This window comes from Prevotella aff. ruminicola Tc2-24 (assembly GCF_900110895.1).
Lineage (GTDB): Bacteria > Bacteroidota > Bacteroidia > Bacteroidales > Bacteroidaceae > Prevotella.
Genome location: NZ_FOIQ01000002.1, coordinates 1,810 through 463,182 on the forward strand (window position 1 = coordinate 1,810; position 461,373 = coordinate 463,182).

Annotated in this window: 371 protein-coding genes, 7 tRNA genes, 4 pseudogenes and 2 riboswitches; of the genes and pseudogenes, 215 read left to right on the top strand and 167 right to left on the bottom strand. The window is 48.5% G+C overall.

Annotated elements, in window-relative coordinates; all coding sequences use genetic code 11:
• The 15 genes from BMY63_RS04295 to BMY63_RS04360 form a co-directional block, all read left to right on the top strand.
• The coding region (locus BMY63_RS04295) for an RHS repeat domain-containing protein (protein WP_305729032.1) at nucleotides 1–942 on the top strand (942 nt) is incomplete at its 5' end.
• A complete protein-coding gene (locus tag BMY63_RS04300; RefSeq protein WP_143065717.1) occupies nucleotides 939–1,484 on the top strand; it encodes a hypothetical protein in 546 nt (181 codons plus the stop codon). The genes BMY63_RS04295 and BMY63_RS04300, both read left to right, overlap by 4 nt.
• A 275-nt stretch (nucleotides 1,485–1,759) precedes the next feature.
• On the top strand, nucleotides 1,760–2,752 hold the full coding sequence (locus tag BMY63_RS04305) for an RHS repeat domain-containing protein (protein ID WP_091914980.1): 993 nt from the start codon (nucleotides 1,760–1,762) through the stop codon (nucleotides 2,750–2,752).
• Entirely contained in the window at nucleotides 2,730–3,425 is a 696-nt protein-coding gene (locus tag BMY63_RS04310) for a hypothetical protein (protein WP_091914982.1), read from the top strand. Before BMY63_RS04305 ends, BMY63_RS04310 begins: the two co-directional genes overlap by 23 nt.
• 296 nt (nucleotides 3,426–3,721) lie before the next feature.
• Nucleotides 3,722–4,024, top strand: a complete 303-nt coding sequence (locus BMY63_RS04315; RefSeq protein ID WP_091914984.1) for a hypothetical protein — start codon at nucleotides 3,722–3,724, stop codon at nucleotides 4,022–4,024.
• Nucleotides 4,025–4,070: 46 nt separating this feature from the next.
• Nucleotides 4,071–4,436 (top strand): hypothetical protein, encoded by a 366-nt coding sequence (locus BMY63_RS04320; protein ID WP_256218960.1) that lies wholly within the window; start codon nucleotides 4,071–4,073, stop codon nucleotides 4,434–4,436.
• A 16-nt stretch (nucleotides 4,437–4,452) separates the two neighbouring features.
• A complete protein-coding gene (locus tag BMY63_RS12285; protein ID WP_177178381.1) occupies nucleotides 4,453–4,617 on the top strand; it encodes a hypothetical protein in 165 nt (54 codons plus the stop codon).
• Nucleotides 4,607–5,038 (top strand): hypothetical protein, encoded by a 432-nt coding sequence (locus BMY63_RS04325; RefSeq protein ID WP_143065718.1) that lies wholly within the window; start codon nucleotides 4,607–4,609, stop codon nucleotides 5,036–5,038. Before BMY63_RS12285 ends, BMY63_RS04325 begins: the two co-directional genes overlap by 11 nt.
• Before the next feature lie 320 nt (nucleotides 5,039–5,358).
• Complete coding sequence (locus BMY63_RS04330) at nucleotides 5,359–5,541, top strand: KilA-N domain-containing protein (protein ID WP_091915000.1); 183 nt, start codon at nucleotides 5,359–5,361, stop codon at nucleotides 5,539–5,541.
• A gap of 4 nt (nucleotides 5,542–5,545) precedes the next feature.
• Entirely contained in the window at nucleotides 5,546–6,034 is a 489-nt protein-coding gene (locus BMY63_RS04335) for a hypothetical protein (RefSeq protein WP_143065719.1), read from the top strand.
• Between the two features lie 760 nt (nucleotides 6,035–6,794).
• Entirely contained in the window at nucleotides 6,795–8,642 is a 1,848-nt protein-coding gene (locus tag BMY63_RS04340) for a 2-oxoacid:acceptor oxidoreductase subunit alpha (protein ID WP_091915005.1), read from the top strand.
• Nucleotides 8,643–8,663: 21 nt separating this feature from the next.
• Nucleotides 8,664–9,059 (top strand): four helix bundle protein, encoded by a 396-nt coding sequence (locus BMY63_RS04345; RefSeq protein WP_091901826.1) that lies wholly within the window; start codon nucleotides 8,664–8,666, stop codon nucleotides 9,057–9,059.
• Between the two features lie 19 nt (nucleotides 9,060–9,078).
• Nucleotides 9,079–10,083: a 2-oxoacid:ferredoxin oxidoreductase subunit beta gene (locus tag BMY63_RS04350; RefSeq protein WP_371113573.1), complete on the top strand. Its 1,005-nt coding sequence runs from the start codon at nucleotides 9,079–9,081 to the stop codon at nucleotides 10,081–10,083.
• A gap of 294 nt (nucleotides 10,084–10,377) precedes the next feature.
• Nucleotides 10,378–11,883: an SLC13 family permease gene (locus BMY63_RS04355; protein WP_176771121.1), complete on the top strand. Its 1,506-nt coding sequence runs from the start codon at nucleotides 10,378–10,380 to the stop codon at nucleotides 11,881–11,883.
• Nucleotides 11,884–12,049: 166 nt separating this feature from the next.
• Nucleotides 12,050–15,448, top strand: a complete 3,399-nt coding sequence (locus tag BMY63_RS04360) for a leucine-rich repeat domain-containing protein (RefSeq protein ID WP_091915009.1) — start codon at nucleotides 12,050–12,052, stop codon at nucleotides 15,446–15,448.
• A gap of 74 nt (nucleotides 15,449–15,522) precedes the next feature.
• Here the strand turns inward: BMY63_RS04360 and upp are convergent, their stop codons facing one another.
• Nucleotides 15,523–16,179: a uracil phosphoribosyltransferase gene (gene upp / locus BMY63_RS04365; protein WP_091915011.1), complete on the bottom strand. Its 657-nt coding sequence runs from the start codon at nucleotides 16,177–16,179 to the stop codon at nucleotides 15,523–15,525.
• 304 nt (nucleotides 16,180–16,483) lie between these two features.
• Between upp and pckA the strand changes: the two genes are divergently transcribed.
• From pckA to murI, 9 genes are all read left to right on the top strand, one after another.
• Nucleotides 16,484–18,097 (top strand): phosphoenolpyruvate carboxykinase (ATP), encoded by a 1,614-nt coding sequence (pckA, locus tag BMY63_RS04370; RefSeq protein ID WP_091915012.1) that lies wholly within the window; start codon nucleotides 16,484–16,486, stop codon nucleotides 18,095–18,097.
• A 645-nt stretch (nucleotides 18,098–18,742) separates the two neighbouring features.
• The gene (locus BMY63_RS04375) at nucleotides 18,743–19,867 is read left to right on the top strand and encodes a DUF6242 domain-containing protein (RefSeq protein ID WP_091915014.1); all 1,125 of its coding nucleotides are present in this window, start codon (nucleotides 18,743–18,745) and stop codon (nucleotides 19,865–19,867) included.
• A gap of 3 nt (nucleotides 19,868–19,870) precedes the next feature.
• The gene (locus tag BMY63_RS04380; RefSeq protein ID WP_256218933.1) at nucleotides 19,871–20,542 is read left to right on the top strand and encodes a type IX secretion system protein PorG; all 672 of its coding nucleotides are present in this window, start codon (nucleotides 19,871–19,873) and stop codon (nucleotides 20,540–20,542) included.
• 3 nt (nucleotides 20,543–20,545) lie between these two features.
• Nucleotides 20,546–21,289, top strand: a complete 744-nt coding sequence (locus BMY63_RS04385; RefSeq protein WP_091915029.1) for an isoprenyl transferase — start codon at nucleotides 20,546–20,548, stop codon at nucleotides 21,287–21,289.
• A gap of 65 nt (nucleotides 21,290–21,354) precedes the next feature.
• Nucleotides 21,355–24,024 (top strand): BamA/OMP85 family outer membrane protein, encoded by a 2,670-nt coding sequence (locus BMY63_RS04390; RefSeq protein ID WP_091915031.1) that lies wholly within the window; start codon nucleotides 21,355–21,357, stop codon nucleotides 24,022–24,024.
• 80 nt (nucleotides 24,025–24,104) lie between these two features.
• A complete protein-coding gene (locus BMY63_RS04395; protein WP_091901805.1) occupies nucleotides 24,105–24,620 on the top strand; it encodes an OmpH/Skp family outer membrane protein in 516 nt (171 codons plus the stop codon).
• Nucleotides 24,621–24,655: 35 nt separating this feature from the next.
• Nucleotides 24,656–25,159 carry an OmpH/Skp family outer membrane protein gene (locus tag BMY63_RS04400; RefSeq protein ID WP_091915033.1) on the top strand — a complete coding sequence of 168 codons (504 nt, stop codon included), beginning with the start codon at nucleotides 24,656–24,658 and terminating at the stop codon, nucleotides 25,157–25,159.
• A 1-nt stretch (nucleotide 25,160) separates the two neighbouring features.
• Nucleotides 25,161–25,676: an OmpH family outer membrane protein gene (locus tag BMY63_RS04405; protein WP_091901801.1), complete on the top strand. Its 516-nt coding sequence runs from the start codon at nucleotides 25,161–25,163 to the stop codon at nucleotides 25,674–25,676.
• Nucleotides 25,663–26,496, top strand: a complete 834-nt coding sequence (murI, locus tag BMY63_RS04410; RefSeq protein WP_091901799.1) for a glutamate racemase — start codon at nucleotides 25,663–25,665, stop codon at nucleotides 26,494–26,496. Before BMY63_RS04405 ends, murI begins: the two co-directional genes overlap by 14 nt.
• Here the strand turns inward: murI and BMY63_RS04415 are convergent.
• From BMY63_RS04415 to aroQ, 4 genes are read right to left on the bottom strand one after another with little or no spacing between them, the layout of a single operon-like run.
• The gene (locus BMY63_RS04415; protein WP_091915035.1) at nucleotides 26,488–27,717 is read right to left on the bottom strand and encodes an FtsX-like permease family protein; all 1,230 of its coding nucleotides are present in this window, start codon (nucleotides 27,715–27,717) and stop codon (nucleotides 26,488–26,490) included. The two genes, murI and BMY63_RS04415, sit on opposite strands and share 9 nt — an antisense overlap.
• A gap of 49 nt (nucleotides 27,718–27,766) precedes the next feature.
• On the bottom strand, nucleotides 27,767–28,102 hold the full coding sequence (gene rbfA / locus BMY63_RS04420) for a 30S ribosome-binding factor RbfA (RefSeq protein ID WP_091901795.1): 336 nt from the start codon (nucleotides 28,100–28,102) through the stop codon (nucleotides 27,767–27,769).
• Nucleotides 28,103–28,130: 28 nt separating this feature from the next.
• On the bottom strand, nucleotides 28,131–28,757 hold the full coding sequence (locus BMY63_RS04425) for an O-methyltransferase (protein WP_091915037.1): 627 nt from the start codon (nucleotides 28,755–28,757) through the stop codon (nucleotides 28,131–28,133).
• On the bottom strand, nucleotides 28,754–29,176 hold the full coding sequence (gene aroQ, locus BMY63_RS04430; protein ID WP_091902042.1) for a type II 3-dehydroquinate dehydratase: 423 nt from the start codon (nucleotides 29,174–29,176) through the stop codon (nucleotides 28,754–28,756). The genes BMY63_RS04425 and aroQ overlap by 4 nt, the downstream gene beginning before the upstream one ends.
• Nucleotides 29,177–29,257: 81 nt before the next feature.
• On the opposite strand from aroQ, the gene BMY63_RS04435 reads away from it, so the two are divergent.
• The 9 genes from BMY63_RS04435 (at nucleotide 29,258) to BMY63_RS04475 (ending at nucleotide 36,386) form a co-directional block, all read left to right on the top strand.
• Nucleotides 29,258–30,175, top strand: a complete 918-nt coding sequence (locus BMY63_RS04435; RefSeq protein WP_091915039.1) for a site-specific tyrosine recombinase — start codon at nucleotides 29,258–29,260, stop codon at nucleotides 30,173–30,175.
• An 89-nt stretch (nucleotides 30,176–30,264) separates the two neighbouring features.
• The gene (gene metK / locus BMY63_RS04440; protein ID WP_091901789.1) at nucleotides 30,265–31,527 is read left to right on the top strand and encodes a methionine adenosyltransferase; all 1,263 of its coding nucleotides are present in this window, start codon (nucleotides 30,265–30,267) and stop codon (nucleotides 31,525–31,527) included.
• Nucleotides 31,528–31,530: 3 nt separating this feature from the next.
• Nucleotides 31,531–32,550 (top strand): DUF4271 domain-containing protein, encoded by a 1,020-nt coding sequence (locus tag BMY63_RS04445; protein ID WP_091915041.1) that lies wholly within the window; start codon nucleotides 31,531–31,533, stop codon nucleotides 32,548–32,550.
• Between the two features lie 7 nt (nucleotides 32,551–32,557).
• Complete coding sequence (locus tag BMY63_RS04450; RefSeq protein WP_091915043.1) at nucleotides 32,558–33,307, top strand: uroporphyrinogen-III synthase; 750 nt, start codon at nucleotides 32,558–32,560, stop codon at nucleotides 33,305–33,307.
• A 12-nt stretch (nucleotides 33,308–33,319) separates the two neighbouring features.
• Nucleotides 33,320–33,706 carry a ribonuclease P protein component gene (locus BMY63_RS04455; protein ID WP_091915045.1) on the top strand — a complete coding sequence of 129 codons (387 nt, stop codon included), beginning with the start codon at nucleotides 33,320–33,322 and terminating at the stop codon, nucleotides 33,704–33,706.
• Nucleotides 33,703–33,933, top strand: a complete 231-nt coding sequence (gene yidD / locus BMY63_RS04460; protein ID WP_091901781.1) for a membrane protein insertion efficiency factor YidD — start codon at nucleotides 33,703–33,705, stop codon at nucleotides 33,931–33,933. Before BMY63_RS04455 ends, yidD begins: the two co-directional genes overlap by 4 nt.
• A gap of 87 nt (nucleotides 33,934–34,020) precedes the next feature.
• Nucleotides 34,021–35,316, top strand: a complete 1,296-nt coding sequence (gene tyrS / locus BMY63_RS04465; protein ID WP_091915047.1) for a tyrosine--tRNA ligase — start codon at nucleotides 34,021–34,023, stop codon at nucleotides 35,314–35,316.
• Nucleotides 35,317–35,374: 58 nt separating this feature from the next.
• Nucleotides 35,375–35,445: transfer RNA gene (locus BMY63_RS04470), tRNA-Gln, on the top strand.
• Between the two features lie 137 nt (nucleotides 35,446–35,582).
• Complete coding sequence (locus BMY63_RS04475; protein WP_091901777.1) at nucleotides 35,583–36,386, top strand: gluconate 5-dehydrogenase; 804 nt, start codon at nucleotides 35,583–35,585, stop codon at nucleotides 36,384–36,386.
• 78 nt (nucleotides 36,387–36,464) lie between these two features.
• On the opposite strand, the gene BMY63_RS04480 is transcribed toward BMY63_RS04475, so the two are convergent.
• On the bottom strand, nucleotides 36,465–36,734 hold the full coding sequence (locus tag BMY63_RS04480) for an HU family DNA-binding protein (protein ID WP_091901775.1): 270 nt from the start codon (nucleotides 36,732–36,734) through the stop codon (nucleotides 36,465–36,467).
• A gap of 262 nt (nucleotides 36,735–36,996) precedes the next feature.
• Between BMY63_RS04480 and BMY63_RS04485 the strand changes: the two genes are divergently transcribed.
• From BMY63_RS04485 to secDF, 3 genes are all read left to right on the top strand, one after another.
• Nucleotides 36,997–37,935: a rhomboid family intramembrane serine protease gene (locus tag BMY63_RS04485; protein ID WP_091902040.1), complete on the top strand. Its 939-nt coding sequence runs from the start codon at nucleotides 36,997–36,999 to the stop codon at nucleotides 37,933–37,935.
• Nucleotides 37,932–39,026, top strand: a complete 1,095-nt coding sequence (locus BMY63_RS04490) for an endonuclease/exonuclease/phosphatase family protein (protein WP_091915049.1) — start codon at nucleotides 37,932–37,934, stop codon at nucleotides 39,024–39,026. Before BMY63_RS04485 ends, BMY63_RS04490 begins: the two co-directional genes overlap by 4 nt.
• A 114-nt stretch (nucleotides 39,027–39,140) precedes the next feature.
• Entirely contained in the window at nucleotides 39,141–42,173 is a 3,033-nt protein-coding gene (secDF, locus tag BMY63_RS04495; RefSeq protein ID WP_091915051.1) for a protein translocase subunit SecDF, read from the top strand.
• Nucleotides 42,174–42,259: 86 nt separating this feature from the next.
• On the opposite strand, the gene BMY63_RS04500 is transcribed toward secDF, so the two are convergent.
• Together BMY63_RS04500 and BMY63_RS04505 are read right to left on the bottom strand one after the other, a co-directional pair.
• Nucleotides 42,260–43,000, bottom strand: a complete 741-nt coding sequence (locus BMY63_RS04500; protein ID WP_091915054.1) for a porin family protein — start codon at nucleotides 42,998–43,000, stop codon at nucleotides 42,260–42,262.
• Nucleotides 43,001–43,037: 37 nt separating this feature from the next.
• Nucleotides 43,038–43,916, bottom strand: coding sequence for a Cbp1 family collagen-binding glycoprotein adhesin (locus BMY63_RS04505; protein ID WP_091901767.1), 879 nt, complete (start codon nucleotides 43,914–43,916; stop codon nucleotides 43,038–43,040).
• A gap of 198 nt (nucleotides 43,917–44,114) precedes the next feature.
• Between BMY63_RS04505 and BMY63_RS04510 the strand changes: the two genes are divergently transcribed.
• Nucleotides 44,115–45,296, top strand: coding sequence for a helix-turn-helix transcriptional regulator (locus BMY63_RS04510; RefSeq protein ID WP_091915055.1), 1,182 nt, complete (start codon nucleotides 44,115–44,117; stop codon nucleotides 45,294–45,296).
• 19 nt (nucleotides 45,297–45,315) lie between these two features.
• Here BMY63_RS04510 and BMY63_RS04515 read toward each other — a convergent pair.
• A tRNA-Arg gene (locus BMY63_RS04515) sits at nucleotides 45,316–45,387 on the bottom strand.
• Nucleotides 45,388–45,594: 207 nt separating this feature from the next.
• Here BMY63_RS04515 and BMY63_RS04520 point away from each other — a divergent pair.
• Nucleotides 45,595–46,857: a histidine-type phosphatase gene (locus BMY63_RS04520; protein WP_091901745.1), complete on the top strand. Its 1,263-nt coding sequence runs from the start codon at nucleotides 45,595–45,597 to the stop codon at nucleotides 46,855–46,857.
• Here the strand turns inward: BMY63_RS04520 and BMY63_RS04525 are convergent.
• The 4 genes from BMY63_RS04525 to BMY63_RS04540 all read right to left on the bottom strand — a co-directional run bounded on the left by BMY63_RS04525 (nucleotide 46,850) and on the right by BMY63_RS04540 (nucleotide 52,454).
• Complete coding sequence (locus BMY63_RS04525) at nucleotides 46,850–48,040, bottom strand: MalY/PatB family protein (protein WP_091915057.1); 1,191 nt, start codon at nucleotides 48,038–48,040, stop codon at nucleotides 46,850–46,852. The genes BMY63_RS04520 and BMY63_RS04525 overlap by 8 nt on opposite strands.
• Nucleotides 48,037–48,882: a DUF3737 family protein gene (locus tag BMY63_RS04530; protein ID WP_091901741.1), complete on the bottom strand. Its 846-nt coding sequence runs from the start codon at nucleotides 48,880–48,882 to the stop codon at nucleotides 48,037–48,039. Before BMY63_RS04530 ends, BMY63_RS04525 begins: the two co-directional genes overlap by 4 nt.
• A 100-nt stretch (nucleotides 48,883–48,982) precedes the next feature.
• Nucleotides 48,983–51,799, bottom strand: a complete 2,817-nt coding sequence (locus BMY63_RS04535) for a M16 family metallopeptidase (RefSeq protein ID WP_091915059.1) — start codon at nucleotides 51,797–51,799, stop codon at nucleotides 48,983–48,985.
• Nucleotides 51,800–51,959: 160 nt separating this feature from the next.
• A complete protein-coding gene (locus BMY63_RS04540; RefSeq protein WP_091915061.1) occupies nucleotides 51,960–52,454 on the bottom strand; it encodes a DUF3836 domain-containing protein in 495 nt (164 codons plus the stop codon).
• 225 nt (nucleotides 52,455–52,679) lie between these two features.
• Between BMY63_RS04540 and BMY63_RS04545 the strand changes: the two genes are divergently transcribed.
• From BMY63_RS04545 to BMY63_RS04565, 5 genes are all read left to right on the top strand, one after another.
• Nucleotides 52,680–53,957, top strand: coding sequence for a hypothetical protein (locus BMY63_RS04545; protein WP_091901734.1), 1,278 nt, complete (start codon nucleotides 52,680–52,682; stop codon nucleotides 53,955–53,957).
• Between the two features lie 9 nt (nucleotides 53,958–53,966).
• Nucleotides 53,967–55,640 (top strand): sigma-70 family RNA polymerase sigma factor, encoded by a 1,674-nt coding sequence (locus BMY63_RS04550; protein WP_091915063.1) that lies wholly within the window; start codon nucleotides 53,967–53,969, stop codon nucleotides 55,638–55,640.
• A gap of 83 nt (nucleotides 55,641–55,723) precedes the next feature.
• The gene (locus BMY63_RS04555; RefSeq protein ID WP_091901730.1) at nucleotides 55,724–56,209 is read left to right on the top strand and encodes a hypothetical protein; all 486 of its coding nucleotides are present in this window, start codon (nucleotides 55,724–55,726) and stop codon (nucleotides 56,207–56,209) included.
• A gap of 108 nt (nucleotides 56,210–56,317) precedes the next feature.
• Nucleotides 56,318–57,625, top strand: a complete 1,308-nt coding sequence (locus BMY63_RS04560) for a sensor histidine kinase (protein ID WP_091901727.1) — start codon at nucleotides 56,318–56,320, stop codon at nucleotides 57,623–57,625.
• 4 nt (nucleotides 57,626–57,629) lie between these two features.
• Nucleotides 57,630–58,331 (top strand): response regulator transcription factor, encoded by a 702-nt coding sequence (locus tag BMY63_RS04565; protein ID WP_091915065.1) that lies wholly within the window; start codon nucleotides 57,630–57,632, stop codon nucleotides 58,329–58,331.
• Here BMY63_RS04565 and BMY63_RS04570 read toward each other — a convergent pair.
• From BMY63_RS04570 to BMY63_RS04595, 6 genes are all read right to left on the bottom strand, one after another.
• The gene (locus tag BMY63_RS04570; RefSeq protein WP_091915067.1) at nucleotides 58,328–59,107 is read right to left on the bottom strand and encodes a hypothetical protein; all 780 of its coding nucleotides are present in this window, start codon (nucleotides 59,105–59,107) and stop codon (nucleotides 58,328–58,330) included. The two genes, BMY63_RS04565 and BMY63_RS04570, sit on opposite strands and share 4 nt — an antisense overlap.
• Before the next feature lie 72 nt (nucleotides 59,108–59,179).
• Entirely contained in the window at nucleotides 59,180–60,532 is a 1,353-nt protein-coding gene (locus BMY63_RS04575) for an outer membrane beta-barrel protein (protein ID WP_091901721.1), read from the bottom strand.
• Complete coding sequence (locus BMY63_RS04580; RefSeq protein ID WP_255397547.1) at nucleotides 60,480–61,073, bottom strand: RNA polymerase sigma factor; 594 nt, start codon at nucleotides 61,071–61,073, stop codon at nucleotides 60,480–60,482. Before BMY63_RS04580 ends, BMY63_RS04575 begins: the two co-directional genes overlap by 53 nt.
• 2 nt (nucleotides 61,074–61,075) lie before the next feature.
• Nucleotides 61,076–61,726 (bottom strand): hypothetical protein, encoded by a 651-nt coding sequence (locus BMY63_RS04585; protein WP_143065720.1) that lies wholly within the window; start codon nucleotides 61,724–61,726, stop codon nucleotides 61,076–61,078.
• Nucleotides 61,727–61,951: 225 nt separating this feature from the next.
• Entirely contained in the window at nucleotides 61,952–62,950 is a 999-nt protein-coding gene (locus BMY63_RS04590; RefSeq protein ID WP_091901718.1) for a glycine N(alpha)-acyltransferase GlsB, read from the bottom strand.
• Between the two features lie 34 nt (nucleotides 62,951–62,984).
• Nucleotides 62,985–63,809, bottom strand: coding sequence for a lyso-glycine lipid O-acyltransferase GlsA (locus BMY63_RS04595; protein WP_091902035.1), 825 nt, complete (start codon nucleotides 63,807–63,809; stop codon nucleotides 62,985–62,987).
• A 282-nt stretch (nucleotides 63,810–64,091) separates the two neighbouring features.
• On the opposite strand from BMY63_RS04595, the gene mraZ reads away from it, so the two are divergent.
• Genes mraZ through ftsZ form a run of 13 tightly spaced genes read left to right on the top strand, consistent with a single transcriptional unit; the run spans nucleotide 64,092 to nucleotide 79,844 of the window.
• Nucleotides 64,092–64,547 (top strand): division/cell wall cluster transcriptional repressor MraZ, encoded by a 456-nt coding sequence (gene mraZ / locus BMY63_RS04600; RefSeq protein ID WP_091901715.1) that lies wholly within the window; start codon nucleotides 64,092–64,094, stop codon nucleotides 64,545–64,547.
• Complete coding sequence (gene rsmH, locus BMY63_RS04605; RefSeq protein WP_091901712.1) at nucleotides 64,544–65,491, top strand: 16S rRNA (cytosine(1402)-N(4))-methyltransferase RsmH; 948 nt, start codon at nucleotides 64,544–64,546, stop codon at nucleotides 65,489–65,491. The genes mraZ and rsmH overlap by 4 nt, the downstream gene beginning before the upstream one ends.
• A 42-nt stretch (nucleotides 65,492–65,533) precedes the next feature.
• Complete coding sequence (locus BMY63_RS04610) at nucleotides 65,534–66,019, top strand: FtsL-like putative cell division protein (protein WP_176771116.1); 486 nt, start codon at nucleotides 65,534–65,536, stop codon at nucleotides 66,017–66,019.
• 8 nt (nucleotides 66,020–66,027) lie between these two features.
• Entirely contained in the window at nucleotides 66,028–68,220 is a 2,193-nt protein-coding gene (locus BMY63_RS04615) for a penicillin-binding protein (protein WP_091901710.1), read from the top strand.
• 16 nt (nucleotides 68,221–68,236) lie between these two features.
• Entirely contained in the window at nucleotides 68,237–69,688 is a 1,452-nt protein-coding gene (locus BMY63_RS04620) for a UDP-N-acetylmuramoyl-L-alanyl-D-glutamate--2,6-diaminopimelate ligase (RefSeq protein WP_091901707.1), read from the top strand.
• Between the two features lie 41 nt (nucleotides 69,689–69,729).
• On the top strand, nucleotides 69,730–71,001 hold the full coding sequence (locus BMY63_RS04625) for a phospho-N-acetylmuramoyl-pentapeptide-transferase (RefSeq protein WP_091901705.1): 1,272 nt from the start codon (nucleotides 69,730–69,732) through the stop codon (nucleotides 70,999–71,001).
• 33 nt (nucleotides 71,002–71,034) lie between these two features.
• A complete protein-coding gene (gene murD, locus BMY63_RS04630; RefSeq protein ID WP_091901702.1) occupies nucleotides 71,035–72,369 on the top strand; it encodes a UDP-N-acetylmuramoyl-L-alanine--D-glutamate ligase in 1,335 nt (444 codons plus the stop codon).
• Nucleotides 72,370–72,395: 26 nt separating this feature from the next.
• Complete coding sequence (locus tag BMY63_RS04635; protein WP_091901700.1) at nucleotides 72,396–73,655, top strand: FtsW/RodA/SpoVE family cell cycle protein; 1,260 nt, start codon at nucleotides 72,396–72,398, stop codon at nucleotides 73,653–73,655.
• A gap of 30 nt (nucleotides 73,656–73,685) precedes the next feature.
• Nucleotides 73,686–74,825 carry an undecaprenyldiphospho-muramoylpentapeptide beta-N-acetylglucosaminyltransferase gene (murG, locus tag BMY63_RS04640; RefSeq protein ID WP_091901697.1) on the top strand — a complete coding sequence of 380 codons (1,140 nt, stop codon included), beginning with the start codon at nucleotides 73,686–73,688 and terminating at the stop codon, nucleotides 74,823–74,825.
• Nucleotides 74,826–74,854: 29 nt separating this feature from the next.
• Nucleotides 74,855–76,234, top strand: coding sequence for a UDP-N-acetylmuramate--L-alanine ligase (murC, locus tag BMY63_RS04645; RefSeq protein WP_091915071.1), 1,380 nt, complete (start codon nucleotides 74,855–74,857; stop codon nucleotides 76,232–76,234).
• Nucleotides 76,235–76,248: 14 nt separating this feature from the next.
• Nucleotides 76,249–76,998, top strand: coding sequence for a cell division protein FtsQ/DivIB (locus BMY63_RS04650; protein WP_091901691.1), 750 nt, complete (start codon nucleotides 76,249–76,251; stop codon nucleotides 76,996–76,998).
• Between the two features lie 17 nt (nucleotides 76,999–77,015).
• Nucleotides 77,016–78,464: a cell division protein FtsA gene (gene ftsA / locus BMY63_RS04655; RefSeq protein WP_091901690.1), complete on the top strand. Its 1,449-nt coding sequence runs from the start codon at nucleotides 77,016–77,018 to the stop codon at nucleotides 78,462–78,464.
• Between the two features lie 42 nt (nucleotides 78,465–78,506).
• Nucleotides 78,507–79,844, top strand: coding sequence for a cell division protein FtsZ (ftsZ, locus tag BMY63_RS04660; protein ID WP_091901688.1), 1,338 nt, complete (start codon nucleotides 78,507–78,509; stop codon nucleotides 79,842–79,844).
• A 70-nt stretch (nucleotides 79,845–79,914) separates the two neighbouring features.
• Here the strand turns inward: ftsZ and recO are convergent, their stop codons facing one another.
• Complete coding sequence (recO, locus tag BMY63_RS04665) at nucleotides 79,915–80,640, bottom strand: DNA repair protein RecO (protein WP_091901687.1); 726 nt, start codon at nucleotides 80,638–80,640, stop codon at nucleotides 79,915–79,917.
• A gap of 168 nt (nucleotides 80,641–80,808) precedes the next feature.
• Between recO and BMY63_RS12290 the strand changes: the two genes are divergently transcribed.
• The 3 genes from BMY63_RS12290 (at nucleotide 80,809) to gyrB (ending at nucleotide 83,486) form a co-directional block, all read left to right on the top strand.
• Nucleotides 80,809–80,880: transfer RNA gene (locus tag BMY63_RS12290), tRNA-Glu, on the top strand.
• Between the two features lie 155 nt (nucleotides 80,881–81,035).
• Complete coding sequence (gene rpsT / locus BMY63_RS04670) at nucleotides 81,036–81,290, top strand: 30S ribosomal protein S20 (protein ID WP_091901686.1); 255 nt, start codon at nucleotides 81,036–81,038, stop codon at nucleotides 81,288–81,290.
• Between the two features lie 222 nt (nucleotides 81,291–81,512).
• Nucleotides 81,513–83,486, top strand: coding sequence for a DNA topoisomerase (ATP-hydrolyzing) subunit B (gyrB, locus tag BMY63_RS04675; protein WP_091901684.1), 1,974 nt, complete (start codon nucleotides 81,513–81,515; stop codon nucleotides 83,484–83,486).
• A 69-nt stretch (nucleotides 83,487–83,555) separates the two neighbouring features.
• Here gyrB and buk read toward each other — a convergent pair whose 3' ends face one another.
• Nucleotides 83,556–84,626, bottom strand: a complete 1,071-nt coding sequence (gene buk, locus BMY63_RS04680; RefSeq protein WP_091901682.1) for a butyrate kinase — start codon at nucleotides 84,624–84,626, stop codon at nucleotides 83,556–83,558.
• Nucleotides 84,627–84,676: 50 nt separating this feature from the next.
• Nucleotides 84,677–85,513: a phosphate acyltransferase gene (locus BMY63_RS04685; protein WP_091901680.1), complete on the bottom strand. Its 837-nt coding sequence runs from the start codon at nucleotides 85,511–85,513 to the stop codon at nucleotides 84,677–84,679.
• An 83-nt stretch (nucleotides 85,514–85,596) separates the two neighbouring features.
• On the opposite strand from BMY63_RS04685, the gene BMY63_RS04690 reads away from it, so the two are divergent.
• Nucleotides 85,597–87,957: a glycoside hydrolase family 95 protein gene (locus BMY63_RS04690; RefSeq protein ID WP_091915073.1), complete on the top strand. Its 2,361-nt coding sequence runs from the start codon at nucleotides 85,597–85,599 to the stop codon at nucleotides 87,955–87,957.
• Nucleotides 87,951–88,826: an AraC family transcriptional regulator gene (locus BMY63_RS04695; RefSeq protein WP_091901676.1), complete on the top strand. Its 876-nt coding sequence runs from the start codon at nucleotides 87,951–87,953 to the stop codon at nucleotides 88,824–88,826. The genes BMY63_RS04690 and BMY63_RS04695 overlap by 7 nt, the downstream gene beginning before the upstream one ends.
• Here BMY63_RS04695 and BMY63_RS04700 read toward each other — a convergent pair.
• Genes BMY63_RS04700 through gpmI form a run of 3 tightly spaced genes read right to left on the bottom strand, consistent with a single transcriptional unit; the run spans nucleotide 88,821 to nucleotide 91,674 of the window.
• Entirely contained in the window at nucleotides 88,821–89,462 is a 642-nt protein-coding gene (locus BMY63_RS04700) for a DUF3109 family protein (RefSeq protein ID WP_091901674.1), read from the bottom strand. The two genes, BMY63_RS04695 and BMY63_RS04700, sit on opposite strands and share 6 nt — an antisense overlap.
• A 20-nt stretch (nucleotides 89,463–89,482) precedes the next feature.
• Nucleotides 89,483–90,148 (bottom strand): uracil-DNA glycosylase, encoded by a 666-nt coding sequence (locus BMY63_RS04705; RefSeq protein ID WP_091915075.1) that lies wholly within the window; start codon nucleotides 90,146–90,148, stop codon nucleotides 89,483–89,485.
• Nucleotides 90,148–91,674, bottom strand: coding sequence for a 2,3-bisphosphoglycerate-independent phosphoglycerate mutase (gpmI, locus tag BMY63_RS04710; RefSeq protein ID WP_091915077.1), 1,527 nt, complete (start codon nucleotides 91,672–91,674; stop codon nucleotides 90,148–90,150). The genes BMY63_RS04705 and gpmI overlap by 1 nt, the downstream gene beginning before the upstream one ends.
• A 129-nt stretch (nucleotides 91,675–91,803) precedes the next feature.
• Here gpmI and BMY63_RS04715 point away from each other — a divergent pair, with 129 nt between their 5' ends.
• Together BMY63_RS04715 and BMY63_RS04720 are read left to right on the top strand one after the other, a co-directional pair.
• Nucleotides 91,804–92,958 (top strand): porin, encoded by a 1,155-nt coding sequence (locus BMY63_RS04715; RefSeq protein WP_091901668.1) that lies wholly within the window; start codon nucleotides 91,804–91,806, stop codon nucleotides 92,956–92,958.
• A 22-nt stretch (nucleotides 92,959–92,980) separates the two neighbouring features.
• Complete coding sequence (locus tag BMY63_RS04720) at nucleotides 92,981–93,766, top strand: acid phosphatase (RefSeq protein ID WP_091901666.1); 786 nt, start codon at nucleotides 92,981–92,983, stop codon at nucleotides 93,764–93,766.
• A 68-nt stretch (nucleotides 93,767–93,834) separates the two neighbouring features.
• On the opposite strand, the gene BMY63_RS04725 is transcribed toward BMY63_RS04720, so the two are convergent.
• The 9 genes from BMY63_RS04725 to BMY63_RS04765 all read right to left on the bottom strand — a co-directional run bounded on the left by BMY63_RS04725 (nucleotide 93,835) and on the right by BMY63_RS04765 (nucleotide 105,816).
• Nucleotides 93,835–94,464, bottom strand: a complete 630-nt coding sequence (locus BMY63_RS04725) for a ribonuclease HII (protein ID WP_091901664.1) — start codon at nucleotides 94,462–94,464, stop codon at nucleotides 93,835–93,837.
• Between the two features lie 23 nt (nucleotides 94,465–94,487).
• Nucleotides 94,488–95,708: an aminotransferase class V-fold PLP-dependent enzyme gene (locus BMY63_RS04730; protein ID WP_091901662.1), complete on the bottom strand. Its 1,221-nt coding sequence runs from the start codon at nucleotides 95,706–95,708 to the stop codon at nucleotides 94,488–94,490.
• Between the two features lie 2 nt (nucleotides 95,709–95,710).
• Entirely contained in the window at nucleotides 95,711–97,075 is a 1,365-nt protein-coding gene (gene sufD / locus BMY63_RS04735; protein ID WP_371113574.1) for a Fe-S cluster assembly protein SufD, read from the bottom strand.
• A gap of 26 nt (nucleotides 97,076–97,101) precedes the next feature.
• On the bottom strand, nucleotides 97,102–97,857 hold the full coding sequence (sufC, locus tag BMY63_RS04740; RefSeq protein ID WP_091915079.1) for a Fe-S cluster assembly ATPase SufC: 756 nt from the start codon (nucleotides 97,855–97,857) through the stop codon (nucleotides 97,102–97,104).
• Between the two features lie 25 nt (nucleotides 97,858–97,882).
• Nucleotides 97,883–99,331, bottom strand: coding sequence for a Fe-S cluster assembly protein SufB (gene sufB / locus BMY63_RS04745; RefSeq protein ID WP_091915081.1), 1,449 nt, complete (start codon nucleotides 99,329–99,331; stop codon nucleotides 97,883–97,885).
• A complete protein-coding gene (gene infB, locus BMY63_RS04750) occupies nucleotides 99,331–102,132 on the bottom strand; it encodes a translation initiation factor IF-2 (RefSeq protein WP_091915083.1) in 2,802 nt (933 codons plus the stop codon). Before infB ends, sufB begins: the two co-directional genes overlap by 1 nt.
• A 37-nt stretch (nucleotides 102,133–102,169) precedes the next feature.
• Nucleotides 102,170–103,429: a transcription termination factor NusA gene (gene nusA, locus BMY63_RS04755; protein WP_091901652.1), complete on the bottom strand. Its 1,260-nt coding sequence runs from the start codon at nucleotides 103,427–103,429 to the stop codon at nucleotides 102,170–102,172.
• 46 nt (nucleotides 103,430–103,475) lie between these two features.
• The gene (gene rimP / locus BMY63_RS04760; protein WP_091901649.1) at nucleotides 103,476–103,943 is read right to left on the bottom strand and encodes a ribosome assembly cofactor RimP; all 468 of its coding nucleotides are present in this window, start codon (nucleotides 103,941–103,943) and stop codon (nucleotides 103,476–103,478) included.
• Between the two features lie 109 nt (nucleotides 103,944–104,052).
• The gene (locus BMY63_RS04765; protein WP_091901647.1) at nucleotides 104,053–105,816 is read right to left on the bottom strand and encodes a S41 family peptidase; all 1,764 of its coding nucleotides are present in this window, start codon (nucleotides 105,814–105,816) and stop codon (nucleotides 104,053–104,055) included.
• A gap of 170 nt (nucleotides 105,817–105,986) precedes the next feature.
• Here BMY63_RS04765 and BMY63_RS04770 point away from each other — a divergent pair.
• The 17 genes and pseudogenes from BMY63_RS04770 to BMY63_RS04845 all read left to right on the top strand — a co-directional run.
• Nucleotides 105,987–106,060, top strand: a tRNA-Asn gene (locus tag BMY63_RS04770).
• 289 nt (nucleotides 106,061–106,349) lie between these two features.
• Nucleotides 106,350–106,898, top strand: a complete 549-nt coding sequence (locus tag BMY63_RS04775) for an RNA polymerase sigma factor (protein ID WP_091915085.1) — start codon at nucleotides 106,350–106,352, stop codon at nucleotides 106,896–106,898.
• Between the two features lie 13 nt (nucleotides 106,899–106,911).
• A complete protein-coding gene (locus BMY63_RS04780; RefSeq protein ID WP_091915087.1) occupies nucleotides 106,912–107,559 on the top strand; it encodes a DUF4974 domain-containing protein in 648 nt (215 codons plus the stop codon).
• 3 nt (nucleotides 107,560–107,562) lie between these two features.
• On the top strand, nucleotides 107,563–110,154 hold the full coding sequence (locus BMY63_RS04785; RefSeq protein ID WP_256218939.1) for an outer membrane beta-barrel family protein: 2,592 nt from the start codon (nucleotides 107,563–107,565) through the stop codon (nucleotides 110,152–110,154).
• Nucleotides 110,155–110,414: 260 nt separating this feature from the next.
• The gene (locus BMY63_RS04790) at nucleotides 110,415–110,807 is read left to right on the top strand and encodes a BlaI/MecI/CopY family transcriptional regulator (RefSeq protein ID WP_091902456.1); all 393 of its coding nucleotides are present in this window, start codon (nucleotides 110,415–110,417) and stop codon (nucleotides 110,805–110,807) included.
• Nucleotides 110,804–112,045 (top strand): M56 family metallopeptidase, encoded by a 1,242-nt coding sequence (locus BMY63_RS04795; RefSeq protein WP_091915088.1) that lies wholly within the window; start codon nucleotides 110,804–110,806, stop codon nucleotides 112,043–112,045. Before BMY63_RS04790 ends, BMY63_RS04795 begins: the two co-directional genes overlap by 4 nt.
• A 17-nt stretch (nucleotides 112,046–112,062) precedes the next feature.
• Nucleotides 112,063–112,950 (top strand): GLPGLI family protein, encoded by an 888-nt coding sequence (locus BMY63_RS04800; RefSeq protein WP_143065721.1) that lies wholly within the window; start codon nucleotides 112,063–112,065, stop codon nucleotides 112,948–112,950.
• A 22-nt stretch (nucleotides 112,951–112,972) separates the two neighbouring features.
• Nucleotides 112,973–115,486 carry a peptidase associated/transthyretin-like domain-containing protein gene (locus BMY63_RS04805; protein ID WP_091915090.1) on the top strand — a complete coding sequence of 838 codons (2,514 nt, stop codon included), beginning with the start codon at nucleotides 112,973–112,975 and terminating at the stop codon, nucleotides 115,484–115,486.
• Nucleotides 115,487–115,572: 86 nt separating this feature from the next.
• Nucleotides 115,573–115,788, top strand: coding sequence for a hypothetical protein (locus BMY63_RS04810; protein WP_091915092.1), 216 nt, complete (start codon nucleotides 115,573–115,575; stop codon nucleotides 115,786–115,788).
• Between the two features lie 31 nt (nucleotides 115,789–115,819).
• Nucleotides 115,820–115,942 (top strand): hypothetical protein, encoded by a 123-nt coding sequence (locus tag BMY63_RS12450; RefSeq protein WP_256218942.1) that lies wholly within the window; start codon nucleotides 115,820–115,822, stop codon nucleotides 115,940–115,942.
• A 765-nt stretch (nucleotides 115,943–116,707) separates the two neighbouring features.
• Nucleotides 116,708–117,271, top strand: coding sequence for an exonuclease domain-containing protein (locus BMY63_RS04815; protein WP_091900379.1), 564 nt, complete (start codon nucleotides 116,708–116,710; stop codon nucleotides 117,269–117,271).
• A gap of 30 nt (nucleotides 117,272–117,301) precedes the next feature.
• Nucleotides 117,302–118,429, top strand: a complete 1,128-nt coding sequence (dinB, locus tag BMY63_RS04820) for a DNA polymerase IV (RefSeq protein ID WP_091915094.1) — start codon at nucleotides 117,302–117,304, stop codon at nucleotides 118,427–118,429.
• 211 nt (nucleotides 118,430–118,640) lie between these two features.
• Nucleotides 118,641–119,462, top strand: a complete 822-nt coding sequence (locus BMY63_RS04825) for an ROK family protein (RefSeq protein ID WP_091915096.1) — start codon at nucleotides 118,641–118,643, stop codon at nucleotides 119,460–119,462.
• Nucleotides 119,463–119,479: 17 nt separating this feature from the next.
• Nucleotides 119,480–122,023, top strand: coding sequence for a glycoside hydrolase family 2 protein (locus BMY63_RS04830; protein WP_091915098.1), 2,544 nt, complete (start codon nucleotides 119,480–119,482; stop codon nucleotides 122,021–122,023).
• 14 nt (nucleotides 122,024–122,037) lie between these two features.
• Nucleotides 122,038–123,198, top strand: a complete 1,161-nt coding sequence (locus BMY63_RS04835; protein WP_091915100.1) for an AraC family transcriptional regulator — start codon at nucleotides 122,038–122,040, stop codon at nucleotides 123,196–123,198.
• Between the two features lie 6 nt (nucleotides 123,199–123,204).
• Nucleotides 123,205–124,863, top strand: coding sequence for a beta-N-acetylhexosaminidase (locus tag BMY63_RS04840; RefSeq protein WP_091915102.1), 1,659 nt, complete (start codon nucleotides 123,205–123,207; stop codon nucleotides 124,861–124,863).
• 82 nt (nucleotides 124,864–124,945) lie between these two features.
• Nucleotides 124,946–126,022, top strand: a pseudogene (locus tag BMY63_RS04845) (PIG-L family deacetylase); the annotation flags it as partial.
• Here BMY63_RS04845 and BMY63_RS04850 read toward each other — a convergent pair.
• Nucleotides 125,980–127,284 carry an MATE family efflux transporter gene (locus tag BMY63_RS04850; RefSeq protein ID WP_091915104.1) on the bottom strand — a complete coding sequence of 435 codons (1,305 nt, stop codon included), beginning with the start codon at nucleotides 127,282–127,284 and terminating at the stop codon, nucleotides 125,980–125,982. The pseudogene BMY63_RS04845 and the gene BMY63_RS04850 sit on opposite strands and share 43 nt — an antisense overlap.
• A gap of 119 nt (nucleotides 127,285–127,403) precedes the next feature.
• A riboswitch (cobalamin riboswitch) is annotated at nucleotides 127,404–127,589 on the top strand.
• Nucleotides 127,590–127,906: 317 nt separating this feature from the next.
• Between BMY63_RS04850 and BMY63_RS04855 the strand changes: the two genes are divergently transcribed.
• Complete coding sequence (locus BMY63_RS04855) at nucleotides 127,907–128,710, top strand: alpha/beta hydrolase family protein (RefSeq protein WP_091915106.1); 804 nt, start codon at nucleotides 127,907–127,909, stop codon at nucleotides 128,708–128,710.
• Between the two features lie 91 nt (nucleotides 128,711–128,801).
• Here the strand turns inward: BMY63_RS04855 and BMY63_RS04860 are convergent, their stop codons facing one another.
• From BMY63_RS04860 to BMY63_RS04890, 7 genes are all read right to left on the bottom strand, one after another.
• Entirely contained in the window at nucleotides 128,802–131,564 is a 2,763-nt protein-coding gene (locus tag BMY63_RS04860) for a porin family protein (protein ID WP_256218943.1), read from the bottom strand.
• A gap of 382 nt (nucleotides 131,565–131,946) precedes the next feature.
• Nucleotides 131,947–133,206, bottom strand: a complete 1,260-nt coding sequence (locus BMY63_RS04865) for a DUF2264 domain-containing protein (protein WP_091915110.1) — start codon at nucleotides 133,204–133,206, stop codon at nucleotides 131,947–131,949.
• Nucleotides 133,203–134,966 (bottom strand): heparinase II/III family protein, encoded by a 1,764-nt coding sequence (locus BMY63_RS04870; protein ID WP_256218944.1) that lies wholly within the window; start codon nucleotides 134,964–134,966, stop codon nucleotides 133,203–133,205. Before BMY63_RS04870 ends, BMY63_RS04865 begins: the two co-directional genes overlap by 4 nt.
• Before the next feature lie 116 nt (nucleotides 134,967–135,082).
• Complete coding sequence (locus BMY63_RS04875) at nucleotides 135,083–136,231, bottom strand: glycoside hydrolase family 88/105 protein (protein ID WP_091915112.1); 1,149 nt, start codon at nucleotides 136,229–136,231, stop codon at nucleotides 135,083–135,085.
• Between the two features lie 171 nt (nucleotides 136,232–136,402).
• Complete coding sequence (locus tag BMY63_RS04880; protein ID WP_091915114.1) at nucleotides 136,403–138,079, bottom strand: RagB/SusD family nutrient uptake outer membrane protein; 1,677 nt, start codon at nucleotides 138,077–138,079, stop codon at nucleotides 136,403–136,405.
• Nucleotides 138,080–138,093: 14 nt separating this feature from the next.
• Complete coding sequence (locus tag BMY63_RS04885; RefSeq protein WP_091900366.1) at nucleotides 138,094–141,144, bottom strand: SusC/RagA family TonB-linked outer membrane protein; 3,051 nt, start codon at nucleotides 141,142–141,144, stop codon at nucleotides 138,094–138,096.
• Nucleotides 141,145–141,279: 135 nt separating this feature from the next.
• Nucleotides 141,280–142,398, bottom strand: a complete 1,119-nt coding sequence (locus tag BMY63_RS04890) for a glycoside hydrolase family 43 protein (protein WP_091915432.1) — start codon at nucleotides 142,396–142,398, stop codon at nucleotides 141,280–141,282.
• A gap of 298 nt (nucleotides 142,399–142,696) precedes the next feature.
• Here BMY63_RS04890 and BMY63_RS04895 point away from each other — a divergent pair, with 298 nt between their 5' ends.
• Entirely contained in the window at nucleotides 142,697–146,686 is a 3,990-nt protein-coding gene (locus BMY63_RS04895; protein ID WP_091915116.1) for a hybrid sensor histidine kinase/response regulator transcription factor, read from the top strand.
• Here the strand turns inward: BMY63_RS04895 and BMY63_RS04900 are convergent.
• The 11 genes from BMY63_RS04900 to pyrE all read right to left on the bottom strand — a co-directional run bounded on the left by BMY63_RS04900 (nucleotide 146,679) and on the right by pyrE (nucleotide 155,952).
• Nucleotides 146,679–147,077, bottom strand: a complete 399-nt coding sequence (locus BMY63_RS04900; protein ID WP_091915118.1) for an acyl-CoA thioesterase — start codon at nucleotides 147,075–147,077, stop codon at nucleotides 146,679–146,681. The genes BMY63_RS04895 and BMY63_RS04900 overlap by 8 nt on opposite strands.
• A gap of 26 nt (nucleotides 147,078–147,103) precedes the next feature.
• Nucleotides 147,104–147,805, bottom strand: a complete 702-nt coding sequence (locus BMY63_RS04905; RefSeq protein ID WP_091900363.1) for an HAD family hydrolase — start codon at nucleotides 147,803–147,805, stop codon at nucleotides 147,104–147,106.
• A complete protein-coding gene (locus tag BMY63_RS04910; protein WP_091900416.1) occupies nucleotides 147,802–148,221 on the bottom strand; it encodes a Fur family transcriptional regulator in 420 nt (139 codons plus the stop codon). The genes BMY63_RS04905 and BMY63_RS04910 overlap by 4 nt, the downstream gene beginning before the upstream one ends.
• 57 nt (nucleotides 148,222–148,278) lie before the next feature.
• On the bottom strand, nucleotides 148,279–149,847 hold the full coding sequence (locus BMY63_RS04915; protein ID WP_091915120.1) for a YifB family Mg chelatase-like AAA ATPase: 1,569 nt from the start codon (nucleotides 149,845–149,847) through the stop codon (nucleotides 148,279–148,281).
• Nucleotides 149,848–149,874: 27 nt separating this feature from the next.
• The gene (locus BMY63_RS04920) at nucleotides 149,875–150,885 is read right to left on the bottom strand and encodes a DUF4369 domain-containing protein (RefSeq protein WP_091915121.1); all 1,011 of its coding nucleotides are present in this window, start codon (nucleotides 150,883–150,885) and stop codon (nucleotides 149,875–149,877) included.
• Nucleotides 150,886–152,556, bottom strand: coding sequence for a tetratricopeptide repeat protein (locus BMY63_RS04925; RefSeq protein ID WP_091915123.1), 1,671 nt, complete (start codon nucleotides 152,554–152,556; stop codon nucleotides 150,886–150,888).
• A 23-nt stretch (nucleotides 152,557–152,579) separates the two neighbouring features.
• Nucleotides 152,580–152,665 (bottom strand) — tRNA-Leu (locus BMY63_RS04930).
• A 113-nt stretch (nucleotides 152,666–152,778) separates the two neighbouring features.
• Nucleotides 152,779–153,396 (bottom strand): hypothetical protein, encoded by a 618-nt coding sequence (locus tag BMY63_RS04935; RefSeq protein WP_091900359.1) that lies wholly within the window; start codon nucleotides 153,394–153,396, stop codon nucleotides 152,779–152,781.
• Nucleotides 153,393–154,724 carry an argininosuccinate lyase gene (gene argH, locus BMY63_RS04940; protein ID WP_091915125.1) on the bottom strand — a complete coding sequence of 444 codons (1,332 nt, stop codon included), beginning with the start codon at nucleotides 154,722–154,724 and terminating at the stop codon, nucleotides 153,393–153,395. The genes BMY63_RS04935 and argH overlap by 4 nt, the downstream gene beginning before the upstream one ends.
• 83 nt (nucleotides 154,725–154,807) lie before the next feature.
• Nucleotides 154,808–155,239, bottom strand: a complete 432-nt coding sequence (locus tag BMY63_RS04945) for an SRPBCC family protein (RefSeq protein WP_091900357.1) — start codon at nucleotides 155,237–155,239, stop codon at nucleotides 154,808–154,810.
• A gap of 83 nt (nucleotides 155,240–155,322) precedes the next feature.
• Nucleotides 155,323–155,952 carry an orotate phosphoribosyltransferase gene (pyrE, locus tag BMY63_RS04950; RefSeq protein WP_091900356.1) on the bottom strand — a complete coding sequence of 210 codons (630 nt, stop codon included), beginning with the start codon at nucleotides 155,950–155,952 and terminating at the stop codon, nucleotides 155,323–155,325.
• A gap of 266 nt (nucleotides 155,953–156,218) precedes the next feature.
• Between pyrE and BMY63_RS04960 the strand changes: the two genes are divergently transcribed.
• Nucleotides 156,219–156,593, top strand: a complete 375-nt coding sequence (locus BMY63_RS04960; protein WP_218128539.1) for a hypothetical protein — start codon at nucleotides 156,219–156,221, stop codon at nucleotides 156,591–156,593.
• A gap of 29 nt (nucleotides 156,594–156,622) precedes the next feature.
• Here the strand turns inward: BMY63_RS04960 and BMY63_RS04965 are convergent, their stop codons facing one another.
• The 3 genes from BMY63_RS04965 to prmC are packed head-to-tail and all read right to left on the bottom strand — an operon-like array spanning nucleotide 156,623 to nucleotide 158,638.
• The gene (locus tag BMY63_RS04965; RefSeq protein ID WP_091915129.1) at nucleotides 156,623–157,324 is read right to left on the bottom strand and encodes a ComF family protein; all 702 of its coding nucleotides are present in this window, start codon (nucleotides 157,322–157,324) and stop codon (nucleotides 156,623–156,625) included.
• Nucleotides 157,311–157,805: a regulatory protein RecX gene (locus BMY63_RS04970; protein ID WP_091900352.1), complete on the bottom strand. Its 495-nt coding sequence runs from the start codon at nucleotides 157,803–157,805 to the stop codon at nucleotides 157,311–157,313. The genes BMY63_RS04965 and BMY63_RS04970 overlap by 14 nt, the downstream gene beginning before the upstream one ends.
• The gene (gene prmC / locus BMY63_RS04975; RefSeq protein WP_091900351.1) at nucleotides 157,802–158,638 is read right to left on the bottom strand and encodes a peptide chain release factor N(5)-glutamine methyltransferase; all 837 of its coding nucleotides are present in this window, start codon (nucleotides 158,636–158,638) and stop codon (nucleotides 157,802–157,804) included. The genes BMY63_RS04970 and prmC overlap by 4 nt, the downstream gene beginning before the upstream one ends.
• A gap of 58 nt (nucleotides 158,639–158,696) precedes the next feature.
• Between prmC and ribD the strand changes: the two genes are divergently transcribed.
• Nucleotides 158,697–159,617: a bifunctional diaminohydroxyphosphoribosylaminopyrimidine deaminase/5-amino-6-(5-phosphoribosylamino)uracil reductase RibD gene (gene ribD / locus BMY63_RS04980; RefSeq protein WP_091915434.1), complete on the top strand. Its 921-nt coding sequence runs from the start codon at nucleotides 158,697–158,699 to the stop codon at nucleotides 159,615–159,617.
• Between the two features lie 27 nt (nucleotides 159,618–159,644).
• Here the strand turns inward: ribD and BMY63_RS04985 are convergent, their stop codons facing one another.
• From BMY63_RS04985 to BMY63_RS04995, 3 genes are all read right to left on the bottom strand, one after another.
• Complete coding sequence (locus BMY63_RS04985; RefSeq protein WP_091915131.1) at nucleotides 159,645–160,130, bottom strand: RNase H family protein; 486 nt, start codon at nucleotides 160,128–160,130, stop codon at nucleotides 159,645–159,647.
• Nucleotides 160,131–160,136: 6 nt separating this feature from the next.
• Entirely contained in the window at nucleotides 160,137–161,915 is a 1,779-nt protein-coding gene (gene argS, locus BMY63_RS04990; protein WP_091915133.1) for an arginine--tRNA ligase, read from the bottom strand.
• 173 nt (nucleotides 161,916–162,088) lie between these two features.
• Complete coding sequence (locus BMY63_RS04995) at nucleotides 162,089–162,463, bottom strand: hypothetical protein (RefSeq protein WP_091900349.1); 375 nt, start codon at nucleotides 162,461–162,463, stop codon at nucleotides 162,089–162,091.
• Nucleotides 162,464–162,941: 478 nt separating this feature from the next.
• Here BMY63_RS04995 and BMY63_RS05000 point away from each other — a divergent pair.
• A pseudogene (locus tag BMY63_RS05000) lies at nucleotides 162,942–164,015 on the top strand (TIGR04133 family radical SAM/SPASM protein); the annotation flags it as partial.
• Nucleotides 164,016–164,039: 24 nt separating this feature from the next.
• Nucleotides 164,040–164,513 carry a radical SAM-associated putative lipoprotein gene (locus tag BMY63_RS12455; protein WP_091900346.1) on the top strand — a complete coding sequence of 158 codons (474 nt, stop codon included), beginning with the start codon at nucleotides 164,040–164,042 and terminating at the stop codon, nucleotides 164,511–164,513.
• A gap of 185 nt (nucleotides 164,514–164,698) precedes the next feature.
• Here the strand turns inward: BMY63_RS12455 and BMY63_RS05005 are convergent, their stop codons facing one another.
• The gene (locus tag BMY63_RS05005; RefSeq protein ID WP_091900345.1) at nucleotides 164,699–165,049 is read right to left on the bottom strand and encodes a hypothetical protein; all 351 of its coding nucleotides are present in this window, start codon (nucleotides 165,047–165,049) and stop codon (nucleotides 164,699–164,701) included.
• Nucleotides 165,050–165,394: 345 nt separating this feature from the next.
• On the opposite strand from BMY63_RS05005, the gene BMY63_RS05010 reads away from it, so the two are divergent.
• On the top strand, nucleotides 165,395–166,897 hold the full coding sequence (locus BMY63_RS05010; protein ID WP_091915137.1) for a tetratricopeptide repeat protein: 1,503 nt from the start codon (nucleotides 165,395–165,397) through the stop codon (nucleotides 166,895–166,897).
• Between the two features lie 115 nt (nucleotides 166,898–167,012).
• On the opposite strand, the gene BMY63_RS05015 is transcribed toward BMY63_RS05010, so the two are convergent.
• The 8 genes from BMY63_RS05015 to BMY63_RS05050 all read right to left on the bottom strand — a co-directional run bounded on the left by BMY63_RS05015 (nucleotide 167,013) and on the right by BMY63_RS05050 (nucleotide 181,659).
• Complete coding sequence (locus BMY63_RS05015) at nucleotides 167,013–168,983, bottom strand: RagB/SusD family nutrient uptake outer membrane protein (RefSeq protein WP_091915139.1); 1,971 nt, start codon at nucleotides 168,981–168,983, stop codon at nucleotides 167,013–167,015.
• A gap of 22 nt (nucleotides 168,984–169,005) precedes the next feature.
• Nucleotides 169,006–172,056 (bottom strand): SusC/RagA family TonB-linked outer membrane protein, encoded by a 3,051-nt coding sequence (locus BMY63_RS05020; RefSeq protein WP_256218958.1) that lies wholly within the window; start codon nucleotides 172,054–172,056, stop codon nucleotides 169,006–169,008.
• Nucleotides 172,057–172,215: 159 nt separating this feature from the next.
• On the bottom strand, nucleotides 172,216–176,118 hold the full coding sequence (locus tag BMY63_RS05025; RefSeq protein WP_091915142.1) for a hybrid sensor histidine kinase/response regulator transcription factor: 3,903 nt from the start codon (nucleotides 176,116–176,118) through the stop codon (nucleotides 172,216–172,218).
• A gap of 97 nt (nucleotides 176,119–176,215) precedes the next feature.
• Nucleotides 176,216–176,824: a WbqC family protein gene (locus BMY63_RS05030; RefSeq protein WP_091915144.1), complete on the bottom strand. Its 609-nt coding sequence runs from the start codon at nucleotides 176,822–176,824 to the stop codon at nucleotides 176,216–176,218.
• Nucleotides 176,811–178,241, bottom strand: coding sequence for a signal peptidase I (gene lepB / locus BMY63_RS05035; RefSeq protein WP_091900339.1), 1,431 nt, complete (start codon nucleotides 178,239–178,241; stop codon nucleotides 176,811–176,813). The genes BMY63_RS05030 and lepB overlap by 14 nt, the downstream gene beginning before the upstream one ends.
• Nucleotides 178,242–178,320: 79 nt before the next feature.
• On the bottom strand, nucleotides 178,321–179,034 hold the full coding sequence (dapB, locus tag BMY63_RS05040) for a 4-hydroxy-tetrahydrodipicolinate reductase (RefSeq protein WP_091915146.1): 714 nt from the start codon (nucleotides 179,032–179,034) through the stop codon (nucleotides 178,321–178,323).
• 195 nt (nucleotides 179,035–179,229) lie between these two features.
• Nucleotides 179,230–180,354: a DNA-processing protein DprA gene (gene dprA, locus BMY63_RS05045; RefSeq protein WP_091915148.1), complete on the bottom strand. Its 1,125-nt coding sequence runs from the start codon at nucleotides 180,352–180,354 to the stop codon at nucleotides 179,230–179,232.
• A 9-nt stretch (nucleotides 180,355–180,363) separates the two neighbouring features.
• Nucleotides 180,364–181,659, bottom strand: a complete 1,296-nt coding sequence (locus BMY63_RS05050) for a DUF2851 family protein (protein WP_091900336.1) — start codon at nucleotides 181,657–181,659, stop codon at nucleotides 180,364–180,366.
• Between the two features lie 148 nt (nucleotides 181,660–181,807).
• On the opposite strand from BMY63_RS05050, the gene dusB reads away from it, so the two are divergent.
• Nucleotides 181,808–182,794: a tRNA dihydrouridine synthase DusB gene (gene dusB / locus BMY63_RS05055; RefSeq protein WP_091900335.1), complete on the top strand. Its 987-nt coding sequence runs from the start codon at nucleotides 181,808–181,810 to the stop codon at nucleotides 182,792–182,794.
• 21 nt (nucleotides 182,795–182,815) lie between these two features.
• Complete coding sequence (locus BMY63_RS05060) at nucleotides 182,816–183,370, top strand: DUF3332 domain-containing protein (protein WP_091900334.1); 555 nt, start codon at nucleotides 182,816–182,818, stop codon at nucleotides 183,368–183,370.
• A 3-nt stretch (nucleotides 183,371–183,373) separates the two neighbouring features.
• On the opposite strand, the gene BMY63_RS05065 is transcribed toward BMY63_RS05060, so the two are convergent.
• On the bottom strand, nucleotides 183,374–184,501 hold the full coding sequence (locus BMY63_RS05065; RefSeq protein ID WP_091915150.1) for an SGNH/GDSL hydrolase family protein: 1,128 nt from the start codon (nucleotides 184,499–184,501) through the stop codon (nucleotides 183,374–183,376).
• A 222-nt stretch (nucleotides 184,502–184,723) separates the two neighbouring features.
• Here BMY63_RS05065 and BMY63_RS05070 point away from each other — a divergent pair, with 222 nt between their 5' ends.
• Nucleotides 184,724–185,296, top strand: a complete 573-nt coding sequence (locus tag BMY63_RS05070; RefSeq protein WP_177178384.1) for a LemA family protein — start codon at nucleotides 184,724–184,726, stop codon at nucleotides 185,294–185,296.
• A gap of 140 nt (nucleotides 185,297–185,436) precedes the next feature.
• The gene (locus BMY63_RS05075; protein ID WP_177178385.1) at nucleotides 185,437–186,978 is read left to right on the top strand and encodes a DUF2207 family protein; all 1,542 of its coding nucleotides are present in this window, start codon (nucleotides 185,437–185,439) and stop codon (nucleotides 186,976–186,978) included.
• Between the two features lie 19 nt (nucleotides 186,979–186,997).
• Here BMY63_RS05075 and BMY63_RS05080 read toward each other — a convergent pair whose 3' ends face one another.
• Nucleotides 186,998–187,969 (bottom strand): bile acid:sodium symporter family protein, encoded by a 972-nt coding sequence (locus tag BMY63_RS05080; protein WP_091900330.1) that lies wholly within the window; start codon nucleotides 187,967–187,969, stop codon nucleotides 186,998–187,000.
• A 271-nt stretch (nucleotides 187,970–188,240) separates the two neighbouring features.
• Here BMY63_RS05080 and ruvB point away from each other — a divergent pair, with 271 nt between their 5' ends.
• Genes ruvB through ybeY form a run of 3 tightly spaced genes read left to right on the top strand, consistent with a single transcriptional unit; the run spans nucleotide 188,241 to nucleotide 190,177 of the window.
• Nucleotides 188,241–189,275, top strand: a complete 1,035-nt coding sequence (gene ruvB, locus BMY63_RS05085) for a Holliday junction branch migration DNA helicase RuvB (protein WP_091900413.1) — start codon at nucleotides 188,241–188,243, stop codon at nucleotides 189,273–189,275.
• 16 nt (nucleotides 189,276–189,291) lie between these two features.
• Nucleotides 189,292–189,738 carry a pantetheine-phosphate adenylyltransferase gene (coaD, locus tag BMY63_RS05090; RefSeq protein WP_091900329.1) on the top strand — a complete coding sequence of 149 codons (447 nt, stop codon included), beginning with the start codon at nucleotides 189,292–189,294 and terminating at the stop codon, nucleotides 189,736–189,738.
• Between the two features lie 28 nt (nucleotides 189,739–189,766).
• Nucleotides 189,767–190,177: an rRNA maturation RNase YbeY gene (gene ybeY, locus BMY63_RS05095; protein WP_091900328.1), complete on the top strand. Its 411-nt coding sequence runs from the start codon at nucleotides 189,767–189,769 to the stop codon at nucleotides 190,175–190,177.
• A 44-nt stretch (nucleotides 190,178–190,221) separates the two neighbouring features.
• On the opposite strand, the gene BMY63_RS05100 is transcribed toward ybeY, so the two are convergent.
• The 9 genes from BMY63_RS05100 to BMY63_RS05140 form a co-directional block, all read right to left on the bottom strand.
• The gene (locus BMY63_RS05100; protein WP_091915165.1) at nucleotides 190,222–192,840 is read right to left on the bottom strand and encodes a glycoside hydrolase family 3 C-terminal domain-containing protein; all 2,619 of its coding nucleotides are present in this window, start codon (nucleotides 192,838–192,840) and stop codon (nucleotides 190,222–190,224) included.
• Nucleotides 192,841–192,867: 27 nt separating this feature from the next.
• On the bottom strand, nucleotides 192,868–196,248 hold the full coding sequence (locus BMY63_RS05105) for a DUF5107 domain-containing protein (protein ID WP_091915166.1): 3,381 nt from the start codon (nucleotides 196,246–196,248) through the stop codon (nucleotides 192,868–192,870).
• A gap of 36 nt (nucleotides 196,249–196,284) precedes the next feature.
• Nucleotides 196,285–197,574, bottom strand: coding sequence for a sugar porter family MFS transporter (locus BMY63_RS05110; RefSeq protein ID WP_091900325.1), 1,290 nt, complete (start codon nucleotides 197,572–197,574; stop codon nucleotides 196,285–196,287).
• Between the two features lie 42 nt (nucleotides 197,575–197,616).
• A complete protein-coding gene (locus BMY63_RS05115; RefSeq protein WP_091915168.1) occupies nucleotides 197,617–199,665 on the bottom strand; it encodes a beta-galactosidase in 2,049 nt (682 codons plus the stop codon).
• A 13-nt stretch (nucleotides 199,666–199,678) separates the two neighbouring features.
• Entirely contained in the window at nucleotides 199,679–201,259 is a 1,581-nt protein-coding gene (locus BMY63_RS05120; RefSeq protein WP_091900323.1) for a S41 family peptidase, read from the bottom strand.
• Nucleotides 201,256–203,208 carry a DNA topoisomerase IV subunit B gene (locus BMY63_RS05125; protein WP_091900322.1) on the bottom strand — a complete coding sequence of 651 codons (1,953 nt, stop codon included), beginning with the start codon at nucleotides 203,206–203,208 and terminating at the stop codon, nucleotides 201,256–201,258. The genes BMY63_RS05120 and BMY63_RS05125 overlap by 4 nt, the downstream gene beginning before the upstream one ends.
• The gene (locus tag BMY63_RS05130; RefSeq protein WP_091900321.1) at nucleotides 203,205–204,359 is read right to left on the bottom strand and encodes an N-acetyltransferase; all 1,155 of its coding nucleotides are present in this window, start codon (nucleotides 204,357–204,359) and stop codon (nucleotides 203,205–203,207) included. The genes BMY63_RS05125 and BMY63_RS05130 overlap by 4 nt, the downstream gene beginning before the upstream one ends.
• A gap of 212 nt (nucleotides 204,360–204,571) precedes the next feature.
• Complete coding sequence (locus tag BMY63_RS05135) at nucleotides 204,572–205,747, bottom strand: THUMP-like domain-containing protein (protein WP_091900320.1); 1,176 nt, start codon at nucleotides 205,745–205,747, stop codon at nucleotides 204,572–204,574.
• Nucleotides 205,748–205,764: 17 nt separating this feature from the next.
• Entirely contained in the window at nucleotides 205,765–206,331 is a 567-nt protein-coding gene (locus BMY63_RS05140) for an outer membrane beta-barrel protein (RefSeq protein ID WP_091900319.1), read from the bottom strand.
• Nucleotides 206,332–206,442: 111 nt separating this feature from the next.
• Here BMY63_RS05140 and BMY63_RS05145 point away from each other — a divergent pair, with 111 nt between their 5' ends.
• Nucleotides 206,443–206,958: a DUF3237 domain-containing protein gene (locus BMY63_RS05145; protein WP_091915170.1), complete on the top strand. Its 516-nt coding sequence runs from the start codon at nucleotides 206,443–206,445 to the stop codon at nucleotides 206,956–206,958.
• Here the strand turns inward: BMY63_RS05145 and BMY63_RS05150 are convergent.
• The 6 genes from BMY63_RS05150 to BMY63_RS05175 all read right to left on the bottom strand — a co-directional run bounded on the left by BMY63_RS05150 (nucleotide 206,951) and on the right by BMY63_RS05175 (nucleotide 211,838).
• Entirely contained in the window at nucleotides 206,951–207,760 is an 810-nt protein-coding gene (locus BMY63_RS05150) for a DNA alkylation repair protein (RefSeq protein ID WP_256218945.1), read from the bottom strand. The genes BMY63_RS05145 and BMY63_RS05150 overlap by 8 nt on opposite strands.
• Nucleotides 207,761–207,791: 31 nt before the next feature.
• On the bottom strand, nucleotides 207,792–208,778 hold the full coding sequence (locus tag BMY63_RS05155; RefSeq protein ID WP_091915172.1) for a S66 peptidase family protein: 987 nt from the start codon (nucleotides 208,776–208,778) through the stop codon (nucleotides 207,792–207,794).
• A 151-nt stretch (nucleotides 208,779–208,929) separates the two neighbouring features.
• On the bottom strand, nucleotides 208,930–209,472 hold the full coding sequence (locus tag BMY63_RS05160) for a porin family protein (RefSeq protein WP_091900316.1): 543 nt from the start codon (nucleotides 209,470–209,472) through the stop codon (nucleotides 208,930–208,932).
• A 171-nt stretch (nucleotides 209,473–209,643) separates the two neighbouring features.
• On the bottom strand, nucleotides 209,644–209,952 hold the full coding sequence (locus BMY63_RS05165) for a DUF4298 domain-containing protein (RefSeq protein WP_091915174.1): 309 nt from the start codon (nucleotides 209,950–209,952) through the stop codon (nucleotides 209,644–209,646).
• Between the two features lie 4 nt (nucleotides 209,953–209,956).
• Nucleotides 209,957–211,354 (bottom strand): alanine/glycine:cation symporter family protein, encoded by a 1,398-nt coding sequence (locus BMY63_RS05170; protein WP_091915437.1) that lies wholly within the window; start codon nucleotides 211,352–211,354, stop codon nucleotides 209,957–209,959.
• Between the two features lies 1 nt (nucleotide 211,355).
• Nucleotides 211,356–211,838, bottom strand: coding sequence for an Lrp/AsnC family transcriptional regulator (locus BMY63_RS05175; RefSeq protein WP_091900314.1), 483 nt, complete (start codon nucleotides 211,836–211,838; stop codon nucleotides 211,356–211,358).
• Nucleotides 211,839–212,086: 248 nt separating this feature from the next.
• Here BMY63_RS05175 and BMY63_RS05180 point away from each other — a divergent pair, with 248 nt between their 5' ends.
• Nucleotides 212,087–212,773 (top strand): SIMPL domain-containing protein, encoded by a 687-nt coding sequence (locus tag BMY63_RS05180; protein WP_091915176.1) that lies wholly within the window; start codon nucleotides 212,087–212,089, stop codon nucleotides 212,771–212,773.
• A gap of 17 nt (nucleotides 212,774–212,790) precedes the next feature.
• Here the strand turns inward: BMY63_RS05180 and BMY63_RS05185 are convergent, their stop codons facing one another.
• The 3 genes from BMY63_RS05185 to BMY63_RS05195 all read right to left on the bottom strand — a co-directional run bounded on the left by BMY63_RS05185 (nucleotide 212,791) and on the right by BMY63_RS05195 (nucleotide 215,186).
• The gene (locus BMY63_RS05185) at nucleotides 212,791–213,375 is read right to left on the bottom strand and encodes a superoxide dismutase (protein ID WP_091900312.1); all 585 of its coding nucleotides are present in this window, start codon (nucleotides 213,373–213,375) and stop codon (nucleotides 212,791–212,793) included.
• A 30-nt stretch (nucleotides 213,376–213,405) separates the two neighbouring features.
• Nucleotides 213,406–213,738 (bottom strand): MGMT family protein, encoded by a 333-nt coding sequence (locus BMY63_RS05190; protein ID WP_091900311.1) that lies wholly within the window; start codon nucleotides 213,736–213,738, stop codon nucleotides 213,406–213,408.
• Between the two features lie 152 nt (nucleotides 213,739–213,890).
• Nucleotides 213,891–215,186 (bottom strand): alginate export family protein, encoded by a 1,296-nt coding sequence (locus BMY63_RS05195; protein WP_091915177.1) that lies wholly within the window; start codon nucleotides 215,184–215,186, stop codon nucleotides 213,891–213,893.
• Between the two features lie 166 nt (nucleotides 215,187–215,352).
• Between BMY63_RS05195 and BMY63_RS05200 the strand changes: the two genes are divergently transcribed.
• Nucleotides 215,353–215,793: a hypothetical protein gene (locus BMY63_RS05200; RefSeq protein WP_143065722.1), complete on the top strand. Its 441-nt coding sequence runs from the start codon at nucleotides 215,353–215,355 to the stop codon at nucleotides 215,791–215,793.
• A gap of 298 nt (nucleotides 215,794–216,091) precedes the next feature.
• Here BMY63_RS05200 and murQ read toward each other — a convergent pair whose 3' ends face one another.
• Together murQ and BMY63_RS05210 are read right to left on the bottom strand one after the other, a co-directional pair.
• Nucleotides 216,092–216,910 (bottom strand): N-acetylmuramic acid 6-phosphate etherase, encoded by an 819-nt coding sequence (gene murQ, locus BMY63_RS05205; RefSeq protein WP_091915179.1) that lies wholly within the window; start codon nucleotides 216,908–216,910, stop codon nucleotides 216,092–216,094.
• Between the two features lie 61 nt (nucleotides 216,911–216,971).
• Entirely contained in the window at nucleotides 216,972–217,892 is a 921-nt protein-coding gene (locus tag BMY63_RS05210) for a DMT family transporter (protein WP_091900307.1), read from the bottom strand.
• Between the two features lie 142 nt (nucleotides 217,893–218,034).
• Here BMY63_RS05210 and msrA point away from each other — a divergent pair, with 142 nt between their 5' ends.
• Entirely contained in the window at nucleotides 218,035–218,538 is a 504-nt protein-coding gene (gene msrA, locus BMY63_RS05215) for a peptide-methionine (S)-S-oxide reductase MsrA (protein ID WP_091900306.1), read from the top strand.
• Between the two features lie 139 nt (nucleotides 218,539–218,677).
• On the opposite strand, the gene BMY63_RS05220 is transcribed toward msrA, so the two are convergent.
• The 10 genes from BMY63_RS05220 to BMY63_RS05265 form a co-directional block, all read right to left on the bottom strand.
• Nucleotides 218,678–219,529 carry a glycoside hydrolase family 16 protein gene (locus BMY63_RS05220; RefSeq protein ID WP_091915181.1) on the bottom strand — a complete coding sequence of 284 codons (852 nt, stop codon included), beginning with the start codon at nucleotides 219,527–219,529 and terminating at the stop codon, nucleotides 218,678–218,680.
• Nucleotides 219,530–219,669: 140 nt separating this feature from the next.
• The gene (gene bcp / locus BMY63_RS05225; RefSeq protein ID WP_091900304.1) at nucleotides 219,670–220,122 is read right to left on the bottom strand and encodes a thioredoxin-dependent thiol peroxidase; all 453 of its coding nucleotides are present in this window, start codon (nucleotides 220,120–220,122) and stop codon (nucleotides 219,670–219,672) included.
• 205 nt (nucleotides 220,123–220,327) lie between these two features.
• On the bottom strand, nucleotides 220,328–222,334 hold the full coding sequence (locus BMY63_RS05230; protein WP_091900303.1) for a tetratricopeptide repeat protein: 2,007 nt from the start codon (nucleotides 222,332–222,334) through the stop codon (nucleotides 220,328–220,330).
• 100 nt (nucleotides 222,335–222,434) lie between these two features.
• Nucleotides 222,435–223,163, bottom strand: a complete 729-nt coding sequence (locus BMY63_RS05235; RefSeq protein ID WP_091915183.1) for a hypothetical protein — start codon at nucleotides 223,161–223,163, stop codon at nucleotides 222,435–222,437.
• A 157-nt stretch (nucleotides 223,164–223,320) separates the two neighbouring features.
• Nucleotides 223,321–223,770 carry a zinc ribbon domain-containing protein gene (locus tag BMY63_RS05240; protein ID WP_091900301.1) on the bottom strand — a complete coding sequence of 150 codons (450 nt, stop codon included), beginning with the start codon at nucleotides 223,768–223,770 and terminating at the stop codon, nucleotides 223,321–223,323.
• A 228-nt stretch (nucleotides 223,771–223,998) separates the two neighbouring features.
• Nucleotides 223,999–224,568, bottom strand: coding sequence for a DKNYY domain-containing protein (locus BMY63_RS05245; RefSeq protein ID WP_256218946.1), 570 nt, complete (start codon nucleotides 224,566–224,568; stop codon nucleotides 223,999–224,001).
• Nucleotides 224,569–224,641: 73 nt separating this feature from the next.
• A complete protein-coding gene (locus BMY63_RS05250) occupies nucleotides 224,642–225,031 on the bottom strand; it encodes a hypothetical protein (RefSeq protein WP_091915184.1) in 390 nt (129 codons plus the stop codon).
• Between the two features lie 182 nt (nucleotides 225,032–225,213).
• A complete protein-coding gene (locus BMY63_RS05255; RefSeq protein WP_091841399.1) occupies nucleotides 225,214–225,972 on the bottom strand; it encodes a succinate dehydrogenase/fumarate reductase iron-sulfur subunit in 759 nt (252 codons plus the stop codon).
• Nucleotides 225,973–225,988: 16 nt separating this feature from the next.
• The gene (locus tag BMY63_RS05260) at nucleotides 225,989–227,968 is read right to left on the bottom strand and encodes a fumarate reductase/succinate dehydrogenase flavoprotein subunit (RefSeq protein ID WP_091915186.1); all 1,980 of its coding nucleotides are present in this window, start codon (nucleotides 227,966–227,968) and stop codon (nucleotides 225,989–225,991) included.
• Nucleotides 227,969–228,012: 44 nt separating this feature from the next.
• On the bottom strand, nucleotides 228,013–228,696 hold the full coding sequence (locus BMY63_RS05265; protein WP_091900297.1) for a succinate dehydrogenase cytochrome b subunit: 684 nt from the start codon (nucleotides 228,694–228,696) through the stop codon (nucleotides 228,013–228,015).
• A gap of 233 nt (nucleotides 228,697–228,929) precedes the next feature.
• Here BMY63_RS05265 and mnmG point away from each other — a divergent pair, with 233 nt between their 5' ends.
• The 7 genes from mnmG to deoC all read left to right on the top strand — a co-directional run bounded on the left by mnmG (nucleotide 228,930) and on the right by deoC (nucleotide 235,711).
• Nucleotides 228,930–230,861, top strand: a complete 1,932-nt coding sequence (mnmG, locus tag BMY63_RS05270; protein WP_091915188.1) for a tRNA uridine-5-carboxymethylaminomethyl(34) synthesis enzyme MnmG — start codon at nucleotides 228,930–228,932, stop codon at nucleotides 230,859–230,861.
• Nucleotides 230,862–230,931: 70 nt separating this feature from the next.
• Nucleotides 230,932–231,459 carry an adenine phosphoribosyltransferase gene (locus BMY63_RS05275; RefSeq protein WP_091915190.1) on the top strand — a complete coding sequence of 176 codons (528 nt, stop codon included), beginning with the start codon at nucleotides 230,932–230,934 and terminating at the stop codon, nucleotides 231,457–231,459.
• Nucleotides 231,460–231,514: 55 nt separating this feature from the next.
• Nucleotides 231,515–233,347 carry an excinuclease ABC subunit UvrC gene (uvrC, locus tag BMY63_RS05280; protein ID WP_091915192.1) on the top strand — a complete coding sequence of 611 codons (1,833 nt, stop codon included), beginning with the start codon at nucleotides 231,515–231,517 and terminating at the stop codon, nucleotides 233,345–233,347.
• 397 nt (nucleotides 233,348–233,744) lie between these two features.
• Nucleotides 233,745–234,197: a D-aminoacyl-tRNA deacylase gene (gene dtd / locus BMY63_RS05285; protein WP_091915194.1), complete on the top strand. Its 453-nt coding sequence runs from the start codon at nucleotides 233,745–233,747 to the stop codon at nucleotides 234,195–234,197.
• 3 nt (nucleotides 234,198–234,200) lie between these two features.
• Nucleotides 234,201–234,449 carry a hypothetical protein gene (locus tag BMY63_RS05290; protein WP_091915195.1) on the top strand — a complete coding sequence of 83 codons (249 nt, stop codon included), beginning with the start codon at nucleotides 234,201–234,203 and terminating at the stop codon, nucleotides 234,447–234,449.
• Complete coding sequence (locus tag BMY63_RS05295) at nucleotides 234,446–234,772, top strand: nucleotide pyrophosphohydrolase (RefSeq protein WP_091900291.1); 327 nt, start codon at nucleotides 234,446–234,448, stop codon at nucleotides 234,770–234,772. The genes BMY63_RS05290 and BMY63_RS05295 overlap by 4 nt, the downstream gene beginning before the upstream one ends.
• A gap of 3 nt (nucleotides 234,773–234,775) precedes the next feature.
• Nucleotides 234,776–235,711 carry a deoxyribose-phosphate aldolase gene (gene deoC, locus BMY63_RS05300; RefSeq protein ID WP_091915197.1) on the top strand — a complete coding sequence of 312 codons (936 nt, stop codon included), beginning with the start codon at nucleotides 234,776–234,778 and terminating at the stop codon, nucleotides 235,709–235,711.
• Between the two features lie 75 nt (nucleotides 235,712–235,786).
• On the opposite strand, the gene BMY63_RS05305 is transcribed toward deoC, so the two are convergent.
• Nucleotides 235,787–236,764: a polyprenyl synthetase family protein gene (locus BMY63_RS05305; protein ID WP_091900289.1), complete on the bottom strand. Its 978-nt coding sequence runs from the start codon at nucleotides 236,762–236,764 to the stop codon at nucleotides 235,787–235,789.
• Nucleotides 236,765–236,849: 85 nt separating this feature from the next.
• Between BMY63_RS05305 and polA the strand changes: the two genes are divergently transcribed.
• The gene (polA, locus tag BMY63_RS05310; RefSeq protein WP_091915200.1) at nucleotides 236,850–239,615 is read left to right on the top strand and encodes a DNA polymerase I; all 2,766 of its coding nucleotides are present in this window, start codon (nucleotides 236,850–236,852) and stop codon (nucleotides 239,613–239,615) included.
• 11 nt (nucleotides 239,616–239,626) lie between these two features.
• Here the strand turns inward: polA and BMY63_RS05315 are convergent, their stop codons facing one another.
• Together BMY63_RS05315 and BMY63_RS05320 are read right to left on the bottom strand one after the other, a co-directional pair.
• Nucleotides 239,627–240,634: an acyltransferase family protein gene (locus BMY63_RS05315; RefSeq protein ID WP_091915202.1), complete on the bottom strand. Its 1,008-nt coding sequence runs from the start codon at nucleotides 240,632–240,634 to the stop codon at nucleotides 239,627–239,629.
• A 14-nt stretch (nucleotides 240,635–240,648) separates the two neighbouring features.
• Nucleotides 240,649–241,383 (bottom strand): head GIN domain-containing protein, encoded by a 735-nt coding sequence (locus BMY63_RS05320; protein WP_091900286.1) that lies wholly within the window; start codon nucleotides 241,381–241,383, stop codon nucleotides 240,649–240,651.
• Nucleotides 241,384–241,532: 149 nt separating this feature from the next.
• Between BMY63_RS05320 and ychF the strand changes: the two genes are divergently transcribed.
• The 3 genes from ychF to BMY63_RS05335 are packed head-to-tail and all read left to right on the top strand — an operon-like array spanning nucleotide 241,533 to nucleotide 244,370.
• On the top strand, nucleotides 241,533–242,633 hold the full coding sequence (ychF, locus tag BMY63_RS05325) for a redox-regulated ATPase YchF (RefSeq protein WP_091915204.1): 1,101 nt from the start codon (nucleotides 241,533–241,535) through the stop codon (nucleotides 242,631–242,633).
• Nucleotides 242,634–242,636: 3 nt separating this feature from the next.
• The gene (lgt, locus tag BMY63_RS05330; RefSeq protein WP_091915206.1) at nucleotides 242,637–243,515 is read left to right on the top strand and encodes a prolipoprotein diacylglyceryl transferase; all 879 of its coding nucleotides are present in this window, start codon (nucleotides 242,637–242,639) and stop codon (nucleotides 243,513–243,515) included.
• Nucleotides 243,516–243,524: 9 nt separating this feature from the next.
• Complete coding sequence (locus tag BMY63_RS05335) at nucleotides 243,525–244,370, top strand: hypothetical protein (protein WP_143065723.1); 846 nt, start codon at nucleotides 243,525–243,527, stop codon at nucleotides 244,368–244,370.
• A 52-nt stretch (nucleotides 244,371–244,422) separates the two neighbouring features.
• Here BMY63_RS05335 and mutS read toward each other — a convergent pair whose 3' ends face one another.
• Nucleotides 244,423–247,050, bottom strand: coding sequence for a DNA mismatch repair protein MutS (gene mutS / locus BMY63_RS05340; RefSeq protein WP_091915210.1), 2,628 nt, complete (start codon nucleotides 247,048–247,050; stop codon nucleotides 244,423–244,425).
• Nucleotides 247,051–247,338: 288 nt separating this feature from the next.
• Between mutS and panB the strand changes: the two genes are divergently transcribed.
• The 11 genes from panB to BMY63_RS05390 all read left to right on the top strand — a co-directional run bounded on the left by panB (nucleotide 247,339) and on the right by BMY63_RS05390 (nucleotide 255,893).
• Entirely contained in the window at nucleotides 247,339–248,163 is an 825-nt protein-coding gene (gene panB / locus BMY63_RS05345; protein WP_091915212.1) for a 3-methyl-2-oxobutanoate hydroxymethyltransferase, read from the top strand.
• Between the two features lie 18 nt (nucleotides 248,164–248,181).
• Nucleotides 248,182–249,036 carry a pantoate--beta-alanine ligase gene (gene panC, locus BMY63_RS05350; RefSeq protein WP_091915214.1) on the top strand — a complete coding sequence of 285 codons (855 nt, stop codon included), beginning with the start codon at nucleotides 248,182–248,184 and terminating at the stop codon, nucleotides 249,034–249,036.
• Nucleotides 249,037–249,048: 12 nt separating this feature from the next.
• On the top strand, nucleotides 249,049–249,438 hold the full coding sequence (panD, locus tag BMY63_RS05355) for an aspartate 1-decarboxylase (RefSeq protein ID WP_091900279.1): 390 nt from the start codon (nucleotides 249,049–249,051) through the stop codon (nucleotides 249,436–249,438).
• 11 nt (nucleotides 249,439–249,449) lie between these two features.
• Entirely contained in the window at nucleotides 249,450–250,646 is a 1,197-nt protein-coding gene (gene coaBC / locus BMY63_RS05360) for a bifunctional phosphopantothenoylcysteine decarboxylase/phosphopantothenate--cysteine ligase CoaBC (protein ID WP_091915216.1), read from the top strand.
• A gap of 21 nt (nucleotides 250,647–250,667) precedes the next feature.
• Nucleotides 250,668–251,432 (top strand): type III pantothenate kinase, encoded by a 765-nt coding sequence (locus tag BMY63_RS05365; protein WP_091900277.1) that lies wholly within the window; start codon nucleotides 250,668–250,670, stop codon nucleotides 251,430–251,432.
• Nucleotides 251,429–252,214, top strand: coding sequence for a Rossmann-like and DUF2520 domain-containing protein (locus BMY63_RS05370; RefSeq protein ID WP_091915218.1), 786 nt, complete (start codon nucleotides 251,429–251,431; stop codon nucleotides 252,212–252,214). The genes BMY63_RS05365 and BMY63_RS05370 overlap by 4 nt, the downstream gene beginning before the upstream one ends.
• Nucleotides 252,215–252,466: 252 nt before the next feature.
• A complete protein-coding gene (locus BMY63_RS12295; protein WP_176771063.1) occupies nucleotides 252,467–252,616 on the top strand; it encodes a hypothetical protein in 150 nt (49 codons plus the stop codon).
• Between the two features lie 12 nt (nucleotides 252,617–252,628).
• Nucleotides 252,629–253,369: a hypothetical protein gene (locus BMY63_RS05375; RefSeq protein ID WP_091915220.1), complete on the top strand. Its 741-nt coding sequence runs from the start codon at nucleotides 252,629–252,631 to the stop codon at nucleotides 253,367–253,369.
• A gap of 5 nt (nucleotides 253,370–253,374) precedes the next feature.
• Nucleotides 253,375–253,599: a hypothetical protein gene (locus BMY63_RS05380; protein WP_143065724.1), complete on the top strand. Its 225-nt coding sequence runs from the start codon at nucleotides 253,375–253,377 to the stop codon at nucleotides 253,597–253,599.
• Nucleotides 253,600–253,612: 13 nt separating this feature from the next.
• Nucleotides 253,613–254,083, top strand: coding sequence for a hypothetical protein (locus BMY63_RS05385; RefSeq protein WP_091915224.1), 471 nt, complete (start codon nucleotides 253,613–253,615; stop codon nucleotides 254,081–254,083).
• Between the two features lie 1,036 nt (nucleotides 254,084–255,119).
• Nucleotides 255,120–255,893 carry a hypothetical protein gene (locus BMY63_RS05390; RefSeq protein WP_091915226.1) on the top strand — a complete coding sequence of 258 codons (774 nt, stop codon included), beginning with the start codon at nucleotides 255,120–255,122 and terminating at the stop codon, nucleotides 255,891–255,893.
• A gap of 469 nt (nucleotides 255,894–256,362) precedes the next feature.
• On the opposite strand, the gene BMY63_RS05395 is transcribed toward BMY63_RS05390, so the two are convergent.
• Nucleotides 256,363–257,235, bottom strand: a complete 873-nt coding sequence (locus tag BMY63_RS05395) for a prohibitin family protein (RefSeq protein ID WP_256218947.1) — start codon at nucleotides 257,233–257,235, stop codon at nucleotides 256,363–256,365.
• Between the two features lie 186 nt (nucleotides 257,236–257,421).
• Here BMY63_RS05395 and leuS point away from each other — a divergent pair, with 186 nt between their 5' ends.
• The 4 genes from leuS to porZ are packed head-to-tail and all read left to right on the top strand — an operon-like array spanning nucleotide 257,422 to nucleotide 263,832.
• Nucleotides 257,422–260,244, top strand: coding sequence for a leucine--tRNA ligase (gene leuS, locus BMY63_RS05400; RefSeq protein WP_091915228.1), 2,823 nt, complete (start codon nucleotides 257,422–257,424; stop codon nucleotides 260,242–260,244).
• A 4-nt stretch (nucleotides 260,245–260,248) separates the two neighbouring features.
• Nucleotides 260,249–261,226 carry a YitT family protein gene (locus BMY63_RS05405; protein ID WP_091915230.1) on the top strand — a complete coding sequence of 326 codons (978 nt, stop codon included), beginning with the start codon at nucleotides 260,249–260,251 and terminating at the stop codon, nucleotides 261,224–261,226.
• Complete coding sequence (locus BMY63_RS05410; RefSeq protein WP_091900268.1) at nucleotides 261,223–261,867, top strand: non-canonical purine NTP diphosphatase; 645 nt, start codon at nucleotides 261,223–261,225, stop codon at nucleotides 261,865–261,867. Before BMY63_RS05405 ends, BMY63_RS05410 begins: the two co-directional genes overlap by 4 nt.
• Before the next feature lie 30 nt (nucleotides 261,868–261,897).
• Complete coding sequence (gene porZ / locus BMY63_RS05415) at nucleotides 261,898–263,832, top strand: type IX secretion system anionic LPS delivery protein PorZ (protein ID WP_091915232.1); 1,935 nt, start codon at nucleotides 261,898–261,900, stop codon at nucleotides 263,830–263,832.
• Nucleotides 263,833–263,849: 17 nt separating this feature from the next.
• Here porZ and nadA read toward each other — a convergent pair whose 3' ends face one another.
• On the bottom strand, nucleotides 263,850–264,827 hold the full coding sequence (gene nadA, locus BMY63_RS05420) for a quinolinate synthase NadA (protein WP_091915234.1): 978 nt from the start codon (nucleotides 264,825–264,827) through the stop codon (nucleotides 263,850–263,852).
• Nucleotides 264,828–265,240: 413 nt separating this feature from the next.
• On the opposite strand from nadA, the gene BMY63_RS05425 reads away from it, so the two are divergent.
• From BMY63_RS05425 to BMY63_RS05440, 4 genes are all read left to right on the top strand, one after another.
• Complete coding sequence (locus BMY63_RS05425) at nucleotides 265,241–265,771, top strand: RNA methyltransferase (RefSeq protein ID WP_091915236.1); 531 nt, start codon at nucleotides 265,241–265,243, stop codon at nucleotides 265,769–265,771.
• Nucleotides 265,772–265,840: 69 nt separating this feature from the next.
• On the top strand, nucleotides 265,841–266,518 hold the full coding sequence (locus tag BMY63_RS05430) for an RNA polymerase sigma factor (protein ID WP_091915238.1): 678 nt from the start codon (nucleotides 265,841–265,843) through the stop codon (nucleotides 266,516–266,518).
• A 4-nt stretch (nucleotides 266,519–266,522) separates the two neighbouring features.
• Nucleotides 266,523–266,951, top strand: coding sequence for a DUF6108 family protein (locus tag BMY63_RS05435; protein WP_091900263.1), 429 nt, complete (start codon nucleotides 266,523–266,525; stop codon nucleotides 266,949–266,951).
• A gap of 15 nt (nucleotides 266,952–266,966) precedes the next feature.
• Nucleotides 266,967–267,848, top strand: coding sequence for a hypothetical protein (locus tag BMY63_RS05440; protein ID WP_143065725.1), 882 nt, complete (start codon nucleotides 266,967–266,969; stop codon nucleotides 267,846–267,848).
• 52 nt (nucleotides 267,849–267,900) lie between these two features.
• On the opposite strand, the gene rd is transcribed toward BMY63_RS05440, so the two are convergent.
• Genes rd through BMY63_RS05455 form a run of 3 tightly spaced genes read right to left on the bottom strand, consistent with a single transcriptional unit; the run spans nucleotide 267,901 to nucleotide 269,735 of the window.
• Nucleotides 267,901–268,065, bottom strand: a complete 165-nt coding sequence (gene rd, locus BMY63_RS05445; protein ID WP_255397464.1) for a rubredoxin — start codon at nucleotides 268,063–268,065, stop codon at nucleotides 267,901–267,903.
• A gap of 6 nt (nucleotides 268,066–268,071) precedes the next feature.
• Nucleotides 268,072–269,124 (bottom strand): glycosyltransferase family 9 protein, encoded by a 1,053-nt coding sequence (locus BMY63_RS05450; RefSeq protein WP_091915442.1) that lies wholly within the window; start codon nucleotides 269,122–269,124, stop codon nucleotides 268,072–268,074.
• 5 nt (nucleotides 269,125–269,129) lie between these two features.
• Nucleotides 269,130–269,735, bottom strand: a complete 606-nt coding sequence (locus BMY63_RS05455; protein ID WP_091900259.1) for a DUF4254 domain-containing protein — start codon at nucleotides 269,733–269,735, stop codon at nucleotides 269,130–269,132.
• A 283-nt stretch (nucleotides 269,736–270,018) separates the two neighbouring features.
• On the opposite strand from BMY63_RS05455, the gene BMY63_RS05460 reads away from it, so the two are divergent.
• From BMY63_RS05460 to BMY63_RS05485, 6 genes are all read left to right on the top strand, one after another.
• Nucleotides 270,019–270,255 (top strand): acyl carrier protein, encoded by a 237-nt coding sequence (locus BMY63_RS05460; RefSeq protein ID WP_013065488.1) that lies wholly within the window; start codon nucleotides 270,019–270,021, stop codon nucleotides 270,253–270,255.
• A gap of 92 nt (nucleotides 270,256–270,347) precedes the next feature.
• Nucleotides 270,348–271,610: a beta-ketoacyl-ACP synthase II gene (gene fabF / locus BMY63_RS05465; protein WP_091900258.1), complete on the top strand. Its 1,263-nt coding sequence runs from the start codon at nucleotides 270,348–270,350 to the stop codon at nucleotides 271,608–271,610.
• 61 nt (nucleotides 271,611–271,671) lie between these two features.
• On the top strand, nucleotides 271,672–272,754 hold the full coding sequence (gene rnc / locus BMY63_RS05470) for a ribonuclease III (RefSeq protein WP_091915240.1): 1,083 nt from the start codon (nucleotides 271,672–271,674) through the stop codon (nucleotides 272,752–272,754).
• 261 nt (nucleotides 272,755–273,015) lie between these two features.
• Complete coding sequence (locus BMY63_RS05475; protein ID WP_091915242.1) at nucleotides 273,016–274,515, top strand: GH3 auxin-responsive promoter family protein; 1,500 nt, start codon at nucleotides 273,016–273,018, stop codon at nucleotides 274,513–274,515.
• A 130-nt stretch (nucleotides 274,516–274,645) separates the two neighbouring features.
• Nucleotides 274,646–276,538 (top strand): Ig-like domain-containing protein, encoded by a 1,893-nt coding sequence (locus BMY63_RS05480; protein ID WP_371113575.1) that lies wholly within the window; start codon nucleotides 274,646–274,648, stop codon nucleotides 276,536–276,538.
• Nucleotides 276,539–276,543: 5 nt separating this feature from the next.
• The gene (locus BMY63_RS05485; RefSeq protein WP_371113576.1) at nucleotides 276,544–277,362 is read left to right on the top strand and encodes a DUF3108 domain-containing protein; all 819 of its coding nucleotides are present in this window, start codon (nucleotides 276,544–276,546) and stop codon (nucleotides 277,360–277,362) included.
• On the opposite strand, the gene BMY63_RS05490 is transcribed toward BMY63_RS05485, so the two are convergent.
• The 5 genes from BMY63_RS05490 to BMY63_RS05510 form a co-directional block, all read right to left on the bottom strand.
• Entirely contained in the window at nucleotides 277,348–278,139 is a 792-nt protein-coding gene (locus BMY63_RS05490) for a uroporphyrinogen-III synthase (protein WP_091900253.1), read from the bottom strand. The two genes, BMY63_RS05485 and BMY63_RS05490, sit on opposite strands and share 15 nt — an antisense overlap.
• Entirely contained in the window at nucleotides 278,133–279,362 is a 1,230-nt protein-coding gene (locus BMY63_RS05495; RefSeq protein WP_256218949.1) for an MFS transporter, read from the bottom strand. The genes BMY63_RS05490 and BMY63_RS05495 overlap by 7 nt, the downstream gene beginning before the upstream one ends.
• 12 nt (nucleotides 279,363–279,374) lie before the next feature.
• Nucleotides 279,375–281,465 carry a TonB-dependent receptor gene (locus tag BMY63_RS05500; protein WP_091915248.1) on the bottom strand — a complete coding sequence of 697 codons (2,091 nt, stop codon included), beginning with the start codon at nucleotides 281,463–281,465 and terminating at the stop codon, nucleotides 279,375–279,377.
• 25 nt (nucleotides 281,466–281,490) lie between these two features.
• A complete protein-coding gene (gene hemE / locus BMY63_RS05505; protein WP_091915446.1) occupies nucleotides 281,491–282,510 on the bottom strand; it encodes a uroporphyrinogen decarboxylase in 1,020 nt (339 codons plus the stop codon).
• A gap of 102 nt (nucleotides 282,511–282,612) precedes the next feature.
• The gene (locus tag BMY63_RS05510; protein WP_255397462.1) at nucleotides 282,613–283,938 is read right to left on the bottom strand and encodes a histidine-type phosphatase; all 1,326 of its coding nucleotides are present in this window, start codon (nucleotides 283,936–283,938) and stop codon (nucleotides 282,613–282,615) included.
• A 376-nt stretch (nucleotides 283,939–284,314) separates the two neighbouring features.
• Here BMY63_RS05510 and BMY63_RS05515 point away from each other — a divergent pair, with 376 nt between their 5' ends.
• The 4 genes from BMY63_RS05515 to BMY63_RS05530 all read left to right on the top strand — a co-directional run bounded on the left by BMY63_RS05515 (nucleotide 284,315) and on the right by BMY63_RS05530 (nucleotide 294,899).
• On the top strand, nucleotides 284,315–288,217 hold the full coding sequence (locus tag BMY63_RS05515) for a hybrid sensor histidine kinase/response regulator transcription factor (RefSeq protein WP_091915250.1): 3,903 nt from the start codon (nucleotides 284,315–284,317) through the stop codon (nucleotides 288,215–288,217).
• Between the two features lie 13 nt (nucleotides 288,218–288,230).
• Nucleotides 288,231–289,478 (top strand): hypothetical protein, encoded by a 1,248-nt coding sequence (locus tag BMY63_RS05520; protein ID WP_143065726.1) that lies wholly within the window; start codon nucleotides 288,231–288,233, stop codon nucleotides 289,476–289,478.
• 240 nt (nucleotides 289,479–289,718) lie between these two features.
• Nucleotides 289,719–293,012 carry a SusC/RagA family TonB-linked outer membrane protein gene (locus BMY63_RS05525; RefSeq protein ID WP_091915253.1) on the top strand — a complete coding sequence of 1,098 codons (3,294 nt, stop codon included), beginning with the start codon at nucleotides 289,719–289,721 and terminating at the stop codon, nucleotides 293,010–293,012.
• Nucleotides 293,013–293,039: 27 nt separating this feature from the next.
• Nucleotides 293,040–294,899: a RagB/SusD family nutrient uptake outer membrane protein gene (locus BMY63_RS05530; protein WP_091900248.1), complete on the top strand. Its 1,860-nt coding sequence runs from the start codon at nucleotides 293,040–293,042 to the stop codon at nucleotides 294,897–294,899.
• A 183-nt stretch (nucleotides 294,900–295,082) separates the two neighbouring features.
• Here the strand turns inward: BMY63_RS05530 and BMY63_RS05535 are convergent, their stop codons facing one another.
• From BMY63_RS05535 to BMY63_RS05565, 6 genes are all read right to left on the bottom strand, one after another.
• Nucleotides 295,083–297,179: an alpha-amylase domain-containing protein gene (locus tag BMY63_RS05535; protein WP_218141885.1), complete on the bottom strand. Its 2,097-nt coding sequence runs from the start codon at nucleotides 297,177–297,179 to the stop codon at nucleotides 295,083–295,085.
• Nucleotides 297,180–297,968: 789 nt separating this feature from the next.
• Entirely contained in the window at nucleotides 297,969–299,291 is a 1,323-nt protein-coding gene (locus BMY63_RS05545) for a Spi family protease inhibitor (RefSeq protein ID WP_091915257.1), read from the bottom strand.
• Between the two features lie 334 nt (nucleotides 299,292–299,625).
• Nucleotides 299,626–300,690: a C45 family autoproteolytic acyltransferase/hydrolase gene (locus BMY63_RS05550; RefSeq protein WP_091915259.1), complete on the bottom strand. Its 1,065-nt coding sequence runs from the start codon at nucleotides 300,688–300,690 to the stop codon at nucleotides 299,626–299,628.
• A gap of 52 nt (nucleotides 300,691–300,742) precedes the next feature.
• A complete protein-coding gene (locus BMY63_RS05555) occupies nucleotides 300,743–301,285 on the bottom strand; it encodes a hypothetical protein (RefSeq protein WP_091900244.1) in 543 nt (180 codons plus the stop codon).
• The gene (locus BMY63_RS05560; protein ID WP_091915261.1) at nucleotides 301,266–303,320 is read right to left on the bottom strand and encodes a TonB-dependent receptor; all 2,055 of its coding nucleotides are present in this window, start codon (nucleotides 303,318–303,320) and stop codon (nucleotides 301,266–301,268) included. The genes BMY63_RS05555 and BMY63_RS05560 overlap by 20 nt, the downstream gene beginning before the upstream one ends.
• A gap of 112 nt (nucleotides 303,321–303,432) precedes the next feature.
• Nucleotides 303,433–304,260 (bottom strand): LytTR family DNA-binding domain-containing protein, encoded by an 828-nt coding sequence (locus BMY63_RS05565; protein ID WP_256218950.1) that lies wholly within the window; start codon nucleotides 304,258–304,260, stop codon nucleotides 303,433–303,435.
• Between the two features lie 214 nt (nucleotides 304,261–304,474).
• Here BMY63_RS05565 and BMY63_RS05570 point away from each other — a divergent pair, with 214 nt between their 5' ends.
• Genes BMY63_RS05570 through BMY63_RS05595 form a run of 6 tightly spaced genes read left to right on the top strand, consistent with a single transcriptional unit; the run spans nucleotide 304,475 to nucleotide 310,191 of the window.
• Complete coding sequence (locus BMY63_RS05570) at nucleotides 304,475–305,350, top strand: YicC/YloC family endoribonuclease (RefSeq protein ID WP_091900242.1); 876 nt, start codon at nucleotides 304,475–304,477, stop codon at nucleotides 305,348–305,350.
• Nucleotides 305,351–305,361: 11 nt separating this feature from the next.
• Nucleotides 305,362–305,937: a guanylate kinase gene (gene gmk, locus BMY63_RS05575; protein ID WP_091900241.1), complete on the top strand. Its 576-nt coding sequence runs from the start codon at nucleotides 305,362–305,364 to the stop codon at nucleotides 305,935–305,937.
• Nucleotides 305,938–305,993: 56 nt separating this feature from the next.
• Nucleotides 305,994–306,662 (top strand): nicotinate (nicotinamide) nucleotide adenylyltransferase, encoded by a 669-nt coding sequence (gene nadD / locus BMY63_RS05580; protein ID WP_091915263.1) that lies wholly within the window; start codon nucleotides 305,994–305,996, stop codon nucleotides 306,660–306,662.
• Nucleotides 306,655–308,487 (top strand): phosphoethanolamine transferase, encoded by a 1,833-nt coding sequence (locus BMY63_RS05585; protein WP_091915265.1) that lies wholly within the window; start codon nucleotides 306,655–306,657, stop codon nucleotides 308,485–308,487. Before nadD ends, BMY63_RS05585 begins: the two co-directional genes overlap by 8 nt.
• 2 nt (nucleotides 308,488–308,489) lie before the next feature.
• The gene (locus tag BMY63_RS05590; protein WP_091915267.1) at nucleotides 308,490–309,584 is read left to right on the top strand and encodes an acyltransferase family protein; all 1,095 of its coding nucleotides are present in this window, start codon (nucleotides 308,490–308,492) and stop codon (nucleotides 309,582–309,584) included.
• Between the two features lie 4 nt (nucleotides 309,585–309,588).
• Nucleotides 309,589–310,191 carry an HAD-IB family hydrolase gene (locus BMY63_RS05595; protein ID WP_091915270.1) on the top strand — a complete coding sequence of 201 codons (603 nt, stop codon included), beginning with the start codon at nucleotides 309,589–309,591 and terminating at the stop codon, nucleotides 310,189–310,191.
• A gap of 63 nt (nucleotides 310,192–310,254) precedes the next feature.
• Here BMY63_RS05595 and BMY63_RS05600 read toward each other — a convergent pair whose 3' ends face one another.
• A complete protein-coding gene (locus BMY63_RS05600; protein WP_091915273.1) occupies nucleotides 310,255–312,441 on the bottom strand; it encodes an alpha-galactosidase in 2,187 nt (728 codons plus the stop codon).
• Between the two features lie 151 nt (nucleotides 312,442–312,592).
• On the opposite strand from BMY63_RS05600, the gene BMY63_RS05605 reads away from it, so the two are divergent.
• The 5 genes and pseudogenes from BMY63_RS05605 to BMY63_RS05625 all read left to right on the top strand — a co-directional run bounded on the left by BMY63_RS05605 (nucleotide 312,593) and on the right by BMY63_RS05625 (nucleotide 317,715).
• Entirely contained in the window at nucleotides 312,593–313,210 is a 618-nt protein-coding gene (locus BMY63_RS05605) for a manganese efflux pump MntP (protein WP_091915275.1), read from the top strand.
• 116 nt (nucleotides 313,211–313,326) lie between these two features.
• Complete coding sequence (locus BMY63_RS05610; protein ID WP_143065727.1) at nucleotides 313,327–314,907, top strand: hypothetical protein; 1,581 nt, start codon at nucleotides 313,327–313,329, stop codon at nucleotides 314,905–314,907.
• 11 nt (nucleotides 314,908–314,918) lie between these two features.
• Nucleotides 314,919–315,875: a glycosyltransferase family 2 protein gene (locus BMY63_RS05615; protein ID WP_091915279.1), complete on the top strand. Its 957-nt coding sequence runs from the start codon at nucleotides 314,919–314,921 to the stop codon at nucleotides 315,873–315,875.
• A pseudogene (locus tag BMY63_RS05620) lies at nucleotides 315,872–316,651 on the top strand (ABC transporter ATP-binding protein); the annotation flags it as partial. The gene BMY63_RS05615 and the pseudogene BMY63_RS05620, both read left to right, overlap by 4 nt.
• A 44-nt stretch (nucleotides 316,652–316,695) precedes the next feature.
• Nucleotides 316,696–317,715, top strand: coding sequence for an aminotransferase class I/II-fold pyridoxal phosphate-dependent enzyme (locus BMY63_RS05625; RefSeq protein ID WP_091900231.1), 1,020 nt, complete (start codon nucleotides 316,696–316,698; stop codon nucleotides 317,713–317,715).
• 50 nt (nucleotides 317,716–317,765) lie between these two features.
• Here the strand turns inward: BMY63_RS05625 and BMY63_RS05630 are convergent, their stop codons facing one another.
• From BMY63_RS05630 to BMY63_RS05635, 3 genes are all read right to left on the bottom strand, one after another.
• Nucleotides 317,766–318,767 carry an aldo/keto reductase gene (locus BMY63_RS05630; RefSeq protein WP_091915283.1) on the bottom strand — a complete coding sequence of 334 codons (1,002 nt, stop codon included), beginning with the start codon at nucleotides 318,765–318,767 and terminating at the stop codon, nucleotides 317,766–317,768.
• A gap of 216 nt (nucleotides 318,768–318,983) precedes the next feature.
• Nucleotides 318,984–319,088, bottom strand: a complete 105-nt coding sequence (locus BMY63_RS12300; RefSeq protein WP_177178386.1) for a smalltalk protein — start codon at nucleotides 319,086–319,088, stop codon at nucleotides 318,984–318,986.
• Nucleotides 319,089–319,108: 20 nt separating this feature from the next.
• Nucleotides 319,109–319,645 (bottom strand): HU family DNA-binding protein, encoded by a 537-nt coding sequence (locus BMY63_RS05635; protein ID WP_091915285.1) that lies wholly within the window; start codon nucleotides 319,643–319,645, stop codon nucleotides 319,109–319,111.
• A 233-nt stretch (nucleotides 319,646–319,878) separates the two neighbouring features.
• Here BMY63_RS05635 and BMY63_RS12505 point away from each other — a divergent pair, with 233 nt between their 5' ends.
• The 14 genes and pseudogenes from BMY63_RS12505 to BMY63_RS05705 all read left to right on the top strand — a co-directional run bounded on the left by BMY63_RS12505 (nucleotide 319,879) and on the right by BMY63_RS05705 (nucleotide 335,033).
• Nucleotides 319,879–320,124, top strand: coding sequence for a DUF4248 domain-containing protein (locus BMY63_RS12505; RefSeq protein ID WP_091915287.1), 246 nt, complete (start codon nucleotides 319,879–319,881; stop codon nucleotides 320,122–320,124).
• 705 nt (nucleotides 320,125–320,829) lie between these two features.
• Entirely contained in the window at nucleotides 320,830–321,051 is a 222-nt protein-coding gene (locus tag BMY63_RS05645; protein WP_091915289.1) for a hypothetical protein, read from the top strand.
• A gap of 5 nt (nucleotides 321,052–321,056) precedes the next feature.
• Nucleotides 321,057–321,527 (top strand): hypothetical protein, encoded by a 471-nt coding sequence (locus BMY63_RS05650; RefSeq protein WP_143065729.1) that lies wholly within the window; start codon nucleotides 321,057–321,059, stop codon nucleotides 321,525–321,527.
• A gap of 141 nt (nucleotides 321,528–321,668) precedes the next feature.
• Nucleotides 321,669–321,989: a hypothetical protein gene (locus tag BMY63_RS05655; RefSeq protein ID WP_091915293.1), complete on the top strand. Its 321-nt coding sequence runs from the start codon at nucleotides 321,669–321,671 to the stop codon at nucleotides 321,987–321,989.
• A complete protein-coding gene (locus BMY63_RS05660) occupies nucleotides 321,986–322,435 on the top strand; it encodes a lysozyme (protein ID WP_256218951.1) in 450 nt (149 codons plus the stop codon). Before BMY63_RS05655 ends, BMY63_RS05660 begins: the two co-directional genes overlap by 4 nt.
• Nucleotides 322,436–322,440: 5 nt before the next feature.
• Nucleotides 322,441–324,876 carry a BT4734/BF3469 family protein gene (locus BMY63_RS05665; RefSeq protein ID WP_091915295.1) on the top strand — a complete coding sequence of 812 codons (2,436 nt, stop codon included), beginning with the start codon at nucleotides 322,441–322,443 and terminating at the stop codon, nucleotides 324,874–324,876.
• Nucleotides 324,877–325,276: 400 nt separating this feature from the next.
• The gene (locus tag BMY63_RS05670) at nucleotides 325,277–326,872 is read left to right on the top strand and encodes a hypothetical protein (RefSeq protein WP_256218952.1); all 1,596 of its coding nucleotides are present in this window, start codon (nucleotides 325,277–325,279) and stop codon (nucleotides 326,870–326,872) included.
• A gap of 2 nt (nucleotides 326,873–326,874) precedes the next feature.
• Nucleotides 326,875–327,585, top strand: a complete 711-nt coding sequence (locus tag BMY63_RS05675) for an OmpA/MotB family protein (RefSeq protein ID WP_256218953.1) — start codon at nucleotides 326,875–326,877, stop codon at nucleotides 327,583–327,585.
• 4 nt (nucleotides 327,586–327,589) lie between these two features.
• Nucleotides 327,590–328,384 carry an HNH endonuclease gene (locus BMY63_RS05680; RefSeq protein ID WP_091915297.1) on the top strand — a complete coding sequence of 265 codons (795 nt, stop codon included), beginning with the start codon at nucleotides 327,590–327,592 and terminating at the stop codon, nucleotides 328,382–328,384.
• Between the two features lie 416 nt (nucleotides 328,385–328,800).
• Nucleotides 328,801–329,316 carry a hypothetical protein gene (locus BMY63_RS05685; RefSeq protein WP_143065730.1) on the top strand — a complete coding sequence of 172 codons (516 nt, stop codon included), beginning with the start codon at nucleotides 328,801–328,803 and terminating at the stop codon, nucleotides 329,314–329,316.
• A gap of 129 nt (nucleotides 329,317–329,445) precedes the next feature.
• A pseudogene (locus BMY63_RS05690) lies at nucleotides 329,446–329,622 on the top strand (helix-turn-helix transcriptional regulator); the annotation flags it as partial.
• A gap of 17 nt (nucleotides 329,623–329,639) precedes the next feature.
• Nucleotides 329,640–333,143 (top strand): Eco57I restriction-modification methylase domain-containing protein, encoded by a 3,504-nt coding sequence (locus BMY63_RS05695; protein WP_091915301.1) that lies wholly within the window; start codon nucleotides 329,640–329,642, stop codon nucleotides 333,141–333,143.
• Between the two features lie 266 nt (nucleotides 333,144–333,409).
• Complete coding sequence (gene rhuM / locus BMY63_RS05700; protein ID WP_256218954.1) at nucleotides 333,410–333,712, top strand: RhuM family protein; 303 nt, start codon at nucleotides 333,410–333,412, stop codon at nucleotides 333,710–333,712.
• 517 nt (nucleotides 333,713–334,229) lie between these two features.
• Complete coding sequence (locus BMY63_RS05705) at nucleotides 334,230–335,033, top strand: carboxypeptidase-like regulatory domain-containing protein (RefSeq protein ID WP_091915305.1); 804 nt, start codon at nucleotides 334,230–334,232, stop codon at nucleotides 335,031–335,033.
• Between the two features lie 17 nt (nucleotides 335,034–335,050).
• Here BMY63_RS05705 and BMY63_RS05710 read toward each other — a convergent pair whose 3' ends face one another.
• Nucleotides 335,051–335,383 (bottom strand): DMT family transporter, encoded by a 333-nt coding sequence (locus BMY63_RS05710; RefSeq protein ID WP_091900218.1) that lies wholly within the window; start codon nucleotides 335,381–335,383, stop codon nucleotides 335,051–335,053.
• A gap of 503 nt (nucleotides 335,384–335,886) precedes the next feature.
• Between BMY63_RS05710 and BMY63_RS05715 the strand changes: the two genes are divergently transcribed.
• The 6 genes from BMY63_RS05715 to BMY63_RS05740 all read left to right on the top strand — a co-directional run bounded on the left by BMY63_RS05715 (nucleotide 335,887) and on the right by BMY63_RS05740 (nucleotide 343,780).
• A complete protein-coding gene (locus tag BMY63_RS05715) occupies nucleotides 335,887–337,194 on the top strand; it encodes a hypothetical protein (RefSeq protein ID WP_177178387.1) in 1,308 nt (435 codons plus the stop codon).
• A gap of 44 nt (nucleotides 337,195–337,238) precedes the next feature.
• Nucleotides 337,239–337,420: riboswitch (cobalamin riboswitch) on the top strand.
• Between the two features lie 68 nt (nucleotides 337,421–337,488).
• Nucleotides 337,489–339,519, top strand: a complete 2,031-nt coding sequence (locus BMY63_RS05720) for a TonB-dependent receptor (protein ID WP_091915458.1) — start codon at nucleotides 337,489–337,491, stop codon at nucleotides 339,517–339,519.
• Nucleotides 339,516–340,688 carry a YncE family protein gene (locus BMY63_RS05725; protein ID WP_091915309.1) on the top strand — a complete coding sequence of 391 codons (1,173 nt, stop codon included), beginning with the start codon at nucleotides 339,516–339,518 and terminating at the stop codon, nucleotides 340,686–340,688. Before BMY63_RS05720 ends, BMY63_RS05725 begins: the two co-directional genes overlap by 4 nt.
• Nucleotides 340,685–341,833: a hypothetical protein gene (locus BMY63_RS05730; protein WP_256218955.1), complete on the top strand. Its 1,149-nt coding sequence runs from the start codon at nucleotides 340,685–340,687 to the stop codon at nucleotides 341,831–341,833. The genes BMY63_RS05725 and BMY63_RS05730 overlap by 4 nt, the downstream gene beginning before the upstream one ends.
• Nucleotides 341,834–341,864: 31 nt before the next feature.
• Nucleotides 341,865–342,656, top strand: a complete 792-nt coding sequence (locus BMY63_RS05735) for a DUF4465 domain-containing protein (protein ID WP_091915311.1) — start codon at nucleotides 341,865–341,867, stop codon at nucleotides 342,654–342,656.
• Nucleotides 342,656–343,780 carry an ABC transporter substrate-binding protein gene (locus tag BMY63_RS05740; protein ID WP_091900214.1) on the top strand — a complete coding sequence of 375 codons (1,125 nt, stop codon included), beginning with the start codon at nucleotides 342,656–342,658 and terminating at the stop codon, nucleotides 343,778–343,780. The genes BMY63_RS05735 and BMY63_RS05740 overlap by 1 nt, the downstream gene beginning before the upstream one ends.
• A 66-nt stretch (nucleotides 343,781–343,846) precedes the next feature.
• On the opposite strand, the gene BMY63_RS05745 is transcribed toward BMY63_RS05740, so the two are convergent.
• Nucleotides 343,847–346,321, bottom strand: coding sequence for a glycoside hydrolase family 3 N-terminal domain-containing protein (locus BMY63_RS05745; RefSeq protein ID WP_091915312.1), 2,475 nt, complete (start codon nucleotides 346,319–346,321; stop codon nucleotides 343,847–343,849).
• 207 nt (nucleotides 346,322–346,528) lie between these two features.
• Here BMY63_RS05745 and BMY63_RS05750 point away from each other — a divergent pair, with 207 nt between their 5' ends.
• The 3 genes from BMY63_RS05750 (at nucleotide 346,529) to BMY63_RS05760 (ending at nucleotide 350,183) form a co-directional block, all read left to right on the top strand.
• On the top strand, nucleotides 346,529–347,539 hold the full coding sequence (locus BMY63_RS05750) for an iron ABC transporter permease (protein WP_091915314.1): 1,011 nt from the start codon (nucleotides 346,529–346,531) through the stop codon (nucleotides 347,537–347,539).
• An 11-nt stretch (nucleotides 347,540–347,550) separates the two neighbouring features.
• The gene (locus tag BMY63_RS05755) at nucleotides 347,551–348,960 is read left to right on the top strand and encodes a DUF6080 domain-containing protein (protein ID WP_091915316.1); all 1,410 of its coding nucleotides are present in this window, start codon (nucleotides 347,551–347,553) and stop codon (nucleotides 348,958–348,960) included.
• Between the two features lie 83 nt (nucleotides 348,961–349,043).
• Nucleotides 349,044–350,183, top strand: a complete 1,140-nt coding sequence (locus BMY63_RS05760; protein WP_143065732.1) for an outer membrane beta-barrel protein — start codon at nucleotides 349,044–349,046, stop codon at nucleotides 350,181–350,183.
• Between the two features lie 8 nt (nucleotides 350,184–350,191).
• Here the strand turns inward: BMY63_RS05760 and BMY63_RS05765 are convergent, their stop codons facing one another.
• Nucleotides 350,192–351,220, bottom strand: a complete 1,029-nt coding sequence (locus BMY63_RS05765) for a hemolysin activation protein (RefSeq protein WP_091915320.1) — start codon at nucleotides 351,218–351,220, stop codon at nucleotides 350,192–350,194.
• A gap of 93 nt (nucleotides 351,221–351,313) precedes the next feature.
• On the opposite strand from BMY63_RS05765, the gene BMY63_RS05770 reads away from it, so the two are divergent.
• On the top strand, nucleotides 351,314–352,123 hold the full coding sequence (locus tag BMY63_RS05770) for a LicD family protein (protein ID WP_091915322.1): 810 nt from the start codon (nucleotides 351,314–351,316) through the stop codon (nucleotides 352,121–352,123).
• Here the strand turns inward: BMY63_RS05770 and BMY63_RS05775 are convergent.
• The 3 genes from BMY63_RS05775 to metG are packed head-to-tail and all read right to left on the bottom strand — an operon-like array spanning nucleotide 352,112 to nucleotide 356,740.
• On the bottom strand, nucleotides 352,112–353,161 hold the full coding sequence (locus BMY63_RS05775) for an NAD-dependent epimerase/dehydratase family protein (protein ID WP_091915334.1): 1,050 nt from the start codon (nucleotides 353,159–353,161) through the stop codon (nucleotides 352,112–352,114). The genes BMY63_RS05770 and BMY63_RS05775 overlap by 12 nt on opposite strands.
• Before the next feature lie 14 nt (nucleotides 353,162–353,175).
• Nucleotides 353,176–354,645, bottom strand: coding sequence for a lipopolysaccharide biosynthesis protein (locus tag BMY63_RS05780; RefSeq protein ID WP_091915336.1), 1,470 nt, complete (start codon nucleotides 354,643–354,645; stop codon nucleotides 353,176–353,178).
• Between the two features lie 28 nt (nucleotides 354,646–354,673).
• Nucleotides 354,674–356,740, bottom strand: coding sequence for a methionine--tRNA ligase (gene metG, locus BMY63_RS05785; RefSeq protein ID WP_091900206.1), 2,067 nt, complete (start codon nucleotides 356,738–356,740; stop codon nucleotides 354,674–354,676).
• Nucleotides 356,741–357,163: 423 nt separating this feature from the next.
• Between metG and BMY63_RS12180 the strand changes: the two genes are divergently transcribed.
• The 4 genes from BMY63_RS12180 (at nucleotide 357,164) to BMY63_RS12185 (ending at nucleotide 362,390) form a co-directional block, all read left to right on the top strand.
• Nucleotides 357,164–357,316: a bacteriocin gene (locus BMY63_RS12180; RefSeq protein WP_143065733.1), complete on the top strand. Its 153-nt coding sequence runs from the start codon at nucleotides 357,164–357,166 to the stop codon at nucleotides 357,314–357,316.
• 381 nt (nucleotides 357,317–357,697) lie between these two features.
• On the top strand, nucleotides 357,698–360,121 hold the full coding sequence (locus tag BMY63_RS05790) for a glycoside hydrolase family 127 protein (RefSeq protein WP_091900401.1): 2,424 nt from the start codon (nucleotides 357,698–357,700) through the stop codon (nucleotides 360,119–360,121).
• A 28-nt stretch (nucleotides 360,122–360,149) separates the two neighbouring features.
• Nucleotides 360,150–362,168 (top strand): alpha-L-arabinofuranosidase C-terminal domain-containing protein, encoded by a 2,019-nt coding sequence (locus tag BMY63_RS05795; protein WP_177178388.1) that lies wholly within the window; start codon nucleotides 360,150–360,152, stop codon nucleotides 362,166–362,168.
• A gap of 54 nt (nucleotides 362,169–362,222) precedes the next feature.
• Nucleotides 362,223–362,390, top strand: a complete 168-nt coding sequence (locus BMY63_RS12185; protein WP_143065734.1) for a bacteriocin — start codon at nucleotides 362,223–362,225, stop codon at nucleotides 362,388–362,390.
• Here the strand turns inward: BMY63_RS12185 and BMY63_RS05800 are convergent.
• The 3 genes from BMY63_RS05800 to BMY63_RS05810 all read right to left on the bottom strand — a co-directional run bounded on the left by BMY63_RS05800 (nucleotide 362,387) and on the right by BMY63_RS05810 (nucleotide 368,067).
• Nucleotides 362,387–364,513, bottom strand: coding sequence for a sensor histidine kinase (locus BMY63_RS05800; RefSeq protein WP_091915340.1), 2,127 nt, complete (start codon nucleotides 364,511–364,513; stop codon nucleotides 362,387–362,389). The genes BMY63_RS12185 and BMY63_RS05800 overlap by 4 nt on opposite strands.
• A 167-nt stretch (nucleotides 364,514–364,680) precedes the next feature.
• Nucleotides 364,681–366,090, bottom strand: coding sequence for an MFS transporter (locus BMY63_RS05805; protein WP_091900203.1), 1,410 nt, complete (start codon nucleotides 366,088–366,090; stop codon nucleotides 364,681–364,683).
• Nucleotides 366,091–366,102: 12 nt separating this feature from the next.
• A complete protein-coding gene (locus BMY63_RS05810; protein WP_177178389.1) occupies nucleotides 366,103–368,067 on the bottom strand; it encodes a sialate O-acetylesterase in 1,965 nt (654 codons plus the stop codon).
• Between the two features lie 204 nt (nucleotides 368,068–368,271).
• Here BMY63_RS05810 and BMY63_RS05815 point away from each other — a divergent pair, with 204 nt between their 5' ends.
• From BMY63_RS05815 to BMY63_RS05830, 4 genes are all read left to right on the top strand, one after another.
• Nucleotides 368,272–369,720, top strand: coding sequence for an MFS transporter (locus BMY63_RS05815; protein ID WP_091900201.1), 1,449 nt, complete (start codon nucleotides 368,272–368,274; stop codon nucleotides 369,718–369,720).
• Nucleotides 369,721–369,782: 62 nt separating this feature from the next.
• Nucleotides 369,783–369,968, top strand: a complete 186-nt coding sequence (locus BMY63_RS05820; RefSeq protein ID WP_091900200.1) for a hypothetical protein — start codon at nucleotides 369,783–369,785, stop codon at nucleotides 369,966–369,968.
• A 33-nt stretch (nucleotides 369,969–370,001) separates the two neighbouring features.
• Complete coding sequence (locus BMY63_RS05825) at nucleotides 370,002–371,009, top strand: glycoside hydrolase family 43 protein (protein WP_091900199.1); 1,008 nt, start codon at nucleotides 370,002–370,004, stop codon at nucleotides 371,007–371,009.
• Nucleotides 371,010–371,021: 12 nt separating this feature from the next.
• Nucleotides 371,022–371,519, top strand: a complete 498-nt coding sequence (locus tag BMY63_RS05830; RefSeq protein ID WP_091900198.1) for an RNA polymerase sigma factor — start codon at nucleotides 371,022–371,024, stop codon at nucleotides 371,517–371,519.
• A gap of 4 nt (nucleotides 371,520–371,523) precedes the next feature.
• Here the strand turns inward: BMY63_RS05830 and BMY63_RS05835 are convergent, their stop codons facing one another.
• Nucleotides 371,524–372,420, bottom strand: coding sequence for a PfkB family carbohydrate kinase (locus BMY63_RS05835; protein ID WP_091900197.1), 897 nt, complete (start codon nucleotides 372,418–372,420; stop codon nucleotides 371,524–371,526).
• A 125-nt stretch (nucleotides 372,421–372,545) separates the two neighbouring features.
• Here BMY63_RS05835 and BMY63_RS05840 point away from each other — a divergent pair, with 125 nt between their 5' ends.
• The 8 genes from BMY63_RS05840 (at nucleotide 372,546) to BMY63_RS05875 (ending at nucleotide 387,201) form a co-directional block, all read left to right on the top strand.
• Complete coding sequence (locus tag BMY63_RS05840) at nucleotides 372,546–373,877, top strand: glycoside hydrolase family 28 protein (RefSeq protein WP_091900196.1); 1,332 nt, start codon at nucleotides 372,546–372,548, stop codon at nucleotides 373,875–373,877.
• 31 nt (nucleotides 373,878–373,908) lie between these two features.
• Complete coding sequence (locus BMY63_RS05845) at nucleotides 373,909–376,962, top strand: SusC/RagA family TonB-linked outer membrane protein (RefSeq protein WP_091915344.1); 3,054 nt, start codon at nucleotides 373,909–373,911, stop codon at nucleotides 376,960–376,962.
• A gap of 16 nt (nucleotides 376,963–376,978) precedes the next feature.
• Entirely contained in the window at nucleotides 376,979–378,676 is a 1,698-nt protein-coding gene (locus BMY63_RS05850) for a RagB/SusD family nutrient uptake outer membrane protein (protein WP_091900194.1), read from the top strand.
• A gap of 266 nt (nucleotides 378,677–378,942) precedes the next feature.
• Entirely contained in the window at nucleotides 378,943–379,887 is a 945-nt protein-coding gene (locus tag BMY63_RS05855) for a PDC sensor domain-containing protein (RefSeq protein WP_177178390.1), read from the top strand.
• Nucleotides 379,871–381,421, top strand: coding sequence for a PDC sensor domain-containing protein (locus BMY63_RS05860; RefSeq protein ID WP_091915346.1), 1,551 nt, complete (start codon nucleotides 379,871–379,873; stop codon nucleotides 381,419–381,421). The genes BMY63_RS05855 and BMY63_RS05860 overlap by 17 nt, the downstream gene beginning before the upstream one ends.
• On the top strand, nucleotides 381,414–383,369 hold the full coding sequence (locus BMY63_RS05865; protein ID WP_091915348.1) for a HAMP domain-containing sensor histidine kinase: 1,956 nt from the start codon (nucleotides 381,414–381,416) through the stop codon (nucleotides 383,367–383,369). Before BMY63_RS05860 ends, BMY63_RS05865 begins: the two co-directional genes overlap by 8 nt.
• A 15-nt stretch (nucleotides 383,370–383,384) precedes the next feature.
• Nucleotides 383,385–386,030, top strand: a complete 2,646-nt coding sequence (locus tag BMY63_RS05870; protein ID WP_091915350.1) for a GH92 family glycosyl hydrolase — start codon at nucleotides 383,385–383,387, stop codon at nucleotides 386,028–386,030.
• Between the two features lie 19 nt (nucleotides 386,031–386,049).
• Entirely contained in the window at nucleotides 386,050–387,201 is a 1,152-nt protein-coding gene (locus BMY63_RS05875; RefSeq protein ID WP_143065735.1) for a histidine phosphatase family protein, read from the top strand.
• Here BMY63_RS05875 and BMY63_RS05880 read toward each other — a convergent pair whose 3' ends face one another.
• Complete coding sequence (locus BMY63_RS05880) at nucleotides 387,202–388,452, bottom strand: M16 family metallopeptidase (protein ID WP_091915464.1); 1,251 nt, start codon at nucleotides 388,450–388,452, stop codon at nucleotides 387,202–387,204.
• 126 nt (nucleotides 388,453–388,578) lie between these two features.
• Here BMY63_RS05880 and BMY63_RS05885 point away from each other — a divergent pair, with 126 nt between their 5' ends.
• Together BMY63_RS05885 and BMY63_RS05890 are read left to right on the top strand one after the other, a co-directional pair.
• Nucleotides 388,579–389,559 carry a carbohydrate kinase family protein gene (locus BMY63_RS05885; protein WP_091900187.1) on the top strand — a complete coding sequence of 327 codons (981 nt, stop codon included), beginning with the start codon at nucleotides 388,579–388,581 and terminating at the stop codon, nucleotides 389,557–389,559.
• A gap of 22 nt (nucleotides 389,560–389,581) precedes the next feature.
• Nucleotides 389,582–390,769, top strand: coding sequence for an FprA family A-type flavoprotein (locus tag BMY63_RS05890; RefSeq protein ID WP_091900186.1), 1,188 nt, complete (start codon nucleotides 389,582–389,584; stop codon nucleotides 390,767–390,769).
• Between the two features lie 19 nt (nucleotides 390,770–390,788).
• Here BMY63_RS05890 and BMY63_RS05895 read toward each other — a convergent pair whose 3' ends face one another.
• Nucleotides 390,789–391,316 (bottom strand): LOG family protein, encoded by a 528-nt coding sequence (locus BMY63_RS05895; protein ID WP_091900185.1) that lies wholly within the window; start codon nucleotides 391,314–391,316, stop codon nucleotides 390,789–390,791.
• Between the two features lie 187 nt (nucleotides 391,317–391,503).
• Between BMY63_RS05895 and BMY63_RS05900 the strand changes: the two genes are divergently transcribed.
• Nucleotides 391,504–392,304, top strand: a complete 801-nt coding sequence (locus tag BMY63_RS05900) for a flavodoxin (protein ID WP_255397456.1) — start codon at nucleotides 391,504–391,506, stop codon at nucleotides 392,302–392,304.
• Nucleotides 392,305–392,323: 19 nt separating this feature from the next.
• Nucleotides 392,324–394,168 carry a DEAD/DEAH box helicase gene (locus BMY63_RS05905; RefSeq protein ID WP_091900184.1) on the top strand — a complete coding sequence of 615 codons (1,845 nt, stop codon included), beginning with the start codon at nucleotides 392,324–392,326 and terminating at the stop codon, nucleotides 394,166–394,168.
• A gap of 63 nt (nucleotides 394,169–394,231) precedes the next feature.
• Here the strand turns inward: BMY63_RS05905 and BMY63_RS05910 are convergent, their stop codons facing one another.
• From BMY63_RS05910 to BMY63_RS05940, 7 genes are all read right to left on the bottom strand, one after another.
• Nucleotides 394,232–396,823, bottom strand: a complete 2,592-nt coding sequence (locus tag BMY63_RS05910) for a sugar-binding domain-containing protein (protein ID WP_091900183.1) — start codon at nucleotides 396,821–396,823, stop codon at nucleotides 394,232–394,234.
• A 225-nt stretch (nucleotides 396,824–397,048) separates the two neighbouring features.
• The gene (locus BMY63_RS05915; RefSeq protein WP_091900182.1) at nucleotides 397,049–399,166 is read right to left on the bottom strand and encodes a S46 family peptidase; all 2,118 of its coding nucleotides are present in this window, start codon (nucleotides 399,164–399,166) and stop codon (nucleotides 397,049–397,051) included.
• Between the two features lie 58 nt (nucleotides 399,167–399,224).
• Entirely contained in the window at nucleotides 399,225–400,721 is a 1,497-nt protein-coding gene (locus BMY63_RS05920; protein WP_091900181.1) for an oligosaccharide flippase family protein, read from the bottom strand.
• Between the two features lie 25 nt (nucleotides 400,722–400,746).
• A complete protein-coding gene (locus tag BMY63_RS05925) occupies nucleotides 400,747–402,036 on the bottom strand; it encodes a nucleoside recognition domain-containing protein (protein ID WP_091900180.1) in 1,290 nt (429 codons plus the stop codon).
• A 178-nt stretch (nucleotides 402,037–402,214) separates the two neighbouring features.
• Entirely contained in the window at nucleotides 402,215–403,834 is a 1,620-nt protein-coding gene (locus BMY63_RS05930) for a DUF4842 domain-containing protein (RefSeq protein ID WP_091900179.1), read from the bottom strand.
• Between the two features lie 161 nt (nucleotides 403,835–403,995).
• Nucleotides 403,996–405,642, bottom strand: a complete 1,647-nt coding sequence (locus tag BMY63_RS05935) for a hypothetical protein (protein WP_091900178.1) — start codon at nucleotides 405,640–405,642, stop codon at nucleotides 403,996–403,998.
• Nucleotides 405,643–405,924: 282 nt separating this feature from the next.
• Complete coding sequence (locus BMY63_RS05940) at nucleotides 405,925–408,501, bottom strand: hypothetical protein (protein ID WP_091900177.1); 2,577 nt, start codon at nucleotides 408,499–408,501, stop codon at nucleotides 405,925–405,927.
• A 178-nt stretch (nucleotides 408,502–408,679) separates the two neighbouring features.
• Between BMY63_RS05940 and BMY63_RS05945 the strand changes: the two genes are divergently transcribed.
• Nucleotides 408,680–409,966, top strand: a complete 1,287-nt coding sequence (locus tag BMY63_RS05945; protein WP_091915356.1) for an LruC domain-containing protein — start codon at nucleotides 408,680–408,682, stop codon at nucleotides 409,964–409,966.
• A 6-nt stretch (nucleotides 409,967–409,972) separates the two neighbouring features.
• On the opposite strand, the gene BMY63_RS05950 is transcribed toward BMY63_RS05945, so the two are convergent.
• Together BMY63_RS05950 and BMY63_RS05955 are read right to left on the bottom strand one after the other, a co-directional pair.
• A complete protein-coding gene (locus tag BMY63_RS05950; protein WP_143065736.1) occupies nucleotides 409,973–412,273 on the bottom strand; it encodes a DUF4842 domain-containing protein in 2,301 nt (766 codons plus the stop codon).
• 18 nt (nucleotides 412,274–412,291) lie between these two features.
• Nucleotides 412,292–412,368: transfer RNA gene (locus BMY63_RS05955), tRNA-Ile, on the bottom strand.
• A 99-nt stretch (nucleotides 412,369–412,467) separates the two neighbouring features.
• Between BMY63_RS05955 and ribF the strand changes: the two genes are divergently transcribed.
• Both ribF and BMY63_RS05965 read left to right on the top strand, forming a co-directional pair.
• Complete coding sequence (ribF, locus tag BMY63_RS05960; protein WP_091915360.1) at nucleotides 412,468–413,415, top strand: riboflavin biosynthesis protein RibF; 948 nt, start codon at nucleotides 412,468–412,470, stop codon at nucleotides 413,413–413,415.
• A 9-nt stretch (nucleotides 413,416–413,424) separates the two neighbouring features.
• Nucleotides 413,425–414,186 (top strand): CPBP family intramembrane glutamic endopeptidase, encoded by a 762-nt coding sequence (locus BMY63_RS05965; protein WP_091915362.1) that lies wholly within the window; start codon nucleotides 413,425–413,427, stop codon nucleotides 414,184–414,186.
• Nucleotides 414,187–414,343: 157 nt separating this feature from the next.
• Here BMY63_RS05965 and BMY63_RS05970 read toward each other — a convergent pair whose 3' ends face one another.
• The 8 genes from BMY63_RS05970 to BMY63_RS06005 all read right to left on the bottom strand — a co-directional run bounded on the left by BMY63_RS05970 (nucleotide 414,344) and on the right by BMY63_RS06005 (nucleotide 423,117).
• Nucleotides 414,344–414,823 (bottom strand): hypothetical protein, encoded by a 480-nt coding sequence (locus BMY63_RS05970; protein ID WP_091900172.1) that lies wholly within the window; start codon nucleotides 414,821–414,823, stop codon nucleotides 414,344–414,346.
• Nucleotides 414,813–415,331 carry an RNA polymerase sigma factor gene (locus BMY63_RS05975; RefSeq protein ID WP_091900171.1) on the bottom strand — a complete coding sequence of 173 codons (519 nt, stop codon included), beginning with the start codon at nucleotides 415,329–415,331 and terminating at the stop codon, nucleotides 414,813–414,815. Before BMY63_RS05975 ends, BMY63_RS05970 begins: the two co-directional genes overlap by 11 nt.
• 117 nt (nucleotides 415,332–415,448) lie before the next feature.
• Complete coding sequence (gene argB / locus BMY63_RS05980; protein WP_091900170.1) at nucleotides 415,449–416,240, bottom strand: acetylglutamate kinase; 792 nt, start codon at nucleotides 416,238–416,240, stop codon at nucleotides 415,449–415,451.
• A gap of 15 nt (nucleotides 416,241–416,255) precedes the next feature.
• Entirely contained in the window at nucleotides 416,256–418,148 is a 1,893-nt protein-coding gene (gene speA / locus BMY63_RS05985) for a biosynthetic arginine decarboxylase (RefSeq protein ID WP_091900169.1), read from the bottom strand.
• 35 nt (nucleotides 418,149–418,183) lie between these two features.
• Nucleotides 418,184–418,711 (bottom strand): shikimate kinase, encoded by a 528-nt coding sequence (locus BMY63_RS05990; RefSeq protein WP_091900168.1) that lies wholly within the window; start codon nucleotides 418,709–418,711, stop codon nucleotides 418,184–418,186.
• Between the two features lies 1 nt (nucleotide 418,712).
• Nucleotides 418,713–421,025, bottom strand: coding sequence for a type I DNA topoisomerase (topA, locus tag BMY63_RS05995; protein ID WP_091900167.1), 2,313 nt, complete (start codon nucleotides 421,023–421,025; stop codon nucleotides 418,713–418,715).
• Nucleotides 421,026–421,113: 88 nt separating this feature from the next.
• Nucleotides 421,114–421,644: an NUDIX domain-containing protein gene (locus BMY63_RS06000; RefSeq protein WP_091900166.1), complete on the bottom strand. Its 531-nt coding sequence runs from the start codon at nucleotides 421,642–421,644 to the stop codon at nucleotides 421,114–421,116.
• A gap of 21 nt (nucleotides 421,645–421,665) precedes the next feature.
• Nucleotides 421,666–423,117, bottom strand: a complete 1,452-nt coding sequence (locus BMY63_RS06005; RefSeq protein ID WP_091900165.1) for a sialate O-acetylesterase — start codon at nucleotides 423,115–423,117, stop codon at nucleotides 421,666–421,668.
• 140 nt (nucleotides 423,118–423,257) lie between these two features.
• Between BMY63_RS06005 and cbiB the strand changes: the two genes are divergently transcribed.
• The gene (cbiB, locus tag BMY63_RS06010) at nucleotides 423,258–424,241 is read left to right on the top strand and encodes an adenosylcobinamide-phosphate synthase CbiB (protein ID WP_091915364.1); all 984 of its coding nucleotides are present in this window, start codon (nucleotides 423,258–423,260) and stop codon (nucleotides 424,239–424,241) included.
• Here cbiB and BMY63_RS06015 read toward each other — a convergent pair.
• The 4 genes from BMY63_RS06015 to cobC are packed head-to-tail and all read right to left on the bottom strand — an operon-like array spanning nucleotide 424,224 to nucleotide 427,136.
• Nucleotides 424,224–425,048 carry an adenosylcobinamide-GDP ribazoletransferase gene (locus BMY63_RS06015; RefSeq protein WP_091915366.1) on the bottom strand — a complete coding sequence of 275 codons (825 nt, stop codon included), beginning with the start codon at nucleotides 425,046–425,048 and terminating at the stop codon, nucleotides 424,224–424,226. The two genes, cbiB and BMY63_RS06015, sit on opposite strands and share 18 nt — an antisense overlap.
• A gap of 5 nt (nucleotides 425,049–425,053) precedes the next feature.
• Complete coding sequence (cobT, locus tag BMY63_RS06020; protein ID WP_091900162.1) at nucleotides 425,054–426,106, bottom strand: nicotinate-nucleotide--dimethylbenzimidazole phosphoribosyltransferase; 1,053 nt, start codon at nucleotides 426,104–426,106, stop codon at nucleotides 425,054–425,056.
• On the bottom strand, nucleotides 426,103–426,609 hold the full coding sequence (cobU, locus tag BMY63_RS06025; RefSeq protein ID WP_091900161.1) for a bifunctional adenosylcobinamide kinase/adenosylcobinamide-phosphate guanylyltransferase: 507 nt from the start codon (nucleotides 426,607–426,609) through the stop codon (nucleotides 426,103–426,105). The genes cobT and cobU overlap by 4 nt, the downstream gene beginning before the upstream one ends.
• Nucleotides 426,606–427,136 carry an alpha-ribazole phosphatase gene (cobC, locus tag BMY63_RS06030; protein ID WP_091900399.1) on the bottom strand — a complete coding sequence of 177 codons (531 nt, stop codon included), beginning with the start codon at nucleotides 427,134–427,136 and terminating at the stop codon, nucleotides 426,606–426,608. Before cobC ends, cobU begins: the two co-directional genes overlap by 4 nt.
• Before the next feature lie 148 nt (nucleotides 427,137–427,284).
• Between cobC and BMY63_RS06035 the strand changes: the two genes are divergently transcribed.
• Entirely contained in the window at nucleotides 427,285–428,604 is a 1,320-nt protein-coding gene (locus BMY63_RS06035) for a family 8 glycosyl hydrolase (RefSeq protein WP_371113577.1), read from the top strand.
• A gap of 343 nt (nucleotides 428,605–428,947) precedes the next feature.
• Nucleotides 428,948–431,308 (top strand): TonB-dependent receptor, encoded by a 2,361-nt coding sequence (locus tag BMY63_RS06040; RefSeq protein ID WP_091915369.1) that lies wholly within the window; start codon nucleotides 428,948–428,950, stop codon nucleotides 431,306–431,308.
• 66 nt (nucleotides 431,309–431,374) lie between these two features.
• Here the strand turns inward: BMY63_RS06040 and BMY63_RS06045 are convergent.
• Nucleotides 431,375–431,448: transfer RNA gene (locus tag BMY63_RS06045), tRNA-Val, on the bottom strand.
• Between the two features lie 91 nt (nucleotides 431,449–431,539).
• Complete coding sequence (locus tag BMY63_RS06050; RefSeq protein WP_091900158.1) at nucleotides 431,540–432,700, bottom strand: TlpA disulfide reductase family protein; 1,161 nt, start codon at nucleotides 432,698–432,700, stop codon at nucleotides 431,540–431,542.
• A 294-nt stretch (nucleotides 432,701–432,994) separates the two neighbouring features.
• On the opposite strand from BMY63_RS06050, the gene BMY63_RS06055 reads away from it, so the two are divergent.
• Nucleotides 432,995–435,349 carry a polyribonucleotide nucleotidyltransferase gene (locus BMY63_RS06055; RefSeq protein ID WP_091900157.1) on the top strand — a complete coding sequence of 785 codons (2,355 nt, stop codon included), beginning with the start codon at nucleotides 432,995–432,997 and terminating at the stop codon, nucleotides 435,347–435,349.
• A gap of 73 nt (nucleotides 435,350–435,422) precedes the next feature.
• Here the strand turns inward: BMY63_RS06055 and BMY63_RS06060 are convergent, their stop codons facing one another.
• From BMY63_RS06060 to BMY63_RS06080, 5 genes are read right to left on the bottom strand one after another with little or no spacing between them, the layout of a single operon-like run.
• A complete protein-coding gene (locus BMY63_RS06060) occupies nucleotides 435,423–436,922 on the bottom strand; it encodes a hypothetical protein (protein ID WP_091915371.1) in 1,500 nt (499 codons plus the stop codon).
• Between the two features lie 3 nt (nucleotides 436,923–436,925).
• Nucleotides 436,926–437,714, bottom strand: coding sequence for an AAC(3) family N-acetyltransferase (locus tag BMY63_RS06065; protein ID WP_091915373.1), 789 nt, complete (start codon nucleotides 437,712–437,714; stop codon nucleotides 436,926–436,928).
• Nucleotides 437,711–437,941, bottom strand: a complete 231-nt coding sequence (locus tag BMY63_RS06070; RefSeq protein WP_091900154.1) for an acyl carrier protein — start codon at nucleotides 437,939–437,941, stop codon at nucleotides 437,711–437,713. Before BMY63_RS06070 ends, BMY63_RS06065 begins: the two co-directional genes overlap by 4 nt.
• A gap of 10 nt (nucleotides 437,942–437,951) precedes the next feature.
• Nucleotides 437,952–438,350 (bottom strand): VOC family protein, encoded by a 399-nt coding sequence (locus BMY63_RS06075; RefSeq protein WP_091900153.1) that lies wholly within the window; start codon nucleotides 438,348–438,350, stop codon nucleotides 437,952–437,954.
• Nucleotides 438,351–438,360: 10 nt separating this feature from the next.
• Complete coding sequence (locus BMY63_RS06080) at nucleotides 438,361–439,890, bottom strand: amino acid adenylation domain-containing protein (RefSeq protein WP_091900152.1); 1,530 nt, start codon at nucleotides 439,888–439,890, stop codon at nucleotides 438,361–438,363.
• 451 nt (nucleotides 439,891–440,341) lie between these two features.
• Between BMY63_RS06080 and rplM the strand changes: the two genes are divergently transcribed.
• From rplM to BMY63_RS06105, 5 genes are all read left to right on the top strand, one after another.
• On the top strand, nucleotides 440,342–440,803 hold the full coding sequence (gene rplM, locus BMY63_RS06085; protein WP_036914189.1) for a 50S ribosomal protein L13: 462 nt from the start codon (nucleotides 440,342–440,344) through the stop codon (nucleotides 440,801–440,803).
• A 9-nt stretch (nucleotides 440,804–440,812) separates the two neighbouring features.
• Nucleotides 440,813–441,199 (top strand): 30S ribosomal protein S9, encoded by a 387-nt coding sequence (gene rpsI, locus BMY63_RS06090; RefSeq protein ID WP_091900151.1) that lies wholly within the window; start codon nucleotides 440,813–440,815, stop codon nucleotides 441,197–441,199.
• Between the two features lie 171 nt (nucleotides 441,200–441,370).
• Nucleotides 441,371–442,207, top strand: a complete 837-nt coding sequence (rpsB, locus tag BMY63_RS06095; RefSeq protein WP_091900150.1) for a 30S ribosomal protein S2 — start codon at nucleotides 441,371–441,373, stop codon at nucleotides 442,205–442,207.
• Nucleotides 442,208–442,246: 39 nt separating this feature from the next.
• Nucleotides 442,247–443,245: a translation elongation factor Ts gene (gene tsf / locus BMY63_RS06100; protein ID WP_091900149.1), complete on the top strand. Its 999-nt coding sequence runs from the start codon at nucleotides 442,247–442,249 to the stop codon at nucleotides 443,243–443,245.
• A gap of 73 nt (nucleotides 443,246–443,318) precedes the next feature.
• Nucleotides 443,319–443,936 (top strand): fumarylacetoacetate hydrolase family protein, encoded by a 618-nt coding sequence (locus tag BMY63_RS06105; RefSeq protein WP_091915375.1) that lies wholly within the window; start codon nucleotides 443,319–443,321, stop codon nucleotides 443,934–443,936.
• Between the two features lie 37 nt (nucleotides 443,937–443,973).
• Here BMY63_RS06105 and BMY63_RS06110 read toward each other — a convergent pair whose 3' ends face one another.
• The 3 genes from BMY63_RS06110 to BMY63_RS06120 all read right to left on the bottom strand — a co-directional run bounded on the left by BMY63_RS06110 (nucleotide 443,974) and on the right by BMY63_RS06120 (nucleotide 450,012).
• Complete coding sequence (locus BMY63_RS06110) at nucleotides 443,974–445,713, bottom strand: RagB/SusD family nutrient uptake outer membrane protein (RefSeq protein ID WP_177178391.1); 1,740 nt, start codon at nucleotides 445,711–445,713, stop codon at nucleotides 443,974–443,976.
• Between the two features lie 12 nt (nucleotides 445,714–445,725).
• Entirely contained in the window at nucleotides 445,726–448,947 is a 3,222-nt protein-coding gene (locus BMY63_RS06115) for a SusC/RagA family TonB-linked outer membrane protein (RefSeq protein WP_256218956.1), read from the bottom strand.
• Between the two features lie 255 nt (nucleotides 448,948–449,202).
• Nucleotides 449,203–450,012: a GNAT family N-acetyltransferase gene (locus BMY63_RS06120; protein ID WP_091915379.1), complete on the bottom strand. Its 810-nt coding sequence runs from the start codon at nucleotides 450,010–450,012 to the stop codon at nucleotides 449,203–449,205.
• Nucleotides 450,013–450,301: 289 nt separating this feature from the next.
• On the opposite strand from BMY63_RS06120, the gene BMY63_RS06125 reads away from it, so the two are divergent.
• The 10 genes from BMY63_RS06125 (at nucleotide 450,302) to BMY63_RS06175 (ending at nucleotide 459,955) form a co-directional block, all read left to right on the top strand.
• Nucleotides 450,302–452,044 (top strand): tetratricopeptide repeat protein, encoded by a 1,743-nt coding sequence (locus BMY63_RS06125; RefSeq protein ID WP_143065737.1) that lies wholly within the window; start codon nucleotides 450,302–450,304, stop codon nucleotides 452,042–452,044.
• A 557-nt stretch (nucleotides 452,045–452,601) separates the two neighbouring features.
• Nucleotides 452,602–453,528 carry a hypothetical protein gene (locus BMY63_RS06130; protein ID WP_091915383.1) on the top strand — a complete coding sequence of 309 codons (927 nt, stop codon included), beginning with the start codon at nucleotides 452,602–452,604 and terminating at the stop codon, nucleotides 453,526–453,528.
• A 133-nt stretch (nucleotides 453,529–453,661) separates the two neighbouring features.
• Nucleotides 453,662–454,048, top strand: coding sequence for a hypothetical protein (locus tag BMY63_RS06135; protein WP_143065738.1), 387 nt, complete (start codon nucleotides 453,662–453,664; stop codon nucleotides 454,046–454,048).
• 65 nt (nucleotides 454,049–454,113) lie between these two features.
• Nucleotides 454,114–455,148 (top strand): thiol-activated cytolysin family protein, encoded by a 1,035-nt coding sequence (locus BMY63_RS06140; RefSeq protein ID WP_091900142.1) that lies wholly within the window; start codon nucleotides 454,114–454,116, stop codon nucleotides 455,146–455,148.
• 13 nt (nucleotides 455,149–455,161) lie between these two features.
• Nucleotides 455,162–456,649 carry a thiol-activated cytolysin family protein gene (locus tag BMY63_RS06145; protein WP_091915387.1) on the top strand — a complete coding sequence of 496 codons (1,488 nt, stop codon included), beginning with the start codon at nucleotides 455,162–455,164 and terminating at the stop codon, nucleotides 456,647–456,649.
• Between the two features lie 69 nt (nucleotides 456,650–456,718).
• Entirely contained in the window at nucleotides 456,719–457,174 is a 456-nt protein-coding gene (locus BMY63_RS06150) for a hypothetical protein (protein WP_143065739.1), read from the top strand.
• Nucleotides 457,175–457,212: 38 nt separating this feature from the next.
• Nucleotides 457,213–457,758 carry a hypothetical protein gene (locus BMY63_RS06155; RefSeq protein WP_091915391.1) on the top strand — a complete coding sequence of 182 codons (546 nt, stop codon included), beginning with the start codon at nucleotides 457,213–457,215 and terminating at the stop codon, nucleotides 457,756–457,758.
• Between the two features lie 60 nt (nucleotides 457,759–457,818).
• The gene (locus BMY63_RS06160; RefSeq protein ID WP_143065740.1) at nucleotides 457,819–458,550 is read left to right on the top strand and encodes a hypothetical protein; all 732 of its coding nucleotides are present in this window, start codon (nucleotides 457,819–457,821) and stop codon (nucleotides 458,548–458,550) included.
• 222 nt (nucleotides 458,551–458,772) lie between these two features.
• Nucleotides 458,773–459,654 carry a hypothetical protein gene (locus tag BMY63_RS06170; protein ID WP_091915397.1) on the top strand — a complete coding sequence of 294 codons (882 nt, stop codon included), beginning with the start codon at nucleotides 458,773–458,775 and terminating at the stop codon, nucleotides 459,652–459,654.
• A gap of 28 nt (nucleotides 459,655–459,682) precedes the next feature.
• On the top strand, nucleotides 459,683–459,955 hold the full coding sequence (locus BMY63_RS06175; protein WP_091915399.1) for a hypothetical protein: 273 nt from the start codon (nucleotides 459,683–459,685) through the stop codon (nucleotides 459,953–459,955).
• Nucleotides 459,956–461,373 lie beyond the last annotated feature (1,418 nt).

Consider the following 461,373-nt stretch of genomic DNA (forward strand, 5'->3'; position numbering starts at 1 on the left):
GACCATCTGGGCACGGTGCGTGAGACGGTGACCTCGACGGGCGCGATGAAGCAGCGCGTGAACTACTACCCCTTCGGCGGCCAGCTCGTGGACACCCTGAAGGCGATGGTGTTGAGCCCCAATTTCCAGCAGTACAAGTACAACGGCAAGGAGTTCAACAACATGTATGGCCTGAACACCTACGACTACGGTGCCCGCCAGCACTACCCCGTCCTCGCAAGATGGGACAGGATCGATCCGCTCTGCGAGAAGTACTATAATGTCAGTCCGTATGCATATTGCGCCAATAATCCGGTAAATTGTGTTGATCCGGACGGAAGAGATGGTGTAAAAATAGTTGATGAAGAGAATAAGACAATTACAGTTAAGGCAGACTACTTTGTTCGAACAGGAGATAGGGCATATCGTGATTCTAATGGAAATATTCAAACACTTTCTGGCTACTCATCAGGAGATATAAACGAGATGAATGACTATAATAAATATTTGAATGAATTGAATCTTACTATTCCATCTGGTGATTACGAGGGATATTCATTAAAATTTGATCTCACATTTAAAGACGGAGGGACAACAGAAACTATACAAGCTGCTTCTGATGATTATGAAGGTCATAATATCGGAAATTCTATTTCGAAAGGAAATAGTCAACTATATAGGAATATCGGATTTGAACAAGTTGAACGTTCTGATGGTACCACATCTGTTGTTGGAGGTGTCACACAAGAAAATCAGAACATAGTAATGAATGTTGGCTACTCAGGACTTGATACAAAACAAAATAGAATTCACGAAATATTTCATACATTTGGTTTGTCACATCCAAAAGGGAATAGTGTTTCTGATGGTATTATGAATTATCCGCCCAAGAAACCAAGCAATAACGATGCTTTAAAAGTTATAAATTCTAGTGTCTTACCTATAATAAATAAAAAGAAATGAGATTATTATTTATATTTATCTTTTCCTTTGCGAATATTAGCATATTTGGGCAAATAAACGAAATGGACTTCGTTGTTAAAAACGCATATTATATATCGATAGATATTGACATGAAGCAGAATTACCCAATCATGTTTGATGTCATATTGGATAAGAATGATTCTTTGATAGTTAATACAAACAGCGAGCAGGATTTTATTAATAACATTCTACAGAACACGACATATGTTCCTCGCTGTTGGTCGTCAGATGTTTTCATAAAATTGTATGGTGACGATGGGGTTGATACAAAAACCAGATTTAGAAATTTGTTTTTTGATGAAATGGAAAAGAATGGAAGAAAGGAGACTCTAAAACTTGCAAGTGGTGGAATGGTGAATATTTCATATATAGGGTTGAAGGGTGTTTTTGTCCAGTTAAATAAAGAGATCTCTTTTTCACATGGTTTAGATCAAAAAGACAATCCTAAAGTTATTAATCCATGTATTCCATTGGCTATTACGGAATATATCTTAACCAATAATTTACCAAAAAATAAATGAAACTGCTCTTTGATTGATTTCAAGTCTGTAATGACGACTGTCAATTCGAACGTGGGAATCTCCTGAGGAATCCGCTCGTTGATTATAAGCAACCTATCCGCAATCTTGCCATGAGCAGGGCTGCGGATTTTCGTTATTATTTGCAAAAACATATAACCCATATCTGTCAACTGCATCCAAGGAATTTGCCTTAAAGCACAAAGAATTCACCTTTGGGATTTGTCAGTTTCAGAGATAATTCCTATATTTGCCGTTGGTTATCAACTATAAATCGCATGGGATTACAAAAGAGCGGCACGACGGACAAGTTCACGTTCTACTACCAGAACAAGGACCATCTGGGCACGGTGCGTGAGACGGTGACCTCGACGGGCGCGATGAAGCAGCGCGTGAACTACTACCCCTTCGGCGGCCAGCTCGTGGACACGCTGACGGTAATGATGTGGAACCGCGACTTCCAGCAGTATAAGTACAACGGTAAGGAGTTTGACGGCACGTTCGGCCTGAACACCTACGACTACGGTGCCCGCCAGCACTACCCCGTCCTCGCCCGCTGGGACCGCATCGATCCTCTGTGTGAAAAGTACTATGGCATCAGTCCGTATGCGTATTGTGCGAATAATCCTATGAGGTTTGTGGATCCAGATGGAAAAGATGTAAAAATCAAAGTTGGAAATGAACCTGTTGGTACTACAACCATAAACTTATATAGTTCTTCTGAATTGAAGAAAGGAAACATAAAGGGTCCCAAAACGACAACGGTCTCTGTATATGAGGTAACTGTGTCAAATGATTCTGGAGAAAGTAATACATATTATTATACCCGTGTGGGATATCGTAAAAATTACAACAATCAAGAGAAACCAGCAACAGAAGTTACCTTTGATGTTCTTAAAGATGGAGATACTTTTTCCGCTGTTGTAAAATCCCGTTGGGGGGGTAAGGATAACGTATTAGAATTGAGAGATCCAAACAATATAAATAATCAAACTGTAAAAGCAAAGAAAGGATCGACCCCTCAAAATAGGACCGCAATACAATTTCACATAAAAGGTGCTACAGATGGGTGCCTTTTGGCTGTTGGAAAAGACCAAATAGATTCACCTACAGAAGAAATAAGGTCTAGTCTCCCCGGGTCATCAAAAGCTGCACAGAATAGTTTTATGTCAGACATAAAGAGATATCAGAAAAGTGATTCAGATAATGGATATTCTGCAAATATTAATGTTGTTTTCGATCAATTGTATGGAGAAGAAAAAAAGAAATAAATGTTTTGTAATGGCATTGCTTTTTGTACTCAGTCTAAATGCTCAATGCCACCAGATCGGACTATCGCAAGATAGTGTTTCATTTCAGATTCCAAAAGAGGTTGAATCTGATCTAGGATACAATAAACTGCTTGGGAGATATGTTTTATCTGCAATGAAAAATGAATCTTGTGATGCTTTACATAGAGACTCATTAATGAGTCTCTATGTAAGAAGTTCGTTTGAAAAGACAATTATGTATTTATGTGATTCTGCAAACTATGCGAATTCCAATTTTATATATGAAGATGTTAGTAGATGGGTTGAGACACTCCCAAACTTATTATCTTATTGTAGTAATAAGGAGATTCAATACGCACTATGCGACAGTCTACTAAATAAGGGATGTGAGATTGGATTATTAGCAATGTGGGATTCATGTGACATAAACCGACTAGAAAATTACAGGAACTATAGAGATTTCCAAATAAGTCAGAAAAATGCTTATCTATTAGGTGATTTACTCGTAATATCTCATAATAGTAAAAACAAAAAGGAATATAAATATATAATCAGGCAGTTAAGAAGAATAGATGAAAAATACTATTTGTTTCTACGGAAGCAGTTTAATAGTAGAAATAGGGTTACATATTATGAGTATTTGGCAAATTTCAATGATTATTTGTGTAACTAATTATACGAAAATGTGAAATAAGTTGAAAGGATATCGATTGATGATTTCTTAGGCGCAGAAAGGGTCTTTGCTGTTTCTTTTCGTTTGCGCCATCTGATGTTACACGACATCACACTTTCCTCTGGAATAAAGATTGTTTACCTGTAATAGAGGTAGCCCTGAAGTGTCCTGGTTGTAGGGCGCTTCGGGGCCACTTGTATTACCAGAGATGCTGTCGGACAAAATATTTTGGAAATAACCCATGAATATTCCCAATTATTTGCTATATTTGCCGTTGGTTATCAACTATAAATCGCATGGGATTACAAAAGAGCGGCACGACGGACAAGTTCACGTTCTACTATCAGAACAAGGACCATCTGGGCACGGTGCGTGAGACGGTGACCTCGACGGGCGCGATGAAGCAGCGCGTGAACTACTACCCCTTCGGCGGCCAGCTCGTGGACACGCTGAAAGCAATGGTACTGAACCGCGACTTCCAACAATATAAGTACAACGGCAAGGAGTTCGACGGCACGTTCGGCCTGAACACCTACGACTGGCGCCCGCCAGCACGACCCGATATTGGCAAGGTGGGACCGCATCGATCCCCTGTGTGAGAAATACTACGGTATCAGTCCTTATGCGTATTGTGCCAACAATCCGGTGAAGTTTATTGATCCGGATGGAAAGAAAATATATATACCAAAACGATCGCAGTCAGAAGTTTTGCAAATGATAAACACATACTCCAAGACCCAATATAAAGTTGATGAGAATGGATATATGTGTGTTGATAAAGATGCTGAAATAAATGAAAAAGGGTCTGGCCATTATTCGGAAAGATTGGACAAAACAATTTCAGCAGAAAGGAAGCTAACTCTAATGGCGGGTGACACATATACAGCGACAAAAGGAAATGCTTCCCAGACATTTGATGTTAAGAAATATGGAGGAGGACTTACCGATAGTAAAACTGACAAAACAAACGTAAAAAACGGTTGTCTCAAAGGAAGGTCACATCGTACATGATACAGAAGGTAATGAAGTGAAAAAGCCTGCAGGAGAAGTGCTTATACATGAAATAGTTGGACATGCTGCACCGGCTATTGTAGGAACAGAAACAGGAAATGCTGTAAAGAATGAAAATATTGTTAGAAAAGAATTAGATTTACCAGAAAGAGTAGATGAAAAAGATCATTATGAAGAATAAAATTTTATTATGTTGTCTATCATTATTCACCAGTATAGGTGTTTATGCAAACGATTCCATTCTTGTTGATAAAGTATGGACAGAAAGGCGAATCATTTTTTATAGTGAGGAGGAAATGGATTCCATAGGGGAAGGACCCATGATAGAGGAGGGCGGTATTGCATGTGGTTATGCTGGATGCATAAAAATAGAGTTCTTAGGTAATCATCGGTTTAGAAAGGTATATCCTTATGGAAAAGTTTGCCTTGGAAGTTGGTATCTTAAGGATGATGTGCTTACAATTGTGTATGACAAAAGAGAAAGAAAGGAAAAGAAAAGATATAGGTTTAAGATCAAGTATAGAGAGAAGAAAGAATGCCCCACTCTTTATTTGTTTGAAATAAATAAAATCGCATGTTACATTTTCTGTAACTATAAATAGGAGGTGGCCCTGAAGTGTCCTAGTTGCGGACATTTCGGGGGCTACTTGTTTATACCTGACAGGAAAGTCGAAGTTTCCTGCCAGGTTTCAGTTACTTTACCGGCACGAAACTCCCAACTTGTCCCTGAACTTTCTTTATGCGGATTCTTGATGGAATGTGATTTGTAAATATTGTGTGCCAAATATCGGATGCTTACCAATATCGTTCACCACCATTATAAAACAAAGTATCCAACTCTTGAGCATTTTTTCTCTTTTTTCTTCTTTCTTCTCACGATTTTGCGCTACATTTGCAAGATAATCTATAACAACACAACCCTATGGCAAAGATAACTGTTCAGGACACAGAGATTACGGTTGTTTCCCATAACAACAATGATTACACATCTCTTACGGATATGGCACGTAGTCAGTTACAAGAGCATATCATCTTTCGTTGGCTCAGCCTAAAGAACACGACAGAGTACCTTGGGGGAATAGAAGAATCTAGAACTTTACAATAAAATTATGAAAAGAATTCTCTGCTTATTTTGTTTTTTCTTGATAGGTATCCATATGTATGGTAAGAGGAAAAACATAATGTATTATGTTGAAATTCCAGAATACATGGTTGCCCAATTGGATAGTGTATATTATAGTTGTACCAATGAGTTTCATGTTGGGGCGGGGATAAACGTACACAATCTGGTTAATTATAAGGATACATCCTTTAAAGATGGTATATATGTCTTCAGAGGAATGGGGCCTCATTTTCAGCAGTTGATGTTTATTAGGTATAAGCACAAATTGTATTTCTTTAATGCTCATAATGCGATAAATGTGCAGAAACAATTGATGGATGCAAAGGAGAAATTACTTATTGAGTCAAGTGATTATGTCTTATATCTCAAACACATAGCTGATTACATTTACGAATCATATGAGGCTGAAGATTATTATTATGAGGCTATAGATGAGAGTTATCATGATGGCATTTTACTTCCTCTAGGAAATTGAGGCAATAAGACGTGTAAGTCGTAAGAAATATCATAGGACAGCTCACTTTTGTCCTAAAAATGTGCCGAAAAAAGTGGTCGCCTAATATCGTGAACCAGAAAAACTAAGGGGGACTTTTAGTTCCTTTTCCCCCTGTTTGGCGTAGAGATGGGGGCTACTTTGGGTAGGGGTGGCTTCTAACAGTCAAGGAGATAGTCTCCATGACTGTAAGGAATGGCACTTACGAGTGAAAGAGATAATCTCTTATAGGGTATAGGGATTATCTCTTTCACTTGTGGAGCCTATCTGAATGACTCTTGGAGATTATCTCGTTGAGTGTAAGATGCCACCCTGTCCTCGTATATGTATAATTATCTTATTATCAACTGATTACGAAAACCGCCTAAAACTCGCGTCTATGGCCCTCACTCCAGCGTTCCTGACCTCTGTGCGAGTTATGAACGATCGTTTGTAAAGATATATCGTATTTGGCCCTTCGACAAGCTCAGGAACCACTCAGGGGCCGCTCTGGGACAACCCTTCGACAGGCTCAAGGACCGTGGGGCATTGCTTCGGCAGGCTCAGCAACCGCAAGCTTGGGAGCGGGGGCTCTTTGGGACGAGAAACAGCATCATTTATCAGAAATGCACATCAATATGCACAAAACATACATTATTGGCTACAAAATATGAATTTTTATTCGAAAACGCTTGGTTGTTTCGTAGATTTTGCATAATTTTGCAGCCCAAAAGAGAGAAATATTGTAATTAAACAAATAGTTATGGCAGAACAATTAGAAGTGAAGGAGCTGGACCAGGTTGTTGTCCGCTTCTCGGGTGATTCCGGTGACGGTATGCAGTTGGCCGGAAACATTTTTTCTACGGTCAGTGCCACCGTTGGTAACGGCATCTCTACATTCCCAGACTACCCAGCGGACATCCGCGCCCCGCAAGGCTCGCTGACGGGTGTCTCAGGCTTCCAGGTACACATCGGCGCCGGAAAGGTGTACACCCCGGGCGACAAGTGCGACGTGCTCGTTGCGATGAACGCCGCCGCCCTGAAGACGCAGTACCGCTATGCTAAGCCGGGTGCCACGATCATCATCGACACCGACTCGTTCGGTCCGAAGGATCTGGAGAAGGCACAGTTCAATACCGAGGACTATCTCGGTGAGATGAACATCGATCCCGACCGCGTGATCCAGTGCCCGCTCACCACCATGGTCAAGGACTGTCTGGCCGACTCGGGCATGGACAACAAGGCGATGCTGAAATGCCGTAACATGTTCGCCCTCGGACTCGTGTGCTGGCTCTTCGACCGCGACCTGAACCTCGTTGGTAACTTCCTCAAGGAGAAGTTCGCCAAGAAACCTGCCATCGCAGAGAATAATATTAAGGTGGTGCAGGCCGGCTACGACTACGGTCATAACACCCACTCCTCGGCTGTCAACGTATACCGCATCGAGTCGAAGGAGAAGGTGCCCGGACGTTATATGGACATCACAGGTAACAAGGCCACGGCCTACGGCTTCATCGCCGCTGCCGAGAAGGCCGGTCTCCGTCTGTACCTGGGTTCCTACCCCATCACCCCTGCCACCGACGTGCTCCACGAGCTGTCGAAGCACAAGTCGCTGGGCGTGACCACCGTACAGTGCGAGGATGAGATCTCGGGCTGTGCCTCAGCACTGGGCGCCTCGTTCGCCGGTGCCCTGGGCGTAACCTCGACCTCCGGTCCTGGCATCTGTCTGAAGAGTGAGGCCATGAACCTCGCCGTGATCATGGAGCTGCCGCTCGTGGTGCTCGACGTACAGCGTGGCGGTCCTGCCACGGGTCTGCCCACAAAATCGGAACAGACCGACCTGCTGCAGGCTCTCTTCGGCCGTAACGGTGAAAGCCCGATGCCAGTGATGGCCGCCACCAGTCCTACCGACTGCTTCGACGCCGCCTACCAGGCTTGTAAGATCGCCCTGGAGCACATGACACCTGTGGTGCTTCTCACCGACGCCTTCGTGGCCAACGGCTCGGGTGCCTTCAAGCTCCCAGAGATCGCTAAGCTCGACCCGATCAATCCGCCATACGTACCCGAGGAACTGAAAGGAAAGTGGACACCGTATATGCGTGCCGAGAACGGTACCCGCTACTGGGCCGTGCCGGGTCGTGAGGGCTTCGCTCATATCCTCGGCGGACTGGAGAAAGACTCTAACACAGGCGCCATCTCTACGAACCCGGAGAACCACGACCTGATGACGCGTCTGCGCCAGCAGAAGATCGCGAACATCCAGGTGCCCGACCTTGAGGTCGACGGTGACGTACAGGATGCCGACCTGCTCATCGTGGGCTTCGGTTCTACTTACGGTCATCTGCACTCTGCCATGGACGAGCTCCGTGCGAAAGGCTATAAGGTGGCTCAGACGCACTTCAAGTACCTGAACCCGCTGCCGAAGAACACGGCCGACGTGCTGAAGAAGTATAAGAAGGTGGTTGTGGCCGAGCAGAACATGGGTCAGCTCGCCGGTTACCTGCGCATGAAGGTCGACAACTTCGTTCCGTTCCAGTTCAACCAGGTAAAAGGTCAGCCGTTCATTGTTTCCGAACTCGTAGACTCGTTCGAGAATATAATTAAGAGTTAAGAGTTAAGAATTAAGAAATAAATGACTCTGGAAAATCCGATAGAAAACCGTGCTTATCAGTTCGCCTTGCGAATGGTAAAAGCATACAAGTATCTGACAAGACAACAATCAGAATTTGTGTTATCTAAACAGATGCTTCGAAGCGGTACCTCAATTGGCGCTATGATGCGTGAGGCTAAATTTGCACAAAGCCGTGCAGACTTTATAAGCAAGACCTCGATCGCATTAAAAGAAGCCAATGAGACTCTCTACTGGATTGAACTCTTACATGATAGTGAATATATAGATGATAAAACCTTTGAGTCTATTCACAATGAAGCTAACGAGATAACATCCATTTTAGCATCAATTGTGAAGACGACCAAAGAAAACTCTGATAAATATGACAATAATGACTGTAATATTCTTAACTCTTAATTCTTAACTCTTAATTAAAATGTTTACAGCACAAGATTTTAAGAAAGGCCAGCCTCGTTGGTGCCCTGGTTGCGGTGACCACTTCTTCCTGGCTTCACTCCATAAGGCTATGGCCGAGATCGGCGTAGCTCCCGAGAACGTAGCAGTAATCTCTGGTATCGGCTGCTCCAGTCGTCTTCCCCACTACATGGCTACCTACGGCATGAACACTATCCACGGTCGTGCCGCCGCCATCGCCACGGGTGCGAAGGTTGCCAACCCCGACCTGACCGTATGGCAGGTGTCGGGCGACGGTGACGGACTGGCTATCGGTGGTAACCACTTCATCCATGCCAACCGCCGTAACATCAATCTGAACATGATCCTTCTGAACAACCGTATCTACGGATTGACGAAGGGTCAGTACTCACCCACCTCACCACGTGGCTTCGTGTCGAAGTCGAGCCCTTACGGAACGGTAGAGGATCCGTTCCGTCCTGCCGAGCTCTGCTTCGGTGCCCGCGGCCATTTCTTCGCCCGTGCCGTCGCCACCGACGCCAAGGGAACCGTAGAGATCCTGAAGGCCGCCTACGAGCACAAGGGTGCCGCCGTCTGCGAGATCCTGCAGAACTGCGTGATCTTCAACGACCACTGCCATGACATCGTGTACAACAACGAGGGTCGTAAGAAGAACGCCATCTACGTGCGCCACGGTGAGAAGCTCGTGTTCGGTGAGAACAACGAGTTCGGACTGGTACAGGAGGGCTTCGGCCTGAAGGTGGTGGAGATCGGCAAGGACGGCTACACCATCGACGATGTACTCGTGCACGACGCTCACTGCGAGGACAACACCCTGCAACTGAAGCTCGCCATGATGACTCCGGAAGACGGATTCCCCATCGCCCTCGGCGTGATCCGCGACGTGGATGCTCCGACCTACGACGAGGCCGTCCACGCTCAGTTGGAAGAGGTGAGCGCTCAGAAGAAGTATCACAACTTCACCGAGCTTCTGGAGACCAACGACATCTGGACTGTCAGCGAATAAGCTGAAGAAGATATCCACACACAACCAAGGATAAAAGGACAGACCGTTCTGCCCTTTTATCCTTTTTTGATTTCTATCAATCAGAAGCCGTAAAAAGGCAATCGTTTGCAAAGTCTACTTGACAATTCCGCCAAGGAGGATAAGAGTAAAAGAAGTATTTGTGTATTTATACACTCGTTATACGGGTATTTTATTTCATTCTTATTACTTTATTCTCAAAAACTTACTACCTTTGTGGCGGTTTTCAAAAAACGACCACAAGAATCTAAGAATTATCAACAATTACTATTAGATATGTTTCACATATACAAAGGATTTCCACTCGTTGAGACGTACCATAAGATGCGTTTTCAACGTAAATACCATCCTGCCGATGGTACCAAAAGGGCTATCAAGATTGCTCTGGTAGCCATAGTAACCCTCTTGCTTTGGAACATGCCTTCCGAGTGGTACGGCATCCAGAACCTGACCGTCATCCAGCAGCGCATCATCGCTATCTTCGCGTTTGCCACGCTGATGTGGGTTCTTGAGGTGGTCTCCTCATGGGCCACGTCAATCGCCATCATCGTCATCATGCTGCTGTTCTGTACGGACAGTGGTATCGCACCGATGGTGAATGAGGAGGTTGTTGGAAAAGTGCTGAGTCACAAGGGCGTGATGGCCACATTCGCCGACCCGACCATCATGCTGTTCATCGGTGGATTCGTGCTGGCCATCGCCGCCACAAAGACAGGTCTCGACGCTCAGTTGGCTAAGGTATTGCTGAGACCATTCGGTACTCGCAGTGAGATGGTGCTGTTGGGCTTCTTGCTCATCACCGGTCTGTTCTCGATGTTCGTGTCGAACACAGCCACTGCCGCTATGATGCTCACCTTCCTGACACCGGTGTTCCGTCAGCTGCCGCCCGAAGGCAAAGGCCGCGTCGCACTGGCCATGTCGATTCCCGTGGCTGCCAACCTCGGTGGTATGGGTACCCCTATCGGTACACCGCCGAACACCATCGCCCTGAAATACCTGAACGACCCTGAGGGTCTGAACCTCGGTCTGGGCTTCAGTCAGTGGATGATGTTCATGTTCCCCCTCGTCATCCTGCTGCTGTTCATCAGCTGGAGAATCCTGCTGAAGATGTTCCCCTTCACCCAGAAGAACATCGAACTGACCATTGAGGGCGGCATACAGAAGGGACGTCACTCGTGGATCGTCATCGTGACATTCTTCGTCACCATCGCTCTTTGGCTGTCTGACAAGTTCACTGGCATCAACTCTAATACGGTGGCCATGATACCGTTCATGGTGTTCGCCCTGACGGGTGTCATCAACAAGCGCGACCTGGAGCAGATCAACTGGAGTGTCATCTGGATGGTGGCCGGAGGCTTCGCCCTCGGCTATGGTCTGAACGCCTCTGGTCTGGCAGCCAATGCCGTGGAGAGCATTCCCTTCGGTGAGTTCTCACCGGTGCTCATCCTGCTTCTTGGCGGTGCTATCTGCTACCTGCTGTCGAACTTCATCTCGAACTCGGCTACGGCAGCACTGCTCATGCCGATCCTGGCAATCGTCTGCGGTGCCATGGGCGACAAGCTCGATCCTATCGGTGGTACCCCGACCGTACTGATTGGTGTGGCCATCGCCGCTTCGTCGGCCATGATCCTGCCGATCTCTACCCCACCGAACGCTCTGGCCTTCGCTACTGGTTATGTGAAGCAGAACGACATGGTGAAGATGGGTATCATCATGGGCTTCATCTCGATGCTCTTCGGCTTCGGCCTCGTGTACCTGATGGGTACGCTCCACCTGATCTAAGAGAATTTCATCTATTATATACCAACAAAAAATCCCGCTCTGCCATGAGCGGGATTTTTTAGTATTAAGAGCAAAAGATTTAACGCCAAATCTGCGACTAAATGAAATAAAATGATTATCTTTGCAACCGTAAACTATAAATTAATTCAACCAACAAGTTATAATCATGACTAATAATCTTACAACAAGACTTCTTCTTGTCGTACTTACATGTATGATCGGAACAAATGTCTATTCCTATGACATCGCAGTAAAGAATGCTCAAGGCACCGACATTTATTACAACCGTATTGGCGCTGAAGATGATTACAAATTGGAGGTTACATTTCTTTCTTATGGCGAAGCCTCATATTCAGGAAATGTAGTCATCCCAGAGGAAGAGACTTACATGGGCAAGACGTATAAGGTTATTTCCATAGGCAAAAGCGCTTTTGAAGGATGCAGTAGCCTGACTACAATAACGATTCCTAATTGCGTCACATCAATAGGAGACTACGCTTTCGAAGGGTGTAGCAGTCTGACGAATATAACAATCCCCAACAACGTTACTTCAATAGGAGACTACGCTTTCGAAGGGTGTAGCAGTCTGACGAATATAACAATCCCCAACAACGTTACTTCAATAGGTGCTGGTGCTTTTGCGAGATGTAGGAGCTTTACAACGATAACCATCCCCAACAGCGTCACATCAATAGGTGCTAGAGCTTTCACAGAATGTAGCAACTTGACTACGATAAATATCCCCAATAGCGTCACGTCAATAGACTATTTGACTTTTTCAGAATGCAGCAATCTTGTTTCGATAACGATTCCAAACAGCGTCACGTCAATAGATGATGGTGCTTTTAAAGGATGTAGTAGTCTGACTGCAATAACGATTCCCGACAGCGTCACGTCAATAGACTATTTGACTTTTAAAGGATGTAGTAGTCTGACTGCAATAACGATTCCTGACTGCGTCACGTCAATCGGTGATGACGCTTTTGAAGGATGCAGTAGTCTGGCTGTAATAACGATTCCCAACTGTGTCACATCAATCGGTGATGACACTTTTTCAGGATGCAGTAGTCTGAACGCCATAACGATTCCCGACAGCGTCACGTCAATAGGCAATGGTGCTTTCGAGGGATGCAGTAGTCTGACTACAATAACGATCCCAGACAATGTTACATCAATAGGCTATGCCGCATTCTCTGGTTGCACAGGGTTGGTATCTGTTATTATACATTGTTCCCCCACCTATATTGGTTCTGAAATCTTCCACGATTGTAGCAATCTAAAAGAAGTGACGTTGGACTGTGAGACCATCAATTCAGAACTACTATCTGGAGCGCATTCTGCCGAGAAAATCACATTGAACGAAAAGGTGAAATTTATCGATGATTATGCTTTCGTTCATTTCGATAATCTCACTTCCATAAATATTCCTAATAATGTCACATCAATAGGCGAAGGAACCTTCAAAAACTGCAAAAGCCTAACCACCATCGATCTCCATGAAGGCATCACATCTATAGGTTATGCCGCCTTTTTTGGATGCAGTAGTCTAACTAATATAACAATCCCCAACAGCGTTACTTTTATAGGTGCTGACGCTTTCTATTGTTGTGTCAATCTAACCTCTGTAAACATCCCTAATAGCGTCACATCCATTGCGGAAGATACTTTCGCCGGTTGTAGCAGTCTAAACTCTATAACAATTCCAAACGGCGTCACATCAATAGGTGAGAATGCATTCTCCGGCTGCAGCAACCTGACCACGATAAACATCCCTAATAGCATCACATCTATAAGAGATGGTTCTTTCATAGGTTGTTGCGGTCTAAACTCTATAACAATTCCAAACGGCGTCACATCAATAGGTGAGGGGGCATTCGCTGGCTGCAGCAACCTGACTACGATAATTGTCCCCAATAGCATCACATCCATTGGTAATGGTGCTTTTTATGATTGTAGCGGTTTAACCTCTGTTACAATTCTTTGTTCTCCGACCTCAATCGGTCAAGGATTATTCGAAAAATGCAACAATTTAAAAGAAATAACATTTGACTGTGATATGGTTATTCCATTATTTGCATATTGTGTTGAGAAGGTCGTAATGACAAAAAAAGTGAAATCTATTAGCGACTATGCTTTTGAAAGCTATAGCAATCTAAAGAGTGTTGAACTCCCTAATAGTATCACATCTATAGGTAATGGTGCTTTCAATGCTTGTACTAATCTATCTACAATAAATATTCCTAATGATGTTATTTCAATTGGTGAATATGCATTCGGAGATTGTACAAACCTGACTTCGATCATCATTCCGAATAGCGTCACCTCAATAGGTGAAAGTGCATTTTTTAGATGTTGCAGTTTAGTCTCTGCAGAAATTTCCAACAGCATCACATTCATTGCTAACTCAACTTTTGAGGAATGTAGTAGCCTTACGACCATAACCATCCCTAATAGTGTCAAATCAATAGGCAGTAGAGCTTTTGGAGGATGCAAAAACCTTACTACCATAATAATTCCCAATAGTGTCACAGACATTGCTAATAGAGTTTTCGAAGAATGTGCAAGCCTAACCTCGGTCATCATTCCGAATAGTGTTACCTCATTAGGCGAAAAGGCTTTTTATAGATGTCGCAGTTTGGTCTCTGCAGAAATTTCCAACAGCATCACATCCATAGCCAACTCAACTTTCGAGGAATGCACCAACCTGACGACCATAAACATCCCTAACAGTGTCACGTCAATAAGTGAAGGGGCTTTTTCAGAATGCAGCAATCTTGTTTCGATAACGATTCCAAACAGCGTCACGTCAATAAGTGGATGGGCTTTTTCCGGATGTACTAGCCTTAGTGATGTTAGTATCCCAAATAGTGTTACATCTATAGAAGAACACGTCTTTGAGAGATGTAACAGCCTTACAACAGTTAGTATTCCTAAAAGTGTTACATCCATAGGCATAAGTGCTTTTTCGTATTGCAGCAATCTTAGCTCCATTGACATTCCTGATAGTGTCACAGACATCTGTCAATGTGCTTTCTCTAACTGCACGAGTCTGAGTTCAATAATTATCCCCGAGAGTGTGATCTCCATTGGAGCCAGCGCTTTCTCTGATTGCACCCATTTAATATCTGTATCCCTACCCAACCGCGTCATATCTATAGAGGATTCCGCTTTTGATGGTTGTTTGAACCTGACATCACTTGATATTCCTCAAAGTGTGACGAGCCTCGGTCTTAATTTCATTGACCGATGCTTCAATATGACAGACCTCTATGTCTATCACACTACCCCTCTTGCCATTAGCGAAGAGACTTTGTTTTTGCCATTACAACAGCAAGCGACATTACACGTGCCGACTGGCTGTAAAGAGGCGTATATGACTGCTCCTTACTGGAAGGACTTCTCCAAGATTGTCGACGACATCACATCGACAGGCATTGCCTCTATCACGACGGACGATGAGGATGACCAGATCTTCGACATCAAAGGAAACCGCATCGACAACCTCCAGCATGGCCTAAACATCATCAAGAAGAAAAACGGCCAGATTGTCAAGATCCTCAAATAGCATTTCAGACCTTCATATACAAACAAAAAGAATCCCGCTCTGTCTGGAGCGGGATTTTTTATATCCTTAGTCTATTACAGTTTCTCACCGTAGCAGAGATCGCCACAATCGCCGAAGCCTGGGACGATATACTTATGCTCGTTCATGCCCGGGTCGATGGCGGCACACCAGATGGTGGAATCCTCTGGCAGAACGCTCTTCACCACCTCCAGACCCTCTGGCACAGCAATGACACTGGCAATATGCACCTTCTTAGGCTTACCGGTCTTGATCAGTGCCTCGATGGCCGCCGCCATCGAACCGCCGGTGGCCAGCATCGGGTCGACGATAATAAGCGTCTTACCCTTCGGACTGGGCGCAGCCATATATTCGGTATGAATACCCACCTCGGTATGCTCACGGTTGGTGTACATCCGATAGGCCGACACAAAGGCGTTATCGGCATGGTCGAACACGTTGAGGAATCCCTCATGGAAGGGGAGACCGGCACGGAGCACAGTAGCAATCAGCAAATCCTCCTTCGGCAGAGGGATCTCGAGCGTTCCCAAAGGGGTCGTGACCGTCTTCGGTTTGTATTCCAGAGTCTTAGAGAGCTCGAAGGCCATCATCTCACCGACACGTCTGATGTTGTGACGAAACAGCATACGGTTCCTCTGGTAGTTCTTGTCGCGCAGTTCCGACATATACAGGTTGATCACCGAATTACTCTTGCTGAAATCTATTACTTGCATATTCTTACAGTTTTTAGTTTATGTGTGCAAAAGTAAGCATAATATCTGAAAATGCCAATGATTTCTGAAAATAATTACATAAAGGTATGTATATCTATACACCCACGAATATTTTTTGTTATGTCGGTGTGACAAAAGAGGCACTTTCCTTTCTAATTTTAAGTTCTTTAACCTAAAAAGGCCGTGTGCCTACACAAAATTCAGGAATTGTGACAAGTCTATTGTGAATTAATTCGTAACTTTGCAGGCGATTAAAAAGAACATCTTATTAAGAGATCATTTTCACAATTAAAAAAATAGTAATATGGCAAAGTTAGATTTGACACAGTATGGCATCACCGGTTCTACCGTGATTGCTCACAACCCGTCGTATGAGGTTCTCTTCGAAGAGGAGACGAAGGCTGGTCTGACTGGTTTCGACAAGGGTCAGAACACAGAGCTCAACGCTGTAAACGTAATGACTGGTATCTACACTGGTCGTTCTCCTAAGGACAAGTATATCGTTGATGACGCTCAGAGCCATGACAAGGTATGGTGGACTACTGAGGAGTACAAGAACGACAACCACCCCATGAGCGAGGAGGTTTGGGCAAAGGTGAAGGACATTGCCATCAAGGAGCTCTGCAACAAGAACCTGTATGTTGTTGACGCTTTCTGTGGTGCTAACGAGGGTACCCGTCTGGCCGTCCGCTTCATCGTGGAGGTTGCTTGGCAGGCTCACTTCGTAACGAACATGTTCATCCAGCCTACTGCTGAGGAGCTGGAGAAGTTCGAGCCTAACTTCGTCATCTACAATGCTTCTAAGGCAAAGGTTGAGGACTACAAGGAGCTGGGTCTGAACTCAGAGACTTGTGTTGCTTTCAACACCACTAGCCGCGAGCAGGTTATCATCAACACCTGGTACGGTGGTGAGATGAAGAAGGGTATGTTCTCTATGCAGAACTACTATCTGCCCCTGCAGGGTATCGCTTCTATGCACTGCTCTGCCAACACTGACATGGAGGGTAAGAACACCGCCATCTTCTTCGGTCTGTCTGGTACTGGTAAGACCACTCTGTCTACCGACCCGAAGCGTCTGCTGATCGGTGACGACGAGCACGGATGGGACGACGAGGGTGTGTTCAACCTCGAGGGCGGTTGCTATGCAAAGGTTATCAACCTGAGCAAGGAGAACGAGCCCGACATCTATGGTGCTATCAAGCGCAACGCTCTGCTGGAGAATGTTACTGTTGCCGAGGATGGCAAGATCGACTTCGCTGACAAGAGCGTCACCGAGAACACTCGTGTATCATACCCCATCAACCACATCGAGAAGATCGCCCAGAAGGTGAACGGTAAGAGCGCAGGTCCTGACGCAAAGAACGTGATCTTCCTTTCTGCCGACGCATTCGGTGTACTGCCTCCCGTTTCTATCCTGACTCCTGAGCAGACCAAGTACTACTTCCTGTCTGGTTTCACAGCTAAGTTGGCTGGTACAGAGCGCGGTATCACTGAGCCTACTCCTACATTCTCTGCTTGCTTCGGTCAGGCATTCCTCGAGCTGCACCCAACTAAGTATGCTGAGGAGCTGGTTAAGAAGATGGAGAAGAGCGGTGCCAAGGCATACCTGGTTAATACCGGTTGGAACGGTACTGGCAAGCGTATCTCTATCCCCGATACACGTGGTATCATCGACGCCATCCTGGACGGAAGCATCCTGAAGGCTCCTACCAAGAAGGTTCCCTTCTTCGACTTCGAGGTTCCGACAGAGCTGCCTAACGTAAATCCTGCTATTCTTGATCCTCGTGACACTTATGCAACTGCTGCTGAGTGGGAGGAGAAGGCTAAGGATCTGGCTGCCCGTTTCATCAAGAACTTCAAGAAGTACGAGGGCAACGAGGCCGGTAAGGCTCTGGTCGCTGCAGGTCCGAAGTTGTAAAACGCAGGACCGGAAGCAACTTCGCCTATGGGGGCAAGTTGCAGGTCCGAAACTCTAAGTTTCATTTAGAGCAAAAAACAATACTCTATACAATGGGTTGGCTGTGCCGAAAGGTGCAGCCAATCTTTTTTTGATGTAAGTCAAAAAGGCGACTGCATCAGGTACTTTTTCTTAACTCTTAAATCCCAACTCTTATTTTCTACGTACCTTTGCAGCGCAATCGTGAGATTGTATTGTTATTCATTAGGTTAGTAGTTAATAGATTTTTTAAGGTAAAGATTATGTTATTAGATTTTCAAACAGCGGTCATGTTGGCGTTTGTTGCTGTTGCGACTGTTCTGAGTGTCATTACGCTCATGAACACCAACGTTCGCTAACTTCAAGGCCATGGAGTTTTCTCCTATTGCCGAGTCGTGACGAGCGAGGGTCATGTCAACATCCGTTGAAAGGAGTGTGGAGTGAGTGATTCATACCACACTCTTTTTCATGAAAAAATGAAAAAATGAAAGAAGGAAAAACAAAACTAACTTAAAAACGGTCAAATTATGACATAATTTCATTAATTATAAGGTGAAAATGAACTGATTTTGAGGAATTGTGCGTAAATTTGCAGCCAAAAATGTGATAAAAAGAATTCGTTACTGAATGAAAAGATATATCTACACCCTCTGTCTCGTCATGGCAAGCCTTGTCCTGTACACATCATGTCTTGGCTCCGACGACGATCCTGAAGTAACCTTTTACGACGACACAGCCATTACCAAATTTATGCTGACGACCGTGAACAGATACGTTCACACCACCACGTCGGCAGGGAAAGACTCTGTTTACAAATCTACCCTTTCCAAGATGCCGGTCTTCCATATTGACCACTATCAAGGAAAGATCTATAACACAGACTCGCTGCCTGAAGACTGCGACCTGACTCACGTGCTGGCAAGCATTTCCAGCATGAATAACGGGACGGTTGTCATCAAGAGTCTCACCAGCGACACGCTGAATTACTATTCCAGTACCGACTCCATTGATTTTTCCAAGCCAAGGGAGATCCGTGTCTATGCTTTCAACAGTGATATCTTCCGCACTTACGAGGTGACGGTAAACAAGCATCAGGTAAAGACAGGTGTGCTGACCTGGGAGAAGATGGGAGCCGAGGATTTCCCCGTTGACACCGAGAAGGCGAAATGGGAACAGACCGTCAAGAAGGCTGGTCTGAGACAGTTTATCGGAGCTGGCGCTGCCGAGGCTTATGCCTTTGCAAACGACGGGCGACTGATGGTCAGCAAGGATCAGGGTGCCACCTGGACCGCCGACTCGCTTGACGAGGCCTCATCACTGTTGCCCTCCAAGTTTGCATTCGTCTCTTGGCCACTTGCCACCAACGATTCCACAGACTACCAGTTACTGATCGGTACTAACGACCAGAACAGCACTGCCTGTGTGGTCTGGCGGAAACTGGCAGAATATGCGTTGGAAAGTGAACCGTCGAAATGGGTCTACATACCCATGGAGAGTTATAACGTATATTACCTGCCTAAAATGGAGAACCTGAACCTGCTCCGTTATAAGGGACACATACTTGCCATCGGTGACAACGGAAAGATCTACGAGAGTCGTGATAAGGGCATCACATGGAAGACCAACAAGGCATTCACGCTTCCCAGCGAGTTGACAGCCTATCACCTCAGTGCGGCTACCGACGACAACGGCTATCTCTGGATCAAGAGCTTGGATGACAACTGTGTCTGGCGTGGGTTCCTGATTGAATAAGACGTGAGAAGACTGTTCGCTTGCATGGTTGCCGTGGCACTCTCTGTAGCCACATACGCCCAGGAAGAGCCGGAATACAGGCTTGAGCTGGGGGCAGGTGCAGGAACGGCAGTCTATATAGGAGACTTCAACAGTCATCTCTTAAAAGGGATGCAGCCGTGGGGAGCGGTCATCGTCAAATATCATCTTAACCCTCGGATGGCACTGGGACTGGACATCGCGACCACGAAAATCAAAGGCTCCAGTGATGATGTGAAGACATGGTATCCTATAGAGCGCTATGCATTCAGTCACCAGTTGACAGAAACCTGCGTACGCTTTGAATACAATTTCTGGTCCTATGGCAACGGACAAGAATATCGCGGTAGCAAACGACTGGCTCCGTTCATCACGACAGGAATGGGTATCACCCACCACAGCGGCGAGAACAGTGGTATGACTATGAGCTTACTGCTTGGAGCGGGTGTCAAATATAAGATTGGACAGCGTATGAACCTCACCGCAGAGTGGGGCGTGCGTTTCTCCACCAGCGACCAACTGGACGGCAAAAGTGACGTCTATGGCATTAGGAGTAGTGGTCCGTTCAAGAATACCGACGGCTACAGTGTGCTCCAGCTGGCACTCACATACGACCTGTGGGCAAAATGCAAAACGTGCAATAACGACAGATATTAGTATATGAAAGAACTTTTGGACATGAACCGGATTCCCCAGCATATTGCCATCATCATGGATGGTAATGGACGTTGGGCCACAGAGCGCGGCAAAGAGCGTAGCTATGGTCATCAGGCTGGGGTTGACGCTGTGCGTCGCATCACTTCCGAATGTACCCGCCTGGGGGTTAAGTTCCTGACGCTATATACCTTCTCAACAGAGAACTGGAATCGTCCTGCCGACGAAGTGGCAGCTCTGATGGGACTGGTGCTGACATCCCTGGAGGACGAGATCTTCATGAAGAATAATGTCCGCTTCCGGGTGGTGGGCGACCGTTCACGCATCCCCGAGATGGTCAACAAGAAGTTGGCCGAGACGGAGGCACACACCGCTGATAACTCCGCCATGACCATGGTGGTGGCACTTAGCTATTCGTCGAGACTGGAGCTGACACGCGTTGCCCAGCAGATTGCCCAGGAGGTGAAAGACGGGAAGCTCGATGTGAATGACATCAACGAGGACACCGTTGACAAGCGCCTCTGGACAAACTTCATGCCCGACCCCGAGTTGCTGATCCGCACGGGTGGCGAGCTTCGCATCTCCAACTATCTGTTGTGGCAGATCGCATATTCAGAACTTTATTTCTGTGATACATACTGGCCCGACTTCTCTGAAGAAGACCTGCATAAGGCCATCGCCAGCTACCAGAACCGCCAACGTCGTTTTGGAAAGACAGAGGCTCAGGTAGAAGCCGAGGAGAAGAAATGATAAAAGCGAAACAATACTCAATGATGATATATAATATAATAAGGTATAAGACAAAAGGATTGGGGATGAGAGTCTTCGGACTTTCACTCTTTTGCCTTTTCACCCTTTCACCATTATACGCTCAGGATAAGATTGTAAACCCCGACATCTCGTATGCTGGTACACCACGTACCTGTGAGATTGGTGGCATCGCCGTAGAGGGTGTCGAGGGATATGAGGACTATGTGCTGACAGGTCTCTCCGGCCTAAGTGTCGGTCAGGAGATTGAAGTGCCCGGCTCACAGATTACCGAGGCCGTCAAGCGCTACTGGCGTAATGGTCTTTTCTCGAAGGTGAGCATCACCGCCGACTCTATCGTCGGCTCCAAGATCTACCTCTGCATCCACCTGGGCATGCGTCCCCGTATCAGCACCATCAACTACAACGGTATCAAGAAAGCCGAGCGCGAGGACATGGAAGCGAAACTGGGTATCATGAAAGGTAGTCAGATCACGCCGAACATGATCGACCGCGCCAAGATACTTGCCAAGAAGTATTTCGACGAGAAGGGATACAAGAACGCAGTGATCGATATCGTACAGCACGATGATACGGAGAAGAGTAACATGGTTTCGCTGGATGTCAACATCGACAAGAAGGAGAAGATGAAGGTACACCGGATCATCTTCGACGGCAACGAGAAGCTGTCGGACGGGAAGATCAATGGTTCGATCTTCGGGAAAGGCGCGTTCGGTAAGATTCATGAAGCCGGCAAACTCAAGAACTTCTTCAAGGCTAAGAAGTTTACCGACGAGCGCTACAAGGAAGCCAAGCAAGCTCTTATCGAAAAATATAATGAGTTAGGATTCCGTGATGCCAGCATCGTGGAAGACTCCATCAGCAACTATGACGATAAGCATGTTGATGTCTATGTTAAGATCGACGAGGGCGACAAGTACTTTATCCGTGATATCACATGGGTAGGTAATACCGTGGTCACGACCGATTACCTGAATGCCGTACTTGGCATGAAGAAAGGTGATGTATACAACCAAAAGCAGATCGACAAGCGCTTGAAGGCTGATGACGATGCCGCCGGTAACTATTATTACAACAACGGATACGTGTTCTCGAACATCGATCCTGTTGAGATCAACATCGACGGTGACTCCATCGATCTGGAGATGCGCGTCACAGAGGGTCCGCAGGCCCATCTGAACCATGTGCGTATCTATGGTAACGACCGTCTCTATGAGGAGGTGGTTCGTCGTGAGCTCCGTACCAAGCCGGGCGACCTGTTCAACAAAGAGGCGCTGATGCGTTCCGCACGAGAGATTGCCTCTATGGGATTCTTCGATGCAGAGAAAGTAGTGCCCGATGTGGTGCCCAACTACGATGATGGCACCGTGGATGTCAACTGGCAGCTCGAACAGAAATCGAACGACCAGTTAGAGTTCTCCCTCGGTTGGGGACAGACGGGTATCATCGGAAAAGTGGGCATCAAGTTTAACAACTTCTCCATCCGCAACCTCTTCGGCAAGAACAAGCTCCATCGTGGTATCCTGCCTTACGGCGACGGAGAGCAACTAGGATTCAGTTTCCAGACCAATGGTAGCTACTATAGTTCACTGAGTGCTAACTACTCCACGAACTGGTTTGGCGGCAAGCGTCCAAACGGTCTGAGCCTCGGCGCCTACTACTCCAAGCAGTCGGATATCTCCAGTTACTACCGTAACAACGCGTTCTACAACAACTACTACGCGTACGCCGGTGGCTACGGTGGCTACAACCCATACGCCTATAACTACGAGTCGATGCTCGACGACGACAAGACCATGACCGTCTTCGGTGCCTCACTCGGATGGGGTAAGCGTCTGCGCTGGCCCGACGACTACTTCCAGTTGTCTGCACAGCTCGGCTACTCACGTTATATGCTTCGCGACTGGAGCTATTTCTATATCCACAATGGAAACTGTAACAATATCAATCTGGGTGTGACCTTGTCACGTACCTCTACCGACAACCCGCTGTTCCCACGCCGTGGATCAGAGCTCACAGCCTCTGTGACCCTGACCCCACCCTGGTCGCTCTTCGACAAGAAGGACTACAGCACACTGGCAAAGAACAGCACCTCGGCTACCTACGAGGATGAGCTGCAGGATATGTACCGTTGGATTGAATACCACAAGTGGAAGTTCAAGTTGCGTACTTTCACAGCCCTGACAGGCGGTCAGAAGAACTTTGTGCTGATGACCCGCGTGGAGATGGGACTGCTGGGAAGCTACAACAAGCACAAACGGTCGCCATTCGAGACCTTCTATGTCGGTGGTGACGGTATGACAGGTTACTCCTACGGTTACTCTGAAGAGACCATCGCACTGCGTGGTTATGAGAATGGTACCCTCTCCTACTCATCAGCCTACGAGCAGATGATGAAGGGCAACAATATCTCGTCCTATAACGCCTACGCTTATGACCGCTTCACCTTGGAGCTACGTTATCCGTTCATGTTGGGTAACACCACCATCTACGGTCTGGGCTTCCTCGAAGGTGGTAACGCGTGGTCGAATGCCAAGGACTTCAATCCGTTCAAGATGAAACGCTCTGCTGGTGTCGGTGTCCGTATCTATCTCCCGATGGTGGGTCTGATGGGTATCGACTGGGCTTATGGCTTCGACAAGGTATATACCAGTCAGAACGGCGCCCAGTCTAAAGGTGGTGGTCATATCCACTTCATCCTCGGACAGGAGTTCTGATTTCGTTAAGAGTTGTTTAATGTTTAAAACCGTTTACGAGTTTTCACGTCAAATAGATGTTACACTAAAAGAGAACGCTTATGAAGAAACTAATTATCTGCGCTATCTGCGCTATCTTTGGATTAACCTCTGCCTCTGCACAGAAGTTCGCGCTTGTGGATATGGAATATATCTTCAAGAATATACCAGCCTACGAGCGTGCTAACGAACAACTGAACCAGGTATCCAAGAAATGGCAGGCGGAAGTCGACGCGCTCACGACAGAGGCACAGACGCTCTACAAGAACTATCAGAACGAGGCTGTGTTCCTTTCAAAAGAGCAGAAGAAAACCCGACAGGACGCTATCGTGGAGAAAGAGAAGCAGGCTGCCGACCTAAAGAAGAAATACTTCGGTCCCGACGGAGAGCTCTTCAAGAAGCGCACTGCCCTGATGTCGCCTATTCAAGACGAGGTATATAATGCCATCAAGGATATTGCCGATCTGCGCGGCTACCAACTGGTACTCGACCGTGCCAGTGACACAGGCATCATCTTCGGTTCCCCCAAGATTGATATCAGCTCAGAGGTTCTCAAGAAACTCGGTTATGCAAACTAATATAATGAGTATTGATTAATAACTTAATAAAAAAGATGAAGAAACTAATTGTTTGCGCTATCTGCGCTATCTGCGGATTCACCACCGCCAACGCACAGGGTAAGTTCGGTCATGTGAACACCCAGGAGATTATCCAGGCTATGCCTGAATATGAGAAAGCTATGAAAGAGATTGATACTTTGCAGCAGCAGTATGAGGCTGACCTGAAGAGTATGCAGGATGAGCTGCAGAAGAAGGGTGAGGCTTTCGACAAGGAGCAGGCCACTCTGCCCGAAAACATCAAGCAGCGTCGTCAGCAGGAGCTGCAGGATATGTATGCAAAGATCCAGCAGAGCTTCCAGGACAATCAGAAGGCTCTGCAGAAGGCTTATCAGGAGAAGACACAGGCCGTCCAAGCAAAGGTTCTGGACGCCATCAAGAGCGTTGGTCAGACCGAGGGCTTCATTTACATCATGGAGAATGGTTCACTGCCCTATATCAGCACGAACCTCTCTACAGACGTTACAGCCAAGGTAAAGAGTAAGCTCGGACTGAAGTAATATGAGACGTCTCTTAAGCATCGTTATCACATTGTGTGCTGTCCTTGGCGTGTCGGCTCAGGACAGCACCAATATGTTTCGTTTCGGCTATCTCAGCTATGAGACAGCCCTTCAGTCGATGCCGGAGTACACAACTGTACAACAAGAACTGACTCATCTGAAAGAACAGTATCAGGCTGAGACCAAACGAGTGGAAGACGAGTTCAACCGGAAATACGAGGAGTTTCTGGAAGGACAGCGTGACTTCCCACAGATCATTCTCCAAAAGCGCCAGACAGAACTACAAGAACTGATGGAGAAAAATATCGCCTTTAAGGAGAAGAGTCTGGCAGAACTTGCAAAGGCAGAGAAGGATATGATGGCCCCCCTCAAGATCCGTCTTATTGAGACACTTGGTAAGATCGGACGGGAGCGTGGCTATGCCTTCATCATCGATACCGACGCGAAAGCGCTCCCGTTTATCAACCCCGACATGGGAGAAGACATCAATCAATTGGTGAGGAATGCTCTCCAATAGTCCAGGTCCCATCGGCATCTTTGACAGTGGCTATGGAGGCCTGACCATTCTACACGGCATCCGCCAACTGCTCCCCCAATACGACTATCTCTATCTGGGCGACAACGCCCGTGCTCCCTATGGACCTCGTTCGTTCGACGTGGTCTATGAGTTCACGCGCCAAGCGGTACTGAGACTCTTTGAGATGGGATGTCATCTCGTGATCCTCGGATGCAACACCGCCTCGGCCAAGGCGCTGCGCACCATCCAACAGAACGATCTCCCGAAATGGGATCCTACGCGACGTGTGCTCGGCATCATCCGTCCGACGGCTGAGATCATCGGTGACCTGACAGACAGTCGTCATGTCGGTGTACTGGCCACTGAAGGAACGATCAAGAGTGAGAGCTATAACTTAGAGATCCAGAAACTATACCCCGACATTCAGGTCTCTGGTGTCGCCTGTCCGTTCTGGGTTCCACTTGTAGAGTACAACGAGGCCGACTCCCCTGGTGCCGACTATTTCGTCAAGAAACGTATCGATGAGATCATGCGTAAGGATCCTGATATCGATGCCATCATCCTCGGTTGTACGCACTACCCCCTGCTTATGCCGAAAATCCTGAAATATCTCCCAACAGGAGTCCGTGTTGTCTCACAAGGGGAATATGTGGCAGAGAGCCTGAAGTCTTATCTGGAGCGCCATCCTCAGATTGAAAAGCGATGTGCCCAGGGGGCAGGGGTACACTACCTCACCACGGAGAATCCCGACAAATTCAAGGAATCCGCCCGTCTCTTCCTTCATGAAGACGTGGAAGTGGAGAACATCACATTAGGCTAAAAGCCGTTTGGCAAAGTATCTGACAGGATACCAGACAGACAAGAAGCCAACCACCAATACCGTTATAAAGATCAGAATGATATCCTCTGGGTGCACACTCACAGGATAGGCATTGATGACAAACGAGCCACTTGACGAGCCCAGTCCGACAAGTCCGAAACGTTGTTGTGCCCAACAGAGCAGCAGTCCGATGACAATGCCCAGGACGGCACCGATAGCCGAGATCAGACGCCCTTCAAACAAGAACACCCTGACAATCTGCTTGTCGGAGGCACCCAGGTTACGCAGAGTCACCACATCCTCCTTCTTGTCGATTATAAGCATCGACAAGGAGCCGATGATGTTGAAACAAGCTACCATCAGGATAAAGGTAAGGAAGATATAGGCAATCAGTTTCTCGATCTTCATAATCTTGAACGTATCGTCCTGCTGTTCGAAACGATCCCTGACAACAAACCGGTCGCCACAGTACTTCTTTATCTCCGACTTCACAGCCTCGAAGTTACTACCGGGTTTGAGACGAAGCTCCAATGATGAGAGCATACCCTGCTGATCGAAGATGCGACGGGCAAAGGCAATACTCGTGATAATATAATTCTTATCATACTTGGCCTGCTTCACATTAAAGAGCACCCCTGGCGAATAGAGATTCTCCATCTCGAAAGCATCGGAAGGGTCGGTCAGGTCGAACTGTCCTTCCCGGCGCGGTGCATAGATCTGAAGCGGATAGTCAAAGGAGAAGCCCGTTGACAACAGCTCCGCCAGACGGATGCCAAGAATTCCATAGTCCATATCAGCGGCATGAAGACAGAAATCTCCATCACCGATCAGGATCTTGTTAATATGAGTCAGCTGATTGAAGTTATCATCAACACCCTTGACCGTCACCATTGCCTGACGACCATTATAGACTGCCAACGCCTGATCCTCCACACACTCCGTCGCCACCTCAACCTGGGGCAGCTGTCGGATCTGAGTCAGTATGGGATCATCTGCCGCAACAGACTTTCCTTCAACCGGTGACACTTTCAACTGCGGGTCAAACGACGTGAAGAAGGTGGCCACCAGATCATGGAAACCATTAAAAACACTCAGTGTGACAACCAATGCCATCGTAGCAACAGCCACACCGATAACAGAGATGCCACTGATAATATTGATGGCATGAGTCGACTTCTTTGAGAAGAGATAACGCCTGGCTATGAAAAAAGGGAAGTTCATGATTGACTGTCGCTGTTAGCAGTATAACGAGCCACCAACAGCCGACGGCTTATTTGTTTAACAGTTCATCGATACGGTCAATATAATCGAGAGAGTCGTCAATGAAGAAACGAAGCTCTGGCACGATACGCAACTGGTTCCTGACGCGTGTTCCCAACTCATAACGAACCGACTTCCCATTGGCATTGATATTCGTCAGGATCTCCTCGGCCTTCTCACTGGGGAAGATACTGAGGTAGGCGGTGCAGATGCTCAGATCAGGAGAGATCTTCACGCGGGTCACACTGACCATCACACCATGAGTGGCACGAGTCTGCTGTTGGAATATCAGCGAGAGCTCCTTCTGGAGCAGTCGGGCTATCTTATTCTGTCTTGTCTCTTGCATATTCTAAATATTTAATTGTTTCTTTTTATTATTTCTTACGGATGAGGGTGAGACCATCACGTAACGGAAGAATCACCTTCTCCACCCGTTCGTCACGGGCAATATATTCATTGAAGGAATCTATACCTCGCGTCTGTTGGTCGCGGTCATAGGCATGATCCACGACATGACCATCCCAGAGCGTATTGTCAGCCAAGATAAAACCACCCGGTCGCAGAATACCCATCACCATCTCGTAGGTCTCCCGGTAAGTGCGCTTGTCACCATCGATGAACGCCATATCGAACAGGATGCCGAGTTTGGGCGCCTCCGTCAGCGCATCACCGATGAGGAACGTGATCTTGTCTGCCACAGGCGAGCCCTCTATCCAAGGACGAGTAAAATCCTCCATCTCGTCATTAATCTCAAAGGTGTAGAGATGACCATCACCCTCAAGACCTTCCGCCATGGAAATGGCGCTATACCCACTGAAAGTACCAACCTCCAGGATATTCTTCGGACGGATCATCCGCACAAGCATCTTCAACAACCGTCCTTGCAGATGACCGCTTGCCATCCGACCATGGATGGTGTGGATGTTCGTCGCCCGAAAGAGTCGGTAGAGATAATCGCCCTCCGGGTCGATATGCTGCAGGATATACTCGTCAATCGTCATTTCACTGCTAACAGTCCCTCAACAGCGAGCCGATAGCTGTCGAGTCCGAAGCCACAGATAACACCCAGACAGGCACAAGATATCAGTGACTTGTGACGGAACTCTTCGCGCTTATGCACATTCGAGATATGCACCTCGATGACCGGGCATTTCAACGAACGGATACAGTCTTGCAGCGCTACACTGGTGTGTGTATAGGCTCCTGCATTGAGCACGATACCATCGTAGTCGAAGCCCACCTCCTGCATCTTATTGATCAGTTCTCCTTCGACATTACTCTGGAAATAGTCAATCTGCACCGACGGGTACTGGTGCCGTAACTGCGGCAGATAGTCGTCGAAAGAAGATGAGCCATAGATTCCCGGCTCGCGCTTTCCCAACAAGTTGAGGTTCGGACCGTTGATAATCTGAATCTTCATATTAATCATGTTATATAACGCCTGCAAAGTTACGATTTTTTTTTCTGAATATCGAAAAAAAGTCGTAACTTTGCGATAAATATGGAGAAGGATGTCATCAAGAGCTATATACGTTACCTGAAACTGCAACGTAACATGTCGGGGAACACGTTGGATGCCTACCAGCGTGACCTCCAGAAGCTTCTTGACTATCTGGAACATGAAAGCGATCCGGAAACAGGAAAAGGCAAGGATTTGCGCGAGGTTGAGTTGGAGGATCTGCAGCATTTCGCTGCCGGCCTTCACGACATCGGCATCCACCCCCGATCGCAATGCAGGATCCTGAGCGGCATTCGTTCCTTCTTCCGGTTCCTGATGCTTGACGGTTATCGGGATGACGACCCCACGGAACTACTGGAATCGCCCCAGATTGGGACCCACCTGCCCGAGGTGCTGTCGACAGAGGAGATCGACAAGATAGAGGCATCCATTGACCTCTCCAAATGGGAGGGGCACCGTAACAGAGCCATCATCGAGGTTTTATTCTCCTGTGGCTTACGTGTCAGTGAACTCGTGAACCTGAAACTCTCAAACCTCTATCTCGACGAAGAGTTCGTTCGTGTACTGGGAAAAGGAAGCAAAGAGCGCCTCATTCCCATCTCCCAGAAAGCCATCCAGGAGCTTAGATTCTGGTTTTATGACCGTCAACTGATGAAAATCAAGCCGGGAGAGGAAGACTATGTATTCCTGAATCGCTACGGGAGTCACCTTACCCGCACGATGATCCTAATCATGATCAAACGGCAGGCTGTGACGGCCGGCATCACAAAGACCATCTCCCCTCATACGCTGCGCCATTCCTTTGCCACCTCACTGTTGGAAGGCGGTGCCGACCTGCGAGTCATCCAGGCCCTCCTTGGACATGAGAGTATCGGAACGACGGAGATATACACGCATATTGACACGTCTGCCCTGCGACGCGAGATTCTGGAGCATCACCCCAGGAACATGAAAAGGTAAGTTTCTTGCACTTGGAAATGAAAAGAAAACAAACTTTTCTTTTGCATTTCCCTCGTTTTTTCGTAATTTTGCACCCAAAAATATAAGCTATGTCATACCTCTTTTCTTCAGAATCAGTATCTGAGGGCCATCCCGATAAGGTGGCCGACCAGATTTCAGACGCAATACTCGATCAGTTCCTGGCCTACGATGAGAAAGCACGCGTTGCCTGCGAGTCGTTTGTCACGACAGGACAAGTTGTTATCATGGGCGAAGTACGAAGCGATGTCTATATCGATCTGCAGACCATCGCCCGCAATACCATCAAACGCATCGGCTATACCAAAGCTGAGTACCAGTTCGATGGTGACTCATGTGGCATCCTCAGTGCCATTCACGAGCAGAGTGCCGACATCAACCGTGGTGTTGATAATGGTAATGAGGACGAACAGGGAGCCGGTGACCAAGGCATGATGTTTGGCTACGCCACCAATGAGACGGAGAACTACATGCCCGTAAGCCTAGACTTGGCTCATCTGATTATGCGCACACTGGCCGATATCCGTAAGGAAGGCAAGGAAATGACCTACCTGCGTCCCGACTCCAAGAGTCAGGTCACCGTACAATATAGCGACGAAGGTATTCCCGAGCGCATTGACACGATTGTTGTGTCCACCCAGCATGACGAGTTCGACTCCGACGACGAAAAGATGCTCGCACGAATCAAGGACGACGTCATCAACATCCTCATCCCGAGGGTTAAACAGCAGATTCACAGTCAGAAGGTGCTTGACCTCTTTGGACTGGATATCAAATACTACGTCAATCCGACAGGTAAGTTCGTCATCGGCGGTCCCCACGGCGATACTGGTCTTACAGGTCGTAAGATTATCGTTGACACTTACGGAGGTAAGGGCGCTCATGGCGGTGGTGCATTCTCCGGCAAGGACTCCTCGAAGGTTGACCGGTCTGCAGCATACGCAGCCCGTCATATCGCCAAGAACATGGTGGCAGCAGGCGTGGCCGATGAGATGCTTGTACAGATTAGCTATGCCATCGGCGTGGCACGACCGATGAACATCTACGTGAACACATACGGAAGGGGCAAGGTGCAGATGAGCGACGGTGAGATCGCCAAGCGGATAGAGAAACTGTTCGACCTGCGTCCGAAAGCCATCGAGCGCACCCTGAAGCTACGGCAGCCTATGTACAGTGAGACGGCGGCCTATGGACATATGGGACGGCAATCGGAGGTGGTTAAGAAAACCTTCACGAGTCACTACCATGAGAAAAAGGTCATTGATGTCGAATTGTTCACATGGGAGAAACTTGACCGGGTGGAGGACATCCGCCGGGAATTCGGTCTGTCATAGGATATGCTAAGACAGGACAGCATCTTCAGTCCATTGTCGGAAACGGCCTATACAGATACAGCCGTCAGTCAACCGACAAAGCCGCAGACACCCTATCAGGTGCTGCGGTTGTTGCCTAAAGACGCGACCCCTGCCCAACAAGACTCTGCCATTCAAGCTTGGTTTGAACCAAGCGAGATACACTACAGTCAGCAACCCGATACGCTCCACCTTCCAGGGCATGGCGTCCCACGTGACCCAAAAGTCGTTGATATCCCCCAATACTATCGGGAGAACTATTTCTCAAACGACAGTCTCTATCACCCGGAACTCAACGGAGGCCGCTATGGCGTCGCAGGCGATCCCGTTCCTTATACCATCAGCAATGATAACGTTATCACAGGACTGTTGGTATTCTGCTTCCTGCTCATCGCTTTCGTCTTTTCAAAGCTCTCATGGTTTATCGTACACCAGATTAAGGATTTCTTCTACGTCCAGAAAGGAGAGCATACCATGACAGAGACAGGCAACGAGGTCAAGTTACAGATGCATCTCGTCGTGCTGACATGTATTGTTTTTGCCCTGCTCTACTATTTCTACACGACCAACTATGTCGCCAGCACCTTCAATCTCTCTTCAGAATACCAGTTACTGGGTATATTCGGAGGCGTCTTTGCCGGATACTTCCTGCTGCGTTTTCTGTTATACACCGTGGTGAACAATGTCTTCTTCGACGGTAGAAAAAATAAAAAATTCCTGACATCCTTACTGTTTATCACCTCCTTGGAAGGTATCCTCCTGTTCCCCTCCGTACTACTCTTGGCCTACTTCCACATTCCTCCCCAATCTGTTGTTTATTACTGTGCCACAGTGATCGTTTTGGCCAAAATCCTCACATTTTACAAGGCACACGTTACATTTTTTAGGCAAAATGCAGATTTTCTGCAAATTATTTTGTACTTTTGTGCCCTCGAAATGATACCGTTATTTGCCCTTTGGGGTGGACTTGCGGTGATTGTCAATTTTCTGAAAGTAAATTTTTAGGACACAGATGGTAAAGAAGATTTTGGTTTCACAACCCAAGCCAACCAGTGAGAAATCGCCATATTTCGACATTGCGAATAGATTTGGCATTGAATTGGTGTTTCGTCCCTTCATCAAAGTGGAGGGCATCAGCGCTAAGGAGTTCCGCACTCAGAAAGTAAGCATTCTGGATTACACCGCTATCGTTTTTACTTCACGACACGCTATTGATCATTTCTTCAAGATGGCCAAAGAGCTGAGGGTGACAATTCCTGAGGACATGAAGTATTTCTGTGTCACAGAGACTATTGCATTATACATCCAGAAATACGTGCAGTACCGCAAGCGCAAGGTGTTCTTCGGAGAGACCGGACGTATTGACGACTTGGTACCTACCATGGTCAAACACAAGACGGAGAAATATCTTGTGCCAATGAGCGACGTACACAATGATAGTCTTTCTTTACTGCTTGACTCCAAGAAACTGCAGCATAAGGAGTGTGTGATGTACAAGACTGTGAGCAACGACTTCACGCCCGAAGAGGTTGAGACATTCGATTACGACATGCTGATCTTCTTCAGTCCTGCAGGAATCGAGTCGCTGAGTAAGAACTTCCCTGATTTCAAGCAGGATAAGATTGCCATTGCCACCTTCGGACCAACAACGGCAAAAGCTGCCAAAGAGGCTGGTCTCCGACTTGACATAGAGGCTCCCTCTGAGAAATATCCTTCGATGACGAGCGCTCTGCAGCATTTCCTGATTGAGCAACAAGACTAACAGCATCTTTGCATGGCGGCTCCGACCTTCAAAAAAGAGGAGCGCATTGTCAGCAACCGGCTGATAGAGACGCTCTTTGAGAAAGGCGACAGTCATATGCTGGCAGCCTATCCCCTCAGGATGGTCTATCAGCAGACGACGTGCTGCCAAGGATGTGCTCCCGTTCAGATCCTGATCAGTGTTCCCAAGAAACGGTTCAAACACGCTGTTGACAGGAATCGGGTAAAACGTCAGATTCGCGAGGCATACCGCCAGCACAAACAGATTCTTGACGGTATTATCTCTGAAGACAAGCTTCTGTTGATTGCCTTTATCTGGCTCTCCGACAGACATTGTCCAACACAGGAAGTAGAACGACGTGTTGTCAGTCTGTTACAACGAATAGCGAAGAAGGCATGAAGCTGTTATCGCTGATACTATCCCGAATACTGGTACTGCCCATCCGCTTCTACCAGATATGTATATCGCCCCTTCTGGGACCTTCGTGCCGGTTTACCCCGACATGTAGCGAGTATGCCAAGGAAGCCATTATGAAACATGGCCCTATCAAGGGATTGTGGCTAGCCATCTGGAGGATACTACGATGCAATCCATGGGGCGGCTCTGGTTATGATCCAGTACCATAACGCCTCGTCTTTGACGATCCGACGGATTCCGGATAGTCCGGATCATCCAGACTCCCAAAAAGAAAAAAAAGAATAATAATATCGACGATGAAGAACTTTGTTGAAGAATTGAAATGGCGCGGCATGCTGGCACAGATCATGCCGGGAACGGAGGAACTTCTCCAGAAGGAGATGGTGACGGCCTACCTGGGAACAGACCCGACGGCCGACTCCCTGCATATTGGACATCTGTGCGGCATCATGATGCTCCGCCACTTACAGCGTTGCGGTCACAAGCCCATCATCCTCGTAGGAGGAGCCACGGGTATGATTGGTGACCCATCCGGAAAAAGTCAGGAGCGTAACCTGCTCAATGACGAGACGCTACGCCATAATCAGGAATGTATCAAGAAACAAGTCGCTAAGTTCCTTGACTTCGAGTCGAAGGAGCCGAATGCAGCCGTAATGGTCAACAACTACGACTGGATGAAGGATTTCACCTTCCTTGATTTCGCACGCGAGGTTGGTAAGCATATCACCGTCAACTATATGATGGCAAAGGAGAGTGTACAGCAGCGCCTGAACGGTACGGCCCGCGACGGTCTGTCGTTCACGGAGTTCACCTACCAACTGTTACAGGGCTACGACTTCCTCTATCTGTATCAGCACTATGGTGTAAAACTCCAGTTGGGTGGTAACGACCAGTGGGGTAATATGACCACCGGTACAGAACTCATTCGTCGCACACTCGGTAACGAGGTGGAAACCTTCGCCCTCACGTGTCCGCTTATCACCAAGAGTGACGGAAAGAAATTCGGAAAGACCGAGAGCGGCAACATCTGGCTTGATCCACAACGCACCACACCGTATAAGTTCTATCAGTTCTGGTTGAACGTCAGCGATGAGGATGCAGAGCGTTATATCAAGATCTTCACCTCTCTGGAGAAGGACGTCATCGATGCCCTGATTGAAGAGCACAAAAAGGATCCGGGACGCCGTATTCTGCAGAAACGTCTGGCAGAAGAAGTCACTGTCATGGTACACTCTCAGGAGGCCCTTGACACAGCCATTGAGGCCAGTAGTATCCTCTTTGGCAAATCAACCAAGGAAGGACTTGAGAAGCTTGACGAGCAGACATTCCTCGACGTCTTCGACGGTGTACCACAGTATGAGGTCGCCAAAGACCAGCTCGGTCAACCAGCCGTTGAGTTGCTGACGACCGTTGCTCCCGTCTTCCCGTCAAAGGGTGAGATGCGTAAGATGGTGCAGGGTGGCGGTGTCTCTCTGAACAAGGAGAAGCTGACTGACCAGAACCGACCGATTACCGCAGAGGATCTGATCGACGGGAAGTATCTGTTGGCTCAGAAAGGTAAGAAGAACTACTATCTGCTCATCGTGAAATAAGATATGGTGGTAAAAATTTGGCCGAATGCCAAATTTTTACTACCTTTGCACCCGATTCTGGACGATGGTGTAATGGTAACACTACAGGTTTTGGTTCTGTCATTCCCGGTTCGAATCCGAGTCGTCCAACTTCACAATGGGGGTCTGCATTTCTGCGGATCCCCTTTTTTTCATCATTTTTAAGTGTTCCTTTTTTGCCATCCATATAATAATTTGTAACTTTGCAGGCAACAAACGGAAAATATAATTCTAAAACAAACAAGACTATGGCAAATTTATTCTCCCTTGAAGGTAAGAACGCATGGATTACCGGAGCCTCTTACGGAATTGGTTTTAACATCGCCAAAGCTTTCGTTGCGGCCGGCATCAAGAACATTATCTTCAATGACATCAACGAGGCCGCTCTGGAGCGCGGATTGACCAACTACAGAGAAGCGGGCATCGAGAACGTGAAAGGCTATGTCTGCGACGTGACCGATGAGAACGCCGTGAAGGCTCTCGTCGACAAGATCCATCAGGAGGTAGGACAAATCGACATCCTTGTCAACAACGCAGGTATTATCAAGCGTATCCCCATGCACGAAATGAAACGCGCAGAGTTCCAACAAGTCATTGACATCGACCTCGTTGGTCCGTTCATCTGTTCGTCGGCTGTCATCCCCGAGATGATGGAGCGCCGCGAGGGTAAGATCATCAATATCTGCTCAATGATGTCTGAACTGGGACGTGAGACCGTCAGTGCCTATGCAGCCGCCAAAGGCGGTCTGAAGATGCTCACCCGCAACATCTGTTCTGAATATGGCGAGTATAATATCCAATGTAACGGCATTGGTCCGGGATACATCGCTACCCCACAGACTGCACCACTGCGTGAGCGCCAGCCCGACGGTAGTCGTCATCCTTTCGACAGTTTCATTTGCGCCAAGACACCAGCTGGACGTTGGCTCGACCCAAGTGAACTTGGCGGACCTGCCGTTTTCCTTGCATCACATGCCTCTGATGCTGTTAACGGTCATGTCCTCTACGTCGACGGTGGTATCCTCGCCTACATTGGCAAACAGCCAAAATAATAGAGGGAAAACACGATAAAAAAAAACAAGGAGACCTCCAAATGGAAGTCTCCTTAATTTTTTATTACATTATGATGCTTAGAGAGCAGCAGCGAGCTCGGCGCCAGCCTTGAACTTAGCCACCTTCTTTGCAGCAATCTTGATCTTCTGCTTGGTTGCAGGGTTGATACCCTCACGAGCCGGACGCTCATTCACGCTGAATGTACCGAAACCAACGAGAGCAATCTTGTCACCCTTTGCGAGTGCGTCCTTAATAGCTGCTACTGTAGCGTCAAGAGCCTTCTTTGCGTCAACCTTTGAGAGACCAGCACCTGCTGCGATCTTCTCTACCAATTCTGTTTTGTTCATAATCTTGAAAAATTTAGTGAATTATTAATAGTAATAACTAATGTTTAGCTGAATTCTTTGGCAAATATAATGGAAAGTATTTAAAGAAACAACAAAAAAACGGAAAAAATAACTTTTTTCATGAAAAATAGTTGTAATGACCCCTTTTTAAGCATAAAAAAGAGATATTTTTAGTAATTTTGCCCACGAATAGGAGAGGCAGCCACGCTGTCCCCCTTGAAAATCAGACAACAATAACAAATAATAAAAGCAAAAAGACATGATGTTCCGCATACCTACCATCACCAAGAATCTGCTGATTATTAATCTGCTGGCATTCCTCGCCACCACTGTCTTCGACCTACGTGGTATTGACCTGGCAGACATTGGTGGTCTCCATTTTTTCATGGCGAGTAACTTCCATCTATACCAACTGGTCACGTACCTATTCCTGCATGCCAGTTTCATGCATATCCTGAGTAACATGTTCGGTTTGTGGATGTTCGGTTGCGTCATCGAGAACGTATGGGGACCCAAGAAATTCCTTTTTTATTACATTACATGTGGAATCGGCGCAGGTGTACTACAGGAGCTGGCGCAGTTCGGCTCATTTTACATGACCGTAGCCGAGCAAGTGCCAGGTGCCAGCCTCGGTACCGTCATGGAGTACGGCGCTCATTATGCCAATGCCTTGAATGCTTGGACCACCATCGGTGCCTCTGGTGCCGTTTATGCTGTCATCCTGGCTTTTGGCATGACCTTTCCTAACGAGCGACTTTTCATCATTCCTTTCCCATTCCCCATCAAAGCCAAATGGTTCGTGTTGGGTTATGTGGCCATTGAATTCTTCTCTGCCCTTGGCTCCTCTGGGGACGGTGTAGCCCATACGGCCCATTTGGGCGGTATGCTCTTCGGCTATCTGATGATACGTTATTGGAACCGTCATCCCGGATCCGGCTTCAATCGCATCCGTGGCGAGCAGTTCTTCGAGAACCTGAAACGCAACTTCGAGCAGCGACAGCAGCAGAACAGGAGTCAGCACCATACCGACATGCATGTCGAGCGCGGTGGATCAAAGGAGGAAGACATGGCATATAATGCCCGCAAAAAACACAACCAAGAAGAGATCGACGCCATCCTCGACAAGATTCGGAGAAGTGGCTACGATAGTCTGACGAAGGAGGAGAAGAAAAAGCTCTTTGACGCCAGCAATCAGCGATGATCAGACAACTAAAGACATTCACCATCAACATCGTGGCCGGCGCCAATGCCGCCACAGTCGTACTGATGCTCCTGGCCGGCTACGGCGACCATGTCGCCCCCGTCCGGTTTCCCATGTTTTCCAACCTGGGAATGACCTTTCCGATCTTTCTGATTGCCAACCTGCTGTTCCTGTTCTTTTGGTTAACATTTAAATGGAGGAAAGCATGGATCCCACTTGTTGGTTACGCACTCGTGTATATCCCCATCACTGTATACATGCCCCTAAACTCCAAACAGGACGTGCCCGACGGGACCTTCAAGATCCTATCGTACAACGTGTGTCAGTATAGCGGCAATTACAAATACGAGGATGCATTCGACACGATTTACAACTATTTGAAACGTCAGGATGCAGATATCGTATGCTTGCAGGAAGATGTTGATTCCTGGCGGCGTTTCGTCCTTCACAGGTACAAAAAAATATACCCCTACAACGACACAACACTCTTCCAGGAGCTACCCACAAGCAAGAATGGCATAGGCATCCACTCGAAGTTCCCCATCCTCCGAAAAGAGAGAATTCAATATTCTTCATTGGCCAACGGTTCCGTGGCCTATTTCCTGCAGGTGGAGGGCGATACCATCATCGTCATCAACAACCATCTGGAAACCACCCATCTGTCAACGGAAGACCGTACCCGTTACAAGGAGATGTTGCGAGGCAAGATGGAGAGTGATACCGTCAAAGAGGAGTCGTTGCTGTTACTTGGAAAACTCGGGAAGTCAACTGCCATCAGAGCGCCACAGGCCGAGGCGGTACACCAGTATATCGAGGCACACAGACAATACCCCATCATTGTATGTGGCGACTTTAACGACAATCCTATCTCCTACTCACGTCGTATTATCGCACAAGGACTGACAGACTGTTTTGTGGAGACAGGGCGCGGTGTCGGTTTGTCATATAATCAGAAAGGATTCTTCTTTCGCATCGATCATATCATGTGTTCCGACCACTTTAAGCCCTATAACTGCTCTGTCGACAACAAAATAGACGCAAGCGACCATTATCCTATATCCTGCAGACTAAAATTATCCCATAATCCATAAAAAATAAGTGAAAATCGTCTATAAATTTTTCCTTCTCTAAAAAAATGCCTATATTTGCACGCTAAAATGTACGCGAACAGAATATATAATAACTAAATAACAACAAAAATCAAAATGCAAAACAAAGGAATTGTAAAATTTATCGCAGTGCTTCTGATTCTCGTGTGCTGCTTCTACCTTTCCTTCTCCTTCGTGACGCGCCACTATGAGAATAAGGCCGCTGCCATGGGTGAGCAGGCAGGTGCGGAGTACCTCGACTCAATCAACAACGAGAAGGTGTACATGGGCATCTATTCTCTGAAGCAGTGCCGTGAGATGGAGATTGGCCTAGGTCTTGACCTGAAAGGCGGTATGAACGTGATTCTTGAGGTGTCTGTGCCTGATGTTGTCGACGTGCTCGCCGACCACAAGACCGACGCTGCCTACAAGAAGGCGATGGAACTCGCCAAGAAAGAAGAGGAGACCAGTCAGAATGACTTCATCTCTCTGTTCGTGAAGTATTGGAAACAGGAAGGCAACGGTCGTCCACTCGCTGCCATCTTCGCCACTCAGCAGATGAAGGGCAAGGTGAGCACCCAGAGTTCCGACTCCGAGGTCGAGAGCGCTCTCCGTACAGAGGTGCAGGCCGCCGTTGACAACTCATTCAATGTGGTTCGCAACCGTATCGACAAGTTCGGTGTTGTACAGCCCAATATCCAGAAACTCGAAGGTCAGAGCGGCCGTATCATGGTCGAGATGCCTGGTATCAAGGAGCCCGAGCGTGTACGTAAGCTCCTCCAGGGTTCTGCCAACCTCGAATTCTGGGAGACCTATAACAGTCAGGAGATCACCCCGCTGCTCGCTCAGTTGAATCAGCGTTATGCTGCTCAGGGTGATGCTGCCGTTGACACCACAGACGTGGCTGCCGACACTACTGCTGTTGACGCTGCCAAGGCTGCTACAACCGACCTCGCTGCCAAGTTGGCAAAGAAGGATAGCAAGGACGCGACTGCCTCTAAGGCTGCTGAACTGGCCAAGAAGCAGAATCCTCTGTTCACTATCTTCCAGCCTACACAGGGTAACACCCTCGCCGTCGTTGGTTATGCCAACGCTCGTGATACTGCTGAGGTCAATAAGATCATCTATTCTGACCTTGCCAACCAGATCTTCCCTGCAGAGTTAAAGCTCCGCTGGGGTGCCAAGGCTGAGGACTTCGGTGGTCAGAATACGAAGGGTGACATCTTCGAGCTCTATGCTCTGAAGATCACTGAGCCTTCAGGTCGTGCTCCGCTGGAGGGTGATGTCATCACCAACGGTAAGGACGACTTCGACCAGATGGGTCATCCCTGCGTGTCGATGCAGATGAACTCTGACGGTGCCCGTCGTTGGAGCCAAATCACGAAGCAGAACATCGGTAAGGCTGTAGCCATCGTGCTTGACGATGCCGTTTACTCTGCTCCCCGTATCCTGACTCAGATTGATGGTGGTAACTCTCAGATTACCGGTAGTAACTTCACCATCGAGGACACGAAAGACCTTGCCAACACGCTGAACTCCGGTAAGATGCCGGCTCCTACCCGTATCGTACAGGAGGAGGTCGTCGGTCCGTCACTCGGTGCCCAGTCTATCAAGCAGGGAGTCATCTCCTTCGTTGTGGCCTTCGTGCTGCTGATGATCTACATGATCATGCTTTATGGCTTCATTCCGGGTATTCTCTCCGATATCGCTCTGCTGTTCAACCTGTTCTTCACACTGGGTATCCTGACTTCGTTCCAGGCTGCTCTGACCATGCCGGGTATCGCCGGTATCGTGCTGACGCTGGGTACAGCTGTGGATGCCAACGTGCTCATCTATGAGCGTATCAAGGAAGAGTTGAAGAAGGGCCTCAGCGTGAAAGAAGCTCTCAACAAGGGTTACTCAAACGCCTTCAGCGCTATCTTCGACTCAAACTTCACCTCGCTCATCACTGGTATCATCCTGCTCTACTTCGGTACAGGTCCTGTGAAAGGCTTCGCTACTACTTGGATCATCGGTATCCTTGTGAGCTTCTTCACCGCCGTGTTCATGACTCGTTTGGTCTACGATCACATGCTGAAGAAAGACAAGTGGACGAATCTGACCTTCGTGACCGCATACTCGAAGAACCTGATGCAGAATGCCCGTTACAATTTCATGGGCATGTATAAAAAGACCTTCACCATCTGGGGAGCAATCGCCATCATCTGCTGCATCTCATTTGCCGTACGCGGTCTGAGCCAGAGCATCGATTTCACCGGTGGACGTAACTACGTGGTAACACTCGACAAGCAGACTCATGTTGAGGATGTACGTTCAGCCATGGCTGGTGCCTTCATCAACACGATGGGCGAGAACCAGGGTCAGGAGGCTAACACCAGCGTCATCGCCCTCGGCACAGACGGCAAGACTGTTCGTATCTCTACCAACTGGGATATCGAGTCTAATAATCCTGAGGTTGACGACCAGGCTGAGACCATCCTCTTCAATGCACTGAAGAAGGGCGGCTTCGTCAGTCAGGAGAACGTAGAAGCCTTCAAGAACCCCGATGTTCGCGAAGGAGGTTCCATCATCTCTTCTGCCAAGGTTGGTCCGTCAGTGGCTAAGGATATCACCTACGGTGCTATCATCAGCGTTGTTATCGCTCTGATTGCCATCTTCCTCTATATCTTGCTCCGTTTCCGCAACCTCGCCTTCTCTGTAGGCGCTGTCGTTGCGTTGGCACTCGACGCTTTGATCGTTATCGGCTGCTACTCACTGTTCTGGGGTATCCTACCGATGTCACTGGAGATCGATCAGGTGTTCATTGGTGCCATCCTGACGGTGATCGGTTACTCTATCAACGATAAGGTGGTGGTGTTCGACCGTATCCGTGAGAACATCGGTTTGTATGGCAAACGTGATCGTCAGCAGTTGTTCAACGACTCATTGAACCAGACATTGGCCCGTACCATTAACACCTCTGTTACGACCCTGATCGTACTGTTGGCTATCTTCATCCTCGGTGGTGATAGCATCCGTTCGTTCTCGTTCGCAATGATTCTCGGTGTGATCTTCGGTACACTGTCGTCTCTCTTTATCGCTGCCCCTGTTGCCTACCTGACACTGGGTCGCACCATCAAGGAGGACGAGGCTGCCGTTGCCGCAAAATAAAAGTATCTGATTCTATTCAGACACATCAAATGATAAGGGAGCGTACAAAGATGTACGCTCCCTTCTATTATTTAATAAGGTTTCTATTAGAAAGTCATACCAAGAGTGATGTCAAACGAGTTAGTCTTCTCATACTTTGTAAAATCGGTCAAATCCATCGAATAGCCGAGTCCCACCAAGAACTTACTGAAACGAGCACGGACACCAAGATTCATGCCCACCTGCATCCGCTTTGCTGTATTGTCACTGCTCCCCATATCATCCTTGGAGAAGAGATCGACAGTCTCAGAATGTCCTCCATGCTCATACTTGTATTGAGCCAGAATGTTACCACGCAGATAAACGCCTGCATACGGATCAAGGTAAATACCATCGCCCACAGGAAGTGAGTAAATCACGTTAACCGGAATCTTAGCGGAAAGCATGCTGAATTTCTCTGTCCCCCTATCTTCTTTCTCCGATTTGAAGAGATATTGGAGAGCGACACCTGGCTCAATATATAGAGAAGGACCGAGAGGGAATGCTTTCGTATAACCGGCAGAGAAAGACGGAAGACTGGTGCTGATACTATGACCGTCGTGGCTATACTTCTGACTGGCGGCATTATACTGCAGGTAGAATGTACTAAAGCCCATGCCTGTAGATGCAAGGACACTCTTACCGACCTTTGCCTTCTGTGCTTTCGGTTGAACAGCCTTTGTCTGAGTGGTCTTTGCCTGTGTCTTTTTCCTTTGTTGCAGTTCGTCAAGAGTGATCACCTGCTGTGCTGAAACGGATGCGCAAACGACTACGAATGCGGCCATCATGAATAATCTGTTTCTTTTCATAACAATTAGGTTTTTAGATGTGTATTAATAATAAAGATTATTTGGTCTGGATTATCAGATACTTCGTATTGCTCCAGAAAGCCTCTGGGTCAGTGATGTGAATCTCCGAGGCGTCCTTACCGGTTTTGACAATCTCATACGATGAGGACGGCATAGCCGAGAGTACCTTAGGTCTGGCCGCAGGGATTTGCATACCGCCAAACGTACGTGTATCGACCTGAGTAAACAACTCACGCGGCAAATCGTTATAGTTAACCGATGATTTCTTCATAAAGCCGCCGCCCGTGATGACGCCCGATTCTTTCAGTACCTTTCCAGAGCCCATCACGACATAACCCTTATTAATCCTTGCCGACTGTTTGCTGAGTTGTTGCTCCTGCTCCTGCACCTTCTGACTTAACGAGTTATTATTCTGACTCAGTGCACTTAGCTTACCACTCAACTGAGCGATATTCGCGTTCTTCTGCTTCAGTTCCTCCTGAAGACGGGTTATCATCTGATCTTTCTCATCAATTTGCTTGTTTAAATAGGTAATAAGCGTCTCTAACTTCTTCATGTTCGCACCCTTAGCATTCAACGAATCGGTCATCCGACGGATCTTCTCACGCTGTTCGGCGAGTGTGTTGGCAAAAGACTCCAGGTTCTTCTTAAGTTGTTCGCGGTCCACGATCGTCCCCTCCGGTCCTTGATTTGTATAGAACAAGGTGCCTTCCTGCTTGGCGATTGTATCGAGCCCCTCAGACAGCACTGCAACAAAAGAGCTCATGTTATCCAGGTCACTCTGGTTACGCGCGTTCAGATTTTCAAGAGAGTCCACCTGACGCTTTAACTCGTCCACACCGGCACCACCATTACACGATACGACAACCATCAAGGTAGTCAGGACAATAAAACAAGAGAAAACTTTCTTCTTCATACTTATTAGGTTTTTAACATTTTTTCTGCAAAGATAGGGATTATGAGAGAATTTAACAGTTTATAATTATAGAATCTATCGGGCATATTCGTAGAAATAGCGGGCATATTCGCAATTTCATCGTGCAAAATCACAAATCCAAAAGAAAAAGAGGCGGTTTCTTTTTGTTCTGAACCACATTTTAGTTATCTTTGTGCCATGATACAGTCCATGATCATATCCCTGCCGATGATGGTTTGTATCATCCTCTCGGCTTTGCTTGGCCTGAGTCTTCATGACAGATGGGACAAGCCCAAGAGCCGATTGCTCATCTATATGGTCGTCGCCGCCTTCCTGTATCTGGCCCACTCCATCTATTTCCACAGACTCACTGAGGCTATCCCGTTCTCAGATACGGTCTACAGTTTCTGTAACCCTGCGGTGTTCCCCCTTTTCTACATCTATATAGAAGAGCTCACGACGAACCAGCCGCTACGCTGGCGCCAGTGGCTATACCTGTCACCCGCCTTCGTCTGCTTCATCCTAGTAGGCCTGCTCTACATCCTCATGGACAAGGAAGAGACCGTCCAGTTCATACAATCCCATCTCTACGGTGACAATTATGCCACGCTCACAGGACTGGCATGGTGGCAGGGACAGGCACATCTGCTAGTAAAGATCGTCTTCGCCCTCGAAATTCCACCGATATTCATCTTTGGCTGGCAACGGGTTACACAATACAACCAACTGATTGAGAACTTCTATTCAGACATCGAGGAAAAATCCCTGAACTCTGTCAAGCCGCTACTTATTCTTCTTGTGACAGCCTCGCTGATAGCTTTTATTTGTAACGCAGTCGGTCGGTACCGCTTTGCCGACTCTATGTGGATGCTCGCCATTCCGTCGGTTATCTTCTCAATTCTGATTCTTCTTATCGGGCATGTCGGCCTCCGTCAGAAATTCTCCATACAGGACGCTCTCTTAGAGATTGACGATACAGACGAGCCCACTGGCATCTTGAAGGACGAAGAGTCGTTAAGGGGTAAGATCCGTCATCTGGTAGAAGATAATGCACTCTACCTCCAGCCCAACCTGAAGACCAACGATCTGGCTAAACAGCTACACACCAACAGGAACTACATCTACCAAGTCATCAATGTGGAGATGGGTATGTCGTTCTCAGAATATATCAATCGGAGGCGCATCGACCATGCCGTACTTCTGATCGAAGGCGATCCCAATGCCTACCTCGCTGATGTGGCTGCCAAGTCTGGATTCTCGTCAATCAGCACCTTCTATCGGAATTTCAAGTTGTATATCGGTTGTTCGCCCAGTGATTTCCAACAGAAAATCCAAGCCAGACAACAGTCGCAAAAGAAAACGACTGGCCGAAGCCTTTGAAAGTTCGCCCAGTCATTAGTACCCCGACCGAGAATCGAACTCGGAACTAAGCTTTAGGAGAGCCTTGTTATATCCATTTAACTATCAGGGCATATGCTTTTCGTGTGCAAAGGTACGGAGAAAAGACGGAAAAAACAAAAATCAACGGCATTTATTTTTCAGACGGACATCGTAGAACTATACTTTTACGCTGTCACATCGCAAAACAAGGCGAAATAATCGATGATTCCTTTGCATATGTCACAAACAATCCCTATCTTTGCAACTCATATAAAACATAAAACTAAAAACTACATTTATGAAAAGATTTCTAACTTTCTTATTTCTCACTCTCCTGACAGTAACAGTAGGAGCACAAAGTCTTTCCGCACTTGACCAACTTAAGGAAAATCCCAGAAAAGCCTACGGCACCGACTATCCCTATCAGCAGGAGAACACACAGTTGACAAAAGCCCCCCGTGGCTACAAAGCATTTTATATCAGTCATTATGGTCGTCATGGTTCCCGTTACTACTGGAACGATATGCTCTACAAGAGCCTTGACAAACTACTTACCACGGCTCATGAGAGAAAACAGCTCACAGCAGAGGGAGAAGCCTTCTACGAGAAGTTTGAGGCTGCCAAAGCAGAACTTAGCGCCGGTGTCAGCGAACTGACACAGTTGGGATGGGAACAGCATCAGAGCATCGCCCGTACCATGTATAACCGTTTCCCAGAAGTGTTCAAGAAAGGCGGCAACGTGTTTGCCATCGCTTCACTGGCAGGCCGTTGTGTGATCAGTATGTCCGCCTTCTGTCAGGAGCTTGTACAATGCAATCCCGCCATTGAGGTTCGTGAACAATCGGCTCGCTCCACTCTCGACGGTGTCGCTCCAAACGACCGACAGAATCCCGCCCGTCGAAAGTTCCCCAAAGCCACGCCACGCTTCGAGAAGAACCGCGCCCAGTTTAAGGATGTCGTTGACACACTGCGACAGGTTGTCATCAAGCGCGTGTTCACCAGCACAGAAGGCTTGCAGGTTGATCCGCACCGTCTCGGTGGCGACCTAATCAATCTCTATACCTCATTGCCCAGTATCGGACATGAAGGAATGATGGGTAACATCATCACCGACGAGGAGATTGCAGCCCAGTGGGAGACGTCTAATCTGGGAACCTACACTTGGGTGTTCGAACCCCAGTATGAGTCGATTCCCATCCTTGAGGATATCATCAAGAAGGCAGATGCCGTTCTCAATGGCAGTAGCGACCATATTGCCGACCTCCGTTTCGGACATGACACCTACCTCGGTCCTATGACAGTGCTGATGGGTATCAACGGCGCCGACCGTGATCCTGAAGACCCTTATGAGGTGAAGAACTGCTACCAGAATTGGGAGACCTGCAAGGCCAGCAATATGCAACTGATATTCTATCGCAGCAAGAAGAGTGCCGACATTCTCGTGAAGTGCCTGCTCAACGGCTGCGAGGCAAGTCTGCCCGTTCCTACGACCCAGTACCCATACTACAAGTGGTCAGACTTCCGCGACTTCTACACGGCACGCTGCAACAGCATCAAGTAAAGGGACAAGGGTTTACCACAGTCTCGATACGCTGAAGAGCATCCATCAGTCGACTACGCGGGCAGGCGATGTTCAGCCGGACATACCCCTCGCCTGTCTCCCGACCGTACATTGTACCGGGGTTAATCCAGACCTTTGCCTCGGCAAACAGACGGTTGCATAGCTGCTGCGAGGTGATACCCATGGCAGAGACATCCACCCACGGCAGATAGGTTCCCTCCAAGCGGCAGACCTTCCACTGAGGGATATTTTCTTCGATGAAATCGCGAATCGACTGATAGTTTCCCCAGAGGTATTGGTTCAGTTCGTCGATCCAATCCTCACTCTCGTTATAAGCCGCCTGTAGCGCCACAATACCGAAAGGATTCACGTCGCACACCTCATTGATATTGATGGCACGGTCGATACGGCGTCGCCATGTGGGATGCGAACAGATGATATTGGCAATCTGAAGACCAGCGGTATTAAAGCTCTTCGAGGGTGAGTTCATCACCACACAATCGTCTGTGACCGTTCCAAAGGGTACAAACCGATAGCCAGGCATGATGAGTTCGCAATGTATCTCGTCGCTCACCACCTTCACACCATGTCGGTGGCAGATGTCGTACATCCGCTGCAGTTCATCTCTTGTCCATACACGACCCGTAGGGTTATGAGGGTTACAGAGCAGGAAGAGCGTTGTCTTCTCGTCGGCACACTTGCTCTCGAAGTCGATGAAATCGACCTCAAAGCTGTCATCTGCAGCCTTCAAGGGTGATTCGAGCACTTCACACCCGTTGTTCTTGATACTGGAGAAGAAACAGTTATAGGCCGGCGACAAGATCAGCACCTTCTCGCCAGGCATGGTAAGCGCCTTGATGACGCACGACATGGCCGGTACGACAGCCGTCGTGTAGAGCAGCCACTCACGGTGGATATCCCATTGATGACGACGCCGGAACCAGGCGATGACAGCCTCATAATAACTCTCCGGTACGATGTTGTAGCCAAACACCCCATGCTCGGCCCGTTTCCTGACAGCCTCTTGGATGGCGGGAGCCACCTTGAAGTCCATATCGGCTACCCACAGGGGAATCATCTCCTTAGACGAGCAACGGTCGTCCGTCTGACAGGGACCTTCCTCATCCCACTTCACGCAGTTGGTACCCCTGCGCTCTATCAATTCATCGAAATCGTATTTCATGCCCTTATCTCTATGATACAGTTATTCGGCTGACGGACATTCTCATCAATCGTGACACTACCGATGGAATCGGCAATAATATGTCCACTCGTCGGGTTCTTGATATTCTCAATATGCCCTCTGATGTCGGCCTCAACGGTAGAATACTCAAACATACGGTCGCAGGCAGCATCAATGGTACAATTCTCCAACACAAGGTTCTGGGTGTAGCAGAGCAACTGCTCACCTGCCAGATGACAGTTCACGAGGCGTACGTTCTTCGAGTGCCATGCCAGATACTCACCATCGAGTACCGAGTCATAGACGGTAACGTTCTCGCACTCCCAGAACGAGTCCTTCGTCAGGATCTTGGCATTGTGCACCTCCACATTCTTACAGTACTGGAATACATACTTCGCATCGCTCTCCAGACCATCGACATAGATATTCTGCGAGAACATGAACGGATAGGTGCCTCCGTGCAGTCTCACGTTCTTGATTCTGAGACCATTGACTTTCCAGAATGTCTCGTCGGCATCTGTAATCTCAACATTCTCAAGTTCCAGGTTTCTCATCTCACGGAAGAATTTCGGACCGTCAATACGTGAGTTCTTCATCACCATATCATTGGTGTACCAAACAGCAGAACGGGAACCGAGGGCGAAATAGCAATTCTCAATATAAGCCCCATCGACATGCCACCAAGGATACTTTCCATAGAACTTACACCCATAAGCCTCGATGTTACGGCATTGTTTGATTCCGCTCTCTCCGTCCTCGATAGTGATATTCTCAATTCTCAGATCGTGTTGTGCGAATAGCGGGCGTTCTCCACCGAATTTCTTGTCTTTTATCAGTTCCATGTCTGTGTCTGTTATATGATGTGTCTGCAAAGATACGAAGAAAAATCCGTAACCGGCATACACCGATTACGGATTATCTTATCTATTTAAATGTTTTTAATTACTTTTCCGGCATCATGACAATCTCCGCATGGTTTCCTGCACTCACAAGGTCAGCTAGGAACTTCTGGAGTTTCTCTGGAGTGAGCGATTTCACTGTCTCCTCGTAGCCTGTCTGCAGATCTACACCCTCGGCAGTCCACTCTGTCAGCACATTCATCCAGTGCCCGTTCTCACGGGCATTGTCCTGAGCCTGTTTGAGCATGATCTCCTTGACGGCATTGAGATCTTCGTCGGCAATCTTCTGAGTGGCTTCTACCACGAACTTCACCATCAGGTCGCGAGCTATCTGCATCTTATCCGGGTTCGTCGGAGCCGCAGCATTGAGCATGAACACAGGACGACTGCCGTTCAGATCAATTCTTCCGCCGGCACCAACACCATAGACAGCACTCTCCTCTTCACGGATGGTACGTTCGTAGACTCGTGTAAGCACCTGTGAAACAGCATTGAGCATCACCTTATTCTCGAGGGTATATGCCATATCTTCGTTCAGCCATATCTCTCTGACCTGAGCCTGCGGAGTCTCCATCTTCTTCGAGAATTGGTTGACTTTCTCTCCCTTGAAGAAGGTACGGATATCACGGACATGTCCGAAATCCCTAGAGCCACCAGGCAAACTGGCGATATACTGCTCTATGAGTGTACGGATCTGCTGCTCGTCGAAGTTACCGATAATGGTATAGATAAACTGTCCTCCATGGCCATAAAGCTGCTTCAGAATCTGGAGCGTACGGTCGTAATCGAACTGTGAGAGCTCCTCAACCTCCGGGGTCACATAAAATCTATTTCCACAGTGCAAGGTGCTCTCTACTGAGTCTTTGAACACCAGATCATGGTTCAGGCTCTTATTGCCAAACACAGTCTTCGCCTGATTGATAAACGCTGCCACCGATTTCTCATCCTTGTTGATATTCGTCATCGTCAGATAAGTGAGTTGGAAGAGAGTCTCCAGATCCTTTGGAGTGGAACGACCAGAGATATACTGACGATCCTCATCAATACTGAGACTTACACTTGCCTGCTTGCCAGCTAAGGCTTTGTCGAGTTCAGACTTCGTGAAGTTTCCGAGACCACTAAACATCGCAACTGTACTAGCAAAGTCCACGTTTATCGGATCTGTATCGACGAAGAGCGATGCACCACCCTTGGCCTCAGCTTGCATCATCACCTCATTATCCTTGAAGTCGGTCTTCTTCAGGATTACACGGGCACCGTTCGAGAGTGTCAGCTCTTTATAGCCAAGGGTCTTATTCTCGGTCTCTTTCACGATTTGTCCCTTGACGGGAAGATCAGCAATCAGAGGTTCCTCCTTCACGTTGTCCACCCAAGCGGTCAGTGTCTCAGCATGGACAGCATCGACGCCAGCCTTCATCTCCTCGGCTGTCACGAAGACATTACCTTCCTTCTCCTGTTGCATATAAAATGCCAGCAGGTTCTTGTCGTTTTCCGGTATCATCTGTCGGATCACCTGATTCACGATGTCGACTGGCAGTTGCTGAGCCAGCGCACTGATTATCTGGTAACGCTCCTCAAGCGAGGGAATGGGCGTCTGCTCCAGATAGTTCTCAATATACTCATTGGCGTACTCCGCGTTCTTTCGCTTATCACGGTTGTCATAGTCCCTCTCCAGCGCACTCAGGTAGTCGGCCTTAGCGCGGGCGTATTCCGTTGCCGTAAAACCAAATTCCCGGGCACGGAGAATCTCACGCTCCAAACTCTTTAGGGTCTCTATCTCCTGACCATGCTTAGACACACCGATTAGTGTCACAGCATCCTTCGTACGGACAACATTACCAAGTTTTCCGTTCTGGACAATAGCCTGAAGATATGGACATTCCGGCTGCTGTGAGATCTCATCAAGACGGGCACCGAGCATCCGGCATACCAGATTGCACAGATAATCAGTTACAAGATAGGCCGCCGTTTTCTTGACGGCTACGGGCATCACATCACGTTTGATACCTATACGCAGTATGGGATATGGCAGTTCCTTATCCTTCTCTGCCACGAAAATCGGCTGCTCATTGTCGGGCACCAGTTCGTCGACGACCTGTGCGGCATCGGGAGCCACCTTAATATCAGAGAAGAGTTTCTTGATCAGATTCTCGGTATAGTCTACGTCGATATCGCCAACGACGACCAGAGCCTGATTATCTGGGCGATACCATTTCCTGTAATAGGCCTCCAGTTCTTCGGGCTTGAAATTATCCACAACCTCCATCGTGCCAATCGGCATACGGTAGCCATACTTCGACCCTTGGAACAGCGTCGGCAGGGCACGCTCCAACATACGATCTGCCGCTGCCGTACGATATCGGTATTCGTTATGAATCACATCACGCTCCTTCTCAATCTCCTCCGGGGTGATGGTGATGCCACTTGACCAGTCACGTAACACCAGCATACAAGAGTCGAGAGCCGACTGGCGCTCTGTTGACACATCGGCCACATAATAAACAGTTCGGTCGAAAGAAGTATAGGCATTCAGACTACGGCCATACTCTACACCTATTGTCTGCAGATACTCTATCATCTTCCCTGTGGGGAAATGTTCTGAGCCATTGAAGGCCATGTGCTCCAAGAAGTGAGCCAGTCCACGCTGGGTGTCTTCCTCCTGCACGGAACCGACTCGCTGGGCGATGTAAAAATTCGCCTTCTTCTCCGGTGTATTGTTGTAACGCAGATAATAAGTCAGTCCGTTGTCAAGCTTACCGACACGCACTTCCTTGTCTGTAGGGAGTTCTGGCATCTGCTGAGCAGACACCGTTCCGACCATCAGCAGCATCGCTGCTACAAAAAATTTTGTTATTCTCATATTGTTTGAGGTTTAGTTGATTATCTTTTCGGTTGCAAAGATACAGTTTTTTCTTAACAATATAGGGTTTCACAGGTTATCTTTAGAGAAAAAAGCCACAGGCACACGAGTAACGTATATCCTGTGGCAAAACTCAATATGTTAATAAGAGAGAGAAAGACTACTTGTTAGCAAACAGCATATTATCGACAGACTCCATCACGAGCATACTACTCAGGAGATACATATTATCCTGTGTCTCATTCATCCGATAGGTCTTCACAGATGTGAGACAGGGAGCCATTGAACGATAGAGCGTCACCTCGGAAGGAAGCGTGTAACACTGTCTGGCAGCATCCCAGTGGCTCACCTCCACATTGTATCCATTCTTATAATATTTATACGTGAGGCGGCTGTCCCTGGTCCAGTTCTGAGTTGCATCATCCCAGCGAAGCATCTCCTTATTCACCAGTCGATCCTGCTCGTCGTACTCATAGCGGTACTCCATCTTATGGACCATCTGATGGTCGGCATCCTGTTCATACACCTCAATCTTATTAATGACTCCGTCCTCCATGTCTGCATTGTACATGTAGTTCACGTCAACGTTGCTGATTGCATTGAAGTACATCGTGAGTACTGTTGCTGCGGTGATGATTGTCTCCATATTACTCATTTTTTTGAGATTATTACTTTATTTCTTATCAGTTTTATGTCCTTTCGACGTTGCAAAGATACGACCGTTCTCCGGTAACTAATGTTATGCGAATGTTATCATTAGGTTAAATCCAAGCTTAATGTTAACAAATCGTAAAATCCCTCTATTCCTATGCAGTCTTTTTATACAACACTACACTATATAATAAAAAGAACTAAATTTGCAACATTAAATGATACAGTTATGAAGAAACTTAGTATGCTTTTGGTAATCACGCTGATGATGTCAGGACTGTCAGTCCTGACGGGTTGTTCATCAAACGACGATGACATGTCGCCGACAGACAGATGGCCGGGTCTTACGCTCACAAGAGATCCTGAGAAACAAGAAGCGAAAACCGTTATCAAATATTTTGAAAGAAGCGGCCTCAAGCTGCATGTGGTTGACCTTACAGAGCGATATACAGATGCCTTATACGCACTTGAATACAAAGCCAAATCCGTACCCGTGAATCATGTCCTACTAGAGAATCTCCCTCCTTCCATCCAGACAATGGTCATGCAATGGGGGGAAAATGGACTCACGAAAGTATTCCGTTTGGAGTATCAAGGAGAGACTTACTATGATATAAGTAATTTTCTCCAAAGTTCCATGATCAATATTTACGACGCAGAAGGAAACGCGCTTGGTCCTGGTTCCGCATCTTACAGCACGCTTATAAATGAGGCCCAGATCCGCTGCATCCTTGTATTAGACACAGAGATTGTAAAAAGCGCGGAGAACGCACCCAACTATTTAATAGGTTTCTGGCAGAACGATTGGCAACACATGATCCATGATAACATACAGGACATCAGGATTCTCTATCCAGATCTTTCCTTTTGTATCACGGAGGTGATTTGTTTCCGTGCAGACGGTACAGGATATCTGCGTACTGTCAAAACCAACAAGAACGGGAGCAGCGAGATCGCTCTCGATCCCTTCCACTATGAGCTGACCGACTACCATGGCGGTGAGCAATACGGATATCACGGCTATTACTATAAATGCTATTTCCAGGCAGGAGACGTTATCGAGTATCAGGCACGCTCTTTCGACAATATGCAGACGCTGGTCTCACATAATATGCTTGAATGTTATCCCTGGTTTAAACAAGCGAACGACCCATTCGAATCACAGGAGGTGAATGCCGGACAGAAATATGGTGTACCCGCAAGAGACAACGACAGTCCTATCGTAGGCAGATGGACAGGAGGAGAATATAGCAATGTTCTCATGAAGGACATCTTCACAACATGGGTCTTCCGCTCAGACAATACAGGTTACAGTCTCAGGGGCGACGAATACGACGAGTCTTTCGCCTATACCGTCACTTATAATGGTTCTAAAGCCAATGTTACGATTTACAAATACAACACAGGTCTTTTCGACAACGAGATTAATGGTACAACCATCAATGCCACGTTCAACGGTGATGGTCTGGAGTTAGAAGGCTGGGGCAGCTACAGTAGGCAAGAATAAGCAACAAGAATGGAGCTGGATACGACAGAGCTGATAAACAGGTGCAAGGCTGGCGAACGCCATGCCTTGGACCTGCTGTATCAGCAATACAAGCCCAAACTCCTAAACATCTGTAAGCAATACGCTAAGGAGGACGATGTGGCAGAAGATCTGCTACACGATGCCTTCGTCGTGATCCTGACCTCACTCGACAAACTTGAGAAGCCCGAGAAACTGGAATCGTGGATGATCTCGATAGTCAGAAACGTAGGTTACCACTATCGGCAGCATGCCAACAAGGAACAATCGGCACTCATGCAGTTGGCCAAAGAAGAGACAGAGACCACGGATACAAGCCAGACTCCATCTTACGACCAACTACAATCGTTCGTTGCCCTCTTGCCGCAAGGCTATCAAGATGTTTTCAGACTCTCAGTATTCGAGAATTTCTCCCATCAGGAGATTAGTAAGGTATTGGGAATCGCCCCTCACTCGTCTTCCTCGCAACTCTTCCATGCAAAACGGACATTGCGAACGCTCATCAGACGCTCGTGGGTACTGTTGTTACTGCTTATCGCCGTTCCCACCGCTATCTGGCTCTTTATACAGAAAGACAAGACTATTGAGGAGAGTAACCCGATAGCACAAAAGAAGACCGAGATGACACAAGAACCTGAAAGATCTCTGGATTCAGACATTTCTCAGAGTCCTATTCTGGTGCCATCTTATCAGACCACCTATCCTAAGCTGTCTGCCCAACATAAACCGTCTGTCGAGGTTTCTGACACGACCACCTACCAGATCGCAGAGGCTCCTCATGAGAGCATCCAAGAGACGACTCACCAGACTCCTATCGATACAACCAAGGTAGAATCTCATCACGATATTTTCACGATTCCCGCCTTCGAATCAGAACACCTACTCGTAGCACAGGCGGAAGTCAGTCGTCCTTGGCATATCAGTATGACTTACAGTGGTATTGCTGGCAACAACGAAGACTACATGGCACAGGCCAGCGTTGGCAAGACCAGTTTCAATGCCATAAGCAACACCTCTATCCCCACACAGTTCAACAACTGGATAGACTACGCCCTCTATCTGAATTATGACCCAATGGTCGTACGCGATGCAGAGACACGTTCGATAAATTATATTGCAACCCTGAACTCAACCCTCAACGGAGGTATGATGGAGGCTCACCACAAGCACCAGTTGCCTGTCACGTTCCAGATTCTGCTGAATCGTCAGCTCACCAAGCGTCTCTCCGTGGAGACAGGACTCAGCTATACCCAGCTCAACTCCACCATTACCACTGGTAGTACACAGGCCTTTATCCAAGAGAAGCAACAACTTCGTTATCTGGGCATCCCACTCCGATTAGGATGGCAGTGGTATAGCAAGGCCCACTTCAGTCTCTACTCTTCCGTAGGTGCTACACTGGAGTTGCCCGTTCAGGGTAAAGTCCTCATCCGTCATGAGGCCAACGGCAGCAAGACATTCCAAAAGAAAACCGACCTTGACGTGCCCTACCAATGGTCTACCACATTCGGCCTTGGTCTGCAATACAATCTTACGCCACATCTCGGCCTATATCTGGAGCCCAGTCTGCAATACTTCTTCAACGACGGTAGTGACATCCAATCGTATCGCACGGAGCATCCGCTTCAAATTACCCTACCTCTCGGCATCCGTGTCCATTGGTAAAATTTGTTAAAATCCCGTTACTTCCTACAAGATTTTCAGAGATTGGCAGTTGTAATCATAGAATAACTATAAAACAGACAAGAATGAAAAGGAATCTTCTATTTAAGATCATCGCCCTGTTGATGCTGTCTGTCGGCATAGAGGGTTGTAGCAGTGAAGGAGGCAACAACGCTTTCTTTCAGATGATAAATAATGCTAATTCTGGCTGTAAACATGCTGCTGGCACAAGAGGAGAATCCTCGGCTTATGATCATGAGTACGTCGAATACAAAGGTCTGACTAACGGTTATCTGGCGCTCAAACATGTAAATGCCTTATTCAACTGCGAACCCGGCAAACTGGAGATTCAAGCCTCCATCGATGGCAACGAGATCAGGATCTTAGAGAATGAGGAATTGTCATTAGCCAACTGTGTCTGTCCATACGATCTCTATTGTGAGGTCGGCCCCCTCAGCTTTGGTAAGTATACACTCATCCTTTGCAGAGGCTCTTTCGAATACGGTGAAATCGCACGCTTCACCATCAACTATTCGATAGGGCTGAACGGCAGATTCAACATCCGCCAGTAAAAGAACGAACTTAAAGGTCGTGCCTCTGATGGCAAGCAGAAGGAAGTACAAAATAAATGCGTTTTTATTTTGTACTTCTCTTGATTTACACTACCTTTGTGGGCAGTTATGCATAGGAACAGGTATAAATATGTGTCGATTGTAAGTGCTGCGGCAGTCTTACTGCTGCTGGGACTCTATATGTGGATGACCTACTGTTCGGTGACAAGGGATATCTCAGAGAGAGCGACCAACCAACTACCGTGGGCTCTTTTCTGCGAAAGCTATGAGCGTTCGAGATGCCTGTCCAGCGACGACACACTCAGTCTGTCGCAGTTACGCAACGACCTGTCGCTGGTATCCTCGGTAGAAGGTATGAACGACGTGCTGAGTCGCAGATACCATTCTGAGATTTCGCTCGACACATTGGCCTTTTTTGTCGACAGTCTGTTCAGCGTTGTCAACCTGAACCGTGACGTAACCATACAAGAGGTAGATGCCGAAGGACGAGTGCTCCGGCAGAACAACGACAGGAACTCGGCTTTCTCTCTGATCACAAAACCCTTGAGCATCAGGCACGACCAGTCTAAGGGCATCCGTCTATCGCTCAACAACCCTTATCCCGAACTGGCACGCCGGCTCAGTCCGTTGTTTCTCATCAGTGCCATCATCCTCGGTTTCTTTGCCGTGATTATCATCCAACTGTTACGTTTTATCAATGAGCAGGAGCAGGTTGCCGAACTGCGTAACGACTTCTCGTATGCGATGGTTCACGACATGAAATCACCTCTATCCAGTATCATTATGGGGGCCCATTTCCTACACTCGGGAAAGGTTGACGACAAGCCGCAGATTAAGGATAAATATTTCTCCATTATCGAGGAAGAGTCTGAGCATCTACTGGCACTGGTCAATAAACTACTGACCATTTCGAAACTGGAGAATAAGAAATTGATTCTGAACAAATGGGACATCAACATAGAGCCGATCATCCTCGACCTCATAGAAAAAGCCAAGGCAAAAGCGACCAAACCCATAGAGATTACCACCAGTCTGGAGGTTAAGAACGTGCTAGCCGATGAACAGTATATCACCGAGGCTATCGCCAATCTCATTGACAACGCCATCAAATATTCGAAGGACAATATCAGCATAGAGATCAAAACCATCGATACCGACAAATATGTCTTATTAAAAGTACGCGACAATGGTATCGGTATAACCCGCGAAGAGCAGCAGGTCATCTTCGACAAGTTCGGACGGGCAGCCATCCACGAGAAGAATCGTAAGGGTGGTGTCAGTGGTTTCGGACTCGGTCTAAACTATGTCGATCAGGTCATGCAGGCCCATGGAGGTAAGGTCACTGTATCAAGTGAGAAAGACCACTATTCGGAGTTCACGCTCTACATTCCCAAAATTGAGAGAAACAAAGTATAAGGATATGATCAAATTACTCTTAGTAGAAGATGACGAGTCGCTCGCCTATATCGAGAAGACAGGCCTCGAAGATATCATCGGTGGCTATGAAGTGACCACCGCCTGTAATGGCAAGGAAGGTGTGAAAGCCTGGGAGGAGACACATCCCGACGTGATCATCTCAGATATCGACATGCCCGTGATGAATGGTTTCGAGATGGTGGAGCGTATCCGCGAGACTGACGGTAGCGTGATCATCATCTTCACCTCAGCCCTCACCTCACCAAATGATGTGAAGGCCGGTTACCGTCTAGGCATTAACAACTACGTGAAGAAGCCCTTTGTACCCGAAGAGCTCGATGCCCATATCCAAGCTCTGATGAAGATGCGTGGTGGTGCCAAGACACAGAAGGAGACCAGTCACTACAAACTCGGTCGATATACCCTTGATGCCGACCATGCCACCCTACGCAACGACGACACCAACGCGCTGCAGACCATCACCCAGCGCGAAGCACAGATTCTGCGACTGCTGGCCGAGAATAAAAACAATGTGGTGCGCCGCGAGGCTATTCTCAGCCGCTTCTGGAATACGGAAGACGACTATTTCGCTTCACGTTCGCTTGACGTCTTTGTGAATAAACTTAGGAAACTGTTGTCCGACGAGTCGAAGATCAATCTCAAGACTATTCGAGGTGTCGGTCTGCAACTTCTTGTAGAAGACTAGTCTATCGGCCTGAAACGATCCATCACCCTGATAAGATACAAGGTAGAAGGAACAATCAGCACGACAGCAAGGGGCATCCCCCACCAGGAAAAAGACGACTCTGGTACAAATATATACACCAGCCAAAAAACAACACCACTTACCAAGATAGGGATAAAACTGCGTGTACATTCAAAAGTCCACATCTCTATCAAAGCAGCCAAGACAATGGGGATGATTAGCCACGGAGTGGGGACATTCAGCCAATTGATCAGGGCAACAACCACCAAGGCCACAGGAATAATAATCTGCGGACGATGCTTCCACTCCAACAGTTCACGAAGCACCGCACCATAGATAACCATAGCACTTATGGCCTCCTGAGCGATGAAACAGACAAACACCTGAAGCGGACTATCTTTTATAAATTCAGTTATGCTCGACATAAGACGCTCCCCGCCACTTTCCTGTTCAACTCTCATACAGATCAGAGCTAAGCCTACTTCTACCAGCACCAACGGAAGAACTATCTTCCACCATGTCCCATCCGGAATTCTTCCCATCGTATAGCTGGCAAAACCGGAACGAAGAAACACCCAGTGGAGCACAAGGCATACCATCAGTATCAGAATCATCGTCCCGTATGCCATCAGGCTTTTCGTATTGGTAGACCCTTCTGGCATACTGGAGAAACCGTCCACAAAGCCCGATACGAAACCCAATAGGGCTCCGCCAACAAACACCATACCGAGCATGATGCCGACAGCCAACAAAAGATACATAATTGCCTTGTTCATATCTCACACATTCCAAGTGCAAAGATACGATGATTTTCCGGAACTAATCCTAAAAACTATGTTATCTTTAGGTTAATTCGTTAATCGGTCTCCTTCGAGTGCCAAGCGCAAGCCCACCTGCAGATTGAAATTCATGGGCCTATCCTTGAAGAAAGTGCTTATGCCACTCCCATTGTCGAAATAGTATTTCAAGCCCGGCTCAGCATAGACTGCAAACTGCGGAAGAATATGATACTGTAGACCCAAAGCCGTATTGGCCGACCATTGTACGCGATCTTTTCTCAATTCCTGCTCCACTCCATCAGCTATCAGACGAGTCTTCACGTTGAAGTCAGCTTGTCCGCCAATTGCAACATAGGCTCTCAGACGTCCTCTGTTCTTGGCATAAAACTGTCCCATGACAGGAATACCAATATCATACAATGTCTGTTCCTTCTTATACAAAACATGGTCTGCCATATTGGAGAAATCGGATCGCAGACGCGTGTACACCAAACCTGTCACCATATAAATCCTCGATGAAATGGGGAAATTAACCGTCAATCCAAACGATATCGGCTGGTGGTGTTTCTGCCGTTCCTCATAGTTAACAAGGAATACAGGATCATCATAGACAGAATTGGGACGCGACATATATTTGCCACAGTTATAACTGTCCATTAACATCGGATTCATCAGTACACCGTTCGAATTCGACTGATCGCCAAAGCCGTTTGAGGTATAGAGGCAAAACTCTGCATACCCATGTTGAAGATTTACCGATTGAGCAATCTGACGATCGAGTTCGCGCATGACCTCCTCGGATTCTCTAGCATTTTCCTTGATCTTACTTACACTTTCATCTGTTTTAATCGTCTCCTCCAAAGGCTGCGTAGAAGTTTGTGCAGTAAATCGATCCTCTGGAAGAGTCTGTCCTTCCAGTTTCTCTGGAATGACCGGATTATCCTGGACAACATATACAGGTCTTAATGGATCAGCCGAAACGTTCAAGTCTTCCTGACTTTCTAGCTTTATCTGCCTGTCTGATACCTGCAGAATTCTCTGAGGTACCCCAGCCGACTGAGCTAGGAGAACATCCATAGGATCCGATTTCTTCGCTAATTCGGCGGTTGATTCTTGAACCTTGGCCGGATCCTGTTTCGAAGTTATCATGACCGACTCAGCTATCTCGCGAGAGCCTTCACCATCAACAGATCCCTCACAACCAATCATCCACATCAAATAACCATTACCGGTCAGCACACCAGCAAAAGCCGCCGCAGCAGCCAACTTTACCCACAAGGGGATGGTACGTGCAGACTGGTGCTTCTGGGGCATCTGGGCACCAAGCCGAGCCTCTATATCAGCCCACAGCCCTTCCGGGGCTGTCTCCTCATAGTGTGACAACCGCTCGAATAGCTGTTTTTTCCAATCTTTCTCTTTCATCGCTTTGTGAATATAAGTACTCTTTTACCATTTCCGCCAAAATCTTTTTTGCTCGGGATAGCTGTGAGGCGGACGAATTTTCCCGGATACCAAGCCTTTGGGCAATCTCCTTATGGGAGAGCTGTTCGAAGACAAAGAGGTTCAACACCATCCTGCAGCCTTCTGGCAGTTGTCCAATCATCCTGTTTAGAATATCAGGTGGTACATTTTCTACCTCCGGGACCCCCTCTTCTGCAGCATCAGGAATCTCATCGGTAAAGTGCAGTCGCTCATGTTCCTTCAGCCAGTCGATTGCTCGATTAGCGACGATCCGTGATATCCATGCCTTCAGTGAGCCTTCTCCCCGATAATCAAATTCATTGATAGAAGTCAGAATACTGATGAAGCTATCCTGAAGAATGTCTCGCACGTCATCTCGCTCCGGAACATACCTTAGACCGATGGCCATGGCATATCCTGAATAGCGGTCATAAAGACGGCGTAACGCCTGTCGGTCACCGCAGTGTATCGCGTCGAGTAGTTGTCGTTCAGTCTCTATCACACCTACCCTACTTTCTTTTTCGTATTATATATCAGCATCATGGGTGATGACAATACTTTCGTCTGTTGTTCTCTTGTCTGCAAATTTGTTACAGCAATCTTATCTACCGGAATACCCAACGACCATAAGTGTGTTGTGATACTATACATAGCCGTTCCATTCTCCTCACTAATCAAATCAACCCGATAACCCACATCATTAATTGTAACACAAAAGGATCTTCCGCTATACAAGGTGGCATAACCCGCCTCTCTGGAGAGACCAACCACCTTATACTTTATGATTTGAGTTGTTTCCGGGAAATTGAAGACAGGAGTTGTGGTGGTATCAGACTCACCAAACGGAAACAAGGCCTCCACCCCGGAAGACTGTAATATAGCCTGTTCTGGTAAGATAATCTTCATGGAGTCGTTGGTAACTTCCAACCGGGCGGTAGCCACGACCATCCCATCGATAACCCACTCGCCATCGAAGACTCCCTGCGAAACAGTCTGATTGTTTGACGGTTTCTGCCCACTATTCAAATAATCCATATTTGAGGGATAAAGATCAATGAAGGAATCCTGAATCTTATCATCCCCCACCGAACAGGAAGCATAAAACACAGATCCTATCAATAATACCCAAACCTTCTTATTCACTATCTTCTTCATACACTCCATGATGTGCTTTGATTTATCCATATAACTGCAAAAATACAAAACCTTGCAGCGAATCCTCACAATTTAAGATTCTTTAAGTTTTTGCGTCACCTTTTTTCCTCACGCTTAATTCCTAATCATATTTGAGGAAAGGCACTTTTCATCCATAAGCCGCAGCTGAAGGGAGATGGCGCGTTATTCCGTGTTTCAACAACACACATGCCCAGAAAGGGAATATTAAAAGTCTTTGCGTTCTTTGTAGATGACCTTGTTGGCACCACTGGTAATCTGAAGTGCCTCAGGATGTTCTTTGATATAAGAATCAATATGACGCACACGTTTCTCCTCAAGAATCTCATCGACGGCTATCAAGATGCCCGTCTCCTCCACATCGCCAAATCCATAGTTGATGGCAGTACCAAAAAGTTTCATGGTTGGCGAAAGACTCATATAGGCATTCACCAAGGGAGGAATATTATAACCGAGCTTACGAACCTCTGTATTCAAAATCTTATAATCTTTCTTGAAATCCTCTTCCGAGAACAATCGTTCTAATTCCAATGGGTCAGCCTCAATTTTCAGCGGTTTCATCGGTATAATCAGATGTTCTTTATCATCGAAATGTTTCTTTAAGAAATAAAGAATCATATCACGCCCTTTTCGGATATATGACGGATACATTGTCATCTTTCCAAAGAAATATTTCACATTGGGCTTGATAACCGTCAGCGCACCTAAACCATCCCATAGATTATCCAAAGCGAAAAGACTCTTCGCACCCATTCGCGAACTCTGATAAGGCAACGCCACGAACGAACGACCCAATTCTATCGTATAAGGCATATAGTCGTTCAAGAACTTATCGGAAAAATGGAACATATGACTAGTAGCCAGCTTGGGTTGTCCATTGTCATCCATCTCCCAGCAAGAGCCTTCCAGATAACGATAGCCGCCGATAATCTCTTCGGCCTCCGGATTCCACACAATCAACTGCTTATAACAATTGTCACAAATATCGAATTCATCGATATCCATCTCCTTGCCAGTACCGCCTCCCGCTTCTCGGAAAGCAATCTCGCGCAATCGTCCGATCTCTTTCATCACGTTTGGAGCGTTATGAGCCGTGACTACATAGATTTCGTTGTGACTCTTGTTGGTCATCCGCAACTGGCGCTCTTTGGTCAATTCACTTTTCAGAAGCGCTTTGTCGATTGGCTGGATAATCTCTTGTTCCATCTCTTTGTTTGGTTAATGGGTTATTGGCTTGGTGTTATAGGTCATATACTCGTTTCCGGACAAATTGCGCCCATTCCATCGGGTTTCTACTCTTATCGAAAGTCTGCCATGGAATAGGTTCTCCAACCTGCACATGGAAGGTTTTATGTACGTTTTTGTACATTTCATCGACAAGAAAGAGCATCGCCAGATTAAATGGTAGGCACTTGTCGCTGAAGTTTGCCAGACGATAAAAGAAATTACTATTTTGCCCGCTGAAGCGGATAGGCACAACATCTCGCTGATATTCCACACTCTTTGAAACAAAGGTCTTCGTCCAAGGGACGTCGCTAACAATACCATGATGGCGACGAGAACAGAGACCGGCAGGGAACATCAGCATATGGTTATCACTCTCAAAGCCGGCCTTCACCATCGCAGGGAAATTACGACTCTGATGTCCAGTCTTGTTAATAGGAATACATACAGGAGCCAATCCTGGCAGATTCATCAGCAAGTCGTTAACCAGATAACGAAATCTCCCGTCATAATGACGCCCGATAATCGCACCAAGTGCCACACCATCCACACCACCCAATGGATGGTTGCTAACAAACGTGTATAGGCGGCCGTCATCCGGGGCAGGTAGGTTTTCTTTTCCTTCAACCTCAAGCGTCATATCCAGATACTCCACACAGGCTTCCAGCCAATCTACCCCTGACTTATCACGGCTTTCCCACAGAAAAGCATTAACCTCATCCTGATGTGCGATTCGTTTCAGCCATGCGACCAAAGGACGGGGAACGAACTTCGCCTTTGTCCCCATCTTCTCTTTCAGGATATTATCAATGTCTATCGTCTTCTCTGTGATAGTTGCCATTTCTCTCATTCATACTAACAATTTGCAAAAATAGCACATTTCTTTCAATTCTGAGCAAGAAAAGCAAAAAAATCTTTTAATTTAAAGGTATTTTGCTCACCATTGATGCTTTTCTTATACCGTTATGCTATTAATCAATATTCATAAGCGAACAGATTGCCGGAAACATTCCATGAGAAACGTCTATAAAAGAAAGTTAAAAATCAAAAAAAGTGGGGAAAAGTGGCGCAGAGTGGGGAAATTTATATAACTTTGTAACCGAATTCATATAAATATGTACGTATGAGATTTCTAGGGAATATAGAAGCTAAGACCGACTCGAAGGGAAGAGCCTTCCTGCCAGCAGTCTTCCGCAAGGTGCTTCAGGCATCTGGCGAAGAAAATCTGGTATTGAGGAAAGACGTCTTCCAAAGTTGTCTTGTACTCTATCCCGAAAGCGTGTGGAACGCTCGACTAGATATGCTCAAAGCACAGCTTCGCCCGTGGGAATCCGTCCACCAGCAGGTTTTTCGTCAGTTTGTGTCAGCGGCAGAAGTCGTGACGCTTGACGGCAACGGCCGATTTCTGATATCCAAACGTTTACAAAAGATTGCGGAGATCGATCAGGATATTCAGTTTATCGGCATGGATGATACCATCGAGATCTGGTCACCTAGGAATCTGGAGCACACACTTAAGACTGACGAGGATTTTGGGAAGGAATTCGAGCAGATAATGAATGCCAACGATGCTATATGATGACAACTGCCGAGACATATCACGTACCAGTACTCCTTCGGGAGAGCATCGACGGGCTTGATATCAAGCCCGACGGTGTTTATGTAGATGTAACCTTCGGTGGCGGCGGACACAGTCGGGAAATCCTTCGACGACTAGGGAAAAACGGCCACCTGTTTAGTTTCGACCAAGACGAGGATGCCGAGAGAAACATCCTCCACGATGACCGATTTACGTTTGTCAGAAGCAATTTCCGATATCTCAAGAATTGGATGCGTTACTACGACGTGGATCATATTGACGGCCTATTGGCTGACCTCGGCGTGTCGAGTCATCACTTCGATGACGAGTCACGTGGTTTCTCCTTCCGCTTCGATGCACCCCTTGATATGCGAATGAACAAACGGGCAGGCATGACGGCTGCAGAGATCCTTAACAGCTACAGCGAAGAGATGTTGGCTGACATTCTTTTCCTTTATGGAGAACTGAAAGGCGCACGCAAGATCGCTGCCGCTATTGTTAAGGCACGAGATGTAAAGTCCATCAAGACCACCGACGACCTGATACAGATCACGGGTAAGTTACTTCAACGTGAGAGGCCACGTCCAGGCGAACGTAGTGCTACTATGCCCGAGAAAAAAGAGATTGCCAAACTATTCCAGGCATTGCGCATAGAGGTGAACCACGAAATGGACGCACTCAAAGAGATGTTGGACGGTGCTCGGGAAATGCTTGGAAAAGGTGGGCGCCTCTCGGTTATCACCTATCACTCTCTAGAAGACCGTATAGTAAAGAACGTCATGAAGACCGGCAATGCCGAAGGGAAGATGAAACAAGATTTCTTTGGGCGGACGGAAGCACCCTTCAGACAACTCAGTAATAAGGTCATCGTGCCCGGCAGCGAGGAGCAAGAACGAAACCCGCGCAGCCGGAGCGCCAAACTGAGAGTAGCAGAGCGTATATGATATAGCCTACCCCCCCCCTTATAGTATCAGAATGAGAGAGAGATGAGAAAGAATGATGATATAGAACTGAAGATAGAAGACACCACATCCGAAGCCATCCAAGAAGAGGAAAGGTCGAGGGATGAGGCTGCTGAGATGAGGGAGCAGGCGAGGAAGGCCATCCAGATGATTAAGGAGACGGTCAGAGAGGAGGATCCGAAGCTGACGCCGACCCTGACACTGAGAACTATTCTTGGTGGTGATTTCCTGACAGCTGACATGGTGCGCCGTAACATTTGGCTCTTTGTGTTGATGGTGATCTTCACCATTGTTTATGTCGCGGTCAGATACCAGTGTCAACAAGACATGATAGCTATTGACAAGCTAGAGAAAGAGTTACTCGACGCCAAATACAAGGCACTGTCAAGTTCCAGCACTCTTACAGAGAAATGCCGTGAGAGTCACGTACTCCACGCCCTCAAACAAAACAAGGACAGTCTACTGCATATCGCAGACCAGCCGCCCTATATTATAAATGTACCCGAATAAGGAACAGAATGAGCAAGTTTAAGAGTGACAAAGTGATGCCTCGCTACTTCGCCATCGCAGTAGTTCTGACGCTGATAGGGTTTGCCATCGTCGGCAAGGCCCTATACATCATGACAGCAAAGAAGACCTACTGGACTCAGGTAGCCTCACGACTAAAGCGCGACAGTGTCAGCGTAAAACCCAGTCGTGGCAATATCCTGAGTTGCGATGGTCAACTGATGGCCACCAGCATTCCAGAATATCGGGTATATATGGACTTCCAAGCCGGAACCGATGACTCCATCGGTATCCATAAACGTGACTCCATCTGGGCAGAGAAAATCGACAGTATCTGTGATGGCCTTCACCAGATATTCCCCATGAAGTCGGCTGCCGATTTCAAGGCAAACCTGCTGGAAGGTAAAAGAAAAATCCAGAAGAATGGTAAGATGGGAGCCAGACACTGGGCCATATGGCCACGGCGCATCAACTATAACACGTTCTGTGAAGTGCGACAACTTCCCATCTTCAAAGAGCCCGTCTACAGAGGCGGTTTCCACTGGGAAGAGTTCAACTCACGAAACCATCCGTTCAGCACTCTTGCTGTACGTACTGTCGGTGACATGTACGGTGCCAAGGACAGCGCCAAGAACGGTTTAGAACTGTCGTACGATTCTCTGTTACGTGGCACCAATGGATTGATGCATCGACGGAAAGTACTGAACAAGTACATGGACATCCCTGTACAAAGTCCCATCGACGGCTATGATATCGTGACAACCATCGATGTAGGCATGCAGGATCTGGCAGAGCGTGCCGTCATCGAGGAGCTGAAAGAAATCGGCGGAGAAATGGGTGTAGCCATTCTAATGGAAGTAAAGACCGGTGACGTAAAGGCTATTGTGAATATGACACGCGGTGCCGATGGAGAATACCATGAAATGGTAAATAACGCTATCAGCTACCGCTGTGAGCCTGGTTCCGTGTTCAAGGTCGCCTCTTTCCTCGTGGCTCTTGACGACGGGGTCATTCCCAATGATACCAGTTTTGTAATCCATACAGGCAGTGGAGTAATGGAGATGCACGGTCGTCCGATGAAAGACCACAACTGGCGTCGCGGAGGCTATCAGGATATCAACGTGGCCCGTGCACTGGAAGTTAGTTCGAACATAGGCGTAAGTTATGTCATTGACAAATTTTATGGCAACAACCCCAAAAGATACGTACAAGGACTCTACCGTGTAGGTATCCATGAGGACCTAAGACTCCCACTAGTGGGCTACCAACCGCCATATATCCGCATGCCCGACACGAAGACCACCGACCGTGCCAAATATTGGAGCAAAACCACTTTGCCCTGGATGAGCATTGGATATGAGACACAGATTGCCCCTATCAACACGGTGGCCTTCTATAATGCCATAGCCAACGATGGAAAGATGATGCAGCCTCGATTCGTGAAACAGCTCATGAAGAACGGTGAGGTGGTCAAGGAATTTGAACCCATCGTACTAAAGGAACGCATCGCAAAGCCCCAAACCATCAAGATGATGCAAACCATTCTAGAACACGTCGTCAGTCAAGGACTCGGCCGTAAGGCCGGCTCACGATCCTTCAAGGTTGCTGGTAAAACTGGTACGGCACAGGTAGCTGATCAATACGGAAGCTATCACTCCGGTACAACACGTTACTGGCTCAGTTTTGCAGGATTCTTCCCAGCCGACGACCCACGCTATTCCTGCATCGTCTGTCTAAAGAAATCCGGTCTTCCGGCTTCTGGCGGTGGCATGAGTGGTGTTGTGTTCCACAATATCGCAGAAGGAGTCATGGCACAGAGCCTCAAGCGTAATGTCGATGATGCCCGCGACTCCTTGTCGGTGATGATGCCTGATGTCAAGAGTGGAGACATGGTTGCCGCTAACTATGTTCTGAGTCACCTCGGCATCAGAACCAGTACCAATTGGGGCGGCTCATATGCCAACGGGAACCCCGTCTGGGGAAGGGCACACAAAGGAAACAAAGATGTCGTTCTTTCGCAGGTAAGAACCCATAGGAACATCATCCCCGATGTCATCGGTATGGGTGCCCGTGATGCTGTGTTCCTACTTGAGAACCGTGGTGTGAAGGTCCGTCTTAGGGGCAGAGGCAAGGTCAAGTCTCAGAGTATCTACGCGGGTACCATTATCCGTCAGGGCATGACTTGCGAACTGATATTGGAATAATAAAATAAGAAAAGATATGAAACTGAATGAACTGCTCAATCACGTGAATGTGCTGACCATCCTTGGCGATCCGGAGAAGGATATCTGCGGTGTAAATATCGACTCCCGTCGCATAGAGGCAGGTCATCTCTTCATCGCCATTCCAGGCACACAAACCGACGGGCACCGATTCATCCCGAAGGCTATCGAACTAGGAGCTACCGCTATCCTCTGCGAACAACTTCCCGAAGAACAAAAAGCAGAGGTGACCTATGTTGTCGTGACATCTACCGAGGCTGTTGTTGGACAGGTCGCCACCCTTTTCTACGGTGATCCGTCTACTAAACTGAAACTCGTAGGCGTAACAGGAACCAATGGAAAGACGACAATCGCGACCTTATTATACAACATGTTTCGTGCGTTCGGACATAAGTGCGGACTGCTCTCGACTGTCTGTAACTATATAGAGGGAGAACCCATCCCAGCCGATCATACCACACCCGACCCTATCGAGTTAAATAAACTACTGGCTCAGATGGTGGAAGCCGGGTGCGAATATGCTTTCATGGAATGTTCTAGCCATGCCATCGCCCAGAAGCGTATCGGTGGACTTAAGTTTGCTGGCGGACTCTTCACCAATCTGACCCGCGACCATCTCGACTACCATAAAACCTTCGAGAACTACCGCGATGCGAAGAAGGCATTCTTCGATGGACTCGGTAAAGATGCGTTCGCCATTACCAATGCCGACGACAAAAACGGTATGGTCATGGTACAGAACTGTCAAGCGCAGATTAAGACCTACTCGACCCGACGCATTGCCGATTTCAAGGCAAAGATTATCGAGTGCCATTTTGAGGGTATGTACCTCGATATCAACGGAAAAGAGGTAGGTGTGCAGTTTATCGGTAAATTCAATGTTAGCAACCTGCTCGCCGTCTATGGTGCAGCCGTTATGCTTGGAAAGAAACCTGAGGAAATTCTAGTGATTCTCAGTACACTAAAGAGCGTCAATGGTCGTCTGGAGCCCATCCGTTCACCAGAAGGCTACACTGCCATTGTGGACTATGCTCACACTCCCGACGCCCTGGAAAACGTACTCAACGCCATCCACGAGGTGCTTGATGGTAAGGGGAAAGTCATCACAGTCTGCGGTGCAGGTGGTAACCGCGATAAAGGCAAACGTCCGCTGATGGCACAAGAGGCCGTGAAGCAAAGCGATAAGGTCATTATCACTAGCGACAACCCTCGTTACGAGGAACCACAGGCTATCATCAATGATATGCTCGCCGGCCTGGACAATCGGCAAATGAAGAAAGTGATCAGTATTGTCGACCGCCGTGAAGCCATTCGTACGGCCTGCATGCTCGCTCAGAAAGGCGATGTTATCCTCATTGCCGGCAAGGGGCATGAAGATTATCAGGAGATTCAAGGCGTAAAACACCACTTTGACGACAAAGAGGTGGTCCGCGATATCTTTAGTTTATAGCTGATTGTTTTATGAGTTTGGAATTAAAAATTTGAGTTGATATGCTATACTATCTTTTCCGATTCCTCGACCAGTATGATATCCCCGGGTCACATATGTGGTCCTATATCTCGTTCCGTGCCATACTGACGCTAATTTTCTCACTGGTCATCTCCGCCTGGTTCGGCGAACGGTTTATCAAATGGATGAAACGCAGGAAAATCTTTGAGACCGAGCGCGACCCGAGCATCGACCCGTTCGGTGTTGAAAAGAAAGGTGTTCCCACCATGGGCGGCATCATCATCATTGTGAGTATTCTCGTGCCAGTACTCTTATTGGGGCGCATCCGGAACATCTATTTGATCTTGATGATAGCAACCACCATCTGGCTAGGATTCCTAGGATTTATGGATGACTATATCAAGATCTTCCGACGCAACAAGGATGGACTGAAAGGAATGTATAAGATCATCGGGCAAGTGAGTATCGGTTTTATAGTTGGTTTGACACTCTGGCTAAGTCCTGACGTGGTGGTTCGTGAGAACGTCAACATTGAGCAACAGAACCAAGAGATCGTGGTCAAGCACAAGAAAGAGGCTGTAAAATCACTGCAGACTACAATCCCATTCATCAAAAACCACAACCTGAACTACTCGAGCATCATGGCGTTCTGCGGAAAGTACAAGGTGGCAGCCGGATGGGTAATCTTCGTATTTATCACCATTTTCGCAGTAACTGCCGTCTCCAACGGTGCCAATCTCAACGACGGTATGGATGGCATGTGCGCTGGCAACTCCGCTATTGTGGGTGTAGCATTGGGCATCCTCGCCTATGTATCATCACATATTGGCTACGCATCATATTTCAATATCATGTACATCCCCCATTCTGAAGAATTGGTGGTATTCCTCTGCGCATTTATTGGTGCCATGATTGGTTTCCTCTGGTATAACGCCTTCCCAGCGCAAATCTTCATGGGTGACACAGGTTCATTGACTATCGGTGGCATCATCGGCGTATGTGCCGTCATCATCCATAAGGAACTTCTACTACCTATTCTCTGCGGCATCTTCTTTGTTGAGAGTTTGAGCGTTATCATCCAAACCCAGTGGTTCAGAATTCAGAAACACAAGGGGAAACGTGTCCGCGTGTTCCGTGCGGCACCTATCCACGATACTTTCCGTAAACTAGACTCACAGCTCGATGCGACCAGCACCTACCTTCTAAAGGGCTGGCCACACCGTCCGTTCCATGAGTCAAAGATTACCATCCGCTTCTGGATAACTAGCATCATCCTAGCAGCACTAACCATCATCACACTTAAGATGAGATAAACCACATATCACACAGATTATACAGATAAAACCATGAATAAAAGAATAGTCATATTAGGAGCAGGAGAGAGTGGTGCCGGCGCCGCAGTCCTTGCCAAGAAAGAAGGTTTCGACGTGTTTGTATCTGACATGTCGAAAATTGCCGACAAATATAAACAGATGCTTAACGACCGACATATCGAATGGGAAGAGGGACAGCATACAGAAGAGAAAATTTTGAATGCCGACGAGATCATCAAGAGTCCTGGCATACCCGATACGGCACCAATGGTGAAAAAAGCACTTGAGAAAGGAATCCATATTATCAGTGAGATTGAGTTTGCCAGTCGATACACCAATTCGAAGATGATCTGCATTACTGGGTCAAACGGAAAGACAACGACCACCTCACTCATCTACCACATCTTCAAGGAGGCTGGCTATGATGCCGGATTGGCAGGAAACATAGGAAATTCGCTAGCGCTACAGGTGGCAGAACAGCCGCACGAGTATTACATCATCGAGCTGAGCTCATTCCAACTTGACAACATGTATGATTTCCGCGCTAATATCGCCATATTATTGAATATCACACCCGACCATCTCGATCGCTACGGCTTTGAGATGCAGAACTACGTCAATGCCAAAATGCGTATCATCCAGAATCAGACTCCACAGGATGCCTTCATCTATTGGGCAGATGATCCCATCATCAAACGCGAGTTGGAAAAATATGACATTAAGGCCATTCAGTATCCCTTCTCTGAAATCAAAGAAAAGGGCGTGATCGGCTATATCGAGGAGGGACAGTACAAAATCGAGGAGCCAGAACCATTCAACATGGAACAGGAAAGCCTCAGTCTAACAGGCAAACATAATCTTTACAACTCTCTGGCTGCTGGTATAGCTGCCGACATCGCCGGAATCAAGAAAGAAGAAATCCGCAAGAGTCTCAGCGACTTCCCTGGCGTGGAGCACCGTCTTGAGAAAGTATGTACCGTGCGGGGCGTACAGTATGTAAACGACTCTAAGGCCACGAACGTTGACGCTTGTTGGTATGCCCTAGAAGCTATGAAGACCAAGGTCATCCTCATCATCGGCGGAAAAGACAAAGGAAATGATTATGACCCTATAAAACCGCTGATCAAGAAGAAATGCTCTGGCATCGTTTATCTCGGTGCCGACAATCAGAAGTTACACGACAACTTTGATAGTTTGGGCATACCCATACGTGACACCCACTCCATGAAAGAATGCGTGGAGGCTTGCTATGAGATGGCCAAGCCCGGTGAGACCGTTCTACTCAGTCCCTGCTGCGCCTCATTTGATCTCTTTAAGAACATGGAAGATCGTGGTGAGCAGTTCAAGGAATTGGCCAGAAGTCTATAAAAGACCGAAACAAAACGACAACACCCATGAACAAGAAAATAGGAAACATCTTCAAAGGAGATAAGGTCATCTGGATGGTATTCTTCTTCCTCTGTATGATCAGCATTGTTGAGGTATTCTCAGCCTCCAGCAACTTGACATACAAGAGTCAAAATTATATGGGTCCTATTTTCTACCACGCACTGATGATTCTATTCGGTGTATTCATAGCCGTTGTTACATTAAATATTCCTTGCCGCTATTTCAAACTTATGACCCCCTTCCTGCTGATTATATCAGGCATCACCCTACTATGGGTGCTGATTGGAGGAGAATCCATCAATGGTGCCAACCGCGTCATTTCACTGCCAGGCGGTGTTACTTTCCAACCATCAGAGATCGCCAAAGGCACCATGGTTCTGATAACGGCTCAGATTCTCAGTGCCATGCAGCATGAGGACGGAGCAGATAGGAAAGCTTTTAAGTACATTCTTTGGATTGTCGTACCGACTGCCGCCTTGATAGGTATAGAGAACCTGTCTACAGCTGCTCTGCTATTGGTTGTCATTTTCCTGATGATGTTCATCGGACGCGTTCCGATGGTTCAGATGGGAAAACTGGTGGGAGTCGTCACCGTCCTTGTTGCAGTGTTCCTAACACTAGTACTGACATTGGGGAGTATCGGTGCAGAGAAGGAAAACAGCACCCAGACAGTAGAAACGGTTACCACCCATTCCACAGATACGAAAGTCATTAAGGGTGGTGGCGTGTTCCATCGTTTCGTTACATGGCGTAATCGTATTGTGAAGCATCTCGACAAGAAAGACGTGCCACCATCAGAATACGATCTCGATAAAGATGCACAGGTAGCCCATGCCAACATCGCTATCGTATCAAGCAATATCATCGGCAAAGGACCAGGACAGTCTGTAGAACGCGACTTTCTCTCACAAGCCTTCTCTGATTTTATCTATGCTATCATCATCGAGGAACTCGGTATCATCGGTGCCGTATTCGTTGTTTTCCTCTATATCGTCCTTCTTTACAGAACGGCACGTATCGCCAGCCGCTGCGAAAACAATTTCCCAGCTTTCCTGGCCATGGGACTGGCACTACTGCTGGTGATACAAGCAACCTTTAACATGCTAGTAGCAGTAGGTATCGCCCCTGTCACGGGTCAACCCCTTCCCCTTATCAGCAAAGGTGGAACCTCGACCATTATCAACTGTGCCTATATCGGTGCTATTCTCAGCGTCAGCCGCTCTGCTAAAAAAAGGGCAGTAAAAGTAGCGATAAACGAAATATAATTTGTAATTTTGCACACAATTAATAAAGGTATGGAGAAAGAGTTAAGAGTGATTATCAGTGGAGGCGGAACAGGAGGTCATATATTCCCTGCCATTTCCATCGCTAATGCCGTTAAAGTCCTGCGTCCCAATGCCAGCATCCTTTTTGTCGGTGCCCTTGGGCGAATGGAAATGCAGCGTGTGCCTGCTGCTGGCTATGAAATCAAAGGACTGCCAATCTGCGGTTTCGATCGTAAGAACCTATTGAAGAATGTGAAAGTATTGTTCAAGATATGGAAGAGTCAGCGGATGGCCAAGAAAATCATCAAGGATTTCCAGCCACAGGTAGCTGTCGGCGTGGGAGGCTATGCCAGTGGTCCGACACTGAACAAAGCTGCTGCCATGGGTATTCCATGTCTCATTCAGGAGCAAAACTCTTATGCAGGGGTCACCAACAAACTGCTCTCCAAGAAGGCAGAAAAAATATGCGTGGCATATGATGGCATGGAACGGTTTTTCCCTGCGGAAAAGATCATCATGACCGGTAATCCCGTACGACAAGCCCTGCTTGACACCACCCTCTCCCGTGAGGAAGCACTGAAGAGCCTGGGGCTTGACCCCACAAAAAAAACTATCCTTTTAGTAGGCGGTAGTCTGGGAGCCAGAACCATCAACGAGAGCGTGCTCCAGCATCTGGATCTCATCAAGTCAACAGATGTACAGTTCATCTGGCAGACAGGAAAGTACTACAGCGCAGAGATTGCCGAGAGACTGCAAGCAGGTGAGCCCTATTCAGGAACTCGTCTGAAAGGCGAGGATCTCCCAAACCTGAAGGTTACTGACTTCATCACCGACATGGGAGCAGCCTACAAAGCTGCAGACCTTGTCATCAGTCGTGCCGGTGCCAGTAGCATTTCAGAATTCTGCCTAATTGGTAAACCCGTGATTCTTGTACCTAGTCCGAATGTTGCCGAGGATCACCAAACCAAGAACGCATTAGCGCTCTCTACCCGCGATGCGGCCATCTACGTCAAAGATGCCGATGCGCCCGGCTGCCTGCTGGATTTGGCCATCAGAACAGTCAATGACGAAGCCAAGTTGAAGTCACTCAGCCAGAACGTACTGAAACTTGCGCTACCCGACTCTGCCGAAATCATCGCCAAAGAAGTCATCAAGTTGGCAGAGGCATGATGCCACTATAACATCTATTATCTAGCAATATGGAACTGAATCAGATAAAAGCAGTCTATTTCGTAGGAGCCGGTGGTATTGGCATGAGCGCCATCGCTCGCTATTTTCTTAAAAAAGGACTTGTCGTAGCTGGCTATGACAAAACTCCCTCCGACTTAACACTTCAGTTGGAGAAAGAAGGTATGCTCATCCATTATGAGGAGGATATTGAGAAAATCCCCCAACCTTGTAAACGACAAGATTGTTGTTTAATTATCTATACGCCAGCCATCCCAGCTGATCATCTGGAACTCCGCTACTTCCAAGAGAATGGTTTTGAAATCCAAAAGCGAGCACAAGTACTCGGGACTCTGACACAGGCTCATAAGGGGCTCTGCGTTGCCGGCACCCATGGTAAGACCACCACCTCGACGATGTGTGCCCATATCATGCATCAGAGTCATCTGGACTGTAACGCCTTCCTCGGAGGCATATCCAAGAATTACGGCACGAACTATATCCTCTCCGACTCCGACTATGTGGTCATTGAGGCCGACGAGTTTGACCGCTCCTTCCACTGGCTACGTCCTTGGATGAGCGTCATTACCTCAACGGACCCTGACCATCTCGACATCTACGGTACTAAAGAAGCCTATCTTGAGAGTTTCCGCCACTACACAGAACTGATTCAGCCGGGAGGAGCATTAATCATTCACCGCAATCTGGAGATGAAGGAGCATATCCAGCAAGGTGTAAGACTCTACGACTACAGTCTTGACAAAGGAGATTTCCATGCAGAGAACATTCGCATTGGCCATGGAGAAATCATTTTTGATTTCATATCACCTATAGAAAACGTAACAGACATACAACTGGGCCAACCCGTGCCTATCAACATCGAAAACGGCATCGCCGCTATGGCCATGGCACAATTGAACGGTTGTACGGCCGAGGAGCTGAGAAATGGCATGAAGACATTCGGTGGTGTGGACCGACGTTTCGATTTCAAGATCAAAACCGACCATCTGGTCTTCCTCAGCGACTATGCTCATCACCCGAAAGAGATTTATCAGAGTGCCAAGAGCATCAGAGAGCTCTACCGCGATAAACACATTACCGCGATCTTTCAACCACACCTCTACACACGTACCCGTGACTTCTACAAGGATTTTGCCGATGCTCTGAGTTTACTTGACGAAGTTGTACTCACAGAGATATACCCAGCGCGTGAACAGCCCATTGAAGGAGTCACGTCAAAACTGATATACGACAACCTCCGTAAAGGGGTGAAGAAAGAAATTATCAATAAAGACGAGGTGCTCGATTATGTGAAAACCCACAACTTCGAAGTGCTTATTGTTCTTGGCGCCGGTGACCTCGACAATCAGGTGCCCCAAATCAAAAAAATGTTAGAAAGTAAATTGTCATAAACGTCAAATATTTAATGTCTATCAACTGGAAGAAAACCATTCTCGTCGTGTGCGATATCGCTATTGCCGCCTATCTGCTACTGGCCGTCACCGCGTTTAATAAACCGGATGTGAAGGCCACGCAGTGTTCGGAGGTGAAGATTGATATCAAAGAAAACCTCGTGAACGGATTTCTGACAACAACTGAGATCAAGAATCTCCTGTCACACGACAATATATACCCACTGTCGCAACCTATGGAGAATATCAGTCCACGACGTATAGAAGAGGCTCTGCAAAAAAGTCCATTCATTGAGAAGGCCGAGTGCTACAAAACACAGAGCGGTCATGTATGCATAGACGTTAAACAACGGATACCCGTCGTCCGGGTGATGGCTGGCAATGGCGAGAGTTATTACGTAGACACTTACGGCAATATGATGCCTGAAACACGCTATGTCACGGATCTGGTCATCGCCACAGGAGCAATCAGTCACAAATACGCGCAAGGCACACTGACTCGGGTTGCCAACCACATTCTTCAGAATCAATTCTGGAAGAACCAGATTGTACAAATCAACATTTTATCGGACGGCTCGATGGAGATGGTTCCGCGTATCGGAGATCATATTATCTATTTGGGTGTCCCCAACCATATCGACAAGAAACTGGAACGATTGCGTAAGTTCTATCTTTATGGTCTAAATAAGGCTGGATGGAACAAATACCACTATATCAGTGTGGAATTTGACAACCAGATTATCTGCAAGAAAAATAATAGATAAAAATAATCATAGAAGAGATGGCAGCAAAGGAATTTATCGTAGCTATTGAACTCGGTTCATCCAAAATGACCGGTATCGCGGGACAGAAGAATCTCGACGGCAGTATCCAAGTGCTAGCTGTAGTAAAAGAGGATTCTTCCGCATTCATCCGTAAGGGAGTGGTTTACAATATCGACAAGACCGCTCAATGCCTTTCCAACATTGTCAAGAAGTTGGAAACCCAACTGAAGACGGAAATCACCCAAGTATATGTCGGCGTGGGCGGCCAATCTATCCGTGGTGTAAAAAATGTGGTCTCCAAAGATCTGCCCGTGGAGACCATCGTCACTCAGGAGATGGTTATCGAACTGATGGATGCCAACCGTAACATGACCTATCAGGATCAGGAGATTCTCGACGCTGCCGTTCAAGAATACAAGGTTGGTGGCCAGCTACAACTCGACCCTGTTGGCATCCAGACAACACATCTGGAAGGAAACTTCCTCAATATCCTGGAAAGGAAGGCCTTTTATAAGAACCTTAATAAATGCTTTGAGACTGCAGGCATCAACGTAGCAGAGATGTACCTTGCCCCGTTAGCTCTGGCAGACAGTGTATTGACAGAAGCCGAGAAACGTTCGGGCTGCGCCCTCGTTGACCTAGGAGCAGATACGACCACGGTTTCCGTCTATTCCAAGAATATCCTTCGCCATCTGGCTGTCATCCCCTTAGGCAGCAATAATATCACCAAAGATATTGCCACCCTCCAGATGGAGGAGAGTGATGCAGAACACATGAAACTTAAGTACGCATCTGCCTTCACAGATAATAACGACATCGATAATGACCTAAAGTACTCTATTGACCCGGAACGTCAGGTAGAGAGCCGCAAGTTCATTGAGATAGTAGAGGGCCGTTTAGAAGAAATTATCGAGAATGTATGGTATCAGATCCCATCTGAGTATTACGATAAGTTGCTCGGCGGTATCATCCTTACCGGCGGCGGCTCCAACCTGATCAATATCGAGAAGGCCTTTGCCAACCACACTCATATCGAGAAGATCCGCATTGCGAGATTCGTGACGCAGACCATTATCTCCAATAACGAAGACATCAAAATTCACAATGGCATGATGAACACCGTACTCGGTCTGTTGGCAAAAGGCGACATCAATTGCGCCGGCAATGCCGTCGATCCTAATGGTGACCTGTTCGGCTCACAGAAATCTGTCGACCAACGACCAGCCGACCTTCGACCGGCTCGTCAAGCCACCGATATCCCCGCTGGTGTTATCCGCACGGAAGCCGAAAAGAAAGCAGCAGAAGAGGAGAGACGTCGCCAACAGGAAGAGGAAGACCGCATCAGACGCGAGGAGGAATTCAGGCAGAAAGAGGAAGAGGAACGTATCCGTAAGGAGAACAGCATATGGAATAAGGCATTGAAGAGCCTCAAGCAGTTTGGCAGAACTATTGTCGAGGAGGAATAAGAGAGTTTTGAGTTTTATGTTTACAGTTTAGAATATACAACTATGAGCGAAAACAACAGCATAGAGATTCTGGATTTCGGAGCACCGGAAAAGGAACATAGCATTATCAAAGTAATCGGTGTCGGCGGTGGTGGTGGCAATGCCGTCAACCATATGTATCGCGAAGGCATCCATGATGTTACATTCGTGCTTTGCAACACCGATAACCAAGCACTCAACGACTCGCCTGTGCCTGTTCATCTACAACTGGGCAAAGAGGGGCTTGGAGCCGGCAATAAACCCGAGAAAGCGCGTCAAGCCGCCGAGGAGAGTATTGAGGATATCCGTAATATGCTTAGCGATGGCACCCGTATGGCATTCATTACCGCCGGTATGGGTGGCGGCACTGGCACTGGTGCGGCTCCTGTTATAGCCCGTATATCCAAGGAATTGGGTATCCTCACTGTCGGTATCGTTACCATCCCCTTCCGTTTCGAGGGCGACCGTAAGATTGATCAAGCACTCGACGGTGTGGAGGAGATGTCGAAGCATGTCGATGCCCTGCTCGTCATCAACAATGAACGTCTCCGTGAAATCTATCCCGAATTGTCAGTTCTCGATGCTTTCGGTAAAGCTGATGACACGCTGAGCGTAGCCGCCAAGAGCATTGCAGAAATCATTACAGTACACGGGCTAATTAACCTCGACTTCAACGACGTAAAGACAGTGCTTAAGGATGGTGGCGTAGCTATCATGTCGACAGGTTACGGAGAAGGAGAGGGACGTGTAAGAAAAGCCATCGACGACGCTCTGAACTCTCCACTACTCAACGACAACGACATCTTCAACTCCAAGAAAATCTTACTCTCCATTTCGTTTGCAGGCTCCAAGGATGGTCAGACATCCTTGATGATGGAAGAGATGAACGACGTAAACGACTTCATGGCGAAATTCGGCAACGACTTTGAGATAAAATGGGGGCTTGCCACGGATCTAGAACTTGGCAAAAAGGTGAAAGTGACCATTCTGGCCACTGGTTTTGGTATTGAGAATGTCGACGGGATGAACGGGCATCTGAAAAAACATAGTCAAGAGGATATCAACCGCATCGCTGCTGAACAGGAGAAAGCCGCTGAACGTCAAGACCGTCGTAACCGCTACTACGGCGGTGAAGGTGCGACCAAGCGATATAAGCGTCGTCCAAACATTTATCTCTTCCGTCCAGAAGATCTGGATAACGACGATGTCATATCTGCTGTTGAATCAACACCGACCTACAAGCGCACCCGTGAGATTCTGGAGAGCATCAATAGTCAGGCAAGCGGTGACGAGACAACCATCCCGGAAAATTTCCCTAGCGACCCACAAGAGCCCATCCAAAGCACGATTAAATTTGCTTAAACATACCTTTAAAATGTATACGTTAGGTATACGGAAAGAGGAGACAGATGTGAATCTGTCTCCTCTCTATTTATTGATATAGCTCCTGTAGGACTGATAAAGACTTCAGTTCTGGAAAATCAGCAAGATGAAGTCGATAATAGTTGAGCGTAACCTCTAACAATCTGTTACGATCCTGATGCGATAATCGGTAAAGGTGCATCGTCGGGTAGTCCATCCTCATCATCCGCAGAATCCTCGCAGCATCTTCCGGCTCCAAGAAATCCCGATGGACAGGTGGATAAGTCATGAATGTACTCTCTCTCAAATCGAAATAACACCCATCCTGGTAGTTATCCAAATTCGGATAGAACCCTAGAAAACGAGAGAGTCGCATCAGGAACACTAGATGAAAATTGGCATAGTTACTCTCCTGATTGTCCAACCACTGGATGCTGTGTGTCATATAATCGAAGAGAGGCACATTCTGCTGTTCCGACCGTAAAGCATAATAGAGAAACTCCGCCACGAACAAAGACATGGAAAGTTTACACGCATCAAAAGGGATGGTCATGAAGGGATAGGCAAGTCTTACGTCCGACAATTTCTGCAACTGTACCTTAGATCGGATGTCAGACTCGATATCCAACATTGTCAGTGGTTGGAAGAATTGTTTCTTCACCTTCGACTTCACCGACTTTGGGATGCTGACGATAAACGATAGTCTACCGTGACTTCTGGTGAACACATCTACAATCATCCGCGTCTCACCATACTTCAGCGCATGAAGCACAACAGCCTGAGTTTTCGTTAACATACGATGCAAAGTTAAGAAAAAAGCTACAGATAACGCCGATAATCCTAGAAAAAGATCGACCAAATACAAAAAAACAGCAATTTCCACGGCTTCTTTGGCATTTTTCCTAAAGAAAATTTTGTCAATTGGAAAAATTGATGTAATTTTGCAGCCGCATTTGACGACTATGGTCCCTTCGTCTATCGGTTAGGACGAGAGATTTTCATTCTCTAAAGAGGAGTTCGACTCTCCTAGGGACTACGATTAAATCCGCCATCTGCACAGCCAAGTGCTACCTGCCATCAGGGATAAGGTGACGGAGGATTCGGATAGCAATATTCCGAGTCCGCCCAGGGCAGTCCTCGAGACGTAAGACCCATAAGCTTTAAATTAATAATAAATAATCAAAATTAAAAATGGCAAATCACAAATCATCCGTGAAGAGAATTCGTCAGGACAAGAAGAAGGCACTTCACAATCACTATTACGCAAAGACTATGCGTAACGCTGTGCGTAAACTGCGCGCTATGACAAACAAGGAAGAGGCTGTCGCCTTATACCCGAAGGTTCAGAAGATGCTTGACAAGTTGGCAAAGACCAACGTCATCCACAAGAACAAGGCCGCAAACCTGAAGTCTAGCCTTGCTATGCACATTAACAAGCTGGGATAATCATTTTAAAACTGGCATATACGGATCACTTACGAAAGTTGGTGATCCGTTTATTTTTCCCCTTTCAACAATTCCCCTCCCTTTGGGAGGGGAGTTTTTGTTTTTTGTGGTTTTTTAGCAGATAAAGACTCGTTAATCTCATTTCTTTTTAGTACCTTTGCAGAAAATTATGCATAGACAGACCACACTGTCTTTGATATCAATTAGTGAACATTTGAAAAAATGACAGAAGAACAACTGAACCAAGAACAAAACTATTCCGCGAGTAACATCCAGGTGCTCGAAGGCCTCGAAGCCGTACGCAAACGTCCTGCGATGTACATCGGCGACATCAGCGAAAAAGGCCTCCACCATCTGGTCAATGAGACCGTCGACAACTCTATCGATGAGGCGATGGCTGGCTTCTGTACGCATATTGAAGTAACCATTAATGAAGATAACTCTATCACCGTACAGGACAACGGTCGTGGTATTCCTGTTGACGAGCACGAAAAGATGCATAAGTCGGCCCTCGAGGTCGTTATGACCGTGCTTCATGCTGGAGGAAAGTTCGACAAAGGCTCCTATAAAGTATCTGGAGGACTCCACGGTGTGGGTGTATCCTGTGTGAATGCCCTATCCACTCATATGCTCTCACAGGTATTCCGCAACGGCCATATCTACCAGCAGGAATACGAGAAAGGCAAGCCCCTCTACGACGTGAAAATTGTTGGCGATACAGACAAAACAGGTACCCGTCAGCAGTTCTGGCCTGATGGTTCCATATTCACCACCACCGAATATAAATACGACATCATCGCCAAACGTATGCGTGAATTGGCCTATCTGAATGCCGGTATCACCATCACACTCAAGGACATGCGTCCCGACGAAGACGGCAACCTGAAGGAAGAAGTATTCCATGCTAAGGAAGGACTGAAGGAGTTCGTGCGCTATGTAGACCGTCACCGTACCCACCTATTCGACGATGTCATCTATTTGAAGACAGAGAAACAAGGTGTACCCATTGAGGTGGCAGTGATGTACAATACAGACTACAGCGAGAATATCCACTCCTACGTTAATAACATTAACACTATCGAAGGTGGCACGCACCTTCAGGGTTTCCGTATGGCACTAACCCGCACCCTGAAGAAATATGCCGACGAGGATCCCAATATCTCGAAACAGATTGAAAAGGCGAAGATTGAGTTGGCCGGTGACGACTTCCGCGAGGGACTGACAGCCGTCATTTCCATCAAGGTGGCAGAGCCCCAGTTTGAGGGTCAGACCAAAACCAAACTCGGAAACTCCGAGGTGGCCGGAGCTGTACAGCAGGCTGTCGGAGAGGCGCTGACCAATTATCTCGAGGAGCATCCGAGAGAGGCTAAAATGGTGTGTGACAAGGTGGTGCTTGCTGCAACCGCCCGTATCGCTGCTCGCAAGGCCCGTGAGAGCGTACAACGCAAGAACCCGATGACGGGTGGCGGTTTGCCTGGTAAATTGGCCGACTGCTCAAACAAAGACCCGAAGGAGTGTGAGATATTCCTCGTCGAGGGTGATTCTGCAGGTGGTTCTGCCAAACAAGGGCGAGATCGTCATTTCCAGGCTATCCTACCTCTGCGCGGAAAGATTCTAAACGTGGAGAAAGTACAATGGCATCGTGTATTCGAGGCCGAGTCTGTGATGAACATCATCCAATCAATCGGTGTGCGTTTCGGTGTTGAAGGCGAAGGCGACCGTGAGGCAAACATTGACAAGTTGCGCTACGATAAAATCATCATCATGACCGACGCCGATGTCGATGGCTCACACATCGACACGCTGATCATGACGCTATTCTATCGCTTTATGCCACAGGTAATCCAAGGCGGTCACCTCTATATCGCTACACCACCACTCTATAAATGTACCTATAAGAAGCAGTCTGAATATTGTTATACAGAACAACAACGTCAGGCATTCATAGACAAGTACGTGGCTGGCAACGGTGATGATAAAGCACTCCACACGCAGCGTTACAAAGGTCTCGGAGAGATGAATCCTGAGCAGTTGTGGGAGACCACCATGAACCCAGAGAACCGTCTACTGAAACAAGTGACCATCGAAAATGCCGCAGAGGCTGACGAGATTTTCTCTATGCTGATGGGTGACGATGTAGAGCCACGCCGCGAGTTCATCGAGAAGAACGCAACCTATGCGAACATCGACGCATAATATTAATCATTAAATACTTTTTCACGACCCCACCCACACAGGCGCTGCCCGTTGGGTGGGGTTTTATCTTCATCGATACTCCTTCGCCTGACGCTTCCCATGAAGAACGGCAAGAGCATTAAGAGCGAGAGCCTCCATTTCATCTTCCCCTGGAAAACAGAAGACTGGGGCCAAGAAACCGATACGCCGACGTAGACGACCGACGACATATTCTGAGCGAGCCAGACCACCCGTCAGCAAGATTGCATCAATTACTCCACAAAGAACAGCCGCTTCTGCCGCAATATTCTTCGCTACATGATAGATCATCGCATCAAGAATCAATTCTGCGTGTCTGTCGCCATCCTCCTCTATACGACGGATTATCTCACGCACGTCGTTCGTACCAAGATGTGCATTAAGACCGGCTTTACCCGCAATACGTTTCAGAAGTTGCTTCTCACTGTACTTTCCACTGAAACAAAGGCGAATCAAGTCTGCAGCAGGCAGACTGCCTGCACGCTCGGGCGAAAACGGGCCTTCACCATCAAGGGCATTATTCGCATCAACAGCTCTTCCCTTTTGATGAGCTGCGACAGAAATGCCGCCACCCATATGACAGACTATCAGGTTCAAATCTTCATACTCACGGCCAATTTCAGCGGCATAGCGCCGAGCGATGGCACGTTGGTTTAAGGCATGCCAGATACAAATGCGGTTCATCAACGGTGAACCCGAGATACGAGCATAATCATTCAATTCATCTACCACGCCCGGATCAGCTATAAAAGAACGACAACCGGAAATCTCCGAGGCAATCTCATGCGCAATCAAACACCCCAGATTACAAGCATGGTTATGCAAAGCAATACCACTATGGGTATCCTGAATCATCAGATCATTAATCTCATAGACCCCACCCTCTAGCGGCTTCACCAATCCACCACGTCCGATGACAGCATCAAACACAACTGCGATACCCGCTCGTCTTACCTCGTCGATTACCAGACGCTTTCGATAATTCTGCTGTTCGAGCACATCATCGAATTGAGACAATTCCTCTGGCGTATGAACGATTGTCCGCAACAGAACCGGTTTCTCGTCGTTATAGACGGCAAGTTTCGTAGAGGTGGAACCAGGATTGATCACAAGAATCTTCATCGTTGTTAGTAGCTTATTAACAGAAAGGATTACATGATGTTTTTCTTTGATTAGATGGCCGCTAACGCCAGAGAGTAATACTTGGAGTCGGGACTGTCGGCACGCGAGGGCAACACGCAACAGCACTGCGTTCCCTGGAGAACACCAGCCGTCTTAGCATAGCCAAAGAGTGTCAGTGTCTTATAAAACACATTACCCGCCACTATATCTGGAAAGATCAGCGCATCTGCTCGTCCGTCGATAACGGAACGGATGCCTTTCTCACGCAGGCTTACGGAATCGAGCGATGTCTTCAGATCCAACGGTCCGTCAATGATGCAACGCCCAAATGCTCCCGTCTGCGCTTCTGCGATAATCTCTAGATAGTCGACGGTATAAGGGAAGACTTTCGCACTAACCTTCTCGGCACAGTGGATCAATGAAATACGCGGTTCCTCAATACCAAGGGCATGACAGACATAGTTGACATAATGAATCTGTTGACGACGCTGCGCCTCAGTTGGCACAGGAATCACTGCAGCATCAGTGAAGAACAGCAATTTCTCGTACTTCGGGATCTCAGCCATAGCCACATGCGTCAACACATGACCGGGACGGAGAATGCCATTCTCTTTGTCCAATATAGCACGCAATAGAATATCAGTATTGATGAGACCTTTCATGAGAATATCTGCCTCTCCGCTTTTACACAGAGCCACAGCCCGACGAGCACACTCGTCTTTATCGTCACCATCGACATAGATTGGTTCAATGAATCCCATCTCACGACCTTTCTCTAAAGCATAACGGGTACTAGCATCATTTGCACATACCACAGCGACGCGTTTTCTGTCACCCCGTTGCTGAAGGAAAACAATCATATCATTGAGATTTCTGATCGACTGCATAGGTTTTGTTTTTTCGGTTTTATGCTGCAAATATACAAAAATTCCGTATCTTTGCAAGCGATTAGAGACTAAAAACGATTATCATGAGAAAAACTCTGTTTCTGTCACTCCTGACTGTCGCCTTAGTTACGACAGCCCAAGAACAGTCCCCGATGGTTTTACGATACAACCGTCCTGCAGAATTCTTCGAGGAATCGTTGCCTATAGGCAACGGCAAGCTCGGTGCTCTAGTCTATGGCGGTATCCATGACAATATCATTTTTCTGAACGATATCACCCTGTGGACGGGAAAGCCCACAGACAAAAATCTTGATGCCGATGCTCACCTATGGATTCCAAGAATCCGTGAGGCCCTATTTAATGAAGACTATGCCCTAGCCGACTCACTGCAACTGCACGTGCAAGGACCCAACAGCCAGCATTTCCAACCTCTCGGCACACTACACATCGAAGATCTTAGTCCCGGTAAAGTAAGCGACTACCACCGTAGCCTCAATATCGACAGCGCAATTATTCGTGACCGTTACATCCGTAATGGTAAAACCATTGAACGAGAGTATTTCGCTTCACATCCCGACAAGCTCATCGCCATTCGTCTCAGAGGCGATGTCAACTGTCGCATCTCCTTGACAGCACAGATACCCCATAAGGTTAAGGCAATAGCAAACTGTCAAAACCATCAACTCACCATGACAGGGCATGCCACTGGCGACCCTCAGGAGAGCATCCATTTCTGTACCATCCTCAAAGCTAAAACCGACGGAGAGGTGACAGCCAGTGATTCATCACTGATCATCAGCAAGGCCCATGAAGCAATCATCTATATTGTCAACGAGACCAGTTTCAATGGCTTCGACAAGCACCCCGTCAGCGAAGGAGCTCCTTATTTGAACAATGTAATAGATGATATCTGGCACACAGAAAACTATAGCTTTGATGTTTTTCTTGAGCGTCATCTTGCCGATTATAAGACATTCTATGATCGGATGAAGATTCGTCTTTCCGATAAAGACGAAACATCCATATACCTCGGCAATACCGATGACCTTCTGAAAAATTATACTGACGGTGGCGGTCAAAGTAGATATCTCGAGGAACTCTATTTCCAATTTGGACGTTACCTGCTGATTTCTTGCTCACGTACGCCAGGTGTCCCCGCTAACCTACAAGGATTATGGACGCCACACCTCTGGTCACCTTGGCGCGGTAACTATACAGTGAACATCAACCTCGAAGAGAACTATTGGCCCGTCTTCGTGGCCAACCTGGCAGAGATGGCTGAGCCGCTTAACGGCTTCATTGATGCCCTCGCCAAAAATGGTCGGTATACCGCAAAGAACTACTACGGCATTGATGAGGGATGGTGCTCCAGTCATAATAGTGATATTTGGGCCATGACAAACCCCGTCGGTGAGAAAAACGAGAAGCCAGAATGGGCCAACTGGAACCTCGGCGGTGCCTGGCTCGTAAATACCCTATGGGAGCGCTACCTGTTCACCCAGGACAAGGACTATCTGCGTTCGGTAGCCTATCCGCTGATGAAAGGCGCAATACAATTCTGCCTACGCTGGCTCATCGAAAACCCCAAACAGTCCGGAGAACTCATCACAGCACCCAGTACATCGCCTGAAAATGAATACAAGACCGATAAGGGTTATCACGGCATGACCTGCTATGGTGGTACGGCCGATCTCGCCATCATCCGCGAGTTAATTCTTAACACCATCGCTGCCGGAAGGGTTCTCGGATTGGAAAATAAGGAGATGGAACAGACACTAGCCCGTCTTCATCCCTACACCATCGGTCATCTGGGTGATTTGAACGAGTGGTACTTCGACTGGGACGACTGGGACCCGCAGCATCGTCACCAAAGCCACCTCATCGGTCTCTATCCCGGTAATCATCTAATTGAAGATTCTGGAGCCGAACTGTTAAAGGCCTGTGAGCGTTCCCTTGAAATCAAGGGCGATAAGACTACAGGTTGGAGCACGGGCTGGCGCATCAACCTATGGGCTCGTCTGCACAAGCCCGAGCAAGCCTACCATATCTATCAGAAACTATTGACATACGTATCACCCGACAACTACAGAGGCCCGTATCGCCGCCGCAGCGGAGGTACCTACCCCAACCTCTTCGATGCCCATCCTCCCTTCCAGATAGACGGGAATTTCGGTGGTATAGCTGGCGTCTGTGAAATGCTGATGCAGAGTGTTGGCAACAGAATCGAATTGTTGCCCGCATGTCCTAAGGCATGGAAAAACGGTTATGTGAGCGGTCTCTGTGCCCGCGGCGGCTATGAACTCTGTTTCGAGTGGAAGGACAGCAAGGTTCACAACTGTACCATCAAGGCCAAGAACGATGGCCTCGTCTCCCTTTTATATAATGGTATAGAGAGAACCATCAGGCTGAAGGCTGGTGAAACCAAAAACATCAAAACATGGTAAAAGTACAGATCAAAGAAACCGACCTGAACAAGGTCAAGACATGGAGTGAGTCGGCCTATCTCGACAACGATCTTCTGCTGACCGAACGTATCAACGAGGCACCGATGCCGACAGAACCAAGACGAATGAACTTCATCCTCATCGGTCTCTGTACCAAAGGACAAGTGATGTACCAACTCGACACACAGAAACAGGTGATCAGTCCTGGGGACATCCTCATTGTCAGTGAACGACATGTCGTGGACAATTATCAACGTTCTCCCGATATGGAAGGATTGTGCATGATCATGTCGGTTGACTTCTACCGAGAAATCATCAAAAATGTGAGTGACGTCAGCGCATTATTTCTCTTCTCCCGACAGCATCCCGTCATCAGACTAGAACCCAAGGAGATTGATACCTTCAAAAGGTACTTCCAAGCCATCAAACAGAAAATCGGCGACGAGAGCAACCATTTCCGGAAGGATCTGATTCGGACGTTGATCCTAGCGATGTTCTACGACCTGAGCAATGTCATCTATCGGGTACAGCAGGACCACAAGCCGCAATCACGAGCAGATGTTATCTTCACAAAATTCATTAAACTGGTAGAAAACTATTATAAGCAGGAACGCCGTGTAGGCTGGTATGCCCAACAGTTATGTATCACGCCAAAGTATCTGTCGGAGACAGTGAAGAGTGTCAGCCGACGCACGCCCAACGAATGGATCGATAATTACGTCACCTTGGAGTTACGTGTCTTACTGAAAGACTCCACAAAAAGCATTAAAGAAATTGCAGAGGAACTGAATTTCCCCAATCAGAGTTTCTTAGGCAAATATTTCAAGGAACATGTGGGTATGCCACCCTCGGAATACCGAAAGTCATAGATACCCCTGTCGCTTCAATTCATCAACCATCTCAAGCAATTCGTGATACCATTCCTCTCCGAAACGTCGGATTAGCGGTTCACGAAGGAACTGATATAGGCGGACATCTTCCAGAACGCCCTTGGCAACAGCCATTTTACAGACTTTCCATCGGTTGTAATTCAAGCCAATGAGATTCTGCCCCATCTTCTTCTCACGAATGGGATAGAGGGCACAACTGATAGGCTTACAGAAATGAGTCTTCCCTGCCCTGTAAGCCTTCTCCAATGCACATAGGCAACAACCATGTACGACGCAAGAAGAACCATCTCTCTGTGTCATTTCTATCTTGTCATAATAGGTGAACACGCAGTCCTTACCATTGACAATACTAGTTACAAGATCGCCTTCCTGGTCGGTATAAGCTACACCCTGCTTGTCTATGACAGCCTGCGCCGAAGCAGAGAGATCATCCCATACCGTATCAACACATGCCTCAATAGCCATTACCTCTTCTATCGACACCGGTGCACCAGCATCACCCTCCACACAGCACTCACCCTTGCAAGCACTGAGATCACAACAAAACTTCTCCGTCAGAATCTCTGAAGAGAGTAGCACATCACCGACTTGGAGTATGGGAGGAAGCTTTTCCAATTGAGAATTGACAATGATAATTACCAGATAATCGGAGTCTTACCGTTCTTTTCAAGATAGGCATTGCAGCGGGAAAACTGGTGCTGCCCAAACCAACCGCCGCGATTGGCACTCAGAGGAGAGGGATGTACAGATTCAAGAACTAGGTTGCTGTTCTTGTCAATCATATAAGCCTTTGAACGGGCATATCCACCCCATAGCATATACACCAGATGCTCACGTTGGGTTGCCAAGGCTTGGATAGCAGCATCCGTAAACTTTTGCCAGCCTAATGTAGAGTGACTGTTAGCCTGATGAGCACGAACAGTCAGCGAGGCATTCAACAACAACACGCCCTGCTCAGCCCAGCGCGTCAGATTGCCCGACATGGGAATAGGCGTACCTAGGTCGGCTTGTATTTCCTTAAAGATATTCTGGAGGGAGGGAGGGAACATAATACCATCCTGTACAGAGAAACTCAATCCATGAGCCTGCCCCGGCTCATGATAGGGATCCTGTCCAATAATCACCACCTTTACCTTGTCGAACGGACAGAGATTGAAGGCATTGAAGATCAGTTTGCCCGGTGGATAGCAGGTATATTGGTTATATTCCGCACGAACAGAATTGGTGAGTCCGACAAAATAATCTTTGTCGAACTCACCAAGTAAATGCTGTTTCCAGCTTGGCTCTATCTGAACATTCATTATTTATTGTCGCAGATCAGGTTCTCACCAGTCATGTCGGCAGGCTGCTCCAGACCCATAATGTGCAAGATTGAGGGAGCAACATCGGCCAAACGACCATCCTTAACAGTAGCCGAGTTATTATTGGTTACATAGATGAAAGGAACGGGGTTCAACGAGTGAGCGGTGTTAGGTGTGCCATCGGGATTGATGGCGTTATCAGCATTACCATGGTCAGCAATGATGATAGCCTCATAGTCGTTAGCTTTAGCCGCCTCGATGACCTCACGTACACAGTTGTCCACAGCCCACACAGCCTTAGCAATAGCATTGTATATACCTGTGTGACCCACCATGTCGCCGTTGGCGAAATTCACCACAATAAAGTCATACTTAGCCTCATTGATAGCAGCAACGAGTTTATCTTTCACCTCAAAAGCGCTCATCTCCGGCTTCAGGTCGTAAGTGGCCACCTTCGGCGAAGCCACAAGAATACGATCCTCGCCCTCATATGGCTGCTCACGTCCACCATTAAAAAAGAACGTTACATGAGCGTATTTTTCTGTCTCAGCAGTATGCAACTGCTTCTTGCCCTGCTTGCTCAAGTACTCACCAAGCGTGTTCTCCACGTTCTCTTTTGGGAAAAGGATATTTACGCCCTTGAATTTTGCGTCGTATGGAGTCATGCAATAGTACTGCAAGCCAGGAATGGTCTTCATGCCCTGCTCAGGCATATCTTCCTGTGTCAAGGCTATGGTCATCTCCTTGGCACGGTCGTTACGGAAGTTGATGAAGATTACCACGTCGCCTTCTTCGATACAACCGTCCACACCGGCATTATGGATTGGCTTAACGAACTCGTCCGTCACACCATCGTCATAACTCTCCTGCATAGCCTGTACCATATCTGTAGCCTGCTTACCCTTGCCGTTGACAATCAGGTCGTATCCCTCCTTTACACGTTCCCAGCGCTTGTCGCGATCCATGGCATAGAAGCGTCCAACAATCGAAGCTATGGCTGCATCGTTATCAGCACAGACCTTGGTAATCTGCTCGATAAATCCTTTACCGGAGTGCGGATCGGTATCACGACCGTCCATATAGCAGTGCACGAACACCTGACCTTTCAATCCGTAAGCCTTACCAATCTCGATTAGTTTATAAAGATGATCAAGACTAGAGTGCACGCCACCGTCAGATGTCAGACCCATCAGATGCAGTTTCTTGTTGTTTTCCTTAGCATAGGTATAAGCAGCCTTCACCTGCGGATTCTCCATGATAGAACCATCCTTACAAGCACGGTTAATCTTTACAAGATCCTGATAAACGATGCGACCAGCACCTATATTAAGGTGACCCACTTCAGAGTTACCCATCTGTCCGTCGGGCAGACCTACGTTCTCGCCAGAAGCCTGCAACTGAGAGTGAGCCGATGTGGCTGTTAACAAATCGAGGTAAGGCGTCGGTGTGTTGAAAATCACGTCACCCTTACCATGCTTACCGATTCCCCATCCATCGAGAATCATCAATAGAGCTTTCTTTGCCATAATCTTATTACTAATTTAAACGTACGTTTCTTTTTTCGCGGTGCAAAGTTACGAAAAAAAATCGCAATTCATATTTCCTTTCATATTTATTTCTTATCTTTGCCAACAATAACTAACAATTTATTGATTATGAGACGTTTTGGATTCCTTTTGACAATCATCTTGACATGTCTCGTTAGCAGAGCACAACAAGTAACAGACGAGCCTAAGCTCGAGGTAAAACCCTCAGGACGCATACTTTTTGATGCGGCCTATCTCAACCCGTTACATCAAGATGACGAGTTGGAATCGGGTGTTGGTATCCCCGACATGCGTGTTGGCGTAGGTTTCACCTATGGTCAATGGAAGGGTAAGATTGACATGGGTTATGCCTATGGAAAAGTGAACATGAAGGATGTCTGGGTACAGTACAATTTCAACAAGAAGAACTTCGTGCGTGGCGGATATTTCATCCATCAGTACGGATACCAAAGCTGTACCAGCTCTTCGTTCAAGGAAACGATGGAAGAGCCACAGAGCAACGCCGCTTTTAACGACGACCGTATGATTGGTATGATGTATGAATACACGAGTCCTAAAGTGCTTGCTACAGTAAGTGGCGTGGTAGAGCCTGACGCCATGAAACAGAACACCAACGTAACAGGTAGTGAGGCCATTGGAGCCCTGACACGATTGGTTTGGCACCCACATGTAGAGCGTGGTCATCTGCTTCACGTGGGTATCAGCGGTGGTGTTGAGGGAGCACGGTACGACGCCCATGAAGAACTGAAGCACAAGCAGTTCACCCTCTCAAGCAATTGGCCCACCCGCGTAGCGAAGATCAAGGCTCAACAGGCCCAGATAACCGATGCAAAGACTATGTTTAAGTTCACCCCCGAGATTCTTTTCTCCAAAGGGCGTTTTGCCATGGCAGGTCAGTACTTCTGGAATCGCATCACCCGTCGCAACAATCTCGACGCCTTTACAGGCAGTGGTGCCTATGTTACTGTTCGCGGTCTGATCAAGGGCGATGGCTATAAATACACAATGAATGATGGCGGTATTGACACACCCGATGCAGGCTTTATGGAACTGCTGTTCCAGTACAACTACACCTCACTTTCTGATGCCAAGGCTGGTATCCATGGTGGCTATCTCAACGACTGGACAATCGCTTACAACTATTATGTAAACAAGTATATGATTTGGCGTATCCGCGCTTCATATACCAAGGTTACTGGTCGTGCAAACTATGCAGACAACGAAGTTTCTATACTCGAAACCCGCTTCCAAGTAAAATTCTAATCACAACTAAAATACAAACAATATGAAGAAGATTATTATACTGGCTGCCTTGATTATTGCAGCCGTTAGTGCTCAGGCACAGAGTGACAAGTCACCAGTCGATGCTTATTTCACAACAAGCGAAATGCCCGACATGCTGAAATGGTGTCCAGCCCCACCCGACACTGTTGGTCCACACTTTGCGTATGATATCATGCAGTACTTCTGGGGTAAAGATATGCGTAACAACAAAGAGCGCGCTGCCATTGCCATCCGCGATGCTGTGTATGGGCTCGATTGTATCATCCGTGAGTTCAGTGAGCCCTTTGGCCTAAAAATCTCAAAGGAAGAAACACCTGAGATTTACAAGGTGTTGCGCGAGGGAACTGCCACATGCGACAGTATCTGTACCATCCCCAAGCGCTACTACATGCGCAAGCGCCCGTTCATGCGATTCAACGAGCCTACACTCTACCCTGCTGATGAGCCACATCTGCGCACAAATGGCTCCTATCCATCAGGCCATACGCTGCTTGGTTGGAGCTCAGCCCTACTGCTCTCTGAGATCAATCCGGATCGTGCTGACACCATTTTGGCCCGTGGTTATATGTATGGCGAAAGTCGGGTGATTGTTGGTGCCCACTGGCAAAGTGATATAGACGCTGCCCGCTTGGCCGCTAGCGCCGCCTATGCCCGTCTGCACACCAGCGAGCGATTCTTAGAACAGATGCGTCGTGCCCGTCAGGAGTTCCGTTGCAAGATGGGGCTCGCTACCCCTGCCGAACTGAAAGCCTACCAAAAAGCGCAAGCCAAGCGCGTCAAAAAGTGATCTCAGAAACCGCAAATAAGCATACAAGGAGACTCTTTACGAGTCCCCTTGTATGGTGTTTGAATATTTTAGAAATCTCCAAAATCGATACTTAACTGGCCATCTCCAAGCAGATTATAGCTCTTGCGATGGTAAGGTGTAACGCCGTATTGCTTTATGGCTTCACGATGTCTCTTTGTGGGATAACCCTTGTTTGATAACCAATCGTATTGTGGATATTCCTCTGCCAGTTTGTTCATATAGTCGTCACGATATGTCTTGGCCAGGATGCTTGCTGCAGCTATAGCCAGATACTTACCGTCGCCCTTTACAATAGTAGTATGAGGCAATTGCTTTCCATCAACAGGATCCTTATAGGGCTTGAATTTATTGCCATCGACGATGATCGCCTCAGGACGCGCTTTAAGTTGGTTGAGTGCACGATGCATGGCCATGATCGATGCATTAAGGATGTTGATTTTGTCAATTTCCTCAGGAGTAACGATGCCAACAGCCCAAGCCACTGCATCGTGCTCGATAATTTCACGAAGTTGATATCGCTTCTTCTCTGAAAGCTGCTTCGAGTCATTCAACAGATCATTCTGATAGTTCTCTGGCAGAATTACTGCAGCAGCATATACACTACCTGCCAAGCAACCACGCCCTGCCTCATCACAACCGGCCTCAACCTTTCCTTCATAAAAATGACTCTTCAACATACCTTGTTTATTCTATGCTTCCATCAAAACATCTGAGCCACGCGACGGATGCCAGCCACCAGAATGTCGACCTCATCCTTCGTGTTATAAAGGGCGAAAGAGGCACGAACAGTTCCACTGATACCCAAGCGATCCATCAATGGCTGAGCGCAATGATGACCCGTACGAACTGCAATACCTAAACGATCAAGCAATGTTCCCATATCCAAGTGATGAATCTCACCCACATTGAAACTGACAACCGCATCTTTCTGCGACATATCCATAGGACCATATATCCTCATACCTTCAATGGTCTGAAGCTGTTCCATGCAGTAACGTGTTAACTCCTGTTCATGCTGTTGTATAACCTCGAAGCCTATGGAATCAATATAATCGATGGCCTTTGCCAATCCATGCGTTGCTACATAGTCAGGTGTACCAGCCTCAAACTTAAACGGTAGGCGTTCAAAGGTTGTTTTCTCCCATGTCACCTTATCTATCATCTCACCACCTCCTTGATACGGTGGCAGTTTCTCTAGCCACTGCTCCTTACCATATAGTACGCCAATGCCCGTAGGCCCATACATCTTATGTCCGCTGAAAGCAAAGAAATCACAGTCCAACGCCTGCACATCCACTTTAAAATGGGGCGCGCTCTGTGCACCATCCACCATCACAGGGATGTCATGTGCATGGGCAATCTTCACGATGTTCTCAATAGGATTCACAGTACCCAACACATTGCTCACGTGGGCAACACTTATCATCTTGGTCTTATCCGTAATAAGCGATTCCAACTGATCCAGACAGAGAATACCATCATCCGTAATAGGGATATGCCTAACGATAATCCCCCGTTTCATCGCCTGAAGTTGCCATGACACAATGTTCGAATGGTGTTCCATTTCCGTAACGATTACCTCGTCACCTGCTTGCATCTGCGATTCGCAGAACGAGTTCGCCACAAGATTTATCGCTTCCGTCGTTCCACGAGTAAAAACGATTTCCTCGACCTTCGAAGCATTGATAAAGCCACGTACCCTCTCACGAGCGGCCTCGTGCAAGTCGGTAGCCTGTTGAGACAGATAATGCACACCACGATGCACGTTCGCATTCACATTCATATACTCATCGCGCATGGCATCAAGCACACAGAGCGGTTTCTGTGTCGTCGCCGCATTGTCGAGATATACCAGTGGCTTACCATATACCTCCCTCGACAGGATCGGGAAATCTTCGCGTATCTTACCTATATTATACATAGTTATTTACAGAGTTTACAGCCGGAGCATTTGTTGAGTTCACCACGGAAACGTTTCTCCACCAGATGATGGAGACGGTCACGAAGTGGTTCGAGCTGCATCTTGTCAACGACCTCATTGATAAAGGCATTCTGGAGCAGTAACTTCGCTTCCTCGAGTGATATACCACGCTGACGCATATAGAAAAGCGCCGCATCGTTAAGCTGTCCGACAGTAGAACCGTGGGCACATTTCACATCGTCGGCATAAATTTCCAGCATCGGCTGGGTATACATCCGCGCCTGCTTGGTAGCAGTGAGGTTTTGATTCGTCATCTGCGAACTGGTCTTCTGCGCCACATGTTCCACAAGCACACGTCCGGCAAAGGCTCCCGTTGCCTCATCATCAAGTACAAATTTATAGAGCTCGTTCGAGGTGCAGTGAGGCACTTTATGCATGATGAGCGTATTGTTATCTACATGCTGCTGTTTGTCGGCAATCACACAGCCATAGCACTGGCACTCGGCTCCCTCACCAGAAAACGTTAAATCAAGCTTATTACGGGTTATTCCATTATGCAGGGTGATAACATTATGGTTCACGCGGCTATTTGCCTGCTGATCGATATAGACATTGCTCACGCGGGCATTTTTAGCATGTGTCTCTTCCATACAATAGAGGTCAAGCGATGCGTTCTCCCCCACATAGGCCTCGATGACCTGTGTAGCAAGGAAGTTACGATCATCAGCCGCATGGTCACAGAAAAGCATCTTAATCTCGGCATGTTCCTCTAAGATGATGAGCACACGACGGTTTACCATCAAATCAGAGACCTGACGCTGAGCGTTCTGAGGAGTTGCCTTCAAGATATTGATAACCTGAATGGCACGATCGACCTTCACGTTCTTCGGTACATAAACCAGCATACCATCTTGCGCCAACATCGTGTTGAGAGCCGTAATGGCATCCTCGTTGGTTCTGGCTAATTTCGTGTAATACATAGCCACAAGATCTGGATAATCACGAAGAGAACCTATGATAACACCCTCAGGTAGATGCCCCTTAGGCTTGTCGTCGCGATAAAACATATCGTTCACCACGAAATAGAGGCTTGTACTCAGGTTAGGAACATCGCAACGAAAGGCCTCATAAGGATCGACAGGAATCTGGATACGACTCAGGTTGACACCATAGTCTGGCTCGAAGAGCTTCTGGATATCCGTGTATTTATAGCGTTCCACCTTCCTAGATGGGAAGCCCTGCTTACGGAAGTCTTCAAAGGCCTGCTCGCGCACAGCATTCATGGCATCAGTAGCATGAGAGAAAATCACCTCCCGTGCCTGCTCATATAACTCGATGTATTGTTTCTCACTCGGAGTATTCATCATTCTCAATTTTCAATTCTCAATTAAGATTACTCCTCACCTATTTCCTCCTTAATCCAATCATAGCCATGCTCCTGAATCTGAACAGCGAGTTCAGGACCACCAGTCTTCACGATGCGCCCCTGATAGAGCACATGGACATACTGCGGACGAATCATCTCCAACAGACGGTCGTAATGGGTGATAACGATACAGGAAGTCTCTGGCGTCTGAAGTTTGTTCACGCCCTCTGCCACAATACGCATGGCATCCACATCGAGACCAGAATCGGTTTCGTCGAGGATAGAAAGCTTCGGCTCGAGCATCGCCATCTGAAATATTTCGTTACGCTTCTTCTCACCGCCACTGAAGCCCTCGTTCACAGAACGGTTAGCCAATTTGGAGTCAAGTTCTACAATCTTACGCTTCTCGCGCTGCAGTTTCAGGAACTCCGCAGCATTCATAGGTTCCAGTCCCTGATATTTGCGCTTCTCGTTGATGGCCGCCTTCATAAAGTTGGTCATCGAGACACCAGGAATCTCTACTGGATACTGGAACGAGAGGAACAGGCCCTCATGAGCACGATCCTCCGGTTTCATCTCCAACAGATTCTTACCATTGAAATACGCCTCACCCTCTGTCACCTCATAGAGCGGATTGCCCACGAGCACCGCACTCAGCGTAGACTTACCAGAGCCATTGGGGCCCATGATAGCATGCGTTTCACCATCGTTAATCACGAGATCGATGCCCTTTAATATCTCTTTATCACCAATCTTGGCGTGTAGATTTCTTACCTCAAGCATTATTTTACCTTTTATATTTTTACTCTTACCCTACCGTACCTTCTAATGACACAGACAACAGTTTCTGGGCCTCGACGGCGAACTCCATGGGGAGCTTTTGAAGCACTTCCTTTGCATAACCGTTGACGATAAGTCCCACAGCCTGCTCAGTAGGAATACCACGCTGATTGCAGTAGAACAACTGATCCTCAGAGATCTTTGAGGTTGTTGCTTCGTGCTCGAAGATGGCCGTGTCGTTATGTACATCCATATAAGGAAAGGTGTGAGCACCACAATCAGAGCCCAACAGCAGCGAGTCGCACGACGAGTAGTTACGAGCATTATCAGCAGTAGAGGCCGCTCTGACCAGTCCTCGGTATGAGTTCTGCGAATGACCAGCAGAGATTCCCTTTGAGATGATGGTCGACTTGGTGTTCTTGCCGATGTGAATCATTTTCGTACCCGTATCAGCCTCCTGGTAGTTGTTCGTCACTGCTACTGAATAGAACTCTGCCTGAGAGTTGTCGCCTCGCAAGATACACGAAGGGTATTTCCATGTGATGGCAGAACCTGTCTCCACCTGCGTCCATGAGAGCTTCGAGTCCACACCGCGCAGATCTCCTCGCTTCGTCACCAGATTAAGCACACCACCCTTACCATTCTCATCACCAGGATACCAGTTCTGGACAGTCGAGTACTTCACCTCGGCACGATCCTTCACGATAATCTCGACAATAGCGGCATGCAACTGGTTCTCATCGCGCATCGGAGCTGTACATCCTTCCAGATAAGACACATAAGCATCGTCGTCTGCAATAATCAATGTGCGCTCAAACTGTCCCGTATTCCTTGCATTGATACGGAAGTAACTGCTCAGTTCCATCGGACAGCGCACGCCCTTGGGGATATACACAAACGATCCATCGCTGAACACAGCCGAATTGAGAGCCGCAAAGAAGTTATCCTTGTAAGGCACCACCGTTCCTAAGTACTGTCGCACAAGATCACCATGCTCCTTGATGGCTTCACCGATAGAACAGAAGATGACCCCCTTCTCTCGCAGTTTCTCCTTGAAGGTCGTTTTCACCGACACCGAGTCCATGATGGCATCGACAGCCGTATTACCTGAAAGTGCCAAACGTTCCTCAAGAGGAATACCCAACTTATCGAACGTCTTCTCAAGCTCAGGATCGATCTTCCCGTCGCCGGCAGGTTTCTTTGCCATGGGATCAGCATAATAGCTGATGGCCTGATAATCAATCGCAGGCACGTGCACATGTCCCCACGTAGGCTCCGTCTGCTCCCTCCAGTAGCGGAATGCCTTCAGGCGGAACTCGAGCATCCACTCGGGTTCCCCCTTCTTAGCAGAGATGAGCCGAACGATATCCTCGTCCAGCCCCTTCTCTATAATCTCCGTATGTACATCCGTGGTGAATCCGAACTCGTATTTCTGTTCAGCCACCTGACGGACAAACTCATTCTTCTTTTCTTCCATTAAAGTTTCTGTTCTACCTCAATCTCGGTGAAGGTCTCAAGGATATCACCAGCCTGGATATCGTTGAAGTTAACCAGTGAGATACCGCACTCCAGACCTGTTGCCACCTCTTTGGCGTCATCCTTATAACGCTTCAGGGCATCGATCGGAGCAGTATGGATAACGATACCATCGCGCACCACACGTGCCTTATCCTTGTTATGTACTTTACCCTCGGTCACCAGACCACCGGCAACAGTACCCACCTTCGAGATCTTGAACACCTGCTTCACCTCAATCTCACCAGTGACGATCTCCTTCTTCACCTTATCAAGCATACCCTGCATCGTAGACTTCACGTCGTCGATAGCATCGTAGATGATAGAGTAAGTGTTGATCTCGACACCCTCGCGCTCAGCAGCACGACGGGCATCGGCAGAAGGACGTACCTGGAAGCCGATGATGATAGCTTCAGAAGCCGATGCCAGCATGACATCGTTCTCTGAGATCTGGCCCACAGCCTTGTTGATCACGTTCACCTGAACCTTCTCTGTTGAGAGCTTGATGAACGAATCGCTGAGAGCCTCGATAGATCCGTCGGTATCACCCTTCACGATGATGTTCAACTCATGGAACTCACCCAGAGCGATACGGTGTGACAGTTCATCAAGACCAAGCTTCGTCGTGGTACGCAGACTCTGCTCACGCTGCAGTTGGATACGCTTATTGGCGATCTCACGAGCCTCCTGTTCCGTCTCCATCACATGGAAGGAATCACCGGCAGTAGGTGCACCATTCAAGCCCAGGATGATAGCGGGCTCAGCCGGTCCTGCCTGTTCGATACGCTGGTTACGCTCATTGAACATGGCCTTGACCTTACCCCAGGCAGTACCTGCGATAACAACATCGCCCACCTTGAGTGTACCATTTGACACCAGAACAGTCGACACATATCCACGTCCCTTGTCGAGCGACGATTCGATGATAGAACCAGTGGCCTTACGATTAGGATTAGCCTTCAGGTCGAGCATCTCGGCCTCGAGCAGCACCTTCTCCAGCAATTCGTCGACACCCATGCCCTTCTTGGCACTGATCTCCTGACACTGGTATTTTCCACCCCATTCCTCGACCAGCAGGTTCATGTTGGCCAAGTCCTCACGGATCTTATCGGGGTTTGCGCCCGGCTTATCAATCTTGTTGATGGCGAACACCATCGGCACGTTAGCTGCCTGTGCATGAGCGATAGCCTCCTTCGTAGTAGGCATCACCGAGTCATCGGCAGCGATGATGATGATGGCGATATCCGTCACCTGGGCACCACGGGCACGCATAGCCGTGAAAGCTTCGTGACCCGGTGTGTCGAGGAAGGTGATCTGACGACCATCCTTCAGTTTCACATTATAGGCACCGATATGCTGTGTGATACCACCGGCCTCACCGGCAATCACATTCGTGTTACGGATAAAGTCGAGCAGAGAGGTCTTACCATGGTCCACATGCCCCATCACTGTCACGATTGGCGCACGACTGATCAGATCGTTCTCGTCGTCAACCTCCTCTGTGATGGCTTCCTGCACCTCGGCACTGACATACTCTGTAGTGAAGCCGAACTCCTCGGCCACGATATTAATGGTCTCTGCATCAAGACGCTGGTTGATAGACACCATGATGCCGATAGACATACAAGTGCCGATAACCTGATTAACACCAACGTTCATCATGGTAGCAAGCTCTGATACAGTCACGAACTCGGTCAGTTTAAGCACCTTGCTCTCTGCTGCCTGTGACTCCATCTCCTCCTGCATGCGCTCTGCTACGGCATCACGCTTCTCACGACGGTACTTGGCACCCTTCTTATTCTGGTTCTTTGAAGTCAGACGGGCCAGTGTCTCCTTCACCTGACGAGCAACAGCCTCGTCGTCCACCTCCAACGGCTTCACGGGACGGTTCTTTTTCTTGTTCTTACCGCCCTGCTGACCATTATCCTGGAAGTTCTGGTTTCCACCCTTGCCCTTACCTTTCTTGTTCTTGTTACCGTTGTCCTGGCTCTGGTTTGCAGCCGATTCGATATCGACACGTTCCTTACCGCCATGGATACGTTCGCGCTTACGCTTCTCACCATTAGCACCGTGCATCTGAGCCTGTTTCTCCTCACGCTCCTTGCGACGCTCCTCCTTAGACTTCTTCTTCGGACGGGTGCTCTGGTTCAGAGAATCGAGGTCAATCTTTCCCACCACATTGAGATTGGGTCCCTTCTTCTGCTCTGTTCTCAACTTGAAGACAGAAGAGGCGGCCGACTCAGAAGGCTCCGCGGTAGCCGTTGCAGCCGAGGTCTCCACCACCTCAGGAGCGGCAGACTCAACCACCGGCTCGGGCTCTGTCGTTACGACAGGCTCAGCGACGGGCTCAGGCACCACTTTCACCTCCTCTACCGGCTCGGGCTTCGAGACAACAGGCTCACTCTTAGGAGCCTGAGGCTCTTCTTTCTTGGCAGCCGGTTTCCCGACGGTACTCAGGTCGATCTTCCCTAGCGGTGTGAACGTCTGCCGAGACTCCTCCTTTTTCTCTACTACCGGCTCGGCATGGAACTCCTTCTTGGGTTTCTCTTTCTTCTTCGGGAAAATCATCCCTGCCTGGGCCTTCACGTCTTTATCACCCTTGAACTCCTTGACAAGCGCCTCATACTGCTCGTCAGAGATCTTGGTGTTGACGTTTGCATCGTCCTTGATCTCGCCCAGGCTCTTCTTGGTCTTCAGAAAGTCAACGGCTGTCTGAAGTCCAATATTCAGTTCTGTTAATACTTTATTTAATCTGACTCCCATTTATTCGAATTGAAAAATGATAATTGATAATAGATAATTACTCAAACTCTGCACGGAGCACGCTCAGCAGATGGTCGACGGTCTCCTCCTCCAAGTCGGCCTTCTCGATCAGCATCTCACGCGGAGCGTTGAGCACAGCCTTCGCTGTGTCAAGACCGATAGCCTTGATGGCATCGATCACCCACTGGTCTACCTCATCAGAGAACTCGTCCAGATAGATATCCTCGTCGGCCTCATTCTCGTTAACCACACGGAACACGTCAATCGTGTATTCTGTCAACATGGAAGCCAGTTTGATGTTCATACCGCCACGACCAATGGCCAGCGACACCTCCTCGGGCTGGAGATAGACCTCAGCCTTACGGTTCTCCTGGTCGAGGGTGATGCTTGACACCTTGGCAGGACTAAGCGCACGCTGGATGAACAGCTGTACGTTCGACGAGTAGTTGATCACATCGATATTCTCATTACACAGCTCGCGGACGATACCGTGTACACGGCTACCCTTCACACCGACGCAGGCACCTACCGGATCGATACGCTCATCGTAGCTCTCCACGGCCACCTTCGCACGGTCACCTGGCATACGGGCCACCTTCTTGATAGTGATCAGGCCATCGTTGATCTCAGGCACCTCAGCCTCCAGCAGACGCTCGAGGAAGACAGGGCTGGTACGCGAGAGGATGATACGGGGGTTGTTGTTCTCGTTCTGCACCTCCTTCACAATGGCACGGATCGTCTCACCCTTACGGTAGTTGTCCGCAGGGATCTGCTCACTCTTCGGCAGATGGAGCTCATTACCCTCATCGTCCATCAGGAGCACCTCACGCTTCCAGATCTGGTACACCTCACCGCTGACCACGGTATTCACCTTGTCCTTGTACTTCTGATAGAGAGAGTCATGCTCAAGCTCCAGAATCTTTGAGGCCAGTGTCTGACGGAGGTTCAGGATGGCACGGCGGCCGAACTTAGCGAACTCTACTTCCTCACTCACTTCCTCGCCAACCTCATAGTCGGGCTCGATTTTCTGTGCATCAGTCAGGGATATCTCCTTGTTCTCGTCCTGCACATCACCATCGGCCACAACGATACGGTTACGGTGAATCTCGAAGTCGCCCTTATCAGGGTTCACGATCACATCGAAGTTCTCGTCAGAGCCAAACAACTTAGCGATAACATTGCGGAAGCTTTCCTCCAGCACGCTCACCAGTGTTGTACGGTCAATGTTCTTGGTCTCTTTAAATTCCTGAAAGGTCTCGATCATCGAGGGGCCTTTCACATCTTTCTTAGTTGCCATTACTTTATTTCGTTTTATTATTTTTCTTCCTTCAATCTTCTCACCCTTACTTAAAGGTCAGAAGGTACTTCGCATACTTCACCTCGTCCATCGAGAAAGTCTTATCCACATCAACCAAGACGGGACGTTTCTTCCCTTCCTGCTTCTGTTTCTCCTGCACGGTAACGGTGAAATTCTTGCCGTCAACCGATTTCAGGACGCCCTGTATCTTCTTGCCATCCTGTCCGAGCACCTCCACCGTATCACCGATATGGTTCACGTACTGCTGCTCTACCTTGAACGGCTGCCCCAGGCCGGCACTGCCCACCTCGAGTTCAAAGTCCCCAAGCTCGTCACCCAGACGCTCCTGCAGGAACCTGCTCAGCTCCGCACAATCCTCAATCCACACACCGTCGGCATGGTCAATCTCAATCACGATTCTCTCATCAGCACCGAAGTTGATGTCTACCAAGAAGTAGTCGTTGCCCTGCAACCACTCTTCCGTCAATACTTGAATAGTTTCCTTATTAATCATCTAATACTTATTAATATCGAAAATGAGAGACTCCTCCGAGCCTCTCATTCCGCTGAACGGGTGCAAAGATAAGCATTTTCCCGTTAACTGCCAAATATTTAGCTGTTTTTTATGCTATCACACTGTAGATTTCTCTCATTTTCGGCTGAAAAGTGATATTTCCCGCCAACTTTTCCCCAATTCCGATAATCGACGAGGTTTCCTTTTTCTTCTGCGGAGCAAGTATCTTCTTGTATTCCTCAGGACTCTTCAGCACACGGATGGCTTCCTTCAACTGTTTGTCGTAACCAAGGCTTGCCTCAATAGCACCAGCCTGATAATAGTAAGCAGAGATAATCTCCGACTCCACGATCTGACGAAGCGTTTGCTCATAACGATCCAAGGCGAAAGCCACATCGTGGCTGAGCTTCGTCTCCAACTCGTCAAAGGCCGCTTTGGCATCATCGTAATAGCCCTCAAACTTCGCCGTCTTCACCAACTGCTCGAACTGCTTCCTGCTGACAGGATCATACGTAAATCCGCTCTTGATAACACGCTCCTTGAATGCCTGCCATTCGGCATCAGTCAGATGGAACTCCGCCGGAGAGGCTATCGTCGGATGCTTGGCGATATAGTCAACCACATAGTCGAACATCACCTCCGTCGAGTCCTGTCCGCTAGCGGAAAGATAGAAGGCAATATTAGGAATCGTGTCGGCTCTCAGCTCCACATCAGGCATGATACCACCACCATCACGCACCTCACGACCATTTTTGGTATAGAACACCTTCGTCAGTGAGTCGGGGATATGCTCACGATAACCACCACTACCCTTCTTATAGTTAATCGCCTGGATACAACGCCCACTCGGGATATAATACTTTGAGGTCGTCACCTTCATGTTCGTGTTATAAGGCAGGTCGATAGGGACCTGTACCAGACCTTTCCCGTATGTGCGCGTACCTAATATGACTCCTCTGTCAAGATCCTGAATGGCACCACTGGTAATCTCACTGGCCGAAGCCGTCTCACTATTGACAAGCACCACCATCGGCATCACCGTGTCGAGCGGTTCCATCCTCGTCTTATACTCCTTACTGGCCTGTTTGATCTTTCCTCGGTTATCCACGACGGTGATACCCTTCGGTAGCCAGAGGTTCAGGATGTCGACAGCCTCCTGTTCCGAACCGCCACCATTACCGCGCAGGTCGAGCACCAATGAGGTGGCCCCTCGCTTCTTCAGGTCGATAAAGGCACGGCGCACCTCTTTCGCGCAACCCTCAGTAAACTGGTTCAGATTGATATAGCCGACCGTACTGTCCTGAATACCATAGTAAGGCAGCTCCGGCAGTTTGATGTTTCGCCGGGTAATCTTAAAGTTCATCATCTTACCCGTCGAGGGGCGCATCACCTTCAGCAGGAAGCTCGTCCCCGGCTCCCCCCTCAGATGGTCGCTGACATACCCCACGGGCTTATCGGTCATCATCGAGTCATCGATACTCAGGATCACGTCACCCTTCTTCAGACCAGCCTCGGCGGCCGGCATACCAGCATAAGGCTCATCGATTACAATACGGTCCAACTTCTGGTGCTTCCGGATCAGTGCGCCGATACCTGCATACTTACCCGTCAGCATCATCTTCAAGTTCTTCGTCTCGTCCTGGGCATAGAACTCCGTATACGGATCCAGACTGGCGAGCATCGCAGCGATACCCGTCCCGATCGTCTCCTTCGGGTTCAGCGTGTCCACATACAGCAGCTCCAGGTTCTTGTACACCTGATTGAAGATATCCAGATGCTTCGCCACTTCGAAATTATGATCCTTGTTATTCTGTGCAGAAGCCGTCGACGTGACAGTCAGCAGCAACAGCAAAGGCAAGATATATCTTTTCATATTCTTCTTTGTATTTAATTACAACTGCAAAATTAAACGATTCTCTCCACAAATTACTCTTTTTTCGCCCATTTTTGCAAAAAAATAAGGGTTCTTTGAATTTTTTCGCTGAAAAGTTTGGTAGTTTCAATTTTTCGCCGTACTTTTGCACCCGCTTAACAGCAAAACCTGCTTCAGTAGCTCAGTTGGTTAGAGCACCTGACTGTTAATCAGGGGGTCGTTGGTTCAAGCCCATCCTGAAGCGCCTTAGAAAGAGTCCTGTAAATCGATGATTTACGGGACTTTTCTTTTTCTCACATTTCAAGGTTGCATCCATTTTGCACCCATTTCTAATCATTCTTATATCGGTTTTTCAACAAAACGTGGGTAAGACTGCTGGATTTTCCGTATCTTTGCGCTGAATATTGTAACGAAACAAGAAAAAATTGACAGTTAAATGAGAAAAATGGCGTTTCCGTAAAAAAACAATGTATCTGAAGTGTCTTACATATAGATGTGCCCAATAAGCGGGGTACAAAAATGAATAGACTGATATGCTTGAACAGAGAAAACTTGAAAATTGCGATTCAGCGAGTGCCAAGCAAAGTCGCTTGGAACTGACTGAGCGTAAGCAGTTCATCGAACAGCTTTTCCGCCAGAACTACAGCGAGATGATTCATCTGGCCAGAGTCTTGTTGGGTAATGACGAAGAAGCTGAGGACGTGGTGCAGGACATCTTCTTGCGAATAGCAGACAGCGACATTCCACCCCAGAATGACCGTTATCTGCTGACCGCCGCGCGCAATGCCTGTCTGAACAGAATCCGACAGATGCGGATACACGACAGAGTAAAGGGATTGATGCCCATAGAAGATGAAGCCGACCTTCAACCTATTGACAAACGGTTGGAACGAATCGACGAGATTGCGGCTTACGTGGACGAGCAACTGGAGGAACCTCATCGCAGCGTCTTCCACCTCCGTTTCGACGAAGACATGACCGTAAGCGAGATCGCCCGTCGACTTGGCTTGAATCCCAATACCACCTACAAGTATCTCATACAGACCATTCAGCGTATCAGACATCACTTCGAGAAACATTAAACTAACAATAACAATGGAAACGATCAACGAAAACATTCGTCAGCTACTGGAAATGCTCGACAATCCCGATGCATACACCGATCAGGAAATCCAAGACATCGTCAACCGTGACGACGACACCCGCGAGACCTACCGCCTCATGGTAGAAGCCAAGCGTAGCAGCCGCCATCGCCAGAACCAAAAGCCTGTCGATGTAGATGTCGCCTGGCAGAGATTCAATCAGAAGCTTCAGCCTAAACAGCAGAGATATGGCTGGATGAAGATCGCAGCCTCCTTCATCGGTGTGCTCCTTGCCTCAGGCATCACCTTTGCAGCCATCCACATTGTGCGAATGGCTAGCGCCCCCCAACCACAGACTATGCAGGCAGAACAAACCCCATCTGCCATGCCTGCTCCAGCATTACCGACAGATACCATCAAGACGGACACTGTATCCAATGTACAGCCTATTGTTTTCGACAATATTACATTGGATAAGATGTTGCCGCAGATTGCTGCCTACTACAACAAAGAGGTGGAATTCCAAAATACCGATGCCCGCCAATTCCGTTTCTATTTCGTATGGAAACAGGAAGAGACACTTGAAGCCGTATTGCATCGGCTCAACCTTTTCGAGAGCATCACCGTGGAACTGAAGGATAACAAGATAATAATAGAGTAAGCCATGAAAAGAATCACATTTATGCTTGTCTGCTGTCTCATCTTTACCGGAGTGCAGGCCCAGAAGATTACGCGCGAATACCATAACGTGTCGCTCAGCGAGGCTCTGCGCCAACTGGACGAGCAGACCGAGGAATACACCATCAGTTTTCTCTACAACGAACTGGAGGACTTCCGTATCACCACTTCGGTACACCACAAGACCGTTCCAGATGCCATCCGTCAGATGATTGGCTTCTACCCCATCCGCATGAGTGTTGAGCCAGGGATTACAAATCCCAACCAACAGGAAATCATCGTCGAGTGTCCGCAGAAGACAGCCCCTAGATACAAGGGGAACATCATAGACGAGCAAGGCCAGCCCGTAGCCTACGCTAACATTGCCCTGCTCTCATCTCAGGACTCCACGCTCATCACAGGTGGCGTATCGAACGAGAGTGGTCTCTTCGTCATCCCTTGCGAAAGGCCACAGGAAGGCAACGGCACGCAGCCCGTCCTCGCTCGTATTTCCTATGTTGGCTACAAGACCATTTACAAGCGATGCAACAGCACCAACCTCGGCACTATACGAATGCAGCCCGAGACAATGACGTTGAAAGGAGTCGTTGTGAAAGGCGAGATTCCGCAATACAGAACCACAACAGGTGGTATGACTGTCGAAATACAAAACTCCATCCTCAAAGATGTAGGGACGGCCGACGAAGTACTCTCGATGCTCCCTAATGTACAGGGTGGGGACGGCAATTATACAGTATTTGCTAAAGGCACACCAGAAATCTATATTAACAATAAGAAGGTGCAGAACACTCGCGACCTAAAGCAACTGAAGTCCACCGACATCAAGAGCATTGACGTCATCACCTCGCCAGGTGCCAAGTACAATGCAGAGGTCAGTGCAGTTATTCGTATCAAGACTGTCAGGCCACAAGGCGACGGTATGAGTGTAGGGGCTTACAGCCAAGTGGTATATAATGAGAAATGGACTACCTACGACGATGCAACGGTAAAATATCGTACTGGCGGTCTGGAGGCGTTTGGAACCATATCACTTAATAATCACAACCACTCCGAGGACAACACGCTGCAATCAGACACTTACGCCAATGGCAATCATGTCAGTATCGACCAATACGCCCCTACCAGTAATTGGATCACGATGCTGAACGGACAAATAGGAGTCAGTTATGACTTTGATGCAGACAACTCCATTGGCTTTACCTACAGTCTGGGCGGTTCGCTCTATGAGGGTGGAACAGTGCCGATGCAACAGATCATCACGCGAAACAACGCCTTGGAAGGTACGGTGGACCAACTCATGAAGTTTGGTGCCAGTAATCGCCCTCATCACGAGACCAACATCTACTATGTGGGTAAAGTCGGTAAACTCGGCATCGATTTCAACGGCTCGTGGATATGGAAAAAAGACATGTACAACCAGACTTCGTTCGAACAGAGTCTGCAACTAGGCGACCGCATCGTGACGACTCACAACGAGAATCGGGGTAATATGTTGGCAGGGAAACTGGTACTGACTTATCCGATATGGAAAGGAGAATTGAGCTTCGGCAGTGAGGTCACACGCTCCAACAGTCACAGCATATATGAAAATATTGAACGAGTTTTATCCCCTTCTGACGACGAGATCCGAGAAAGCAATATTGCAGGATTTGCAGAATATCAAATGAAACTGGGCGATTGGAGCATTGGTGGCGGACTGCGTTACGAGGCAGTTAATTCCGACTATTACTCATTCGGTAAATACCTGACCGAGCCAAGCCGCCAATACCGCGACCTCTTCCCCAATTTTATCGCAGGTTGGCAAAAGAACAAATGGGGCATCCAACTGAGCTACGACAAACGTATTAGCCGTCCAAGTTATCAGTCGCTCAACTCTAATGTGCAATACGATAACCGCTATGAGTACGAGGGCGGAAACCCGCTGCTACGTCCATCCATCATGCAGAATCTCGACCTGAATGTCACCTACTCATGGCTATCCTTCACAGCAGGCTATAGCCATAACAAGGATGCGCGACTGAGTTTCGGCAGCCTATATCAGGAGGGGACAGAGATAACCATCTGGACCGACCGCAATTTCGACAAATTCGAGTCATACCACGCCTCACTGACGGTCTCCCCCAATTTTGGCTTTTATCAGCCGACGCTGACTCTCAGCTACTGGCAGCAGGACTTCGACACTCAGGCATACGGTATTACCTCAAAACTCAACGACCCCGAATGGCAGATCAATTTCCGCAACTGGTTCTCTATCGACAAGACCACCAAGGCCATGCTCTATCTGCATTATTCCACCAACTATGATAATGGCTTCAATCACTATGCCCACAATTTCAACATCAATGCCCGCGTGCAGAAGACTTTCTTTGGTGGCAACCTGACAGCCGCTCTCTTTGCCAACGACATCTTCCGCAACCTCCGTGAACGCTGGACGGGCTACTATCCCGTAACTACGATGACCAAGGATGCCTATCTCTATACGCAGAACATCGGAGTGTCACTCTCGTATAATTTCAATACCACCCGAAGCAAGTACAAAGGCACAGGTGCTGGTAACGAAGAAAAGAACCGACTATAAATCTCTCTCGTGATCTCCTCACGATAGCAGATGTTTTTCCACCCTTTTATGCAAACTTAGAGTTTCCTCCGAGGAAAGTCCCACTTTCCTCCGGGGAAACTCTGCTTTTCCTCGGAGGAAACTTTGAAGCCTCATTTCCAGGTCACATCGAGTCAGCAGGAACTCATAAAAAACGTTAAGTACTAAAAGTTTAGTTGGAAATATTTTGTTCTACTAAACTTTTAGTATATATTTGCAGCCAAGAACAAGACAACCACCGTATGAAAGAGAAAAAAGCAGCACGCCAACTGACTAAGGCAGAGACGCAGGTGATGAATATCTTATGGGCTCTGCCTGAGCAACAAGGATTCATTCAAGACATCATTGAGCGCTATCCTGACCCCAAACCCGCCTATACGACAATCCTCACCTTCATGAAGATTCTGACAGAGAAGGGGTTTGTCAAACCAGAGAAGAAGGGTAAGGCCAATCTGTTTTCCCCTTTGGTAAGCAAAGACGACTATACCTATTCATATATCAGCGATGTCAAGGACACCTTCTTTGGCGGTTCTTTTTCTTCACTTGTCAGCTTCTTTGCCCAGAAAGAGCATTACAATGAAGAAGAAGTTGCCGAGTTGAAAGAGTTGATGCACAAAATTGAGAAAAAGAAATGATGGCTCCACTTCTTCTATATATAGGTAAGGTGGCAATACTGCTCGCAGTATTCTATCTATTCTATCGACTGCTGATGGAACGCGAGACCTTCCATCGCTTCAATCGTGCCATACTGCTCCTGTCTGTCTTGATGGCCTTTATCCTTCCACTGTGTGAGATGACCCTACACAAGACAGTGACAACAGCCTCCATGCCGTCTGATAGTACAACCTTCCATGCTGATTCCCATTCCGCATCCTCTCAATCTGCAGTTTATAATCCTCTTCTATGGCTGTTCGCTGTCTATCTCACAGGGATGGTATTAAAGATGCTGCATACAGCCTTCAGTATCTATCGACTCCACCGCCTGATTCGTCATTGTGAGCATCATCCTCAGGCTGATGGCACCACGATTGCTGTTTGTCCTCAGGATATAGCACCCTTTAGTTGGTGGAACACGATTGTCTTCTCCCGTTGGGACTATCAGCTGCAAGATAGGGCCTTGCTAGTTCATGAGCGGGCACATATCGATAGTTACCACTCCTTCGATCTCCTGCTGATGGAGTTGGTTATAGCCTTACAGTGGTTTAACCCTGCCATCTGGCTGATAGGACGTGAGCTGCGTGCTGTTCACGAATACGAGGCAGATGCCAGTGTGCTCTCTGGCGGCGTGGATGCCCATCACTACCTGAACCTGCTGATGGACAGAGCCAACGCCAAACTGGAGTGTACATTGGCAAATGCCATCAGTCAGCGAACGCTGAAAAACCGCTTTCAGATGATGGCTCGTCATCGTTCCAAGCCATCTCGCCTGCTCAAGGTTCTCTATCTCCTACCCATCGTTGCCATCACCCTGGCCCTGAATGCCAAGACCATTATCGACTATCAGGTAGAAAACCTCTCTCTCACCAGTCCTGCAGCCGATACCATCCAGACATCTGTGCCCCAGGAGGTGGCAAAGTCCCCTGTATCTAAGACAAACAGAAATCAGAACGTCCAGAGGTCTGAACAACAGTCCGACATCGTACTTGTCACCATTTCTGGTACAGTCATCGACATGGAAGGCCATCCCCTTACGGGAACCATCGTCAAGGTACACGATGGCACATCCGGGACAATCACCGACTTCGATGGCAAATTCAAACTCCAAGTACCGAAAGGTTCCGCCGTCGACTTCATGAACATTGGCATGGCAACAGTCTCTATACCAGTTAAAAGCGACATGACCTTCCAAAAGATAACAATGAAACTTGAATAACCCAACCAAGAGTAACAATGAGACCAACTCCCCTAACCATGATCTTATGGCTATGTCTCTGGCACTCGAGTCCCACCTCAGCCCAGATACAAGAAACCTTCTGGCATTGGCAGGTGATTGATACCGTGCAGATCTTCTGTGTGTATGATCATACCACATACCCTACACTCCGTTCATATCAGTTTAAGGAGCACGAACTGTTTTGTGTAGAGGTGGGGCGCAACATCTCAAAGTACTATAGCCTGAAAGAACTCGAGGGCGACTCTCTTCTCCATACAACGTCACAAGCCAAGCAGGAATATCAACGTCGAATTCGTGAAGCCATGAAAGTTAAGGGCGGCAACAAGACAAGTCGTCTGGAAAAGATGACGCAAATCATGCCTGGCGGAAATCTTGAAGAAACCTATAAGAACTATCCCGTACAGGATTCTATGTTAGTGCATAACGGCTGGCATGGACGAACGAAATACACAGAAGCTATGATACCACAGGACTGGGAGATACAGTCCGACACCATGTCGATCTTAGGTTACGCCTGTCAAAAAGCCACATGCAGATGGCGAGGGCGCGACTACACAGCATGGTTCACAGAAGAGATTCCCATAAGTGATGGTCCTTATAAGTTCTTTGGTTTACCTGGCTTGATCGTATCTGTTGAGGACTCAACTGGCGAGTACGGTTGGCTGCTGCAGGGCATAGAAAAGCCCGTTGGCAAACGTATCTACTTGTCGCAACCCTTTAATGGACAAAGATATAAGCCTACAGATCGTCTGACAGAGCTACGCAGTCAATGGAAAAGTCGACTTGACATGATAAAGAAGCTTAACTCAGATGCCATTATGCTTGGAAAAGAACCTCCAGAAAACGAAGATCCCTATGATTTAATAGAGTTAGACTACAAGTAAAAAACAACAAAACCAACTGAATATGAAGAGGTTACTATTTACCTGTCTGATGACAGGTCTAGCCCTTATTGTCTCTGCACAGGTGAAGATATCAGGATATGTTACTGACAGCCAGAGTGGGAAACCGCTTGGCAAAGTTATTGTGTCGGCAAGAGATCAGGAGAACAAGATGAAAGGGTTTACCCAGACCAAAACAGATGGAACATATACTCTTACTGTTGCAGGGGAGTATCTTCATTTCTCTATCATCGGCTATAAAAAGAAGACCATCAACCTAACGGCAGGTCGGACAATATATGATGTGGCATTGGAACAATCGGTCATCGAACTGAAGGAAGTGAAAGTCAAAGCACGGAAGATACGTCAACGAGGCGACACCTTAATATATCATGTGGCCACCTTCGCCAAAGACGGCGACCGTTCCATTGGCGATGTACTGAAGAAAATGCCAGGCATACAGGTGGCCAACGATGGTAAGATATCGTATAACGGCATGCCCATCAACAAGTTCTATATAGAGGGTAAGGACTTATTACAAGGAAAATATGGTTTGGCTACGAAAGGCGTAGAGCATCAGGATGTGAGCAGTGTGGAGGTGATGACCAATCATCAGCCAATCAAAGCCTTGAAGAGCCTGTCTGAGTCGGAACAGGCTGCCATCAACCTGCGACTGAAAGACGGCTCGAAGTCGCACTTGATAACCACCATTCAGGCAGCCATCGGCTTACCATCACTGTGGAATAGCAACCTCACTACTATGATGTTCAGTAAACAGTGGCAAATGATCTCTACCTATAAGACTAACAATACGGGCGAGGACCTTCTGAACGACATTCGTGAGCATGCCTCATTTCTGGAACCACCAAGACAAGAATTCCATGAGACGGATTATCTGTCTCTTCCAGTAGACCGTCTGTCGGAATTAAAGCAGAACAGGACTCTATTCAATAAGTCGCACCTGCTGTCAACCAATTGGATCTTCGGCATTGGTCAAGACGCAACACTCGATGCACAGGTATCATACCTTTCAGACCGCCAACATGCCGACCACCAAACGAACTCGGTATATTTCCTCGCCGAAGGGAGTCGCCTGATAGAAGATCGTCTGCACAGCAAGAACGGTCTTCAAGAGCTTTCCGTAAAACTGACTGCTGAGGTAAACCGCGACAGCAACTATCTGAACAACATACTACGGGCAGAGTTAGACTGGCATGACGGCGATGTACAGACAACTGGTACTTATAATACCTCACAACACCTCTATCAGCCGCACCATCAGTTGAGCAATACGCTTGAGTTTATTCATCGTAAAGGCAAGAACGCCTTGACTCTTAACTCACACCATCAGATGGACTGGCTACCGCAATACACCTCTGTCATGAGTGGGGTTCAGCCATACCGCCAAGAGCTGAACCGTCGCTCATTCTACAGCGACCAGCATGTGAACTACGACTTAGGTATGGGCATGTTTGTCGTGGCGATGGAGGGCGGTATGAACTACATCAATCGTCGTCTGAACAACTATCACACGTATCGTTACCAAACTTATCTCACACCTACGCTGAGATATCCACATCGTGATTTCAACTTTACGTTCCGACTACCGTTAAACTACTATCACTACGATTTCGATGGTAGCAAGCGCGACGATGTGAGCTATGGCACCAGTCTGGGTGTGTCCTATCGTGGCATTCCCCATTTGTCACTATCACTCACAGGCGACATCAGCGAGAATCCTTATAACATCAGCAGTCATTATGATGGCCTATTGATGACCAACTACCGCACCATGACACGTGGCACCACCGAATACGGCACGGCAACGGGAAAGAGCCTGACACTATCGACTTTCTATCAGAACACAACTAATGGCATATTCGGTTTCCTTACTGTCAGCCATATGTGGAACAAGAACCCGTTTGTGTCTATTCAATCGTTTGATGGCAACTGGCTCATCAACGGCTTGATGCTCAGTCCAAATCATAGTCGCTCATGGCTCGTCAATGGCAATATCGAAACCTTGTTTCCACTCGTTGGCGGTATGTTTAAACTCTATGCCCGCTGGTTGCAGTTCGATCGTGAGATGATGACAGACGATGCTCTGACAGCCTATCGCAACAACTCCTTGTCGCTTGATGCCATCGTCAACGGTACTCTCTTCCGCAAACTCAACTGGAAGTACGAACTGGAATACAATTCCAGCCATTTGTGCGTAGACGATGGTGGAGCAACTACCCTACGCGACTTTGAGCATAGTTTCTCACTCTATTATTCGCCCATCAGGAAACTATCCTTCTCTCTGATAGGCGAATACTATCATAATGAGATTGCCACCCGCCAATATTCCGACTATTTCCTGATGGACTCAAAAGCCATCTTGAAGTTCCGTTCCAATCTTGAACTGGCCTTAACCCTCAACAATATATTCAATGTCAACCATTACTCTCACACCATTTACAACGAGATGATGTCTATCTCAGAATCGCAGCCCATCCGCGGTCGCGAACTCTTACTAAGCATCTATTTTCGACCATAAGAGTTTAAAAGTGTAACAACATTCGAATATTTTTCGTATCTTTGCGATGGAAATTGCAAAGATAATATATAAATATAATAAGGTACGTGATTACAAAAGACAGCATCGAGACCGCCTACAGCTTCCTGCACCAGAAGCAGCGCATCTATGCCCACTCCACGCTCGACTGGCAGAAGGATGACATAGAGGTCGCCATCGCCTCGTATGCCGATGACATGAGTCGAGAACTGTACACGACCGTCTCTGGCGGCAAGCCCGACAGCCGCTCTCTTTGCCAACGACATCTTCCGCAACCTCCGTGAACGCTGGACGGGCTACTATCCCGTAACTACGATGACCAAGGATGCCTATCTCTATACGCAGAACATCGGAGTGTCACTCTCGTATAATTTCAATACCACCCGAAGCAAGTACAAAGGCACAGGTGCTGGTAACGAAGAAAAGAACCGACTATAGATCTCTCCTTTCTTGATGGGCTGTCGCTGGTTCAAGCCCATCATCCTGAAGCGCCTTAAAAAGAGTCCTGTAAATCGATGATTTACGGGACTTTTCTTTTTCTCACGTTTCAAAGTTGCACCCATCTTGCACCCAATTTCATCAATCAACCTCCGCCGCTGCTCGTTCCTTCCTACGGAAGTAAACAAAATTTATCAGGTGCTCTGGCGCCCCTGAACACCCCATTTTCAGGGCGTTTCAGCGCCCTCGGGGTTTCCTCCGGGCAAAGTCGGACTTTCCTCCGACGAAACGCCTGCTTTCCTCCGAGCAAACCGTACCATTGCAGGGAGCCTTCCGTAGCCTTGCCTTCGGAAGTGCCGATTTTGTAAATTTATTCTATCAATATTCACTTTGCCGAAGCAGTTTTATCCCTGAAAAACGTTGAATCAAAATTGGACAATTGGACAATTGGACAAAAAGTTTTTTCTTTGTCGAAGTCAAGACAAAGAAAAAAATAATTAATATATTATATTATATTAATTATATTATATATTATAATATATAATATAATTAAATTCTTGTCATTAGCACCGTCTGTTCCAATCGAATTTAAGTTTTGTCCAATTGTCCAATTGTCCAATCACCGCGCCAAACAGTAGTAGTTTTCAGTTGCTTGTTTGGTGTCATATGTTATGATATTTAGGATTTGTTTTTGCACTCCAAAGTATACAAATATACCGCAAAAAACGCCCATATCTCATAGAAAATGCTTATCTTTGCACAAGTATGCTTAGAGACTTCATCGCTATCGACTTCGAGACGGCCAACCAGGAACCGTCGAGTGTCTGCTCTGTGGGAGCGGTCATGGTACGTAAAGGGCAGGTGGTCGATACCTTCTATAGCCTCATCCAGCCAGAGCCGAACTACTACCATTATTGGTGCCAGCGCGTACACGGACTGAGTCAACAGGATACAGACGAAGCACCAGTCTTCTCGACAGTATGGCGGCGATTAGAAGAACGCCTGACGGATGTGTTCTTTCCCGATCAAGCGACGGAGCAGCAAGAGCCCTCGTGCCTGCACGAAAGGCTGAGTGCGATCCCATTCGTTGCCCATAATGCACGTTTCGATGAGGGATGCCTGAAAGCGGTTTTCAAGGTCTATCAGATGGACTACCCCGACTACCGTTTCTTCGACACGCTCACTGCATCCCGTCGGCAGTTCGGCCATGCACTGCCTAACCACCAGCTCCACACCGTTGCCGCAGCCTGTGGCTACGACCTGCAGCACCATCACCATGCTCTGGCCGATGCAGAAGCCTGCGCCGCAATAGCATTATACCTCCTATAACGGTTGAGTTCCCGGATAGAACAAAAGAAGATGGCAGAGCGGAAGATCATACACGTGGACATGGACCAGTTCTTCGCGGCGGTAGAGCAGCGCGACCATCCCGAGTTGAGAGGTAAGCCCGTCGCCGTAGGGCACGACGAGGCGAGAGGTGTGGTATCGACCGCCAGCTACGAGGCCCGCCGCTACGGCGTACACTCAGCCCAATCAATACAAGTTGCCAAACGCCTCTGTCCACCACTGATCATCGTTGAGCCCCACTTCTATAAATACAAAGAGGTGTCACAACAGATACGGAGCATCTTCCTCGACTATACCGACCTGATTGAGCCGCTATCGCTCGACGAGGCCTTCCTCGACGTAACGGACAACAAGAAAGGCATACCTCTTGCAGTGGATATTGCCAGGGAGATCAAGCAACGCATCAAGGAGACAACCGGCCTGACAGCCTCTGCCGGGGTGAGCTATTGTAAGTTCCTGGCGAAGATTGCATCCGACTGGCGCAAGCCCGACGGTCTGACGGTGATACATCCCGACAAGGCTGTCGCATTCATCGAACAGCTGAACGTTCAGAAGATCTGGGGTGTGGGACAGAAGACGGCCGAGAAGATGCACCACATGGGTATCTTCACCGGAGCCGACCTGAAGAAACAGTCGCTGACCCGCCTCACACAGGAGTTCGGGAAGATGGGACATGTGTTCTACGAGTTCGCCAGAGGTATCGACGAGCGTCCGGTCATCTCGGAATGGGAGCGGAAATCGGTCAGCTGCGAGCGCACCTTCGAGACTGATATCAGCAGCGATGCGGCTGTCACCGTCGAACTATATCACACTGTGCTTGAACTGGTACGCCGCATCGAGAAAAGTGGTTTCGAAGGATACACGCTGACCCTGAAGGCCAAGGTGATGACCGCTACCGATGGACATACCGGCTACCAGTCCTACCAGCAGATCACCAGAAGTATCACCACTGGCTACCTCCTGCGGACAAAAGACGATATACTCCCCCTGGCCAAGAGACTGATGCAGGAGGTTGACCACTACTCACACCCGATCCGCCTGCTGGGGCTGGGTGTATCGAACCATCGGGATGAGCAGACCAACGAACAGCCACGATGGGTTGAACTGGAGCTGGAGTTCGAAGACTGGCCCCCCAACTAAGGGTGATCGCGACATCACCTACGGAGGGGTGTTTTACGGATATTGAGGGTTTTAAGGGTGAAAAAATGATGTTTTGCGCATTTTGAGGAAAAACAAACGCAAAATTCTTTTTTTATATCAAACATTACGCTTATCTTTGCACCAGATTTTTCACATAAATAGATTGTAACATACTGATAACTAAAAACCTTCTTTACCAAAAAAAAGAGTTATGAAGATTGGAATTGATTTAGGAGGCACTAACATTCGAGTTGGACTTGTTGACCAAAACCGACTCATCAGCAAACAGACCGCACCCTGTCCGAAGGGCACGGAGAAAGAAGTGTTGGAACAGATTCTCGCACTTATCAAAAAGGTGATGTCGGAAGAAGTAACATCAATTGGCGTAGGCGTTCCCTCTGTCGTGGACCGCGAAAGAGGGATCGTCTACAATGTTGCCAACATCCCGTCGTGGAAAGAAGTACATCTCAGACAGATTCTTGAGGACGAGTTCCACAGACCAGCTTTTATCAACAACGACGCTAACTGCTTTACCCTGGGTGAGCATTACTTCGGGGAAGGAAAAAACTACAACGACTTTGTCGGACTGACCATCGGTACAGGTATCGGCACTGGTCTTATCTTTAACGGGAAACTGTACAACGGACACAACACGGGAGCTGGCGAGATCGGTTCGCTGCCTTTCAAGGGAAAGGACTATGAGCATTTCTGCGCCAGCCGATTCTTCGACGCCTTTGAGACAACAGGTGTCGAGTTAGGGGAAAAAGCGAGAGAGAATGATGGACAGGCACTGAAAACATGGTGCCTCTTCGGTGATAACCTCGGCTGCCTGATGGAGGCTATCCTTTATGCCTATGATCCACAAGCCATCCTATTGGGCGGAGGGATCACCGAAGCGTTCCCCTATTTCAAGGACGCGATGTACCAACGCCTCAAGGAGTTCCCTTATCAGGAGTCGGTAACCCGCTTGCACATCGCTCCCTCTAAACTGAAAGACGCAGCCCTGCTGGGTGCTGCCATGTTAGACGAATAATCAATCGCATTAAGGATATGAAACACCGAAAAATAAGTATTCTCACGGCCATCTGCTTCTGCACATTAGGTGCACAGGCACAGACCACAGAACTGCTTGACGGATGGGAGTGCCAGTCGTCGGCCATCGTCGGCACAGACGGAGCCGCCCTCTCTACCGGCAAGGAATCATCCGCATCCTGGTATGCCACTCATGTCCCTTCGACGGTCATGGGCACTCTCGTTGCCAACGGGGAGTATCCGAGACTGTTGGAGAGAGATAACTATAAGCAATACAACAACAGTCGGTTCCTCGTACCCTGGTTCTTCAAGAAGAACTTCCGTCTGGACGGACTGAAGGATCATGAGCATGTCAGACTGCTCTTCGAGGGACTGGGCTACAGCGCCAACATCTATCTGAATGGAAAACTGGTAGCCTCGCGCGATACCGTACGAGGGCCGTTCAGCACCTTTGCCGTCGATGTCACAGGCACAGCCAAGGAGGAGAACACCCTGGTGGTGGAGACCTTCAAATGCAACCCCGGTGACTTCAATATCGGCTTCGTAGACTGGAACCCGCGCCCACTGGACGAGAGCATGGGTATCGTCCGTCCAGTAAGCGTGCAGCGTTGTGGTGACGTGGTGATTGAGTCACCGCGTGTCTGTTCACGAGTCAACCTGAACACCATGAAGGAGGCTTGGTTGGACGTGGAGGCCCAACTGCGCAACCTGAGCGACCACGACGTCAGCGGTCAACTGGTATGCACCTTCGAGGGTCAGGAATATGCCCTACCCGTCACCCTGCGTGCAGGACAAGTCAGGACGGTCCGACTGGACGAGAACGAGATGGCAGCCTTGCATGTGATGAACCCGCGCCTCTGGTGGTGCTACACCATGGGCAAGCCCGAGATGTACGACCTGTCGCTGGCGTTCAAGGCCGACCAGACCCTGAGCGACACCAAAGAGGTACGCTTCGGCATCCGTGAGGTAGGCAGCTTCATCACCAACGACGGCTACCGTGCCTTCACCCTCAACGGGCAGCGCATCCAGCTCCTCGGTGCCGGCTGGACCGACGATATCTTCCTGCGCGATGATGCCGCCAGCTACGACCGTCAGCTGGAGCTGGTCAAGCAGATGAACATGAACACCGTTCGTCTGGAGGGCTTCTGGGGAACATCTCAGGCACTCTACGACCTGTGCGACGAGAAGGGAATCCTGCTGCTCGCCGGATGGAGCTGCTTCTGGGAGTGGGACTCTTACCTGGGTAAGCCCTGCGACGAGCGATACGGTGGCATCCTCACCGACGAGGAGGCTCAGCTGATCGCAAGGGAATATGACGACCAGCTGCGCTACCTGCGCAACCATCCGTCGATCATCGCCTGGTTTGTCGGCAGCGACAAGCTGCCTATCCCTGCCCTGGAGTATCACTATGAGTGGGCACGGAAAGTCATCGACGACCGTCCTTATATCATCTCCGCCAAGGAGATGGAAAGTAATCTCTCTGGCACATCCGGCACCAAGATGGCTGGTCCCTACGACTACGTAGCACCATCCTACTGGTATGCCGAGGAGGCACCGGGCGGTGCCTTCGGCTTCAACACCGAGACAGGCATCGGTGCCCAACTCCCTGTCAAGGAGTCGTTACAGCAGATGCTCGGCAACAAGCTATGGCCGCTCGACAGCACATGGAACTACCTCTGCACCTCTGCCGCTGAGGCATTCAACAACCTCGACATCCTGAAGGAGACCGTCGCCAACCGCTATGGTGAGGCCAAGGATATCGACGACTTCCTCAGGAAGGCAAACATGGTGAACTACGACGGTACCAGAGCCATGTTCGAGTCTTTCAGATACAACAGTCCGAAGGCGACAGCTCTGATCCAGTGGATGCTGAACGCTGCACGTCCGAGTCTCTACTGGCAGCTCTACGACCATTTCCTGCGGCCTAACGCTTCTTTCTATAGTGTGAAGAAGGCCTGTGAGCCCGTTCAGCTGATCTACAGTCACTTGAACCGTGACGTCCGTGCCGTCAACAGCACCCTCCAGCCTGTCACCATCACGGCCACCATGAAGGTCTATGGCGTCAGCGGAAAGGCATTAGGCAATAAAAAGGTGACCGTGACCGTTCCGGCACTGGGCTCCGTCAAAGCCTTCGACACCGTGGAGCTGACAGAGGACAACGGTTATCTCTTCCTCAGCTGTCAGGCTGACGGAAAGACCATCGCAGAGAACGAGTATGCCCTGGCCACCACCAACGATGTCTACGACTGGCCTAAGTCCGACTGGACCAGAACCCCGATACTGAAACATGCCGACCATACCGCCATCGGCGGTCAGCAGCCTGCTAAGTGCAAGGTGAAGGTCAAGGAGGCACAGGGACGACAGATTCTGCTGACCGTCAGCAACCCCTCCGACCAGGTGGCTTATCTGCTCCGTATCGTCCTCAAGGACAAGAAGGGAAAGATCATCGACGGTGTGACCTTCAGTGACAACTATATCACCATCGAGCCCCGTGGCGAGAAGACCGTCAGCTGCGTGTTGCCCCGTGATGTGAAGTTCGCAGCCGACGTACTGAGCTATTAAAACGACAGAAGCCTATGACCAAGCTCATCCTCTCGACAGACTTCACGGAGACCTACGCGACCAAGCTGTTACGCGGCATCCTGAAATACTCCCATCAGACAGAGCCTTGGGTCATCTGCCGCATGCCACCGTCGTTCCGTAAGACATACGGCATCCCGAAGGTCGTGGAATGGGCCAAGAACTGGGATGCCGATGCCATCATCGCACAGTTTGAGCCCGACGACGAGGTGTCGCTCTTCAAGGAGGCCGGCATCATCGCCATCGCTCAGGACTATAAACAGCGGTTCACAGAGATTCCCAATATCACCAGCGACTATACCGCTTCGGGAAAGAAGGCCGCCGAGTTCTACTTCATCAAGGGCTTCAAGCACTTTGCCTATTACGGTTACGAGGATGTGATATGGAGCGATGAGCGCGGAAAAGGCTTCAGGGATTATCTGACAGAGAACGGCATCAGCGACAAGTATATCTTCGAGTTCAAGAAACAGAGTCTCGACGAGCTCTGGCACTACGAGAGTCAGCCACTGAAAGAGTGGCTGTCGGCCCTTCCCAAGCCCGTCGCTATCTTTGCCTGCGACGACACAAGAGCGAACATCATCATCGAGCTCTGTAACACGATGTCGCTGCGCGTGCCCGTCGACGTGGCCGTGCTCGGCGTCGACAACGACGATCTCACCTGCCGACTCTCCTATCCGGAGCTGTCGAGCATGGACCTCGATGTGGAGAAGGCCGGCTACGAGACAGCCGATCTGATCATGAAGATGAAGGAACACTGGGACATGAAGCCCAATGACATCATCGTCCATGATACCGGCATCACCGAGCGGACCTCTACCGACATCTTTGCTACGACCAATCCCAATGTGTTAAAAGCGTTGTGGTATATCCACACAAATATCTCTCATCCAATCTGTGTCGGCGATGTCGTCGCACAGGTGTCAGTGTCGCGTCGCCTCCTGGAACAAGAGTTCCGGGAGGAGACCAGCGTCACCATCTACGACTACATCTCCAAGCTCCGTATGGAGAAACTCGCCCAACTGCTACTGACTACCAACGAGCCACTCGACATGCTGGCTGTCATGGTCGGCCTCAACGATGCCAAGAACCTGGCTCGTCAGTTCAAGGCATATAAAGGGATGACACCACTGGAATATAAGAAAAAATATAAAATCTGACCAACAATGAAAAGAATCTATTCGCAGGTCTGCCTGACCATCGGCATCCTCTGTTCAACGGTGCTGACCGCCCATGCACAGGTCACCGCAGATTATCAGGTGGTACCTCTCCCTGACCAGATCGTCATGCAGAAGGGGAAACCGTTTGTCCTTGACAAGAACACCGTCATCATAGCCGATAACGACGGAGCGATGACACGCAACGCCCAGTTCCTCCAGGAGTACATCCGTACCAACACCGGTATCGAGGTGCAGATGGGAAGCGGTAAGGTGAAGAACGCCATCACGCTCCGACTGGACCAGACCGTCCCGTCGAAGGAGGGCTATCGTGTCAGCATCAGTCAGAAAGGCATCAGCATCAGCGGTGCGACACCTGCCGGTGTCTTCTACGGTATCCAGATGCTCAGGAAGGCGCTGCCCTGCGACAGTGTACGGGAGCAGGTGATCCTGCCCGCCGCCACCATCGCCGACAGTCCACGCTTCGGCTATCGGGGCATGCACCTTGACGTGTGCCGTCATTTCTTCGACACGGACTTCGTCAAGGAATACATCGACCTGCTGGCCTTGCACAACATGAACGTGTTTCACTTCCACCTGACAGACGATCAGGGCTGGAGAATAGAGATCAAACGCTACCCCAAACTCACGGAGGTCGGTGGCTACCGTTCAGGAACTGTTCTGGGCCGTAACTCAAGCGTCGACGACCATACCCGTTACGGTGGCTACTACACCCAGGAGCAGTTGCGCGATATCGTGAAGTATGCCGAGGAGCGCCATATCACCGTCATCCCCGAAATCGAGATGCCCGGTCATACGTTAGCCATCCTGGCCAGCTACCCGGAGCTCGGCTGTACCGGTGGACCCTACGAGGTAGGTCATTTCTGGGGCATCTATAGCGATATCCTCTGTGCCGGTAAGGAGGAGACCTTCGCCTTCATGGAGGGGGTGCTCGACGAGGTGATGGACATCTTCCCATCAAAGTATATCCATATCGGCGGTGACGAGGCACCCAAGACGAAATGGGAGAAATGCCCTCTCTGCCAGAAGCGTATCGATGAGGAGCAGATCAAGAGCGATGGTAAGGTCAGTGCAGAGGATCTGCTACAGGGCTATTTCACCCGTCGCATCAACAAATACCTGACCCAGCATGGGCGCCGTCTCATCGGTTGGGACGAGATTGCCGACTTCGGCATCGACACCACCGCCACCATCATGTCGTGGCAAGGATCGGAGCCAGGCATCAAGGCCGCAGCGAAGGGCTTCGACGTGATCATGGCTCCGTCGGACTATGCTTACTTCGACAAATACCAGATCGATGACGACTACTTCGAGCCGAAGCTCATCGGCGGTTGTCTCACCGTAGAGAAAGTGTACAACTACGAGCCGCTGAGCGATACCGCGGCCCCACAGGATGCCAGCCATATCCTGGGTGTTCAGGCGAACCTCTGGACGGAGTATATCCCCATCAAGGAACTGGCCGAGTATCAGGTGCTGCCACGTATGGCAGCCCTGGCGGAAGTGCAATGGCTGGATCCCGCGAAGAAAGACTACCAGCAGTTCCTCCCGCGTCTCGACAGACTCGTACAGCTCTACCGCAAATACGGCCTTACCTATGGCTTGCATGTATGGCCCGAGCTATACAAACAAAACAGAGAAGTTTTTTAAATACCAAAGCACTATATATATGAACTTAAACCTCACTTCTCAGATTAAGATGCCCGACCACAAACTGCGCCGGCAGGTTATCGAACTGTGCCAGAAAGTCGGGAAGCCTTTACTGAAACTATCCACAAAGGATTATGTGGACAACGGACTGGGACAGCTCGTCAAGGAGTTTGACGGACAAGCCGGTCTGGTAAACATCGAGGTGTTCAACGAACTGCAGCACACTATCACCGGATGGCCCGGTGGAAAGCCCGACGTCGACGACACCTACCGTCCGGAGCGCGCCACGCCCTACCCCAAGCGTGTCATCGTCTTCTCCCCACACCCCGATGATGATGTCATCTCCATGGGTGGCACCATCCGTCGACTGATGCAGCAGGGACATGACGTGCACATCGCCTACGAGACATCCGGCAATATCGCCGTCGGCGACGAGGAGGTGACACGCTTCATGCATTTCATCAACGGTTTCAACAAGATCTTCGCCAACGGCTCCGACGAGGTAATCAAGTACAGCTACCAGTCGGTGAAGGCCTTCCTGAAACAGAAGAAAGAGGGTGATCTCGACAATGAGACGGTGCTGCGCCTGAAAGGCCTCATCCGTCGTGGCGAGGCCCGACTGGCCTGTGGCTACAACGGCATCAACAGCGATCACATCCACTTCCTCGACCTGCCCTTCTACGAGAGCGGCAAGATCGAAAAGCTGCCGATGTCGGAGAACGATGTGCTACCGATCCAGCAACTCATCGCGGAGGTGAAGCCTCATCAGATCTACGTGGCTGCCGACCTGGCCGATCCTCATGGCACCCACAAGAAATGTACCGACGCTGTTCTGGCTGCTATCGACGAGGAGAAGAAAGCGGGTGCAGAGTGGCTGAAGGACTGCCGTGTATGGATGTACCGCGGTGCCTGGGCAGAATGGGATGTGGCCGACATCGAGATGTGCGTGCCGATGAGTCCGGAGGAACTACGTGAGAAGCGTAATGCCATCCTGCGCCATCAGAGTCAGATGGAGAGTGCCCCGTTCATGGGTAATGACGAGCGACTGTTCTGGCAGCGTGCCGAGGATCGCAACCGCGACACGGCGAAGCGCTATGATGATCTCGGTCTGGCATGTTACGAGGCCATGGAGGCCTTCGTGGAGTACCATATCGTCTGAATGACCCCTCTCATGAGCAGATAGACAACCATGGCCAACCACAGGCCATGGTTTTTTAGTATGCCGGCCGTCAGCCCGTAGATGACGAAGAACAACAGGGCCGACACCAACGACGATACCAACATCCCTCTGGTGGCTGTCATCCCGATGAACAGCCCATCCCAGATGAAGGCCGCCGCTCCGGCAGTTGGTATAAGCCAGACCCACCACAGATAGTCGTACGAGGTTGCCAGCACCTGTGGCTCGTCAGTCAGGATACCCACGATCGCTTGTCCTCCCACCATATACAACAAGGTAAAGAACACGGTCATCAGCACAGCCCAGCCAAACAGGTGGCGGACCGTCTCACGGAACACCAGTTTGTTGCCTGCCCCGTAATAACGGCCTCCCAGCGCTTCTCCGGCATAGGCAAAGCCGTCCATGAAATAAGAGAAGAACAGGTAGAGCTGCATCATCACCGTATTGACCGAAAGGATCACTGCCCCATGACGGGCACCAGCGGATGTAAAGAAGAGGTTCACCAGAACCAGGCACAGTGTGCGGAGGAAGATGTCACGGTTGACATGGAAGAAACGGCTCATCGCCGTGCGGACGAACGTGCCTTGCAGAACCAGATAACAGCGCAGACGACCGTAGTAACGGAAGAACAGACCTACCGCCATGAGGAAGCCCGCATACTGTGCGATGACCGTTCCAAGGGCCACTCCCTCGATCTTCATGCCGAATCCATAAACCAACAGCAGACTCACTAGGATGTTGATCACGTTCTGAGTGATGGAGATCAGCATGGGAATACGGGTGTTCTGCATGCCGATATACCAACCCGACAGACTGAACAGTCCCAGAGAGGCCGGAGCGCCCCAGACCACGATGTAGAAATAGGTGGTGGCCGATGGCTGCACGTCGGCTGTCGGACCGATCAACCAGAACATCATGAGCCGCAGTGGCACCTGGAGGACCAACAGGACAAAGGCAATACCCAAGGCGATGGCCATCGAGCGTAACAGCAAACGTCCAACCTCCGGGAGGTCACGCCGACCCAAGGCCTGTGCTGTCAGTCCACTCGAGCCCATCCGCAGGAAACCGAAAAGCCAGTAGACCAGGTTGAAGATCATCGAGCCGACCGCCACCGCCCCGATATAGACGGCACTACCCATGTGTCCCACGATAGCCACATCGATCATCCCGAGCAAGGGCACGGTGATATTCGATATGATCGATGGCAAGGCGATCTGCAAGATCTGTCGGTCTCTCTGATTCATTCGTATGCAAAATTACGAAATATCGCACTCCCACCGCACATTTTGCAAGAAAAAGTGCATTTTTTCTCGTTTTTCTTGTTGAATTAGACAATTTTATCTATCTTTGCACCCGACAGCCCGAAAAGCTGTCCCATCAGGGTTTGCTTAACCGCAATTAATTGGGAACGTGAGTGAGAATCTCCGACTGTCCCGCAGCTGTGAGCTCCCGTATGGCTCTGAAGTGAGAAAAGCCATTGCCTATCAGGGCGAGAAGGTACTTCAGGGTGGAGCGAAGTCAGAAGACCAGCCTTGAATGGAAGAAGCCGACAATCCTCGATGTAAGGATGAGAGGCAAAACGAATGCCTTTGTTGGGAAAAAGTCAGTAATAGTTCTGGAGTTCGTGTGGACTCTTTGTAACGTTACATACGTGTATTATTATATAGGTTTGTGAAAGAGACCCAGCCGCGAGGCCCGGTCTCTTTTGATGTTTCTGTATTGCCTTACACGACACGGATGTATCATTTTAATACGTGAAATGACCGCATGACACTTTGAGCATGTCTAATCATACATTCCAGCCATCCTACTCCAACGTTTTCCGCTATCTTTGCAGTATCATTATCTTCACTAATCAATTAACATATGAACTGGAAAAAAAGACATTATCTACTACTGGGTCTGGTCTTCATGGCCATCGGAGCATGGGCACAGACAGAAGAGTTATGGGTACAGAATGGGGAGCGTAACATCTATGGTGTGCTGAACCATCAGAAAGAGACAGGTAAAAAACAGCCATTGGCTATCATCGTGCACGGCTTTAACGGTTCACACGATTGGGGTCGCAACTACTTCGACACATTCAGCTCAATGGGTTATATGTGTTACACGTTTGACTTCCCCTGCGGATCGGCAAACAACAGGAGCGACAGCAACACAATGAACATGTCGATCATCGACGAGAAGCACGATCTGGAGGCCATCGTGAACTATTTCAAGAAGCGCCCGGATGTGGATGCCAGCAAGATTGTACTCGTAGGCGAGAGTCAGGGCGGACTGGTGGCGGCCCTCACTGCCGCTGAGATGCCAGAAGATATCAGTCAACTGGTGCTCGTCTTCCCCGCCATCGCCCTAGGCGACAATCACGACACCCGTCCTATAGAAAATATGCCGGACACCACCCGTATCTGGGATGTGCCTTTGGGTAAGCGCTACTTTATGGAACTGCGCGACATACACTCCTTTGATGTGATAGGACGCTACGAGAAGCCCGTCCTAATCATCCAGGGTGACAACGACAATGTGGTACCGCTCTTCAGCACGCAAAGAGCCGCGAGGAGATATAAGGATGTCCGTATGCACATCATCCACGGCGCCGGCCACGGCTTCAATGCCAAGGAGTTTGAGGAGTCGCTTCAGCCAATCAAGAACTTTATCAAACACGATTAATTATCTGATTGCGGCAGATGCCATTATCAAAAGAGGCCCAGCCTTATAGCTTGGTCTCTTTTGATATTCTATGATGAGCGACAAACAGCTATCATTCTTCACTTTTCTTTTTCGCTTTTACGAGGAAACGCCATGAGAGGGAAAGCATGTAATACTGCGGGATACAGTTCCGCCAGGTCTCGGTTTTCCCCTGTGCGTTCATGATTAACTGTGTATTGGAGAACTGATGCAGGATATCGAATCCCTGTAGTCGCACAAAGAGTTTTCCTTTGCAAATAGCCTTACTAATCTGGGCATTCCACACCCAGTCGGTGGTGTTCATCTCCGTCTGATGATAGCCCCGACGAGCAAACATCGTAATGTCTGATGTGAGCTGTGCGCCCCACGGTAACTTCACCTGCGCATTAGCCCCCAGGCTGTAGTCGCCAGCCCGGATATGAGTGAAACCACTCCGTTTGCTATCAATGAGATAGTAATCGGCACCACCATGAAGCGTCAGCTCCAGGTCGTCGTTGGCACGATAGTTGAGCTTCAGCTCGTCGCCGATCCTCCAGTTGTTGACAATGCTGCGCACACTCTCCGCATATCCCTCAACACTGGCCATATCTACACAATGGTTATAGCTCACCGTCGATCTGTTCTCAAGGGAGAGCTTCTTATCCTTATCCAAAGGACCATAGATGCTCCAGCCACCATTCAGGTCCCAGTTGCCATTCACGCTGACCGGCCTCATCGTAGAGATACCCGACGACTTATTGAACGAGAGACTATAAGCGACGCTATGATCCGTCTGATGGTAGTTGGCCCACAGACTGAAGTTCAGTTTCTGATTTCTATGGGTTGAAAGGTTCATATCCACATAGTAACGATGGAGATTCTTCAGGTCCGGATTTCCCAAGAAGACAGATAGCGGGTTACTATCGTCGCGATAGTCGATCATCGACGTCAGGTCGGGGAAGTCGGACTTGATGCCAGCCGACAACATATACCCGATCTTTCCACTATGCGAGCGAAGACTGATATCCGGCTCGACGAAAGCCTTACTATGCGGCAGATGATAATGATCTGTACGCGTATAATGAAGGTGAGCATTCACCATCCTGACAGGCATATTAAGCAAGAACTCTCCGTTGATGGCTTTCAGCTGAAAGAGGAAGAAATGCAAGTTGAAGAGATGCTCGTTACGGTATTCGTGGTAGCGATAGCTGTTTCCCCTGTCGATGACCTGAGCGAGAGCCTCTCTGGTTGACGGAAGAACATCAAACCGACTGCTGTCTCTGCCGATGATCTTATCCAATCGATACAGGTCATTATAATGCTTGTTATAAGTATAACGGTATTTATATTGGGGCTGAATGGAGACACTGCGTATCTGCCAGTTATAGCTGAGTCCACCGGCAAGGCTTATCTCTTGCTGTGGCTTATGAAGATAACTATTCCGATAATCCAGAGGTCTTTCCTCTTGGAAGAATCTTGCCTGATCGCGCGAGAAAGTCTTCTGCTGGCGCCGGTTATAACCAAAGGAGGCTTCCACCCTGAACATGTCTGTCACAAAGGTACGGAAGCCGGTCTCCGTCCCGATGCTTACATTCAAGTCATTGCCGTGATGACTATTGTCGGATATCATCTGGTTGATTTCAGCCATAATATCGGATACCGTCTCTGCAGAATACCCCATACCCTGTGTCCGGGCATAGGAGAGATTGACATGATTGATAGATGTATACTTTTTGTCCTTGGTAGTATGATAGACGAAGTTATTGCTGAGACGATCTGTGCCACTGGTATTTTTCGACTGTCGAAGAAGATACGAATCATCGCCCTGAAGGTATGTCTGTGTCTCCTGCCTGGTCTCATTGTCGGCACCGACATGAGAGAACGTCAGCTCGTTGGTAACCCACTTGTCATATCCATCAAGATAGTTGACATATGCCAGACCAGCGGTTTTTGTTGCCAACAGTCCGTCGGGTACGTCCTGCGGTCTCCATTCACCGCTGAGTTCTGCCTTCTGGTTGTCGTTCAGATTATTGATGTTATAATAGGCCCCTATCCGCTCCTTGTCGGAGAAGCGCATACCAAATCCCCGTGTCTTATAACGCTGGTGTGTCCCTACGCCGGCTTCTATATTTCCCATCCAGTTGGTAGCGTATTCCTTCTTCAGGCGCACGTCCATCACAAAAGAGTGATCGCCCATATTGCGCCCCATCATCGTTGAGGTCAGTCCTTCTTTGTTGTATACCTTGATCCTGTTAACCGTATATGCAGGCAGGTTCTCCAAGGCAACCTTAGGATTACCCGCAAAGAAGTCGTGACCATTAACCAGCAGGCTCTCAATATACTGGCCGTTGACATAGATCTTACCATCACTGGTCAGTTTTGCCCCAGGCAGACGGGCTATCAGTGCGTCAAGCATACTTCCTTCCGCCAGATTAAACGCAGTAGCATTATAGACAATTGTATCGCCACGCATGACCATCTTGATCTTCGTAGCCTTCACAAGCACCTCAGGAAGCTCGTGGGAGATCCTCAGCATACGGATAGGTTTAACAGGAATCATCATCTCACGATGACTACGGATATCAATGTTCATATAGGCATCATTATAATCGTCCATCGTCGCCTTCAGGATATAACGCCCTTTCTCCAATACCGTCTTGAGTTCATAAGAAGCCACCTCCTCACCCGTCATGGGATCGGTATAAAAGTTTTCCGCCTGTGTACTATCTATCACCGTACTGTCGGCAGTCATCAAGAAGATACGAGCCTTGAGTGACTTACCCGAGATATTGTCGACAGCCCTTCCGGAGATTGAATACTCATAGTCTTTTCCTTCAGCCTGCAGACTTTGGAACATGACGATCAAGAATGGTAAAATGATGCGAATAGCAGAACAAGAATAATGATACATATTTGGTTGAATGATTGATAATTGGATGCAAATATAGTAAAAGATATTGAATCGGCAAAGATTTTTCGTTTCTTTTATGCCAATGAGCCCAAGAAAGCGCTTCGAAACATCAAACATTTTAAACGAAAAAAAATGTAGAAAATGAGGGATGTGTATGGTACGTCTTAACGTAAGAAGGCATCCCTGAGTGTCGTGGGAAGCATTGGTAATGATGTTATCGATGGTTTCTCTAAAAGTAAAACAACTTGTTTTGGTGTGAAAGGAGGCATCTCTTTACTTGTAAAAGACTATCTCCACGACACCAAAACAAGTTGTTTTACTGTAATGACTACCATTTGTCATGGGTACGGATATCATCGGACCAACGGTGATCCTTAGGGAACGGCTGTCCTCCCCATGCCTTCACTTGCGTCCAGGGCTCGGGGGCATCGGTCCAGAAAGGATGGTCGGCAGGCAGTCCGAGCGGCATGAAGGCCAGACTGGTCATATAGAGCGAGCCGTTGTTCGTGTACCAGTCGGCGATGTCGGGCTGTGAGCCACAGAAGCCGATGGTCAGATAACCACCCTCATTGAAGTTCTTAGGGATATCGAACATCCGATGGAACACCTTCGTGAGAGCCGCACGTACTTGTCCGTTGGAAAGCTCTGCCGGCAGTGTCTGGTACCATGCCATCAGTGCCAGAGGCTGCATGACTGCCATCCTGTAGGGTATCGATCGACCGACGACGGGGAATGTTCCCTCCGGGGAGATGAACCGCTCCAGGATAATCGCGAACTTCTGAGCCCGCTTCAGGGCACGGTCATGGTATTTCTGATAGTCGAGACGGGTATTCGCCTTGGCATCGACCATGGCCTGCAGCGTCTCCAGATACATGGCATGGAACACATAACTGCTATAGTAGTCGAAGGCGAAGACGGGACCGTCGGCATACCAGCCGTCGCCCACATACCACTCCTCGACCTTCCGGCAGGCGGTGTTCACACGGAACTCATCATATTGGGCACCGGCCTTCGCCAACAGACTCTCGATGGTCGACGAGAAGAGGAACCAGTTGGTATAGGGCGGATCAATCTTACGCATGCCCTGGAACTCCTTGATATAACGCTGCTTGGTGACCTCGTCGAGCGGCATCCACAAGGTATCCCACGCACGGAGGAACGACTCGGCTATATAGGCTGCATCGACAAGATTCTGTCCAGCCTTCCCCCAACAGAGGTAGTCGGGGGAATCGGGATCGACGGAGTTCTTATAAGCGGCCAAGGCCCACTCGCGGAGCTGACGGCGCTGCAGGCCCTCTGCGGTATCATCGTCGGGCAGCGTGAGCCACGGGGCGATGCCGGCCATCAAGCGACCGAATGTCTCCATATAGACGACACTGCGGTCACGGTTGTCGAACGAGGGAGAGAACTCCGTCTGCATATTCTTCTGCAGCTCTCCTTTGGCCATGTTCTCCAGCACAGGCTGTGCCATCTGATAGGCAAGACTGCACCAGTACTCGCGCTCGGTCTGCACATGCTTCGCTTTCTTAGCGGCATGTAGTGGCAGAAGCAGCACGACGGCTGCTATCAGTAGTAAGGTTCTTTTCATTGGATCGTGTATTTGATTTGATTCTTTGTTTTCTTCGATTTCACCGTCATCACGATGCGATACATCTTCTCCCCCCACATTCCCTTTAGTAGTGGGTCGAGCAGATCGCTGATATCCTCAACGGTCACATCCAACTGACGGGTGTCGTAACGGATATGCCGGATGGCATCAGGACGGGTGGTCATCAGCATCAGTCGTGTTGGTTGGCGGTATGCGCTGAGCTCATAGTCCTCGGTGACAGAAATTCCCGATTTCATCGCCTGAACCGTACGCCTCCATGTCTTCACCATGGCCTCCTGCGGATAGGCACCGGCGATGTCGAGCGTCAGTCGACCGTTCTGGTGAGCAACCACCTTCGCCGCATAAGACCTCCCCTCTCTCTGGTCTACACCATTGATCTGCGGCAGATTGTGATAGCCAGACTGCATCGTCCAGATATCATAGCGCCCATCACTGAAGGTCTTAGCGGTATACTCGCCCACACCGGGGTCGATCAATAACGGCTCCTCGCCCTCCCCACCCTTTAGAGAGGTATAGACGACGAACGAGCCCACATCATTGTGGTTATGACTCTCACCGTTGTTGCCACCCTTCATGGCAACGAAGTATGTCGGGGCCGTGGCATTCCCACTGCCACGACGGGCGGTCATGATCTGCAGATCACTGAGCCACACGTCTTTCAGCAACGGCTCACGCGGCTTTTCCGCGATGAAATCGCGGATATGGCGTAGGAAGAAAAGCTCCCGACCGAGTGTCGGGAAGTTTCCGCTCCTGTCATAGAGGACTGCCGGATCAGTGAGCACCCCTTTGCGGTGACCCAGCCAGGCTCCGAACTCACGCATGGTCTTGTCGCCAAGAAAGAGACCGAAAGGATAAACGATGTTCACCTGTTGCACAGCCTTGTTCTCGTGTGCATCGGCGAAGTTCACGCAGTAGTCGTTGCCGATATAAGTCTTATAGGCATAGGCGGCCATGTTTCTTATCTTACGGGCTTTCCCGTTTGCTGCTACAGGGTCACCAGAAGCCCAACCATCTATCGCCAACAGGTTCAGCACCTCGAACATGGAGGCCGCCGCCCGATCCCAATAGCCAGGACCCTCGTCACAACCGCCATCCTCGGGATAGGCATCGATAAAGGTGTTGGTGGCTTTCCATATCTGAGCGATGGCTTCAGTCCGGCGAGCCTCATCCCTCTCGCAGAGCAACACACAGGTGAGCCAGTTGGAACAGATCCACGGGTTCCAGTTCATGCCTGCCGTCTTCCACCAGTAGTCTCTCGCAAGGGCGGGCACAAGGATGCGCCGTTCTATCTCACGGTCTAACCGCCGACAGAGGTCGGGCGAGAAGGTCTCGAACGACTTCTCAAGCATATACCTGGTCCAGGCCACCAGACTGGCTGTCTCGGCGTTGAAGAGGTCGACCTCCTGTAGCTCTGGCTGTGGAACGGCCTTGCCATAGTGAGCGGGGATGCCCCACCAAGTCTCCTCGCAGAAACTCCCCATTCCATCGATGATGTCACGCAGAAACCGGCCGTCACCCTCCATGATCTCCGCCATGACAAGAGCCGCCAACTGACGACGCTTCTCGAAACAGAGTCCTTCGTAGTTCACCCGGTTGCCCATTGTCTTGAACTCAGCGAAGACCGTCCAAGGCAGCACCGGCCACGGTCTGCCAAGGTACTGCTCACCATACCTGATATAGCTCTGACGCATCTCCACGGGAATGGAGTCGCGCCAGAACGGGTTATCTGCCTGTGGCAAGAGTCTCGTCTGGGCACTTGTCTTTGAAACACAGAAACACAGAGATACCAAGAAGAATGTACAGAATAGGCACACTCTGCATCTCCGTATCCCTGTGTTATTCTTGAGTAAAGACATCATCGACTGATATATCTCGTATATTCACATGCTGCCAACAGGAAAGCACCGACACCGAAATTCTGCTGCGAGTCGGCGTTGATGACCTGTCCGGGAATGGCACGGTCGCCGATAGGCTGCACATAGCCGATCTTCCCGTCGTGCTGCAGAGCCGTCTCCGTCAGATATCTCCAGGCTCTCTCTATCACCGGAGCGAACTCCTTCTTCTGGAGATAGCCGTGGTTCACACCCCAGAGCAGACCATAGCAGAAGAACGCCGTACCAGAGGTCTCAGGACCGGGAGCCTGACGAGGATCCATCATCGAACGGGTCCAGTAGCCCTGCGGCTGCTGCAGCTTGGCCACCGTCCGAGCCATACGTGTGAACTTCTCTACGAAGAACGGCTGACGGACATAGGTCTCAGGCATATCCTGCAGCACCTTAGCCAGTCCGGCGAGCACCCATCCGTCGCCACGCGCCCAGAAATCCTTCTTACCGGCTTCGGTCTTATGCTGCGGATAGACATACCGGCCGTCGCGGTAGTACAGGCCCGTCTCTGCATCCAGCATGATACTGTCGCTGTAGAGGATGTTCTCGTAGAGCTTACGGAGATACTTGGTGTCACCCGTCAGACGATACATCTTCGTCATCACAGGCATCACCATATAGAGGGCATCGGCCCACCACCAGTAATCGTGCACCTTCGAGTCGGCCTCATAGCCCATCACCTCCTTGGCACGAGCCACCTTCTTCTCGTCTTTGGAGAGGTTATAGAGATCGATATACGTCTGGAAGCATATCTGCCAGTCGCCGAAGAGCACGTAGTCCTGTCCTTCGCCATACTGTTTGTATTTCCAGTTGGCAGGATCAGGTTCGGCAGCACCTTTCCACTGGTTGTGCTCCGCCCAACGGACGCTGTAGTCGAGCATCTGCTGATCCTTCAGCAACTTGTAGACCTCCATATTCCCTGTATGGTAGGCAGCATTGTCCCAGAAAGAGCGGACCTCCGCCGGATTATTCGTCTGCCAGTAGGTGTTCACCTTCCGGATGACATCCTTCACCTCGTCGACCGTCCATACCTTGCTCTGAGAAGATAAAGGCCGACGGGCATAGCCCGGGGATAGCGCCAGTACAGAAAACAATGCAGTAATATATAATAATTTCCTCATTTCTGTTATGATTAATGTCTAGTCTCTGCAAATATACAAATAATCTGCAGAAAAAACGTGTCATCAGAAAACTGTTTCCTTAAAAAGGGACAGTCTACATCACGCAGACTGTCCCTCAGCCTTAGAAATGCTAACTAATAACCTAATTATGTATGAACTTAATGTATATGCTTAATAGCCGGGATTCTGCTCCAGCACAGCATCCTTGTTCAGCTGGATCTCTGACAGAGGTATCGGCAGCAGGGTGTGCGTGGCGGGATCGAAGCCGCTGATAGCCTTGCTCGGTGTGGTCTCTGCCCATTCCGGTTTCATCATCATCTGAACACGCTCGGCCAACTTACCTGTGCGACAGAGGGTGTAACGACGGTTCTCCTCACCAACCAACTCACGGATGCGCTCGTCGAGCAGGAAGTCCATCGTCATCTGTGCAGCAGTCACCTTACCAGCCTCAGCCTTGCCAGTCTCTGCACGATAGGTCTTGAAGGCACGGTCGCGCAGCACATTGATGTCCTCAGCAGCACCAGCGGTATTGTTCTGCTGGATACGAGCCTCGGCACGGAGCAGATAAGCATCGGCAAGACGCATCAGAGGCCAGTCCTTGATCAACGACCATCCGAAGTCGTCGGTCTCATCATAGCCACCCCACTTGGTAGTGTGCGGGTACATCACAGCAAGCGTGTCACCCACCGTCCAGTAGATACGGTCACCGGTCTTGATCGTCACCTTGGTAGCACCTGGTGTATCGTCGCTGACCCTGAATCCATCCAGCACCGAGATCTCCTTGTTGATGTCAGGCTTGTTGCAATAGAGGATACGACGGATGTTATGGTTCGAGTTGCGGATATCGCCCTCTTCCCAGATACCATACTTCACATAGTTGCTCAGGCGCAGACGACCGTTACCACGTCCACCGATAGAGTCGGCGTTCTGCATGAAGTCTGTCAGCTTATGGAAGCCCGGTACCCAGTTACGACGCTGCTGCGGCGCATTGATGGTACCACCGGTCACGTCGCGCTCATACTCCATCTGGAAGACCCAGATACCTTCGGTGTTACCCTCAGAGCGGCGCTGGTTATGCCAGCGGAACATATCGCTGTAGTAGTCACCAGCATCAGCGAGATGCTTACCGTAGCGAGCCTGAATAAGCTTGTAGTTACCACTGTTGATGGTAGCCGACACGGCAGCCTCGGCCTCAGCAGCCTTACCCATGCGGAGGAAAGCCTCACCGGCCAGGATGCGGGCACAGTCCTTATTGATGCGGTTCTGTGTCTTGGTCTTGTCGACCTCCGGCAAGTTGTTCATCGCATCGATCAAGTCGGCATAGATGACAGCATCCACCTCGGCCACGGCATTACGGGTAAAGTCGGTACGCGGCTCTGCCTTGCTCTCAGTGAGCAGGGGCACCGGTCCCCACAGGGTCACGAGCATATTATAGCTGTAAGCACGGAAGAACTCCGCCTCTGCCTTTGCAGCCGCATCCACATCTTCAGTGTTAATGATGATATTCGCACTGTTGATGATGCTGTAGAGCGAGTTCCACAACTTGCTGACACCACTGTTCTCAGCATTCAGGGAACCGTACTGATAGAAAGGCACCTCTACGCCCTGTGTATCACCAGGGGCACCGACGTCTGTTCCGTCCTGCCAGCAGCCGGCAAAGCCCTGTTGGTCGCTCCAACCCCAGAGGTCGGCATATTTGTAATGCAGACCGATGACCTTTGCCTCGACATCGGACACATCTGTACCATATTTCGAGAACATCTTCTCGTCCAGATAGCTGTCGCTGCAGGAAGCCAAAGCCAGGGTGCTGACAGCTAGAACCGAATATATTGTATTTCTTAGTTTCATAATTGTAGCGTTTTTTAGAATGTGACGTTAAGACCGAATACAAAGCTCTTGGTCATAGGATAGTTGTTCTCATAACCGCTCCATCCGCGCTGGGTAATATTTGCCTCGGGATCCCATCCCTTCCAACTGGTGAAGGTATAAAGGTTACGACCACTGACATATGCTGTCAGAGCGTTGATATGGAGAGCATTGGTGACTACTGCCGGGAACACGTAGCTCAGCGTCACGTCCTTGATACGGGTGTAGCTGGCATTACGTGGGAAGCCATAGCCCCAACGGTTAGAGGTCTTGCTCAGTGAACGGTATTCGTTACTGCGGTTCTCGGCGGTCCAGTAGCCCACCTCGGTGGTTGAGTTACGACGGCCCTGCTCGTCGGCAGCCATTGCCAACAGTGAGTTGTTGCGCTTCAGTCCCTGAGCAGTCTGGATAAAGACACTCAGAGTGAATCCCTTGTAAGTGATCGTGTTCGTCAGACCGGCAGTCCACTTCGGAGTGGTCTGTCCCTGGATGGTCTTGTCGCCCTCCGGTGTAATCTTGTGGTCACCATCGATGTCGCGAAGCTTCACGTCACCGGGCTGTGCCTGCGGATCCTGGTTGAGGTGGTCGCCACGCTCAATCTCGTCCTCCTGCCAGATTCCCTCCATCTCGTAATCGTAGATCACGCCGATAGGTTGTCCGATAAACCAACGGTTGCCGATATCGTCCTTTCCATCACCATAGAGGTCCTTGATCTTGTTCTGGTTCCACGACCATACAAGCGATGTGCCCCATGTGAAGTCCTTCGTCACGATGTTCTTAGAGTTAATCGTCACCTCCAGACCCTTGTTGGCGGTCTTACCCATATTCATAAACACATCCGAGAAACCGGAGATCTTCGGCAGATTACGCTTCAGAAGAAGATCGTAGGTTCTAGAAGTGTAGAAATCAATGTTACCATTGATGCGGTTGTTTAAGATGCCGAAGTCAACACCGACATTAAACACCTTGGTAGATTCCCAACTCAGACCAGCGTTACCCATGCGAGCATTCGGATAGAGAGCGGTAGAAGACGACCCATCCATCGTAATGGGCTTATTATCCATCTTAGCAAGGGTCTCATATACGCCAATTGCCTCATTTCCAGTCTTACCGTAAGAAAGACGCAACTTCAGATTGTTCAGCCAGTCAACGTTCGACATAAACTTCTCGTTGGCGATGTTCCAACCAACAGCCACTGAGGGGAAAGTTCCATACTTGATGTTATCACCGAACACGGAAGAACCGTCACGGCGTGCTGTGATAGAGAACAGGTAACGGCTGTCGTACGAATAGTTCAGACGACCCATCTGCGAAACAGTCGAATACAAATCTGTGTAAGAACCTGCTGTCTGTGTGCTACCGCCACCGAGGTTGTGCCAGAGCAGTTCATCGTTAATAAACACACTGGCAGTCGCCTTATTCTCATGGTACTTCTTACGTGAAGAAGCATAAAGCAGGGTTACATCGAAATGGTGCTTCTGGATATCCTTAGCATAGGTCAGAATATTCTCTACCGTGCGGTTTTGAGTCTCTGCATTATAAACATAACCATAACCACCAGCATTGTTATACTGAGCCACACCATTATAGTAATCCTCACGTCTAGGAATATACGCATAGCCGACATTAAATTTATAGCGAAGTCCTGCCAGTGGTTTCCAGACATTCTCGAAGTTAATCTCTGCGTAAGCATTCAGATTTATATTCCAACGACGACGCTCATGATCCTGATCGATATACTGCATCGGGTTAAAGAAGAGGGTCTCGGAGTACATCGGATATTGTACATAATTGCCTTCGTCATCCTTAACCTTGGCATAGGGTGACATGGCCTCAGCCATCAGGAAGTTCACACGACCACCGTCGCGATTGTGCGATACAATATAGCTGTTGGTACCAACCTTCATATAATCGGTTACATCAACATCGATATTCGTACGCAAAGAGTAGCGCTTATAGTTAAAGCCCTTCAGCACACCCTTCTGATCCATATAGTCGCCCGAGACATAATAGGTAACTTTCTTGGCTCCGCCTCTTATGGTAACATTATGATCTTGGATAATACCAGTCTGAGAGGCAATATCATACACCCAGTCGTTTTCAATACCTGCGGCCTGGTTCTCGGCCTCGTTGGCGTACTTCACATAATCATTATACATGGTCTCACCAGCATTCTGGGCCACATAGTCCTTATAGCGCTGGGTGATCTGTGCACCATTGGCAAACTTCAGTTTCTTGGCAAAATCCTCAATACCCAGATAACCGTTGTAGCTGATGGTGGGTTTCTCATCCTTACCACGCTTGGTCGTAATGAGAATAACACCGTTGGAACCGTTGGTACCATAGATAGCGGTGGCAGTTGCATCCTTCAGGATCTCTATCGACTCGATATCGTTGGGGTTGATATCGTTGAGCGAACCATCATTCTTCGTCATGGGAATACCATCAACAACAACATAAGGAGTAGAGTTCGCTCCAATAGAGTTTTGTCCACGGACTAACGCAGAAGGACCATCGCCTGGGATGGAACTGCCCTGCGTGATAGTCACACCGGCAACAGCACCCTGAACGGCCTGCAGCACGTTGGTCACTGGCAGCTTGCTCAGACGATCCTTATTAACAGAGGTGACAGAACCGGTCACGTCCGACTTCTTCTGCACACCATAACCGACAACCACCACCTCATCGAGAGCCGTCTCATCTTCCTCAATCGTGATATTCAAGGTCTGTCCGACAGTGAAAGGCACTTCCTTTGTCAGATAACCGATGTAAGAGACAACGAGTGTTCCCGAACCTTGTACGTCCACAGCGAAGTTTCCGTTGAAATCGGTTACAGTACCTGCCTTTGAATTCTTGACCTTCACAGTGGCACCGATGACGCCCTCACCGTTCTTGTCTACAACCTGACCTTTCACGACTCCAGTCTGCTGGACGGTCTGAACGGCCTGTGCTGCCATAGTTGGCAATGGAATGGCAATCATTCCTGCAGCCAACACCATCACGAAACATCGTTTACGAAATGGAATAGTTAGATTAGCATACTTCATTTGATAATGTTTTTAAGTTTTATTATTAGTTGAATGATAGTTCTTCTTGCGTGTACAATGATGCTCTTGCTTGCAAAATTCGGAAATAATTCACGAAGCGGCGTCTCCTCATTGTGATTTGAGGAGTACAAATCGTTATTTCTTGTTAAACTGATCGAACGACCAAACATCTTGCCACCTGACGACAGGCTTACCGTCCTCGAACGTGATAGGCAGCCAAATATAACGGGCGTCACTCGGATGCCTCGGGCGCCAGATATCAGCCATGAAGATAAACTGATCACCGACAGGCAGGATAAAGGTAGACTGTCCCTCAAAGGTAATCTCAGCCTTCGGTCCGACACAGGGAGTTGGATGCTGTGTCCACGGGCCCCAGATGCTGGGGGCGGAGAACATTCTGGCCTCGTTGGGCGCCCAACCGGTACAGCCCGAGGTAATCATCCAATAAGTGCCGTCTTTCTTGAAGATGGCCGGAGCCTCGTTCTGTCCACCAGGAGCCACACGGGTATATCGGCCGGAGTGGTGCAGGAAGTCGGGTGCCAGCTCAGCAATATGGAGCGTGAGGTTATCCTCAGAAGAAAAGATATGATAGGCTTTCCCGTCGTCATCGACATAGAGGGTCATATCCCGGGCCATCTGTCCCGTCCCGAAATCGCGTTTCAGGAAAAGGCCCTCCTTGATGGCCTCACGCCATGTCAGTGTCCACCACTCTTTGAAATGCTCACCATCGAGGGTGTCGACGACTGCCAGCTCTTTCTCTCCGAACTCCACGGGGTAGATGCCGGGGTTGGCTCTTTGTGAATAAAGGAACCGATAAGGTCCTTCCGGACGGTTGCCGACGGCTACTCCGTAACGAGCGGCACTATAGCCCCGTCCCTTCAGTTCCAGATGGAACCACATACAGAACTTTCCCGTTACCTTATTATATATAACTTTCGGGCGTTCCAGAACGCAACCGCGCTCGATCTCACTACCCGGCTCGTCGGAGACGCTCAGTGCCACCCCGCAGTTTCGCCAGGTCGTCAGGTCTTCTGAAGCGTAGCACGTCACACCGACCATCGCCGACGAGGTGGTGTCGGCCTTATGCTCCCCGAACCAGTAATAGGTGTTCCCGAGCTTCATGATACCACCGCCATGGGCGTTGATATGCCGGCCGTCGGTATCGGGCCATAGTTCACCGGAACGGATGGGTTTGTTATCCGCTGATGCGGACGCTGCTATGAAGAGTGCAGATAGTAAAAGTAGTTTTCTCATATTGCCTGTCATTGGTTTTGATGGCAAAATTAACCAAAAAAACGTTTAAGCGCTTCCCCTTATCATGATTTGAGGGAAACATATCGCCTTTTTTCGTAACTCTGCGGTCATTCGACCGCGAAGTTACTACGTCTCGGCAAAAAAAGAAACAAGTTTCTTTGTATTCCAAGCCCTTTTTCGTAACTCTGCGGTCATTCGACCGCGAAGTTACTACGTCTCGGCAAAAAAAAGAAACAAGTTTCTTTGTTTTGCGCTCGACTTTTCGTAACTTTGCCATCGGATAGATGCTAACTAGTGAATGAAGAAACCATTATTACTAACTGTTGTTCTGACCATAACCCTGTTGACGGGAGCCAATAGCACCCCCGTTCGACTGATGTCACAGACTCCGGTGGCGGGGGCTGAGGAGGCACGTTGTCTGATGTTCGACCATTACGGACTGATGTGGGTGGGCACCGACCAAGGTGTGCGTGCCTATGACGGATACCGCTTCAGGACCTACCGCAGCGATGCCTATTCGCCAGGCATCCTTCCCAACAACTATGTACGTTGCTTGACCGAAGACCATGACGATGGACTTTGGATCGGCACACGCGACGGTCTCACACGTTACGACCGAAGGCACGGTAAGTTTAAGACCTATCGTCTGCGGAGGAACCAAAGTCGGTCGGTTAATGCCCTGTTCACCACAGCCAATGGTACCGTCTGGGTAGGCACGGATGCCGGCATATCTCGCTACAATCAGGAAAAAGATGATTTCATCGATATTAATCTCAACGCTGGTGCCCGGTCGTTCGCCGAGGATGCCAAGGGAAACTTGTATATAGGCACGTGGGAAGGAGGATTACGACGACTCGACCCCAAAAACGGGAAGATCGTAACCTACCCCCGAATGAACGAGCGTAACACAGCCTCCTCACTGTTGATAGACAGTCGTGGACGACTCTGGGTCGGTACATGGGAACACGGCATCGTACGCCTGGATCATCCTGAGAACGAGAAGGCACCTGGGATGCATAAGATGAACGAAGGAAGACAGGATTTCCGCACATTCCATCGTCTGATTGAGGACAGTGTGAGCCATGCTGTCTGGGGCTGCTGTATCGAAGGACTGACTCAGGTGGATATGGACGACGAGACACTCATTGAAAACCATCCCGACTTCAGTTTCTGCTATGATCTGCAGACCGACGGACAAGGTAACCTCTGGGTGCTCACCCGTAACAACGGCATCGTACACCTGAGTACCAAGACCTCCCCCTTCACCTTCTATCAACTCGACCCTACAGGGCAAGTGCTACCCGTCAACCGTGTACAGACTGTGTTCACCAACGATGGGCGCTCTTTCTGGCTAGGCCTGCAGCCATATGGTCTTGCTCGGTATAATCGAGAGACTCAGCAGGTGAACTATAACAACCGTATTCCCGGCATGGAACAGATCACAGGTCAGCAGGGAATTCACGTACAGACTATCTCCTCGATACAAGAGTGCAGAACTGGAGAAATCTGGATGGCCAGCACCGTCGGTATCATCATCTGGAAAGAAGGACAGCAGGCTGTGATACTGCCACGTAACAATACGCCATTCATCGGCCATAACGACGTCAACACCTTCCTCTGTCAACAGGACGGTACGGTATGGGTGGGTACGAGTGGTGGCGTCGGACTGGCTTTTTCCGATAAACCGGGACGTATGCTCACGATGAGCGACAACGGACGCGACCTGAGCAACTGCTTTGTACGGGCCTTCTTTGAGGATCATCAGCACCGGGTATGGATAGCCACGGAGAATGCCGGCATCATCCGTGTCAGCGGTGATACACACAAACCGCAGTCTGTCGGGTGCCGGCAGTATGCGCCCGTCAATGGCAGCTACCCTATCGATGATGCGACAGCCGTCTATGAAGATAATGACCATCGGATATGGGCCATCTCTGGCAGTGGCGGTCTGTTCTTATATAATCCCGATGACGACCGTTTCGAGGCAGTCAACCTCCGTTTCCATATCGGCATCAGCAGCGTCTATGCTATCAAGGGCGATGAGAACGGTCGACTCTGGCTGTTGACCGACAAAGGACTGGTGTGCCTGAAGGTCAACACCGAGGGGGAGGCCATCCCAACCTATTATAGTATGGAAGACGGAATCAATACGGTGCGCTTCTCGCCGAACGGCATGTCACGTTACGGCAAGGAACTGTTCTTCGGCAGTGCCAGCGGCTTCTTCTCCTTCGAACCACTCCAGATGGAACAGTGGCAGCAGACAGGCAGTGCCCAACTGGTGGTGGTTGACCTCCGCATCGACGACCGGCCTTATCAGTGGCTCGACTCCACCATGCGCAGCAGGATCTCAGAAGAACAGCCTTTCTTCTCGAAGAAAATAACCATTCCATCGAACGTGAAGAAATTCTCCGTGGAGTTCTCCCTGCTCACCTACATGAATCCACAGCAATGCCGTTATGCCTACTGGCTGGATGGTTATGACCATAACTGGCACTATACCGATGCGGAGAACCGGATGGCCACCTTCCAGAACCTGCCCCCTGGCACCTACCAACTGCGACTGCGTGCTATCGACAGCTACGGACAAGCCGTAGAGAATACCGATTCCATCGAGATCGTGGTGCTGCCACCCTGGTACCAGACATGGTGGGCCTACCTCATCTATGCCTGTCTGCTCGGTGCCATCGCCTATGGCATCATCCGCTGGTACAAGAACTACCTGAAGACCAAGAACCGCTTGGCGATGGCTGTCGTCTTCACCAACATCACCCATGAGCTACTGACACCGCTCACCATCATCTCTGCCTCGGTCGACGAGATGCGGCAGAAAGCACCGCAGTTCAAAGAGAACTACGGTCTGATGCAGAACAACATCCAACGACTGACCCGGCTGCTCCGACAGATTCTGGAGGTTCGTAAGTCACAGGCCGGTCAACTGAAACTACTCGTCGCCCAGGACGATCTCTCAGCCTTCATCGCCCAGGAATGTGAGAATATCCGTCCGATGGCAGGTGCCAAGAATGGCGAGCTCATCGTCAACTGCCCGACTGGTCCCATCAACGCCTGGTTCGATAAGGACAAGGTCGACAAGATTCTCTATAACCTCATCTCCAACGCTATTAAATATAACAAGGAAGGAGGACGGATCACCGTCATGCTGACCACGGAGCCGGGGAAGGCCGTGCTCACCGTCAGTGATGAGGGCATCGGCATGTCGAAAGACAAACTCAAGCACCTCTATACGCGTTTCCTCGATGGCGACTACCGTAGGATGAACACACTCGGAACGGGCATCGGTCTGTCGCTGACCCGCGATCTGGTGCTCCTTCATCATGGTAAGATCGACTGTCAGAGTGAGGAGGGAGTAGGCACCACCTTCACCGTCACCCTGCCGATTGACAGGAAACACTTCAGCGAGGAAGAGATTGATATGACGGCTGACCACCGACAGACAGATAACCAACAGATAGAGCATGTAGGAAATGCTGATTTCATCGATATAAACGATACCGATGGAGAAGAGAAGAAGGAATATGCCATGCTGATTGTCGAGGACAATAGTGAGCTACTGGAACTGATGCGGAAACTCTTCTCCCAACAATACCATGTATATACGGCACTGAACGGTCAGCAGGCCCTGAACGTGATTCACCGCCGCGATCTGGATATTGTGGTGACCGACGTGATGATGCCCGTCATGGACGGCATCGAACTGACTCGTCGGATCAAGGAGTCTGCCGATTTCGGACAACTACCCGTAATCATGCTTACTGCCAAGACTACTGACGAGGATCAGAACATGGGCTACGAGACCGGTGCCGACGCTTATATCACGAAACCCTTCAAGATGACGGACCTGCAACTTCGTATCGACAATATCATCCGTAACCGGGAACGTATCCGACGGAAGTTCAGCAGCCAGACAGACTTCAAGGTGGAGGACCAGCATTACTCTTCGCCCGATGAGATCTTCATCAGGAAGGCTATGGACTGTGTGAAAGCACATCTTGACGACGGAGACTACGACCGTGAGCGCTTTGCCTCCGACATGTGTGTGTCGTCATCGACGCTCTATAATAAGCTTCGTGCTTTGACAGGTCAGAACGTGACGGGCTTCATCAATGCTATCCGTCTGAAAGAGTCCTGTCATATCCTCCAGCAACAGCCGGGCATCAGTATGACAGAGCTCTCCATGCGTGTGGGCTTCAACACGCCGAAATACTTCACAAAGTGTTTCAAGAAGGAATTCGGCATGCTTCCCAGCGAGTATCTGGAAACGGTCAGATAAAATCCTTAAAAGCCTCGTCGTACTGAGGACTGACGGCCAGACGACCATTGACGAGACATACCAATTCGAAGTCGCCTTGGAAACAGAGCACCTCGTCAGAAGCCCGGAAGATGGCCTGATGAAACACATATTTGATTCCCTTCTTCGTCAAGGCAAGACGTGAGATAAACTCATCGTCGCAGCGGAGAGGTTTCTTAAACTGAAGATTCATTCTTGCCACAACAGCATCGACACCCTGCTCATGAAAGGCAGCAAAGCTTGCGCCAAGACTACGGAGAAAGAGATGACGGGTATGCTCGGCATAATGCAGATAATTGGCATTGTTTACGATGCCCTCGATGTCGCACTCATAGTCGCGCACCTCCATCTTTGTTTCGAAGATATAGTTCATATTCCTTTGGTCTTTTTACTATTCAACTAACTGTTGACGTTCAATAGCTTAATGATTTCACTGAAACGGTCAATCTTGACGAGTCGCTCATGTTCGATATCCTCAGCATGCTCCAACTGCCAGGTCACATGGAATGGTATATGGATGGCCTGCGCACCAATGGTGAGAGCCGGAGCAATATCGCTCTTCAGTGAGTTACCCACCATCAGTAATTCTGAAGGTAGGATTCCCAGATGCTCACAGAGCTGCTGAAACTCCACTTCGGTCTTGTCGGACGTGATCTCCACATGTGAGAAATACTTGGCCAGTCCACTACGACGGAGTTTGTTCTCCTGATCCTGAAGCTCACCCTTGGTGAACACCACAAGACGATAAGGATAAGCCTGTAGGCGCTGGAGGGTCTGCTCTACCTCCGGCAACGGGGTAGCTGGCAGATGAAGCAGAGCCTTACTGTCGGCGAGCAAATCGCCCAAGGCATCGGCCGTGAGATGGTCGCCGCCCACTCGCAGAGCCGTCTCTATCACGGAAATGGTGAAGGCCTTACAACCATAGCCAAGATCAGCCATATTTCCCGACTCGGTCAGGAAGAGCTCACGGGCCGGCTCTTCGCAATAGGGCGCAATCAACTGGTAGAGATGGTTCTCTACGAGCTCAAAGTGTGACTGACAGTCCCAGAGGGTATCGTCGGCATCAAAGGCGATAACACGTATCTGATTCGTTCTGATCATTTCTTCCTACAGTGCGGACATATTCCTTTGACCATACAGTTGACGGTATGCATCTCAAAACCCTCGGGCAGATCAAACGACGGCATCTCCAGATGGTCAAGACAGTAAGTCTGCTGACACTCCTCACAATAGAAATGGGGATGCTGGTCGTCATCATGCTCCTGACTATGACTGTGACACAGTTCATATCTCGTCCCGTCGCTGCCGCCTTCGATAGCATGCACCAGATGATGCTCACGAAAAAGAGTGAGGGCACGGAACACGTTCGACTTATCGATCGTCAGAATCCTACGCTCCAACTCCGCCAATGACTGGGGCTGTATAGAGGCACAGAGCGCCTTCAGCACAACGATACGGTTGGCTGTTGGCTTGATGCCATGCTCCTCAAGCATGCCGGTATAGGTCATCTCGTCCATCATACATGATAATAAATAATGTCGCAAAGGTACATGTTTTTTCTTAAACCACCAAATTCATATACCCCTTTCTGCCCAGTCACCGCGGTCGAGGTTCCGATAACCAATTGCCTCGGCGATATGCACAGACTCCACCCTGTCACTGCCAGCCAGGTCGGCAATGGTACGGGCCACTTTCAGGATACGACTGTAGGCACGGGCGGAGAGTTTCAGCCGTTCCATCGCCATACGCAGCATCTCCATAGATGCCGAATCGGGCTCAGCAAACCGGTGAAGCATACGCTCGGTCATCTGGGCATTACAATGGATACCTCTTCCTCCGCCCTCGTCCAAGGTGAGAGAGCTGAAGCGCGCTGTCTGTATGTTTCGGGCTTTGATGACCCGTTCGCGGATGACGGCACTCGGCTCACCAGGTGCCATCTGCGACAAGTCTTTGAACGGCACATTCTGCACCTCAACCTGTATATCGATGCGATCCAGTAGCGGACCACTGATCTTAGAGAGATAACGACCAATTTGCCCTGGGGTACAGACACAACGATGTGACGGGTCACCGTAATAGCCGCACGGACAAGGATTCATCGAGGCGACAAACATAAACGAGCAGGGATACTCTACAGTATATTTCGCACGGGAGATAGTGATCTTCCGGTCCTCCAGCGGTTGACGAAGTACCTCCAGGGTCGTTTTGGAGAACTCTGGTAGCTCATCAAGGAAGAGTACCCCGTTATGAGCCAGCGACACCTCTCCCGGCTGCGCCTTGTTAGTGCCACCTGTCATAGCTACCTGTGAGATGGTGTGATGAGGACTGCGGAAAGGGCGCTGTGATATGAGCGACGTTCCATTGCTGAGTTTTCCAGCCACGGAGTGTATCTGTGTGGTCTCCAGGCTCTCCGCCAGCGAAAGTGGCGGGAGGATACCAGGAAGTCGCTTGGCCATCATCGACTTTCCACTGCCCGGACTGCCAATCATCATGAGGTTATGACCGCCGGCGGCAGCCACCTCCAAGGCACGCTTCACGCTCTCTTGTCCCTTCACGTCGGCAAAGTCGAGGTCGAAGCTGTACTGCTGCTCATAGAATTCCCGACGGGTGTCCACCAGCGTCGGTTCATACTGTCCGTCTCCGTTCAGGAAACTGATAACATCCGACAGGTTGTCCATACCGTAGACCGCCAAATCGTCGACGACGGCGGCCTCACGAGCATTCTCACAAGGAACGAGCAGTCCCTTGAAATGCTCCTTCCTGGCTCGGATGGCTACAGGAAGAGCCCCACTGATGGGTTTCAGTTTCCCGTCCAGACCGAGCTCGCCGATCATCATATAGTCGGCCAGCATCGTCTCGCTGATCTTACCGTGAGCAGCCAAGATGCCAATGGCTAACGGCAAGTCGTAGCCGCTTCCCTCTTTGCGGATGTCAGCAGGACTAAGGTTAATGGTCAGGTCGGCCGTCGGCGGCTTAAAGCCCACGTTGACCATCGCTGCACGGATACGATCATAACTTTCCTTGACGGCGGTGTCGGCGAGACCCGACAGATGGAACATGACACCCCGTGTCATGTTTACTTCGATTGTGATGGTTGTTGCCTCCAGCCCCATCACGGCTGCGCAGAATGTTTTGACTAGCATAGTATCAGTGGTTAAGAATTAATTCGGTCAGTCGGTTTTTATCAGCATCTCTTCTATCTGCCTGACAATCTCCTGAGTGGATCGCGTTCGCAGGACGATGGTGCCTTGACTATCGGTGATGATCACATCAGGCACATACGAGAGTCCTGTCTTCTGTATGATGGGACTCTCCCACATCTTCCCGTCGCAGATATTACTCCATGGGATGGAGTCGCGCTTCACCCAATCCTGACAGGTCTTAACGCCGGCATCCATACAGATACTGATAATCTTCAGTCGGTCGCTACCAAAACGTGTCTGCATGGAATGGAGTTGGCGCTGTACATTATGACTCTCATAGTTCCATGTAGCCCATACAGAGACGATGTTAGCCGGTGCATTCAGATCGGCCGACGATACGCTTCTCCCCTGAATGTCCGTTCCCGTAAAGGACGGTAACTTTCCCTTAACCTTCAAGGCCTTCAGTCCTGGGAGTTGTCTGATGAGCACAGCGATGTCGCTCTGATTGGGATTGGCACGTCGTAGGGTTTCTGCAAGTTCACCAACTTTCTGGTAATCGGGATTAGGCACCTGAAGGAAATATTTCTGGAAAAGATAGAAAGCCACGGGTGACGTGGCATTCTCCTTGATATACTGTGTGGCAGCCTGTGCCACCTCGGGCAGTGTCTGTTCTCTCGTCTTCAACCGGAAAGCAGTCATCTGCTCGTTTTCCTTGGTTCCCTTGATCTTCGTCTCCTTCAGATGCGATGCATCGGCCGTAATCTCCACCTTGGTTCCTGACGTGCCGAAGACGGGCAGTTCGGAGAAGTTCGGGAATACCAGCACGAAGGTGGCGGGAGCGTCTAAGGGAATCTCATAGCGGAACTCCCCTTTGCTGACACTGATCGTGTCGAGCTGATGGGAGCCGTTCAACTCGTATATATACAGTTCACCCTGGTTGAACCCTTTGAAAGTACCCTCAAGGCGGAACGTATCCTTTTTGGTACTGCAAGAGACAGCAACCAGCGTGAACAGTATATATCCGAGAATTTTTCTCATTTACTTAGCGATGTTCTTCAGCTCCAAGTCATTGGCAGCGTACTTGGCGAAGAAGCTGTCCTTGACGGCATTACGCAAGGCCTCACTGGCATCGGTGGTGTTACCCTGACGAGCGTTGAGCAGAGCCTTCAGGTATTCCGTCGTGGCATCCGGGTTCTTCACATTCTTCAGTGTGATGGCTGCTGAAGCATAGTTCTTATTGAGGATCTGTGCCAGAGCAGCACTGTTCGAGTAGATCTCTCCGAAGTCCTGCTCAGCCTGTGCGAAGTTGCCCTTGGCGAGGTTCAGGTTACCCACAACCTCTGCAAGTCCGTTGGCACCAGTAGCATTGGCGATATACTGCTCGGCAGTCTGCACATCACCTTCCACCAAAGCAATCATACCAAGGTTGGCATTTGCCTCCGGCAGGTTGGCGTTTACACTCTTGGCCTTCTGGATATAGTCCTTAGCAGCCTCGTAGTTACCCTTCGCATACTCAATAGCTGCGATGTTGTTGAAGGCACGAGCATCATTCGGATACACCGTTGTAGCAGTCTTATAGATAGCCTCTGCCTCATCACCGTTACCTTTCAGAGCGGCACCATAGAGCAGTTCCTCAATACTCAACTTGGTCGGATCGGCCTGAATCTGATCAGCAATCTGCTCATCGCTTCGACCAATAGTCTCATAGTTGATTGTCAGACGTGAACGGCGCAACTGTGGCAGGATGCCGTCAGCGAGTTCACGGAAGGCAGCCGAGATATTTCGGATCTGCTGCTCACGCTCCTCGGGATCCTTATACATAGAGAGGACGCGCAGGATGATGTCCTTATCCTGGATATCGCTGGCCTTGACCAACTCCTGGAAGCCGTCCCAGTCCTCTGCTGTGTACTTCGCATCTACGGGAGCGTTCATCTTGATTTTCTTCAGTTCCTTATTGACATACTGCTCCGACACCTTCTGGCGCTGACTAGCGAGTTTGTCATTGATGTTGAAACCACCATCGGGAGAAGCGTATGCCGACACCTCCACATTCTCGATGTTCAGACCTTCCTGATCATCGTTGATCTGCTTCAACATCTTCACGAACTCCTGTACGGAGTTGTTCTTTAACTCACTCTTACGGAGTGTAGCTTGTTGGATGAGGAACTTGATGTTTGCCTCCTGCTTCTTCTTGTTAATACGCTGGTAGGCATCCGGAGCGATAGCCGCATTGGCAGCGGTTACCGTACGCTTGTAGAGTTCTGAGGTAGCTATTACGCCATCGGCCACCTTCACCTCAGGCACCAATACCTGTTTCTTACCAATACGAGCATCGAAGGTCAGGAACATCTCAGCCTTGTTGTCATCAGCATAGGCAAAGTTGCTCTTCATCGTGTAGTTACCACCCACCTTATAAGGAATGGTCTGATCGTTTCCAGCGACTTTCTCTCCCTGGAAGGTTGCAGGGCTGCCCTTTGCAATCGTTCCATTGCTATAGCGCAACTCAGGAACGACAGTCACAACAGCCTTCTTCTTCATGTACTTTTCGGGGAAGTGGCCGTTAATGGTTGCTGGTACTGTACCCGTCTGTGTCTCCAGCGGGTTAGGAGTTACAGTAAAATTGTCTGCTGACAATGCTCCGAGCTTTGAGCAGGAAGTAAAAAACATCAGTGATGCTGCAGACAGGAGTAAATAGTTTTTTTTCTGCATGTTTGTAAGAGTTTTAGTTCCGGTGCCGCGAGCGGGACTCGAACCCGCACAACCATTTCTGGTCAAGGGATTTTAAGTCCCTCGTGTCTACCAATTCCACCATCACGGCTAAACCAGCGGCAAAGGTAAAATAATTTCCCGGAACCGCCAAACTTTTACATTTTATTTAAAATTTAATAGTTTTCCATAACAAAATTATGGATTCCAGTCTTTCTTGTTTCTTCAGTTCCACACCCGGAGGATGGACCCGTCGAAGGCCGCCTGATACCTGAAGAGCGCCTTCCCCGCTCTACCGGCCGCCACGACCCCATTGTTCACATCGTAGGAGCGACCGCACTTCGCACAGTTGAGATGCAGTCCATTGTTGGCCCACATCAGGGGATAGCGTGTTCCACCCAAATCTGTCAAACAGTTCGGACATTGTCCTTCGTAGGCCACCAGCAGATGATCGTCATAACTGCTGACACCCACGATGATACAGTTATTGGCTCCCAAAGCATAGCGCCATTGCTGCTCCATGGCATTCCGGAGCATGATATCCTCCGTGGCATTATCATAGTTACGGTTGGTTCGCACATGACGGACACCCTGTTCAATAGTTGTCTCAATCTTCACAAACTGACCGCTGTTACGGAGAATGGCCGTCAGCTGACAGGGCAATGGATGGAGTGTTGTGTCGAAAGTAAAACTACACGGATAGTCGCGGTAGATACTATCGTCACCATCGCAAGACAGGAAGAGAAGGGGTAACAGGAGACAGAAGGAGATCAAAGGTCGCAATCTTCCTTCTTTGTGGTAACAACCATCAGTCTTCACCAGTCTTCTCTTGTCCTCCATCATCCAAGCAGGTTCTTTTCCGCCTTGAGCATGCGTTCGAAGTGGAAGTCATCGAAAGTCTGCTGCATCAGCACCTGTATCTGCTCATTGCAGAGATTGCCAATACTTCCTTCATGGGTATGATGGATATGCTTATCGGGTGTGAACTGGCCCGCTTCGATGTCAAGGCCCACCTTCTTATAGGCATCACGGAATGGCATGCCGGCTGCGGCAAGCCTGTTCACCTCTTCCACGGAAAAGATCGGGTCGTACATCGGGTTGTCGAGGATATGCTCGTTCACCTCTATTTTATTAATAATGTAGGCAGCCATCTGCAGACAGTCTTTCAACTCGCCGAAGGCAGGCAGGAATACCTCCTTGATAATCTGGAGGTCACGGAAATAGCCCACGGGCAGGTTGTTCATGATCAACATCACCTGCTGGGGCAGTGACTGCAGCTTATTACATTTCGCACGGATAAGCTCGAACACATCAGGATTCTTCTTGTGTGGCATAATCGACGAGCCTGTGGTACATTCCTTTGGCAACTTCACGAACGAGAAGTTCTGTGAGTTGAACAGACAGGCATCGAAGGCCATCTTCGCAATGGTGCCGGCAATGGTAGCGATGGCAAAGCCAACATTACGCTCCATCTTTCCGCGCCCCATCTGGGCATACACCACATTATAGTCCATCGAGTCGAAGCCAAGCAGTTCCGTGGTCATCGTACGGTTCAAGGGGAACGACGAGCCGTAGCCTGCTGCCGAGCCGAGCGGATTACGGTTGGTCATCTTATAGGCTGCCTGCAAGAAGAGCATATCATCGCAAAGGCTCTCGGCATAAGCACCGAACCATAGACCAAAGCTGGAAGGCATGGCCACCTGCAGGTGGGTATAGCCCGGCATCAGCACGTCCTTATACTGATTACTCTTCTGGATCAGTTCGTCGAAGAGGCTCTTCACTTCGTCGGCAATCTCCTTCAACTCATGACGGGTAAAAAGCTTGAGGTCGACAAGCACCTGATCGTTACGTGAACGACCAGAATGTATCTTCTTTCCCATATCACCAAGCTTACGGGTGAGGAGCATCTCCACCTGAGAGTGTACATCCTCCACGTCGTCCTCGATCACGAACTCACCCCGTTCACAGAGCCGATAAATATTCTTCAGTTCTGCCAACAACTGTGTCAGTTCGTCCTTCTCTAGCAGTCCGATACTCTCAAGCATCGTGATATGTGCCATCGAACCGAGCACGTCGTACTTTGCCAGATAGAGGTCCATCTCCCGGTCGCGGCCAACGGTGAACCGTTCTATCTCCTTGTTGATCTCAAAGTTCTTTTCCCAGAGTTTCATTTTCTCTTGTTTTTTTGAGTTCCGGCAGGCTCAGCTGCCGCAATTCACAAACGCGGCCTCTGAGTTTGTCGAAGCGTTATTCTCTACACATAATGTACCTGTGCGAGGGCATCAGCGATCTTCTCGACCCCCTCTTGTAGCGGTTTCTCGACCATGCTCTTGATAAACGGATTCAACTCGGCCTTCACCGTTACCTTCATCTTGGAGTTGTTCTCGTCGACGGGTAGCACCTGAACCCACACATGAAAAGGCACAGGCGACTGTACCGTCTCAAACTTCACGCACTTCGGCTCCTCACGCTCACAGATACGGAGTTGCAGCTGTCCAACAGGAGCCACACTGATGCTCACGGTATCTTGGTCAAAACTAAAATCGTTGACCTTGTCCTCAGGCACACGGTCGCGCACCTTCTCCAGATTACGAAGATCGCAGATATTATCGTATACAGCCTGCTGCGGGTAAGGAATCTGCTTCACGCTACTCTCAAACTTGCTTTCACCTCCGAATAATCCCATTTCTTTCTAGATTATTGATTTGATAAATAATTATGATTTACCTGAGTTGACAGGAATCACAATTTATAATTCTTTATTTATGATTAAACCTTCCAGGTAGAAGGACTCTTGCGCCACTCTGCGAGCACCGCCTTGTCTTCTTCCTTAATATAACCAGTCTTGGCAGCCTCCTCAATCACAGCCTCGTAATTGCTCAGAGTAATCAGCTTAACGCCTGCCTCACGGAAGGCCTCCTCAGCCACAGGAAAGCCATAGGTGAACGAAGCCACCATACCGACCACCTCCACGCCATAGTCACGCAGGGCAGCAACGGCCTTCAACGACGAACCACCAGTGGAAATCAAGTCTTCCACCACAACGACCTTTGCCCCTTTCTTGATCTCGCCTTCTACCTGATTACCCATACCATGATCCTTCGGCTTCGGACGTACGTAGCTATATGGCAGCCCCAACTGATCGGCCACCAACGCACCTTGGGCTATGGCTCCCGTGGCCACACCGGCCACAGCCTCAGCCTCAGGGAATTGTTCCTGAATGACATGACAGAGCTCAAGCTTCACGAACGAACGCAACTCAGGGAACGACAGAGTCTTCCGGTTGTCGGTATAGATGGGTGACTTCCATCCCGATGCCCATGTAAACGGATCGTTGGGCTGCAATTTGATGGCCTTGATATCCATCAGCTTTCTGGCAAATTGATTCTTGATTTCCATAACGTTATGATAATTTGCATGCAAAGGTACGAATAAATGAGTGAAATGCAAAAGGAAAACTTGTTTTTCTTTCCATTTCCGAATGCAAGTACTTTCTGCAAAGCAGGAGGTACGAATAAAAGAATGAAAAGCAAAAGAAAACAGGAAGAGAGATTGGACGCGGAACAAAAACTGTTCTTTTTTTCAAAAAAAGAGGGAAATACGAGACGAATCACAGAATTTCATTGTACCTTTGTGCACTCAACATATAAATATTCTGATCGATGATGGCAATCATAGCTGCATTTTTACTGATAGTCGCGGCGCTAATAGAGGTCTTACTCATATTAGGCTTCCCTCTAGGTGAATTCACGATGGGTGGTCAATACAGGGTTTTACCGCCGACATACAGAGCTATCGCCGCCATCTCCATCATCGTACAGTTAGCGGCAGCCGCTATCGTGCTTCAATGTGGAGGATACATGGACATGTGGTTTTCGACAAGCACATCAAAAGTCATCTGCCTGATTTTGGCAGGCTATTTTGTTCTCAACGCATTCATGAACTGCTTTTCAAAGAGTCAGAAAGAGAGAATAGTCATGACGCCGCTCGCGATCATTGAGGCCATTTGTTTCGCGGCAACAGCCCTCCAGATGCCATAAGCAGCATTAAGAATGCGCGTTAATAATATTCAGGTTTTCGCAAATCCCAGGGAGAGAACACTGACTCTGACATCACCAGCTTTGGCAAGTTCCTTGGCACAAGCAATAGCTGTGGCACCCGTCGTGACCACGTCGTCGACAATTAAGATATGCTTACCATGAAGAACCTTTCCTTCACCCAGTTCAAAGACCCGTTCCACATTCTCGTTACGTTCCCACCGTCCCCGAGTGGTCTGACTACCATTGAAGCATATTCGTCTGACCGCCTTATCGTAGACCGTTAGTCCTGTGACTGCCCGTATACCGCGGGCGATCTCCATGCTCTGGTTGTAACCACGTTGATGTTGGCGACGTCGAGTGAGCGGCACAGCTACGATTCCATCGATTCCATCAAAGAATCCGTAATTTTGCAGCTCCCTAGCTACCAACCGCCCCATCACCTCGCCCACCTCTGGGCGATTTTCATATTTCAGTTTATAAAGGATCCGGGCAACTTCCGACTGTGCTTCATAGTAGAAAAGAGCCGCAGCCCGTTCGATGGGAATCTGTCCCCAAAACAGTCTGGCCATTTCGTTCTCATAGGGATCTTGTCCGAACCCTGTTCTAGGTAGGTGAAGATAACATGAGGCACAGATAACCTCCTCCGTGACCGTCAGCCTACGACCGCACACCACACAGAGCCGTGGAGATATCAGATCGAGCAGTCGATGCCAAAAACTAATCGGTTTCATCGTCGATAACCATCTCTTCATCGACATCCAAACACTGTCGGATGATATCGAAAGTAAAACCACGACCAAGGGCGAAGCGCATCAGTTTCTGATTCATCTCATAGTCGTTGGCCGCCTTAGTGCTCTTACGTTTCTGTTTCAGCAGAGGGCGCAGCACATCAAGATACTCTGTTTCGTCGATTTCATCGAGTACCTGTTGCTGAATCTCTTGGTCAATATGCTTCTGCCAAAGCGCCTGCTGCACCTTTCGTCGCCCCCACTTATTGTAACGGATCTTATCTCTGACAAAAGCACGGGCATAGCGCGTATCGTCAACATAGCGCTCCTCGACAAGCCGTTTAATAATACTATCCTGCGCAGCCTCATCGACTGCCCAACGTCTCATCTTCTCGAACATCTCCTGTCGACAGTGCTCTGCCTGTGCGCAGAGCGTAGCCAATCGCAGATAGGCCTCCTGTTCGGTCATCTCTTTCTTGTTCATATCTTCATAGCTTTAAGGAACCGTCGTTTGCCATATTGGTCTACACGAATCTCTATTTTCTGTAAGCCAAGTCGCTTTAAATAGTCGCTGACCTCATCAGCCGTCAGAGGATTGAGTTCGAAATAGAGTTGCCCACCAGGCGTCAGTGTCCGGATAGCATAGTCGCCAATACGCTTATAGAACAAAGCCGGATCATCAGCTGGTCCAAAGAGGGCCGTCTCGGGCTCATAGTTAAGCACATTTTCTGCCATTCCATCGCGTTCTTGCAGCTTGATATAAGGCGGATTGCTGACGATAATATCCCACTGTCGACCGTCGTCAGCAGAGAAATGAAGAGCGTCCTGCCGCTCAAAGACGATGTTTGTCCCCTGCGCCTCAGCGTTCCCCGCAGCTATGCGGAGAGCCTCATCAGAGATATCCCAGGCTGTTACCTTAGCCGCAGACAGCGCCAACGCCAGTGTTACCGCGATGCAACCACTACCCGTCCCAATGTCCAAAACTGATCGCACAGCGAAACTATTCTCCCGTATAATCCAGCGACAGAGTTCTGCAGTCTCGGGACGCGGTATCAGCACGCCAGGTGCTACATGAAACTGCCGTCCGCAGAAGTCGGCACATCCCACGACATATTGCACAGGCTCCGCCTTCTCTAGGCGCTGCATGATTTTCTCCAGTTCCGCTTGGTCGTCTGCGGATAATTGTGTAACTTTGCCGCAGAGAATATCTGTCAACGACAGACCAAAACGTACGTCAAGCACCCAACGGACGATTGCCTTCGCCTCGTCCGCCTCGTAGATACCTGTCAGCCTATGCCAGAGTGTCTCATATGTCATCGTGCTTGCAAAGATAGTGAAAAGTAAAAAGGTAAAAAAGTAAAAAGGTAAAAAAATGATGATAGAAGACGAGAAATACATGCGCCGTTGTATACAACTGGCAAAGAACGGGCAAAAGAATGCAAAGCCTAACCCGATGGTGGGCGCGGTGATTGTGAGTGCCGACGGCCGGATCATTGGCGAGGGTTATCATGTACGCTGCGGTGAGGGACATGCCGAAGTGAACGCCTTTGCCTCGGTACGACCAGAGGATGAGCCCCTGCTGTCCGAAGCGACCATCTACGTGAGTCTGGAACCCTGCTCCCACTATGGCAAGACACCGCCCTGCGCTGATCTGATTATCAAGAAAGGTGTCAGACGTGTGGTGGTAGGCACCATCGATCCCTTTGCCGAGGTACAGGGTCGCGGCATCAAGAAAATCCGCGACGCCGGTATCGAGGTAACGGTGGGTGTGCTCGAAGAGGAATGCCAGTGGCTCAACCGTCGTTTCTTCACATTCCATCGAGAGAAACGCCCCTATATCATCCTGAAATGGGCACAGACGACCAACGGCTTTATCGACGATCATTTCAAGCCGACAACTATCTCGGACAGCTTCACAAAAATGCTCAGTCATAAACTACGTGCCGAGGAGGATGCTATCCTTGTGGGTCGCGTCACCGATGAACGCGACCATCCCCAACTGACGGTTCGCGAGTGGGTGGGTTCGGATCCAAAGCGACTTGTCATCGACCACAACCATCCATTGAATATCGAAAGCCTACATGCCCACGGCATTCAATCGCTCATTGTCGAGGGCGGTACGAAAACACTCCAAGCCTTCATTGAACAAGGCTTATGGGATGAGATACGGGTGGAAACGAACCTGGCAATGACCGTTAGCGATGGTACCCGTGCCCCACAAATCCCCGCCGAAGTCGCTGTCGCAAAGTGTCAGACATACGACGGCCATGTGATTGTCAACTACAAGAAACGATAATCCCCTATCTATAGAGGTTAAGAATATCTACTTCCTGCCGAAGTCGGCAGGCACTTCTCCCCATTTCTGGGTTTCCCACTTTATGATGGGATTGCGATAGTTATGCGTCTGGAGCCAGTTCTCCGCACGGGCGATAATCTGAAAGAGCGGCTCCGTCTGCGGAGTGTGCTCTAATTTAGTCTTACACTTGCGTTTCTGTACCCAGAGAATCGCATTGTACGAATCAGAATAGATGGTCTTATCGTGCAAGCCTTGCTGCCAGCAAAGAGCGAGAGCATGGACGATGGCAAGGAACTCACCTATATTATTTGTCCCATGAACAGGGCCATAGTGGAAAACACGATAGCCCGTCAGCAAATCGATGGCCTGATATTCCATCGGTCCGGGGTTTCCCGAGCATGCCGCATCAACAGCCCATGCGTCTGCCCTTACCTCCATAGGCAAGGGCAGTACAGTGTCGTTACGATAATCCGGTGGATTTGAACTATCAGTCTTCAATTCTTCATTCTTCATTTAGAACTACATACGCTCAGGCACCTCGATGCCAAGCAGGCTCATCGCACTCTTGATGATTTTTGCGACATTCTTGGCCAGAACAAGACGGAAGAGGCGTTTCTGCTCATCGGGCTCGTTGAGGATGCTGTAATCATGATAGAACTGATTGAACACCTTCGTCAACTCGTAGCAGTAGTTGGCGATGCCCGATGGAGAATAGTCCTTACCAGCCTGCTCCACGGCAGCACCAAACTCGTTCATCTTCTGGATGAGTTCAATCTCCTTGTCTGAGAGTTCCACATTCTCTGGACATCCTGCCACCTGTGATGCCTTACGCAGAATACTGCGAATACGGGCATAGGTATACTGAATGAAAGGACCTGTATTACCATTGAAATCGATACTTTCCTCTGGGTTGAACAGCATGTTCTTCCTTGCGTCGACCTTCAGGATGAAATACTTCAGGGCACCCATACCGACGATACGTGCGATCTCTCGGCGCTCTTCCTCAGTCATATCGTCGAACTTACCCAGTTCCATTGATGTCTTATAGGCATCTTCTACCATTAGTGCCATCAGGTCATCGGCATCCACAACCGTTCCCTCACGGCTCTTCATCTTTCCGTTGGGAAGTTCTACCATACCATAGGAGAAGTGTGTCAGTTCCTTACCCCACTTGAAGCCCAAGCGGTCAAGAAGGATCGAGAGCACCTGGAAGTGGTAGTTCTGCTCGTTGCCCACCACATAGATCATCTTGTCGATGGGATAATCCTGGAAGCGCATCTCAGCCGTACCGATATCCTGTGTCATATAGACACTGGTTCCGTCGCTACGCAGCAGCAGCTTCTGATCAAGGCCCTCATTGGTGAGGTCGGCCCATACGCTATTGTCCTCATGTCGCTCAAAAAGTCCCTTGGCGAGTCCTTCCTCTACCTTGGCCTTACCCTTCAAGTAGGTCTGTGACTCATAATAGATCTTATCGAAGCCGACACCCATCTTCTTGTAAGTCTCATCGAAGCCGGCATATACCCAGTTGTTCATCTTCTCCCACAGGGCACGCACCTCGGGATCATTCTGCTCCCATTTCACCAGCATCTCGTGAGCCTCTTTGATGAGTGGAGCCTCCTGCTTGGCCTTTTCCTCGTCCATGCCCTGAGCTACCAATTGCTTGATCTCCTCACGGTAGTGTTTGTCGAAGGCCACGTAATAGTCGCCGATCAGGTGGTCGCCCTTCTTGCCGCTCGACTCCGGCGTCTCACCGTTTCCGTATTTCAGCCAGGCGAGCATCGACTTACAGATATGAATACCGCGGTCGTTCACGATATTGGTCTTCACCACCTTGTTACCGTTGGCTTCCATAATCTGTGCCAACGACCAACCCAGCAGGTTGTTACGCACGTGCCCGAGGTGGAGAGGCTTGTTCGTATTAGGCGATGAATACTCAATCATCACGAGGGGAGAATTGTCTGTAGCCTGCTTCGTGCCGAAATGATCATCGGCATCGATGGCACTGAGCAACTGCAACCACGCACCATCACCAATGCTGAGGTTCAGGAATCCCTTCACCACATTGAACTTCTCGATTGCTCCACAGTTCTTCTGCAGATACTCACCCAACTCCTGCGCTGTCTGCTCAGGCGACTTCCGCGCCATCTTCACGAAGGGGAACACCACAAGCGTCAGGTTACCCTCAAACTCACTTCTCGTCTTCTGCAACTGCACCATCTTCTCTGGCACTTCCACGCCGTAGAGAGCCTTCACGGCCTCTTGTGCAGCCTTGCTGATCAATGCTTCAATATTCATATCCTTACAAATTTGGGTGCAAAGGTACTATTTTTAATTGACTTATCACAGAAAAACAACAGGAAGTTTTGATTTTCAGGCAGATTTACACAAAACAACTGGGACAGATTTTAACTGGTTAAGCAGTCAAAACCTGTCCCTTCGAGTATTATTCCCTTAGCGCAGCACCGTCTTTAATACAGATACGGTCCTTTACCCTTCAGACGCTCGCTTGCCACCACATAGGTATTTCCATCGACAGATGCTTTGAGTTTATTCTTGACATACAAGTCAATATGTATGGCGGCCTTGCGATCTTTGCAATGGACTTCCACATATGCAAAAAAATCCGTAGTATACATCTCTTTCTCAAAGTCTCCTTTTCTATGAAAGCCTTCTGCTGGTAAGCCATTGCCAAATATAAGAAGCTCTGCATCAGGTGTATCCGTAGTTATACGATACTTGATCAAAGTCTCCTTTTCTTCTATGGGTGTATCATCCCCATCACAGCTCTGAAATACAAATAAGGTGCTAATAGAAAGCACAATCAATGCAATAATCTTTTTCATTCCTTTAATTGTTTATTTTGCAGTTACACCAAACAACACGTTGCCTGTATTGTATATTTTCATTTGATACTGCGAACCAGATTTCCCCTCTATAATCGGGTCATAAAAATAAATTGATACATCCATTATTACATTTTTTTCATTCTTTAATGCTTTGAATTTGTTAATAAACGAATTTGTTGACTCGATTAATCTATTTCAACGGTTGATATCGTCTGCAAAAATATCAAAAAAAAAGCACATGTTCCAAATAAACAATAAAGTTTTTTCATTCAAGAACACATAAAACGCCCAAAATGCAAGATAACAACCAACTGATAATTAGCATATTACAAATTTTTTAAAACAAAAATACAACAAAGCCGCTTTCATGGCCTAAAAGAGGCGGGAAAAAGGCGAATAACACACTGTTTATGGTTTTTTAACTGAGAAAAGAGCAAGATTCCTTGTGCTTCGCAGTTATAGGGAAAAGACAAATATGAAAGCGACCCCACTATCATTCAAGAAGGCCGTTGCTCTCGAGCTCTGGCGGAGACAACAGGCAATCACCTGCAAGGAGCACCCGCTCAGGCAACTCTTCTGGGAGTGCACGCTCCGCTGCGACCTGAGATGCCGCCATTGCGGTAGCGACTGTAAGATGCTTCCAGAAAACAAGGACATGCCCAAGGAAGACTTTCTGCGTGTACTCGACAGTATTGCTCAGAAGACAGATCCCCACAAGGTGTTTGTGGTTATCTCTGGCGGCGAACCCCTGATGCGGCGCGATCTCGAGGTATGCGGAAGGGCCATTTACGAAAAGGGGTTCCCTTGGGGAATGGTGACCAATGGGCTTCATCTCACACCACAACGTTGGCAAGGACTCCTGAAGGCGGGCATCCACTCGATGAGCATCAGTCTCGACGGCCTGGAAGAGGCGCACAACTGGATGCGTGGTAACGAAAAGAGCTTCCAGATGGTAAGCCAGGCACTGGATATGCTCGTTGCCAAAAGCGATTTCCTGTTCGACATCGTTACCTGCGTGAATCGACGAAACTACGCCACCCTTGATGAGATCAAGGATTTCCTGATTACAAAAGGAGTCAAACGCTGGCGACTCTTTACTGTTTTCCCCGTAGGCCGCGCTGCCCTCGACCCCATGATGAGACTGACAGATGAGGAGTTCCGTGGTGTCTTCGACTATATCAAAAGGACACGTGAAGAGGGGCGTATACGTGTCGATTACGGCTGTGAAGGGTTCCTAGGCAACTATGAAGGCGAGGTACGCTCTCGTCTTTTCTCATGTCAGGCTGGCATCACCGTAGGCTCTGTGATGGCCGACGGCGCAATCGGCGCCTGTGCCAGCATCCGTGCCGACTACCATCAAGGGAATATCTATGAGGACGACTTCATGGATGTATGGGAGAACCGCTATCTCCCCTATCGCAACCGCGAATGGATGAAAACGGATGAGTGCGCCACATGTAAATATTTCCGCTACTGCCGAGGCAACGGGATGCATCTTCGCGACAAAGAAGGCAAGTTGCTGTTTTGTCATCTCCATCGCCTCAACTCAGAAAACAACAAAAGAGAATATCATATGAAAGTAAGATTCAATTATTGGTACAATGCCGTCTTAACGGTCCTCCTGTCAATGTTAGGTTATAGTTGCTCATTATCAGACCCTGACGGCCCAGTAGAATACGGTACACCCTCTGCCAACTTTGAGGTAAAGGGCTGTGTGACGGACGAGGCAGGAGTCCCCGTTCAGGGAATCAAGACCCTCGTGAAACTTGTAGAAACCTATGGCAACAAAGTACACGTCGAAGGAATGGATTCCGTTCTGACAAGCGAATCAGGCAACTATCAGCTGAAATATGGTGGCAGCGCCTTCGATCGGCGGATGAAACTGATTGTGAAAGATATCGATGGTCCTGCCAATGGCGGACAGTTTAAGAGCGATACGCTTGACATAGACTTCGACAAAGCCGTGAAAGTGAAAAACGGCGATGGACACTGGTTTATGGGCGATTATGAGATTACCAAGAACGTTCAGTTGAAGAAAGAACAATAAGACACATAAGACCGATCATCTCTTCTTAGACTTTCCTCCGGGTAAAGTCCTACTTTCCTCCGAGGAAACCCTGACTTTCCTCGGAGGAAAGTCTATGGAGCATTTTCCGGATGCGTGACAGAAGACAAAAAAAGTGCCACTCCAGCATTACGGAGTGGCACGCAAAATGGTTAACAAGTTTTGGGTCAATCGTTTGTTATTATAATCACGTAAGAGGAAATCACTTCACCATTACCTTTCTCCAACGTCAAGGTATACTCCCCTTCGTCATAATCACCCAGATAATCGGTATAGACCTGATTGGCAGGAATAGAGACCGTAGCCTCGCTGTAGACTATACCATTGGATGAGATTATCACATGTAGCCCCACAACATTGTAGTTCGGACTGATGGACAACTCCCCCGTTTCTGCGTCAAGCCAAACACCGATACGGTATCTGGCAGGTGCCATAACAGGTGGCTTTGGGAATGGTGTCAGTTTTTTCAATACATGATGCTTTGCAAACGACGACGATGGCAGCATCAAGAATGCCATTAAGATTAATAAAAAAAGTCTGTTATTCATAATTAATTTATAAATAAAATTCGCCACAAAAGTAAGCCAGATTACCAGAAAACGTATAGAATTCTTGTTTTAATTTTGACGGAGTTATTCCACTGTTACACAGTACCTTACATTTTATTATACACCAAAAACAGTCAATATTGAAGCCCTTGTTTCTTTTCTATTCGTTTCATGAGACATGGGCAAAAGCGATATTAGGAATAATTAACCCTGAACGTGGGCCATTTAGCGAATAATTTTGTAAATTTGTACATTATGAAAATAATACCCTCTATTTTATTATTGACACTCGCAGCTGGGTGTCATCAGAGGTCTATGGTAGGACAATTGGAGGAGATAGACTCCCTGATCAACCATGACCATTTCAACAAGGCCTTCGTCAGGATAGATGAGGTAGACACAGCCTCGCTCAACCAGGAGGAGTATGCACACTACAACCTGCTCGTGGCACAGAGGTGCTGTATCAAGCGACAACGGGACACGACGGGATTGCTAGACAAAATCGTCATTCCTTACTACCTCAGTACCAATAATCATGAGAAGCTTGCCGAAGGCTATTACTACCAGGCCTTCGGCAGACTGCTTAGTAATCAACTATCACAAGCTGTTGTCCTCTACAAAAAGGCAGAAGAACAGGCTGCGAAGACAAACAATGACCGCTTGCACTATAAGATTGCACAGAGTTTATCGTATGTCAATGAAGTCTGCGGTAACCACCTCCTGCAGTTAAACTACGCCAAACAGGCGCTGGCGATAGCCCTCGCCACAGGCAAAGAGAAATGGCTCGCATATTCCTACACCAGGGTAGCTATGGCCCACTCCGAGTTACAGCACGAGGATAGCGCTATCACCTACATGCGACAGGCATTGCCCTACTCACACCACATGGAGAAGGAGGACCTGCCGGCATTCCTAAACAATGTAGCTTTTACTTTCAAATATAGCCAGCCTGATTCTGCCAAGAAATACCTATGGGAATCGTTGGCACTGCAGGAGCACTCGAACACCTTGCAGCACCTAGCTGATATCTACTATGAGGAAGGGAGACGAGACGAGGCCTACCGACTATGGAAGAGAGCCATTGCCGTAGACAACGGAACAGCAAAAGACAATATTCTTTATAACCTCCTGGAGGAGGATGTAAAAAACGGGAGGACGGACAGTGTATGCGACATGGTGAGCGAGATTATCCAGATTAAGGACAGTCTGCTCGGCCAACTGATGAACGACTCCATTAAAGACCTTCAGCTGCACTTCGATCATGAGACGGCCATGCGCAGACAGGAAACGATGACAACCTACTGGATGTGGGGAGTGATAGTAACAATCATCCTCATCCTACTGCCGGCAGTGTTCTATATCGGCAGAAGGAAGTATCTTGAGAAGATTAAGACACGGGATGTACAGATGCAAATCAACAACTATATGAACTACATCAAGGAGTTGGAAGCGACAGAAGAGGGCGCATGCAAAGAGATAGAGGAACTAAACAAAGAGATAAAAAAATTGTTGGACAACGAAGCACCCAAACTGAAAAAGGGGCTGTTACTCTATGAACACGTCAAACAGAACGGCACTCTGTCGTTGTGGTTGAAAAAAGATCAAAAACTTTTCATCGACTACTATGCAGCCATCGACTTCAGGACAGTAAATAGGCTCATCAAGACACCACGGAAAGAAAAACTCACCACACATATGTTGTTCTTCCTCCTTTTGGAGGAAATGGGTAAGAGTGATGATGAGATTGCCCATATCCTCGGCATCTCTGTCAGCAGCATCCGCACACTTAGAAGCAGGACAAGACCTATTGAAAAATAAGCAAAAACACCGGTCGTCACCCAGACGACCGGTGCTGCAGAAAAGATAAACGAGAGAGTGTTTCTACAATTATCCAAATCTTTTCACCTCAACTAAATTCATCTTTTGGTTTATATCAATTTTGATACTCAGGATTCTGATATGCTTTCTTAGCAGCATCTTCCATAATCAGACCATCGATCTGAGTCTGAGGAATCGGGCGAAGATAATGACCAGGATTAATGGTACGAGTAACAGTTTCGAGATCCTTATCAGTATATCCGCTACCTGCGATACGATACTTACCAGCCTTTTCATTCCATGTCTGAGTACGAACAAGGTCGAACCAGCGATAACCCTCACCCCAGAACTCACGCATACGCTCATCAAGGATGAAGTCAATGGTGATTTCACCAGGTGTCGCGTCAGTCATTGCTTTACTGTTATCAATGTTAACAGCAACATTATCATTCTGGTTGAAGGTCTGCTTACCAGCACGAGCGCGAAGCACATTAACGAGCTCACGAGCGGTCCAAGAACCAGAAACTGCGGCTCCCTTCACAGCTGCCTCGGCAGCAATTAGATAGAACTCAGAGAACTTAGCGATGCTCCAAGGACGTGGACTACCACCGTTAGGAGAACCGAGCCCACCATTGTTATCGGTACGGTACATACCAATCTTCCAGTTGATGGGGTACTTCTTACGGCTGATATGATTTACAGCTACTACGAAGTCAGGACGACCTTCCATCACACCCAGGCCGAGGTTACCATTTCCATTACCTTCTGTAACAGTATAGTCAATCTTGCTGTCCTCACTCTCGGGAACCCAGCTAAAGAATACATCATTGGGATAAATCTTCATTCCATTAGCACCCAAGACATACTCTTCTGCGCTTCCAGCCTTAGCAAAGTTGGTATGGTAACGCAAGGTGAACGTTGCATCGTAACGAGAGTCAATAGTCTTGACAGCATCATTCCAAGCACCACCTTCCATGAAGTTGTCAGCGATAGCAGCCATACGTGTCCAAGGACGACCGAGAGCCTGAACAGCCTCACGCTGTACGGGGTTGATGTCTGCACCAGAAGCAGCCTTAGCTTTCAACTCAGTGTAATTCCATGTCTCCATCCAATAAGCGAAGTTCTCAGGTGCGTTACCGCTACCCCAACCGTAACCGGATCCACCATTACCATATTTCTCATTCTCATCGTGATCAGCCACGAGCATAATCTCTGAGTTGCGATCGTTCTGAGCGAGGTTCACATCGTAGAACGTTGGCTGCAGAGCATAGGGAGTTGGATTATTGATAGCCTCGATAGCTGTATTATAAGCCTTCTGGAAATAAGTAGCTGCCTCAGCGGAGTTACGGGTGCACTCCGGATAAGTCGGAATGTTCTTCGGGTTCTCCAGCCACCAAGCGTAAGTAAGGTAAGCCTTTGAGAGATAGAGACGAGCCAAGTTCTTCGTAGCTGTTCCAGGCAGACGAGGGCTTACAGGCAGATCTGCCACAGCCTTCTCAAGGTCGGGGAAAATACACTTAGTATAAACATCTGCCACAGTATTACGCTCAGAGACACGTACAGGAGAGGTATTGAATTTCAAAGGACCTGCACCCAGATCAAGGGGTACACCACCGAAGGTCTGCACCAACAAGAAGTAATCGAAAGCACGGAAGAAGTAAGCCTCAGCAAGCAACGATGCATCGATACCGGCATTCTCACCATTCTCAATAACACCACTAGCAGTATTGATATAAGTGAAGGCACGATTCCAAAGACGGTCACCACGGCTAGTAGAGGCATTGAGTACACCTGCGCCAGAGAGATCGGCCGACTTGAAGTTGTCATCGGCTGATTGTGCATAGGTATATTCATCGGTACCTGTCTCATACATATTGAGAAGATAACCCTCGCCATAGAGATAGCGCAGGTGAGCATAGAGTGCGGTCAAACCGCCTTCGATACCCGTCTTCGTGGTGAAGAATGTCGGGTCGAACTGGCTGCGCGGCTGCTCGTCGAGCACGTCAGAGCAAGAGCTGAGGGTTGTAGAGAGACCACAGCAGAGGAGTCCCGCAGCGATAATATATTTGATACTTTTAGTTTTCATAACTCTTAATTCTTTAATGATATTAGAATGTGACGTTAAGTCCGAATAGGAAGTTGCGGGTTGCAGGCGTGTTGTAACCTACGATTGGCATCTTGTGCTTACCCGTGTAACCTTCCACAGCCACAGCAGTATTCTCAGTAGCAAAAGAGTTGGTCTCTGGATCGAGTCCACTCTCGTTATTGAACGGAGAGAAGAGTACGAACGGGTTCTGAACCGTAGCGTAAACGCGCAGACGACTGATACCGAAGTTCTTGATGGCCTTCAGACGATCGAAGTTGTAACCGAGGGTGATAGCACGCACCTTCAGATAGCTTGCATCGAAATAACCAAGAGTAGTACCATACTTCGGGTTGTCACTTGACATAATGCCACCGGGTTTCGGATACTTAGCACCAGTGTTCTGCTCTGTCCAATAATCTACGTCAAGGTTACCACGACGACCAGAAAGCATGTTCAGGTAACCGCTAGAAGAGTGGATGGCACTGATAAGCTTACCACCAAACTGGAAGGCACCAATCACGGTAAGGTCGAAGTTCTTATAACCCACTGTGGTGTTGAAACCTCCAATGAGGTCGGGCTCCATACTCATAATCTCACGATCCTCAGGACCGATAGCACGTGTAGGTTTGCCGTTAGCATCCAATGCACGATCGTGCTTCACCTTAATCATACCAACATTACCACCAGGCTCCAGGACGTTCATCAATTCCTCTTCACCAGCCTGCCACAGACCGATCTTCTTATAGTCATAGATGACATCAATAGGATGACCTACGAACCAACGGTTAGCCTCATCAGGAGCCGGTTTGCCGTTCTCGTCAAGTGCACCTGTCAGTTTGGTCAGTTTGTTGCGGTTAGCGTAGAGGTTGATACCAGCCTCCCAGTTCCAGCCGTTCTTATTGTCGATGATGATACCATTCAATGTGAACTCAAATCCCTTATTCTCGGTGTTACCGATATTTCCTGTAAAGCTGTTCACACCTGCAGTTGACGGCAGAGAAACATCAAGAAGAATATCATTGGTCTTCTGGATATAGTATTCGAACGATCCCGAGAGACGACCATTGAAGAGCGAGAAGTCAAGACCGAAGTTCCAGGTCTTACTGTACTCCCAACCCAATTCTGTGTTTGGCAGTGAGTTTACATAGTAACCTGTCAAATAGGTAGAACCGAAGTTATAGTCGAGTGTACCGAGTCCACCGAGGGTAGAATACGGATTGATACTCTGGTTAGAGGTCTCACCATAACCAACGCGAAGTTTCAGGTTGTCAATCCAGGTGAGGTTCTCCATAAAGCTTTCACGGGCGATATTCCAACCTGCGCTGATAGCGGGATAGGTATGCCACTGATGACCCTTGGCCAGACGAGAAGAAGCGTCGGAACGGAGAGCAACTGACAGCATATACTTATTATCATAAGAGTACATCACACGACCCATCCAAGAGATCAGACCACTCTGCCAATAATTCTCACTCTGGATGTTCTTATCGCCCAGAGCAGAACCGAGATAATAATACTGGAAGTACTCTGCGGGAATGTCAACACCCTGATAGCCGCCCTGCTCGAATGTAGTCTGCTCAGCAGAGTACATACCTACGACGTTAATGTTGTGCTTCTCAGCGAAAGTGCGGTCGTATGTGAGGATATTCTCAACAGCCCAGTTACGGGTCTGGTTATCAATGACAGAACCTGAACTGCGATAGTCGGGATTAGAATTGTCAATACCTTTACCTGTAAAGATACCCGTCTTCTCAGAACGGAAATTCAGACCAACGTTGATGCGATAGCTCAGGCCCTCCACCCACGGACACTTCACCTCAGCGAAGAGAGTGTTGTAAGAACCAATACCTTTCTTCTCATTAAGCCAGTTGTCCTCGATTTGCTCAGCAATATCCTTGGTGAGTACCCACTGCTGGTCAGCTGGCAGAGTAATCAGGCGCTTAGTTGTGCCGTCGGCATTGTACGGGCTAGAAATCGGGCTCATGCTCAGAACTTTATAGAGGTTCATGTTAGAACCCTTAGAGTTACGGAAGCTGTTATTGGTGGTTAGACCAAAGCGGAACCACTTACCAACGGACTGATCGAAGTTTGCACGCAGACTAAGACGATCGTAGCCCTGTGTAGGAACAACAGCCTCATCATGATAGTAACCAGCACCAAAACTGTAGCTGCCGCCCTGTGTACCACCGGCAACGCTTACATCGTGATTATGGCTAACACCTGTCTTATAGAACTCATCCTGCCAGTCGAAGTCTTTCACGTTCTCATCCTCAGAGTTTTGGTAAAGTCCGGCATAATCACGCATCTTCTGGAAGGTGGGACCATCCATCATAGGATACTTGTGGAAGAGAGTCTTAAAGCTCACATAGCCGTTATAGCTCACCTTGGCAGGTGTACCCTGGTTACCCTTGGCAGTTGTGATGATAATCACACCATTGGCACCACGAGAACCGTAGATAGCGGTTGCAGAAGCATCCTTTAGGATGTCCATCGACTTAATGTCTGTGGGGTTGATATCTGACAACTTGCCCATGAAGGGGATACCATCGAGTACAATTAGCGGGTCGTTAGAAGCACTCAATGAGCGCTGACCACGGATGCGGATCTGCATCTCAGCACCAGGCTGTGAAGAGGTCTGTGTCATAAGCACACCAGCTACACGACCCTGCAGGGCCTGAGCAGCATTGGTGGCTGCGATTTGATTCAGTTTCTCGCCACCGATGTTGGCTACAGAACCGGTCACGGCCTCACGACGCTGCGTACCATAACCGATAACCACCACCTCGTTGACTAGGTGACCATCTTCTTTAAGGTTCACGCGCATATTATCACCGGCCTTGAGTTCCTGGGTCTCATAACCGACATAAGAGATGACGAGCGTTGCGCCCGGCTTGACATTGAGTGAGAAGTTACCTTCGAAATCAGTAACCGTACCATTATTAGTACCTTTCTCCATGATCGTGGCACCAATCAGCGGACCCTGAGAGTCCGAGACCTGACCAGTAACCTGCTTCGTTTGCTGAACGGAAGCTACAGATTCAGTAGCTGCCAAAGCCTGCTGTGCGGAAATCATGCCCCAAAAGCACAATCCGACCAACATGGCTGTTTTCTTTGCTTTGAAACTCATACGTTTTGGTTTTGATTAGTTAATAATATAAAATTTTAAGAAAAATCTGCTGCAAAGATAAGCAGATTTGCGTTTCATGGCTTGTACGTATGTTTCGTTTCGTTGTTATTTTGTTTCGTCCTGCATAATTTGGTCCACATATTCCGTGGGAGAGACTCCAAATTGCTTACGGAATACGGTAGAGAAATGTGCCAAGTTACTAAAACCGACGGTGTAGGCAACCTGTGTTACATTGATTTTCTGTTCCTTCAACAGACGCACCGCCTGCTCTAGACGGATATTACGGATGAATTCACTGATAGACAAACCCGTCATCTCTTTCATTTTACGATGAAGTTGAGCTCGGCTGATACCTACTTTCGCTGTCAGCATCTCTACATTAAAGTCACTGTCGGAGAGATGTTCGTTGATTACTTTCATGACCCGTTCCATGAGCATTTCGTCATTGCCTTTGACCTTCTTTTCCTCCAGCTTATCCTTCTGTTGCTGGCTACCGGAGTACTTTCCCTTCAAACGGAGATTCTTACTGATGAGATTATTAATGATCACATGCAGTTCGTTCATGTCGAACGGTTTAGCCAAAAATGCATCAGCTCCCTTCTCCAAGCCCTCCAGACGGTTGGCCACATCCGACTTCGATGTAAGCATCACCACAGGGATATGGCTGAGATTCATGTTCGTCTTTATCATCCGCAACATCGTGAAACCATCCATCTCAGGCATCATTACGTCGCTGACCACCAGATCATACTGGCGATCCGGAGCGGCTGCCAACAGCTTATGCAGAGCTTGACGACCACAGGTCACCGCGGTGATATGATAATAGCTGCCAAGTTCCTGAGAGATGTAGTTGCCGATTTCCGCATCATCATCGACCACCATAACCCGATAACTCGACTGTGGCTTCATCTTCATCGTATGGCCAGCCTCACTAGCCTCAAGCATCTCATCCTTGGCAAGATGTGCACTGCCAAGTGGCAAGCGGACCGTAAAGATACTTCCTTGTCCTTCTTCACGATTGGCCGCCTCGATGGTTCCGTGATGCATTTCGACCATCATCTTGCAGAGGTTCAGTCCGATGCCCGTCCCCTCTATATGAAGTGTACGCGACGTGCTACCCTGATAGAAACGGTCGAAAATCTTCCGCACATCACCCTTGATTCCCATACCATTGTCCATGACCTGCAGCACAGCCGTATCATCGTCTCCCTTGTCGACGCGAACCTCGATGACACCACCGTCATAGGTATATTTAAAAGCGTTCGACAATAAGTTGTCGACCACCTTGTCGAGGGCCGTCCGGTCAAGCCAAACCTCCAGAGAGTCAAGAGCCGGCACATAGCGAAACTCCATATTCCGTTCCCGAGCGGTATACTCATACGACTTCAGGATATTCCCTACATATTGTACCATGTCCGTCGGCTGACACTGTAGCTTCATCTGCTGCTTGTCAATCTTCCGGATATCAAGAATCTGATTGACAAGATTCTGCACCCGTTGGGCATTATGTTCGATGGTCTTCAGCTCTGCCTTTACATCGCTGTCGAGATCGCGCCTCATCAGTTTGTGAAGCGGACTCATTATCAGTGTCAACGGCGAACGGATGTCGTGAGTGGCATTGATAAGGAATTTCATCTTCTCTTCGTCGAGTTCTTGACGGCGACGACGGATATAAAGCCACAACATTGCTGCCAGTAAACTCAGTAAGACCAGAATATAAATCACATAGGCCCAGGAGGAACGATACCATGGTGCCTTGACTATGAGGTGGTAAACCTCAGGCTCAGTATAGGTACCATTATCATAGGCACGCACCTCGAGGGTATAAGCTCCTGGCTGCAGATGGTTGAACGACACAACATTCGTACCTGCTGCCGTCTGTGCCCACTCCTTCGCCCCGTTCAGTCGGTATTCGTAGATAACATTCTCAGTATTAGCATAGTTGAACAACGAGAACTCCATAGTAAAAGCGTTGTCGAGATAGGAGAGAGTGAAGTAATGGCTCTCTGCCAATGGTTCAGTTGTCACGTGTACTCCATCGGACAAAGTATTACAGTTGACCGGATTACCACCGATGAGCAGACCTGTCAAGTGGACAACACCCGGCTTCGGATGACTGGCACGTAGAGCAGCCGGCTGGAAGGAGGTAATGCCCTCGCTGATGCCAAAATACACCGTACCGTCAGCACCTGCCATCACCACTCCACTGATATATTCACGGGAGACCAGTCCATTGCCATAGACATGGGCGATGAAACGGTGTCGGTCGCGCTGGTATTGCCAGATACCCATTGATGTGCTACACCATAAATCACCAAAGCGATCCTGTGCCATACCACACACCACTTTATTGGCCAGAACTTCCGATCCAGGAAAAGCCATTACATCTCCTTTCTTTTTGTCATACAGATAGAGTCCATCAGCGGTGCCAACCAGGATGCGGTGCTGACTATCCTCATAGATAGATGTTACGGACTTTCCTTCCAACAACACTTCCCATCCATAGGGGCGGAAGGTATCATTCAACGGATCATAACAGCACAGGTTAGACGAGGTCCCTATCCACAACATCCCCTGAGTATCTACTAACAATGACATCACCCAGTTGTTATGTAGTCGCCCTCGCTCACCATCCTCTTGGAACATATTGAAATTACGCAGTTCACCAGTGTTCAAATCATAGGAATAAAAACCTTTCGAGTATGTGGAAAAGAACAAATGCCCCCGACCGTCGTCAACCAAGGCATTAATATAGTTACTACTGATACTGACCTCCTGATGGTATACACCAGTCAGAGGATTATAAGCATATAGTCCCCTGCCCGTTCCGAGCCAGTAGTTTCCCCGACTGTCACGGAAGATGGAATAGGTACCAGACGGCGATGTCGGATGTGCCACAATTTTTCCGTTGGCATCGAAGCCATAGATACCGTTGTTCTGCACGGCACACCACGTTGTGCCGTCATCACCTGAACAGATGGTGGTCACAGAGCCGCCAATGCTGACATTCTGTGCAGAGAATCGCCATGTGCTGAACTGCGGTTCTCGCTGCGGTAGCATCAACAGACCACGGCGCAGACAGCCCACCCACAGATTGTCCTGATTATCCTCGAACAACGCCCATGCATTGGAAGTATTCAGATCGAACGACGAACTAGTATGCTCATAGCGCTGCAGACGGTGCTCTCCCCGAGGAATCATGCACAATCCTTTCCCCATCGTACCGATAAAGACGTTTCCTTTCCTATCACATAGTGCCGTACGAAACTGTACAGTCTCGCCACCCAACACAGAGACATCGATGAAATCAGGAATAAGTTGTCCGCTACGATAGAAGAGAAGACCGTTCTGACACACCATCAGCAGACCGTCCTCATAGTTTAGGAAGGCCGTCACAGTCCCATAGGGTGACTCAAACACACGAACGCTCTTGTCCGGTCGCCGACAAGAGAATGTCGATCCAGAACCTGCCTTCCAGAAATTCCCCCAGCTATCAATGTGGATATGACTAAAAAAATCGGTATCGCCCTGTGCATAGCCTTCGAGCGTCTCTACTTCCCAGGTATTCACATCTAACCTGAATAGACCGTAGCCAGCAGTACCTATCAGCAGATGATCATCATCTTCCTGCACCATGTCATTTACCCGGTGAGGGGCCCGCTCGGTAAGCGAAATCCTTTCAAAGTTATCGTTTGCATCATTATATCTCACTAGACCGACACTTGTACCCACCCACAGAGTACCTTTTCGATCGACAAATAAGGTCGTAACGTTGTTGCTACTGATACTATGGGGATTATTCTTATCATTCAGGTAGTTGGTGAACCGATAGCCGTCATATTTGTTCAAGCCATACTCTGTACCAACCCAAATATAGCCTGACTTATCTTGACAGATGTGATTGATTGTGTTACTCGACAGTTTATCCGAAGTATAGAAATGCCTCATCTGTCCCATTGATATAAGACATGACATGAAACACAGCGCCAGCAATACAAATTTCTTCATAAGGGTAGCAAATAGACGCTGCAAAGATAAGAAGAAAAAACGGAAAGGATGATAATCAACGTTGTAAATTGTTTCAAATATGTATCATCCCTATATTTCAAAGATAGAAAATGCTCTCCGGTCCCATATTAAAGAGCAGGTCGAGAATGGAGAGATTTGGAAGGAAGCCATGCTTCTCCTGCCATACCTGATAATAAGGTTTGAAAGAAGCAGTCATTTCCCCAACAGGCAATGCCTCTGCATCGGTCAGACCACCTTGGACAAATGTTGTCGTATAAGAGACAACCGGATGAATATCGATCAATTCGCACATTTTCTCACGGATGGCCTCATTAAAGTCGAATAGATAGGCCCAACGATTAGGATGGATATTTTCAAAAAAAGGATGGAGATCATCTTCGTAATAGTCAAAGAAGGGTGACTTACCATAAGCGCTCCGCAAGGCATTCCAATGCAGATGACGCCAGTTACCGTGATCACTGATACGGACATCCTTAACGAGACAGTTGCCTGCAGAATGCTCTACAGGCACCGTGAGTGCCTGTACACCATTAGCCGATGCGATGAGACAGCGATTGCGAAGCGTCTGCTTCTGGAAACTCTCCCACCGTTCTATCCACACCTGTTCAGGTTGGCACAGTCGCTGATACCACTGTACTGGCCCGAAGTATGTAGTGGATAATGGCTGTCGGCTATTTGATTCCATCTACAAAACGACCAAGACGATTCCATCGTATACCGCTCAGGCCCCGACGGTCTGGATCGCTCGACCACCAGATGAAGATCGGCTTTCCCACAATATGATCCTCAGGCACAAAGCCCCAATAGCGCGAATCGGCGGAATTGTGGCGATTGTCACCCATCATCCAGTAATAATCAAGCTTAAAGATATAACGTTTTGCCTCCTGTCCGTTAATCAAAATTTTCCCCTCGCGTACCTCAAGGTTATTATTCTCATACACCTTGATGGGTCGCTCATAAATAGGCAGGTTGTCCAGAGTCAGTTCGATGGATTCTCCTTTTTTCGGAATCCAGACGGGTCCGTAATTGTCACGTGTCCAGTGTTTGTTGCCGTTCAGCGGATAGATATCCAGATCGCCCGCCTCTCTATTCAGAGTTATGCTCTCTACGATATCTTTCCGTGCCTGTAAGACCGTGACAGCTTTATTCGTCAGTGGCATATAACCAGCCGTGTTCAAACTCGTCAAATCTTCCATGGAGATACCCAGTTCCTGCATCAAATCGTCGGGAATTCCCTGTCGTAGCTTGACATAGTAGGTGTACTGCACGTTCTCAGGCTCTTTATTAGCTTTCCCGTCGAGATATACAATGCGATCCTTAATCTGGAGTGTTTGTCCAGGCAGTCCCACACAACGCTTCACGTAGTTTTCGCGACGGTCGGCTGGACGTGTAATAATCTCACCATACTCACCCCGGTTATGCCATAACTCGTAACGTCCGGTCTCATAGAGCGTCTCAAAATATCTCATCCGTTCCTCTGCTGTCATAGAGTCAGGGTTAGGACGGTTTGGATAGATCTGGTAGGCGATGCCATAGCACAACTGATAGTAATCTTGCGCCTGCCATTTAGGTGACGAGCAGAGCGTATCGCCGGCAGGGAAATTAAAGACCACGATATCATTCAGTTGCACTTTACCTAAACCTTTTACACGACGGTAGTCCCAATGGGGCCAGTCGAAATAGCTCTTGCACTCCACCACGGGCAAGGTGTGCTGGGTCAGCGGCATCGTCAACGGGGTCTGCGGGATACGGGGTCCGTAGGAGACTTTCGACACAAACAAATAGTCACCCGTCAACAGCGATTTCTCCAAAGAGCTCGATGGTATCACGTAGTTCTGGAAAAAAAACTGATTGATGAAATAAACGGCCACGAGGGCGAACACGAGGTCATCGACCCACGACATGATGAACTTCACGGGCCTCTCAGCTTCCTTCCACCATTGCCACTTGATCTTCTTCGTGATATATACATCAAAGATAAAAGGTACCACGAGAAGTCCCCACCAACTCTTGACCCAACACAAGAAAAGCAGATAAAGTATCAGTACGACAATAAACTTTGCCCACTGTACCTTAGGATTGAATTCTTTCTTTTTTACCATTATCGATAATAATATTCACACAGGTTTGACGCAATGATATTTCGGCAAGTTGCAACCTATTAATATATTAACCTACGTTTCAAAATTTAAACATATCGCTAATCGTTAGCAAACCCTGATGATCCCTTGTATATTCTGCAGCCAAAACTGCTCCGAGAGCAAAGCCTTTACGATTATGAGCATCATGGGTGATAGTTATCAAGTCTGTCTCAGAATCATAACGGACCGTATGGATGCCTGGTACCTCTCCACGGCGGATATGATCCACACGGAGATACTTCTTGTCTGTCGTATCCTCCTTCCACGCCTCCTTACGATCGATATTTTCCACGATTTCATCAGCTAAGGTGATGGCAGTACCACTAGGATGGTCGAGTTTATGCACATGGTGCGTTTCCTCCATCTCTACATCATACTGCGGGAATTGGTTCATAATCTTGGCCAGATAACGGTTTACGGCTGAGAAGATGGCCACACCAATGCTGAAGTTTGAGGCCCAGAAGAGTGTCTTACCATCGCTGCAGGCCTTACGCACCTCATCGCCATGCTCCTTCATCCAACCCGTAGAGCCGCTGACCACCTTGACACCCTTGGCCCATGCTTTCTGATAATTACCATAGGCTGCCTGAGGAGCCGTGAACTCAATAGCCACGTCAGCCGAAGCGAACTCTGGACTATCGAAGTCCTGTTGGTTATCAATGTCAACAATACTCACAATCTCATGACCACGATCAAGGGCTATCTGTTCAATCATCTTACCCATCTTGCCGTAGCCGATCAAAGCTATTTTCATATTCCCATCTAATTAAAACGCTGCAAAGATAGTGCTTTTCGCTTACAAAACATATGAATTACGACATAAAAAAACAAAAACAGCATTAAAATCACATATCTTAAAAGCACCAAGCAGGATTTTTTCGAAAAGTCCTGCTTGGTGTATGGGAGTACAACAAAGAAAGAAGTATGCCGTGACTACACCCTTCCTTTTTCATTTCAGCAGATGATACATCCCCCCGGCAAGAGAGCGCACCACCCCTTTCATCTCTAGTTGGAATAACAGTCCTGTGAGTTGGCCGATGGAGATGCCTGTCTTCACGCTGAGAGTATTCAATTGTAAATCGTTGATTTTCTGTAGAAGGCAAACAATCTGTTGTTCCTCCGGTGATAGGTCCGGAAAGAGATTCCGTTCAATACCATCGACAGTAGCCTGTCGGCAGTGCGCCTCATCCTGCCAATCCATAGCCATGATAAAATCGTCAGCACAGGTAATCAAAGACGCACCATTATCACGAATGAGATTATTACAGCCCTCGGAACACGGTTGACCAATATTACCAGGAAAAGCAAAGACTCCACGGTTGTAGCTCTGCGCAATTTCACAAGTGATCAACCCCCCGCCTTTGGCGGCACTCTCCACAAGGATCGTCGCATCAGCCATACCTGCCACGATACGGTTACGACGGACGAAATTCGGTTTGTCGGCATTGGTTTGCGTCATGAACTCCGTGAGCAAACCACCATAATCACACATCTGTGCAGCAGTCTCCCTATGTCGGTAGGGATAAATCTGATCGAGGCCATGCGCCAATACGCCGATGGTCTCATAGCCACACTCTAATGCCTGACGATGAGCCATGATATCAATGCCATAGGCGAGTCCACTGACAATGAGCACTTGTGGACAATATCGACGCAGGTCGCTGACAAACCGACGAATAAGATCTCGTCCATAGATGGTTGCCTGCCGGGTGCCCACCATGCTGATGATCCGCATCTGGTTTAGGTCTGCACACCCTTTATAATAGAGAACAAGCGGTGCATCCGGACATTCCGTGAGTCGACGCGGGTAATCATCGTCGGCAAGGGTCAAGGCTCGGATGCCGTGCTCCTGGATCCAGGTCATCTCATGCTCCGCACGTCGCATCGGCTCGTCCCAATCTTTCAGTGCCTCTATCAGTCGAGGCGAACAGTCACCCACTACATCACCTATATCATGGCGATGTTCATAAATCTTCAAGGCACTACCAACCATCCGGTAGAGTTCCAGCGCCTGTTGGTAGTTGAAGTTTGTCAGGCGCGTCAACGCCATGGTGTAAAAAATTTCTTCTTCCATTTTTTAGGTTTATTTTCTCTTCAAATATTCATAGCCAAAGCGGCAGCGGAGACAGTCTTTCCTGTCGCAATATGCCTTCTTCAGTTGAATAAGGGCCTGTGAATCACCGGCCGTCTCAACAGGTAATCCTACTTGCTGCCACATCCGAATGATATAATTGTTCTCTGCCTTCAACTGTTCTAAAAAGTCGAAGGCACGATTACAGAGAGCCTTCTTCGAACTATGACGGCCATAGGCGAATAGCATGGGGATGGCGGTATTGATCATCAACAGATTCAGTGATCCATAGGCGAGGTGTTTCTCGTTGCGACTACTGACAGACCCAAAAGTGTAGTGTGTTTCCCAATATGGGGTGACTTGTGAGCTGAGTTGTTCCATCAGTTGTTCGACAGTCTCGCATGTTACGAGTTGCTCCAAACCTGTCTTCTGTTGGTAATAGAGGTTTGCCAACTGGGATAGGCGGATATGCGGGAAGTTTTGAGGGCGAAGCCTGAGGAAGCGCCAGAGACGGAAATCCATTGGCTGCATGGAGAATTTATGAGCCAAATAGAGATACTCATTACGCAGCTTGGAGAAATATCCCTCGTTGAGCGCTTCTTTCTGATAATAGTCGGGGATTGCCTCTAGTTCCAACAGACCTGCCTGTCCCAAAAAGATTGCCTCGATTTGAAAAAGATTATCGCAGTGATGGGCGACGGTGCCGTGTGGAATATGCTGTGCCCACCGCTCAAATACATCTCCATTGATACCAAAGCCGTAGTTCCTAGCCAAGGTCATAAAATAAGCGTCCTCCCATGAGCCGTCACACAGCTCCACACGTTGTCGTATGGCTTCCGTTTTCTGTTCCAAGCGTTCTGTCTGGAGTGCCGCCATCCACGCATGGACAGTCAATCGCGTCAGTTCTGGAATCACCTTGTAACAGGGCGGATAGCTATCGGTCTTCAGCAATTCCGTATAATGTGCCTTGACGACATCGGGAACGTCGAGTTGCATCTGTCGGACAAACTCCCCATGGGTGTTCATCACCTCCGCGTCAAGCACCCCCGCCACATGTAGAATAACATTATCGTAACGTTGATCCTTGTCGTGACCATGGACATACCAGTCGGACGACTTATCGTGGATCTCCACATTTCCCACCCATAGTGTCCGTCCTATCCTCACCTTCGCATTAAAAAAATCTGGGCCTGCGTTATGGTTGTGCAGTCCAGGGTCAATTACTTCGACGGTCTGACCGTCGCTTGTCAACAGTTCCTTCAACGGGAACAGCCTATGATTCCACACATAATGAAGCAGTTGTTCCATAGTGTCAATTTAAGATTTGTAATTAGTTGTGCAAAGATAACAAATGGAATCCGAATCTCCAAGAAAAAACGAAAAATTTGATTGTTTTACATTAATTTCATTCTTATCTGTCTAAAGCCATAAATATTTTTGTATCTTTGCAACCAAGATGAAGATTGGAAATGTGGAATTTGGTCCTCGCCCAGTGTTCTTGGCTCCTATGGAGGACGTGACGGATATCGGTTTCCGACTGTTGTGCAAGCGGTTTGGGGCTTCCATGGTATATACGGAGTTCGTGAGTGCCGAGGCACTAATCCGCGACGTAAAATCGACCATTCAGAAATTGACTATCAGTGACGAAGAACGCCCCGTAGGTATCCAAATCTACGGTCGAGATGTCGACGCCATGGTAGAAGCCGCCCAAATCGTGGAACAGGCAGGTCCCAATGTGATTGACCTGAATTTCGGTTGTCCGGTAAAGAAAGTCGCAGGCAAGGGTGCTGGGGCAGGAATGCTACAGAATATTCCGAAAATGTTGGAGATTACCCGGAAGGTGGTGGATGCCGTGAAGTTGCCCGTGACAGTGAAGACTCGGCTAGGTTGGAATCATGAACAACTGATTATCACCGAACTAGCGGAACAACTGCAGGACTGCGGTATCCAAGCGCTGACCATCCATGGTCGCACACGTTCACAAATGTATACGGGCAGTGCCGACTGGACCCTTATCGGATCCGTGAAGCGCAACCCTAGAATTCATATTCCCATTATCGGCAATGGTGATATCACCTCACCACAAGAAGCACAGAAAGCTTTTGAGGACTTTGGTGTCGATGCCATCATGATTGGCAGGGCTACTTTTGGACGCCCTTGGATCTTCAAAGAGGTACGCGACGTATTGGACAACTGCAACACCATTCCCCTTGACTTCAACCAAAAACTCGACATTCTGGAAGAATTGTTGCACATTAACGTTGAGCGTATCGACGAGAAGCGCGGCATCCTTCACACTAGAAGACATCTAGCCGCCACGCCAATCTTCAAAGGTATTCCTGACTTCCGACAGACACGTATCGCCATGTTACGCGCAGAAACGACCGACGAGTTGCTGCAGATACTTGAAGACACGAGAACCCTTCTCGGGTCAACATTATAAACCCTAAAAATGTATTATCACATGAAGAAAATTAGTTTGAAAGTAATGGCATGCCTCATGGCTGGTAGTCTTCTATCCAGTTCATGCATCGGCTCTTTCAGTTTATTCAACAAGTACGCCCACTGGCAAAAAACCATGACTAGCAACAAGTATGTGAACGCAATTGTAGGTTTCTTCCTGATGCCTATCGTAGGCGGTATCACATTATTTGTCGATGCCGTTGTCCTCAACACGATCGAGTTCTGGAGCGGTGACAACCCCATGGCCTCAAACATTGGTAAGACCCGGAATGTACTTGGTGAAGACGGCAAGTTCTATGCTGTAAAGACCTTGAAGAACGGCTATGAGGTGACGGCTCCTGATGGAGAGGTGACCCTGCTGACCTATGACAAGGCTTCCAACAGTTGGGCAATCTCCCAAAATGGCGTCACAAAAGAGTTGTTCCGCTTCAACGCCGATGGTCAGAGTATCAGTATAGACGTGAACGGGGAACAAAAGAACTTCACGCTGAATAAACAAGGTGTTTTCGAAGCACAGATGACCGCTAACGATGGTCTGTTCTTTGCTCAGCGCTAAGCGTCAAAACCAGTTCATCAATGAACTCAAAAAGGCAGTCAATTCGGCTGCCATTTTTTGATGCTGCAAGAGGCTTGGATGCCAATCGCTACCATAGCCGAGGTCACCCGTCTGCGGGGTGAAATCAAAGCGGTACAATTGCATGTCACCACTCTTTCGCGCCTCGACTGTCACCTCATCAAGTAGCTGGCGAGCAATCTCCAATTCCTTCCCGTCAAGCATAGAACCGCAAAGGAACACAATCTTAGCCTTAGGATTATGTTGTCGAACCTTTGTAAGTAGCCTATGGTAGCCCTGCTTCAGCAGCGTTGTGTCATAGTTATTAGTCGAGAGATCATTGGTACCGAGATTGATGCATATCACATCAGGACGGTAACGGGAAAAATCCCATCTTTCCCCATCAATGCCACCGTTCTTCCGTAAATCTGACTTCAACGCATAGCCGGTATACTCATACTGTACTGGCATATTTGAATCGGGCGTGCCTGCTCTTGGACCACCATAATTCCGATAGGCTCCGATACCGCTACGTGCCACCACCCAATGTTGCGCGTCAAGAGTTCGCGCCGTCAAAGAAGCATATGAATAATAATGATTCTCTGTTTCATACTCGAAATGTTCACGCTCACTCTCTCCCTCAATACCATAACCACAAGTAATTGAATTACCGATGAATTCTATCTTTCTTTCCGGTAGAGCCGGTGCCTTGAGAAGGCGGCATCCCGGATCAATCACAAAGCCCCAAAACTCAGGGTAGAGTTCGTAGCCTTCGATGGCATACATCAAACGGACGGTATGTTGAGCATTGGGCAGTGCCGTTGCCAGCGTCACTACTGAGTCTTTCTTACCCATGAACGAGACCTTGAACGGTTCCGCCTGATCGATCTGTGCCATAAAATAGCCACTGCCCGGCTTTGCCTTCATCTTCAACGACGTACCTTCAAAGGATGCCGTGATCTGAATACCAGGATAGTTGAATGCTGGACGCTCCGGATTAGCAAAACATATACGCCCCACATACTGGATATGTGGGTCAGCAGGACTCACGACTGTTTCCTGAAGAGAAGCCGTCGTAGCAATGACGCCCTGGCAGACAATAGTCAGCAGCGCCACGAATAATTGTTTTCTCATCTTTTGTATGTTTTATTAGTAATGGCTACAGTTAGGGACATGTGTATTGCGTCTGCAAATATACAAATTATAATCTTAAATCTGCATGATTCTGAAGAAGAACTTAAAAATCAGTTCGAAAAGGATTCTTTCTATCGAAAAAGCAAAGAAAAAAACGTTTTTTCTTTGCTTTTCAATCACTTCTTCGTATCTTTGCCGCCAAAGAACCATATTATTAATATTATGACAGTACTAATTATTATCATCGTTTTGGCGGTTATCGTCATTGGTTATTTTATCTCTACCCAGCGCACGCTGGTTGGTCTTGATGAATTGTGCAAAAATGCCCTCAGTCAGATTGAGGTACAACTTAACTCCCGTTTCGACGCGGTGATTGCTCTGGCAAAGACGGCAGCACAGTATGCTAAGCATGAATCGGAAACCATTATCCAAGCTGTTCAAGCCCGTGGCGGTAATAGTGGAGCAACTGCCAACACACCTGCCACTATCAACGAACAGGCCAACTTGCTCGGAGAAATGATGGGTAAGTTGAATGTGGTATTTGAACGCTATCCAGAACTGAAAGCCAGTGACCTCTACAACGAGGCTCAGCAAGGCATGAAGCAATATGAGGAGAATGTACGTATGTCACGCATGATCTACAACGACACAGCCACAAAGATGAACCGCATGGTGCGCCAGTGGCCGTCTAGTATCGTCGCCTCCATGCTTCATTTCGACCAGAAAGAATACCTGAAAGTCGACGAAGAGCAAAAGAAGAGCTATCCTAATCTCGATGAAGCATTTAAGAAGTAAAAGAATAAAAAGGTAAAAACGTAAAGACGAAAATGAATTTCTCTCCATTATTTAAAAAGGTAATTATTGTTTTACCCTTTTACCTTTTTACCTTTTTTTCTTTAAGCGCCCGCCCTCAGCTTCACGACCTGAGCATCTGCGTGATACTGAGCAAGAACGGTGATGCCCATATCACCGAGACCCGCCAAATGAGCATCGAGTCTGAGGGGACTGAGTGTTATATCATTGTCGGTCATCTGAACGGCAGTGAGATACGTGATCTGCAGGTAACTGACGAGACCGGAGCAAAATACACTAATATAGGTGACTGGGATACCGAACAAAGCCGTAGTTGGAAAGCCGGGAAATGCGGTATTGTCACTAAACACGACGGTTACGAACTTTGTTGGGGACTCGGTGAGAGCGGCAGTCGTACCTATACGACGAGCTACACCGTCAGCCAACTGTTGAGAGGCTTCAGCGATGCCGACGGGTTTAATTATACGTTCGTGGCACAGGGAATATCACCCTACCCCAACCATGTTAAGTTGATTATACAAGCAGAAAACGGCCTGTCTTTCAGTGCCGAGAACGCAGGCATCTGGGGCTTCCGTTATCAAGGCGAAGTGCGTTTCGACAATAACCAAATCGTGGCAGAGACCAGTGAGCCATTCGGCAGTAATAGTGCAATGATTGTCATGGCACGTTTCAACAAAGGACTGTTCGAACCTGCCATCGTTAACGACGGCAGTTTTGAAGAGCTCAAGGAGCGTGCCTTCGAGGGTAGTGATTATAACAGTGATGACGAGTGGACGATGGAAGACACCATTATCTTTGTCGTCTTTGTCCTTAGTTTCTTGGTTGTGCCTATCCTCGGCGGTCTTTGGTACCTCTTTTATGTTTGGCGCGCACGCAAAAAAGCATTCAAGGATCTACTCTGGTATCGCGATATCCCCTTGAAGGGGAACCTCCAGCAAGCTAACGATATGCTGAACGCTTACCGGTATTTCGGTACCGACTACAACAACCTGCTTTCAGCCTGCATCCTGAAGCTTATCAACATGGGCGCCATCAGTATCGAACAGAGTCTGAATGCCAAAGGAAAGAGCGTTCAGAATTTCGTCATTCACGAGTTGAAGCACTACGACCAGCAACCACTCCTACTGCGGAAGGTACACCAAATCTTCAAGATGGCGGCAGGCAAAGACACAGTCCTCGAGCCGAGAGAGTTGAAATCGTTCATGAAAAGCAGCTATAACGAGAGCCTCACCGACTCGTTTATCAATACCCTGCATACGAAGACAAATATCAGAGCCTATAAAAAGCGATCTGACGAAGTACGACAAGTATTCGGACTGAAGAAATTCCTCAAGGAATTCTCACTGCTTGACGAGCGCCATGTGCAAGAGGTATCGCTATGGAAAGACTATATGATATTTGCTACGCTCTTCGGCATTGCCGACCAGGTAATCAAAGACATGAAGAAGATCAACCCTGAATACTTCAATATGGATCAGGTGGCTGGTCAGATGGCCGACGACATGACCCTACCATTGATCTACTCAACGATGCACTCCAGTACCACCCGTGCTGCCATGAGCAAGGCCGAACGGGAGGCCCGCGCCGCGGGAGGCGGTGGTCATGCCTCATGGGGCGGAGGCGGAGGCTCTTCCGGAGGAGGTTTCGGTGGAGGCATCAGATAAACGAAGAAGTGTCAGACAGTCAGTCTGGCATTTTTCGTTCATCCCATTTCTGGAAAAGACCTGCCAGAATGGTACCGCTGACGCTATGCCAAGCACAAGAAATGGCACAGGGCAGGATGGAGAGTGGCTGTACAGCAAAGAACGTGCTGGCCAGTACCGTGGCAAGGCCAGCATTCTGCATGCCAACCTCAATGGAGATTGTCCGTTTCTTGGCTGTATTGAACTTGGCCAGGTAGCCCGAGGTCCATCCCAACAGATAACCCAATGAGTTATGGCAGAACACCACAGCAAAGGTCCATATAAAAAGTAACAGTCCGCGGGCAATCAAGGCATCGTGAACCGTAGAGATGACACCGCCGACGATACAGGCAAGACAGATAACACTCACCCCGGGCATTAGTGACTGGACGGTCGGGAAACTCTTCCGATGAGAATAGGTATAGTTCAGGAAGCAACCGATTCCAACGGGAATAATCGTCACAATTAAGATATTCAAGAACATCCCAATGGCATCAATTTCAATGATTGCTCCGGCTGTCAGCTCCATCAATAAAGGGGTCATTACCGGCGCTAATAATGTAGAGGCACAAGTCATACCTACCGAGAAAGCCACATCGCCATGACAGAGATACGACATAATATTACTCGACACCCCACCCGGACAGCAACCTACAAGTAGAATACCTAATGCTAGCGCCGGTTCCAGACGGAATACGCGCACCAACAACCATGCCACACAAGGCATAATCAGGAATTGTGCACAGGCACCGACAAGGATATCCAACGGGCGCCGGGCAAGTATCCTAAAGTCGTCGGTGGTCAGTGTCAAACCCATCGTCAGCATAATCATACCGAGGATTATCGTCTGGGTATTCCCTCTCACCCATCCAAACACACCCGGTATCAAAAAGGTGAATACAGCTACTGCAATTATGAAGAAAGAGGCATTGGAAGCCAGCCAACGACTTGTCTGCTGTAAAATCTTAAGCATATCATTCTGTATTAATTCATTTCAATAGGCAAAATTAGGAAAAGTCGGAAACATGACAAAAGAAAAGAATCTCTTTTTTGTTGAGGCAGCGTGATTTTGGCGAATCGGGAAAGTCTTTGTACATGGTATTTGTGAGCTGTATGGCATAAAGGTTATTATTTGGCGCGGTCAACCTAAAATTGTGATAACACATCCGCAAAAAACACAAGTAAAATAACATGGTTTGCGGATTATTTTGTACTTTTGCAAGCGATAGCAAGTGATTCATATGATGGACGAGGATTTTGACATACGCGAAGAACGGTTCTCCCAAGGCGAGAAAGACTTCGAGAACGCGCTGCGCCCTCTAAGTTTCTCTGACTTCAGTGGCCAGAAAAAGGTCGTGGAGAATCTGGAAGTGTTTGTCGAGGCCGCCAAATACCGTGGCGAACCCCTTGACCATACCTTGCTGCACGGCCCTCCCGGATTGGGCAAGACCACCCTCAGCAACATCATCGCCAACGAGTTAGGTGTGGGCTTCAAGATTACATCTGGTCCAGTATTGGACAAGCCAGGTGATCTCGCTGGAATTCTCACCTCTCTGGAGAAGAATGACGTACTCTTCATTGATGAGATCCACCGTTTGTCACCCGTCGTAGAGGAATACCTTTATTCAGCCATGGAGGACTACCGCATTGATATCATGATCGACAAGGGACCGTCAGCTCGTTCGATTCAGATAGATCTAAACCCTTTCACACTCGTTGGCGCCACGACTCGTAGTGGTCTGCTGACAGCTCCTCTCCGTGCCCGTTTCGGCATCAATATGCACTTGGAGTATTACGACCCAGAAACCCTACAAGCAATTATCGAACGCTCGGCTAGTATCCTTGGTGTACCCATTACAGAAGATGCGGCCCTAGAGATCGCAGGTCGCAGTCGTGGTACGCCCCGTATCGCTAACGCTCTGTTGCGCCGTGTACGGGACTTCGCCCAAGTAAAAGGAAACGGAAAGATTGACACGAAGATCTCGAAGGTGGCTCTGACGGCCTTGAATATCGACCAATACGGTCTCGATGAAATCGACAATAAGATTCTGCTTACTATCATCGATAAATTCCGTGGCGGCCCCGTCGGCATCACGACGATTGCTACAGCCATCGGTGAAGATGCAGGTACTGTCGAGGAAGTGTATGAACCATTCCTCATCATGGAAGGTTTCATCAAACGTACTCCGCGGGGGCGTATGGTGACAGAATTAGCTTACCGCCATTTCGGGCGTAATCCTTATGGTGGAAACATTATGGAACCCAATTTGTTTGAATAATTAATCGTTGACAGTGATGAAAATAGGAGTATTTGTCGGGAGTTTCGACCCGTTTACGATTGGTCACGATTCTATCGTGCGTCGGGCTTTACCGCTATTCGACCGTCTGGTCATCGGTGTGGTGGGCGACAACGTGCACAAGCCCAGTATGCGGGCAGCAGAAGAACGGATGAAGGTCATTCAAGATCTCTATGCCGACGACCAGCGTGTAGTAGTAAAGCCGTTCCACGGTCTGGCCATGGACTTTGCTAAGGCCGAAAATGCCCGTTTCATCGTGAAAGGTGTCCGTACCGTCAGCGATTTCGAGTATGAGCAGTGGCAGGCAGACTTCAACCGTAAGTTGGGAGGTATTGAGACTATTCTTCTCTATACAGAACCCGAGTTGTCCAGTGTTTCGTCAAGTGCTCTCCGAGAGTTGTCACACTTTGGTGTGGACATTAGTTCCTACCTGCCAAAGAAATAGTTTTTCACCATATTAGAATTGTACTGATATGATTACGTATAGTACTGAAGGGGTGAAGTTCCCCAATATCAAAAAACGTGAAACATCCGCATGGATTCGTCGGGTAGCAGAGTCGTATGGAAAAAAAGTCGGTGAAATCGGCTATTTATTTGTCGATGATGAGAAGATTCTAGAGGTGAACAATGAATACCTCGGTCACGACTACTACACCGACATCATCACCTTCGACTACACCGAGGGGGATACACTAAACGGTGATTTAGTCATCTCACTCGATACAGTCTTCACCAATGCCAATAAGTTTAACAAGTCCTATGATGAAGAGTTACATCGAGTGATTATTCATGGAATTCTTCACCTCTGTGGCCTTAATGACAAGGGGCCCGGCGAACGAGAAATCATGGAGGCTGCAGAAGATAAAGCGTTGGACATGCAATAAGAAATATCCCCCACAATCGTGGGGGATATTTTTCTTCTTAGGATTTATTTGACAACGAAATCGATACTCTGCAGATCCTTGTCGAGCGACGAGGTGCCATAGAGTATCTGATAACGACCAGCACGGGTGGACAGTTCGTCAATACTCTCATCATAGTACTCGAAAGCCTCACCGTCGAGCGAAATTGTTGCAGCTTTCGTCTCACCAGCCTTCAAGGACAGTTTCTGGAAACCCTTCAGAGCCTTGATGGGTGCGCCAGCATCATCGAGTGCCTTCACATAGACTTGAAGGGTCTCCGTACCCTCACGTTTACCCGTATTGGTAACGGGTACTGTCAACGTCACCTGACCGTTCTTCTTCATCGCTTTCTTCGACAGTTTTCCTTGTCCAACAACAAAGGTGGTATAGCTTAGGCCATATCCAAAGGCATACTGAGGCACACCTGTAAAGTAACGATAGGTTCGGTTTTTCATCGAGTAATCAAGGAAATCTGGAAGATCGCTATTTGAGCGATAGAACGTAACGGGCAGTTTACCGCCAGGGTTATAGTCGCCAAAGAGAATCTCAGCCAGAGCTTTCGCTCCACCCTGACCAGCATACCAGGCCTGCAACAGGGCATCGTACTCGCCTTCGACACTACCAAAGGCAATGGCAGAACCAGAGCAATTCACGAAGATTACCGGACGCCCCGTCTGATGCATTGCCTTCATGAGCATCTGTTGTACCTTTGGCAATTCTATATCCTGCTTGTCGCCGCCTTCACCCTCCATCTGAGCAGAGATACCTCCGATGATGATGATCGCATCAGCATCTTTCACCTCATTGGCCAGAGCCGTGAAGTCTACAAGGTTACGCTCGCAGATATCACCACGCAGCATCGCAAACTGCCCATTACCATGACGATATTCAATCACGATATCATAGGTCTTACCCTCTTCCACAGGGAAAGACTTGTATTCAGTGCGACGGCCGAAGAAGCCGCGGAAGCCAGCCGGTTTTGCATCTTCTATAACCTCGTCATTCACCTTCAGCAAATACCCATTGTCTGTCATCAGCGTGTATTTCATCTCACCTGTAAAGGTAGCAGTATAACGACCACTGACACGTACAGAGAGCGTGTCGCGATTGACTCCCTGCGCAAATCCCCAGGCGCCGAACGTCGAGAAGTTCAACTCATTGTAGTAATCGATCTTGGCAGGTTGCCCACTCAGATCTTTATTATTATAGAACTCTACAAGAGCGCCCTTTCCATCATTAAAATCCTGCAGATGGTGGATAGTTTCATACTCATCGTTTAGTTCACAAGCTTTCTGATAGATAACCTTGGCATCAGGAACAGCCGCCTTGATGCCAGCCAAGAGAGACTGCTTATGATTCTCAGTAGGTGTCCCACCATAGTTACCGTTTAATAGTTCTACATCATCGGCATTGGGACCTACTACGGCAATGGTCTTAATACCCTTCGACAGCGGTAGCACAGCACCCTTGTTCTCCAACAATACCATCGACTCACGAGCAGCTTGAACAGCCATATCATGATTTGTCTCACTGCTGATAATCTCAGGACCTAGTCGTGCCCAAGGCAGTCTGTCGGCAGGATCGAACATGCCGAGTTCAAAACGGCCTTTCAGTGTCTTACGCAGATGTTCGTCTAGATCACTCTCTTTGACAAGACCCTTCTTTAGGCCTTCCGTAAGCGACATAAAGACCTTACCACACTCCAGGTCCGTACCATTCAGCACGGCATCGACAGAGGCAGACAATGGGTCCTTGTGAGTCTCGTGCTGACCACGGTTATAGAAATTGTTAATGGCATCGCAATCGGTAACGACGATACCATCATAGCCCCACTTATTACGCAAGATATCTATCAACAGACGGTCACTCGTACAACAGGGTTTCCCCTCAAAACGCTGATAGGCACACATCACCTCACGCACATTTCCCTTCTTCACCAGAGCCTTAAATGCAGGCAGATAGGTTTCCCAAAGGTCACGGTTCGTAGGTTCCACGTTCATCGAGTGTCTGAGTGGTTCCGGACCACTGTGTACAGCATAATGTTTGGCACAAGCATGAGTCTTGAAATAATATGGATCATTACCTTGCATTCCCAGTACGGTCTGTACACCGAAAACGGCATTCAGATAAGGGTCCTCACCACAGGTCTCCTGACCACGTCCCCACCGCGGATCACGGAAGATATTCACATTTGGACACCAATAGGTCAGCTCAGGATTCCCCGGATAGTATGTGACCCCCATCGGTACGTTAAAGATGTTGTGATCGGAACGGTTCCAATTAGCACGAGCCTCATCACTCACCTGCGAGAACACATCATAGAACAGTTGTGCATTAAAGGCTGCCGCCATTCCGATAGGTTGCGGATAAACGGTGTAACCACCTTGGCGCACACCATGGCAGGCCTCATTCCACCAGTTGTACGACGGGATACCAAGTCGGTCGACAGAGACAGACTTATTCATCATCAGTCCAACCTTCTCCTCAGGGGTCAACATCTGCAATAAACTCTCCACACGCTGTTCAATTGGCACGTCTGGGTTCTGCCACGGATATTTCGTCTGGGCATAAACATGGGATAGCGGCAAGCAACTAGATGCCAGTCCCATCCACATAACAAAAGTAATGATTCTTTTTTTACTCATAAGTTAGATAATAAATGATTTGGATAATTATAGTTTCATATCAATAAGAGTTCGGAACTGCCAAATACCTTGATGGTTTTTATCAAGTTCTTCCACCTCTTCTAGATAGTCAAGTGCCTTGTCATGATCACCCAAGCCATAGTAGCCGAGGGCAAGCATATACTTACAGTGGATCTCGTTTCTCGCATCGAGTGAATCCTCCCAGATGAGTAGGTCGGGCAGCGATACTGCAAAATAATCCATTACCTGCTTTTCAAAGAGATGTTGCTTACCGTAGTTGACAAGCTTATAGAAACGACCATGAGCCTGATCCTCACGTCCCAACTTGCTAAGAGCTAATCCCTGATAAAAAAACTTATCTGGCTTTGCATCATTGTAATACATCGCAGCAACAGGCTGTTGTGGTCCTTGGGTTGCCTCTTCCCAACATTCACGAGCATGCTCTTTCTTCCCCATGGCATCATAGGCGACGCCAAGGAAGTAATAAATGTCGTTCTCCTGCGCCCCATAGAGTTTCCCTTCGCCAAGATGAGAGGGATAGTCGAGACATTCTTCAAGCAACCTAACAGCTTCTTCATATTGTCTTGCAACAAGCGCCTTTTTCGCAAGTTCCACACGACAAAACTGATACTGTGCAGGAACCTTACCTTCACCGCCCTCCCATGGGTGGAACTGATGTCCATCAAGCTTTGCCATAGCCTCCTTATAATGTCCCAACTGATTGAGCAAAGTAATCTCTTCGAGCATAAGGTCTTCGCGTTGACTGATTAAATGAGGGTATTTCTGTAGGAAGTCGAGGCGTTCCTGATGCGGATGTTGCAAACGCTTGTAAAGCTGATCAAGTTCCATTAGGACACGTGCATCGGCCTTGTCGAGGTGGAAGGCTTTTTCCATATACTCCACGGCCTTTTCTTTTTCGTCTTCCAAGGCAGAGTCGAAAGAAGGAATATACTGGCTCTTGTTAAAGTAGGCCAAGGCGAGGTTGCGCCACACGGTGGGAAATTTGGGATCAGCCTTTACCGACTGCTCCCAGTACTTGACAGCCAAGTCGTATTGGCGTTTATCATAGTAGAGACAACCAAGATAGTATGACATACGGGCATCCTCCCCCATCGTCAGCATCTGCATCTGTTGGAACATTTGGGCATCCTCGAGACGGTTTGGAAAGCAATAGTCTGGACTGATCTTCGAAGCCGTTCTCATATCTTTTATACTCTCAAATATATCGTCTGAGTAGAAGGACAAATAATACCATGTGAGCGGCGATTTCTCTACCCCTTTTTCAATTGCAGTCTCCAGCACGAGACGTGTCTCGTCCTCAAGTCCTGCCTGCGCATAGTCGAGAGCTGTCTCATGATAGTTATAGATATTACCATGCATCAGTTCTACCATCCTTTCCAGAGGCTCATCACTACCTGTGAGCAGATGTTCCTCCACCATCGAAACATAGTTGAACGGATCAATCCTGTAATTCTCATGAATCCAAGCTAAGGCTTCCTGCTGACGTCCAAGTTTACGTAGAACAACTGCCTTCATGGCACGAGCCTTATGATTGTGACTATTGCTGATCAGTGAAAGCTCCAGTTCGTTGAGGGCACTCTCCCAACATTCGCCATCCATACTGATACAAGCTGCCTCGAAATAGCCTGCATCAGCCCATGCCTTATTCCATGTAGCTTTCCAAAAATATTCATATGCAGGCTCCATGTTACCTAAGAACTTATTGACGATACCCAAATAGAAAAGAGATTCACCATCATAAGGGTTTGGATTTCGCTTCTTCAACACCTTGACTGCCGTCTGCAGGTACTCTTTAGCCTTATCAATACGGGCCCGTCGTAGGTACCATAGTCCCAGCTGCGTGTTACAACGATAATCAAGCGGATCTCTGCGAAGTGCTTCCTCATAATAGTCGAGAGCGCTCCATGTCGCATGACGATATTGTTCCAGATGGAGTCCCGTCAGATAGAGTTGGTCGACGGTTTTTGTGTCCTGCGGTGAAAGGGCTGCTTCAGCAGCATCTGGAATTGGGCGAATCTCGTCATACTCGGGGTTCCATTGGAACATTGGAAGGCGGCGTGGACTGTCGGCACGGTCAATCTGAAAATAAAGGTCGACAAGCGATGACCCGCGTGTATCTACGGTCTCCTCGAATATGGCGTCGGGTGTCAACGTAACCACTTTGTCATAGAGTGTCTTATCATCTTCGTCACCAAGGAACATATGTACTTTCTGCTCACTGGTAGCCAAAATCTTGAAACATACACGTCCCTGCCCCACCTCTTCTATGTTGAACACAAAGTCTTTTGATGCCTGTTTAACGATGCCTATCTCACGATAAGGCATAAAATACTGCACGAACTGTTTCTCCTCATAGGGCATCAACCATGCGAAATCAGGCTGGTTTTCCGTATAGACACCAGCCATCAGTTCGATATATGGACGGAAACCCATACGAGTAATCTTGTATTTTTCAGCTTCCTCTGGTGTGGTCTCGTCTGTGAGATTACGGTCCCAGGCACGTCCGAAGTCGCCATTACCCCACGTCCATTGTTTCTTTCCGGGTGAGAGATAATGACTAGCCACATGTAGCATTCCGGCTCTTGTGTCGTTCTCGTAGCCCCCTTCGAAGTCGTATTTCGAATTGACAGCCATATAGGATGTCGGCACCTTGATATTCTTATAGTTCGAGATGTCGACACCAGCCGAGTAATCCATCTTATAATAGATACCTGTTGCAACAGGGAAACTGGAGACGGCCCGTTTGCCATGATCAAATACCGCGTTGACATCAGGAGGGAACACACTCTGATAGTCATCATTCACCTCGACAGCAGGGTTTGCCCACCATAGGAAGGTTTGCGGCAGGTTCGTACGGTTAAACACCCTACCCTGTATCTCCAGATAAGCACAACCAGGACGCAAGGTGAAGCCAGCCATTCCTTTCTGGTGGAACATCCGTTCCATCTCGTTCACCCAAACCGTCACACTGCCATCCTCGTTCTCTACGATTGTAGCATCGATAGGTAGATAGGTCGAAGGACGGTGATGCTGCGGCCAGTTGAACTCAATGCCACCACTAATCCAAGGACCGGTAAGTCCAACAAGTGCAGGCTTGATCACATGATTATAATATACGAAATGCCGTTGCTTGATCTTGTCATAGGCCATCTGAACACGTCCGCCTAACTCAGGAAGAATCATAATCTTAATATACTCATTCTCAAGCCATATGGCCTTCCACTGCTTATCAATCTTCTCGTCTGAGATAGACTCGATGACAGGATACGGGTAGATTACACCACTTGATCCTTGATAGACTCTCTTTTCTAGGAAGATTGGATTCTTCTCGGGCTTACCCACCTCATAGGTTGGGATCGTCACCATTTCTCTCCATGCTTTTACCATTGTTTTGGTTATTGGTTATTAACTATTGAAACATTTTTATTTAATTAACTCCTTTTCTAACGCTTCAAGACTCTTTCCTTTTGTCTCCGGACAACGGTTCCATAAAAACACAAAGGCACAAATACAGATACCACCATAGATCCAGAACGTGCCACAACTTCCCAAGACCGCATTCATAGAGGGGAACGAGAATGTCAGCGTACAGCAACCCACCCAGAGGGCAAATGTACATGTTGCCATCGCAATACCTCTCACACGATGAGGAAATATCTCAGCCAAGAGCGTCCAAGTGACTGGACCCAACGTCATCGCATAGACAGAAATCGCGGCTACTACTAGCATCACCATCAACATGCCTTTCATTCCCATGAAATAACAAGTGCCTAGCGTTAGATAGATAAGTCCTAAGCCACCTGCACCTATCAGGATCAATGTCCTGCGTCCCCATTTCTCAATAGTATATAGAGCGACAAACGTAAAAAGCACGTTGGCAATACCTGTTATTACGATATTGATAAACATGTCATCTACATCGAAACCTGCACCCACAAAAATCTCCTGAGCATAGTTGAAAATGACATTTGTGCCACACCACTGTTGGAATACAGCTATTACCAAGCCTAACAATAGTACCTTTCCATATTTTGCCTGCAGAAGTTCCCTGAGGTCTGCTTCCTTCCCTGTAGAGATTGTTTTTTGCTTCATACTCAGGAACACCGGGCTCTCTGGAATAAAGAAACTCATCACAAGGAACAATGCGGCTGGCAGCGTCTCGGCCCAGAACATCCACCGCCATCCCCACTCCGTATTCCATGATTGATTAACAGCAATAGTTGTATCACGGGCCAAAAGCATATTGACGACCTGAGCCAAAAGGATGCCAAGCACTATAGTCATTTGATTGAGGCTAACCATACGTCCACGGATTCCCGCAGGACTCACCTCTGCGATATACATCGGAGCCAACGCTGAGGCCACACCGATGCCCACACCTCCAATGAAACGGGCTATATTAAATAAGGTAAAATTGTCAAACAGTCCTGTGGCAATTGCCGATACAGTGAACAGTATTGCCGATGTTGTCAATAATGGTTTACGACCATACCTGTCGGCTGCCGAACCTGCCACCATCGCTCCCACTAGACAACCTATCAAGGCTGTCGTCATAGCCACACCTTGAAGTAGTGGGGAGTCGGTGATGCAAAAAAATATCTCGTAGAACGGTTTGGCGCCACCAATCACAACCCAGTCGTACCCAAAGAGCAACCCACCCATGGCCGATACGGCACAAATAAAGAAAAGGTATCCTTTGCTGAGACTATTCATATTTCTATTAGTTATTGGTTGATCTATTTTCTTTGTTAGTCATCACTCCCGACTGGTTATTGTCACTTGATAGACCTGTTCTCCTGGTGTGAGGTCTGCCTCACGAGGGAAGTAGATCGGCATATCCTTTTGTAAGGGAAGAATACGGAGTTCCAACCGCCGGCATCCATTTGGCAATCGCCAGAGTGCATATTGAAAAGGTCGACCATGATAAAAATTATCGTCTATCAGTTTCCCATCGGCATAGAGACGAGCCACATCCCCACGATAGTCAATATTCAGTAACAGTTCGGCTCGCTCTTGTTCCGGCAAATCGATGATATAAACAGCCGCCTGCTCGAAATCCTCGTCTGAGGGTTCTTCCGCGACTTTGTTCACACCTTTGGTGATCGTACGCCATACACTGGCCTCTCTCATCTTATTAACAATAGGAGTTTGATCGTCTACGTCTTGATGATCTTTCTCTACAAGGAATAGTCTTTCAGCCTGTCGAGATGTCAGCAGATAGATATTCTTATAGACCGGAACGTCAATCCCCTTTGCCTTTAGGTTTCTTAGCACCTTATCTCCAACGGCGATAGTGGTTGGGATTCCGTCAATCTGCTCCATATAAATCTTCCCTTCCCGCTTGGCTACCAATTGCGCCGTGGCATAACGGATACCGTCGATATTTACAGGCAGGATACATATCGTACCTGCAGGTACATCCATCTTCGGCAGTTCCACACCACAGACGGTCAATTGCACGTTGCGCTTTGCCGAAAGTTGTTGCAGTCGCTCATAGTTATTGATAAAGATAAATCCCTTACCGTCTTTCGAACGATATGCCCAACGAAGGAAAGAATCATCACCTTTAGTGATATCCTGCGCACAAGGGAAACTTGCCCCCATCGGTGCCAGAACATTTCCCCAATTCTGCATAAACAGATGAAGCTTGCGCAACATATAGTAGTGTGGATTTTTCTGTCCAAACTCATTAAGCGGAGCCTGAAAGTCGTATGTCTTCACTGGCAGGTCGTTATAATTCGTCGCAATGGTGCGCTGTGTCTCGTTCAGGCATGTCTGTCCATCGGGATTAGTTCCACCATGATACATATAATAACCCAACAAGTTTGACCCGCTACCTAACTTTACGACAGCCATCGAATAGGCATCTTCTGGATAAAGATATGGTCGTCTATGATAAGCCGTCATCATGCCGCCTCCTAATTCACAAGTGAAGTAAGGATATCCCCCTCCCGACCTCATTAAAGGAGAAGAATGCCTAACGGAGTGCTGTGATAATGAGGCATCCATAGCCCCCATATTCTCTCCCCCTTCGAGGGAGTTGGAGGGATTTCTAAAGTTAAAAGCCTTGTAATAGTTACCAGCCGTTTCTTCTAGACTACGCTCCCAGAAACCGTCAGCATAATCGCCATAAAGAGGAAGCATCTCGCCAAACGGCACAGGCGTAGCCAGTTCGGGCCACCCCGTACGCGTATAAAACGGCAGATCAAAGCCTATGGAAAGGGCGATTCTCTTCAAGGCCATCAAATATTCACCACGTCCTCGGTATTCATTGTCGAATTGTGCTGCTATCACCGGACCGCCGTCTTTCCACTGTAGCCCCTGCACCTGTGTGAAGATCTGACGATACAAACGTTCCACAAAACCGAGGAACATAGGATTGTCATCACGTGTCTTACAACCTTTCAAGAAGATCCAATCGGGAATGCCACCATTCCGTGCCTCACCATGACAGAAGGGGCCAAGACGAAGCACAACAGGCATCTGCTGTTCTTTGCATATCTCGATGAAATGGCGTAGATGACGTTGACCGTCCCATCTGAATACTCCCTCCTGCTCTTCCACATGGTTCCAGAACACATACGTGGCGATGATTGTCACACCACCATCCTTCATTTTCCGTATCTCGTCAGTCCACTCGTTGACAGGAATGCGAGAGTAATGAATCTCACCCATCACAGGACAGACCCGCTGTCCATCAATGATCAGACTATGTCGATCCCATTCCACAGACGGATTCTGCGCACGGGCACTTAGACAAGTCATCAGACCCGTAAGGAAAACCGACAATATCATGATCTTCATATCCTGTATTACATTATCTCTGTACAATCTCCAGTGCCTTCTTGACCATCTCACTATTCTCGTTGAACACGGAGAAATACTCGCTCATATCCCACAAATCACGGGCAATAAGCGCCTTCAGTTGTACCTGAAGATAAGGAATCGTCTTATTTCTCTCTTCCTCATCCCGTGGTTTAATGCCCTGCTTTTCACCCTCAATAATAATAGCATCAACCAGACTCTGAGGCACCTCATAGTTCTGTTTAAAATCTGCAAACGAGGTCCACTTTTCTTTCAGTTCCTTACGATGGCTATCGACATAGCGGAGATTCTGTTGGATAATTATACTCTTTGCAGCCAATTCACGATGGAATCGGGTATATATTGTAGTGTCAAGCGGAACGAACTCATCGGGCATAATACCGCCACCGCCATAGACCGTGCGATGCTGACGGAGTGTCTCGTATTTTAAGGAGTCAGAGAAATGAACACTATCAGCATTCGTCAGTTCCCCACTCTTCAGACGGTTCAACATGTCCATTGCATAGTCCTTGGCACCGCCTTTGGTATATGGTTTCTGAATACAACGACCAGACGGCGTATAATAATGTGCTATCGTCAGACGTATCATCGACCCGTCGGGCAAGTCGACTGGACGTTGTACAAGACCCTTTCCGAAAGTACGACGACCAACAACCGTTCCACGATCCTGATCCTGAATAGCTCCTGTAACAATCTCTGCAGCCGAGGCCGTATAACCATCGACAAGAACCACGATCTTCCCCTGTTGGAAAGATCCTTCTCCGTCAGCAGTATAATCCATACGTGGAACTTTTCTTCCCTCCGTATAAACGATCAAGTCGCCTTTTGTCAGGAACTCATTAGCGATGTCAACAGCCGCTTTCAAGTAGCCGCCGCCATTCTCTTGAAGGTCAAGCAGCAGATGGCGCATCCCCTGTTTACGTAAACTCCTCATGCTCTCAAGGAACTCTTCGTACGTCGTAGCACCAAAACCACTGATTCGGATATAACCAATACCTGGACGTATCATATAGGTGGCATCGATTGATTTCACCGGGATCTTCGCACGAACGACAGTAAATGTCAGACGGTCGCTGATCCCCTGGCGTACGACACCAAGATTAACTTTCGTTCCTTTCGGACCGCGAAGGCGTCTCATAATCTCTTCTTTCGACATCTTCACACCTGCGATGGAAGTATCATTCACAGAGACAATACGGTCACCAGCGATGATTCCTACCTTCTCAGAAGGACCATTAATAACTGGTTGGATAACCAATAGCGTGTCCTCTATCATATTGAACTGCACGCCAATTCCCTCAAAACTTCCATTGAGTGGCTCGTTAAGAGCCTTCACCTCCTTGGGAGTGAGATAGCTAGAATGAGGATCTAACTTATCAAGCATACCACGAATAGCATCCTCTACCAGTTTCTTCTCATCAACACTATCTACATAGAGGTTGTCGATGGCCAACTCTGCTAACTGCAACTTACGCAAAGGTGAGCCCTCACTATTATTGATGCGGAACTGGGCGTAGAGGCTCTGAACACACAACAAAAGCGCTAGGACAGGGAGACTGTATCGTTTATTCATTCGTAAATATCTTCTTCAGGGCGGTCTTCCTCAACCACCAGATTATCAATAATAAAGTTTTGTCGCTCCATGGTGTTCTTTCCCATGTAATATTCCAATAGTTTCTGCACCTGATCAGTTTTGTGAAGCGTCACCTGCTCCAGACGGATATCCGGACCGATAAAAGCAGCAAACTCGTCGGGTGATATTTCACCAAGTCCTTTGAAACGGGTTATCTCTGGATCTGGTCCCAGTTCAGTAATGGCAGCAAGACGTTCTTCTTCACTATAACAATAACGTGTTATAAAATCGCTTTTCTTGTCCGCCTTTGCATCAGCATCAGCAATGACCTTCTTGCTTTTAATCTTCGTACGACGATTACGTACTCGGAAAAGCGGTGTCTGCAACACATAGACATGTCCCTTCTTAATCAGCTCGGGGAAGAACTGAAGAAAGAATGTAATAATGAGCAGACGGATATGCATGCCGTCGACATCTGCATCGGTGGCCACAATCACCTTGTTATAGCGGAGCGTGTCAAGACCATCCTCAATATCAAGGGCTGCCTGTAACAGATTAAACTCCTCGTTCTCATACACGACCTTCTTTGTAAGACCGAATGAGTTCAACGGCTTGCCACGAAGAGAAAAGACAGCCTGCGTGTTCACGTCGCGGCTCTTCGTTATACTTCCACTGGCAGAATCGCCCTCGGTGATAAATATACAACTTTCTTCCTTCCTATCGTTCTTCACGTCACTGAAGTGAATACGACAGTCACGAAGCTTCCGGTTATGAAGATTCGCCTTCTTACTACGTTCACGTGCCAGTTTGGTGATACCGGCCATCGCCTTACGCTCACGTTCGCTCTCTTTGATTTTGTTCTCCAATACCTCTGCCACATCGGTATGGATATGCAGGTAGTTATCAACCTCCTGTTTGATAAAGTCACCAACGTATTTATTGATGCTCACACCATTGGGAGCCATGGTCAAAGAGCCCAACTTAATCTTTGTCTGACTCTCAAACATCGGCTCTTCCACATTGATGGCAATCGCCGCGACAATTCCCGTACGGATGTCACCATATTCGTACTTACCGAAGAATTCCTTGACAGTACGGGCGATATGCTCCTTAAAGGCACTCTGATGAGTTCCGCCCTGTGTGGTATGCTGACCGTTCACAAAGGAGTAGTATTCCTCACCATACTGATTTGAATGTGTAAAAGCGACCTCGATGTCCTCAGCCTGCAAGTGGATGATAGGATAAAGAGGTTCGTTGGTCATACGATCTTTCAACAGGTCCTCCAGTCCGCGACGAGAAAGGATGCGCCTATCATTATACATGATTGTCAGTCCCGTATTCAGGTAAGTATAATTGCGGAGCATATTCTCCACGATATCATCATGGAAGGAGTAGTTGAGAAACAAGGTGTTGTCGGGTTCGAAGAAGATATACGTTCCACTTTCGTCTTGTGACTTCTCCGTGATATCGCTCGTCATCACGCCCCGTTCAAATGTGGTTTTACGGACCATTCCACCGCGATAGCTACGTACCTCAAAGTGCGAGCTTAAGGCATTGACGGCCTTCACACCGACACCGTTCAATCCGACAGACTTCTTAAAAGCCTTGGAATCATATTTGCCACCAGTATTCAAAACCGACACTGCCTCAATCATCTTTCCTTGAGGAATACCACGACCATAGTCACGTACAGAGACGCGGAGGTTCTCGTCGATATTAACTTCGATCCGATCACCTGACTTCATCTTGAACTCATCGATGGAGTTATCGATGACCTCTTTCAATAGTACATAGATACCGTCTTCCGGCAACGAACCGTCACCCAAACGACCAATATACATACCTGGTCGGGTACGCACATGCTCCATGTCACTCAGATGACGAATGTTCTCGTCGTCATACTGCACCTGCTCGTTTTGCTGTCCGATGATGTTATCTTCTTCTATCATAAGCTTTTCTTATAGCATCTTCTACGTTTGTGCAACTCGTGCTCTAGATAGGCCCACTGTCCCTGCACCTGATTGTTTGTCTCCATCTCGACATGCGATTCTCCCCACTTGAAACCATACTTCTGATAGATGGGTATCAGATGATAGAACAACAAGGCATTAGCGCCTTTTGCGCGGTATTCAGGCAAGATACCCACCAACAACAGGTCGACAATGTCTGTTTTATGGAATTTCAACGCCCGGATGACATGCCACCATCCGAAGGGGAAAAGACGTCCTTTACGACATTTCTGGAGAGCCTTCGACAGTGATGGGATTGTAACGCCCACACCTACGATAGGGTGGTCAGAAAGAGTCCAGTCCTCTATCACGCACAATAGGTTCATATCAAGAGCCTTGAAATACATCTTCACATACTCATCAATCTGGCGTTGTGTCATCTGCGAATAGCCATACAGATGACCGAAGGTCTTGTTGATCACATCGAGAACCTTCTGTCCTACCTGTTCCGGACCAAACACCTGACTGCGCTTAAGATGGGCCACATGCAGATTATAACGTTTCATCGTCATCTCCGCCACCCTTTTAAACTTGTCGGGCATTCCCTCCTTGGGTACAAAGATTTTATACTCCACATAGTCGTTATCTTTCTCCCAACCACCTATTTGCTCCATATGCTTCGGGTAGTATGGATAATTGTAGATCGTGGCCATTGTTCCTAGCTGATCAAATCCTTCGATGAGCATGCCCTCCGGATCCATGTCTGTGAATCCCAACGGACCCACGATTTCCGTCATGCCCTTTTGGCGTCCCCAGTCGGCTACAGCATCCAACAACGCCTTCGACACCTCCATGTCGTCAATGAAGTCTATCCACCCAAAACGAACAGAATTCCTTTGCCATCCTTTATTGGCTCTATGGTTGATAATAGCAGCAACACGCCCCACCAGTTTCCCTTCTTTGTAAGCCAAAAAATACTCTGCCTCACAAAACTCAAAGGCAGCATTCTGGTCCTTACTCAATGTATGGAGCTCATCGCTATACAGATTGGGCGCGTCATACGGATCTCCCTGATACAAATCATAATGAAACTCTATGAAGGTCTTAAGTCCCTCCTTGTCCGTGACTTTCCTAATTTCTACAGATGACATTACGTATAGTTTTTAAATTGCCGCCAAAGTTACGAAAAATCGAGCGCAATACAAAAGAATTCATTCTTTTTTATGCAGAGAAAGAGTAACTTTGCGATTTCTATCGCAAAGTTACGAAAAACCGAACGAAAAGCCAAATATATTTGCGCTTTTCTGAAGTGGGGGCATGTCCCGCGAAACCAAAGTCAGGAAAAAAGAACAGGAAACTGGTATCATTCAGTTTTCCGACAAACAAACAACTGATGTCCACGTCTCTCTACCGTCGTCGCAAAAAGATACACGTCGCCACCGTCCTTTAGTTTCAGTCGACGTCTAAGTTCAGCCACGGACATCGGGAAATTCCTCACGGAGATGTTTGCTCTAGAGACATCTTTCAAAGCCTTTTTCACCTCACGTTTGTTCATCGACGCGATATTGTCAATAACAAAACTACGTCCAGGAAAAGACTGCAGAGGCGTATCAGATACGAACAGATGACTGTTCTTTCCGACCTGGGTTATCCCGAATCGGTTGGCAACGAGATCAAAAGCACCGGCCTTCATGATGGAAGCATTGGGTTCATATAGATAGTGTGGAGACCGCTCTACGGATAGAAACTCTGTCGCCAGATGGTTGCCGGCCTCAAAGTCGAACACATCTGTATCGTTCACACAAAAGACATGCACAGGCGTCGCCTCTTTAGAAACGACCAACAGCAGTTCCTTACACTCGTTGTTGACCGACACGATGTGAACCTCGTTTACATTAGCCTGATGGTCTCCAATATCATCAACCGCCTTCCGCCAGTCGAGCATAGGTGAGAGTTTGATCATCACCCGAGAGGCCTTTTCTATCATCTCATCGATAATCTCCAGCACATTCGGAGAACAGTCGGCAATACCATAGGTCCGTCCACCATGTTCATCGCGCCGTGCCGGGTCTATGAACAACAAATCGGCATGATTCATCTGATGTAGATAGTCGACCCCGTCACCACATATCACCTTGACATGCTTCAATCCCAATCGGCTGAAATTCTCCGATGAAATCGCACATAACGAGGCATTCTGCTCTACAGAAACAGCATGTCTGAAGTTGGGAGATACAAACGCCATATCGACGCCAAAGCCGGCCGTAAGGTCTACGAGCAGATCGCCTGTCCCTGCAATACTGGCTTTATATCGAGCCGTCGCCTCACTCGAGCACTGTTCCATCGATAGGTGGGATGGATAAATGATACCATCCAACACGGCCCATGAGGGTAGTTTTACGCGTGCCTTCTGTCTGCCTGCAATCTGCTCAAGAGCGTACGTCAAGTCAACCTCAGGATATCTACCTCCCTGAAGTGCCAGTTGCCGCACATTGTCGTTCGCATGCTGACGAATAAAGTCAATGGTTGCTTGATTCACCTGACTGCTTATATCTTTTAAAAGCCCAACCCAAAGTTCAGTCCAATCATGGAAAGTGTTTCTTTCGTTCCATCACCATGATACTGTATATCCATCAATCCCAGATCATAGGAAAGGCCAATTGTGAAAATCAAGAGTCGGACGCTCGTTCGAAAGGAAAGACCCGCATTCCACCGCCCAAATCCATCAGTCCCAATGGCACTACCTCCAAGACCGTAGCTGACAAACGGTCCTGCGCCCAGATCCAAGACAAACAAATTGTAGAAGTTCAGACGATAGTCGGCCACCACAGGCAGATGGAGCTGTTCATAGCGAAACGCTTGAGAACGAGGAACCCAACCATGATTATCATATCGGAAAGAAGAATACGACAGTTCTGGTACTATATAGAAGTTACAATCTTCGTCAGACAGTGGGATATAACACCCTGCACCTACCCGAAATGCAGAACCAGCATCCAAATCGTCAAACTTATCGTGTAGGAGAACGGTATTGCTTCCTAACGACAGATAGGGATGAACACGCGTCTGGGCACAGAGTCCTAAAGTCCATAGGGCCAGACATGTCAAGAGAACTCTTCTCATGATAACTATTCACATTTTGATTCGTGCTGCAAAAATACAAAAAAACCAGGGAATCGCACCATTTCTGATGGAAAATGATTAACTTTGCGCCATCAACAAACCTTTACTCTTATGAAGAAATTTCTTTTTGCCGTCGTACTTGCGATAATAGCACTACCTGTCGGCGCACAGACCAATCCACCAGTCGAGACACCAAAGATGGAGTTCGTGATGCAATTGAAAGTCACTCTGGGTGAAGCCTACACCGTTGGAGAGACGGCTCACGGCAAACGACTTGTCATCCCAATTACAGGTGGAACATTTGAAGGTCCGATGCTGAAAGGAACCATCCTTAATGGCGGAGCAGACTACCAGATGGCCGATACAAAAGCTAACCACACGGAACTAGAAGCCATCTACAGTATCAAGACGGATGACGGCACTTATATTCATGTGCGCAATAAAGGTATCATCTACCAAGGAAAAGACGAACAAGGGAAACCCTCTTTCTATTTCAAGGCTGCCCCAAAGTTTGAAGCGCCCTACGACAGCAACTATGCATGGTTGAACCATGCCATCTATGTCTGCTCGCCTGATTTCTCTTCGTCATTCAAGGGTATCGTTCTGAATGTCTGGATGGTCAGATAACTGACACCCCGTCTTCTGACAACGACGACCGCATCCACATGCTTCGCTCCTTGTCCGACATCTTCTCTATAGCATAGCGAAGTGTCGTACGCGCCATCTCATGAGCATGCTGACGCAGGAATTCGCGTAGCAGATCCATGCTGACACGCTTGCCCATCTCACGAAGCATCCATCCCACTGCTTTGTGCATCAGGTCATGTGGGTGGTGCAGATGGATTTCCGCATAACGAAGGCACCATGAGGGATCACCCAACTGAGATGTCTTCCATGAGCAGACCATACTCATACGCTGTTTCCATAGACATGGGCTTTTGGCTAACTCGTCGAGCAACTGACGTTTATAGTCTGTATGCAATCCCACCTCACCTCCTCCGAGAGCAGTAGGCAGCAACAGCCAGTGCCCAAGAATCTTATGTACAGACAGATCGACCAGATCCCAGTTGTTTGCCCGCTCAGCATATCGCAGATACAATTCAACGATTTCATCGCGTTTCCTGATGGCCTCAGCATTGTGTTCCAAACGCTTCGTCGATAGCTTCTCGAACTGACCGACAAGAATCAGAAAACCACATAATCTTACCTCATGCCAGGGCGACATCAACAACTCCGGCACTTCTGCCATTCCCACATTTTTTCCTACGGCTTTCACCACCTCACGAGTCTGTGGAACCTTCAATCCAAGGAACTCATCACTGAAGCCATACTCTCCTGGTCCCGTCTTAAAGAAACGCATCAGAATCTTTCGTTGCTTCTCATTCTTCAGCGACTCCATATACTCGATTATCTCTTTCGCTTTCGTCATTTCCTCTCTCCTTACAAGTAAATACCTGAATCTAAAATGTATTTGTAAATTCAATCTGAGTACCCTCCCTCGTCACTCTCATATGCACCACACAGCCTTCGACCATCGGCAGGTTCTGCTGACTGTGATGTCCTACAGGAAAATCGTAACACACGGGGATATCATAATGCTGTAGATACTCATGGAGCATCTCGTACATATCGGCAAAGTCGTTCTCCGGATACTTATATTTAGAGAAATGCCCCACGATAATCCCCTTTAACTTGGAAAGGACACCCCGTATCTCAAGCTGATGAAGCATGCGATCGACCTTGGTCATCGACTCATGCGTATCCTCCATGAACAAGATTAGTCCTTCATCGGCACGATTCAGGAAATCATAGTCAGACCCAGCCAGTCCACAGAACACAGAGAGATTGCCTCCCACCAGAATACCCTTGGCCTCGCCCTGCTGATCGTACGGATGGGAAGGAACCTCATAACGAGGCAGTCTTCCTTCAAGCAAACGACGCATGATGATGTTCACGGAGTCGCGCTCACCTCTCATGGAGATACCATCGCACATCGAACCGTGGATACTCATCCCTCCTGCCGCCACCACTGCGCTATGCAAGGCCGTTGCATCGCTAAAACCAATCAACCATTTGGGGTGCTGGGCGAACACCTCCAGAGAAATGCGTTTCAGAACCTGCACGGCACCATCGCCACCACGAGAACACATTACGGCACGAACAGACGGATCTCCTAACGCCCACAACAAGTCGGCAGCCCGTTCATCAGCCGTTCCGGCAAAGCCGTGATAGCTTTTGAGAGCATGCGGTCCCACCACAGGCACATACCCCCACCCCCGTAGTGTCGCACACCCTCTTGCCACCGTCGCACTGTCGGGCGAGCTCGAGGGCGAGACAACAGCAATCGTATCACCCGCCTTCAGATATGGAGGCATCACCTGTCCCTGCTGAGCTACCACAACTCCTGTCAGGCACAGTAGTACGATAACGATAACGGTTCTTCTCATCTGCTGCAAAGATAATACAATTTCACGAGAAAAAGCGCATCATACCTCCCAAATATATGATGGTCCTTGAAAAAACACCGAAGACCTCCACCAATAGAAAAGCCTGAGCATGAGAGCCCAGGCTTTATAATAGTTATACTGAAAATTGTGCTTAGAAATTGTAGAACAATCCAAAGGTCAGGTTAGTACTGCTCAGGTCGAGGCCAAAGGATGTAATGTTGTTTTTGTCACCATCGGGATTAAAGTTGTCATAGCCAAAGAATCCCAGATGAGACACGAAACTGAGTTTGTCAGTTAGATTGACGGCCAGTCCGGGCTTAACACCAATGGTCACCTCTGTCCAGTCAGCATCAGAAGCTGTCGTGAAGCCAACGCCACCATCAAGGAAAAAGTTTACCTTACCGGTCTTCAGGAAAGTGTAACGTGCATAAGGACTGAAAGTGAATGCGCTTTCGCTCAAACCTTCCACGCCACTCCATTTGTTGTTCTCGTACCCGAAAACGGTACCAATAGCCCACTTGTCGTTCAAGTTATAGCCAATCTCAGGAAGGAGCTTGAATACGGTCTCACTTCTGTCACCTGCATTCTCGCCAGTGCTCCAAGCTGTAATATTCACACTACCACCCAGATATACCTGTGCGTTAACACTCATGGCAACAAAAGCAGTTGCCATTAACAAAAATAACTTTTTCATCTCTTTTTACCTTTATTTTGTTGTTAAACATATACCAACACCACTTATATGCAGTAGTTGGTGTTATCTGAAAAGATAGTGCAAAACTATTAAATAATTTGATACCTGCAAATTATTTTCTGCTTTTTTTGCATTTTCAAATGATATTTATGACAAGCATCGCACATAGGGTCACGGGAGGGTTTCGAGAGTCTTTTTCGCTGTCTCCTGTAGTCGGGTGTTAAGCTCACGACTGTCAGAGAGCAGATTCCAGATACCGTCTTCCGAGAGAACACCTCGCTTAAGATCCTTAGGCAACAGACCCGCCTCATCATCAGCAAAGTCCTGCCGCCACTCGTCACTGCCATAATAACGACTGAGAGCCGAAATCGCCTTTTGGGCATCCTCGTACTTGTCGAGAGCTGCCGAAAGTTCCATCACGGCCGTCGAAGCGCGATCCAGATAGCGCTCCATCTTCTTAATACGTTCTGTCTGTTTCATTTATCTATTCCCAGCAAACTATTTCATGTTCTATCTCCGGCAACTGACTACGATGGAAGACGGGTTCCTTAATGCCTCGCCGCTTCTGTTGACGATAATCGTCAAGCAGTCGGAATGCATAACGACCCAACAGAATGATTGCTACGAGGTTACAAGCCGTCAACAATGCCATGAAGAAATCCACGATATTCCACACCAACTCAAAACTGGCAAGGGCACCAAAGAGTACCATAAGACCACCCGAACAGAGACGATAAACAGTCATCACAGTAGCATTAGGTGTGATAAATCGGATATTTGCCTCACCATAATAATAGTTGCCGATGATACTGGAGAAGGCGAAGAGGAAGATGGCGACAGCCACGAAGATGGGACCTGCACTGCCTACCTCAGACTGAAGAGCCGACTGCGTGAGGGCGATGCCGTTCAACTCCGGTACTTGATAAAGACCGCTGATGAGGATGATAAATGCCGTACATGAACAGACCAACAGTGTATCTGTGAATACGCCAAGCGCCTGAATGAGTCCTTGCTTCACCGGATGTGTCGTTGTAGCCGTAGCTGCGACATTCGGTGCACTGCCCTCACCTGCCTCGTTGGAGAAAAGGCCACGCTTGATACCGTTCATCATAGCAGCACCAAGACCACCACCAGCAATCTGTCCAAAGCCAAAAGCATTCGTCACGATAACCTTCAGCACATGCGGGACCATATCGATGTTCAACACGATAATCACCACGGCAAGCACCATATAGCCCACAGCCATGACAGGCACCAGTATCGAACTGACATGAGCGATGCGCTGGATACCGCCAAAGACAATGAACAAAGCCATCGCGGCCAAAGCACCTCCCACCCATACTGGCGACCAACCAAAAGCCTCCTGCATAGCACCACAGATCGTATTTGCCTGAATGGAGTTGTTGGAGAGTCCGAACTGGAGCGTGATAAGGACAGCAAACAAGACCGCCATCCATCGTCGATGCAGTCCACGTTGGATATAATAGGCAGGGCCGCCAATAAACGAGTTTTTGTCTTTCTGCTTATACAACTGCGCCAGCGTCGACTCTACGAAAGCCGTGGCCGAGCCAATCAGTGCGATAATCCACATCCAGAACACCGCACCTGGTCCACCGATAGCGATGGCCGTGGCCACCCCTGCAAGATTGCCCGTACCCACACGAGTGGCTACAGACACCGCAAAAGCCTGAAATGACGATATGTGTTTTGTGCCCTTAGCCGTGCTCACCGCCGACTCCGTCAGTAGTCGCAGCATCTCACCCACCATACGGAACTGCACGAAACGGGTACGCCATGTGAACCACAGTCCGCAACCCACCAGTGCAACCATCAGCACATAGCTCCATAACACATCATTCACAGATGTTATCAAGTCGTTCATATCATTTCTTCTCTTGAACAGGGACGCCATGCGAGTTCTTCACCTCCCGCATGACAAACACACTATTGAATGACCCCACGCACTCCATATTGCCTAACTTCGTACGCATGAACTCATGGTACGATTCCATGTCGCGTGCATATATCTTCAACGTGAAATCATAATCACCACTCGTATTATAACACTCTACGATCTCCTCGATATTCTGGACAGCAGCCATAAACTCGTCCATCAGCAACTGGGAATGTCGCTTCAGACGCATATTACATAAGACTATGATGCCCTGTCCCACCCGCTTGGCATCAAGCACAGCCTTATAGCCCTTGATAAACCCCTCGCGCTCCAGACGTTTTTGACGTTCAAATGTCGGCGAGGTGGAAAGGTTGATGGCACATGCCAGTTCCTTGACTGTCATCTGCGAATTCTGCTGTAGTAATCTTAGTATCTGACGATCGGTCTCGTCAAGCTCATCATAATTCAACATAGCTGATACAGTTTGTTCATCAATAGAGAAAACATGATCTTCCCTTTTTCAATATGCAAAGATAAACATTGTTTTTGACCCACACAAATAATCAGAAACAAGTTTTGGACCGTCAAGATATTAAAAATAACGACATTATCTTTTCGAGTATTGCTAAAAAATGTTAGTAATGAGTGAATTACATGATAATTATTTGTTTTGAAAAAGAAAAAGCATATTTTTGCAGCATCATTCTAAAATAACTAACAATGGGTAAAATACGTGAAGCAGTGATCCTGGCCATTGGTATTATTGTGCTGGGATGGTTTATCAAGAGCGGTATCGACAATTTCTCGAACAAGGACCGCAAAGTGACTGTGAAAGGTCTGGCCGAGCGTGAAGTGAAGGCCGACAAAGTGACATGGAGTCTCTCGACCAACGAGATGGGTAACGACTTGCCCACCCTCTACGAAAACATCAACGTGAAGACAGGAAAGATTAAAGCCTTCCTGAAACAGAACGGTATTGAGGATGGAGAAATCACAGTGAACCCGCCGACAGTGAACGACCTCGAGTCGAACCAGTGGAGCGAGAACCGGAGGAACTTCCGTTATATCATCAACACCACCCTCACCGTCAGTACACAGAAGGTTGATCTGGTGAACAAAGCCATCTTCAAGCAGGCAGAGCTGCTGAAACAAGGCGTAGCCATCGAAGGCAGCAATCCGCAGTATGAGTACGTGTCGTTCCAGCAAATGAAACCTGAGATGATGGAAGAAGCCATCAAGAACGCACAGAAGACGGCAGAACAGTTCACCAAGGCCAGCAACTCGAAGCTAGGCAACATCCAGACTGCCGGCCAAGGTCAGTTCGAGATCAATGATCGCGACCAGAACACACCTTACATCAAGAAGCTGAGAGTGGTGACGACCATCACCTACGCACTTAACAACTAATTGTCGTTGTTCCACGACTATTCGTATCGCTGTCCGATGACCTCCCAATCGATGATCGCCCATAGGGCGGCAAGGTGGTCCGGACGGCGATTCTGATAGTCTAGATAGTAGGCATGTTCCCACACGTCAAACGTCAGTAATGGCCTCAAGCCCTTCTGAACCGGATTGGCAGCATTCGTCTCTTGTGTGATGACGAGTTTGCCATCCTTATCAGCGGAGAGCCATACCCATCCGCTACCGAAAAGGGTAGCACCCTTCTTCTGGAACTCTTCCTTGAACGCCTCGAAAGAGCCGAAGTCGCGCACGATGGCCTTTGCCAGTGCACCCGTCGGCTCAGTCTTCGTGGGTCTACCAGAGAACTGGGCAAAGTAAAGTTCGTGGTTCAGTATCTGTCCTGCGTTATTCAGGACACCTCCATTGGATTTGCAGACGATCTCCTCCAACGTGGCATTCTCGAATCCACTGTCGGGCAACAATGCATTAAGATTGTTCACATAAGCAGCTAAGTGCTTCCCGTGATGGAAACCTATCGTCTCACGACTGATCACTGGCTCTAAAGCCTCTGGCGCATACGGCAATGCCATCAATTCAAACTTCCCCATATCTTGTGTCTTTTAAGAATGAAACATCTTCTATTCCGGCTCCCATAGATGCCGCTTCATATCCACATGTCCATTGGACTTGAAAGCAACCCCTTCTTCCTCCAGTAACAGCCGCTGCCTGCTCCAGCCAGGAGCCATGCGCCCCTCACCGTTGACAACGCGATGACAGGGCAGAAGCTCTGCACCAGGTGTATAACGGAGGGTACGTCCCACCATCCGCGAATGACTAGGCCATCCTGCCAAGGCGGCAACATACCCGTAGGTCGTCACTCGTCCACGAGGAATCTGACTGACGATGTTCAGCACATCATCACGAAACGTCCGTGCCTGTTCTGGCGTCATCTTATCGGGATAGTCTTTCATCTACATCAGCATTCTGTATTTGTTCCGTCTGTTCAATGATGCAAATATACAAAAATAATTGAGAAACCTCCAAATAACACTGCAAAATTTACCCCCATGACACCTAACTCAGTATCATGGGGGAGCTCATGTTCAAATAATTTCTCTATGTCTTACCACTTCACAAAGAAGACACGCGGATTGATGTTGAGGGATATCCAGGCCCAGTCCTGCCATGATCCACGATTGCCGCCTTTCACGATATCCATCGACTTCGACCCTTTCATGACCGAGTAACCACCCATCAACGTCACGTCTTTCATCAGTGTCGTCGTAAACTGCAGATCGATTTCATGCCCCAGCTCTCTCTCGTCCAGGCAGTCGCTCGCTGTTGTAAAGTAGTGATAGTTCAGTAACATCTTTGTCTTCTTCGAAGCTTGATAGTCGACACTAAGCTGCAAATCCCCAAGACCAGGTTCAAATCCATTCACAAAAGCATTGGCATAGAAATAGTCCATAAAACCATAGAACAGGTGGTGAGAGCCATAGAGCGGATTAAAGGTACGCGTCCTGTCGTCATAATTCTTGTACAGTGTTACGTTCCCCATACGGTCAGTAGAGCCTCCTACGTAATCCTCACCTTCCAGATAGTCTATTCCCAGCGACACCTTCCACTTTGAATCGACCTGATAACCAGCCTTCACGCTGGCCATACATGTTGAGACCTTCAAGTCGGCAGCATTGTACCCCATCTGATAATAGAACGATCCATGCAGATCCCATGCATTGGGCTTATAAGTTATATCAGTACCGAGCGTCTGCATATACTTTGTCTTACCATGTTTAGGTTCGCCCTGCTCGTAGCCTGTGTTCAAGGCCAGCAACGAGATGCCCAGCGGTGCTTTAGGCGACTGATAATGATACCATAATCCCTGCATAGCCTTGTAAGGCATCACGTGCTCGTAATAATCTCCACGTCTTACCCCATTTTGATTCAAGGCAAGTATCATGTCCAACTTATTGGCTCCTTTCTCATAGCCCAACCGCAAAGCGTCGTGCCAGTTGCCGTTGACGTTCCAGTCGGAGCTGCCGAGTATACGCTCATCGTCATAGACCAACTGCTGTCGTCCGATCTGTGCGTACCCGTTTTCGCCAATGTTCAGTTTTGCCCATGCCTCATTCATCGTCATACGGCCATTAGCCGTGTTCATGCCATCCAGTCCCCAGAATCCTGTATGCTGTGCCGAGACCTTCAGTTCTATGGCACCACGCTGATAATCCATGGAGATCCGTGCACGCTCATTGATAAATGTGGCAGGCGACTGCCCCTCGCTACGAGGATAACCTGCTCCGTTATTATATTCGCCACGAGTGCGAAGTTGTGCATCAATCGTAAACTGGTTCTCTTCTTGGGCCACTGTCGACATCGCGGACATGAGTATACCCAGAGTCATCATCATTTTCTTCATCTTCTCAATTTTTAAAACGAGGTGCAAAGGTACTACTTTCTAAACACAAATTACAAGCCTATACGTTTTTTCTTTGTCAGAATTTGTAATTATTCCTAAAAAACACGTATCTTTGCACCTGCATTATAGAGATGCAAATATTAATCAATCAAAAACACTAAAACTTATGAAGAGTATTTCCAAGACCATTAAGGTCGGAGCATTGGTAGCAGCTTTACCTTTGTTCCTCACGTCGTGTGCAACCATCGTTTCAGGCGGCGATCCCAGCATTACTATTAACGGAACCGTGACAGAACCTGTTACCATCACAACAGAGAAACAGACGTATCCAAACGTCACTCTGCCCGCTGTAGTAAAAGTTAATCGTCACCACTTAGACGGACAGCATGTCAAAATCACATCAGAGAACTTCCTTTTCAACGATATCATTCTGGAAAAGAAAGTTAATCCCTGGGCTTTTGGAAACATCATCTTGGGTGGTTTGATTGGTTGGGGTGTTGACCTTGGTACAAACTGTGTCAGCCAACCATTGCAAAAACAGTTTACTGTTATTCCTCTGCCCAAACAGTCGAATGAAGCCGTGAAAGAAGAGGAAAACGCCAAGTAATTGCATTTTATAAGAATACTGGGATGCTAAGCAAGAAACTCGCTTGGCATCCTTTTTTTTATTGATTATCTGCGAAAAGGCATCACAGCGACATTTCCGTAATAAATGTCTGGTTATTAGCTTGATACCTATATGATACTTGGTTGGAAGGTGTCATTTCCAGCGTATGCCTTATCACCTCTAACAGTAAAACAACTTGTTTTACCTTTAAAGGAAGCATCTCTATCACACGTAAACCCTATCTCCAAGACAGTAAAACAAGTTGTTTTACTTCTTTGATAGACGTCTGCTTCACCCGTTACACCCGTTTCTTAGGAGTCTTCGACCTTAATACACGATCAACACTACCCGCTTCTAACAGACAGCGCTCCGCCTCTTCATAGGAGAGGCCAAGCGAGTCCTGAATCATCCGCACGCCCCGATCCACAAGCTTCGCATTGGTCAGTTGCATCTTCACCATACGGTTACCTTCGACACGACCAAGACGAATCATCAGTGAAGTGGAAATCATGTTGAGTACCATCTTCTGCGCTGTTCCGCTCTTCATACGACTGGAGCCCGTCACGAACTCAGGCCCCACGATGGTCTCGATGGCATGATCGGCCGCAGCTGCCAACGGACTACCGGGATTACTGGTGATACAACCCGTCAGCAATCCATGCTTCCTGGCCTCGCTGACCGCCCCGATGACATAGGGTGTCGTACCCGACGCCGCAATGCCTATCACGGTGTCGTCGACAGTAGGCTGGTATGCCTCAAGGTCTCGCCAGCCCTGTTCCGGGATGTCCTCGGCCTTCTCGACAGCATGGCGCAAGGCCTCATCGCCACCAGCTATGATGCCCACGACCCACTGCTCAGGAACGCCATACGTAGGTGGCAGCTCACTGGCGTCGAGCACACCAAGCCGGCCACTGGTACCGGCTCCGACATAGAAGAGTCTTCCCCCTCGTTTCAGCCGCGGCTCAATGGCCTCTACCAATACCTCTATCTGAGGAATTGCCTTTTTCACTGCCTCCGCCACTAGCGCATCCTCCTCGTTGATATGCGCCAGCAACTCGCCTATCGACATCTGTTCCAGATGATCATAGCGCGACGACTGTTCTGTAATTGTCTCCATCTATCCTTCTAAATCCGTTCGATGGTGCAAATATAGCAACTTTTTATCATGTTTCACAAGATTATCTGAGAAAAAACAGACTAACTCCAAGAACAGAAATGACAGCACCGAGTACTGCCCGCCATGTGATTTTCTCGTGAAAGAGCCAATAAGAGGGCAAAAGAATGATTATAGGCGTCATCGCCATGAGCGTGGAAGCGATACCTGCTGCCGTATATTGCACAGCCATCAGCGAAAAACCGACACCAACAAAAGGACCGAAGATGGTGGTAGCCGTCGCAACAGAAAGTCCTTTCCTATCACGCATCGCCTCCCGTAAAGGAGCCATTCCATCACGGAAATAAAGCAGCAATGAAAAACCAATAATACCAGCGATACAGCGATAGAAATTGGCACTGAAAGGCACAAGCCATTCTGGCACACTCGCTACCGTCTCGTAGTGATCCATTCCGATTTTGCTCAATACGAGCCCTACACCTTGACACACAGCGGCTCCAACAGCAAAGAGCACGCCATTAAGGGGCAGTTTCAACGACACCTTATGATGTTCTCCACGTCCAAGCACAGAGATCGCTATACCCAAAAGAGTCACCAACATGGCTCCGACGCTCATTGCTGTCATCTGCTGACCCAGTGTCACCCATGCCATCAAGGCTGCAGACAACGGAGCAAGCGTCATAAAGAGCTGTCCATAACGTGAGCCGATAATGATATAACACTGAAACAGGCAGAAGTCACCTATCACATATCCTACAAGTCCTGACAACAGCATCCAGACAGATGCCTCTGCTGATGCACCTGGTGGCAGCACACTGCCTGTCACCACGCCAAAGAGCACAAGCGAAAAAAGAAGCGCCAGTCCCATACGTAGCACATTCAGCGTCAGATTACCCAGCCGCTTTGATCCAAACTCACTTAACAACGCGGTAGCCGTCCACGAAAACGCCACGCCAATAGATATCAATTCGCCAATATAAGCCATTATCTATTATTCTGAAAACTACTGATGATTGTGCAAAGGTACAAAGTTTTTTCATGATTTCTTTGTAAATACGCATAGAAAGTTGCAGAAATATCATACCTTTGCACCTGTCAATACAATATAACTATTATCAAGCACAAAAATGAAAGAGATCTACTTAGCAGGAGGATGCTTCTGGGGCACAGAGCATTACTTCAAACAGATTCATGGCGTCGTCAACACGGAAGTAGGATTCGCTAACGGAGAAACAGAGAATCCCACCTACAAAGAGGTATATACGGACCAAACGGGTTATGCCGAGACCGTACATGTCATATACGACGAGCAGATCGTTGATCTGGAGTTCCTTCTTAATATGTTCTTCAAAGCGATTGATCCTGTAAGCCTTAACAAACAAGGGCATGACGAGGGTACCCGCTATCGCACTGGCGTCTATTATATTACTGACGATCAGTTGCCGATTATAAACAAAGTGTTTGCTGAGCAACAGGCACAACTCTCCCAGCCCATCGCTGTAGAGTGCCAACCGCTGAAAAACTTCTACACCGCCGAAGAATACCATCAAGACTATCTCGACAAGAATCCTAACGGCTACTGTCATCTGCCAACCGCTCTCTTCGAGTTTGCACGACAGGCCAGATCTTGATCCTTATTTCAGTTTCTTACCATAGTAGTAGACACTGAACGATGTCTTATGATACCCTCTGTGCGGCTCTTGGATGTCTCTATCCATGTTAGCATGCCCGTGATGATCCCTAGATTCCTTCAGCCGAAATGATGAAGGATCAATATATTCGAGTATTCGTCCGTTCATATACACGAACATAGTCGATCTCATAGCGCATCGGGAAAGCCCCATCGTCTATCGTTCCACCGTTGTCGCCACCCAGGGCGAGGTTCAGCAGGATATACTGAGGACTGTTAAAAGGGTTCTTATAATGCCCTATTGACCCATTGACCGTGGAAGCGAGAGGCACCTCGTTGAGCAACTCGTCGTCCAGATAGAGCCGGATATAAGTCTCGTCCCAATCCATGCGCCATACATGGAAGTGTTGCGCCCAGTTGGGATCACGTTCGATGAAATGGGCATAATCCACACGTTTGCTGTTCCACACAGCCTGATAACGCTGATCGTTGCCCCAAGCCACATTTGCCAGGATATGGGGGACCCCCTTGATACGATAATACTCCATAAGGTCGATCTCGCCACACGACGGCCATTCCATCCCGCTGCCCAGCGTCCAGATGGCAGGCCACGCGCCGCCAGCCGTAGGGATGCGTGCGCACACCTCCAAACGACCATAGAGGAACGCATACTTCCCCTTCGTTGTGAGACAGGCCGAGGTATAGTCGATGGTCTGACGCTGCTGGCCCCAGTGAGTCGCATCAGGACGATAGGTGGGATTGGGGCGCTCTTCGCGCCGCGCCTCGATGACGAGGACCCCATCTTGCTGGTAGGCGTTCTGCCACTGATACCACTGCGCCTCATGGTTACGTACGAAACCCTGTTCATAGTTCCATATCGTAGAGTCGGGGCGACCATTGCCATCGAACTCATCACTCCACGCCAGTCGCCACTCCTGTGCTGATAACTGGGTAGCACAAAGCAATACCGATAAAATCGTAGTTTTCCTCACCTTATATAGTTTTTCTCCTTCGTCTTAAACGATTTCGTGACAAAGGTACGTCGTTTTTCCGACATGCCCAAATTAATGGCCGATTTTCGTTCTACTTGATGGGCATGGCCTTCCCCCCCCATCAAGTCACTGTCCCTTGATTACTTCTGCAGGATCTGTTCCGCATGCTCTTTGGTCTTCACCTGCTTACCAGCGAAGATCTGTTCGATGATGCCCTCCTCGTTGATCACGAAGGTGGTACGGATAGTGCCCATCGTCTTCTTGCCATACATCGTCTTCTCGCCCCAGGCACCCATCGCCTCCATCAGCCTTCTGTCAACATCAGCAATCAGCGGAAAGGGCAACGAATGCTTCTCCTTGAACTTCACATGCGAGGCGGCAGAATCCTTACTCACGCCTACGATCTCATACCCCTGAGCCTGTAGATCGCCATAATGGTCTCTCAGACTACAAGCCTCGGCCGTACAACCGCTGGTATTATCCTTCGGATAGAAATACAGCACCAGCTTACGACCGCGATAATCACTCAGACGGATATCCCGTCCCTGTTCGTCCTTGCCCAGAATCTCGGGCGCCTTGTCTCCAATAGTCATGATTGTCTGTAATGAGGATTATTCGTTTATTATATATTATTCGTTTCCATATATCTCCTCTACTGATTTCTTTGCAGATTGATGACTTATATACACTGCCATAAAAGCAATCATAACCACATTCTGTGATGTTTCTCTTATCACGATAATGACTGGCCTATTGTATCAATTACAAAGAAGTGACATCCAAACATACTTATTTTGTTTACATCTCATCCATGGGAACAAATTCTGTAGAGTTATCCTCGGCATGGTATATAATGTACCCATCTAAAGCTGTACTCAGAATGTGATTTTCTTTTAATCCGCCCCTGTAAAGTAAGAAATTACATACATCTGTAGGAGTGATATAAGGGTTATCACGAAGATGGCTATGAACTACGGATTTAATTTGTTGTCCTTCAACATCCACCGTCTTAATAGCTATCAGTGAATTGTGGTATTTTCTGAAACACAATGCATTACCATTATTATCAAAATCAATAGAGTAATCATTTCCAAAAGGAATTGTGTTTGGCTGTACAGTGCCTTGAAGTATATAGAGTCGTATTAGATTATCATTGATACGTACGAAGTCAAAATTCGGATTACCACATTTTTCGTTATACTTTATTTCACCTCCATAGTTCTCGAAGGCGTTTTTTATCATGATATTTTTAATCCTAGCTTGAGCCCGTTCCGTTTCTGTTATTGGACGTTTTTCGTACGATATAGTATTTGTTCTATTGACATGGTTATATTTCAACTCAAAGACGCAATTCTTAATGTCCTTATCAAAGAAAGTGGCACTCCATGTACTATCTGTGGGTTGCCAGATAAGATTCTCGCCCAGATCGTCACGACTATAGTGAGCCAAGACAGAATCTGTTGACATCCAGTTAATCGTTTCTGCAATGTAAAGATTATACCCTTCTGCGCATATACTATCGTTTGTAGCTTGAATGATTTCTGCTTCTGGGCGTTTTATTTTTTTCTTTTTCTTGTCTTTCTTTTTTTGATCAGCACGCTCAGTTTTCTTTTCTTTTTCCACATACTTCTTTACATACTCTACGAAGTTATGTTCGGTGACAGTGTCCTTGAACCAGCCAAAGTTGAGATGACTCATATCGCTACTAACACCACAAAACATCCAAGGTTTGTCGCTGCTTCTGCCAGAAACATCTATACTCAGTTCCAGCGTGAAATATTGCACCGTGCGCTGCTTGCGGTCTATCACAGCTGCAGCATATTTACATAGCGGAGGTCTCTGAGGTTCAGGCATCCTATAAACAATGATATCAATATCATTAGGTTGAGGATACACCTGTGCCGACACCTCAGCCCAATCCCATTCATAATGGCTGATAAACATTCCACCCAAATACAACTTCCATTCAGTTATATCTGTTAACATTGTGTCGTCGTATTCGCCTTTTTTCCAATCAAAAAGTATCCTAGGTATCCAGCGGAACTGGAACTCATAAGTTTGCATCGTGTCACCGCGCTCTATGATATCACTGTAATATGAAGCCGCCTCGCCCAGTTCTTTATTATCCTTTAGACTATTTAAAAGACGTAACGCTTCTGCTTTGTTTTGCTCCGTACCCCAGCCATTAAAGTAGTATTTAGCAAGTATAAACCTTGCACCTTCGTGCTGTTGGGCTGCTAGTGATACCCATTCGAATGCTTTCTTTATGTCTTGCTCTACTCCATGACCATGTTCATAGAGTATTCCCATATTCAGTTGCGCCACAGGATAGCCGCCTTCGGCAGACTTTTGGTAGTAAGCCACCGCCTTCTTCAAATCAGCAGCCACACCATATCCATACTCATAAGCTTGTCCGACACGCTCCATCGCAGAAATGTTACCTTGTTCGGCCGAACGCATAAACCAGCGGAATGACTCGTCCTGGTTCTTTTCTACACTGATGCCAGCTTCATAGCACACACCGAGCATCAACTGTCCGTAACGATTGCCCTTTTCAGCAGCATCACGAATCATTGAGTAGGCCTTTGTATAGTCTACTTCAACCCTTTCTCCACTAATGTATTCTATGGCCAAATCTACCTGAACATTCAGATTTCCCAGTGCCATAGAATCTTCCATCTCCTTAATAGTCATTTTCTGCTGACTATAAGAGGACTGTGCAATCATACACGTAAAAAGAAAGACAAACAGCCTATTCAAACTATTCAACCTCTTTAATCCATTCAAGATTTTTCTTGTCATCATAATCGTTGGTTTATTGATTCTGTTACAAAGTTATCTATTTATTTGAAATCCTCCATATATAATACACGAAAATGGTATAAATGATTATGCTTTGCAATCCTTATCTCATCCATCCTTCAACACGGTACACCTTCTCCAGAAGTTTCCGTTCCTGTTTTGTTGTACCGTTCCTGTACCACACCTCAACCCGAGCAGCATAATAATCTCCCCAATCGCCTTCGTAGATATGGAATTCTTTTTTTTCTACCATTCTCGTGAACGATTTCGTTGAATCTATACAAACTTTGCTACTTTCTTCTAGTTCGTCTTCCGATAATGGGATGTTTTCTGTTACCTCGAAACATCGAAGAAAAACTTCTCCTGCTGGTAATGGACCATAATAAAAATCATACTTATATACTCCACCTTGAAAACTATTCCATACAACTAGATAGTTATTGGTATCTATACTGTCTATAGGTGCCGTTGAACACGAATCATCCACAAGGGGCAAGTTGCATTCTAATCCATCAGGAATCGGATGGTCTTTTCCGAATCCATCAGGACTTTCCATTGCTAAGAATGAAAGAGGGAACCCCAGAACACATACGACCAAAATGGTCGCCAAGAAGGAAAAGAAGGACCTCTTCCATTGCTTATTGATAAGTAGAATGACCCATGATATCGGCAGTGCTATCAGTACGATAAGTATAAGAACGCTTACTGTGCTTTCAATTACCATCGATGATTTCATAGATTGTATCATCAACATATACATTAAGCAAGCCACAATCATTAAGCACGCTAGCAGGATAGGTAATATATACCAATATTTTAATAGTCTTTTCATATATTACAATTATTCTTTTCTTACAATGACATTGCAAATATATGACTTTTATTTTTATTAATTGTCTTGTAAAGGAAAAAAATGGTTTACTTCTTCTAGAAATGGACGGGAATCTCGGGCGCCTTGTCTCCAATAGTCATGATTGTCTTTTTATTAGTTATTGATTACGCCAATGCTTAAGCATCGATAGATGAGAGTCATAAAGACTGCGACGTTCGGATTCGGACTGATTGTCGGGGTTGGGCATATGACTGACAAGAAAGTCGAGCAATGAGTCCTTGTCCTTATAAACAAAGTTGCCATCTGCATAGCACCATTTACAATAGTCTTCGTTGAAACTACCATCCACCTCATGACTAATCATTGCGTCATCCGATAAAGGCATTCCGCAGCATTGGCAGTACAATGTCTGAGGTGAGCCGAGCAGCGTATTGATTGATATCCCAAACTCTCTTGACAATGTCTTCAACTGTTCTGTATCCGGCTGCGTCTCTCCATTTTCCCACCGGCTTACGGCTTGGCGACTTACATAGATCCGTTCAGCTAACTGTTCTTGTGTCAGGTTGTTCTTCTCTCGAATGTTTCTTATAATCTCTTTTGTCTCCATAAAAACTGTTTAATTGATTTGACGGTGCAAAGATACAACAAAGAACAATGCCTGTCAAGAAACAGAAAGTTGCATATTCTTAATTCATGTTAAGTTAGAGATCATATCTGTTGATTAGCGGTCAAAGGCCCATGGCTTGTCAACAAAAAGAGCGCCGCAGTTGTCTGTTCTGCGGCGCTCTTTATATAAAGGTTACCGAAGCCGAGCTCGTCCTTCTTGGATTGATTCCTATCTCAGTTTCTTACCTCTATAATAGGTGTTGAGGCTGTCTTCTGCATAACCGTTACTTGTATATCTGAACGTTGAGGCAAAAGCTCCTTCCACCTTCTCACCATAGTAGTAGACACTGAAGGCATCTTTGGCATAACCTCCTCCCAACACTTCGAAGCTAGAACATGTGGCACCTTTTATCTTTTCACCAAGAAAGAATACACTGAAGGAATCCTTGGCATAACCATAGTCCAATTCGACAAACTGGCTGGACACAGCATCGATTTTCTTATCGCCGTAATAGACACTGAATGATGTTTTATGATACCCTTTGTACGGCTCTTGGATGTCTCTATCCGTGTTAGCATGCCCGTGCCGATGCCTAGATTCCTTCAGTCGGAATGATGAAGGATCAACATACTCGAGTATTCGCCCGTTCATATACACGTGATGACGATCCTTGGCATAGCCGAATCCTAGATCAACAAAACTACGGATATCTGCATGTATCACCATCTCGCCGCCAAAATACACACGGTCTCGGTCAACCTCATACCGTTGGGCATAGCTCGTTAAAGTCCATCCCATCATTGCCATCACAAGACAAATCCTGAATAAAAAATTTACCTGTTTCATCATCTATAAGAGTTATATGATTTATTCACTGATCTTTCTTCTGCATTTCAAATTCTATGACCTCATCATCATATTTGCATATTTTGCCAGTAGCTGCATCTACAATGAACCCAGGCCAGAAGAGAATATTAAGAAGCGAAACAAAATTGAATGTAGGCACAACACTTACATATGTTCTCTCATAGCCATCTTTCTTTATATACAGATGTTTAGAATTCAGGCCTTTCCTTAGCTTAATAGTTGCCATCCCGTCTGCGTCTAACTTCCCTAATTTCCTTGACCCATCATAGATAGTGGCATCACTTTCGCCTGCAAATACAATATCTTGATGAGAAGAAGTAAATAGCGTAGCGCAAGAAGAGAAGCATAATGCTGATGTTAAGATTAAAGAGATTGATATAAGTTTTTCTTTCATAATTGTGAATAATTGAATGATTTGTGATAGCACAAAGATAAGTAATATCTGAACAAATAAAAAAGGGAAAACCCTAATATTTCATAGGAATTCCCTATAAGTTATCGAAAGACTTCATAAGAAGTCCAAATGAAAGCCCCTACAGAGCGTTTGGCGCTCCATAGGGGCTTATCGTGTAAATATTAATCAGCTAACTTAGCCTTGATCATCTCGCGGTTCAGGCGAGCGATATTGGCGATGGTCTCGTTCTTCGGGCAGACAGCCTCGCAGGCGCGAGTGTTGGTGCAGTTACCAAAGCCGAGCTCGTCCATCTTGGCAATCATGTTCTTCACACGACGGGCAGCCTCTACACGGCCCTGCGGAAGCAGAGCGAGCTGAGATACCTTAGACGATACGAAGAGCATGGCAGAGCCGTTCTTACATGCTGCTACGCAGGCGCCACAGCCGATGCAAGAAGCGCAGTCCATAGCCTCGTCGGCATCTTCCTTAGGAATAAGGATAGCGTTAGCATCCTGAGCCTGTCCTGTGCGGATGGTGGTGTAACCACCAGCCTGGATGATCTTATCGAAGGCGTTGCGGTCTACCATACAGTCCTTGATCACGGGGAAAGCCGCCGAGCGCCAAGGCTCTACAGTGATAACATCGCCGTCGTTGAAGCGGCGCATGTAGAGCTGACAGGTGGTGGCACCACGCTCAGTGAGTCCGTGAGGTGTACCGTTGATATAAAGCGAGCACATACCGCAGATACCCTCGCGGCAGTCGTGGTCGAACACGAAGGGCTCCTTGCCTTCGTTGATGAGCTCCTCGTTCAGGATGTCAAGCATCTCGAGGAAAGAGGTGTCATCGGGAATATCGTGCATCTCGTGGGTGTCGAAATGTCCCTGGTCCTTGGGGCCGTTCTGGCGCCAGAACTTTATTGTAAATGAAATATTCTTTGCCATAATTTCAAATCCTTACTTAGTTCTTATAGTTACGGGTTTGTACCTTGATTGCCTCATACTCCAGCGGCTCCTTAGAGAGCTCAGGCTCCACGCCCTTGCCTTTATACTCCCAGCAGCCTACATAGAAGTAGTTCTCGTCGTCGCGCTTAGCCTCGCCTTCCTCGGTCTGGTACTCCTCGCGGAAGTGACCACCGCAGGACTCGTTACGAGAGAGAGCGTCGAAGGCCACAAGCTGACCCATGGTGAAGAAGTCGCGCAGGTGGATAGCCTTGTCGAGCTCGACATTCATGCCTTCCTTCGTGCCAGGAACGAAGAGGTTGGTATCGAACTCCTTCTCAAGCTCGTGCATCTTCTTCAGACCTTCCTTCAGGCCCTCAGCGGTGCGACCCATACCTACATACTCCCACATGATGTGACCCAGCTCCTTGTGGATAGAGTCGACAGAGCGCTTACCCTTGATGTTCATCAGACGGTCGATCTCGGCAGCAACGCCCTTCTCGGCCTCCTCGAACTCAGGCAGATCGGTAGAAACCTTGCCCCAGATAGACTGGTCGGCCAGGTAGTTCTGGATGGTGTAAGGCAGCACGAAGTAACCATCGGCCAGACCCTGCATCAGCGCAGAAGCACCCAGACGGTTAGCACCGTGGTCAGAGAAGTTACACTCACCGATAGCGAACAGGCCAGGGATGGTGGTCTGCAGCTCGTAGTCTACCCAGATACCACCCATGGTGTAGTGGATAGCGGGATAGATCATCATCGGCTTGTAGTACTTCACACCGTTAATCTCGTTGGCCACATCGCCAGGGAACACGTCGGTGATCTCCTCATACATCTCGAAGAGGTTACCATAACGCTGCATGATCACGTCGATACCCAGACGGTTGATAGACTCAGAGAAGTCGAGGAACACAGCCAGACCCGTGTTGTTCACGCCGAAGCCCTTGTCGCAACGCTCCTTAGCGGCACGAGAGGCCACGTCGCGAGGAACGAGGTTTCCGAAGGCAGGATAACGGCGCTCCAGATAGTAGTCGCGGTCCTCCTCAGGAATCTCCCAACCCTGCTTGGTACCAGCCTGCAGAGCCTTGGCATCCTCAATATTCTTCGGCACCCAGATACGACCGTCGTTACGCAGCGACTCAGACATCAGCGTCAGCTTAGACTGCTTGTCACCATGGACGGGGATACAGGTGGGGTGAATCTGAACATATGAAGGGTTGGCGAACATGGCACCCTTACGATAGCACTGAACGGCAGCGGTGCAGTTACAACCCATAGCGTTGGTAGAGAGGAAGTAGGTGTTTCCGTAACCACCAGTAGCGATAACGACGGCATTGGCGCTGAAACGCTCCAGCTCACCAGTAACGAGGTTCTTGGCGATGATACCACGGGCACGGCCGTCGACAATCACCACATCCTCCATCTCGTAACGGGTGTAGAGCTTCACCTTACCAGCCTGGACCTGACAGCTCAGTGAAGAGTAGGCGCCCAACAGCAGCTGCTGACCTGTCTGACCCTTGGCATAGAATGTACGAGACACCTGAGCACCACCGAATGAACGGTTGGCCAGCATACCACCGTACTCACGAGCGAAGGGAACACCCTGAGCCACGCACTGGTCGATAATATTGTTTGAAACCTCAGCCAGACGATACACGTTGGCCTCGCGAGCACGATAGTCACCACCCTTCACGGTGTCGTAGAACAGACGATAGACAGAGTCACCATCGTTCTGATAGCACTTGGCGGCGTTGATACCACCCTGGGCAGCGATTGAGTGAGCGCGACGGGGAGAGTCCTGGATACACAGGTTAATCACATTGAAGCCCATCTCACCGAGTGAAGCGGCTGCAGAGGCACCAGCCAGACCGGTACCAACCACGATCACGTCGAGCTTCAGCTTGTTCTTCGGGTTGACGAGACGCTGATGAGCCTTATATTCCTTCCATTTCTCAGGTACTGGACCTGCGGGAATCTTAGAATCTAATACTTTTGCCATAATCTTTTTCAAAATTTAAGATTGAAAAAATAAATAATTAAAGTTTAGCAGAGGCTCGGAGCGCACTTGAATGCGAAAGCCAGAACAACAATCAGGAAACAGATCATCAGCAGGGTCACATAGATGAAGCCGATCACCTTCCAACGGCAGAGCCATGTCTTACCGCTCCATCCAAGTGTCTGAAGGGCTGACCAGAAGCCGTGTGTGAGGTGGAACCAGATTGCCACGAACCAAACGATGTACAGAACCACAAATACAGGATTAGCGAATGTCTCCTTAATCCATGCAAAACCATCGGCAGGATCGATCTGCTGGTATGTGCCCACCAGCTCGGCGAACATCATGTTGTACCAGAAGTTGTACAGGTGCAGCAGCAGGCCAATCACGATGATCAGACCCAACACGAGCATGTTCTTGGAAGCCCACTCCACCTTACCTGCATTCACTGTTGTTGCCACTTCATAGCGATTGTCTCCGCGGGCCTTACGGTTCTGCGCCGTCAGGATGAAAGCGTAGACAATGTGAATCACTGCCAGAGCAGCCAGACCAAGCGTTGCTACAACAGCATACCAGTTGGCACCCAGGAATTCGCAAATCATGTTGTATCCCTCTTCCGAGAACAGCGCTACCACGTTCATGCAACCATGGAAGGTCAAAAACAGGATGAGCGCAATGCCCGTCACAGACATTACAACTTTTCTACCAATTGATGAATTGATTAACCACATAAGTTGTTGAAATTTAATAATTTATTAAAATTGTATTTTTTCTTGATAATTTACATTATAATCTCAGTCTCTTATGTCAAGAAGGTCTTCTTATACCTTATTATAGGTATTTCGTTTTTACTTTAGAGCGCAAAGTTACTATAATTTAATGATAATTCAAAGTTTTTTCGGGTAAAAATGCACCAAAAATCCGATTTTTATGCTTACTTTTGCGGAAAATTAGGAAACAGCAAATGAAATTCAAGTATGATGTTCTGGTGATTGGAGGAGGACATGCAGGCTGCGAGGCGGCCTGTGCCAGTGCCAACATGGGGGCCAAGACCTGTCTGATAACCATGGACATGAACAAGATTGCACAGATGTCGTGCAACCCTGCCATCGGCGGTATTGCCAAAGGCCAGATCGTGCGCGAGATCGATGCACTCGGCGGACAGATGGGACTGGTGACAGATGCCACCTCCATCCAGTTCCGTATGCTCAACGTAGGAAAGGGACCCGCCATGTGGAGCCCCCGTGCCCAGTGCGACCGTGGGAAGTTCATCTGGGAATGGCGCAGACATCTCGATGAAACCGAAAATCTCGACATCTGGCAAGACCAGGCCGATGAACTGCTCGTAGAAGAGACTGGACAACACGACGATAACGGGCACCCCACTGTCAGGGCCATCGGCGTGCGCACCATCTGGGGCGCAGAACTCTATGCAAGATGTGTGGTGATCACTGCTGGCACCTTCCTCAACGGGCTGATGCACATTGGACGGAAGATGGTGGCTGGAGGTCGTGTTGCAGAACCTGCCGTGCCCCACTTCACGGAGAGCATCACCCGCCACGGCGTCACGACTGCCCGCATGAAGACAGGAACCCCAGTACGTATCGACAAGCGCTCTGTTCACTTCGATGAAATGGAGATTCAACCAGGCGAAAACAAACCCTATCAGTTCAGTTATATGAACAAGGGCGGTGCCTTGAAACAACTACCTTGCTGGACTTGCAACACGAACGCAGAGGTACATGAGGTGTTGCGCAGCGGACTGGCAGACTCTCCGCTCTATAACGGACAGATCCAATCGATAGGTCCGCGCTACTGCCCTTCCATCGAGACCAAGCTCATGACCTTCCCTGATCGCGAGAAGCACCCGCTGTTTCTCGAGCCAGAGGGAGAAGACACCAACGAGATGTATCTGAACGGTTTCTCCTCGTCATTGCCGATGGACGTACAGATCCAAGCACTGAAGAAGATTCCTGCTTTCAGAGACCTGAAGGTGTATCGCCCTGGTTATGCCATCGAATACGATTTCTTCGACCCCACCCAACTCAATCACTCGCTGGAATCGAAGATTATCGAGAACCTATTCTTCGCTGGACAGGTCAATGGCACAACAGGCTATGAAGAGGCTGGAGGTCAGGGAACACTGGCAGGAGCTAACGCTGCGCTGAAGGCAGGAGCAGCAGAGTGTCGTGGCGCAGCAACAAGCACGACACAGTTCGTACTTCATCGCGACGAAGCTTATATCGGCGTTCTCATCGACGATTTGGTGACAAAAGGTGTCGACGAGCCTTATCGTATGTTTACGTCGAGAGCCGAATACAGAATTCTGCTGAGACAAGACGATGCCGACGCGCGTCTGACTGAAAAGGCCTACGAGCTGGGGCTCGCAAAAAGAGATCGTTACGACTGGTGGATGGAGAAAAAACAGGCTATCGAAGAAATCGAAGAATTCTGTCAGACCTTCGCGATAAAACCGAAACTCATCAATTCGGCCCTCGAGGCGCTTGGCACCACCCCACTCCAGTACGGCTGTAAGTTAATCGATCTCGTTGGGCGTCCTCAACTCAATCTCTCCAATCTGTCGGACATTATCCCACAACTAAAGGAAGTCCTGAATCGACCAATCAATCGAAAAGAAGAGATCGCAGAGGCCGCAGAGGTACGAATGAAATATAAAGGATATATCGAACGCGAGCGAATGGTAGCAGAGAAAATGCATCGCTTGGAGAATATCAAGATTAAAGGCCATTTCAACTACGAGGACATACAGTCGCTCTCGACAGAGGCTCGTCAGAAGTTGACGCGCATCCAACCTGAGACATTGGCACAGGCCAGTCGTATTCCTGGCGTCTCCCCAAGCGACATCAACGTCTTACTTGTGCTCATGGGGAGGTAATTCTCTTGCCTATCACACCCGTGTTTCACGTGAAACAAAAGCAAAAAGAAACAAATATAACATACTGATTATGAACAACAAAGTTTTGATTGACAATTTGCGATGTATACCCGACTTCCCAAAGAAGGGTATCAATTTCCGCGACGTGACCACCCTTTATAAGAGTGCCGAGTGCGTACAGATTATGCTCAACGAGATGGAAGCGCTCTACAAGGACAAAGGCATCACCAAGATCGTAGGCATCGAGAGTCGTGGTTTCGTGATGGCATCTGCCCTGGCCGCCAGATTGGGTTGCGGCATTGTCTTGGCACGTAAGCCAGGCAAATTACCTGCTACAGCGATCAAAGAGTCGTTTTCCAAGGAATACGGTGTCGATACCATCGAGATGCACATCGACTCCATCGACGAGAACGACGTTGTACTCATTCACGACGACCTGTTGGCCACAGGAGGAACAGCCATGGCGGCATACAGGCTTGTACAGCACTTCCATCCTAAGAAGGTCTATGTGAACTTCATCATTGAGATCACAGACGAGGGACTGCATGGGCGCGACCTCTTCAAAGGCATCGACCTTACAACCCTCGTGACACTCTAACGTGTTTCACGTGAAACAAAATCTTCCAAAGTATTCATAAATAGACGCCAGCGAGATGACGAGAGAAGAGAACGAGAAACGGTTAGCCCACCTGAAGAGTATTGTCAGCAGACTGCCTGACAAGCCTGGCAGCTACCAGTTCTATGACGATACAAAGACCATCATCTATGTGGGGAAGGCGAAGAACCTCAAAGCAAGGGTCTCGTCTTACTTCCACACAGAGGTGGATCGTTTCAAGACCAAGGTACTCGTCTCTAAGATCCACGACATCAGCTATACGGTCGTAAATACAGAGGAGGACGCCCTTCTCTTGGAGAACTCGCTCATCAAGAAGTATAATCCGCGGTACAACGTCCTGCTGAAGGACGGCAAGACCTACCCCAGCATCTGTGTCACCAACGAGTACTTCCCCCGCATTTTCAAGACACGCACTATCAACAAAAAATGGGGCACTTACTACGGTCCTTACTCTCATGTCGCAAGCATGTATGCCATCCTTGACCTCATCAAGGAACTATACCACCCACGTACCTGTCGTCAGCCCATCACCAAAGAGGGTGTAGAGACAGGCAAATACAAGGTTTGTCTCGACTACCACATCAAGAAATGTATGGGACCGTGCGTAGGAAAGCAGTCGTATGAGGACTACCAGAGAGGTATCCAACAGGCACGCGAAATCCTCAAGGGTAACACCCGCCAGATGCTCAAAGAGCTCAGAGACGAGATGCTGCATCTCTCCGACGAACTCCGTTTCGAGGAGGCGGAGGAGGTGAAACGGAAATACATCGCCCTCGACACCTTCGTCAGCAAGAGCGAGGTGGTCAGTCATACCATCGACAACGTCGACGTCTTCTCCATCACCAGCGACGAAAAGATGGCCTTCATCAACTATATCCACGTATCCAACGGCAGCATCAACCAGAGCTTCACCATCGAATACAAGAAGAAACTCAACGAGACAGACAAAGAACTGCTGCAGTTGGGTATCGTTGAACTGCGCGAGCGTTTCAAGAGCCAGTCGAAGGAGATCATCGTTCCTCAGGAACTCGACATGACACTCGAAGGCATCACCTTCACCATCCCCCAGCGAGGCGACAAGAAAACCTTGCTCGAGCTCTCTATCATGAACGGCAAACAGTATAAGTTCGACCGTCTGAAACAAGCCGAGAAACTCAATCCGGAACAGAAACAGACCCGTCTGATGAAGGAACTCCAGGACAAACTCCACCTACCCAAACTACCCTTCCAGATAGAGTGCTTCGACAACTCCAATATCTCTGGTACAGACGCTGTGGCTGCCTGTGTGGTTTTCAAGAAGATGAAACCCTCGAAGCGTGACTATAAGCACTATAACATCAAGACCGTCACAGGACCTGACGACTATGCCTCGATGAAAGAGGTGGTTCATCGTCGCTACACACGACTGATGGAGGAAGAACAACCCCTACCCGACCTCATCATCGCTGATGGCGGAAAAGGGCAGATGGAGGTCATCAGACAGGTGATACAAGACGAGCTGGATCTCGATATCCCCATTGCAGGACTGGCCAAGAACGACCGTCACCGTACCAACGAACTGCTCTACGGCTTCCCGCCGCTCAGCGTGGCCCTGAAAACAGACAGCGAGCTCTTCCACGTACTCACACAGATACAAGACGAGGTGCATCGCTTCGCCATCCAGTTCCATCGAGACAAGCGTTCTAAGCGCGCCTTACAGTCTGAGCTGGACAACATCAAGGGTATCGGTCCGAAAACGCGTGACGAGCTTCTAAATAGCCTTAAATCAGTCAAGAAGATACGCGAGGCCAGTCTCGATAGTCTCTCGGCCATCATTGGTCCCTCAAAAGCACAGATTATCTACGACTACTTCCACCAAAGACAATCATAGTATAGAAAAGCCTTTTGTCTACTTGTCTACCGTCTACTCGTCAATCCAGTTTGTCTAACACGCCACAAGACAATCTGCCAAAATATCTTAACAAAATGTCAGGTTTGAAGAACGGCGACAGATAGCCCTCCCAATAAAGTCTCAGTTTGCTCTGAGGAAAGTGAGAGTTTCCTTGGAGGAAAGTCGGACTTTGCCCGGAGGAAACCCCAAGAACCCCAAAACGCCAGAAATAAGGGGCAACAACAGCACACAAACATACGATAAAAATTGTTTACTCCAGAAAACAGCATCTACTGATTATGTCTTCAGTTTGATAACGCCTGACGAAGTCTCGTAAGGTCGATTTACATCGATGTAAATTTGGTTTTATCGATATAATTTCGTAACTTTGCGCTCTATGAGAGCAGTTATACAGAGAGTCAGTCAGGCAAGTGTCACGATCGACGGTGAGGTCAAATCGGCCATCGGATGGGGATTGCTCATTCTGATAGGCATCTGCGACGACGACGAGAAGGACGATGTAGACTGGCTGGTGAAGAAAATCGCCAACCTGCGTGTGTTTGATGATGAAAACGGAGTGATGAACCGCTCTGTCCTTGATATCGGGGGCGAGGCACTCGTCGTGAGCCAGTTCACACTGTTCGCTAGTTACAAGAAAGGCAACCGCCCCAGTTGGTTCCGTGCCGGCTCCCACGAGCACTCTATCCCACTCTACGAGACCTTCTGCACGCAACTCTCCGAAGCGATAGGCAAGCCCGTTGGCACAGGCGAGTTTGGAGCAGACATGAAGGTGGAACTGCTCAACGACGGACCAGTCACTATCTGTATGGATACCAAAAACAAAGAATAAGCGATGAGAAAATATCTGAGAGAAATAGAGATTTCAGGCGTCATCCTGGCTGCCATTGGCGTTGGACTTTCCTACATCAAGGGCATTCAGTATGGTGTATGGCCATGTGGATTAGGACTGCTACTGCTACTCGCCATCTTCCTCTACAAAGCCTTCCACTGGAAGGAGTACGAGCGTGAGAATAAGCAGTATATCATCATTATTCTGCTCGCCATCTTTATCATGTTCATTCAAATGCTCACAAAACGATGACTATCAAAGAAGCACAGGAACTGGTGGATCGCTGGATCAAGGAATATGGGGTTCGTTATTTCTCGGAACTGACGAATATGGCAGTGCTGACGGAGGAAGTGGGCGAACTGGCCCGTGTGATAGCCCGCAAATACGGTGACCAGAGCTTCAAAGAAGGCGAGAAAGACAACCTCGGCGAGGAGATGGCCGATGTACTTTGGGTACTCATCTGCCTGGCCAACCAAACGGGTGTAGACCTCACAGAAGAACTGAAGAAATCGATAGACAAGAAGACGCAACGTGACTCACTACGACATATACATAACAAAAAATTAATGGCATAGACTATGGCAGAACAACATCATGACCATGCGCATCACCACCACGTGGAGATGCCACAGAAGAGCCAGATCGAAGAGGCTCTGAGCAAGTACAACCTCAACGTTTCCGACGAGGAGGTGCGTGCCGCCGTGAAACAGATCATCACGGAGAAAGTACATGAGAACGATACCCCCGAGGTGAAACAATTCCTGATGGGAAGCGTGGAACTGACAACCCTGAAGACCACCGACTCCGATGAGAGTGTGCTGGCATTCACAGAACGTGTGAACCAGTTCGATGAGCAATACCCTAACCTACCCCACGTGGCCACCATCTGCGTGTATCCGCGCTTTGCCAAGGTGGTATCGGAGACCCTCGAAGTCGACGGTGTGGAAATCGCCTGCGTCAGCGGCTCATTCCCGTCCTCTCAGGCCCTGATCGAGGTGAAGACGATAGAGACTAGTCTGGCCGTGAAAGACGGCGCCACAGAGATCGATATGGTGCTCTCCGTGGGTGCATTCCTCTCTGGCGACTACGAGACTGTCTGTGACGAGATACAGCAGATGAAGGAGGCCTGTGGCGACAAGAAGATGAAGGTGATCCTCGAGACGGGCTGTCTGAAGACGGCTGCGAACATCAAGACCGCCTCAATACTTGCTATGTACAGTGGTGCCGACTATATCAAGACCTCGACAGGCAAGCTCGAGCCTGCTGCCACCCCTGAGGCAGCCTATGTGATGTGTCAGGCCATCAAGGAGTACTACGATGAAACGGGCATCCAGATTGGTTTCAAGCCTGCTGGTGGCCTTAATTCCGTGATGGATGCTCTGATCTACTACACGATTGTGAAAGAGGTTCTGGGCGAGAAATGGCTTACCAACCAATGGTTCCGTATGGGCACCTCGCGCCTGGCTAACCTGTTGCTGAGCGAGGTAATCGGTGAGGAAACAAAGTTCTTCTAAGAAAAGACAACAACCACCTCTTATAGAGGTGCTTATAAAGATAAAAGGAGGGAACCAACCCTCCTTTTTTCGTATCTAAAGTTTTCGTTGTATCGCATAATCCAGATAGGCCGTATAGGCATCCTTCAGAGATGGGGCCTTCACATGTCTATCGATATATACCCTAACCTCCTGCGCAATCTCTTCCATCTTGCGCTGGGCATAGTCGATACCACCATATTCTTTCGTAAACTCCACGAGAACAGCGATCTCCTCTGCATTGATCGTACCAGCCTTTACCTTCATGGCCAGAGGCATCATCGACTCGTAAGGCGAATGCTGGAGTGCATAGATCACAGGCAGCGTGAGCTTGCCCTCAGCCATATCCGTGCTTGTCGGCTTGCCTATCTCATCAGAATCGAAATAATCGAAGATATCATCACGGATCTGGAAGATCATACCCAGATTCCTGCCAAATTTCTTGGCCGCCACCACATCTTCTTCGGAAGCACCTACAGATAAGGCGCCTATGCCAGAACAAGCTTCGAAGAGCGAAGCTGTCTTTTGTTCAATTACCTGATAATAAGCTTCTTCCGAGATATCCTTATTATTAATATTCTGCAACTGAAGAATCTCGCCAGCAGCAAGGGTACGACCAAGATTCGACAGACTTTGTATGATTTTCTGATTGCCAGTAAAGGATGCATTCAATAAACAAGTGGAGAGGATATAGTCACCTACTAAGACAGACACTTTATTATTATAAGCGGCATTCAAGGAAGGTTGGCCGCGACGTTCGTCACTCTCGTCGACCACATCATCATGGGTAAGACTCGCCGTATGAAGCAACTCTAACGCGACAGCAGAACGAAGCGTGACATCAGTTATCTCGCCATAGTTCTTTGCCGAAAGAAGCGTAATCATCGGACGCATCTGCTTTCCTGAGCGCTGACTGATATGTGTTAAGGCCTGCGACAACAGACCATCCTCATGGGTCAACGCTTCAAGAAAAAGATTCCTGAAGTCAGCAAATTCCTTTTCAATAGGGGTTTTTATCCTTGATAAATAATCCATTGTTTTGAAATTTGGTACAAAAATAAGAAAAAATTGGGTAATTAGATATTTTTTTAGTAATTTTACGCAGAAAAAAAACAAAGATATGGAGAAATTGTTTCTTTTAGATGCCTACGCGCTCATATATCGATCGTACTACGCTTTCATCAAGAACCCAAGAATCAATTCAAAGGGACTGAATACGTCGGCGATTATCGGGTTCTGTAACACCCTGAACGAAGTGCTTCAGAAAGAGCAACCTACCCATATCGGCGTGGCTTTCGACCCTCACGGTCCTACCTTCCGCAGCGAGGCTTTTCCAGAGTATAAAGCTCAACGCGAGGAGACCCCCGAGGACATCCGTAAGGCCGTCCCCATCATCAAGGAGATCCTGAAAGCATATCGTATACCTATCTTACAGGTAGACGGTTACGAGGCCGATGACGTTATTGGCACACTGGCCAAAAAAGCTGATTCCATCGGCATCAATACCTATATGCTCACCCCTGACAAAGACTATGGGCAGCTGGTGAGTGATCATGTGAAGATCTACCGTCCCCGTCATGGTGGCGGCTATGAAGTGATGGGACCTAAGGAGGTCACGGAGAAATACGCCATCACTACCCCACTCCAAGTGATCGACCTACTCGCACTCATGGGCGATTCTGCCGACAACTTTCCTGGTTGTCCTGGTGTCGGAGAGAAGACAGCCGCAAAACTCATCAACGACTTCGGAAGTGTTACCAACCTGATAGCACGCTCGTCGGAGATCAAAGGTAAGCTTCGCGAAAAAGTGGAGGAGCATGTCGGCGATATCAAGATGAGTTACTTCCTCGCAACCATCAAGACAGATGTTCCTGTCGAACTCAACATGGACGCCTTGAAGCTCGTCGAGCCCAACGAGGAAGAACTGAGCAAGATCTTCACCGAACTGGAGTTCAAGAGTCTGGCAGACCGAATCCTTAAAAAGAATCAAAAACCGCAAAAAATAGTTAGTGGTCAACTCGATCTGTTTGGCGAATTTCCCGCCGACGGGACGGATCTGAGCGAAAATTCGAGTTTTGACACGCTTAAAACGACTCCTCACGACTACAAACTCGTTGATAATGAGGGTGATTTGAGGAAACTTTGTGACTTTTTTAGGACAAAACAAATTCTCAGTCTAGACACGGAAACCACCTCGACCTCGCCAATCGAAGCCGAATTGGTAGGTTTAAGCTTCGCCGTGAAAGAATTCGAGGCGTTTTACGTGCCCATTCCTGCCAATCGTGAAGAAGCGTTGCGAATTGTTAATATCTTCAAAGAGGTGTATGAGGATCCGAAGATAATGAAAATCGGACAGAATCTGAAATACGATCTCGAAGTGTTGCGAAACTATGGGATCGAGTTAGCTGGTCCGATGTGGGACACGATGATTGCCCACTACCTCATCCAACCTGAGCTCCATCACAATATGGACTATATGGCTGAAATCTACTTGAACTATCAGACCATCCATATCGATGAACTGATTGGTCCCAAGGGCAAGAACCAGAAATCGATGCGTGACCTCCTACCCTCTCAAGTCTATGAATATGCCGCCGAAGATGCGGACATCACCCTCCGTCTGAAGAACAAGCTCGAGCCCGAGCTGAAAAAGTTTGAGTGCGAGAAACTATTCTATGAGATTGAGATGCCACTGATGCCCATACTCGCCGAGATGGAGATGAACGGCGTCTGTCTGGATACAGATTCTCTACGTGATACGTCAAAGGATTTCAACAACAGGATGAACGAGATCGAGGCACGTATCTACGAACTCGCTGGCGAGCACTTCAACATCGCCTCACCCAAGCAGGTGGGTGAAATACTCTTCGACAAACTGAAGATAGTAGAGAAGGCCAAGAAGACCAAGACTGGTCAGTACGTCACCTCTGAAGAGGTGTTACAACAGCTGCGTAACAAGCATGAGATTGTGGCCGATATATTGGAACACAGAGGATTAAAGAAACTTATTGGCACCTATATCGATGCCCTACCCAAGCTGATTAACCCCAAAACCGGACATATCCACACCTCGTTCAATCAGACAATCACTGCCACAGGACGCCTCTCCTCTTCTGATCCGAACCTTCAGAATATCCCCATCAGAGGTGAAGACGGTAAGGAGATAAGAAAGGCCTTTATCCCAGAACCAGGTTGTCTGTTCTTTTCTGCAGACTACTCACAGATTGAACTACGCGTGATGGCACATCTGTCGAAAGACGAAAACATGGTTGAGGTGTTCCGCGAGGGTAAGGATCTGCATGCGGCCACAGCGGCTAACATCTACAAAAAATCCATCGACGAGGTGACACGAGACGAGCGAACGAAGTCTAAGCGTGCCAACTTCGGCATTATCTACGGCATCACCGTGTTTGGCCTGGCAGAGCGCCTTGACATCGCACGCGACGAGGCAAAGATGTTGATAGACGGCTATTTCGCTACCTTCCCACAGGTACACGACTATATGGAGAAATCAAAGGAGATAGCCCGTCAGAAGGGCTATGTCACCACCCTCTTCGGCCGTCGTCGCTACCTGCCGGATATCAACTCACACAACGCCACCGTACGTGGTTTTGCCGAGCGCAACGCCATCAACGCCCCCATTCAGGGCACGGCGGCAGATATCATCAAGGTGGCCATGATCCATATCCACAACCGTTTCAAGGCTGAGGGCATCCGTTCGAAGATGATCCTACAGGTACACGACGAACTTAACTTCTCCGTCTACCCTGACGAGAAAGAGAAGGTGGAGCGCATCGTCCTCGAGGAAATGCAGGCAGCCTTCCCCCTCTCCGTTCCCCTCGTGGCCGACTCCGGCTTTGGCCAGAATTGGCTCGAAGCTCACTAAAACTCTGATTGCTAAAGCACTTTTTTGACGCCAGGAATCATCCGCACCAACCAGGTGAGGACAAACGAGACGATGGTGGTGACAACGCCGATAAACACGAACTTACCGAAGGCCCCCATCCAGATGTTGTCTGTGGCGAACTGCAAGACCAGCATCAGCAGCATGTGGAAAATATATGCACCATACGACTGAGCGGCACACCACTGCCAGAAACGACTGTTCCAGTTGCCATACTCACGGAACAGCCAGAGCAGGCCACACGAGATAAAGACGCACATCAGCGACTCATAGATGCCAAACCACTGCCATACAAAACCATTCCAAGAGCCACCATCCCTGAGGTAGTTGCCGAGGGCGAGAGCAAGGCCTATCAAAAGGGCTGTCACACCAGTACGATTGCTCATATTCTCCAACCACCCCACTCGACGGGCCAGCACACCAAGGAAGAACATCATGATATACTGCAGGTAATGGGCTGGTTCAAAGATCAGTCCCATGAAGAATACCCAATGGTCTTGCGGACTGACCTGACGGATGAAATAGCTACCCACGCCCATCAAGATACCCACAGCCAACACGCCCATGACCACAGGCCTCGACGAGAGCTCCACGATAGGCTTGCAAAACTGTCGTATTACTGTATAGAGAAGACAGAAGAACAGCAGGCTCTCTACGAACCACATATGACCTGTCTCCAGTTTGCCTGCCAGCACAGAAAGCAGACCACCCATCAACAGCCAAGGAATACCCAGGCGCATGAGTTTCTTCTTCACAAAGCGTCCTGTACCCTGTTTGTCGAAGCTGGAGGGCACGAAATAGCCGGAGATAAGGAAATATAAGCCCATGAAAAAGGCGGCATTCGTAGAGAAGAAATGCCATATCCAAGGCATAAACTCAGCAGGGTTACTGGGCTGATAAGCCCAGCCACCACCATCACCATATGCCTGACCTGCATGGTGGAAAATAACCAATACGGTCAGGCATACTTTCAGATTATCAAGATAAAATAGTCGTTTCATTCCTCGTAGCGAGTTTACATCTCACTGATACCACCGATGCCTGATCTATTAAGATCCCTATCGGCAGGACGACCACCATATCTGAGGGAGCCGATACCCGTTACGCGTCCTTTGATGAAGTCGGTGGCATAGCACTCGATGCTCCCTACTCCACTGACTTTCGCATCAACCACACTGGCTTTCATGCCCTTGGCATCGATACTACCAACGCCACTACACAGGTATTCACCCTTCTCAGCCTGACCATTCAGTGAGATACTTCCTGCGCCACTGCATGTCACATCAACCCGTTTGGCATTGATCTCCGACAGGAAGAAAGAGCCTGCACCAGAGTTCCTGATCACCAAATCGTCAGTGGTAAGACTATCAAGATGCACATCAGCGACACCAGAGTTTTTAACCTCCCTAAGCGTCGGCGTATAGACGATGATAGTCACGTCTCGAGCATCAATATTAACGCTTTTCTTCGTGAATCTGATCTCCAGACTACCGTTCTCATTTTTGAAATCAAATAAGTCTATATAGTTATCTGGGGCAGAGAGCGTCACACGACTCTGGTTACTCTGAACAATACGGATATGACCCAACGCATGATTTTCGACCTTGTCGAAAGATGATTGCGGATATTTGGCCTTTACGATATTCTCACTAGGCTCCACCCTGTTGGTTATACCCCCACCAATATTTATTCCGCATGATGATACGGAAAGCGTCAGCGCTGCTAACATTGCTATAAAAGATGTCTTCATAATCTTATGTATTTGATTGTTATTCTGATTGTTTGACGATGCAAAGATACGAAAAGTTGCGTTCTTATCAAAAAAAACATCATACCTTTAGCGTTTTTCATCGCTTATTCGTACCTTTGCACCCAGATTATAAACGTTTATAAGAAGTAATGGCATTAAAATGTGGTATTGTAGGACTCCCCAACGTGGGTAAGTCCACATTGTTTAATTGTCTGTCGAGTGCCAAAGCACAGGCAGCCAACTTTCCTTTCTGTACGATCGAGCCGAATGTGGGTGTGATCACCGTCCCCGATGAAAGACTCACCAAACTGGCAGAGTTGGTACACCCAGGTCGTATCGTACCCGCCACCTGTGAGATTGTGGATATCGCAGGTCTGGTGAAGGGCGCCTCCAAGGGCGAGGGATTAGGAAACAAGTTCCTTGGAAACATCCGCGAGACGGATGCGATCATCCACGTGCTCCGCTGTTTTGAGGACGAGAATATCACCCATGTGGATGGCACCATCGACCCCATCCGCGATAAGGAGATCATCGATACTGAGTTGCAGCTCAAGGACCTTGAGACCATCGAAGGCCGACTGGCCAAGACGGAAAAGGCCGCTGCCGCTGGCAATAAGGACGCAAAGGTGGAAGTGAACGTGCTTCATGCCTACAAAGAGGTGTTGGAACAAGGTAAGAACGCCCGTGTCGTAGAGTTCGAGTCGAAGGACGAGCAAGACTGTGCCCGTAACCTCTTCCTGCTCACCTCGAAGCCTGTCCTCTACGTCTGTAACGTGGGCGAGACCGATGCCAAAAGCGGCAACGAATGGACACAGAAAGTAGAGGCCCTGGCCAAGGAAGAAGGAGCAGAGGCCATGATCATCGCCGCTAAGACAGAAGAGGATATCGCTGAGCTTGAGAGCTACGAAGACAAGCAGATGTTCCTCGAGGAACTGGGCTTGGAGGAGAGTGGTGTGAACCGTCTGATCAAGAAAGCCTACGCCTTGCTGAACCTCGAGACCTTTATCACCGCTGGTGAGATGGAAGTGAAGGCCTGGACTTATAAGAAGGGTTGGAAGGCTCCTCAGTGTGCTGGTGTCATCCATACCGACTTCGAGAAAGGCTTCATCCGTGCCGAGGTCATCAAGTACGACGACTATATCCAATATGGCTCTGAGGCCGCTGTCCGCGAGGCAGGAAAGTTGGCCGTTGAGGGTAAGGAGTACATCGTTCAAGATGGTGATATCATGCATTTCCGCTTCAACGTATAAGCTATGATAAATCTTTTGAGTTATATCGTCTGGCAGCCCGATCTGGAGGCTTTCCATCTAGGGCCTATCACTGTGCGCTGGTACGGTTTGATGTGGATTATCGGACTGGCACTCGCCTATCTTGTCGTGAAACACCTGTATAAGGATCAGAAGATCAAGGACGAACTCTTTGATCCCCTCTTCATCTATTGTTTCTTCGGCATTCTGATTGGTGCCCGCCTAGGGCATTGTCTCTTCTACCAGCCTCAGGATTTCCTGACCTCATGGCAGGGTATAGTAGAGATGATCCTGCCCATCCACTTCGGCCATAATGGCAGTTGGCTGAGTGAGACCTTCGGCTTCTACATAACAGGCTATGCTGGTCTCGCCTCGCATGGTGGCACATTAGGACTGATGATTGCCCTCTGGCTCTATGTGCGCAAGACGAAGTTAAGCATCTGGACGGTACTCGACAACATCGCCATCGCCACAGGAACGACGGCCTGTTTCATCCGTCTGGGCAACCTGATGAACTCTGAGATTATCGGCAAGATCACAGACGTGCCCTGGGCCTTTATCTTCGAGCGTGTCGATGCCGCGCCCCGTCATCCAGGACAGCTCTACGAAGCCATCGCCTACGCCATCCTGTTCGTCATCATGTGGATCATCTACAAGAACAGTCAGAAGCCGCAAGCCAAAGGTCCTCAGGTCGGCACAGGCTGGTATTTCGGCTTCTGCCTGACCTATATCTTCACTTTCCGCTTCTTCATCGAATACACCAAGGAGATCCAGGAAGCCTTCGAGGCCTCACTGCCTATTGATATGGGACAGATACTGTCTATCCCCTTCATCATCCTTGGCGTGTACTGCATGGTCAAGGCCAAGAAGAAGGCTGGAGCTTGAAAAAGGTAAATGAAGATACTGAGGAAAGTACTCATGGTGATGCTGCTGACGATGGCAATAGGTGCATCAGCGCAGACGGACATCAGTGTAGGGAAATCGCTGAGGAAAGACTCCGTGGGCCTGAGTAGTGACCTCCTGCCTACGGATTCCTTCCTGCAGCAGCATGACTCAACACTGTGGAAAAGACGGCTTCAACCATTGGCAACACCTAACCCTGGATACAAACTCGATACGCCATCCAGCCTCTACGATACCAGACGGGGCAGTTGGGAGGTGAACACATTGCAGGGCGGTAAGTTGTTCACTCCGTGGCGAGGAGCAGCCATCACCGTCAGCGGGGGAGCAGACTCGATGCCAGGACTGCTCGATCGCGAGTCAGGTGCTCTGACACTCTATCAGCAAACAGGCCGCTGGAGTTTTTCGGCCTCAGCGCTGGCAGACAAATATAGGATGGTGGGCATGGGGTTCTTGCAGACACGCTACGGTGTGGGTGGCACGGTGAACTACTGGGTGAACAATGCCATCTCGCTGCATGCCTTCGGCTATTACTATCCCAACTCTTCGCTGATCAGTCCAGCCGTGAATCCTTATTTAGGAACGACCAATTATGGCGGCTATGCAGACATCCGATTCCACAAGAACTTTGGCGTGGATGCAGGTGCGAGGCGCTACCTGAGTCCCATGACGGGCAAATGGGTAACAGACCCCATCGTCAGCCCTTATATCAAGTTCAATAACGGTCAGAAATTCGGCTTCGACTTCGGCCGTCTGCTTAAAGGACTTATCTGGGGCAATCAGGACGAGATGATGCCACGAGGGCCTGTCCGCATGGGTCCGCCACAGCAAAAAAGATAAAGTCTGAGTTTACATTACCTGCTGCTCGCCAAGGACATAGGTGATGTGCGAGCTATTTCCCTGAGACAATTTTCTTAATATCATTAAGTTTGTTCAGGGCTTCAAGGGGCGTGAGATTGTTCACGTCGAGGCCCAGGATCTCGTCACGTACCTGACAGAGAATAGGATCGTCGAGCTGGAAGAACGATAGTTGCATACCCTCTCGTGAGCCCGCGATCTCAGCCGTAGGCTTACCCACACTGCCCACGGAAGCGTTCTCGGCCTCCAACTGCTTCAGGATCACGTTGGCACGCTTCACGATGCTGCGAGGCATACCTGCGATCTCAGCCACATGGATACCAAACGAGTGCTCACTGCCACCACGCTCCAACTTGCGCAGGAAGATCACCTTACCGTCGACCTCCTTGACAGAGACGTTATAGTTCTTGATGCGTGAGAAGTTCTTCTCCATCTCATTCAGCTCATGATAGTGCGTGGCGAAGAGTGTACGCGGATGACCACCCTTGACATTCTCATGCAGATACTCCACAATCGCCCAAGCGATAGAGATACCATCGTAGGTAGATGTTCCTCGACCTAACTCGTCGAAGAGCACCAGCGAGCGCGAGCTGACATTATTCAGAATATTCGAGGCCTCTGTCATCTCCACCATAAACGTAGACTCACCAAGGGAGATATTATCCGAAGCCCCTACACGGGTGAATACCTTGTCCACCAGACCGATTCTCGCGGCCTCTGCGGGCACGAAACAGCCTATCTGGGCAAGTAGCACGATGAGCGCCGTCTGTCGTAACAACGCCGACTTACCAGCCATATTCGGACCCGTAATGATGATGATCTGCTGACGCTCGTTGTCGAGCAGGATATCGTTGGGCACATACCTCTCGCCCAACGGCAGTTCCTGTTCGATGACAGGATGACGTCCCTGTTTGATATCTATCACCTCCGACGAGTCGATCACAGGTCGGATATAATTGTTTTCCTCAGCCACCTTCGCAAAGCTCAGAAGACAGTCGAGACGGGCGATGATGTTCGCATTGGTCTGTATCTGTGGAATAAACGCCTGCATAGATAGCACAAGGTCGCTGAAGAGTCGGGCCTCCAAGGAGAGGATCTTATCCTCCGCACCAAGGATTTTCTCTTCATACTCCTTGAGCTCCTGTGTGATATAGCGCTCTGCTTGTGCCAGCGTCTGCTTACGTACCCATTCTGGTGGCACTTGTTCCTTATAGGTGTTGCGCACCTCAAGGTAGTAGCCGAACACATTATTATAGCCTATCTTCAGACTCTGGATTCCCGTAGCGGCAGCCTCTCGTTCCTGAATCTTCAAAAGGTAGTCCTTTCCACTATAGGCGATGCTTCTCAGTTCGTCGAGCTCAGCACTCACACCGTCTCTGATGACACCACCTTTCGCCACCAACTGTGGCGGGTCGTTCTGTATCTCCTTCTCTATCCTGTCGCGGAGCGTCTCACACAGGCTCAGTTGCTCACCAATCTGTCTCAACGCCTCGTTCTCGGCACAGAGACAAGCATTCTTGATGGGCTGGATGGCCTGTAGGGCGACCTTCAGTTGCACCACTTCACGCGGCGAAACACGACCTACGGCTGCCTTGGAGACGATTCGCTCCAGATCACCGATCTTGTGCAACTGTTCATCCAGGCACTCTCTGAATGCCGGCTCCCGGTAATAATACTCCACCACATCCAGACGAGAGTTGATAGGTTTCTCATCCTTCAAGGGGAACACCAGCCAACGGCGCAGCAGACGACCACCCATCGGACTCACCGTCCTGTCGATGACATCCAACAGCGACTTACCGTCTTCCTGCATGGGATGAACCAGTTCCAGACTACGGATCGTAAACTTATCCAGTCTCACATACTTGTCTTCCTCGATACGCGAAATCGACGTGATATGTCCTATCTGCGTATGCTGCGTCTGTTCGAGGTATTGCAGGATAGCCCCAGCAGCGATAACACCAGCCTGAAGATGATCCACACCAAATCCCTTTAGGTTCTTCACCTGGAAATGTCGCAGTAGCTTCTGCTTTGATGTCTGTTCGCTGAACACCCAGTCGTCCATCTGGAAGGTAAAGAAACGATTGCCAAAGTTACGTTCGAACTCCTGTTTCTTCGTCCTATCGTAGAGCACCTCCTTTGGCGAGAAATTACCCAACAGCTTCTCCACATAGTCTTGTGTGCCCTCACCTGTCAGGAACTCACCAGTAGAGATATCCAGAAAAGCCACACCATACGAGGCCTTTCCAAAATGGACGGCAGCCAGGAAGTTGTTCTCCTTATAATTCAGTACGTTATCCGAGAGAGCCACACCAGGCGTCACCAGTTCAGTGATGCCTCGTTTCACGAGCTTCTTCGTCAGCTTAGGATCCTCAAGTTGGTCGCAGATGGCCACACGCTTACCTGCACGGATCAGTTTCGGCAGATAGGTATCAAGGGCATGATGGGGGAATCCAGCCATCTCGTCGCCCTTACCACCTGCTCCGTTATTACGATGGGTGAGGGTGATACCTAAGATCTTCGAAGCGGTAATGGCATCCTCGCAGTAGGTCTCATAAAAGTCGCCACACCTGAATAGCATCACTGCATCAGGATGTTTTGCCTTTAAATCGAAGAACTGCTTCATCATCGGAGTCAGTTCCTTACCTTCTTTCTTTGCCATTACGCTTGTCTCGTTATTTTAGTTTGAGAGGCAAAGTTACTCCTTTTTCCCGAATTGGCAAAATTTCTTCTGGATTATTTGTTTTGCCATGACTCCCCTCTGACAGAAAGCGCTGCTAACCAGGTGCTAACAAAGGTGTTTTAGGACCATCAACATAAAAAAGAGGCGCAAAATTTTGCAGTAACAATAAAAGTTACTAACTTTGCAGCCGCAAAATCAAACGTGGGTAAGATCCACTCCCACTCCTCGTTACTAATTCATTATTAATAAATTATCTGTACGTTTGAAATGAGGAAATCAATATATGACTTACTAAGCCGAAAAGGAACATGCCCTGTGAGCATGCTCACGGCCTATGACTATCATACTGCCTGTACCATCGACGAGGCAGGCATCGACATGATCCTCGTAGGTGACTCTCTCGGCAATGTGATGCTTGGCTACGAGAACACACTCGCCGTGACCGTGGAAGACATGATCCACCATGGTAAGGCGGTCTGTCGAGGTGCAAAAGAAGCAATGGTTGTCATCGACATGCCCTTCATGTCATATCAGGCATCAGTAGAGGATGCTGTCCGCAATGCTGGTCGTATCGTCAAGGAGACCAACTGTCAGGCTGTGAAGATGGAGGGTGGGGCAGAGTATGCAGACCGCATCAAGGCCATCGTCCAGGCAGGCATACCTGTAGTTGCCCACATCGGACTGACTCCCCAGTCGGTAAACGCGCTGGGTGGCTATAAGGTACAGGGCAAGTCACTGGAACAGGCCCAGAAGCTTCTCAGTGATGCCAAGGCCGTCGAAGAAGCTGGCGCTTTTGCCATCACCCTGGAGTGTGTGCCTGAGGCACTGGCTAAGATGATCACAGAGCAGTCGAAGGCACTGACGATCGGCATCGGCGCCGGCAGATTCTGCGACGGTCAGGTGCTTGTCTATCAGGATATGCTTGGCTTTACCAACGGCTTCACGCCAAAGTTCGTCAAGAAGTATACCGACCTGCATGCGATCATGCTCCAGGCATTCAGACAGTATAAGGAAGAGTGCGAGCAACGCACGTTCCCTGCGGAAGAGCAGACATTTAAAATCAGCGATGACGTGCTCGAGAAACTGTATTGATATTTATTTATTAGTAATATGAAGGTTGTAAAGACTATTAAAGAAGTAAGAGAGATTGTCGGCGGATGGAGGCAGGAAGGCCTCTCCGTAGGACTTGTGCCCACCATGGGCTATCTGCATGAGGGTCACCAGAGTCTCATCAAGAAGTCGGCAAGTCAGAACGACCGTACCGTCGTCTCTGTATTCGTTAACCCCATACAGTTCGGTCCTAACGAGGATCTGGAGGCTTATCCACGTGACCTCAACCGTGACATAAAGGCGGTTGAGGAGGCTGGGGGTGACCTGATCTTCAACCCAGAGCCATCGGAGATGTATCCTGGCCACTTCACCTCGTTCATTGACACGACAGAGACCACAGAACTGCTCTGTGGTGCCGTTCGCCCCGTTCACTTCCGTGGTGTATGCACTGTGGTGGGAAAGCTGTTTAACATCGTAACGCCCGATCGCGCCTACTTTGGTCAGAAGGACGCCCAGCAGTTGGCAACCATCCGACGTTTTGTACGCGACCTGAACTTCCCTCTTGAGATTATCGCCTGTCCCATCGTCCGCGAAGACGACGGTCTGGCTAAGTCAAGTCGGAATACCTATCTCAATGCCGAGGAGCGTCAGGCAGCCCTGATCCTCTCTAAGAGTCTGAAGAAGGGTAAAGAAGCGATCGAAAGCGGTGAGAAAGACGCAAAGACAATCATCGCCATCATCAAGAATAGTCTGCAGAGCGAGCCCTTGGCACGCATAGACTACGTCGAGGTCGTCGACTTCGAGAACATACAACGCGTCGACAAGATCGAGGGTGAGACGCTTGTTGCTATTGCCGTTTATATCGGCAAGACACGTCTGATCGACAACTTCATCATTGGCACAAATCACTCATAATATATCTAGGAAATGGAAATAACACTGCTCAAAGCTAAGATACACCGTGCCGTCGTGACACAGGCAGACCTTGACTATGTTGGCAGCATCACCATTGACTCAAGGCTGTTACAGGAGTCGGGCATCATGGAATACGAGAAAGTGGAGATTGCCGATATCGACAACGGTAACCGCTTCGAGACCTATGCCATCGCTGGCGAGGAAGACTCTGGCATCATTTGTCTGAACGGCGCTGCTGCCAGATGCGTCAATGTTGGCGATAAGATCATCATCATGGCCTATGCCAGCATGACTCCAGAGGAGGCCTCTCAGCACAAGCCCGTCGTACTCTTCGTCGACGGCAATAATAAGATTGTGCGCAAGACCAACTACGAGAAGCACGGACTGCTCAGCGAACAATAGCCCTTCAAGATATGCTTACAGGAAAGACCATCGTACTCGGCGTAACAGGAAGCATCGCAGCCTACAAGACTGCCAATCTTGCCTCTATGCTGGTCAAGTTGAATGCCGATGTGCATGTCATCATGACACAGAATGCCACGCACTTCATCACACCGATGACGTTTGAGACACTGACAAACAACAAGTGCATCGTCGACACCTTCGATCGTAACTTCAACTTCGACGTGAAACATGTCTCGTTGGCCAAGAAAGGCGACCTGTTTCTCGTGGCTCCCTGTACGGCAAATGTCATCGGCAAGGTGGCCTGTGGCATCTGCGACGATATGCTCACCACCACCATCATGGCAACGAAGGCTCCAGTGCTCTTCTCACCAGCCATGAACACAGGCATGTGGGAGAACCCCATCCTGCAGGACAATCTCAAGAAGCTCAAGAACTACGGCTATCATATTATTGCTCCTGTAGAAGGCCGACTGGCCTGTGGTGATATCGGCAGTGGCAAGATGCCTGCCGAGGAGACCCTACTGGAGCATATCCTGCTCCATCTGGCTAAAGAGAAAGATCTCAAGGGTAGGAGAGTGCTCATCACGGCTGGTCCCACCCAAGAGCCTATCGACCCCGTACGTTGTATCACCAACCATTCCTCTGGTAAGATGGGATATGCCATTGCCAAGATGGCTGTACTCCGTGGTGCCGAGGTAACTCTGGTCTCCGGACCTGTCGCCATTCAACCTTTTACAGGCATCAAGAAGGTATCCGTCACAACAGCACAAGAGATGTTTGATGCCGTCACCACACGCAGTCAGGATCAGGATGTCATCATCATGTGTAGTGCTGTTGCCGATTATACGCCATCACACTGCTCCTCACAGAAGATGAAGAAAGGTGATGACGACCTGAATATTCCTCTGTCACGCACAAAGGACATCCTGCAATACCTTGGCGACCATAAGCCAAAGGGACAGGTGCTCGTGGGCTTCTCCATGGAGACGGAGAACCTTCTGGAAAACTCGCAGGCAAAGCTCATGAAGAAGCATGCCGACCTTATCTGCGCCAACTCTATCTCTAGTCGCGATACCGGCTTTGGCGTCGATACGAATAAGGTCACTCTCATATCACAGACGGAGGTCAAGGAACTGCCGCTCTGTTCCAAGGAGGAAACGGCCGACATGATTCTCAGCCATATCGCTGACATGATCAAGGCTTGAGATACGCAAACCCCAGAGAAGATGCACATACTGATTGATATCGGCAACTCCACCATCGTGATCGCTGTAGCTGACAGCGATGGGAATATCCGTAGCACATGGCGGTTCAAGACCCTGAAAGATGAGACCGTCAGTTTCTTCCGCTATGAGCTGAAGACAAGCATGAGGAAATACGAGGTGTCGCTGACTGACATCCAGTCTGTCACCATCTCATCAGTAGTACCCGAGGTCAACGATGATGTTGCCCAAGCTATCATCGACCTTACCGGTATCGTACCACGTTTCTTTAGTATCGATGATGCGATGAAGGTGATTGACATTCACGTGGAATCACCTACACAGCTGGGCAACGACCGTCTGGCTGATGCTATCGGGGCTGTCCTCTGTCATGGAGCACCTGCCATCGTCATCGATATGGGCACAGCCACCACCGTCGGCGTGATCGACGAGCATGGTTGTTTTATCGGTGGCATGATCATACCAGGTGTGAAAACCTCGTTAAACGCCCTCTGTAAGAGAGCATCTCAGCTTCCTGCTATCAACATCGAGAAACCACACCATCTCATTGGTCGCAACACCTTAGAATGCATGCAGAGTGGTATCGTATATGGTACTGCTGCCATGATTGACGGCATCATCGACCGTATCAAACCTACACTCAACGGTGCCGTACATATCATCGCCACTGGTGGCATGGCCAAGCAGATCATTCCTTACTGCAAGAACCAGATTACAAATGATGAATACCTGCAGTTCAAGGGACTCTTTAAAGCAATGCAACTATGAGCTACCAACTGGTCATCCTGGGTTCTGGCAATCTCGCCACACAACTGTCACTGGCTCTGCAAGACAGCGGACACAACATCATGCAGGTGTACAGTCCCACCCCGGAGCACGCCACAACACTGGCCAACAAACTAGGTTGTCAGGCTGTTTCAACGCTGTCTGATGTCCGCACTGATGCAGACGCTTATATCATAAGTGTCAAGGACGATGCCATTAAAGGACTGGCCGAGTCCCTCTGTCCAGACAGGACGAAGGCTGTGTTCATGCACACAGCAGGCAGTGTTCCTATGGAGATCTTCGACACACAGGCTGTTCACTATGGCGTACTCTATCCCATGCAGACGTTTTCCAAGACGAGAAAGGTCGACTTCAAAGAGATACCTTGTTTTGTTGAGGCCTCCGATGCAGAGACGCTGACCATGATACAGACACTGGCCGAGAGCATCTCAGACCATGTGCAGGAGGTCGACTCGTCAAGAAGGGCCAAGCTCCACCTGGCCGCCGTATTCGCAGCCAACCTCACCAACCACTGCTACCGTTTGGCAGAACGGATACTGCAAGAGGAAGAGATTGACTTCCGCCTATTCCTACCATTGATAAAAGAGGTGGCTAAGAAAGTCACCGTCATGTCGCCAAAAGACGCTCAGACGGGTCCTATGGTGCGTTACGACGTCAGTGTGATGGACAAACAGCTATCGCTGATCCACGACGAACGTACACGCCAGATCTACCGCCTCATGGCCGACAGCATCCATGACGACGCCACCCAACATCATCTCTAAAACCAAGGTTCCTAAGTCTGCGCTCCCTAAGTCTGCATTGGTACCTTCGTTTGTCCTAAAAAAGTGCTTGTCTGAAGTTGTGAACTAGAAAAAACCGAGGGGGACTTTTATTCCTTTTTTGGTTTGTTGAAGCATCGAAGGGATACCCCATAATTTACCTCACAGATTTGGTCGTTTCAGACAAATTGCCTATATTTGCCCTTGGTATCAACCATATATCGCATGGGATTGTAAAAGAACAGTTCTTCTGTGATGGCCAACGGCAACATCAAGCACCTGGAGCGCAGGGGCAGGATGCAGAGCGGGTCATACGGTGTCGTCGACAACCTCACGATTGCCTATAGCGGTAACATTGTGAATCCTTCTGAAGCAGTTGAGTTTTGGTTATATACCTGGGAATAAAAATAGAGTGATATGAAAAAGATACTATTATTGCTTTCGTTTCTGTTTTTGTCTATAGAAACAAATTGTGCAAATATTGACAGTCTGATGATTAGGTATGATGATTGGGATAAATATCCTGTTCAGGTCTCTACGTGCTCTAATTTTGAGAGACAGAACGGGTATACGGAAGAGTATATTGTATCGTCTCAGAATCATATAGATACTCTTAAACACCTTCTGTCTCGTTTGCCAGAAACAGAAGATGTATACTTTCCTGTAAGATGTAAACTCTATTTCTTCGATTCTGATACTGTTAGGCAGGAAGTTTGTATGAATAAGACTTATATCGTTCAAAATGGTAAGACTTACGCAAATAATGATACCATTGTGAACTATATTAACCGTATGCGGTGCGAAAGTACTCCAAGTGATGATAAAAGGTTTATGCCTGATCATATAGGCGCCAATTATATTGAAGGGAATGACAGTTTATTTCTTTTACTGCAGAAGAAGATAGACGAGATAGCTTGTTTCTTGAAATATGAAGGAGAAATGGTGATGAGTGTAAAGTGTAAGGCAGACAAGGAGGGAAACACGACAGATACGAAAGTGAAGGTAATCAGACCTCAAATACCCACAAAGATAGAGGAGGACATTGCCCAACGATTAAGGGAATATGTGATATCGGATGTTCATTGGGAGAAGGACATCAATAGGGGAACACTTGACTGGATTATCTTTTCTATTCGATATGTTGGAAATAATCAGTGATGGAGATGTCGGTAGCAAGAATAGTTGAGCGCAGGGGCAGGATGCAGAACGGCAAGTATGGTATCGTGGACACGCTGAAGGCGATGGTGCTGAACCGCGACACCCAGCCCTACAAGTACATATCTGATGGAAAGATGGAAATACCTGTTATAGGAACTAATAATGAAACATTAAAGACAATCTATATTAATTTCGACAAATCAAACAATGTCACAAGTGTAATCCGCTAATTTATTATAGTATATGAAGTATATCGTAATAGTTGCTCTCACGGTATTAATCAGCCTTAACATGTGGGGAACTCCTGCAAGTGTTGATAGTTTGGGGATGGAAGATGATTGGTGCGCCATATGTTACAAGACGATTACAGATGTCGATTCTGTATTTTGTGTAAACATATCCACTCTTAAGAAGAGAATAAAGAAAGAAAAGATATGTAGACTGAATGAAGCAGAAGATAGTAAACTACGAGATTTCCTAGTTGCAATTTCTTATATGTCTGATAGAAACTTTTGGGGGGCTACTCCACATGAGATGCCTCGAATAGACAAAAAGCTTTTAAAGGAAATAAAGTTTTGGTATAAAAGACATAAACACCTTATAACGTTGGATATACTAAGACGGTTTTATTGCGCGGTTTATCCTCCTCTTATGAATATAGAAGAAATGGAAAGATATTTTGAAGAATTAGACAAATATGTAATAAGGGATTGAGTTAGAAGCATTATAGCCCGTGGGCTGTTTTTGTATTTGTGACGGGTAGTACATATAATCCGCCTCACAGATTTGTCCGTTTCAAACAAATTGCCTATATTTGCCCTCGATATAAAGCTTTCTACCTGCATAAGATATTGCATGAAACAGTTACTTATTCTATTGACGTGTTGTTTGTTGGTGAGTTGTGGCACATCCATGTCATGTGAGAAGTTCTTTGGTACAGTAAGTACGAAAGACATACCCGATGTCTCTTTGGATTCTGTTTCTTTCAGAACAAGTTATATAGAAGGAGATTGTGTTTCATGTGGTACTATCTCTGAGCCTCTTTTTGACTGTGATATCAAGTATGATACGCTATCACATTATAGTGTAATTGTCCTAGGGAAAGTCGTATTTGAGAAAGATAGCTGTCAAAAGGAGGACTATAAAAGAGTATATGCAGTAGAAATAAATAATCTTGTTGTTCAAAAACAACATTTCCCACGGGAATTCTATTCTGATTCAAATCATAAGTGGAGGCATAATACCCCTTGGAAAAGATGTCCGCTACCGAAAAAAGTTTTAGAAAAGATTAGGAATGATTTCCTGAAGCGAAAGAAATATGTAAGATACACTTTTAAGGAAGCAGATGCAAGTAGCGTTTCTGAATCATATTGCTATCGCCTATATTAAAGAATCTCGCGCATAAATCTGATGTGAAGGAAATATGTATGTAAAACCAGTCTGTCACAAAGATGGCACGATAGATGTGAATAGGAGAATGATATGTAATATTACTTAAGGGAGAAATATAGCCTACGGTTGCAGAGCGGTCCCTGAGCCTGTCGAAGGAACTATGATTAAATAGACTGCAATCTCACCACGGATACTTCGATGCTTCGACAAGCTCTTCGACTGGCTCAAGGATTGCTCAGGGGTCTCAGGACAAAACTGTGCGAGGATTTTGGAATATGAAAGGAACCGTGCAGATGAATTGAGGAGGCGAGGCAAATTGGATGACCGGAAACATCAGAGACCATAACATATTCGACTTATGAATTATAGATATATCATATTGAATGCCCGTTCTGGGGCTGGGTCAGGATTTGGTAAGGAGTTTGATAATAGGTTTGACTATAACACATGGTTTATATCTAATTACCTCTCATTGCAAATCAGGAAGATGCATATTCCATCAGACGGACCATACAACATGTTCTTTTGTCAAATCACGAGAGAGCAGAGTTCGATAAAAGAGTGCTCGGTTTCTTGCATGCATGTAAGTCTCCATGTGGAGGATGAAGAGATTCGTGATTATCTGAATCTCTCTGATGAGACCGCACGCTTTGAATATTATCTGTCTTTGTTGGAAAGAGCCTATCGCCTAGCCTCTACAGTTCGTCATATTCCTTTGGACATATTTCTGAAACTTCATCAGGAATTCAGAGCCAATGGATATAGAAATGAGAGATTGTTCAAGAAGAAGCAATTTAAGGATTATGGCATCAAGATAGAGTTGAATCATGTTCTTAGCTCATATAGTTATAATTTGGTTTTGTCCGTCCGTGATCTTCATAATAACTTGATAGGTAAAGGCAGTATTTATGAGACTTATCCTGATGACATCTTCTTTAATAAGAATGTTAGACATCTAGTTGTTGAGGACGGAAAGATGATAGTTACCGACTTCTTAGATCATCCACAATTTGTATGCAGTTTAGATGACATGTCAAAGGGAGTTATAAAATCTGTTTGTGTCAACAAGAATACCCAGGAATATATCCCGAACGAGAATAATAAGGCTGATTTTGAGAAGTTAAAGTGGTAAGTTTAACGTAAGAAACATTTGTCATGAAAAAGTGCCGAAAAAAGTGGTCGTCTGAAGTTGTGAACTAGAAAAACCAAGGGGGACTTTTATGCCTTTTTTGGGCTGTTAGGGCGTGCTTAGGACCTGTCCGGAGTAGGGAAGGGGGCTACTATGGGTAGGGGTGGCTTCTAACGGTCAAAGAGATAGGCTCCATGACTATAAGGAATGGCACTTACGAGTGAAAGGGATTATCTCTTACAGGGTATAGGGATTATCTCCTTCGTTCGTAAACCCTATCTCCATGACTCATAGAGCCTATCTCTTTGAGGGAAAAGTCCTACCCCTTTCTTGTGTTTATATAATCGTCTGATAATAAGGTGATTACATAAACAACTCATAACTCGCGTGTAGGAGGCGCACTCTGATGTTCCTGTCTGCCACGCGAGTTATGAGCGGTCGTTTGTAAAGATATATCACAATGGATATTATATCACTTACCTACAATCTTCGAGATGTCCATCATCATGCCGCCGTTGCCTGTCATGATCTGAGGCATCTTGCCGTCCCACTTCTCAATCATGTCCTCTTGGACAATCATCGGAGAGAGCGAAGCAGCGATGGTGCGGTTATAATAGGCTTCTGCATCAGCTTTGATCTTCATGGCCTTGGCATTACCTTCAGCCTTGGCAACGGCAATTTTAGCATTGGCCTCAGCCTCCTTCACCTCGTTTTCGGCTTTCAGAGCGCTCTGGATGGCGGTATTCTTGGCATCGATCATCGAGAGCAGCGACGAGGGAGGGGTGATCTTCGAAGTAAACTCCTCGACAAGGAAGCCCTCGGCCATCAGCGATTTCTCCAGACGGGCACGTACGTCGCGTTCGAAATTAGCACGATTCGACATCAGTGAGTCAGAGGTATACTGGTTGGCACAAGTACGATAGGCCTCGTAGATACAGGTACGGATATAGCCTTCTTCCAACTCCTTCACACCCACACGGTACTTGGTGAAGATGTCACAGGCCTTATCAGGATTGATACGATAGGCAATAGTTGGATCCATCTCGAAGAGCGAGGCGTCCTTGGCATTAACAGAGAATGTCTCGTACTGCTTACGCTGTGTAAATGTCGGGTAGGTAAACACACTTGTGGTGACGGGATTATAAAACACCCAACCCTTGCACGTGCCTTCCACACCACCATAATCCTGCTCGTTGAGCGACCATTTATGAAAGCGGATGCCCACCTCACCGGAGTCGACCACCGTACAGCACATCGCAAAGAATATCATCACAAAGAGAATGGCACCACCGATGACAACCAGCGGTCGCCATCTCTGATCTACACTTTTCAAACCAAATTCCATAAAATCTTTAATCGTTTAATTTTGTCAATAATTCAATTGCAAATATATTGCTTTTTTTCCTTTTAACGTCACTTTTTAGGAACATTTTCACAACTATCAGTCTTTTCTTTTGGCGGTCTGCTCACTTATTCGTATCTTTGCACCCTCAAACTATAATGTACGGAAACAATAAAAAATAGACATACAATGGATTACAATTTCAGAGACATCGAACAGAAATGGCAGAAGCGATGGGTGGAGAACAAGACCTACCGCGTGGTGGAGGACAAGAACAAAAAGAAATTTTACGTACTGAATATGTTCCCCTATCCGTCAGGAGCCGGTCTGCATGTTGGCCACCCCCTCGGATACATCGCTTCGGATATCTACGCCCGTTATAAGCGTCAGCAGGGTTTCAACGTCCTGAACCCGATGGGTTACGATGCCTACGGTCTGCCGGCAGAGCAGTATGCCATTCAGACTGGTCAACACCCTGAGAAGACCACCTTCGAGAATATCGACCGCTATCGTTCGCAGTTGGATAAGATCGGCTTCTCGTTCGACTGGGAGCGCGAGGTGCGCACTTGTGATCCTATCTACTACAAATGGACGCAGTGGGCCTTCCAGCGGATGTTCAAGAGCTACTACAGCACATCCTCTCACAAGGCGCAGCCTACCATCAAACTCATCGAGCACTTCGAACTGATGGGAACGGAGAATTGTAACGCCCTCGGTACTGAGGAGCTGCACTTCACCGCTGCCGACTGGGCCGGCTTCTCTGAGAAGAAGAAGCAGGAGGTGCTGATGAACTACCGCATCGCCTATCTGGCCGATACGATGGTGAACTGGTGCCCGAAGCTCGGCACGGTGCTGGCCAACGACGAGGTGGTCGATGGTGTCAGCGTACGTGGCGGCTATCCTGTGGTACAGAAGAAGATGCGCCAGTGGTGTCTCAGGGTGAGCGCCTATGCTCAGCGCCTGCTCGACGGTCTCGATAAGATCGACTGGACCGACTCACTGAAGGAGACGCAGCGCAACTGGATCGGTCGCTCTGAGGGTACTGAGGTTGAGTTTAACGTCGCTGATTCAGATAAGCACTTCACCATCTTCACCACGCGTGCCGACACGATGTTTGGTGTGACGTTCATGGTGCTCGCTCCTGAGAGTGACCTTGTGGCTGAGCTGACCACTCCAGAGCAGAAGGAAGAAGTGGAGAAATACCTCGACTACGTGAAGAAGCGTACGGAGCGCGACCGCCAGATGGATCATAAGGTTACTGGTGTGTTCTCTGGAAGCTACGCCATCAATCCTTTCACGGATGAGAAGATCCCCATCTGGATTGCCGAATACGTGCTGGCTGGCTACGGTACAGGTGCCATCATGGCTGTGCCTGCCCACGACTCTCGCGACTATGCCTTCGCCAAGCACTTTGGTCTGCCCATCATCCCATTGATCGAAGGTGCAGATGTCAGTGAGGAGAGCTACGACGCCAAGGAGGGTATCGTCTGCAACTCTGCTTCAGCCAAGTTCTCACTCAACGGCCTGACCGTTAAAGAGGCCATCGCTGCCACCAAAAAATATGTGACAGAGCAGGGACTGGGTCGTGTGAAGGTGAACTACCGTCTGCGCGACGCCATCTTCTCTCGCCAGCGTTACTGGGGTGAGCCGTTCCCTGTGTACTACAAGGACGACATGCCTTACATGATTCCGAAGGAGTGTCTGCCCCTGGAGCTGCCTGAGATCGATGAGTACAAACCCACGGAGACTGGTGAGCCCCCATTGGGACGCGCTAAGATGTGGGCTTGGGACACAGAGAAGAATCAGGTGGTCTCTAAGGATCTCATCGACCATAAGACCATCTTCCCCTTGGAGCTGAACACCATGCCTGGTTTCGCTGGTAGCTCGGCTTATTACCTGCGATACATGGATCCGAAGAATGAGACCGCTCTTGTGAGCAAGGATGCTGATGAGTACTGGCGTAATGTGGACCTCTATGTGGGTGGTACTGAGCACGCTACTGGTCACTTGATCTACAGCCGTTTCTGGAATAAGTTCCTCTTCGACTCTGGCTACAGCTGCGAGGACGAGCCTTTCAAGAAGCTGGTTAACCAAGGTATGATCCAGGGACGCTCCAACTTCGTGTATCGTGTCGAGGAAGGTAGCGAGAAAGGTAAGTTCGTCAGCTTCGGACTAAAGGATCAGTACACCACGACACCTATCCACGTCGACGTCAATATCGTTTCTGCTGATATCCTCGACATCGAAGCCTTCAAGGCTTGGCGCCCCGACTATCAGAATGCGGAGTTCATTCTCGAGAACGGTCAGTACAAGTGCGGCTGGGCCATCGAGAAGATGTCGAAGTCGATGTTCAACGTGGTGAACCCGGATATGATCGTCGAGAAGTATGGTGCCGACACCCTGCGTCTCTACGAGATGTTCCTCGGACCTGTGGAACAGTCGAAGCCCTGGGATACCAATGGTATCGATGGCTGTCACCGCTTCCTGAAGAAGTTCTGGAACCTCTGCAGTTCGGTATGCGACTGTGACGCAGCCACAGACCCAACGCCTGAGAACCTGAAGAGCGTGCATAAACTCATCAAGAAAGTGTCACAGGACATCGAGCAGTTCAGCTATAACACCTCTATCTCTGCCTTCATGATCTGCGTGAACGAGCTCTCACAGCAGAAGTGCAAGAACAAGGAGATGTTGAAGACTCTTGTAATCCTCATCGCTCCCTTCGCACCTCATATCGCTGAAGAGCTGTGGGAGATGATGGGTGAGCAGGGTAGTGTGTGCGACTCACAGTGGCCTACATGGGATGAGCAGTATCTGGTAGAGAGCCAGGTCAAGCTGGGCATCGCCTTCAACGGTAAGGCCCGCTTCGAGATGCAGTTCGCTGCCGATGCTGATAATAAGACCATCGAGGAGGCTGTGCTGGCCGACGAGCGCGCTCAGAAATACATCGACGGCAAACAGATTATGAAGGTTATCATCGTCCCTAAACGTATGGTGAACATCGTATGCAAATAAGAGAATGACAATCAATCACCAAATGATATGGAATGAGGTGAAGGACTATTTCTTCATCACGCTTGGCCTGGTGTTGTACACCATCGCCTTCACCGTGTTTCTGATGCCCTATCAGATCGTGGCTGGAGGTGTGACGGGTCTATCTGCCATCATCTACTATGCCACGGGCTTCCATCTGGAAAATACCTATATCATCATCAATGGTATCCTACTGCTGGTGGCACTGAAGATCCTGGGATTTAAGTTCCTGATGAAGACTATCTTCGCCATCCTGTCACTTTACTTCCTGCTGATGTTCGCGCAGGAGATCATCCCTAAACAGCCCAACGGACTACCTATCAAACTGATGGGTGAGGGACAGGACTTCATGTCGATGATCATCGGCTGTGTCATCACAGGTATCGCCTTGGCCACGGTATTCCTCCATAACGGCTCGACAGGTGGTACGGATATCATCGCTGCCTCTATCAACAAGTACCATAATGTGTCATTAGGCTCTGTACTGATTGCGGCAGACTTCTGTATCATCGGCTCTTGTATGTTCTTCCCACAGTTCGGAACCTATATAGAACGAGCTCATAAGGTGATGTTCGGCTTCTGCGTGATGGCCATGGAGAACTATGTCCTCGACTATGTGATGAACGCCAGACGACAGTCGGTACAGTTCTTTATCTTCTCGCGTAAATGGCAGGAGATAGCTAATGCCATCGGTACTCAGATGCACCACGGCGTGACCATCCTCGACGGACACGGCTGGTACACTGGCAGGAAGATGAAGGTGCTCTGTATCCTGGCCAAGAAGAACGAGAGCGTGAATATGTTCCGTCTGATCAAGATGATCGACCCTAACGCATTCGTCTCTCAGAGTTCTGTCATCGGTGTCTATGGAGAGGGCTTCGACGAGATGAAGGTAAAGATCAAGAAGAAAGAAGGCGATATAAAAGGATTACAAAAGAAACAGGAAGGAGAGATCAAGGAATGAGAATTGTCTTCGCAACGAACAACAAGAATAAACTCTCTGAAATCCGTTCGATACTCGGAGACAGCATAGAGGTGTTGTCACTGAAGGATATCGGTTGCGACGTGGACATACCTGAGACAGGAAAGACTTTGGAAGAGAACGCACTTCAGAAAGCACAGTATGTCTACGACCACTATCATATCGACTGCTTTGCCGACGATACTGGTCTGGAAGTCGAGGCACTCAACGGAGCACCTGGCGTCTACAGTGCCAGATATGCGGCGCTCCCTGACAATCCTCTTGGTGGAGCATCCACGCTTGTATCGCACGACTCTGAGGCAAACATGGCACGTCTTCTCTACGAATTAGGAGAAAATAACAATCGTCATGCAAGATTCCGTACGGTCATTGCGTTAATACAGAAAAAGAATGTCTGTCCGTGCGGATGCACCTCTATCAAGGAAATCCATCAGTTTGAGGGCATCGTCGAAGGAGAGATTATTCGTGAGCGCAGAGGAGGGGAGGGCTTCGGCTACGACCCAGTCTTCCAGCCAGACGGTTACGACAAGACCTTTGCTGAGCTCGGCATGGATGTCAAGAACCGGATCAGTCACAGGGCGCGTGCCACAGCAAAACTGGCAGAGTTCTTACTGAAAAGGTAGAATAATACAAGAGTGAAAGAGTAAAAAGGTATGAGAACAAGACAATACACTATCAAGAATTTGGTAAAATGGTTCATACCTTTTTACCTTTTTACTTTTTTACCACTACAAGCACAAGTTGGTACCTGGAAGAATCAGCTCGCCTATCATGAGATACAGGATATCTGTTCCACAGGGAATGAGCTCTTCGTATTGGCCTCTAACGCACTCTACCAATACCATCTGAATGATCAGAGTATCGTTACCTACGACAGGATCAACGGACTCAGCGATACTTATATCACACATATCGCCTGGAGCCAACAGGCCAGACGTCTGATCATCGTCTATGGCAACTCAAATATCGATCTGATAGACCCCGATGGTAGGGTGATCAATATCTCTGCCCTCTACGATAAGACGATGACAGAAGACAAGACGATTACTGACGTTAGAATCGATGGCATGTTTGCCTATCTCGTCACCAACTTTGCCATTATCAAGATAAATATCCAAAAAGCGGAGATAACAGGTACTTATACGCCTAATCACCCACAGTATCCTACCTCACTACCTGAGAAGAACAGAACCGACTATGAAAAGTATATCTCTGTGGTATCAACGCTGAAGCCTGTCGGACCTGTCTATAATCATCACTACGAGTCCACATTCACCCATGGAAGACTGTTCACGACTGGAGGCTATTTTCTGCCTGGTATCCCTGATCCTAATCGACAGGGTATCATACAGATGTTTGATGGAAACAACTGGACTTCTTACGACGAGACAGTCAATCAGACAACAGGCTATGATTATAAGGATATCTGTTGTATAGATGTTGACCCTTACAACGAGTCACATGTCTTCGCAGGAGGAAGATGCGGACTTTATGAGTTTATGAACGGAAAACTTGTCCGATATTTTAATCAAGATAACAGTCCGCTGAAAGGAGCCATAGACAGAGGGACAGCACTTGGTAATGACTATGTTCTCATTCTGGGTATCAAGTTCGACAACGATGGAAATCTTTGGGTGCTCAACAGTCAGGCCGACGGTGTCAGCTTGTTGGAGTATACGACAGAGAAAGAATGGATAGACCACCACCATCATCTGCTCGCTGACAATCATGGCGTCAGTCTGGCGGCCTTACGTTGTATGTCGTTCGATAACAGAAATCTATTGTGGTTTGTCAATGATAATTGGTTCGACCCTGCTGTTTTCTGTTATGATAAAACAAATGATGTGGTACATAAGTATAGTACTTTCATCAATCAGGACGGAACGAAATACAATGTAAAATGGGTGTATTGTGTCTGTGAAGATAAGGAAGGTGATATATGGATAGGAACGGATATCGGACCTTTCATTATAAAGCATGAAGAAGTGGGACAGGAAGAGGTTACCTTCTATCAGGTGAAAATTCCTCGGAAAGATGGTACTAACTATGCCGACTATCTGTTGAATGGTGTCAGCATCAACAGTATAGCTGTCGATGGTGGTAATAGAAAATGGTTAGGTACCGATGGTAATGGTGCCTTTCTGATAAGTTCAGACAACCTTGAACAGTTAGAGAATTTCACTTCCGATAACTCCAAACTCATCAGTAATCATGTATCTTCTATTTCAATCAATAACCTATCTGGCGAGATATTCTTTATCACTGACAAAGGTCTTTGCTCTTATTTAGGCTTTGCTACTGAACCAAATGAAGAGATGACAAAAGAAAACGTCTATGCTTATCCTAATCCTGTTTACCCAGACTATACAGGGCTTATCACCATTACTGGTCTGACCTTCAATGCCGATGTGAAGATTGTTTCTTCAAATGGGGCACTGATAGCAGAAGGACGAAGTAACGGTGGTCTGTTCACGTGGAACGGATGTGATCGTAAAGGCAAGAGAGTAGCCAGCGGTGTCTATATGGTAGTCACCGCGACCTCTGATGGTAAAAAAGGAGTTGTCTGTAAGATCGCAATAATCAATTAAAACAATAACTGCTAACTTTAACTCAGTTCAAGCATACGTTCGATAGGCTTGACGGCTTTCTTTGCTATCTTTGGATCGATCTTTATCTGCGGACTCTCATTCTTCAAACAAGCATACACTTTCTCAAGCGTATTCATCTTCATATACTGACACTCGTTACAACTGCATTCTAAGCCGCTCTCGCTGATTTCTGGTGGCACAGGTATAAATAGTCTATCAGGACAAGTTCGCTGCATCTCATGTAAAATACCGGCTTCTGTAGCTACTATAAACTGTCTCTTATCACTCTGCTGAGCATAGCTAAGCATCGTTGCAGTCGAACCCTTCACATCTGCTATAGCTAATACTGGAGCCTTGCATTCTAAATGAGCCATCACCACAGCATCAGGATATTCTTCCTTTAACTCGAGTATTTTAGAAACAGAGAAACGTTCATGCACATGACAACCACCATTCCATAATAGCATATTACGACCAGTCACCTCATTGATATAATTTCCAAGATTATAATCAGGACCAAAAATCAATTTAGCATCTTTTGGTAACTGATCGACTACCTTCTTGGCATTACCACTGGTAACAACCACATCTGTCAATGCTTTGACGGCTGCCGTTGTATTAACATAAGAGATGACCTGATAACCAGGATGCTCATCTTTGAATTTCTTCAAGTCTTCTGCCTTACAGGAATCAGCTAAAGAGCAACCTGCATTTAGATCTGGACATAATACTATTTTATCTGGAGAAAGCAATTTACAGGTCTCAGCCATAAAGTGCACGCCACACATGACCATCATCTTCGCATCTGTCTCTGCAGCCTTTCGAGCTAAAGCTAATGAGTCGCCAACAAAATCTGCGATATCTTGAATATCACCTATTGTATAATAGTGTGCAAGAATAATAGCATCTTTCTCCTTACACATCTTACGGATCTCTGCCTTTAAATCCATCCCCGAGCAAAGCTCACCTACCTGTTGCCTTTCTGTTTTCAACATCACAATATTATATTTTTTCTTTTTTATTCTTTTTAAAAAATGAAATGAATAGTATGATATGCCGTTTATTACTTGAAAACTTTTCTTGTATTTGTTTGGAGGAAAAGTTATACTATTGTAATCATACGTTATCCATACTGTTTGTTAATTCTTTCATTTTGATAATGAGCACATAAAGTATTTTATCCACAATCTTCAATTTCGGTGCAAATATAATAAGTTTATATCTTTTTTATGCAAATTTACGTGGAAATCTTTAGAAAAACTAAAGAATAAACGTGTGGATATACGCCTTTCTATAGTCTCCTTAGAATACCATTATATTTATGCACTACGTTTTCCACAGACTTATCCACAGGTTTTCCACATAAAATTTGGTACTTTGGTTTCTAAGTTGTAATTTTGTTGCTGAAATGAAAAAGCTTAGAACGATAGAGATAGAACGCCTTTCTGTGGAACAGTTTAAGGAGGCAGAAAAACTACCACTGGTAGTGGTTCTTGACGACGTGCGATCTATGTACAATGTCGGAAGTGTTTTTCGTACAGGTGATGCCTTCCGTATAGAAGCTGTTTACTTATGTGGTATTACTTCGACACCTCCTCATACAGAAATTCATAAAACGGCTTTAGGAGCAGAGGATAGTGTTCGCTGGAAATATTTTAAGAACACTCTTGAGGCTATAGATGAATTAAAGAAGGAAGGCTATGATATCTATTCTATTGAACAAGCACATGGATCTACAAAACTTCAAACCTTTGAGCCCTTGCATGGAAAGAAATATGCTGTCGTTCTTGGCAATGAGGTGAAAGGTGTTCATCAAGAAGTAGTTGACGCCTCTGACGGTTGTCTGGAAATTCCACAATTCGGCACGAAACACTCTATGAATGTATCTGTAACAGCAGGTATCATCATCTGGCATTTCGCAAAACAACTTCTTTTTTAATTTTTTTCTTGTTTTTGGTGTCACAATTAGGCATGTTCAGCGTAAATAGGATAAAAGCAGTACGAAAGAATGACACCAGAAGCGTTTAAAAACGGAGCAGAATCTCTAAGAAACCAATTGGTCGGCACAGCAAGAAAATATCTAAGCAATGCCGATGAGGTGGAAGATATCGTACAAGACGCCATGTTGAAGCTCTGGCTGATGCATGAGAAGATTAATCCTCCTATTAATGGTTTGGCTGCCGTTGTAACACATAATCTCTGTATTGACTATCTGCGCAGAAAGCATCCTGCCATAGATATTGCTAAGTTGCAGGAAAAAGAGGATATCAGCGATGATGGTGAACAGATAGAGCAGATGTTGCAAATTATCGATACGTTACCTTCCACTCAGCGTACTATTCTCAAGATGCGTCACTTAGAGGGGATGCAGATGAGTGAGATAGCTATGGTATTGGGTTCGACTGAGGTAGCTGTACGCAAGACACTAAGTCGCGCTCGTATGGCTGTTCGCAGAAAACTTATCGCGGTAATGGCGGCAGCTTGCCTGATAACAGCAGTTTCAGTGCTTACTGTCTATTGTTTGAAACAAGAGCAACAAGAGGAGTTTGTGGCTTATGTATATGGTAAGAAATACACAGACAAGACAGTTGTTATGCAGGAGATGAAACGGACTATAGGAGAGATTACAGAGAATAATCCTCAGGACGAGATAGAGAACCAGTTAATTGAACTATTTAGTGAGTAAGAATATGAAACGGAAAGTATTTATTTTTATCATGTGGCTAGCGGCTGTCATAACAGCACAGGCTCAAAGCGGACTAAGTGTCTCACTGCTTTTTGAGGGAAAAATCATTCCTCAGGAGCGGATGATAGAGACTCGCGTAAAAGGAAAGTCACTGACTAAGTATCAGCTAAGTTTTTTCCGTAGTGTTCGTTTTGATTTGATGGATGTAAAAGATATCCGCCGCATCAGAAATCTTGTCGAACAAGACCAGCAGCATAGTATCAACAGCCAGAGTCAGAAAAATCACTCGTTGGAGACGATTATGCTGCAACTACCCAAAGAGAATGGTAAGAACCGATATCTGTGTTATAAACGTCTGAACTCAGAGATAACAGTCGTCTATATGGAAGGTTCGCTCTCTTCACTCGATAATTTAAAGAATATATTAAAATAAAAAAGGAAAATGGATATGAAAAAGTTATTGTTTCTATTGTTGTTGGTAATGCCGTACGCAGCCAACGCTCAGGAAAACGACACATTGACAATTCTTAAACCTCAGAGAGTGTCTATTATCACAGGTGATTCTATTCAGAAGATCAAGGTCTATGGAAAGGAAGATAATGATAGATACACTTATGAGAACAGTATCCAACTGGTCGACTCCAACTATGTAAGTGAAACAACCATCAACAGAGATTGGGGTATTTTCAATGTGGGACTGGGCAAGGATAATTTTACAGATGAATACCCTTATGAGGTGAAGACTGCCTTTTCACATCTGGGTGTAGGTCAGTGTGTAGCCATTGATGGTGATAATCGTCTTTCTATCTCGACAGGAAGTTCGTGGGAATTGTTTTGGACAATACTCCAATGGAAAATCTACGGAAAGGGAAAGCACAACGGCTATTCTTTCGGAATAGGATTAGACTGGCGTAATTATCGGATGACGGGATTTTCTCATTTTGAGAAAGGAAATAATGGAGTTGTGGGTCTGGCTAGCTATCCCGAAGGCTGTGAGCCGGATTTCTCACGCATTAAGATCTTTAGTCTCCAGTTTCCTCTGATGTGGAACTATCGTTTCAACAAGCACTGTTCATTCTCCTTGGGAACGGTTTTCAACCTCAACCTTTATGGCAGCATCAAGAACAAATATAGAGATGCTGATGGACAGAAGAGAAAAGAGACAGTCAAACATATACATCAACGTCCTTTCACTGTCGACATCATGGCTTCAATGAATATTCGAAGCCTGCCGACTATCTATTGCAAGTATAGTCCAATGAGTATTTTAAATTCTGATTTTGCCGATCATAGCAATTTCCAACCGCTTTCGTTCGGTTTTATTTTCTAATGTAATATAATAATGTGAAAAAAGGTGGCAGTAATCATGCCACCTTTTTTATTTATTCTTCAGGCTTGAACTCATCCTTGCCAACGCCACAGATGGGACATACCCAATCATCTGGAATGTCTTCAAAGGCTGTTCCTGGCTCAATACCACTATCAGGATCACCTACAGCGGGGTCATAGACGTAACCGCATACTTCACAAACGTACTTCATAAGCATAATAGTTTAGTTATTAATAATAGACTGAATCCGCTCTACTATCCGCTCGGGCGGAATGTTTTGTAAACAGGCATAATCACCGCGCTGGCAGGGCTTATTGCCGAATATACTGCAGGGGCGACAATCCAAGTCGAGCTGGATGATATTGTCTTTGTTGTTGTTGAAACCTAAGAATCCAGCCATCGGGTGGGTGGCACCCCAGATGCTGACGACAGGGATGCCTGTCAACGATGCTAAGTGCATATTGGCAGAATCCATGGAGATCATGGCATCAAGATGACTCATCAGTATAAGTTCCTGATACATGGTCTCACAGTGCTTACTCACATACAAGCACTGCCGATACTGTGCACACCATAACTGAAAGTACTTGTCTTCCTGCTCTCCTTTCCCAAAGAAAAAGATGCGTATATTGGGGTGTTTCTGTATCAGTTGGAAGATCACTTGTTCCATCAGTCGAGGAGGGTAAACCTTTCCTTCATGCGCGGCAAAAGGAGCAATACCTATCCATTGCTCGAAACTTTTCCTCGGTCCAATAGCAGCAGGCAACAGGTTTTGGTTTCCTCCTTCTTTCGGAAAGATGGAATGGAACTTCTTAATGTCGACAGGATAGCCAAGACGCGCAAACACTTCTGCATAATTCTCGAACGACGAGGGCAGCGGCTTTTTCACCTTGTGTTTATAAGAGGTCAGCTGCCTGCGCTGGTGACGGTGTTTGTTGACATGTTCCACACGATACCTTCCCAGATTAAAGCGCATCCTGAGGTATTCGGAACGTAGCACGTTGTGCAAATCGGCCACCTTGGTAAACTGCTTGGCCACCAGTCTGCGGTAGAGCGCATTGAGTCCTTTCACCCCGTGATACTCCTTTTTAAGGTCGGCCTCCATGAAATTGACGTTGGGGGCCAGATCCTCAAATAGGGTTCTGGCAAATCCTTTGCTCAGCACGGTAATCCTAATGTCTGGATATTGAGTGGCCAGGGCCCATACCACAGGTACGGCCATAGCAACATCGCCCAATGCGGAGAATCGGATGACAAGGATATGCTCTTTTTTCATCAGCACTATTTCTGGTTATACAGAATAGGGTTGGTAGCAGGGTCGTTATACATCTTCATCTGGCGGTACACCTTCATATACTTACGACCAGCCTCGATATCCTCCAATAACTGGTCAATGGCCAGAGAGAGGTCCTTCTGCTGTTCTAACAGCACGTCGAGTTTAGCTTGGCATTTTGCGATATGTTCTGGTTCAGCATCCTTGCGCTCCACCTGCTCCTTCATGTGGTAGATTTTAAGAGCCAGGATGCTCAGACGGTCTACCGCCCAGGCAGGACTCTCCGTGTTGAGACGGGCATCAGGTAACACTTCCACTCCGCTATACAACTGGCGGAAGTATGAGTCAATCTCTTCGACAAGGTCTGTACGATCCTGATTGCTTCTGTCGATACGGCGTTTCAAGGCAAGTGCCTCGACAGGGTCGATATGCGGATCTCGGATGATATCCTCATAGTGCCACTGTACGGTATCTATCCAGCATTTTAAATAAAGACTATGCTCAATACTATCTTTCTGATAAGGGTTTCTGATAGGCGTATTCACGTCATCAGTAAGGTGATAATCGTTTATCGCCCGATTAAAAATCTGGTTTGCTTGTTTTGTAAATGACATGGTTTTATTTGCTTTTATTCCGCAAAACTACATAAACTTTTTGAATTAGCCAACCAAAATAGTGGAATTTCATATATTATTTTGGTATTATCTCATAAAAACAAAGAAATAAGAGTTATTTTTTGCACAAACACCCTATTTCTGTGCAAAAAGAAGTCAGTTTTTCTTAAAAAAGTTTGCGTAAGTGAAAGAAAATGTGTTACTTTGCACCCGATTTCGGCGAAAAGCCGGTAATTACTTCAAGATAGCAAATTCATTATTAACATTTTAAAGTTTAAAAATTATGTCAGAAATTGAAAGCAAAGTAAAAGCGATTATCGTAGACAAACTCGGTGTTGATGAGGCAGAAGTAAAGGCTGAGGCTAGCTTCACAAACGATCTGGGCGCAGACTCACTGGATACCGTTGAGCTGATCATGGAGTTCGAGAAGGAGTTCGGTATTTCTATTCCCGATGACAAGGCAGAGAAGATCGGCACTGTAGGTGACGCTATCGCTTATATCGAGGAGAACGCAAAATAAATATTTTAGAATTGAAGAATTGAAGAATTCATTCATTGAAGTTCACGCTTCAAGCGCTTTTCTTCAATTCTTCAATTTTTAATTTTATAGAAATGGAATTAAAAAGAGTAGTTGTAACAGGTCTTGGCGCAGTTACGCCAGTCGGCAACACTCCTGATGAGATGTGGAAGAACCTGCTCAACGGAGTGAGTGGAGCCGCACCTATTACAAGTTTCGATACAACACAGTTTAAGACAAAGTTTGCTTGTGAGGTGAAGAACCTCAATGTAAACGATTATATCGACCGTAAGGAGGCTCGTAAGATGGACCGCTACACGCAGCTGGCCCTGATTGCTGCCAAGCAGGCTGTAGAGGATTGCAAGATGGATCTGGAAGCTGAAGACAAGAACCGTATCGGTGTGGTCTTTGGTGTCGGTATTGGTGGAATTAAGACCTTCGAGGAAGAGGTAAAGTACTATGGTGTACACGAGGCCGATGGTCCTAAGTTCAATCCGTTCTTCATTCCGAAGATGATTGCCGATATCGCAGCCGGACAGATCTCCATCATGTATGGCTTCCATGGTCCAAACTATATCACGGCTTCTGCCTGTGCTTCTTCTTCGAACGCATTGGCTGATGCCTTCAACTTGATTCGTCTGGGCAAGGCAAACGCAATTGTTGCCGGAGGAGCCGAGGCCGCTATCTGCGCCACAGGCGTAGGAGGTTTCAATGCCATGCACGCTCTTTCTACTCGTAACGACGAGCCCGAGAAAGCCAGTCGTCCGTTTAGCGCCAGCCGCGATGGCTTCATCATGGCCGAGGGTGCAGGTTGTCTGATTCTTGAGGAACTGGAGCACGCCAAGGCTCGCGGTGCGAAGATCTATGCCGAGATGATCGGTGCAGGTATGAGTGCCGATGCTCATCACATCACCGCCTCTCATCCCGAGGGTCTCGGTGCAAAGCTGGTGATGCAGAACGCTCTTGATGATGCACAGTTGAAGCCTGAGGATATCGATTATATCAATGTTCACGGCACGTCTACCCATGTGGGTGATATCTCTGAGGCCAAGGCCATCAAGGAGGTATTTGGCGACGCAGCCTTCAAACTGAATATTTCATCTACGAAGTCGATGACTGGTCACCTGCTTGGTGCTGCCGGAGCCGTTGAGGCTATGGTCACCGTATTGGCTGTGCAGAACGATATCGTTCCTCCCACCATCAACCATGAGGCTGGTGATGAGGATCCAGAGATCGACTATAATCTGAATTTCACATTCAATAAGGCTCAGAAGCGTGAGGTGCGTGCCGGATTGAGCAACACCTTCGGTTTCGGTGGTCATAATGCATGTGTGGTATTCAAGAAATTTACAGATTAAGTGAGCAGAATGCAAATACACTTGCATTTTTCGAACGATAGTAAATTCGCTGTAAGCAAATATGAGGCTTAATAATATCATTGATAGATTGAAGCTCCCTTTCCGTAAGGAGAAGGAGCTTTTTTCTTCTCTTTATGCGATACTGGGTTTCTATCCTCACGACATTGCTTATTACAAGCAGGCGTTGATGCACAAGAGTGTTCATCGTCGCAATGCGAAGGGTAAACCCTTAAACAACGAACGACTGGAGTTCCTGGGCGACGCCATCCTTGATGCAGTCGTGGGCGATGTTGTCTATCAGCACTACGAAGGGAAGCGTGAGGGATTCCTCACCAACACCCGCTCAAAGCTTGTCAGTCGCGAGACACTGGGGAAGTTGGCCACAGAGATGGGACTGGGTAATCTGCTTTTGTCGGCAGGTCATTCCACCTCGCACAACAGCTATGTCGAAGGGAATGCCCTTGAGGCACTGGTGGGCGCCGTCTATCTCGACAGAGGATATGATGCTTGCATGTGGTTCTGGAAGAACCGTGTGCTTGGCAAGTATATCAATATCGACAAGGTCGCTTTCAAGGAGGTCAACTTCAAGTCTAAGCTGTTGGAGTGGTCCCAGAAAAACCGAGTCCGTCTGGAATACAAGATGCTGAAGCAGAAGAAGGATGACAACGGTAGTCCAGTCTTCAGCTTCCAGGTGGTGCTCGAGGGTGTCGAAGGAGAGAAAGGCACAGGCTTCTCGAAGAAGGAGGCCCAGCAGTTGGCATCGAAGGAGACGTTACAGCGCCTGAAGCGCGAACCGCAGTTTGTCGATGCGATCTTCGCCGCTAAGACCGAGCGTACGAAGATGGAGGAAGAACCTGCCGTAGCTGTGCCGGATACGGAGCAGGAGCAGAACTTCATCATCGAGCAGCCTAAGGAGGAGACGCCCGCGGCAACAGAGTCGACAGAGACAGCCCCTAAGCGTGTCCGTAAGGAGAAGACTCCGAAGACTGATGCCCAGACAGCATCGGCAGAGGATACTGACGAGAAGTTCTTCGCAGAACGGAGCGATCTGGTCGATTATGACCTCTCTGACATCTCCCATAAGGAGAAGTCGCGTGAGGATATCATCGCTGAGGCCGAGGCTGCCGCCTTCGAAGAAATGTAGCAGATTCTTCCATGCTTGATGCATGCTCTAGGTTTCCTCGGAGGAAAGTGGGAGTTTCCCCGGAGGAAACCCTGACTTTCCTCCGGGGAAACTCCCAAGCCCTAGCAGACTAAAAAAACGGTCAATCTGTAACAGAAAGAGATACTAAAGATGAGAGGTCTGTTCTGTGGCTTTAAGACCTTTATTATACAAAAATAACGAAAAATATTCCCCCGTTACAATGCTTTTAACTAATTTTGCAAGCAAAATTGCGCATTAAAGATGAGTCTGACTCAGATTATAGGAAAAGTTTTCGTACCCCGTCAGCATGCATTGGAGAAGCACCAGAACGGGGGAGAGGCACTACAGCGAGCGGTGCTGGAGCATCTGATACAGAAAGCCAAGGATACAGAATACGGTCGGAATCATGCTTTCGACAGCATCAAGGGCTATGATGACTATGTGGGTTGTGTGCCTGTGAACACCTACGAGGAGCTCAAAGGCGACATCGACCGGATGCGACAGGGCGAGACGGATATCCTCTGGCCAGGCCGAACGAAATGGTATGCGAAGTCGTCGGGTACCACCAACGACAAGTCGAAGTTCATCCCCGTCACTCAGGACGGTCTTCATGACATACACTATGCTGGCGGCTTCGACTCCGTGGCCATCTACCTGCGTAACAACCCTAAGTCGAGACTCTTCGACGGACGGGCTTTGATACTCGGCGGCAGTCATGCGCCCAACTATAACCTGCCTGGTTCGCTGGTGGGCGACCTCAGTGCTATCCTCATCGAGAACATCAATCCGCTGGCCAACTTGGTGCGGGTGCCTAAGAAGTCGACGGCACTGCTCAGCGACTTCGAGGTGAAACGCGACCGCATCGCCCGTGAGGCGATGACGAAGAATGTGACGAACATCAGTGGCGTACCCTCATGGATGCTCTCGATGCTCACTCGAATGATGGAGATCACGGGTAAGACGCACCTTGAGGAGGTATGGCCGAACATCGAGGTGTTCTTCCACGGTGGTGTGGCCTTCACACCTTACCGTGAGCAGTACAAGCGGCTGATCACCTCGCCGAACATGCACTATATGGAGACCTATAACGCCAGTGAGGGTTTCTTCGGTATACAGGACGATCCGACGGACAAGTCGATGCTGCTGATGCTCGACTACGGGGTGTTCTATGAGTTCATCCCTATGGATTCGGAGAACAGACAGCCCATCCCCCTCTGGGAGGTGGAGACGGGTAAGAACTATGCGATGGTGATCAGCACCTCGTGCGGCCTTTGGCGCTATGAGATCGGCGATACCATCCAGTTCACCTCGACTAATCCCTATAAGTTCATCATCAGCGGTCGAACGAAGCATTTCATCAATGCCTTCGGCGAGGAGTTGATCGTCGACAATGCTGAGCAGGGACTGGCCTATGCTTGTGAGCAGACTGGTGCCGAGGTGTTGGAGTATACGGCAGCGCCTGTGTTCATGGATGCTAACGCGAAGTGCCGCCATCAGTGGCTTATCGAGTTCTCTAAGCGGCCAGCCGATGTGCAGCAGTTTGCTGCTTTGCTCGACCGTCGTCTGCAGGAGATCAACAGCGACTATGAGGCGAAGCGATATAAGGACATCACGCTCCAGCATCTGGAGATTGTTGAGGCCCGTCAGGGACTCTTCAACGACTGGCTGAAGTTGCGCGGAAAACTGGGTGGGCAGCATAAGGTGCCGCGCTTGAGTAACTCGCGTGATACGATGGAGCAGTTGTTGGCATTACAGAAGTAGGAAGGTAAGAAAGAAAAGAGATAGATACATGAAGGGTATATTCAGAACAATCGTTGAAAGGTGCAAAGGTAACAAACAGTTTTTGCCTTTCTGCCTTTTTGCCTTTTTGCTCTTCATGGGCTGTGCCAGGATGGGACAGCCTGATGGTGGTTGGTATGACGACGAACCGCCGAAGGTGGTTGGCAGCACTCCTGCCGACCGTTCGGTGAACGTGTCGAGCCAGAAGATCACCATCCTCTTCGATGAGTTCATCAAACTGGAGGATGCCACCAACAAGGTGATCGTCTCTCCGCCACAACTGGAGATGCCGGAGATTAAGGCCGCTGGCAAGAAGATCGTGGTGGAGCTGAAAGACTCGCTCAAGGAGAACACCACTTATACCATCGACTTCAGCGATGCTATCAGCGATAATAACGAGGGCAACCCGATGGGAAATTATACTTACAGCTTCTCGACGGGCGAGCGGATCGACACCTTCGAGGTGTCGGGCTATGTGCTCGATGCCAGTGACCTTGAGCCTGTCAAGGGCATTCTCGTTGGCCTGTATGACGATCTGGCCGACTCGGCCTTTAAGACCAAGCCGATGATCCGCGTGTCGCGAACTGACAGTCATGGCCGTTTCGTGGTGAAGGGTGTGGCGCCAGGCACCTATCGTGCCTACGCCCTGCAGGATGCCGACGGTGACTTCCTCTTTGGACAGAAGGGCGAGATGATCGCTTATAGTCATCAGACATTTGAGCCGGGGTCGAAGCCTGATGTTCGTATCGACACCGTGTGGCGCGACTCCCTTCATATCGACCAACTGCGACAGGTGCCTTACACGCATTTCCTGCCTGACGATATCACCCTGTTGGCGTTTACCCAGATACAGACAGACCGTTATCTGGTGAAGACTGAGCGTAAGGATGCCAATAAGATCAGTATGTTCTTCAGTTATGGGCACCCCGACCTGCCAGTCATCAAGGGACTGAACTTCGAGGCCGACAGTGCTTTTGTCATCGAAGCCAATGAGAAGCAGGATACTATCCACTATTGGCTGCGCGACTCGGTGCTCATCAATCAGGATACGCTCCGTATGGAGGTTACCTATATGGTGACCGACTCACTGGGTGCGCTCGTCAGTCAGACTGACACGCTCGACGCTCTGGCAAAGGTGTCGTACGAGAAACGACAGAAGGAGTTTGCCAAGGAACTGGAGAAGTGGCAGAAGGAACAGGAACGGAAGAAGAGACGTGAGGAGCCCTACGACTCTATCTATCCCGTCAAACACTTGGAGCCGCAGTATAACGCATCCTCATCGATGGATCCCGACCAGCGGGTGACTGTCGAGATGCCTACACCGTTGGTGCGCTACGACACAGCCGCTGTCCACCTGTACTCAAAGATCGACAGCCTCTGGTATGAGGCCCGTTGTGTGTTCCGACCTGTGGAGCACTCGTTACGGCAGTTCGAGATCCTCGCCGAATGGCGACCAGGCACGGAATATAGTCTGGAGGTCGACTCCGCGGCCTTCGAGGATATCTACGGACAGGTGTCTGAAGCCTATAAGGAGGGACTGAAGATTAAGGATCTGGATGCCTATAGTACGCTGACTCTCAACATCAGCGGCATTGCCGACTCGCTGCCACTCAGGGTACAGCTGCTCAGCAGCTCAGGTGTGAAGGTGAAGGAGGTGCTTGCCACGAAAGGCTCGGCACATTTTGACTATGTCACACCGAATAAGTACTATGTCTGTGCTTTCGTCGACAACAATGGTAATGGACTGTGGGATACGGGCGATTATGATGCCGACATTCAGCCCGAGGCAGTCTATTATTATTCGCGTGAGATAGAGTGTAAGGCGAAGTGGGATGTCACCCAGAGCTGGAACATCAGTGCCACACCGCTCTATCGCCAGAAGCCTTTGAACATCACAAAACAGAAGGGCGACACAAAGCAGAAACAGAAGAACAGGAATGCTGAGCGCGCCAAGAAGCTGGGCATCACCTACAACAAGGAAAAGAACATAAAACTGGAGGACTAAGCATGATGAAAAGAATACTTTTGTTGTTACTCTTCGCGATCGGCTGTCAGCTGTCGGCTGTCAACTGTCTCGCCCAGTGTGGCATAGAGAACACGGCCTTTAAGTCGGGCGAGTCGCTCACCTATGATCTGTACTTCAACTGGAAGTTCATCTGGATGAAGGTGGGCTCCGCCTCGATGGATACTCGACTCACGAAGTTTGAGGGGAAGGATGCATGGAAGTCGTATCTCATTACTCGGGGCAACAACAAACTCGACAAGTACTTCACGATGCGCGATACGCTGATATCCTATTGTAATCCTGATCTCTCGCCGCTTTATTTCCGGAAAGGCGCACGCGAGGGCGACCGCTATTACGTTGACGAGATATGGTACAGCTATCCCAATGGCAACTGCCGTCTGAAGAAACATCGTATCAATCGTCATGGTGATCATGAATGGAAGACATCGGAGTATAAGAACTGTATCTTCGACATGATGTCGATCTTCCTCCGTGCCAGAAACTTCGATGCCTCGAAGCTGAAGAAGGGCGGTACGATTCCGATGCCCATCAGCGATGCCCATAGTCTGAGTAACTCATGGCTGGAGTTCCGTGGTAAAGAGAACTTCAAGATGAGTGAGTCGAAGGAGAAGTTCCGTTGTCTGGTCTTCTCGTTCTATGAGCGAGAGGACGGTAAGACCCATGAACTGATACGTTTCTATATTACCGATGATCAGAATCATATACCAGTACGCCTCGACATGTTCCTGAGTTTCGGAACAGCCAAGGCCTATCTGAAAGGCTATAAGGGCGTCCGCAGTGCCATGACCTCAAAGATCAGGTAATGCCTTTTCGAGATAGGCTATGAAGTCGGAGAAGCAGTGATGTCGGGGCGAGGTGCCTGTCACGTGTAGAGATGCTTCTTGGGCACAGCACGTGGTATAAGGACCAAACGAGTAGACTGGCACCTTGACAGGATGGCCCTGTGAAGCAGCAAAAGCGAGAATCTGAGAGAGTACATAAGCCTCGCCTCCACTGGTGACGGCGATGGCATCAATGTGTTCCTGACGAAGGGTATCGGTCATTTCTTCAAAACGGCTCTTTTCCATGGCTGCGGTGCGGTAGCAATACACATGAGAGATTGCGGCTCCCGTCAGACTGAGTGCATCCAGGAAGCGGGTGATGGTGGAAGGGACGGGCAGTCCGACGAACTGCGGTAGCAGTACGGCGATGTGTCTTTGCGACAGCGAGGGCAGACCTTTCAAGGCCTCGACGATACCCATCATGCTAGGTTCGGCATCAGGCATGGCGACCGTCACTCCAAGAAGATCCCTGACAGCTTTCTGATCATTACCGATAGCGATAACCTTTCCGTCTATCATGGAACGTTCAAGCCCCGAAGCGGCGAGCGCATTGACTGCCATGATACTCGAACAGATAATATCATCATATGCCGACGCTTTCGCACAGAACGATGTGAAAGAGTTGTCTGTGGTCAGCAGCGACGTGTTGACAAGTGGCCTAAACAACGCATTCAGGCTGCATGGCTGTGCCTTGTCAAGAGCCTCACGTAAGCGGTCTTGATAGGTAACAGGCGCAGTAAAGAGGATACGTTTTACCATCGTGCCAATAGCTGATTCGGTTTGAATACCCTGACAACATAGACCAGACTGATGAGGGCGATGGCCAGTTCGATGAGATAAAGACCGCGATAGTCAAGCCATTCTCCTACACCTCCAGAGATAAGAGAGATGAGCGTAGAACTGAAATGTACCACCACGACCTGAATAGTGAAATCCGTTCCCTCACGTCCTTCGCGCACACAGTCCATGGCACAGGTATAGACCACGATGGAAGCAAAGGCATGACAGGTCTTGACGAGCAGCAAGCCGCCTACTAACATGGGTAATGTGGGCGATATGAACGTGAGCAGCAGGAAATATATTGGAGCGACAACGATCAGCATAGCTACCATCAGACGGGCACGATACATGCCGATGCGGCGGATGAGCACATGACCCACCCAAGCCATGACAAACGAGGTGGCTGTACCCACCATACCAAACCACACTCCTATCTCCTTCATGTTATAGCCGAGGTCGACCATATAAGGTCGTACGTTAGCGATGATGCCGATGATACCCATAAAGTAGAGCAGGAGGAACACCACATGAGGGATGATATCCTTGCGGGAGAAGAACCACACAAAGTCCATGAGCTTAGCCCTTTGTTTGGGCGAACGGGGTTCGATGTGAATCTTTTTATTAAACTGTAAAGGTACCACCATGAACCAGGCGACCAGTCCCAGCAAAGGGAACACTACATGCCAGCCAAAATGGTCAAGCATCACGATGAAGATACCGCTACCCAAGAAGGCACCGGCATATCGTCCCATCGACTGCATGCTGTTCACCGCACTGTGATCGCCTTTGCCAAAGGCGCGCACGGCAAGTCCGTCGGTGGCGATATCCTGTGTGGCCGAGGCAAACATGGAGAGAAATACCAGCACGAAGATGAAATAGATATCGGCAGAGATATCCAGGAAACCAATACTGATGATTGACAGGGCATAGACCGACTCCATGAGCAGGATGAAGCGCCGGTAGTTGGAAAGATTGGAACACTGACGGTCGACCATGGGTGCCCACAGAAACTTGATGAGCCAAGGGATATGCACCAGATGTAGTAAGCCAATAGTGGCCAAGCCGAAGTTGGCCTGGCGCATGCTGACTTGCATAGCTGTCGTGATAAACGTGGATGGAATGAACTGCGCTATGTATAGACAGAAGAACGTGGCGAGGTTCAATCGGCGCACATTGTCGACGCTACTATTGGTTGTTGTCATATCGTGATGAGGTTAGAAATTCAATTCAATCGTTGTTCCAAACATGAGAGGTCTACCGGCCTGGGCGTAGTTGCCTGATGACGACTTGAAGCCGTAGGCCATATAATCGGTATTGGTGAGGTTCTTACCCCACATCTCCCAGGTGACAATGCCTTTGGTGAGAGCCACCTTGGCGTTGAGCAGCGTATAGAAGTCCTGACTGACCAGATTGTCCTCTGCCCAGTAGATACGACCCAAACCGCGGAGACCCACGTTGAACATCACGCGATCCAGCCAACCGGTAGGGTTGATGGTGTAGTTAGCATCAAGACTGAGCGTGTGGTTGGGCACCAGTGGCAGGCGGTTGTTGGTGTAACTCACCGTCTTGCTTTTCTCATAAGAGAGGAAACGGGCGTAGGTATAGCCGTAGTTAGCTGTGAACTGCAACCCTTTTACAGGGCGCGCCACGATGTTCAGCTCAGCTCCCTTGCTGTCGGTATGACCAGCGTTGGTGGTGATATTGCCTACTCCAGCAATGGTAGAGGTAATCTGCATGCGGCGCCAGTCGATATAGAACAGGTCGGCACTCATGGTAAGCAGGTTGTTCAGCAGGTTGACGCTGGCGCCCACCTCGTAGTTCCAGCTATACTCAGGATCATACGAACGCTGGTCGACGGTAGAGAACGATTTATTAAAGCCACCAGGCTTGTAGCCACGTGTTACAGACACATAGTAGAGATTATCCTCTGTGGTATGATATTGCAAGGTGAACTTTGGCGTTACCTGCGTAAAATCCTTGCTGCTTTTGAAAGACTCGCTCGTAGCCGATGGCTGACTGAGGTCTACCAACGAAATATCGCCGACAGGAAGGCCTGTTACCTTCTTGTTGTCGTACTTAGTCTTAGCATGCTCGTAGTCGAAACGGATGCCGGCCGTGGCAGAAAGACCTTGCCAGATATTGTAGGTGCTCTGGTGGTATAGAGCCAGCGAACAGGTCGGCACGCAGTAGTCGGTATGACTGATCGAGGGGGTTGAGGGAGAGAGGTTATCAACCGTACGATTCACATGCTCCATCATGCCAAAGGCGCCAATCACCCATTGGTAACGGCTATCACTATTCGATTTGAGTGTCAGTTCCTGTGATACCATGTTCTGGTGACGGGCATTCTCTACAAACGACTTGTCTACAGTCGTAAAATCCTGGTCGATAGCCTGCTTAGACTCGATATACTGGAATGAGGTTTGACTGTTAAAGCTGACAGCAGCCCCAGTGTAGGTGATTCCCAAACCGTTGGTACTGATCAGTCGGCGGAACGAGCTGAAACGGTTATAGCTGATGGGTTGGAGCGTGTTGGTCTCCACATCCACTGGCGCATAGGGGTAGCCGCCTTGGTCGCTATAGGAGAAATGGCTCGTCAGGCGTACCAGCCAGGCGTCAGAGGGCTGGTAGTACAGCCCGATGCGCTCTTCGGTCTCATTCATCTTATCCACCTTCTTGTCGAGATAGCTGTTGCGGAAAGCGCCGTCGTTATGATGATACAGGGCTCCGAAGGTGAGGCCGAACTGATTAGACAACTTGGTATAATTAGAAATCTGGGTGCGCAGGTCGTTATAGCGTCCGTAACCTAGGCGCACACGGGTATTTTGATACTCCAGAGGGTTGCGAGTGCTGATATTGATAATACCACCAATAGCGTTACGTCCGTAAAGCGTGCCCTGAGGACCACGCAACACCTCTACAGAGGCAACATCACCCAGATCGCAATCAAATGAAAGGGGCTCATAGAAAGGCATGCCGTCTATGTAGAATCCGATGCCTGTACCATCCGACTTGTTACCGACACCTCTTACAAATACCGGACAACTGGCTCTGGAGCCATAGTCGGGCATATAGAAATTCGGTATGACGGCTGTCAGCTCTTTCAGTCCTGTAATCTGTTGGTTGCTGAGTTGACGAGCCGATAGGGCTGTGCGTGATACGGGTACCAGGTCGTATTTGCCTGATTTGAATGCGCATACCACTACCTCGTCGAGTGCATACGATCGTGCTGTGTTTGTGTCGGCTGGTGCAATCTCTGGCCCTTCGATGGCCATTAGTGATGAAAGTAATAATCCTAAAAACATAAAAAGAAAAAATATAATTGAAGTATTAAATCCGTTTTAACCACTCAGTGACGAATCGCACGTTATCAAGAGGGGTGTCCTTGTGAAGACCATGCCCCAGATTGAAGATCCAGTCGGGATTTTCGCGGAAGAAGTCGGCATAACCTTCCAGGTGCTGCCTAATGACCGTCTGTGGTGCGAACAGGATCCGTGGATCCATATTTCCCTGCAGGCCCAGGGCGCAATCCACCAGACGGCGGGCTACCGTGATAGGCGTCTGCCAGTCGATACTCACGAAGTCGCAGTCGCTCTTGGAAAGCATCTGAAGACCTGTCCCGAAGCCCTTGGGGAAGAAGATCACAGGCAGACCGTGCTGGCGGGCTGCTGCAGTGATACGACGCACAAAGGGTAGGACCATCGTGCCATATAGTTCGGCCGATATCACACCAGCAAATGACTCGAAAATCTGGAAGGCATCAATGCCATGCTCAGCCTGCAGATGCACATAGGCTTCCGAGGCACTGGTGATGGCTTCGAGCAGTTGTAGTGTCTCTTCGCGGTGCGTATATAAGTAGCGCACCACCTCAGTGAACTGCAGACTGCCGTCGCGCCCGCCAAGCATATAACAGAGACAGGTGAGTGGTCCACCACAAAAGCCGATCACAGGAGTGTCGTTGCTTTTCTGGCGTTGTATCTCGTCAAGAGTGTCGGCCACATGAGTGAGGTGGCTGGCATCGAAACGGAGTTCCGAAGCGGGCTGTGCCACTCCCAGTAGCGGTCGCGGGAAGGCAGGGCCGTTACCGTTCCATTCTACCTGGACACCCAAGGCCTCCGGGATGACCAGAATGTCGCTGAACAGGATGGCGGCATCCATGCCCATATCGTCGATAGGCATAAGTGTCACCTCAGCCGCCAGCTTGGCGTCGGCCATAATGGAACGGAAGGGTGTGGCCTTGGTAAGGGCGCGATAGCGGGGAAGCACACGACCAGCCTGGCGCATCATCCATACAGGAGGGCGACAGGCGGGTTGATGATTGATAACCGCTAAGAAGGGATTACTATACATATACTCGCGTTTTCTTGTGCTACACAACACAGCATGGCTGTTTTGGGGTGCAAAGATAACGCATTTCTGCAAATCACGCAATCCCTATTTATATGGATTCTTCTAACGGTCGAAGGCAGCTATCTTGTCGAGGTAATACCGTCGCAGATCCTGCCACTTGTAGTAAGGCCAATTATCGGTGGTGATGGGCAAGTATGTCTCGCGCTCGTTCAAAAGAGCCTTTACGAGGATGTCACCGCTCTTTCCTTTCTTCGGGCGGTAGAACACCAGTTGGATGTTACAGGCCATTGGAAAGATACGATAATTACGCCAGTAGGTGTCGAGCTCGTCGAGGTTGTCAACGGAAACGTTGCAATTGTCGAGTTCCAGCAGACAGGCCAGTGGCATCACGCAGATCTCATGACCGAAGCGCAGGGTGACCTGTGGCTGCGTGACAGTGTCGGCGGTCTCGATGATGTTCTTCAGAAGGTTCAGTTGACTGAACGGCATCTTTCCATTTGAGATAGGTGAGGCGGCATAGTCGAGATACCAGCCGATATTACGGATACGCCACTGGTCGTACAATTCCTCGTCGGTGAAGAGCGATAGCAGATCGATGTCGGAGTCGTGGCTCTGCATGTTGGCAGCAACAATAAAGAGTTGGCGCATGAAGTCACCAGCCGCCACATTGTCATACACCCACAGCTGATCATTGAAGAGCGCCTTCATCAGTCGTTCGGGGTGTGTATATTTCTGCTGGTATTCCTTATCTTCTTTCTCGCCTTTCTCGCCTTCCTCTTTCACGATACCCTCCCAGGGCTGGTTCAGATAATACTGTAGCGATTCGCTCACGTCGTTATGGATCTGGGCTGTGGGGTTGGCACTTGCCAGTTCTTCGCACTCAGCAATCATCGAGAGGATGCAGCGGTTGACAACAGTGCTACGGGCATCGATTCTTAGACCTTTCGCCTTGAACAACTCAGGGAAGTGCTCTGTCATGCGCTTGCCGATACCGTGGTGCTGGCGCTCGCCAACGGTGGTGAGGTCGCCAATCCGATTGATGGATGATGTATAGACGGCTTCCATCTTCTGAAGAGTACTCTCTCCAAGCGCTGTCAGCTTACCAGCCTCGTGGGCCTGTTGGAGGGTGCTCAACGGGCGTGTGTATTTACCGTCCCATGTCAGCCAGCGTGAACCGTGCCGACCGTAATGGCTCATGTGGTAGGGCTCATAGCCTTTTGGTGTGGGGGTCAGTGCCTTTGTGGGCAACTGTCGATCGTAATCCAGATAGTTACTGCCAGCCAGATAGCGGTTGGCAATGATCTCGTCTTCTGCGGACATCTCGAACATTGGGGCGTTCATCCCCGGATAAGGCTTGCTTGTCTGTGGCTTTTGTGCCTGTGCAGCCATCGAGAGGCCGAAGGCAAGAAGCGTCAGTTGTAGTTTCATCTTTCTATTTTTTAGGTTTATAAAAGTACTGCAAAGTTACAATAATTCTTCTGTCCAACGGACAACATCCTTGTGTTTTTTGTCGTAAAGTGATGTCTTACGCGTTGATTCTCCATGTCCGTCAACATTTGATACACCTTCTGTCAACATTCTTTCTTTGCGGGAGGCAATAAAATATGTAACTTTGCAAAAAAGATATGATAAGACGTTGATAACTTATTCAAGGTTCATACAAATTAGGTTATGTCCTGCTGCATGGACTTGTGAAAGTCCGTGCAGTTTTTACTTCACAGGCTGATGCCGGCAAATAGGGGGCACCATGTGTGGTATTTGATAGTTTTTTGTATCTTTGCATCACGAAAATAAAGAATAGATTATGTTGAGGAGATACTTTTTCATATGGGCAATGGTCTTGTTCGGCTGTCTTCACAGTGCCGGACAGGAGGACCTGCGTTTCTATCATATCGATACGAAAGGATATAGGGTCAAGACAGTTTTCCGTGGTGCAGACAACCTTATGTGGGTGGGTACATCATTCGGACTGTTTACCTTGCCGCAGTTGGAGAGTAGGAATCCTGACGGTTATGACCGACAGCACCAGCGTATGCGGACGGGTATCGACAGAATATTTGAGGATAGCAAAGGACAGCTATGGATGGTGACACATGGTAGTGGCATTATGATCTATGACCCGAAGACCAACGCGTGTACAGCCGATGTGGCCGAATTGTTAGGAAAGAAGAATATTCATATCGACAAAAACAGGGATTTCTCCATCTATATAGAAAACCGAAGAAACTGCCTGATCTGGCAGGATCATCAGCTTTATGCGCTCGACTTGGATGATGGGAACGTACGGAGCATATTACTTGAAGACAATGGTGAGCAGGTGATGAAGGTGGAGTCGAACCGTCGGGCCTTCGCGGTTCTGACGACAAAGAACTTGTATTTCTTCTCCTTGGGATCGAAGGTGCTCATACGTCGGGAGCCGCTAGCATGTGAAGTGAAATACGAGACGCAGCTGACGATGGATGAGACATGCAACGTGTGGCTGAGTGATAATAAGATTGTACAGGGATATAACTATCAGGCCCAGAAATGGATGTCGTCTGTGGCATTCCCTTCTCATGTGTCGGCCATCGCGTGTGGCCCTGGTGGGAAGATATGGATAGGACAGGAGAACGATGGTATCTATATCTGCGATACGGACCTGCAGATCAGACATCATCTGGAACATATGCTGGGCGATGCCAACAGCATCAGGGATAACCAGATCTATATGCTGCACTACGAGAAGACCAGTGGTGCCATGTGGGTGGCCTATTCCAAAGGCGGCATCTCTATCTATGACAAGAAACAGAACTGCGGTATGCTTTATCAGGTCATGGATCGTCAGAATCCGAATGCGATGACCGATGTGCTCTCTTTTGCCCAGACGATTGATGGAAAAGGACTATGGATGGGACTTGAGGACCGAGGTATCTTTTACCGCCCACTCATGGAAGGACGCTGGGAACAGGTGCTTGGTAGGGCTTCCGTCTCTTTCCTGAAGACTGGGTCGGATGGTTCCTTATGGGCAGGTCTCTATAAGCAGGGGCTGCTGCATATGACCATTCAGGGGAAACGGGAGTTTTATTTCAAGGGCGAGTCACCTTATAATATAGCATTCACCCCGACAGGACAAGTTTATGTGGCATTACAGGGTAAAGGCGTGTGGCGTATGGATCTGACAAAAGCCCAGATTGTCGATACCCATATCTGGGCAAACTTCGTTTTCGACCTGAACTATCATCAGGGTCGACTGCACGCAGTGGCAACGAAAGGCTATTTCGTCATGGATGCCAGTGGACGATGGAAGAAGATACGCGATGGCATCTTCAGGCATGGCTGTATAGATCGTCAGAACTATGTCTATCTGTTAGGTGACGGCAACCGTGCCTTGGGTCTGACAATTATTGATCCTCAGGGGGGACTCGTCAGTCTGCCATCCACATTGGAGAAGGGATTATCGAGATGTGCCACTCTCGACAAGTCGGATAATCTCTGGGTGGTCAATGGTCATAAGTTGGTGATGCTACGTCATCGTCAGAACAACCAGGTGGAATGGGAATACAAGGTGTTTAACATCAATCCGGAAGGAGAGCGGATCTATTATAACCCTGGTGCCATTCATATTGACCGGATGAACCAGCTATGGCTTGGTACAGACAACGGCTATCAATGCATCAACCTGAACAGACTGATGGAGCAAAAGGACAGGAAGTCGGAGGAGAAGCCCTTGGCCATCGGCTGTATCAGTATCAACGATGAGATTTTGTCGCCGAACAAGCCCTTGAATGGTAGGGTGCTGATCACCCATGATGTGGGACTGACGAAATCGCTCAACCTGAAGTATAATGAGAATAATATTGTGGTAGAGTGTTCCAGACTGTTCGAGGAACGGACACCGACCGACATCTATTATTATCAGCTACGTGGCCTCTCGGACACGTGGCAGTTGGTAGACAATCAGACAATCGTACTCTCTAACTTGCCTCCCGGAGAGTATCAGCTCTTCACGAAAACACAAGATGCCTTGGAGAGTCACCTGTTGGATATCTCGATAGCGCCTCCGTTATGGCGCAGCTGGTGGGCCTATCTGATCTATCTGCTGATAGTCATAAGCGTGGCTATTGGTATGCTCCGCTATTTCCGTAATAAAAGGGAGTATGAGATGCGACTGCAGCAGTTGGCTCTGCAACAGGAACAGGAGAAGCACTTGAACGAAATGAAGCTCCGCTTCTTCACGAATATCAGTCATGATCTACGTACGCCATTGTCGTTGATCATAGGTCCAGTGGAGGATCTGGAAGGGAAGGCAGAGGATACAGCTACCAAGTCGATGCTGGGGTTGATCCATCGTAATGCTGACTTACTACTGTCGTTGGTGAACCAGATTCTTGACTTCCGCAGACTGGAGTTTGGAAACGAGAAAGTGAACCTTTCGTATGGTGATATTGTCTCGACAATCGGTGATATCTGCGATACCTTCAGACTGAAGGCAAGGAAAGAAGGAATCAGTCTGGATTTCCAACCGATGGTGGAGCGCGTGGAGACACAGTTCGATAGGGATAAGATGACTAAAATCATCATGAATCTTTTGGCCAATGCCTTTAAGTTCACCGATCGTGGTGGAAGCATCACCGTGAGCACTGATGTGCTGGATGGGCATGTCGTTATCCGAGTGGCTGATACGGGGATAGGTATATCCGATGAGGAGAAACAACTGGTTTTCGACCGATTCTATCAGTCGGACAACGCTCATCTTCAGGCAATCGGTAGCGGCATAGGCCTGCATATCGTCCGGGAATACGTTCATCTGCAAGGAGGTGAGATCACGATACAGGATAATGAGGCAGGAAAGGGCACGGTATTCTGTATCACATTACCCTTGTGTCAAGGAACGCATGAGCAGGAGAAGGAAGAGGAGAGCGACGAGACAATACCAGTGGAACAGAACGAGCCGTTGCATGAGACAACAGTCCTGGTGGTCGATGACAATAGCGATTTCCTGACGTATGTCAGTCAGAGTCTGTCGGGCACGTATAATGTGGTCAGTGCTTCCAATGGAGAGAATGCTCTGGAACAGCTTCAGGAGAACGATGTGGATATCATCATCAGTGATGTGATGATGGACGGAATGGATGGTCTGGAGTTATGTCGTATGGTCAAGTCCGATATCGCAACCTCGCATATCCCTGTTATCTTACTCACAGCTAAGGCTCAGAGCACGAATGAGTTGGAAGGTCTGGAGGCCGGTGCCGATGATTATATCACCAAGCCCTTCAGCATGAGTATCCTGCTTCAGCGCGTCCATAACCTCCTTGAGCGCAGTCGTCAACAGCATCAGCGCTTTAAGAACGAGATAGATATCGAACCGTCGGAGATTACGGTTACATCGCTCGACGAACAGTTTATCACCAATGCTATCACACAGGTTGAGGCGCATATTTCAGACTCAGACTTTAATGTGGAAGAACTAAGCAGTGCGATGGGTGTCCACAGGTCGCAACTCTATAAGAAACTGCAGCATCTCACGGGACGCACACCCATCCAGTTTATCCGATTGTTACGCCTAAAGCGCGGCAAGCAACTGTTGGAGAAGAGCGGACTGTATGTCTCGGAGATTGCCTATCAGGTGGGCTTCAACTCACCTCGTGTTTTCTCCAAGTATTTCAAGGCGGAGTTTGGGATGACCCCTGATGAGTATAAAAACAAAAATGGAATAAATAATGAATGAAGTGAAAAGAAAGATGGCAACTGTAATGTTGCTCGTAGGCCTTGTCATGACTGGCTGGGCACAACAGTCGAAAGTGCTTGACCAACTGAAGGCCGATCCAAGGAAAGCATATGGGAATGATTATCCCTATCCGTGCGACTCCTCTCAGATGACCGAAGCTCCAAACGGCTATCAGCCGTTCTATGTGAGTCACTATGCCCGTCATGGTTCGCGCTATTATTGGAACAGTCGTCTTTATAATGAACTTGACACGGTGTTGACCATTGCCCATGGTCGTCAGCTCCTGACGGCTGAAGGAGAGGCCTTTTATGATAAATTTATGGCTGTCAGGAAAGAACTGATGACGGGAGCATCGGAACTCACGCAACTTGGTTGGGAACAGCATCAGCGCATCGCTCGTACGATGTATAACCGTTTCCCGCAGGTGTTCGAAAAGGGTGGTAATGTGCTTGCCATCGCCTCATTATCGGGTCGGTGTGTGCTCAGTATGTCGGCATTCTGCCAGGAACTGGTACAGTGTAACCCTGCCATAGAGATCCGTGAGCAATCGTCACGTTTTACGCTTAACGGTGTCGTACCCACTGATGGTCAGAACCCGGATAGACGGAAGTTCCCGAAGGTGAAACCACACTGGGAAGACAACCGTGATAAGTTCTCTTTTACCGACTCACTGCCACAGAAGGTTCTTTCACGGATGTTCGTCAGCACTGAAGGATTGTCTGGAAACGTACGTCATATCGCAGACAACCTGATTGAACTCTATACGTCGCTGCCAAACATCGCCCATGAGGGAATGATGGGACGACTTGTGTCCGACGAGGAGATTGTGAACAGATGGGAGTACACGAACCTGGATTCTTATTCCTGGGTGTTCGAACCACAGTACGAGATGATTCCCATCCTCGAGGATATCATGAGAAAGGCCGATGCCGTGATTGCAGGCAGTAGCGACCATATTGCCGACCTACGCTTCGGGCACGACTCATGCATAGGACCGTTGACGGTGCTGATGGGTATCAATGGCGCCGACCGTGACCCAGAGGATCCGTATGAGGTGAAGAACGTCTACCAGAACTGGCAAACCTGTAAGGCCTCGAACATCCAATTGGTGTTCTACCGTGGTCAGAAAGGTGTAGATGATATCTTAGTGAAATGTCTTCTCAATGGTGCTGAGGCTAGTCTGCCAGTGCCAACCAACTGCTATCCATATTATAAATGGTCCGACTTGCGCGCTGTCTATATGGAGCGCTGCAAGAAGTGACAGAAAGTCTAATTGCTTTCTATCTTCAATAGGATCTCCGCCCGGACTTGCGAAAGTTCGGGCGGAATGTATTTATATGTTGTCTTTGTTGCCTTTTCATGTTACGAATGTTTCTCTGTAAAAATGTGGTCGTTCTTGTCAACAAATGATATAGGTATAACCTAAGAAAATGAACTAATTTTGCAAGCGACGTAAGAGGTACAATCTGTGTAATACAACCAATAATAAAAAACAAAATGTATGGGAAAAACAATCAGTAAAACTGCTCTTTTAGTGGGAGTGCTCACCTTGTCGGGCTTTTGCTACTCACCAAATGCGAGCGCTGCGACTTCTGTCAGTGAGGTTCAGCAGGCGACAAAGAAGATCAAAGGAACCGTGGTTGATGCGACGGGACCGGTTATCGGTGCCAGTATCATGGAGAAAGGAACCTCGAATGGTACAATCACCGATCTTGACGGAAACTTCACCCTCAACGTGAATCCTGGTGCATCCATTGTGGTCTCGTTCATCGGTTTCGAGACACAAGAGATTAAAGTAGGTCAACAAGAGAGTCTTTTGATTAAGATGAAAGACGACAATGCCGTCTTAGAAGAGGTGGTTGTGGTAGGCTATGGTGTACAGAAGAAGAAACTTGTCACAGGAGCCACCGTTCAGGTAAAAGGAGAAGACATCGCCAAGATGAACACCACCAATGCCCTGACTGCCATGCAGTCGAGTACACCTGGTGTACAGATTACTCAGGGCTCCTCTCAGCCCGGTAAGGGATTCAAGGTGAATATTCGTGGTATTGGCACGATCGGCGAGAGTTCTCCATTGTTGATTATCGACGGTATCAATGCCGGAACGGCAGATGATGGACTGAATGGTCTTAATCCGAACGATATCGAGTCAATCGACGTACTGAAGGATGCTGCCTCGGCTGCCATCTATGGTGCACGTGCTGCCAATGGTGTAATCCTCGTGACAACCAAACAGGGTAAGGCAGGAAAGGTACAGCTACAGTACGACGGTTATGTAGGCTGGTCGAATGCCTATAAGGTGCCCGATTTGTTGAACGCTCAGCAGTATATGCAGATTATCGACGAGACCAATGTCAACACCTATGGCGAGGCAACTAACTGGTCAAGCATCGTTCCACAATATATAGTAGATAAGGTAAAGGGCGGTTGGACAGGTACCGACTGGATCAAGGAGTACGAGAATAAGAATGCTCTACAGTTCAGTCATGCCATGACAATGAACGGTGGTACTGAGAACTCGAAGTTCTCAATATCGCTTAACTATAGCTCTAATGAGGGTATCATGGGTGGCGACAATGCCTCTAACTACAAGCGCTTTGGTGCTCGTATCAACTCTGAGCATGTATTGCTGAAAGGTAGAGATCTGCTTGGAGAGAGCCACGATATCATCACTATCGGTGAGAATGTAAGCTATTCTTATCGCAGGAGTCACGATCTGGCAGAGGGCAGTGGCTACTGGAACATTATGCAGGCGGCTTATGTGGCATCACCATTGGTAGAGGCCTATGATGCAGAGGGAAACATTGCTTCTTACGATAAAAACGGTGCAGGCTATAGTACAGAGGTTTATAGTAACCCACTGAACCACTTCCTCGCAGGTGGTTACAACTCTATTAACAAACATCGCTCTTTTGGCGTCAGTGGTACCTTCTATTGGATTGTTGAACCGATCAAGAACCTGCGCTACCGCGGACAATTCAATACGGGCTATCAGAGTGCAAACAGCAGGGATATCTGCATGCCTTACAACTCCGGTCCAACCAGTGCAAGTGCCAACTATACCATGAACATGACCCAGAGTCAGGGCAGCACTTTCACCTATGAGAACACGCTGTCGTATATCCTTCCGAAACTCGGGAAACACACGATAGATATGCTCGTGGGACAGTCGTTGGAGCGCTCGCAGTGGAGCGCTGGTATGAAGATGGGCTTCAATGTCAGTGAGGACAGACTGAACCCACTCGTACGCAATGGATGGTATTACAACATCCCATCAAACTATGAGGGCGACTATCTTAACGGTCACTCGGGCTATGACAACCCCATGCAGACCAGTATCGTGTCGTTTTTCGGACGTATGAACTGGAACTACGACGAGAAATACATGGCCACAGCTATTCTTCGTGCTGACGGTTCCAATAACTTCGCACGTGGTAAGCGCTGGGGTTACTTCCCCTCGTTCTCTGCTGGTTGGGTAATCACCAACGAGAAATTCATGGAGAATACCGCCAGCTGGCTCGACTTCTTGAAGCTCCGTGCTTCATGGGGACAGAATGGTAACTGTCAGATCGGTAACTTCTACTATCTTTCTAATATCGGGTTCTCGCCCACGACTTATGCCGACTATGGTTACAAGTTCAGTAACGATGACATCTACACCTTAGGTCAGAATAACTACACTTCTGGTGCCTATGCCAAGAACCCACCCAATGAGGATGTCACTTGGGAGACCTCCGAGCAGACAAATATCGGTATGGATGCGCGCTTCCTGGGCGGTCGTCTTGGTCTGAGTTTCGACTGGTACGTGAAGATGACCAAAGACTGGCTGGTACAAGCACCGATGAATCAGGTACTTGGCTACGAGGAGCCTGCCATGATCAATGGTGGCGACATCAAGAACACTGGTATCGAGGTAGCACTCTCATGGCATGATAAGATAGGCAGCGACTTCAGCTATCATGCTAACGTGAACGTGGCTACCAACAAGAACGAGGTAACACGTCTGGCCGCCAATGGTGGAAAGATAGGTACGGATAGTAAGTATCTGAATAGTCTGTTCCAGGGCTCATCGTATGTGTCACTCGTAGAAGAAGGTCATCCGGTAGGCTATTTCTATGGTATGTCGTACGATGGTATCTGGCAGAATCAGGCCGAAATCGATGCTGCCCGTAACGCAGGCAAGCCCGTCCTCGATACAGCGGAACCTGGTGACCCTATCTGGACCGACTATGATGATGATGGTGTAATCAACTATGACCTCGACCGTCATGAGATCGGTAATCCGAATCCCGATGTGACCCTTGGCATCAGTCTCGGTTGCGAGTGGAAGGGCTTCGACTTCGGTGTAACTGGCTTTGGCGCTTTTGGTCAGCAGATTATGCAGTGTTATCGTACCGCCCAAAGAGCCAACCAATATGAACAGTATACCACCGATGTGTTCGATCGCTGGCATGGTGAGGGAACAAGTAACACACAGCCTCGTCTGACTTGTGGTCTGTTAGCAGATCAGTGGGTATCGACACGGTTCATGCAGAATGCCGACTATTTCAAGGTACAGAACCTCACGCTGGGCTATAACTTCAACAAGATATGGAAGAGTTCTCCGTTCAGTCAGCTTCGCCTTTATATGCAGGTACAGAACCTCTACACGTTTACTGGCTATACGGGTGTTGATCCGGAATGTTCTGCCGATGGCGGTAAGAGTGATGATAACATGAACTTCATCCGTGGTATTGATGTCGGTCTCTATCCTTCTGCCCGTACCTTTATCCTGGGAGCAAGTATTAAGTTCTAAGAGTTAAACAATTGAAGCGTTGAAAATATGAAAAAGATATATATAATAGTCATCGCGGCTCTGTTCACCGTAGGTGTCACCTCCTGCGAAGACTGTCTCGATACAAATAATTATACGGAGGCTAACACCTCAAACTACCCGGCTTCGGCAGAAGACCTGAACAAAGAGCTAGCCGCCCTTTATGGGGTGATGAACCAAATAAGTCAGACGGCCAAGGAGACGCCTTGGCTTGTCAACCACATCATGTCGGACGAGGGAAATGGCGGTGGTAGTACGGGCTCGACACAGATTCATGCCATTGGTCATCTGATGGCCAATCAGGAGGACATGTTTGATAAGCTCTGGCAAAGGGTTTATATAGGAATCGCTCGTGCCAATGCTATCATCTATGGTGTCGATGCTTTCGACTGGACAGGTCAGGAGAAAGCGCGCAATCAGATGGTGGGTGAGGCTTATTTCATGCGTGGTCTGTTCTATCTCTGGGGCGCACAGTTTTGGGGTGACATCCCGGCCTATTGGGCTGCTGCCGCTCCAGACCCTTGTCCGCAACAGGATGCAGAGACGGTGACCTATCCGCATATCCTTGCCGACTTCGTCAGTGCAGCTAATCTGATGAGTCATGGTATGACCACCATGGGCGACGGTCATGCCACGAAGGCTGCTGCCGAGGGTATGCTGGCTCGTGCTTATATGTTCTATGAAGGCTTCTATAAGAAGGCCGGTGAACTGGCTACAGCCTCACTTGCCGATGTGGTCTTCGACTTCGATCAGGAAGGTGCAGGCACATCGCTGAGCAAAGCTCAGGTTATTAGTTATGTGGAGGATGCCATCAACAATGGCGGTTATAGTCTTGTGGAAGATTTCAGATTGCTTTGGCAGTATACCAACAAATATACCATCAACGAATATGACTTTGTGAAGGATCTGGCTGAGGCCGGAAAGGTATGGGCCGGTAACGGAAACTGTGAGGAGATGTTCCAAGTGCAGTATATGAACTCTGGCGGCTGGAGCGGAAACATCCAGATGGGATTCACCAATCAGGTGTCTCTCTACTGCGGTCTGCGTAATGGTAGCGACAAGGATGGAAACTCCAACGGCTTTGAAGATACCATGCCCTTTGGACAGGGATGGGGACAGGGTATTGTCAACGCCACCCTTTGGGACGACTGGAGCGATGATGACCCACGAAAGAAGGCAACGATCCTCAACGCACCTGAAGAATGCAAGAAGTTTGTCTTTGTTACCAACTGCTCTGAGGATGCCGGCCTCTATAACAAGAAATGGATGCCGATCACTTGTTCGAAGTCGCACTGGAACGACATGAACTCTGTCTATACCTGGTGGGGCGTATACCGTACAGAGCAGACCAGCGCTGCCAACAACAATAAGAACTCTTTCCAGGGCGACCACTATGCAGACATGATCCTGCTCCGCTTGGCCGACGTGATGCTGATGCACTCAGAACTGACGGGAACTGCCGACCAGATGAACAAGGTGCGTGCCCGTGCCGGACTGCCCGCTACCACCTATTCGTGGAAAAACATCAAAGATGAGCGCCGTTGGGAGCTGGCATGTGAGGGTATTCGCTATAACGACTTGCGTCGATGGTCAGGACGAAATGGTGGTATAGACTGTGAGGCTGCCGTTGCCCTACAGCGTCAGGACGGATCGCGTGTAAACTATGCTGGTCACTGGACGGTGATGCGTCATGGACAAGGTGTGGGCGGCAGTAGCTGGGCTCAGCGTTACGCCGATACAGACGGCTTCGTCATGATACCGCCCTCGCAGATATCTATCGTCAACGATGAGGCTGTGCTGAAGCAGAACCCTGGTTGGGGGGCAGGTGCAGCAGGCTCGAATATGACGGGAACACCTGTCTATGATTAAGATAGCTGATGGTTTAATTAGTTATAAATTGTATTGAAGTTTATGATGGCAGCGTAAAAGGCTGCTCTCATCTGAATCAGATTAGAATCAGATGAATCCACCCGGACTTGTGAAAGCCCGGGTGGAATGTTTTTATGGCAAAAAGAGTGGCCGGGCTGTTAGGGCTCGACCACTTTGGGATGATTACAGGTCAGACTCTTTGACCCAGATGCTGTAGCCTCGTGCAGGAGCAGAGAGTTCTACACGACCGTCGGCCTCAACGGTAACCTTCTGTGAAGTGTTCAGGACATTGACCAGACGCTTGCCAGACCAGTTGCTGAAGCCAGAGGCATTCACTGTTACCCACATGGCCTTAGTACTGCTATCGTGGTTGTTGAGCACGATGATGGCACCATCTTTGGTACCATTACCCTGACGACGGGCAATATAGAGGTTCTGACAGTTGCTAGAGGGATAGGGGTTACCAGTCTCGCTGAGCACAGTGATGATACCACCCAGATACTTCTTACGGATCTCGATGAGTTTCTTAAGCTTGTTCTTCAGTGAAGAAGGAGCAGTGGTAGTATAGTTAGAGTGATCGGCATCAACCTGTGTCACACCGAAGAAGTGAGGATAGAACAGACAGGGACGTCCCTCGTGGGTAAGGATGTAGGCATAACCCAGCTGGTGATCCTTGGTCACCCATTTGTCGTGCTCTTTTCCTGTGTCGTGGTTGTCGAGGAAGGTCACTACAGAGGTACCAGGGAGACCATTACCACTATTGTTGCGTACCATACCTGCGTGGTTCAGCCATGACATGTTGAAGGAGTTTCCATTACCATTACACATCTCGGTGAGGGTGCTCTTCAACGGGAAGTCGAAGCCGTTGACCTGTGCACCGTAGGAGGCCACAGTGTTCACCCAGTTCTTGATGCGATAATCGGCACCCCAGTACTCACCGACGATGAAGGGCTGAGCGCCATCGACATGAGGAAGACCGTTCACCCAGTTGGCTACGAACGACTCCTGGAAGCCGCGGACGAAATCAAGACGGAAACCGTCGAAATGGATCTTGTTGACCAGCCACTTACCCCAGTTGTTCAGACGGGTCTGGACAGTGCTGTTAAAGGTGTTGTAGTCGTTACCGAAGAACTTGGTGTTGGTGATGATCTCGTCTGATCCGTAGTCACCAAGCCAGTCATTGGCATCGGCCGGGTGGAAATGACTGTAGTTCCAAGAGTAGTTAGGCTCACCGCTGCCGGTATGGTTGACATAGGTGATGTGTGTGTTGGTACGTGCCTGAAGAGTGGTATTGGCAAGGTTGTTACCATTATACCATACAGCCACGGGATAGTAACCGAGCATGCTACCGGCATCTACCCAGTTGCTGCCATCTTCGCGCTTGGCAGAGAGACGGATCTCGATGTCGTGCTTAGACGATACATGGATCTTATACTCGTCGATATCCGAACGGTTCTCCATATGTCCACGGATGACGCGACCTGAGCCGGGGAAGTTGTTGAAACTGCCATTACCGTTGTTGGGTTCATACTCCCAGCTATAATTAGAGGAGATATTGCTGTTGTCCCAACGAATCATGAGGTCGTAGCCACGCTGAGTGGAGGATTCGTTCCAAGGCAGTCCGTAGCCCTTGATCTGAATGTAATAATCGCCTGTTGCTGCATTGGGGATGACCCAACGGATCTCGTTAGCGGGATAAGGCTTGTTCTGCTCACCATGAGCCTCACCGAATACATAGGCTTTGACGGCGGGGTTCACTTCCTCGTTCTCGTCGGAAGAATAAACGTGGTTGAGCACAACATCGGAGTATACACTGATCTTCGGCGACTGATGCATGGTGCTGATCATCGACTCCAACTCAGCACGGCTACCGAAACGTGTCTCGGTAGTACCTTTCTGATTGTAGTTTCCGAGGTCGTAGTGGTCGTAGATGCCATAACCGTTATCCACGATACCCCAGTTACCCTTCGAGGGTACAGGTGTCCAGATGGCGGTGATGCCACTCGACTTCATCTCAGAAGCTTTAGAGCGAAGCGTATTCCACCAAGAGCCATTCTTGTTGGTCTCGTCAACAGGTACATTCCAATAGAATGCCTGCATCATAACATCGTTGAGAGGCTGGAGACTGCTGGCGGCGCGCGTCATCGTCTCGTCGGTCTGTGGTTGTGCTGGCAGTACGGGCTCCAGCGTGTCAGAGCAACTCAGCATCAGCATAGAGCTGAGCAACATTCCTGTGGCAACAAGTGCATTGCCAGTTCTCTTGCATAATAACTTTTTCATCATTGTAGTTTTTAGTTAGTTAAAATGTAGCAATATCATTTTGCGGCAGCAAATGTAGCAAAGATTTAAATAGTGTGTTATCGAAAAATGTGATTATCTGTAGTTTATGATGTGCAATCGATTGAATAAAAATACAGTATTTTTTTATCCTTCCCCCGAGAAAAGACCTTGTTATTCATATATAATTATTATAATAAGAATATAAATTAAATAGATCACAGGGATAAATGTCCCCGTGATCTATATTCTAATAATACTATAACTGTTTCGTGCTATTTGTCGATATAATCAGCGAGTTCCAAAACCAGTTGTGAATTCATCTTTTCACTTCTGGAGGTGCCATTACATTCAACACAATCAAGCTGGATGATATTCGAGCCAAGATTTCCGGGATTGGAGCATATATAGATGAACTTGCATGTCAACTTTAGCGACTTATTGCATATATTCAACTTAACAATAGACTCACCATGACCCTCTGACTTGTCTGCATTGAAAACCATCCCGCTTGTGGTTGGCAGTTCTGCATTGAACGACAGATAATTTCGAGATTCTCCACGATCTTCAATACTTTTTATTTCAAAAGGGATAATCTTTTTTGAAGACTCCCCAAGAATGGAAATCGTATTCGTAACATTTCCCGACGCGAGGAGATCGTTCCCCTCGGCATCAGTATATGAAATCAACACACCATTATGTATTGCAGAAGCACGGAAGGGACTGTATGAATCATCCTTATGACACGATGTCAGACACAGCACTATGGCTATTATACTAATGATATTTTTACTACCAAACATAAGTACTTAGATTGATATACATCTTAGGATCGTATTTGAACCTTACATCGGGATTTCCTTCGATTGAAGACCATACATTGTCTGTAGCTAGGTACCAACCATTGCCACCATCTGGTCCCCAACCCCAGTTCATATACAGTCTGTCGTCATATTCTGTCCATGATTTAACTTTAATACCAAGGAACTTCTTTGTTACAGTATACGACTGCTCATAATAACCATCGCAGAACCAGATATGACCACCATATCCGTCGTAACTGATGGCGCCGAGAAGTACACCTCTGTAGAAGGTAGCCTCATTGCCGAAATAATTGATACCAGTGAAACTCAGGTTATTGTATACGGTCTCGAAATCATAGCTAGCGAGACGAGCATTCTTATACCCCAACTTCTTAAGGCCAGTCAGGATGTCCTCAGGCATAGCACCGCTTCCTGCGTCCTTCTTTTTTCCCCAGTCGTAGTTAGGAATACTATCGGCAATCTGTCTAAGTTTTCTAGCTGTCTCAGTAACTGTGGTAACATTTTTCAGGTCTCTCATATCGGTGTAATTAAAACTCGGATATGTCGGCGTAACGTTACCAAGCATTCTCTGGGAGGTGTCATACATCAGCATTCCTATAGAGATGGCAGGACATCCGATACAAGCGCGGTTGGGTGCGCACATATTGTAGCCGCCCTCCTGACACCAATAGTCCAGATCTTTTCCTGTATATGGGTAGATAGACTTTTTACCAGAGCTGCTCTTACGTCCTCGTGTCTGAGCCTGTGGCTCGTTGTCATTAACCGTAATTTCATATTCATAACCACTGCGTCCCAGATCTTTCCAGTTATCGAAATAGTCTGTTTCTGTGGAAGTCCCATTATGAATATTGTTCTTCACTCTATTCTTCATTGCCGATATGAACATGGCCATCGGACTCTCGTCAGAGATGTCAGAGAACTGGAGATTACCCTGGTTTGAATGTCCAAGAATAGGGAATGAGCTGTTGTCGCCCGCAATAAGAACATATCCTTCATCATTCATATAGTTAACGGCATACAGAAGTGTGTCACCATCTTCAATGTAGAAATCCACATCAGATACAACTTTTGCGATAGGGTCGACAGATCTTGTAAGTGATTCCGGGCTGTCATTCTTTTCCATCCCAGGATTAAACATAGAAGCATAAGAAAGTGCCTGTCGCAAACTTAGTTTAGAATTTTCAAAGGTCACCTCATCTGCAAGGTTTTCGTTTTGTACCATGTCTGTTTGATCCTCTGAACAGGAATACAACAAGAACAGACTTGCCACTAAATAAAAAAATCTTTTCATAATTTTGTAATTGAGAAAAATACCTACTCATATAGCTTTTCGGTTTCCGCTCCTTTTTCACAGTATGGTCTGTTAATAATACTACGTTTTGTTTACTTTGCTGGCAAATGTACGTCTATTAGTTGATTACCACAAAATTTTGAGTTGACAAAGAGTTGACAAATGGTATAAATATGACATTATGATACAAATAACAAAGAAGATGATAAAAAATTATGTGTTTCTCAGGGTAAGACAATTATGAGACACTAGGAATTAGGAAATCAGAAGTCACATGAAAGATGCCTTGTTGATGACAAAACATCCTTCATGTGACTTCTGATGGAGAGATTCGTCACTTTTTGCCGAGTTCGAAGCGGAAAGGCTTGTCGAAGTGACGACGGGAATAGTAGGTGACAGACGGATTCTTCAGATCCATGACCATGGTCCAGAGGGTGCCCCAGAAACCTTCTCTGCTGGCTTGTGATACCGAAAGGATGGCATCAGTGAGTCCCTCTTGCGTCATAACTCCACCATTCTGGTTGAACCGTTCACAGAGCTGGTCGTAACGAAGGTCGTTCTCTTTCAGCCCGACATTATGCTTAGCCTCACAGAGATAGTGGTTGGTCACGGCCGGTGTCTCGGTGACAATCATCTGATCGTCTACATATTCCACCACGACGCTCTTACCTGAAGCATCGGCGATGGCATAGTGCTGTGCAGCACCGATGTCGGAATTCATGTCTATGCCACGAAGCAGGTCGAGAGCTTCGTCGACGTTGGCGGCGTTCTTAAGCATATAACGGACTGCGGCCGAGTTGGTGAGATCGGGCTTGCTGGTGTGCTGGTGTGTCTCCACATCGTCGCCGGCCATCAGCACTGCGACGGCAAGACCTTTCTCGTTGATACCGTCCAGAGCGAAAAACAGTCCTGTCAATGCCATATACTGGTTGGCGAAGCCTTCTGGCAACCAGTTCTCTCCGAACCCATAATATTCGACATTGAAGGTGGTGATCGATTCGTAGCCGTTGTCGGGGATGGTATGCAGGATCATGGCAGTGCCCGACATATAGTCGAAGTTACGCCCCATCAGGAAGCCACCCTCGGGTGTGCGGGCTGTCAGTGTAGAACAGCCGTAAGGGGTCTTCGACGGGTTGGGCGTTGGCGGTGTGTAGTAGCCTTTCGACAGGAACTCCATGGCATAGCCTGAAAGCACCTGAGCGCTCTCGCCGCCGCCTCTTCTCATCAGCTCGTCGAAGCCGTCATCGCCTCTATATTCCATGTAGTAGAGGCCCTCGTCCAGTTTCTCAACGGATTGTGCTCCCTTGACCAGCGGACCGAACGTGTTCCAGGCTCCTACGCCAACTATCACCACTAACACGAGGATGACCAACAGGATGATCTTTATTGCTTTTTTCATTGCTTGATTCTGTGAATGGTTATTGATAAAGTAATCTTGTTACAACGGATGCTTATTGGCCCATGGCTTTCTGCATACCGTCCATGAATTTCTGCTGAAGGTCCTTGGCTACCTGGTTGTCGGGATTCAGCTTCAGGGCCTTGTCATAGTTCTCGAGCACGTCTCTGTAGTAACGGGCGGCGTTCTGGGCCGGATCCTGTACGATACGTACCATATAGAGGAATCCTTTGAGTGTGCAGAGGTCAGAGGCATCGTTGTTGGGCATCTGTCCAATCTTCCCGATGCTCTGCTCCACGTCGGCAAGCAGACTCTCTGTCTGTCCTGCGTGAGGGAACTGTACGGCATAGTACAGTGACTGGAGCGCGGCCTGATATTTCGGTTGGATGCTGTCTGGGAACATCGCATCGATGCGTTTGAGCTCTGCGATACAGGTCAGCGCCTTCTCGGGCGTGTAGTCCTGGAGCTTGGAGAGTGACTGGCCGATCAGCGCAGCCATCGGGAGTTGCTGTTGCTGCTGCTGGGCATTGACGTTACTGACTGCCATGAAGAGGCATGCGATCATGATGACGATCGACTTAGAAATTTGAGATGTCATAAGCTTTATTGTTTTTTAGTGATACAAATATTCCGATATAGAAGAAACGGTCGCGAGAGGCTGTAGATGGACTGCCCATCGAGTCGTAGCCAAACACATTGGTGCGACCAAGGATGTTATTCAGCGAGGTGTAGACGATGACCTTCGGACTGACCAGGAACGTCACATTAGCATCTACGCTGTTGTAGTAAGGGGTCTTACCCGTGGGGAACTCTCTGCTGCTGGCATACGACTCCGCCAGTCCGAGGATGACCTTTCCGAGTGAGTACTTAGCCGACATGCGCAGATTGTGGCGTGAGGCATAATCGGGGGTGCAGGGTCTGGTATAGTCCAGGTAGAAACGCTCAGAGTCGTTGAAAGAGTAGGAAAGTGTTGTCGTGAGATTCTTGATGAGTGAGCGGTTCTCAAGATACACATCCAGACCCTTGCTTGTGCCATAGCCGTCCGACACGTAGGTGTTACCGTTGTGCAGGGGCAGACCTTTGTATTTCTTGTAGTAAGGCTCTACCTTTAGCAGCGTATTTGCCGTCTGATACTGCATGCTGATGATGCAGTGGTTGGCAGTACTCTGGTTGAGCTGTTTGTTGCTGATGGCGATATAGTCGTCCTGGGCCGTCTGACTGTATTGTCCGAACATGGCCGACAGTTGGAAGTGCTTGTTGGGCACATAGCTCAGAGTGGCGCGCGGCATCAGCTGAATCTTGTCGAGATAGCTCACATGCTCTGCCCTTGCCGAGAGATTCAGGAACAGGCGGGGAACGACACGTACCTGTGCATCGACATGAGCTGCCAGCAGGTTGTAGTCCAGGTTGTACTCACTGGTATCGTAGCGCTTGGAACTGTTCCGGATATAATCCTCGACGCCTGCCGACATCTTCAGGATAGGCGAGAACACCTTTCTGAGCTCTGCTTTCAGATGGACTTCGTTGCGACGGTTGTGGTAGTGGTCGCCGGCTGCCCGTGCATCGTCGATGTCGCTGAACACCGTTGAGTTGGCTATGCCGGTAAACAGGCTGAAGCCCTGTCCGATCTGGGTCTTATAGGTGGCATTGGCATAGAAGTTATGCTCCTTGAGTGAGAGCGACCTCTCTTCGATGTGCTGTCCGACTGAGGTCAGGTCGTAGCCCACATACGATTTCAGGATGCTGCTCTGTGAGAACTCTTTCTTATACTGTGCCTCGCCCGACAGTTTACGGTAGGGACGTGTGAAGTCCATCCGCTGTGAGAACAGACGGTCGTAAAGTCCCATGCTGGTGTAGTCAACGTTGAATCCCAGACTGCTGTTCTGGAACGATTTCGTACCACCGATGTTCCAGTCTACCAACGAGGCGCTGACACCCATCTTGTCACTGGTGGCCATGTCGGTGGTCTCCATCGGCAGGACTGACGAGAGGGCCTGACCGTATTCACCGTCGTATCCGCCCAGTGAGAAGTTGATGCCCTTGAAGAGGAAGGGAGAGAAGCGCCCGCGCACCGCACTGTTCTGTACGTTCGTAGAGTAAGGTACGAGCACGTGCATGCCGTTGACGAATGTCTGGCATTCTTCACTCTCACCGCCTCTGACGTAGAGTTTGCCGTCTTCGCCGACCTTCTGCGTACCAGGGAGGGTCTGCAGGGCAGCCACCACGTCACCACATGAGTTGCCTGACATCACCACGTCGAGGGCATCCATCGTCTTGATGTTGTCGCCCTTGCCGAAGTGGAAGGTGCTGGCGGTGACCACGACCTCGCTGATCGAGGTGGCCTGCTCCTTCATGGTGATAGTCAGGTGTTGCATCTGATGAACATCTTTAGTATAGACATAATCTTCAAAACCGATATACGAGACTCTCAGCGTTGTCTCTCCAGTCTGAGAGGTCTTGAAAGAGAACCGTCCGAGCGAATCGGTCAGACAACCGTCGATCGTACCATAAATATATACGTTAGCACCAGCGAGAGGCTCGCGGCCGTCTGTCACCTGTCCGGTGACGGTTTGCTGTGCTGTCATATCCAGAGCAGCGAGCAGCATGATGAGTAATGCGATTAACTGTTTCATGCTGCAAATATAGAGTGGATTTTTGATCCCTCCAAATTCCTGTGACAGACAGCTAAGATCTGTTCCGCATGACTAAGCGAGAAGGTGAAATGCTAGATTTTGGGACGACTGACTAAGCAATAAACGACTTCAACTTAGGCACGTAAGTGCGTGATACAGGCACCTGATTACGACAGTTGCCGAGCATCAGCTGATAGCCGTTGGAATTGCCTTTGGCCGACGAGATATTGTTCATGTTGACGATAAACGAGCGGTGGCACTGGAAGATATTCCCATAGCTCAGATCCTCCAGAATAGAGCCTAATGTACAGCGTAGCTCCGTACTCGTCACCTGACCTTCTGACAGGTAGTATATCACCACGTTGTTCTTCTGTGCCTCGGCATAGAGGAAGTCGTTGATGCCGATTGTCAGATCCTTGCCGCGCACTGCCGTGTCGTGAATGGTCACCTGGATATCGGCCTGTTCCTCGGTGTTCTTGTTAAGCATCGAGGCCAGTTCGTTGCGTAGATGACGGGAGTAGCTCACACTGACAGAGATGACGGTGATGACCAATCCGACAATCAGTGTCCAGTAAAACGACAACAGACAGAATTCCAGGTTGATTGGATAGTGGAACACAAAGAAGAAGACGAGGAGGTTGCAGAGATAGATACACAAGATCATGACCAGTGTCGAACAGACCTCATGCCAGATACGCCATGGTGAGATACGTTTCTGCAAAGGCACGAAGACCAAGCCGAAGATATAACAGCATGCGAAGGTGACGATGCCGAACAATAGCGATACCAACAGCTTGTTCCCATGATACATACTGAACCCGAAGGGCTGTAGCAGGTAGAGGATCAGGAACACGATGGTACAATATACAGCACTGTCTCTCAGCCACAGTCTGTTCTGTGGATAGGGGTATTTGCGCGTTAGTATAGAAAAGATCTTCATGAATAGGTATAGTTGAATTTGACGCAAAGGTATATATTCTTCCTCACATAAACAAAGATTTTCAACTTTTTCCTTTTGCTTTTCTCTCGATTTCCGTATCTTTGCGATCGAAATCGCGAAGATACTTGCACTCGGCATAAAAAATAAGTGAACTTATTTTGTTCTGCTCTCGTTTTTTCGTACCTTTGCCGCCAAATAGTTAAATAAGGTACACATGATACAGTCAATGACAGGCTACGGCAAGGCTGTCGTAACCTATAAAGAGAAAAAGATCCATGTAGAGGTCAAGTCGCTCAACTCGAAGCAGCTCGACCTGAACACCCGTATCGCACCCCTCTACCGTGAGAAGGAGATGGAGATGCGACAGATGGTGGCCGAGGCCCTCATCCGGGGAAAGGTTGATATGAACGTGTGGATAGAGAAAGAGCTGGCCGTCGACCCCACACCCATCAATGCCGCATTGGTAGAGAACTACTATCAGCAGATCAAGGGCATCTCGGAGAAGACGGGCATCCCCATGCCTGAGGACTGGTTCTATACCCTGCTCCGTATGCCCGACGTGCTGACGAAGACTGATACGGAGGTGCTCGACGAGGAGGAGTGGAAGGCTCTGCGCGGTGCTGTGGCTGAGGCTCTGAAGAACCTCACCGATTTCCGTACCCAGGAGGGCGCCGCCCTGCAGAAGAAGTTCACTGAGAAGATTGACAATATCGCCCGTCTGCTGGCCGATATCGAGCCGTATGAGCAGAGCCGTGTTGAGAAGATCAAGGCACGTATCGTGGAAGGTCTGCAGACGATCCCCGGAGTGGACTACGACCGTAACCGTCTCGAGCAGGAGCTGATCTATTATATCGAGAAGCTCGACATCAGTGAGGAGAAACAGCGCCTGACGAACCACCTGCAGTATTTCCGTGACACGATGAACGAGCCTGCCGGCCAGGGCAAGAAGCTCGGCTTCATCGCCCAGGAGATGGGTCGTGAGATCAACACCACCGGCTCGAAGAGCAACCAGGCCGAGATGCAGAACATCGTCGTCAAGATGAAAGACGAGCTCGAACAGATTAAAGAACAAGTGCTCAATGCCTTGTAAAGCATAGATATATGAGAGGCAAATTAATCATCTTCTCTGCCCCCAGTGGGACGGGAAAGTCAACCATCATCTCATGGTTGATGAAGGAGCATCCGGAACTGAATATGGCGTTCTCTATCTCCTGTACCTCGCGGGCACCGAGAGGAACGGAACAGAATGGTGTGGAGTATTTCTTCCTGACACCCGAGGAGTTCCGTCAGCGGATCGACAACGATGAGTTCCTGGAGTACGAGGAGGTGTACCAGGATCGTTTCTATGGTACACTGAAGGCACAGGTAGAGCGCCAACTTGAAGCTGGCCAGAACGTGGTGTTCGACGTCGACGTGAAGGGTGGCGTAAACATCAAGGAGCATTATGGCAACGAGGCACTGAGCATCTTCATCCAGCCCCCATCGGTGGCGGAGCTCCGTCGCAGACTGGAGGGTAGGGGAACGGATGCGCCTGAGGTGATCGACCAGCGTATCGCTCGTGCGGAATTTGAGCTGACCTTCGCAGAGAAGTTCGACCGTATCGTCGTCAACGATGTGCTGGAACAAGCCAAGGCTGATGCCCTGATGGTGATAGAGGAATTCTTGAACCTCTCCTAACGTTCTCACAGGGGAGGGATGCCCTTCGGGTGTTACATGGCATAGAGAAACAAGAAATGAATAAGAATAATCCTCCAAAGAACCTCAACAAATTCTCCTCTCCTTCGGAGGAGCGGGGGAAGGGTATCTCTTCGGAGGCGCAGAAGACGGTCACAGGGCTCTTCGGGGGTTCGTTTAACCCGATACACAATGGGCACCTCGCACTGGCGAGGCTTCTCAGGGAAAAGGCGCAGCTCGACGAGGTGTGGCTGATGGTGTCGCCGCAGAACCCTCTGAAACAACAGAGCGACTTGCTCGGCGACGAGGAACGGTTGACGATGGCCAGGGCGGCGGTGAAGAATGAGTCGGGTATTGTGGCTTGTGACTATGAGATGCATCTGCCGCGGCCGTCATATACCTGGAACACGCTGCAGGCTCTGAGCAGCGACTATCCCGATCGGGAGTTCGTGCTGATGATCGGAGGCGACAACTGGGCCTCTTTCGACCAGTGGTATCGTCATGAGGATATCCTGAAGAGCTACCGAGTGGTGGTCTATCCGCGACGTGAGACCATGGAAGCTGCTTTGTCCGGCATCGACGGCCGACAGGTGAGCCTTGTCGAGGCGGAACTGATCGATATCTCGAGCACGGATATCCGTCGACGGATCCGTGAGGGGCGGAGCATCCGACAACTGGTGCCGCGTGCCGTAGCAGACATCATCAAGAGAAACGGTTATTATGCTTAGACGACTGAATATATTCAAGTGGATAGGATATCTCTTCGCCCCGATCGAACAGAACGGTGCGTTCTTTGTTTTTATGTTCGTACTCGGTTGGCTGTGTACACAGGTGGAGATTCCTCTACATGTGAACGGCGCCGAGCCTTACGAACTCTCGGCCCTGGAGCTTTTCTTTGATCTTTATATCGTCTGTGTCGTTCTGACGCTGATCCCACGGAAGGTCCGTATCTGGGTCAAGGCACTGCTCTATATCCTGTTCTATGGTGTGGCGATAGCAGACATGTACTGTTATGTGCGCTTTGAGTCAACGCTGACGCCGACGATGCTGATGCTTGTCGGCGAGACTAACAGTCAGGAGGCTGGCGAGTTCCTGGCCGGCTATCTCAGTTGGGATGTCCTCACGTCAAAGGTGGGCTATATCCTGTTGATCCTCCTGGCGCATATTCTGTGGACGTTGCTGCGCCGAGGCCTCTGTCGCCTGAGGAAACGACTGATACTACCAGTACTGAACCCGGGAGTGACAAACTTCCTGAGCACCGCCCTACGCTGTGCCCTTGGCATCGGGGTCGCAGTGCTGATGTATCATGCCTATGATGAGTGCTGGACCAACAAGGAGGCCATCCACCGACTGATGACGAAGAAGACCATCGGTGAGGTGGAGCACCAGCTGACGCTGAAGCCGAAGGCAGAGCTCTATCTGCCCATCTACCGTCTGGTGTTCAGTCTCTATGCGAACAGTCTTGCCTCTCACCAGTTGGAGACACTGGTCTCTGTGAAAGACAAGGTGGTGGTCGACAGCTGTTCCTTCCGTGTGCCGAACATCATACTGGTGATCGGCGAGAGCTATAACAAACACCACTCACAGCTCTATGGCTATAAGATGCCGACGACCCCCCGTCAGCTTGCGCTGGCGAAGGAAGGCTCGCTGATACCGTTTACCGATGTGGTGGCCCCGTGGAACCTCACGAGCTACGTGTTCAAGCAGATCATGTCGCTCTATACCGTGGGCGACCCAGGCGACTGGTGCGACTACCCACTCTTCCCAGAGGTGTTCCGTCAGGCAGGCTATCATGTCACGTTCATCACCAACCAGTTCCTGCCTGAGGCCGACGAGGCGGTCTACGACTTCAGTGGAGGCTTCTTCCTGAACCACCCCGAACTGAGCAAGGCACAGTTTGACACCCGTAACACGAAACTCTTCCGCTTCGACGAAGGCGTACTCGACGAGTACGAGCGACTGAAGAAGGAGAACACGGAGCATAATCTGGTGATCCTGCATCTGATGGGATCGCACCTGATGTATAAGTCGCGCTATCCGCAGGCCACGCGGAAGCACCTGCGGGCAGCGATGTACGACCGTCCCGACCTGAGTAACAAACAGAAGCTGATACTGGCCGACTATGATAACTCCGTGCTCTACAACGACTCTGTCGTGGCGGAGGTCACGCGGAAGTTCGCCGACAAGGATGCGTTGGTGATCTATATGCCCGACCATGCCGAGGAGATCTTCAACGGACGCCCGTATATATATGGGCGGATGCATGCGGCAGCCATCGACTACCGACTGGCACGTGAGGAGTTTGAGATCCCGTTCTGGATCTGGGGCTCCCCGAAGTATATAGAGAACCATCCCTATGGCTGGCAGGCCATCAAGGATGCGAAGGACAGACCGCTGATGACTGACCGTCTGGCTCATCTGCTACTCTATCTCGGCGGCATCTCCTGTAAGTACTATCACGACTCTTGCAACGTGATCAGTCCTGACTATGATACCCGTAGGCCCCGTATCCTGAAAGGGGTGACCGACTATGACCAACTGAAAAAGAAGTAACAATGGTGAATGAGGATTTTCTGACACGGAAAGAGTGTACGGCGATGAAGGGGATAGCCATCCTGGGCATCATGCTGCACAACTACTGTCATTGGCTGACAGGCATCGTTCGTGAGAACGAGTATAACTGGCAGATGTGGAAGTCGGACCGCCTGTGGACGGTCCTCTGTAACACCGACGACCTGTTGCCGATGCACCTGATCTCTTTCTTCGGCCACTATGGTGTGCCCGTGTTCCTCTTCCTGAGTGGCTATGGTCTGGTGATGAAATACGAGAACAGTCGTAACCTCAAGAAGAGACAGACCCAACCTGTTGGCATCTGGCGTTTTATCAGGTATAACTACCTGAAGCTCTTCCGCATCCTGATCGTCGGCTTTGTGTTGTTCACGCTCTTCGATGCCTTTACCCCTGGCATCCATCGCTATAAGCTGAGTGAGGCGGTTGCCATCTTGGGCATGTATGCCAACTTCTTCGAACATCCGTCAGAGGTGGTGTGGCCTGGTCCCTACTGGTATTTCAGTGTGACCATGCAACTCTACATCTTCTACCGCCTGGTGATGTACCGCACACACTGGGTGTTTGTGGTGTTACTGATCTTCGTATGCTGGATGTGGCAGGAGTTCTTCCTCGACGATAATGTGCTGCTCGAGCGTCTGCGTTACAACTTTGTCGGCGGGATGCTGCCCTTCGGCGTGGGTGTGCTGGTGGGGCACTGGTCGATGTCGTCGGCTCTCCATTGGAGCCTGACAGACAAGCAGCAGCTCTGGCTGAAGATCCTGACGCTGGTCGTCTCTATAGGTCTGACGCTGTTGATGAGCTTCTATGCACAGGCCTGGCTCTGGATACCAGTCTTCATCATTACAGGAACCATCGCATTGGTGAAGCTTATCCCGAAGCAGGTCTTCCCCTATGTAGTCTGGTTGGGTACGATCTCCGCCGCCATCTTCGTGACGCACCCGTTGGTGCGTAAGATCTTCGTGCGTCCTTATATTCGTGATGATATGTATGCCGGCCTGCTCCTCTATGTCGCAGCGACCATCCTGCTGTCGTGGTATGTGAAGAAGCTGATCAACGAGATTGCCTGTCCGAGGCTTTAGTCAGATGCCCATAACCAACGTCTATGCTTTCGACTTCGACGGTACGCTGACCACTCACGACACGTTGCTGGCGTTTATCCGTTATGCAAAGGGTACCAAAGCCTTTGTGGGGGGATTCCTCCGTCATGCCCATCTGCTGGTGCTGATGAAGCTACACCTCTATCCGAACTGGAAGGCGAAGCAGCGTATCTTCTCTTACTATTTCCGAGGGATGACTGAGGAGACCTTTAATGCGCTCTGTCGCTCGTTCGCGGCCGACAGTCGTCATCTGCTCCGTCTGAAAGGGGTAGAGACCATGCGACAGGCAGCCGCCGAGGGTGCCGAGATCGTTGTCATCAGCGCGTCTATCGACAACTGGGTACGGCCGTTCTTCGAAGGCGACGACCGTCTGCCGCCAGTGACAGTGGTAGGTACGCAGATCGAGATACAAGACGGTCGACTCACGGGCCGCTTCCTCACCCGCAACTGCTACGGACAGGAGAAAGTGGAACGACTTCTGGCCCTATACCCTCACCGTGAGACCTATCACCTGACGGCTTATGGCGACAGCCGTGGCGACCGCGAGTTGCTTGCCTTTGCCGATCAAGGGTTTCTCAGATCTTTTTAGTTGATGAAAAGCTTCATAAAAGCAGTTGGCTGTTAACCAAACAGCTAACAGCCAACTGTCAGATTATTCCGCCTCAAGGTAGAGCACGCGACTCGACCAGTCGCTACGCATCGATGCCCATTTGGGGTTGTTGCTGCGGGGCATCTCCAGACCGTTGTTCATCAGGTATTCGCCACTGAACACCTTCCCCTCGATATCCATCGGGAAGCGGTCGATACGGTTCAGCTCATGCACCTTATACATCTTCTTGGCATCAAGACCAGCCATCTTCACACGAGGCAGGTGCTCGTTCTGGAACGACTCCGTCTTCCACCAGAAGAACACGCTCTTGGTCTTCTCCTCGTTTACATACATCAGTGAGGCGATACCCTTCTTGTCGTAGGGAGAGACCAGACGGAAGATGTCGCCCAGCTGAACGATAGGTCTTACCTCTTTATATTCTTTGATGGCCTCGCGACAGATCTCCTTCTCCACGTCCGTCATGTTCTTCGGCTGGATCTCCATGCCGAGGCGACCGCTCATGGCCACGTCGATACGGTATTTGATCGAGGTGGTGCGCTGCACGGTGTGGTTGGGCGTAGCAGAGATATGCGCCGCCATCGCGATGGCAGGGAAGAAATAGCTGGTGCCCCACTGCATGTAGATGCGCTGGAGGGCATCCGTATTATCGCTCACCCAGAACTCGTCGAAGTAGGGCAGCACGCCCCAGTTGGCCCGTCCGCCACCAGAGGCACAAGCCTGGATGGTGAGGTCGGGATATTTGGCGCGGATGCGCTGGCAGGTCTTTTGGAAGCCACGGTGGTACTCGATATAGAGATGACTCTGGTCGTTCATGGTCAGGTATTGTGAGCCATGGTTCATGACAGACATGTTCGCATCCCATTTGATATAGTCGATCTCAGGATATTTGGTCATCAGGTTGTCGACGATCGAGAACACGTAGTCCTGCACCTTGGGGTTGCTCATGTCGAGCACCACCTGTGTGCCGCCGCGCCCCTGTACGGGCTCGCGCTTCGGGGCCTTGATGATCCAGTCGGGATGAGCCTCGTAGAGTTCGGAGACGGTGTTGGCCATCTCTGGCTCGATCCAGATGCCGAACTTGATACCGTGCTTCTTGGCGTCGCGCAGCAGACCCTCGATACCCTCAGGCAGTTTGTTCCTGTCGACCACCCAGTCGCCGAGCGAGGAGTTGTCAGTCTTGCGGGGGTACTTGTCGCCGAACCAGCCGTCGTCCATCACGAAGAGCTCACCCCCCATCGAGGCGATGTCGCCCATCATCTGGTCCATGCCCTGCTGGTTGATGTCGAAGTAGACACCCTCCCATGAGTTCAGCAGCACCTTGCGCTCCTTGTTGCCATGGGCGAGCATATATTCGCGCCCCCACTTGTGGAAGTTACGTGATACGCCCGAGAGTCCTGCCTTGGAGAAGCTCAGGGCGATCTTCGGGGTGACGAACGTCTCGCCTTTCCTCAGGTGGTACTCCGAGTTGTCGGGGTTGATGCCAGCGAAGAAATAGTGGTAGTCGCTGTCATCAGTCTCCACCTTCAGCAGATAGTTGCCCGAGTAGCAGATGGCGGCACCGATCACGTCGCCGCTGTTCTCCTGTCCCTTGCCGTCGAGTGAGAACATCACCTCTCCGCGACTCGTATGAGCGTTGCGCACGCCGTCCTTGTTCTTGATGATCTTCTCGCCTGGTGTCAGCGGCTCCTCACAGAGGATACCCTCGTTGCCCCACGAGCCGTAGAAAGAGCTGATCCACACGTTACCGCGGCGGATGGGCAGACAGCAGGAGGCAAACTGCGTCAGGGTGACAGGCTTAGCCTCTCCGTTCCTGATCTCCGTCCAGGTCTCGATCATATCCACATCCTGATACCCCTTGTAGCAAAGGTCGACGGTGACGGGATAGACGGTATCCTTCAGGTGGATACGGGTCACACCGTCCTGTTGCTCAACCCCTGTGGCCACCAGTTCCGTAGCCAGACTGCCGTCGGCATGCCGCATGGCCAGGGCGGCCTCTGCAGGACAGTCCATGCCGTAGGCGGGATAGGCATCCATCCTGCCGCCTCTCGGCGCCTGCAGATGTGCCAGGTCGTAGTCGCTGAGCTTAGCGCCGAAATAGACATACTGTGGCTGTTTCCCTTCGTCCACGTTCAGAACCATCGTCATGTTCTTGGTCTGGACCGTTACCTGTTTCGCCTCTGCCATCTGCGACGAGAGCATCAGGAGGGCGAGGAATAGCGTTTTTTTCATAAGAATGCTTTAGTTATTGATGCGTTTAATCGCGTACAAAGATACGAAGAAATCGACAAACAGGGGAAAAAACAGACCTGTTTCTTTTGTTTTCTGCGTGTTTCTTTGTACTTTTGCGACAAAGTACAGAGAAAAGAACAGATAGTACTATATGAACTTATTAGATATCATCTTGTTGGCCGTTGCTCTGGCGATGGACTGTTTCGCTGTCTCCATCGTGAGTGGTGTCATTGTCCGTGCGCGGACGGCGGCACACGACGACCGTCATGCGTCGTGCCCGATACTCCACACACGGTTGCGCATGGCCTTCCTTTTCGGCTTCTTCCAGGCCCTGATGCCCCTGATAGGGTGGTTGGGCATCAGCTGGTTCAGTCGACAGTTAGAGGCCTACGACCACTGGATCGCCTTTGTGCTGCTGGCCTTCATCGGCGGCAACATGATCCGCGAGGCCTTCTCGCCCGAGGAGGAGCAGCATTTCAACCCCCACCGCCTCCGCACCCAGCTGTTGCTGGCCGTGGCCACGAGCATCGACGCCCTGGCTGTCGGCGTCTCGTTTGCGTGTATGGGCTATCGTCATCTCTCGCAGCTCATGGTTCCGCTGCCGATCATCGCCGTAGTGTCCTTCCTGTTCAGCCTCCTCGGCACCCGTCTGGGCCTTCGTTTCGGTGGACCGCTGGCCCGTCGTCTGAAGCCTGGCATCCTCGGCGGCATCATCCTGATTCTGATAGGTGTGAAGATCCTGGTGTCCCATCTGTGGGGTGTCGGATGAGGCTCGGCCGACAAGAAGTTGGGCGTTATGTCGTACTTTTTTCCTTTTTCGTATAGAGAGTATTGGAAATAATTCGTATATTTGCAGATGCTATGTGTAAGAGTGAGAGATTTTTTTTGATACTACTGGTGCTGTTTGTCGCATGGATGTGTCTGGGCATTTTCCCCCTTCAGTGCTATGAGACCGATGGTAATGAGATTATTCTGGGATGTGATGTGATGTATCGTAACGGCTGGTCGTTGCCGCCCGTCTATTCCTATGAATACCGCATGCAGCCGCTGATCACGATCCTCATTGTCGCCCTGAAGCACCTGTTGCCATTCCTCACCTGCGAGCAGATATACTGCGTCCTGACGGTCGTGTCGTCCTTCGTGTTCCTGGCAGGCTGTATCACCTTCGCCCGCCAGATCACACAAGCCAGTAAGACGCGCATTCTGATAGCCGCCATCCTGTTGCCCGAGATGTATGCCATCGCGATGTACCCCAACACCGCCATCCCCTCGGTAGCCTGTTTCCTGTGGGCGCTCATCCTCATGAGTCGCCAGCGCTATGCACTGTCGGGGGTGCTCATGTGCCTCGCCATCCTGTTCCGCCTGGATATCGTGATCGTGTTCCCCGCCATCCTGCCGTTGCTGATCTACCAGGGAAAGACGTTGCGACAGACCATCCAGACCTCAGCCGTCTATGCGGTCATCGTCGTGGCGGCGGCCCTGTTCTTCTTCTGGCTGCTGCGCGCCGACGCCCTGAACACCTACGGCAGCTACCAGCAGTGGAACCATATCATTACGCCGATCGAGCGTATCCTCGCCATCTTCGGCTTCTATTCCCTGACCTATCTCATCCTGCTCCCCATCGGCCTCTGTGTGATCATCGCCCAGCGGCGGTGGAAAGAGCTGTTCCTCGTGCTGCTGCCCATCCTCCTGCTCCATGGCATCTATGCCTCCTTCGGCAACGCGTCGAAGCATTTCCTGTATAATGCACCCTTTGTCATCATCGCAGGCGTGCGCGCCCTGTCGTGGCTGGAGCAGACGCTGCGCCGCCGCCCTGTCCTCAAGTGGACGGCCCTGGTGCTGGCCCTGCTCCTGATGACCGTCTCCCTGCGGAAGCGCAGTGTGGACATGCCGTGGCTACAGTCCTGTCCGTTGCAGCAGGCCGGCATGGTGCTGCCCCTGTATACCACACAGACAGCCCGTGCCGAGGTCACGCTGGGCCTCGGAGCCGGCTATCAGCTCCTGACGAACGATGAGGCGATGCTGGCCTCAGGCCATCTGTTCTATACATGGTATATCCACCAGTTCAAGAGCGCCCTCGGCACGTGGCGCGCGCAGCAGAAGGCCGTGCTCGACAGTGTCGGCACGTCCGACATCCTCACCTTCGAGTGGGGCACCTCGGCCCCCGTCGCCTTCGACCAGATGACAGACGAGAGTCGTTTCTGTGTGGTGCCCTCCATGCCCCAAGACTACCGTTTCACGATCTCAGACTCGCAGCGCGACCTGCATTTCTGGCGGGTCATCCTGTATGAGGGCGTGAGAGACAAGCAACAGATAGAATCCTATATCGACAGCCTTTCTTCGAAGATGGTGGCAGGCGACAAGTATGTGGTGGCCGCCACGCCCACGGCGCATATCCTTGACGAGATCGCGCAGACGGGCAAGCTCACGAAGAAGGCCGACCGACTGTATCAGTTAAACGAATAAGCGAAGAAGTTATGCAGACAGAGAACACCCCTCCCAGACTGGTTATCGTCGTACCGTGCTATAATGAGGAAGCCGTACTGACGGAGACCAACAAACGCCTGACAGGACTGTTGGGCGAGTTGACCGCCAAGTCGAAGATCGCGTCCAGCAGTTTTGTGGCCTATGTCGACGACGGCTCCAAGGACGCTACGTGGCCGCTGATATGTCAGCTCCAGCAGGAGGGCAGTCAGGTGCGGGGTGTGAAGCTGGCCCACAATGCCGGCCACCAGAATGCGCTGATGGCAGGCATGGAGTCGTTCAAGACCGAGGCCGACGCCATCGTCACCATCGATGCCGACCTGCAGGATGATGTCAACGCCATCGCCGCGATGGTCGACAGTTACCTCGAGGGTGCCGACATCGTGTATGGTGTGCGTAAGGAGCGTCAGACCGATACGGTGTTCAAGCGCACGACGGCCCTGGCGTTCTATAAGCTGATGGCCGCCATGGGCACCGATACCGTCTACAACCATGCCGACTACCGTCTGATGAGCCGTCGCGCCGTAGAGGCGTTGTGCGAGTATCCCGAGCGCAACCTGTTCCTCCGTGGACTGGTGCCGCTGCTGGGCTTCACGACGAAGAGCGTCTATTACGACCGTGCCGAGCGCTTTGCCGGCGAGAGCAAGTATCCGTTCGGAAAGATGCTGGCTTTCGCCCTCGATGGCATCACCTCGTTCAGCATCAAGCCCATCACCGTCATCTTCGTCGTCGGCCTGTGCTGCTTCGTCGTCGGCCTGGTGGTGCTGGCGTGGGGCATCTACTCCTATATCAGAGGGTCGGTGGTGCCAGGCTGGACCTCTCTGTTGGTATCCCTGTGGTTGATTGGCGGTGTGGTTATCATGTCGCTGGGTTGCATCGGCGAGTACGTCGGTAAGATCTATGTCGAGGTGAAGCACCGTCCGCGTTATCACATCGAGAAGATCGTATGAATGACGGTGGCACGATAGAGCTCAGACACCTCAGCATCGGCTATCAGACGAGGCACGGTGTGAGAACGGTGGCTGCCGGCATCGACGGCGCCATCAGGAGCGGCGAGCTCACCTGTCTGCTCGGTGCCAACGGCGTGGGCAAGTCCACGCTCTTACGCACCCTCTCCGCCTTTCTGCCGAAGACAGGCGGCGAGGTGTATGTCGAAGGGCGCGAGCTCTCCACCTTTACCGACAAGGAGCTGAGCCGTCGCATCGGGGTGGTGCTCACCGAGAAGCCCGACGTCAGGAACATGACGGTGCGCGAGCTCGTCAGCCTGGGGCGCTCCCCCTATACCGGGTTCTGGGGCACCTACTCCAAGTCCGATCTCCGCGTCGTCGACGAGGCCATCGCCCTGGTGGGCATCGGCGATCTGAGCCGTCGTATGGTCCATACGCTGAGCGACGGCGAGCGACAGAAGGTGATGATCGCCAAGGCCCTGGCACAGCAGACCCCCGTCATCTACCTCGACGAGCCCACCGCCTTCCTCGACTACCCCAGCAAGGTCGAGGTGCTGCAGCTGCTCCGCCGCATCAGTCGTCAGGCCGGGAAGACCGTCTTCCTCTCCACCCACGATGTGGAGCTGGCCCTGCAGCTGGCCGACACCATCTGGCTGATGTCGCGTGCCGACGGGGTCGTCATCGGCAGCCCCCAGGCCCTGGCCCAAGAGGGCGTCCTCGGCCGCTTTATCGAGCGCGAGGGCATTGTCTTCGACCGCGACACGCTGACCATCCGGATTATCCGCAACGACGATACTATACCCGATAAATAAGAAGAAGACCTATGCTTTACGGACATGGTGATGATGCTTTTCGCTATGGCGACAAGGTGAAGATGAATTTCAGTACGAAGGTCTACCAAGGCGCCGACCTCTCCGACCTGAAGACCCACCTGATGCGGCACTTCGAGGTGGTGGGCCACTACCCCGAGCCCGAGCCGCGCGAGCTCGAACGACTGCTGGCCGCCCAGTTGGGTGTGCCCGAGAGCACCTTGATGGTGACCAATGGCGCCACCGAGGCCATCTATCTGGTGGCGCAGCTCTACAAAGGCTGGGCCTCCGTGATCCCACAGCCCACCTTCAACGAGTACGAGGATGCCTGTAAGGCCTTCGACCATCTCATCTCCTACGAGATGACCGACGAGCTCGATGTGCTGCCCGAGAAGCGTCTCTACTGGCTCTGCAACCCCAACAACCCCACGGGCAACGTGCTGCTGAAGAGCCTGCTCAACCACATCATCCGTCAGAACCCCCGTTATGTCTATGTCCTCGACCAGTCGTACGCCGACTACACCCTGAGTCCGATGCTCGAGCCCGTCGAGATGACCGACTGCTATAACCTGCTGCTCATCCGTTCCCTGTCGAAGAAATACTGCATCCCGGGTCTGCGCCTGGGTTATATCTTCAGCTCGCCGATCATCATCGACCGTCTGCGCCAGATCCGTCAGCCCTGGACGGTGAACGCCCTGGCGATCGAGGCCGGCAAGTACCTGGTCGAGAACGACCCGACGATGATCCCCGACCTGAGAGCCTACCTCGCCGAGGCCCAGCGCCTGCGCGAGCGCCTGTCGGCCATCAGCGGTGTGATGGTCATGAACACCCACACCCATTTCATGCTGGTGAACATCGACTTCGGCAATACGCAGCATCTGAAGAAATGGCTCGTCGACAACCATGGCATCCTCATCCGCGACGCCTCCAACTTCCGTGGCCTCGACAACCACTGCTTCAGTGTGACGGCCCAGACCCCCGAGGAAGACGACGCCCTGGTCGAGGCCATCCAAAAATATAAGGCCCTCTGCTGACAGAGAGCCCTACACGATATCCTCTTTTCGTTTTTTCTCGATTCCTCCGATCACAGATCCTCGTCGAACGGCGTCGCACCCACACAGCGGAGGTTCTTCTCCAGTTGCGCCGTCGAACTGGCACCCACCAGCACCGACGTCACCGCTTTCTGGGCGAGGATCCAGGCCAGCGCCATCTCCGCCAGCGACTCCCCGCGCCCTGCGGCCACCTCGTTGTAGTGCCTCAGCCTGGTCAGCAGCTCCGGCGTGAGCATCTCGCTCCTCAGGAACTTCCCCTTCGACATCCTTGAGTCCTCCGGTATGCCGCCGACAGTCCCGTCGGCCGTCGACACGCAGTTCAGGTAACGGTCCGTGAGCAGACCCTGTGCCAGCGGTGAGAAAGCGATGAACCCCACCCCCTTCTCCGCACAGAAGTCGAGTATCCCCTCCTGCTGCGGCTTACGGTCCAGCATGTTCAGCCGTCCCTGGTAGATCAGCAGCGGCACGTCGCGCGCCTTCAGGTAGTCGTAGCCCTGTCGTAGCGCCTCCAGCGGCCAGTTGGATATGCCCACATACAGCGCCTTGCCTGCCCGTACGATGTCCACCAGTGCCTGTAGCGTCTCCTCCAGCGGTGTCTTCGGGTCGTAGCGGTGACTGTAGAACAGATCCACGTAGTCGATCCTCATGCGTTTCAGACTCTGGTCGATACTCGCCATCAGATATTTCCTGCTGCCCCAGTCGCCGTACGGTCCAGGCCACATGTCGTAGCCCGCCTTCGTCGAGATGAACAGCTCGTCGCGGTACGGTCTGAAGTCCTCGTCCATCAGTCGTCCCAGCGTCTCCTCGGCCGATCCGTACACCGGCCCGTAGTTGTTAGCCAGGTCGAAGTGTGTGATGCCGTGGTCGAAGGCATAACGTGTGATCTCCCGGCTCCGTTCATACGGATCCACGCTCCCGAAGTTATGCCAGAAGCCGAGGCTCACCTTCGGCAGCATCACCCCCGAGCGCCCGCAGCGCTCATACACCATCCCGTTGTCATAGCGCTCCTGCGCCGCCACATATTTTCTCTTCATCAATCAGATGTTTTTAGTGTTATTAATCAGAAGCATCCCTCCTTGTTTCCAGCCGCAAATATACAAAATCTTTCGCATGAAAGAAGCAAGACAGAATAAAAACATTTTTGCCACCTCAAGGCAATGGATAAGCCATCATGTAGATAAAACGTTGAAATAGAAAGTGTTAAGTTGAAAAAGCAGTTGTTAAGTAATTCTTAACAACTGCCCCTAAAATTAAAAACCGTTCACGCAACTCGTTGTGCCGAGTGCCGTCAGTGCGGCTGTCAGGATGTTCACCAGCACATGCAGGATCTTCTTGATGGTTGTTCGCTTCATCATCGTTCACCTCCTTTCCGGTCTTAGTCGCCCTGAGCCGATGCCACGGCGAAGCTCGAGATGGGAATCTTCTCCTGGTAAGCCACCTGCTTACCGTTCACGGTCTTGGTCTTGCGCGCCACCACGTAGGCCGCCTTGAACGTGCAGTCGCCCTTCAGGGCGCGACTGGTCAGCTTCTCCCCCTTCGTGTTCTCAGGGATGAAACGCAGGTGAACGCCCGCGATCAGGTTGTCTATGCCCGTGTTCATCGCCTCCTCCACAGACATTGGAATCTTCTTGCTCTCGCTCTCGATTATGGGTGTGAACGTGCCGAATCCGTCGAGCTTCACGGGCTGTCCCTGGATGGCCATCTCCTTCAGGCAGCTCACGATGTGCTGCAGCACGAGTACCGCCATGGGGTAGTCCACCAGCTTGCCGTGCTCCGTCAGGTGCTTGGCGAAGCCCTTCAGGTTCAGCGGCTCTTTCGAGTCGGCCTCGGGGTAATACTTTCCGTAGCCGATGTTCTCCGGGTTTCTGTTCTGTCTCAGGTTCACAGGAAATGCAATAACTTCTGTTGCCATAATTAAAAATCGTTGGGTCGAAATGTTGTACGATTGTTTTGTCGCTGCAAAGTTACGACAAATCGCGCCAGTCACCAAGCATTTTCCTTGAGCGAATCCTGTTGTTGCACGTTATGGCACATTATGGCACATTATGGCACGTTATGCTCGGATTCCTATGCGTTTTTTGCCGATTTCTCGTGTTTTTTTCGTACCTTTGTAGGTGGAATCAAACGCGATTCCGCCCTCGACAAATGCAAGAAAAACAACCCTTTTCCGCCTCTGGCACCCCAACGAACACCCACCTCCATCAGTCTGCCCTCGGACGTACCGAACTAGCACAGCAGTATTTCCCCTTTGTCCAGTCCCCGTCGGCATGGCGAAAACTGCGCCAGCTTCTGGCCGACGAGCCGTCGTTAAGCCACCTCGCCACCCTCCGCCGCAGGACGTTCCTTCCTACGGAAGTAAACAAAATTTATCAGGTGCTCGGCCGACCCTGAACGCCCCACTTTCAGGGCGTTTCAGCGCCCTCTGGGTTTCCTTCGGGGAAAGACAGATTTTCCGTCGACGAACCACCCGTTTTCCTCCGAGCATACCGCGACGGTGCTGGGAGCCTTCCGTAGCCTTGTCTTCGGAAGTGCCGATTTTGTAAATTTATTCTATCAATATTCACTTTGCCGAAGCAGTCTTATCCCTGAAAAAACGTTGAATCAAAATTGGACAATTGGACAATTGGACAAAAAGTTTTTTCTTTGTCGAAGTCAAGACAAAGAAAAAAATAATTAATATATTATATTATATTAATTATATTATATATTATAATATATAATATAATTAAATTCTTGTCATTAGCACCGTCTGTTCCAATCGAATTTAAGTTTTGTCCAATTGTCCAATTGTCCAATCACCATTTCAGTCGTCCAAACACCATGCCCATCGTACTGCCCCTCAAAACGAATTTTTTCAAAAAAAATCACCCTAACGCTTGCTTGTTCAGAATATTATGCTTATATTTGCACCAGAATTATAAGAAACACCAAGTTTTGGGTCGGGGGGAGGAACAAATCACTTTGTGACTCCCCTCCCTTTTTTAAAAAGGAAACCTGTCGTGATCTTGAATCTGAACTAGGCACTACTACTCACGATCTTTTTGAACACAAAAAGCCCTGAGTCATCAGGCATGAACTCAATAACCTTTTCGAAATATGAGAATTACAAACGAAGAACTGCAAGGCAGTCATCTATGGGGCGTCCTGACAGCCGACGGCCTCAACGTACTGAAACGTGTGTCTAAACTGTTATGGGCGCTCTGCCATCCCGTACGCCGACCAAGAGTCGTGGTCGTCAACCAAGTGAACCTTTACCTCGTAGACAGCTCTACGACGGTCGTGATCATGGAGAACACAGGTACCATCCAAAACTCCTGACGACTATGAACGACGAACTGAAAATGCGATTGTTTCAGGCGATCGCATCCGGCGGCCTCAGGGTAACGAACCTGATACTGGAGAACACGGGAAGCCTTTATTTCAACGACTACGGTACGGCGGAGGGCCAGCGGCGGCAGGTGCTGAGCAGAGAGGCCATCGGCAGGGCTGTGAAGGCCGTGCAGGACCAGTTCTGGGGCAACTCCTCCTATGCCATCATCTTCTGTGCGCTGCGCGACTGTTTCGACTATACCGAGAATGCCAGTCTCTTCGAGTCGACGATCAACGAGCTGCAGCAGGAGTATGCCCTCGACTATGCCTGTCCGCAGAACACCATCTACAGCACGTTCCACAACAACACCTATCTGCAACTGCCCGTAGACAAGTGGGAGGCCAACCACGTGAAGCCCCGCTCCGTGCTTCTTGTCAAGGCATTCAGGACAGCCCTGGAGCGAGAGTTGGATAGTTTTAGGTAGACCTAAAGGAAATAGCCCGTAGTTTTAGTTTTTCGCCAAAGACTTTTAGTTTTTGTCTTAGACACGCTAAAGGTCCTTGGCTGCCATCCCTTTTGTGATTAATTTTGCACCGTCTGAATACGACAACAGACCATACAGGCAATGATAAAGAACATTGAAATCGAGGCAGGAGTCATGAAGCGACTCACCGAAGGCAGGTATGTAGAGGGCTCGCTCCACCGCGACCAGCAAACAGGCCGCCTGAGGTTCAGGGCCTACAACCGCAGTCCGCGCCGTAAGGGTAAGGATCGTCTGGTGTGCCAGTTGGAACACGGCTGGATGAAAGAGAGTTCACAGCGCATCCGTTTCTACAGCAGTGTGCGCAAGTCGCTGGGTTGGCGTCTGATCGACCTGGCCATGCACCGCGAACTGAAGCATGCGATGGGTGTGCTCGAAGTTGAGAACCTGTTAGACAACGTATGAAAGGAGGCCAGACGATGATGTTACCAAGCGAACAACTGATTCAGAAACTGATGACCTTCGAGGGTCTGCGGCTCTTGGCCTACCTCGACGCGGCAGGCGTGCCCACGATCGGCTACGGCCACACGCGGGGCGTGAAGATGGGCGACCGAATCACGGCCTACTGGGCCTGCGAGCTGTTGCGGCGCGATGTCGACGAGGTGTGCCGCGAGGTGATGGCCCTCGGTGTCGTCAAGACACAGGGACAGCTCGACGCCCTTGTGTCGTTTGCCTTCAACCTGGGCATCCGCCAGCTGCGGCGCTCCACGCTCCTGAAGCAGATACTTCGGGGCGCCTCCGAGCAGACCATCAGGCGCGAGTTCATGCGCTGGGTCTATGCCGACGGCAAGCGGCTGAGGGGCCTTGTGGCTCGACGTGAATGGGAAATGAATCGATTCTTTGAAAGCTGAAAGTTATGTTTTGTTACCAGAGAAATTTAAGTCATCCCACCCAGCCCGTCGACGAGGCACAGTTCTATGCGCTCGTCGGCTCGGCCAGATGTTCGGAGCTGATCGACCAGTTCCGTGCGACGGGCGACGCCCAGTACAAGCGCCGTCTGCCGGCCTTTATCTTCCAGGCCACCTTCGACGAGACCACCTCCAAGTCGGGCCGTGTAGGCCGCTGGCGCAAGCAGAGCGCCACCCGGCTCACGGGTCTCTGTGTGATGGATGTCGACCATGTGGACCACCCCCGTGAGGTGTTCGCCGCCTGGCAGTCGCTCGATTTCGATGCCCTCGGCATCCTGCTCGTCTATGTCACCCCCAGCGGAAAGGGTCTGAAGGTCGTCTTCAAGGCCGACGCCGCCAAGGGCAACCTCATCGACAACCAACACGCCATGGCACGGGTGCTGGGTGTCGAGGTCGACGAGAGCTGCAAGGACGCCAGTCGCATGAGTTTTATATGTAAAGAAACTGACATTTTATACATCAATAAAGCACTTTTTAGCTATGAAAACAAACCGTTTGCTGAGCGATATGATGCTCTATATCGAGACAATCATTCACAGGCTACGAAAGCGACTGTAACCCCTCCCACGGTCCCATCAGCCCCCCATTTCAAGGGCTGTCCTTACAGTGAGATCATCCGTGAGTGGTGGAAGTGCCAGGGCGGAGAGCCGCAGGAGGGCGAGCGCAATGTCCGCCTCTACCAACTGGCCGTCAGTCTGCGCGCCATCTGCGACAACAACAAGGCCCTGCTCCTGCAGGTCATGCCCCGTCTGGGGCTCGACGAGCAAGAGCTCATCTCCATCATCGACTCCGCCTGTAAAGAGCCGCCCAAGGGCATCTCCAGAGCATTGCGCGAGGTTCTCGCCAACATCGACCGCACACGGTCCCTGAGCCCTCAACGGTCCCTGAGCCTGTCGCGGTCCCTGAGCTTGTCGAAGGGCAAACCGCAACACTTGTCGAAGGGAGAACCGCAACCCCTTTTGCAAGACCAATCCCCCGAAAGCCCTCTCGCCGTCGAAGTCCTCAACACCCAACTCGAGGCATGGGGAAAGGAGATCGAGGCGCTGATGGACGACTACCCCATGCTGCGCGACCTCTGCGCAGGACTGAAACGCAGTCAGTATCCTGCCGCCCTCTTCGTGGGTGGCGGTGCGCTCATGACCCTGATGACACGCTGCTGGTACCGCTTCTACCACCGTCCCCAACAGGAGCGCCGTCTGAACTGCTCACTGTATATCATCGGCCATCCCGCCTCCAACAAGTCGATGGCCGACGATATCTGCGATGTGCTGATGGCACCCATCGAGGCCGCCGACAGGGAAGGCAAGGAGGCGCTGAACCGCTACAAGCAGGACCTGAAGAAGAAGGCCGCCAACAAGGAAGGCAAGGACAAGCCCAAGGGCATCATCCGCATCCACCCCTCGCGCACCTCCAACGGCCAGCTGATCCAGGATATGCTCAACGCCTGCGAGATCGTCGACAGCAAGGAGATGCAGCTCCATATGTTCACCTTCGACACCGAGCTCGACAACTCCATCACCCTGCAGAAGGGCGGCTCGTGGATCGACAAGCAGTCGATGGAGCTCAAAGCCTTCCATAACGAAAAAGACGGACAGATGTACCAGAACTCCGACTCGCCCGTCGATGAGTTCAGAGTGACGTGGAACTACATCTATACAGGCACCCCGATCGCCCTGAAGAAGAAGGTCAACGAGCGCAATTTCGGCAGCGGTCTCAGTACCCGTCTGGCCGTCATCCCCATGCCCAAGACCAACTTCGAGATGATCAGTTTCGAAGAGCAGCGGAGCATCGACTGGGAGCGCCTGGAGCGCATGAAGATGTGGGCCTACAAGCTCGACAGCCGTGCAGGCGAACTGCCGTTGTGGTCGCTGGTGAAGCACCTTTACGACTGGACGAAGAACCGCATGACAGATGCCGCCGAGGACCAGAGCGAGGCCAACGAGCTCATGCTGAAGCGTGTGCCCTACCATGCCCTGAACTATGCCGCCCCCTATATCGATATGCGCCATTTCTCCTCGCTCCATACAGAGGGCAAGCAGTGGCGCGGCACCTACGAGACAGACGAGACCGACTGGAAGCTCTGCGAGCTCATCGCCCGCATCCAGTACGCCACCCAGCAGCATTTCTTCGGGGTCCTCGCCGAGAAATACTTCGACGACATGAACAACGACGTACAGACTGCGAGCCATCGCCACCAGCAGCGCTCTATCGACGGCTACAACCGTCTGCCCGACATCTTCACCCGAGACGACGTGATGCGGTGCTACGGCTACGACAAGCCCGATGCCGCCTACAAGAAGATTCTACGTCTGAAGGCCGACGGCTATGTGGAAGACGACAAGGAGCACGGCTGTTTCAAGAAACTCGCCCAACTGCTGACCTGATTGGACAATTGGACAATTGGACAAAAACTTTTTCCGATAATTCAATGCAATCCGTTACCCTGGGAGGGGGTAGCGGATTTCTCTACGCTCATCCCTCGACTGATACCTATTTTTGGGTATAAAGTTTTTGTTTTCAGTAAAATAATTCGGAAAATAATTGTTTATTCGGAATTAAGTTGTATCTTTGCAATGTTTTTCATAGTATTAGATTAAAGTTAACAACGAGGGATGCAGCGGCATCCCGTTTTTGTTACAAGAAACAATCATCAACTCGCCCTAACTGACCCGATAATATACAAACGATAGTGCTTCACGACTGCTACCATCTAAAGTATGGGGGGCAAATTATACGGTTGATTGACTACAACAATATGATTGAAAATATAATATAGTATCAAGAATGGACTTTATTAAAGACATTATCCCGTACATATCCTATTTATGGATAGTTGTTATTCTTGTAGCAATCTGGGCATGGTTTTACATTAACCATCAGAAGGACAATTCCATGCTGATTGCTAATCGCCATCGTATTGAAATGATACCGTCTGCGGTGTCAACACTTGGTGTGCTTGGCACATTCTTAGGTATTACTTTGGGATTACTTTGTTTTAATACTCAGGACTTAACCACAAGCATACCAGAACTACTGGAAGGACTTAAGACGGCATTTTTCACGTCGCTTGCAGGTATGATTGCTTCTTTGGTATTATCAAAGAGAATAAACAACCTATATGATGAAGAAACTGGTGGTGTTTCTGATATAAACCAAGCAGCAGGTGTGATTTGCAAATCAGTTTCTGAATTCCAAGAGGAATCAACAAAGCAAGCACAGGCACAAGTGGTTTTCTACAACCTCGTGCAGACTATTATTCAGAAGATGGATGCAAATATTGAAACGATGAGTGCCAATGTAAACAGTCTGAATACAGCAGCAAACGACATTGCCCTTCAACTCCAAAATGTAGCAACCAGTTCTGCCGCTATAGCTCTGACATCTGAAGCAATAAGGGGTGGTATTGACAATATTGATGGATCAGCAACGAGCCTGCTAACCTCTGTTGGTAACGTTGAAGAATCAGTAAAGACAAATACTGAGTTTACAAAAGAAATCCATACTCACGTAGGAGAAATGATAGATCATACGGAGGCTATGGTATCGACAGAGGGCGAAGTGTCTGATAAGATAACAAATCTCACAAATAAACTTCATGGTGAGGTTGTCGATATTGAAGATAAGATGAAAGAAACGAATGAGTTGTTGGAACGCAAGTTCGATGAATTCTCCGAACTCTTGAAGAAGAATAATACAGAAGCGTTGGTTGAGGTGATGAAGCGTGTAACAGAAGAATTCCAATCACAGATGAATGCTCTGATAAGCAAGCTGGTTCAGGAAAACTTCGATCAACTTAATAAGAGTGTGGAGAAACTGAATCAATGGCAAATTGAAAACAAAGCGATGATTCAGTCACTCACATCGCAGTATCAACAGATGGCAGAAAACTTTGAGGGCACATCCTTATCTCTTACTAAGGTAAAAGAGGATACCCGTTTACTTGTTAGTGATGGCGGAAAACTCGAACAACTAGTTAACACGCTTAATGAAGTCATCGTTCAGGATGAGAAATTCAAGTTGATATCAACGGATCTACAGAAGACAGCAGACCTTTCGAAATCCAACATGGAAAGTTTCGATCAATCAACAAGGCAACTAAATGAATGGGTTAAGAAACAACGTAATTTCACTGATGCTGTCACTGTGCTTGTCAAGAAGTTAGAGGAATTAAATGAAATGCGTAATTACGCGAGTACGTTCTGGAAAGAAACTAGAGATGGAATGAATGATGCCGTTGGTATCGTCAAGGATGGTACCCAGCAACTGAACAGACAAATTACGGGCCTTGACCAACAGTTCTATGCTCGTTTGAGTACCACTCTTGCAAACTTGGATGCTTGTATTCAATCACTCATTAATAACGCTAGAAATAATAGGTAAGGATGGCAAAGCATAATGTATGGATGTCGGTGTCAGACCTTATGACGGGCCTCATGGTCATTTTCTTGTTTGTGGCTATAGCCTACATGATTCAGGTAAACGAGAACCAGACAGTTCTTACTGATTATGTAGACACTAAAAATCATCTGCATGACAAGCTGGTTAAGGAATTTGAAGGCGATACTGCGAAATGGCAGATGCAAGTAGGAAAAGACCTATCGATGAAGTTTAATAATCCACAAGTTCTATTCGCTACAGGATCATATCAACTGACACCTGCTTTTTGCGACATATTAAATGAGTTTATACCACGTTATCTTAATATTCTACTGAATGATTCATTATCCAGCCGAATACAGGAGATACGAATTGAGGGGCATACGGACAATGTTCCTGCACCACAGTTTGACCAGGACCCCTTTATGGCGAACATAAAGCTTTCTCAGTTACGCTCATATAGTGTGTTAGAATACATAAAGAATATGCCCTTTTATCAGCAATATACTGATGATCAAAGAGCCAAATTGGAGTTTTGGTTTACATCGAATGGTCTTTCATACGGAAAGGCTGTAGATAGCAATGGTGAATATACTGCTTTGTCTGGCAATCCTATAGACAAAGAAAAGTCTCGTCGTGTGGAGTTTCGGATCGTAACAACGGGTGAGGAAATCTTAGAAAACTTTGTCAAGAAGAATAACAGCCTAATTCCCTAGCAATATGGAAGAAGAACCGATATACGATTTCTCATCCCTACGCAATTACTTAGTACAGCTAGGTTATATTGTCGAAAATGCCCAGGGCTACAGAGAGATACGTCCCGAAGAAGTAACAATTGACTCCATAAGCAAAGGTGAACTTGATGTAGCACCAGATGCTATTTATGTTATAGGTCCTGGCGACCTAAAACAGCAAGTTTTTCTCTATAAGCGAGACTATCATTTGGAACGCTATGGCAAACCACGCTTTCATATATGTAAATGTACAATCATTAACGATTTTATAGAAAGTGGTGGCTTCCGTGATCACTATGTCAGAGCAAATTCAGACCCTGTCCCTGTCAAGAATATGGATAACAGATACCGCGAGGAAGAGGTTGACGATTTACCATTGTGTAAATACTGTTTAAATCAGATTCGCCAATATGGTGATATTACATCTTCACAATTTGTTGAGCTTCTGAGACAGGCTAGAGGAGACGAAGAAGAAAAGGAAATACAAGAGGTCGATATTTTTGGATATACGAGAGACTGGGATTACATAAGTAAGTCCTATCGTGAATCTCACAATTACACTTGTGAGAAGTGTGGTTTACAGATTGACGACATGTTTGACAGACAGTATATACATTGCCATCACAAGGATGCAAACAAATTGAACAACAAAGAATCTAACCTTCAATGTTTATGTTTACGCTGCCACTCCGAGGTAGACGAGATTCATCATAAGAACTTGACGACGGGAGCTAATCGTATAATCTTTGATGATTTTGAAAAGAAATATCCGCGTGAATAGAATTAAGTAAGATAAAGATATAAACAAGATATTGAAACAATATTGTAGATATCATTATTCGCATCTTGAAAATATAACTTTGAATCACACTAACCCTATCATTCATTGATAGTGGTATATTCGGGGCAAACTGTGGTGATGCAGCCCCACCAAATATAGCTAGCCACACTTATGGCTTATGGAAATTGTTTTTCTTTCAGTCATCGGTGGTTTGATAGCAAACCTTTTCTATGATCTATTCAAGAAGGCATTTGCGAAGTTCCACTAGAAACCAAAAATGGCTGTACTATCATAGGTACAGCCTTTTTTTCATGACGTTTATACCTCTTTCCTCTTTAAAATTTGTTTGAGTTCGGAGAATTCATTATCTTTGCATGGCAAAGCCGCAGAGAATTAAAAACCTAAAATAAGTTGATATGAGAAAGTTTTATCTAATGTTCCTTTTGGCGTTTCTTGTAAATCTGAGCGGATATGCACAGATTCAAAGACATTTCTTTGATTTTACCCTAGGTGTAACTCCAGAAAATGAAGTCGTTAAATACTTTAAAGCAAAGGGAAAGCAAATAGAAAAACACAATGATGATTCATATTTTGTTCATAATCTGAGATTCGGTGGAAATACTTGGCCTTTTGCTGCGTTTTCGTTTCACAAAGGGGTGCTATATCTGGTCTATTTTTCGGACGGTGAGAACTATAATTTAAAAGAGAGGCAAGATATCCTTTGGAGAAGATTGAAAGAAGACATAACAAAAAAATACTCAACTTATTACATGAGTTCTTTGTCAGACGAAGAAGAGTTAACTTTCTCTGATTATAGAACAAGAATTCGACTGTCATATAAACCATATAATGATATAATGGGAGTAACGCTTATTTACTCGGACAAGAATCTGCAATTAGAGAAAATTTATAGTGAATCAGACGAATTGTAGACAAAGTATGATCTGCAAGTTCATCTCAGATTTCCTCCTTGATATTTTGTCAATACACGGATAATTTGTTATCTTTGCACCAAACTTTAACATCATTGAATTATGGCGAAGTAAAATCGACTCAAAGCAGTTCTTGCAGAACAAGACAAAACCAGTAAGTGGCTTGCAGAACAAGTAGGCAAGTCAGCTTGTACTGTTAGCAAATGGTGTAACAATAGCGTTCAACCAGATGTGCCGACTTTGAAATCAATAGCAAGATTACTCGAAGTTGAAATGAATGATTTATTAAACGAAATAGATAATTAATTCTTCCTTATTACGATATGAACATTCAAACAATAATCGACAAGTTCAAGACAAACTGTAAATCTGCAAAATCGGAAGATGACGTAAAAAGAGAGATAAACATCTTTATACATGGAGTAAACGAGCATTACAATCTTGACATTCAATCGTCAAATGAAAGAACGTCAATTCATGGAGGTCGAGCCGACAGTATTTATAATGACGTAATAGTCGAACTCAAAAAATTAAAATTGTTCAAGACAAAAGAAGGCGTGAACGAGTCTTTGTGGGGACGTGATGAAAAAGATCATGGTCTTTATCATTACCTCATAAACTTTTCTTTAGACAATTGCCATAATGACGAATTATTATTCATGAACCTGCTTACTTCAAAAGTGGGAGTTGGTTTCGATGGTGATAAGTTTGTTTTCTGTCGTTTCAAAAAATCAGAAATAGGCACAAAACTTGAAGATGGAAAGACGAAGAAGTTCCCTAAGAAGTTTAAGAATATTACATTCCCAGTAGAATTTGAAACAAGTGAAGTTCTTGACTTTGATAGTGGTGTGAAGCGTTTATTGCTTTATGTCCGTTCAACAGATCGTATGCAGCTGACATCGGAAAACCTTTGTAATGTTTTCTCTTCATCGACCGATTTATCAAAAAATACTATTTCTTATTTGTATACCGTCCTGAATAAGAATATTCATACTAATAGTCGTGTAAGAACATTATTTGAGGAATGGCATAGAATCTTTGGTAAAATATACGAGAAACAAGAAACGGATTTCGTAAAACACGTTTCTGCTATTAAATCTCTCTATAAGATTGAGGAAATGAGCACGAATGATGATGTAATTAAGGTCCTGTTTGTTATACAAACTTATTATAGCATCATTATTAAGTTGATTATTCAAAATCTTTTTGCATCGTTGAAACTTCCTAACTCAAAAACAGATAGCCTAAAGCATATAGGTGAAGTTAGAGAAGTTTTTTATGGAAGAAAAGACTTGTTTGAACAGTACATTGATAATTTCTTTGAAATTCATTTCTTCGAGTGGTTTACAATGCTCGAAGACCTTGATATTAAATTTATCAATGACATTTTACTGGAGTTGGATAAGTTTGAGACAACTGTAAGCATTCTTAAACCAGAATCAGTTGGCGATGTTCTCAAAAAGACATATGAAAGTTTGATGCCAAAGGATTTACGCCATTTAATGGGAGAATACTACACGGTTGAATGGCTTGTGGATTTCACTATAGAAAATAGTGGATGGAATGTTGGTAAGGACGAAAGTATTCTGGATCCGACATGTGGTTCTTGCGTATTCCTTACTCATGCTATCAAAAGATACGTTGAACGATATAAGAACGTTTTATCACATCAAGAGTTAATCGATAAAATCACCAACAATTTTGTGGGTTTTGATATAAACCCAATTGCTGTTATTCAGGGTAAGGGTAATTATATCTTGTCACTGGGGGATATTACCGAATTAGATCATGCGATATCTATACCTGTTTACATGTGTGATAGTGTCATGGTGCCAACTGTTCATGCAAAGCAAAGAAATAATGGCAAGAGCTTTGAGATTGAAACTTATGTAGGAAAGTTCAGAGTTCCAGAACTTGGCACACGAATAAAAAACGACAAGTATCTTCGCAGACTATCAGATTGTATATTAAGAGATTATAAAACGCATACTGAGTTTTTAACTGTCTTGTCGAAAATGGATGGAATTGAACTGTCAGAGGAAGAGCAAAAGCTTTCTGTTACTTTATTCAATCAACTCCAGAGTTTGCATTTGTCAGGAAGGGATGGATTCTGGCCAATCATACTTAAGAATTCATTTGCTCCATTATTTTGCCAACAAAAGTTCGACTACATCTTTGGAAATCCACCTTGGATAGCATGGAAGGCCATGTCCCAAAGCTATCGTGATTTGTCGTTGGATATTTGGCTGTCTTATGGTATCTTTGAAAAGTCACCCTATGACAAGAAAACAAGTCATGATGATTTTGCCATGGCTGTTACCTATGTTACTATAGATCACTATCTAAAAGACCAAGGTCAGGCATGTTATGTCTTGCCTCAGACGTTCATCAAGGGTCTCAAAGGCGGTGAAGGATTTCGAAAGTTTGAAATTACTCGTGATGGGCAGAAAATACCTATTGCTATTGAGGAATTCCATGACATGATTAATGTGAACCCATTTAGGGGTATCGCAACAAATAAAACGGCTGTTTATTTTTTCCGAAAGGGAAAGAAAATCCAATATCCAATGGATAAGTACTTCCTATACAATATCAAAGATGGGGAGAAAATTGACAGCTATGATCCATACGAAGACGTTAAAGACAAGTTGGTTCGTCAGATTCTTTGGGCAAAACCTGTAAAAGAAGGCGATCTAAGGAGTCCTTGGCTTACTATGGATAGCAAGATGATGAAAGACTCTCGCCTCTATCTTGGAGGTTCTAACTATGAAGGAAGAAAAGGTATTGAGCCATGTGGCGCAAAGGGTGTTTACCTTGTAGATATCAAAGAAGAAAAGAAAGGATTTATCAGAATTGAAAACCTTGTTGAAAGATCAAGGCTTCAAGATGTTAAAAAAATTGGTGTACGACCTGGTGTCATTGAGAAGGATTGTGTATATCCAATGGTTGGTGGTCGAAATATAAAGAGTTGGGGTATTGACTCATATCTCTATATGATCGTGCCTCATTCTGACAGTTCGGTTAGCTCAACCAAGTATGGTATTGACGATGCAACTCTAAGGACAGAACTTCCACGCACTTACAATTGGTTGTTTGACAACTGGCACGACATCTTATTTGAAACCAGATGTAGAAGTGGAAAATTCTTTAACCCTGATAAATATCCATGGTATAAGCTCGATAATGTAGGGCCATATACATTTCAGCCATACCATGTGTTATGGGCAGAACAAGGGACATCAATTAAGTGCTGTGTAGTATCTTCAATTGATGATCCATATCTTGGAAATAAGTTAGTCGTTACTGACTCTAAGATATTGTTCGTTCCTCTGGATTCTGAATTAGAAGCATATTATGTATGTGGAGTTATAAATTCAGAGCAAGTTGAAACGATTATTAAATCTTACACAATAAGTACAAATAAGGGTACAGATGTGGTTGATAAGATTTCTATTCCAGAATTTAATGAGACAAATCCTCTTCACGTAAGATTAGCAACATTATCTAAGAAGGCGCACCAATATTTCAAGGACTCTGATTCAGACAAGTTGGACAAGTGCGTTATAAAGATGAATAGAATTATACCTAAAATTTTTAAAGAAAATATGAATCTTAAAGAATCTACGCTAAATGCGATTAAGGAAATGAACGATTGGGCTGATGCCAATCAAGTATATCAGTATATGGTTGAGCATGGCTATTTCATAGGTAATAGCAAAACACCAGATAAGTCAATTGCTTCTGTTTTATATCGGTATGCAGAAGACAAAGTCATTGATAAAAAGAAAGAGGAAGGTCAAAAACTCTCTTCATATAGAGCAAAATGACGACCTATGGTGTACCAAATGAGGAAGATTTAGAAAGGATACTTGATGAAGATGACATTGATTAGTCAATTCATCTTTTCAAGATTGAAAACGAAACGAATAAACCCACTGATTTTCAGCAGTAATGTCGATAGTCAGTGGGTTAAATGTTCCCCAAATGATCCCATCAAGCTTTGATTGGACAAGTAGACAAAAACTTTTTTCGATAATTCAAAGCAATTCTAAATGCATTCAGAGAGGGTGAACTCGAAAAAGATGAGAATAACGTGCATTTTTTACACGTTAATGGGGTAAAGAAGCCCGTTCCATTTTATAGTCTTGATGTCATTATTTCAGTGGGCTATCGGGTTCACAGCAAGCGTGGTACCCTTTTCGATTATTATGGTGGTATACTTTTCAATTACTATTTACATGCTTTGGTGCGGGCTAACTATAAGAATGCAGTAAAAGGCATTGATTACTCACCTCAATATCTGGAGCGTTTCTTCCGTAACCTATTGCTTGGCGAAAAGTGGGATTTGCGTAACCGCTATCTGCATATACATCCTACAGCCGAATGGAAAGAGTAACCCAATCTTAATACCCGAACAAGTAGCGAGCGAGTACCCGAACAAGTTGAAGGCTTGTTGCATACTGATAATCCTCTTATTATTGGATTAGTAAAAGTGATAGTGTAAATGATAACGTAAAAGTATACCAAATAATAATTTAAAAGTATACCACCGAAATAAATATAATTCCCTAAAAATATTTGGAGGCTTCCAAGATAAGTTGTATCTTTGCGCTCGAAAAACGAAAACAGTAATCCCAAGAATATAATGGGTTGATATAAGCACGTTGCGGGACGGGGGTCCGATCCTCTACAGCGGTAGTATATAGGTGGTATATATTTTCATAATACATTTTGCCCTATCGTCTTGCAGCGTGTTTTTTTCTTGCCGATAGATCATGGATGGAAGATAGTAGGACGGCAAAAGTGTTTGGATAAAAAAACACAACATCTGCAAAACTTCGCAAATAATGCGGAACAAATGCTGTTTATACCGTATCATGTATTAATTTTGCAGACAACAATCGCAGGATGATATGATAAAGAGGATTTGTTTTATAGCACTGATCCTGTGCGGGGGGCTGACGGCTTCGGCACAGGTAAAGGTGAGGGGTAAGGTATCGAACAGCTACGGACAGGGTATCGAATATGTGAGCATACGGGTGGACAGTCTGTATGCGGTATCTGATGCAGAGGGGAACTTCGAGTTGGAGGTGCCGAAAGGGCATACCGATCAGATGGTCGTCCATCATATCAGCTATCGTACCAAGCAGATTCCTTATGAGAGCTATAAGACAGGTCAGTTGGATATCCAGTTAGAAGAGGATGTCTACGAACTGTCGGACGTTGTCATCTCCAACAAGAAACTCAAAGAGAAGGCCGTCTCGCACAAAGGGATGAAGATGCCTGGCGACGTGTCGTTTCGCAATACGAAATACGCGACCCATGACCTCGGGCCGATCATTAAGAACAAGAGGGATTATCTGATTAAGAGTTTTAACTTTAAGGTTGAGGAGTGTACCTATACTCGGTGTGTGCTGCGAATCATCGTCTACGAGGTAAAAGGCAAGCAATTCGTCCCCGTTCAGCACAAACCCATATACTTGAATTTCTCAGACAAGCAACAGTTCACCGAGCAAACGGTTGATGTGAAGGAGGAGATCATCCTGAAGAAAGGACACACCTACTATATTGGTGTGGCAGTGGTTGACTCCAACGGAAAGGGCATCATCAATTTCCCAGCCTATCTTCGAAGCGGATATGTCAGGAACCTGAACACAAAGAAGACCAAAAAGCTACCCGCAACGCTCGGCATCTCGATGAAGGGTTTGAGGTGGTAGACCTTGATGATGTGGGATTAGTGTACTGTCATCTTTGAGAAGAGGTTCAGCACCACGACGCCGGCAATGATCAGGGTGAGACCAACGATGGCTCCCCAGTCGGGCGTCTGCTTGAAGGCGAAGATGCCTATCAGGGTGACAAGGACAATGCCTAAGGCCGACCAGATGGCGTATGCCACGCCGATGGGTATCGTCTTCAGGCACATGCTGAGACAGTATAACGACACGAGGTAACAGGCCAGGGAGGCCACGGTGGGCAGAGGACGGGTGAAGCCTTCTGCCATCTTTAACAGCGAGGTTGCGCCTGTCTCGAAGACGATGGCAAGCAGCAGATAGATAAAATGATTCATAACATGGGCAAAGGTACGACTTTTCCGCTAAACCATCAACATTTCTTGCTAAAATCGACAAGTTTTCGTACCTTTGTGGGCAAATGAGTAAGAGACTGATGACGGAAGCGCGCTTCAGGGCGCTGGTGGAGCAGGCTGTGGAAATGGCGGAGGCGACACGGATAGAACAGGCTCAGCGTTTGTTCGCTGAGGCGGGGGTGGTGTTGGCTGAGGCGGGCAGCGAGGCGGAGCGACAGGTGTGGGCGCAGTGGCTCGGTGAGCAGAGGCGGCATCTGAACGGGATGTACTGCACGACGGGCTATGCCGAGCGGTGGCAGGAGCAGCGTGTGGACTACCAGGTGCCGGAGGCGTTCGCAAAGGTGGCCGAGGGGTGCTATCCGATCGTCAGGTTCGCTGAGCGGGGGGCGATCGTCTATCCGTTCCGTCGGCGTAGGCGGGCGGCGGACGAGGCAGCGCTGGGGCTTCTGAAACGGTTACGGGCTTGGCTACCTGAGACGGTCGGGGTGTTCGCGGATGTGTGTCTGAACATCTCCGCACAGCAGCCGCCTGTGGAGATGGACCTCGCCTTGGTGGCGGATGACGGTGCTGGCGTGCGGATCGACATCGAGATCGACGAGCCTTATACGGCGGAGACGCGCAGGGTGATACATGCCATCGGCTGTGGCGACGACTACCGCGACGGGGTGTTGAACCGTCATGGGTGGACGGTCGTCAGACTGGCGGAGCGACAGGTGGTGGAGCAGCCCATGGCTTGTGCCGCGTATCTGGTGCAGTTGGTGAGGGCGTTGGTGCCTGAGGTGGCGGCCGTTGAGGCGGTGGCCGAGGCGGGGCTGTCGCCTGTGAGGCGGTGGACGGACAACGAGGCGCTGAAGATGGCGGCCAGAGGGGCGGGGCATGGTGAACCGCCGCGACTGGTGCCGACGGTCGTGCCTCAGAACAGTCAGGAGCGTGAGGCTGGTCAGCTGGTGGCGCGGCTGCCACGGACGGCGGAGATGGCGCAGAAGATGCTTTCTTTCACGGATGCAGGGCGCTACGAGCAGGACCGTTATATCGACTTCATGGCCGACGAGCATGTCTATACCTACGACGGCCGAGAACGGCTGTTGCCCGTGAGCAGTCTGATCGCTTATTTCTTCGAGGCGTTCGACGCGCTGCAGACGGCGGAGATGCAGTGGCAGCGCTACGGGGCGGACGTGGAGGAGATGCTCGACAGGTGGGACCGCTGTCGGCGGATGGCCAGTGAGGTGGGCACGTTCATGCACCTGCAGACGGAGCGTTACTTCCGCGACGGGGTGTTCGACACTGTTTACTCCTTTGTCGACGGGGAGGCGACGGTGCCTGTCAGCATCGAGCGGGAGAAGGCGCATTTCCTGCGTTTCGTCGAGGAGCATCGTATCCGTCCCTATCGCCAGGAATGGCCGATCTACGACCTGGATCTGAACATCGCGGGGACGGTTGACATGATCTGTCGTGAGGACGACGGCTCGTTCACCATCTACGACTGGAAGCGGAGCGGGAAGGTGGTCGACGCGGCGGGGGTGCCGCTGACGGAGGGCTTCAACGGGAAGACGGGCTTCAACGGTATCAGTCTGCCTGACACGCCTTTCTATCACTACTGCATCCAACAGAACCTGTATCGCTATATGCTCCAGAGGGATTACGGCATCCGTGTCGGGGGGATGAACCTGGTGGTGCTCTGTCCTGACTATCCGACCTACTACAGGGTGGAGGTGCCTGTGATGGACGAGGTCGTGGAGCAGATCATGGCGGCCTGTCATCAGCATGATCTCGGCCACAGACTGCTGCGATAGGTCGTTTTTTTTCCAATATATTTCCTACTTTCAAGGTTTTTATTTATTTTTGCAAACGAATCGGTTCACCCTTTGGGTGATGAAAAGGGAATCGGGTGAGAATCCCGGACAGTCCCGCTGCTGTAAACCGTCTTTATCGGCACAGACAAATGTCACTGAGATTTTTGGGAAGACGTCTGATGCCGGATGGTGAAGTCAGAAGACCTGCCGATGGAAAAGCCTCTCGCTCCGCCTCTGGGGTTAGGCGGGGTGGGAACACAAAAAGTGGAAGTGAAGAGCGAACCGTGTCGCCTGATGCAAAGGGCATCGCTACTACTACTGTCTTGTTTCTTATGTCTTCATACGACAGCACAGGGCAAGTTGGATTCCGTACAGCACATACGGGAGATCGTCGTCGTGTCCCGTCCTGCCATGCGTGAGGTGGTGCCCAGTCAGAAGCTGAAAGGGGAGCAGCTGGAGAAGCTGAACACCCATTCCGTGGCCGACGCGCTGCGCTATTTCTCGGGCATCCAACTGAAGGACTATGGGGGTGTGGGCGGCATCAAGACGGTGAACATCCGTTCGATGGGAACCCATCACTTGGGTATCTCCTACGACGGGGTGGCTCTGGGGAATGCGCAGAACGGACAGATAGACCTCGGGCAGTTCTCGCTCGACAATGTGGAGGAGGTGACGCTCTACAACGGGCAGAAGAGTGCGATCTTCCAGCCTGCCAGCGACTTCGGTCATGCGGGCTCTGTCTATATCCGTACGAAGGCGCCCGACTTCGCCAGGCACGACACACTGGGCACGAGGCATGACTACCATCTGCGACTGAAGGCGCAGTATGGGTCGAGTGATATGTTCCGCTTCTCGACACTATGGGAGCAGCGGCTGTCGGAGACCGTCAGTTCGTCGCTGAGCACAGGCTTCCTGACGGCCAGCGGAAAGTATAAGTTCCGTTATGAGCGCCGCTACCCCGACGGGACGACGGCATGGGACACCACGGCCATCCGACAGAACGGCGATATCCATGCCGAGCGTGTCGAGGGTAACCTCTACGGGCGTCTCTATCAGGGCAGTTGGCAGGTGAAGGGCTATCTCTACCATTCGGCGCGAGGCATCCCTGGGGCCATCGTGAACAACGTGTGGCGGCGCGGGGAGCGGCAGCAGGATCTGAACACGTTCGTGCAGGCGGCCTTCGACAAGAACGTGGGCGAGGGGTTCAGCACTCGGTGGCTGGCGAAGTATGCCTACTACAACACGCATTATGTGAACAAGGACACCACACAGTTGCCCGTGGACAACCGCTATCGGCAGCAGGAGCTGTATCTCTCGACGGCGAACGTGCTGGAGCTGTTGCCTAACTGGAGTGCCTCGCTGAGCTATGACTTCAAGTGGAACAAGCTGAATGCCGACATCTATAACTTCGCCTATCCGACCAGGAGGTCTCATCTGGTGAGTCTGGCTACGGCGATCGACTACAGGCATCTGAAGGCGCAGGCTTCGGTGCTGGCTTCATTCGTCAACGACAGGACGCATCGGCGGGGTGCCTTTGCAGGGATGGACGCCAGTCGCTCGCTGTCGAAGCTCACGCCGGCAGTCTTCGTCAACGTCTATCCTTTCCGTGGAAACTTCTTCTCGATGCGGGCGTATGTGAAGAAGAGCTTCCGTATGCCGACATTCAACGATCTCTACTATACCGACATGGGTAACGCCAGTCTGACGCCGGAGAGTGCCCTGCAGTATGATGCGGGCTTCGTGCTCAACAAGCATTTCATGGAGGGCATCGTGCGTCACGCGCAGATGCACTTCGACGTGTATTACAATACGGTGCACGACAAGATCGTGGCCTACCCCAAGGGACAGCAGTTCCGATGGACGATGCTGAACCTCGGTAGGGTGCATATCAAGGGTGTCGACGTGGAGGCCGAGGCCGACTTCCAGGTGGGACGGGAGCTGGTGGCGACGGCACGGGCTCAGTACACCTACCAGGATGCCCGTGACGTGACGGACCCTGCCACGTCTTACTACCGCGACCAGATTCCTTATATCCCCTGGCATTCGGGCTCGGCCATCGTGGGACTCTCTTACCGTAACTGGGACTTCAACTACTCGTTCATCTATGCGGGAGAGCGTTACGACAGTCAGGAGAATATTCTCTATAACCATATGGAGCCGTGGTACACGAGCGACCTGAGCATCGCCTGCCGATTCCATTGGCAGAAGGTGTTGTGGAAGGCTCATCTGGATGTGAACAATGTGCTGGGACAGGATTATGAGGTGATCGTGAACTACCCCATGCCTGGCAGGAACTATACGATAACCCTGAGTGTGGAGATATGAGACGACTGATACCATATATCTGTATGCTGCTGATGCTCGTCGCCTGTCGCGACGACGTGATGGTGGTGCCGTTCGAGGATATCAATACGGGAGGAAAGGCTGTCAAGGGTGAGATCGTGGGGATGTACCTGCTCAACGAGGGGAACATGGGATCGAACAAGGCGACTCTCGACTACCTGGATCTGTCGGGCAACGACGAGACGGTGCACTACCTGCGTAACATCTATGCCTCGCGCAACCCGACGACGGTGATGGCGCTGGGCGACGTGGGGAATGATATCCAGATCTATGGGTCGCGGCTGTGGCTCGTCGTCAACTGCTCGAACAAGGTGGAGGTGGCACGGGCCACTGACGCGGTGCGCATCGGCAAGGTGGACATACCCAACTGCCGCTATGTGTCCTTCCATGGGGGCTATGCGTATGTCAGCTCGTATGTGGGCACACAGTATGCCTCGAGCAACAGTCCGTTGGGCAGCGTCTATCAGGTGGACACGCTCACGCTGCAGAAGATCGACTCCGTCAGCGTGGGCTATCAGCCGGAGGAGATGGCGATCCTCGACAAACGGCTCTATGTGGCCAACAGCGGTGGCTATCAGGGGATGACGGGACAGGGCTACGAGCATACGGTGAGCGTGGTGGATCTCACGACCATGCGGGAGACGGACAGGATAGAGGTGGCGCCGAACCTGCACCACCTGAAGGCCGACAGGCACGGACAGTTGTGGGTGACCTCGCGCGGCAACTATATGAACCTCGCTTCGAGCATCTACTGGTTGGAGAGAGGGGCCGACGGCAAGATGCGGTTGGGCGGTACGATCGACCAGCCTGTCAGCGATCTCTGCATCGTGGGCGACTCGCTTTACTTCTACGGGAGTCAGTGGAACGAGGTCACGAAGAAGAACAGTATTACCTACGGCATCATCAATGTGGCCACGCATCAGGTGGTGAGCACCTGTCTGTCGGATGCTCCGGAGATGGGGAAGATACGGATGCCGTATGGTATCATCGTCAACCCTCATGAGCGTGACTTCTATCTGATGGATGCCAAGAACTACACGTCGAGCGGCGAACTGTTCCACTTCCTGGCGGATGGTACTTTCGACTGGAAGGTGACGACGGGCGATATCCCTGCGCATGCGGTGTTTCTGAGAAAGGAGAAAAAGGAATGAAGAGAATGAGATATTATAAGGTGTGGATGGTGACGGGCTTGTTGGCTGTCGGCCTGCCCTCCGCTTTGCCGATAAGTGCACAGCGGATGGACGAGGGGGTGGCTCACTCGAAGTATATCCAGGCGGTCGATGAGTACAGGCCGGCACCTGGACAGTATGTCAACGACGCGCCGGAGTACGAGGAGGGCGACACGGAGGAGACGATGATACAGAAGTGTAACGAACGACTGGCTGGGCACAGTCCGGCGGATCCTGATGCTCATATCGTGGCGCTCGGCGGCTGGGGCGGGTATATCACGTTCCATTTCGACCACTCTATCGCGAATATCCCTGGACAGCGCGACTTCGCCGTATGGGGCAATGCTTATCAGGAGATGAGAAACCTGGTGTTCGGTGGGATGAACGAGGCTGGGGTGGTGATGGTGTCGAAGGATGTCAACAGCAACGGACTGCCTGACGACCCTTGGTACGAGATCAGCGGTAGCTGTGATGTGGACAGTGTTGGGAAGGTGGTCTATGGCTATGAGGTGACTTATCGCCAGAACCCGATGGGCGACATCGCCTGGACTGACAATCAGGGTGCAAGTGGCACCGTCGACAGGAACCACTACCACACTCAGGAGTACTACCCTCTGTGGCTGCCTGACAACCTGACCTTCCGCGGTACGCGTCTGCCGGATAACATGGTGAACCTCTCCCACGAGGTGGATGCCAACTGGAGTCCTTACTATTTTGTGCTCGTAGGCTTCCGCTATGGGTATGCCGACAACCTGCCTAACTTCACCGATAATGCTGACGCGACATCGTATAACTACGAGGGGTGTGGCATCGATATCGGCTGGGCTGTCGATGAGAAGCGGCAGCCTGTAGCCCTCGACTTCATCGACTTCGTGAGGGTGTATACAGGACTAAACCAGAAATGTCCACAGCCTGAGTGGTGGGGGGAGACTTCCACGGAGGTGATGGGTGCCGAGGATATCCATCTGGAGGCTTCACTGGAGGCCATCCGTCAGGCGACGGGCATCAAGGGTGTCCGTGTCGACACCAACGGGCCGCAGGTGGTCTACGACCTGCAGGGCCGTAAGGTCGTGCCGCGACGGAAGGGGCTCTATATCAGTAACAGGAAGAAAGTGATAATTCAATAAACATATTATTCACCTTTAAAACAAAACAATTATGAAGACAAACAAATTATTCGGGCTTGCTGCCCTTGCTTGTGGCTTCGCCATGTCGTTCACCTCTTGTAATAACGTGGATAATCCCGTCCTTCCTCCCGAGGAGCCGGAGATCGTGAGTGCTACGATCGGCTTTGAGAACCAGGCGCTCAACGATAAGGGCTTCTGGTGCGGAGAGGTCAACGAACAGGGTGTTGACAATGGCTGGGGTGGCATGACTTATCCGTGCGCCTATCAGGAGGATATTGTGAAGTTCAACACGACCTTCGGCGTTTCTTACTGGACTGGTTATGCGATTTCCAACCGCACAGAGACTGGCTTCACCGCTGGTGACTTCACACCAGAGGGTATGCCTGATCAGTTCAACAATATCACGGGTAAGGCTCATGGTGGTAAGAACTTCGCCATCGTTCAGACTTACGGTGAGAAGATTGAGTTCGACCGTCCTGTCACGGTGAAGGGCTTCTGGTACACTAACAGCTCTTATACGGTCAACGCCATCCTTAATGGTGACGGTATGACACCTGGTAAGTTTGAGGCTGACGACTGGTTCATGTGCGAGGTTTATCCCACACCTGCTGAGGGCGTGGGTGGTGCTCACCTCGGGATCGATCTGGCTAAGGATGGTGACTATGTAAAGACCTGGCAGTATTGCGACCTGAGCGATTATGAGGCCTTCGAGAATATCACGTCTCTTGGCTTCGGCTTTTTGGGTACCAAGAAAAACGATTATGGTGTTACCACACCGACCTATATCTGTATCGATGATATCGTGATTGAGTACGAGAAATAATGAAGCAGGTATTAGGACTGCTCTTTCTCTTATCGCTCCTTTCCTGTGGAGGTCGGCAGACGGCGACCTCTACAGGGGAGGGTGATACCGTCACCTTCAGGTATGCCACCCAACTCACGGTGGTGCGCTACAACGGTTATACCGTAGCGACGCTGAAGAACCCGTGGAAGGAGGGGATGGTGCTCCACCAGTATGTGCTCGTGCCTAAGGACGAGCCGTTGCCGCCACACCTGCCGAAAGGTACGGTGGTGCGCACACCACTGGAGCGCTCGGTCATCTTCTCGACCGTGCATTGTGCGATGCTGATGGCATTCGACAAGCAGAGCGCAATCGCTGGGGTGGCCGATCTGAAGTATATCAAGATTCCTTGGATTCAGGAGCAGGTGCGAGAGGGCAGGATGATCGATGTGGGCGACGGTATGAATCCCGTCATCGAGAAGATCATCGACCGCCATCCTGATGCTCTTTTCCTTTCGCCGTTTGAGAATAGTGGCGGCTACGGGAAACTGGAGGAGATCGACATCCCCATCGTGGAGTGTGCGGAGTATATGGAGACCTCACCGCTCGCGCGGGCGGAGTGGATCCGTTTCTACGGTATGCTCTTTGGTTGTGAGCGGCGTGCCGACAGTCTGTTCCAGGTGACTGACAGCAGCTATCATGCCTTGAAGGCGCTGGCACAGAAAGCTGCAGGACAGAAGCGGGTGCTGGTCGATAAGGTGACGGGTAGCGTGTGGTATGTGCCAGGTGGGAAGAGCACGCTCGGACAGATGTTGACTGATGCCAATGGCAGTTACCCTTGGGTCGGCGACACACACAGTGGTTCTGTGGCCCTGCCCTTCGAGTCGGTGCTCGAGAAGGCTGGCGATGCCGACACGTGGCTGTTCCGTTATAGTAGTGACCATCCGATCACCTATGGTGAGCTGAAGGCCGAGCATCATGGCTACGACCAGTTCAAGGCTTACCGCGAAAAGGAGGTCTATGGCTGTAACGTCGAACAGAGTCTTTTCTATGAGGAGTCGCCCTTCCGGCCCGATTGGTTGCTGAATGATATTATCCGGATCCTTCATCCAGAGATCGAGGGACTGGCGCCGTTGCGTTATTACCAGAGGTTGTCGGCCAACTGAGGGCCTTACAAAAAAAAGTTCCTGGATATTGGCATCCAGGAACTTCTTCTATGCTGACGTCTTTGTTTAGATATTCGGGGTGTCCCACACCTTGGTCGCGTCGCAGACGATACTGACTGTCCGCTTGCCGACCTTCAGGATGAAGTCGCCCTCTTCCAGTGTCCAGCGCCCGTCGGCACCTACGAAGGCGAGGTCCTTGGCAGGGAGCAGGAAGGTGACGGTCTTCGTCTCCCCTGGCTGAAGCTCGATCTTCGTGAAGTCGCGCAGCCGTCTGTTGTCAGGCACGATAGAGGCCACGAGGTCGCTCGAGTAGAGCAGGACGGCTTCCTTGCCGGCGGTCTTGCCTGTATTCTTCACATCGACCGTCACGGTGATGATATCATCGGCTGTGAAGTGGGTCTTATCCGTCTTCAGGTTCGAGTACTCGAAGGTGGTGTAGCTGAGGCCATAGCCGAAGGGCCATTGCAGCGACACCTTCGCATCGTAGTTATAGGCTCCTGCCATCGTCCCTACCTCCTCGCTGACCTTATAGTCGTAGGTGTTGAGTGAGTTGATCTCTCGGGGATAGGTATAAGGCAGCTTACCAGAGAAGTTGGCGTCGCCAGCCAACAGGTTGGCGAGGGCATCACCACCATAGTTGCCTGGGATCAGGATATCGACCACGGCTGTGGCCAGGGGCTCGATATCGGCGATGAGGCGCGGACGTCCCTCGTTGAGCACAAGGATGATGGGCTTACCCGTCTTGTACAGAGCCTTCACGAGGTTACGCTGGTTCTCGGAGAGCCAGAGGTCGGTGAGGTTGCCTGGTGTCTCGGTGTAGCTGTTCTCGCCGATGCAGGCGATGATGACATCGGCCTTGTCGGCAGCTGCCACAGCCTTGTCGATCTCGGGCGCATGCTCGGCATAGTAGGCGCCATCCTCGTTGTAGGTCACACCTTGTTCGAGGATGATGTTCTCTTCGCCATACTTGTTGCAGAGGGCTTCGTAGATGGTGTTATATTTCTCGGAGAGGTCTTCGGCTCTTGAGCCCTGCCAGGTGTAGCTCCAACCACCGTGCAGACAGCGCATCTGGTTGGCGTTAGGACCTGTCAGCAGGATTTTCTGGCCCTTGGCAAGCGGCAGGATACCTTCGTTCTTCAGCAGTATCTCACTCTCTTCGGCAGTCTGGAGAGAGGCTTTGGCAAACTCGTCGCTACCGAACTTCTCGTAGCCCTTGCCGCCAGTGTTCGGCTCGTCGAAGAGGCCGAGGCGGTATTTCGCACGGAGGATGCGGCGCACAGCGTCGTCGATACGCTCCATCTTCACCTGACCTTCGTTGACAAGCTCTTTCAGCAGGATACAGAACTCCACACTATAGGGGTCCATCGACATGTCGATACCTGCATTGATGGCGATGCGGATGGCATCCTTCTTGTCTTTCGCCACCTTCTCGCGGGTGAAGAGGTTGTTGATGTCGGCCCAGTCGGTCACCAGGAAACCGTCCCACTGCAGGTCTTCCTTTAGCCATTTCGTCAGATACTCATAGCTGGCATGCAGGGGCACACCGTTGACGGAGGCTGAGTTGACCATCATCGTCAGCGTGCCGGCAAGGGCGGCCTGCTTGAAGGGCTCGAAGTATTTCTCACGGATCATCTGCGGAGAGAGATAGGCCGGCGTACGGTCCTTACCTGTCCAGGGGGCACCATAGGCGAAGTAGTGCTTCGTGCTGGTACCTACGTGGAAGCGGTCGATATGGTTGGGGTCGTCGCCCTGATAGCCCTGGATCTCTGCCACCACCATCTTGGCGTTGACGATGGGATCCTCGCCGAAGCTCTCCCAGACACGTGGCCAACGGGGGTCACGGCTCAGGTCCACCACGGGGTTATAGACCCACGGACAGTTGGCCGCCCGACTCTCGTAGGCTGTGATCTCAGCACCAGTCCGTGCCAGTTCGGTATTGAACGAGGCACCGAGGTTGATGGGCTGGGGGAAGAGGGTGCCGCCCTGGGTGTAGGTGACACCATGGTTATGGTCCAGTCCGTAGATATCAGGGATGCCGATATACTTCATCGATTTCTTCTGGATCAGTCGGATCCACTGCTGCCACTGGTCTACGGTGGCGGCACGGGTGCCAGGGGCATTGAGGATGGAGCCCACCTTCCATTTCGAGATCAGGGTGTCGAGCATGGTCTCGTTGAGTTGCCAGACGCGTCTGGTCTCTCCTTGGTAGATATCCACAGGGTAGTTGCTAAGGCGGTCGATGATCTGTTGGTCTGTCATCTTCAGCAGTGCCTCTGTCTCCTTGGGAGGGGCACCATATTGTTGGAGTACGGACCGCACCTTCTCACGGTCGACCTTCGCATTCTCTACGGTCATCTTTCCCATCACGTCGAGGTTCAGTTCAAGCATCTGCCCGATCTTCTCGTCGAGTGTCATCCTGGAAAGGGTCTTTTCAATCTTTGCCTCCAATGCCGCGTCGCGTGGGATGGCGGGTTTGGTATCTTGTGCCTGGGCACCGATACTGATCAGTCCGAGGACTGCCATTAATAAGTTCTTCTTCATTGTCACAAATTGTTGTATGATGATATCAGGGTGCAAAGATAACATTTTTCTTTGATAATCTGCCTAATTTCTTTTGTACTGCTCTCGTTTTTTCGTAACTCTGCGGTCATCCGACCGCGAAGTTACTTCGTCTCGGCAAAAAAAGAAACTCGTTTCTTTGTTTTGCGCTCGACTTTTCGTAACTTTGTGGCCAAATAATATAGGAAGATGAATAGAGGCGTCCTGTATTGCTGGGGATTGGTGCTATTGATCATCGTACTTTTCGCCATGAACCTGATGGTGGGGTCGGTTTCGATCCCCGCAGGCGATGTTGTGCGCATCTTGATGGGCGACGAGACCGAGAAGGCGTCGTGGCAGTTTATTGTGCTACAGTCGCGTCTGCCGCAGGCCATCACGGCAACTCTCTGCGGAGCGGCTCTTGCCGTCAGCGGACTGATGTTACAGACGGCCTTTCGTAACCCGTTGGCAGGACCGAGCATCTTCGGTGTCAACAGTGGAGCCGGACTGGGTGTGGCATTGGTCATGCTCCTTCTTGGGGGCGGTCTCTCTGTCGGTTCGGTGAGCATCAGTGGCTTTGCGGCCATCCTGATAGCGGCCTTCATCGGTGCGATGGCGGTCATGGCGGTCATCTTCTTCTTCTCCACCCTTGTGCGGAACAATGTGATGCTGCTCATCATCGGTATCATGATCGGTTATATCTCCAATTCGGCCATCTCACTATTGAACTTCTTCGCCACTGACGAGGGGGTGAAGTCGTACATGGTTTGGGGTATGGGATCCTTTGGTGGGGTGTCTATGGCGAACATGCCTGTCTTCGTGTCGGTGACGCTGGCTGGACTTGTCGGAGCCCTTCTGCTCATCAAACCGCTTAATGCTCTTCTGCTTGGTGACCGCTATGCGGAGAACCTCGGGGTGAACATCCTGCGCGTCCGTAACTGGCTGCTTGTTGTGACGGGTCTGCTGACTGCCATCACGACGGCCTTCTGTGGTCCTGTGGCTTTCATCGGTCTGGCGGTGCCTCATATCGCTCGTCTGCTGCTGACCACCGATAATCACCGTCAACTCCTGCCGGCCACCATCTTCTGTGGGTCGGTAGTGGCGCTGCTCTGTAATATCTTCTGTTACCTGCCTGGTGAGCATGGGGTCATCCCCTTGAATGCTGTGACACCGCTCATCGGAGCACCAGTCATCATCTATGTGATAGCGAGAAAACGATAAACATATCAGATATGAAACCTTTCAAACTGTTTGGGATAAAACCGGAGGAACGTATACAGGCCTTGGTGGCCCTGGTGCTCATCATCGTATTGAACGCTTTGTTCATCTGGCGGATGCACGACCTGTTCATGCAGGAGGGCTTTGGCCCTTATTGGAAGACCTTCGAGCGTGAGCTGCATCTCTCAGGCTATGATCCGCTCACCTATCTGGGCGTGACCGATTGGGATACGGTCTATAATGTCTATCGTCACCCGCTGTTGGCGTTCTTTATCTATCCGCTCTATCTGCTGAACAGCGGACTGTCGGCGCTGCTGGGGGTAAACTGTGTGCAGTATATCGTGGCGCTGTTTCTGGTGGTGTGCTCACTCTATTCCTATCTGTTCACCTATCGTATCCACCGGGAGATCCTGTTGTTGACTCGCTTCGATGCCACGCTGATGTCGGTGTTCTATTTCTCGATGGCTTATATCATGCTGTCGGTCATCGTTCCCGACCATTTCACCATTTCCATGTTCCTGCTTTTGCTGACACTCTATGTGTCGGGCAAGTGCCTTGTGCGAAACAAGGAACTCGCATGGTGGCAGAGTGCGCTGATGTTCTTCTTCACGGCTGGCGTCACCTTGAGCAATGGTGTTAAGACATTCCTTGCCGGATTTTTCGTCAACGGTAGGCACTTCTTCCGTCTACGTTATCTGCTGTTGGGCGTCCTGATACCTGCTGCCCTGATGTGGGGAGTCAGTTGTTGGGAGTACCGTACCTATGTATGGCCTAAAGAACAGGCTCGTGCTGCTGCGAAGCAGAAAAAGGCGGCGGAACGTGAGCAGGCAATCGCCTCGATGTCGACTGAGCAGCAACGGATGGTGCGAGAGCAGCAGGAGAAGCGCAAGCAGGTGCTTGCCCGTCAGGCTGCCAAGTCGGGTACGCCCATGAAGAAGGTAGGCTTCTTAAGTTGGACTGACACCTCCACCTCGCGTATCAGGTCGATCTACGAGAATCTCTTTGGTGAGGCCATCCAGTTCCATCGCCAGCATTTCCTGGGCGACACGCTGGTGTTCCGTCCTGTCTTCGTAAGTTACGACTGGGGCGTCTGCTATGTGATAGAGGGCGTCATCGTGTTATTGTTCTTGGTAGGACTGTGGGCCGGCAGGCGACAGCGCTTCCTATGGCTCGTGCTATCGTGTTTCGCTTTCGATATGAGTATTCATCTGGTGTTAGGCTTTGGTCTCAACGAGATCTTCATTATGGCACCCCACTGGCTTTTCACCATTCCGTTTGCCATCGCCTATCTGTTCAGGAACACCTGTGGCATTTGTCACTTCCTGTTACGGGCAACCATCGTGCTGTTATCGTTTTACCTTATATTATATAACGGTATCCCGTTGGTCGACTTCCTATTGTCGCCCATCCAGTCAACCATCTGAACATGAATCAACTAATTATCAATCCATTAATCAACAATAAGTCAAAATGAAAAAAAACAGTTATTCTGTCGTCGTTGCTTCTTGTGGCAACGGCCGCAGTGGCCAAAGTGAATCCTCAGAAGGGATACATCGTTACGAACCATAATGATACGATCCATGGTGTCATCGACTATCGGGGAGATTCAAAGAATGCATACATCTGTATGTTCCGTGCCGACGAGGAGCAAGCCTTCAAGAAGTACACGCCCCAGGAGATCAAAGGCTATCGACTGGCGGATGGTGGTATCTATTACATCACCCGTACTTTCCCTGTGAACGGAGAGGAAAAGACCTTCTTTGCAGAGTTTCTGTTGGAAGGCGCCATCAGTCTGTTCCATCATATGGAAGAGGGTATCGACTATTTCTATTTCGTGGATGAGGAAGGCAAGGTGTCTGTGGTGAATGATACGCATGAGAATGATGATAGGAGTAAGTACAGAACACTTGTAGAGATCAATAGGATTAAGCGTGAGGGTATGAATGAGGGCGTCCAGCTCTTTTCTAAAAGTCCCAAGACTGTTGATAAGCTATGGGAGAGCGACTGTGAGCCAAGTCGTCTGATGAAGCTTACCAAGGAGTATGTGGAGGAGTTCTGTCCATCATCTGGCGAGTGCATAGAATACTGGTATAATGAGAAGAAGTCTGCTTTGGTGAAGACGCGCTTCAGAATAGAAGCAGGTATGTTGTCTGGAAAGTTCAAAATAGAGAAAGCTGATAATCGTCCTAACAGTTCGGTGTCGACCCCTCAGATAGGAGTAGGTGTTGATTTCCTCTTTCCTCGTTTTAACAAAAATATCTCTATGCAGGCGCTTGTTCAGTTGAGCCATTGGGATATGAAGGAGCCTCGTACGAGATTAAATGTGACGACGCCCGACTATTATAAAATGAAGTTTACCATGGGAGAGTTGTCCATAGGACCTGCCTATCGTTTCTTCTCGAGATGCAAGGTGTCGCCCATCATTCGTGCCGGTCTGCTTACTTGCTATGAGTTTGGTGGGAAGGAAGAGCATTATAATGTTGATCTTAATAGTGCTTTGTTTGGTTATTATGCCGGTGGCGGTGTCGATATCGATTTGTGGAAATATACGCTACGCCTCTTTGCTAATTACGAATATCGTAAGAATCGTTATAATATAGAGTACACGATGTCATCAGTCACGGTGGGCGCAGGCTTCTGTTTCTGATAATATCATCAAACATGTCTGTCGGTGCCGCACCATTTGCGAAGGCGGCGACCGATGGACTGCCTGATCTTATTGAGGTTGCCGTAACGGAGATTCAGCCATAGTTCTTCGAGGGAGTTTAGGATCTTGATCCACGGGTGATTCCAGGCGTTAGCACGGTAGAGACGGTCAAGATAGGCCGTGTGCTCTACAACTTGCTGGGGATGGGTGAGAGGGAACGTCAGCTCATGGCGCTGCATTGTAAACATCCGACGGAGACGATGGGGCGTGGTCTTCAGGTCTGCCGAGAAATGGGTGGAGTCGGTGGTCAGGCCGATATTATTGATCTGGTTTCTCGCGGGCATGACGGCTAGGCAGTCGTGGAGCAGCATGTCGGCCCAGTAGATGGTCTCGAAGTACTCCTTTCCGCTCTGACTGTGGTCGTGGAACATTTGGAGCATGTCGCTACGTAGCTTCCTTTCCTTGGCAAGGGTCTCCAGTCTCCGTAATGTCTCAGGATTATGCATGAAACTGTAAGTGGAATCCCACCGTAGGGCGACCCGTCGCCATGAGGCCCAGCCCCAGATGCTAAAGGCCGATGTGAAGAAATAACTGTCGCTGCGGCAGTCGGTGGTCGTCTCGTCGATGTTGAAGCCGGCAATCATCGAGATACGCTCGTCGTGCTCGTAGCGGTCGAGCATCTCCTTGCAGAAAGGGAAGAACGACTGTGCCGGAACGACGTCGTCCTCGAGCACGATGACCTTGTCGGCCAAAGAGAAAGCCCACTGATGAGAACGGAAGCCGGAGGGGTCGCAGCCCTCGTTATGGTCAAGATAGCGGCGGTGTACCTCACACTCCCAGTCGATATGCTCGTCGCTGACAATCTGACGGCAGGCTTCGATGCCTGCCATGTCCCGTTCGTCACGAGGACCGTCCTGATAGAGGAACAGTTTTGAGGGACGTGCCAGGCGCACGGCCTCAAAGACCTGAGCGAAGGTGTCACTCCGGGTGAAGAAGAGTAGCAATACAGCGATATCGGTCTTAGCAGGATATTTCATGATGGGAAATACAAGAAGTTGAGCACAAAGATACGAATAAATAGGAGAAAAGACAAATATATTTGCGCAATTATTTGTACCTTTGCAATAGTTATGGACTATCAGGAACAACTACGGGCTTTTTCTCAGCCCAACCTACGGGTCTGTCAGCTGAGGCAGCTGGAGATTCTGAAGGTGATCGATGGTATCTGTCGGAAGCATGGTATCAGCTACTGGCTCGACGGCGGTACCCTGTTGGGTGCGGTGCGTCATGGCGGTTTCATCCCTTGGGATGATGACATCGATATTGCGATGGACTATCAGGACATGAAACGCTTTGCGAGAATCGCACAAGGTGAGTTGCCCGACGGTCTGTTCCTTCAGACACCGACAACGGATCCGAATGTGAAGGAGCAGATGGTGAAGATCCGTGATCTGAACTCTCTCTACATCGAGAAAGGTGACAGTTTTGTGAACGAATATGTAAAGGGTATCTATGTGGATATCTTCCCTTTTGAGCGGCATCCTGACATTCCGAAATCGTGGACGAAACGATTGGCCAAGGGTATCACGAAGAGCAACTCTATCCTGCATCATCCCCATACCTATTCGTTGCGTGCCGTGGCAGAGTTCTTCTGGTTCGGTGGTCAACTGTTGGTCTATCAGTCTATATGGAAGATGCTTAGTCTCTGTTGCAGATCGACACGCTATGCGAATATCCCCACGATGAACGGCTATGGTATCACACACGATAAAGCGACGGTCTTGCCGTTGTCGACGGTCAGGTTCGAGGATGCGGAGTTCCCTGCTCCCCATGATCCCGATCAGTATCTGCGAAATATCTATGGAAACTATATGGAGATTCCGCCTGTGGAGAAGCGGCATTTCCATTCGGTAGTCATCATCCCGGAGTTAACGAAGTAGGCGCTGGGCTGCCAGCGTATGAGCCAGTCCTTCGGCTATCGGTGTGCGGGACTGCCATCCCAGTCGTGCGAGCTTCTCCGTTGAGAAGACCGCACGGGAGATAGGTGTCGTATTGCCGTTCGTCTCGTCGATGTCGAAGACCACCTGTCTGCCTTCTGCCTCGGCCAGTAGCTCTGCCAACTGACGGATGGTGATGTTCGACCGCTCGTCGGCCACATTGTATGCCTCTCCCTTGCTGCCTCTTAACAGGATGGTGAGCAGGGCAAAGGCACAGTCTACGACGTAGAGCCAGGAGCGGAACTGTTCTCCTCTACTTCTCAGTACGAGATTCTCCCCTGCCAACAGGTTACGGATAAATTGGGCGTAAACCCGGTTGTCGCTCTCCGTGAAATAAGGTCCGTAGGTATGACATGGACGGGCGATGACCACATCGGCGCCGTATTCGGCGGCATAGGCCACACAGAGCGTCTCGGCGGCTCGTTTTGACGAGGGGTAGCAGGCTCGTGGCGTGGCGCAGTCCACATAACCACTGTCGGTCTCTGTAAACACATCCGTGTTGTCAACATCCGCATTTGTCTGTTGTCTCTCACCATAGATCTCACCGGAGGAGATATATAGCATACGTCTCATGCCGTTGGAGAGACCGTATTCCATCAGATTCTCTACCCCCTTGATGTTCGACTTGATCACCTCCACGGGCTTCTCCTTGAAGAAGTTCGGACTGGCATTGCTGGCGGCATGGATGATATAGTCGAAAGTCTGGTTGGTGTCCAGGGGTGTTGTCACGTCGCCTTGGACGAAATGGAAACGACTATCATCCCAGTAAGGTGCGAACCGTTTCCTGGCACGTTCCTCGTTGCGCCCTGACGCATAAACTTGACAAGTGCTGGCGGGACAGTGCATCAGCACGTCGACCAGGCAACCGCCAATCAGTCCGGTGGCTCCTGTGATAAGGATGCTGTGGCCGTTAAGGACTGTCAGGTCGAGGGATGTTAGACCTCTTTCAATATCCTGAAGATAGGGATTTCTTTCTGTCATGATGTGGTCTTTTGTTATCGTCTTCTATGAAACAGAAACTGTATGCACTCGTCAAGAATCGTGGCCCGCGCAGCCTTCATGACCAGCAGGTAGAGCAGTGCAGCGATGATGGAACGGCTTACCAGCAATAGCCACAGGGCAGTGTAGTCGTCGACGGTCAGCAGTCTGTTGACGACATAATCTGTGAGATAGCCCGTGAACAGCATCACTGTCGTGGCGGCAAGGGCGAAGGGTATGATATCCTTCAGGAACAGGAGGAACGAATAATCTGTTAGTCTGTTGGCGAAGAAGAACCAGACGAAAAGCCATGCGAGGTTCAAGGCTACATAGGCCAGGATCATCGTCCGGATACCATAGGGATAGAGCACGAGCATGGCTAGGATCTCCAGGACACCTAAGGCAAGTGTGCAGCCCATGAACGTGCCACTCTTCCCTTTGCTGATGATCAGGTCGGCCAATAGGGTCGAGAGGGGTAGGACGGCACCGCAGACGCAGAGCCATTGTAGGTAGGTAGCAGAGACCAGCCATTTCTCACCGATGGCCAGGACGATAAACTCCTTAGCCACCAGACCGAACCCTAAAAGTAAGGGGAAAGAGATGAAGGCGGCGAAGCGTACGAGCTTACGGAGTACGGCTAACTGACGCCCTTGATCGTCGCGCACGCTGACCAGCACAGCCTGGTCGACCTGTTTCACCATGCCTTGGATGAGTGATGTGCACTTATTGTTCCACTGGTAGGCCTGGTTATAGTTTCCTGTGTCGTGAGCACTATAGTAGCGACCCAACAGGATATTCATCACATTGTTGTTCACATGGGTGAGGATATCACTGATGAGAATTTTCACACTGAAGGGGAAGGCACGTCGGATGAATGAGAAGTCTACTGTCCATGAAGGACGCCAATCGCTATAGTGCCAGCGTAGCAGTGTCGAGATGAGGATAAAGAGGTTGGTCTGTGTGGCCAGACTCCAATATGAGAAGCCCTGCCAGGCCATGACGACCGCCACACTACTGGATATCACCGTTGCCGTGATGCTCGCCTTGGCCAACTGCTTGGCACGGAGGTTTTTGAAAAGATAGGCCGCCTGTGCCACTCCCGAACAGCTGAAGAGTAGTCCGATGAAGGCATAACGACAAAGGGCAACGAGTCGTGGCTCATGGTAGTAGTCGGCAATCAACGGTGCTGAGAAGAAGAGGATCAGGTAGATGCCTCCTCCCATCAAAATATTGAACCAAAAGACAGCATTATAGTCACTGTCTTTTGGTTCTTTCTGGTTCACAAGAGCCGTGGAGAATCCGCTGTTCTGCAGAGCGGTCGCTATCAGCGAGAAGATCATGATCATCGCAATCAGACCGTAATCCGATGGCGAGAGCAGTCGTCCGAGGATGATGCCAAAGACAAAGCCGAGCAACTGCTGCATGCCATTGTTCATCCCACCCCAGAAGAGGCCCTTCGCTGTTTTCTCCTTCAGACTCTCACTCAAGTTCTTACTTTTAACGTCGGAATGTTCTTTATCCCACCTGACTGCCGGGCTTGACGTCCTTGGTGGCGGTTACCACGCTGAGGCTCTCGTCGGCATCGACGGCACTGAGGATCATGCCCTGACTCTCGATGCCCATCATCGTACGAGGGGCAAAGTTGGCCACAAAGAGGATACGCTTGCCAATGAGTTCTTCGGGGTTCTCGTAGAAGGCTGCGATGCCTGAGCAGATGGTGCGGTCGGTACCAGAGCCGTCGTCGATAGTGAACTGCAGGAGTTTCTTCGACTTCTTCACCTTCTGGCAGTCTTTCACCAGACCGACACGGATGTCGAGCTTCTCGAAATCCTCGAAGCTGACGGTATCCTTGACAGGAGCAGCCTTGTAGGCTGCTGCCTCGTTAGCCTTCTTGGTGGCCTCAAGTTTGTCGAGCTGTTTTTGGATGACCTCATCCTCGATCTTCTCGAACAGCAGGGCAGGCTCGCCCAACTGATGACCAGCCTTCAGCAAGTCTGTGCTACCCAACTGCTCCCATTCGAAGTTGTCGATGGCAAGCATCTCGCGGAGCTTCTTGCTTGAGAACGGCAGGAACGGCTCGAAGGCGATGGCGAGGTTAGCGGTGAGCTGCAGACAGATATTCAGGATTGTCTCGCAGCGCTTGGGGTCGGTCTTCCAGACCTTCCAAGGCTCGCACTCGGTGATATAGCGGTTACCGATACGAGCCAGGTTCATCGCCTCGAACTGTGCATCGCGGAACTTGAACTGCTCCAGCAGGGCCTCCACCTTCTCCTTCACATCCTTGAACTCTTCGAGGGCAGCCTTGTCAACATCGAGCAACTCGCCACAGGCAGGCACCACACCGTTCCAGTACTTCTTCGTCAACTGGAGGGCGCGGTTCACGAAATTGCCATAGACGGCTACGAGCTCGTTGTTATTACGATCCTGGAAATCTTTCCAGGTGAAGTTGTTATCTTTCGTCTCTGGCGCATTGGCTGTGAGCACATAGCGGAGCACATCCTGCTTGCCCGGCATGTCAACCAGATACTCATGAAGCCATACGGCCCAGTTGCGTGAGGTCGAGATCTTATCGTTCTCGAGATTCAGGAACTCGTTGGCCGGCACGTTGTCAGGCATGATATACTTACCGTGAGCCTTCATCATCACAGGGAAGATGATGCAGTGGAACACGATGTTGTCCTTACCGATGAAGTGCACCAGACGGGTGTCATCATCCTGCCACCATTTCTCCCAGTTGCCCCATTTCTCGGGCTCGCGGTCACAGAGTTCTTTCGTATTCGACACATAGCCGATGGGTGCGTCGAACCACACGTAGAGCACCTTACCGTCGGCGCCCTCCACGGGCACAGGGATGCCCCAGTCGAGGTCGCGTGTCATGGCACGTGGCTGCAGGTCCATGTCGAGCCAGCTCTTACACTGACCATACACGTTTGGTCGCCACTCCTTGTGCTCTTCGAGGATCCATTTCTTCAACCACTCCTGATACTCGTTCAGGGGCAGGTACCAGTTCTTTGTCTCCTTCAGCACGGGCGTAGAGCCGCTGATGGTCGACTTCGGGTTGATGAGCTCTGTGGGTGAGAGGTCGCGCCCGCACTTCTCGCACTGGTCGCCATAGGCACCCTCGTTATGACAGTGGGGGCACTCGCCCGTCACATAACGATCGGCCAGGAACTGCTTGGCCTCCTCGTCGTAGAGTTGTGCGGTAGTCTCCTCTGTCAGCTTGCCCTCGTCGTAGAGCTTACGGAACCACTCCGCGGCAAACTTATGATGCGTCTCCGAGGTGGTACGACTATAGATGTCGAAAGAGATACCGAACTCCTCGAAGCTCTTCTTGATCATTTCATGGTAACGATCCACCACGTCCTGCGGTGTGATACCCTCTTTACGGGCACGAACAGTGATGGGCACGCCGTGCTCATCTGATCCGCCGATAAAGAGCACCTCGCGTTTCTTCAGGCGCAGGTAGCGCACATAGATGTCTGCCGGCACGTATACACCAGCCAGATGACCGATATGTACACCGCCATTAGCATAGGGTAGCGCCGACGTCACCGTCGTACGCTTAAAGGTCTTGTTTTCCATTCTCTAAATACGTATTTACTATTTTGAGTGCAAAGGTAGTGCAAATCGAGTGAAATGCAAAAGAAAAATGTGTTTTTCTTTGTATTTCCGAGATGCTGCCTACTTACGAGTGTTTCTCAAAGGTACGAATAAGTGAGAAGAAAACCAAAAATTTTTTTGGCTTTCTCGAGCGTAAGTACCTTCGGGCAAGGTCCAAAGGTCGTGCAAATTGAGTGAATCTTATCAACGAAAGCTTCCAGCGTTGGTATGACAATCGTAAGAAATAAACAGATGATTATAGTATAAATATTCGCAAAGAGTTAAAATATGCTAAATGTCATGGTATTTATAATGTACTATTAAAATATTGTTCGTACTTTTACCCTCCCAATCATAGCATTGGGATCATCAACGATTATTCAAAAACTTAAAAAACTTACAACGATGAAGAATCTTAGCAAGAGCGAACTGAACGCCATTATGGGTGGACCTTCGCGTCGTACGGATGCTGATAAATGTCCGAATTACAGTGTAAACCCAGAGAATAAGAACAAGAAGACCCTGTTCCCTATTATTTCTGGTATCTTAACAAAGTAAACAGAACAATAACTCTGTTTCTTTCACAACTAAGCGACGCTCACAGCTCGCGTATGAACCACCGCCATTAAACGGCGATTTCAATACACGGGTTTTGAGCAGTTTTTTTGCTCTATTACAAAGACCGCCTTTGATACTTCTTGCGTCCCATTGGTAGTGAGCAGAGCTCGCATGGCAGGAGGGCCAAAAGAGCACCGTTACGGTGCTGACGAAGCGTGCAGCAAAGCAGGTGGTGATGTATAAATGTCTCATTTCTATGTAGTTTTACACTAATTGGTGGCAAAATTACACTTATTAACTGAAATAAATGAAGAAATAAAAAAAAATTGATTATCTTTGCCGCCGAATTATTATTACTACCAAATAATGAATAAAATTATGATGCTCGTTGGAAGATTCTCTTTCACGGTGATGATGCTTTTGAGTGTAGGTAGCATCCAAGCACAGAATCGGCTCTATGCCGATGAGTTTCCCTTAGGGGATATCACCCTGTTGGAAGGTCCTTTGAAGGCGGCGCGTGACCTGAATATCAAGACGCTGTTGCAATATGATTGCGACCGTCTGTTGGCGCCATATCTCAAAGAGGCTGGCCTCACTCCGAAGGCGGAGTCCTATCCTAACTGGGATAGTCTTGATGGTCATGTGGGAGGTCACTATCTTACAGCGATGGCCATCAATGCCGCTACGGGTGATGAGGTCTGTCGCGAGCGGATGATGTATTTTATTAGCGAACTGCAACGCTGTGCCGATGCTCATGCCAAGAACCATCCCGATTGGGGAAAGGGCTATGTAGGCGGTGTGCCTGGTAGCGACCGCATCTGGTCGGCTTATAAGAAGGGTGATTTTAATGCTTATAATAGCGCGTGGGTACCTTTTTATAATATCCACAAGATGTATGCGGGTCTGCGCGATGCGTGGGTCTATTGCGGTAATGAACAGGCGAAAAAGCTATTCTTAGGCTTCTGCGATTGGGCGATTGACCTGACAGTCGGACTCTCCGATGCCCAAGTGGAGCAGACACTCCATACAGAGCACGGTGGTATGAATGAGGTACTGGCCGATGCCTATGCCATAACAGGCGATAGGAAATACCTTGATGTGGCCAAGCGGTTCTCCCATCGTCGATTGTTAATCCCGCTGTCGCAGCGTCAGGACTGTCTCGACAATATGCACGCTAATACCCAAGTGCCTAAGGTGGTGGGCTTCGAGCGTATTGCAGAACTCTCGGCCGACGAGGCCTATCACGATGCCAGTATCTATTTCTGGGACATCGTCACAGGTGAGCGTTCGCTGGCCTTCGGAGGCAACAGTCGTCGCGAGCACTTCCCCAGTAAGGAGGCTTGCATGGACTTCATCAACGATATCGACGGGCCGGAAACCTGTAACACCAACAATATGCTGAAGCTGACAGAGGAACTGCATCGCAGGAATCCAGAGGCCCGTTTTGCCGACTATTATGAGTTGGCCACGTTTAACCATATTCTTTCCTCGCAGCATCCGGAGCACGGTGGTTATGTGTACTTTACACCAGCCCGTCCCCGTCATTATCGTAACTACTCGGCTCCTAACGAGGCGATGTGGTGTTGCGTGGGTACGGGTATGGAGAATCACGGCAAATATGGACAGTTCATCTATACCCACGTTGGTGACGCCCTTTACGTGAATCTTTTTGTCAACTCTGAGCTCACTTGGAAGGAGAAAGGTCTGACACTGCGTCAAGAGACCACCTTCCCCTATGCTGAGACCAGTCGTATCACCATTACTGAGGTTGGTCATCATCGCTCGACTTCGTCACTTGGCTCGTCCAAGAACTCTCAGTTTAGTTTATTAGTGCGCTATCCCGGTTGGGTGAAGCCCGGATCATTCGAGGTGAAGGTAAACGGCAAACCCGTGAGCATCATTACAGGTCCTTCTTCTTATGTCGCCATCAACCGGCAGTGGAAGAAGGGCGATGTGGTGGACATTACCTTCCCGATGCACAACAGCGTGAAGTATCTGCCTAACCAACCGCAGTACATTGCCTTGATGCACGGACCTATTATGCTGGCTATGAAGACGGGAACGGAGGACCTGGATCACCTGATTGCTGACGACAGCCGCTTTGGACAGTATGCCAGTGGTAAGAAACTGCCCATCAACGAGGCACCAATCCTTATTAATAATAACTTAGAGGATTTCGCCAACGACTTGGAGCCTATTGTCGGAAAACCTCTCCATTTCACCCTTACTACGAAGATGGAAAACGGAATCCGCAACGAGATACAACCATTCTTCGAGATTCACGATGCCCGTTATATGATGTATTGGCTCGCCCTCTCGGAGGACAGTTATAAGAGTTATCTCGACAACCTAGCCAAGCAGGAGCAGGAACGTCAGGCTTTGGAGGCCCGTACCGTTGATCAGGTGCAGCCTGGTGAACAGCAGCCTGAGTCCGACCATTTTATGGAGACTGATCGCTCGCAGGTGGGCAATACCAACGATATATTTTTTCGTGATGCTAGTGATGGCCACTATTTCAGTTACCTGATGAAGACTGGTGGACAGACCGATCTGAGTCTCCGTCTGAAATACTGGGGTGTAGGCGAGTGGAAGAGTCATGAGTTTGATATCCTCGTTGATGACGTGCTGGTGAAGGAGGTGAACAATACGGGTAAGTACCGTATTTCCGAGTTCAAGTACGAGACCTACCCCGTGCCTGCCGAATTGCTGAAAGACAAGAAACAGGTACGTGTGAAGTTTGTCGCTAAGCCTCACAAGCAAATTGGCGAAATCTATGAAGTACGACTTGTTAAAGGAGAAGAATAATTATAAATCCAAATCTCAATCTTCAAATATGAAACAATCAATAACTATTGCTGCCCTTTTGGCAGTCTCGTTGGGACTCTCTGCCCAGAAGCCTATGACCGCCCCAGCCGGCGGCAAGGCTATCAGTGACGAATTAATCGGTATCTTCTTCGAGGATATCAGTAGCTCGGCCGACGGCGGTCTTTATGCCGAGCTAGTACAGAACGGCTCTTTTGAGTATAACCCCTCTGAGCGTGACGGTTGGGGAGCAGGCACCGCTTGGCGCGTCGTTCGTCCTGGTCACTCCTTGGGTCTGCTCGAGGTACGTATGACGGATGGTCTTAACGACAATAACCCCACTTATATGCGTCTGCACACAGAACGGGCGAAAGAGTATTATGATTATAAAGGCTGGAAAGGCTTTGGTATTGAGAATGGCGGCTTCGATGGCATCTCTGTTAAGGGCGGCGAGAAGTATGATTTCTCTATCTTCATGCGTAACTTCGGTGATGCCAAGCAGGTGCGCGTGGCACTGTTAGAACCTCAGACCCAGCAGGGCTGGATGCCCAAGGAGCCGAAGCTCCTGGCCGATGTCGTGATTGACGTGACAGACCAGAACTGGAAGAAGTACAGTGCTGTGCTGACACCCGACACCACTTCTCAGAAGGCAGTCCTTCAGATTCTTGTGCTCAACACGGGCGATCTGGATGTTGACATGGTATCGCTGATGCCTCAGGATACTTATAAGGGACACGGTCTGCGTAAGGACCTGGCCCAGGCACTGGCCGACCTGCAGCCGAAGTTCATGCGCTTCCCCGGCGGTTGCGTAGTGCATGGCGGTGGCGATGGCTTCTGGGATACCTACCGCTGGAAGACCACCATCGGTCCGAAGGAGCAGCGCCGTGGCCTGAAGAATACATGGGGCTATCACCAGTCGATGGGACTGGGCTATTTCGAGTATTTCCAGTTCTGTGAGGATATGGGCATGCAGCCCCTCCCGATCCTGCCTTGTGGCGTGAGTTGCCAAGGTGCCAATGGCGGATGGATGATGAGAGGACAAGCCCAGGATGTGGTTCCTATGAATGAGATGGATGAATGGGTCGACGAGGCTATCGACCTCATCGAGTGGGCCAATGGCGATCCTGCCACCAATAAATGGGCGAAGATGCGTGCCGAGGCCGGTCATCCCGCTCCCTTTAACCTGAAGTACTTAGGTCTGGGCAATGAGGAGAAGATCAGTCCTGAATTCTGCGAACGTTTCAGATATATCTATGAGCGTGTGAAGAAGGCTTATCCTGAGATCGTGATCGTGGGAACCGCGGGCCCTGGCTCACATGCGGGTAATCCTGATCTGGAGAACGGTTGGAAGTTGGCCGACGAGTTGGGTATGCCCATCATCGACGAGCATTACTATGAGCCGCGCGACTATTTCCTGAACAAACGTCAGTACGACAGTTATCCACGTGATCGGAAGACGAAGGTCTATCTGGGCGAGTATGCCGCCAAGGACAAGAAGTTGATCGATGCCCTGGCCGAAGGACTCTATCTGCTTCATGTGGAGCGTAATGGCGACGTGGTGGCCATGACTTCTTATGCACCGCTCTTTGCCAAAAAGACCAATACCAACTGGAACCCCGACCTAATCTATTTCGACAACGAGCGCCCGTTCCTGACTTGCAGCTACTATGTGCAGCAGATGTTCGGACAGAGCGCAGGTCAGTACTACTATGGTGATTGTGTCACGTTCGAGGGCGACGAGCCCGGTGTCTGTCAGCCACAGGAGGGTGTACACTACGGTCAGAGCGTTGTGCTCAATGTTAAGACACGTCAACTCTTTGTGAAACTCTGTAATGCCGGTGCTGAAACCAAGAAGGTCAACGTCGACCTTAGCCGCTTTAAGAGTCTGAAGAAGACTGCAACGAAAACGACGCTCTCGGGCAATGCCGACGACGAGAACAACTACGAGGCACAGCCTATCGCTCCTCGGAAAGAGACGGTCAAGGCCGCCAAGAAATTCAGTCTCGATCTCGCCCCTTATTCGATGGTCATGCTACAGTACTCACTGTAGATGAACATATTACAGTTAACTAAATTAATAACCAAATTTTAAGAACTTATCATTATGAAGAATCTTAGCAAGAACGAGTTGAACGCCATCATGGGCGGTCCTTCTCGTCGCACAGATCTCGACCATGTAGGGGCTTACAACTTCAAGATGGAGGTTGCTCCCACGATGGGGATTGTCCTGAATGATAATGCAGGTAATCCGATCAGAACCAGGAAACTCTAACAGACACGAATCGTGTAGACGAAACGGGCACCGCCAGTGTAGCTGGTGTCAAGGATGATATCGCCTCCTAACCGGCGGGCGATGCTTCTGGCAATGGTGAGACCGATACCGGTGCCCTCGTAGTATTCATCGAGTTGAACGAACTCGCCAAAGATATGCTCGGCTTCCTCTGCAGGAACACCAATGCCTGTATCTTCGACGATAAACTGTACGAAGCCGTCGGTTCTGACAATCTTTAGCAGAACCGACGGCTTTTTTGTATCCTCCTGGTCCTGGGATTTCTCGTTTTGTATGGTGAACTTCTGGGCATTGTCAAGTAGGAGCACGAGCGCACGGGTTGCCTGCTTCAGATGGGTCTTGATCATGGTGTTCTCCACATCTTCCGATACTTGTATGTCGAACTTGAGATGTGGCAGATGGGTGATACCGCTTTCCTCGACGGCCTGCGATGCAACCTGTACTGCCGGCACCTCGTCGTTACGTTCGATGACGGTGAGACTACTGGCTTCACTGAGTTCCAGCATCTTGTTTACCAGACTGGTGATACGGTCGGTATTCTCTGTGATTTTGTTGTTGATGTCCTGCTTCGTCGCGTCGTCGAGTTCCATGCCGGGAGATGTCACAATCTGCGTGAAGCCGCTGAGTACGTTTAAGGGGGTGCGGATCTCATGTGAGATCTGATGGATGAAGTCTGTCTTCATCCTCGACGACTCCTGTGCAAGTGCATTGGCAGTTGTCAGTTGTTCGTTCTTCTGTTCTAGTTCCTTATAGGCCTCCTGCAGTTCGGCGTGGGCAGCCTTTAGTCGCCCCGCCGCTTGTTGGCGGTGGAATGAGAAGACAATAAGGAACACGACCAAGAGTAACAGGATGCCTGCCACCGTCATCATCTCTATCCGTGTGATGGAGGCGTTCTTCGCAATGATATCGGCCTGTTGTTTTGCAATCGTCGCTTCTTTTTCCTGAATCTCGTAGATGACAGCCAACTCTGCGGCATCATCGTTGCGTGTACGGATATAGGCAGAGTCGAGCAGGTTGGTGATCCGTTCTGCGGTGGCAAGTGCTTTTCCTGTATGTTTGGATTTCAACTGGGCTTGGAACAAAGGGGCTAGTTCCAGGCGCAGGTAGTCCATAGAGGGTGTCTTCTCTTGTCCCTGATGGAAGGTACTGATCTGCTCGGAGAGCTCTGCCAACTCAGCCCACTGACCGGTGGTCTTGAGATAACTGATTTGGGCACCGAGGAAGTCGTTGTCCTGTTCACTGGTGGAAGCCAGGTAACAACGGTAGTGTTTTGCCGCCTCGGCCGTATGTCCAGCCTTTGCCAGTACTAGTGCTTTGTTAATCTCCATGCACTGCTTGGCATAAGCCGAGAAATCCTCCTTGATGTCGGGTGCAGCCAATGCCTTCTCATAGGCCTCTTCCATACGTGGCAACCAGCTTTCTGCCTCTGCTATATTCTCTTCCATGAGATGGCACTCTATGCAGTTGCTGACGATAGCGAACAGATTGTAGTGTAGGTCGAAGCGATTTCGTTTCTTTGTCTCCTGCTCCACTGTCTCATAGACGCGTTGGAAGTTAGCATTGCCCTCTTGCTTTCGGCCGAGCATGATCTGACAAGAACCGATCTGACTCAGGAACTTGGGGATGTAATCCTGTGCAAGACGGCTATTGTCTTTCTTGGCATGGTTCAGTCCTTTTGTGGCGTAATCGAGCGCCTTCTTCCAGTTCATGTTGTTGATGTTGATATGTGCCAGTAGTCGGTAGGCCGCATAGAAACTTGGGGCATCCTCCTCGAAAAGGAGTCCGTCCTTCAACGACTTCTGTGCATAAAAGGAGGCGGTGCGCGACTGTCCCAGAGCATCGTAGATTTCAGCTCTGCATTCGTCGGCCATGTTTGACGTCAGGTCGCCTGTTTCCTGCAGACTGTCGGTCATCAGCAAGGCATGCTGTGGATAGGTGTACCGCTCGTCGTAGATGGCATACATCAGGGAGTCGAGTTTCGTAAGATTCTTGGCTCCTTTCTCTTCTGTCTTGTTGCTGGTCGTCAGATGACAGGCCGACAGTAGAAGGGTGATGCACATCAGGACAGCAGGTAGTAGTCGACTAAATTGTTTTCTCTCTCTCATAACTTAAAGTATATTTCTTCAGTTGTGTGCTGCAAATATACAAAAAGTTTGTTAGTTGTGACTTGTTGTTCTGTTATTTATTCCTTAAATAAAATAAAGAATGCCGAAACGGGAGAAAAACGAATCCCGTCTCGGCAGTCTCTAAATATTTGTATCAAAGAATGATGTTAACCGCGAGCCTCGATCTTCTTATTGATATCGTCGATGACTTCGTCGGTCAGTTCGTATTTAGAAATAATGAACATGGCTACGATGAGCAGGATGGCGGGGATGATACATACCAGCCAGCGGATACCCTCTTGTGCCAATGGTGACTGAAGCTCGAGGTCGTTCATGAAGTAAGCACCTGCTGCGTTACCTACAGACATCATGGCGAAGGCTGTGATGAAGAACAGTGCAATGATGCGGAGGGGACGGTTACGTAGGAACTCCATCCACAAGTCGCTGACCTTCACGTTTTGAGACTCTGACTTATCCATTACCACACGCTCCTTTGTCTGTGAGAAGCAGAAGAGAAGTAGGGCGAGACCAACGAGAGAGTAGATGAGCATTGTGGTGAACCATGCACCAGAGTTCTTCGGCAGAGTGGTAGCCTCTTCGGCGGGAACGTAGTTGGTCATAGCCAGCACGAGCCCCGGAACGACACCACCCAGAGCCATACCGGCCTTGAAGAAGATACCTGTCAGGGCATTCACGATACCGGCGATACGACGGCCTGTGGTGTATTCAGCATACGAGATGACCTCAGGGATAAGAGCCCACATATAACCGGTGGCTACGATGACACCAGTCGACTTAATAAACTGTGCGATGTAAACCAGCGTGATATTCTCCTTTACGGTGCCCATCTTGCTGATGACATACAGCATACCCATACCGATAATGGCCACAGAAAGGAAGATGTAGAACATGTTCTTCTTTCCAACCTTCTTCTTGATAGCCGGTACCAATGGCATGAAGATAAACGAGGGCAGAGAGCCAAGACCCATGAAGAGTGCCATTTCAATAGGCAGGGTCTCCGAGGATGCGAAGATGGCTACCAGGATAGGCACACCTGCAGATACGGCAAGACCGCCGACATTGGCCATAAACATACGGACAGAAGTAAGTACGGTAATCTCATCGGTGTCGCGTGTCAGTGATGAGTTCAGAGCTCCGTAAGGCACATTGATCAATGTGTAGAGCATCGACATGCCGACATAGGTCAGGTAGGCATATATGATGGAAGGTGCGAAACCGTCCCAGAAGCAGAGGATGGCAAGGATAGTAAGGGGAATACCGCCAGTAACCAGATAACTGCGATACTTGCCAAGACTTGGATTGTGCTTGTCGACAAACGTTCCTACGAGAGGATCCCATAAAACGTCGACAAGACGGACAACGAGGAACATGGTTCCTGCCAATCCTGCTGATTTAGCTGCATCGCCACCGAGTACGTAGACATCGGTGTAGAAGAACAGCAGATACATGCAAATGGTCTGATAGATAAGATTCTGTGCCAGGTCACCGGCTCCGAAGCCGATGCGCTGTAGCCATGAGAGTTTGTAAAAACCCTTGGTTTCGTTTGTAGTTGACATAATTTTAAATGATTATTTAGATTTATTGTTTGTTATTTCTAATTCGAAGGAACTCATGGGCAGTCCGTTCAGTGAGCGGACATTCGCCTTGAGAGGATTGTCCTTCCAAGCATAACGGATGGCAGAGGGGGCGGTGCCGCCCAGTTGAATGTATATCTTGTTTTTCTCGGCCCTGGCCTCGGCATTATGGAAGAAGCCGGCTTTGTCTCCCACCTCGAACTCGAAGACCTCTCCGGACTGAACGGGTTGGTCGAGCGTAAGGACGATGGCCTTATCTGTCACCTCCCCAGCGATGACCTCAGGCGAAAGTTCCACCTTATTATTATATAAGAGACGGTCGAAGCAGAGCCCGATACGTGCCGCAACCTCCTTCTTGCGGAGAGGATGGATGTCGACGGTCTCACCCAGATCATTGATAACAGCGAGTTCTGCCCAGGTATCTGCCTTGGCAACGGTGCGCTGAGCCTCACGGAGCTGAGCCCATCCGCTGTTCATGGGTTCTGTCTGAGCGGTGATGGGTCTTGGGAAAGCCGACTGCATACGACCATCGTGGTTGGCTAACTGTACAATCACGAACGGCATCTGCTGGTCCTGCCAACAGTCGCGCCAGCAGCCCATCAGTTTCTTCAGATAGTCGGCATAAGGAGCGGGGTCGCCTGTATTCGACTCGCCCTGATACCAGACAATACCACTGAGGCCGTAGGGTGCCAAGGGATGAAGCACAGCATTATAAAGTGTGGTGGGGATATTCTGCAGCGACACGTCACCACTGGGACAGCTAGGCATCTCTGTACCTACGCGCATCTTCCATGTCTCACCGAGGGGAATGATGTCCTTTGGCATGGGGTTCTGCGACCAACGGTCGTCGCCAAAAGCGATCAGATAAGGTTTTTCAGGAAGGAAATGGGCCACACCATACTTATTGATAAAACGCACGCTAATCACGTTGTCGCCTTCACGGAGCAATCTCTCGGGGATATCATAGCGACGTGGGGGATACTGATACCCTGTCTGTCCGATCTGCTGACCATTAAGGTATGTCACGTCACAATCGAAAAGGGTGCCGAGCAGCAGACGGGCAGGCTTCCCTGCATGCGCTTTGTCGATATGGATATGCTGTCGCAGCCATACGGTACCGGTGTTTCGCCATCCCCATTTCCACTGGTCGATGGTCTGCCAGTCAGAGTCGTCGTAGTCGGCTGCCGTCCAGTTCTGCTGAATGCCGAGGTCGGTATCTTGCAGGATCTTCTGCCACTGGCGCTCTGCCTCCATGTTAGCCTGCGACTGTGCTTTTACATAGTTGTCGCTCTGAAAGAACTGGGCACGTTTCACAAGCATGGGGTAGTCGCGCTCAAGAGAATCCTTTGATATCCAAGCCTCGATGGGAGTGCCGCCCCAACTGTTCACGATGACGCCCTGGGCTACCTTATTCTTCTCAAACATACGCTTGCCGAGAAAGTAACCTACAGCAGAAAAAGGCCATGCATTCTGTTTGTTGAGTGGTTTCCAGTTGGTGGGGGTCGGTCTAATGTCGTCTTTGACACCGTGGGGGTCGGTATCATTCTGTACTCGGAATAGACGGATAAGAGAATTCTCATAAGAGTCGATTTCCTGAGTGTACTGGGGATAGACGCGCTCAATGTGTACGTCGATATTTGACTGTCCAGAGAGAAGCCACACGTCACCAATAAGTATATCGTCAAGCGTCAGTTCGTTGATGGTCATCCGATAAGGACCGCCAGCTTTCATCTTCGGCAGATCGATACGCCAACGTCCGTCTGCGCCTGCCGTCGTCGTATATTGTTTCTTGTTGAACAGAAGAATGACAGTTTCTCCTACGTCAGCCTTGCCCCAAACGGGTATAGTTTTATTACGCTGAAGTACCATGCCCGACTGGAACAACTGCGGAAGAGAGACCTTTGCGTTGCTCGGAAAAGAGCATAGTAGTACCGTACATAAAAACAGAAGTTTCTTCATAAAATGCATTTTTGATGTTGCAAATATACTAAAAAACTCCGTTGAAATGGCGCATAATCGTGTTTTTCTCGTCAAATGAAACATTTAGAAAAGCATCTGTAACATATTAGAATACGAAAGTGGCCGATTATTCTTATCTTTGCAACCAAAACCCATACGCGCGTTGTGAGCAAGGGCGTTGTTTCATAATCATAAAACGGAAAGATGCAGGATAGTCTGTCGCAGAAAGTTTCATTTGGAGAGAAGATCGGCTACTCGTTGGGAGATGCTGCCGCCAATCTTGTGTTCCAAATGATGATGATATTCCAGTTGAAGTTCTACACGGATGTGTTCGGACTGGATGGTGCTGTGGCAGGAACGATTTTGATGCTTGGTAGTTTCTCGGCGGTAATTGTCGATCCGGTCATGGGCATTCTTGCAGACCGTACGCAAACCAGATGGGGAAAATTCCGTCCGTGGATCATTTGGACGGCCATACCATTCTGTGTCTTCTATATCCTGGCATTCTACAATCCAGGCATCCATGAGAAAGCGATGGTGGCTGTCTATGCGACGGTGTCGTACATCCTGCTCATGACGGTCTATTCCTCGAATAACGTGCCATACACCTCTTTGGGCGGTGTGATGACCAGTAATATTAGGGAGAGAACCAGTATCACGACAATCCGTTTTGTCGTGGTGACCATCGCCCAGTTTGTGGTACAGGGACTGACGCTTCCCTTGGTTGAACATTTCGGACAAGGTAATCTGCAACGGGGCTGGTCGTGGACGATTTGCCTGTTTGCCGTGATAGCCCTGCTGTTCTTTATTGTTACTTTCGCTGTTTCCAAGGAGCGCATTCAGCCTCCGCCAATGCAGAAGGTGGACATTAAGGAAGATATCAGGGGAACGGTCTCCGACATCTCGTGGAACTCTATGTCGCTGCTGACCTTTGTGCTCTTTATCACACTGGCCATGTGGGGATCGGCTATGAGTTTTTATTTCCAGTATAATGTCGATCAGAAATCCCTTCAGGACTTCCTCGGCGTTTTCGGAGTGGTAGCAGATATGCAGGAGTCTTATTCGCTTGGATTCTCTGCCTTTAACATGATGGGAGCCATCGTGCAGTTCATAGGTGTGATCTGCCTGTCGCAGTATTTGGCAAATAAATATGGGAAGAAGAAAGTGTTCATGGTATGTCTGTCTATGACTGCCTTCTTTACAGCGATGTTCTACATCCCCTCACCGACGGATGTGAGTCTCCTGTTTGTCCTGAATTTCCTACGTTCCTTAGCTTACGCACCAACGGTGCCGTTGTTATGGGCGATGATTGGTGATGTGGCCGACCATATTGAATATGAGAATCATCGTCGGGCCACGGGCTTTTGCTTCTCTGGTATCGTTTTGGCACTGAAGCTGGGCCTAGGTCTCGGAGGTGCCATTGCCGGCATCATCATCTCAATGTTCGGTTATGTCTCTGGGAATGTATCCATACAGAATGAGAGTGCGATGGAGGGTATTCGTCTGGTATCGAGTATTGTGCCTGCTATCCTCTTTAGCATAGGTGTCTTGTCACTTCATTTCTATCCGATAACAAAGGAATACAACGAAAACATGCAGGCAGAGTTGGCAGCGCGACGCCGGAATGCGGCCAGTCAGGTTGACAACAACTGAGATAAGAAAGATAAATGACAAAGAGATATTTTTATAGGTTAGTAGTTATATTAGTAGTTTGTTTGTTCACTCAGCATGCGAATGCGCAGAGAGAACCCAAGGATGGCCTTGGCAAGAGTAGCCTGACTGGTACATCCTTGAACCAGAAACAGTCGGGCGGTCAGGATGCGGCGGCATCCGCCATCGTCCGGCAGTATTCCGGAGATGTTCTGGCTGGAAGCACACTGCTATGGATGATGAGACTATAAAGGATGATAAGTAACAAATAAAAAACAAGAAATATGGCAAAACTTCCACGTTATCTTTTTCCAAAAGATTATTATGCAGATCCATCTGCAAATGTTTTCAACGGACGCCTGTACGTCTATCCTTCTCATGATTGGGAGGCTGGTGCTGCCTTCGACGACGATGGCGGACATTTCCAGATGAAGGACTACCACGTTATCTCCATGGATGACGTGGAAAATGGCGAGGTGACCGATCATGGTATGATTCTTCATGTAGACCAGGTGCCTTGGGCAGAGAAGCAGATGTGGGATAATGACGTGATAGAGAAAGATGGTAAATACTATCTGGTATTCTCTGCAAAAGACTATAATGGTGTGTTCCATCTTGGTGTGGCTGTGGCCGACAAGCCCGAAGGGCCGTTTGTTCCTCAGGAGCATCCCATCCGTAGCTCTTTCAGCATTGACCCCTGCCTGTTTAAGGATGACGACGGTCAGATATATTGTTATTTCGGTGGTCTCTGGGGTGGACAGCTTCAGTGGTACAAGTCGCCGGAGAAGCTTCTTAAGGAGGGTGTCGATCTTGGTCCTGCCCCCGACAAGAAGACACAGCTCTATGCACCAGCCGATGTGCCTGCTCTCTCGAGTTCTGTTGTTCGCATGAGCGATGATATGCTGCAGTTCGCTGAGGCTACGCATGAGGTAGTCATTCTCGATAAGGAAGGTAAGCCACTGAAGGCTGGTGATCCTCATCGTTTCTTCGAGGCATCATGGATGCATAAGTATAACGGAAAGTATTACTTCAGTTATTCTACTGGTGACAGTCATTTCCTTTGCTATGCCATCGGTGACAACCCCTACGGACCATTTACCTATCAGGGAGTGCTGCTTGACCCGGTTGTTGGTTGGACTACCCATCATAGCATTGTAGAGTACAAGGGTGAGTGGTTCCTGTTCTACCACGATTGTGTTCCTTCCAACGATGTTACACATCTGCGCTCGTTGAAGGTACAGCGTCTGTTCTACAATGAGGATGGAACCATCCGTAAGGTGGAGAACGAGTAAGAACATTAAACCATGAAGAATCATCAGCTAATAACCGATTATTATATTGCTCACCGTGACGAGCTGCTGGCGTTTGTCAGTAGCCGTCTCGGTGGTAGCGATCTGGCAGAGGACATCGTACAGAATGTCTTCCTCAGGTTGTTGACCACTGATAAGATGATCTCTGAGGTGACCCTGCCGTGTCTGGTCTATACCGTGGCACGTAATCTGATCAGTGACTATTATCGTCGACATGCCACCTTTGAGGAGTATGAGCACTATATCAAAGGCGTGTGTAGTACGGAGATATCCACAGATTCAATCTTCTCTGTCCGTGAGGTTATGGAGGGGTTGGAGCGCGGATTGGCCCGTTTGCCGGAGAATTGTCGCGAGGTTTACCGCCTCCATGTCTATGGTGGTATGAAGGTCAGCGAGATCTCCCTCCGTCTTGGTGAAGGTTATAAGTCGGTCGAGCATCGTCTGGGTACGGCCCGTAAGGCTATGCGCCAGTATATGCGCCAGTACGCATAGGTATTTATTTTCCATTGATGATGCGATGCACATCGTCGATGGTGTGTTCGAAGGGGCCAGTATGCTCTAGTTTGAGTGTACACATGGCGGCAGCAAAGCGACACCTTTCGATATAGTCCATTCCTTGTGCACGACAGTAGAGATAGCCTGCACTGTAAGTGTCGCCACAGCCTGTGGCGTCGACAACTGTTTGTGGCGGATAGGCTGGTACCTCGTAGAAACGGCCTTCAGCCAGAACCACCGATCCACCACTACCAAGCGTGATGATTACCTCGCGCACGCCCCAGTCTTGAATCTGCTCGGCTGCGGTATGTGGATTGGCAAGGCCGGTGAGTGCCAGACTCTCCTGTTCATTCACTTTTAGGATGGCGGTATGGCGTAGTAGGCGCAGTTTATCAGGCCAGTCTGTAGCGATCACCTTCCATGCTCCGTTCCCGTCAGGTATCACCCTGCGCAGATAGCCTTGTACATCTATCGATACATCACCTTTCTTTGCGAGAAAATCCACCACCTCCGGTGCGAAATCATCGGCCAACAATGTGCCGAGATGGAATACCTTTGCTTCTTCATTCCTCAGTTGGTCAAGGGTAAAGGAATCTGATTTCGCGAGTACTCGTTGGGTACGGTCATCCATATTCTCACCATAGGTGTTCTCGAAAAACACGTTGAATGGACTCTCGTAGGCTGTGACGCGGATACCGCCTTTTCTGAGTCTTTCTACCTCGGGCATTATCTCCCGACTGACAGAGGTGATCATGTGAAAACTGACTTTTTGCGGAAGGGCTTGTAATGCCCAGGCGATATAAAAGGCTGACCCTCCGGCACAGTAGACGGTGTTGGGAGGGCGTTGGGTGATAATCTTGTCGCGGGTAATATGTCCGATGCAGCAGATATCTGTCATTTAGCGTACTGATTGTTTGTTATTTCTTTCCGGCGACAAAGATACGAAAAAATATTTGTGAAAGTTTTGTCTGGTTCAGGAAAATGTATATCTTTGCAATCTAAATACAATTCTACTAATTATTAATGACTAAAAGGATATTCTTATGTGCTCTCTTACTATGGTTGACGTGTTCTTCCGGGAGGGGACAGATAATCTATGACGTGACAGACACAGGTGCGGTGGGCGATGGAGTGACAGACGATGCTATGGCTATACAACGTGCAATCGATCAGTGCTCGGCAGATGGAGGCGGTAGGGTGCTACTACCTCGTAATCATACCTTCCTAGCTGGTCCCATTGAGTTGAAGAGTAACGTGGAGTTATATCTGGAGTCCACGGCCATTCTGAAAGCTCATCCCAACGAGAATATCTATCATCTGAGTGCCTTTGGCGAGAACAGAGGCGAGGGGATGCTCTGGCTATGGGCTAACAATGCGGAGAATATCAGTATTACAGGCAAGGGAACCATCCATGGCAACGGCATCGCTTTTATGGGCGCGGAGTTGGATGATTCATTCGAGTTAAAGCCTTTAGCTGATCAGAGTTTTGACCCCCGTCCACATGTTTTGACCCTGACTGCCGTGAAAAACCTAACTATCCGTGACGTGACCATCCGTGAAGGTGCATACTGGACGGTGCATCTTATTGGTTGCGATGAGGCGGTCATCGACGGGATCAACCTACTGAACAATTTGAAGATTCGTAACGGCGACGGTATCGATCTCGACCATTCGAGACATGTGCGCATTTCCAATTGTCATATCACATCGGGCGATGATTGTATATGTCTGAAGAATCGCCGGGAGTTCGAACGGTATGGCTCTTGCCACGATATCACTGTGACAAACTGTGTGATGTCCTCGCGTTCATGCGCAATTAAGATTGGTAGTGAGAATATGGATTCTATCTATAACGTGTTGGTCGACAATTGTATTATCACTGCTTCTAACCGTGGCTTAGGGATCCAGAACCGTGACGAAGGAACAGTGACCGATATCGTTTTTTCGAATATCCATCTCGACTGTCATTTGTGGAGTGATGTGTGGTGGGGTAAGGCAGAGCCGATTTATGTGACGAGCTATCCCCGGGCCAATGGTAATCATAAGGATGCCAACTGGCGTTTTCCAAAAGGACAAGTTGAAGGGCGTTGCGGTGAGGTGAGCCGTATCTGGTTCAACCATATCACCGCTAACAGTGAGAATGGCTGTTTTGTAGGTGGTGAAGTGCCAGGAAAGGTGAAGGATATCTTTTTTAATCATGTCTGTGTAAACTTGAACTTAGGAGAAGCGGATTCGCTGGCAATTGACAAGCGACCATGCAAGGGTGAGGGATTCATCCAAGTGGGACGTGAAGAACTGATAAGGCAGACAGTACCCCTTGTAACGGAAAATGCCGACGTACAAATAAACAACTAATGTAATAATACTAACTTTAATTAATGTATCTATGCGAATGATTCTAAATCTGAAACAAGGAATACAGAAGGCGCTGTTCTTCGTGTTCTTCCTGTTCTGCAGTACAGTGATGGTGGCACAGAACAAGGTGTCCGGAATTGTACAGGATGCAACAGGCGAACCGCTGATTGGTGTGAGTATCCTGGAAGTGGGAACCAACAACGGTACTGTGACCGACATTGACGGAAAGTTCTCGCTGACCGTCAACCGAGGGGCAAAGATAAGCTTCTCGTATGTGGGCTATACCCCCCAGACACTGGCTGCGACCAATAGTATGACAGTTGTCATGCAGGAAGACAGTAAGTTGCTCAACGAGGTGGTGGTAGTCGGTTATGGTACCATGCGACGAAAAGATGTAACGTCCTCTATCACTACAGTGAAGTCGGAGGATCTGAACAAAGGTGTGTTCACCGATCCAGCTTCGATGCTGCAGGGAAAGGTGGCAGGTCTGACGGTAACCACTAGTGGCGACCCCTCAGGAACTCCTTCTATCACCCTCCGCGGTGCCTCTTCACTGCGTACAGGAGATGCTATGCAGCCGTATTATGTCATCGACGGAATTCCTGGTGTTGACATTTCGATGGTGGCTCCCGACGATATCGAGTCGATCGATGTGCTCCGCGATGCGTCGGCCACGGCAATCTATGGTTCTAAAGCCGCAAATGGTGTCATCATTATCACCACCAAGAGTGGTCAGGAGGGGAAAACGAACGTGACCTATAATGGTTATGTTGCTTTTGACAATGTACTGAAGACGCTTGATATGGCATCTGCCTCACAGCTCCGTTCCTCTGGTCTTATCGGTGCCGAGCAAGATGGCGGTGGTGATACTGACTGGCAGGATGAAGTTCTTCGAACAGGATTCAGTCATAATCATAATGTGAGTATCTCTGGTGGTAATGCCAAAACCAAGTACATGGGATCTGTCAACTATATGAATCGTGAGGGTGTGGTACGCGGAACAGGGATGAACCGTGTGAATGCCCGTTCATTGTTGACCACCAAGATCCTGAAGGATCGCCTAGAACTCTCTCTCGGTTTGAATGCCATGCAAGGCAAGCATAAGGGTGTGCCCATGAGTGGCGGCGGCTCATCAAACTCTGGTAAGAGTGTGCTTGATGCCATGAACTACTATTCACCTACCAACCCCGTGAAGAATGCGGATGGCACGTGGTATGAGTCGTATGTCGGTTCTGCTAATTACAACCCGCTGTCAATGATCTATGAGGATGGTAATGAGAACGAGTGGAAACGTCTGCAGTTTATCACTAAGGCCTCTATGAAGATTGTGGAGGGACTGGTATGGCATGTCAACTACTCATACGACAGCGGACAGAACACCTATAGTTGGTATCAGACCCACCAGACTCAGATGGAAAAAGGTTATAACGGTCGTGCTCATCGAGATACCTACCTGCGTCATAACCAGACTTTCGAGACTTATGGAAACTATGATGTCACTCTTAACAAGGTGCATAAACTCGGTCTGATGGCAGGTTATAGCTGGGAGGAGCGAACCAATGGTGATGGGTTCGGTGTCACTGTCAATAACTTCTACAACGATGTGACTGGTTTCTGGAATCTCCGCTATGCCAATAATATCAATGGAATCACTGATGTGACAGGATCTTCCAAGGCAACCATCCGTAATATCTCGTTCTATGGACGTGCCAATTACTCGTTTAATAGCCGATATATGCTGCAGGCTACTATTCGTCGTGACGGCTCTTCCGTGTTTGGTGCCGATCATAAGTGGGGAACCTTCCCTTCTGTATCTGCAGCATGGAATATCACAGAAGAGGACTTTATGAAAAATCAGAGTGTCTTTGATCAACTCAAACTCCGTGTAGGTTATGGTGTCAGTGGTAATGCCATGGGCTTTGGTGCTTATGATGCTATCGCCACCTATGGTCTGAACAGCAACTCGTTTGAGTATATCTTGCCCGATGGAACCAAGTATACGATGTATGGTATTGAGGCACAGAACAATCCCAATCCCGATCTGAAGTGGGAACGTACGTCAATGTTGAATATCGGCCTTGACTTTGCTTTCCTTGGTGGACGTATCAATGGTAGTATTGAGTACTACAACAAGAAGACTTCCGACCTAATCTGGAACTACGCTGTTTCAACAAGCGTCTATCCTCTGAACTGGATTCGTGCTAATGTGGGCGATATCACCAATAACGGTGTCGAATTCACAATCAATGCCATTCCCGTCAAGACGAAGGACTTCCAGTGGCAGACAACGCTGAACCTCTCTCATAATAGGAATACGGTTGATAAGCTCTCTAATTCTACATACAGCGTTGATTATGTGGATTATGGTAACCCGAATATCGGCGGCATCGCCTCTAATGCTGACGTACAGCGCATCATGGAGGGCGAACCTCTTGGTACGTTCTGGACATACAGGCATGCCGGCTATGATACCAACGGTAATAGCGTATTTTATGTTGGTGATCTTGAGAAACACAAGGACGGTGAAGGAAAAATCCAGCCTGACACCTATCAGGACGCCGATGGCAACTGGGTAACTTCTAATCCTGGCTACGACGACAAGGCGAATTGCGGCAATGCACAGCCGAAACTCGTTTATGGATGGAGCAATACACTGAATTATAAGAACTGGAGTCTTACGGCTTTCTTCCAGGGCGTGCTGGGTAATAAGATCCTGAATGCCACCAAGGCTCACTATAGTTTCCAAGGACATCTGGCTGGTGGCAAGAACGTGCTCGCCGAAATGGTGAACGATAAGAAATGGCAAGCAGATGCTAATGCTCATATTCCTGGTGACAATTATATCGAGAATGGCAGTTATCTGCGTCTCTCAACACTAACGCTCGGATATACCTTTAAGGAACTTGGTGGATGGGCGCAGAGTATGCAACTCTATGCAACCTGTAACAATCTGCTGACGATTACCGGTTATAGTGGTATCGACCCGGAGGTAAACCTTGGCGGACTTGATCCCGGCATCGATTACCGGGAGACTTTCTATCCTCACACACGTTCGTTTATCATTGGTGCTAAGATTAACTTCTAAAATACAAGGATAATATATGAAAACAAATATAAGAATATTTCTTGCAGCTGGACTGATGGCAATGACTGCCAGCTGTACTGATCTGGATGTGATCCCCGAGGCACAGTTCACGGAATATCCCGATAGCGAGGCTGCCGTGGAGGCTCAGATGGCCGATGTCTATTTCCATCTGCGTGGTACTCTGGGACGTCGTTATATGGAGTCGCAGGCTCTGTCATCCGACGAGTGGGTGGGCATCAGTTTCGATGGCGATTATGCTGACGGTGGAATATATGCTCAGTGCTCTCTGCATAATTTTGATCCTAGCAGCGCTTCCACGGGTTGGTATGAAGAGGTGGCTGCCGGCATCACTAAGGCCAACCGTGTGATCCTGAACATGGGTGGTGAGGAGAAAGATGGTACGGCCCAAGCCCGTTATATGCGTGCTTTCTATTCATGGATTCTGATGGATAGCTATGGTGACACACCAATCCTCGATCACTTGGCTGTTGATGGTGAGCAGATCAACCGTTCACCGCGTGCCGAGGTAGCTCGTTGGATTGAGAGCGAACTAAAGACTATCATACCATTGCTGCCTGCGAATGTGGATGTCAGTACTTACGGTAAGCCGACACGTTATACTGCCGAGGCTCTTTTAGTGAAACTTTATATTAACTGGCCCGTCTATACTGCTAGTGATGTGACCGCATACGATGCTGCCAATTATAATAATGAGCATCTGAACGATGTGGTGACTCTTTGCGACGATATCATCAACTCAGGTCAGTTTAGTCTTTCTGAGGGTGCCGACGGTTATCGTTCGAAGTTCTGGCCCAATAATGGTTATCAGGTGAAGGATTTTATCTACGCGATGCCTTATGACGCCATTACTGCACAGGGCTTCCAGTATTGTCGTCCGCGTATCTGGCGTCAGGGACGTAACGATGGCAATGGTGGTGCAGGCTATTTCGGCTCTGATATAGGAAACTCCACGGGTGGAAACTTCTCTATCTCACCCGAATTCGCCGATGTGTTGATGGCATTGGAGAGTGATGATCGTCAGGAGAATATTCTGGCTGGACAGATTTACATGTTTGATCCTACGACATATGCTAAGACCTCTACACCGTATAAGTACAAAGATGAGGCGATTTGTCTCGACAAAACCATCCGTCTGAAATGGGTCGACGCTGAGGGTGATCCGCATTATGTCGAGTATGAGGATGGTATTAAGAACACGTCACTCTATCCTGCTGACTGTGCCATGTTGAATACGGGTAAGGACGTGAAGGGTTGGAGTCAGGGCTATAAGTCGGTGAAATACTTCGTAATCCGCGAGGACTTTATCAACGGGCGCAATCAGTCAAACGATTTGCCCATCTTCCGTTACGCCGATATCCTGCTGACGAAGGCTGAGGCTATCACCCGTGGTGCATCTGTCACAAATGACCAGACTGCTCAAACCTTGTTCAACGAGATCCGTTCTTACGTACATGCGCCACTGATCACAGAAGCTCCATCGCTGGAGGATATCTATGCAGAGCGTGGTCGTGAGTTGTTCGACGAGAATTGGCGTCGTAACGACATGATCCGTTTTGGGCATTTCGAGGATGAGTATGGTTTTCATCGCAAGGGCTTCCCAACGGCTCGTTTCGATAAGGAGTGTCGCGTGTTCCCTATTCCGCAAGGGGTACTTAACACAAACACTAACTGGCAGCAGAACGCTGGTTATTAAATGGAATAACCTAATAACATCATGATCTCCTCTGGGCAGCCTTTTTTGTGGCTGCCCAGACTATTATTATAAGAAGTTTTGTGATGCTAGGGCTCTAAGAAGAAATAAATATAAAAAAACGGGAGGATGTGTTGGTGTTCAGAAAAAAAAGCAATACTTTTGCACTACTAAAAGCCATAAACCAGAAAGATTGATCCGTGAAACAGATACCCAAACCTATAGTTAATAAGTTAAGTCGATATGTATTACTGACAATGTTGGTAGTCATGATAGTCGTATTAGCCTTATCTTTCAGGATATGCTATCATGCTGTAAGAGCAGAGTCCCATGTCCGTTATGTAGGTATGATGAATGTCGCTTCCGAAAAGATTGCCAAAACCATCAGAGGTATGGAGATGAATGCAAAGAACGTATTCGATGAAGTAGAGAAACACATGAGTTCTCCAGAAACGGTGGTCGCTGCCTTGGAAAGTAAGACAAGTCTGAACCCTGATGTGAGAGGCTATTTTGCTGCCTTCGAACCCAACTATTTCGAGCAGAAGGGAAGGTGGTTTGAGCCTTATGTGCACCATGTCGATAGTAGTGAGTTCGTTGTTCGACAAGTGGGCTCAGCCCGTCATGACTATACGAAGTCTGACTGGTATGTACGTGCAAAGGAACTGGGAAAGAGTTTCTGGTCTGAACCATATTATTACTATGACGGAACGAGTATTAGTGGTCATTATTGCACCTTTGTTAAACCAATCTACAACGTGGCAGGGCATCTGGTCTGTGTTTGCGGAGCGGACATGACCTTTGAATGGTTGACCAAGGAACTGCAGCAGATTGACGATGATGGCAGAGAGGACGATATGTTGAATATGTATCGTATGAATAGGAAGTTCGACTTTTATACCGTTGTCCTCAACAAAGATGGTGGTTGTATTGCCTATCCGGTGGAGAAGAGTGTACCAATCAAGGATAAGGACATTATTCGCGACCTCAAAGAGAAGAAAAGCGGAATGGTTGATATGGAGATCGATGGTGTGCCATCGACGGTATATTATGGACCGATAGAATATATTGATTGGTCGGTGGCTGTCGTAGTGCCGAGAGAGGATACCCAGAAGCCTTTGCTTTGGCTGGGGCTGGTTCTCCTGTCTGTCGCTGTGGCGGGAATAGTGGTGGTGTGGCTGATATGTCGTCGTATGAGATATGTTGAGGCTGTCTAGATTCATTCCCAAGACTCTGTCGCTCAAACTAAGCCTGATGGTTTGCTTTGAGATTGCGTTGCTGCTCTCGCTTTCTTTGGCAGTGATGTTCTACTTTTCGCGTAAGGCTTTAAGGGAAGAGGCAATGCATGATGCGGAGCAGACACTGGAGGGAACGGCGCAGCATGTCGACAACATCCTATTGGGCGTGGAGCAGTCGGTTGGCAACTTCTATTGGGAACTATTAGCACATCTTGACCAACCAGATCGTATGTTCATTTATAGTCGGAAAATCGTAGAGTGTAACCCCAATATCGTGGGTTGTGCAATTGCCTTTAAACCGAATTATTATCCTGATCGTGAATTGTTTATGGCCTATATTCATCGTCAGGACAACAGGGAGAATTCTGGTGGTCAGTCGGAATTGGTGATGCAAGAGACCTTCGCCAACCGACCCTATACGGAGCAGGTATGGTATACTGAACCTATGAGGACTGGTCGAACCTGTTGGACGGACCCATTGAAGAACGATAGTACCGAGGGTGAGGCAATCTCCACTTTCTGTTTACCCATCTACGATCGTAGTGCAAAGTGTGTGGGAGTGGTGGCCGTCGATCTAGCCATTAGTCAACTGTCGCAAATTATTCTGTCTGCCAAACCCTCCGACAATGGCTATAGCGTTCTATTGGCGAGTAACGGTTCATATATCGTACACCCTGATCCGGAAAAGCTGTTGCATCAGACGGTATTCTCTCAGATGGATCAAGGTGCAGACCCTTCGGTCTTAAAGGTTGGCAAAGCGATGGTGGCTGGTGAGTCGGGGTTTAAGCCTTTCTACATGGATGACCAGAAATGGTATATATTCTTCAAACCCTTCAAGTGTCTGGAGGTGCCGGGACGTGCATTAGAGAACCTCCATTGGAGTATTGGTGTTGTTTATCCTGAGGAAGATATCTTCGGTGAATACAACAGACTGCTTTATTATGTGGTTGCTATTGCCATTATCGGACTATTACTCTTCTTTGTACTCTGTCGTACAGTTTTACATCGTCAGTTGCTACCATTGAATATGCTTACTCGCTCGACACAGCGTATAACCGATGGTAACTACGACGAAGTGATTCCAGACACCACTCGAGAAGACGAGGTAGGACAGTTACAGGACCATTTCAAGAAGATGCAGCGGTCGTTAGTAACTCATGTCAGCGAGTTGAAGGAGTTGTCAACTACACTGCGTGAACGCAGTAAGGTACTACGGAAAGCTTATAAGAGGGCTCAGGAGGCTGATCGCACGAAGACAACCTTTCTTCATTACATGACCAATCAGATGACAGGACCTTCAGACGCCATCGACAAGAGTGTCACAACCTTGTGCAACAACTATCACGATATCAGTCAGGAGGAGATTGATCATGAAGTTAGCAATATTCAGAAACAGACCGACGTCATCATTGACCAACTTAACCATCTGCTTCATGTCGCAGGAAATGATACGGAGAAGACGATGGGACGGCGGGTGAAGTTCGAGAAGAAGAAGGAGGAGTCTCATGAGTAATATCTTTCGAAAACTAATATCCGAGTTTCACTCGCCCAGACGAAGTCTCTCAACGAAACTCTGTCTTGGCATTCTGCTGATGGTCGCACCAACCTTTATCGCAGCTTTGGGTGCATTATACCTCCAGTCGCGACATTTTATCCGTCAGGAAGCCTCGGAGCGTGCTAACAGTATGCTTAATACTATGACACAACGTGTCAGGAACTACATGAGCACGATAGAGACCTCGACCGATGCTAACACGTGGCTCCTTGAAGAGCATTTCACACCCGATTCGTTGCAGTCGACCTCTCACCGTATTGTGAGCCTTAACCGTCAGGTACGTAGTTGTTCCGTCAGCGCCGTGCCTAATACATTTCCTCAATATGGCCGTTACTTCTCTGTCTTCACCATCAATGATGGTGATACGATTATCACCGTCCGTGAACCAGACTTCGACTATTTCGACAAGATATGGTACAAGGCTTCGATAGACTCTGGGAAGGCTTGTTGGGTGGATCCTTTCTGTGAACATACAGAAGGAGCAATCGATTATAATGAGGCTATCGCTACTTATTGTAAACCCCTTCGTCCAGATGGCGAGCACATCGCGGGGGTTATCTCCGTGGATCTCGCTTTCAGTCAACTTTCCAGAATTCTCAACTCCACTGATCAAAGCCTTCCCAATACTTATTTTATTCTCCTTGGCGGCGATGGGCGTTACTTTATCCATCCCGATACGATGCGTCTTTTTAGGAAGACCATCTTTACTGATGCTGATCCCGTCCTTCATTCCGACAGGATTGCCTTGGGGCATGAGATGACGGCTGGTAAACAAGGAAATATGCACATCACCATCGACGATCAGCTCTGCCATGTGTGCTACCGTCCAGTACCTGGTACAAACTGGAGCCTCGCACTGGTTTGTCCAGATAGTGATATCCTAAAGAGTTATCACCGGCTGACCTATGTTGTCATCGCACTTATCATCGTCGGGCTACTGGGCATCCTATGGTTGTGTAGGCGCTCTGTAAGTCGTACCATTCAGCCCATTAATCAGTTGATGGGTTTCTCGAAGAAGATAGCTGATGGCAATTATGATGAAATGATTCCAACTTCCACACGTGAAGATGTCCTTGGTCAGTTGCAAAACAGCTTTGCAGCCATGCAGCGCTCACTCCATGAGCATATGCATAGTATTCATCAAGCCACAGAAGAGACCCGGGAACGTAATGAGGAACTGGTGCATGCCATGAAGATGGCAGAAGAGGCTGTTAAGCAGAAGAGTCTGTTTATACAGAACGTGTCGCATCAGATACGTACACCGTTGAACATCATTCTTGGTTTTGCGAATGTGCTGCGCGACAGTTTCTCGTCGCATAGTGACGACGGGGGCGGTGCCCTTCACGACAAGGAGTTACATGACATCACAGGTATGATGAAGTACAATGCCATCCACCTGAAACGTATGGTACTTATGCTCTTCGATAGTTCGGAAACAGGAGCTTCCGAGGAGTTGCTGAGTCGTAGAAGTGATGAGGTGTCGTGTAACGAACTGGCTAGGGAAAGCATCGAATATACAAAAACCCATTTCCCTGGTCTGACCATCTCTTTCGTGTCGGAACTGAGTGATAGCTTCTGTATTCTGACTAATCACTTGTATCTGGTACGCTCACTCCGAGAGTTGCTTTACAACTCAGCCAAGTTCTCTGATGGTCAGCATATCCTATTGCGTGTTTCACAGACGGATACATCTATCCGCTTTATCGTCGAGGATATAGGACCAGGAATGCCGGAAGAATCCCAGGATCTGATCTTCAAACCTTTCACGAAGGTTGATGATCTGTCTGAGGGCCTTGGTCTTGGTCTGCCTTTGGCCAAGCGTCATGCTGTTGGTTTAGGTGGTGATCTCCTATTTGATACCACCTATCAGGAAGGGTGTCGTGCCATCATCGAGGTACCGAAATAATGATCCGTAATCAATATGAAAAAGAGTATAGTAATACTTACCGCTTGTCTCCTGTTTGTCTCAATAACAATGGTGGCACAAGTATGGTACGATGTTGATCCGCGTATTGGCAGTGAGGGCGTGGGGCGCACGTTTCCTGGTCCTTCGATGCCCTTTGGTATGTGTAAACCAGGTCCCGATTGTACAGTAAAACCAAATGCAGGATGGGCTCCCATGCCGGAGGTGGTGACGGGCTTCTCACAGACTCATGTTAGTGGTACGGGTGGGGGACAGAAATATGGTAATATCCTGATACAACCCGTCATTGGAAACGAGGATCAGAAAACGTACGAGCAGCGTCGTGCTAAAGAGGAATTCTCGCTTGGCTATTATGCTACGACCTTCGAGAGTGGCATTTGTACGGAGATCACAACCTCTGAGCGGTGTGCCTTCTATCGTATCCATTATCCAACTAAAGGCTTGCTGTTCATCAATGCCACTCATTATCTGGGTAAGAACTCTATCCCTGATCTGCGTGAACAGCAGCAGTTTGTCGATGCTGAGGTAGAGGTGAAGGGTGACCATGAGGTATGTGGTTTCTCTCGTGTCCGAGGAGGTTGGAACAATGGTGATGCCTATACGGTCTATTTCTGTCTGACTAGTGACAGGCCGTTCTCCTCTGCAGGTAGTGGACAGACGACCACCCTTCATTTCTCTGACACACTTGTCAATATCAGGATCGGCATTTCCTATGTCAGTACCCAGCAGGCCAGGCGGAATATCCCCGACTGCGACTTCGACACGCAGTTAGGCAGGCTTCGCGAACGTTGGGAGCAGCTGCTGAGCAGGGTGCAGATCAAAGGTTCCGATTCTCAGCGTCGGATGTTCTATACAGCTCTTTACCACACGATGCTGATGCCTGTCGACAAGACTGGTGAGAACCCGAAGTGGGCGGACACACCCTATTACGATGATTTCTATGCTATCTGGGATACCTATCGTACGTCAACTCCGCTCATCACCCTGCTCGACGAGCAGCGTGAGACTGATATTGTAAACGCTCTGTTGAATATCTACAGACGTGAGGGATATATGCCCGATGCACGCAGTGGTGACTGTAACGGTCGTACGCAGGGCGGCTCGAATGCCGATGTGGTCATTGCCGATGCCTATGTGAAAGGACTGAAGGGTATTGATTACAATCTGGCTCTTGAGGCGATGTTGAAGGATGCGGAGTCCGATCCAGGAGCTGATCATGAGAAGCATGGAAGGGGCGGTCTCCTCGAGTATAATCGCTTGGGCTATATCCCCTATGGCATAGACCGTGCCGGCACTCGTACCATCGAGTATGCCTACGACGACTATTGTATCGCTGAGGTGGCCAAGGGCTTGGGGCGCATGGATATCTGTGAGCGTTTTCTCCGTCAGTCGCAGAACTGGAAGAACCTCTGGCGTAGCGACTATGAATGGGATGATGTGCGGGGCTATATCATGCCTCGTGATGCTGATGGGGTCTGGCTTGACTCCGTGCCCTGGGGCCGTTCGAAGGTCTTTAAGCCTCTCATCCCCTATACGCCAGTGACGAAGGTGGCCCCCTGGTACCTACCGTGGTGGAGCACGTTCTTCTACGAGGCCCTGTCGGCAGAATACTCGCTGAGTATCCCCCACGACGTGGCCGCACTTATCGAGGTTTGTGGCGGCAACGAGACTTTCCGTCGCCGACTTGACCTATTCTTTGAGCGAGGGCGCTATAATGTGGGTAACGAGCCGTCGTTCCTCACCCCTTGTCTCTATCACTGGATAGGACGTCCTGACCTTACCTCCGACCGTGTGTGCCAGATTGTTACAGCGCATTATAGCGATCAACCCGATGGACTGCCTGGTAATGACGATAGTGGCGCGATGTCATCGTGGCTCGCCTTCCATCAGCTGGGACTCTATCCCAATGCTGGACAGGATTACTATCTGCTCCACGTTCCGCTTCTCTCTGAATGGTTGTTGCAGTTATGTAATGGTAAGACCGTGCATGCTGTCGTCAAAGGGCGGGGCACCCGCTTCGAGCGTGTGACCTTCAACGGCCGTGAATTGACAGACGCACGCATCACACATGCCGACCTGATGCAGGGCGGTGACCTCGTGTTCTATGTCTCTAAAGACCCGAGGAAGCCAAAACAATCATCAGATGCCAGTACACAGCTACTTTATGCCGGGCAAACCCAGACTTTACGCCGGGCAAACCTAGACTTTGCTCCGACCAAGACGCTTCATATCAGTTATACGTTAAATCAACAGTTCCGTACATGGCCGCTCGTCTATGGCTGGCAAGGCGACACACTAGTCGTTACTTGCAAGGAGGCACAGTATGTCCTTTCCCGTTCTGTCGTGGAGAATGCCACGGGTTTCTGTTGGGATATCCCTACCGACGGTGCTGTGTATCAGTCTCAGGGCACCGTCGCCTTCATCTCCCGTCAGGCTATGGACCACCTGCGACAGAAAGGCTTCTTCCTCTACGATGATATCACTTGGCGCAGTCAGGATGATAGTGGCATGGAAAAGATACATGTCCGTGCTGATACTGATCAGACGGACATGTGGATAGAGTACGACAGGACGCTCGGCCTGTATCTTGTGACGGAGATGAGAAATAACCCCCTCGGCATCGACTGGCGCCTGATGCGTTAGGATTAGACAATATCAACAGATGAGAAAAATACTGCTTGCTACTTTAATCTTCGCAGTCGTAGGAGTGATGGCGCAGGAGAAATCACTCCAGCAGTTGGGTGGTGTGTATTATGCTTATCCCATAGAGTCGGGAGTGGCAATGCCAGACATTCAACCAGTGGCCGACGGCTATGTGGCGTTCTACATCTCACACTATGGGCGGCATGGGTCGCGCTGGCTGCCCAGCGACGAGAGGTACAGATGGGTAAACAATCAGTTCGCTAATCAGAAAAACCTAACGGACCTAGGCGAGAGCGTTCGCAAGCGACTGTCGCTGATATGGAAGAATGCCAAAGGGCATGGTGGCAGGCTGACTCCACTCGGAGGTCGTCAGCATCGAGGTATTGCCCAAAGAATGTTTCAGCGCTTCCCTCACCTCTTCACGGCCGAGGCTCATCTGACAGCTCACTCTAGTACCGTTGGCCGTTGCAGAAGCAGTATGCTGAACTTCCTGTCCGAACTTCAGGCACAGAATCCCTCATTGGATATCTTGCCCGTGACTTGCGAAGAGGATATGGCTTGGATCGCCTATACCTCGCCAGAGGAGAAGGCTCTGGAGAACCGTACCCATGTGCCACTAACGGTCTCGACTGACCGTTTTGTCAAGACACTGTTTATCGATCCGTCGAAGGTTGAGAATCCTGAGCGATTGTTCACGGAACTGCATACTATCGCCTCCGATATACAGGATGTGGAACTGGACGTTTCTCTCTATGATATCTTCACAAGAGAGGAAATGGAGGCTGTCTATGCGATGAACAACGAGCGTATGACCATCTGTAATGGTGATGAGAGTCTAAACGGTGGGATTCCCGCCCGCAGTGCCGTCTCACTTTGGCGTCGTATCGAGGCCGACGCTGATGCGGCTATTACCAGGGGTGGTGTAGGTGCAGATCTGCGTTTTGGACATGACACGAATCTCTATCGTCTGCTGACACTGATGGGTGTCGATACTGGGGGCATGGGCATGGATGAAATTCTGCCGATGGCAGCCAACCTGCAGATGGTTTTCTATAGGAATGTCGCAGGCGATATCCTAGTGCAGCTACTGCACAATGAGAAGTCCCTCGGCTTCAGAAACTGGGAGGAACTGAAACAACAGGTTAGTGAACATATATGTTCATTAGAGTGATTATCGGAAGATCAGGGTGGTGAGACGCTCTGGGACGAACAACTTACGGGCTACCTGTTGGATGTCTTCGGCCTTGATAGCATCGATGCGTTGGAATAGTCGATCCAAGTCGCGCTCCTGACCAAGATGCAGATAGCTTTTACCGAAGTCGAGGGCAAACTGCTCGCGGTTGTCGCAGGCGATGGCAATCTGTCCTTTCAGTTGGCGCTTGGCAGCAGAGAGTTGGCGCTCGGAGAGCGGACGTATCATCATGCGGTCAAGTTCATGGCGTACTAGTCGGAGACAGCGACGGATGTCGGCGTGATCGCAACCGAAGTAGACACTCCAGATACCTGTATCGGAATAGCTAGTCATAATGCTCTCAACAGTGTATACCAGACCGTGTCGCTCTCGAAGCGAGAGATTCAGGCGGGCGTTCATGCCTGGTCCTCCCAAAATGTTATTAAGGAGGTAGAGCGTCATGCGGCGCGGGTCGTCAAAGGCATAGGATCGGGTGCCGAGCATTACATGGGCTTGATGGGTGCCCTTGTCGAGAATGATCGATTGACCATCAACGGAACGTCCTATCCCGATGGAACAACAGTGCTGATTGGCCATTTTAATGGCCTTCGAAAATTCTAAATTCTCTAGTTTCTTGACGAGGCGTGCGAAACTGATGTCACCGTAAACGAAGAACACAGCGTTGTCGGGGCGATAGTGACAACGTACGAAATGAAGGAAGTCCTCTGTCTTGTAGGTGCGCAACTGTTCTGCGTTGCCTAGGATGTTGTGTCCCAAAGGATGTCCCTCGAAGAGGAGATTCTCGAACTCATCGTAGATCAGTTCTGCAGGTGTGTCGTTATAACTCTCGATTTCGTCGCAAATCACCTCCACCTCTTTATCGATTTCATGTTGTGGATATTGACTATGGAAGACGATATCGGTGAGCACATCGACCGCTTGAGTGAAGTGCTCCTTCGATATTGCGGCATAGAAAACGGTGTCTTCCTTGTTAGTGAAGGCATTCAGTTCTCCGCCCACACCTTCTAAGGCATTGATGATCTGAAGGGCGTTGCGTTGTGCCGTACCTTTGAACGTCATATGCTCACAAAAATGAGCCAAGCCCTCCTCGCTCAGCGGTCCTGCCTGACTATTCATTCGTTCATCACGGGTGCCAGCGGCAATTCCATAACCACAATATACCACTTGCGATGCAGATGGCAGATGGATGATGCGCAGACCGTTCTTGAGTGTATGCGTGTTGTATTTCATCATACTGTTTGCAAAAGTACAAAATAAAATATAATTCATCTTGCTTTTTTGAAGAAAAGCAGTATCTCCAATCGTAAATTTCATATTTATTTTGTACTTTTGCATTTGTAATGTTTAAGAGAAACTATGCGAAAAGTAATAGGAATAGGCGAGACCATTCTCGATATTATATTTAAAGACGAGCAGCCGATAGGGGCTGTACCAGGCGGCTCAATGTTCAACGGTCTGATATCCTTGGGACGTTCAGGCCTGAACACAACCTTGATCAGTGAGACCGGAGATGACCGGGTCGGAAAGAACATCATCCATTTTTTGGAGGATAATCATGTGGATGCTAGTAAGGTCAACATCTGGCCGGAGACGAAGTCGCCGATATCACTGGCTTTCCTTGATGACAGGAACGATGCGGAGTATATCTTCTATAAGGATCATCCCCATGATCATCTTGAGTTCTCCTATCCTGACATTCAGCCCGATGATGTGGTGATGTACGGATCTTACTATGCCGTGAATCCGGTTATACGCGATCAGGTGAGGACATTTCTGGAACATGCCCGTGCGCAGGGGGCTATCCTCTACTACGATGTGAACTTCCGTGCCTCTCATCGTGATGAGGTGATGAAATTGAGGGCGAATATCTTGGAAAATTTCGAGTTGGCAGACATCGTACGTGGTAGCAAGGAGGATTTTGAAGTGATGTTCGGCCTGGAGAATGGCGATCAGGTATATCGTTCACAGATATCTTTCTACTGTAAAAACTTCATCTATACTTGTGGCGCTGAACCATTGGAGTTGCGCACCGTTGGTGGTGTGGAAAAGCGTTATTCTGTGGAACAGAAAAATACTGTCAGCACCATCGGTGCCGGTGATAATTTCAATGCAGGTTTTGTATATGGTCTGTTGAAGGATGGTGTCACCCGAGAGATGCTAGAGAACGGTCTGACCGAACAGCAGTGGGACGAGATCATTGATCAAGCACAACAGTTCTCTGCGAATGTGTGTCAGAGCATCCATAATAGCGTGGATCAGGTGTTCGCAGATCGTAAGCGTGCAGAGTTGGAGGACGCTTTTGCTGCCTTGTCGGAGAAAAAGGATTCTGTTCAATAAACAGCCTAAAATAATACATGATATGAAAGAAATAGTAAACAAAATCTATTACGTCGGTGTTAACGATCGTAATAAGAACCTTTTCGAAGGTTTATGGCCCTTGCCTAATGGTGTTTCATACAACTCTTATCTGATTGATGACGAGAAGGTGTGTCTAATCGACACGGTGGAGGTTGACTTCTTCGTGCAGTTTCTGGAGAACATCAGGGAAGTAATCGGAGATAGAAAGATTGATTTTCTCGTGGTAAACCACATGGAACCCGACCACAGCGGTAGTCTGGCATTAATCAGAAAGTACTATCCGGATATTAAGATTATCGGTAACAAGAAGACCTTCCAGATGGCAGAGGGCTTCTATGGGGTGATAAACGGCCTGTTGGAGGTGAAGAATGGCGATACGATTGAATTGGGTAATCATACGCTTAGCTTCGTGATGACCCCTATGGTGCACTGGCCGGAGACAATGGTGACGCTGGAAAACACGAGTCACGTACTCTTCTCGGGCGATGCTTTTGGCTGCTTTGGCGCATTGAATGGAGGCGTAGTCGACTCGCAGATCAATACAGACACATTTTGGTTGGAGATGGTGCGCTACTACTCGAATATAGTGGGGAAATATGGTACGCCTGTGCAGAATGCTTTGAAGAAACTGGTAGGTATCCGACTCGATTATCTCTGTGCTACCCATGGCCCAGTATGGCATGAGTATGTGGAGAAGGTGATAGGAATCTATGACACGTTGAGCAAATATGAGACAGAGCCCGGACTGGTGATTTGCTATGGAACAATGTACGGCAATACGGAGCGTGCCGCTGAAGTTATCGCCCGTGCTGCCTCAGAGGCTGGTGTCAAGAATATCGTAATGTATAACGTATCGAAAACACATCATTCATATATTATACGCGATGTGTTCCGCTATCGTGGGCTCATTGTCGGTGCACCGACTTATAATACGGGTCTTTATCATGAGATGGATGTGTTGTTATCCGAATTGGCAGGTCGTGACATCAAGAACCATCTGCTCGGTTGGTTTGGGTCCTATGGATGGGCTAGTAAGGCTGTGACAGAGATCCAGAAATGGAATGACGAGAAACTGCACTTCGAGGTTACTGGTGAGCCTGTGGAGATCAAACAGTCACTCACTCCCGAAACAAAAACTCAATGCGAGGCTCTTGGTCGTGCGATGGCTGAGCGCCTGAAAGCAGTGTGAGGGTATATTCAGAAAGATTCTAGATAAGATTCGCCAGCTCCTGTAAGGAGTTGGCGATTTTGATGTATTGTTGCCAGTCGCCACGGATCATGCCTTTTGCCTGTAGGTTATTAAGCAGGTTGATAAGAGAGTCCCAGAATCCTTTCATGTTGTAGAGGATCACCCTCTTCTTGTGATAACCAATGGTGGCGGAGGCGGCTATGGTAAATACCTCGTCAAGGGTGCCTATACCGCCAGGTAGGGCCACAAAGACATCGCTTTGGTCCATCATCAACTGTTTACGGTCGCTCAGGTTGTCGCAAGGAATCTCTATGTCCACATGATCGCTTGTCCTACCGCTTTTCTCGACAATCATTGGTACGACACCGATAGTTCGACCACCGTGTTCTCTGGCGGCCTTTCCCACACATTCCATCAGTCCTTGATTTACACCGCCAAAGACGATGTCATGACCGTTTTCGGCGGCCCACTTTCCCAATTCTTCTGTCATAGAGAAGAAGTCTGGGTCTATCTGCTGGTTCGCAGAACAGAATATACAGATTTTCATAATGAGTACAAAGGTATGATAAAGTGAGTGAAAAACCAAATGTATTTGCGATTATATTGACAGTATGGATTGTCTGGAATGGGGTTTCCGTCGAAAACTCTTGTTTTTTTCAAATATTTTATGTAAGTTTGCAGCGATTAATGAAAAGAAAACGAGATAACAATCAACCCAAACAAAAGATTAACGTATGAAAAAACTCTTATTATCAATGGTATTGACGACATTTATTGCAACTGGTTATGCACAGAAGAATCTGGTGCTGTATTATTCTCAGACGGGTACCACACAGGTGGTAGCGGAAGAGTTGCAAAAACAATTGGGAGCCGACATTGACAGTATTGTGGCCGTGGAGCCTTATTCAGGCGATTTTCAGGCAACTATCCAGCGTGGACAGCGTGAAATGCAGAGTGGTGAGACACCGGCACTCAAACCGCTGCATGTGAACATTGCCGACTATGATGTGATTTTCATCGGTTATCCTATTTGGTTTGGAACCTATGCTATGCCGATAGCGACTCTTGTCAAGGAGAACGATTTCGCTGGTAAGACCGTGGTGCCTTTCTGTACGTTCGGCAGCGGTGGACTGAACACCTCGACAGAGGCATTGAAGGCAGCACTGCCCAAGGCAAAAGTACAAACAGGTTATGGCGTGCGTACCGCTAGAATACTGGCAGTTGGGAAAGAACTCGACCGTTTCTTGAAGGCAAACGGATACAAGAGAGGTGTGGTTGCAAAGCTGCCCGATTACTCCGCACAATTGCCTGTGACCGACGAGGAGACGGCCATTTTCAATGCAGCCTGTTCCAGTTATCAGTTCCCGCTTGGCACACCACAGACGGTTGGAAAGCGTGTGACAGACGATAGTACCGACTATCAGTTTGTTGTGAAGGGCCGCGGCATGAATGGTGAGGAGTCCATCTCTACGATTTATGTAACAGTTGGTAAGGGAGAGGGAGCCAAGCCGGAATTCACGGAAGTGGTTCGATAGGACATAATAATACATATAAATGAGAACATTTAAGGAGTTAGGAGTCAGCGAGGTCATTCGTAAGGCCGTAGAGGAATTGGGATTCGTTCAGCCGATGCCAGTACAGGAGGCGGTGATTCCCTATCTGTTGGGAAACAGAAACGACGTGATTGCTCTAGCTCAGACGGGAACGGGTAAGACGGCGGCATTCGGTATTCCGCTGTTAGAGCACATTGATTTGTCAAGGCGGGAAACACAAGCATTGGTGCTCTCGCCAACGAGAGAGTTGTGCCTTCAGATAGCCGATGATATCCGTGACTTTGCCAAGTATATGGATGGTCTGCATGTGGAGGCCGTTTATGGCGGTGCGGCCATAGAACCGCAGATGCGTGCTTTACAGAAGGGCGTGGAGATTATAGTGGCTACACCGGGACGACTTGTTGACTTGATGCACCGTGGCAAGGCTCGTTTGGAACAGGTAACGAACATCGTGCTTGACGAGGCCGACGAGATGCTGAACATGGGATTTTCCGATAGTATCAACGAGATATTCGAATCACTCCATGAGGAACATAATACCTTGATGTTCTCAGCCACTATGAGCAAGGAAGTGGAGCGAGTGGCAAAGACCTATCTGCACGATTATCAAGAGATTGTGGTGGGAAGCCGAAATGAGGGTGCGGAGAACGTGAACCATATCTATTATATGGTAAACGCCAAGGATAAATATCTTGTATTGAAGCGTATCGTGGATTATTATCCGCGTATTTTCGCTATTATTTTCTGTCGAACGAAAGCTGAGACACAGGAGATTGCTGACAAACTGATCCGCGATGGTTATAATGCAGAATCATTGCATGGTGACCTCGCCCAACCGCAGCGTGATCTAACGATGCAGAAGTTCCGTAGCCATTTGATACAGTTGCTTGTCGCAACCGATGTGGCTGCTCGTGGTCTCGACGTTGATGACCTGACGCATGTCATCAACTTCGGACTGCCTGACGATATTGAGAACTACACCCATCGTTCGGGTCGTACGGGTCGAGCAGGAAAGAAGGGGACGTCGATATCTATCGTCCACTCACGCGAGAAGTTCAAGATCCGTAATATCGAGAAGGTAATCGGTAAGGCCTTCGTACAGGCAGAGATTCCATCGGCTGAGGAAATCTGTAAGAAACAACTCTACAAGGTGATGGATCAGATCGTGAAGACGGATGTTGACGACGAGGAAATTGCTCCTTTCATACAGGATATCAATCGTTATTTTGAGTATATCGACAAGGAGGATCTAATTAAGAAGATTGTATCATTGGAGTTCGGGAAATTTCTGGCTTACTATGCCGAGGCTCCGGAGATTGAGGAGGTTGTTCCCGATAGAAAGGAGAAAAAGCCACAGAGCGACAAACAGAAATTGCAGAACAAAGCCGCAAAGGGTTATAAGCGATTGTTTATCAACCTTGGCAAGCGTGACGGGTTCTATCCTGGTGAGTTGATGCAGACACTTAACCGCTTTGTGGGTGGACGACAGGAGGTGGGACATATTGACCTGCTTGACACAATTTCCTATTTCGAGGTACCAGAAAAAGATGCCAAGAAGGTGATGATTCAGCTGACGGGTATCCGTTATAAGGGGCGCACAGTTCGCTGTAACGATGCCAATCAGGCACCAATGGATAACAAGGGGGCACAAAAGGGTGGTAAGAGTTCTAGGGGGCACGATGCAACCGACAGATTAATATGTCAAAAAAAAGACGACTGGTGCAGTCTTATACACTCAGACGGTGGTCGCTCGCAGGGTAAGAGAAAGGCTCGAGAACTGAAAGGACCAGAACCTGATTTCTCAGAAGAAGGATGGGCCATGCGTCGTCCCCGAAAGAAAAAATGAGAAGAGCCGCAATGTGAGATGTCCTCCGAATGTTAAGAAATAATCTTCGGAGGGCATCATATTTTAATATGGTGAGATGTTGTTTAGTTCTCCAATTTTTCCTTCGACAACGGGCGTTGTTATCAATCGCAGGAAATCATCGAGGGTGATATGGGTCTTAGGGGCGAAATCACGAGAGGTCATATATTCAAGAAGACTAGAGTAGAAAGCGCGCCCCTCAGGGTAAGCACTCGCTTTGTTGAGATCAGCCATGCAGATAAGCAACTTACCTTTTCCTACTTGGAACTCGAATACTAGCCCGAGTTTATGGTTACGTTCAATGTTGTCGATTACCTGTACAATAGGGCGGTAAATTTTGCTGGTGTTGGCGAGAATCATCGGGTGGCTGTTCTTTATCACGGGAAACCATTGCCAATTAGTATGCATCTCGGTAGGGAAGCTCTTGAAGAGCGGATGTAGGGGGTCGGTCAGGATGCCGAGGGTACCAGGTGAGACCATCTTCTTATTGTTCTCTGAGATGGTTTTGAACATCCGGTAGTTCCAGTAGTCGGTCTGGAAGAGTCCGCCAATTGTCAGGTCCGAGGTTCCTGGCATCAACAATACGTTTTTACCTTTCTCTAGTTGTCGAGCTATCTGGGCCGTGAGTACATCGGTCACAATCACTTTTCTCTGTAGCTTTTTAAGGTTGTTGTTGTCAGGATAGACCCATAGGTTGTAGGTGTTATGATAGGGAACACCATAGTATTCGGTGTCATCAATGCAGAGCAACAACTGTAACTGGGTGGGAATGTTGAGGTGGTAGAGATTGATATCCAATTTTCCAACATCGAAAAGTCCTTCAGTAGAAAAAAGTTTCATCTCACCAGATTCTGTTATACCTGGTCCAGTGAGTTCCCAATGGAGTGTCTTGCCATCAAGTGATTCTCCGCTGTAGTTGGCAACTTGAATACGTGCGTGGATGCCATTCTCGGTGGTGAAACAGAAACGATCGGTAATAAATAATGGTACCACTGGTGCACACCATTGACGCCACTCCCTCTCTGTACAGAGTCCCTTAGAATCCATGAATGCATCAAGGATACCGACATATGCAGAACCTTGTCCGGGGTAGTCTTGTAGGTCGAGAAGCTGAAAACCGGCCATGTTCTTCGTGCGCAGGTCCATTTCGATGTCCTGTTTGTAGAGTTGGAGAGACCAGAGACCACTGGCTTTGTGGAAGTCGTCCGCTTGGTCCAGCATACCGGCCTTTTCGAGTTTTGAACGGAAGATCTCCATATTGTAAGGGTATAGAACGCCTGTGTACTTCTTGATTTCATCATAGCAGGGATAGGTCTGGAATTGGGCTGTCTCATGACTGATTACGGGGATTGCAAATACTTGTGAACTATTTTCTGGGAAAGCTCGAGCACAACCTTCTTCGAAGTTCATCTGTGTGTTGGGGTAGAAGTGGTTGATTATACCACCGTCGTCGGCATCGGCAAACGAGAATGAACCCCGAGTGTGGGTGTTGTAATTCCCCCAACCTTCACCACCTACACGACAGGTGGTAAAGTAGTCCATGCCAGCCTTCACTCCCTGATAACCGAGGTAGTAGTTTGAGCCGAAGGTATACAGCTTGTCAGGGGCTATTTTACGGAAGTCGTTAACAAACTCGGCCATTTTATCGATACTACCCCACAATTCGTTGCCGAGAGCGAACATCCGGAACGAGGGGTGATGACCATATGTACGAAGGATATTTTCACCCTCTTTGTGAAGGAACTGCATGAGGATTGTGTCACTGGCGTTGAAGTCGCCCCAAAAGGGTAGCTCGGGTTGAAGGATAATACCCAAGTCGTCGGCGGCAACGAAGGCGGCTTCAGGTGGGCACCAGGAGTGGAAGCGTATATGGTTCAGACCATAAGCGGCACAGGTGCTGAGATAATCGTGCCAAGATTCTACATCCATGGCCACATGTCCTGTCAATGGCCAGACACATGCATCATGTTTACCACGTAGGAAGATCTTATGCCCATTGGCATAAAAGTGTTGTTTCTCAATATGGAAGTTGCGAAAATTCGGGTGTACCTCAGGTGTGGTGTTATGTTCCAGACTATCTGTTCTCATTTCAATTTTTCCGATGATGCCGTTCCAGTTGGTCTGGGTGTCTTCGGTATAGGCATGGCTACTTGCATACAACTGTTGAGGCACACCGCTACCATTATCGATCATGATGGTCAGTTCGTGCTTGCCGGGGGTGAGTACCGCCGATAGGTCGAACACTTGGGGGGTAGAGATGTCGTTAGACGAGCCTATGAATTTTGAGTCGATATATACCTCAGACGGTTTCGTACGTTCAAGGAACAGATGGATGGGAAGGCCTCTCCAGTTGTCTGGAATCTCTATTATACGTTTGTACCATGCACGTCCCTGATATGTGTAGAGACGGGAGAGATGGGTGCTCTCGTCCTTTTTTACAATCGGGTAACCCTTCTTGTTCGTGTCTGTCGTCCCCGGCAGTTGGATGGTCTCTGTCAGGGAATCACTGGGCCCGATTGTTGCCTCACGGTCAAGGGCGAACAACCATGTCCCACTAAGGTCAATACGTCGGATGTGGTTATCTGCCATCGCACAGAGACAGAATAGGATCATTAGGGATAAGATTGGTTTTCTCATTGTTTCGGTTTTTGTTGGCGAAGGTACAAAAAAACAGGTAAATAACCAAAAGAACAATGACATTTCCTTGGTCTCTCATGTTAAAGATTAAACATTAAAGGATAACAATTTTTGTTCTTAAAATCTATGTCATAATCATAAAAACGATCTCTCTTGAATGAGAAGTGCCATGTGTCTGACAATACACATGGCACTTCTTGCGGATGATTGGAGAGTTTATAGATTCTAATGCGCGTTGATTTCCTTCAGTAAACGATTGGCCTTGCCCCAACTCTCCATCATGTAGAGGACGTAACGGATATCTACACCAATGCATCGAGCAAGTTGCTTATCGAAAAAGATGTCACTCGACAGACTATCCCAGTTGCCGTCGAAAGCCAGACCGATGAGTTCGCCTTTCCCGTTGAACATCGGTGAACCACTGTTACCGCCGGTAATGTCGTTGTTCGATAGGAAACAGAGATGCATCTTACCTGTAGTATTGTCGGTATACTGACCGAAGTCCTTGACGCTGAGCAACTCTTTCATGATGGGCTCTGCTTCGTAATCGATAATTCGGTCTGCTTTTTCCATCTTTTCGACGATACTCTCTGCTGTGGTGTAGTACCCTGATGGTTGACCTGCTAACAGATACTCTCCAACTTGTCCGTAAGAGAGTCGCATGGTGAAGTTTGCGTCACTATAGTTGGGGAGATCCTCTTCCATGCGCAACTTAGCGGCGCAGAGATAGCGTTCCATGATGTCGATGGAATCAATGGTCTCAAGGATATCAGAACGTATCTCTGCTACTGTAGAGAGTAAGCTCTGACCATAGATCACAGCAGGATCGCGTTGGAAACTTTTCTTGTTAATGTAGATCTTTTTGCTTGCCATCAGTTTCGACCTCTTATAGAGATTGTCAACGAACTTTTGGTAGTCGCCTTTGTTGTCTTTATCAATGGTGTTAAAGAACTCAGGTAGATATTTGGCCTCCACTTGTAAACGGTAATGCTTCAGCAGAGCGGCGAGGATCTCACGGTCGGTGTCGTAGTCCCATTCATCACTATTATCTTTGAATTCAATATAATGCTTCTTGAATATGCCATCTTTGCCCTTGACAAGGGCATCGTTCTGTGAACGGACAGCTCGGCGAGTCATCTCGTCTGTGTTACTGCCACCGAACGTCTCGTTAAAAAAAGTTAAGGCACGGACAGCCTTGAGGCGTTTGTCGTAGAGCTGCTGCAGTTTGTCGAAATCAAGTTGTCCCAGCAGATAGCCCGTGGAGTCTTGCCATTGGCGGATTTTCTGCTCGAACTGAGCCTTCTGCCTGATGAGACCGATGCTGTCAATACACTTGTTCATTCCGATGGAGTTCTTCCAATAATTTGAGCTACGGGCATATTTTGAGTCGTATTTGATACGAACAGCCTCGTCGGCACGCATATGACGAATCATGATGTCTTGCTTCACCTCACGAGTCTTGTAACGGGGCTCGTTGATGGCATCACGGCGTTCCCGGATGCCGTAGCTAGATAGATAACGACTGGTAGAGCCGGGGTAGCCGATGGTCATCGAGAACGAGCCCGGCACATAGCCCTGTAGAGAAACGGGTGCCCACTTCTTCGGGTGATATGGCACGTTATCTTTCGAGTACTTTGCTGGGCCACCTGTCTTGGGATCAACATAGATACGGAACACAGAGAAATCACATGTCTGGCGTGGCCACATCCAGTTATCGGTCTCACCACCAAATTTTCCCATCGACTTAGGCAGGGCAAACACTAGACGAACATCGGGGTAGTCGCGATAGGTTGTTAGGTAGTATTGATTACCCTCATAGAAAGGTTTGATCTCCACGCGCAGAGTGGAATCCTGTTGGGCAATCTCTTTCTGCATAGCATTCTCGATAGAGTCGATAAAATGGGCTCTTTTTCCTTCTTCCACTTTTTTGAGGCCAAGGGAGTCGATGAGTGAGGTAATATCCTTCTGCTCAATCATGAAACTCACGAATAGATCCTCGTTGGGCAGTTCTTCCTCAAGACTGTTCGATACAAAGCCGTTGAGCATATAGTCATGCTCTACGGTAGAATGTGAGCGGATGGCGTCGAAGCCACAGTGGTGGTTTGTGAAGACGAGACCATCTGGAGAGACAACCACACCAGAGCAGTAGCCACCGAAATTCACGACACAATTCTTAATGGCATCGTCGCCTTCGTAGAGTGCGCCATAAGGCAGTTCGTAGTTTTCCTGCTTCATTGTTTCATAAACGGCGTTCGGTAGGTTGTACAGAGTCCACATTCCCTCGTCAGCACGGGCAATGCTCAGTGATAGTGTTGCAATTAATGCAAATAGTAGTTTTTTCATATCTAATACATTTATTATATCTTAAGTATATGTTAAGTAATTATATCTATTCTTTCTCCTACTTTTTCGCGAATATCTTCCCTATTATCGGGAGACTGCTGAGGGGGAAGTCTTTTTTTACTAGATAGACAACAAAGACAGCTATTAGCAGGGTATTGATGATGAGCGCAATCCAGAGAGGAAATGCTCTATTGGCATATTGAATTCCTATAAAGAGGAAGATGGTAAGTATTAGGTAGATGGTCATATCCTTGATGGGGTAGGTGATGGGATAATACCGCTGACCGATAAAGTAGGAGAGAATCATAGAAGTGGCATAAGCTGCGAATCCTGCCCAGGCGCAGGCCATATAACTGAATCTTGGAATCAGTAGGATGTCAATTACAATAAGCACCACTGCTCCAATGCCAGAGAAATAGGCTCCCCAGATGGTTCTGTCTGTTAGCTTGTACCAGAATGACAGATTGAAGAACACTCCAAACATAATCTCTGCTGCCATGACGATAGGTACTACACGCAAGCCTTCCCAATAACTTTCGCCAACAAGGAATTTCAAAATGTCAAGATAACCCATCACCATGAGAAAGGCCAGTAGAGTGAAGACTAGATAGAACTTCATCGCCTGTGCGTATGTCTCACGGTTGTCTTTATCCTTGGATTTACCAAAGACAAACGGTTCATAGGCGAAACGGAAAGCTTGGGTAATCATGACCATGATCATGGCAATTTTAATACAGGCACCATAGATGCCAAGTTGGGCGCGCGCTTCTTCCTGTGATCCGTCGAAGAAATAGGGGAATAGGATTTGCGAGGCCGCCTGATTCAATTGTCCTGCTAGTCCCATCACAAGCAACGGCCATGTATAATTAAACATTCGTTTACAGGTGACTTTGTCAATTTTAAATGGTATTGTACCCCATTCCTTCCTGAGCATCAGTAATGTGGCACATGTACAAAAGAGGTTGATATAGAAAACGAAGGCAACATCCAGTGTGAACTGTTCGTCATAGATGCCAAATAAGTTCAACTTCAGTGCTGGCAGAATAATCAGATATAATATGTTCAGGGCGATGTTCATCAGAATGTTAATAATCTTCAGCATCGCAAACTTGATCGGTTTGTGGAGATAGCGCAGATAGGCAAAGGGAATTGCCATGAAGGCATCAATGGCTACCGTAACGTACATTACTGCAACATATTCCGGATGGTCAGCATATCCAACGACTGATGCTATTGGGTGCAGGAAGAGCATGACTAATAGCGCGGAGACCAGGGATGTCATCATCACCATCGTAAGTGTCGTCGAATAGACTTTCTTGGGATCCTCTCCTTCCTTGCTCATAAAGCGGAAAAAGGTGGTCTCCATACCGAAGGTCAACAGGATGATCAGCAGCGACACATAGGCATAGACATTAGTAATGATTCCATATTCTCCACCAGAAGCCGCAAAGCGAGCCGTCTGAATCGGGACTAACAAATAGTTGATGAATCGCGCAATAATGCTACTCAGCCCATAAATTGCCGTATCTTTAGCAAGTGATTTCAGATTCTCCATCTTTCAAAACAATAATTAAATACATTTATCCGAAGAACAAATACGCGATTGCTATTGCTGCAATGATGCCGGCGAAGTCGGCCAGGAGACCGCAGGCTACAGCATGGCGTGTCTTTCGGATACCAACACTACCGAAATAGACGGCGAGGATATAGAAGGTCGTATCGGTAGAGCCTTGGAAGATACAACTTAGTCGTCCCACGAACGAGTCGACGCCATAGGTGGTCATCGCATCAACCATCATACCCCGGGCACCGCTTCCCGAAAGCGGCTTCATCATGGCAGTGGGAAGGGCTCCCACAAAATCAGTGTTTCCACCACAGACGGTCACTGTCCATTCGATACAGCAGATGAGCATATCCATGGCTCCCGAGGCACGAAACACCCCGATAGCTACGAGGATCGCTACAAGATAGGGGATGATACGGATGGCAGTCGTAAAGCCGTCTTTTGCCCCTTCGATAAATGCTTCATAGACGTTTGTCTTTTTTCGCAACCCAGCAACGATAAAGGCGATGATGATAAACATCAGCAGGATGTTTGCTGCAGAAGTGCTGACCTTGTTTAACAATAGCGAGTCCATCTGCCCGAGCCCCCAGATAATAGCAGCGACGGCTACTGCGATGGTGCCGAGCGTTAATAGCATTGTCCGGTTCAATAGGTTGATGCGTTGGTAGAGACTTGTGATGATAATGCCTGCAAGAGTGGAGAAGAACGTGGCCAATAGGATGGGTATAAAAATGTCCGTCGGTTGGGTGGCTCCCAACTGGGCACGATATACGAGGATAGAGATGGGGATGAGCGTTAGCCCGCTAGTGTTCAGCACGAGAAACATAATCATCGCGTCCGATGCAGTAACTTTCAACTCTTCTGCCTTAGTCGCATTGATCTCTTCGGCATCCCTCATGGCTTGTATCTTCTCGTTTTTTACCTCGTCCAACTGCTCCATGGCTTTCAGACCGAGGGGGGTGGCGGCATTATCGAGGCCGAGCATGTTTGCTGCGATATTCATGAAGATGGAACCGGTGACCGGATGACCTTTGGGGATGTCAGGAAATAATCTGATGAAGATAGGACTAAGCACTTTGGCGAGGATGTTTACCACACCACCCTTCTCACCGATTTTCATAATCCCGAGCCAGAGGGAGAGAACACCCGTCAGTCCGAGAGAAATTTCGAAGGCGGTCTTCGACGATGCGAATGTTGAATCCATCATGGCAGGGAAGACCTCAAGGTCTCCCAGAAAAATGAGTTTTATCAAAGCAATAACGAATGCGATGATAAAAAAAGCGATCCAGATATAATTCAATACCATATTCTGTGCAAAGGTACGAATAAGAGAGAGAAAAAACAAAGAAACTTGTTTCTTTTTTTCCGAGCAAAAGTACCTTCGCTGTCGTAAACGGCAAAAATAGGAGAAGTTGAGCGGAAAAACAAATGGGACATCAGCATAGACTGATGCCCCACGATAAGCTATTATGTGTTGATATGGATTAATACCATGAGACAGATGGGTTTCTTACCCAATCAGCGAAGTCTGGATATGCCCTTTCGATATCCTGACGTTCATCGCACCATTCGAAGGTGGGTTTCACGGCGATTTTATGGGGCGCGCGTCCCCTGTTAGCCTGAAGGGTGAGGGTGCCGCTCTGCTTGGTGACAATGATGGGGATGTTGATGGCATTGCCGTTGTAACTGTTGTCAACAACAATGGTTACTGGGTCCAAACCGTCGATACCACCGTTGGCATGGGTGTTAATCATCGTCGAGGTTGTGATGCTCCTGCCCGGGTTGGCCTCTGCGAACTTCTCATGCACTTCAAAACCTGCCACAGTCAGCGGTAACGTACCGCCGGCGGCCAGCAGTTTGATAGTGGTTTTACCAGAGGACGGAGTGTTGTAGTAGACATCAAACACCACATCGTTGAAATCGAAGTCACCTCTCTCATCGACGGTTAAGTCTTCTGCGATGATACGTACGTTGGCACCTGGAGGAGGGGTTGTCCCCTTTTTCTTTGCATCTGTGATGCAGACAATCCAGTCACTATAGTAACCGTCAGCACAGCCAACCTCTGCCCAGAGGTTTCCCTTCGTCTGGTCATTGTCTACGTAGCGGTCTTTAATAGGAAGAGCACCTGGGGTGCCGGCGGGTACGATGGTATGGGCATACTGGTTGGTCTCGACCTTCAGATAGGGGATAGTATGGGCCTGATCATAATAGAGGATGTTACCCCGCCAGTCACGGGCATAAAGTTGATTCAGGTCGACTTGTGCCTCATAGTCGAAGCCAACGAAGTTGCGGTTCCACTTGTCGGTCACGGGTGCTCCCAGATCTCCAAGCTCACTGTGGGCGTCGGCCCAGGCGTCGATGGTGGCGGCACTGATGATGACATAATGGTCATCGTGCTGTATCTCACCCTGTGTCTCGTGCCATCCGAAGCAGTCGGTCTTGGAGTTCTCCATGAGCATGATATAGTCGGTGTGGAACTTCTTGTGGTTCAAATTCTCCGCCTCGCTGGCGTCAGCCCTTGGCCAGCCAGCCTCATAGCTTACACCATCCCAAACCTCGGAGTTACTGCTACAGTTGGCATCGTTGTAGTTGTAGATGTGATCTTGATTGGAGCCGGCAGTCAGTTTGTCCATATGCTCACTACCCGGTTCCTGTTGGTTGTTGAAAGTGTATTTCTCAGTGCTGTAGGTAATCAAGGCCGCCGATCCGTTGTTCAGTGGCGTGGTAGCTCCTTTGTACACGTCTTGCACAAAGAAGTTCTTGTAGTCGATGGGCTCGTTCTGTGGTGTCTTGTTGTATTGAAAATAGAGACGCACCCTCTTCTTTTGGGCCGTGGTTAGTGTCTCAGGCACCTCCCAAGTCTCACCCCACATATTGGCATTAGGATTGGAGGTTCGTGTGATAGCGCGTGTCTGAGCAATGAAAGAGTCGAAGCCCCAGTCCTGGTTCTCATCAGGCTGACCGAAGCGGATGGTAAAAGCTTCCTCGTAGTTTTTCACGGGATCAAATGTGTTGTCTCCGTTTGTCTCAAAATCATGTGAGCAGCTGGTAAAAGAGAAACAAAGTGCGACAGCTGCCATTTCTGTCATCAAATACTTTTTCATATCAAAGTCAAAATTAGATCGTTAGTGCACTAATATCTTGCTTTTATAATATGCAAAGATAGAAAATTAATCCTTATCATGCAACCTTTTTGAGGATTTTTTGCATGAAAAGGGGGCACCTACGTGAGTAGATGCCCCTTCTCAAAGTATTTGATGTATTCTCAATACCAAATCACGGTACCTGGGTGGTTAGCCTGAACCCACTGGGTGAACAACGGGTACTGTCCCTTAATGCTTACAAGCTCGTTGCACCAGTTGAAGGTGGTTTCAACAGCAATCTTGGCGGCGGGCTCGCCTTTCACAGCCTTGAGCTCCATCCATGTGTCGTTCTTCTTCACTTCAATCTTGATGTCCTTGGCATTCGTCCAGTCGCCTATCATTGAGAAACTGACAGGTGTCTTGCTGGCGCCCTTCAGCTTCTGTGAAGGATCTTTCGGGTTCTGTGTATTTTCTGCGTTGGTGTTCACCATCACATCGGTGTTTACACCGAAGAGTTTGTGAACTTCGTATTTGTCATTTCTGTTGATGCGGAGCGGAAGGGTACCGCCGGCGGCTTGCAGGATACAGTCAGCGCCTGTGGCTGTCAATTTGACGTCGATGACGATGTCATTGAAGTCGAAGTCGCTGGCATCGGTGGCACTTAGGTCCTCACCGATGATACGGATCCATTTGGGCTCCTCGATGATTGTGCCCCTTGTCTTTGCGTCGGTGATACAGACGATCCAGTCGCTGTAGTAATCATCGGCACAACCAACCTTTGCCCAGAGATTACCCTTTGTCTGGTCATTGTCCACATAACGATCCTTGATAGGATATGCGCCGGGGGTACCGGCGGGTACGATGGTGTGGGAGTATTGGTTGGTCTCCACTTTTAGGTAGGGAATTGTATGAGCCTGATCATAATAGAGGATATTTCCCCTTCCGTCACGGGCGTAGAGCTGGCTCATGTCCACTTGTGCCTCGTAGTCGAAGCCAACGAAGTTGCGGTTCCACTTGTCGGTCACGGGTGCACCTAGATCTCCGAGTTCACTATGAGCGTCGGCCCAAGCATCGATAGTAGCGGCACTGATGATGACATAGTGGTCATCGTGCTGGATCTCACCCTGTGTCTCGTGCCATCCGAAGCAGTCGGTCTTGGAGTTCTCCATGAGCATGATATAGTCGGTGTGGAACTTCTTGTGGTTGAAGTTTTCGGCCTGACTGGCATCAGCCCTTGGCCAGCCAGCCTCATAGCTGTAGCCATCCCATACCTTGTTGTTACTACTACATTTTGCATCGTTGTAGTTGTAAATGTGATCCTGTCTGGAACCGGCTGTCAGCTTATCCATATGGTCACTACCTGCTTCCTGTTTGTTATTGAAACTGTACTTTTCCGTACTATATGCGCTCATGGCTTGTGAGCCGTTGTTCAGCGGCGTACCTGCGCCTTTATAGACGTCCTGCACGAAGAAGTTCTTATAATCGATGGGTTCGTTTTGTGGTGTCTTGTTGTATTGAAAATAGAGACGCACCCTCTTTTTTTGGGCAGTAGTCAGTGTTTCGGGCACCTCCCAAGTCTCTCCCCACATATTGGCATTAGGGTTGGCTGTGCGTGTGAGGGCGCGTGCTTGGGCGACGTCCTCGTCAAAGCCCCAGTTCTGGTTGGGGGAGATGGTGCCACCTACATACTTCTTAAACGCTTCCTCATAGTTTCTGGTCACCTCCTTCTCAGGGATGTCTGGATCGTAAAGATTCGTGTCATGTGAACAGCTATTGAATGCGAGGCAAAGTGCAACAGCAGTCATACCTGTCATCAAATACTTTTTCATGTTAGTTTGATAATTTTAGTTGTTTATATTTGGATTTGTATACTCTCGTTCTCTCTCCAACTTTCTTGAAAAAGTCTTGCAAATATACACCAAAATATAATAGGTGGTGTGAAAAGCTGCTTAAAAAAAGTTAAAGTGCACGCAAACAGTAAGAGTCTGAAACATTTTGTATAGAAAATGATCATTTTAAAAAAGTTTGTACTTTGAAAGGAAAAGAAGAGGGCATCTGCTCCCGCAGACACCCCTTCACATGCAATTAATGTATTTGATTTAATGGATTGATTATTTACGGATGATGGTGATGCTGTTCAGCGTACAGTACATTCCGCGCAGTGAGATGGTCTGCGAGTTGTTGACTGCATTGTTCAGACGCGCAGCTGCATCATCGTCGAGGGTTACCTCTAGTGAGACTGCCACAGGATTTCCTTGAGCGTCGGTCTGCGCCTCAGGGAACTTGCTGTCAAGGAAATATGGCTCGGCATTATTGACAACTAGCGTGATGTGTGGCTCTTCACCAGTGGTAGCACCGCTTGCCGCATTACCGTTAAAGCGTAGGCGGTCACCAGCCTTGAAGTCGTCGCCGGCATTCACGAGAGTGATGCCCTTTGTGCTCCACGCAGTAAACGTCTGTCCGGCGTTCCATAGCGTTTCCTCTATAATTGTAGATGTGCTGGTTACTGTTGTAACAACTGTACCCTTCGGGTCATTATCAGTGCCATGCAGTTTGGAGTAGAGGTAATACGAGTCAGTAGCGCCTAGCCAGAATTTCGTTGAACCATTGTTCACCCAGTCCTTGAAAGTCTTATAACCTAGTCCTATGTTCTTTCGCTCTGTGGGCCATTGTGGATCAGCAACATCACCCTTCGGAATCATGAATTTGTGAGGCGGCTGCCCAGGGACGGACTCCAGAGTCTTATACCTAGCCGACTGATAGGTCTGGCTGTCACCTTCGTAGTCGACGACCACAGGGATATCGATGATCCTGGTGTAGACGTGGTTAAGCGTCAGAGGGACAGGGTCTTTTACGATGAAATCACCGAAGGCAGTAGAGTTGTTATCGCGGGTGTTCACCATTGTTACCTTACTTACATCACTACCGAACGCACTGTGGACATCAATGTTGTCGACAGTGATGTTATAGGTACCACCGGCAGCGAGCAGTACAACCTCGTTCTCATAGTAGGTCTTGTTCACTTTCCGAACGGCTGTGCCGGTAGGCTTGCCATCTGCATAGGTGGTCGTGTAAGTTACTTCCTCTACCTTGATTACCTTTGCATCGAAGACCACATCGTTGAAGTCGAGATCCTCACGGGTGGCCTGTCCTAGATCCTCACAGAACACGCGTCCCGACTCAATGATAGTCCGCTCCACCTTATTCTCTACGCCGTATGTGATGACGGGACCGCAGCCGCATAGACCAGTAGGTAATGCTGGAGCGGCCTTGTTTGCCTTGTTTTTACCAGCGATGTAGACATCATTAATGGTGAATCCCAAGAAGAACTGGTAATTGGCATTGCCATAGCCATCTTCCCAGAATGCGAAATGACTGCTTGTAGCAATAACGTTCAGCTTGGCGCCGTACTCGATGAACTTCTGGTAGTTGTTGTTACTGCCTTGGGCGATGACCTTGGCTTGGAATGTAGCACGACTATTACCAGAGGTCGGACCATAGATGCCGTTCTGGTAGGTGTTGTTATATTGGTAGTAACCTATCTGCTGGATATTCATTGTGGCTGTCTCGGTAACCTTGAACAGGGAATTTGCACCCATGTCGATCTTTACGTCACCATTACCATTCAGGTTGCCCATGGTTGCTCCAGCATAGAAGTACTTACATTCTGTATAGGCATTGGCATCCATCTTGAAGGAGTTGGCACCACCGCCGTTGTTAATACAGAATTTGTTCTTCGAGATCAGTTTACAATTGTTGATAACGTTTGGGCTACCATCCTGATAGTACCAATCACCCGTGGTATAGCTGTCATTGTTCACCCATGTGTTGTTGGTACTATTAATCATCGTATAGCCTTTGACAACTGTCGGACCGTTATTCTGGAAATGACTGCTACCTTGAGTTTTTAGGTTGCCGCCCACGTTCAGTGTTCCGTCGTTGACAACATGACCTCCGGCGTTTTCGATGGTCAAGTCGCCCGTTGTAGTGACAGAATTTTGGTTATATAGTAATGAGTTGTTCGCTAATTGAATCCAACTTCCCGTAACCGTTCCTTTATTATATACGGTGGCACTATTAAGTTGCAGTTTCTTCGAGGTCGATCCCTTGAGCGTTCCACCTTCAGCCACATAGACGGTAACGTTTGTACCGATTGAATATTCCTTGTCAAAGGCAAGGGTGGCTCCTTTGGTCACGTAGATGACACTTCTTCCTTTGAGGTATAAGTTTGTTGGCTTGACGGTACCTTTAATGTATAATGTGGTATTCTGAACCCTTCCGAAGTCCATATTGTAGTTAACGTTTCCATCAACCCAATAAGCTGTGTTGCTCTGAACCCTGTTGTATACATCGCCACCGAAGCTACCTAGGTAGGTTACTCCTGATGGGACACTAGATTTATAGGCACTTGAGCTAGGCGCAGAAGGGAAGGTGTGCGTACAGTTAACAGTTCGGGTAGAAGCCTGCTCTTCAACCTCCTCGACGGCCTCTTCAGGCACCTCTGTAGAGAATCCCCAGTTCTGGTTCGGGCTAATCTCGCCAAAGACCTCCCGGAAAACTTTCTCGTATTCTTGTGTTTTCTTCACGGAAATTGGAACATACTCTACATCATCCTTCGCGCAACTGGCGATAATACCTCCAATGATGAGGGCTAACGATGCTCCTTTAATAATCAAATACTTTTTCATTGCAAAACTAATTAATAGACGGTTACGTAACTTGACAAACTAATCGATTAGGCTGCAAATATAATTAAAAAATCCCCAAGTTGTATCAAAATGTTTGTTAAAATCTGTAAAACATCTCCTTCAAAAGGGATCGTATTCGATAATTTTTGTAATTTTGCCCAAAACGAAAAAGAGGGTAATGAAACAAGTTACGTGGATATCATTGGTTGCATTCTGTGCCATGGTTTTAACAGGCGTGTCCTGTCATCGGGATGTGTTCGACGAGGAGAGATATGAGGAATTGCTTGACAGTGTCTGTCCTGTAGACTCCATAGACAAGGATCATAGTTGGGTGTTGACAACAGCGAAGGATTTACTTATCATGGTCCCAGAAGGTATGAACGCGGAGAAGGTGCAGATACTGACAGCGAACCCCCGCCAAAGCGGTGATGCCAAACTGGTGGGACAGGTATATGTTACCGATGGAGAGAAAAGGATGATCAGTATCTCCTATCCAAGTACGCTTGCCACCCTTTATGCTGCCCTCATTGACCAGAATGGAAAGTATACGTTGGAGGTTTTTTCTCCGGATGAACAGGGTGTCATTACTTTCAGTAATCCCATTCTTAAAGGTGATGGTATCTCGTATGAACCACAGCCACAGGTATATACATATTGTTTTGAGGAAGAGTATCCTAAACCTGGTGATTATGACTATAACGATGTGGTTATGCGTATCTCGCAGGAGCGGACTGGCAAGATGGAGATGCGCTACCATGTGACACTAGCTGCCGTGGGTGCTAGTAAGCAGGTGGGAGCCTGTCTACGTTTGGTGGATGTGAAGTATGACGATATTGAGAGCGTGTCGACAGTGAATAATATATCGTTCAACGTTACCAATGGTAAGACGATTTCCGACCAGATGATGTATGTGCTGACAGACAAGTCGCTTTTTGCGAAAGGGCGGCATGATGAGGCTGTACTTAATCTCTTTGTGGATGCCCATTGGGCAACAGGCGAAGAGTTAGACGACAACTTTGGGATGATTGGACGGAAGAAGTACAATGTGACGAAAAACACGGGTGGTACAGGTCAAATGATGGTCCCTCGTGAGATAACCTATGTTGTAACATTTAAAGATGAAAAGCTACTGAACAGGTTGTCGCTCGACCAACTAGATCCTTTTATCGTAGAAGAGTTCAACGGCGGGCGTTGGGAGGTGCATATGTATGAGTACCGAAATGCCCAGGTGCTCTATCCTTATACAGGTGCGAAGATCGCTAAATTACCGTGGGCCTTTAGAATTCCGTCGGGTACATTCCGCTGGCCTCTTGAAGGCGTGAACATTGGTTTTATTATTAACGGAAGTATTCTTTTCGGAGCCTATGCCACCGAGGGACATTCGTTCGGAGAGTGGGCGATGGACCGTAACAGATTCCTGGACTGGTATCTTGACAAATACGCAACCCCTACCCGGGTTTTCTAATCTCTTTTATTCCCAGACGACGGTTCTGTTGACGGCGGCGTTGGTGCTGTCGTACCAATCGACGTTACTTTGCATGTTGGCACCCCAGTTGCTGAACTGCGGATAAGCAATGCCGATATTTGTGCCCTCGATAGGCCAGAACCAACGACTCCTGACATCACCGTTGATGACGATAAATAATGGTGCTTCGCCAGATCTGACATCTGGTTTTAGGAGTGTTACCTTGCCGTTAGTATCCTCGGTCTGTATGGAAAAAGGCAGTTGGTCGATTCTATTGTCGGCAGCGTTGAATGTAATTGTTCCAAACTTACGAAACACACGTGGTACATCGGTCACGTTAATAGGTGTCGTGACGGCCGTTCCGATGGTGGCATGTATCTCATTGCCAAACACCTCGTTGTTGTATAGCACGTTGGTCTTGATGGTGTTGCCCACGCACATAATCTGAACGGTGGATGTATAGGTGTTATCACCGTTGTCGATAGGTGTATTGACACGTAGCACGAGATCATTAAAATCGTAGTCTTTTGTCTTGTCTTCTAACGTTTCGAAGGCATAGTACACACAGTTGTTGGAAGGTGTGGTTACACTTTCCTTCCGGAATCTGGCGATTCCCGTATAGGTATAGGAGGGTGATGTACTGTAGAGGCATGTTTGTCGGAGACTTTCCACACCTGAGGCATGCGGTGCCAGTTCTTTATTCCATTCGAAATTGTTTTTGTCGTTGTTATCGGTTGTCCATTGATAGTTTTCAGTGTTAAGGATTCGTCCTTCATAGCCATTGAACCAATGGTAGAGCATATACAAATTATAGAAACCGGAGAAGGAGGTTTGCAGTTTGCCAGTACCGATGCCTTTGATGGAACTATCCCAAATGTTCATTGCACCATTGTCGAACACGGTCGGGAATTTCTGTGGTGTGATAAGTTCCACATGATCAAGCATATATGTTCCGGGTTGACCGTCGGTGGTTGTGCAATAACTGCAGCCTGAAATCTTGAAGATTGCATTGCTTTGATAGTTGTCACCAGTGGGTCCCCATACTCCAAAATTGTTGATGCTCACATCGCCTAGACAATTCAGATAGGCTGCATTGCCCATATAGAGAACTTTATCACCGTTGCTGCTGCCATTGAGGGTTAGAGCATCACATTCGGTATAGCTCCCGTCATCCATCAGGGAGCTACTGCTCAACTGCAACGGACCGTTAACTTTTAGGTAGCCACCATTCTGGATGGCTAGATTATTACCATTGAACTGTGTAAGGTAGGTATAGCCTCGGTTGATAAGATTGCCATTCTGACCGTTAGCATCAATTGAAGAGGTTATACTTGTGGTTGTGATAATTGGATTACCGATGGTGCCGATATTATACAGAAGACCGCCAGAGAGAAGGAGGTTATTGACCATGATCGTTCCCCCATTATAGTGGTACTCGCTCTCGTTGTCGGTGAACTCGACGCTTCCTTCTCCACTGATTTTTCCACCGGGTAGGACATAGATAGCACCCGACTTGCTGTTACTGCCGAGTGATTTCGTAGTGAGCTTATAGTCTTTTGGAATAACCACTTCACCTCCATCGCCGATGATAAGTACGTTGCCGTTGGAGATCTGTTGGTTCATGCTTAGCGTCCACTGACTGGTGACGTAGAGCGACTGTCCCTCATAGAGGGCCAGGTTGGGAATGAAACCCGTGTAATCGGAGCTGAGTCTCATGTGCATCGCCTCTCCATTTGCTTGGTCCATGACATCGGTAACCTCCGGCAATGTACCAGTGATATAGTGCGTCAGATTGGGTCTTTCCTTTTCCGTAATGCTCCACCTGTTGCCGCCGATTGGAATGATGTTGGTCGTCGTGTCGGGAATCTTTCCCGTGAAGGTCAATTCTGTATCTGTGGTGCTTATAGGGAACGGCCGACAGACGGCATGTCCGTCACTGTCATAACAGGCGGCATAGAATAATCCTGTATTGGCGGGTTTGGTAACATAGATGGTCTTTGATGTTCCGGATTTTACCTTAGCCATGCCGATATAAAGAGCCTTTGTGTCGTAAAGTGGTGGTGTCTGAAAGATATAGACGGTATAGTCAGCGGTGTTACCGAAGTCGACAATAATCTTCACAGGCACGCTGACAACGGTACTCCACGTCTGATGGGTATCAATCGCCTTGCCACCCATAACGAATGTTCTGAAATTCTCAGTGAATTCCTCGTCTCCTGATAATCCGGATTCTTTTGAGCACCCAGTTGCCATCAGACATAAGAAAGCGGCAACCCCACATTTTATCCACTCCTTTTTTTTCATCATAAAATGCTCGGCTTAGAATGGTGGACCAGCCAGGGCTTGAACCTGGGACCTCCAGATTATGAGTCTGTTGCTCTAACCAACTGAGCTACAAGTCCGGGATTTGGGTTGCAAAGTTACAAGAAATTCATGAAATATCCAAATAAAAACGGGCTTTTTACTCGAAATTCTGTAATTATTCGTAACTTTGCACTCCGATGAAGACGATTTGGTTGAACCAGGAAGAAAAGATTCTCTCTCCCACCGTGGCGACAGTCGGGGTGTTCGATGGTGTGCACCGTGGGCACCAACAGTTAATTGGGCTGGTGGTTGAGAAAGCGCGGACACAGAGTCTCACTTCTGTGGTGATAACCTTCGACCGTCAGCCACGACAAATATTGGATCCGACATTCCAACCGCAGGTGTTGACCACCCTAGATGAGAAGATAGCGGTGGTAGAGGGGCTTGGGGTAGACTATTTTGTCGTACTTCCTTTCACGAAAGAAACGGCCGCTTTGTCGGCACGTTCTTTTATGCAACAGATACTTCGTGATCAACTCTGTGTAGAAACGCTTATCACAGGCTATGATCACCGTTTTGGCAAGAATCGGTCGGAGGGTTTTGATGACTATGTTCGCTATGGTCGGGAACTTGGCATGCAGGTGTGTCGTGGCGAGGCTGTGTTGATGGATGGAGGCCAGCGGACGATCAGTTCATCGGTAATTCGAGACCTGTTGTTGGAGGGAAAGGTGGAACTGATGCCGTCGTGCCTGACACGACCTTATCAGTTGAGTGGCAAGGTGACACAGGGCGAACATATTGGTCGGTGTCTTGGTTTTCCTACAGCTAATCTTACGCTCGATGATCCCTGTAAACTGATTCCGGAAGCAGGTGTCTATGCCGTATGGGCAGCGCTGGAGGGTGATGGTCGGGTATGGGCAGCGATGATGAATATCGGAAAGCGCCCAACATTCAATGGTCAACGACAGACATTGGAGGTAAATCTCTTCGACTTCGAGGGTGACCTCTATGGCCAGACTCTCAGCGTGTCGTTCGTAATGCGTCTTCGTGCAGAACGTTTCTTCGATACACCAGAGGCTTTGAAAACTCAGTTGTTTGAGGATAGACGGATGGCAGAGACGGTGTTGGGCGTGAAAGAAAGATGAAAAAGAGATATGAAAAGAGCGTTATTATACTCACTCGTGTTCATAGCCATCAAGTTGGTGGCTGCTAATATGTTTCTTATGCTCTGGCGTCTGACAGGCGGTCAGGGACAGATGATGAGTACATCGTTTATGTTGGTGACCCTGACTGTAACGGATGTGCTGATTATCTGTATGTTCTTGTGGATGAGGTGGAGCGAGTTGTCTAGACATTGGGTGCGTACACGTCCGTGGAACGTTCTCTTTTGGTGTGTATTGGCAGCCTTGGGGGCTATCATCCCTTCTGTATGGCTACAGGAGCAAATGCCAGATTTGCCGAATATTGTGGAGGAACAGATGGGCATCATTATGAAGGAGCGATGGGGTTATGTGGTGGTTGGATTATTGGCTCCGTTAGGCGAAGAATTGGTGTTCCGTGGTGCAGTCCTAAGGGTTTTGCTTCGTGTGAGGGCTAACTCGTGGATAGCTATCGGTATCTCAGCCGTTCTTTTCGCACTGATTCACATGAATCCTGCACAGATGCCACATGCATTCCTGATCGGTCTGCTGTTAGGATGGATGTATTATCGTACAGATAGTATTGTTCCTGGAGTGGTCTATCATTGGGTGAATAATACGGTGGTGTACGTGGTCTACAATTTCTTTCCCGATCCGTCGCTGACACTTAACGATCTATTTGGTGATAACAGTCACACGGTCCAAATGGCATTGCTGTTCTCAATGTGTATTTTCCTTCCTTCGCTGTACCAACTGAATGAAAGACTTCGGAAATAGAATCTCGAAATGTTGAAATGGGCTGCTTCCAATAGTTCGGAGGCAGCCCATTTCATATCATTGGTATTAGGGAAAAAGATTTGAGAGAATGGGGAACTTCACAGTTTCCTTTTGTTTTAATAACTGATTATTTATATATAGAAAGCATAGAAAAATCTTATTCGTAATAACTTGCCGGCTCCGAGGCACTCACCTTTGTACTATCGCTTAGGTTCTCGGCTTGAATGGTGCCCAGTACGTTGACAGAATCGCCTTTCTGTTCATGGAATTTGGCATAGGCATCTTTTGGGTCATCCCAACCACGATCCCAAGGAGCCTGAGCAGCATTGCCGAGGGTCAGAATGATAGCTACGATGGCTGCAGCCTTAAACAACGGCATCAGACGACTTGTCAGACTGATGGTCTTGCTCTTGGGGGCTTCCTCGCCGATCATCTCCAGCATCTTCACATCGAAATCATCACCTAGAGGTTCTTCTTTCTGAAACTCGCAGGAAAAAAGAAACTGATACTTTCGGATGTTCTCCGGAAGGTCTGGCATCTCCTGACTGAAGAATGCACGCAGGATAGACTCCTCCTGCAGAGTGGTTTCACACTGCCAGTAACGTTCTAGTAATTGTTCGATATACTTATAGTCCATATTTTTCTGTATCTATATATTTTTGTCGAACGGTCTGACGAGCTCGGAAGATGTTAACCTTAACCTGTTCTTCACTGATGTCCATGATCGCTGCGATCTCTTTATAACTTTTCTCCTCGAATTCTCTCAGTTGCATGGCTGTGCGTTGCTTTTCCGGGAGTCTGTTAATGAGGCGTTGTATCAGAAGAATTTTATCTTGCTGCATGGCCTGTTCCTCAGGATTGGATGAGTGATGTGGATCTGGCGCGTCGTAATCTTCCTCTTCTAGAAATTGATTGAGATTTTCCATCTTGCGTCTTTTGTCGAGTGATAGATGTCGACAGATTGTCAGACAAAAAGCCTCGATTGATTCAATCTCATTCCATTGAGTGCGTCTATTCCAAACCTTAATCATGGTCTCCTGTACAATATCTTCTGCCTCTTCCGCGTTGAGAGTGATGCGAAAGGCAAGCCGGTAGAGCTCGTTCTTTAGCGGCAGGATATCATTTCGGAAACTAATCTTTTTCATCCTCTCTATAATAGAATGACGTTTGAAAACGGGAAAAGTTACAAATAAATAAGAGTTTTTTTACCATGGACACAAAGAGCAAAATTATGTTGTTTTTTATGTCCTTGGTGGCTTGGTTTATCTGATCGTTGTGCCAGAGGAACTGTCAATAGCTGTAGCAAGGGTGATGATTACCTCTTTCACACCGGCATCGATGGCGGAAAGTGCATTCTCAATCTTTGGCAGCATACCTCCGCTAACGGTCCCGTCGGCTTTATAGCGCTCGAAGTCCGCATGCGTGATGACAGGAATGACAGAATTATCGTCTTCAGGATTGCTGAGCACTCCCTTCTTCTCAAAACAAAAGATGAGTGTCACGTCGTAGTAAGACGCCAGAGCCTTGGCGGTCTCACTGGCAATTGTATCAGCATTGGTGTTTAGAATGTTCCCTTGCCCATCGTGGGTCAGTGGGGCCATGACTGGTGTGATGCCAACCTCAATCAGTCGACTAAGCATCTCACCATTAGCATGGTCAACATCGCCCACGAAGCCGAAATTGACGAGAGTAGAAACCCCGGAGATCGCAACTGGGGGGCGACGGTGACTACGGATGATATCCATATCGGCGCCAGTAAGGCCGATGGCATTCACTCCATTAGCCTGAAGACGGGCCACAAGATTCTTGTTGACAAGTCCCCCATACACCATGGTCACCACACTGAGCATGTCGGCATCGGTGACGCGGCGTCCACCTACCATCTTCGATTCAATGCCGAGAGCTTCTGCTACTTTTGTAGCCTTGCGGCCACCACCATGTACCAAAACTTTTTTCCCCTCAATTGTACAGAATTTCTTGAGCAATTGGGTGAGTTGGGCATCGTCCTCGACGATGGCACCACCTACTTTAACTATCGTGATTTTCTCTTTCACTTTTGTGTTTTTTCTTTATTCGAGATAAGTGTAACCATATAACCCAGAACGATAGTTACTCAGGAACTCCTTGCCTTCCTCAAGGGAAATCCTACCCTGTTTAACACTTTTGGCTACCCATACCTCCAACTGACGGACGAGTTTCTTGGGGTCGTATTGGACGTAGTCGAGCACCTCGGCCACGGTCTCACCATCGATGATTTGGTCGATATGATAGGAACCGTCTTTTTCAGAGATATGTACAGCATTTGTGTCACCGAACAGATTGTGCATGTCGCCTAGGATCTCCTGATAAGCGCCCACGAGGAAAACCCCCAGATAGTAAGATTCGTTCTTTCTGAGCGGATGAACAGGAAGGGAGTGCGAGTTATTGCGGTTGGTCACGAAGTTGGCTACCTTTCCGTCTGAGTCGCATGTGATATCTTGGATGGTTGCATTACGTGTAGGACGTTCGTCAAGACGCTGGATAGGCATGATGGGAAAAAGTTGGTCGATGGCCCATGAATCTGGCAAACTCTGGAACAGAGAAAAGTTACAGAAATATTTGTCGGCTAAGAGTTTGTCGATGTTCATCAACTCCTCTGGAATATGCTTTAGACCTTTTGTAAGGATATTGATTTCATGACACACGCTCCAATACATGGCCTCAATCTCGGCGCGAGTTTTCAGGTCGACGATGCCATGACTGAAAAGATCGAGCACTTCCTCGCGGATCTGTTCCGCATCATGCCAGTCTTCCAGCACATTCCGTGGTGAGAGGTTGTCCCATATATCATAGAGATCCTTCACTAACTGATGGCTCTCCTCATCGGGCTCGAACTCCTCGGGCATTTCTGGTAGGGAGGCTGTCTCTAGCACATCGATGACAAGTACGGAGTGGTGAGCTGCCAGGGAGCGTCCGCTCTCTGTGATGATATTCGGATGGGGAAGATTATTCTTGTTGGCAGCCTCTACAAAGGTATAAATACAGTCGTTGACATATTCCTGAATGGAGTAGTTAACGGAGCTTTCGCTCGAGGGTGAGCGAGTGCCGTCATAGTCGACGCCAAGACCACCGCCACAGTCAACAAAGTCAACGTTGTAGCCCATCTTATGCAATTGAATATAGAATTGTGAGGCCTCGCGGAGTGCTGTTTGGATACGACGAATCTTAGTAATTTGAGATCCGATATGGAAATGGATCAGACGCAGGCAGTCGCGCATGTCTTTCTTGTCCAATAGCTCAAGAGCTTCCAATAGTTCTGCACTTGTTAGGCCGAATTTGCTGGCATCACCGCCGCTTTCCTCCCACTTGCCGCTACCACTGGAGGCTAGTTTAATGCGGATGCCAATGTTAGGACGGACATTCAATTTTTTTGCCACTTTCGCGATGATCTCCAGTTCGTTAAGTTTTTCAACGACGATGAAGATTTTCTTACCCATCTTTTGTGCAAGCAGTGCTAGTTCGATATAGCTCTGGTCTTTATAGCCGTTACAGACGATTAGAGAATCGCTTTGGCACTGAACGGCGATAACGGCATGGAGCTCGGGCTTAGAACCTGCCTCAAGTCCTAAGTTGAACTTTTTGCCGTGTGAGATAATCTCCTCGACGACGGGCTGCATCTGATTCACCTTGATAGGATAGATGACGTAATTCTCTCCTTTGTACTCATACTCCTCGGCTGCCCTTTTGAAACAACTCCACGTCTTCTCGATTCGGTTGTCGAGGATGTCGGGGAAGCGGAGCAATACAGGCGGAGTGACGTCGCGCAGTGCGAGTTCGTCCATGACCTCGCGGATGTCAATCTGTGTCTTGTTTTTACACGGTGTGACATAGACATGACCTTTGTCGTTGATGCCGAAATAGGAAGTGCCCCAACCAGTGATGTTATAGAGCTCTTTCGAATCTTCAATCGTCCATTTCTTCATGACTTTTCAAATCGGTTTGTTAGGGTGATTAGGTGTTATAGAGAGAGCAACTCGCGAATTTTGGCGATGCTGATTTTGATTTTCTCATAATTGTCCATCAGACTGACATCCAGTGTGTAACGCGCCTTGTTGTAAAATATTTCCCGTTTCTCTAACTGTTCCCTGATGAAGGTAATGAGTTCCTCGGGACTCTTGCCTTTCAGCAACGGGCGTTCACCCTTGCTCATTAACAAATGTTTGTATAGTACCTCTGGTGTCGCTTTCAGGTATATTACCTGTCCTTGTTCGTTGAGGTAGTCCATGTTGTCGAAAAAACAAGGTGTTCCACCACCGCAACTGATGATTACATCCTCAAATTCTGCTATCTCATGGAGCATGTTATGCTCTATCAGACGGAATCCTTCCTCACCTTTCTCGGCAAAGATCTGGGTAACGGTCTTGCGCATACGGTTTTCGATATACCAATCGAGGTCATAGAAGACAATACCCAGTTCCTGTGAGAGCGCCTTGCCGATTGTGGTTTTCCCAGCTCCCATATAGCCGACGAGGATAATACGTGTCATGTCAACCTTTCTTTACAGGAGTCGCATGGATAACTTTCATGCACTCGTCGTAAGTAAGCTCTGCGACTTTCTCATGAAGGGACTTCGGCAGACGATAGTTCTTGCCGTCGTATACCAGATAGGGACCGTACCGACCGTTGAGGACCTCCAGTTTCGCGTCCTCGAGGAAAATCTTCAGATGCTTCTTATTGTCTTGCTGACGTTTCTCCTCAATTAGCGCGATAGCCTCATTGAGGGTGATGGTCATGGGGTCGGCTCCCTTGGGGAGTGACGTGTATTTTCTGTCGTGAAGGACGTAGGGACCGAAGCGACCGGCACCGATGGTGACAGGTTTTCCTTCAAATTCGCCCACCTCACGTGGTAACTTAAATAGATCGAGTGCTTCGTCGATAGTGATAGTCTCCATGCTTTGCTCTTTAGGTAACTGAGCAAACAGCGGTTTGTCCTTATCCTCAGCGGTACCTATCTGTACGACTGGTCCGAAACGGCCGATTTTTACGAATACGGGCCGATCGCTATTGGGATCAACGCCTAACAGACGCTCACCGGCCTTGTGTACATTACGGCTGTTCATGGTCTTCTCGACGGTAGGCTTGAAGTCGTTATAGAACGTGTGCATCATGTCTGTCCACTTCTCACCACCTTCAGCGATTCTATCGAAGTCCTGCTCCACCTTTGCAGTGAAGTTATAGTCCATAATATCCTTGAAGTTCTTCATCAAGAAGTCATTCACGACGATACCCACATCGGTGGGAATAAGTTTTCCTTTCTCTGAGCCAACCATCTCTTTACGAGTCTTCTGGTTGATTTGCTTCCCTTTCAGTTGGAAGAGAGAATAGCTGCGTTCCTCACCTTTCTTATCACCTTTCTGCACATATTCGCGCTGCTGGATTGTTGAGATGGTTGGGGCGTATGTTGACGGACGACCGATACCCAACTCTTCCATCTTGTGTACGAGGCTAGCCTCTGTGTATCGCTGTGGTCCCTGACTGAAGCGCTCTGTGGCGAGAATCTCGCGACGGACTAGTTCCTGTCCTTTCTTCAATGGGGGAAGGAGGTGTCCGAACTCGTCAATCTGCTCATCATCATCGGAAGATTCACGGTAGACCTTAAGGAATCCATCGAACTTCACCAGTTCACCCTGGGCAACAAACTGTTCGTCGCATCCGCTGACCTGAATGTTAATGGTGGTTTTTTCAATCTCTGCATCGGCCATCTGGCTGGCTATCGTGCGTTTCCAAATCAGTTCGTACAGTCGCTTCTCTTGTGCAGTTCCTTCTATCTCAGCCTGATCCATGTATGTTGGGCGGATGGCTTCGTGTGCCTCTTGTGCTCCCTTGGCGCTGGTGTGATACTGACGGGGCTTGCTATAGTTGCTGCCATATAGCTTAGCAATCTCCTCCTTGCTGGCACCGAGACAGAGATTCGAGAGATTGACAGAGTCAGTACGCATATAAGTGATACGTCCATTCTCATAAAGGTGTTGTGCTACCATCATCGTCTGACTGACCGTATAGCCGAGCTTACGGGCAGCCTCTTGCTGGAGGGTGGACGTGGTGAAAGGAGGCGCCGGTGTGCGCTTGACTGGTTTTTTTGTGATACTCTCTACGGTGAATGTAGCTTCCTTGCACTTCTCCAAGAAGGCCATCGCTTCGTTCTCTGTCTTAAATCGTGAACCCAATAGTGCCTTTACCTCTGTTGCCGAACCGTCGGGGTTGGTGACAGCAAAGATACCGTTCACACTATAATATATTTCACTCTTGAAGTTCTGAATCTCACGTTCACGCTCAACAATTAGTCGGACAGCCACGCTCTGCACGCGACCGGCAGAGAGAGCAGGCTTGACTTTCCTCCACAAGACGGGTGACAGTTTGAAGCCGACGATACGGTCAAGCACACGGCGTGCCTGTTGTGCGTTCACCAGGTTCATGTCCAGATGGCGAGGATGCTCAATGGCATCAAGAATAGCCGTTTTGGTGATTTCATGGAAGACAATGCGGTTGGTCTTCTGCTTGTCGAGCCCAAGCACCTCGCACAGATGCCATGAGATGGCTTCTCCCTCACGGTCCTCATCGGATGCGAGCCAGACCTTTTCGGCTTTGGCTGCTTTTGAACGCAGGTCGGCTACCAACTTGGTCTTTTCTTCGGGAATCTCGTATTCTGGCTCAAGCGTCTTATCATCGACGCTTAGTTCTTTTTTCTTCAAGTCGCGGATATGTCCATAGCTTGACATGACCTTAAAGTCCTTTCCGAGAAACTTCTCAATGGTCTTTGCCTTGGCTGGAGACTCCACGATCACTAAGTTTTTCTGCATACTTCGTCTTGTTTTTATTTCTTACGGGCTGCAAAAGTAAGCAAAAAACTTTCTCTCACCTTATTTATATATAGGATTTTTTGTTTTCTTAACAATTATCTTGTAGGAAGCGTTGAACGGCTTGACGGATAGAGAGTAGTCCAAAATGCCTAACATCCACATCATGAAGGGATAACCAAAGACATTCGGCTGCGTCGTCATCTGCTTGTGGCATGACGCTCTCGTATGTATGACAGATGAAGAACATATCGAGTGTGTGAATCTCCATGTCTGAGTAGGGGTATATGTTAGGAATGGAAAAAAGGTATTTTACGTTATCGGCATCGATTGTGAGACCCGTTTCCTCCTTGATTTCACGTACCATACCTTGTTCACCGGACTCTTCATTGTCAACAAAACCGCCTGGTAGGTCAAGTGTGCCCTTGGCTGGTTCTTTCCCACGACGGACGACCAACAGCTCGTTTTTTTCGTTTAGGATAAAAGCGGCTGTTGCCGAACTGGGGTTCTGGTAATAAGTGAACCCACATTTCGAGCAGTGTTTGCTTTTGAAATTGTGTTCCTTGAATAGCTCACTGCCACATTTTGGACAGTAATGAAAGATGTCTAATGGATGATTCATATTTCTAAGTAAACGATTACATTACCAATTGTCGGTACGGAACGGGAATAGGGGCAGGTTGGCCCCGTTTTTCATGTTACCGAGTTGGAAGTTCTTAAAACAGTAACGTACAGCTACGGGTTTTTTGACCTTAGGCGAGTATACCTTGATGGCCTCATCCCAGTAATTACCGCCAGGTTGCCAAAAGTGCTGGGCTTCGGCGGGGTAGAAGACCTTGTCCTCACCGGCAATCTCAAAACCTTTGATATCCTCAAAAGGTGCGTCGCTGTGGTAATTGTCCTGCAGATGGATATAGGCGGCACAGTCTTTGATGATCATGTCTTTGAACGTCGAACTCTTATAAAGTATTTTTTCAAAGCCATAGTCGCGGTTGAGCGCGGTATAGGCCAGTCGTTCACCCACCTGTTGCTTCTGAGCGGGATGAATCTGTGAGAATTCATAGGGGAAAACCAAATCGTTTGTGCAGACAAGAGAACTATTGGGGATCATCTGGCTGGCCTTGTGCTGCTGTTCACGCAACAAAGCACCGCTGGTGTCGTCGAGATCATCGTTATAGGCATAGGGAGCAATCTGAACAAAATAAAAGGGAATCTCTCCTAATCCAAATTGTGAACGCCATTGCTCAACGAGCAATGTCAGGCGCTCAGCATATTGATTACCAGAATCACCGACGTTTGAGCAGCCCTGGTAGAATAGGATACCTTTAATGGTATAGTTCAGGATGGGGTTGAAAGTACCGTTTCCCCAGAGCATGGAGCGGTGATAATCATACAATTCCCATTTCTTACAGATTGTAACGGAATCTGTCGGATCGTTGGTGTATTCCTGCAAGTTTTCTTTTGTTAGCCAACTTTCTACGCGCGTACCTCCTTTATTCGCTTCAATGATTCCGACGGGGATGTCCAGTGCCTGGTGTATGGTGCGAGCAAAAAAATAACCAGTGGCCGAGAAGTCACCGACGGTATTAGGAGAGCAGGTCTTCCACTCGCATAGAGCGTCATCCTGTGGCTCAGCACGCATCACGCTGGGAATTTTCACAGAACGTACTCCTCTGTGATTGACGGCATCAATGACTACTTGATTATAGTCTTTTACGGGGCATTGCCAAAATCCTTTTACCGGCATCTCCATGTTCGACTGTCCAGCACATACCCACACCTCACCGGCTACGACATTACTGACGGTTACCGGTTCTCCGTCATCGAATGTGATTGATAGTGGATCGTAACTTGCTTTTGGGGTCTTTACTTTTACGAGCCATCGCCCGTCTTTGTCAGCTTTGCTCATCGTTGTTGTGCAATCCCATGAAGTGGTAACCTTCACCGTCTTGCCGGGTTGAGTCCATCCCCAGAGACGAGCCTCGGTCTGCTGTTGTAGTACCATGTTATCACATATGATGTGAGGTAGTCTTACTTTGGCTTCTACGCCGAGTACTAGAACCGCGAGTGTTAAAGTCGAAAGGGTTTTCTTCATTGTTATCGTAGTTTTAAGTTCCGAGATGCAAAGATACAACTTCTTGGGGAGAGATGTTGTTGATTCGCGCTTTTTTTTCTAATTTTGCATAATAGTATCATAAATGAAGAAAAAAGGTTTAGCGTATTGGCTCATTATCAATGATTAATCCGTTGTCTCTGTTATTTGGTTGGGTGCTCGACCTTGTTCTCGGTGATCCACAGAGGATACGGTTAAGGGGACACAGTCGGGGAGTGCGGTTACCGCATCCTGTGGTGTGCTTTGGACGGATGATTTCGTTCTGTGAGTATCGGTTCAATAAGGGACGCTTTCGCAAATTGAAGGGCGCTGTGGTGGCAGTTACTTTAATCCTTTTGGTTTTTGGAGTGATGTGGGCTCTCAGAGAGCTGTTTAGTATGTTCACAATACCTCTTAGTGATGGTACCCGGCAACCTGTGCTCTTCTATCTCTTTGATATGCTGTTGGTTTTCTACTGTCTGGCTGGCACGACGCTCATTCGGGAGGTACGTCAGGTATTTCTCGCCCTCGACCGGTCGTTAGACGAGGGGCGACGGCAGGTGGCTCGTATTGTGGGACGCGACACGTCGGAGCTCTCTGCCCAGGAAGTGATGACTGCAGCCCTCGAGACTCTTGCAGAGAATCTTAGTGATGGGGTGGTCGCCCCACTATTTTGGTTGGCTCTATTAGGAACACCTGGTATGCTGACCTATAAGATGGTGAATACGCTTGATTCGATGATTGGCTACCGTACGAAGCGTTATAGAGCGTTTGGTTGTTGGGCCGCCTATATCGATGATGTGGCCAACTATCTCCCTGCCCGTCTTACGGCCTTATTGATGATTCTTGTGTCGGGAAGGCTTGACTTGTTGTCATTTGTTTGGTGCAATGGTAGTAACCATGCCTCACCCAACAGCGGCTATCCGGAAGCCGCTCTTGCCGGAATCCTTGATTGTCGTTTTGGTGGTCCTCATTATTATTTTGGCGAACTTTTCTATAAACCTTATATTGGTGATCATGATCGTCTGTTGACGAAAGAAGATATGCTGATTGCTGTTCGCATCAATCGGATGACAGAGGTATGGATGGTTGGTTTAGTCGCGTTGACATCATGGATTTGTTGTTAACGTACAGACGACCAGGCAGGTTGTCAGTTCTACCAGAAGATAGACTGCGCCGCAGCAGTCACCGGTATAGCCGTGTAGACGACGCCAGATGAGCAGGTAGAGGAAATACATTATTAGACAAGGTAAGAAGATAACCATCTCCCATGACAGGTGGGTTAGGTAGAGAAAGGTTGCCATGGGAAGCAGTCCCTGAATGGCAAGACTGATGCCAGCCTTCCAGTCGATTTTCCTATAAACGGTTTTGGCCTTTGCTTCGTCCTCTTGTCGTGCATATGGCATCATCATAATCAGTTGGCTAGTCACCATCTTACTATAAGGATCGGCGACAAGGATGGTTAGAGCGGCCATTTTAGGCGACATGGAGAATAGGACGGTTCCTAAGAGCAATACGTATATGAAAAGTCCTAGTACACCAAAGGTGCCGATGTGTGAGTCTTTCATGATATCTAAGATACGCTGGCGGTCAGTACCTCCGCCTCCGAAACCATCGAGAAAGTCGGCCAGTCCGTCTTCGTGAAGGGCTCCAGTCATAAGCATTCGCATGCTAATGGCGGTGATAACAGCAATAGCGTAGGGTACGACCATACTACCAAAGTAGAGTATAGCGGCCATCGTACTGCCCGTGAGCCAACCAGTGAGCGGCCAGTGCTCGACAACTGCCTGATAACACGTTTTAGGCGGCTTGTGCAATCGCCAGAAGGGCAGACGGGTAAAGAAAATGAAGGCGGCCCAGGTACGATCGTACCAACGACAGCGTTCTGATGAGTTCTGGTCTTTTGGACGGAGTGGGTCAATATGGATCTCCATGGTGGTCAGAAATATTTAGTAATTTTTGCGTGTTCAAAATGGTCCATCTCATTAATCATCCTTACGGCAGAGTCTACGATGGGAAAGGCACAGAGGGCGCCAGTTCCCTCACCGAGTCGTAAGCCCAGATTGAGTAAAGCTTTTACCTGAAGAATGTCAAGCATCTTCTTGTGTCCGTTCTCGTCACCACAGTGGGTAAAGATCATGTACTCCTTAGCGGTTGGATAGAGTTGGATGGCGGCCAAAGCGCAGGCCGTCATGATGAATCCGTCTATCAATATGATAAGGCGTTGCTCTGCGGCGCGAAGCATGGCACCGATGGCAGCAACCATCTCGTAGCCGCCGAAATAGGCGATGATATCTTCCACAGAAAACGAAGTAACGGTATTGTCAGTTAGGAAGTGGTTGACGGCCCGTTTCAGTAATTGTTGTTTGAGGTAGACCCCTTCTGTGGCTAGACCGGCTCCGGCACCGATGCATGTCTCGAGAGGTAACTGTCCGAACAGACTCATCCAGATACTTGACGGAGAGGTGTTGGCAATACCCATCTCGCCGATAGAAAGGATGGTACAGCCATCAGCGATGCAGTCGTCAACCAGGTTACTACCTATGCGGATGGCTTGGTCGAACTCCTCGGTTGTCATGGCAGGTTCATAGAGAAAATTTCGGGTGCCGCGGGCAATCTTACGATGAATAATACCATCAATGCCACTCAGGTCATGGTCGACGCCGACATCAATAATACGTAGCTTGAAACCGTGTTGGCGACAGAACATGTTAACCCCGCCACCGCCATGGGTGAAATTAATCATCTGCTGCCACGTCACTTCGCGTGGTGAGATACTGACCCCCTCGCGTTCGATGCCGTGGTCACCGCCGAACAGCAGATGGCAAGGTGAAAGAAGCTTTGGTGTGAGAGTCTGTTGGATAAGACAGATCTGCATGGCTAACGTCTCCAACCTGCCGAGTGAACCCTTGGGTTTGTTCAGGTTGTCAATCTTTGTCTGGATTGCCGGACGCATAGACTTGTCGGGCATCTGGATATTGAAGGTCCTCATTTGATTTTTATTGGTATTCCACTGATCATCAGAATAACCTCGTTAGCTTTTTGGGCGATATATTGGTTAATCCAGCCTTCGAGATCCGTGAATTTCCTCTGTATGGCATTCTCACTCACACCGCCACTGCCAATCTCGTTGGTAACGAAGATAAAAGTAGCATCGTGGTCGGTGAAGCGGTCAATTTCTTCTTTGACGGTCTTGAGTGTTTGGTCAACATCAGAGGTTTTGTAAAAGAAATTCGTCAACCATAACGTCACGCAGTCGATTACTACCACGTGTCCCGTAAGGTCATGTCGACTTAGGTACATCTCTTCTTCGATATTCGTCCACTGGGGACCGCGTCGTTGCTGATGTTTCCGCACCCGTTCGCGGAACTCATCATCCCAGAGATGTGCAGTGGCCAGATAGACGGGATGAGGCGACAGACGGAGTGCTAGTTCCTCTGCATGACGACTCTTGCCAGATCGTTGGCCGCCGGTAATCATAATGATCTTTTTCATATCGTGATCTTTTCTATTCCACCATAATCTACCAAGTTGTTCCATGTCTCTTGCTCAGTGAATAGTCCTGCATAGAGCCCTGCACAAAGCAGCACACCCCCATGGGCAAAGACTGCGATGCGTCGGTAGGGTTTTGTCTTTACTTCGTCGAGAAATGTCGCCACTCTCTGGTAAAGCATGGTAAAGCTCTCGCCTCCGGGTGTCGGCAGGTGCATATAGTCCTTATACCAAGCATCAAGGCGAGGATCCTTGATTTCATCAAACATCTGCATCTCCCATACGCCCATCGACATTTCCATAATTCGGTCATCGAGCACGGGCTTTTTATACCCGCAGTATACTGCCAACAGTCGTGCTCGCGTTAACGGTGACGAAAAGACCTGATCGAAGGGTAGGTGTCGTGACAGATTCAGCTTCGTAACGGCAGCCTCTTGTTCGAAAGTGTCGGCTACTGCCACGTCTGTTTGTCCATAGCACATTCCCTTAGGAACATTCACTCGGGTATGTCTGACCAATACGACTTCCATTTTATTAGATGTTTGCTGCAAAGTTACGAAAAAAATGATTATCTTTGCAGCCATTATTAGGAAAATAATTGTAGAAGGGATAAACCTAAACACATTCTGACATCAACTATTTAAAAAAATGAAGAAATCAATTATTCTAGCATCACTGATGATGCTGACCATCCAAATGATGGCGCTCACGCCTTGGAAAAAAGGTGGATTTGAAACCGGCCAGTACCGAAATCTCTTTGTGGAGATGGGTTATAAACAGGTCGATGTCGACGCGAAACTGAAGACTGTGTTCGACGATGTATTCCGTGGCCCTAACAAGGTTTATTTCGAGGTGGGCGATACGATGGGCTATGTTTCTGACGTGAAAAACCACGACGCACGTACCGAGGGAATGTCATATGGGATGATGATCGCAGTGCAGTTCGGTGAGAAGGATATCTTTGACCGTCTGTGGCGATGGAGTAAGAAGTATATGCAGCATCAGGATGGCAACCGTAAAGGCTACTTCGCATGGAGTTGTAAGACCGATGGAACACATAATGCAGAGGGCGCAGCCTCCGACGGAGAACTCTATTTCATTACCTCATTGATTTTCGCCTCGAATCGTTGGGGAAACGATACCGGCATCAACTACAAGGCAGAGGCACAGCACATCCTTGATTGCATTCAACCCAAAGAGTATGAGCCAGAGCCTCGTCATGGTGGATTTCCTGGCTTTGGTCCCCAGCAGACAGGTCCGCAGAAGATGTACCTGATTGATCCTGAGACACAGCTGATTACCTTTACACCTGATGGTTTCGGGCAGCGCTATACCGATCCTAGTTATCATATCCCTGCTTTCTACGAAGTATGGGCGAAGTGGGCAGACGACGGGCGTAGTGACTACTGGAAAGAGTGTGCCCAGAAAAGTCGTGAGTTTCTGCACAAGGCCATCAATGAGCAGACGGGCCTGAATGCCGACATGTGTCAGTATGATGGTAGTGAGATGCAGATGCCTCGTTTCCCAGGCGTGTCTCAGAATCAGCAGGGCGCACCCCGTCGTTTCGGTAACAATAATTTCCGCTATGATTCATGGCGTGTACCGATGAACATCACTCTTGACTACGAGTGGAGCTGTGCTGACGGTGAGTGGCAGCGCCAATATGGCGAGAAGATCCAGAACTTTCTCTATAGTCAAGGTGTTGACACATTTGTCGATCAGTATCGAGTTGATGGATCGCTCCCCGAAGGCGATGAGATTCTGCAGGCTGGTGGTTATCGGAAACTACGTCATAGTATTGGTCTCGTGGCGACGTCTGCCGCTGCGTCGATAATGTGTGGTCATGATAAAAGCAAGGAATTCGTGGATGCTCTTTGGAATGCCAAACACGAACCTTTCGACGATGGTTATTTCGATGCTTATTATGATGGTCTGCTTCGCCTTTTTGCCTTTATGCACCTGAGTGGTAATTATCGGATAATCGTACCCCAGAGATAGCGAACGGACAGTTGTTCTTCCAACGAGCAAGAGTCACAAAGGAGAAATAGTTCCCTTGTGGCTCTTGTTGTTATTTGCTCGATATGATGAAAAGTAGATATCTGACGAAAAAGTAATGGTATTGCAACTATTTGGATACTCATCTCGTCTAATAAAGACAAGGAGTATTGGTAAGTAAGAGTTTTTTTGCAACCGAGTTGCACTTATTATACCCTACTTTTGCAGACAGAAATATTGTTAGGCTATTGCCTGATAGTATAGTGTCTGGAGAGATGCATGTCAGAAAAAAGTAATAGAAGGATTTAGCAAAGTAACACATAAACGAAACATTAATTAAGAAAGAATGAAAAGATTGTTTTCTATAGCAGCTATAATAACGATGCTGCTGTTCCCTATGGTGGCAGGGGCACAAGCCACACAGACAATCCGTGGGCAAGTGAACGATGTGGCATCGGGAGAGCCGATGATTGGTGTGACAATTCAGGTTGACAATGACTGCAGTACCGCTACCGTCTCTGATATGAACGGAAACTTTGTCATAATGAAAGTGCCTGTTGGACGACATTCCATAAAGGCTAGTTATGTAGGCTATGAGCCGGTGGTACTTAAGGAACAGTTGCTTTCTTCAGGAAAAGAAATGGTGTTGAATCTCCAGATGCGAGAACGTGTATCCACTCTTCACGAGATTGTCGTAAAACCACGTGTGAACAAACAGATGCCACTCAATGAGATGGCGCAAGTGGGCGCACGTATGTTCAGTGTGGAAGAGGCCAATCGTTATGCTGGTGGTATGGCCGATCCTGCTCGTACAGCCTCGATGTTCGCGGGTGTGGCCTCTGGTGGTGCTACGAATGGCATCAGTATCCACGGTAACTCGCCACAGATGTTACAGTGGCGTGTGGAGGGCGTTGAGGTGAATAATCCCAACCACTTCGCGGATATCTCGGAGGCAGGTGGTGGAATCTTTACCTCTCTCAATGGTACGGTGCTGGCCAACAGCGACTTCCTCACAGGTGCTATGCCGGCAGAGTTTGGTAATGCTTTGTCTGGAGCGTTCGATATGAAGATGCGTGTGGGAAATAATACGAAGTACGAACATACCGTTCAAGTGGGTACCCTAGGTGTTGATGTCGCCTCAGAGGGACCGTTGGGTAGGAATTCAAAAGCCTCGTACCTCGTGAATTACCGCTATAGTTTTCTTGAACTTGCAAAGAAGATGCATGCTATCAATATGGACAAGGAGACAATCGACTATCAGGATCTGAGCTTCAAGCTGAACTTCCCCACTACCCATGCAGGCACATTCTCTGTATGGTTTACGAGTCTGATTGATAACTACGAAAATAAGGTGCCAGAATTGTCGGAGAGAGAGACGTTGTGGGACACGAACGATTCATGGTCGCGTCAGCGTAACTGGGCAACAGGATTGACGCATATCTACCGTTTCCGTGCGGGAAGTACTCTGCGCACTAGCATCGCCTATACGGGAAGTTATACCAAATTAGGAGTGAACGACTATGATGAGCAGCTCAACAAGATGCCCGACATGGCTGGTCGTAACAAGTCATGGAATATCATCACCAGTATACAACATCAGCATAAGTTCTCCTCACGTTACACCATGCAGAATGGTTTCGAACACCAGCATATGGATTTCTGTACAAAGCTTGATCATATTAGTATCGTAGGTGGTCCGTTATATCGTGTCTACGAGTCGGACGGGAATACGGGGCTGACCCGTTTTTATACTAACCATAAGGTTTCTATCAGTAGTCGCCTCTCAACTGTGGCTGGTGTCAATGTGATGTGGTTCAATCTCAATAATCAGTGGAGCGTAGAACCTCGTTTCAGTGTACAGTATAAGACATCTCCTTTGAGCACATTCTCTGTGGCTTATGCACAGAATAGTCGTAAGGAGGCGACGGATGCTTACTTCGTACTATTGCCGGATGCTCAGTCTGGATGTCCTTCTCCTAATAAGAATCTCGGTCTTACCCGTTCGCACTATGTCTCTGCATCGTTTGCTCAGCGTTTGGGAGATAATGCCATGATGAAGATTGAACCTTATTGGCAGTATCTCTTTGATGTGCCTGTAGAAGAAGGCACAACCTATTCTATTATCAACCACCGTAAGTTCTTTCAGGACAAAGCACTAGTCAACACGGGAGCAGGCCGCAACTACGGTATCGACTTCACGTTGGAACGCTATCTGAAGGACGGTTTTTATGGCATGCTGACAGCAACGGTATTCAAGTCGGAATACCGTGATGCCCAGAGAGTGTGGCATCATACGCGTCTCGATCGTGGCTATATCGCCAACCTCTTAGGTGGTAAAGAGTGGATGGTTGGTCGGAATCATAAGAATGTCTTTGGTCTCAATGGCCGATTAACTCTGATGGGTGGTGAGCGATATACGCCAATGCCAGAGGGGTTCACCTATGAAGATGTCGTGTCGCGTCCTGATAGATCAATTCCTGAAGATGGTGATCATCCATACAGCAAGCAGATGAAAGGTGTAAATGTGGGCTATGCCTTCTCTGTGAAGTATACGTTCAATGGCAGGAAGACGGCTCATCACTTTATCTTGGAGTATCTTGGAATACGCTCCTTCCAAGGGCAAACTTTCGACATCCGAACGCATGAAATTGTAGATAAGTTCACGTCGCTTACTTTCCCGAATATTGCCTATAGGGTGGATTTCTAAGTCTTGTGTGTTGGAGAAATAAAAGAGCCCCGCAAATGAACATCATTTGCGGGGCTCTTTTATGAGTGTCGACACTTGGATTCGGACCAAGGACCCCCACCATGTCAAGGTGATACTCTAACCAGCTGAGCTATGCCGACTTTTCTTTTTTGTGGGTGCAAAGGTAATGAAAAGGTTTCATATATGCAAGAAAAAGTTTTTTTTTCTTGCATATATGAACAGATTCTTTCTTTAAAGCAGTTTCTTTATTTCTGCCTCCAGATCCTTGATCTGGGCGGCGCGCTTCACGAGGTTGTTACCACGATCAATCAGGAAATAATCAGGCACGGCCTGTATATTGTACATCATCAGACGCTCTGAGTTGACACCATCGCCATCACGTACGTTGATCCAAGGTAGAGCGGCCGTTTGCTGCTTCCAGAAATGTTCGTCGGAATCGAGCGATACTTGGAAAACCTCAAGTCCCTGAGCGTGGTATTTGTTATAGAGTTCACGAAGCATTAGGATACGGGCCGGAGAGTCATCCAAGGCAAAGACGTGGAAGTCGAGCAGTACCACCTGACCTTTCAAGTCTGTAAGGTGACGTGCCTGACCCTTGTTGTCCAACAGAGTGATATCAAGAACACCAGCCTCCTTTACCTTGTCGGCGTCAACCTCCAGATTTGCATTCTTTGCTGCTATAATGCGCTGATTTTTTATACCCTCGATAGCGATGTTGTGTAGGTTCTGACCGCGCTCGGCATGTGGGTAGTAAGTATCCCAACTAGTGGCAACGGCGGCAAAGACCTTGATGTCATCCTTGTCGGTGCGTGGATTGAAAATCAACCAGTTTCCCAAAGTCTGGAAAAGAGCGAAATAAGAGTAAGCCTTAAAAGGCTCTTTGAAGATATAGTTAAACTTCACGTCGTTCTTATAGTCGGCCAGAAGTTTGAGGATGCTGTCGTTAGCAGTTTCCACAGTGAGTGAGGAGTCTTGCTGGATGGCGATGGCACGGTTCTGCAGATTGATCTGCTTGAAGGCCAACTCCCTAATCTTCTCACAGTTGTCTGAACCGCTGACGGTGTAATTTGTTGCCATGTCAGGGTAATCGCCTTTGATTTTTACTGTCTCAGTGGAGTCGATGCTCACATTGATAATTTGGTCTGCAATCCTAAGACGATAGAACTCCGGGGCTGCCGTAGCCTCCTCGCTGAAGGAGAAGTCGCCGGCTTCGTCGAGTTTTACAGAGTCGAGCACACTGATACCCTCGATTCCCACATTCTCAAAATAGAGCACAGAGTCTTTGGCATTACCAATCTGTCCCTCCACTGTGAACTTATTGTTGTTACATGAGGCTATTACCATGGCGCTCAGCATCATGGCTGTCGCCTTCCAAATATTTGTCTTTTTCATCTTGTCTTTAGTTTTCAGATGGCAAAGGTACAAATAAGCAACCAAAATACCAAATTTATTTGTGTTTTTTCGAGCACGGTGATATACGCTGGATGCAAAAGGTATGCCTTTTTTCATAAAAAACGAAAAATAATCATCATTTTTTTGTTTATTTATATTATAATGTGTAACTTTGCGCCCGCATTTTGACAATGCGAACACGAAAGCAGACAGCACTTTTTAGCGATATGCGGGCTTTCTGAGTTCGGTTTTCGCTGTCTTTGCATTTTTTATTTTTTAGATGTTTTAAACAAGATGAACGTAATTACAAAGACCCTTCAATTGGCTGATGGACGTACCATTACCATTGAAACCGGGAAAGTGGCAAAACAGACCGACGGCTCCGTTGTTCTCCGTATGAACAACACCGTATTGCTCGCCACTGTTTGTGCCGCAAAAGATGCAGTTCCCGGAACAGATTTTATGCCTTTGCAGGTAGATTATCGTGAACAGTACAGTGCAGCCGGTCGTTTCCCCGGCGGATTTACCAAGCGCGAAGGCAAGGCCAGCGACAACGAAATCCTGACATCACGACTGGTGGACCGTGTGCTCCGCCCGCTCTTCCCCTCTAACTATCATGCTGAGGTGTTTGTGAATGTGATGCTACTCTCCGCAGATGGTGTGGATCAGCCCGACGCTTTGGCTGGCTTTGCTGCCTCTGCTGCTTTGGCTTGTTCTGACATTCCTTTCGAGTGCCCGATCAGTGAAGTGCGCGTAGCCCGTGTCAACGGTGAGTATGTAATCGATCCTACCTTCGAGCAGATGAAGGAGGCCGACATGGATATCATGGTCGGTGCTTCTGCCGAAAACATCATGATGGTGGAAGGTGAGATGAAAGAGGTGTCAGAACAGGATATGATCGGCGCCCTCAAGGCAGCTATGGCTGCTATCAAGCCGATGTGTGAACTTCAGACGGAACTCTCCAAAGAGTTAGGTAAAGATGTGAAGCGCGAGTATGATCATGAGGTGAACGATGAGGCTCTGCGTGAGCAGATGAACAAGGAGCTGTATCAACCCACCTACGACATCACTAAGCAGGCACTTGAGAAACAGGCACGTGCTGAGGCTTTCGATAAGATCCTTGCTGACTTCAAGGAGGCGTTCTTTGAGGCTCATCCCGAGATTACTGCTGATTCAGAGATTTGCAAGGACGAGTATGAGGCGATGATGGATCGCTACTACCACGATGTGATGCGTGATGCTATGCGTCGTTGTATTCTCGACGAGGGTATTCGTCTCGATGGTCGTAAAACTGACGAGATTCGTCCTATCTGGTGCGAAGTTTCTCCGCTGCCTATGCCTCACGGAAGTTCTATCTTCACTCGTGGTGAGACACAGTCGCTGTCGACCTGTACCCTCGGTACAAAGCTCGACGAGAAGCTTGTTGACGATGTGCTGGAGCGCGGCTATCAGCGCTTCCTTCTCCACTATAATTTCCCCCCATTCTGTACGGGTGAGGCTAAGGCTCAGCGCGGTGTAGGTCGTCGTGAGATTGGTCATGGTCATCTGGCGTGGCGCGGTCTGAAGGGTCAGATTCCCGAGGACTTCCCTTACACGGTACGTTTGGTCAGCCAGATTCTTGAGTCTAATGGCTCTTCTTCAATGGCTACTGTTTGTGCTGGTACGCTGGCTCTGATGGATGCTGGTGTGCCCATGAAGAAGCCTGTCTCGGGTATTGCTATGGGTCTGATTAAGAATCCCGGTGAGGACAAGTATGCAGTACTTTCCGATATCCTCGGTGATGAGGACCACCTGGGTGATATGGACTTCAAGACCACAGGAACGAAGGATGGTCTGACTGCTACTCAGATGGATATCAAGTGCGACGGTCTGTCGTTCGAGATTCTGGAGAAGGCACTCATGCAGGCCAAGGCAGGTAGAGAACATATCTTGAAGTGCCTGACCGACACGATTGCTGAGCCTCGTGTAGAGATGAAGCCTCAGGTTCCCCGTATCGAGGCATTCGATATTCCGAAGGAATTCATTGGTGCTGTTATTGGCCCGGGCGGAAAGATTATCCAGCAGATGCAGGAGGATACAGGTGCTACCATCACTATCGATGAGGTCGAGGGTGTTGGCAAGGTACAGGTTTCTGCACCTAATAAAGAGAGTATCGACGCAGCTATTGCCAAGATCAAAGCCATTGTTGCGATTCCCGAGGTTGGTGAAATCTACGAGGGTACAGTCCGTAGCATCATGCCTTACGGTTGCTTCGTGGAGATTATGCCAGGTAAAGATGGTCTGCTCCATATCTCGGAGATCGACTGGAAGCGTCTTGAGACTGTTGAGGAGGCCGGTATCAAGGAAGGTGACAAGATAAAGGTGAAGTTACTTGAGATCGATCCTAAGACGGGAAAGTACAAGCTTTCTCATCGTGTGCTAATTGAAAAGCCTGAGGGATACGTTGAGCGTCCTGCCCGCGGAGAGCGCCGTGAGCGTGGCGATCGTAGTGGTGAGCGCCGCCGTCCTGAGCGTGGTGACCGTCGTAATAGTGAGCACCGTTCTCGTCCCGAGAGACAGCATGGTGAACAGAACGCACCAACACAGGAGGCTCCGGCAGAAAACCAGCCGAAGGACTTCAGTGATTCACTGGACAACATGGATTTCTAATCAGTCCGTTCTCAATAAATAAAGAGGGCGCTTCAATGAAGTGCCCTCTTTATTTATATATATAGGTATGAACTTATGCAGATCTCCAAGGAAAATTGTGTCTTTTCTTTGTGAACCGACGAAGAAGGATACAATACCAGAAATAAGCCATCTGGTAGAGGGTCTGAGAGTTCCACAGTTTCAAATACGAAGCGAAAGTGAAAGTCCATCGGTATGTTCTGGTCCTCACGTCAATGTCAATATGGGTTTTGTCCGTCTTGTATTTCCTGTCAAGCAGGAAATAGGCATATTTCAGGGCACCAAGTTGTGGCTTAGCATCTAGATTGCCTTCAATGAGAGGAATGATTTCCTCCTTTTCTTTAACGACGTAGCAAGCATCAAGTCCTTCGTACGCAGAGTGGCCTATCAAGATGGATGGTTTCCCCCAGTAGCTGGCCTCCACGCCAACAGACGAACCGAACGAAATGACTTTCTCACAGGCATCAATCAGAGCATAGCTGCTGATTTTGCTCTCCGGTGCGATGACGGTCACGTTGGGGAAACTGTCATATTGGTACAGGTCGGTATGATCTTTGTAGTTCACACCTTTCAGGTTCGGATGGATACGTAGATAGTAGTGGATGTTGGCAGGAGAATGACTGAAGATATATCCCATGGCATCGCTCTGACTATCGAAGAGTTGACCGCCGTTCACATCTCTTCCTAAGGCGGCAAGCTCATCTTGCGAGGATGTGTAGATGGCGACGTTCCTCTTGTTGGGATCAAAGCCTTCAGGAAGCAATCCCGTGACCTGATCGGCGACATAGACTTTTACGTCAACAACCAACTGCCCCTTGCGTCGTTTCTCGTAGAATGAAGCTGCGGTTTCTCGCTTTTGTACGTCTGACTCCGGCGACTCCTCCCAGAGTCTCTTAATCATTCTGTCCCACATCTTGATGTTGTGAGGTAACTCGTCATGGTAGCTCATCTTCGCATACGGCTCTCCGTGTCCGCCTACGGTCTCCACGGCTTTGAAGTGGATGCCCAGTGCTTTGGCGATGTCGTAGAAAAGACGGTTCTCGTAGAGGCGGCCGTTATGAATGACAATGATGTCTGGTCTGACTTGTTTGATCAGTAGATAGGCGGTGTCTACGAGATTGCAGAGTTCTCCAATTAGTGGGACTGCGAAATCGTGAAACTCTTCGAAACGCTTCAGATCCAGGTCACGGGTACCGGTATAGTACATGGAAAGGATGGCGTTTCCTACCTCGACATCACGGTATACGAAGTTACGTAGTGCTTCTGCATCTTGAAAGTCAAATGTGACATTTTGGTGTTTCGTGTCCGGCTTCTTCACGGGCAGCATGTGTACGCCTTTCCCGAAGACGCGTTGGTATTCATGGTACATACGGTGACAGAACCGGCAGACACTGTCATAACCATCAGGGTTCATCCAACAGGAGGTGAGTGCAGTATGACAATAAGCCCAGTATACCTCGTCACCTGCCTGCCTGCCATCTAGGATATCGTCGATAATAACGCCGATATGAGGGGCAGCAATGGAGCAGCAACTGTAGTAGAGTCGTTTACTCATGGGTTATTGTCCTTTATAACGTGTGAAGAGACGACTTTTGTTCTCTAGAATATCCTGCATGATGACTTCCGTGCTGGCATTTAGGTCCACCACACCATAGTTGATACCGTTGATGAGATTCGACTTTAGGATGCCTTTCATCACTAGAGCCTCTGCCAGAGGGGGTAGTTCGTTGACAACCTCCATGTCAAGGTTACGCACCAGCATCGAATAGTGTCGTATGGTAGTCTCGCCGTTCTCGTCAATGTAGGGGGCTTCGAAAGTTTTCAGGAACCGGTATGGAATCTTGTCTACCACTTTCTCCTCTACATAGTGTACGTAGGTGAAGCCCCATAACTGGTCGTATTCTACATCCATCATTACCTGCTTGGCATGTACGCGTTCAAGATAGGCGAATGGTGAGTCTGAACCAAACGAAGAGACATTATTCATGTCGCACAACAACTGCTGGTCCTTGCCTGCTACGGCAAACGAGTAGAGTGGGTGCCGTGTCCGTCGGAACTTGGGATTCCTGAGTGCCTGGTCGCCTAACACCCCTACCTGACTCTTCGTCTTCTTGTAGTCGAAAGCTGTCTGATGACAGAAATCCCAGCTGTAGGTGGGTATCAGCAGGGTTCCTTCCTCTCCGATCACATCTAGAATGCTGTCAAAGAAGAGGTTGGGATTAAATCGCTCTCCGTGTTCCTTGCAGTTCAGGAGGATACGGGAGATGTATGATGAGAGTAGAACGGCATCTCCTCGTCTCAGCCCCCAGTGACGGGGAATGTCCAGGTAGCTGATGTAGTCGGTCATGCGTTCTTTGACTTTTCGATGACGGCAGCAATGCTGTCGATAGAAGAGAAATTCTCGGGGATGACGTCCGTACCGTCTATCTTGAAGTCAAACTGAGTCTCTAACTCGTCCACCAGGTTAACAATGTCGAAAGAGTCCAACATGCCTTCCTCGATAAAATTAACACTTTCGGTGAAATCGAACTCGGGTCTGAGCTCACTCAGAATTGAGATAATCTTTTCTTTCATTTTTACTTATTTACGATTTGTTTACTAATTCAATAAATCCAATTTTCCTATTGCTGAAATAACAGATCTTTCGACCTCCAAAAGCAATAGCTTCAACAGGTTTGAATAATGGAGTCCAATTGTGGTCCATTAACTTCTCGTATTCCTCCTCAATATTGTCAACCTGATAACACAGGTGATAAGGAGCGACGCCGGTTTTGGCTAGCAGGTTTCGCATGGGCTGGTTGTCCTCGAAGGGCTCAACCAATTCAATGCGCGGCTCGTTGCCTCTCGAGAGAAAGCAGAGCTTGGTGCGCTGGGTGTCATCGTTGAAGATCTCTCCCGCCGAATATCCCAACACCTCGAATTGCTTGGCAGTATCTTCGATGCTGCGTGTCAGGTAGCCGATATGGTCGATCGCATATTCCATCCTTTTGCTTCTATCCGTTGATCAGTTTTTTGTAATACAGACGGTCAATCTTTCCATTTGTGTTGCGCTGGAGCAGATCCACATGGCGGTACACTGTAGGAATCATGTATTTCGGTAGGGCCTGACCGATCTTCTTGCGGAAGTCGGAGGCGGAGATCTCCTGTTCTGCCTCGTAGATAAGCGTGATCTCCTTGGCTGCCTGATGATAGACTACACAGCCGTTTTTCACAAGCTTCAGGGTGTTGATGATTACGTGCTCAATCTCACCGAGATCCGTACGGTAGCCCAGATGTTTCACGATATTGTCTTTCCTACCCTTGAACATAATCAGTCCATCCTCGTCGTAACACACAATATCACCGGTGCGGTAGATGAGCTCGGGGTAGGATTTATTCAGAGGATTCTGCACAAAAGCGGCAGCCGTCTTCTCCGGGTTGTTGTAATAGCCCATGGCCAGTGAGGTGCCTCTCACGCAGAGTTCTCCTTCCTTGTACGGTTCCTTCACGGCCTTGTCGTCACCATCCAAAATAAGGATATCGGTGTTTCGACAAGGGATGCCGATGGGCAGAGGTTGCTCGTCGGGAATATTCTTGTCTACGATGTAGTATGTGCAGTCGAGGGTGATTTCTATCGGACCATATAGGTTGGCAAAGGTCACCTGTGGCAGATGATGGTGCCAGTAGTTAAACTGCTTAGTGGGGAAGACCTCTCCTGCAAACCATACCGTCTTAAGATGCTCTAGTTTGTAGGTTGATAATAGGTCCATGTTCGCGATGTTTACCATGATTGTCGGCACCCAGAACAAGAAGTTCACCTTGTGCTGCTCTAATAGATCGAGAATCTTGGCGGGGAACGCAGCCAGATTGCTGGGTAGCACAACCAAAGTGCTGGCTTTGGCCATCAGCATACACAACTCGAAACTGTAGATATCGAAGACCAGTGGTGAGAGAGAACCCATCACCAGGTTTTCGTCAAACTTGAATGTGTCGAGCGCCCATTCTATGAAATCGAAGAAACTCTTATGGTTGAGTACAACACCTTTTGGCGTTCCTGTGGAGCCTGAAGTGTTGATGATACAGGAAGGATCCGTGTCGATGATGGTAGAGAGTTTGCCGAGGATAGCCTTCTTGTCGACCTCTTCTTCCCAGTCCTCCTCATCAAGCAGTATCACTCTGATGGACTCAGGGATTATACCGGCAATGCTTTTGATTTGCTTGCTGGTAGAGATGATGTAGTATGGCTCTACCAACTTCAGGATATTACTGATACGCTCTGCCGGCGTCTTGATGTCCAGGTTCATGTAGAAATTTCCCGAATAGATGATTCCTAGATTGGCAAACACGCTCTCTATCGATTTGTCCAGGAAAACGGCCACGGGTTTGTTCTGGCCTATACCGCCGTTGATGATCTTCTGTGCCAGTGTCATCGCCTTGTCACGTAGGCCGCAGAATGTGATATCTTTATCCTTGTCAATGACGGCAATTTTATGAGGATATTTGTCTGCTGTTTCCTCAAACAGCTCTATCAGATTTATTTTCATACCTTCATGATATGCCTGCGATGAGGCTTATATGCGGTGCGCCGACAGCGCCCAGTTTTCTTTTATACCTTATATATTTTTGATTTGGCTACAAAATTACCATATTTTTATGGAATTGCCAACCTTTTCCCTGAAAACTTACGCCAAATAGTTAAATTATCATAAAAGTTTGGTTTCGGAAGGGGAAAGGGCTTCGCATATTAACAAATATGTGTACCTTTGCAGTCCGATTATTGGGGAGAGACTTAGAATCCCCACGGGTTGATGTGTGAATAGCTGTGTCTTTGGCCGGGCGCGGTGGTTCGAGAATCGTCAGTCCAAGGCGCCGTCCCGCCAGGAATCGTCTGATTCCGAAGCGTACGTTAGACTTGCAACCGAGAGTTAGACCTCGGATGTGAGTTTTATGCGCATATGTTAAACTGTTTTTTAGTAGTAAAAATTTAAATTAGAAATGAACACTTTAAGTTACAAGACGCTTTCCGTCAACAAGGAAACAGCAAAGAAGGAGTGGGTGGTTATCGATGCCACAGACCAGGTCGTTGGTCGTCTCGCTTCTAAAGTAGCCAAGCTGATCCGCGGAAAGTACAAGCCAACTTTCACTCCGCACGTTGATTGCGGTGACAATGTAATCCTTATCAATGCCGATAAGGTGGTATTCACTGGTAAGAAAGAGACCGATAAGGTCTACACTCGCTACACGGGTTATCCCGGTGGCCAGCGCTTCAATACACCTGCAGAACTTCGCAAGAAGAACGGCGGTGTCGACAAGATGCTTCGCCATGCCGTTAAGGGCATGCTGCCGAAGGGTCCTCTCGGCCGTAGCCTGCTGAACAACCTCTATATCTACGAGGGTACCGAGCATCCCCATGCCGCACAGCAGCCAAAGACTATTGATATTAACCAGTATAAATAATTAGGAAAGATGGAAGTAATTAACGCAATAGGTCGTCGCAAGAGCTCTGTAGCCCGTGTATATGTGAAAGAGGGAACAGGCAAGATAACGATCAATAAGAAGGATTTAGAAGTTTATTTCCCGTCAGCTATCCTGCAGTATGTGGTGAAGCAGCCGCTGAACCTGCTGGAGGTTGCTGAGAAGTATGATATCAAAGTCAACCTCGACGGTGGTGGCTTCACTGGTCAGAGCCAGGCTCTGCGCCTTGCCATTGCTCGTGCATTGGTAAAGATCAACGAGGATGACAAGAAGCAGCTGAAGGATGCCGGATTCCTGACACGCGATAGCCGTGAGGTTGAGCGTAAGAAGCCGGGTCAGCCAAAGGCACGTCGTCGCTTCCAGTTCAGTAAGCGTTAATCCGACTGGACACCGTTTAGTATCTAAACCGGATCGACTTGAGGGAGATTTGCAGAATGAGATTTTGGTAATCATCATTCTCCATTCTCAACTCTCTACCCTCAATTACCCTCCGGCTGATTCTGGACCAAGAATTAAAAAGAAAGTAAACAATTTAAAGAATTAAGCAAAATGTCAAGAACAAATTTTGATCAGTTGCTCCAGGCTGGCTGTCATTTCGGTCACCTGAAGCGCAAGTGGAACCCTGCAATGGCTCCCTACATCTATACCGAGCGTAACGGTATCCATATCATCGACCTGCACAAGACAGTGGCCAAGATCGACGAGGCTGCTGATGCACTGAAGCAGATTGCCAAGAGTGGCAAGAAAGTGCTGTTCGTCGCTACTAAAAAACAGACAAAGGAAGTGATTGCCGAGAAGGCTGCTAGCGTAAACATGCCTTATGTTATCGAGCGCTGGCCGGGTGGTATGCTTACCAACTTCCCGACAATCCGTAAGGCCGTGAAGAAAATGGCGAACATCGATCGTCTGATGGAGGATGGTACCTACTCAAACCTCTCTAAGCGTGAGCTGCTGCAGATCACACGTCAGCGTGCTAAGCTGGAGAAGAACCTCGGTTCTATCGCCGACCTGACCCGTCTGCCGAGCGCACTCTTCGTAGTCGACGTGCTGAAGGAGCAGATTGCCGTGAAGGAGGCTAATCGTCTGGGTATCCCTGTGTTCGGTATCGTTGATACCAACTCTGATCCTAACAATATCGACTTCGTGATTCCTGCCAACGACGATGCTAAGGACAGCGTAGAGGTTATCCTCAATGCTTGCTGCGCCGCTATCGCCGAGGGTATCGAGGAGCGTAAGGCTGAGAAGGCCGACGAGAAGGCTGCTGAGGCGCAGACCGAGGCAGAGGGTGAAGAGGCAAAGCCGAAGCGCGCTGCCCGTAAGGCACGCAAGGAGGCTGCTCCCGCAGAGGCTGCACCTGCTGCTGAGGAGGCTCCCGCCGCAGAGTAATTTGTTAAATCGATAATTTAAAAATTGAAGAATTAAATTATGGCAATTTCAATTGACGATATCAAGAAGCTTCGCGCTATGACTGGCGCAGGTCTGGCTGATGTGAAAAAGGCTCTGACCGAGGCAGAGGGCGACTTCGACAAGGCTAAGGAGCTCCTCCGTGAGCGTGGCCTGGCTATCGCTGCTAAGCGTAGCGATCGTGAGACTTCCAATGGTTGTGTACTCGTGAAGAGCGTCGACGGCTTCGCTGCTATGATCGCTCTGAAGTGCGAGACCGACTTCGTGGCCAATGGTGCTGACTTCATTGCTCTGACCCAGAGCATCCTCGACGCTGCTATCGCTGCCAAGGCTGCAGACATCGAGGCTGTGAAGGAACTCACTTTGGCTGACGGCCAGAAGGTACAGGAGGCTGTGACACAGCGTTCTGGTATCACTGGTGAGAAGATGGAACTCGACGGTTACCTCGTGCTCGAGGGTGAGAATATCGAGGTCTACGACCATATGGGTAAGCACACTCTCTGCACCATGGTTCAGACCAACAAGTCTGCTGCTGAGCAGGGTCACCTCGTGGCCATGCAGGTGGCTGCCATGAAGCCCGTTGCTCTCGACAAGGAGAGTGTTGACCAGAAGATTCTCGACGAGGAGTATAAGACCGCTGTCGAGAAGACCAAGCTGGAGCAGGTTGAGAAGTTCGTTGAGATGAAGATTAAGAAGGCTGGTCTTAACCCCAACCTCGTTGACTCAGATGATCACATTGAGAGCAACATGGCTAAGGGTTGGTTGACTAAGGAGCAGGCCGACGAGGCTCGTAAGATCAAGGAAGAGGCAAAGGCAGAGGGTGAGGCCCAGCTGAAGATGCCTATGATTGAGAATATCGCCAAGGGTCGTGTTCAGAAGTTCCTGAAAGAGAACTGTCTGGTTGATCAGGAGTTCCAGTTCGGTGACGGTGACAAGGCTACTGTTGCTCAGTGGCTCGCCAAGCAGGACAAGGATCTGAAGATTGTTGCCTTCAAGCGTTTCACGCTCGTAGCAGATTAATTTTCATTTGAATCATAGAAAAAGTCGGTATTGCCTTTGTGCAATGCCGACTTTTTCATAACTTTGCGCCAATATGAAGATTTTTGCCATCGGCATGAACTATGCCGCTCATAACCAGGAACTCCACGGTACGTTGAAGCGTCCTGATCAGCCTGTGATATTCACCAAGGCCGACTCGGCTCTGCTGAATCAGGGGAAGCCGTTTTTCATCCCCGATCACCTTGGGCGTATCGACTACGAGACGGAGGTGGTGGTGCGTATCTGCCGACTGGGAAAGAATATCCCAGAGCGTTTTGCCCACCGTTATTATGATGCAATCACCGTTGGCATCGATTTTACAGCCCGCGACCTTCAGCGTCAGGCCTCTGAAGCCGGCCAGCCTTGGACTATCTGTAAGGGTTTCGATGGCTCTGCTGCCATCGGTGAGTGGATAGACAAAGAGAAATTTCTCGATGTCCAGCGTCTCCATTTCCACCTCGACATTAATGGTGAGACAGTGCAGGAGGGCTGTACCTCTGATATGCTCTACCGCATTGATGAGATTATCGCCTATATCTCGCAGTTCTTTACGCTGAAGACTGGCGATCTCCTTTATACAGGCACTCCAGCCGGTGTGGGACCCGTACATATTGGTGACCGTCTGGAAGGTTGGCTCGAAGAGCGCAAGGTTCTTTCCTTCAGCTGCAGATAAAAAAAGCCCCGCAAGTCGCGGGGCTTTTTTTAATATCTTACTTGAAATACGGAAGGTCGCCTTTCGCCCAAGTTGTGTTATTATCCCAACCGGGGTTCTGCTCAACAACACCTTCTGTCAGAGTAACCTCACATTCGGGAATCTTGAAGAAACCACCACCGGTGGCTCTGTATCGCTCCATGAAGTCGTTGGTGAAGGCATACTCACCTTCGACACCCTGGTTCAGGATGTGGTTGCCCACCTGGTTCTTTACCTTCTCCTCTACATCACCCCAGCGACGTAGGTCGTTCCAGCGTAGAGCCTCGAAGCAGAGTTCGTAACGGCGCTCCTTCTTCAGGTTGGCTAACGTGTAGGGGATGTCGGGCAACTTAGCACGCTCGCGAACGGCATTCAGACCGTTCTTTCCGTTATAGATTACCTTACCATCGGTGAGCTCTGCATGCATCAGGAGCACGTCGGCAAAGCGGAGCCAAACGAGCGACTGGGTAAGACCCGTCTGACGGTTATCGGCACTGCCGTAGAAATAACCGTAGCTCAGCATGCGCTTACCAGTTTCATGATCATAGGCCTCACAACCGATATACTTCTTTGCCAGCAGGTTGGTGTTCTCCACCTCCTTGGCCTTGTCTCCCTTGTAGTTCGGTATCTCGACGGCACGGTCGCAGATAGAACCTATACGACGGTAGTCGCCAGCATAGTCGGGATCGGCAGCCCAGTCGGTCCACAACTTCTCACAGACAGGACCGTTTGAGTAACCCTGCACGGAGAAGGGGAAAGCATCGGCTGTGGTCTTACGCAAACCGTAGAATTCCACGATACGGTTGTGACGCAGTTGTTCATCGGCACTCCATCCCTCTTTATTTGACATCTTCACAGCAAACATATTCTCAATGTTCTCGTCGGTTTCCCAATTGAGGTTATTGTCGATATCGTACTGATAGTCCTTGGCGGTATAGGGGTTGGTGTATGGCCAGAGGTTACGCTGGTCGGACACAAGAGCGTAGCCGCTGTTCTGGATGCAGTCCTCCAGCCAGGTGACAACCTGTGCCTTGCCGATGCTTCCACCCTCGGTGAGTGGTAGTTCAGACTTGCCATAGAAGCCGGTATAGAACAACCAAACACGAGCCATCATACCCTCGGCAGTCCATCTTGAGGCATGACCATCTCCAAACAATGGATACTTCACGGCAGGACCATAATCGATGGCTTTCTTCAGGTCGGAAGCAATCTGTGCATACACTTCATCAGGAGTAGCTCTTGGATTGACCACAGGTTCCGTCGTAATCTTTATGGGAACACCATTGAAGACCTGCGCCAGATTGAAGAAGTACCAAGCGCGAAGGAAATAAATCTCACAAAGCAGCTGATCCTTTTTGCTTTCACTACTCCAGTTAGTAATCCTGTCAATGTTCTCAAGTGCGAAATTGGCACGGTGGATACCTCTATAGCGCTCTTTCCAGAGAGGCTCCATCCAGTCGATATAGGCATTCATCAGGCGGTCAACACCTTGAGCACCAATGTTACTCTGGCTACCGCCACCCAGACGGTCGTCTGAGGCGATGTCGAAGATGAAGAAAGGGTCTTCTTCAGGATCGGCTAGGTTGCGGTTCATGACCGCATAGATGCTTGCAACCATCTGGTTGGCATCAGCCTCGTCGACAGGGAAGTTTGCGGAGTTTTTCGCCTTGAGATTCTCGATATCCAAGAAACTCTCACAACTTCCAAGTAGCATCACGCATAATGCGGATACCATATAGAATATAATGTTCTTTTTCATATTGCTCATGAATTAAAAGTTGACGTTAATACCCACCTGCCATGATTTAGCTGCGGGATAATAGCCGTTGTCAATTCCAGAAGCCCAGCTGGTTCCGTTGCCGAAACCGACCTCGGGATCCATGCCAGAATACTTGGTGAAGGTAATCATGTTGCTGGCAGATACATAAAGACGTAATTTCTGAACAGGGATAGACTTGAACAGACGCTTGAAGTCATAGCCAAGTGATAAGCGTGAGATCTTGAAGAAGTCAGCATCCTCAACCCATACGGGTGAGATCTCCGACATATTGACGTTCTTACCGTCGGAGAAGCGCGGATAGCGGTTGGTGCTGCCCTCGCCTGTCCAGTACTTGGTGTACACGTCAGTGCAATAGTTGTCGTCGGGATGGTCAGAGAACTGACGATAGCTCTTGGCAATCTGCTGTCCGAAGGAGCCGTAACCATTGAGGCCCAAGTCGAAACCCTTGTAAGCAACATTAATACTGAGTCCTACGGTATAGTCGGGGTTCGGGTCACCGATCATCGTCTTGTCGGAATCGTCCTTGTCGATCTTTCCGTTTCTGTTGACATCGACGAACTTCACATCACCAGGCTGCAACGATGCTCCCTGTAGTGAGTTGGCTTTATCACCCCCACAGTGCTTGTCCAGATAGTTCTGCAGATCCTGTTCGTTCTGGATGATACCATCCATCTGATAGCCCCAGAAGTAACCCACGGGGTAGCCAACCTGCAGACGGTATAGTTCGGCGGTATTCTGTGCGATGGCATTGTTCTCACCATGGATGATACCCTCGGAATTGGCCAGACGGGTCACCTCGTTCTTGTTGTGCGAGAAGTTGGCAGAAATGTTGTAACTGAAATCCTTACCAATCTTGTCGTTCCAGGAAACCACAATCTCATAACCCTTATTCTCAACGTCTCCGCCATTTATGAAGGGAGGCTCCGCACCATTTGTTCCGGGGCCTGGTGCGTCTATGAGCCAGTCTTTTGTCATCTTCTTGTATAGATCGAACGACACGTTCAACCGGCTGTTCAGGAAACGAGCATCAAAGCCAATGTTTAGCTGTTCAGAAGTTTCCCATGTTACATCAGGATTAGGGATGATTGCTGGATAGGAACCAACGGTGGGGGTGTTTTTGTTGTTGAAATAATAGGGGTCATCCAGATTGATGATAGTAACGAACTGATACTTTTTGATATTGCAGTTACCGTTCTGTCCCCAGCCTCCACGGATCTTGAAGAAATCAAGCCATGACTTTGAGAACTCCATGAACTTCTCGTTGCTCATCACCCAACCTGCCGATACAGAGGGGAAGTATCCCCAGCGGTGTCCGGGACCAAAGTTAGACGATCCGTCAGCACGAAGAATTAATGAAAGAAGATAGGTTTCGTCATAGTTATAGTTCACACGGCCGAAGAAAGAAGCCAGTGATGCTTGGTCTGCTGGCTCACCATTAATCTCTGTGTCAGCGGGATCAACGATATTAGCATGCATGATATAGGCATGCTCGAAAGAGCCGGGGAAGAGTGAATTCTTGTTCTGAACTCTGACACTATTGCCGTCGTAACCGATTCTTTCTGCTGACTGTCCGAGGAGCACATCCAGATTATGTTTTTTGAACGATTTCACCCAATTGATAGTGTTCTCCAACACCCAGTCTGTTGTGTACGACTGTCCTTGAGTCACCTCGTCTTTGACTTCCGATTTCTTGGAGCTGAGCTCATAGACCGGTACATATTTGCGATTTTCGGAATGACGGTATTTCCATCCGAAACTGCTGCGGAATGTGATTCCTTTGATGGGCGCGAACTCCAGATAGAAGTTCGATAAGAGGTTGTAGCGTTTAGTATAGCTGTTACCGCTGTCATACTTCATGGCAGCAAGGGGGTTCGCCATCTCTGCGCTGAAGTCCCAGCCGTCGGCCACAATGTCCTTCTGCTCGTAGAATCCGCCCTCGTCGTTATAGGCAGGCAGCAGTGGCGACATGGCCAGAATGTTACGGATATTGTTGCTGTAAAGGCCACCGATAGCAACGCCCTTCTTGTTGCTGGTAGAGAACGTGATGTTCTCACCAACCTTCAGAATGTCGCGTCCCTTCTTCCTGATCAGCGAATAGTCAGAGTTAAGACGGACGGTTGTACGGCTATATTTCGGAGTAGCAGGCCATCCGATGGTTCCTGTCTGCTGGAAATTGCTGAATCCGAGAGCGAAGCGTGACACTTCGGTACCGCCTGTGATGTTCAGTGCAGCATTATGCATGGGCGCATCGTGCACGGTGGTCTCCTCGAGCCAGTTGGTACCGTTCCAGGTGCCGTTCATGATACGTTCGTATTGTTTTGGGATCAGTGTGGCCCAGTCGTAGGTGGTAATACCTGCAATCTGGTAGGCCTTATCATTGATCTCCATATACTGTTTGGCATTCAGCGGTGTAATACCATTGGTATTCGGGTTCTGCCAAGCCATGTAGCCGTCGAAGCTTACCTGTACGCGACTGCCAGCCTGACCTTTCTTGGTGGTTACCAGAATAACACCATTGGCACCACGTGTACCATAGATAGCGCAGGAGGCGGCATCCTTCAGAACGTCGATACTCTCGATATCGTTGGGCGAGAGGTTCTCGATCGTGGCATTGGGAACACCGTCTACAACTATCAGAGGGTTAGAATCACCGTTAGTACCGATACCGCGGATGGTAATCTTATAGCCTTCGCCTGGCTGGCCGGAATTCTGTACGATGTTCATACCTGGGGCCTGACTCTGCAGGGCGCCATAGACATCCACAGCATTCGTGGCTGCGATATTCTCGGCATCGACATGGAGCGTGGAACCAGTCACCAGTTTCTTGCGCTGTGTACCGTAACCCACTACCACGACATCATCCAGAAGTTCTGAATCCTCGTTCAGCGTAATTGTCATGTCTCCTGCTACAGCTTTTACGGTAACGGTCTTGTAGCCGATGTAGGAGATCTTCAGACTTGCGCCACTGGCAACAGAGAGTGTGAACGAACCGTCGACTCCCGTAAGGGTGCCATTCTTTGGGTTGCCCACTTCAACGACAGTAGCCCCGAGTACCGGCTCATTGCTGGTATCAAGGACAACACCTTTCACCTGTATGGCAGCCTTCGCTTGCTGAAGGACCGCCTCACCGGCCATGACGGGTGTCGTGGCTGCAGAGCCAAACACGACCATACCGGCACAGATGACGGAAAGGAATTTTGATGAATTTAGCATAATAGTAATAATAAAGTTTTAATATAAATAAAGTAAAACACTGTTACTTCTTTCTCTCTCTCTTGTTGCATCCCTGCAACATATCGTCAACAATATGGATAGGGTTTATAATTTTTAATTTTTAGTTATTCGTCGGCAAAGATACAATATAATTCCTTAAAACCAAACAATTTGTGGTAATTTTTTATCTTACTCCTAAAAAAAGGCGCCTCTACAATACCTCTATACGGACCGCTATCCGTATATACATCTGAATTATACACGTGGTTTCCTAATCAGCACAAAGTCGTTCATGTTTTCTCTCGAGAAACCATAGTGTTCATAGCGCTTGATGGCATTATCGTTGTCGGCGATTACCCACAGAATCTGACGTTTGGATTCAGCACCAGACAGAAGAGCTGTCCTTAGCAGACCTGCTCCGACACCTTGATTACGGAAGTCGGGCGATGTGTACCAATAGCGGAGATACCAAGTCACCCCCGATAGTTCGAAGATTAGGAATCCGCACAGTCTTTTCTGGTCTTTAATCACCAGCAGCTGTCTGCGCTCGGCATAGTCCTCGATCTCCTGAAGCGATGGCAACTGCTCTGCCAAAGGGTCAAAGTCTTTCTGTAGGGCCTCAGATACCAGCAGGGCATCGCTTTTTCCGCCGTATCTTACTCTTGGATCCTCCATCCAGTCGACGGCAGCCATCCTACCGATATGGGTCATCCTGTAGAGGTGCTTGTATACTTCGAATCCTGCCTGTGCAAAGGTCTCCCTTTCCTGACTGCCGTCGCCTCTGCATACGACATCAGCTACCTGAGGTGATGCTATTGGCAGCGACCGAAGCGCTTCTGCCACTGCCGTAAGACTAGTGGCTATATAAAATATGTTGGCAAACTGCTCTTGGCGGTGAACCATCAGGATGCAGTCGTCGTATGATTCATATTCGAGGCTTCCCTCTACCAGCCAATAAGGATGTTTGTTGTCATCCCAATAGAAATTAGTGACAAAGCCTTTTCTCAGCAGGCGTATCTCTCGTACAAAGTCCTGAGTCTGCTCGTATGATACAACTTGATGCATGATTGTAATCTTAGATGATTGCCGACTGCAAAGGTAATGCTTTCTTTCGAAACAGACATCAAAAAACAGAGGAGTGTGACAGGATTGTTGTTAACAATTACTAATTTTATGCGGATGTAACGTAAGATTAACTTCTATGGGAATAGTGCTTCTCTGGAGAAACTGAATGAAAAGTTACCGCTCTTTCGGAAAAAAAGAAGAAAGATTCTTTGTTTTTTGCTTGTTTATTTGTATCTTCGCAGACGAATTATCATCAACTATAAACTAACCAAATCGTGAAGAAGATAAGATGAGAAAGGTGCCGTTCTATATTGTTCTGATGCTGTTGCTGCTCTGTGGCTGCAAGGGTGAAAGAATGTATTCGCGGCTCATGGAGATCCGTACGATAGCCATTGATCACCCAGACTCTGCTCTGACTCTGCTTGACAGCCTCAAACCACAGATGGCCGAATGGCCCAAGAGCGACAGGATGCGCTATGAGCTCGTCAGGATGATGACAGAGAACATAGCTGGTGTTGTTTTTAAATCCGATTCACTGGTCAATATCCTTGCCGACTATTATAAAGACGGTTCTTCCAATGACCGAATGCTTGTCCATTATTTGCAAGGCAGAGTTTATCTTCACATGGGTGAATCGCCTCAGGCGATTCAGTACTTTTACAAAGCTATCGAGCAGGCCGACACGACGAGTCAAGAATGTGACTTTGATGTGCTGGAGAGAGTATATAACAATATGAGACAATTATTCCATCGACAGAATCTCCCGCAAGATGAGATATGGGCTTGTCGACAATTGACTCGTTGTGCCCAAAGAGCAGGCGATTTATATACGGCTACTTGGGCACAAGTTAATATGGTGAGGCCCTATTGGTTACTGGGTGAAAAAGACCGCGTTTTGCGGACAATTCAAGATGGTTATCAGCGTTTTCGACAACTCGGATATCCTGAAGAAGCTGCATATTACTTTAAAACGGCCGCCTATATCTATGTGGAACGGAACGAATTTGATAAGGCACGGAAGGCGCTGGAGATCTTTGAAAAGGAATGGGGTTGTTTTAATGCGGATGGAGAGATTAAAAAGGGGGAAGAACACTATTATGTCATAAAGGGCCATTATTACCTTGCCATCAATGAGAACGATTCGGCGGTTGCCTGTTTCCGGAAGGCTATCAGGGGTAAATATAGAGACGAGTGTTATATGGGCATGGCAGAGATATATCGTCGTAAGAGGAACATCGATTCTGCTGTCTATTACTCCAAATTGAACGATGAGGCGCAGATTTCCAAAAGCAATGAAATGCGGACAGACGTCATTCGTCAGATGGGTGCTCTTTACAATTACAACCGAATTCAGAAAATGGCCGAGCAAGAGGCCGAAAAATCAAGGACTGCAAGAGTAAGGATTAGACGCCTTAGCTGCTTCACGCTGATGGTTATAGGCTCTTTTCTTTTCTTTTTTGTTCGCTATCAGAAACGGAAACAGAAGAGAATACAGATGTTAGACGAGGCTCTGAAGGCTACGGAGATTGAGCGCAGGAACGTACAGGAAGAGTTGAGCAAACTCAAGGCAAAGGACTTTGACAACCTGATCCGTGAGAAGGAACAGAAGGTCAAGGAGTTGTCGCAGACTATAGAAGGCTTGCAGAGCGAAGGGGCTATGCCTGTGGTTGTAAACAGCATAGAGCATTTTTCAAGCAGCAAGGTTGCTGTCCTTTTTGCTAAGAAAGCCAACGATAAGTTGTCGAAATCCGTTCCCACGGAGGCCGAATGGAGAATGCTGATTTCCCAATTTGGCAAGGATATGCCTGCCGCCTTTGGAATCATGGGGAATGGCGAGAATCTTTCGCCACAGGAACTCCGTGTTTGTATCCTTTTGCTCCTTGGCTATCCGGAAAAAACAATAGCATCATTGTTGGCTACTTCCTCCCAGGTGGTGACAACATCAAAGGCCAGGGTGAACAAAAAGCTTTTCGGAAATGAAGAGGCAAAAACGCTCAAAAAGAACCTAATTTCGGCTCTAAAACACGTTTGATTTATTTTTGTTTTAAAAAATTTGTAATCCCGGTGAAAATCAGCTACTTGCGATTCTGATTTTGACCAATTTCTCCTTGTTATGACTTAAAAAACCTTGATTTTTGTTTGGTGGATCTTGTCTTTTGTTATACTTTTGGCGGCAGAATACAACAATCGTAAACTAAAGAGAAGATAGAGATGAAAAAAATCCTTTTGTTATGTTGTCTGATATTGACAACGCTTACGGCTTCTTCCGGTGTGATGGATAGAGACGAGATGGCACCCTCTAATCCTCCTTCTATTGATCCCACTAACGGAGATAATAGTGGAGGAAAATTCGATCCTTCCAGGATGCCAATCATAAGTATTGAAAGGAACGTGGTTTATTTTCATTCCTCATATGGAGTGTGTACCCTTCGGTTATTGAATTTAGAGGGTGAAACAGAATTCTCGGCCCGCGTCCCTGTGGGCTGTACCCGTGTCCTTATACCGTCATACCTCTTAGGTGAATATGAACTACAGATTATCAGCGGCGGCCTCTGTTGGAAATGGCCAATCGCCTTGTAAAGCACAATCATGAAAAGTTTCCAGATATTGTTGTTGGTCATGGTGGCATTAGCTTTCTCCTCTTGTGTTCGGGATGAGCACCAAGAGGAGAAGGCATCGCCACTGGTGAATATGAACTCCGCAGAGGTGTTGATGGATTTCGTCGATAGTGATGGTCATAACATGTTAGAGAGCGGCAGTGATGATTTCCGTATTATGCTGGATAACGATAGCGTGTTGAAGCCTGCCATTGTACAGAAAGACGGTATGAAGTATTTAGGTTTCAAGCCGGTGATCACAGAGGATATTTGTGAGAAAGAGAACGCTTATGCGTTGAATGCCTTCTCAAAAGTATATTGGAAAGACAAGGTCGTGGCCGAGATCGAGAGTTCGTTCAGGCTCGACTCCGTCTGTTCCGTTGCAGGCGCCAGTACGCTTTATTATACGAATGTGTGGAACAAAGCCTTCCATCGTCCGATCGACACGCCTGTCCGTGTACTGATAGGAGAGAGCGGCTCGTATAGAGAAGAAGGTCAGGCGAAGTTCTGTGTGGTGTATAATTTCCCTTCGGTGGGAGTGCTGCCCACGTATAGCGTCGACTACCAGATGAATATCTGGGGCTTTGAAGGTCAGGCAGTGAAGCCCATTCAGAAGGCGATAGTCATGACAGGCAATCCCGATGGAACACAGCAGGTGATGCTTGCCATAGAGGGAAGAGTACATAACTATTATGATATGGATGGTCGCCTGCAGACTCCCAACAGGCTTACCTATGAGATGACCAGTCAGCAGTTATACGATAACAACGAGAGCCACCTTCTTGGGATTACCAATTCTGGTGACTGTTACAGCAACAAGATTCTGGAATGCAGTCTTGACGGGCGTTCGCTCAGTCTGGATTCAGTCGTGGCCAAGAACTCCTTTGGCGGTGAATACATTAATCTTACAATAGAGTGACAGAGAACATTAATCTTACAATAAGCATGCAGAGAACATTAATCTTACAATAACAAACATTAGTCTTACAATAAGTTTAAAAAGGACATTTGTCTTACAATAAGTGAAATAGAAAACTAAAAGAATGAAAATTATGAAAAAGCTTGTATATTTATTGTTTATGAGTTTCTTATTGCTTATGTCATCATGTGACAAAGATGATGATACTGTAGTATCAGGAGAAAGCCTGGCGCAAACAACCTGGAAGGCGACTTATACATTCTATAATTCTTTTGAGAATTCAGAGTACGTATACCATTACGTTTTACAGTTTTCAACAGAATCAAGTGGGACCTATGCAGATCAGGATGATGCTCATGCTTCTTTAAAAAATTTTGGATATAGTATAGATAAAAAGATTATGAATTTCCGCGGATTCTATTCTGGTGACTGGACCATTATGGATGTAAGTGAGGGAAGGATAACCCTTCAGGGATATTTCCCAGAAAGATGTGTTCTTCTCTTGGAGAAACTGTATTAATTAGATCCTCAATAAGAAGCTGTCATTGGTGGACAGTTCTGATATTATATTAAAAAACTAAAATTATGAAAAGAAAAGACTTTTCAATGCCTCTGATTATGGGGGTTGCAATCATGTTCTTTATCTCTTCTTGCTCAAAGGAAGAGATAGATCTCGGTGTACGTAATTCAGACAACGGTTGTGCACAGACTCAAGTCAAGAGCGAATGGGAGTGGGACGAGTCCTATCATCCCAATGCCGGCACCCGCTCGGTCAACGAAAGCTACGAGTTTGTACCCGTTGGCATCAAGAATGTGTACACAGGCATGATTCTTAAAGGTGAAGAGTTGAACAAAGGAAAGATGGTTCCCATTACGGAGAAGGCCGACCCCTTAGGTCTGGTATTCACCGTTCCGAGTTTCTATATTGGTTGGCTTCAGCAGCCGAACTACACGAGCTATATGAGGGAGTTCCGGAATGCGCTGCAGGACGAGGACTTCAGCGGACAGCAGATCGAGGAGTTTGAGTACGACCTGAAGCAGTTCTCCAAGTACAGTGAGATGAAGTTGGCATTCGGCGCGAATGTCGATATCTGCTCTATCCTGAAGATTAGCGGCAGCGTTGAGTCGAACAACATCAAGTACAAGACCGGCCTCTTCGCACGTGTCTGCCAGAAGAACTTCGACGCCGTTATCGACTATCCCGACGATGGTAATATCTTCAGCAACAATGCCAAGCTCTCGACGTATCCTAACGCTGCGTATATCAACAGCATCACCTACGGTAGAATGGCCATCATCTCTATCGAGAGCGATTCGTCGTACAGTTCTGTGAAGTCGGCGTTCAAGGTTGCCCTGAACCTGAAGAAGGTCAATGGCGAGGTTTCGATGGATGCCCAGGCGAAGAAGATCCTTCAGGAGGCCGACATCAAGATCTGGATCCGAGGCGGTAATGGCGCCGATGTCGTTAAGACTATCGCCGGCTTCGACGAGTTTGCTAACTTCATCGTCAATGGTGGAACATTCTCGAAGGATGTGCCAGGACAGCCGATCTTCTGTACGGCCAACCGTGCTGACGACAATTCCGCCTTTGCCGTGCAATTTGATACAGACAAGAAATAAATAAGAAACAGCCATGCGACCCTATACATACATCCCTGCCCTGGTATTACTCATCTCTCTCTCAAGCTGTACCAACGAGACCGACTGCTTCGTGGAGACAAACGAGACTCCGTTACATCACCCTGAAGACCACGTTGTGTTGATTAACACGAGCCGGAATCCATATAATCTGGTGAATAAGGATTCAGCTTTGTTTAGTGGTGTTATGGGGCGCTGGAGCCTCACCCGATCGTCAGATGATTATTTTACGGTCGAGAAAGATGTCTCCACAAACGAGACAGTGGTCTTGCCGGAGTATCAGCCTCATGTGTGGTTGGGGAATGTGTTGTATAGGAGTTCCGTGGCCGACTGCACGTACCGGCCTGTGCCAGGGCCAAAGAAGCCGGTAACGGCATCTCTGACCCTGCCGGGAACGGACGCGTGTGTCATCAGCAATCCCTCTTATTCCAGGTTTGCTTCATATATCAAGCAACAGATCCCGAAGGCATCGTTCAAGCAGAATGACGAGTTTCTCTTCTCCATTGAGCAGTTTACATCGTACAACGAGCTCAAGTCGGCCTTCGGCAGCAATGCGAACACCAGTTTCCTGTTCTGGGGCTCCTCCACGTCAAGCAGTGGCACCGAGCACCATATCAACAAGGCGACAGGCATCTACCTGAAGTTCTGGCAGAGCAGCTTCACCGCGATCATGGACACGCCCGACATCCCCTATGCCAGTGTATCACCGGCCCTCCTAGACTCCGCTGTCTATATCAACGCCATCACCTACGGCCGTTTCGGTCTGCTCACGCTCGAGACCAATGCGGAGGCCAACTATGCGAAGACCATGATTCAGGAGTCGTTCCATACGCTCTTCACCAAGGGCAGCTCTTATATGACCAGCGAGCAGCGTAGCTTCCTCAACGGCTGCGATTTCAAGGTCTATCTCATCGGTGGCAGTGGGACCACCGCCGTACAGAGCTTTAACGGTTTCGCCGGCTTTGTCGATCATATCGTCAAAGGCCAGTTCTCTCGTGAGCAGCCGGGTATTCCCATCTTCTGCTCGTTCGCCAATGTGGCCGACAATTCTCTGGCCAAGATCAAGTTCAAGTACAATATCCGTCGCGAGCCGCTATATGTCGAGATTCTCGACGAGTATGTGTATAGGGCGTATTCCCCCAGCCATACCTACTCGATGAAGTTCTACGCCAATCAGGCCAAGGTGCCCACGATTGCGCATCCCAGCATCAAGTTCAGGTTTAGGTTCGACGTCACATACGATTACTCGCCCCGATCAATTTTTAAGGACAGAGACACCACTTATGTCCGTGAGTATTCGAATGCTGGTTATGGTACATCTATGCCCTTATTCTCGTTTAATCCATATCTTGCCCGTACGATTACACATCCAGCAGGCAGGGGGGAAACGGAGACCGATATCATCTGGGAGCGTTATACCGATGTGACGCTACTCGACAGTCCCGACTACAGACTGATGGGCATCACGAAGGTTTCGAAATGAATAAAACAATTATCAACTATAAACCGAGAGTCACAACACAGGGGGCTCGTCCCCTTGTGCTGTGATGATATGTTAGAGAAAAAAAGAAGAGACTCGATGAAATACGGCAAGCAAAAAAGAACGGCGGTGGTGATTGTGGCAGTGGTTGTCATGATTCTGTGCATTGCGGCTTTTAAGATGCCGTACCCTTTCACTATTGAGGCCGACGGCATTATCGTTAACAACAACCTCCCTGGTCGCGAGAATTACGCGATTTGTATGCTTGTGCCTTACCGCTATAAGGAATTCCTGCAGGGAGAGAGGCCCGTTGTTGCCACTTTTGAGGGGCGCGATGACGTCAGCATCAACAGCAGCATTGTGAGTGTCTCACATCAGATTGTGAAGAAGAGCAACGAGAACTTCTTCGAGGTATATGTCCAGTTGGCCGACATGGAAGTAGACTATTATGACCTGTATCCAGGAATGAAAGTTCACGTAGTCATCTCCGTCGACGATACATCTATCATCCGCCGCATTGCAACCTGACGAAAGATGAAAAGCAATAATAGTATGAGGAAAAAACCATGCGTGCTAAAATAAAGCAGAGAATAATAAACTCTCTTATAGGTATATTTGCTATATCATTAATCTCATGCAACTATGATAATGATAAAAAGATAATATACATGCAATTGCTGCCGAACCACTCGGTTGAAAAAGAAGATGTTAGTGGCAAGACATGGATATCAGATAATGATAGGTATTATCTGACATTTAACGAAAACGGGACATGTGTTATTACGAACTTCCCAAGAAACTTGTCTTATGAAGAATCGTATTACGATATGGAAGACAGAAATGATACTACCCGTATCACCTTATATGGCAGATGGTATATTAATTATAATACTAATGACTCTAAGGAGGTTTTTATTGATTATGATATAGAACCCGACAGGAAACTAAAGTATGAAAAATATGGTGAATTAGGTACAAGACTATTATCCATAGGTATGAAATATAACCCTTTCGGGGGAGAAAACAAATACATACCGTATTTCGAAACGATGGACGATAAAGAAGAAATATATTTCCATACATATAGTGTTGTTGGCAATAAACAGGAATAAAGAACGTACAACGGCGCCTTCAATTTCAATGACGGTGTATAAACGATATTTAAAAACGAAATGAGAACAGCGAGCATATTGTTATTACTGTTTCTTTGTGAACTTCTTAATGCTCAGTCTTTTTCTGTGACTGATAATTTGTTGTTGTCAGAAATAACAAAAAGAGAGTTTAAAAAGAATTACAGACAATCAAAAGAGTCATGTTGTAAATTCATAGATGGGAAAGAGCAATCTCCGCAAATGGATTTCCTAATCGATTCATGTGATATTAAGAAACGAATAAGTAAACAAAGGGGAGAGGATTATTCCAAGTGTGAAGAGTTTAGTTGGGGATATTATGAACTTGATAAAAATGTTTCCAAATATGCTTTTATGGTAATTATTGATCAACCAATAAATCCAATTGCTTATCTGATTGATAAAAATATGCAGATGGATTCCGTTGTAATACAAGGAGATGGATTATTAACGAAAAGTAATGTGTATTTTACAGAACAACTGTTTGACAGCGATGAAACGGTTCATTTGAATTGGTATTTAATAACAGATAATCAAGTGAAACATATAGCAGAACTTGAAGATAGGGCATTTAGATATCGTAACGTATCTGATTCGAAGCTCCCCAGTTGCTTTGCTGACGATAAGGGTAATTATTATTGTGCCGTTGAAAACAAACAGACTCAAAAAAGATCCTATTATAAGATAAGGATTGAAGATCGAGGATGCCGTGAACGATCCGACGTACAACGGCGCCTTCAACTTCAACGACGGTGTGAGCCAGGCTGGCTTTAGAAAGTCGGAGTCGTGGATAGATAAAAATAGCTATTTGAATATGTATGCTGGAGATAAATCAACTGCATGGAAAACCTCTCAAAGATTTGTGCAACAAAGAATAAAAGCTCCTAGGTTTTACATGTATCATACTCCTACTCAAACTTTGGTGAATTACGATAAAAATAGAATAAAGTCAAGAAAAAAAAGTGGGAAATGGGAAATTGCAGTTCTAGAAATAAAGTGATTATTATTAGTTTGATATTGATTCTCCTTATTGGATGTAAGGAGGCCAAAGAGTCGTATCCTTGTTCTAATGGAGTAGAAACAGTTCTTTCCGATTACATAGGCAGGCATCCAAAAGATAGTATTTTGTTCTTGCAATTCTATAAGGTAGAAAATCGGACGTTCTTGAATGTCCAACATTATTCTTTTTATCCCTCTATAGAGCTTGTAGATGGTGGATTCTTCTACAAGGATAAACTTGTAACATTTTGTTTACTTGATAAACGCATTATGAGTGATAGCTTGATTTATCCGGCATTAGCGAGTGATAAGACTATCCTAAATTATTATAAATCTTGGGATGAAGCTAATGTTGAGTATGATGGAAATCCGGACAGTGAAACATATCTTGTTAAATCACGGGACAAAATTGTTAAAGCAAAAGAGATAGACTTTGAATTTAAAGAAAAGGTTTCTGATACCACCGGTATCAGGAATAGAGAGTTAAACGATATAATAAATAAGCGACTCAACAATCATTATGTAACAATAACGGCTATTCGCTTTGCAAGTTTTGAATATAATGACTATTTTATGGTAAGCGAAGCCAACGTTTATACAAGAAAGAATTTAAGTGGTTGCTTAAGAAGAAATGGACGTATAATCACGTTTTATGGTGTTGAGAATCTTAATAATAAAGAATTAGTGAATAAGATGTTGATACAAAAGAGTCTCTCGTTGTTGGATAACTACAAAGAACTATCAAACGATTGGTTCAATAGGGAATCAGGTGAAGGAGACATTTATAAGATTTTGCCACGAGGAAATGTTGAAAAGGTCTCTATTGACGAATTGTCTGAGACGGAATGCTCCTTACTATATGAAGCGTTGGGACTATAATAATTATATTAAACGGTAATGCGGTAACATGATATATGAGAATAACGTATTGAAGCAGATCCTGATTGATGGCGGCTATATCACCTTCAACGGCAGTACGCCCGTATACCATTATTATCTGCAGGACCATCAGGGTAACAACCGTGTGGTGTGCAATGCCTCTGGCACGGTTGAGCAGGTGAACCACTACTATCCCTTCGGTGCTCTGTACGGTCAGAGCACGAACGGTGACTTGGAATATATTTGTCAACTCCCAGAAGGGCATTATGAAGTGCAGAATGGACAAATTGTAAGAAAATGAAAAGAATATCGCTAATTTTATTAGTATTATTTATAGTAGTCGTGCATATTCACCTTAATATGTTCACAGTAGAGAATGTCGCGAATCCTTCATTTTGGGTCGCTCTTGTATTAGAAAGTCCACCGTTTGATGGAGGAGGGTGGAGAATACTAAGTGATATATTGATTTTGGGTATTCTATGTATAGTGACAACTTTTTTTGCTGCACTAATTCTGAAGTGGAAAAAATACAAAGTCTGGCTCTTGTCGTATATCATATGTGGTTTAGTATATCTGCTGTTAAGACATTTTAGTGATATTTCTAAAGAATATGCTATTAGTCAGATATATGATCATATCTATGGGTATGGAGGCGCATTTGAGAAGTGCTTTGTATATACGATAACTCAGATAGTATATATCGTTACTTATATGCTTATTAGTAAACGCAGAATAATTCTGCCATTAGCAAAAAAATAATATGCATTGATGGTTATGGTTCTATGACTATGGACAGATATGTGGACAGATACACATTGATAACGATATATCAGGGCAATATGATCCCTAACTATTAGGAAAAAACATTTATGAAGCTACGAACCAGTTATAAAACCGTTAATAAAAAGGAGACTCTGCAATGAAGTTAAAACTCTGTATTTCTATATTCATGTTATTGGTTATGGTCTCTTGTGTATGTTATAAATATAGAGATAGCCATTACCCGCTGAACCCTAAAGATAGAGAGCAGTGCTTTTTTGTTGTGGATACAATAGACATAGAGGATCCAATTGTGGTGAAAGAAAAGGGTGAGAATTTTATAGTCTCTAGATCCGTATTGGAGAAAAATGATAAAAGGATAAGTAATATTTTTCGAGAAGCAGATGTTTATATTGCGGGCTTCTATGAATTTAACTTCTATAATTTTCTATCAAAAAGAGATCTCCCACGTTATCTTTCTAAGATGTCTTTCTATTCTGAGACAGAAGATATAAATATAAACGGCAGATCATGCATGAAATTCAAGTCTTCAAATGTGTCCTTTATACTGTGTTTGATAAATGCGAATTACTATAATAATGTGATGGCAAACTCTTGTGATGATTGGTATATGATAAAGAATCGAGAATATAAAAACACCTATTATAGAATTGTATTCCCAATTCTAAAGTCTCCTGTGAAGACAAAGAAGACATAGATTATCAATAAATATAGAATGATCATTTATATGGATAACGAAATAGCAGGTGTAGTCAATAACAGACCGCTTGGCTATCCGTTTGTCATGAAAAAGTGCCTAAAAAAGTGCTCGTCTGGAGTTGCGAACTAGAAAAACCAAGGGGGACTTTTATGCCTTTTTTGGCCTGTTTGGCGTAGAGATGGGGGCGACTTTGGATAGGGATGGCTTCTTACGGTTAAAGAGATAGTCTCCATGGCTGT

Coding starts and splice junctions, on each gene's coding strand:
- murG (WP_091901697.1), top strand. CDS start 73,686: ATGGAGAAAGAGTTAAGAGTGATTATCAGTGGAGGCGGAACAGGAGGT.
- cobC (WP_091900399.1), bottom strand. CDS start 427,136: ATGGAAGTCGTATTGGTCAGACATACCCGAGTGAATGTTCCTAAGGGA.
- BMY63_RS04830 (WP_091915098.1), top strand. CDS start 119,480: ATGAAACACCGAAAAATAAGTATTCTCACGGCCATCTGCTTCTGCACA.
- BMY63_RS05475 (WP_091915242.1), top strand. CDS start 273,016: ATGAGTCTGACTCAGATTATAGGAAAAGTTTTCGTACCCCGTCAGCAT.
- BMY63_RS04565 (WP_091915065.1), top strand. CDS start 57,630: ATGATCAAATTACTCTTAGTAGAAGATGACGAGTCGCTCGCCTATATC.
- murD (WP_091901702.1), top strand. CDS start 71,035: ATGAATAAAAGAATAGTCATATTAGGAGCAGGAGAGAGTGGTGCCGGC.
- BMY63_RS05730 (WP_256218955.1), top strand. CDS start 340,685: ATGAAGAGAATGAGATATTATAAGGTGTGGATGGTGACGGGCTTGTTG.
- BMY63_RS05120 (WP_091900323.1), bottom strand. CDS start 201,259: ATGAATAAACGATACAGTCTCCCTGTCCTAGCGCTTTTGTTGTGTGTT.
- BMY63_RS04615 (WP_091901710.1), top strand. CDS start 66,028: ATGAGCAAGTTTAAGAGTGACAAAGTGATGCCTCGCTACTTCGCCATC.
- BMY63_RS04545 (WP_091901734.1), top strand. CDS start 52,680: ATGAAGAAACTTAGTATGCTTTTGGTAATCACGCTGATGATGTCAGGA.
- rimP (WP_091901649.1), bottom strand. CDS start 103,943: ATGATTAATAAGGAAACTATTCAAGTATTGACGGAAGAGTGGTTGCAG.
- BMY63_RS05025 (WP_091915142.1), bottom strand. CDS start 176,118: ATGAAGAAATTTGTATTGCTGGCGCTGTGTTTCATGTCATGTCTTATA.
- BMY63_RS12300 (WP_177178386.1), bottom strand. CDS start 319,088: ATGATGAAGCGAACAACCATCAAGAAGATCCTGCATGTGCTGGTGAAC.
- BMY63_RS05695 (WP_091915301.1), top strand. CDS start 329,640: ATGAACATTCAAACAATAATCGACAAGTTCAAGACAAACTGTAAATCT.
- tyrS (WP_091915047.1), top strand. CDS start 34,021: ATGAAGAACTTTGTTGAAGAATTGAAATGGCGCGGCATGCTGGCACAG.
- BMY63_RS05835 (WP_091900197.1), bottom strand. CDS start 372,420: ATGACAGATATCTGCTGCATCGGACATATTACCCGCGACAAGATTATC.
- polA (WP_091915200.1), top strand. CDS start 236,850: ATGGAGAAATTGTTTCTTTTAGATGCCTACGCGCTCATATATCGATCG.
- BMY63_RS06115 (WP_256218956.1), bottom strand. CDS start 448,947: ATGCTAAATTCATCAAAATTCCTTTCCGTCATCTGTGCCGGTATGGTC.
- BMY63_RS04985 (WP_091915131.1), bottom strand. CDS start 160,130: ATGAAGAATGAAGAATTGAAGACTGATAGTTCAAATCCACCGGATTAT.
- BMY63_RS05530 (WP_091900248.1), top strand. CDS start 293,040: ATGAAAAAGATATATATAATAGTCATCGCGGCTCTGTTCACCGTAGGT.
- BMY63_RS04355 (WP_176771121.1), top strand. CDS start 10,378: ATGTTTCACATATACAAAGGATTTCCACTCGTTGAGACGTACCATAAG.
- BMY63_RS05705 (WP_091915305.1), top strand. CDS start 334,230: ATGATAAAGAGGATTTGTTTTATAGCACTGATCCTGTGCGGGGGGCTG.
- murQ (WP_091915179.1), bottom strand. CDS start 216,910: ATGGAGACAATTACAGAACAGTCGTCGCGCTATGATCATCTGGAACAG.
- topA (WP_091900167.1), bottom strand. CDS start 421,025: ATGCAGAAAAACTTAGTGATCGTGGAGTCTCCAGCCAAGGCAAAGACC.
- BMY63_RS05535 (WP_218141885.1), bottom strand. CDS start 297,179: ATGAAAAAGTTATTATGCAAGAGAACTGGCAATGCACTTGTTGCCACA.
- fabF (WP_091900258.1), top strand. CDS start 270,348: ATGGAATTAAAAAGAGTAGTTGTAACAGGTCTTGGCGCAGTTACGCCA.
- BMY63_RS05870 (WP_091915350.1), top strand. CDS start 383,385: ATGAAAAAGAGTATAGTAATACTTACCGCTTGTCTCCTGTTTGTCTCA.
- BMY63_RS05515 (WP_091915250.1), top strand. CDS start 284,315: ATGTTGAGGAGATACTTTTTCATATGGGCAATGGTCTTGTTCGGCTGT.
- BMY63_RS04560 (WP_091901727.1), top strand. CDS start 56,318: ATGCATAGGAACAGGTATAAATATGTGTCGATTGTAAGTGCTGCGGCA.
- BMY63_RS04895 (WP_091915116.1), top strand. CDS start 142,697: ATGAAGAAACCATTATTACTAACTGTTGTTCTGACCATAACCCTGTTG.
- BMY63_RS04910 (WP_091900416.1), bottom strand. CDS start 148,221: ATGGACGAGATGACCTATACCGGCATGCTTGAGGAGCATGGCATCAAG.
- BMY63_RS05315 (WP_091915202.1), bottom strand. CDS start 240,634: ATGAAACGACTATTTTATCTTGATAATCTGAAAGTATGCCTGACCGTA.
- lgt (WP_091915206.1), top strand. CDS start 242,637: ATGATAAATCTTTTGAGTTATATCGTCTGGCAGCCCGATCTGGAGGCT.
- nadA (WP_091915234.1), bottom strand. CDS start 264,827: ATGTTGAAAACAGAAAGGCAACAGGTAGGTGAGCTTTGCTCGGGGATG.
- BMY63_RS05020 (WP_256218958.1), bottom strand. CDS start 172,056: ATGATTTCCGCACAGCAGGCTTTGGCAGCTACTGAATCTGTAGCTTCC.
- BMY63_RS05425 (WP_091915236.1), top strand. CDS start 265,241: ATGAAAAAGCTTAGAACGATAGAGATAGAACGCCTTTCTGTGGAACAG.
- BMY63_RS05460 (WP_013065488.1), top strand. CDS start 270,019: ATGTCAGAAATTGAAAGCAAAGTAAAAGCGATTATCGTAGACAAACTC.
- mraZ (WP_091901715.1), top strand. CDS start 64,092: ATGAGATTTCTAGGGAATATAGAAGCTAAGACCGACTCGAAGGGAAGA.
- BMY63_RS05240 (WP_091900301.1), bottom strand. CDS start 223,770: ATGGAGACAAAAGAGATTATAAGAAACATTCGAGAGAAGAACAACCTG.
- BMY63_RS05930 (WP_091900179.1), bottom strand. CDS start 403,834: ATGAAAAAGTATTTGATGACAGAAATGGCAGCTGTCGCACTTTGTTTC.
- BMY63_RS05450 (WP_091915442.1), bottom strand. CDS start 269,124: ATGAAAAAAGAGCATATCCTTGTCATCCGATTCTCCGCATTGGGCGAT.
- BMY63_RS04390 (WP_091915031.1), top strand. CDS start 21,355: ATGAGAGTCTTCGGACTTTCACTCTTTTGCCTTTTCACCCTTTCACCA.
- sufB (WP_091915081.1), bottom strand. CDS start 99,331: ATGGAAGAAAAGAAGAATGAGTTTGTCCGTCAGGTGGCTGAACAGAAA.
- BMY63_RS05485 (WP_371113576.1), top strand. CDS start 276,544: ATGAAAAGAATACTTTTGTTGTTACTCTTCGCGATCGGCTGTCAGCTG.
- ychF (WP_091915204.1), top strand. CDS start 241,533: ATGGCATTAAAATGTGGTATTGTAGGACTCCCCAACGTGGGTAAGTCC.
- BMY63_RS05380 (WP_143065724.1), top strand. CDS start 253,375: ATGTCGGTAGCAAGAATAGTTGAGCGCAGGGGCAGGATGCAGAACGGC.
- BMY63_RS05550 (WP_091915259.1), bottom strand. CDS start 300,690: ATGAAAAAAGCAATAAAGATCATCCTGTTGGTCATCCTCGTGTTAGTG.
- dprA (WP_091915148.1), bottom strand. CDS start 180,354: ATGGAAGAAGAAATTTTTTACACCATGGCGTTGACGCGCCTGACAAAC.
- BMY63_RS04840 (WP_091915102.1), top strand. CDS start 123,205: ATGAAAAGAATCTATTCGCAGGTCTGCCTGACCATCGGCATCCTCTGT.
- BMY63_RS06060 (WP_091915371.1), bottom strand. CDS start 436,922: ATGAGTAAACGACTCTACTACAGTTGCTGCTCCATTGCTGCCCCTCAT.
- BMY63_RS05510 (WP_255397462.1), bottom strand. CDS start 283,938: ATGAAACTACAACTGACGCTTCTTGCCTTCGGCCTCTCGATGGCTGCA.
- BMY63_RS04880 (WP_091915114.1), bottom strand. CDS start 138,079: ATGAAACTAAGAAATACAATATATTCGGTTCTAGCTGTCAGCACCCTG.
- BMY63_RS06040 (WP_091915369.1), top strand. CDS start 428,948: ATGAAAAGATTGTTTTCTATAGCAGCTATAATAACGATGCTGCTGTTC.
- BMY63_RS05670 (WP_256218952.1), top strand. CDS start 325,277: ATGGACTTTATTAAAGACATTATCCCGTACATATCCTATTTATGGATA.
- BMY63_RS05165 (WP_091915174.1), bottom strand. CDS start 209,952: ATGAAACAGACAGAACGTATTAAGAAGATGGAGCGCTATCTGGATCGC.
- BMY63_RS06080 (WP_091900152.1), bottom strand. CDS start 439,890: ATGAAAATAAATCTGATAGAGCTGTTTGAGGAAACAGCAGACAAATAT.
- BMY63_RS06105 (WP_091915375.1), top strand. CDS start 443,319: ATGAAGATTTTTGCCATCGGCATGAACTATGCCGCTCATAACCAGGAA.
- msrA (WP_091900306.1), top strand. CDS start 218,035: ATGAAAGAGATCTACTTAGCAGGAGGATGCTTCTGGGGCACAGAGCAT.
- BMY63_RS04505 (WP_091901767.1), bottom strand. CDS start 43,916: ATGAAGAAGAAAGTTTTCTCTTGTTTTATTGTCCTGACTACCTTGATG.
- BMY63_RS05440 (WP_143065725.1), top strand. CDS start 266,967: ATGAAAAAGTTATTGTTTCTATTGTTGTTGGTAATGCCGTACGCAGCC.
- BMY63_RS05160 (WP_091900316.1), bottom strand. CDS start 209,472: ATGAAAAAGTTATTTTTGTTAATGGCAACTGCTTTTGTTGCCATGAGT.
- BMY63_RS04970 (WP_091900352.1), bottom strand. CDS start 157,805: ATGAACAAGAAAGAGATGACCGAACAGGAGGCCTATCTGCGATTGGCT.
- BMY63_RS05920 (WP_091900181.1), bottom strand. CDS start 400,721: ATGGAGAATCTGAAATCACTTGCTAAAGATACGGCAATTTATGGGCTG.
- BMY63_RS12505 (WP_091915287.1), top strand. CDS start 319,879: ATGCAAGAAAAACAACCCTTTTCCGCCTCTGGCACCCCAACGAACACC.
- BMY63_RS05230 (WP_091900303.1), bottom strand. CDS start 222,334: ATGATGACAAGAAAAATCTTGAATGGATTAAAGAGGTTGAATAGTTTG.
- BMY63_RS06155 (WP_091915391.1), top strand. CDS start 457,213: ATGCGTGCTAAAATAAAGCAGAGAATAATAAACTCTCTTATAGGTATA.
- BMY63_RS04690 (WP_091915073.1), top strand. CDS start 85,597: ATGAGAAAAACTCTGTTTCTGTCACTCCTGACTGTCGCCTTAGTTACG.
- panC (WP_091915214.1), top strand. CDS start 248,182: ATGAAGGTTGTAAAGACTATTAAAGAAGTAAGAGAGATTGTCGGCGGA.
- BMY63_RS05665 (WP_091915295.1), top strand. CDS start 322,441: ATGTTTTGTTACCAGAGAAATTTAAGTCATCCCACCCAGCCCGTCGAC.
- panB (WP_091915212.1), top strand. CDS start 247,339: ATGAGGAAATCAATATATGACTTACTAAGCCGAAAAGGAACATGCCCT.
- BMY63_RS05170 (WP_091915437.1), bottom strand. CDS start 211,354: ATGAACGACTTGATAACATCTGTGAATGATGTGTTATGGAGCTATGTG.
- BMY63_RS05940 (WP_091900177.1), bottom strand. CDS start 408,501: ATGAAAAAGTATTTGATTATTAAAGGAGCATCGTTAGCCCTCATCATT.
- BMY63_RS04625 (WP_091901705.1), top strand. CDS start 69,730: ATGCTATACTATCTTTTCCGATTCCTCGACCAGTATGATATCCCCGGG.
- BMY63_RS05130 (WP_091900321.1), bottom strand. CDS start 204,359: ATGTCATCTGTAGAAATTAGGAAAGTCACGGACAAGGAGGGACTTAAG.
- BMY63_RS04400 (WP_091915033.1), top strand. CDS start 24,656: ATGAAGAAACTAATTGTTTGCGCTATCTGCGCTATCTGCGGATTCACC.
- BMY63_RS06070 (WP_091900154.1), bottom strand. CDS start 437,941: ATGAAAGAAAAGATTATCTCAATTCTGAGTGAGCTCAGACCCGAGTTC.
- BMY63_RS04860 (WP_256218943.1), bottom strand. CDS start 131,564: ATGTTCCAAAGTCTGCAGGCTGAAGGAAAAGACTATGAGTATTCAATC.
- BMY63_RS04720 (WP_091901666.1), top strand. CDS start 92,981: ATGAAGAAGATTATTATACTGGCTGCCTTGATTATTGCAGCCGTTAGT.
- BMY63_RS05655 (WP_091915293.1), top strand. CDS start 321,669: ATGATAAAGAACATTGAAATCGAGGCAGGAGTCATGAAGCGACTCACC.
- rnc (WP_091915240.1), top strand. CDS start 271,672: ATGAGGCTTAATAATATCATTGATAGATTGAAGCTCCCTTTCCGTAAG.
- rpsT (WP_091901686.1), top strand. CDS start 81,036: ATGGCAAATCACAAATCATCCGTGAAGAGAATTCGTCAGGACAAGAAG.
- BMY63_RS05560 (WP_091915261.1), bottom strand. CDS start 303,320: ATGAAACAGTTAATCGCATTACTCATCATGCTGCTCGCTGCTCTGGAT.
- BMY63_RS05875 (WP_143065735.1), top strand. CDS start 386,050: ATGAGAAAAATACTGCTTGCTACTTTAATCTTCGCAGTCGTAGGAGTG.
- BMY63_RS04585 (WP_143065720.1), bottom strand. CDS start 61,726: ATGAAGAAGATAGTGAATAAGAAGGTTTGGGTATTATTGATAGGATCT.
- BMY63_RS05935 (WP_091900178.1), bottom strand. CDS start 405,642: ATGAAAAAGTATTTGATGACAGGTATGACTGCTGTTGCACTTTGCCTC.
- BMY63_RS05965 (WP_091915362.1), top strand. CDS start 413,425: ATGAAAAGAGCGTTATTATACTCACTCGTGTTCATAGCCATCAAGTTG.
- BMY63_RS05335 (WP_143065723.1), top strand. CDS start 243,525: ATGAAGATACTGAGGAAAGTACTCATGGTGATGCTGCTGACGATGGCA.
- ybeY (WP_091900328.1), top strand. CDS start 189,767: ATGATTACGTATAGTACTGAAGGGGTGAAGTTCCCCAATATCAAAAAA.
- hemE (WP_091915446.1), bottom strand. CDS start 282,510: ATGTATAGTAATCCCTTCTTAGCGGTTATCAATCATCAACCCGCCTGT.
- BMY63_RS05735 (WP_091915311.1), top strand. CDS start 341,865: ATGAAGACAAACAAATTATTCGGGCTTGCTGCCCTTGCTTGTGGCTTC.
- BMY63_RS04475 (WP_091901777.1), top strand. CDS start 35,583: ATGGCAAATTTATTCTCCCTTGAAGGTAAGAACGCATGGATTACCGGA.
- BMY63_RS06150 (WP_143065739.1), top strand. CDS start 456,719: ATGTTAGAGAAAAAAAGAAGAGACTCGATGAAATACGGCAAGCAAAAA.
- BMY63_RS04730 (WP_091901662.1), bottom strand. CDS start 95,708: ATGTATAATATAGGTAAGATACGCGAAGATTTCCCGATCCTGTCGAGG.
- BMY63_RS04960 (WP_218128539.1), top strand. CDS start 156,219: ATGGCAATCATAGCTGCATTTTTACTGATAGTCGCGGCGCTAATAGAG.
- BMY63_RS05320 (WP_091900286.1), bottom strand. CDS start 241,383: ATGAAGACATCTTTTATAGCAATGTTAGCAGCGCTGACGCTTTCCGTA.
- BMY63_RS05865 (WP_091915348.1), top strand. CDS start 381,414: ATGAGTAATATCTTTCGAAAACTAATATCCGAGTTTCACTCGCCCAGA.
- BMY63_RS05150 (WP_256218945.1), bottom strand. CDS start 207,760: ATGACGAAAGCGAAAGAGATAATCGAGTATATGGAGTCGCTGAAGAAT.
- BMY63_RS05080 (WP_091900330.1), bottom strand. CDS start 187,969: ATGCTTAAGATTTTACAGCAGACAAGTCGTTGGCTGGCTTCCAATGCC.
- BMY63_RS04510 (WP_091915055.1), top strand. CDS start 44,115: ATGATACAGTCCATGATCATATCCCTGCCGATGATGGTTTGTATCATC.
- BMY63_RS06015 (WP_091915366.1), bottom strand. CDS start 425,048: ATGGAGATCCATATTGACCCACTCCGTCCAAAAGACCAGAACTCATCA.
- dusB (WP_091900335.1), top strand. CDS start 181,808: ATGAAGATTGGAAATGTGGAATTTGGTCCTCGCCCAGTGTTCTTGGCT.
- BMY63_RS05900 (WP_255397456.1), top strand. CDS start 391,504: ATGAAAAAACTCTTATTATCAATGGTATTGACGACATTTATTGCAACT.
- BMY63_RS05950 (WP_143065736.1), bottom strand. CDS start 412,273: ATGATGAAAAAAAAGGAGTGGATAAAATGTGGGGTTGCCGCTTTCTTA.
- sufD (WP_371113574.1), bottom strand. CDS start 97,075: ATGATGAATACTCCGAGTGAGAAACAATACATCGAGTTATATGAGCAG.
- BMY63_RS04795 (WP_091915088.1), top strand. CDS start 110,804: ATGATGGCTCCACTTCTTCTATATATAGGTAAGGTGGCAATACTGCTC.
- BMY63_RS04375 (WP_091915014.1), top strand. CDS start 18,743: ATGAAAAGATATATCTACACCCTCTGTCTCGTCATGGCAAGCCTTGTC.
- BMY63_RS12450 (WP_256218942.1), top strand. CDS start 115,820: ATGACCAAGGATGCCTATCTCTATACGCAGAACATCGGAGTGTCACTC.
- BMY63_RS05680 (WP_091915297.1), top strand. CDS start 327,590: ATGGAAGAAGAACCGATATACGATTTCTCATCCCTACGCAATTACTTA.
- BMY63_RS06055 (WP_091900157.1), top strand. CDS start 432,995: ATGAACGTAATTACAAAGACCCTTCAATTGGCTGATGGACGTACCATT.
- BMY63_RS05990 (WP_091900168.1), bottom strand. CDS start 418,711: ATGACACGTATTATCCTCGTCGGCTATATGGGAGCTGGGAAAACCACA.
- BMY63_RS05500 (WP_091915248.1), bottom strand. CDS start 281,465: ATGTTTTTAGGATTATTACTTTCATCACTAATGGCCATCGAAGGGCCA.
- BMY63_RS05725 (WP_091915309.1), top strand. CDS start 339,516: ATGAGACGACTGATACCATATATCTGTATGCTGCTGATGCTCGTCGCC.
- deoC (WP_091915197.1), top strand. CDS start 234,776: ATGGCAGAACAACATCATGACCATGCGCATCACCACCACGTGGAGATG.
- BMY63_RS04800 (WP_143065721.1), top strand. CDS start 112,063: ATGAGACCAACTCCCCTAACCATGATCTTATGGCTATGTCTCTGGCAC.
- BMY63_RS05740 (WP_091900214.1), top strand. CDS start 342,656: ATGAAGCAGGTATTAGGACTGCTCTTTCTCTTATCGCTCCTTTCCTGT.
- nadD (WP_091915263.1), top strand. CDS start 305,994: ATGAATAAGAATAATCCTCCAAAGAACCTCAACAAATTCTCCTCTCCT.
- BMY63_RS05975 (WP_091900171.1), bottom strand. CDS start 415,331: ATGAAAAAGATTAGTTTCCGAAATGATATCCTGCCGCTAAAGAACGAG.
- gpmI (WP_091915077.1), bottom strand. CDS start 91,674: ATGGCAAAGAAAGCTCTATTGATGATTCTCGATGGATGGGGAATCGGT.
- BMY63_RS05750 (WP_091915314.1), top strand. CDS start 346,529: ATGAATAGAGGCGTCCTGTATTGCTGGGGATTGGTGCTATTGATCATC.
- BMY63_RS05305 (WP_091900289.1), bottom strand. CDS start 236,764: ATGGATTATTTATCAAGGATAAAAACCCCTATTGAAAAGGAATTTGCT.
- BMY63_RS05630 (WP_091915283.1), bottom strand. CDS start 318,767: ATGAAGAGAAAATATGTGGCGGCGCAGGAGCGCTATGACAACGGGATG.
- BMY63_RS04850 (WP_091915104.1), bottom strand. CDS start 127,284: ATGAATCAGAGAGACCGACAGATCTTGCAGATCGCCTTGCCATCGATC.
- BMY63_RS05060 (WP_091900334.1), top strand. CDS start 182,816: ATGAAGAAAATTAGTTTGAAAGTAATGGCATGCCTCATGGCTGGTAGT.
- BMY63_RS04330 (WP_091915000.1), top strand. CDS start 5,359: ATGGCAAAGATAACTGTTCAGGACACAGAGATTACGGTTGTTTCCCAT.
- BMY63_RS04890 (WP_091915432.1), bottom strand. CDS start 142,398: ATGAGAAAACTACTTTTACTATCTGCACTCTTCATAGCAGCGTCCGCA.
- BMY63_RS04555 (WP_091901730.1), top strand. CDS start 55,724: ATGAAAAGGAATCTTCTATTTAAGATCATCGCCCTGTTGATGCTGTCT.
- cobU (WP_091900161.1), bottom strand. CDS start 426,609: ATGAAAAAGATCATTATGATTACCGGCGGCCAACGATCTGGCAAGAGT.
- BMY63_RS05235 (WP_091915183.1), bottom strand. CDS start 223,163: ATGAAAAGACTATTAAAATATTGGTATATATTACCTATCCTGCTAGCG.
- BMY63_RS05015 (WP_091915139.1), bottom strand. CDS start 168,983: ATGAAAACTAAAAGTATCAAATATATTATCGCTGCGGGACTCCTCTGC.
- BMY63_RS05720 (WP_091915458.1), top strand. CDS start 337,489: ATGCAAAGGGCATCGCTACTACTACTGTCTTGTTTCTTATGTCTTCAT.
- BMY63_RS05675 (WP_256218953.1), top strand. CDS start 326,875: ATGGCAAAGCATAATGTATGGATGTCGGTGTCAGACCTTATGACGGGC.
- BMY63_RS04570 (WP_091915067.1), bottom strand. CDS start 59,107: ATGAACAAGGCAATTATGTATCTTTTGTTGGCTGTCGGCATCATGCTC.
- BMY63_RS05650 (WP_143065729.1), top strand. CDS start 321,057: ATGAACGACGAACTGAAAATGCGATTGTTTCAGGCGATCGCATCCGGC.
- BMY63_RS04590 (WP_091901718.1), bottom strand. CDS start 62,950: ATGGAACAAGAGATTATCCAGCCAATCGACAAAGCGCTTCTGAAAAGT.
- BMY63_RS04350 (WP_371113573.1), top strand. CDS start 9,079: ATGTTTACAGCACAAGATTTTAAGAAAGGCCAGCCTCGTTGGTGCCCT.
- BMY63_RS06050 (WP_091900158.1), bottom strand. CDS start 432,700: ATGAAAAAGACAAATATTTGGAAGGCGACAGCCATGATGCTGAGCGCC.
- rsmH (WP_091901712.1), top strand. CDS start 64,544: ATGATGACAACTGCCGAGACATATCACGTACCAGTACTCCTTCGGGAG.
- rbfA (WP_091901795.1), bottom strand. CDS start 28,102: ATGCAAGAGACAAGACAGAATAAGATAGCCCGACTGCTCCAGAAGGAG.
- BMY63_RS04575 (WP_091901721.1), bottom strand. CDS start 60,532: ATGAAAGAGAAAGATTGGAAAAAACAGCTATTCGAGCGGTTGTCACAC.
- gmk (WP_091900241.1), top strand. CDS start 305,362: ATGAGAGGCAAATTAATCATCTTCTCTGCCCCCAGTGGGACGGGAAAG.
- BMY63_RS05855 (WP_177178390.1), top strand. CDS start 378,943: ATGATAGTCGTATTAGCCTTATCTTTCAGGATATGCTATCATGCTGTA.
- rplM (WP_036914189.1), top strand. CDS start 440,342: ATGAACACTTTAAGTTACAAGACGCTTTCCGTCAACAAGGAAACAGCA.
- BMY63_RS06175 (WP_091915399.1), top strand. CDS start 459,683: ATGATATATGAGAATAACGTATTGAAGCAGATCCTGATTGATGGCGGC.
- BMY63_RS04775 (WP_091915085.1), top strand. CDS start 106,350: ATGCTTGAACAGAGAAAACTTGAAAATTGCGATTCAGCGAGTGCCAAG.
- panD (WP_091900279.1), top strand. CDS start 249,049: ATGGAAATAACACTGCTCAAAGCTAAGATACACCGTGCCGTCGTGACA.
- BMY63_RS05290 (WP_091915195.1), top strand. CDS start 234,201: ATGAGAAAATATCTGAGAGAAATAGAGATTTCAGGCGTCATCCTGGCT.
- BMY63_RS05635 (WP_091915285.1), bottom strand. CDS start 319,645: ATGGCAACAGAAGTTATTGCATTTCCTGTGAACCTGAGACAGAACAGA.
- BMY63_RS05125 (WP_091900322.1), bottom strand. CDS start 203,208: ATGATAGAAGAAGATAACATCATCGGACAGCAAAACGAGCAGGTGCAG.
- BMY63_RS05175 (WP_091900314.1), bottom strand. CDS start 211,838: ATGTTGAATTATGATGAGCTTGACGAGACCGATCGTCAGATACTAAGA.
- BMY63_RS05405 (WP_091915230.1), top strand. CDS start 260,249: ATGACAATCAATCACCAAATGATATGGAATGAGGTGAAGGACTATTTC.
- BMY63_RS05685 (WP_143065730.1), top strand. CDS start 328,801: ATGAGAAAGTTTTATCTAATGTTCCTTTTGGCGTTTCTTGTAAATCTG.
- BMY63_RS04435 (WP_091915039.1), top strand. CDS start 29,258: ATGGAGAAGGATGTCATCAAGAGCTATATACGTTACCTGAAACTGCAA.
- BMY63_RS05880 (WP_091915464.1), bottom strand. CDS start 388,452: ATGAAATACAACACGCATACACTCAAGAACGGTCTGCGCATCATCCAT.
- BMY63_RS04835 (WP_091915100.1), top strand. CDS start 122,038: ATGACCAAGCTCATCCTCTCGACAGACTTCACGGAGACCTACGCGACC.
- BMY63_RS12455 (WP_091900346.1), top strand. CDS start 164,040: ATGAAAGTAAGATTCAATTATTGGTACAATGCCGTCTTAACGGTCCTC.
- BMY63_RS05030 (WP_091915144.1), bottom strand. CDS start 176,824: ATGGAATCAAATAGCCGACAGCCATTATCCACTACATACTTCGGGCCA.
- BMY63_RS04900 (WP_091915118.1), bottom strand. CDS start 147,077: ATGAACTATATCTTCGAAACAAAGATGGAGGTGCGCGACTATGAGTGC.
- BMY63_RS05390 (WP_091915226.1), top strand. CDS start 255,120: ATGAATTATAGATATATCATATTGAATGCCCGTTCTGGGGCTGGGTCA.
- upp (WP_091915011.1), bottom strand. CDS start 16,179: ATGCAAGTAATAGATTTCAGCAAGAGTAATTCGGTGATCAACCTGTAT.
- BMY63_RS05110 (WP_091900325.1), bottom strand. CDS start 197,574: ATGAATAGTCTCAGCAAAGGATACCTTTTCTTTATTTGTGCCGTATCG.
- yidD (WP_091901781.1), top strand. CDS start 33,703: ATGAAGCTGTTATCGCTGATACTATCCCGAATACTGGTACTGCCCATC.
- ruvB (WP_091900413.1), top strand. CDS start 188,241: ATGGACGAGGATTTTGACATACGCGAAGAACGGTTCTCCCAAGGCGAG.
- BMY63_RS04340 (WP_091915005.1), top strand. CDS start 6,795: ATGGCAGAACAATTAGAAGTGAAGGAGCTGGACCAGGTTGTTGTCCGC.
- BMY63_RS06075 (WP_091900153.1), bottom strand. CDS start 438,350: ATGGAATATGCGATCGACCATATCGGCTACCTGACACGCAGCATCGAA.
- BMY63_RS06035 (WP_371113577.1), top strand. CDS start 427,285: ATGATGCTGACCATCCAAATGATGGCGCTCACGCCTTGGAAAAAAGGT.
- dtd (WP_091915194.1), top strand. CDS start 233,745: ATGAGAGCAGTTATACAGAGAGTCAGTCAGGCAAGTGTCACGATCGAC.
- BMY63_RS05545 (WP_091915257.1), bottom strand. CDS start 299,291: ATGAAAAGATTTTTTTATTTAGTGGCAAGTCTGTTCTTGTTGTATTCC.
- argS (WP_091915133.1), bottom strand. CDS start 161,915: ATGAATATTGAAGCATTGATCAGCAAGGCTGCACAAGAGGCCGTGAAG.
- BMY63_RS04995 (WP_091900349.1), bottom strand. CDS start 162,463: ATGAAAAAGATTATTGCATTGATTGTGCTTTCTATTAGCACCTTATTT.
- BMY63_RS04945 (WP_091900357.1), bottom strand. CDS start 155,239: ATGGGATTATTCGGAGGTGAAAGCAAGTTTGAGAGTAGCGTGAAGCAG.
- rpsI (WP_091900151.1), top strand. CDS start 440,813: ATGGAAGTAATTAACGCAATAGGTCGTCGCAAGAGCTCTGTAGCCCGT.
- BMY63_RS05765 (WP_091915320.1), bottom strand. CDS start 351,220: ATGAAATATCCTGCTAAGACCGATATCGCTGTATTGCTACTCTTCTTC.
- aroQ (WP_091902042.1), bottom strand. CDS start 29,176: ATGAAGATTCAGATTATCAACGGTCCGAACCTCAACTTGTTGGGAAAG.
- BMY63_RS05605 (WP_091915275.1), top strand. CDS start 312,593: ATGAACTTATTAGATATCATCTTGTTGGCCGTTGCTCTGGCGATGGAC.
- BMY63_RS05495 (WP_256218949.1), bottom strand. CDS start 279,362: ATGACAACAACCAATAGTAGCGTCGACAATGTGCGCCGATTGAACCTC.
- BMY63_RS04335 (WP_143065719.1), top strand. CDS start 5,546: ATGAAAAGAATTCTCTGCTTATTTTGTTTTTTCTTGATAGGTATCCAT.
- BMY63_RS05800 (WP_091915340.1), bottom strand. CDS start 364,513: ATGAGAGAGAGAAAACAATTTAGTCGACTACTACCTGCTGTCCTGATG.
- pyrE (WP_091900356.1), bottom strand. CDS start 155,952: ATGGAAATCAAGAATCAATTTGCCAGAAAGCTGATGGATATCAAGGCC.
- BMY63_RS05100 (WP_091915165.1), bottom strand. CDS start 192,840: ATGAGTAAAAAAAGAATCATTACTTTTGTTATGTGGATGGGACTGGCA.
- BMY63_RS05370 (WP_091915218.1), top strand. CDS start 251,429: ATGAGCTACCAACTGGTCATCCTGGGTTCTGGCAATCTCGCCACACAA.
- BMY63_RS06145 (WP_091915387.1), top strand. CDS start 455,162: ATGCGACCCTATACATACATCCCTGCCCTGGTATTACTCATCTCTCTC.
- BMY63_RS05915 (WP_091900182.1), bottom strand. CDS start 399,166: ATGAAAAAACTACTATTTGCATTAATTGCAACACTATCACTGAGCATT.
- BMY63_RS05185 (WP_091900312.1), bottom strand. CDS start 213,375: ATGGGGAAGTTTGAATTGATGGCATTGCCGTATGCGCCAGAGGCTTTA.
- BMY63_RS05615 (WP_091915279.1), top strand. CDS start 314,919: ATGCAGACAGAGAACACCCCTCCCAGACTGGTTATCGTCGTACCGTGC.
- BMY63_RS05850 (WP_091900194.1), top strand. CDS start 376,979: ATGAAAACAAATATAAGAATATTTCTTGCAGCTGGACTGATGGCAATG.
- cobT (WP_091900162.1), bottom strand. CDS start 426,106: ATGAGGACCTTCAATATCCAGATGCCCGACAAGTCTATGCGTCCGGCA.
- BMY63_RS04765 (WP_091901647.1), bottom strand. CDS start 105,816: ATGAAAAGATATATCTTGCCTTTGCTGTTGCTGCTGACTGTCACGTCG.
- BMY63_RS04875 (WP_091915112.1), bottom strand. CDS start 136,231: ATGAGGAAATTATTATATATTACTGCATTGTTTTCTGTACTGGCGCTA.
- BMY63_RS04925 (WP_091915123.1), bottom strand. CDS start 152,556: ATGCAGAAAAAAAACTATTTACTCCTGTCTGCAGCATCACTGATGTTT.
- BMY63_RS05815 (WP_091900201.1), top strand. CDS start 368,272: ATGCAGGATAGTCTGTCGCAGAAAGTTTCATTTGGAGAGAAGATCGGC.
- BMY63_RS05660 (WP_256218951.1), top strand. CDS start 321,986: ATGAAAGGAGGCCAGACGATGATGTTACCAAGCGAACAACTGATTCAG.
- BMY63_RS04635 (WP_091901700.1), top strand. CDS start 72,396: ATGAACAAGAAAATAGGAAACATCTTCAAAGGAGATAAGGTCATCTGG.
- BMY63_RS05520 (WP_143065726.1), top strand. CDS start 288,231: ATGGCAACTGTAATGTTGCTCGTAGGCCTTGTCATGACTGGCTGGGCA.
- recO (WP_091901687.1), bottom strand. CDS start 80,640: ATGTTAACGAAAACTCAGGCTGTTGTGCTTCATGCGCTGAAGTATGGT.
- BMY63_RS04805 (WP_091915090.1), top strand. CDS start 112,973: ATGAAGAGGTTACTATTTACCTGTCTGATGACAGGTCTAGCCCTTATT.
- BMY63_RS06140 (WP_091900142.1), top strand. CDS start 454,114: ATGAAAAGAAAAGACTTTTCAATGCCTCTGATTATGGGGGTTGCAATC.
- BMY63_RS06125 (WP_143065737.1), top strand. CDS start 450,302: ATGAGAAAGGTGCCGTTCTATATTGTTCTGATGCTGTTGCTGCTCTGT.
- BMY63_RS05105 (WP_091915166.1), bottom strand. CDS start 196,248: ATGGTAAAAGCATGGAGAGAAATGGTGACGATCCCAACCTATGAGGTG.
- BMY63_RS05385 (WP_091915224.1), top strand. CDS start 253,613: ATGAAGTATATCGTAATAGTTGCTCTCACGGTATTAATCAGCCTTAAC.
- BMY63_RS04685 (WP_091901680.1), bottom strand. CDS start 85,513: ATGCAGTCGATCAGAAATCTCAATGATATGATTGTTTTCCTTCAGCAA.
- BMY63_RS05625 (WP_091900231.1), top strand. CDS start 316,696: ATGCTTTACGGACATGGTGATGATGCTTTTCGCTATGGCGACAAGGTG.
- BMY63_RS05790 (WP_091900401.1), top strand. CDS start 357,698: ATGCTCGTTGGAAGATTCTCTTTCACGGTGATGATGCTTTTGAGTGTA.
- BMY63_RS04445 (WP_091915041.1), top strand. CDS start 31,531: ATGCTAAGACAGGACAGCATCTTCAGTCCATTGTCGGAAACGGCCTAT.
- ftsZ (WP_091901688.1), top strand. CDS start 78,507: ATGAGCGAAAACAACAGCATAGAGATTCTGGATTTCGGAGCACCGGAA.
- BMY63_RS06005 (WP_091900165.1), bottom strand. CDS start 423,117: ATGAAGAAAACCCTTTCGACTTTAACACTCGCGGTTCTAGTACTCGGC.
- mutS (WP_091915210.1), bottom strand. CDS start 247,050: ATGGCAAAGAAAGAAGGTAAGGAACTGACTCCGATGATGAAGCAGTTC.
- ribD (WP_091915434.1), top strand. CDS start 158,697: ATGATAGAAGACGAGAAATACATGCGCCGTTGTATACAACTGGCAAAG.
- BMY63_RS05945 (WP_091915356.1), top strand. CDS start 408,680: ATGAAACAAGTTACGTGGATATCATTGGTTGCATTCTGTGCCATGGTT.
- BMY63_RS05430 (WP_091915238.1), top strand. CDS start 265,841: ATGACACCAGAAGCGTTTAAAAACGGAGCAGAATCTCTAAGAAACCAA.
- bcp (WP_091900304.1), bottom strand. CDS start 220,122: ATGACTATTGGAGACAAGGCGCCCGAGATTCTGGGCAAGGACGAACAG.
- BMY63_RS06000 (WP_091900166.1), bottom strand. CDS start 421,644: ATGAATCATCCATTAGACATCTTTCATTACTGTCCAAAATGTGGCAGT.
- BMY63_RS05895 (WP_091900185.1), bottom strand. CDS start 391,316: ATGAAAATCTGTATATTCTGTTCTGCGAACCAGCAGATAGACCCAGAC.
- BMY63_RS05555 (WP_091900244.1), bottom strand. CDS start 301,285: ATGACATCTCAAATTTCTAAGTCGATCGTCATCATGATCGCATGCCTC.
- BMY63_RS05600 (WP_091915273.1), bottom strand. CDS start 312,441: ATGAAAAAAACGCTATTCCTCGCCCTCCTGATGCTCTCGTCGCAGATG.
- BMY63_RS04530 (WP_091901741.1), bottom strand. CDS start 48,882: ATGGAACTGATAAAAGACAAGAAATTCGGTGGAGAACGCCCGCTATTC.
- leuS (WP_091915228.1), top strand. CDS start 257,422: ATGGATTACAATTTCAGAGACATCGAACAGAAATGGCAGAAGCGATGG.
- BMY63_RS04550 (WP_091915063.1), top strand. CDS start 53,967: ATGGAGCTGGATACGACAGAGCTGATAAACAGGTGCAAGGCTGGCGAA.
- BMY63_RS04450 (WP_091915043.1), top strand. CDS start 32,558: ATGGTAAAGAAGATTTTGGTTTCACAACCCAAGCCAACCAGTGAGAAA.
- BMY63_RS05455 (WP_091900259.1), bottom strand. CDS start 269,735: ATGTCATTTACAAAACAAGCAAACCAGATTTTTAATCGGGCGATAAAC.
- BMY63_RS05065 (WP_091915150.1), bottom strand. CDS start 184,501: ATGAGAAAACAATTATTCGTGGCGCTGCTGACTATTGTCTGCCAGGGC.
- BMY63_RS12185 (WP_143065734.1), top strand. CDS start 362,223: ATGAAGAATCTTAGCAAGAACGAGTTGAACGCCATCATGGGCGGTCCT.
- BMY63_RS04395 (WP_091901805.1), top strand. CDS start 24,105: ATGAAGAAACTAATTATCTGCGCTATCTGCGCTATCTTTGGATTAACC.
- BMY63_RS04345 (WP_091901826.1), top strand. CDS start 8,664: ATGACTCTGGAAAATCCGATAGAAAACCGTGCTTATCAGTTCGCCTTG.
- BMY63_RS05775 (WP_091915334.1), bottom strand. CDS start 353,161: ATGACAGAAAGAAATCCCTATCTTCAGGATATTGAAAGAGGTCTAACA.
- BMY63_RS05260 (WP_091915186.1), bottom strand. CDS start 227,968: ATGGCAAAAGTATTAGATTCTAAGATTCCCGCAGGTCCAGTACCTGAG.
- BMY63_RS04725 (WP_091901664.1), bottom strand. CDS start 94,464: ATGTTGAAGAGTCATTTTTATGAAGGAAAGGTTGAGGCCGGTTGTGAT.
- BMY63_RS04885 (WP_091900366.1), bottom strand. CDS start 141,144: ATGAAGTATGCTAATCTAACTATTCCATTTCGTAAACGATGTTTCGTG.
- coaD (WP_091900329.1), top strand. CDS start 189,292: ATGAAAATAGGAGTATTTGTCGGGAGTTTCGACCCGTTTACGATTGGT.
- BMY63_RS04650 (WP_091901691.1), top strand. CDS start 76,249: ATGTCTATCAACTGGAAGAAAACCATTCTCGTCGTGTGCGATATCGCT.
- rpsB (WP_091900150.1), top strand. CDS start 441,371: ATGTCAAGAACAAATTTTGATCAGTTGCTCCAGGCTGGCTGTCATTTC.
- BMY63_RS05375 (WP_091915220.1), top strand. CDS start 252,629: ATGAAAAAGATACTATTATTGCTTTCGTTTCTGTTTTTGTCTATAGAA.
- BMY63_RS04825 (WP_091915096.1), top strand. CDS start 118,641: ATGAAGATTGGAATTGATTTAGGAGGCACTAACATTCGAGTTGGACTT.
- BMY63_RS04790 (WP_091902456.1), top strand. CDS start 110,415: ATGAAAGAGAAAAAAGCAGCACGCCAACTGACTAAGGCAGAGACGCAG.
- nusA (WP_091901652.1), bottom strand. CDS start 103,429: ATGGCAACTAAGAAAGATGTGAAAGGCCCCTCGATGATCGAGACCTTT.
- BMY63_RS05190 (WP_091900311.1), bottom strand. CDS start 213,738: ATGAAAGACTATCCCGATAAGATGACGCCAGAACAGGCACGGACGTTT.
- BMY63_RS05825 (WP_091900199.1), top strand. CDS start 370,002: ATGGCAAAACTTCCACGTTATCTTTTTCCAAAAGATTATTATGCAGAT.
- BMY63_RS05275 (WP_091915190.1), top strand. CDS start 230,932: ATGAACAACAAAGTTTTGATTGACAATTTGCGATGTATACCCGACTTC.
- BMY63_RS05255 (WP_091841399.1), bottom strand. CDS start 225,972: ATGGCAAAGAATATTTCATTTACAATAAAGTTCTGGCGCCAGAACGGC.
- BMY63_RS04455 (WP_091915045.1), top strand. CDS start 33,320: ATGGCGGCTCCGACCTTCAAAAAAGAGGAGCGCATTGTCAGCAACCGG.
- BMY63_RS05180 (WP_091915176.1), top strand. CDS start 212,087: ATGGGTAAAATACGTGAAGCAGTGATCCTGGCCATTGGTATTATTGTG.
- BMY63_RS04620 (WP_091901707.1), top strand. CDS start 68,237: ATGAAACTGAATGAACTGCTCAATCACGTGAATGTGCTGACCATCCTT.
- BMY63_RS05590 (WP_091915267.1), top strand. CDS start 308,490: ATGGTGAATGAGGATTTTCTGACACGGAAAGAGTGTACGGCGATGAAG.
- BMY63_RS06160 (WP_143065740.1), top strand. CDS start 457,819: ATGAGAACAGCGAGCATATTGTTATTACTGTTTCTTTGTGAACTTCTT.
- BMY63_RS05840 (WP_091900196.1), top strand. CDS start 372,546: ATGACTAAAAGGATATTCTTATGTGCTCTCTTACTATGGTTGACGTGT.
- BMY63_RS04425 (WP_091915037.1), bottom strand. CDS start 28,757: ATGACGATTGACGAGTATATCCTGCAGCATATCGACCCGGAGGGCGAT.
- BMY63_RS06110 (WP_177178391.1), bottom strand. CDS start 445,713: ATGAAAAAGAACATTATATTCTATATGGTATCCGCATTATGCGTGATG.
- dinB (WP_091915094.1), top strand. CDS start 117,302: ATGGCAGAGCGGAAGATCATACACGTGGACATGGACCAGTTCTTCGCG.
- ribF (WP_091915360.1), top strand. CDS start 412,468: ATGAAGACGATTTGGTTGAACCAGGAAGAAAAGATTCTCTCTCCCACC.
- BMY63_RS04935 (WP_091900359.1), bottom strand. CDS start 153,396: ATGATGGAGGACAAGAGAAGACTGGTGAAGACTGATGGTTGTTACCAC.
- BMY63_RS05710 (WP_091900218.1), bottom strand. CDS start 335,383: ATGAATCATTTTATCTATCTGCTGCTTGCCATCGTCTTCGAGACAGGC.
- BMY63_RS06065 (WP_091915373.1), bottom strand. CDS start 437,714: ATGACCGACTACATCAGCTACCTGGACATTCCCCGTCACTGGGGGCTG.
- porZ (WP_091915232.1), top strand. CDS start 261,898: ATGAGAACAAGACAATACACTATCAAGAATTTGGTAAAATGGTTCATA.
- BMY63_RS05245 (WP_256218946.1), bottom strand. CDS start 224,568: ATGGGATGGACTTTAACGAGCTATGCCCAACGGTATGAGGTTGACCGA.
- BMY63_RS04490 (WP_091915049.1), top strand. CDS start 37,932: ATGATCAGACAACTAAAGACATTCACCATCAACATCGTGGCCGGCGCC.
- gyrB (WP_091901684.1), top strand. CDS start 81,513: ATGACAGAAGAACAACTGAACCAAGAACAAAACTATTCCGCGAGTAAC.
- BMY63_RS04405 (WP_091901801.1), top strand. CDS start 25,161: ATGAGACGTCTCTTAAGCATCGTTATCACATTGTGTGCTGTCCTTGGC.
- BMY63_RS05195 (WP_091915177.1), bottom strand. CDS start 215,186: ATGAAGAAAATGATGATGACTCTGGGTATACTCATGTCCGCGATGTCG.
- dapB (WP_091915146.1), bottom strand. CDS start 179,034: ATGAAAATAGCTTTGATCGGCTACGGCAAGATGGGTAAGATGATTGAA.
- BMY63_RS12180 (WP_143065733.1), top strand. CDS start 357,164: ATGAAGAATCTTAGCAAGAGCGAACTGAACGCCATTATGGGTGGACCT.
- mnmG (WP_091915188.1), top strand. CDS start 228,930: ATGAAATTCAAGTATGATGTTCTGGTGATTGGAGGAGGACATGCAGGC.
- metK (WP_091901789.1), top strand. CDS start 30,265: ATGTCATACCTCTTTTCTTCAGAATCAGTATCTGAGGGCCATCCCGAT.
- BMY63_RS04520 (WP_091901745.1), top strand. CDS start 45,595: ATGAAAAGATTTCTAACTTTCTTATTTCTCACTCTCCTGACAGTAACA.
- BMY63_RS04595 (WP_091902035.1), bottom strand. CDS start 63,809: ATGGCAACTATCACAGAGAAGACGATAGACATTGATAATATCCTGAAA.
- BMY63_RS04695 (WP_091901676.1), top strand. CDS start 87,951: ATGGTAAAAGTACAGATCAAAGAAACCGACCTGAACAAGGTCAAGACA.
- BMY63_RS05885 (WP_091900187.1), top strand. CDS start 388,579: ATGCGAAAAGTAATAGGAATAGGCGAGACCATTCTCGATATTATATTT.
- BMY63_RS05265 (WP_091900297.1), bottom strand. CDS start 228,696: ATGTGGTTAATCAATTCATCAATTGGTAGAAAAGTTGTAATGTCTGTG.
- lepB (WP_091900339.1), bottom strand. CDS start 178,241: ATGGTAAAAAAGAAAGAATTCAATCCTAAGGTACAGTGGGCAAAGTTT.
- BMY63_RS05570 (WP_091900242.1), top strand. CDS start 304,475: ATGATACAGTCAATGACAGGCTACGGCAAGGCTGTCGTAACCTATAAA.
- BMY63_RS05595 (WP_091915270.1), top strand. CDS start 309,589: ATGCCCATAACCAACGTCTATGCTTTCGACTTCGACGGTACGCTGACC.
- prmC (WP_091900351.1), bottom strand. CDS start 158,638: ATGACATATGAGACACTCTGGCATAGGCTGACAGGTATCTACGAGGCG.
- BMY63_RS05585 (WP_091915265.1), top strand. CDS start 306,655: ATGCTTAGACGACTGAATATATTCAAGTGGATAGGATATCTCTTCGCC.
- BMY63_RS04855 (WP_091915106.1), top strand. CDS start 127,907: ATGAACTGGAAAAAAAGACATTATCTACTACTGGGTCTGGTCTTCATG.
- BMY63_RS05890 (WP_091900186.1), top strand. CDS start 389,582: ATGAAAGAAATAGTAAACAAAATCTATTACGTCGGTGTTAACGATCGT.
- BMY63_RS04535 (WP_091915059.1), bottom strand. CDS start 51,799: ATGAGAATAACAAAATTTTTTGTAGCAGCGATGCTGCTGATGGTCGGA.
- BMY63_RS04485 (WP_091902040.1), top strand. CDS start 36,997: ATGTTCCGCATACCTACCATCACCAAGAATCTGCTGATTATTAATCTG.
- BMY63_RS05565 (WP_256218950.1), bottom strand. CDS start 304,260: ATGAAGATCTTTTCTATACTAACGCGCAAATACCCCTATCCACAGAAC.
- BMY63_RS05970 (WP_091900172.1), bottom strand. CDS start 414,823: ATGGACTATAAGTATATCGAACAATTACTAGAACGTTACTGGCAGTGT.
- BMY63_RS05365 (WP_091900277.1), top strand. CDS start 250,668: ATGCACATACTGATTGATATCGGCAACTCCACCATCGTGATCGCTGTA.
- secDF (WP_091915051.1), top strand. CDS start 39,141: ATGCAAAACAAAGGAATTGTAAAATTTATCGCAGTGCTTCTGATTCTC.
- BMY63_RS04500 (WP_091915054.1), bottom strand. CDS start 43,000: ATGAAAAGAAACAGATTATTCATGATGGCCGCATTCGTAGTCGTTTGC.
- BMY63_RS04705 (WP_091915075.1), bottom strand. CDS start 90,148: ATGAATGTTCAGATAGAGCCAAGCTGGAAACAGCATTTACTTGGTGAG.
- BMY63_RS04915 (WP_091915120.1), bottom strand. CDS start 149,847: ATGCTAGTCAAAACATTCTGCGCAGCCGTGATGGGGCTGGAGGCAACA.
- pckA (WP_091915012.1), top strand. CDS start 16,484: ATGGCAAAGTTAGATTTGACACAGTATGGCATCACCGGTTCTACCGTG.
- BMY63_RS05925 (WP_091900180.1), bottom strand. CDS start 402,036: ATGGTATTGAATTATATCTGGATCGCTTTTTTTATCATCGCATTCGTT.
- BMY63_RS05155 (WP_091915172.1), bottom strand. CDS start 208,778: ATGAGAAGAACCGTTATCGTTATCGTACTACTGTGCCTGACAGGAGTT.
- BMY63_RS04780 (WP_091915087.1), top strand. CDS start 106,912: ATGGAAACGATCAACGAAAACATTCGTCAGCTACTGGAAATGCTCGAC.
- BMY63_RS04525 (WP_091915057.1), bottom strand. CDS start 48,040: ATGAAATACGATTTCGATGAATTGATAGAGCGCAGGGGTACCAACTGC.
- BMY63_RS05795 (WP_177178388.1), top strand. CDS start 360,150: ATGAAACAATCAATAACTATTGCTGCCCTTTTGGCAGTCTCGTTGGGA.
- cbiB (WP_091915364.1), top strand. CDS start 423,258: ATGATTAATCCGTTGTCTCTGTTATTTGGTTGGGTGCTCGACCTTGTT.
- BMY63_RS04415 (WP_091915035.1), bottom strand. CDS start 27,717: ATGAACTTCCCTTTTTTCATAGCCAGGCGTTATCTCTTCTCAAAGAAG.
- BMY63_RS05770 (WP_091915322.1), top strand. CDS start 351,314: ATGGACTATCAGGAACAACTACGGGCTTTTTCTCAGCCCAACCTACGG.
- BMY63_RS04385 (WP_091915029.1), top strand. CDS start 20,546: ATGAAAGAACTTTTGGACATGAACCGGATTCCCCAGCATATTGCCATC.
- BMY63_RS05905 (WP_091900184.1), top strand. CDS start 392,324: ATGAGAACATTTAAGGAGTTAGGAGTCAGCGAGGTCATTCGTAAGGCC.
- BMY63_RS04315 (WP_091914984.1), top strand. CDS start 3,722: ATGGGATTACAAAAGAGCGGCACGACGGACAAGTTCACGTTCTACTAT.
- BMY63_RS05410 (WP_091900268.1), top strand. CDS start 261,223: ATGAGAATTGTCTTCGCAACGAACAACAAGAATAAACTCTCTGAAATC.
- BMY63_RS04300 (WP_143065717.1), top strand. CDS start 939: ATGAGATTATTATTTATATTTATCTTTTCCTTTGCGAATATTAGCATA.
- BMY63_RS05200 (WP_143065722.1), top strand. CDS start 215,353: ATGAAGAGTATTTCCAAGACCATTAAGGTCGGAGCATTGGTAGCAGCT.
- buk (WP_091901682.1), bottom strand. CDS start 84,626: ATGAAGATTCTTGTGATCAATCCTGGTTCCACCTCTACGAAACTTGCC.
- BMY63_RS04480 (WP_091901775.1), bottom strand. CDS start 36,734: ATGAACAAAACAGAATTGGTAGAGAAGATCGCAGCAGGTGCTGGTCTC.
- BMY63_RS05050 (WP_091900336.1), bottom strand. CDS start 181,659: ATGGAACAACTGCTTCATTATGTGTGGAATCATAGGCTGTTCCCGTTG.
- BMY63_RS05480 (WP_371113575.1), top strand. CDS start 274,646: ATGGGACAGCCTGATGGTGGTTGGTATGACGACGAACCGCCGAAGGTG.
- BMY63_RS05210 (WP_091900307.1), bottom strand. CDS start 217,892: ATGGCTTATATTGGCGAATTGATATCTATTGGCGTGGCGTTTTCGTGG.
- BMY63_RS04715 (WP_091901668.1), top strand. CDS start 91,804: ATGAGACGTTTTGGATTCCTTTTGACAATCATCTTGACATGTCTCGTT.
- BMY63_RS04905 (WP_091900363.1), bottom strand. CDS start 147,805: ATGATCAGAACGAATCAGATACGTGTTATCGCCTTTGATGCCGACGAT.
- BMY63_RS12295 (WP_176771063.1), top strand. CDS start 252,467: ATGGCCAACGGCAACATCAAGCACCTGGAGCGCAGGGGCAGGATGCAG.
- BMY63_RS05845 (WP_091915344.1), top strand. CDS start 373,909: ATGCGAATGATTCTAAATCTGAAACAAGGAATACAGAAGGCGCTGTTC.
- BMY63_RS04610 (WP_176771116.1), top strand. CDS start 65,534: ATGAGAAAGAATGATGATATAGAACTGAAGATAGAAGACACCACATCC.
- BMY63_RS05005 (WP_091900345.1), bottom strand. CDS start 165,049: ATGGCATTCTTGATGCTGCCATCGTCGTCGTTTGCAAAGCATCATGTA.
- BMY63_RS05860 (WP_091915346.1), top strand. CDS start 379,871: ATGTTGAGGCTGTCTAGATTCATTCCCAAGACTCTGTCGCTCAAACTA.
- BMY63_RS06130 (WP_091915383.1), top strand. CDS start 452,602: ATGAAAAGTTTCCAGATATTGTTGTTGGTCATGGTGGCATTAGCTTTC.
- uvrC (WP_091915192.1), top strand. CDS start 231,515: ATGACGAGAGAAGAGAACGAGAAACGGTTAGCCCACCTGAAGAGTATT.
- BMY63_RS05810 (WP_177178389.1), bottom strand. CDS start 368,067: ATGAAGAAACTTCTGTTTTTATGTACGGTACTACTATGCTCTTTTCCG.
- BMY63_RS05295 (WP_091900291.1), top strand. CDS start 234,446: ATGACTATCAAAGAAGCACAGGAACTGGTGGATCGCTGGATCAAGGAA.
- BMY63_RS04965 (WP_091915129.1), bottom strand. CDS start 157,324: ATGAAACCGATTAGTTTTTGGCATCGACTGCTCGATCTGATATCTCCA.
- BMY63_RS04815 (WP_091900379.1), top strand. CDS start 116,708: ATGCTTAGAGACTTCATCGCTATCGACTTCGAGACGGCCAACCAGGAA.
- BMY63_RS05395 (WP_256218947.1), bottom strand. CDS start 257,235: ATGGAATTTGGTTTGAAAAGTGTAGATCAGAGATGGCGACCGCTGGTT.
- ftsA (WP_091901690.1), top strand. CDS start 77,016: ATGGCAGCAAAGGAATTTATCGTAGCTATTGAACTCGGTTCATCCAAA.
- BMY63_RS06120 (WP_091915379.1), bottom strand. CDS start 450,012: ATGCATCAAGTTGTATCATACGAGCAGACTCAGGACTTTGTACGAGAG.
- BMY63_RS06135 (WP_143065738.1), top strand. CDS start 453,662: ATGAAAAAGCTTGTATATTTATTGTTTATGAGTTTCTTATTGCTTATG.
- BMY63_RS05745 (WP_091915312.1), bottom strand. CDS start 346,321: ATGAAGAAGAACTTATTAATGGCAGTCCTCGGACTGATCAGTATCGGT.
- BMY63_RS05490 (WP_091900253.1), bottom strand. CDS start 278,139: ATGGTAAAACGTATCCTCTTTACTGCGCCTGTTACCTATCAAGACCGC.
- BMY63_RS05805 (WP_091900203.1), bottom strand. CDS start 366,090: ATGTCAACTACAAACGAAACCAAGGGTTTTTACAAACTCTCATGGCTA.
- murI (WP_091901799.1), top strand. CDS start 25,663: ATGCTCTCCAATAGTCCAGGTCCCATCGGCATCTTTGACAGTGGCTAT.
- BMY63_RS05115 (WP_091915168.1), bottom strand. CDS start 199,665: ATGAAGATCATGATATTGTCGGTTTTCCTTACGGGTCTGATGACTTGT.
- BMY63_RS04310 (WP_091914982.1), top strand. CDS start 2,730: ATGGAGAAGAAAAAAAGAAATAAATGTTTTGTAATGGCATTGCTTTTT.
- BMY63_RS04920 (WP_091915121.1), bottom strand. CDS start 150,885: ATGAGAAAAATTCTCGGATATATACTGTTCACGCTGGTTGCTGTCTCT.
- coaBC (WP_091915216.1), top strand. CDS start 249,450: ATGCTTACAGGAAAGACCATCGTACTCGGCGTAACAGGAAGCATCGCA.
- BMY63_RS05910 (WP_091900183.1), bottom strand. CDS start 396,823: ATGAGAAAACCAATCTTATCCCTAATGATCCTATTCTGTCTCTGTGCG.
- BMY63_RS05755 (WP_091915316.1), top strand. CDS start 347,551: ATGAAACCTTTCAAACTGTTTGGGATAAAACCGGAGGAACGTATACAG.
- tsf (WP_091900149.1), top strand. CDS start 442,247: ATGGCAATTTCAATTGACGATATCAAGAAGCTTCGCGCTATGACTGGC.
- BMY63_RS05010 (WP_091915137.1), top strand. CDS start 165,395: ATGGTAGGACAATTGGAGGAGATAGACTCCCTGATCAACCATGACCAT.
- BMY63_RS05070 (WP_177178384.1), top strand. CDS start 184,724: ATGACAGTACTAATTATTATCATCGTTTTGGCGGTTATCGTCATTGGT.
- BMY63_RS04360 (WP_091915009.1), top strand. CDS start 12,050: ATGACTAATAATCTTACAACAAGACTTCTTCTTGTCGTACTTACATGT.
- argH (WP_091915125.1), bottom strand. CDS start 154,724: ATGAAACTCTGGGAAAAGAACTTTGAGATCAACAAGGAGATAGAACGG.
- BMY63_RS04865 (WP_091915110.1), bottom strand. CDS start 133,206: ATGAAAAGAACCTTACTACTGATAGCAGCCGTCGTGCTGCTTCTGCCA.
- BMY63_RS05435 (WP_091900263.1), top strand. CDS start 266,523: ATGAAACGGAAAGTATTTATTTTTATCATGTGGCTAGCGGCTGTCATA.
- BMY63_RS05145 (WP_091915170.1), top strand. CDS start 206,443: ATGAAGAAATTTCTTTTTGCCGTCGTACTTGCGATAATAGCACTACCT.
- infB (WP_091915083.1), bottom strand. CDS start 102,132: ATGGGAGTCAGATTAAATAAAGTATTAACAGAACTGAATATTGGACTT.
- BMY63_RS05140 (WP_091900319.1), bottom strand. CDS start 206,331: ATGAGAAGAGTTCTCTTGACATGTCTGGCCCTATGGACTTTAGGACTC.
- BMY63_RS05525 (WP_091915253.1), top strand. CDS start 289,719: ATGGGAAAAACAATCAGTAAAACTGCTCTTTTAGTGGGAGTGCTCACC.
- BMY63_RS04305 (WP_091914980.1), top strand. CDS start 1,760: ATGGGATTACAAAAGAGCGGCACGACGGACAAGTTCACGTTCTACTAC.
- BMY63_RS04540 (WP_091915061.1), bottom strand. CDS start 52,454: ATGAGTAATATGGAGACAATCATCACCGCAGCAACAGTACTCACGATG.
- BMY63_RS05645 (WP_091915289.1), top strand. CDS start 320,830: ATGAGAATTACAAACGAAGAACTGCAAGGCAGTCATCTATGGGGCGTC.
- sufC (WP_091915079.1), bottom strand. CDS start 97,857: ATGCTTGAGGTAAGAAATCTACACGCCAAGATTGGTGATAAAGAGATA.
- rd (WP_255397464.1), bottom strand. CDS start 268,065: ATGCTTATGAAGTACGTTTGTGAAGTATGCGGTTACGTCTATGACCCC.
- BMY63_RS04325 (WP_143065718.1), top strand. CDS start 4,607: ATGAAGAATAAAATTTTATTATGTTGTCTATCATTATTCACCAGTATA.
- speA (WP_091900169.1), bottom strand. CDS start 418,148: ATGAAGAAATGGACGATTGAAGATTCGAAAGAGCTCTATAACATCACT.
- BMY63_RS05250 (WP_091915184.1), bottom strand. CDS start 225,031: ATGAAAGAAAAACTTATATCAATCTCTTTAATCTTAACATCAGCATTA.
- murC (WP_091915071.1), top strand. CDS start 74,855: ATGGAACTGAATCAGATAAAAGCAGTCTATTTCGTAGGAGCCGGTGGT.
- BMY63_RS05830 (WP_091900198.1), top strand. CDS start 371,022: ATGAAGAATCATCAGCTAATAACCGATTATTATATTGCTCACCGTGAC.
- BMY63_RS04785 (WP_256218939.1), top strand. CDS start 107,563: ATGAAAAGAATCACATTTATGCTTGTCTGCTGTCTCATCTTTACCGGA.
- metG (WP_091900206.1), bottom strand. CDS start 356,740: ATGGAAAACAAGACCTTTAAGCGTACGACGGTGACGTCGGCGCTACCC.